Origin of the sequence: Mycobacterium sp. GA-0227b (assembly GCF_001499855.1) — a bacterium.
Lineage (GTDB): Bacteria > Actinomycetota > Actinomycetes > Mycobacteriales > Mycobacteriaceae > Mycobacterium.
The window spans coordinates 1-329,016 of record NZ_LQIK01000031.1; the positions used below are offsets into that span (position 1 = coordinate 1).

The window sequence follows — 329,016 nt, forward strand, 5'->3', positions numbered from 1 at the left end:
CCGTAACCCGCCCACCCCCAACGGGATTCACGCTGCGCCGCCCAGACCAACAGCACCGCGAGCCACACGGCGAGCATCATCGACAGCGCGTACGGACGCGCCTCGATGCCCGCCCACGTCGACCGGGGCAGGATCGCGCAGATGACCCCGGCCGTCAGCCCGACCGTCCGCGATGACAGCTGCCTGCCCAGCACCACCGCGCCCGCCGCGGCGGCGCCGACCGCCAGGCCGCTGGGTACCCGCGACCAGAACTCGGTCGGCGGGAAGACGGCGAACCAGCCGTGCATCAGCAGGTAATAGAGGCCGTGGACGGCGTCCACGTCGGCCAGCATCTGCCACAGCTGATCCAGCGAGCGGCTGTAGGAGGCCGAGATCGTGGCGGCCTCGTCGTACCAGAACGACGGGCGGCCGGCGCCGGCGAGGCTCACCGCGGCGCCGAGGATGGCGACGAGCAGCGGTTCCAGCCGCGTCAGCCGACCGCCCGCGGAGACGTCTACCAGACGCGGATCCAGTCGACCAGCATCACCGACGGGTAGGGGGCCTTGGTCGGATCACCGCCACCGGAGCCACCGACCGCGAGGTTGAAGATCGCCTGCAGCCAGTACCCCGGGATGCTGAACGGCCACCGCAGGTCGCCGGGCCGGCCATGGACCGGAATCGGCTTGGCCGGAACCGTGAAGTACGGCTCAGCGCCGTCGACGTAGTCGCGCCAGAAGCGGAAACCGTCCTCGCTCCACTCGGTGCGCCAGTTGTGCCACGCGGGATCCACCAGCTCGGGGATCGACATGCCCTCCCACGTCTTGCCGTTGGAGGCGGCGTGCACGGTGGTGCCCGGCGGCCAGGCGCCGTTGCCGTAGTACTCGACGATGTCGATCTCGCCGTCGGGCAGCGGGTCCTGGTTGAGCAGCCAGTAGGCGGGCCACAGGCCCGGGTGCATGCAGTCGAGCTTGATGCGCGCTTCCCAGGTGGTGCCGATCTGCCCCCGGAAGTGGCTGAGCACCTTGCCGCTGAAGTACTGGTCGCCCTCGTGGGTCGCGCACAGCACGAGGTTGGAGTTGCCGTCGATGAACACGTTGCGGCGGTCGTCGCGGTAATGCCCGACGATCGGCGGCGTCACCGGGTCGTCCCAGTTCTGCACGATCCACTTCGCCGGATCGGGTGCCGACCCGGCCGGACCGTCGAATTCGTCCTGGAAGAGGTAGGTGCCTGTGGCCGCGTCAGGTGGCGGCTGCGCCGGCGGGGACGGCCGAAGCGGCGAGGCATTGGCCAGCGGCGAGGGCACGGCCGCCGCGCCCAACGCGGCGACTCCGGTCATCATCATCAGGGTGCGACGGTCGATTTCGGCCACAGCAGCACCATAGAGGGTCTCGCGGATGATCACCGTGGTTTGTCCACGCGTTGACCGCATTAGTTCCCGTAACAGCGCTAATGTCGTCAGTGCGCGGGCGCCGTGTGGTTCCGGTCACCCTCGCGAACGCAGCCGGGGCGAACGTCGAGTCAGGGTCGGATACGGGAGGCGCTGTGGACATCAGGGGGCTGTTCCAGTCGTGGCCGGTCTACCGCCAGCTCACCGGCCAGGACCGGCTGGGCCGGGGCCAGGCCGCGCAGTCCAAGCGCTCCGCCACGCTGACGCCGCGGACCACCGAAGCCGACCGGGTCGCGCATTCCGTCTGCCCGTACTGCGCGGTCGGATGCGCGCAGAAGGTCTACGTCAAGGACGAGAAGGTCATCCAGATCGAGGGCAACCCGGACAGCCCGATTTCACGAGGACGGCTGTGCCCCAAGGGTTCTGCGAGCAAACAGCTTGTCACCGGACCTCAGCGATTGACCAAGGTGCGCTACCGCCCGCCGTACGCCTCCGAGTGGCAGGACATCGACCTCGACACGGCGATGGACATGGTCGCCGACCGGGTGCTCGACGCGCGCCAGAAAGGTTGGCAGCAGTTCGACGCCGACCGCAACACGCTGCGCCGCACCATGGGGATCGCCAGCTTGGGCGGCGCGACCCTGGACAACGAAGAGAACTACCTGATCAAGAAGCTTTTCACCGCGTTGGGGGCGCTGCAGATCGAGAACCAGGCCCGCATTTGACACAGCGCCACGGTTCCCGGTCTGGGAGCCTCCTTCGGTCGCGGCGGGGCGACGGACTACCAGCAAGACCTCGCCAACGCGGACTTCATCGTGATCATGGGCTCGAACATGGCCGAAGCCCATCCGGTTGGCTTCCAGTGGGTGGTCGAGGCCAAGGCGCGGGGGGCCAGGGTCGTGCACGTCGACCCGCGGTTCACCCGCACCAGCGCGTTGGCCGACCGGCATCTGACGTTGCGCGCGGGCAGTGACATCGCGTTCCTCGGCGGGGTGATCAACTACATCCTGAGCAACGACCTCGACTTCCGCGAGTACGTCACCGCGTACACCAACGCGTCGTTCATCGTCGATGAACGCTTCCGCGACGCCGAGGACCTCGACGGGTTGTTCTCCGGCTACGACGACGAAACCGCGTCGTACGACCCGTCGACGTGGCAGTACGAACGCACCGATCCCGAATACGGTGGCGCTGGTGCCAAGGAGCACGCCGCGCCCGAGCAGCAGGGATCGGGCGGAGCACCGATAGAAGGCTCGGCGCAACACATTCCGTCGGACCCGACGTTGCAACATCCGCGCTGCGTCTATCAGATCCTCAAGCGGCACTACGCCCGCTACACGCCGGAGATGGTGGAACGGGTGTGCGGCATGCCGGCCGCCGACTTCGTCGAGGTCGCGCGGACGTGGGCCGCCAACTCCGGGCGCGAGCGCACGTCGGCCCTGGTGTACAGCGTCGGGTGGACTCAGCACACCATGGGCGCGCAGTTCATCCGCGCCGGAGCGATCATCCAGTTGCTGCTGGGCAACATCGGCCGACCCGGTGGCGGCGTGTTCGCGCTGCGCGGGCACGCGAGCATCCAGGGTTCGACCGACGTCCCAACGTTGTTCAACCTGCTGCCCGGTTATCTGGCGATGCCACACGCCGGCCAGGAGACGCTCTCGGAGTATCTCGACGACATCATCGGCCGCAACCAGAAAGGCTTCTGGCGCAACGCCGATACCTACATGGTGTCGCTGCTCAAGGAGTACTGGGGCGAGCACGCCACCGCCGACAACGACTACTGCTTCGACTATCTGCCGCGCATCAACGGCGACCACGGCACCTACCGCACCGTGATGGACATGGTCGACGGCAACGTGTTCGGCTACTTCCTGCTCGGCCAGAACCCGGCGGTGGGGTCGGCGCACGGGCGGTTGCAGCGCCTCGGCATGGCCAACCTCGACTGGCTGGTGGTGCGTGATCTGGTCGAGATCGAGAGCGCGACGTTCTGGAAGAACGCGCCCGAAATCGAAACGGGGGAGATCGATCCGCAGACGTGTCGCACCGAGGTGTTCCTGTTCCCGGCCGCGTCGCACGTGGAGAAAGCCGGCACGTTCACGCAGACGCAGCGCAAACTGCAGTGGCGGGAGAAGGCGGTCGAACCGCCGGGCGACGCCCGCTCCGAGTTGTGGTTCTTCTACCACCTGGGCCGGATCCTGCGCGAAAAGCTCGCCGGCTCAACCGATGAGCGCGACCGTCCGCTGCTCGACCTCTCGTGGGACTACAGGCTGGAGGGCGACGAGCCGTCCGCCGAGGACGTGCTGCGACGCATCAACGGTGTCGACCTGACGACGGGTCGTGCGGTGAACAGCTATTTGGAACTGAAGGCCGACGGCACCACGATGTGCGGGTGCTGGATCTACAGCGGGGTCTACGCCGACGAGGTCAACCAGGCGGCCCGTCGCGCGCCGCACGACGACGCGCAGTGGGGTTGGGTGTGGCCGCTGAACCGGCGGGTGCTCTACAACCGCGCGTCGGCGGATCCGCAGGGCAGGCCGTGGAGTGAGCGCAAGAAGCTGGTGTGGTGGGACTCAGAGGCCGGCGAGTGGACGGGCTATGACGTCCCCGACTTCGAGAAGACGAAACCGCCGGACTACGAACCGCCCTCCGACGCAGTGGGTGTCGAGGCGCTGCGCGGCGACGACGCGTTCGTGATGCAGGCCGACGGCAAGGGCTGGCTGTTCGCGCCGAACGGGGTGCTCGACGGGCCGTTGCCGACGCACTACGAGCCGCACGAGTCGCCGGTCCCCAATGCGTTCTACAAGCAGCAGGGCAACCCGGCGCGCAAGGTGTACGGGCGTGCGGACAACCCGTCGAACCCGTCACCGCCGGAGTTGCACGGCGAGGTGTTCCCGTTCGTCTTCACCGCGGCCCGGCTGACCGAGCACCACACCGCGGGCGGAATGAGCCGTCAATTGCCTTATCTCAGTGAGCTTCAGCCGGGCTTGTTCGTCGAGGTGTCGCCGGCTCTGGCGGCCGAACGCGGCTTGACGCATATGGCGTGGGCGCATGTGGTGACCAGCCGGTCGGCGGTCGATGCGCGGGTGTTCGTGACGGACCGGATGCGGCCGCTGCGGATCGAGGACCGGATTGTGCACCAGGTCTGGATGCCTTACCACTGGGGCAGTGTCGGGCTGATCGACGGCGATGTGGTCAACGACCTGGTGGGCGTGGTCGCCGATCCGAACGTGTTCATTCAGGAGAGCAAGGTCGCGACATGCGACATCCAGCCGGGTCGACGGCCGCGCGGCCCGGCGCTGCTGGAGTACATCGCGATGTACCGCGAGCGGGCGCGCATCACTCCCGAGACCGGCACCGACCTGGACACCACCGAGGCTTCGACAGATCACACCGAGGAGAAGCCATGAGCCGCAACAGCTTCTATGGCCCGCTGGCCGATGTGGCGGGTGAGGCCGGCTACGTCGAGCACCCGCCGCGGATGGGCTTTTTCACCGACACATCGGTGTGCATCGGTTGCAAGGCGTGCGAAGTCGCTTGCAAGGAGTGGAACGGTGTGCCCGACGACGGGTTCAACCTGCTGGGCATGTCGTTCGACAACACCGGCGAGTTGGGTGCGAACTCGTGGCGCCACGTCGCGTTCGTCGAACAGCCCGCCCCGGTGGACCTCGGGATGCCGGGCTTCGAACGGCCCGGCGACGCTTCGGGAGCCGAAACCCGAACCGACTTCCGGTGGCTGATGAGCAGCGACGTGTGCAAGCACTGCACGCACGCCGGCTGCCTGGATGTCTGTCCGACGGGGGCGCTGTACCGCACCGAGTTCGCGACCGTCGTTGTGCAGCAGGACATCTGCAATGGGTGCGGATACTGCGTGTCGGCCTGCCCGTACGGCGTGATCGAGCGACGCGAGGGCGACGGCCGGGCGTTCAAGTGCACGCTGTGTTACGACCGGCTGCTCGACGGCTTGGAGCCGGCGTGCGCGAAGGCGTGCCCGACCGACTCGATCCAGTTCGGTGTGCTCGACGAGCTGCGGGAACGGGCCGCGATGCGCGTCAACGAATTACACGACCGCGGTGTGACCTCGGCGCGGCTGTACGGCGAGGACCCGAACGACGGCGTCGGCGGCGACGGCGCGTTCTTCCTGCTGCTCGACGAACCCGAGGTGTACGGGCTGCCGCCGGACCCGGTGGTGCCGACGCGCGACGCCGGGGCGATGTGGCGCTATGCGGGAATGGCGGCGTGGGCTTTCGTCGGGCTCGCGGTGTCGTCGTTCCTCGGAAAGAGACGCTGATGCCGCGCGAACAGCTGGCGGTGCCGAAGGCCGAGTTCCGGTCGTACTACGGCAAGCAGATTCTCAAGACCCCGGTGTGGAACTGGATGATCGCGGCGTACTTGTTCTGCGGCGGGCTGTCGGCGGGCGCGGCGATGCTGGCGGCCGGCGCGGACCTGACGGGACGACCCGGGCTGCGCAAAGTGTCCCGAATCGGCTCGCTGTCAAGCGTTTTGGCGAGCTTGTACTTCTTGATCGCGGACCTCGGGCGACCGGAGCGGTTCCACCACATGCTGCGGGTGGCGAAGCCGAGTTCGCCGATGAGCGTGGGCACCTGGATCCTGTCGGCGTACGGGCCGGGCGCGGGCGTGGCCGCGGTGGCGGAGTTGATGCCGGGCCGGCTGCGGCGGACGTGGCTGGGCCGGCTGGTGGACCGGGCGGCTCGACCGGCCGGACTGTGGGCAGCGGGCACGGCGCCGGGGGTGGCGTCGTACACGGCGGTTCTGTTGTCGCAGACGGCGGTTCCGGCCTGGCGGGAGGCGCACCCGTATCTGCCGTTTGTGTTCACGGGTTCGGCGGCGGCGAGCGGAGCCGGGCTCGGAATGCTGTTGGCGCCGGTGGACGAATCAGGCCCGGCGCGACGGATGGCGGTGCTGGGCGCGGGCATGGAAGTGGCGGCGTCGCGGCTGATGGAGCAGCGGCTGGGCCTGTCCGGCGAGGCATACACGACGGGCAGGGCGCACCGGCTGCGTCAGCTGTCGGAGGTGCTGACGGCCGGCGGAGCGGTCGGCGCGGTGATCGGGCGGAACCGAGCGACGGTCGCGGCGTCGGGAGCGGCGCTGCTCGTGGGCAGTGCGCTGCAGAGGTTCGGCGTCTTCGAGGCGGGCGTGGCGTCGACGCGCGACCCGAAGTACGTCGTGGTTCCGCAGCGGGAGCGGTTGGATGCTGTTGAACGCCTACGCGCGAGATTGCACTGACGGTTGCACTAGGACGTCACGACCCTGAGTGCAATTTCGGTCATAGGACCGCAAAGCAAAGTGGCCCGAAAGCGCGCGGAATCGGGCACTTCCCGACCTGTCGCGGATAGGGTGGCCCGGGCACACGGCTCGTTTGGAGGTTGACGATGGCCACGACAACCGAAGCGCCACCGCCGCGGTCGAGCCCCGCCGAGACCCGGCGGGCCATCTGGAACACGATCCGTGGCTCGTCGGGCAATCTCGTCGAGTGGTACGACGTGTACGTCTACACGGTGTTCGCGCCGTACTTCGAGAGCCAGTTCTTCGACGAATCGGAGAAGAACTCGACGGTCTACGTGTATGCGATCTTCGCGATCACGTTCGTGATGCGTCCGGTCGGGTCCTGGTTCTTCGGCCGGTTCGCCGACCGACGGGGCCGCCGAGCGGCGCTCACGGTGAGTGTGTCGCTGATGGCGGGCTGCTCGATGGTCGTCGCGCTGGTGCCCTCACAGGCCAGCATCGGTGCGGCCGCGGCGGTCATCCTGATCCTCGCGCGGCTGGTACAGGGTTTTGCGACCGGAGGCGAGTACGGGACATCGGCGACGTACATGTCGGAGGCGGCGACGCGTGAGTGGCGTGGCTTCTTCTCGTCGTTCCAGTACGTGACGCTGGTCGGCGGACATGTCCTGGCTCAGCTCACGCTGTTGATCGTCGACGCATTTCTCGTCGACGAGCAGATGCGTGAATTCGGTTGGCGCATCGGCTTCGCCGTCGGCGGTGTCGCTGCCGTGGTGGTGTTCTGGTTGCGCCGGACCATGGACGAGTCGCTCAGCGAGGACGTCATCGAAGCGGCCAAGACAGGGCAGGACAAGGGCGCCGGTTCGATTCGCGAGTTGTTCACCCGCTACCCGAAGCCGCTGCTGATGTGCTTCTTGATCACACTGGGCGGCACCATCGCGTTCTACACCTACAGCGTAAACGCGCCGGCGATCGTGAAGACCGCGTACAAGGGTGAGGGGATGACGGGCACCTGGATCAACCTGATCGGGTTGATCTTCCTGATGCTGCTGCAGCCGGTCGGCGGGCTGATCAGCGATAGGGTCGGACGCAAACCGCTGCTGCTGTGGTTCGGTTTCGGCGGGGTGGTCTACACGTATGTCCTGATCACCTACCTGCCCGAAACACGTTCTCCGCTAACGTCTTTCCTTCTGGTGGCGGTCGGATACATGATCCTCACGGGCTACACCTCGATCAACGCGCTGGTCAAGTCGGAGTTGTTCCCGGCGCGGGTGCGGGCGCTCGGCGTGGGAGTCGGCTACGCGCTGGCGAACTCGATGTTCGGCGGCACCGCTCCGATGATCTACCAGGCGCTCAAGGAACGCGATCAGGTCCCGTTGTTCATCGGCTACGTCACCGTCTGCATCGCGGTGTCCCTAGTCGTGTACCTGTTCTTCCTGAAGAACAAGTCCGAGACATTCCTCGACCGCGAGCGCGGCTCGGCGTTCGTCAAGGTGTGACCGCGGCTCCCTAACCGCGAGATTGCACTGAGGGTTGTGCCGCCGGCCACGACCACGACCCTGAGTGCAATCTCGGCGCTAGGCGAACTAATCCTCCAGCGCCCGACCGACGATCAGCGGGTCCGGCTCGCCGACCACCTCATCGTCCTTGTCGTCGTAGTCGAACCGCGACAGCAGATACCGCATCGCGTTGATCCGGCCGCGCTTCTTGTCGTTGCTCTTCACCACGATCCAGGGCGCATAGTCGGTGTCGGTGGCGACGAACATCTCCTCCTTCGCCCTGGTGTAGTCCTCCCACCGGTTGACCGCTTCCATGTCCATCGACGAGAACTTCCACTGCCGCAACGGATCAACGAGCCGGATCGCGAACCGCGTCCGCTGCTCGGCCGGCGACACCGAGAACCAGAACTTGGTCAGGTGCAGCCCCGAATTGACCAGCATCTCCTCGAACGCCGGCGCCTGCCGCATGAACTCTGCGTGCTGTTCGGGCGTACAGAAGCCCATCACCCGTTCGACGCCGGCGCGGTTGTACCAGGATCGGTCGAACAACACCATCTCGCCGGCGGTCGGCAGATGCCTGACGTATCGCTGGAAGTACCACTGAGACTTCTCTTCTTCGGTCGGCTTCTCCAACGCCACCACGCGTGCGCCGCGGGGGTTGAGGTGTTCCATGAACCGCTGGATGGAACCGCCCTTGCCCGCCGCGTCGCGACCTTCGAACAGGATCACGTGCCGCGCGCCGGTGCGTTTACTCCACTTCTGCAGCTTGAGCAGTTCGATCTGCAGGCGCCGTTTCACCCGCTCGTAATCGTCGCGCGACATCCGCTCGTCGTACGGATAGCGCTCACGCCACGTCTGGATCGGCTTGCCCTCGCGGTCGAGCAGGACCGGGTCGTCCTCGTCCTCGTCGTTGACGGTGTATCCATGGTCGTCGGTCGACAGGGCGTCGAGGTCAATCTCAGCATCAGCGGTCGTCATCCCAGCTCCTTGCACGATTTCTATCCCCGCTCGGGCCGGGTGACAAACCTGCTCGGCAGTACTGTCGCCTTGTGCAGCTCATCCGCGGCGCGCCGCTCACGTTCGCGTGGTTGGTCGTCCTGCTCGTCACCAGCCGCGTGCAGCGCTCGGCCGGGCATCGAGGTTCGCGGCGGATCCAACGCAGAAACTCCACCAACCTGCGTCGGCTGCGCACCGAACCGTCGCGCGTGCTCACCACCAGCCTGTTCTGGCTCGACGACCACCGGTGGTGGCCGTACGTGCCGGTGTTCGTCGGCGTTGTCGCACCCGCAGAGCGCCGATTGCGTTGGTGGCGTTGGCTTCTCGTGGGGATAACCGCACACGTCGTCGGCACCTACGTCGGCCAGAGCTACCTGCGGCTACTGATAGGCAAGGGCCGCGCACCGCAGCGGCTGGAGAACGCCCGCGACGTCGGGGTGAGCTATTTCGTCCTCGGCGCGGCCGGCGCACTCTCGGGCTACATCCGAAGGCCGTGGCGATCGCGTGCCCAGGCCGCGGCGGTGCTGGCGCTGACGGGTAACGCCGCCGCGCGGCCGACCTTCACCGAAGTCGGGCACCTGACCGCGTTCGTCGTCGGGCTGGCAGCCGTCGGTCTGGCCCCGGATCGCGAGTCCAAGCCGTATCCGAACGTTTCATAGCCGCCACCCCGGGAAATATGTCGCCATGCAATGGGAATGCGCCGTCGTCGGTGCCGGAGCCGCCGGGCTGAGCGCCGCCCTCGTCCTGGGTCGGGCGCGACGGCGCACGGTCGTGATCGACGCCGACGAGCAGAGCAACCGTGTGTCGAGCGTCATCGGCGGCCTTCTCGGCTATGACCAGCGGCCACCGGCCGAGCTCTATGCCGCGGGGCGCCGCGAGCTGGCGTCCTACCCCAGCGTCGAGTACCGGCACGGCACGGTGCGCAGCGGCCGCCCCGTCGACAGCGGGTTCGTCCTCGAACCGGACGACGGCGACCCCATCCTCACCAAGCGTGTCCTGCTCACCACCGGCATGCAGTACTGTCCGCCGGACCTGCCCGGCCTCGCCGAACTGTGGGGCACCTCGGTGTTCCAGTGCCCGTTCTGCCACGGCTGGGAGATGCGCGACAAGCGGCTCGCCACCATGGCCGCCGGCGAGGAGGCCATGCACTCGGCGCTGATGCTGCGCGGCTGGAGCGACGACGTCGTGCTGCTGACCGACGGCCGCACCGACCTGTCACCCGCCGACATCAACGTGCTGCAATCGGCGAACATCACCATCGACGACCGTCGCGTCGTCGAATTACACAGCGACAACGGCCAACTGACCGCGATCGCGTTCGCCGACGGTGACCGCCTGGCCCGCGACGGCCTGTTGGTCGAGGCGCCGCTGCGGCAACGCTCGCCGCTGGCTCAGCAGTTGGGCGCGGAGTGCACGCCCGGCCCGCTGGCCGCTGACACCATCAACATCGACGCGATCCACCGCACGGTGACCGGCGGCGTGTTCGCCGCGGGTGACGTCTGCAGCGAACAGCCCTATGTCGCGGGCGCGATCGCCGCGGGCTCGAAGGCCGCGATGATCGTCGTGCAGAGCCTGCTGGCCGACGAGTTCGGCCTGCCCTACCCGCCGACCTGAGTGCTGCCGTCGCTGCGCTAGCGGCCTGCATACCGCGCGGCCATCTCATTGACTGAACATTCAGTCAATGAGATGATGGCTTCATGGTTGGGACAGGGCGGCGGCAAGAGTGACCCCGCTTTCCCGCCGCGAGCAGGCGGATGCCCGGAAGGCGCAACTGGTCGAGGTCACCCTCGGCCTGTTCGTGGAACGCGGGATCGAGCGGGTGACGATGGGTGAGGTCGCCGCCCGTGCGGGGGTCGCGCCCGGACTGCTCTATCACTACTTCGGCAGCAAGGACGGACTGATCCGCGCGGCGATCGAGGCCGCGAGCCCACGCGACGCGCTGGCCGGCGTCATGGGCGACCTTTCGGGTCGACCGGCGGACGAGGGGCTGCGGGCATTCTGCCTACGGCTGGCCACCGTGCTCGAAGAGCGCGGCGATGTCGTGCGGACGCTGTTTCGGGAGATGCTCGCACCCGAGTCAGCGATCTCCGCCGGCGTTGCCGAGATGCAGGAACACGTGCTCGGGGACCTCGCCGGCTATATCGATGAGCGGATCGCTGCAGGCGAACTCCGCGAGCACGATCCGCGGGTGACTTTGCGCTTGCTCATCAGCGCGATCCTCGTCCTCGGAGTCACCCGTCAGCCGGTCAAGCCGTGGATCGACGGCTTCGTGAACACCATCCTCAGCGGAATCCGGACGGAATCGTGATGAAACTACGAAACAGCTGGCTGTGGCTGCTGAAGAACACCCTCAACCGCTTGACCGCCAAGCTCGCCCGGTCCGGACATGGGCCGTTCTGCCTTGTCCGGCACGTCGGCCGGAAATCGGGGCGTGTCTACGAAACGCCGATCATCGTGGCGGCGGCGCCGGGCGGCTTCGTCGCCGAGCTCACATACGGCGAGAACGTGAACTGGTACCGCAACATCGTCGCCGGCGGCGGCTGCGAACTCGTTGTCGGCGGCACCACCCACACCGTTACCGGGATCGAACGCTATCCCGCCGACGCCGGGCGCCGCGCATTCGGTTTCCCGGCAGTACTGGTCCTGCGGCTTCTTCGCCGCGACGAATTCCGTCTGCTCCGCACTTCCGACTGATCGGCAGCCGAACATGGTGAAGAACAACTGGCCCGTCATCGCGAGCGTCATCGTCGTCGCCGCGCTCTACCTGCTGGTGGAGTTCATCTTCGCGCCGAAGGTCATGGCGTCTGCAGCGGTGCTGCTGGTCGGCGGACTGGTGTTGTGGCGGTTCGCCCCTGCGACAGCAGAACTCGACCCCACCACGGTCATCGTTCCCTATCTGCTGACGGTCATCGCGTTCATCGCTCATGTCTACGAGGAATACCGCGCGTTCGTCCTCGGCTTTCCGAGCGTCCTCGACGCGGTGGTCGATCTCGACCTCAACACACTGCTGTCCCACGCCGCGTTCGTCTCTCCCATCGTGTGGCTCGCGGCCGCCGTGATGATGCTCAAGCGGTGGAGCGTCGGCTACTACCTCGCGTGCGTGTTCCTGTTCGGCATGATGTTCATGGAACCCACCCACTTCATCGCGCCGTTCCTCGCCGACGGGACGTGGCACTACGTCGGCGGCGCCTGGACCGCCGTGATCCCCGCCATTCTCGGTTGGTACACGTACCTTCGGCTGCGACGCGAGACCAATGCGACGAAGGCCGAGAACAGGACTCACGCCTGATGGACGGGTTCATGCTGTTGCTCGCCGGCACCGTTTTCCTTCGCGGTTCGGGCGCGGGCATGATCACAGGCATCCTGTTGCTGACGATGCCGGCGCAATCGCGGCTGGGCTGGCGGTCCTACGCGGGTGCGCTCCGTGCGATGTACGGGGCGTGGGGCGTCAAGGTGTACGGCGTCATCACCGGCCTCGGCCTGATCCTCACGATTGTCGCGTTGGTCTGGGCGATCCTGCGCGGTGAGAGCCCAACCGTGGTGGGCCTGCTCGCGGCGTCGCTGGCGGCCACCGTCGGCGGGTTCGTCGGAACGGCCGGCGCCTACCCCGCGATGAAGAAGCTCTTTGCCGCGCCCGACGAGGACCAGCGTCTCGTCCTGACGTTGTTGTCCCGCTTCGGAAAGTGGGGGATCGTCAGCGGTTGCTGTCACGTCGCGGCATTCGCATTGATCACCGCAGCTATGTCAACGGCCTGAGCCCACAATGGACGGCATGCCGCAGACGTGGAAGCTGGATCAATCCGACGGCCGCCTCGAAGTCCGCACCGGCGTCGAGGGCCGCGCCGCGAAGATGGGCCACCGCCTCACGATTGCGATGAACAGTTGGCACGCGACGGTCGCATGGGCGGACGGCGACCCGACCGAGGTGACGCTGACGGTCGACGTGGATTCGCTCGAGGTGCTCAGCGGCGAGGGCGGCGTGACGCCGTTGACCGGTCCGGAGAAGGCGCTCGCGCGGACGAATGCGTTGAAAGTGCTGAATGCGAAGCGGTTTCCACGGATCACATTCGAAACGAGTGGCATCGACAAGACCGGCGACGGATACCGTCTCACCGGGACATTGCAGATTCACGGGCGGGACCGAAACCAGGTCGTCGACGTGGTGGTGAGCGAGCTCGATGACGTGTGGCGTATCTCATGTGAAGCCGACGTGCGGCATTCGGACTTCGGCCTCAAGCCGTATTCGATGCTGATGGGCTCGATGAAGGTCGCGGATGCGGTGACGGTGTCGTTCAGCGCGAAACGAAACAAGCGGTAACCTGGTCCAGGAAATCGCCTGTGCTGCTGCGACATCGGAGTCGACGTATACCTGCTGCGGGGAGCGGGTTATGTAACAGCGCGTTGCGGGAACACCATTGACTGCTGCGCTGGCGGCGAGAAGAGGAAGGATTGCATGTTGAGCTCCCCGAAGGGCGGCTCCCGACTGGGTACGCGATTCGGGCCGTATGAGCTGAAGTCCCTGATCGGCGTCGGTGGCATGGGTGAGGTCTACCGCGCCTACGACACCGCAAAGGAACGGACGGTGGCGATCAAGCTGCTACGTCCGGATATGGCCGCCGACCCCAACTTTCAGGAACGTTTCCGACGCGAGTCGCGCGTCGCCGCGCGGTTGCAGGAACCGCACGTCATCCCCGTGCACGACTTCGGCGACATCGACGGAACGCTTTACATCGACATGCGCCTGGTCGAAGGCGCGAGCCTCAAGGAGCTGCTGCGCACCGACGGCGCACTGCCCGCTACCCGGGTCGTGTCGATCATCACCCAGGTGGCGGCGGCGCTGGACGACGCGCACGCCAACGGTCTCGTGCACCGGGACATCAAGCCGGAGAACGTGCTGCTCACCGCCGACGACTTCGCGTACCTCGTCGACTTCGGCATCGCCCACGGCGGCGGGGAAGCGGCGGTGACCAAGACCGGCCTGGTAATCGGCTCGTGTGCCTACATGGCGCCGGAACGCATCAGCGGCGAACGCGGCGGGCCGGCCTCCGACATCTATTCGCTGACCTGCCTGCTCTACGAATGCCTGACCGGTCGCGCACCGTTCGACTCCGGTGACCTGCGCGAAATCATGGGCGCCCACTTGTTCTCCCCGGCGCCGCGGCCGAGCATCATGCGCAGAGGCATCAGCCGGGAGTTCGACGACGTCGTCGCGCGCGGCATGGCGAAGAAGCCGGCGGACCGGTTCGCGACGGCCGGTGAGCTGGCCAAGGCCGCCGCTGCGGCGGCGAATGCACCGGTCGCCGCGCCGCCTCCGCCACCGCCACCGCCACCGGCGCCGTCGACGCGGCAGTTCTCGGCCGTCGACCCGAATCCGGCGCGCACGGGCTATCAGCCGGCGTACGCGCCGTTGCCGCCATCCGCGCCGAAACGCAAGCCGCGGTTCGGCCCTGCGCAGGTCGGGTTGGTGGTGACGACGATCGTGCTGTTCACCGCGGCGGTAGTGCTCGCGCTCGTGCTGGCGTTCGGCGACAACGGGAGCGGATCGGCGCCACAGACGTCGCTGGCGCTGCCGCCTACGACGACGATGGAACCCACCGAGCCGTCGGCCGAAACCACCACGCCATCGACCACCACTACGACGACCACGACCACTGCGCCGTCGACGACACCGACCACCAGCGGGGCGCCGATCGCGGGGGTCTCGGGCACGGACTCGCACGGCTTCATCGGGCACACCGCGCGCTGCGATGCCGGCAGTACGCCGGCGGCGGCGATCAGGACCGCGCAGTCGCTGGCGGTGATCTGCGAGACGGCGCCGGGCGACTACTACTACCTCGGCGAGCGGCTGCGCGACGGCGCCAATGTGCGACTCGACAACGTACAACCGGCGGGCGCCGGGTTCGTTGCCACAAACCCGGCCGACGGCGCGCGCTATGACGTGCAACCCGGCATGCTCACGATCTCGAGCAACGGGACGGTGGACTCCGCGGAGCCGGCGTTGGAGTACGGCTCGGCGGACCGCTAACCGGCGATTTCGGAGCGCTACCCATCGCTTCGGCGACCGTTTGCGCACCCGAACCGGCGCTGGTCGGCTGGTTTCTCAACAGCCGGCAGTGTTGCTGCGATGACGGCGATCAACTGGCCGCAATACTGGAGTGGATGTCCAGAGAGACGACTACCGACCGTCCAGAGCCGCGCCATGCGCGCGATACGAAGCGCCACTCGAGGGTGTTCTCACTGCAGGTCGGGTTGATCGTCATTTTCGCGATCGGCATCGTAGCGGGTGGCGCGGTGGTGGGGCGGCATCTCTCCCTTGGCGCGCCGTCGGTCGACCGAAGCTCCACCGTAGATGCGAAACCCACGCCGGTTCGGCTTCCGGCGCCCCCACCGGTTTCTGTGCCCGATGCCCCGATCGCCGGCGACAGCGGTCGGTTTGCGGCCGAGTTCGAGGCGTTCTCGGCTGATTTGAATGCTGATGTAGGGATAGTCGTGCACCCCGTAGGTTCCGGCCCGCCACCAGTGGCCGCCGGTGAGTGGAGCACCGGTCCCGCTTGGTCCACCATCAAGGTGCCCCTCGTGATTGCGGGCTTGCGGGCAGCGGATTCGCCGGAGGTCACGGAATCGATGCGTGCGGCGATCACACGATCGGACAATGTTGCGGCCGAGACGATCTGGGAGAGTCTGGGTGATCCGGTCACTGCTGCGCAGAAGGTGCAGGACGTCCTCGCGGAGGCTGGCGATCCCACGATCGTTGAGTCGCAGAAGGTGAGACCTGAATTCACCGCGTTCGGACAGACAGAATGGTCGCTCGCCGATCAGGCCACGTTCCTGTCTTTCGCGGCGTGCGACGTCCGCAACCAACCAGTGCTGTCACTGATGAGCCAGGTCGAACCCAGCCAAAGTTGGGGGCTTGCCGCCATTTCGGGAGCACAGTACAAGGGCGGCTGGGGACCCTCCGAAGCCGGCGCTTATTTGGTGCGCCAGATGGGCATCATCCCCCTTCCGGGTGGCTCCGCAGTCATAACTGTTGCGGCAGCGCCGAATTCGGGCACTCTCGACGACGGCACGGTCGTGTTAACGCGGATCGCTGATTGGCTCAGCGAGCACACTGATCTGCTACCGGCCGGCGCTTGTCCCTAGTACAGGTACACGACGGCGTCCCGCCCGCCGGTGCATGTGATGAAGGCGTCGCCTGGGTGGACTACGCACTGCACAACGAAATTTGGTCCTGCACAGCCAGACCCGCTGCCGAGAACCGTTCGGCAGTCGACAGCGCCTGGAGCCGCCACCTCCCGAAGGTCGCGGCTCGCGTCGTCGTACGTCGACCAATACGCTCGCAAGACACTCTGGGTGAACAAGCAGGATGTCTCCGGAGAGCCACGGCGTGAACGGGTGCCGGCACCGGAGCGGTCCGTGAGGAAGTAATCGTCCTCGCAGCTTTGCGGGTTCTCGCTGGTGTCGAGCCCGGCCACCGCTGGCGGCGGGGGTGACCCGACTCCGAGCGGAACTTCGGCAGGTCGAGGCGATCGAGGTGTTGTGGTGGGCCGCGCCGGCCGGGTGATGGTCTGCCGTGCCGTCGGGTCAGGCGTGTCCCGAGCCGCTGTGGTCTGCGTACCTGAATCGCGGTTTGCCAGGAGACCGATCACAATGCCGATGCCGCCCAACAGCAGAGCCCCGACGACGGCGATGGCTGCGGGCAGAAGCCACGGACGGGAGGGGCCGCCGGGCGCCGACGCCGAGGGAGCCGCGCGAGGCAGGGGAGGCGGGGGAGGCGCTACTTCGGTTCGACGATGGGCCGCTCCGCCACCACCGTCGCGATAGAGCGAGGCACTCATGGTGTCGGCTGATGCCATGCCGATTACGTTGCCCGAACCCACCGCCCGCTGAGCGGCGCGGCCTAGTGCCCCACAGCTGCCGTAACGGTCGTCCGGTTCCTTCGCCATTCCGCGGGAAATCACCTCGTCGAACGCGGTTGGGACAGCGGGGTTGGTGACACTCGGTCGCGGCGGCGGCGACATCAAGTGCGCCGACATCATCTGCTCGAGACTGCTCTTCGGGAATGGCGCGACACCTGTCAGGCATTCGTAGAGAACGCACGCTAGTGAGTACACATCGGCTGCTGGCGTGACTTCCCGATCCCGGAACCGCTCGGGAGCCATGTAGTCAAACGTGCCAATTTGCATGCCGGTCGTGGTCAAACCGCTGTCGCCCTTTGCTTCGGCTATGCCGAAGTCGACGAGGTAGGGGAAATCCGACAAAGTGACGATAATGTTCTGGGGCTTGACGTCTCGGTGGACCAAACCGGCCGCGTGAGCAGCATCGAGTGCTGCAGCAACACCGCTGATGAGGAAAGTCGCCCGCGCAGGATCAAGCGGTCCGGTGCGGAGTAGCTGCTGCAAGGTCTGGCCGTCGACTAAACGCATATCGATGTAGGGATGGCCGTTGATCTCGCCCCAGTCGTGAATGGGGATGACATGAGGTTCCTGAAGAATCGCGGCGGCATGGGATTCACGTTGAAAGCGGGTCCGAAATCTCTCGTCCTGCCAAAATTGCTCAGCGAGAATTTTCAGCGCGACCGTTCGCCGTTTCTTGGTGTCCTCGGCTCGGTATACCTCTCCCATCCCCCCTCGCCCGAGTTCGCCGGTGATCTTGTAATGCCCGAACATCTGACCGACGCGGGGACCACCTGTTGCCACCCGACTCTCCTCTTCTTTGAAAGGGCCGTATCCCCACACAGAGCCTTCACTGACCGCGCGAGCCCGCCTCGGACGTTGTACTCAGCGGGTACCCATGCAAGGTGTAGCAAAGCTGCAGCGGTCAGTTGCGAGATTCCCGCGCTTCGCCGCGAAACTCGCGGCAACGTGGCTAGAGCATCAACACCCGATCAGATGTTCGTCCGAGTGACGCTGGCGATTGTCACGATGCTTCTAGCGGGGGTGTACGCCCACCAAAGTGGACGGCCGTGCGACGTCGATGCGCTTAAACCCTGACCCGAGCCGGTGGTCACCCCCGTGGCGGGGGCCGAGAGGCCCAGACCGAATGCCCCACACTCGGTAAAGCCATCGACAACCCGGCCATGGTGCGGCGGATCCGCGGTGAACGGCACACTTCGCTGGCCGGGCTCGAGAAATCGCGGAATGAGTTTGCGACTAGCGGTCCTTCAGTTGGGGAGTCGAAACCGTTTGCCCCTAATCCGGATTCGTTGAGTTTCGTTTCGGCCGCAATCGAAGGATCCCGCCCCGACAATCGAAGTCTTCAAAGGCTCGGAGCCGAAGGCACTGTGAGAGCAGCACCCCCTCTCAGAGGTGATCAGTGGCGGATGTCTACATCCCAGCCTCAATGTTGGCTACAAGCTGCTGCGCCTCGGGCCCACATAGCGTCACGAGTTCCACCGGGCCGATGGCCAACAATGCATCGACGCGGTTCCGAAGGTCGCCCGAGGCGACGTATTCGTAGAGGTTGGCCCCGGGACATGCGGTGTCGGCGCTCGCGTCTCGATGGCCTTGCAGTGTCTCGGTGGGGATTCCATATTTCGTCGCAGCCCAGGCGAAGGCCAGCGCCGCTCCGTTCAGCTGTGCTTCGGTGACCTGCTCCACGTCGAAATTTCCTTCACAGACGACGAGGAAGTGGCCGGTCGGGTCGTAGCTCGTGGCAGTGTCGCCCACGATCTCCGGACTCCGTAGTTCGTAGAGGTTGCCGTTCCGGTCAACGCTGATGTGGTACGCGATGTCTATCCAACCCTGAGTGTCCTGGTGGTAATGCTGATGTTGGCGGAGCCGAGCTGGAGCGTTGCTGTTGTCGCCGAGTGTTGCGGCCGTGTGATGAATCGTCATGCGGTTGAGAGGGTTCGGATCGCCTCCTGGACGTGGCGGATTGGCGCCCCAGGCGTCCCTGCACAGCAAAGGTCGGGAGGCGGACGTCACAGGCGGCACGGTCGGCGGTGCGGGGGCGGGCGGTGGCGCGGCCGTCGCGGATGGAACAGGGCTGGCGAGCGCAGGGGAAGTGGTCGATGTCGGTGTTCGGCGGTACCCGGGAGGCGCCTCGCATGCGGCGATACCGGCAGCAGCCAGCCCGATCGTTCCTGCGAGCCTCAGCAGCCGACGACGGTTGAACCTCGCTTCCGGGGTGTGTCGGCCGGACGCAGCGCTATCCACGACGGCCACGATACGGAAATTGGCAATGCGGGCGGTCGAGTTTTGTCTATCCAGTTACTGAAGCGAGCGCCCATTCGCGGCCGCATTGTCCTACTTGCTTTGTAAGCTTTGCGCATGCCCATTGCTGATGGGGCGGAATTTGCTGGCTACACCATCATCCGCCTGCTTGGCGCCGGGGGAATGGGCGAGGTATATCTCGCGCGGCATCCCCGGTTGCCCCGCCTGGAGGCTCTCAAGATCCTTCCCGAGGATGTGAGTGCCGACACCGAATTCCGTCAACGCTTCGCACGAGAAGCCGACATTGCCGCCTCGCTATGGCATCCGCACATAGTCGCCGTCCACGACCGAGGTGAGTACGACGGCCAACTGTGGATCGCGATGGACTATGTCGAGGGCACCGACGCCGCGAGGCAGGTGGGGTACCGCTATCCGCACGGAATGCCACCGAAGGACGTAGTGGACATCGTGTCCGCGATCGCCGATGCGCTCGATTACGCGCACGAACGGTACCTGCTGCACCGCGACGTCAAGCCCGCGAACATACTGCTGACAGACCCTCGCCAGGAGGGTCGGCGGATTATGCTCGCTGATTTCGGAATCGCCAAGGCGGCGAACGAAACACACGGGATCACGTCGACGAACATGACCGTCGGCTCTGTGGCCTACGCGGCGCCGGAACAGTTGACTGGCAAAAAGCTCGACGGCAGAGCGGACCAGTACGCGCTGGCCTGTTCGGCATTCCATCTTCTGACAGGCCAGCAGCCCTTCGCGCACTCGAACCCGGCTGCGGTGATCGGCAGTCATCTGTCGGCACCACCACCACGACTGTCGAGCGTGCGCTCCGACCTCCCGTCGATGGATCATGTGCTGGCCAAAGGGATGGCCAAGGAGCCGTATCAGCGGTTCGATACCTGCCGAGAGTTCGCGACTGCCCTCAGTCATGGAGACGCGGGCTGGGCGAGTTCCACGGCTGACACACAGTTCGCGTTCAACGCCGCACCACCACCACCGCCTCCGCCAGGGCAGACTGATTCCGCACCCGCGACGACGCAGCAGTCGAAGGCGGCGGAGATGTTGTCGTCCAACCGCGCCGCGTTGGTCGCGATCGGCATCGCCGCCTTACTTGCTGTAGGGATCGTCGCCTACGTAGGAGCCAGCATGGCCCGCGATCCGTCTCCACCACCGCCGACTGCAGCGCCCCTTCCATCGACGTCGACGTGGGATGAAAGAGAACCAACTGACACGCGACCGCCCCGGACGGAGACAGTGACCAAGACAGCCACTGCGGCACCACCACCTCCCCCATCGCCCGTCCCGCGCCCGCAGCCACCTCCCCGGCCCACGCCGACGCGGCCGGCCGGCGACCTCGGGTTGCGGACATTGATCAGCGTCCCTTTGTGCAACGGCCAGGGCATCGTGGTGTTGGGGAACGTCACAACGCCGGGAATGTATGCGGGAGGGGTCCAACGGCTGTTGGACCAGCATCCCGGCGCTTCTTACCTGCGCACTGACCAGTCGTGCCCCTCGCTGCGCCAAGCCGATGATGAAGGCGATCCCATCTATGCGGTGTTCCGGTACGCGGGTAGGACCCAAAGTGAGGTCTGCTCCGCCGTTCATGCTGCTGGCGGTGGTGCATACGGGAAATGGTTGGACTACACCACCCCGCCGAGCTACATGGTCCCCTGCTGAAGTACGGCCGCGTCCGTTCTCGTCTCTAGACAACGTCCCTTCGCTACGCTCTCAAGATCAGCGGATTCGCAGATCGGGGACCACTATGGACAACCGCAGATACGCCCGCGCCAGTGAAGAGGCCCGTGCGCAGGAGATTCAACTCGACGCCCGACGACTACGGGAATTCGACACGTTCGCGAAATTTTCCGACAGCGACCTCAGGCGTCTCGTCGAAGCCGCACATCGCACGTCGACGTCGGGACCCTGGCCGCTGATCCGCGAGCAGACCCCGTCGGACGCCTGCTACATCCTGCTCAGCGGGGAGGTCGGGGTCTACGTCGGCCACGACCGGATCGCCGTGGTCGGTCCGGGCGAGGTGATCGGCGAATCGGTGCTGCGGCGCGGCGCGCTGCGTAACGCGACCGTGACGACAACCGGGCGCGCCGAGGTGCTGCACATCGAGCGGGACGACCTGAACCGCCTGATCGCCGAGATACCCGCGCTGCGCGAGGCGATGGACGCGACGGTCGCCCGCCATGCTCCGAAAGCCGACAGCGCCGAACCAGGCTGACCTGTACCGACCCGCTCTAGGTTTTACGCGCGTGTCAACTCGGGTACGTGGGGGGAATGGAACGGCTCAGCGCGTTCGATGCCAGCCTGCTGTACAGCGAGTCGCCGAGCGTGCCGCTGAATGTGTGTTCGATTGCCTGCCTTGACACATCGACGATCCCCGGCGGCTACCGCTTCGAACGAGTCCGCGAGCACCTGGCGTCGCGGCTGCGGGCGTTGCCGGAGTTCCGGGCAAAGCTCGCCAACAGCCAGCTGAATCTGGATCATCCGGTGTGGGTGGAAGACGACGACGTGGACCTGTCCTACCACCTGCATCGCATCGCACTGCCCGCACCGGGCGGACACACCGAACTGACCGAGGTGTGCGGGCGCATCGCATCGACTCCGCTAGACCGCAGCAAGCCGCTGTGGGAGATGTGGGTGATCGAGGGCATCGCCGAAACCGATCCACATGAGACCGGCGACGTCGCGCTGATGACCAAGGTGCACCACGCTGCGGTGGATGGCGTCTCGGCAGCGAATCTGATCAGCAAGCTGTGCGACGTCGAACCAGACGCCCCGCCACCGGATTCCGTGCCCGGTCCCGGTGGTGCGACGCGGTTGGAGATCGCCGCCGGCGGTTTGATGCGGTCGCTCACGCGGCCATTGCAACTGGCGAGAGCGGTGCCCGCGACGATGTCGACGATCGCCGCCACGATCGCCCGCGCCCGCAGCGGCACGGCCATGGCCGCGCCGTTCAAAGCCCCGGCGACGGTGTTCAACGCCGAGATCACCTCCGACCGCACCATCGCGCTGACGCAGCTGGAGATGGCCGACGTCAAACGTGTGAAGAACGCGTTCGGCGTCAAGGTCAACGACGTGGTGATGGCGTTGTGCGCCGGAGCGCTGCGCGGATACCTGCTCGACCGCAAAGAGCTGCCCGACAAGCCGCTCGTGGCGGTCGTTCCGGCGTCGGTGCACGACAAGTCCGACCGGCCGGGCCGCAACCAGCTTTCGGGCATGTTCTGCAACCTGCAGTCGCACATCGTCGACCCCGCCGAGCGGTTGCGTGCCATCGCCGAATCGAGTTGGCGGGCAAAGGAACACAGCTCGGCCATCGCACCGACGCTACTGGCCGACGTGACCCAGGCGCTGCCTCCACCGTTGTTCGGGATGGCAATGGAGGTGATGTCGCACACCCCGCTCAAGCGCACGCCGATCCACAACGTGGTCATCTCGAACGTGGCGGGACCGGACACCAAGCTGTATGCGATGGGCGCCGAGATGAAATCGCTGTATCCGCTCGGACCCATCTTTCACGGCTCAGGACTGAACATCACGGTGATGTCGTTGAGCGGCAAGCTGAACGTCGGCATCATCTCGTGCCGAAAACTGGTCAACGACTTACCGACCCTGGCCGATCGCTTCGAAATCGAATTGGCCGAACTGCTCGACAGTTGCTGATCATCTGGCGGGCTTGATCAAGAAGAGCGCCAGGATGATCGCCGCGATCGGCCCGACGGCCATGATCAAGCTCAGCGTGTGAATCGCGTCGACCGCGTTGTGCGGCGCCTGATCCACAACCAGCCGCGCCTGCTCGGGGTCGACCAGGTGGGCGCCGTGGCCACCGTGCACGGTCAGCATCGCCTCGCGGGTCTCGGCGCGCGTGATCCCCGCCTGGTGCAGATTGTGGACGCTGTCGGTGAGGAACAGGTTGATCCCGACGAGCGCGAAAAGCGCTGGGCCGAGCGAATACCCGCCCTCGTTGACCGCGCTCTTGACCGCGGAGACCGCACCGCCGAGATCGGGTGGCGCGCTGCCCATCATGATCATGGCCTGCGGGGTGGTGACCAGTGCACCACCGACCACGATGAGCGCAGCCGCGGCGAACACCGTCGTCCGCGACGTGTCCAGGTCGAAGAACCGCATCGTCAGCAGGCCGCCCAGCATGACCGTCAGCCCGCTGACCATCACGGCGCGGGGGCCGAACCGGTTCGCGGCCGGGCCGGCGGAGGTGGCGGCCACGGCGGCCATCGCGGTGGCGGGTATCAGCAGCAGGCCGAACAGCTCGTGCGATTCCTTGCGGATCGTGACGAGGTAGAACGACATCAGCACCATCGAACCGCCGAGCACGACGTTGAACATCACCCCGGCGGTCACGGCGGCGTTGAACCGGCCGGACCGAAAGACCCGCATGTCCAACGCGGGCTCGCGCGTGCGCAACTCCTGCGCGACGAACGCGCAACCGGCCAGCAGCCCGACCGCGACAGCGGACAGTCCGACGGCGTTGATACCCGTCTCGATCCGCGACATGCCGAAGATCAGGCCCATCAGCGCGACGGCGAACAACGCCATCCCGAGCACGTCGAGCCGGTGGGTGCCGCGCACCGTCTCGGGCACGTAGCGCCATGTGATGACCAACCCCAGCACCGCAATGATCGGCACCACGAAAAAGCATGCGCGCCAACCGATGGCATGGCCGAGCATGCCGCTGATCGCGGGCATCGGGGTGGCGACGGCGTATCCCACGCCGAAGTAGGCGGCGATCGCCGCCGCCCGCCGACCGGGCGGGAACACTGCGTTGGTGATCGCCAGCGAGAGCCCGATCAGGAACGCGAGCATCACGCCGGCGCCCGCGCGGGCGACGATCAGTACGGCCGGCGCGGGCGCAGCGGCGGCGAGCACGCTGAACACAGTGGCACCGGACAACCCGAGCAGGTACATCCGCCGCATGCCGTAGAGATCGCCGAGCGCGCCGGCGCTGAGGACCGCGGCCGCCATGGTCAGGGTCGCGAGGCTGGCGACGAACGTCGCGGTGGTTCCGGTGATTCCCAGCCCGGTCGACACCAGTTGCAGGTTGGCCGACAGCGTCGTCGGGTCGCCTATCGAGATCGCATACCCCAATCCCATCGCGATCACCGTCATGACAGCGGCCAGTCCGGAGACCTGACGCTGCTCAGCGTCGACGCGAGGACCGTCCGGCACGCGCCGGATGCTACCGCCGCAACAGCGCCGCCATCACCTCTTTGGAGGGCACCGCCGCGGTGGTCAGCGCGATGGTGTGCCGCCCGGCGGGCACCTGCACGAGCGGACCGGTCGGCTCGCCGTCCAACAACACCGCCACCTCCGGCGGCAGCGCGGCGAGTTCGACCCGCGCGGGAGTGTCGGTGGAGACGTCGATGGTCGACGTGTCCAGCGACGCAAGGCCGGCCCTGGCGACGTCCACGGTGAGCCCCGCGACGCCGGTGAGCTTCAGCGTCAGGAACGGCAGCGGCTCGACGGCAGCGCCTGTGCGCCACAGCAATTCGGTGTACAGGCCGGGGGACAGGTCGAGGTCGGGTTCGACGCCGCGGCGGCGCCGGATCGTGCGCGTCGGGTCCGGGCGTGCATACGACCGCGCATCGACGGACGCGACCGCACCGCGCCTGTCCGCCAGGTCCGGGTCGGCCGCCAGGTTCGACAACCACCAAACCCGGTGCGGCCCAAGGCCGAGGTCGTGCCGCACCAGCTCCGGATACCACGAGTACGTGATGTGCCCGGGGTCGCTCTGGCGCAGGCCGGTGCCCATGTGCGAGATCGGATCGTCGAACTCGTCCTCGAGCACCCAGGTGACGTGGTCCTCGAACGGGTAGGCGGTGAACCGGTAGCGGTAGCCCAGCCGGTCGAGTTCGAGCACCTGCGACAGCACCGACGTGATCGGCACGAGTTGGTCGAGCACGCCGTGGGCGATGAGGAACGGCAGCCACCGCGCGTTGGTCAGCAGTTCCCAGGTGTCGCCCTCGCGGGCGCAGTGCGAGTTCAGGTCGAGGTCGCCGGGGACGTCGACGTTGGGCAGCAGGCGCACTCCGCAGACGGGCGGCCCGGCCAGCACGACGGCCTGGGCGAACACCTCCGGATACGTCAGGCCCAGCTTGTACGCGCCGTAGCCGCCCATCGAGTAGCCGGAGACCACCGTGCGGTTCGGGTCGGTGCCGAGCTGTTCGGCCACCCGCGCCCACACCTCCCACACGTCGAGCTCGGCTTCGTCGAAGTACCAGCCCGACGGTCCGCGCGCCAGCGGCGTCACCACCACGGAGTCGCGGTCCTCGCACACTTGGTGCAGCAGCCGCGGGTCGATCGCGGCGAACTGGTTCTGGCCCAACGCAAGTGAGTGCAGCAATAGCGTCAACGGCAGCGTGCGGCCGGGTGCATACGTCGACGGCAGGCACACCGAGTAGGGCTGCACGCGGCCGAGGAACTGCGGGTCGGTGTCGAGGATGTTCGTCCCGGCGACGCCCTGGCCCAACTCGATCGACGACACGTACCAGCGGGTGGACGTGCCGCGCACGATCGGCTCGTCGGTGGTGCGGCGCTCGGCGAGCTGGTCCCACGCGACCGGTAGCGAGAACCCAGTCACGTCGCCGTCGGTGAGCGCGGCGGCTTGGGCCTGATCGGACCAGAAGTTCAGGTGCGCCTTCTCCTGCTGGTGCGTACGGAACGCGACGTTGTAGACGTTCGCTTGGCCGGGCCGCGCGCCGCGGGTCACGGGAACGTCGGCGAACCCGTCGCCGATGTCGTTCGCCAACCCGGCGGCGAGGCGGACGGTCCAGGTGCCTGTCGGTTCGACGAGCGCACGCGGCACCTGGGCGATGAAGGACCGCGACTGCATGTCGACCTGGTGGGCCAGGGGTGTCGATGACTGGGTGGTGAGGTCGATGAGTCTGGCTTGTCGACCGCAGATGAGCAGCGCCATGTCGATGCCGGCCGAGGTGACGCCGGCGTTGGCGGGCCACTCGTTGGTAGGTGCCGCGGCGCGGTCGGTGTCGAAAGTGAAGAGCGCGACGGGGATTGACGGGTCGAGCAGGGTGTTCCAGTCGACGCGCCACCAGGTGTGGGTGTCGGTGAGCCCGATCGCGACGCGGAAGATGTCGGCGCCGTTGCGGGCGGCGGGCCCGTCGGGATAGACGTAGGTGCCGCGCGACGGAACCAGCCCGCCGGTCGGGATGGCGACGGGCAGGCCGGTCGCGCCGTGGTCGTCGTAGAGGAAGTCGGTCCAGAACAGGGCGCCGTCGGCGTAGCGGCCGGTGCCGCAGGTGCGCGAGAAGTCCTCGCCGAACGGCCATCCTTGTGGCGCCGGGAGTTTCGGCTCGGGGCGCAGCGCGGCCGGTGGGACCCCTTCGGGCATCCCGTTGATGACTTTGAGGTCTTCTGGTGTCGCCGGCGCACCTGGGGTGACGGTTTTCAGCACGGAGTCCGCTGCGCGCAGCCCCAGGCGGACGGGCAGCAGCGCCAGGTCGATGAGGGACATGGCCTCAACGTAGTGCCGCTTGCGGGTACGGAGTCAGCAGGGCGCTTTGATCTCGAAGGGCATCGGGCGGCTCTGGCTCGGATTGGCGCGACCGGAGCCGACGACGGTGCCGGTGATGGTGTAGACGTTGCCGTCGATGGAGGCTTCGGCCTTACCGGTGTCACCGCCGGCGACGCCGTGGACGTCGTTGATGTTCTGGATGTTGACGGTTCGCACGACCGGCTCGGAGCCGCCGAGGTGCAGGAAGACCTCGGCGTGCCCGGGTTTGGCGGCGGCGTCGATCATGAGGTCCCAGGCGTGCTGGGTGCACTCGACGGACTCGGTGTTCTGTGAGGTGCCGTCGATGGAGATCCGGCCGGACTGGGCGGGAACTTCGGTCGGCGCCGGCCCGGTCAGGCCGCATCCGGATACGACGGCCGTCGCCGTCAGTGCAAGACCACTCAACCGGAACTTCACCCCGTCACCTCCGCCGTGATTTCGCGGGTTCCCCGGGAGGGAGCATCACACACCGCAGGAACCCGCAGCTGCGTTAGCGGCGTATTGCCAGGAAAGTATTCGAGCTGAACGCCGCTACGACGGTTTCCGCACCGGCCCGTAGAGGTATCCCGCGACAAGGTATGCCGGGTCAGTCGGACCGGGCGTCGGGTCTGGAGGAGCAGGCGATGGGCGCAGCAGACAAAGCGAGGAACAAGGCGCAGAACCTCGGCGGCAAGGCGAAGGAAGCACTCGGGAACGCCACCGGCGACCCGCAGGCCCGCGACGAGGGCCGCGGCGATCAGGCGAAGTCGAACCTCAAGGACGCCGGCGAGAAGATCAAGGACGCGTTCAAGAAGTAATCACCCCGCGCCGTAGCGGGGTCAGTCGTAGATGACGGCCAGGCCGCGGCGCTGAAGGTCGGCCAGGGTGTCCCGCATGGCTTGAATCTGTTCGGGTGAGTGTCCTGCCCAGTCCGTGATCTCGCCGACGATCCGCACGGGCTCGCGGGTCCGGTAGGAGCGCGTCGGATTGCCGGGCAGCTTCTTGTCCGTGACGTTCGGGTCGTCCTCCACTGGGCCTTGTGGTTCCACGATGTAGATGCGGCCCCGACCGTCGCCTGCCGCGAACTCCGCTCCCCACACGGCGGCGTCCAACGTCTGGGTCACGTAGACGTGGTTCGAGATACGTCCCTCCTCGAAGTTCGACGGACGCCCGGGTACCAGCAGATCGCCCACCGACAGGTCGGCCTTGGTGCCGTGCAGGAAAGCGCCAGACTCGTGAACTTCGAATGGTTTTGGCGTGCTGGGCACTGTGCTCCTCCATCTATTGCGGTCGCGGCCGGACGATTGTGCAGCACACCCGGGGCCTTGCCGCAAGCCCCACCCTCTGTCGTACAGTGAGAGTGGGAACAAGCTCATTGATCGGCGCGCTCGAAGTGTTGATAGTCCTTCGGGGTCTGCCAGTCACCGCCCCAGCGCCAGCCGCGGCTGGTGAAGATCCGCACCGCCGGATCGCCGTCGTGTAGCAGTCCGGGGTCGACACGGTGGCGGTCGAGGTAGGGCCTGGCATTGGCCGGTTGGAAGTCGCCCGAGCTGTCGACGTAAGGATTGAGAAGCGGATTGATGTCGATGGCCCGGCCGTAGGCGTGTAGTGACCAGTTGCCGGTTCCCGGGATGTCGCGGCAGTTGAACGCCGAGGTGTTGTTGTCGCGCATGGACAGTTCGTCGTCGGCGCGCGGATATTTGTCGGGCGTGCGCATCTTCTCGATGGGATAGCGGATTTGGCGCAGCTGCTCGAAGATTTCGATGACCTCCGGGACCAGGTCTTCGTGGACGATCAGGTCTCCGCGGTGAGTCTGGCCGTCCATTCCGAGGTGGTCGATCTCGACTCGCCGCAACTGCGCTGGCTCGAGAGGGCAACCGGGACGCCAACTTTCACCGAGTTCGGCGGCGGTGACGGTCATTACCCGGGCGGGCGCTGGTGACGGTGTGGTCGGTGACGGCGGCGGGGCGGCGGCGGCCGGTGACGGAGTGGTCGTGCTCGGCGGCGAGGTGGGTGCGGGCGGTGTCGGCTCGGCGGCGCACTGCACGAGGAGTGCGCTGGCTGCTGTGATGGCGGCCAATCTCCGGACTGCGTGACCTCGTGAAAAGTGGTGTCGCATGCGCTATCGCAGACCGGCTTCGATGTCGGCGACGGCCGCGGACGCCGCTGGCCCGCAGATGGTGTGGAGGTCGACGGGGCCGGCGGAACGGAGCTGTTCGATGCGATTCTCGAGGTCCCCCGAGGTGACATGCGCGTAGAGGTTGGCGCCCGGGCATGAGGTGTCAGGGCTGGCGTCGCGGTGACCGGCCAATGTATCGGTTGGAATGCCGAATCGTTCTGCGGCCCAGGCGAATGCAAGCGCAGCACCGTTGAGCTGTTCTTCGGTGATCGGATCTTCGTCGAAGTTGCCTTCGCAGACGACGAGGAAGTGGCCGGTCGGGTCGTAGTTCGTCGCGGTGTCGCCGACGAGCTCGGGCTTCCGCAGCTCGTAAATGTTGCCGTTGCGGTCGACGCTGAGGTGATAGGCGATGTCGATCCAGCCGTGGGTGTCCTGGTGGTAGTGCTGATGCTGGCGGAGACGAGCCGGCGCGTTGGCGTTGTCCCCGAGCGTCACCGCGGTGTGGTGGATCGTCATCCGGACGGGTGTGTGGAGCCTGCCGCCCGGGCGGGGCGGATTGGCGCCCCACGCGTCACGACACAACACAGTGTGGGACGGGGTCGCGGACGCGGTGGGTTCCGCCGAGCAGGCGGTGGCGGCCGCCGCCAGGCCGGCCAGCTGCAGGAGACGGCGCCGGCTGAGCGCGAGGCGGCTGTCCATGTGGTGAGGATACGGACCAGCGGGGCTGGGCGTCGGCCGTCGAGGGATTCATCGGTAGCGGCTTTTCGCATATTCTTCGTGCCTGAGCGGCAGAGCCGCCGGCCGCTGGCGATGGAGAGGTTCGAGTGCGAATCAGGTTGATGGCCGCGATCGCTGGTGTCGCGCTATGCCTGACGAGCTGCGCTCAGACCACCCTCGACGGCCGTGCGACCTCGATGCTGTTCAACCCCGAACGCGTCGGCGGCCTGCCCGTCGGCGAGGGTCCCAGTGGTCCGCGGCCGAACGCGCCGAAACCTGTCGGCACTGTCGAGAACACCGACGGCGGCGCCATGGACCAGCTGGCGTTGTTGGCGGTCAACGACATTCAAGGATTCTGGGAGAAGAACTTCGACAAGTATCTGTCCGGCGACTTCACGCCGATCGACACCTTTGTGTCGTACGACTCCACCGACGCCGACAGCCCGGTCGTATGCCAGTCAGAGACTTACGAGTTGGCGGGTGCGTTCTATTGCATCGGCGACAAGTTGATCGCCTGGGACCGCGGCCAGGCGCTGCCGGTGGCGGCCGAGTTCTTCGGCGACATGGGCGTTGTCGGGGTGATCGCCCACGAGTACGGCCACGCGCTGCAGCGGATGGCTGGGCTGATCGCCGAGGGCGCACCGGTTCTGGTCGCCGAGCAGCAGGCGGACTGCTTCGCCGGTGTGTATCTGCGGTCGGTGGCTGCCGGGCAGTCGCCGCGGTTTACCTTGAGCACGGGTGAGGGATTGAACCGGGTGCTCGCCGGCGTCATCTACCTGCGCGACCCGTTGACCCCCGCTGCGGCCGGCGATCCACACGGCTCCGCGCTCGACCGGATCAGCGCGTTCCAGATGGGTTTCAGCGGCGGGGCCGACCAGTGCGCCGCGATCGACGTCGACGAGATCGTGCGGCGACAGGGCGACCTGCCGCAGCACATGGTCTTCGACAAGTACGGCGAACCGGTGCTCGACAGCACGATCGACGAGGCCACGATCGAGTCGTTGATGGACGTGCTGACCGGAATCTTCCGGCCTTCGGATGCGCCGGCCCTGTCCACCGATCCGGCCGGGTGCGGAGTCGCGGCAGAACCGACGTCATATTGCGCTGACGACAACACAATTCACGTCGACATGCCTGCACTGGAGGCGGCCGGCGAACCGAAAAACGAAGAGGAGGACCGGGTTCTGGTGCAGGGCGACAACACCGCGATCTCCATGGTGACGTCGCGGTATGCGCTGGCCGTGCAGCAAGAGCGAGGCGTTGCGCTCGATACCCCGGTCGCCGCATTGCGAACGGCGTGCCTGACGGGCGTGGCGCAGGGCCGGATGACGGAGGAAAGCGGGTCGGAGTTGGTGTTGACGGCGGGTGACACCGACGAGGCGGTCGCGGGCTTGCTGACCAACGGCATCGTGGCGAGCGATGTCAACGGGCGACCCGCACCGGCGGGGTTCACGCGCATCCTGGCGTATCGGCTCGGCCTGTCCAGTGAGGTCGACGAGTGCTTCGAGCGGTTCGAGTAGCCATGACTTCGGCGAGTAAACCGTGACCGGCCCGCCTCGGCAGGGGCCGGGGGAGCCGTGGTGGGCGCGTCCCGGCGGTGCGCCGCCGCCGAGACGGCCGCAGGGGCACCCGCCACCGCGACCGGCCGGTCCGCCGCCGCAGCCGTGGCGACAGGCGCCACCAAAGCAGTACACGCCGCCGCCGGTTCCGCCGGCGCAGCACGCCCCGCAGACGCGGCCGCCGCGGCCGCCCGCACCGGTAGCTCCCCGTGGATCAGGGCGGGGAATGGTGGTGTTGGGCGGACTCGCCGTCGTCGTCATAGCAGTGGTTGTGATGGTCGCGGTGTGGGCGTTCGGGGGTTTCGACGGCAAGGTGCTCGACGTGCGTCAGGCCGAGGCGGGTGTGGCGCAGATACTGAGCGACCCGATTTACGGTTACGGCGCGAACGATGTCACGGCCGTCGAGTGCAACGGCGGTGAGAACCCGAAAGTCGAAGCAGGCAAGGGATTTAACTGCCAGGTCAGCCTCAACGGTGTGCAGCGGCAGGTTGCGGTCGTCTTCCGCGACGACGCGGGCACGTATGAGGTCGACGGGCCGCGATAGCTCTCTGAATCCCTGGCGGGTCGCCCATAGCGCGGAGTAGGGGCGTCTGTGAGAGGATTCAGGCAATCGCATCGGCGTGACGGTGCAATTCGCGGGGGATCCGCCTGGCTCACACCGATGGAGTTGTGTCGGTCGGCGCCTCGTCACGCCCGAAGAAGTCTGGGGATGTTTGGAGTTTCCATGTCCGCTCACAGAATCACTGAAAACGACGCTGCCGTCTCGCCGATCGCGGCGGTATTCGTCTGGCTCGGCGGTGCCGAGCGGCGTGAGCTTGCCCGCCGCGACGAGCGGTCCACCCTCGTCATTGCGGGAGCGGTGGTGCTGCTCGTCGCGCTATTGGCATGGTCGGTCGCGGCTTTCGCTCTGGCTGGATCGACCTCCTGGCCGGTCGTGGCAGTCATCGCGGCGACGCTCGTGGTCGGATTGCTGGTGGGCGCGGTGAGCCGCGCGATCGCATCGGGCGCGGTCCGCGGCCGGCCCAATCTCGCGGGGCGCGCTGCCGTGGCGGTTGTCGTCGGCATCGTGGTCGGCGAACTCGCCGCCATGGCGTTGTTCTCTGGGTCGATCGATCGGGTGCTCGATGAGGAGACCGCCCGCAGCGCCGAAGCCTCACCGGCGGTGGCGAAGACGGCAGCCGACCTGGACCGCAGCCGCGCGGCGCGAGGTGCGCTCGACGACGCCGTCGAGCAGGCGCTGCAGCGTCGCCAGGAGGCGCTGGTGGTGGCGCGCTGCGAATTCAACCCGAGGCCCGACTGCCCGCAGACCTCCATCACCGGAGTGCCGGGTTTAGGTCCCGAAGCTCAGACGGCGGACGACTTCCTCGCCGACGCCCAGCGTCAGCTGGACGACGCATTGGCTGAGCAGGAGTTGCAGGCGCCTGCGCTGGACGCTCAGATCGCCGCCGATGAGCAGGCGCTGACGCAGGCCCGCGAGGCGGCCGCATTAGAGGGGGATCGAGGGCTGGGCGCTCGCTGGGTCGCGATGAACGAATACACGTCGGCCGATATGGGCGCGCTGACGTTGAGGTTGCTCGTCGTCGGTTTCTTCGTGCTGCTGTGCTTGCTGCCGCTGATCCTGCGCCTGTGGCGTGGCGAGACGTCGCAGGACCGGGGGATAGCCGCTGACGTCGAGCGGGACAGTGCCGAGCTGGATGCCGACACTGCGATCGCGGTGAAGCGGGCAGAGGTTCGTGCGGCGATTGACAACATGTGGGCCGAACAGCAACTCACCAGTGCGCGCCTTGCGATCGAGGCGCAGAACGAGATCGACCGCGAGCAGCAACGCCGTCGAGTCATCGAAGCGATCGAGTCTGCGGCACCGGTCCGGGCGGAGCGCCTAGCCGAGCCTGCGGTTGAAGATGTGTACTTGCCGATCGCTGCCGAGGCGGAAGCGGTGAGTCTCGAGTTGCCGGTCGCGCCCGAGGAGCCTGTCGACGAGCATGCGGCTCTCGACGAAACTCCGAATCTTCCGGCGCGCGAGGAGCGTCGCGTTGTCGCGCCATCCGGTGAGGCCGGTCGTCCGCTGATCCCGGCGATTCCGGACGTCACGAAGGCTGCCGCACGGTGGCTCCGCCCGTTGGTGCCGCCGATCATCGTCAGCGCGATCGACACCACCACGCGACCGCTGCGGGGTGCGCGGCAGATCCTCGAGGAGACCGAAGAGATTCACTTCTCGCTCCGGCGTAGCCGCAAGGTGACGCTCCACTCTGAGGAAGGTGACGACGTGTCGGGGTCCTCCACCGAGGCTGAGGGATGGTCCCCGGCGGAAGACGACGATTGTGACTACCGCGGTCACGGCCGGCTCGATGACCGTGTGCGGCATCGGTCGTTGGCCGAGAGTGAAGGTCAGGGTGAACTGAACCGGGGTGGCACGTATGAACTGAGTGGATCCCGCGGACCACGGCAACTTCCGCCAGGGCGATAGGCGGGACGGAAGGGAAGTGCTGTGATCTCCCCTTCCAAGCACGTCTCAGCGATGTGGCCGTTGTCAGGCTCACGCCTCGACTTGACGGACGTCACATAGTTAGCTGCGCTTTGACGTATGCCACAGTTGGCTGCCCCTGGGCCGCATGCGGACGCACTCCAGTCCAGCGGATTCGACCCGTTGAACTGCGGTTTCATACTCTAGGGCGGGCTGCGTTTAGAGCGTCACTGCCGCGTCGGCAAGCTGACAGCCATTTTGCTACGCGGTCGGGCGTGTCGGTAGGGTCCGCCTCCGATGGGAAGACACGGATTAGCCAAAACACGGCGACGGACGCCGTTGGCCCTAGTTGTGGGGGTCGTATCTGCGGCGACGTTGTTTGTTGTCGGCGCAGATAGTTATCCGCAGGTCGCTAGTGAGGCCCCGTGCTGCAGTGACATCGCGGCGTCGAAGCCGGCCGGCCCGCCGCCGGTAGCGACGCCGCCGATCGAGCTGAAAGCGGTTCCTGCGGCGCTGCCGCGGACGTTGCCCCATGGCGTTGCCAAAGAGACGGGGCTGCAGGTCAAAACGATCCTGACGGCCCGCGCGGTGAGTGCGAGGTTTCCCGAGATTCTCGATATCGGCGGGGTGCGCTCGGATCCCTTGAAGTGGCATCCGCACGGGATGGCGATCGACGTGATGATCCCGAACGCTCGGTCGGCGGCCGGGATAGCGCTCGGGGACAGTGTCCTGGCGTATGTGCTGCAGAATGCGGAGCGCTTCGATCTGAATCACGTCATCTGGCGGCAGACCATCTACCGGCCCAACGGCTCGAAGAGAACGATGTCGGATCGCGGCGGGGACACCGCCAACCACTACGACCATGTCCACATCGCTACCGACGGCGGCGGATACCCAGATGAGGGTCAGGTCTACCTGCGCTGAGCCGCGGCCTCAGACGCCGACCGGTTCTTGGGCCATGTGAAGTCGATGTTGGCTTCTCAGCTCAGGAGACCGCTCTGACGAGGTGTTGGTGGTCGGTTCGGTGAATGCCACATGAGACGGCGAATTCGCGCCGCAGTCGTCCGGTGAGCGGAAGCGGATGTTGGTTGACTTAGCGTCGTCTTGATTGGCTGCTTGACGGCCCACGACCAGAGCACGATTGCATGGTCGAGGTAGGCGGTGTCGAGCACGGCGACGGCATCGACCTGGGTGGTGAGGGCGGCAAAGCTGGTGAGTCTTCCTCGCCGTCGGCCGGCTTGGCGGATTTGGGATTGGACAGGTCGTCGATCCTAAGCTCGGCGTCTAGGAATTGATGGCGTGACGGGCGAGCGGGACGTCGATGTGGAGGCGGGAGTCGGTGAAGGAAGTCTTGAGCAGGGCGCGGCGGCACCGATGGCGTCGTTGAGTTGGCGGGCGACGCGGCGGCTCTGTTCGACTTCGTCGATCTGGTGGCCGACGAGTTCGAAGAAGCCGGTCATAACCTTGCGTAGGGCGGGCAGGGGGTCGGCGACGGCGGCGACGTCGGCCTCGAACTCGGCGCGCTGATCGGGATCATTGATCATGCGCAGGAAGGCGCGGTGGAGTCGCGGCCCTTCGAGTCCCAGTCGGCCTGGTCGTCGGCATACATCTGGCGCTGGCGGTCGCGGTACTCGGTGTTGGAGTCAATGGGTTCGTCGAGGGCGGTGGTGGCGTGCTCGATCATAGTGCCGTACTGGCCGATGTCGGTGATGAGGCGTTCCATCTGTAGGGCGATGGCCGCGACCTCGTCGTAGCAATCGGTGACGTCGGGTTGGGGCCGGTGGCCGGCGTCGAGTTGGACGAGTTCTTCGTGCAGAGCAGCGATTTCGGCTTCGATGTGCTTGCGGACGCGGGGGGATCGTGAGCGACCGTGAGGTCGACTTTTCGAGCCGAGAGGCGATGCCGGTGATGGAGCCGCCGGTGGTGATGGTGTCCTGGCGGCGCATGCCGCGGAGGAAGTCCAGGGCGCGGCGGGCGTCCTGGGTGAGGTAGAAGACGTTGTGGTCGTGGCGTTCGTCGACGATGCGGTGCAGCCAGCCCTGGCGGCCCAGGACGTGATCAGGCCGAGGCCGGTCTGGGGGCGTCGAGGTCGGCGAGGTCGCGTTCGAGGCGAACGACGAGCTCTGTCTCGGGCACGGCGCCTTGGGCGAGGTGTCGCTCCATGAGCGTGGCATAGAGGCTTAGGTTGGTCGTGGCGAGCAGGCGGATGGCGCGGGAGCCTTGCAGGTCGCGGTCGAGCTCGAACAGTTCAGCTGCCGACAGTTCTGCGTTGTCGTCGTGCACCTGCGTCCCTCGACCTGTAGTTGGTCTGTCTGGACGGTCCAACATAGGCGACGGGAGGGGCAGCTCCTGTTGCAGAAAGTCGTGTCGGAAGCGAATTCGGCGACGCAAATGTTTGCCCACGTCAGTGGAATATTCTGATGCACAACGGAATCTGTGCAGCCAAGGCCTAGGCTGATACTGCGTGAGTCAGGAGGCTTATGTGGCACATATGTACCTTGTAGATACAGCCAAGCGGCTAGCTCTAAACAACGTCCTCCGACTCTACGCTGACACCGGTTCGTCAGCTCGCCTGTGCCGAACTCTTGCGTCTCAGGCCGTTCAACATACGTGTCGCCCTTTTAACCTCTGGTCCTTGCTGGCAATGTGGCCCGAGTGCCCGCCTCATTCGCTGCTGACCTCTGCGGTTACAGGCTGGATCGCTCCGGCAACCTGACTGCTAACCCCAACACATCGGACGCACACGACACGCAATCCGTCGAGCTGGGTCGAGCTCTGTTCGCGCAATTGGGAGTTGCATCGGATTCCGTGGCGCCGACTGACCCCGGCACGTTACTCGAGGTCCAGCTCGTCAACTTCCTTCGTGACCTTCGGCCCGACCTTCACATCGACAAATCGCGGGCGGCGAAAGGGTTCAGCCAGTACGCGCATTTGGATGTCTTTCCCAACTTTCGTAGGAACTTCGGCGATCTGCGTCCAGCGCTCGAGGATCTCGCGACACGCGTGAGAGCCGTCGATCTTGGAGTGCACCGGGCCGGTATCGAGCGAGACCTTGAAGCGCTGGCCGCAAGCACCGATACACAAGCGGCGCTCGTCGAAGACCTCGGCGAACAAATGCCCGAGGAATCATTGCTGCGAATAGATATTTCGGTGGCGATTCCGCATGAAGGCCAGCTCGATGAACTCGCAATCGCTATTTCGTCGAAGTGGTCGCTCAGAACGGATCGTGTCCAAGATCCGGTATCGCAAGGAAATAAGCTCGTGGCCCAAAGGCGCGGCATGATGCCACACTTCGGCGTTCTCACGATCGAACCCAGGCCAGCGATGCTCAAGATTCTTGCCGACGGATCCGGTGCCGTCGACTACGTCTATCACTTGGATCTGCCCGCGTTAGAGCGAACGATTGAAGCGGTCGCACAGAACAAGCCTGCGAACTGGTCGCCCAAGCGCACGTTTCGGCGTTTGATGACACAGCATCGTCTCCGGGACTTCGACCAACTAATCTACGAGGTGATGCGAGTTCCTAATGCCTGAAGCGCCGCAGTGGTTCATCGACCTTCTAGGCTGGAAGCCGGCAACAGACAAGACCGCTCACCAATGTATCCGGCTGTTCGACGAGCCAATCGCTCCGAATCTTTCGGACTTGGCTAGTGGTCCAAGTATGAGATTGGCAGCGCATGTCTACAAGGCGTTGGGCGTATCGACCGCTAAGCGAGTCGAAGATCTCGAAGAAGGCGAATCGGGGACTCTCCTCGAAAATCGGCTAAAAGCAGACCTTGAGTCGGCGCTCGAGGCTGAGGATCCTGACCGTGTGTGGTCGGTGGATCGCCATCGCCCCGTCACCGACTTCGCGCAATTTCTCCATCTCGATGAGATCCAACGTGTCCTCGACGAAAACCCGACGCTGCGTGCGACGTTCGGGGGCGACTACCAAATCGAAACGGATGTATGCGTGGGCGTCGAGAATTCGGCGGATTCGACAGCGCCGGAATTTTTGCATGCCGCCATTTCCAGTAAGTGGACGATCAGGTCTGACCGCGTCCAGAACGTTCGCCATGAGTTCGCCACGCTTGTGCGGAATCGCCGAGGGCGATCCCCACACCTCGTCGTTGTGACAGCAGAGCCGCTGCCTACGCGCATACTCTCCATTGCACGCGGCACAGGTGAGGTCGACACCGTTTATCACGTGTTGTACCAACAACTCAGCGATGCGGTGTCAGAGTTGTGGGACGGGCTGACCAAAGAGCAGAAAACGGCGTGGACTGAGATGATCGACCAGAAGCGACTTCGCTCCTACGAGAATCTCGTCACTGATCTCACTCTTAGCTAAGCGCCTCCTTGATCTGTTCAGCGACCGCCGACGCCAGTCCGACAGGCACCGCGTTGCCAATCTGTTTAGCGATCTCGGTCTTCGACCCGCACCATTCGAACCACTCCGGAAAGTCCTGAAGGCGTGCTGCCTCAAGGTGCGTGATGACGCGGTTTACTCGCTTCTTGGAGTTCTTCGGATCCCACTGAGGATGAAGGTATTGGCCCTTTTCGGGCTTGAAGAATTCTGTACGGATCGTTAGTGACGGCGCGTCCCATCGCATCCGTCCCATGACGTCCGTCGTTCCAGACGTCTTGTTTCGCCAGCAGTCCGGGAGGAGTTCGTCGGGGAGGTCGAAGCGCCCACCTCCGGGGGGAATGCAGTCGTAGCGAAGCAGCGAGAGCTCGCGAGGGTTGCGACCGAAGTGGAGATCCGCCGACTTGAAACGGCCGGGCACGGTCTGACCGAAGAAGGTTGCGCTGGTGTCCGGCATCGTTGTGGTGGTGGGGTGCAGCGGCAGCGCGCCGATGCGGTCGCGGACGGTGACCCAAGGCTTCAGGTTGCCCGTAGGTACCTTCGCATGTGTGGCCTTCGGCAAGTCGATCTTGCCCACACGCGACCCAATGATGATCGTCCGTGGCCGCCGCTGCCCAACACCGTAGTCAGCCGCAAGGAGCACACCAGGCGACAACTCGTAGTCGCTAATCAGTCCGTTCTTGGCCTCGTCGATCAACAACTGGTACTCGGCGCTGCTCTTGAACCGCTCAACGTTCTCGATAACGAACACCTTCGGGTTGGCTCGTTCCACGACCTCGAGGTAGCGCTTCCACAGCTTGTTGCGCGGATCGTTGACATCGCGGCTGCCCAGGTTGGAAAAACCCTGGCAAGGCGGTCCACCGATAACGACGTCAGCGTCCGGGATATCGCCCTTCAGCGCGTCGTCGATGTCACCCCAGAAGGTGTGCCGCTCGCCGAAGTTAGCCGCGTACGTGGCGGCGGCATGAAGATTCAACTCGACAGACAGAACGGGATCGAACCCGTGTGGCTTGAATCCAGCGGTCATACCACCGCAACCTGCGAAAAGGTCAATGGTCTTTAAGCGCTTCGCCACGCTTGATGATGCTATTCATGTGCACCGACAAGACCTCCCCGGCGCGCCGTTCATACCATGTCCATGTGGCAGAGTCGTGGGCGTCATCGCCGGGCGCGCGCGCGAGCATGCAGTCTAATCGGAGCCGCGACACCAAGCCTGAGCTAGCTTTGCGGTCGGCCTGTCACGCCCTCGGGCTCAGGTACCGCGTCTCCGCTCGTCCGCTCCCCGAGGTACGCCGCACCGCCGACCTCGTCTTTCCGAGGGAACGTGTGGCTGTTTTTCTTGACGGTTGCTGGTGGCATGGGTGTCCCGACCACCACACGGTCGCCGTCACGAACGCCGGATTCTGGGCTGCCAAAGTGAAAGGCAACATCGCACGCGACCTCGACACCGACTCACGGTTGCAAGAAGCGGGCTGGATGAGCATCCGCGTTTGGGAGCACGAGAATCCCGCGGCGGCCGCTCAACGCGTTCGCGCCGCTGTCCTCTCGCGGCGCTCAGCGCAAACTTAAGCACCTGGCGATCAGCGTCGTGTGATAGTCGGACGACCGGAACATCAAGCGCATCTCTGCGTGGCCGATGCGGACGGTCTTTCTGGCTGTGGCGTTCGTCATCTGGGCTAGTGCACGGCGATGTGGACTCGTCGTTGAGGTCGCGTTCGAGTTGGACGACACGTCGGATCTTTCAGGAGCACCGTCACGGAGCGTGCTCAACAACTTCGTATCGGGGAACCGCGCCGACAAGTCGGTGTGATGCCAATCGAAGTATGACTCCACAGAGTCGCAAGTCACACCCTCTTAAGACGCCGATAGACCGGATAAGCCGGTTGTCAGAGCGGTCGTCTGGGCCAATCAATCTTGACATCCGGAACAACCGGATATAGAAGTGACAGATGCCGCGAAATAGCGAGACACATCCGGTAAGTGAGGCGTCGGCGGTCGCCGCCCGACTTCAGGAAGCGCTTGGATTGGCGGGACTGTCCCAGGCGCAAATTGCCCGGAGCGTCGGACGGCCGGTGCAGACAGTCAACGACTGGTTTTCCAAGGGACGCATCCCGCAAGAGGAGATGCCAACCCTCGCTGGCGTTCTTCAGTGTGACCTCCGCTGGCTGCTGACAGGCGAAGGCGAATCTCCACGGCCCAACTCAGCCGAAGAGCGGGCTTGGTATCGCGAGCACGTCGGCTGGGGATGGGTCAGGAACGACCCGGATGGCAATGAAGACCATGGCAACTCAAATGTGTACACCGTTCCCGCTGATATAGACACTTTCGTTCGCGAGACGGGACAGAACTTCCTCGATGCCTCGCTCGGTGGAGGCGCTGATATTTCCTACCGATTCATCACACTGCGCGGCGCAGAGCGTCGAGCGTTCGAAGAGGCGCTCAGGTGGGACACTCACCTACTGCCACATGTGGAGAGTGCGGCCGCCATGACTGGAAAGTTCGCCGCTCGATTGCGCGAAGGCCTCGAACAGCTTCAAAGTTCGGAGGACCTTGTGTTGATGCGTTTGGAAGATCGGAACACGCAGGGACTCACCGGCGCTGAGCGCAGGCAAGAAGGAGCGATAGGCAACTTCGTACGATTCTGTCGCGGCAATCTGATGAGTGAGAAGGCGGCAGGCTCTGGCGGCTCGTATGGGTTAGGCAAGGCCGTCAATTGGCGGTGCTCATTAATCTCAACAGTCCTGGTGAATTCCCGTCTTAGCGAGCCGCTACCGGACGGGCGCTTCGACAACCGCATCTATGGCAGGTCTGACCTGTCTTTTCATATTATTGACGACGCTGGCGGCAAGCAGCAGTATTTCTCCGGCCGCGGTCAATTCGGTGAGCAGGTCGGTGAAACGACGAATTCCGTATGGGATAAAGCGACTTTCGCGGAAGACTTGTACCTTGGGCGCACAACGACGCTGCCAGGCACCTCCATCGGAGTGCTCGGCTTCCACAATCCCGCAAGTCCGTCGGACGGTACCGAACAGATGGCAAAGGCTATCCGCCGGTCGTGGGAAACATGGTTCTGGCCTGCGCTACTCGACAGAAACATCGGTGTCACCGTTGAGATTGCGGAAGGCCGGAACACGATTTCCGCCGTGCCGATTCGCGCTGAGGATGGTCGACCTTGCTTCGTAGATGCACTCGAAAAGTACAGGCGGGGGGAAATAGTCGACGAACTTCGAGAACCCGGTGATGTGGTAGTGCGAGACATCACGCTTACAGTGCCAAGGCGAAGAGACGGTACACATGCGCAACTCGACCACAAAGCGAAGTTGGTCGTACGGCTGGCGGCGGAAGGTGACGACTACAGCAACGAGGTAGCGCTGTTTCGCCGGCAAGGCATGGTCATCGAGTACCTCCCCATGCCCGATCAGCAGACGGGCGGCACACCGTTTCATGCCTTCGTAATGTGCGGGCAGGCTGCGGGATCGGCGATGGAAGACCTCGCGGCCGAGGAGTTCCTGCGGGCTGCTGAACCGCCTGCCCACGACAAGTGGGATCGCACCGATGATCTTTTCGTCATATATGTCCAGGGTGGCCTGCAAAGAATTAAGGACTTCAAGGACGGGATTCGTCGGGAACTACGGAATCTTTTTGCGCATACACCGATACCGAATGACGACGGACCGGACGCGTTGAAGCGCCTTCTGCAGATCGGCGGGCCGCCACCAGTCCAAGACAAGCCATATGTGAAGTCGCTTAGCGGCGGTGTCGTCGAGAATCGTTGGCGGATAAACGCCGAAATCAGGATGAGTAACCGCGAGGAGGGATGGAGCTTCGAGCCATTTGTCGCCTTCGTCGGTGAGTCCGGAACCGAAGGCGTTCGTTGGTCAGAGCTCAAGGTCGACAGTCCCGCCGAGGTCATCGACCGCCGAGTGATCGTTCGCCAGTGCGGCAGAAGTAAAACTACGACGGTCCGGATTGAAGGAACGACAGACATTGGCGCGCAGCTGATTCCGGCAGACCGAGCAGCTGTGACCTTGTTGTTTCGAAATGTCGGCAGAGTGGAGGTTGAGCGATGAATGCTGTCATTTACCCGTATTCGCGTCTGGGAGAGGTCGATCTTGACATCCGTGAGCTCCGACGTGACAACATAGTCCAGAAATTGGAAGATCAACAGCGCTCGCTTCGGCAGATCTGGATATTGGCAGAGGGAGAGGAACGCTCTCGCTGGACATCGATCGAACTAGCCGTGAACGTAAAGCTACAACCGGCCGAGCTGGCCTCACTCGAAGAAGCCGGAGCCCACGACTTGGCTGTCTCGGTGGTCACACGGTGCCCAACCGCGGAGCTGCGCCAAAGCAATCTGCTCGAACGGTCGCAGGTGGATCCACTGCGTTGGACCGGAAAGGTTCTGCTAGATCGACAGTTTGTCGCGGGAGCTGGCGAGTCGTACGCGATCGTCGCCGCGTCGTTCGCCTCCGATGGCGATCGCCGACTCGTAGGTAGAAGCTTGCCGTGGTCACTCCATTTCGACGCAGTGGCACCATTCCCGTCACGTGGTGCACTCGACATCCGGTGGGCGGACTTCGCTGCAGATCCACCAGCAATCCCCGAACTCACCACATTCAAAGACGAGCGCTTCTATATTGATCTCGACGATGACCGGCCGACCCTTTTTCTTAACAAGGCGCTCGACTATCTGCCTTCACTTCTGAAGGACCAGCGACGCAGGGGGCCGCAGAGAGGCCTGCACGAAGTTATCGCCGTGGAGATCGCTACCAAAACACGGCTGGCGCTTATCGAATGCGCTAGCTCGCACATCGATTATGAAGACCCAAGCGATCCGAAGTGGCCAATTATCAACTGGCAAAGAGCCGCTCTAGAGGAACTTCTCGAGGATATGCCAGAAGATTACGCACGTGACGAACTAAAGATATTTGGAAACGCGCGCGAAAGTGCTGAATTCGCCAGACAGCTCGAGCAGATTATCGTCGCAACCGTCGAACGCCAGCTTAAGGCAGGAGCCGTGACGCGGCGAGCCTATGAAACCGTCGTCGGGAACGAAGTAAAGGATTGAAATGGAATTGCGACGGCTTCCGTGGACGACGACTGGGCTTATCGATGACGACTTCAGATCCGGCGACCGTGCCAAGATCATACTGCCCGAGCAACCAGAGCCAATCGTCCGAGTCGTCGACGGCACCCATGTTCCGATTGAGACCGACCGTTTCATTGATCTTTTCACCGAACTCGACGAGCGGGAAAGTGAAGGTGATTACGAACCTGCGACAGACCGGTGGCTCGCGCCACGCGTCCATGCAGCACTACGCTTGACGCGTCTCGAAGCCGCTGATCCTCGAATTTGGAATTATCTGTCGGTCGTGGCAGTGCCGGAGTATGTGCGTCGACGGTTTCGCAATCGAGACAAGCGTGGGAACCTGACAACAACTATCGACAGGTTCGTCGGTCGAGACCGCAGGAAACAGGCCATAGCCCGATTGTGGTGGGGAGCCGAAATGCTTCGCAACGGGCCTTCATACGAGCCAGTCGTGCAAGCGTTCACAATGCAAGATATCCCGAACGGTCTAATCGGTTACACGTGTTTTGAGAATCGGCCATTGGCTATCGCACTGGTCGACGAACTTTCCAAGCTAAACAATGGCGCCCCGGCAACTAGCGATCAGGTGCAGCTGGTGGGGCGACGGATCAACCTGTGGCTTGCCACCACGGCTCTCGATGTGATTGCGCCCGACTACAATTCCGACCCGGACCGCGTGTGGGCTTTCGTGACGGAACGCCAACCCGCCCCTATTCTCGCCGACGAATTGCCATTGGGACCCGACGATGGAGAAGTGGATCACGGGTCACTTGAAGCTGCGCGCACCCTCGCTCGTCGGATAATCGGATTGGACATGCAAACCGAGCAAGAAGCGAGCTGATTTCACCTCTGGAAAGTAGCGGCGTTCTTTTGAGGGGCTAAAGCTATTGTCACGGCAGTGCCTTCCTGGTGTACTTGCAAACCCTCGATGTCTCGCCCCCTGTCCGGTACCCACGGGGGCGGTCTCTCGGCCGGTCGCTCCGACTTATTCCTCTGCCACGAGCGACCCAGTCTTTCAAACCTGGAAACAGCTTCAGAGTCAGCGGTTCAGAGCTTTCGCACGTCGATAAGCATCACCGCGGGGTCGACGGCCGTCAGCACCCGGTAGGTGTCTTCGGAAAGTCCCCGCGATCCGGCGCGGTCCGGGCAGCCCGTGGGCGCAAAGCAGTAATAGGAGCCCGTGCGCAGGTCTAGAACAACGACATCTGTCGCGTGGTCCCGTCCCCGAACTTCTGCGGCACCGGCCGCTGCCGCACCACCACCGGCCACCAGAACCATCGTCCGAGCAGCGCGGCGATCGACGGCGTCATGAACGACCGCACAATCAACGTGTCGAACAGCAAGCCCAACGCGATCGTCGTGCCGACCTGCCCGAGCACCCGCAGATCGGCGAAGATGAATGACGCCATCGTGAAGGCGAACACCAGGCCCGCCGCCGTCACCACCGAGCCACTGCCCGCCATCGACCGGATGATGCCCGTGTTTATGCCAGCGTGGATCTCCTCCTTGAACCGCGAGACCAGTAGCAGGTTGTAGTCCGACCCCACCGCTAGCAGCAGTGTCACCGCGATCAGCAATACCACCCAATACAACTCGATGCCTAAGATGTGCTGCCACAACAAGACCGATAAGCCGAATGACGCGCCCAACGACAACGCCACGGTGCCCACGATCACGAGCGCGGCAACGAGGCTTCTCGTGATGAACATCATGATCAGCAGAATGAGCGCCATCGCCGCGATCCCCGCGATGATCAGGTCGTATTTCGCCATATCGGCGATGTCCTTGAAGGTGGACGCCGTTCCGCCGATGTAGATCTTCGACCCCGCCAACGGCGTTCCCTTGACCGCCTCCATCGCCGAATGCCTAATCGCATCGATATGCGAAATCCCTTCGGGCGTCGCCGGATCGACGTCGTGCGTGACGATCATCCGCGCCGCCTTGCCGTCCGGCGACATGAACAACTTCATCCCACGGACGAACTCCGGGTTGCTGAACGCCTCCGGCGGCAGGTAGAACGTATCGTCGGTGTCCGACGCGTCGTACGCCGCACCCAGCTGAGTTGCATTCTCCAGCGCCGCCGCGGTCTGATCGTAAAGACCCGCCGTGGTGGAGTGATTGGTCATCGTCAGATCGCGGTTGGTCTCCTGCGATTCGATCTGCGGCGGGATCAGCGCAAGCAGCTTCGGCTGCAGCTCATCAAGTTTGGCGATGCTGCCCGACACGTTCGCCAACTGATCGGTCAGCTCGTTGATGCCGTCGAGCGCGTCGAACAGCGAGCGCATCGCCCAGCAGATCGGGATGTTGTAACAGTGTGGCTCCCAATAGAAATAATTACGTATCGGCCGGAAGAAGTCGTCGAAGGTGGCGATCTTGTCGCGCAGATCCTGCGCCGTGGCGACCGTCTGCGCAAACGCCTCGCTCTGCTCGTGCGTGATGGCGCTGGACTGCTGCTGCAGCGCGTGCTGCTGGCGCAGGATGTTGATCGAGTCGTTGATGACTGCCACCTGCCGGATCATGTCGTCGGCACGGGCCTGCTGGAACGGCAGGTTGTTGATCTGCGCTGCGCTCTGCGCGCTGATCTGGAACGGGATCGACGTGTGATCCAGCGGCGTGCCCAAGGGCCGCGTGATCGACTGCACCTGCGCGACGCCATCAGTATGAAATACCGCCTTGGCAACCCGTTCCAACAGGATCATGTCGGTGGGATTGCGCAGATCGTGGTCGCTTTCGATCATCAGCAGTTCGGGATTCAATCGCGCCCTTGTGAAGTGGCGCTCCGCGGCGTCGTAACCCATATTGGACGGGGCACTGGCAGGCATATACCGGCTGTCGTCGTAACTCACCTTGTAGCCCATCAGCGACAGAAGTCCTACAAATGCGATCACCAGTGTGGCGACCAGGATCGGGGCGGGCCACCGGACAATCGCCGTGCCGATCCGCCGCCATCCCCGCTTGGCGGTTTTGCGTTTGGGCTCCAGCAGACCGAACCGGCTGCCCACCACGAGTACCGCGGGTGCCAGCGTCAACGACGCGGCCAGTGCGACGAGAACACCGATCGCGGACGGGATTCCGAGGCTCTGGAAGTATGGCAGCCGGGTGAAGTGAAGGCAGGCCACGGCGCCGGCGATGGTCAAACCCGACCCGAGGATCACGTGCGCCGTTCCCCGGTACATGTCGTAGAAGGCGGCCTCGCGGTCCATGCCTTCGTTGCGTCGCTCGTGGTAGCGGCCGAGCAGGAATATGACGTAGTCGGTGCCGGCAGCGATGACCAGCAGTGTCAAGATGTTGGTCGAATAGGTTGACAGGCCAATGACTCCGGAGTTGGCAAGGAACGAAACGATGCCTCGTGCCGCCGCCATCTCGATCAGCACCGTGATGAGCGCGATGATCATCGTGACCGGTGAGCGGTAGACGATCAGCAGCATCACCGCGATCACCACGACGGTCAACACGGTGACCAACACGGTGCCTTCGCTACCAACCTCGAACTGATCGGCGACCTGGGCTGCCGCGCCGGTGACGTAGGCCTGGATGCCCGGTGGTGCAGGAGTTTTGGCGATGATGTCACGCAGCGCGTCGACGGATTCCAACGACAGCGCCTCGCCCTGGTTGCCCATGAGAAACACCTGGACGTAGGCGGCCTTGCCGTCAGCGCTCTGCGATCCGGCGGCGGTGAGCGGATCGCCCCAGAAGTCCTGCACGTGCTGGACGTGCCTGGTGTCCTCGTTGAACCGTTTGACCAGTTCGTCGTAATAGGCGTGGGCCTCGGCGCCGAGAGGCTGGTCACCCTCGAGCACCACCATCGCCGCGCTGTCGGTGTCGAACTCATGAAACACCTCACCGATGCGCTGAAACGCTTGCAGCGACGGCGAATCGGGGGAGCTCAGCGCCACATTGTGTTCTTCGCCGACCTCTTCGAGCGGCGGCACGAACACGTTCGTCAGAGCGGCGACGGCCAGCCAGAACAACACAATCGGCACGCATAGCCTGCGGATCCACTTGGCGACGCGATCGGTCGACGTCAGGCGTTCGGCCTCCTCCGTGCCCGTCTGGGTCCTCATCCTGACTTGTCCAAGCAGTAGGTGTATGCGTTCACCGCGTTGACCGTTCTCTCGTCCTTGACGACGTCGTCGATCCTGATCCGGCAGCCGATGGAGTCGCTGTCGCCCTGTGCGGAGACATTGACGAAGACGGCCGGTTGAGTGGTGGTCGCGTCGTAGACCCAGGGAAGAGCCGCGTCGTCGACCCGCTGTGGTTGGGCGTCGATGTCGGTGTACGTGATGGTCGCGACCGTGCCCGGGGGACCGAACACCTCCATGACGACATGCTTCGGGTTGAATGGGACGATCTCGTTCGCGGCGTTATCCGGCGTCGACGTGACGTCCTGCGAGCCGAAGATGCCGTTCAGCCGGTAGACCGCGAATCCCGCCACCGCGACGACCATCACCGCCACCAGAAGCATCCAATGCCGCATCAATCGGCTTCCGATCGAAACCCGCTGCATCCGCGGCCCTTTCGACGAGCAGTCACACGTTGACGGACGGCGTGACACCCTCTCAGCGGGTATCAACGAACTTGACGGTACGGTACGGGACCGTTTCCTGACAAGCCGTACGTGGTTCGTTCACTGGATAGACAGGTCAGTCGTTGTGGCGGGTGAGGCTGGGGATGAGCACGTTGTCGACGAAGTCCTGAATCGTGCGGCGCGTTGGCGCCCGGCCGGTGAGGACGGAGCGGTAGATGAGGTAACCGGGCAGCACGTCCCAGAGGTCTTCGGTGATGGCGGAGGCGTCGATCTCACCGCGGTCGACGGCACGGGCAAGGACGCGAGATATCAGCGCCTTGCGCTGGCTGAGGAACTGCTCGTGGAGCATGGCGGCGAGGGTGTCGCTGCGGGAGATCTCCATGAGCACCGCGCGAATGGTGCTGGCATGCGTGCTGACGTGAGCGCTGATCTGCTGCGCGAGTCGTAACAGGTCGCCGCGCAGCGTGCCGGTGTCGGGGTCGACCGCGACATGTCGGGTGCCCTCGACGAATGCGGCCAGCACGAGTTCGGCCTTCGTCGGCCAGCGTCGGTAGAGGGTGGCCTTGCTGGCGCGCGCGGCCGTGGCCACCGCGTCGAGGCTCAACCGGTCGTAACCGTGTTCCTGCAGGAGTTCCAGCGTCACGCCGAGCAGTTCAGCTTCCCGCGGCGACCACGGGGACTCCGTGCCGCCAGCGGAACTCCGAATCACGCGACCCTCCGTCAACTCCCCAGCCGGCTTCAGTCATCTTCGCGAAGCGCGTTACACAGAGTGTCACAGTCACTTGGTGGCTATCGGCCATATCGGAGTGCTCACTCGTAGCCGCTCGAATCCTGTTGCCGTCGCGGGCTGGCAGCGCGGATGCGCAGTAGGGCACTGGCCATTACGGTCCAGCCAGCGACTAGTCGCAGCTCGCACATGCTCCGGTCAAAGACAGCTGCATACCGCAAGCGCAAAAGTCGGCCTCCCGGCGTGTACTGCATGGTGATGTGCCGCCGCGGTGATGAGGCGCTGGACGCCAAGCGGCTCTGAGCGGCGCGGGCGTGGCATGTCACTCCGTGAGTAGCGTCCGCGATATGAGTAACGGACGACGAACACGCTCGGCCAAACAGGCTCGACGTGACGTGCGGCGGGCGAAGAAGCGAAACGACAAAGGTTCGGCCGACTGGACACTCAGGGACGCGATACGTCGTTCCTTGGCGGGGCACCCACTCGGCCTGCTCAGCATGGCCAGCGTGGTGATTCGCGTGGCGAAACCCGAACCGCTGCTATCGCTGAAGTCCGACCGATGCGATACGGATTATCTGGACAGGGTTCTCGACGGCTTGATCGGTGTACGGAACCGGGAGATTACGGCGCTATTGGCCGTCGTCGCGGAACTTCTCGTCGACGATCCAGCGCAACAGCTCCGATGCCGACACGAACTGGCCGAACGAGGCGAGCATCTGCCGCAATGGATCACCGCTTTGTCGCAGGCCGACATCTACCGGGCGGTGCGCAGGATCAATGTCTTCGGCGATGTTGACGAACTCGTGGTCGGTGTTCGACTCGCTGGTGGTCACGAGCTGACGATTGCGGTCCGGATCGACAACAACATGTTCTCGAGCATTGCCGATGCAGGAGCTGTGCCTGATCCGATCGACGAGACGCTTGCGCAGTTGGCCGAATCCAGCAGCGATGTCCAGGTTCTCGATATGAAGCTGGGCGACGCACGCGTGTGGATCGAGCATGCACTCGCCAAGCCGACATTTGCACCTGAGACCGACACTTGGCCGCTCTACCGAGCACTGGTGCGGTGGATGGTCGAACTGCTACCACAGGGCGGCGAGCACCGGCCACCGGCCATGGACTGGAAGGCGGCCGAGGAGCTGTGCGGCAGGTTCTTCGCGACTGGTTCCGCGGCGCCGTTCACCGACGCCGGTCATCGGGAGCTGCTGCTGGAGCTTATCGAGACGGGGACGGGTGATCCGTTGCGGTGGAGCGCGGCGCGCGTCGAACACGCGATCGGAGGCACGCCCTACCTCGAGGAGCACATTCCGCTGGAGGTGATGCTGGACACGCCCGACCTGCTACGCGCGTTCATCCCATTCGCACACGCGCAGAGCGGCATTCGAGACGAACTGACGTCAGGAACAATCGCCATAGTCGACGCGCTGAGGTCGAGCTACAGGCGGGAGGTACTCAGACAAGCCAAGTACTGGTATCTCGACGATGCGGTCTAGCGGTGGAGACCCTCGAGTCCCCGACACACTTGCATTGTGGCGCCATAATGGCGCCATGCCCAGTGTGCAGATCAAAGATCTTCCGGACGACACTCATCGCGTGTTGCTTGAGCGTGCTGCGCGCGCACATCAGTCCCTGCAGGAATATCTTCGGAGCCGCTTGATCGCCGATGCGAATCAGCCGACGTTGGAGGAGGCATTCGACCGTCTCGCGACACGACGCGGAGGCAAGGTGTCGTTCGTAGATGCTGTGAGTCACCTTCGGGCAGAACGTAATCGTCGTTGACGCCAGCGTTCTGGCCGTCGCGCTCGGCGATGGCGGGGCCGATGGGAGCATGCCCGCGTCCCGTCTGACCGGCGAAGCATTGGCCGCGCCGGAATTCGTCGACCTTGAAACCGTGTCGATGTGTCGCCGGCACTTCGCAACGAAGCTGATGACAGCTCGGGTAGCTGCCCTTGCCGTTACGGACCTCGAGAACGTACCGTTGCAGCGATCGCCCCATCGGCCGCTGCTCAAAATGAATTTGGGAGCTGCGCAACGGTGTGCTGCGTACGACATCGCTTACGTCGCGCTTGCCGAAGCTCTCGATGTTGTTTCGGTGACGGCCGATGCCCGCCTGGCGCGCGTCCCGGCAGCAGATGCGAAATCGAGGCGATCTCGGGGCACGATTCCGCGCGATGAAGTTGCACCGAATCGGGTCGGTACAGCGATTATGCGTGCAATGATTTTCACGAGCGAAGGAGCGCCAGATGGGCTTCGAGCGAATCGACGACCTGCTGAACGGTGTGACCGCCGATGGGTCGCTACATGGCATCGCCGCGACGGTGGTCGGACGCGACGGCGTCCTCTACCAGGGTGCGGCCGGAGATGCGAAGCCCGACACGATGTTCCGCAACGCGTCCATGACGAAGGCCGTCGCGACCACCGCCGCGCTGCAGCTCGTCGAGCAGGGCCTCGTCCGGCTCGACGCGACCGTCGCGTCGATCGTGCCCGAGTTCGGCGAGCTCCAGGTGCTTGATGGCTTCGAAGGTAACGAGCCCGTACTGCGCCCGCCCAAGTCACAGGCGACTGTCCGCCAGCTGATGACCCACACGGCCGGCTGCGGCTACCACTTCCTCAACGAGAAGCTCTTCAAGTACTGCACTGATTACGGCTTCCCGCACGTGCTCACCGGGATCAAGCAGAGCATCAGCGCGCCGCTTGTGCAGGATCCCGGCACGGTCTGGGAGTACGGCGTCAGCACCGACTGGGTCGGCATGGTCGTCGAGGCCGTGAGCGGCCAGACGCTGGGCGACTACCTCGCCCAGCACGTGTACGGCCCGCTCGGTATGACCGACTCGACTTTCGCCCCGAGCGACGAGCAACGCGAGCGGTTGCTGCCGACCCTCTCCCGAGCACCGGACGGCAGCCTGGCGCCGACCACGATCGACCTTGACGTCGAGCAGGAGTGGGATGCAGGCGGCCACGGGTCCTACGGGACGATCGCCGACTACGGCCGCTTCGTGCGCGCCTGGCTCAACGGCGGCGAGCTCGACGGCGTGCGCATCCTCAAAGCGGAGACGGTGGAGCTCGCGTTGCGCGACCACCTCAACGGGGTGCCACTGCCGAAGAAGCTGGAGCCGACCGTCCCCGAGTTGGCTAACCCGGTCGAGCTGCTCGACGTGCCACAGGGCTGGGGCCTCGGGTTCCACGTGTACCTCGTCGACCTGCCCGGCATGCGCAGTGCCGGGTCGGCCGACTGGTCGGGGCTGTTCAACAGCTACTACTGGATCGACCGCACGGCGGGGATCGGGGCCGTGATCGCGACGCAGCTGCTGCCGTTCTTCGACGGCAAGATGGTCGAGACGATCCTCGGCTTCGAAGCCATGGTCTACGCGGAGCTCGGTGCGGCGGTCTCCTGAGCGGTGACGGCAACCCTTACGCCGCGACCAACGACCCGAGCTTGACTTCAGGGTTGTCGCGTTGGAAGCCTTCCAGCCGCCATGGGGTGGAGAACAGCACGAGCATGACACCGTCGCTGCGGGTCAGCACTTCCGCCGACACCTGCTTGTCCATGAAATCGGCGTCGGCGGGTTCGACGATCCGAGCGACCTGATACGGCAACGACTCCAGCGCGATCGGGGTGCTGAACTCGGTGGCCATGCGGTGGACGGCCACCTCGAACTGCATCGGGCCGACCGCGGCGAGCACGGGTGCCTGGTCGCCGCGACGGTCCGAGCGAAGCACCTGAACGACGCCTTCCTGTTCGAGCTGCTCGATGCCGCGGCGGAACTGCTTGTGCTTACTGGGGTCGGTGCCGCGGGCCACCGCGAAATGCTCGGGGGAGAAGCTCGGTATCGGCGGATACTGCACGGGGACATCGCGATACAGCGTGTCGCCAGGGCGCAGCGCGGCGGCGTTGGCCAGCCCGATGACATCACCGGGCCACGCGGTGTCCAGGGTGGCGCGTTGCTGGCCGAACACCGATTGCGCGTACTTGGTGACAAACGGCTTGCCAGTAGCGGCGTGGGTAAGGACTTCCCCGCGCTCGAAGGAGCCCGAGACCACCCGCGCGTAGGCGATGCGATCGCGGTGCGCGGAGTCCATGCCCGCCTGGACCTTGAAAACGAACGCGCTGAACGGTGATTCGGCATCGCGTCTGGCTCCGCCGACGTCGAGTGCTCCGCTCGGTGGCGGGGCCAGCTCGACGAGCACATCGAGGAGTTGATTCACACCGAAGTTCAACGCCGCCGAGGTGAACAGCACCGGAGTGGTTGCGCCGCTGAGGAACTGCGCACCGTCGTAGTCGGAGCCATCGGCGGAGAGCAGTTCGCTCTCTTCGACGGCGTGCTCCCAGTCGGCACCGGCAGCGCTGTGCGCGTTTTCCGCCGCGATGTGTTCTTCGGGAGCCGCGGTGGCCCCGCCTGCGGTGCGGGTGAACCGGATGAAGTTTCCCGTCCGCCGGTCGAGCACGCCTTTGAAGTCTCCGGCGATGCCGACCGGCCACGTCAATGGAGTGGGGCGCAGCCCGATTCGAGCCTGAATCTCGTCCATCAGTTCCAGCGCGTGGCGGCCGGGACGGTCCCACTTGTTGATCACCGTGATGATCGGGATCCGACGGTGCTTGCATACTTGAAACAGTTTCAACGTCTGCGGCTCAAGGCCTTTGGCGGCATCGATGAGCATCACCGCGGAGTCGACGGCCGTCAGCACCCGGTAGGTGTCCTCGGAGAAGTCGGCGTGGCCGGGGGTGTCGAGCAGGTTGATGACGCAAGTGCGGTACGGGAACTGCAGAACCGTCGACGTGATCGAGATGCCCCGGGCCCTCTCCATCTCCATCCAGTCGGACACCGTCGCGCGACGGCCCGCCTTGCCGTGCACGGCGCCGGCCTCAGTGATGACCCGGGCGTGCAGCGCCAGCGCCTCGGTCAACGTGGACTTGCCGGCGTCGGGGTGGCTGATGACGGCGAAGGTTCTGCGGCGGTCCGCCTCGGCGGAGATACGGCCAGGTGGCGAGGGGTGGGCGGCCGGGGCAGTAGCCAGGGCATTATTGGTCATAACGTCAGCGATGGTATGGGTCCCCGGTACGAACCAGCTAATCGAGTCGAGAAGCCGGTTGACGGTGAGCATTGCCCCGGGACGATCCCCGTGCCTTCGCCGCCGCGCCGCAGCCTAGGAGGATGGTCCGACACCATGGAGTTGGTCGACAATTCGACTGTCCGCCGGGCTGTCGGTGAATTCGCTGCCCAGCCTGACCAACGACGCGCGATTGAGGTGCTTCGGTCGTGCATGTACGGCGAGTTACTCTTCGACCTCACCGGGTCAGACAAGCAAGTGGACAATTCGTTTCCGCGCGGATCCCGGATCCAGATCCGCGGCGGCACAGGGCCGGGCGGCGGTCGGGCGCTGTTTGCATTCACGCGTCAGGAGGAGATCGCTCGCCTGTATCCACCGGGCACTGAGATTCAGTCGATGGTCACGCCCGCGGCCGGCGCGCTGGGGTTGGCCCGGCAACAACAAGATTCCTGGCTCTATATCGATCCGGCAGGTCCAACGTGTGCGTTGTCGGCCACGGACTTGGAGTTCGCCTTGCGTAATCCGAACAACGAACCATTGAAGACGACGCTCGCCGCGCTGGATGCCGGTCGCACCGGCAGGCGGGATGTCCTGGAAGTCCTTCAGAGAGAGGGCCCGATGTTGCTGGGTGCGGACGAGAAGTCCGTCGCGGGCAAGGTGCTCGTTCGTTCGATGGCCATGGCCGACGGCTCAACTGCTCTGGTCGGCTTTACCAGCGCTCCAGAGGTCGTCGCGTTCAACCCAGCGGATGCTGTCGCGGCCCTCAGTACGCTCGAGGTGCTGGAGATGGTTCACAGAAACGGCTATAGCGGAATCGTCATAAACCCCGCCGGGCCATCAATTTCGTTCTCCAAAGCCGAAATCGGGGCCAACGGATAGGTGTCAATCGGGCGGATTGATCTCACACCATGGTGCCGCGTCCTAGTAGTTACCGCCATTGCGTCTGGCTTCACCTATGTATCCATCGTGCTGTCCGGCTCACTTGTTCAGGACCACGCTTTCGTCAAGTAGTTGCGAGCTGAGTCGGTGTTGCGCCGAAATGACGTCGGCTGCCGTTCTCGACTCCTAGGTGGTTGCAGGCCGGCGATTAGCGGAGTTGCCAGCCTACGCATCGGCCGATTTCCTCGAAGGCTGCCGATGACAGTTCAGGATGCCGCTGGCTGAATCTTCCGATGACGTCATTGACGCCTTCGGCCAAAGTCATGGTTCCCCAATCAATCGGCATCGCAACCGCTTTGCGGACTAATTCAATGACTCGGTCGGCGGCGACGTTACCCTCGTCCTCTCCGTAGCGATCGATAAGCTTCTGCCGGTCCACCCGGGGTATTGCGGATTCGCTCATACCGATGAGGACCGCTTCGTTAATGGTGTCCGTGTCCATTCCGGGCGGAACGGACTGTACTTCATCGAAACAATCGTCAGTCACCGTCGTTTGTCCGCTCGGTCAACTGGTCCACAGTATAGCTCCAACTATTTTGGTTTCTGGATTCCAGCGTGCGCCGCCTCATAGTATTTCAGAATATTGTCTCGAACCCACCGCAACTCCTCAGCGCTGGTCTTGGTCTCGAAACTTACGGTCTTGATCAGTTCTTCGAGGGGCACGTCAGGCATCGGAGCAAATTTCGTGAGGTACTGCCACTTAAAAGATGCATCGTGAGGACCGAATACGTTGGGTGCATCCAGCGGCGCAATCATGCAATTTACGCTGCCCTCGCGGGATGACTGATAGATCTGAACCTTGCAATCTGCGGATTTGTAGTAGACAACAGAACCATGCCTACCGCCTTCATCGACATGATCGTCGACATTATCTAAAGTGAACCCAAGATCAGACAACAGAGGGCCGACTATGGACTCCACTTCAGTCGGAAAGTGATCAACCATGTCCATCAACTTCCTACTCTCACCCATGAGTTTCCAATTCGCTCATATCCGTATGCGGGTGCATTCTGGATCAGATACTTTATCTCCTTTGCGGAGAACGAATTAGGGTCGGTGCGGATGACGTCTTCGACCGACGAGAATCTCGTGCCTTCAACGACATAGTCGATGCGTGGAACGCCGCCCTCCAGCTGAGTCTTGAGGAACTGCTCGTTGACCTGCCACCCGAGTGCGTCCGCCTCTGGTCTGCTGAGGCCATGACCGATAGCGCTCCAAGTATCGGGTCCTGTGTCGTAGTAGATACCGCCGTTCTTCCTGGCTTCACCTATGTATCCATCTTCTGGTCCGGCCCACTTCCCCAGGACCACGCGGTCTGCATTCCCGGTGTCGGAATTTGGACTTGGCATGTGATGTGTAGAGAGATCTGCGACTTGGCGGGCGAGCTCAACTGTGGGCTGGCCATTCACGTAGGCCTCGTTGAGGCTTGATGCCACAGCTGGAGCGTCAGGCGAGTAGCCGTCAGAGTAATCCCATACGGCAGGTGGTGATTGATCGCCCGCTGAGGGACTGAGCGGAGTTGGCTGATCGACCGTCCCTGGCGCACTTGGCGTATCGATGACATCGTCGGGGATGGCCGCCCGAGCGCCGTGGGCGGCCAGGGCGGCTTCACCGCCGAACATGGCACCCGGCGCGGTGATCGCGGTTTCGCCGGCGAGCTCACCAAAGTAGTGCCCGGGGTACTTCGTCAAGTGCTCGATTTCCTCGGTCCAGGAGTCGACGGGGTTGGTGATCCGTTCCCAGGTGCCCTTGGCCGTTTCGGACCAGGAGTCCTTGAACTCCTCCCATCCGTTGGCTCCGATGAGGCCTTTGATGCTCTCCTCGGTGTTGAACCAACCTTCGGCGAACCCGTCCGAGACGCTGGGCGGCGGCACCGCTTCATACTCGGTCGGCTTCGACGCGGGAAGGGGTTTCTGCGCTGCAGCGACGATCGCGTCAAGTCGCTGCTCGATCTGCTCTGGCGGCACACCATCGCGCAGCATCGCCTGCCGAGCGAGGTTCTTGAACTGCTCGACCTTCGCCGGGTCCATCGGCAGTGGCCCGGCTGGGGCGGCCGCGACGTCGTCGGCGGTCGGCGACCCGGGCTGATGACCGGGCTCGCCCGTGAGCTGATCCAGTGCACTATCGAGACTGTCCGGTGGGGACGAGGGTTCGCCGGGCTTGGGTTCTTTACGCTGTTCGCCGTTCTGGGGTAGCAGCAGCTCTTCTAGTGAAGAGGCCGTCTTCACTGCCGGCTCGGTTGTCCCACTGGCAGCCGTTATTGCCCCCGCCAGGTCGGCGTCAATTCGCTCGCCGTCGGCAAGCGCGGCGCTGATGCGCTCTTGTAGATCGGTGACCTTGGCCGCGACCTGCGCGGCGTATTCCTCCGTCATGTGACTGGTGTCAGGGGGGATCACCTGATTGGTCGACTCGTTGATGACCACCACGGGCTGAGTGGCCGCGTCGTCGAGGATGCGCTTGATCGTCTCGGCGAGATCTTCAGCGTCCTTATGGACCAGTTCCATCCTGGTCGCGGCGCTACCGAGATTGTCGGCCAAGCCATCGTGGTCACTCGCCGTGGCCGTCATCGCGGACTTGGCCGCATCCGCGCCCTTTCCCTCCCAGGTGGAGACCGTAATCAACGAGCGATATAACTCAGCGGAGTTGCTGTGGTTAGCGGCTGCTTCACGCGCTGATTGGGCTAGGTCGGCGATCTCGGGAGGCCACTCTTTGAGCTCCTTCAAGTTCAGCGACACTTGGTCAACTCACAGCGCAGAACCCGCGTCGTCGATCGCCTGGGCACCGCCGGCATCGGTACGCACATAGCTGTCGGCCGCGTCGCGATGTCCCTGCGCGTGGCGGATGAAATGCTCGTTGAACTGCGTACCTTCGGCTTCCCACGCCGCCAGCATCCCCTGCAACGCGGTCGCTGCCGATCCCGAGCCGAGAGCCGCTTTGCTCGCCCGTGACTGAGCCGTTTGATGCGTCGCCCGAAAGGCGCTGGCGTGACCGTCGAGCTGGTCTGCCGCCATGCGCAGTTCTGTCGGATCGACCTTCAGCGGCTCGTTCGGATTCGACACCGTGCCCCCTTCCCTGTTTGCCGCACATTAACATCGCTGCGTTGCCCTCTGACGCGGCAGATTTGTCCGCGGGAGTTTGGTGGTCGTCGGATTCGCTTGGCTATCGGGCAAAGTGTTCGTAGGCACGCATGGGGCCTTGCTGTTCCTGTCCGGCGCTGCAGTCGACCTCGTTGCGTCCGCCGTGGCTGCCGCCGCACTTCTTCGATCAGGCTCTTCAAGCCTCATGGGGATGGCCCTCAGCATCGCAGGCTCGTACGGCGTGGTTCTCGTCGGCGGGCTTATCTATGGAGTTTGGATAATCCGGCGGTGAGTGAATCGGAGAGGATTTCAGCGGCGAGCTATGGCCCGGCGACTTTCGTTGCAGCACTTGGAAATACCCTCGTGGTCTGCTTTGTGACGTGGTACTTCGTTCCGTGGTTCGCACTCGTAGTGTTCACTGTCCCGCTTCTCTTGCTGGACTTTGTAATCGGTGTTGTATTCGTGATGCCCGGGCGCGTTGGGACAAGTTGGACGGGAATGCTCATCGGCTTGATCGCGGCTCCGCAACGTTACTTCTCTTCCTGCCCGGCCTCCTGTTAGTTCAGGCGATCAATCTGGTGTGACTGACCGGTGCGACTGATCAGCGTTCTGTAAACGTTCCGCGGGCGGTGTCCTCCCGACGTCGTCACGATTGCGCGAACTCGGTTCACTCACTATGCATGACCACAGCTGGGTGTAGAGAGCGCCGACTGGCCGCGGAGGTCGGTACTCACCGCTGAATTGGTGCGTCCCGGCCCCTCCGACGTGCTGGAGAATGGACGGGCCATCAATACGAGACAGGGGATTCTGTGCTTGTCGATCCGGAGATCCTGCGCGCGTTCGCCGGCCACGTAGACACCGTCAGCGGACGTATCACTGATGCCGCCGTGGGACCCACCGTCACGTCGGCGGCAGACGGGTTGCCCGGGTCGACAACACAGTGGGCGGCGAGATCGGTCGGGGAGCATTTCACTCAGATGGCCGACAAGCTGGCAGCGAATGTGGCGAAGATGGGTGAGGCCGTGCGCGGGGCGGGGGACACCTTTGAGGTGGCCGACGCGACACTGGCGACCAACTTCGATGGATTGTTCTGACCGATGCTGCCTTCCCGGCCGACTCTGCGGGGTTGGAATCCAGAGTCGTTGTCGACCTCCGCCGCGGCGATCAAAACGCGAGCACAGACAGTGGCCGATGCCGTGTCGGGTATCGATACGGCGTGCGCGCAGATGCCGGAAACCCGGGCATGGTCGGGAGCATCGCATGACGCCGCGAGTGCGATGTTCGGGCGAGCGGAGCGTGAAGCGTCGAAGTTCTCGGAATACGCCAGCAAGGTTGCGGCGGCGTTGAGGAGTGGCTCCGAGTCGATCGGTACTGCCCGCAAGACGCTGCTGGCCAAGGCCGACGAACTCGACGCCGGCCCGTTGAACGTCAGTGATCAATGGGTGGTGCTCGTCGATCCGGTCTACATGTCCGAGGAGGAGATGGCCAAGCTGCAGGCGTTGGCCCAGCAGGAGCAGGCCACCGTCAACACGATGCTGACAGCTGTCGGTGATGCCGACAACGCGACCGCGGACGCCGTCGTGGCCGCAGGCAACGAATTCGGGTTCGTCGAGGCGGGCCCGCCGACCGATCTGGGCGACATCATGTTGCCCACGGCGCAGCGCCCCCAGGATCAGGTGCCGGACCCGCGCACAGTCGTCGGCATGATGGCGCAGGACTCGATCCGCGCCGCCGATCAGCAGCAGAACGTCCGGGAAGTCATCGAATCCACAAACAAGCACGGCGAGGAGGTGACGACAGTGATCAAACAGGACGGCAGCAAGGCCGTCACCACCCGCATGGATCCTTTCGATTGGCCGAGCAAGCAGAACTTCTACCAAATGGAGGAGTTCGACAAGGATGGCAATTTCGTGGCCCGGACGAGTTCGTGGCATGACATGGGGACCGACTGCGATTACACGTCGATCACCTACGCCGACGGCTCGAACTTGACGATGTCGATGGACCCGACTGGACACCGGACCGCCGGCTTCACCACGGCAGGCGGTCGGCACAGTGCAGTGCCCGTCGAGTTGATCGACAATATCTCGACGGGTACCGGGGCTGCCATGTCGGGGCTGGAGAAGCACATCGTTCGTGGCGGCTCGTTGCCGATGCTCACCGCGGAGTCGGTCGAAAACATCGGGAAGACGATGAAGTTCGGCGGTCCAGCGCTGGGGGCGGCGACGACGGTGTTCGATATGGTGATGGCCGATTCGGGCAAGGAGCGGTGCGTCGCCCTGGTAGCCGGTATCGCGGGTGCCGGCGGCGGGTGGGGCGGTGTGGAAGCTGGTGTGGCGGTAGGTGCTTTGGGAGGACCTTGGGCGCCGATCACCGTACCGGCCGGGGTGCTGATTCTCGGGGGCCTCGGAGCTTTCGGTGGTTCCGAATTGGGCAAATTCGTTGGAGATGTCGTATGTCCGTACTGAACCTCCCCGAGCCGAGTAATTGGGCCAAATCCGGCAAGCTGCCGTTGTGGGCGATTCTCGGGTGCCTCGCGATCATTACCTACATTGCGGTTCTTGGAACCTTGGCCGCCCTCCGCGGCAATTATCTGACGACGGTCTTGCTGTTCGGTGTCCTCACGATTCCGCTGTTGATCATGGCGATGGTTCTGTTTGGTGCCACCGGGAGGATAAGCGTCCGGACAACTAGCGACGCAACGGGATTCACGGTATGGCCAGACAAGCGGCTTGGCGCACTGTACTTTACTGCGCTCGTGATTGCGGTCCCGGCGTGCCTGCTGTTTGCACTCTTTCTTCCGCGTGGAGTGCTTGACATTCCCATTTCCCGCGGCCTGCAGATCTTCTCACCACCACTCTTCATCGTGGCGGCTTTGATCGCAGTTATCGGCTTGGTTGCCGGGGTGCGGCGAGGAGGCTTCGGACATCTCAAGTTCACCCCGGCGATGATCGAGATCGCGGACGTCCTCAGGACAAGGGTCCTGGAGTGGGACGACATCATCGATGTCACAGACCATTCGGAAACCAAGAAGGCCGGTAGATCGGTGGTGCTATGTTTGCGTGACGGCGGCGAAGAGGTCGTCGGCGGCCTGAACCTGTACATACCGACCGGGGTGCCGCTCTACTGGATGATGCGGCACTACTGGAAACATCCCGAGGACCGGATGGAGTTGGTGGATAGCCGTGCGGCCGAGCGGCTTCGAGATGGGGAATTCGCGCTCGACTGATGGCGACCGACAGGTATGCCGCGACCTGAGTCAGCCGCGCTGGGTGATGCGTTGCGCCACCTCGCCGTAGCGTTCGAACCGCCCCGGGTCTGCGAGCGCGTTGTACAACACGATGCGTGACGCCACATCGCCGTACTTCTCGACGAGCGCGTCCGCCAAGCCATTCCACGTCGACTCCGTCGCGAACGTCGCGATGTGCTCGTCGCTGATCTGTGCCGCCATGCCTTGGTAGTCGCCGGCCTTCTGCTTCTCCCGGATCCGCGCCGTCGTGCCCTCGAAGCCCGCCTCGTCCCAGATGAACGCATAGTTCGGCGTGCTGCCGTAGAAGCTCATGCTCGCCCGCACCAACTCCCGTTCCCGATGCCGCTCCTCATCGGTGTCTCCCACGATCGTCATCACCGGCACGATCACCGCGATGTCATCCGGCGACCGCCCCGACTTTGCCGCGCCCTCAGCAACATTCGGCATCACATGCCTTCCGATGTACCCCGGCTCGCCGAGCGGATGCACATGGATTCCGTCGGCCACCTCTCCCGCCATCCGCAACATCCACGGGTTCACCGCCGCCACATCTACTTTCGGATCCGGCGCGTCTATCGGCCCCGCGCTCCACTGCGGCGTGATGAAGTCCAGGCTGTAGAAGTCGCCGTGATGTTCCAGCTTGCCTGTCCGAAACGCGTGAAAGCACGCTTTCACCGCACGCACGTAATCCCGCAGCCGCGGGCCCGGGCGCTCGAACTCCATCCCGTATCGCCGCACCACGTGCGTGCGCACCTGCGTGCCCAAGCCCAAACGAAATCGGCCGCCCGTCGCCTCCTGCAACTCCCACGCCGTCGCCGCCGTCACGAACGGACTGCGCGGAAACGCCACCGCGACTCCGGTCGACAACTCCAACCCCGGCGCCGCCTCCGCCGCCACGGCCGCGTTCAGGTACGGCGTGCGACCGGTCTCGGTGAACAGCAAGCCAGAGAACCCGGCGTCCCGTGTCCGCCGGGCCAGGTCACCGATTTCTCGCAGCGGCTGCGGAGTCGTCATCACGTCGACGTGCACGGTGGAACAGTACGTCGATTCGCTCGCCGGCGTGTGCACTGCCGGACCATAACGTGTCGCATTGCGTTTGAGAGCGAAGAGTCGCGGGTCCGTCACCGTCGCTTTCGACGTCGCCACAAGAGGAGTGATGATCAGAAGCTAGCGGCGACCTCTTCGTGTGGATACCCGGCCCGCCCGAGGGCACCACGCGACCCTAGTGTCCTGAGTCGTTACCTCGTCGTCAGTGAGAATTCGAGGTTCGCGCGTTCGGTGTGGTCCGGTTTCGGCTTCCTATGCTCGAGATTGCACACACGGCTGTGGTCGTCTTCTCAGATCAGCACAACCCTGGATGCAATCTCGGCGCTAGGACCATTTCGCAGACCAGCACCCCCGGCCACGTGCGTGCGTACAGGCACCCCAAATACTGCTCCAAGCTAACGACTCACGATACTCGCGCTACTGGGCCGTTTACGCGACCCGGCTGACGTGTGCGGCGGACTCGCCGATCGTCGCCTCGTCCTCGCCGATTATCGTGCGCAGCCACGCTTTCTGCTCGCGGTCGCCGCGCACGGCCGCGCGCTCCATCCCATCGGGACGCACCAGCGCCGCAACGCTGCGCACCAGATTCACCGGCAGCCGCACCACCGGATACCACGGCACGACATACGGCGACAGCCCCAGCGCCCGCATCGCGCGTGGCCCGAGAAATCCGCTTGTCACCGACAGGTGCTGAGACCGCGCAATGCGCCGGCGTAGCCCAGACATGCTGCGGTACTGCCACACCATCGGGTCGTCGGCCATCGGCATCGCCAACTGCTTTGTCGACTCGTCGGGCTCCGACAGCGCCGACACCGTGTGATAGAGCACCCGGACACTGTCGCGGAAGTCGCGCGGCAGCCACTCGTCGTCCACCCCGATCAGCCATCCGACATATCGGGTCAGATGCGCGATCGCCTCATACTCCTTGGGCGCCAACACCAATCCCATTCCCAACGCGCCCACCGGCGGAGCGATCAGCGCGCCGACCAACGTCGCCGCCATGTCGGTCTGGTTGACCGGAACCCCCCAGTCATCGCCCTGCCAGTCCGGCATCGCGGCCACATGCCGGCGTACGAACGCGTGGATCAGCCGCACCCGGATCGTCGACCGGTAGCCGATACCCAACGGCGCCATGCCGTCCTCGGAGATGATGTCCAACGCCCACTGCATCGTCTCGGCGAACCGCTTGTTCGAACCCTTCTCCAGCGCGCCCGTCCGGATCAACGTCTTGTTGAACCCGGAGAACTGGTAGCCACCGAGCAGCGACACGTCACGCGCGACGTACATACCGTCGGCGCCGCCTACACGCAGCGCACGCTGTCCTCGCCGCACGAGATCCCAGTCGACCCACTCGGGCACCGTCTCGACCTCAGTGAAGAAGGCGCGCAACGGTTCCGGTGCCTCGGGCACGCTGGCGATGCCCGACGTGAGCGCGCGATCGAACAGTGGCCGCGTCTGCTCCATGCCCGTCGCCGACATCCACTCGACCAGGCGGTCCATCGGCTCGTCGCCGATGTTGAGGTTCGTGCCGAGCTTGGCCCACCGCTCACCCGACGGCGCTTCGATGCCCAGCAGCGTCGCGAACAACCGGACGGCCGCCGGGACGGGGCCCGGCTTCGACGGATGACGGGCCGGAACGGGCTGATTCATCGCGTCTCTCCCTCGAGCACTTCTGATAACAACCGTTGTCCAAAGCTAACGCGCAGGTAGAGTCCTTGTCAATGAAGCGCGTAGAGGTGGTGCGTGACTACGGCGGCGTGAGCGCAGATGACCGTCGCACCGAACGCCGCCAGAGGCTGCTCACCGCCGCGCGCCGGATATGGGGGACCTCCGGCGTCACCGAAGTCACCGTGCGCGGGGTCTGCAGCACCGCGGGCCTGACCACCCGCTACTTCTACGAGCAGTTCCCGAATCGCGAGGCCATCGTGTTCGCCGTCGCCGACGAGGTCCGCGACGAGTTGCTCACGGCGCTGGTCAACGCCGGCGTCGGCGATCCCGGCACGCTCACCGACAAACTGACCTCGGCGCTGACGGCGTTCCTCGAGATCATCGCCGCCGACCCGCACATCCACCGCATCGCCACCGGCGACGTCAGCACGGTCGCCGGCCTGGCCGAACACCGTGCCGGCATCCTCGACCACATCGCCGCGTTGATCGTCGAACTCGCCCCCGAAGTCCTCGGCGCCGAGACGCCGGAACCCGAGGTGCTGCGCCGCAGCGCTCTGTTCATGGTCGGCGGCGCCAACTATCTCATCGAAACCTGGCTCAAAGACCCGAAGGAGACGCCGGCCGAACTCGCGGCCATCGTCGCCGATCTGTGCGTCGCGGAGGTCAAAGGCTTAGGCGCCGCGTAACGATTCGTCGAGCAGCGCGACTCCGTCGCGCCACGCGTTGAAAATTGCTTCGACGTGGTCATCCATTACACTACCGACGTCATCGGCCCTCGAGCCAGGCGAAGAACTCCTCGACGGTGAACACCGGCTTGCCGAACGCCTGCGCCTTGCGCGCCTTGCCCGATTGCGTGCCGGCCTCGGCGGTGACCAGCACCTCGCATCGCGTCTTGGTCACCGAGCGCACCGGCGCCAAACCCGCCGACGCGGCCAGCCGTTCCATCTCCTCGCGCTCCACCACGCGGCCCGCCTGATCCAAAGCCGTTCCGGTGAAACAGATCCGCGCACCCGGCACCAACGCAGAGCCGATGTCGTGACGCTCGACCCCTACCGCTCCGCTCACCACGTCGACGCCCAGCAGGGCCGAGGCCTCGTGCAGACGCGCCACGACGTCGTCGGGCAACAGCGCCCGTGACGCCGCCGCGCGCAGTTGATCGGCCACCGACTGCCGGGCGGCCGCGTCCCACGACGACTCGTCTCCGGCCACCTCGTCGGCCGACGCTCCGCCCAGCACCACCGCGCCGACTCCGCGGCTGACCCGCAGCACCGCCGACAACGCCGGCAGATGATCGGCCGTCGGAGTGGGGACGGCGTGATCGCGGCTGACGAGCAACCCCGAAACCGATTCCTCCGGTTCGGGTTCCTCGAACGCTGACGAGCCTTCTTCGATCTCCGCCGACGCCAAAGCCGTCAGCGCCGACTGCGCCCGCTCCAGCGCCGTACGCCCGGTCACCCGCGCGCGGCGCAGTTCGACGCCCAGCGGCATCATCGCGACATGACCGAGCCGCTTGAGCTCGAAGTCGATCAGGCCCAGCGTCTCGTCCACCGACACCCCGACCGGCGTGCAGCCCGCGAGCATGGGTGCGGTCACCGCCCACGCCTCGCGCAGCGTCGGCGCCAGCAGCACATCGGACACGGTGATGCCGTACGCATTTCGCGCGTCGGCGAGATCGCGCTGCGGGTTGATCAGCGTGGAGACGGCGGTGCCGTCGTCGAACGCCACCGCCAGCTCCACCGGTCGCGGACGCGACATCCGGCCTTCCTCGCCGACGGTGAGCATGCCGATCGCACAGTACTTCCGGGCCGTCGAGCCGCCGGCCGAGGTGCGCAGGAAGCGGGCGATCCGCCGGTCGGTCTTCAGATCCTTCGGCAGCACTGGACGTTTGAGCACCAGCCCGGCCAGCGAAGTGCAGCGGCTCAACGCCACGTACAACTGGCCGGTCGAGAACATTCCGCCGGTGAGGTCGACGACCACCCGCTCGAGCGTCTGGCCCTGGCTCTTGTGGATGGTGATCGCCCACGCGAGTTTGAACGGCAGCTGCGTGAACGTCCCGATCACCTCACGACGCAGCGACCCGCCGTCGACCACCGGGCGGGTGGCCTCCCACGTGAACGGCGTGACGTCCGCGCACGATCCGTCGGCGAACTCGACCTCGACGACGACGCCGTAACGGTCGTAGCCGACGCCGACCACCCGTCCGATCGAGCCGTTGACCCACCGGTCGCCCTGGTCGTTGTTGAGCATCATCACCTGAGCGCCGACCTTGAACCGCAGCTCGTCCTCGATCGGCTTGTCGAACAGCGTGAGATCGCCGGACTCCCTGGCGCGGTGCAGCATTTCGTCGCCGTCCAGCCGCTCGAGCTGTTGTCGGTTGCGCGCGGTCACCAGCCGATTGGTGGGCGCAAGCGTCAACCAGAACTCGTCCTCAGGCGGCGCGAAATCCTTGTCGGCGCGGGCATTGAGCTGCTCCTGCGCGTGGCCGAGCAGTATGCCCTCGCGAATCTCGTTGAGAATGGCAGTCATCCGGTCATCGCCGAGCTGGCGGAACACCGTGGTCAGCGAGACGGTGGGAAAGTCCTCGCGGGCGAACGTGCGGGTGGAGAAGAAGTACGGCGTCTCGTAGACCGTCGAAAAGTAGCCCTCTTCGCCGTCACCGACCACCGGCGGCAACTGGTACAGGTCGCCCACCAACACGATCTGCACTCCGCCGAACGGAGTGCCGGGCTCGGGACCGAACCGCTCCAGCGCGGTCGCCACCATGTCGAAGACGTCCGCGCGAACCATCGAGGCCTCGTCGATGATCAACGTCTGCAGCGACGCCAGCGTCTTGGCGAATCGGCCCGGCCGGTACTCACCACCGGTGACGTCGGACAGCGTCGTCGTGGTGCGGAACCCGAACAGCCGGTGGATGGTGTACCCGTCGACGTTGAGCGCGGCGATCCCGGTGGGCGCGGCCACCACCACATTGCGATCGGTGCCCGCCATGAAGTGCCGGATCAGCGTGGACTTGCCGGTGCCTGCCTTGCCCGTGAGGAACAGATGCCTGCCGCCGGCGAGCAGTGCCAACGCCTCGCGAAACTCGTCGGTGAGGATGAGGTCCCCGCTCACGGCTGCACAGTACCCGCAGCCGAGGGGCGCGCTCGGCGCCAAACCTTGTGCAGGCCCAGGCCCGCTGCATAAGCTCTGCCCATGGAACTACTACGTAACGTAGTTGTGCTTCTGCACATCGTCGGCTTCGCGGTGACGTTCGGCGCTTGGGTCGCCGAAGCCGCGGCCCGACGATTCCGCACCACCCGCGCGATGGATTACGGCATCTTGGTTTCGCTGCTGACGGGCTTGGCGCTCGCCGCACCGTGGCCCGCGGGGATCGAGCACAACTACCCGAAGATCGGCGTGAAGCTCGTCATCCTCGTGGTCCTCGGCGGTGTGCTCGGAATGAACAGCGCGAGACAGCGGCGCACCGGAAATCCCGTGCCACGACCGCTGTTCTGGTCGGTCGGCGTGCTGTCCTTCGCCGCGGCCGCCATCGCTGTCTTGTGGGTGTAGCCGCGCTCACGCCACCGCCATCGCTTCGCGCTCCATGACCTCCGTCGCGGCGCGCTCGCCGGAGCGCACGGCGCCGTCGATGAACCCGTACATCACCGACGCGGTTTCGGTGCCGGCCCAGTGGATGCGGCCGCACGGCTCACGCAGCGCGGGACCGAACTCGGTGAGCACGCCCGGCGGTGTGTGGGCGATCATCCCGCCACCGGAGTAACGTTCGACGGACCAGTTCTGCTCGATGTAGTCGAGCGGCGAAAGCGCCGGGGTGCCAAACCTTTCCGCGACCGCGCCGAGCACCGCGTCCTTGCGTTCGTCGTCGCCGAGCTTGCCGATGCGGCGCGCCTCCGGCCCTTCGGTGATGACGGTCAGGATCCCGGGAGTTCCGGAGTCCGTGCACGAATCGATTGTGAGGTTCGCCGGTGAACCCGGCGCGAACGACTGACCGGACAAGCCCTCGGCGCGCCAGAACGGGTCGTCGTACAGCAACGCGATCTTGTAGACCGCTCCGCTCGGCATCCGCTGATGCAGGAACGACCGGTCGACGGGAAGCATTGGCTCATAAGAGATCTGGGCGGCGATCGAAATCGGCGCGGCGACGATCACTCGGCGGGCGTTGACCACCATGTCGTCGGAATTCACCACGACCCCGTCATTGCTCTGGGCGATGCGGCGAACGGGTTGCGAGAGGTGGACGGTGTCGCCGAGTTCGGCCGCGACTGCGCGATGGATGGCGCCCATGCCGCCGACGGGGCGCGCGTCCTCGGCCGCGTCCTTGACGCCGAGCACGAAGCTCGGCCCACCCGCCGCCGCCATCTGATAGAGCACGAACAGCAGCGAGATCTCCGACGCGGCAGACGTGTACAGCCCGGCGACGGCGCTCTCCAGCAGTTCCCGCGCGGGTTTGGACATCGTGTGCCTGTCCAGCCAGGCCGCCCAGCTGAGCTTGTCCCACTTCTGCGCCTTGGGCGCGGTCCACGGTGCGTGCACCGGAATCGATTTGCACATCTGCGTCAGCTCGAGAAACACCGCGCCGATGTTGGCGACCGCCCACGGGCTCATCGACAACGGGATCGTTCCGGTGTACCGGTACTTCTTGCCGTCGACGAGCATCATCGCGTCGCCGTCGGTGTATTGCTTGTAGCTGGCCACGTTGAATTCGTTCATCAGCGCGTAGATGGCGTCCTGGCCGGGCCCGATCCACGCGCCGCCGCGGTCGATCCAGACTCCGTCGTCGCGCACCTCGGTGAACGTGCGCCCACCGACGCGGTCGCGCGCCTCCAGCAGCGCGACTGAATGACCTGCTTGCTTCAAACGCAACGCCGCGGTCAAACCGGCGAACCCGGCGCCCACCACGCAATAGTCGACGTCTGCCATGAGCGGCCCCTTCGGTCGGTTAGAGCCAACGCCGTATTGCCGCCCCTGTCAATAAACCGTTGCTTCGGCAAAAGTGTTGTGATCGGCTCGGACTCACAGGTGCTGGCGCGACGCGCACCGTCCTCTGGGAATGTGATCGCCGGCCCGGCGGTTGCGACCGATATGGCCAAGATGACCACGGATGAGCGAGAGAAGTTCCTGTCCGACGTCCATGTGGGCGTCATCGCGGTCGAACGCCCCGACCGCGCCCCGCTGAGCGTGCCCATCTGGTACGGCTATCAGCCCGGCGGCGAGGTCCTGTTGTGGACGGAATCCGGCTCGCTCAAGCACCGGCTGATCAAGGACGCCGGCCGCTTCGCGATCACCGCGCAGGACGAGCAGCCCCCGTACCGCTACGTCACGGCCGAAGGCGACGTCACCGGGATCGACGCCGCGGAGGACGCCGTGGTGCGCGACATCGTGATCCGCTATCTGGGCGAGCAGGACGGCAACGCGTTCGCCGACCAGAACCTCACGCCGACGTCGGTCGTCATCCGGATGCGCCCGCAGCGCTGGCTCAGCTTCGACTACTCGACGGAGTAGCTTCGGCGCCGCTGACCTGACGCGTGCACACGGCCCGCGCGGCCTGCACGATGTCACACGCGGCGAGATTCTGGGCGGAGTCGGAGTGTCGGCTGTCGACGGGCAGCCCCGCCGCATGGCGCAGCACCATCATCGCCAGAGCCGACGTGGTGGCCGACGGCACCACCAACAGGTTCGCCCGCCCGCGCTCGCCGGTGAGGCTCATCACCCGCTGGGGACGGTTCTTCCACCCGGGGATCGCGGCCACACCGCGGCGGGTCAGCATGTCGAGGTCCGGGACGGCATTCGCCGACGACCAGTTGACCTGGATGTCGACGACGGCGCCCAGCGAGTCACGCAGTGCCTCGATCAGTTCGGGCAGCTCGAGAGCCATCGACGACGTCCGCGGCCACCACGCTCCGTCGAGCCCGTCGCAAGGGGAAGCGGCCAATGTCAGCCGGACCGGTCGGGTGCTTCGCCGGTGGCTTGCCGCGGTCACAGGTCTGCATTCATGATCGCCGGACCACGAACCGTATGAGCCACAACAAGATGACAATTCGAAACGGCGTGATACATCGGCAATTTCCTCGCTTCGAGCCGTCGAAGGCGGGATCGCGTCTTCAGAGGTAACGGTTCGCCCTCGACACTACACCGGCGCTTTTTCGCCGCAGTGATAGCCTCGACGTGGATGTTTATCGACATCCGTTCACATGAGAGAAGTTGAAAAGTATGGCACAGGGAACTGTGAAATGGTTCGACGGCGATAAGGGCTTCGGCTTCATCGCCCCCGACGGCGGCGCAAAGGATGTGTTCGTTCACTACTCGGAAATCCAGGGAAATGGATTCCGGTCGCTGGAGGAGAACCAACGCGTCGAGTTCGACATCGAGCAGGGCGCCAAAGGACCTCAGGCAATCGGCGTAACGGCCGTTTAGCTTTCACGAGTCGGTTGTGGGCCGGTGGGAATCCCCCACCGGCCCACATTTCGTATGAGAGCCCTGACCCGCCGAATCGACACCTCAGGCAGGCTTCTTTAGACTGATCGCAACGCCGACGGCTGCCGTCATCACTTTCGATATCGGCCGGTGGTCCAATCACCTGGGTTCTGACTCGAGCCCACCCGCACGAGACCACAGGACGATTTCTTGGCCATCACCGATGTCGGTGCGTACACGCACCTGAGCCCGTCGGACATCGAGGCCATCGGCGCCGAGCTGGACGCCATCCGTAGTGACATCGAGGAATCGCTCGGCGAGCACGACGCGGCCTACATCCGGCGCACGATCAAGTTCCAACGTGCACTCGAACTGGCGGGGCGGCTGATCCTCGGCTGCAGCCGATCGCGGGCCGGCTGGATGCTCGGCACCGCGACGTTGGCCTTCGCCAAGTGCGTCGAGAACATGGAGATCGGCCACAACGTGTCCCATGGGCAGTGGGACTGGATGAACGACCCCGAAATCCATTCCAACACTTGGGAATGGGACATGGTCGCGGTGTCGTCGCAATGGCGGTACTCGCACAACTACCGCCACCACGTGTACAGCAACGTGGTCGGCGTGGACGACGACCTCAGATTCGGCATCATGCGCATCACCCGCGATATTCCGTGGCAGCCCGTCCACCTGCTTCAGCCGCTACGAAACATTCTGCTGGCGAGCATCTTCGAATGGGGCATCGCGCTGCACGGGGTGCATTCCGAACGGGACCGCGCGGCCGGTGACACGGAACAACTGACGCGGGAGAGGATGACCCTGGTCCGCAAGATCGCCCGGCAAGCGGTCAAGGACTATGTGCTCTTCCCGGCGCTGAGCGGGCGCCGTTGGCGCAGAAGCCTGGCGGCGAACCTGGTCGCCAACCTGGTGCGCAACCTGTGGACGTACGTGGTGATCTTCTGTGGGCACTTCCCGGACGGCGCCGAGAAATTCACCGCCGACGTCCTCGACGACGAGAGTCGCGCCGAATGGTATCTGCGGCAGATGTTGGGCGCCGCCAACTTCAAGGCCGGCCCGCTGCTGGCTTTTTCCAGCGGAAATCTCTGCTACCAGATCGAACATCACGTCTTCCCCGACCTGCCGAGCAATCGCTTGGCGGAGATCGCGGTGCGAGTGCGGGCGATCTGCGAGAAGTACGACCTGCCATACACCAGCGGTTCACTGGTGCGCCAGTATCTGCTGACGCTGCGAACGATCTACAAGTTGGCCCTTCCGGACCGGTTCCTGACGGCGACGAGCGATGACGCACCGGAAACCGCATCGGAGCGCAAGTTCGCCTGACCAGGCGATCAGTTCACGAGCGACAACGCATGCGCGCGGCGCAACTTGCCCGACGGCGTCTTGGGGATCATGCCCGGCTCCAGCACCACCACGTTGCGGGGCCGGACGTCGACTTCGGCGAACACCTCGTGGGCGACCTGCCGCTCGATGCGACGCACTTCGGCGGCGTCGGCGAAATCCTTGCATTCCACCGCCACCGCAAACGCCTCCCGCGACAACCCCGCATCCAGCCGCACGGCGACGGCGCAACCCGGCCGTACCCCGTCGACCCGGCCCGCGGCCCGCTCGATGTCGGTCGGATAGATGTTGCGACCGGCCATGATGATGACGTCCTTGAGGCGCCCACACACCACCACCTCACCGTCCTCGGTGAGGTAGCCGAGGTCGCCGGTGTCGTACCAGCCGCGCTCGTCCTGCGCCGGGATGAACCCGGCCCGCGTGGTGTAGCCCCTGGTCACCGGATCGCCGCGGACCTCGATGACGCCGACGCCGCGCGGCGGCAGGGCCGCACCGTCCTCGTCGATCACCCGCACCTCGAGGCAGTCCAACGGCTTGCCGAGCTTGACCAGCCGCCGCGTGTGTCCCTTGGTCGCGGGCACCGCTCGATGCAGCACCGCCAGCAGGTCGGCGTCGATTTCGTCGACGGCCATCCCGCGACCGCATGCGGAGAACGACACGGCCACCGTCGCCTCGGCCATCCCGTACGCCGGCACGATCGCCTCGGGCCGCAACCCGAACGGGGCGCCGGCCTCGCAGAGGTCCTCGACGTCGAGCGGGTCCACCTGCTCGGCGCCCGACAACGCCCAACGCAGCGAGGAAAGATCGAACTCGCCCGGCGTGGCCACCCGGCGCAGTCGCTTGGCGAAAAGCGTGTAGGCAAAGTTCGGCGCCGCGGTCATGGTGCCCTTGTACTTGTCAATCAGCTTGGCCCACAACAACGTATCGCGTAGGAAGTCGATCGGTGTGACCTTCACCAGCTCGGCGCCGAAGTACATCGGCACCGTCAGATAGCCGGTCATCCCCATATCGTGGAAGCAGGGCAGCCAACTGATGATCACGTCGGAATGGATGTCGAAATCGCAGCCGACCGTCATGGCCTCGGCGTTGGCCACGATGTTGGCGTGCGTGATCTGAACGGCCTTGGGGGAACCCGTGGATCCCGACGTCAGCTGCATCAGCGCGACGTCGTCGTCGGTGGTCTCGATCGGGTCGATGGACTCGCCCGCCAGCAGCGACTCGATGGTCAGCACGGTCATGCCGAGGCCGGCCAGCACGGGTGCGGCCGCCATGAACGGCTCGCTGATGACGACGGCCTTCGCCGAGATCATCTTGATCACGGCGGTGGTTTCCTCGGCCCAGCGCATCAGATCGGTGCGTGGCGTGGGTTGATGCAGCATGGTCAGACTGGCGCCGCGCATCCAGATGCCCTGGGCGGTCGGCGCGATCTCGACGGGTGCGCCGGCCAGCACGGCGATCGCATCGCCGTGGCCGATGCCCGCCGCGGCCAGTCCGCCCGAAATCCGGCTGGCGCGTTGGTTCACTTCGGCCCAGGTGTGCTTGACGGGGGCATCCGGTTCGCCGGTGACCATCCCGTTCGTGCTCCACCGGGCGTTCTGGTACATGGTCTCGGTAAATTGACTCACGACAGTCCTTCAGGCCCCCGGGCGTGGCGACGCCATGTGTAGGTGTTTGCGGTGGTCCGGCCGGTTTCGCCGGTCCCTCTCGGTTACCTAGTGGTCCATCGCTTCGGCCGAAGCGAGGTGCGGAGCGTGTCAGGCCTCCCGACTGTACCCACCCGCTGCCCGCTGGTGAAGACAGCGCGCCGAGGTGGCTGATCAAAGATCGTGCGACGCCCTTCGATCGCGGCCGAATAGCCGTCGGATCAGCCCGATCTGCGCGGCGGGCGTCTTGCGGGGCGTGTACGGCCACGGATTGTTCCGTTCGGGGACGGATGTCGCACGCGCCTGCTTGAGCTGCATCCGCAGGTGCCGGCGTAGCTCGTGCAGCTCCGGGTCGGCCCATCGGTTGTCGGCCTCGGCCGGGTCCGCGGTCAGGTCGTACAGCTCCCACTGGTCGTCGAGCGGCTCGGTGCGGTAGCTCTCGCCGCCCATGCCGCTCGCTGCGAGATGGCGCACCCCGGGCTCGGTCCACGTCGCCGGATCGTCGAAGGTGCGCACCAGTTTCCACAAGTGACCCAGTCCGCCGTCGGCGTCTTCGCGGTCGACCCGCAGCACCAACCCTTCGAAGTTCGACGCCACGTGCTCCGGTACCCGGATCCGCAGGGGCGCAGGCGGATTCGTCGTCCGCTTCAAGCGACGAGCCAGACCGGACGCGCCGGTGTCGCCTTCGAGCACGTTGTCGCGCGTCATCAGATACACCGCCCGCCCCTCGTCTGCCGGCGCACCGTCCACGACCGGCATCAAGTTGCGGCCCGGCAGGTCGTGCACCTCGGTGAACGTGTCGGCCAGCGTCGCCGCCACCTCCTGGACGTCGACACCGGCCGCGCCGAGCAGCGTCGGCACGATGTCGACGTGTGACGTCGGGGCCGTCACCGTGCGCGCCGTGGTCGCGTCGGGCCCGATCCGCGCGACGACGAACGGCACCCGCGTCGCCTCGTCGTACAGGTTGAACCACTTCTGGTGCAGGCCGCCGTGGGCGCCCAGCAGGTCGCCGTGATCGGCCGTGCGTACCAGCACCGCGTGCTCCGAACCGCCCTCGGTCACGGCGCGCCGCACGCGGTCGATCGGCGCGTCGACCTCGGCGTGCAGCCGGTAGTACAGGTCGCGGTACTGCTGCGCCTTGCGGGTATAGGTGCGGTCGACGGCCGGCGCGGGACCGTAGCCCGAGTAGTACGCCTCGCGGAACGCGATCTGCGCGGCGGGTTTGGTCGACAGGTCCTCGTCGGCCGTCGGCGCCGGTGGCACCGGCGGCGGGTCCAGCGGCGATGGGCGCACCGGGTTGCGCCGCTGCCACGCCGGGAACAGCACGATGTCGTGCGGGTTGACGAAGCTGGCGACCAGCAGGAACGGGCGCAGGGCCTCGGCGTATCCGGCGCGACGCCGCGCATAGCGGTCGTTGAGCCACGCCACCACCCGGTCGGCGATCAGCGGGTCGCGCCGAATCCCCGCGTTGGCCAGCGGCGCACCGTGTGGCTCCGGGCCGACCCACCCCGAAAAGCCGTACGGGGCAAGCGGATCGGCGTCGAGGTAGCGCTGTACGGCTTTCGGGTCGATGACACCGTTGGCGTCGTTGGTTGCCAACGGCTGACCGGTCGCGGGGTCGGTCAGGTCGGCGTGCGAAATGTGCCACTTGCCGTCGTAGTGGGTGTCGTATCCGGCCGCGCGGAACCAGTTGCCCAGCGTCGGCACCTCGTTGCGGCGCAGCCAGCGCATGCGGGAGTCGTCGTAGACCTTGCCGATGCCGTCGGTCTGTGTGACGCCGTGCAGGTCGGGGTAGTGGCCGGTGAAGATCGTCGGGCGGCTGGGCACACAGGCCAGCGAGCCGGTGTAGTGCCGCTGAAAGCTCACGCCGTGCTCGTCGAACCAGTTGCGGCCGGGCAACGTTCGGTCCCGCCATGCGAGGACTTCGGGCGACTCGTACGGCGGAACCGCGCGCTCCTCGTCGGTCATCACGATGATGATGTCGGGGCGCTCGGTCATGAGGTCTTCTCCAATCGTTTCGCCAACGCGGCGAGCATGGCGTCGGATCCGCGGGCCAATGCCTGGCACGCCAGCCGTTCGACGAGTTGTTGCGTTCTGCCGCGGCCCTTTCGGACGGTGCTGGTGATCGTCACGACGGTCTCGCCGCCGCCGGTGGCCTCGATGGTCCAGCGGTTGCCGGCATTGCCCAGGACTTTGGGCAGGCCCTCGATGTCATAGGCGAGGACGTACTGCGGGTCGCACTCGGTGATGCGTTCGACCAAGGTGTTGCGGCCGATCTGCACGCGGCGGGTCGTGCCGACCATCGCGCCGTCGGCACCGCGCGTGAGGATGCAGGAGTGGTCGACCTTGTCGAGCCACGAGGCGAGATCGCCGAAATCGGCCAGCACGTCCCAGATCTGCGTCGGTGTCGCCGCGATGACGCGGCTGCGGTCGATCTCGGCCACGGCCCCACCGTACGCGCAATCGATGTCGGAATCAGGCGACTTCGGCGACCCTTACCGCAGCTGCGCGACGAGCGCGTCGGTCACCTCGGACGTCGACGCCCGGCCGCCGAGATCGGCCGTGCGGGTCTGCGGCGTGGCCAGCGTCGACTCGACAGCCGCCATCACCTCTGCCGCGGCGGCTTCGTGCCCGAGGTGTTCGAGCATCAGCGCCGCCGACCACACCGCCCCGACCGGGTTGGCGATGCCTTGGCCGGCGATGTCGGGCGCCGAACCGTGTACCGGTTCGAACATCGACGGGTACTGCTTGGTGGGATCCAGATTCGCCGACGGCGCGATCCCGATCGAGCCGGCGACCGCGGCTGCGAGGTCACTGAGGATGTCGCCGAACAGGTTTGAGCCCACCACCACGTCGAAGCGCTGCGGCTGCAGCACGAATTTCGCGGCCAGCGCGTCGATGTGCTCACTGTCGAACCGAACATCCGGGAAGTGCGACGCCCGTTCGGCCACCACCTCGTTCCAGAACGGCAGCGTGTGCACGATGCCGTTCGATTTCGTCGCTGACGTCACGTAGCGGCGTCTGCTGCGCGCCAGCTCGAACGCGAAGTCGGCGATGCGACTCACCCCGACCCGCGTGAAAACCGACTCCTGCACGGCCATCTCGTCGGGAAAGCCTCGGTTCAGCCGCCCGCCGATCTCGCTGTACTCACCTTCGACGTTCTCGCGGACCACGACGAAGTCGACGTCCTCCGCCGTCCGTAACGGGCTTTCGACACCGTCGAACACCCGGATCGGCCGCAGGTTCACGTACTGGCGGAAGGCCCGGCGGATCGGGATCAGCAAGCCCCACAGCGACACGTGATCCGGAACTCCGGGCCAGCCGACCGCGCCGAGCAGGATCGTGTCGAATCCGCGCAGCGTGTCGATCCCGTCGGCGGGCATCATCGCGCCTTCGTTCTGGTAGCGCCGACATGACCAGTCGAACTCGGCGTAGGACAACGCGATACCGTGCTTTGCCGCGACCGCGTCGAGCACCTGGCGCGCCGACGCGATCACCTCCGTGCCGATCCCGTCGCCCGGGATGACCGCGATGTCGCTCATGTACCCAGCCCCAGCAGGCCGATCATCATCGGCAGGAAGATGATGATCAGGATCGCGCCCGCGATGTCGAACGTGATGCCGGACCGGATCATCTTCGTGATCGGCACGACGCCCGAGCCGTAGACGATCGCGTTCTGCGGCGTCGACACCGGCAGCATGAAGCCGAACGACGCAGCGAATGTCGCTGCCAGCGCCGGCACGAACGGGTTCACCCCGGCGGCGACGGCCACCGGAATGATGATCGGCACCACCACCGCCGCCGACGCGGTGTTGCTGGTCGTCTCCGACACGACAATCGCCAACAGCACCGCGAACACCGTGATCGCGACGCTGCTCGACAGGCCGAGCGCATCGTCGACCGACGTTCCGATGGTCTCGGCCAGGCCGGTCGACGAGATCAGTGAACCGAAGATGATGCCCGTGCCGAACAGGATGATTGTGCCCCAGTCGATTTCGGCCGCATCTTTCCAGCGCAGCGTGAACTCGCGGCTCTGCCAGTCGGTGGGCAGCAGGAACAGCAGCGACGCGCCGAACACGGCGACCACGCCTTCGTCCAACCGGTCGCTGACGAACTCGTACACATCCGATTCGGTGCCCGCGACCAGCGCGAAGATGCCGGGCAGGATCCACAGTGTCACCGTGACGCCGAACGCGATCAGCGTGTTCTTCTCCGCCCGCGACAGCTTGCCCAGCTTCTTCCGTTCGCCGGCCACATACTCGGCGACGCCGTCGATCCGTTTGATCTCGGGCTTGTTCAGCCGCAACAGGACAAGTGCCAGCAGTGCGAACATCATGAGGCAGATGGGAATCGCCATCACCATCCACTGGCCGAAGCTGATCCGTTCACCGGTGGCTTCTTCGATCAGCCCGCGGCCGATCAGGTTGGGCGGACTGCCGACCGGAGTGAGCAGGCCGCCGACGCTGGCGCCGTAGGCGAGCATCAGCATCAGGGCCGCACCCACCCGCAGCCGCTGCGGGTCGAAGTCGGCTTCGACGTCGCCGCGCTGTTGCAGCAGCTTGGCTATGACGGACAGGATGCCGATGGCCGTCGGCAACAGCATCGCCACCGTCGCGGTGTTCGACACGAACGCCGACAGCAGACATGTGATCGCGCCGAACGCGATGATCACCCCGGTCGTCGAGCGGCCGGCGCGCGGCAACGCCAGGATGCGGAACGCGAACCGCCGGGCCACACCGTGTTTGAGCATGGCCTGGGCGAGGATGAATGCGCCGATGAACGTGAAGATCGTCGATGACCCGAACGGGCCGAGCACGTCGTCGACCGGTGCGACACCGAGGAAGACCGCGACCGCGACGCCGAGCAGGCCGCCGATCGGAATCGGCACCGCCTCGCTGATCCACAGCGCGATCACGCCGAGCAGCACGGCGGCCAGCACCTGCTGTTCGCGCGGAATGTCGATCGGCAGGACGAGGAAGACGACGGTCAGCAGCGGGGCGAGGAACAGCCCGACCGTGCGCCGGGCCTTCTCGAACCGTTCCTCGCGGGGGGACAGCTTCTGCTCGCCGAGACTCCGGTACGTCGCGCTGCCGAGTAGGGCCTTGTCGACGTCAGTCGGCGTGACGTGGTTCTCCGCGGTCATCACAGGCTCCGTCCACCCGGGCTGGCGTATGCGCGACACCACAGTCGCATGCCGAGCGCTCAGCTACGTACGGTTTCGACGCGAAAATCCGTATCTGAGTGAGCGCTCGGCGGGCAAAGCTGGGCGCTCGGCGGAAAGGGCTATGCGCTGCTTAGGCGCCGCGCCAGGCCCGACGCCCGAGCCGCCCGCCGTTGCACGGCGGCCCGCACCGATGCCTCCGGGCCGACCACCCGGATCTTCTTCTTCGCCCGGGTCACGGCGGTGTAGAACAACTCGCGGCTGAGCAGCCGCGAGTCCTCCGGCGGCAGCAGGACCGTGACTTCGTCGGCCTGGCTGCCCTGCGATTTGTGAATCGTCATCGCATGCATGGTGTCCACGTCGGCGAGTCGGCTCGTCGCGAACTCGAGCCGTTCCGTCCCCGCGACGACCGCCCGCAGCACGCCGTCGCGCAGGACCGTGACACCGGTGTCGCCGTTGTACAGGTTGAGCCCGTAGTCGTTCGCGGTCACCAACACCGGTCGTCCCGCGTACCACGCCGACCAGATCGGTTCGCCGGTCAACTCCGACAGCCACCGCTCCACCTGGTGGTTCCAGTAGCGCACGCCGAACGGGCCGCGGCGATGCGCGCACAACAGCCGGTGCTCGTTCAGGATGGCCAGCGCCGCTTCGTCGTCACCGAGGACCGCCGCCCGGTGGAGCTCAACCGCCAACGGCACCAACACCTTCCGAAGATGCTCCGATGGCTCCTCGGTGTCGAACCACTCGATGTGCTCGCCCCCGACGCGCAGCACCTCGACGACGGTGTCGGCGTCGCCCGTGCGGATCGCGGTCGCCAGCCTCCCGATCGACTCGCCGAACCGGTGCGACGTCTTCAACTCCGCGATACGGTCGCCGCCGAGGCCGTCGACCAGATCAGCAAGGACCGCACCCGCTTCCACCGACGCCAACTGGTCCGGATCGCCGACCAGGATGAGCCGGGCGTCCGGCCGCACGGCTTCCAGCAGTCGCGCCATCATCGTCAGCGACACCATCGACGTCTCGTCGACGACGATCACGTCGTGCGGCAACCGATTACCGCGGTGATGCCGGAAGCGCGCCGACGTGTCCGGACGGCTGCCGAGTAGCCGGTGCAAGGTCGTCGCGTGCAAGCCGGCCAGCGCTTCCCGGTCGGCCGCGGGCAGCTTGTCCACCTCCAGCTGCACCGCCTCCTGCAGCCGCGCTGCTGCCTTTCCGGTCGGCGCCGCCAACGCGATCCGCAGCCGCGTTCCGCTCGCGAGCAGCGCCAGCAGCCGCGCCACCGTGGTGGTCTTACCCGTGCCCGGACCGCCGGTGAGCACTGTCAGGCCATGCGACAGCGCCAGTTTCGCCGCGGCGCTCTGCTCCTCGAACCCCGCCGGAAAGAGCCGGTCGAGTTCCGGTGTGGGGTGAGGCGCCCGGGCGACGAGCATCGCGAGAATGTCGTCGCACACCTGTTGCTCTTCGAGCCAGTACCGGTCGAGATACAGCAGATCCCCGTCGACGCGCAGCGCCGGCGGTTGGCCGGTCAGCGGGTGCGCGGCGATGGCGCCGTGCCAGTCGTCGACGGCGGGCCACGGCAGCCCGTCGAGGCCGATCTGCTGTTCGGCGGTGCGCAGGTTCAGGCACACCGACCCGCTGCGAAGGGCGCGCACGAGCAGCGCGACCGCGAGCGACACCCGCTCGTCGGGCGTCTTGGCGAGCTCGCAGAGCCGCTGTGCGACATGCACATCCGGTGCGTCGAGGACTTCGGCGTCGGTGAAGGTGCGCAGCAGGCCGGTGGCGCTGATCGCCCGCCGCCACTCCAGGCCGGTCACGCGGCGACCCTGCCGGCGTCGAGCAGATCCGAGAGCGCGGTGATCAGCGCTGCCGGAGGTTGCCAGCTGAATACCCCGGCGGGGTGGCCGTCCTGCATCGGGGTGTCCGGCCCGCACATCCCGCGCAGGAACAGATACAGCACGCCACCGAGGTGCTGCTCGGGTGTGTATCTGGCCAACCGCCACCGCAGGAAGCGGTGCAGCACAACGCTGTACAGCAGGGCCTGCAGCGGATAGTCGGAATGCAGCATCGCCTCGGCGAGCCGCGGCGCGGCGTAATCCGCGGCCGTCAGCGGCCGGTTGGGGTCACCGAGCCAGTTGGTCTTGTAGTCGACGACGAGGTAACGCCCGCCAGCCTCATCGGGAATGCGCAGCACCGCATCCACCGAGCCCGACATGTATCCCTTCAGCGACTGGGCGCCCAGCCCCGCTCCGGTCAACCGGTCCGCATACGAGCTCAGCGGGTCGTTCGAAGGCAGATGCCGCCGCAGCAGTTCGCCGACATGCGCCAGCCGGATGTCGGGAGCCGAGGCGCGCAGATCGCCGCCGGCCAAGGGGAATTCGAAGTCCATCTCCCGCATCCGGTCCGAGAGTCCGATCTGCCGAAGCGTTGTGCCGCCGGCGAGCGGCCCGAGTGGGGTGTCGTGCATCGGCACCATCGCCGCCGCCAGGTCGCCGGCCTCGACGTCGACCGGCCACCACACCGAGTGCTCGAGGATCTGCGCCTCCAACTCCGCGGCGAGGTCGGTGGCGAACGGATCGGCCGTCTCGAGCACCGCGTGCACCAACGTGCCGAACTTCGCACCGGTCGGCAGTTCGGCCATCGGCGACGCCATGTCGGCGCCGGTCGCCGGCATCGCCACCGGAATCTCGGCGACCTCGTCGTCGAGCTCTACCACTTCGGGCTCGCTGCTGACCGGCGTCGCCTCGGCCGCGCGGATCAAGCCGCTGTAGGAGGTCCGGCGCCACGTCGTGTCGATGGTGCGGTGGAAGTGCCGTGCCTCGAAGTCGCCGGGGCCGGGCCCTTGCGGACCCGCAACCTTCGGAAGCGGCACCGATTCCTCGATCACCGGACCGCCGATGGCTTCCCATTCCTTGAAGCGCGTCATCGCGTCATCGTCGGAAACCTTCGCCGGCGCAACGACATCCGGCACCATGGGCTCGCCGGGCCGTCGGCCGCGAAGCAGTCGCGACAGGCCGCCGTTCGGCTCGTCGCGCGATGGTGCCCACCAGGCGACCAGCTGCGACTGCGCCCTGGTCATCGCGACATACATCAGGCGGCTGTCGTCGCTGGCGTCCTCCTCGCGGCCCGCCTTCGACACCGCGTGGAAGTCGGGGCTGTCGTCACCGCCGATGTGCAGACACCTCGTGTCACCCTCGTGGTACAGCACCAGTTCGGGTTCCCAGACGTGGCGGTTGAACGCGAACGGCAGATAGACCACCGGGAACTGCAGGCCCTTGGCGACGAACACCGTCATCACCGCAACGGCCGCGGCGTCGTTGTCGAGGCGGCGGAAGCGCTCGGCGGCGCCGCTGCGCTCGTCGCGCTGGGCCCGCAGCCAGTCGCGCAGCGCGGGCAGCGTGAAGTGCTCGCGGTGCGCGGCTTCCTGTAGCAGCTGGGTCATGTGGGCGAGGTCGGTCATCTGCCGCTCACCGTTCTGCCACGACAACACCCGGTCGGCCATGCCGGCGAGTTGCGCGGCTTCGAAGATCGCCGCGACACCCCGCTCGCGGGCGTGACCGGCCCACTCGCGCAACGTCTCCGCGATGCGATCGGTCAACCCGTCGCCGCGGGCGACCAGCGACTCGGCGGTCTCGCCGAAGAACATCGTCGCGGCCGCCGCGCGCACGATGCCGGGCCGGTGCGGCTGGTCGAAGGCCTCGAGCAGCGCCAACCAGTCCTCGGCGGCGTCGGAGGTGAAGATGTCGGAGTCACCGGTGTAAACCGCGGGGATGCCCGCGTCGCAGAGCGCCCGATAGCAGACCCGGGCATCGCGGTGGTTCTCCACGATGACCGCGATGTCGGCGGCCCCGAGTGGGCGGCCGTCGAACGTGGCGTCCGAGTTGAGCAGGGCGCCGATGTCGGCCGCCAAGTCGCGCGGAATGTGGGTGCGCAGCTGATCGATGAGGATGTCTCGAGTGCCGCTGCGCCCGAACGTGTTCCGTCGCACCACCCGTAGCCGGAACGGATCGGCGGACGGCGCGCCCGCCAGCCGCGACCCCGCGTGCTTGGCGGCCACATCGTGCACGACGATCTTCTCGTGGCCCAGTTGCGCGCCGCGCAGCACCGCCCGCAGCCGGTTCACCAGCGCTTCGTCGCTGCGCCAGTTGGTGGCCAACGTCTTCTGCACGTCGGCCTTCGACGCGGCGCTCAGGTACGTGACGATGTCGCCGCCGCGGAACGCGTAAATGGCCTGCTTGGGGTCGCCGATCAGGATCAGTGTCGAGCGTCCGGTGAACGCGCGGTCGATCACCTGCCACTGCACCGGGTCGGTGTCCTGAAACTCGTCGACCATGACGACCGGCCAGCGTTGGTGCATGCGCAGCTGCGCGGCCGAGTTGTCGGCCTGCAGCGCGTCGGCCAACCGGCTGAGCAGGTCGTCGTAACCGAGATTGCCCTTGCGCCGTTTGCGGATCTCCAGTTTGGCGAGAACGTCTTTCGCGAAGCGGACGCACACCTCGGCGCGCGAATCCGGTTCGGGGTTCTTCGGCCGCAGCTCGGTCGCGGGTTGCTCGACGACCGCCTTGGCCAGTTTCAGCGCGTCGGGATAGGTCAGCAGCGGATGGTCGCGCTCCCGGCCGAAGTGGTGCAGGTAGAGGTCGTCGACGATTTCGGTGACCAGTTCATCGAGGCTCTCGACCAGCGTGACACCGGAGTCGGTGTCGCCCGCCACCCCCAGCGACTTGAGGACCAGCTGGCAGAACTGGTGGGTGGTGGCGATGGTCGCGGCATCGAAGGCGGCCAACGCGTCGCGCAGGTTGCGCTCGCGTTCGGTGAGTTGGTCGGGGGTGCCGTCGAGCAGGTGCCCGATGATCTCGTTCTCATCGACGCTCGACGGATCGATGAAAGCAGCTACGGCATCGACGATTTGACGCCTCACCCGGTCGCGCAGTTCCTGAGTCGCCGCGCGGCTGAACGTGATCAGCAGCATCTGGTCGAGGGTCGCCATGCCCTCGGCGAGATAGCGGGTGACCAGCCCGGCCAACGCGAACGTCTTCCCGGTGCCCGCGCTGGCCTCCAGCACGGTGGTAGACCGTTCGGCGGGCAACGGCCCCAACAGGTCGAACGGTTCCATCAGGTCTCCAGCGCCCGCAGCATCGGCAGCCACAACCGGCCGGAGTACGTGTCGAGGCCGAGTTCGACGAGGTGCTTCAACCAGGTGGCCTTGCCGAACGCCAGTTGATAAGCCGCCTCATCTTCCTCGCCGGGGTACATGCCCGACCGCCACTTGTATCCGGCCCGCTGCTCGGGGTCGCCATGACCGTGCACCGCTTCGGCCCACGCGAACGACGTCTTCACCGGCAGGGGCAGCGGTTCGCGGCGGCCCTGGTCGTACATCGCCACCAGGTCGGCGAGCAACTCACGCGCAGGCTCCGCCGGTCGGCCCATCGACTCCATCCGCGGGGTGGTACCCCGTTTGGGGCGGCCGATGCTGATCGCCTTCCACTCGCGGGTCGGGTCGTGGGCGAGCAAGGCCAGCAACAGAATCCACGGCTGCAGCAGATGACGGCCGTCGAGCTTGGAGTACGTGACCGAGACGAGCCGATCGCCGTAGACCGGTGTGACGGTGCCGGTGACGCGACGGCCCCCGCCGATCTCGACGTCGATGTCGACGGCGCTCGGGTCGGCACCGCGGTACGGCCGTGCGGCCTCGGCGATGAGCGTGGCCTGCTCGCAGATCTTGTTGGCCCGGCGCCACCCGAGATTGCCGGGCGGCAGCGTGCCGCGACGCCACTCGGCTTGGCGGGCCTGGTCGGCATCCATGCCGCGCAACATGTCCTGCAGCATGCGGTCACCGACCGTCCACTCCTCGAGCGCATTGATGTCGACGGGCATGGCGTCCTCGACACCGTCGACCTCCCACGGCAACGTGTAGTCGAGCGCGCGGAAGAAACCCTTCACGGGATCCCTGAAGAAGGTGACCAGGTCGGCGACCACGACATCGTCGGCCGGGGGAGCGGGCAGCGGCCCGGAGATGAACTTCGGCCGTTCCGCCCGCGTCCCGGCACGGGTGGCGGCCGCGCGTTTGACGGTGGAGTCGAAGGTGAACGGCACATCCGGGATCAGTTCGCCGGGAACGACGTTGCGGGTGTCGAACGGCTGCAGCGGATGCTTGACCACGATCGCGTCGCGGACCTTCCGCGGTGTCGTGCGGTCGAGGGTGTCGAGGAGTTCGGCGAGCGGCACGGCGGGGGGCCGCTCCTGACCGGAGTACTCGTTCGCGCCGGTGTAGGTGATCACCAGTGTCTCGGTCGCCGCGCCGATGGCATCGAGCAGCAATTGCCGGTCCTCGGAACGGATGTCGCGCTCGCCGGTCATGGGCTCACGGGCCAGCGCGTCGTCACCGTCGACCACACCCAGCCGGGGGAACACGCCGTCGTCGAGACCGACCAGGCACACCACGCGGTGCGGGACCGACCGCATCGGCACCATCGTGCACACCGTCAACGTGCCGGTGCGGAAGTTGGCGCGGGTCGGACGGCCGGCGAGATGGCGGTCGAGCAGCGCGCGGACGTCGGACAGCCGCATCAGCGTGTCCGCACGGGCACCCGCAGTGGCGAGCACATCGGCGAATTCGCGCTCCAATTGGGCGATTTGCCAGATGTCGTCGTCGCCCACGCGGGCCAGTAGACTGATGCTGTCGGTCAACGACCGCAGCCACTGCTCGAGTGGTCTTGCCCCGGTGAGGGATTCCACCGCACAGCGCAGGCGGTCGACGTACTCGGCGAGTTGGCCGGCCAGGTCGACCCGGTTGCTGCTGACGTCGTCGAGGGGAAGCGTGGTGTCGATCCAGGCGTGCGAGTCGTCGGACATCGCCACCCCGGCCAGTACCCGGTCGATGCCGAAACGCCATGTGTTCTGGACGAAGTCGACGCCGTAGGGCTTGCGGTGGTCGGTGTCGAAGCCCCACCGGATGTTGGCCTGCCGTACCCAGCGGGTGATGTCCTCCAGGTTGTCGTCGGTGAAGCCGAACCGGGCCCGCACGGGTGCGGCCTGCGCGAGGTTGAGCACCTCGCTCGAGGTGGCCCGTCCACCGGCCAGCGACAGCAGTTGGGAGGCCACACCGAGCAGCGGATTCGTCTGGACGAGCGACCGGTCGGCCAGTCGCACCCGCAACTGGTGCGCCGGGTGCACGCCCTTGATCATGTCGCCCAGCCCGAAACCGGCGACGATCAGCGGCGCGTAGGTCTCGATGTCGGGGCACATGACGAGAATGTCGCGCGGTTCGAGCGTCTCGTCGTCGGCGAGCAGTCCGAGCAGAACCTCCCGGAGCACGTCGATCTGGCGCGCGGGCCCGTGGCAGCTGTGCACCTGCACCGAGCGGTCGGTTGCGGTGTGCACCCGCCCGTCTCGCCGGATCGTGTTGGCGGCGATGTCGGATTGCAGCCAGCCGAGAAGGGTGTCCGGCCGGTCGCGCCCGCCCAGGTATTCGTCGGTGCGCGGATCGCCGGGCAGGCCGCGCTGCAGTTCGCGAAGGTCGCGGCCGAGGGTGGCCAGCAGGGGATGGCCGACCAGGCGGTGGGTGGTGTCCTGGCGTCGCGGGATCTGGCCGTGTGCTCCGTTGAGTTGCTGCCACAGCTGGTCGCTCGGATGCGGCAGCCACAGGTGCAGGTCGTGATGAGTGGAAAGCGCGTCGAGCAGTTCGATCTCGGTGCTCGGCAGCCGGGTGTAGCCGAACAGTGACAGTCGCTGAGGCAGGTCGGTGGGCGACTCCTGAAGCCTGGCAACGGCTTTGGCGTGACGGATGTGTGGGGTGTCGGCGTCGATGCGTTCGATGAGCGCCCGCCACAGCGGCGGCTGCCAGGCCAGATCGGATGCGATGTCACCGGCGTCGCCGTTCTCCCAGTCGACGAGCAGCTGCGGACGCTGCCGGGCGTAGGAGGCGAACAGCCCGGCGAGCCGGCGGGCCACGGCGTAGCGCCTGCCCTGCCGCAGCTCCTTCTCATCGCCGGCTTCGAAGTGGCCGAGGTGGGTGGCCAGCGGCTTGCACCAGTCCTCGGCGCAGGTGGCGTCGATGACCTCCATCAGTGGCCACACCATGGCGTCGGGCGACCACAGATCGTCGCGGTCGGCTGTGCCGGCATTGCGGCCTGAGCCGGTTCCGGTGAGGTCGGCGATCAGTGAGCGCGGATTGCGGAATGTCACGCCTGCGCAGATACCGTCGGCACCCGAGCCACAGCCGAGGAGGTGGCTCAGTCGTTGGCTCAGCCAGCGTTCGACGCCCTTGGCCGGGACGATGACCAGTTCCTCGGCGAACGGGTCGGGCAGCGGATCGGAGAGCAGGGCGCCGAGTCCGTCGGCGAGCAGGTCGGTGCGTTCAGCCCGATGGATGTGAAGGGCCATCGCAGCCAACCATAGGAGGTGGGTCCGACGTGGGTGACGTTTGTGGGAGAGCGGGCAAGGGAAGTCGATACCGATGACTCGATGGATGGCCGCGACGATGACCGCCGCCGCAGCCTGCTTGTCGTTGATCGCGATCCCGACCGCCGCCGCGCAGCCGTCGTGCGGACCGGACCAGGCCGACGCGTTGCGGCTCGCGCTCGCGCGGCTGCCCTTCGAGCCGCTCACCGGCGCCAAGTGGGACAGCACACCCGTCGACAGCAACTATGACCCGTGCGCGGAGCTGTCCACGATCCTGGTGACGACCGAGGGCGGCACAGGAAGCTCGCCCGTGCAGGCGCTGCTGTTCCACCGCGGCCAGTACGTCGGGACCGGGACCTCGAAGGCATACGGCTTCACGTCGCTGGACGCCGAGGCCAGCACCGGCGACACCGTCGTGCTCACCTACAAGGTCCCGGGCGACTGCAACGCCTGCGCGCCCGCGGCGATCCGCAGTGCGCGGTATCGATGGAACGGCGAGCGGGCCGTGATGCTCGATCCGCCGCCCGATCAGTAAGGGAGGCCGCTGGTGAGCGAAACGACGTCACCCCGCCTGGGCCCGAGGTTTCACGAGGCACTCGGATTCGCCGCCGAACTGCACCGCACACAGACCCGCAAGGCCAGCGATGTGCCGTACGTCGGCCACCTGCTTTCGGTCGCGGGACTGGTGATCGAAGCCGACGGCACCGAGACCGAGGCGATCGCCGCGCTGCTGCACGACGCCGCCGAGGATCAGGGCGGCGACGCGACGCTAGCGCAGATCGAGGAGCGCTTCGGACCCGAGGTCGCCGCGATCGTCGAGGAGTGCAGCGACACCGTCGTAACGCCGAAACCGCCGTGGCGCGAACGCAAGGAGAACTACATCGCGCACTTGAACACGGCCTCCGACAGCACAATTCGTGTGTCGATGGCCGACAAGCTGGACAACGCGAGGGCGATCCTTCGGGACCTGCGCCGGTACGGCCCGAAGGTGTGGCAGCGCTTCAACACCGATGATCCGCATGAACATCTGTGGTACTACCGTTCGCTGCTCGAGGTCTACCGGCGCCGAAGCGACAGCTGGCTGGTCGACGAACTGTCGCGCGTCGTCGAAACATTGGCCGAGGAGATCGGCCCGCCGGTCGCCGCTACCGTCTGAGGTATGAGCGCGCGTGACACGGTGTTGATCACCGCCGCGGAGTTGGCGCGGCGACTCGATGCGGGGGAACCGGTGACGTTGTTGGATGTGCGCTGGCAACTCGCCGAGCCGGACGGCCGAGCCGCATACGAACGAGGGCACCTGCCCGGGGCGGTGTACGTGTCGCTGGAGGACGAGCTGAGCGATCACACCGTCGAAGGCCGCGGGCGCCATCCGCTGCCGTCGGGGACAGCGCTTCAGGACGCGGCGCGGCGGTGGGGCGTGCGGGCCGGGATTCCGGTGGTGGCCTACGACGACTGGAACCGCGCCGGATCGGCGCGCGCCTGGTGGGTGCTGACCGCAGCCGGTGTCGACGACGTCCGCATCCTCGACGGTGGGCTGGCGGCGTGGACGGCCGCCGGAGGCGAATTGGAAACCGGCGCCGTCGCACCCGAACCCGGCGACGTGACCGTTACCTACGACGATCTGTACGCCGGTGCGCGCCGGACCGTCACCGCCGACGCGGTGCTCACCTCGGGCCTGCTGCTGCTCGACGCGCGCGCGGCCGAGCGGTTCCGCGGCGACGTCGAACCGGTCGACCCGGTCGCCGGCCACATCCCGGGCGCGCTGAACGTGCCGAGCACCAGCCTGCTGGCCGACGACGGCACTCTGCGGACCGACGCCGATCTGGCCCGGGTCTTCCCGTCGGTGCCGGACACCGACGTGGCGGTCTACTGCGGATCGGGCGTCACGGCGGCAGTGACCATTGCGGGCCTCGCCGCGGCGGGGGTGGACGCGGCGCTGTTTCCGGGTTCGTGGTCGGAGTGGTGTTCGGATCCGTCGCGTCCCGTGGCGCGCGGACCCGAATAGTCGCGCAGACAAGTAGCCGCGCAGACAAGTAGTCGCGCAGACAAGTAGTCGCGCAGACAAGGCGAGGCCCTCCCGGGATACGCCGCCCGGGAGGGCCTCTGTGGAGGAACGGCTGTTCAGGGCTGGTAGTTCGGCTGGACTCGCTGCAGGTGGGGGAGGCCGTGGTTGTGGCGGGCCCCGGGGGTCGGCTGCGCGAACGTCTTCGGCGTCGCAACGATGCCCGGCCGCGGCGTGTTGTCCGGCGTGTAGGTGCCCGCGCTGGCGGTGCCGGCCATCCCGAGAGCCCCGGCGAGGATTCCAGCCGAGACGATCGGCAGTGCGAAGAAGCGGGCGATGCGGCGGGTTGTGTTGGCGTTCATGTCGTTCTCCTCGTTGAGTCTGGTTTCGTTCTGTGCCGGTGTGTTCCGGCGATGACTCAAGAGTGCTGCGCCGCGGCGGCGATGTATGTCGGCCGACCGGAGGGTGAACCGGATGAATCGCATGTCCACCGATCGGGGGAAGCGGCGACTCCGGTCGTTCTAGGCTGCAGACGGCGGACAGGAGCACACCATGGACGTTCTGCGCACCCCCGACGATCGCTTCGACAACCTCGCGGGCTATCCGTTCGCGCCGCACTACCTCGACGTCACCGCGAGCGATACTGCGCCGCTGCGAATGCACTACGTCGACGAGGGTCCACGCGACGGCCCGACCGTCGTCCTGCTGCACGGCGAGCCGACGTGGAGTTACCTGTACCGCACCATGATTCCGCCACTGGCCGCCGGCGGCTGCCGCGTCCTCGCACTCGATCTGATCGGCTTCGGGCGCTCCGACAAACCCAGCCGCATCGAGGATTACACCTACCTACGTCACGTCGAGTGGGTGACGTCGTGGTTTCAGGCGCTCGACCTGAGCGACACCACGATCTTCGTGCAGGACTGGGGCTCGTTGATCGGCCTGCGCATCGCCGCCGAACAGGGTGCGCGCGTCGGGCGCATCGTCGTGGCCAACGGCTTCCTGCCCGCCGGGCAGACGTCGGCTAATCTGCCGTTCCGCCTCTGGCGGGCCTTCGCACGCTACACGCCGGTGTTCCCGTGCGGACGCATCGTCGGGTTCGGCACCGTCACCGACGTTCCCGCGCGGGTGCGGGCCGGATACGATGCGCCGTTCCCCGACAAGAGTTTTCAGGCAGGTGCGCGGGCGTTTCCCGCCCTGGTGCCGACGTCGCCCGACGATCCGGCGCTGCCGGCCAACCGCGCCGCGTGGGAAGCCTTGGGCCGCTGGGAGAAACCGTTCCTGTGCGTCTTCGGCGCCAAGGACCCGATCCTCGGCCGCGCCGACCGCCCGCTCATCGAGCATGTGCCCGGCGCCGCCGGTCAACCGCATGCCCGCATCAACGGCAGCCATTTCGTGCAGGAGGACTGCGGCCCCGAGTTGGCCGAACGCGTCCTGCAGTGGCGCGTCTAGCCCTGAGTGACGCTGTTCCTGGAGGTGGCGTCGATCTCCGGATCTCCCGAGTGGTAGATCACCTGGTTGTCGAAACCGGAGGCGCCGATTCTGTCTGCGCTGTCGAGAATCACCTGGTTTTCGACGCCGGACACGGTGACGCTCTGACAATGACCGAGCAGGGTCACGATGTTGTCGACGCCGCTGACGCTGATGTTGCTGCCGTTGCACTCGATGGTCTCGATCTTCTCGACCCCGGAGACGCTGTACTGACCACCGGCCGGCGCGACGGCCACCTCCGGCGGCTGGTCGTCCGGAACCTGGGTCGGCAGAGGGGTCGGCGCGTTGCGGGACGGCCCGATCGTCACGCTGCCGTCGCGCGGTCCGTCACCACCGGTTGCGTCGGGGAACCCGGGGCGGGTGCTGATCCGGTCGGGCGTCGACGACATCGACCACACGAAGACGCCGATGCCCCCGACGATGAGCACGACGACCACCGCGATCAGCCCGAAGATCAGCCCGTACGGCGCGCCGCTTCTCGTCGGTCCCGGCGGGAAAGAGACGCCGAACGGCGGCGTGCTGTAGGGCGACTGCTGCTCGTATGTCGACGGGTACGGCGGACCGTAGACCGGCGGCGGCAGGGCCGATGTCTGGTAGTCGTTCCCGCTCGGCTGCGACGTGCCCAGTTCGACTGCGCCGTAGTCGGCCAGCGGTTGCTCCAGCTGCCTGATCCGGGCCTCCGGGTCGTCCTCGGGTTTCATGCGCAGATGGTGCCACACAGCCGTTTACGTCGCCTGAATACCGGCAACCCGGCCGTCATGCTCGGAAAGCTGCGATCGACGGTCATCGACTGCCGGGATCCGATGGGGCTCGCCACCTTCTACGCGGGCGTGCTCGGCGGGGAGGTCCACAAGGACGACGACACCTGGGTCGTGCTCACCGACCCACAGGGGCGACGGCTGGCGTTTCAGTACTCGCCAGAGCATGAGCCGCCGCGCTTTCCCGACCCGCGCGGTTCGCAGCAGTTCCACCTCGACATCCAGGTCGACGACCCCGACGCAGCAGAGCGCGACGTGCTCGACCTCGGTGCGACGCGGGTGCCCGACGCCGCGGAGGACGCGAAGTTCCGGGTCTTCCGCGATCCGGCCGGACACACGTTCTGCCTCGTCTGGGGCATCACCGACTAGCACGGTCTAGCACCGCCTAGCCCCGAGACAGTGTCGTGAGTCATCAGTTCGGGAGCAGAATTTGGGCTGCTTGTGCGCACGTACGTGGCCGGGGTGTTGGTATGCGAAACGGTCCTAGCGCCGAGATTGCATTCAGGGTTGTGCTGATCTGAGAAAACGACCACAGCCGTGTGTGCAATCTCGAGCATAGGAAGCCGAAACGGACCACACCGAACGCGCGAACCTCGAATTCTCACTGACGACGAAGTAACGACTCAGCATTAGCGCCGCCTAGCCGCCAACTGTGACGAATCCCTGACACCGCGGTTATCCGGGCACTGAAGTTGGTACCCAAGAAGAGTGGTCGCAGCAGGTTTCGTCGCCATCGGCAGCGGTCCGGCCGGGGTGAGCGCCGCGGAGACGTTCCGCGGCAAGCACCCCGGCATTCCGGTGCGCATTCTGACCACCGATCCCGCGCTGCCCTACGCCAAGCCGCCGTTGAGCAAGGACTTCCTCTGCGGCCGTGACACCAAACTCGCCCTGCACAGCGAGGGCTGGTTCGAGCGCAACGCTGTCGACCTGATCCGCGGAATCACCGTCGACTCCATCGACCTGCAGCGCCAGCAGGTCGTGACCGCGGGCGGCCAGCGTTATCCCTACTGGCATCTCGTGCTGGCCTCCGGATCCGCCGCGGTGCGGCCCGCCATTCCCGGTATCGAGTCCGCGCTGACACTACGGTCGTTCGCCGACGCCGTCGCGCTGAAGATGGCAGCCCGGTACGCGGACTGCGCCGTGGTCATCGGCGGTGGGTTGATCGGCTGCGAGGCGGCGTCCTGCCTTGCCGCGGTTGGTGTCGCGACGATGGTCGTCGCCGCCGAGCACGTTCCCCTGCAGCGCCGGTTCGGTCTCGAGGCCGGGGAACGCGTCGCAAAACTCCTGTCGGACAACGGGGTACGGTTTGCCGGCGAAACCACGGTGGCCGAGATCGAGGATTCCCGCGTGGTGCTCGACAGCGGTGAGACCGTCGACGCCGACCTCGTCGTCTGCGCCACGGGTGTGCGGCCCGACATCCGACTCGCCGAAGCCGCCGGTCTCGACACCCACGGCGGGCGCATCGTCGTCGACGAGCACATGCACACCTCGGCGCGCAACGTCTACGCCGCCGGCGACGTCGCGTTGGCGCACAACGTCACCGCCGGTCGGCGCGTACCCGCCGAACACTGGCGCGACGCCGCGCATCAGGGTTATGTCGCCGGTCTGACCGCCGCCGGATTCCCGGCCGCCTGGGGCACCGTTCCCGGATTCGCCTGCACCATCGGCACTTCGGTGCTCAAGTACAGCGGTTGGGGCGTCGACTACGACAACGCCCGCTTCGTCGACCACCACACCGGGTTCGCGGTCTGGTACGAGGCGGGCGGCGACGTCGTCGGCGTGCTGACGCTCGACGCCGACGACGACTACCGTCGGGCCGTCGCGTTGCTGTCATGTTGACGCACGACCACTCTCGGCCGCCAGCCCGTGCTCCAGCGCGTACATGCTGGCCCCGATCCGGTTCGAGACACCGATTTTGGCGTACACGTGCTCAACATGGTTGCGCACCGTCTTCTCGCTGAGCACCAGCTTGGCGGCGATGCCCTTGTTGCTCGCGCCCTGCGCCACGAGCCGCAAGACTTCCACCTCGCGGGCGGTGAGCCCGTCCGGTCTCGCGTGCCGTCTGGTCGACGCGCGTCCCGACGCCTGCAGTACGGCATCGGCGGCGGTCGAGTCCAACTGGCCCCTGGACACTCGTTCCCGCAGGCGCCGAGCGGCACCCGCCGGGCCGAGCGCCTCCCGGTACGGCCGGGGTTCCAGCGCGCCTTGATAACTCACCGCGCACGCCAACAGCCGGTCGGGCATGGTCAGCTGCCGCGCGGCAATGCCACGCGGATACCCTGAGCCGTCGAGACATTCGTGATGGTTGGCCGCGACCGTTGCGATCTCGCTCAAGGCCGGCACCTGCGACAGGATGCGCTCGGTCAGATAGGGGTGCAACCGCATCCGCTCGAACTCGGCCATGCTCAACGCGCTTGTCTTCGACCAGATCTGGTTCGACACCCCGATGCGGCCGAGATCGTGCACGTAACCGGCGCGCCGGGTCGTCGCGACCGCACGTTCGTCGAGCCCGATCACCTCGGCGGCCGACGCGGCCAGCTCCGCCACGGCGCGTGAATGTCCCAGTGTGAAGGGGCATTTCAGATCGACGAACTCACCGAGCGCGACCAACAATGCGTCGAGCGACTGCTCGTCGAGCCGGGTGCCGCGGTCCGGCGCGTACTGCAGCGCAGTCGCCCACACGTCCCCGGTCGTCGGGACCGCCAGCACCCCTGCGGGGTCGGCGATGAACGCGTCGACGATCGCGGGATCGAACTGGCCGCCGCGCCTGCTGCGGGCCATCGCCACCGCACCGTCGGTGCCGTACTCACGCTGGTGTACCTCGACCATGTCGGCGACCTGGGCCACCCGCATCTCGACCGGTATGCCGTCACCCGACGCGCCGCTCGGCAGCCCGCCGCCGTCGAACCGTTCGAAGGTGTAGCGCAGTGCGTTCTGCACGTCAGCATCCAGACCGATGCGGTCGGCGAGCAGACCGGCTGACGTGCAGTGAGAGTGGATCAGCTGCGAGATATGACCCCGCGCATTGGCATACAGTGCCGCCGCGGTTCTCAACCGGGTCAGCAGCGACTCACCGCGACCGAGGTTGGTCAGCAGGAAGCGTTGGTACGGCAAGCCGGACCAATCGACGAGATACGAGCTCCGCCGCACCGCGATGTCATCGCCGAACCAGCGGGCGTATTCGTGGGAGTCGGCGTGGCAGCCGATCCACATGATCAGCGTCGCGTAGTAGATGCAATCACGCTGACGCTCAGAGAGATTCAGCCGAGCGGCGAGGCGCATCGCGATCAGCGCGGCCCTCAGCATGTGCTCGGCGGGCTGTCCCAATCCGAGGTCGACCGCGACCGACAGCGCCGCGAGCACTTCCGCCCGCGTCGGAAGCTCGTGCGGGGTGCGACGAGCGGCCACAGCCCGATTGTCCACCGTCGGCCCGCTCGGTTCAGTGGGATAGGCGAAGACGGTCGGCGTCGCGGTGGCGCGCGACGTCGAAAGGCTCGAACCGGCCTTGTGCGACCACGCAGATGCCCCGCTGCGGCAGTTGGAAGTCGGCCAGGTTTCCTTGCACCGGATGCGGGCCGACCGGGCCGAGGTCGACGCCGCGCACGACGGCCGTGGAGTCCGCGACCGCCCACACTCGCTTCGGCGCGATGCGGAACTCCTGGCCATTGGGCAGGCTGCCCGTGAGCCGTACCTTGCCGATGCCGAGCACGGGGCCGACGAGGCGGCTCATCAGCCGCAGCGTTTCGCGGTTGCGTGCCGCCGCGGCGGGGAGCCGCGACCCGACGGCGCTCATCAGGCGCGTCGCCGCGGTGGCTTCGATGTCGACACGCCAATCCAGCAATCCGGCAATGGAAATCGCCAGCGACCAAGGGGTGGGCCAGTGCGCGTCGATACCGCAGACGATGGGGTCGATGGTCGTCGCCGAGCTGAAGTACCGCGAGCAGCTCTGCGGCCCGGGCGTAGTCGCGTAGAAGGTCCACACCCCGTCGGGCGTGCGGTGCCACACCGACTTGTAGGCGGGGGAGAACGACGTCTCGGGGAAGTCGCGGTAGGCGAGGTAGTGGCCGCTTGCGAAGGGCAGGCCCATGACGCCGAAGCCGACGACCCGTTCGTCGTCTCCGTCGGGCAGGGGCATGGTTTTGGTGGCGGCCGCTGCGGCCTGGGGTGTGGTGTCCATGACGGCCATCGTGTGCCGACGAGCCGGCCGGCGACATGGGGCAAACGCCCCAAACGTGGGGATTTCGGTGTCGGCGGTTGCGCTGAGCGCCACCAACTACACCGAAATCACTACGACGACGGGCGTAAACCGGCCAGCAGGGAGTGCACGCCGAGCCGCCACCGCTGCTCGATCGTCGGCGCCGACGAGCCCAGCCACCGCCCGAGCTCCTGCACCGCCAAGCCCTGGGCGAGTGCCAGCAGCACGTGGGCGATGTCGGCGACGTCGCCGGCCAGCAGGCCCGCGTCGACGCACCGCTGAATCCGGCCGGTGAACGCCTCGCGCACCGACGCCCCCGCCGCCAGTTCGTCGGGCCCGGGCTCCAATTCGGCGAATGGACGCGCGAACATCAGCTGCGCCAGCCGCGGATATGTGCGGCAGAAGAGCCGGAACACCGGCACCAGCAGTTCCAGGTCGGTGAGCGGATCGTCGGTCGGCGGCACCGTCGCCAGCTCGTCGCCCAACCTCCGGAACCCCTCGAAGACCATCGCCCGCAGCAGGCCGGCCTTGTCGGAGAACAGTTCGTACACAGCGGGCACCGACGTGCCCGCCCGCTCGGCGACCCGACGCGTGGTGAGCCCCGCGATGCCTTCCTCGGACAGCGTCGCGATCGCCACCTCCAGCAGATGGCCCTTCAGCTCGGGCGTGCGCTGCTTCGCCCTCGGCATCGGAACTGGCTAGCCGAGGCTGAATTCCGTTGCCAGCCCGTCGATCCCGGCGCGGATCGCGGCAAGCGCGGACTCGCGGGCCTTCAGCTTGGTCGCCACGTGCGCGCCGGTGTTCAGCGTCGTCACCGCCTCGGCCGCCACCTCCTGCGCCCGCGCGAGCACCCGATCGGCCTCGACGATCTCGTCGAGCCATCCGCCGTTGACGGCCTCCTCGCCGGCGAACGTCGACGCCAGCGCCGCGCCCCGCTGAAAAGCCGGAGGCGTCAGCCGGAACCGCATCATCTCCAGCGCGGCGATCGGAATCGTCATGCCGATCGCCACCTCGATCGCCTGGCACCGGCTCTTCGGCTGGCCCACCCGGTGGTCGCCGGACAGCAGCAGGAACGAACCCATCGCGATCGCCGGGCCCGTCGCCGCCATGACCACCGGCGCCGGGAACGTCATGCAGCGCACCGCGAGTTCGAACCCGCCGGCCAGCATGCCGTGCGCGGCCTGCGCGTCGCCGGACTGGAACACCGTCAGGTCGAAACCGCCGCTGAACACCCGCCCGTTACCCGCGAGCACGACCGCTTTGGCCGAGTCCTTCTCGGCGCGGTCGAGCGCCTCGTTGATCGCGGCCTGCATGGCCGGGCCGAGCACGTTGACCTTGCCGTCGTCGAGGGTGATCCTCGCGACCGAGTCGTTGAGTTCATAGCCGACGAGGCTGGTCATCGATGCTCCTTCTGAAGCGGCGCTGATTCGTACCGATGTTACGAAACGTTGCTACGAAAGCCAAGTCCTAGGCGATCCGGTGGCGTGCCGGCCGGTTGCTCAGCACCTGGGTGTGCGCCTCTTCGAGATCCGTTTCGGCGTCGCTCTGCTGACCGGCGACCGCCCCTCGAGGCGTGTCGTTACGTGGGTTGGGTAGTGGGCCGCCGCCTTCTGCGCGGTAGCGGTCGCGCAGTTCGTTCGCGGCATCCCTCACCCGGTTGATCTCGGTGCGGAGCACGTCTTCGCGGCTCTCGGCGGCGGCGTAGTGGTAGTACGTCAGCAGGTGGCGCAGCAGCTCGAGCTTCTGCTTCTCCTGGCGGGCCAGGTCGTGGGTGGTCAACAACTCCAACCGTTCGACCGGGTGCAGCGTCGACCAGTCCAGCACCGCGGTGGAGCGGAACCGGTGGCGGGCGCGCTTGCCCTTCTCCTGCCCCTGCCGGTCGGAATAGGTGACCGCCCCGTCGAACCGCGACGCGATGGCCTCGCCGACCTCACGACGGTCGAGCGCCGAGTCCCAGACGATCCGCCACTCCTGGTTGGGCGCCAGATACGGAATCTCGGCAGGCAGGTTCAGCGGAACGATGTCGACGTAGCGGTCGTCGTAGACGTTCTCGTACTTGGCCACGGTCGGCGGGTGGGCGAAGTCGAATCGGATGTTGTAGGCCGGCGTTCGGCCGAAGTTCCTGACCACGAGCTCGATGAGGTGCCAGTCGTTGGGGGCCGGCTCCATGAACATCGCCACGTTGGGCTGCATCAGCTCTTCGCTTTGCCGCCGTACCCGTTGATAGTGCCGCCACGCGTAGATCAGCGCGGCGATGCCCACCACCACAGCGAGCCAGGCGGCGAGCGCCGTCCACATGCCGGCCGACAGGCCGAGCAGATTCCCATCCCCGTTCACGCACCGCTGTATACCACGCAGGCGTTAGCCGCACATCATTTGCGTATTTGGCATCCGCGTCGATTTGCTGGGACCGCGCCGGTCCGGCCGGTCGGTGCCGGTGATCCCGCACGCATCGGCGAACGCGTCCGGACTCAACCCGTCGGCGGAGTTCATGTCGCAGTGGCCGAACGGTGGCGCGCCCTCCGGCAGGCCGCCGCCGTGTCCGCTGCCGTCGGTGTATTGATGCGCCACTTTGCCCGGGTATGACGGGTTGTGCCCGTACGCGGCGACCACCAAGCGGATGCCGGGCGGCTTGTGCGGCCACAGCGTGTTCAGGTCACCGACGTTGCCGTAGCCGATCACCTTCGCGGTGCTGCCGACGAAATCGCCAACCGCGTCGTAGGCGGCGTTGATACCCGCCGATCGATCGCCGCGAATCCGGCCGCCCCACGACTCGACGTCGAGCATCACCGCCATCCTCGGATGCGGCGTGCCGACCTGCTCGCAGAACGTGTCGATGGCGTCCTGCCAGTTCGGTCGCCACACGAAGTACGCGATGAAGAACGTCAGCCGCCCGTCGTCGACATTGCCGCGGCACCAGTCATAGTTGTTGCGCCACCGGCGATCTCGGTGCGTCCCGTCGTTGGAGCGGATGCACAGAACCGGGTACGGGTAGCTGTCGTCGACGCCGACCTGCCACTCCGACACGTCGGCGTAGAGCGTGTCCGGCACGCGGCGGTCAGCCGCCCATCAGCATTCGCCACTGGTCGAGGTTGCTGGCCCGGTAGACATAGTTGGTCTGGCGAACCTCCGACAGCGATGCGCTGGGCTCCACCGAATACCAGTGGCCGGGGAACACCGTCGGGTCGCCGGACAGCTTCGCGAGCGCCTGCAGGCTGCGGAACATGTCGTCGACGTCGCCGCCCGGGAAGTCCGTGCGCCCGCAGCCCTCCAGGAACAGGGTGTCGCCGGCGACCAGCCGCCCGTCGAGCAGAAAGCACTGGCTGCCCGGCGTGTGGCCGGGAGTGTGCAGCAGTTCGATGTCGATGTCGCCGACCTTGACCACGTCGCCGTGCTGGTGCTCGGTGAGTTCGCTGCGCGCGATACCGGTGACGTTCGAAACCCAGTCCGCCTCAAGGCGGTTGACGTGCACCGGCACACTGGTTCGTTCCAGCAGTTCGGCGAGGCCCTTGAGCTCGAAGCCCATCATCGACCCGCCGACGTGGTCGGGGTGGTGGTGGGTGACCAGCACCCCGGACAGGCGCATGCCGTCGGCCTCGAGCGCGTCGACGAGATCGCCGGCCGCGTAGGCGGGGTCGACGACCACGGTGTCGCCGGTCTCACGGTCGCCGATCAGGTAGGCGAAGTTACGCATCTGCTGCGCGATCATGTCGCCGGCCGCGAAGTCGCGACCGGACAACAACTGGCGGAAGTAGAGCCGATCCGAGGCCATGGCCGTCAGCGTATCGGCGGCCTACTCCGCTCGCCGAACGCGGGCTATCGGCGGAAGTCACGCATCGGGGCGCAGCCGCACCAGCCGGGTGGTACTGCTCTCGTCGAGCTCGACCAGCTCGGTGCGCGAGCGCAGGAAGTCGCTGAACGAGCGGAACCCCAGGGACTTCTCCGAGAACGACGGGTCCATCCGCTTCATCTGCGCCTTCACCGCGGAGTTGTGCAGCCAGTCGGAGTCGGAGTCGTCCTTACCGTGGGCGACCCGCAGCGCCCGTTCCAGCAGCGCCGTCGCCGCAGCCTGCGGGTCGGGCGTCTCGGGCTCCTGGTCGGCGTCGGCCTTGGTGCGGCGCCGCTTCGGCGCTTCGGTCTTCACCGCAGGGACGCCGGGCAGCGCGTCGTAGGAGACGAACTCGTCGCAGGCCGCGGTGAGCGAGCGGCTGATGGAACCGGTGATGCCGATGCCGACGACGTAGCGCCCGAGCCGTTTGCACCGCTGCGCGAGCGGGATGTAGTCGGAATCGCCGGCGACGATCACCACGTGCGTCAGGTCGGGCAACCGGAACATGTCCTCGACGGCGTCGACCGCGAGCCGGATGTCGGCGCCGTTCTTGTTGTACGCGGCGGCCGGGAACAGCTGCACCAGATCGACCGCGCGCCCGACCAGCTGGTCGCGGTAGTCGGCGTTGACGTCGGCCGACCAGTCGGCATAAGCCTTGGTCAACACCAGCGTGCCGAACGACGAGGCGAAGTCGATGATCGCGCCGACGTCGACGGTCGCCTGCGACAACCGGCCCGGCTGCTTGTGGAACCCGGCGGCCTTGTCGCGTTGAAACGAGCTGCGCCCGTGGATCTGGTCGTAGCGCGAGATCACGATGTTGTCGAAGTCGAGGTACACCGCCACACGGTTCGCGCCCGGTTCGGTCACTGTTCCGTCCATCCCTCCGCGGCTACAGTCGGTGCTAACGGTTGTGGTGATCAGCGGTTTGGCGCGGCAATCGGCGAGACTGTACCCTCTTTAAGGCTCGCGCCACGATGCGCGGGCCTCGAAGCAAGCAGGCCCCCTTAGCTCAGTCGGCAGAGCGTTTCCATGGTAAGGAAAAGGTCAACGGTTCGATTCCGTTAGGGGGCTCGGTGGACGGATCGGCTTGGACGCCTGGGAAGCCTGGCATGCCGGCCCGTAGCCATCGGGGCGGTGTAGCTCAGCTGGTTAGAGCGCACGACTCATAATCGTGAGGTCGGGGGATCGAGCCCCCCCACCGCTACAGACAACAAGAACGCGTAGACGAAGGACGTGAGACGTGGCCTCCAGTACCGACGTACGGCCGAAGATCACTTTGGCGTGCGAGGTGTGCAAGCACCGCAACTACATCACCAAGAAGAACCGCCGCAATGACCCGGACCGGCTCGAGATCAAGAAGTTCTGCCCGAACTGCGGCAAACACCAGCCCCACAAGGAATCGCGCTAGGACGAGCCAGCCCGTGGGCGCGTCCGGGTTGACTAGGTAGGTTCACTAACTGTGTCGTTGACCGAGCGGATCGTCGGGATGCACTACCGCTATCCCGACCACTACGTCGTGGGCCGCGAGAAGATCCGTGAGTACGCGGTCGCGGTCAAGAACGACGATCGTGCGTTCTTCGACGAGGAGGTCGCCGCCGAACTCGGCCACAAGGCGTTGCCGGCGCCGCTGACGTTCACCAGCGTCCTCGGCTACATGGCGCAGACGTCGTTTTTCGAGCACGCCAATGTCGAGATCAAAGACGCGAAGATCGTGCAGGTCGATCAGGTGCTCAAGTACGTCCGGCCGATCTTCGCCGGCGACAAGCTGTATTGCGACGTGTACGTGGACTCCGTGCGCCAAGCCCACGGTACCGACATCGTCGTACTCAAGAACGTCGTCACCAATGAAGCCGGTGACGTCCTACAGGAGACATTCACGACCCTGGCGGGTCGGACCGGTGATGGAGAAGAGGGTTTTTCAGATGCCACTGCGTGAGTTCGCCTCGGTGAAGAAGGGCGATGAGCTTCCCGAGAAGGTGATTCCGCTGACCCGGCAGGACCTTGTCAACTATGCCGGCGTCTCCGGCGACCTCAACCCGATCCACTGGGACGACGACATCGCCAAGCAGGTCGGCCTGGACACCGCGATCGCGCACGGCATGCTGACGATGGGCCTGGGCGGCGGGTACGTGACCGAATGGGTCGGCGACCCCGCGGCGGTCACCGAGTACAACGTCCGGTTCACCGCGGTGGTACCGGTGCCGAACGACGGCATCGGGGCCGAGATCGTCTTCAGTGGACGGGTGAAATCCGTTGAGCCTGAGACGAAGACGGTGACCATCGCCCTGGCGGCCACCACCGGGGGGAAGAAGATCTTCGGCCGCGCCGTGGCGATTGCGAAGCTGGCGTAGTCATGGCGCTCAAGATCGACATCCAGGGAATGGTCTGGCGCTACCCCGAGCCCTACATCGTGGGCCACGAGCAGATCCGCCAGTACGCCAACGCCGTCAAGGCCTACGATCCGACGAGCCACAGCCTGGAGGCCGCCAAGGCCGCGGGCCACGATGCGCTGATCGCCCCGCCGACGTTCATGTCGATCTTCGCGGTGATGATCCAGCGGCACTTCTTTCAGCACAACGACGTCGGCTTCGAAACCCTGCAGATCGTGCAGGTCGACCAGAAGTTCAAGTTCCATCGCCCGATCAAGGCCGGCGATGCGCTAATCGGAACGCTGTACGTGCTGTCGGTCGACGAGCGCTTCGGCGCCGACATCGTGACCACCCGCAACACGCTGGTCGACCAGCACGACGAACTGGTCATGGAGTCCTTCACCACGCTGATGGGCCACGAGGGCGACAACTCCATCTCCGCGGGGTGGGACCCCAAGACCGGTCAGGTGACGCGTAAGCCCGTCGTGCACGACGAGAGCGCGGACGGCGCCGAGAATGGTGAGGCCGCCGCCCAGCTCGACGAACCCGAGAGCATCCGGGCGGCGGATTAGTAACACAGACCGGTGGCGCGCTACACTCGGGCCTCGGGGTTTTCCCAGTCCAGCGCGCTTCCGTCGGGTTTCAATCGACCGATCGGGGAGCGCGCGAATTGTGTGAGCCCCGGAGCGGGTGGCGATCGCCGTGTCACCCTGAAGGGGCGTAGCTCAACTGGCAGAGCAGCGGTCTCCAAAACCGCAGGTTGCAGGTTCAAGTCCTGTCGCCCCTGCTCAACTGAATACTCGACAAGTGTGGACACTGGACAGTGACCCACAGAAGACTAGATGACCAGACAAGGGGAGCATGCGGTGAGCGACGAGCGCGATGGTGCCGGCTCCGCAGGCGACACCGGGACCGACTCCGAGACCGGCCGCAGCGCGGTCGTGACCCGGCCGACCCGGCCCACGGGGAAGCGGTCGCGGCGAGCCGCGGTTGGCGAGGACGCCGGCGAGGCGGTCGACCTGTCGACGGGCACCAAGGCCTCACCCACCAAGAACGGGTCGGGCACCGCGAAGAAGACCGCCAGGAAGCGTGCCGACCGGCCCGGTAAGGGTGGGCGCAACCCGTTCGTCTTCGTCTGGAACTACCTGCAGCAGGTCGTCGCCGAACTGCGCAAGGTGATCTGGCCGAACCGCAAGCAGATGGTCAGCTACACCGCCGTGGTGCTGATGTTCCTGGTGTTCATGGTGGCGTTGATCGGCTTCGTCGACCTGGGTCTGGCCAAGCTCGTGGCGATGATCTTCGGCTGACGGGCATGTGCGCGACGAATGAGAATTTGAGAGGACTGACACGTGACTAGCTTCGAGGGCGATACGCCTTCGGCCGTTTCCGAGTCGATCGCCGAGGCGGCGGACCCGGCGACCGTGATCGCAGATGAGGCTGCTGAGCGTCTGGAAGACAGCACGGCCGCCGACGCCGTCGAGGACGCGGCGCCGGTCGCCGACGACACCGCCGGTGAGGCTGACGCGGCCGGTGAGGCCGAGGACGAGGAAGAGGACCCGGCGGTCGCGCTGAAGAAGGAGCTGCGGCTCAAGCCCGGCGACTGGTACGTCATCCACTCCTACGCCGGTTACGAGAACAAGGTGAAGGCCAACCTCGAGACCCGCGTGCAGAACCTCGACGTCGGCGACTACATCTTCCAGGTCGAGGTGCCGACCGAAGAGGTCACCGAGATCAAGAACGGCCAGCGCAAGCAGGTCAACCGGAAAGTGCTGCCGGGCTACATCCTGGTGCGCATGGAGCTCAACGACGAGTCGTGGGGCGCGGTGCGCAACACGCCCGGGGTGACGGGGTTCGTCGGTGCGACGTCGCGGCCGTCGCCGCTGTCGCTGGATGACGTGGTGAAGTTCCTGCTGCCCCCGGCCGCGGCGAAGAAGCCCGGCAAGGCCGCCGCTGCGGCCGGTGCTGCCGCCGCGGAGACCGGTGGAATCGAGCGCGCGCCGATCGAGGTCGACTTCGAGGTCGGCGAGTCGGTCACCGTCATGGACGGGCCGTTCGCGACGCTGCCCGCGTCGATCAGCGAGGTCAACGCCGAACAGCAGAAGCTCAAGGTGCTGGTGTCCATCTTCGGCCGCGAAACACCTGTCGAACTGACCTTCAACCAGGTCGCCAAGATCTAATTGCGATTTCGGTGTATTTGGTTGCGGTGAGCGCGACGAATTACACCGAAATCACCGAGAAAGGAAGAGTATGGCCCCGAAGAAGAAGGTCGTCGGGCTGATCAAGCTGCAGATCCAGGCCGGGCAGGCCAACCCCGCCCCGCCGGTCGGTCCGGCGCTCGGCCAGCACGGCGTCAACATCATGGAGTTCTGCAAGGCGTACAACGCCGCGACGGAGAACCAGCGCGGCAACGTCATCCCCGTGGAGATCACCGTCTACGAGGACCGCAGCTTCACCTTCAACCTCAAGACACCGCCCGCGGCCAAGCTGCTGCTCAAGGCCGCCGGTGTGCAGAAGGGCTCGGGCGAGCCGCACAAGACCAAGGTCGCGAAGGTGTCCTGGGATCAGGTGCGCGAGATCGCCGAGACCAAGAAAGAGGACCTGAACGCCAACGACATCGATCAGGCCGCCAAGATCATCGCCGGCACCGCCCGGTCGATGGGGATCACGGTCGAGTAGGACCAGACCCCGTGGCCGAGAAGCGCAGGCGGATCGGCCCGAACAGTGGGAGGGCCAGCTGCGGCCCGCGTCAACCACAACTCAGCAACTAGGAGACACCAATGAGCAAGACCAGTAAGGCATATCGCGAAGCCGCCGAGAAGGTGGACCGCTCCCGGCTGTACACGCCGCTGGAAGCGGCGAAGCTGGCCAAGGAAACGGGATCGAAGAAGCAGGACGCGACCGTCGAGGTGGCGATCCGGCTGGGCGTCGACCCCCGCAAGGCCGACCAGATGGTGCGCGGAACCGTGAACCTGCCGAACGGCACCGGCAAGACCGCCCGCGTTGTGGTGTTCGCGGTCGGCGACAAGGCCGAGGCCGCCGAAGCCGCAGGCGCCGACGCCGTCGGCAGCGACGACCTGATCGAGCGGATCCAGGGCGGCTGGCTGGACTTCGACGCCGCGATCGCGACGCCCGACCAGATGGCCAAGGTCGGCCGGATCGCCCGCATCCTGGGCCCGCGTGGCCTGATGCCGAACCCGAAGACCGGCACCGTGACACCGGACGTCGCCAAGGCCGTACAGGACATCAAGGGCGGCAAGATCAACTTCCGCGTCGACAAGCAGGCCAACCTGCACTTCGTGATCGGCAAGGCGTCGTTCGACGAGAAGGCGCTCGCGGAGAACTACGGCGCCGCGATCGACGAGGTGCTGCGGGCCAAGCCGTCGTCGTCCAAGGGCCGCTACCTCAAGAAGATCGTCGTCTCGACGACCACCGGCCCGGGTATCCCGGTCGATCCGTCGGTGACGCGCAACTTCACCGACGCCTGATTCCGGTGCCCGCCGCGACTTTGCGGCGGACGTCTGGAGACAACACCGGCGCGCCCGTTTCACGGTGTCCTTTCAGCCGCTGAGGTAGCGCGCCGGCATCGGCGAATGCCGAACGAAATTCCTGTCGGCGAACTTCGCTGTTCCGCGGTGACAGCCGTCACACCTGTGTGAAAGTTGACCCATGCGTCAGTGCATTCGGGTCGTCGTTCTCACTTTGCTGGGCCTGTTGAGCACCGCTGTGCTCGGCGCCGTGACGGCGTTGATGGCGGCCGTCAGCCTGGCCGCCACCGCGTTGATCGTGCCGGGCACCGGCACGCCGAACGCGAACATCGTCGAGGACTACATGGAGAACTTCCGCGACTACTACATGCAGGACACGGTGTGCGGGGAGAACGGTTGTGCGGACGACGACTTGAATGGCGTCAACTACCCTGCCTCGTTCTGGCCGATACCGCTGCCGGGCTGGTGTGACCCCGGCCGTTGCGAGAAGTTCGACGTCTCTGTCGACGCCGGGGTGGAGAACCTCAAAAATGCGCTAGCGAACATCGAGACCCTCGACCCCGACTTCGACGGCCAAGTCGTGATCGCGGGCTATTCACAGGGCGCCCGCGTCGTCACCATCGCGAAGACGAAGATCATCAATGGCGACTGGGACGAATTGCTCGACAACGTCGACGAGGTGCAGTTCGTCTTCATCGGCAACCCGAACCGCCCGAACGGTGGCATCCTGTCGCGATTGGGCATCCTGGGCCACATCCCGATCCTGGATGTGACGACCGGACAGCCCACGCCGACCGGACCGACGCCGGGCTTCAAGACCGAAGACTGGGCGATCCGGTGGGAGGGCATCGCGGACTTCCCGCAGTATCTGCTCAACCCGCTGGCGGTGGCCAACTCGCTGCTCGGCTTCTACTACGACCACGGCACCTACCTGGCGGTCAACGGGGACAGCGATCCCGGCGAACTCCCGGCCGGATACACCGAGGAAGAGTGGGAGCTGATCACCTCGAACCCCGAGCTGTATCCCGACCTCGTCGACATTCAGACGTACGGCGACACCACGTACTACACCATCACCCCTAAGGTGCTGCCGCTCGTGCGGCCGCTGCACTCGATTCCGTTCCTCGGCAAGCCGATCGCGGACCTCATCGAGCCGGCGCTGCGCGTGATCATCGAAGAGACCGGCTACAACCGCAACATTCCGTTCGGCCAGCCCACGGAGATCGGGCTGTTCCCGCTGTTCAATCCGATCACGCTGGCCATCAAACTGATCCCCGCGATCTTCCAGGGCATCAACAACTTCCTCGCCAATTTCGGGTTGGCAACGGAGATTCCGCTGTCTCCATCGCCGGTTGCACCGCCGTCGTCGCAGGAGGATCAGCAAGAGCAAGAGGACGTGCAGGTGCTGGCGAAGTCGGGTGAAGACCCGGAAGGGTTGTCCGGAGCAAAGCTGAAACTGGTCCAAGGCTCTCAGGCAATGACGGGCGACGTCGAGCAGCAACAGCCCGCCGGGGTCGACGACCAGAAGACGTTCGCCGCGAACACCGAGACGGAGAAAGATCTCACGCTGACCGAAGGAACCGAACCGCTCGGCACCGAGGGCACGATCGACTCCGAGGGCACGATCGACTCCGAGGAGCCGCAGGAGTCCGGGCTCGAGCAGTCTCCGACGGACAACGTCGAGGTCGTAGTCGAGGACGACACCAATGCCGGCGAGGGCAACGACATCGTGGTCGGCAAGGACCCTGAAGACGACAAGGGCACCGGCGATAACACCATCGACGCGAACGGCGGCAGCGTGTCGTTGAACTTCTCGCCCAACAATCCGGACAACGGGCCGACCGGCGACGTCGAGGGCGCCGACCAACCAGATCCCACGGCGAGCCCGAAACCGGACGAGGAAGCCGAGGGGCCGGAAGGCGCGGACGACCCGGGCGCCTCGGAAAGCCCAGCGGGTTCCGAAAAACCCGCAGCCTGACAGCGCGCCCGGTACCGGAGCCCCCGCGGGCTCCGCGTAGCGGAATTCGGTGGTATGTCACGATTGGCGCGTGAGGGGAATCATCCTGGCGGGCGGCACCGGGTCGCGCCTGCACCCGATCACCCTGGGTGTGTCGAAGCAACTGGTCCCGGTCTACGACAAGCCGATGGTCTACTACCCGCTCTCCACGCTGATGCTCGCCGGCGTACGCGACGTTCTGGTCATCACGACTCCGCACGATGCGGAGCAATTTGAACGGTTGCTCGGCGACGGGTCGCGATTCGGAGTATCGATCACCTACGCCAAGCAGCCGTCGCCGGACGGTCTCGCCCAGGCGTTCACGATCGGCGAGGACTTCATCGGCAGCGACAACGTGGCTCTGGTCCTCGGCGACAACCTGTTGTATGGGCCGGGGTTGGGCAGTCAGCTCAAGCGCTTCACCACCATTGACGGCGGTGCGATCTTCGCCTACTGGGTGGCGGAGCCCTCGGCATACGGCGTGATCGAGTTCGACGACAACGGGCTGGCGATCTCTCTGGAAGAGAAACCGAAACGGCCGAAGAGCAACTACGTCATACCGGGTCTGTACTTCTACGACAACGACGTCGTCGAGATCGCGCATGGCCTCGAGAAGAGCGACCGCGGGGAGTACGAGATCACCGACGTCAACCGCAACTACCTCGAGCAGGGGCGGTTACAGGTGCATGTGCTGCCCCGCGGAACCGCATGGTTGGACACCGGCACGTTCGACCAGATGACCGATGCCGCTGAGTATGTGCGCACGATGGAGCGGCGCACCGGCTTGAAGATCGGTGTTCCGGAGGAAATCGCTTGGCGGCAGGGCTATCTCAGCGACGACGAGTTGCGGGAACGTGCTGAGCCGCTGGTGAAGTCGGGATACGGCACCTATCTCCTCGACATCCTGGACAGGGGACGCTGATGTCGCGACTTCTCGTCACCGGAGGAGCCGGTTTCATCGGCTCCAACTTCGTGCGGTACGTCATCGAGAACACCGACCACCACGTCACCGTGCTGGACAAGATGACATACGCCGGCAACCGCGCCTCACTGGCCGGGCTGCCCGAGCATCGAATGACGTTCGTGCAGGGCGATATCGCCGACGCCGCACTGGTCGACGAGCTGTTCGCCTCTACCGACGCAGTCGTGCACTACGCGGCCGAGACACACAACGACAACTCGCTCGACGATCCCCAGCCGTTCCTCCACACCAACCTCACCGGTACCTTCACACTGCTCGAGGCGGCGCGCAAGCACGGCACCCGCTTCCATCACATCTCCACCGACGAGGTGTACGGGGACCTGGCGCTCGACGACCCGAGCAGGTTCAGCGAGGAGACGCCGTACAACCCGTCTTCTCCGTACTCGTCGACGAAGGCGGGCAGTGATCTGTTGGTGCGGGCGTGGTTTCGGTCGTTCGGGCTGGCCGTGACGATTTCGAACTGCTCGAACAATTACGGTCCCTATCAGCACGTCGAGAAGTTCATCCCGCGCCAGATCACGAACGTGCTGCGGGGCAACCGTCCCAAGCTGTACGGCGAGGGCCGCAATGTGCGGGACTGGATCCACGCCGACGACCACTCGTCGGCGGTGCTGACGATCCTCGAGGGCGGCCGTCTCGGCGAAACATATCTGATCGGCGCTGACGGCGAGAAGGACAACAAGACCGTCGTCGAACTGATTCTCACCCTGATGGGCCAGCCGGCGGACGCCTACGACCATGTTCCGGATCGAGCGGGCCACGATCTGCGGTACGCCATCGATTCGACCAAGCTGCGCGAGGAACTCGGTTGGCGGCCGCGATACCAGGACTTCGAGAAGGGCCTGGCCGCGACGATCCAGTGGTACCGCGACCACGAGGACTGGTGGACGCCCGCCAAGGATGCCACCGAGAGTTTCTACGCCCGGCTGGGTCAGTGAAGGAAACCCCCGAGGATGACTGAGTTCGGTAAACCGCTGCGCGCCACCGCGTCTCCCATACCAGGGTTGGTGGTGTGGGAGCTGTCCGTACACGGGGACAACCGCGGGTGGTTCAAGGAGAACTGGCAGCGCGAGAAGATGGTCTCGCTCGGCTTACCTGACTTCAAACCCGTGCAGAACAACGTGTCCCTCAACGAGACCGCGGGCACGACGCGCGGGATCCACGCCGAGCCATGGGACAAGTTCGTCTCCGTCGCGACCGGACGGATCTTCGGGGCGTGGGTGGACCTTCGCGCCGGCCCCACCTTCGGCACCACCTTCACCGCCGAGATCGACCCGTCCCGAGCGGTGTTCGTGCCGCGCGGGGTGGGCAACGCGTTTCAGACCCTGGAACCGAACACCGCCTACATCTATCTGGTGAACGACCACTACTCGCCGGACGGCGAATACACATCGCTGAATCTCGGTGACGAGACCGCCGCCATAGACTGGCCGATCCCGCTCGAACGTGCCGCGTTGTCGGCGAAAGATCGCGAGCATCCGCGGCTCGCGCAGATACGACCGGTGCCACCGCGCAAAGTCCTGGTGCTCGGTGCCGCTGGGCAACTGGGCAGGGCACTGCGCGACGCGTATGCCGGCGCATCCAACGTCGAATTCGCCGACCGCGCCGACCTCGACCTCACCGCCGCCAGCGTCGAAACCGCCCGGCGGTGGCGGGATTACGACACCATCATCAACGCCGCCGCGTACACGGCGGTGGATTCGGCCGAGACTCCCGAAGGGCGCGCGGCGGCGTGGGCCACCAACGTCGCCGGCGTCGGCGCTCTGGCGCGGATCGCCGCCGTCCACGACGTCACGCTGGTACACGTCTCCAGCGACTACGTCTTCGACGGCAGCGCGAGCAGGCCATACCGTGAGGACGACCCGGCGTCGCCGCTCGGCGTATACGGGCAGACCAAAGCCGCCGGCGACGCGCTGGTCGCCACCGTGGATCGGCATTACATCGTCCGGGCGTCGTGGGTGATCGGTGACGGCCGAAACTTCGTGCGCACCATGCTGTCTCTCGCCGAACGCGGCGTCGACCCGGCTGTCGTGAACGACCAGCACGGCCGGCTGACCTTCACGTCGGAACTCGCGAAGGCGATCCGGCACCTGACCGAGACGCGCGCGCCCTACGGCACTTACAACGTGACCGGATCCGGTGCCGCGATGTCCTGGGCAGAGGTCGCGCGCCGGACGTTCGAATTGGCGGGGCATGATCCGAACCGCATCACCGAGGTCTCCACGGCCGAGTACTACGCGGATGCCTCGCAACCTGTCGCGCCCCGGCCGGTCAACAGTGTCCTGGACCTCACGAAGATCCAGGCGGCCGGTTTCGAACCCGTCGACGCCGACGAAGCTCTGGCGAATTATGTCCGGCAAGAATCGTTTGCGGCTCAGTAGAGTTGCCGTCAGCGGTCGTCGCCGAACACCCGCCCGAGTTCGGCCCGCGACTTGATACTCAGCTTGCGGTAGATGCCCGACAGGTTGGTCTCGACGGTCTTCGGGCTGATGAAAAGGGCAGCGGCCACGTCCTTGGTGGTGAGTCCCGACGCGGCCAGTTCGGCCACGCGATACTCCGACGGCGTCAACCCCATGCTTGCGCCACCGGAAACTTTCGCACGCGCGAGCTCGGTGCGGGCCCGCTCGGCCCACAGCGGTGTGCCCAACGCCTCGAACGCATGCAAGGCTTCGATCAACGTCGTACGCGACAACTCCTTTCGGCGTTGACGGCGTTGCAACTGGCCGAGCAACAGCAGCGTCCGGGCCCGCTCGAACGGCATGGGCAGACGCTCGTGATGTAGCAACGCCTGGCCGGCCATCTCGGCGGCCGCATCGATTTCGCCTCGTGCGGCCAGCCACAGACTGCGGCACCGCGCACCCATCGCCAGCATCCACGGCCGATCCACCAAGCGGCCGTTGGCCTCCAGCGCCTCGATCATCGGCTCGGTCTCGGCCACCCGGCCGAGCGCGATCATTGCCTCCACCGCGTCGGGGGCGTAGCCGACCGTGATGATCTCGGTGCCGGGGATGAACGGAAAGCGGGCGATCAGGGGCTGAAGTATCTGCAGCGCCTGCTCGTACTTCCCGAGCGATACCTCCAGGAATCCCAGGCTGATCGAGGCCCAGTCGGCGAGCCGCGGGGAGCCGCAGCGTTCGGCGAGATCGAGCGCCGCCGTGGCGGCTTCGCGAGTTTCGTCCTCCCTGCCGGCGTACGCCGCCACCGCGGACTGGATGGTCATGGCGATGATGCGCATGTGTTCACCGCCGAGTTGTTGTGCCCGCTCGACGGTCTCCTCGGCCACGCGTGTCGCGTCGTCGTAGCGGCCTCGCCAGATCTCGATCAGCGCGGTGAAGACGGCGACGAAGATCAGGTCGGTCTCGGCGCCCCGCTCGACGCAGCGCCGGCGCACGGCGGCCATCTGCTCAGCGGCCTCGTCCAACCGCCCGGCCCACGTCAGCAGCAGCGCGTGGTTGGCCCTGGCGCGGAACGCGATCGGCGCCTCGCTGTTCGGATCGTGCAAGGCCAGTGCCCTGCGCATGCTGACCCAGTCGACGCCGCGACCGCACATACATGCGATGGTCGCCCGCACCGCCAGCACCTGGCTCGTGAGGTCGCCGATCCCGACGTCGTCGGCGTACGCCGCGGCCCGCTCGGCGTTGCGCAGGGCCGGTCCGAATTCCCCGGCGTTCAAACACGCATAGGACAGCAGCAGCAGCGTTCGGACGCGGACTTCGCGGTCGCCCTCGTCGTTGTCGAGCGCCTGCTCGAGCAAACGGGTCGCAGCGGTGAAGCTGTTGTCGTGAATCCGCATGCTGGCCAACAGGTTCAGCGCCATCGCCCGGTGCACGCCGGGCGGTATCCGGTCGGTCAGCCGGTCCAGCAGCGCCTCTGCGCGTTGGAGGTCTCCGGCGTGCAGATGGTGCTCGGCGGCGCGAATCCGCCGTGCCGGGGTATCGCCGCCGAGACCGATCGCGAGTTCGAGGAGCTCGGCTGCCGCGGCGGGCGCACCACGTTCACGGGCCGCACCGGCGGCGACATCGAGCGCCTCAAGCGTCGTCGGGTCGGCGCTCGAGGCCGCCAGTGCCAGGTGCCGGGCTCTGGATTCGGGCAGCACCACGACCTCGGCCAGCGAGCGGTGCATGGCCCGGCGCTCACCCGGCGTCGCATCGGTGTAGACGCTGCGCGCCAACAACGGGTGGGCGAACGCGACGTTGTCCCCGTCGATCGTCACGATGCCCTTGGCTCTCGCCTCTTCGAGCAGTTCGACTGTTCGCTCGACGCTGCTGCGGGTGACGCGCGCGAGCAGGTCGACGCTCGGCGCTGCCTCGCACGCGGCGGCCAACAACAGCACCTGGGTTTCGCGGTCCAGCCGTCCGATGCGCCGGCGCATCAACTCGGCCAGCGACGCGGGCAGCACCGACTGGGAACCGCCCGCCTCGACCGCCCGCGCCAGTTCGAGCGCGTAGAACGGGTTGCCGCCGGAGATCTCGGCAATCCGGACCATCGTCGGGCGTGGGAATGACCGACCGAGCCGCGCCGAGATCAGCGCGTGCAGTCCGCCCAGGCTCAGTGGGCCGACGTGCACCCGGCGCACCTGCGCCGCGCCGCCCAGCTGCAGCCAACTCGCGGCGCCGGCACCTTCGTGTTCGGTGCGCTCGGTGAGCAGCAAGCCCACGGGTCCGCTGAACCGCCTCGCGGCGAACGCCAGCACGGCCTTGCTGGACGGGTCGAGCCACTGCACGTCGTCGACGGCCACCAGCAGCGGCCGGTCGGCGCACAGTCGCTCGATGACCGTGGTGACCGCCGCCGCGACGGCGCGCTGATCGGTCGGTGGGCCCTCACCGTCGGCGCGCAGCAGCACCCGATCGACGGCGAGGCACTGAACCTCTGGCAGGCCGGTGAGAACCTCGGGGGAGACGCCGCCGAGCAGGTCGGCGACCGCGGCATACGCGAGGGCGGTCTCCGCCTGCCCCGCTCGGGCCGTCAGCACCTCGAAGCCGCGCTCACCGGCCGCGGAGATTCCTGCCAGCCACAGAGTGGTCTTGCCCGCTCCGGCTTCCCCCTCGATGACCAGCCCACAGGGTGCGGCCGCGGCGGATCGCAGGAGATCTTTCACCGCCCGGAACTCGGCTGGACGTTCGACTACGCCGGAAACCAATGGCCCCACCCTCGAGAGACAGCAAATCGAGGGTACCCCGCCGGTCCCAGGGCTACGCAGCTGTTGTGCAGCTAAGAGAAGTGCTTGATGCGGAGCGAGCCGACCGGGCCGGGTATCCGTGGCAACGTCATGGACACTGCCGGATTCGTGTGCCGACGTCCGACGAGAGCCGTTGATGCGGTGCACCCGCAGCACGGCAGGTCCGGGAGACGATCTCTTGTGAGCCGGCGTCGAAGACGCCGTAGAGCACCTCGTCGCTGGGGACCGACACGGTGAGCAGCAATTGGACCGGGGTGCCTTCACCGGTGGCGACGGCCGCGGCCGCGTCGAGGCGCGCGACCAGATCGTCGACGCTCTGCTCGGTGAGCTCAGGCAGATACCACTCCGCCAGATAGCAGGCGGCTTCGCCGCTTCCGCTCATGGGCGAAACGGTAGCCGTTCGTCAGGCCGAGCGAATCGGGGTTTTCCCTACGTCTTGTCGGCCTGCGTCGCAGCACCCGGCTTCAGGTACGTGACCAGGCTGACGTCGATGCCCTCGTCGATGAAGTAGTACTGGGCGCCCTTGAGATACCGCATGTAGCGGTGGTAGTTCTCTTCGCCCGCGGCCGCGATCGCGGTCTCCTTGTTCTGCTCGAGCCGGTGGGCCCAGATGGCCAGCGTGTTGATGTAGTGGTTGCGCAGGGAGAGTGCCTCGGGCACCTGGAAGCCGGCCTTCTCGCCGTGCTCGATCATCATCTGGGTGGTCGGCAGGCGGCCGCCCGGGAAGATCTCGGTGATCATGAACTTGATGAAGCGCGCCATCTCGAACGTCAGCTTCTTGCCGCGCGCGGCCAGGTCGTACGGGTGGTAGCCCACGCTGCTCTGGATGGTCATCCGGCCGTCGTCGGGCAGCACCTCGAAGCACATCTTGAAGAAGTCGTCGTAGCGCTCGAAGCCAAAGTGCTCGAACGCCTCGATGGACACGATGCGGTCGACGGGGGATCCGAACTGCTCCCAGCCCTCCAGCCGCACGTCAAAGGTGCGCTCGGTGTCGATCTTGCTCAGCAGCTGCTCGCAGTACGCCTTCTGGTTCTTGCTCAGCGTGAGGCCGATGACGTTGACGTCGTATTTCTCCAGCGCGCGCTGCAACGTCAGACCCCAGCCGCAGCCGACCTCGAGCAGCGTCATCCCCGGCTTGAGGTCGAGCTTGTCCAGGTGCTGATCGACGTTGGCGATCTGGGCCTCGGACAACGTCACGTTGGGGCCGGTGAAGTACGCGCAGCTGTACTTGCGCGTCGGATCCTGGAATACGCCGAAGAAGTCGTCCGACAGGTCGTAATGCGCCTGGATGTCCTCGAAATGAGGAGTCATGTCCTTCGTGCCGGTTGAGTTGTCAGACATAGTTCCCCTGCTTGGCCTTTCCCGATGACGACACGCTCACCTGTGCATCGTCCCATGATGATCTGGTCGTACACCCTAGCGTTCGGCCAGAGTCAGACCCTAATTTGCCGGGACGCCACTCCGGCGGCTATTTGGCCACGCCGGCCGAGCCGGCTATTTGGCCACGCCGGCCGAGCCGGCTATTTGGCCACGCCGGCCGAGCCGGCTATTTGGCCACGCCGGCCGAGCCGGCTATTTGGCCAGCGTGAACTGGTTGACGTCGATGTACCCGACGCGGAAGCCATGCGCACATCCGGTCAGGTAGTGCATGTAGCGGTCGTAGACCTCCTCGGACTGCACCGCGATGGCCTCGTCCTTGTGCTCCTGGAGCGCCTCCGCCCAGCAGTCGAGTGTGCGCGCGTAATGCGGCTGCAGGCTCTGGCGGCGGGTCAACTCGAAGCCGGCTTTCTGCGCGTGCTCGCCGACCAGTTCGATCGTCGGCAGATAACCGCCCGGGAAGATTTCGGTGAGGATGAACTTGACGAACCGGGCCACCGAAAACGTCAGGGGCATACCGCGTTCGGCCATCTGCGGCAGAGTGAGCGCGGTGATGGTGTGCAACAGCATCACCCCGTCGTCGGGCAACACCCGGTGAGCCATCGCGAAGAAGTCGTCCCAGCGATCCTTGCCGAAGTGCTCGAAGGCGCCGATCGACACGATCCGGTCCACGGGCTCGTCGAACTGCTCCCAGCCCTGCAGCAGCACCCTCTTGGTGCGCGGGCTCTCCGATGCCGCGAACACTTTTTCGACCTGGGCGAGCTGGTTCTCGCTCAAGGTGAGGCCGACGACGTTCACGTCGTACTTCTCGATCGCCCGCAGCATCGTCGAACCCCAGCCGCAGCCGACGTCGAGCAGCGTCATCCCCGGCTCGAGACCCAGCTTGCCCAGCGCAAGATCGACCTTCGCCTGCTGGGCCTGCTCGAGGGTCATCTCGTCGCGCTCGAAATACGCACAGCTGTAGGTCTGCGACGGATCGAGCCAGAGGCGGAAGAACTCGTCGGACAGGTCGTAGTGGGCCTGCACATCGGCGAAATGGGGCGTCAAGTTGCGCGTTGCAGCCATCTGGTGCCTTTCCGGGACGTTCAGAAGCTGGGCGACGCCGGTGGTGGCATACAAGCCCGAAGCATTCCGCGCCGAATCTACCGCCGATCGCGACGGCTCACGAATCGGAGAAACTACCCGCAGGTCTAGGCCGTAGCGGCGAAGTTCGTCTTCAGCTCGCCGATGATGTCGTCCCACAGCGGCTCGGGCAGCTCATGACCCATGCCGTCGAACAGCACCAGCCGGGCGTTGCTGATCGCTTTGGCGATCGCCCGCCCGCCGTACGGCCGCATCAGTTTGTCGGCCTTGCCGTGCAGGACCACCGTCGGCGCGGTGATCTCGCGGTCATAGTGGCGCAGGCTGCCGCTGCCGAGGATCGCGGCGAAATGGCGCGCGATGCCGGCGGGGTAGTAGGAGCGGTCGTAACCCTCGATCGCGTCGGCGCGAAGCCGCTCCTCGGTAGCGGGGTAGCCGGGGCTGCCGATGATCTTGCTGACTCTGACGGCGTTCTCGATGACGGCTTCGCGGGAGGAGTCCTTGGGCCGCGCCAGGATCGCGAGCAGATGCCGCGGGCCGGGCGGCGGCAGCAACGCTTGGTTGTTGCTCGAGAAGATGATCGCCAGCGTCCTGGTGCGCGGCTTGTGCCGGGCGGCGAAGACCTGGGCGATCATGCCGCCCATCGACGCCCCGACGATGTGGGCCCGGTCGATGTTGAGGTGGTCGAGCAGCGCGGCGGCGTCGTCGGCCATGTCTTCGAGCGTGTAGCCCGCCGGGCTACGCAAGCCGACCAGCGAACGCAGCATCCGCGGCAGCAGCGGGGCGCCGCTGTGGCGCCCGGGAAGTTTCGACGACAAGCCGACATCGCGGTTGTCGTAGCGGATGACCCGCAGCCCCTGGTTGACGAGCTTCTCGCAGAAGTCCTTGCGCCACAACAGGAGCTGGGCGCCCAGGCCCATGATGAGGAGCACCGCCGGGTCGTTCGGGTCGCCCATGTCCTCGTAGTGGATGTCGAGCTCGCCTGATTTGGCGGTGCCGTCTCGTGTCTGCACTTAGGCCTGGACCTCGCTGTCGAGTTCGTCGGAATGCTCCCTGCTGACCTCGACCATGAAGTTGGCGAAGTACCCCGTCAGCTGCGGGTCGGACATCATCTGCCACTTCGGCGCGAGCAGCTTCATGTAGCGCTCCACATAGAGGAACTGCTTGCCGATCAGCACGAGTTCGCGCGGCAGCTTGACGTCGTAGGCCTCGGCCAGCGTGGACAGCTGCTTGCCGATCTCGGCATAGCTCATGTCGCCCAGCGTCGACATCGTCAGCGGTGTCGCGAACTTCTCCAGGTCCTTGGCCGCCTGCGCCTCGGGCTTCATGGTGCCGACGGCGCCCATCAGCACGACGATCTTGCCCGCCGCGGCATGGTCCTTCTTGACCAGCAGCGCGTACACCAGTTCGCGCAGCAGCCAGCGGGTGCGCGGGTCGATGCGGCCCATGATGCCGAAGTCGAAGAAGACGATCTTGCCGTCGTCGTCGACGTAGAGATTGCCCGCGTGCAGGTCGCCGTGGAACAGGCCGTGGCGCAGCCCGCCCTCGAAAACGCTGAACAGCAAGGCTTTTACGAGCTCGGTGCCGTCGAAGCCCTTCTGACGGATGGCTTTCACGTCGTCGATGCGGGTGCCCTGGATGCGCTCCATCGTCAGCACCCGTTCACTGGTGAGGTCCCAATACACTTGCGGCACACGGATGTTGCGGCCCAGTGGCGAGGCGTGCATGTGCGAGACCCATGCGTCCATCGACTGCGCCTCGAGCCGGAAGTCCAGTTCCTCGGCCAGGTTGTCGGCGAAGTCGGCGACGACGTCCTGCGCGCTCAGGCGCTGGCCCAGCTTGGCGAACTCCACCAGCCGCGCGCCGCGCTTGAGGATCTGCAGGTCGGCCGCGACGCGTCGGCGGATGCCGGGGCGCTGGATCTTGACGACGACCTCTTCACCGCTGTGCAGCGTCGCGTAGTGCACCTGCGCGATGGATGCGGAGGCGAACGGCTTCTCGTCGAAGCTCTTGAACAGGTTCGCCGGCTCGTCGCCGAGGTCCTCGACGAACAGCTTGTGCACCTCTTTGGCGTCCGCGGGCGGCACCCGGTCGAGCAGGCTGCGGAACTCCTTGGACAGCGGCTCCCCGAACGCGCCGGGGCTCGACGCGATGATCTGGCCGAACTTGACGTAGGTGGGCCCTAGGTCGGCGAACGTCTGCGGGATCTGCTTGATGATCTTCTGCTGCCACGAGCCGCGGCCGGCGATGTTCGAGACGACGCGTGCGCCGGTGCGCGTTATCTGCCAGCCCGTCGCGCCGACGCGAGCAGCCTCGATGGGCAGCGGGACCCGATCCAGCCGGGCAACCTCGCGGTGCTTGGTCTTCGGCGTGGTACTCATCCCTGCAGTGTCTCAAAATCGGCGGTGAGCCGCGAAAAGCTGTGGACCGGCTCACAGTGGGCCCGGTTGCGGGGCATCAGGCCTGCGCGAAAGCGCGCTCCACTTCCTCGCGGCTGCGGACCGGGTCGTCGCCCGGCTGGTAGGTCGGCAGCGTGTGCGGCACGTCGGTGCCCGACGCCACCCTGGCTTGCGCCTGCTGGAACTCCGGGATGGGCCCCTGTGCCAGGTGCAACGCGTTGATGACCGACCAGACGGTCACCCGACGGGTGGTGCGCTCGAAGATGTTGGGGTCCTTGTGCTGGATCAACTGCTTGGCCCAGCGCGGCATGGTGTCGCGGATGGCCCAGTTGATGGCGCTCTGCGCCAGCGGCAGACCCGGGCCGGTGGCCACCGCCGTGCCGTGCGTGACGGCCAGCCGCGGCAGGTAGGACTCCAGGCACTCGGCGACGTCGGCCTTGGTCTCCGGCAGGTCGGTGCCGCCCAACGCGTGGCCGACGCGCACGAACTCGCGGTAGTAGCGGTCGATCTTCTTGCCGCGCAACGGGTTCGGGTGATACAGCTCGTGTGCGGTCGCCAGGCCCCAGACCACGGTGGCGTAATTCCACCGCAGCCAATCCGGGTCGTCGGCGTCGTAGCGGGCGCCGTCCGGACGGGTGCCCTTGATGGTGTGATGCATCGACCGCACCGTCTGCGCCAGCCGCTCGGCGGTCTCGGTGGACCCGTATGCCGTGCCGATGAAGAACGCGATCGAATGACCGAGGCGCACCGCGGCGCCCTTGGGATCGATCTCCGGTCGACCGACACCGTTTTCGTCGCGCTTCACCAGCCGCGAGTGATGCATGCCCATCCAGTAGATCGACGGGTCGAGCCGCTCCATGAACGCCGCACACTGCAGCCCGAAGATCAGCGCCTGCATGTGCGAGTGCACGTGCCAGACCGCGCTGCCCGGCCCGAACCAGCCCGGGTCGCCGACGGGCGCGGCGAATTCGATGCCGCGGAAGTAGTTGCTTCGCACAGCCGTGTCGAAGCGCTGGTTGAGGAACTCCCCGATGAACTGGTGCGGCAGCAGAATCACGTCGGCTCCTTGCTCACAAACCGTGGTCACGGCTGTAACCAGAATACATTTTGGTCACGTATGTGACCAGAGTTGGCGATGACGGGCCTACGCTGAGGTGGTGTCGACTCCCACCCGCTGGGCGGGCGTGCCCCTGACGGACCGCCGCGCCGAACGCCGTGCGCAGCTGATCGATGCCGCTTTCCGGTTGTTCGGCGAGGGCGGTGAGGCCGCGATGTCGGTGCGGTCGGTATGCCGGGAGTGCGGGTTGAACACGCGGTACTTCTACGAGAGCTTCTCCGACACCGACGATCTGCTCGGTGCGGTCTACGACCAGGTGAGCGCCCAATTGGCTGAGGCGGTCGAGGCCGCGATGGCCCAGGCCGGCGATTCGTTGCGGGCCAGGACGCGCGCGGGGATCGCCGCGGTGCTCGGATTCAGCTCCGAGGATCCCCGCCGCGGGCGGGTGCTGTTCACCGACGCGCGATCGAATCCCGTGCTGTCGGCGCGCCGGGCGGCGACGCAGGACCTGCTGCGGGAGGGCGTGCTCACCGAGGGCTGGCGGTTGCAGCCGGACACCGACTCGGTAGCCGCCCAGGTTGGCGCGGCGATGTACACCGGCGCGATGGCCGAGCTGGCCCAGCAGTGGCTGGCGGGCCGGCTGGGGACCGACCTGGACGCGGTCGTCGAGCACGCGGTCAGCCAGGTGCTGCGGTAGCCGCTTCCTCTGCGCCGAGTGCACGGTCGGTGTACGCGAAACCCGAAAATGTGTACACCAGCCGTGCACTCGGCGGACGGGGGACTCAGGGCCGCCAGCGCTTGATCCAGTCGGTCTCCGGCCACTCCTCATTGGCGGCCATCAGCTCGTACATCGTTGCGCGGTCGATGGATTCGCGGATGATGTCGGCGTGACCGGCATGGCGGCTCAGCTCCTCGATGAGGTGCAGGATCACCCAGCGCACATTCCAGTGATCGATGTCCTGCGGAAACCACGGCACATCGTGCGGCACGGGAACCGGTGTGTCGAGGTCACATTCGCCCAGAACTCGAAGCGTCTCGGCGTTCTGCCGCTTCAGCGCGTCGAGTAGTCCGTCGAGCGTCTCGTCCTCGCGCATGACGTACTGGTCGCCGTACTCGGCGATGAGCTCCTCCATCGGGCGGTCGTCTTTCGGGGGAGAGTCGGGCGCGCAGGCCGCCCGCTGCACCCAACCGGTCTGCACGCCGGCGGCGTGCTTGACCAGTCCGCCGACCGACAGCGCGCTGACCGACGGCGTGGACCGCGCCTGTTCGTCGGTCAACCCATACGCCACCGCGAAGAACGCGTTCTGCTGAAACGCAAGGAATTCCAACAGGCTCTGGCGTTCGTCGGCGGCGGGAGGTGGCATTCCGGGCATGGCTAATTCCTCTTCTCATCGGGGGTGTGGGTGTAAAGGTCGCGGATGCAGGCGATTTCGGCGCCGTGGTGAATGACCTCGCGGTTGATGTGCAATACCAGCGCGATGAACGGATAGTCGGCGTACGGGCCTTCGGCGGGACCGCACGGCCGGTTCAGATCGTCGTCGGACAACGCGCGGACGCCGTCGATCCATGTGCCGTACTGCTCGTCGAGTTGGCTGAGCGCCGTCGCGGCGTCGGTAGCATACCGCCAGGTCTGGTAGTCGGCAGGTGGACCGCCGAAGTGGCTGTGGTTACGCATCGCGAGCACACCGACGATGACGTGCGCGAGCCGCCAGGCGATCGTGGTGAACGGTGCCGGCTCCGGCTCGGGATAGGTGAAGTCGATCGACCCGTCGGGATGCACGGTCCAGCAGTCGGGGACCGGCTGCCAGAAGTACTCGTCGTCGGTGAGCCCGTCGAAGCGCGGTCGCAGGAACTGCGTCCAGTGGAAGTCCAACTGCTCCGCAAGCTGGTCTGTCGTCGTCATAGGACTACTCTGACAGCAATATAGGACAGTTTCGGTCCTATGACTGCGACAGGATTGATGCGTGGCGGAAACGACGAGCAGGGTGCTGCAGCTGCTCGGCCTGCTGCAGTCTCGCCGCGTGTGGACCGGTGAGGACCTTGCGGAGCGGCTCGGGGTGACCACCCGCAGCGTGCGCCGCGACGTGGAACGCCTGCGTGACCTGGGTTATCCCGTGCACGCCAGCAAGGGTCACGGCGGTGGATACCAGCTCGCCGCGGGCGCGGCACTGCCGCCGCTGCTGCTCGACCCGGACGAGGCGGTCGCGATGGCCGTATGCCTGCGGCTGGCCGCGGGCGGGACGGTCGCCGGTGTCGGCGAGTCCGCGCTGCGGGCGCTGAGCAAGCTCGACCAGGTGATGCCGGCGCGACTGCGCTCGCAGGTGGCGGCGTTGCACGATTCGACCGTCACGCTGACGTCGCCGACCTCGGACGCGCCGGTCGAACCCGACGTGTTGATGACGCTGGCCCGGGCCTGCCGCGACCGCGAGCACGTCCGGGCCGGTTACGTCGACATCCGCGGAAACGCGACCCAGCGGCGGCTCGAGCCCTATCAACTGGTCACCACCGGACGCCGCTGGTACCTGCTGGCCTACGACCGCGACAAGCAAGACTGGCGCAGCCTGCGCCTGGACCGGATGGCCGACGTGCGGGCCCAGGGCAGCACGTTCACGCCGCGCGAGGCGCCCGACGCCGCGACCTATGTGCGACGCTCGATCAGCAGCTCGCCGTACCGGTACGTCGCGCGGGTGCGGTTTCATGCGCCGGAAAGCGTTCTGGCGCAGCATTTCTCGGCGGCCTCGGCGACGGTCGAGGCGGACGGTCCGGACGCGTGCATCGTCACCGCGGGCGCCGACGACCCCGAGCGCATGGTGTGGTACTTCGCGACGGTCGGGTGCGACTTCGAGGTGCTGGAGCCGCCGGAGGTGGTGCGCGCGGTCCAGGCGGTGTCCGAGCGGTTGCAGCGCCGCCTCAGGACGTGAGCTCCAGTCGGTCGGCCAGCATGAGAAACGCCGCGGCGAACGGGTTGTCGGCGGTGTCGGCGCGGATCAGTTTCCAATCCAGTTGTTCGCGCACCGCTCGCACGGCGGGCAGCAACGCGGCGAAGTCGCAATGGTGTTCGTTGAGCGAGTTCAACTTCTCTCGCATCACCTCGGTGGGCGCCAGGACGCGCATCCGGATCGCGAGCACGTCGTGCTCCTCGGCCGCCACGATGCTCTCCTTCTCGACGGGCACGCCGTTGAGGCGGTGCAGCACGTCGATGACGAAGTCCTGCCCGACGCACGCTTTGAACAACCAGTCCTCCGGGGTGCGTTCGATCCGGAAACCGGCCTCCTCCAGCGTCGCGGCGGCCTTCTCGGTGTCGGGCTCTGCGACCACGAAATCCACGTCGTGCACGGGTTCGGGGCCGCCGAACACCCACAGCGCGTAACTGCCGGCCAGGGCGAAATCCGGGCCCTGGGCACGCAGCGCCGACGCCGCGCGTTTGAGCGCGTCGCGCAGATCATCGTTTCTCTGGGGCACTACTCTCCTGGGGCCGACTGATCGCCTAGCGGCCATTGTGGGTAGCTAGTACCCATGCGGATGCGTCTGGCCACCTTCAACATCTTGCACGGGCGCAGCGTGCATGACGGCGTAGTTCACCCGGACCGGCTGGTGGAATCCGTTCGGCAACTCGACGCCGACATCCTGGCGCTGCAGGAAGTCGACCTAGATCAGCCGCGTTCGGGCATGGCCGATCTCACCGCGGTCGCCGCCGAAGCGATGGGCGCGGTGAGCCATCGGTTTGTGGCGGCGATCTCCGGGACGCCGGGGGCCACCTGGATGGCCGCGACCGGTGACGAGCAACCCGGCACCGCCGCCTATGGGATCGCGCTGCTGTCACGGTTTCCGGCGGAGTCGTGGCAGGTGTCGCGGCTGCCGCGGATTCCGGTGCCGTTTCCGATGTACCTGCCCGGTCCGAATCGGGTTCAGATCGTCAATGAGGAGCCGCGCGCGGCGATGGTGGGGCAGCTGAACACCCCGCTGGGGCCGCTGACCGTTGCCAACACGCATCTGTCGTTCGTGCCGGGGTGGAATCGGGTGCAGTTGTGGCGGCTGCTGCGCGATATGCGTGGTTTCCCGTCGCCGCGGGTGTTGATGGGCGATCTGAACATGGCGCCGCCCACCGTCAGGCGGTGGGCCCGGCTGCGGCCGCTGGCCACCGCCCTCACGTTCCCCGCCCACGACCCCGACCGTCAGCTCGACCACATCGTCACCGACGATCCCGGGTTGCGGGTGGAGCGGTGCTGCGCGCCGTCGTTGACGGTCTCGGATCACCGCGCTCTGGTGGTCGACATCTCCCGGGCCTGATGGTGCCGACCGTCCACCGAAACTGCACAGAGATCGCGCGCACACGTGTTTTCACGATCTGCCCGCAGTCTCGATCACCGCGACCTCACACGCCGTAGGGTTTGGGTGTGCGGGTCATTTCGGCGGAGTCGACGGACTTGTTCGTCGGGCCCGCCGATGCGCCGCAGCAGATCGTGCGGATCGATTACACCGGCGGCGCGGGCGAGGTGCGCGTCGACGGCGACGGCGTGACGGGTCACGCGCGCGCGGACGCGGGGGACGGCAGCGTGGAGGTGCCGGTCGCGGTGACCGACGCCGTCGTCGGCGAGCAGCGCCAGGCCCGCGCGGTCACCAGTGAGGGCATCACGCCTTTCGTCTTCACCGTCGCCGAACCCGGCTGGACCATGTACATGATCAGCCACTTCCACTACGACCCGGTGTGGTGGAACACGCAGGCGGCCTACACCGCGGCGTGGAGCGAGGACCCGCCGGGCCGGTGCAGGCAGACCAACGGGTTCGATCTGGTCAGCGCACACCTCGAAATGGCCCGTCGCGAACCGGAATACAAGTTCGTGCTGGCCGAAGTCGACTACCTCAAGCCGTTCTGGGACACCCACCCCGAGGACCGCGACGATCTCCGCCGCTTCATCGCCGACGACCGCGTCGAGATCATGGGCGGCACCTACAACGAACCGAACACCAACCTCACCAGCCCCGAGACGACCATTCGAAACTTCGTGCACGGCATCGGGTTTCAACGCGACGTCCTCGGCGCCGACCCGGCGACTGCCTGGCAGCTCGACGCGTTCGGCCACGACCCACAGTTCCCCGGAATGGCGGCGGAGGCGGGGCTGACGTCGAGTTCGTGGGCCCGCGGCCCGCATCACCAGTGGGGCCCGATGGCCGGCGGCGGCGATCCGCAGCGGATGCAGTTCAGCAGCGAGTTCGACTGGATTTCCCCGTCCGGCCGCGGGCTGCTCACCCACTACATGCCCGCGCATTACTCGGGGGGCTGGTGGATGGATTCGGCGCCGACACTGGAGCAGGCCGAAGCCGAGACGTATCAGCTTTTCACCTCGTTGAAGAAGGTGGCACTGACCCGTAACGTGCTGCTGCCCGTCGGCACCGACTACACGCCGCCGAACAAATGGGTCACCGCGATTCACCGGTCGTGGAACTCGCGATACACCTGGCCGCGCTTCGTCTGCGCGTTGCCCAAGGAGTTCTTCGCGGCGGTGCGCGCCGAACTGGCCGTGCGCGGTGTCGAACCGTCGCCGCAGACGCGTGACATGAACCCGATCTACACCGGCAAGGACGTCTCGTACATCGACACCAAGCAGGCCAACCGGGCGGCCGAGGACGCCGTGCTCGACGCGGAGAAGTTCGCGGTGTTCGCCGGGCTTCTCGGCGGCGCGACCTACCCGCAGGCGGCGCTGGCCAAGGCATGGGTCCAATTGGCCTACGGCGCACACCATGACGCGATCACCGGGTCGGAATCGGACCAGGTGTACCTCGACCTGCTGACCGGTTGGCGCGACGCCTGGGAGTTGGGGACAGCGGCCCGCAACAACGCGCTGGCCCTGCTGTCGGGCGCGGTCGAGGGATCGGTCGTCGTGTGGAACACGGTGACGCACAAGCGTACTGACGTAGTGACTGCTCGGCTTCCGGAAGCGAGCGGACCGGTGCGCGTGCTCGACTACGCCGGTGAGGAGGTGCCCGCCCAGTGCGGTGCACGGTCGGTCAGCTGGCTGGCCCGCGACGTGCCGTCGCTGGGCTGGCAGGCCTACCGGCTCGAGGACTCCGGCGCATCGACGAACTGGGAACCGGTGCGCGGTAACGAGATCAGCAATGAGCACTATCGGCTACGGGTCGACCCGTCACGTGGCGGAGTGGTGGACGCGTTGATCGAAAACGGCTCGGGTCGCTCGCTGCTCGCCGACGGCAAGGTCGGAAACGAGTTGGCGATCTACGACGAATACTCCGCACACCCCGAAGCTGGCGAGGGTCCGTGGCACCTGCTACCCAAGGGGCCGGTGATCGCTTCCTCCTCATCGGCGGCCGACGTGCAGGCCTACCGCGGACCGCTCGGCGAGCGGCTGAAGATCCGCGGCCGCATCGGTGAGTTGTTGCGGTACGAACAGGTCCTCACGCTGTGGCGCGGCGTCGCGCGCGTCGACTGTCAGACCACGATCGACGAATTCACCGGCGTCGACCGGCTATTGCGGCTGCGCTGGCCGTGCCCGGTACCCGGGGCGCTGCCGGTCAGCGAGGTCGGTGACGCGGTCATCGGCCGGGGGTTCGGGCTGCTGCACGAACGCGGACAGGAAACGGCGATCGACGCCGCGACGCATCCGTGGACGCTGGACAATCCGGCGTACGGCTGGTTCGGCCTGTCATCGACGGTGCGGGTGCGCGTCGGTGACGGGTGTCACGCGGTGTCCGTTGCCGAGGTGGTGACGCCGACCGAGACCGCGTCCGCGGTGGCCCGACCGCTGATGGTGGCGCTGGCGCGCGCCGGAGTCACCGCGACCTGCAGCGGTGCCGACAAGCCGCGCTACGGCGATCTCGCCGTCGACTCGAACCTCCCGGACACGCGGCTCGCGATCGGAGGACCCGACGAAAACGTCTTCACCGCAGCGGTTCTGGCCGAGGCGGATTCTTCGTATACCGAGGAGCTGAAGCGGCAACTGCATGCGACCGGCACCGCCAGGGTGTGGGTGCCCGCGGCGGCGCCGCTGGCCGAGGCGTGGGTGCCGGGCGCGGATCTGCGTGACGTGCGGGCGCTGCCGGTGCTGATCGTCGCGGGGTCGGTCCTGGACGACGCGGTGACGGGCGTCGCCGAGGACCTGGCCGACTGGGAAATCGTCGTCGAGCAGGACTCGCCCGCAGGGCTGGCGGCCTTCGAGGACCGGACGGTGGCGGTGCTCAACCGCGGGCTGCCAGGGTTCGCCGTGGAACCCGATGGCACGATGCATCTTTCGCTGATGCGGTCGTGCACCGGGTGGCCGTCGGGCACCTGGATCGACCCGCCGCGCCGAACCGCGCCCGACGGATCGAACTTCCAATTGCAGCACTGGACACACACTTTCGAATACGCATTGATCTCCGGTGACGGCGACTGGCGGCGGGCGGGCGTTCCGGCCCGCAGCGCCGAGTTCTCGCATCCACTTCTCGCAGTGACGGAGAAGTCCGGGGCCGCGGGTGGGCTGCCGTCGTCGGGCTCGCTGTTGGAGATCGAGCCGGCGGGCTCGGTGCACCTCGGTGCGTTGAAGGCCGCCGGCAACCCGCTGGCCGGCGGTAGCGCCCGCTCGGTCCACCCGTCGGACGGCGTCGCGATGCGGTTCGTCGAAACCACCGGGGCCACCGCAGAAGTCACGGTCACCTCTGGGCTACGTCGAGTGTCCGCCGCGGTTCGGGTGGATCTCCTCGAGCGGCCCCGGGTCCAGGAGGTGACGCCGGACGGTTTGTCGTTGCACGGCTTCGAGATCGCCACCGTGCTGGCGCGTTTCAACATGCCGCAGGTGCTGCAGGCCGATCATGCGGTGCTGGCGCCCGACGCGGAGGAGGCGCAGCCGCTCTACGCCCGCTATTGGCTGCACAACCGGGGCCCGGCGGCGCTCGGTGGCCTGCCCGCGGTCGCGCATCTGCATCCGCAGCGCGTCGTCGCGTCGGGTCCGTCGGTGCAGCTTCGTCTCACCGCCGTCAGCGACTGCAGCGATGAGGTATTGCACGGACGGGTGCACCTGCTCTGTCCGGACGGCTGGACGGCGCAGCCCGCCGTGCTGTCGTTCATGCTTCCGCCGGGAGAGTATCTGGACACCAGCGTGAGCCTCACCGCGCCGGAGAAGGTGGAGCCCGGGTTGTATACCGTGCGTGCGGAACTCGCGTTGACGGGCGCGCACGTCTCGATCCCTCCCGCGTGGCGTCAGATGGTCGAGGACGTGTGCGTCATCGCGGTCGACGCACCACCCGACGACACCCTCCTGCGACTGGTCGCTGGACCGGAGCCCGTCGAGGTCAACGCCGGTGAATCGGCGCGCCTGGTGGTCACCGTCGGCACCGACGCGTATGCCGACATCGCCGTCGAGGCACACCTGATCAGCCCGTGGGGCACATGGGAATGGCTGGGTCCGGCCGCATCCGGTGTCGAGCTGTCCGCTCGCGGCACCGCGGAAATCGGCTTCGACGTCGCACCTCCGGACTGGGTAGCGCCCGGCGAATGGTGGGCGTTGGTCCGCCTGGCGGCGGCCGGGCAGCTCGTCTACACGCCTGCGGTGAAGGTGACGGTGCGATGAGTAACGCGGCTGGGTGGGCGGGCGTCGCAGCGACGGTGCACGGCACGCCCGTTTCCGTCGAGGAGGTCGACGCCCGCGAGACTTCGCTGCGCGCGTCGCGGATCGCGTCGTCGCTGCCGCGGCCCGGTACCAGTGAGGCACGGCAGCTTCGGCGTTGGCTGACTCAGCTCCTGGTGGCCGAACGCGTCGTGGCGGCCGAGGCACAGGCGCGCGGGTTGACCGCGGCCGACGCACCCAGCGAAGCCACACTGCTGCCCGACATGACGGTGCGGATGGAGATCGGCAGCGTGGCGGCGTCGGTACTGGCCGGCCCGTTGGCCCGTGCGGTGTTCGCGCAGATGACCTCGGAGATCGACGTCACCGACGACGAAGTCGCGTCGTACCAGGCGCGGAACCCATTGCGCTTCAAGGGAGCCGAGGAGGTTGCGGCGCATCTACGTGCAGCCGCCCGCCGTCGCACATTTCGGCTGTGGCTGGACGCCAGATGCGCGGCCGTCGTGCAGCTTGCCCCGGGCTACGAGCATCCCGGTGACCCGCGACAGCCCGACAACACCCACCGGCACTGATGGCCGATTCCACTCTGACGCTCGCAATCGACGTCGGCGGCACCAAGATCGCGGTCGGCCTGGTCGACGATGCGGGGACGCTGGTGCACAAAGGAAAATTGCCGACGCCTGACGGTGACGCGGAAACGATTTGGGCAGTGGTGGATTCGCTGGTCACCGAGGCGCTGGCCACCGCGGGAGGCCGGGTCCGCGGCGCCGGAATCGCCTCGGCCGGACCGATCGACCTGGCGACGGGCACCGTCAGCCCGATCAACATCACCGCGTGGCAACGCTTTCCGATTGTCGAGCGGGTCTCGGGGGTCGTCGGCGCCCCGGTGAGACTGGCGGGCGACGGGTTGTGCATGGCGCTGGGGGAGCGGTGGCGCGGTGCGGGCCGCGGCGCCGATTTTCTGCTCGGCATGGTGGTGTCGACCGGCGTCGGCGGCGGGTTGGTGCTCGACGGCGCACCCTACGACGGCCGGACCGGCAACGCCGGGCACGTCGGCCACGTCGTCGTCGATCCGGACGGCGGGCCGTGCACCTGCGGTGGCCGCGGCTGCGTCGAGACCATCGCCGCGGGCCCTCGGATGGCGCAGTGGGCACGCGAGCAGGGGTGGGATGCGCCCGCGCACGCCGACGCCAAGGAGTTGGCCGATGCCGCCAATGCCGGCGACGCCGTCGCGCTGCGGGCGTTTCGTCGCGGTGCGGCCGCCGTGGCCGCGATGATCGCGTCCGTCGGCGCGGTGTGCGATCTGGACCGGGTCGTCATCGGCGGCGGTGTGGCGAAGTCAGGGGCGCTGCTGTTCGATCCGGTCCGCGACGCGTTGACGTCGTACGCCGGGCTGGATTTCATTCGCCGGCTGCGGGTGGTGCCCGCCGAGCTCGGCGGTGAAGCGGGCCTCGTCGGCGCCGCGGCGCTGTTGGCTCACTGATCGCGGAATCAACTGCGCGTCATGTGCTTTCGCCCCCAGTCGCACAAACTCTGCAGCACCGGCGCAAGCGTCATGCCGTACTCCGAGATCGAATAGTGCACGCAGGGCGGCACGGTCCGAGCGTCGTGTCGGTCGATGATGCCGTCGTCGACGAGTTCATGCAGGTGGCGGATGAGCATCCGCTCGGTGATGTCGGGAATGCTGCGGCGTAACTCGGCGGTGCGCATCGGCCCGTCCTGCAGCCGCCACAGGATGGTGCCCTTCCAACGCCCGTCGATGACCGTCAGCGCGGTGTCGATCGGGCACTCGTTGACACCCTTCTTCGATACCGCCATGCGCCCTCCTGAGCTGACAAATTTGTCAGTACCTTGCTTTGTGTCAGCTTAGCGGGCACGGTCGAGACATGAGGGAAATCATCGAGATCGCTGCCCTGCTGATCGCCGGCCCGATGGTCGGAGTCGAGATCGCCGTGGCCGCGTTCACCAACCCGATCTTCGGTCGACTTCCCGACGGCGCGTTCGGTCAGGCTCGCGCCGATGGGAGCCGTGTGCTGGGACGGGTCATGCCGTTCTGGTACATCGCGACGCTGGTGGTGCTTGTGGTGGCGGCCGTGATCCTGCGGCCGGCCTGGCTCGTGACGGCGGCTGCCGCGCTGATGGCTGTCGTCGTACTCGTGACCGTGATGCTGATGGTGCCGATCAACAATCGCATCGGCCGCTGGGCTGATGCCGACGATGTCGACCGCGACCTGGCCCGTCGGTGGGACCGGCTGCACGGGCTGCGGGTCGCCCTGTTGATCGTGCTGTACGCGTTGCTGGTGATTTCGGTGTCGTAACCGTCGCTCAGCGACTGTTCGGACACCGAAACCACGCGTTTTGGCTGATGAGTGGGCAGCAGGCTATTCTGGTCGACGTTCCACCGAAGACCGTCGGTCACCGAGCAATCGGTTGAAGGTCCCGGATCCCCGGGCGGCCCACGCAGGAGGACGAGGCTAGTACGTCACGTGTGCGCCCCGACCTGTCTGCGTCGGGGCGTTCGTCGTTTCCGGTCCCTCATCCTTTCTCGGCCGATGGTTCCCATCCACGAGGAGGCATGCATGGCCAAGGCTGACAAGGCCACCGCGGTTGCCGACATCGCCGAGCAGTTCAAGGAGGCTTCGGCGACGCTCGTCACCGAGTACCGCGGGCTGACGGTGGCCAACCTCAAAGACCTGCGCCGCTCGCTCGGTGATTCCGCCACCTACACGGTCGCCAAGAACACGCTGGTCAAGCGTGCTGCGGCGGAGGCGGGCATCGAGGGGCTCGACGAGTTGTTCGTCGGTCCCACCGCGATCGCGTTCGTCAAGGGCGAGGCCGTCGACGCCGCCAAGGCGATCAAGAAGTTCGCCAAGGACAACAAGGCCCTCGTCATCAAGGGCGGCTATATGGACGGCCGCCCGCTGAGCGTGTCCGAGGTCGAGCGCATCGCCGACCTGGAGTCGCGCGAGGTGCTGCTGGCCAAGATGGCCGGCGCGATGAAGGCGAACCTGTCCAAGGCCGCCGGTCTGTTCAACGCTCCGGCGTCGCAGGTCGCCCGGCTGGCCGCAGCTCTGCAAGAGAAGAAAGCCGGCGAGGAAGCCGCTTAACCCCCGACTTGTGGAGCCGCACCGGCGCTGACCGCCGCTAACACTCCACAAATCGCCTAACGAAGAAGTAAGAAATCAGAAAGGACCACACGATGGCCAAGCTGTCCACCGACGAGTTGCTCGACGCGTTCAAGGAACTGACGCTGCTGGAGCTCTCCGAGTTCGTCAAGAAGTTCGAGGAGACCTTCGAGGTCACCGCCGCTGCTCCGGTCGCCGTCGCCGCGGCCCCCGGCGCCGCTGCCGGTGGTGCCCCCGCCGAGGCCGCTGAGGAGCAGTCGGAGTTCGACGTCATCCTCGAGGGTGCCGGCGACAAGAAGATCGGCGTCATCAAGGTCGTCCGCGAGATCGTCTCCGGCCTGGGCCTCAAGGAGGCCAAGGACCTCGTCGACGGCGCTCCCAAGCCGCTGCTCGAGAAGGTCGACAAGGCGGCCGCCGACGATGCCAAGGCCAAGCTCGAGGCCGCGGGCGCGACGGTCACCGTCAAGTAGCACCTGCGTAACCGCTTGCCGGCGAGCCGGCAATACCACAACTGTGGGGTCGATCCAGCAAATGGGTCGGCCCCACAGTCGTCTCGCGGATGCGTCACAATCTGACCGCAGACGAGTGTTGTGGCCAGGAGGCGTAGGCTACAGTGACTCAAGCCACAAGCGGGCAAGCGAGTGGCGTGACGATGACTGGCGGAAGGATCGCGAGCGTGGGCATTGGAATTCAGATTGAAGGACTGACCAAGTCCTTCGGCCCCCAGCGAATCTGGGAGGACGTCACATTCGACCTGCCGCCGGGCGAGGTGAGCGTTCTGCTCGGCCCGTCCGGTACCGGCAAATCCGTGTTCTTGAAGTCGTTGATCGGGCTGCTGCGTCCGGAGCGCGGCAAGATCATCGTCGACGGCACCGATGTCATCCAGTGCACCGCCAAGGAGCTCTACGAGATCCGCACGCTGTTCGGCGTGATGTTCCAGGACGGTGCGCTGTTCGGCTCGATGAGCCTCTACGACAACACCGCTTTCCCCTTGCGTGAGCACACCAAGAAGAAGGAAAGCGAGATCCGCCAGATCGTCATGGAGAAGCTCGAGCTGGTCGGTCTGGCCGGCGACGAGAACAAGTTCCCCGGCGAGATCTCCGGCGGTATGCGCAAGCGTGCGGGCCTGGCCCGCTCGCTGGTGCTCGACCCGCAGATCATCCTCTGCGACGAGCCCGACTCGGGTCTGGACCCGGTGCGTACCGCGTACCTGAGCCAGCTGCTGATCGACATCAACGCGCAGATCGACTGCACGATCCTGATCGTGACGCACAACATCAACATCGCGCGCACAGTGCCGGACAACATGGGCATGCTGTTCCGCAAGCACCTGGTGATGTTCGGTCCGCGCGAGGTGCTGCTGACCAGCGACGAGCCCGTGGTCCGTCAGTTCCTCAACGGTCGCCGTATCGGTCCGATCGGCATGTCCGAGGAGAAGGACGAGTCGACGATGGCCGAAGAGCAGGCCATGATCGACGCCGGCCACCACGACGGTGGCGTCGAGGAGATCGAGGGTGTGCCGCCGCAGATCCAGGCGACGCCCGGCATGCCGGAGCGCCAGGCGGTCTACCGCCGCCAGGCCCGGGTGCGCGAGATCATGCACACGCTGCCGCCCAAGGCGCAGGAAGCCATCCGCGACGACCTCGAGGGCACGCACCGGTACCAGGCGCATTCGATCCCCGACGTCGACGACGAAACCGCCCGGCACCGCACGGTCGACGAAGAGGCGCCGACCGGCGCCATACCGCGCGCGCAACAGTAAGCCACGCTGGTGGGCGTCGAGAACAAACCGACGTTCTGCCGGATCTGCGAGCCGCTGTGCGGCATGATCGCGACCGTCGAGGACGGCCGCCTCACCGCACTGCGCCCCGACAGGGACCATCCGCTCTCGGCGGGGTTCGCCTGCCAGAAGGGCATCGCGTTCAGCGAGGTCGTCAACGACCCCGACCGCGTCACCACCCCACTGCGACGGCGCCCCGACGGCGGCTTCGAAACAGTCAGTTGGGACGAGGCGATGTCCGACATCGCCACACGGCTCGGCGCCATCCACCGAACCCACGGCGCGGGAGCCATCGGCTGGTACTTCGGTAACCCGGGCGCGTTCAGCTACTCGTACACGCTGAGCCTGACGACGCTGATGGCCGGGTTCGGGCTCGGCCTGCACGTGTTCACCGCCGGCTCGCAGGACGTGAACAACCGCTTCGTGGCCAGCCAGTTGCTCTACGGGTCGCCGCTGGCGCTGCCGGTGCCCGATGTGCTGCGCACGGACCTGCTCGTCGTCATCGGCGCGAACCCGGTCATCTCGCACGGCAGCGTGCTGACCGTGCCCCGGATCAGGGACCGCATGCACGACATCGTGAAGCGTGGCGGCCGGGTGCTGGTGATCGACCCCCGCAAGACCGAAACCGCCGCCCAGTTCGAGTGGCTGGGCATCGTCCCCGACGGCGACGCCTATCTGCTGCTGTCGCTGCTGCACGTGATGTTCGCGGAGAACCTGGTCGACCGGCAACGACTCGCATCGCAGGCCGACGGCGGCGCCTGGCTGGAGCGACTGGCCCGGCCGTTCAGCCCCGAGGCGACCGAACCGCACACCGGGATCGAACCCGAGACCGTCCGCTCGCTGGCCCGCGACCTGGCCCGCACCGAACGGGCCGCGGTGTACGGCAGGGTCGGCACCAGCACCGGGGAGAACGGAACACTGACGACGTATCTGCTCGACGCCGTCAACCTGGTGGCCGGCAACCTCGACGTGCCCGGCGGCAGCATGTTCGGCCGGTTGGGCGTGCCCGGGGAGCGGTGGCTGAACAAGGCGGGCGGTGCGCTGTTGCGCGCCGTCTACTCCCGCAGGCGCTCGCGCATCGGCGGCTTCCCGTCCGTTCTGGGTTCGGAACCCGCAGGCGTGATGGCCAAGGAGATCACCACGCCGGGCCGCGGCCAGGTCAGGGCGCTGTTCGTCGGGGCAGGCAATCCGGTGCTGTCGGTGCCCAACGGCGACGAATTGGAAAGTGCGCTGGAGTCGTTGGAGCTGATGGTCGGTATCGACCTCTACGTCAACGAGACGCTGGCGCACTGCGACTATGTGCTGCCCGCGACGTCGATGTACGAGCGCGACGACTTCCCGCTGCCGTTCCAGACCCTGCAGCCCACACCGTTCCGGCAGGCCACCGAGGCCGTCGTCGCGCCGGTGGGGCAGGCGCGTGCCGAGTGGGAGATCATCGACGACCTCGCCGCCAGGATGTGGCGGTCGACGCCCGGGCTGGCGGCACTCGCCGGCATGCGGAAAGCGTTGTCCGTGTTCGGTGTTCGACTGAGTCCCCGCCTGCTCGTCGATGCGGTGATCCGGCTGGGTGAGGGCGGTGACCGGTTCGGCCTGCGCCGTGGGTTGAGCTTCACCAAGCTCACCGGCCGCCATCCGCATGGCGCCGTGCTTGCCGACAATCTGCGCGACGGCGTGCTGCGCGACACCGTCGTGTACCGCGGCCGCCGGATCCGGTTGCGCCACGACGAGATCGCCGCCGAGGTGGACAAGCTGTCGCGGCGCAGCGTTCCCGACGGCTACCCGATGCGGCTGATCGGCATGCGCGAGGCGAGGTCGGAGAACTCCTGGCTGCACAACTCGCCGCTGCTGATGCGCGGCGAGCGCACCCATCAGGCGCGCATCCACGTCGACGATGCGGCCGCTGCGCACATCGTCGACGGCGACACGGTGCGGATCGCGTCGCCGCACGGCGAGATCGAGCTGCCGGTCGTCGTCACCAAGGACATCGTCTCCGGCGTGGTCGCGGTTCCGCACGGCTGGGGGCACAGGGGCACCGCCGGTTGGCGGGTGGCCAATGACGCCGGCGGGGCCAACGTCAATCGGCTCATGTCGAGCGATCCGGCCGACATCGAGAGCTTGGCCGGCATGGCCCGGTTGACCGGTGTGCCGGTGCGTGTCGAACGCGCCGATACCCCTGCATGAGTTGAGCCTCGGCGAAACGCATTCCCGTAGCGACTACGGACGTTATCTTTCTCGCGTCGTCGAACAGGGAGAGGTCATGGTCGACCGGTTGTTGGTGTGGTTGAGCGCCGGGGTGGTCACCGCCGGTATGACGGCAGCGATGCTCGCGGGTACCGGCGTGGCGATCGCCGACGACGGTTCGTCGTCGGACGCCAGCGGTTCGAAGAGCTCCCAGTCGTCGAATTCGACTGACAGCAAGAAGGATTCACCGAGTAGCGGCGCGACGGGTGCCGGCAGCTCCGACGACGGGACGGCCTCCGACGACAGGACGGACTCAGCCGAGGGGGCGGACTCCGCCGACCCGAAGGACGAGGCGAAGGACACGAAGGACGACGCGACGGATTCCGACGACGCCGATGCAAAGGACCCCAAAGACGACGCGACGACCGACGACCGGACCACCGAGGCGGGGACCACCGAGGAGAAGGGGACCACCGAGGAGAAGGGGACCACCGAGGAGGAGGTGACCATCGACGACGCGGCGACCGACGACGACGTCGTCACCGCCGAAGATGACGTCGTCACAAAGGCCCGCTCCAACAGCGACCACACCACCAAGCAGACGAGCACTGCGGTCACGGCGAACGTCACGGCCACGGCCACCACAGCGGCCGAGGACGCCACCGTCACACCCGAGGCCGAGAAGAAGCCCGTCATCGAAACGGAAATCGACAACGCGACCGTCCAGCCCGCCGTCGAGCAGACCACGACGATCGCCCTTGACAAGGTCGTCGAGAACATCGAAGAACCCGAAGTGCAGGCGGTGGCGTTCGCGTCGGCCCCTCTCGCGGCGACGGCCACCGCGACCGCGCCACAGCTGCCCGGCATCATCAGGGTGATCGGCACGATCGTGTTCGACCTCTACGCGATCGCCACCCGGATCTTCGGCGGCCCACCGATCCTCCCGCCGAACAGCACCGTCACCGTGCGCTCCTCGTCGCTGCGAATCGACTGCGCGTGCGAAGAAGGCGAAGGTCAAGAGGTACCCGCGGACTGGTACATCCCCAAGACCGAGGTCGGGAAGCCACCGCCGGACCGGCTGATCTATCTGCAGCACGGCTTCCTAGCGAGCGGCCCCTGGTACAGCCACACCGCGGCGGCGCTGGCCGAGCAGACGAACAGCATCGTGGTGGCGCCGTCGATCACCTCGAACTTCTTCGCCGCCGATGCCTGCTGGCTCGGTGGCGCGCCGATGCACGAGGCGATGGCGGGACTGCTCGACGAGAACAACACGGCATTGGCGGACAGCGCGCAGGCGGCGGGCTACAACGGTCCCATCCCCGACCGCGTCGTGCTGATGGGCCACTCGCTGGGCGGCGGTGCGGTATCGGGCATGGCGGGCCACATGGTCGACGACGGAACCGTCGACAGGCTCGCCGGCGTCGTACTGCTCGACGGCGTCGCGCTGGGCGACCCGGCTCGGATGCCGGCATCGCTGAAGAAGGTTCCGCTCGACATCCCGATCTATCAGCTCGCGGCGCCGGTCTATATGTGGAACAACTTCGGCGCCGGGCTCGACGCGCTGGTCGCGGCGCGGCCGGGCAAGTTCGTGGGCGTGACGCTGGTCAACGGCTCGCACGTCGACACCATGCGGGGCGGCAACCCGCTGATCCAGTTCGCCCAGGAGTTGGTCGCCGGGTTCTCGCAGCCCGAGAACGCCGCCGCGGCGCAGATGCTGATGGTCGGGTGGGTCAACGACATGTTCGCCGGCAACACCGAAACGGGCATCTACCTCGAGCTCGGCGAGCGGGCCAGCTTCGACACCCCGGCCGGCGAGGCCTCCGTGGTGGCGCTGCCCAACACGCTGACCAAGCCGTTCTGGCTGAACTTCCTGCAGCCGTTCATGTCGCTGGCCAACGGGTTCTTCACCTTCGACCCGGTGTGCGAGGGTGCATCAGTCGGCACTTCCGGCGTCGGAAACTGCAGTGACACGATCGCCGCGTGAGGGAACCGCCGGCTCGGCCGGACCGGTGCCGCGACGTCCCGCGGACCGTAAAACTCCACACCAAACACCGTGTTATCTCTTGACGGACGGCCGTTGAGGGGCCAATCTGTTGGTCAGCATGTGTGCACGGGTAAAGGACGCCAGCCAGCGCCCGCTAGACCCCGGCGCGCGGTGGTTGAGGAATACGCCGTCCTGCGGTACTGTTGGACGTTGCGCTGGCTGCATCCTGCCCACCTAAAACCCGCACCTGACACCGATGTCCTAGCCTGAGCCCCGCTCAGTGATCTAGTCGCGTGCCGTGCGTTCGGGAAGTTCGTGGTCGTGAGTGGCCGGCCGAACCGACGCAGATATCGCGGCACATGAGGATCCGGTGGTACCGGCCCCTTCAGAGTCGCATGAGGTGCTGGAAGGATGCATCTTGGCAGGGTCCCGCCCAAGCAAGACAGCAGAAGCTACTAAAAACTCCGTCCCAGGAGCACCAAACCGAATTTCCTTTGCAAAGCTGCGTGAGCCCCTCGAGGTTCCCGGGCTTCTTGATGTTCAAACCGAGTCCTTCGAGTGGCTGATCGGCTCCGAGGCCTGGCGTGAGAAGGCCAAGCTGCGCGGCGAGGACACGCCCGTTGGCGGCCTCGAAGAGGTGCTCTCCGAGCTGAGCCCGATCGAGGACTTCTCGGGCTCGATGTCGCTGTCCTTCTCCGATCCGCGCTTCGACGAGGTCAAGGCGCCGGTCGACGAGTGCAAAGACAAGGACATGACGTACGCGGCCCCGCTGTTCGTCACGGCCGAGTTCATCAACAACAACACCGGCGAGATCAAGAGCCAGACGGTCTTCATGGGCGACTTCCCGATGATGACCGAGAAGGGCACGTTCATCATCAACGGCACGGAGCGTGTCGTGGTGAGCCAGCTGGTCCGCTCGCCGGGCGTCTACTTCGACGAGAGCATCGACAAGTCCACCGAGAAGACGCTGCACAGCGTCAAGGTGATCCCCGGCCGCGGTGCGTGGCTGGAGTTCGACGTCGACAAGCGCGACACCGTGGGTGTGCGCATCGACCGCAAGCGTCGTCAGCCGGTCACCGTGCTGCTCAAGGCGCTGGGCTGGACCAACGAGCAGATCTCCGAGCGCTTCGGCTTCTCCGAGATCATGATGTCGACGCTCGAGAAGGACAACACCGCAGGCACCGACGAGGCGCTGCTCGACATCTACCGCAAGCTGCGCCCGGGCGAGCCGCCGACCAAGGAGTCCGCGCAGACCCTGCTGGAGAACCTGTTCTTCAAGGAGAAGCGCTACGACCTGGCCCGCGTGGGCCGCTACAAGGTCAACAAGAAGCTCGGGATAACTGCCGAGCCCGCGCAGTCATCATCGACCACGCTGACCGAAGAGGACGTCGTCGCGACCATCGAGTACCTGGTGCGGCTGCATCAGGGCGACAAGACGATGACCGTCCCCGGCGGTGTCGAGGTCCCCGTCGAGGTCGACGACATCGACCACTTCGGCAACCGTCGCCTGCGCACGGTCGGTGAGCTGATCCAGAACCAGATCCGGGTCGGCCTGTCGCGCATGGAGCGCGTCGTGCGCGAGCGCATGACGACCCAGGACGTCGAGGCGATCACGCCGCAGACCCTGATCAACATCCGCCCGGTCGTGGCGGCGATCAAGGAGTTCTTCGGCACCAGCCAGCTGTCGCAGTTCATGGACCAGAACAACCCGCTGTCGGGGCTGACCCACAAGCGTCGTCTCTCGGCGCTGGGCCCGGGCGGTCTGTCCCGTGAGCGCGCCGGCCTCGAGGTTCGCGACGTGCACTCCAGCCACTACGGCCGCATGTGCCCGATCGAGACCCCGGAAGGCCCGAACATCGGCCTGATCGGCTCGCTGTCGGTGTACGCGCGGGTCAACCCGTTCGGCTTCATCGAGACGCCGTACCGCAAGGTCAAGGACGGTGTCGTCACCGACGACATCGAGTACCTGACCGCCGACGAGGAGGACCGCCACGTCGTGGCGCAGGCCAACTCGCCGCTGGACGACGCGGGCCGCTTCGCCGAAGAGCGCGTCCTGGTCCGCCGGAAGGGCGGCGAGGTCGAGTACGTGTCGTCGGCCGAGGTCGACTACATGGACGTCTCGCCGCGCCAGATGGTGTCGGTCGCGACGGCGATGATCCCCTTCCTCGAGCACGACGACGCCAACCGCGCGCTGATGGGCGCGAACATGCAGCGTCAGGCGGTTCCGCTGGTGCGCAGCGAGGCGCCGCTGGTCGGCACCGGCATGGAGTTGCGCGCCGCGATCGACGCCGGCGACGTCGTCGTCGCCGACAAGTCGGGCGTGATCGAGGAGGTCTCGGCCGACTACGTCACCGTGATGGCCGACGACGGCAGCCGGCACACCTACCGGATGCGCAAGTTCGCCCGCTCCAACCACGGCACCTGCGCCAACCAGCGTCCGATCGTCGACGCCGGCCAGCGTGTCGAGGCGGGTCAGGTCATCGCCGACGGGCCGTGCACCGAGAACGGTGAGATGGCGCTGGGCAAGAACCTGCTCGTGGCGATCATGCCGTGGGAGGGCCACAACTACGAGGACGCGATCATCCTCTCCAACCGCCTGGTGGAGGAGGACGTGCTCACCTCGATCCACATCGAGGAGCACGAGATCGACGCCCGCGACACCAAGCTGGGCGCCGAGGAGATCACCCGGGACATCCCGAACGTCTCCGATGAGGTGCTGGCCGACCTCGACGAGCGCGGCATCGTCCGCATCGGCGCCGAGGTCCGCGACGGCGACATCCTGGTCGGCAAGGTCACCCCGAAGGGCGAGACCGAGCTGACCCCGGAGGAGCGCCTGCTGCGCGCCATCTTCGGCGAGAAGGCCCGCGAGGTTCGCGACACGTCGCTGAAGGTGCCGCACGGTGAGTCCGGCAAGGTCATCGGCATCCGGGTGTTCTCCCGCGAGGATGACGACGAGCTGCCGGCCGGCGTCAACGAGTTGGTCCGCGTCTACGTCGCGCAGAAGCGCAAGATCTCCGACGGCGACAAGCTGGCCGGGCGCCACGGCAACAAGGGCGTCATCGGCAAGATCCTGCCGGTCGAGGACATGCCGTTCCTGCCCGACGGCACGCCGGTCGACATCATATTGAACACGCACGGTGTGCCGCGACGGATGAACATCGGCCAGATTCTGGAGACGCACCTCGGGTGGGTCGCCAAGAGCGGCTGGAAGATCAACGGCTCACCGGACTGGGCGAGCGCGTTGCCGAAGGAGCTGCTGGAGTCGGAGCCGGGAAGCATTGTCTCCACGCCGGTGTTCGACGGTGCCCGCGAGGCGGAGCTGCAGGGTCTGCTGTCGGCCACGCTGCCCAACCGCGACGGCGAGACGCTCGTCGACGAGGACGGCAAGGCGATGCTGTTCGACGGTCGCAGTGGCGAACCGTTCCCGTACCCGGTGACGGTCGGCTACATGTACATCCTCAAGCTGCACCACCTGGTGGACGACAAGATCCACGCCCGCTCCACCGGCCCGTACTCGATGATCACCCAGCAGCCGCTGGGCGGCAAGGCGCAGTTCGGTGGCCAGCGGTTCGGCGAGATGGAGTGCTGGGCCATGCAGGCCTACGGCGCGGCGTACACGCTGCAGGAGCTGTTGACCATCAAGTCCGACGACACCGTCGGCCGGGTCAAGGTGTACGAGGCGATCGTCAAGGGCGAGAACATCCCCGAGCCGGGCATCCCCGAGTCGTTCAAGGTGCTGCTCAAGGAACTGCAGTCGCTGTGCCTCAACGTCGAGGTGCTGTCTTCTGACGGCGCCGCGATCGAGATGCGCGACGGCGACGACGAGGACCTCGAGCGCGCCGCGGCGAACCTGGGAATCAACTTGTCGCGCAACGAATCTGCGTCCGTCGAGGACCTAGCCTAATTCACGGCTCAGCCGTGGTGCCTAATAGTATTTCTAGTCCCGAAAGGGGAAAGGGAGTTACGTGCTAGACGTCAACTTCTTCGATGAGCTCCGGATCGGTCTCGCCACCGCCGACGACATCCGTCAGTGGTCCTACGGCGAGGTCAAGAAGCCGGAGACCATCAACTACCGCACGCTGAAGCCGGAGAAGGACGGCCTGTTCTGCGAGAAGATCTTCGGACCGACTCGCGACTGGGAGTGCTACTGCGGCAAGTACAAGCGCGTCCGCTTCAAGGGCATCATCTGTGAGCGCTGCGGCGTCGAGGTGACCCGCGCCAAGGTGCGCCGCGAGCGGATGGGCCACATCGAGCTGGCCGCACCCGTCACGCACATCTGGTACTTCAAGGGTGTGCCGTCGCGGCTGGGCTACCTGCTCGACCTGGCGCCGAAGGATCTCGAGAAGATCATCTACTTCGCCGCCTACGTCATCACCGCCGTCGACGACGAGATGCGCCACAACGAGCTCTCCACGCTGGAGGCGGAGATGGTCGTCGAGCGCAAGGCCGTCGAGGATCAGCGCGATCTCGACCTGGCCGAGCGGTCGCAGAAGCTCGAGGCCGACTTGGCCGAGCTGGAGAAGGAAGGCGCCAAGAGCGACGTGCGCCGCAAGGTGCGCGACGGTGGCGAGCGTGAGATGCGTCAGATCCGCGACCGGGCCCAGCGTGAGCTGGACCGGCTCGAGGAGATCTGGAACACCTTCACCAAGCTGGCGCCCAAGCAGCTCATTGTCGACGAGGTGCTCTACCGCGAACTGCAGGACCGCTACGGCGAGTACTTCATCGGCGCGATGGGTGCCGAGGCGATCAAGAAGCTCATCGAGAACTTCGACATCGAGGCAGAGGCCGAAGAGCTGCGCGAGGTCATCCGAAGTGGCAAGGGGCAGAAGAAGCTTCGCGCGCTGAAGCGGCTCAAGGTGGTCGCGGCGTTCCAGCAGTCGTCCAACTCGCCGATGGGCATGGTGCTCGACGCGGTTCCGGTGATCCCGCCGGAGCTGCGGCCGATGGTGCAGCTCGACGGTGGCCGGTTCGCCACGTCGGACCTCAACGACCTGTACCGCCGCGTGATCAACCGCAACAACCGGCTCAAGAGGCTGATCGATCTCGGCGCGCCCGAGATCATCGTCAACAACGAGAAGCGCATGCTTCAGGAGTCGGTGGACGCGCTGTTCGACAACGGCCGCCGCGGCCGCCCGGTCACCGGGCCGGGCAACCGTCCGCTGAAGTCGCTGAGCGATCTGTTGAAGGGCAAGCAGGGCCGGTTCCGCCAGAACCTGCTCGGTAAGCGTGTCGACTACTCGGGCCGTTCGGTCATCGTGGTCGGCCCGCAGCTCAAGCTGCACCAGTGCGGTCTGCCGAAGCTGATGGCGCTCGAGCTGTTCAAGCCGTTCGTGATGAAGCGCCTGGTGGATCTCAACCACGCGCAGAACATCAAGAGCGCCAAGCGGATGGTCGAGCGTCAGCGTCCGCAGGTGTGGGACGTCCTCGAAGAGGTCATCGCCGAGCATCCGGTGCTGCTGAACCGCGCACCGACTCTGCACCGCCTCGGTATCCAGGCTTTCGAGCCGCAGCTGGTGGAGGGCAAGGCCATTCAGCTGCACCCGCTGGTCTGCGAGGCGTTCAACGCGGACTTCGACGGTGACCAGATGGCCGTGCACCTGCCGCTGTCGGCGGAGGCGCAGGCCGAGGCTCGCATCCTGATGCTGTCGTCGAACAACATCCTGTCGCCGGCGTCGGGCCGACCGCTGGCCATGCCGCGTCTGGACATGGTGACCGGCCTGTACTACCTGACGACGATGATCGACGGGGACCCCGGCGAATTCACGTCTGCCGCCAAGGATCAACCGGAGACCGGCGTGTACAGCTCGCCGGCCGAGGCGATCATGGCAATGGACCGCGGCGCGCTGTCGGTGCGGGCCAAGATCCGGGTGCGGCTGACGCAGCTGCGTCCGCCCGCCGACATCGAGGCCTCGACGTTCCCGGACGGATGGAAGCCGGGCGACGCCTGGACCGCGGAGACCACGCTGGGCCGGGTGCTCTTCAACGAGCTTCTGCCGCAGGGGTATCCGTTCGTCAACGAGCAGATGCACAAGAAGGTCCAGGCGCGGATCGTCAACGATCTCGCCGAGCGCTACCCGATGATCGTGGTCGCGCAGACTGTGGACAAGCTCAAGGACGCCGGCTTCTACTGGGCCACCCGTTCGGGTGTCACCGTGTCGATGGCCGACGTGCTGGTGCCGCCGCAGAAGCAGGAGATCCTGGACCGCTACGAGAAGGAAGCGGACCAGATCGAGAAGAAGTACCAGCGCGGTGCGCTCAACCACGACGAGCGCAACGACGCACTGGTCAAGATCTGGCAGGACGCCACCGAAGAGGTCGGCGAGGCCCTGCGGGCGCACTACCCGACGGACAACCCGATCATCACGATCGTCGATTCGGGTGCCACGGGTAACTTCACGCAGACCAGGACACTGGCCGGCATGAAGGGTCTGGTGACCAACCCGAAGGGTGAGTTCATTCCGCGTCCGATCAAGTCCTCGTTCCGCGAGGGCCTGACGGTGCTGGAGTACTTCATCAACACCCACGGCGCGAGAAAGGGCCTAGCAGATACTGCGCTCCGCACAGCCGACTCGGGCTACCTGACGCGTCGTCTGGTCGACGTGAGCCAGGACGTCATCGTGCGCGAGACCGACTGCGAGACCGAGCGCGGCATCACGGTCACGCTCGCCGAGCCGCAGGGTAGCGGCAAGGATGCGGCCTTGGTGCGCGATCAGCACATCGAGACGTCGGCCTACGCGCGGACGCTGGCCACCGACGCCGTCGACGCCAAGGGCAACGTGGTCGTCGAGCGCGGCCACGACCTGGGCGACCCGGCGATCGAGGCGCTGTTGGCCGCGGGCATCACCGAGGTGAAGGTCCGCTCCGTGCTGACCTGCGCGACGGGCACCGGCGTGTGCGCGATGTGCTACGGCCGCTCGATGGCGACCGGCAAGCTCGTCGACATCGGCGAGGCGGTCGGCATCGTCGCCGCGCAGTCCATCGGCGAGCCCGGCACGCAGCTGACCATGCGCACGTTCCACCAGGGCGGCGTGGGTGAGGACATCACCGGTGGTCTGCCCCGCGTGCAGGAGCTGTTCGAAGCCCGTATCCCGCGGAACAAGGCGCCGATCGCCGACGTCACCGGCCGGGTGCGGCTCGAGGAGGGCGAGCGCTTCTACAAGATCACCATCATTCCCGACGATGGTGGCGAGGAAGTGGTGTACGACAAGCTCTCCCGTCGTCAGCGCCTGAAGGTGTTCAAGCACGACGACGGCACCGAGCGTCTGCTCACCGACGGCGACCACGTCGAGGTCGGGCAGCAGCTGATGGAAGGTGCGGCCGACCCGCACGAGGTGCTCCGTGTCCAGGGCCCCCGCGAGGTGCAGATCCACCTCGTCAAGGAGGTCCAGGAGGTCTACCGCGCTCAGGGCGTGTCGATCCACGACAAGCACATCGAGGTCATCGTCCGGCAGATGCTGCGTCGCGTCACGATCATCGACTCGGGTTCGACGGAGTTCCTGCCCGGCTCGCTGACCGAGCGTGGCGAGTTCGAGACCGAGAACCGTCGGGTGGTCGCCGAGGGCGGCGAGCCGGCGGCCGGTCGTCCGGTGCTGATGGGCATCACGAAGGCGTCGTTGGCCACCGACTCGTGGCTGTCGGCGGCGTCGTTCCAGGAGACCACCCGCGTGCTGACCGATGCGGCGATCAATTGCCGCAGCGACAAGCTGCAGGGTCTGAAGGAGAACGTGATCATCGGCAAGCTGATCCCGGCCGGTACGGGTATCAACCGGTACCGCAACATCCAGGTGCAGCCGACCGAAGAAGCCCGCGCTGCGGCGTACACGATCCCGTCCTACGAGGATCAGTACTACAGCCCGGACTTCGGCCAGGCCACCGGTGCCGCGGTGCCGCTGGACGACTACGGCTACAGCGACTACCGCTAGTCACGAGAAAGCCCCGGGTTCGCCCCGGGGCTTTTTCGTGTCGCTTACACAATGTCGTGCTGAGGGCGCCGTCGAGGATATATATGCACGGAAACGCTGTCAGGCCGACATTGTGATCGTGACCCGCGATGAGGTCCACCGTCCCGGGTGGTCTAACTAGGCGTGACCCAACTTCTCAAGGTTCAGAACTTCAACGTCTCGCGCGACGGATTCGGCGCGGGGGAGAACCAAAGCTTTGAGCGACCGTTCGGCCACGCCGATCCCGGTGACATGTTCGCGTGGGCGGGCGCGACGGCAAGCTGGCCCAACCGCACGGACCCGGGCGGTACCCGCGGGCTCGACGACTACCTGACGCGCGACTTCCACCACAACATCGGCGCGGAGATCATGGGCCGCAACAAGTTCGGCCCGCAGCGTGGCCCATGGCGAGATCACGAATGGCTTGGCTGGTGGGGCGACGAGCCGCCGTTCCACACCCCGGTCTTCGTCATGACGCATCACGAACGGCCGTCGTTCACGCTGTCGGACACGACATTCCACTTCATCAATGCCGATCCGGCCACGGTTCTCGAGCGGGCGAAGGCGGCCGCCGGCGGCAAGGACGTCCGCCTGGGTGGCGGGGCCACCACCATCCGGGAGTTCCTCGACGCGGGGCTCGTCGACACGCTGCACGTGGCCGTCTCACGGGTGGAACTCGGTTCGGGGTCGCGTCTCTGGGATTCGCCGGACGAACTCGACGACCGGTTTCACCACGAGGTCGTGCCCAGCCCCAGCGGCGTCACCCATCACCTGTTCTGGCGGCGCTGAGCTCCGCTGCGTCTTCGCAGTAGACGGACGTTTGGTGTCGGTGCGATGCTTTACGTGCGCGCTTCGTCGTTACCAGGGGGCGAACATGATGCGACACGTCGCGATGATGCTCATGTCGATAGCGCTCGTCGGGGGTGTGGCTGCATGCGGTGGCGACGATTCGTCGGAGCCGGTGACGACAGGTGGCCAGGCCCCGACAGCCGAAACGGCGTACTCGCCGAGTCCAACCCCCGTTGCGCCGGCGGGCCCGGAGATCGTGATCACCGATTACGCCTTCGCCGTCCCGCCGTCGGTGAAGCCGGGTGAGCGGATCACCGTTGTCAACAAGGCCGACGGAGCCCACTCTGTTACAGCCGATCAGGGCAATCTGTTCGACATCCGGGTGTCCGGCGGGGGCGGCATTTCGACGTTGGTGGCGCCGGCCCAGCCCGGGAGCTACGCATTTCACTGCAAATACCACGCCAACATGGCGGCAACGCTGACGGTCCAGTAACCAGTGAACGCCGCCGCGTGCGGGGGCTTTTACGTGCCGACTGTGAAACTGGCGACGGTTTCTGGCTCAGAACGTCGTCAGATTCACACGCGGCGTGTGTCGTCCCGATGCCGCGAGGAGCAGGTCGAGTGCGGGCGCGCGCACCTCGGGGCCGTCGCCGACAGAAAGGTCGAAATCCGTTGCACTGAGGCGTACCCGGGCGACGAGCTCCTTCGCGCCGCCGAATTTCGCGGACATGCCGGCAAGGCAGTGCAACGATCTGGCCACCGCCTCCTGCGGATAGGCGCGGGTGAGTCCGAGCGGCCGGCGGATGTCCTCGCCGTGGAGGACCTCCTCGACGATGCGGGTGTCGAGCGGCGCGGGCGGAGTCGACGTCCGGGCCGCCACCGCGCGCAGTCGCTGCAACGTCTGCTGCGGCGTGGCGCCGCGCGCACGCTCGATGCCCTGCGCGTTCTGCCTGTCGAAGTCGAAGCGAGCCTTCGCCATCGCCACGATGAAGCCCAACCGCGTCGTCGTCGCCACGTCGACCATGTGAGCGGCCACGTCGTGCACGCTCCACCCGGCGCACAAGGAGGGCTGCGCCCACTGGGCGTCGTCGAGGCGTTCGAGGTCGGCGATCAGCGCTCGCCGCTCCGCATGAACCAGCGGCCACACATCGTTGGGCATGAAAGAGGGACCCGCCTCGCTGGCGAGACTCATCGCTGTCGGCCGGCCCGCCTAGACTCGGCATCGTGCTTATCGGTTCGCATGTTCACGGAGACGACCCCCTGGCCGACGCCTCGGCGGACGGCGCCGACGTGGTGCAGTTCTTCCTCGGCAACCCGCAGAGCTGGAAGAAGCCCAAGCCGCGCGAGGACGCCGCCGTACTCAAGGCGTCGAGCATGCCGCTCTACGTGCACGCGCCGTACCTGATCAACGTCGCATCGGCCAACAACCGGGTGCGTATCCCGTCGCGCAAGATCCTGCAGGACACCTGCGACGCGGCGGCCGATGTCGGCGCGACGGCGGTCATCGTGCATGGTGGCCACGCCGACGACAACGACTACGAAGCCGGCTTCGAGCGCTGGGTCAAAGCGCTCGACTACCTCGAAACCGACGTGCCCGTGTATCTGGAGAACACCGCGGGCGGCGACCACGCGATGGCCCGCCACTTCGACGTCATCGGCCGGTTGTGGGACCACATCGGCGACAAGGGCATCGGGTTCTGCCTGGACACCTGCCACGCCTGGGCCGCAGGCGAAGGGCTGATCGACGCCGTCGACCGCATCAAGGCGCTGACCGGGCGCATCGATCTGGTGCATTGCAACGACTCGCGCGACGCCGCCGGTTCCGGCGCCGACCGGCACGCCAACTTCGGTACCGGTCAGATCGACCCGCAGCTACTGGTGGCGGTCGTCAAAGCGGCCGACGCGCCGGTGATCTGCGAGACCTCGGACGAGGGCCGCAAGGACGACATCGCGTTCCTCCGCGAGCACTGTGGCTGACCGGGCTGGCTGACCGCCTGGTCGACCGGTCGCTTGAGCACAGTGCCGTAACAAAAACGGCCTTCAAATTTTCGGTGGCGTGGCGGTTAACTAGGATCTTCGGCGGGAACAGGCGGTACTGATCGCCGACCGGCATCGAGAGGCTCTTGTGTCCGCCATTGACCAGCAGTCACTTGTGCTGACAGAAGCGACTGCCCCCGCTCCCAAGCGCCGTCGGTGGCTCCGGATCCTGCGCTGGGTCGCGATTGGAATCTGGGCCGCGGTCATCATCTATCGCACGGCAACCGACGGCTTCGCATTCAACCGCGAGTTGGTACTGCTCTACGTCTGTACGGGGTTGGCCGCCGCGAGCATCGGTCAAGGCCGCCGCATGTTGTACATCATTCGCGACTGGCTGCCGTTCGCGGTGGTGCTCATCGCCTACGACCTCAGCAGGGGCGCGGCGGACATGATCGGCCGGCCGACGTTGTGGGAGTGGCCCGTTGACGTGGACCGGTGGCTGTTCTTCGGGACGGTGCCGACCGTGTGGCTGCAGGAACAGCTGAAGCTTCCGCATCCGCCCTGGTGGGAAGTCGTCATCAGCTGCGTCTATATGTCGTTTTTCATCCTGCCCTACGTGGTGGCCGGCGTGCTGTGGCTGCGCGACCGCGAGGAATGGAAGGCTTTCGTCCGGTTGTTCGTCGGGCTGTCATTCGCCGGATTGGCGATCTACGCACTGCTTCCCGCCGCACCGCCATGGGCCGCCGCGCGCTGCACCCCGGCCGACATCGCCGACGGCCCGGCCAATCCCCGGTGCATGTTTCGGTCGGCCCGCGGCGTGCCCGACGGCGGTCTGCTCGGCGCCATGGATACCACGCGGGACGGCGCCAACGACTGGATCGAGCGGATCGTCGGACGGGGCTGGGGCAAGCTGAACCTCCACTCCGCCACTGCACTGCTCGACCAGGGGCAGGCCAGTGTCAACCTGGTCGCCGCCATTCCGTCGCTGCATGCCGCCATGACCGCCGCCGTCGCGATGTTCCTGTGGAGCCGGGTGCACCGGGGTTGGCGACCGCTGTTGGTGATCTACCCGCTGGTCATGGCTTTCACCTTGGTGTACACCGCCGAGCACTACGTCATCGACATTCTGCTGGGCTGGGCGTTGGCCGTGGCCATGATCGTCGCGCTCAACCGGTATCAGGCGTGGCGAGCCCGAAAACCCAACAAGACCAGTGAAGTCACGCAAGAGCAGGGCACCGGGGACGACAGCGGTTGCGCGGAGTCCCCCGACGAGCCGCGTGAGGAAACGGTCGTGCCCAGCGTGCGCGTCGGGGACTGACTGTTACGAGTATTGTGCGACTGTAGGGAAAGTGTAATATCGACGTCATGCCAGACACGCACGTCGTCACCAACCAAGTCTCCCCGCTGGAGGATTACAACCCGGCGACGTCGCCGGTGCTCACCGAGGCGCTGATCCGCGAGGGCGGCGAGTGGGGCCTCGACGAGGTCACCGAGCTGGGCGCGCTGTCGGGGTCACGGCAGGCGCAGCACTGGGGCGAGCTGGCCGACCGCAACCAACCGATCCTGCGCACCCATGACCGCTACGGGCATCGCGTCGACGAGGTCGAGTACGACCCCGCCTACCACTCGCTGATGACCGTCGCCGTCGGCCACGGGCTGCACGCCGCACCGTGGGCCGATGACCGGCCCGGCGCCCACGTCGTGCGCGCGGCCAAGACATCGGTGTGGACGCCCGAGCCGGGACACATGTGCCCGATCTCGATGACCTACGCCGTCGTGCCCGCGCTGCGTCACAACCCCGAGTTGGCGGCGGTGTACGAGCCGCTGTTGGTGAGCCGCGAGTACGACCCCGAACTGAAGGTGCCCACCACCAAGGCCGGCATCACCGCGGGGATGTCGATGACCGAGAAGCAGGGCGGCTCCGACGTGCGCGCCGGGACGACCGAGGCGACCCCGAACGCTGACGGCAGCTACTCGCTGCGCGGCCACAAGTGGTTCACCTCGGCGCCGATGTCCGACATCTTCCTCGTGCTGGCGCAGGCGCCGGGCGGGCTCTCATGCTTCCTGCTGCCGCGGGTGCTGCCCGACGGCAGCCGCAACCGGATGTTCTTGCAGCGGTTGAAAGACAAACTGGGCAACCACGCCAACGCATCGTCGGAGGTGGAGTACGACGGCGCGATCGCGTGGCTCGTCGGCGAAGAGGGCCGCGGCGTGCCGACCATCATCGAGATGGTCAACCTCACCCGGTTGGACTGCACGCTGGGCAGCGCAACCAGCATGCGCAACGGCCTGGCCCGCGCGATCCATCACGCACAGCATCGAAAAGCGTTCGGCGAGTATCTGATCGATCAGCCGCTGATGCGCAACGTGCTGGCCGACCTCGCTGTCGAGGCCGAGGCGGCGACGATCGTCGCGATGCGCATGGCCGGCGCGACCGACGCCGCCGTGCGCGGCGATGCCCGCGAGACGCTGCTGCGCCGAATCGGCTTGGCGGCCAGCAAGTACTGGGTGTGCAAGCGCGCCACCCCGCACGCCGCCGAAGCGATGGAATGCCTCGGCGGTAACGGCTACGTCGAGGATTTCGGTATGGCGCGGCTGTACCGGGAAGCGCCGCTGATGGGCATCTGGGAAGGCTCGGGCAACGTCAGTGCGCTCGATACGTTGCGCGCCATGGCGACTCGGCCGGAGTGCATCGACGTGCTGTTCGACGAGCTTGCCGTCACGGCGGGCTCTGATCCGCGCCTGGACGCCCACGTCGACGCGTTGCGGCCGGCCCTGGGCGACCTGGAGACCATCCAGTACCGCGCCCGCAAGGTCGCCGAGGACATCAGCCTCGCGCTGCAGGGGTCGCTGCTGGTGCGCCACGGACATCCCGCGGTCGCCGAGGCGTTCCTGGCCACCCGGATGGGCGGAGCGTGGGGCGGTGCATTCGGAACCCTGCCCACTGGGCTCGATCTTGCGCCGATCATCGAACGCGCCCTGGTGAAGGGATGACGCCCCTGGGCGAGAAGACGCAAATTGCCCTATTTCCGCGCCATTTCGGGGCACTTTGCGTCTGTTCGCGCGGGATGGTGAGCCCGGTATGACGCACGCGATCAGGCCCGTCGACTTCGACGATCTCAAGACGATGACCTACGAGGTCACCGATCGGGTCGCCCGCATCACGTTCAACCGGCCGGAGAAGGGCAACGCGATCGTCGCGGACACGCCACTGGAACTGTCGGCACTCGTCGAACGGGCCGACCTCGACCCGAACGTGCACGTGATCCTCGTTTCCGGGCGGGGCGAAGGGTTCTGCGCAGGATTCGACCTGTCGGCGTACGCCGAGGGCTCATCGTCGGCCGGTGGCGGCAACCCGTACCGCGACACCGTGTTGTCGGGCAAGACGCAGGCCGTCAACCATCTGCCGGATCAGCCGTGGGATCCGATGATCGACTATCAGATGATGAGCCGGTTCGTTCGCGGCTTCTCCAGCCTGATGCGTTGCGACAAGCCGACGGTCGTCAAGATCCACGGCTACTGCGTCGCGGGCGGAACCGACATCGCGCTGCATGCCGACCAGGTGATCGCGGCGGCCGACGCCAAGATCGGCTATCCGCCGACCCGCGTCTGGGGAGTGCCGGCGGCGGGGATGTGGGCACATCGGCTCGGCGATCAGCGAGCCAAACGCCTTCTGCTGACCGGCGATTCGATCACCGGCGCGCAGGCCGCGGAATGGGGGCTGGCGGTGGAGGCGCCCTCGCCGGAGGACCTCGACGAGCGCACAGAGCGACTGGTCGAGCGGATCGCGCGCGTGCCGATCAACCAGCTGATCATGGTCAAACTGGCGATGAACTCGGCGCTGTACAACCAGGGCACCGCGAACAGCGCGATGATCTCGACCGTGTTCGACGGCATCGCGCGACACACACCCGAAGGGCATGCGTTCGTCGCACAGTCACGGGAACACGGTTTCCGCGAGGCGGTGCGGCAGCGTGACGAACCGTTCGGCGACCACGGCCGCAAGACATCCGGGGTGTGATGCCGAAGTCGCTTTCGCGGATGACGGCCCGCTCAGTTGTGTTGAGCGTGCTGCTCGGCGCGCACCCGGCATGGGCCACGGTCAGCGAACTGCTCCGTCTCACGGCTGATTTCGATATCCGCGAGCCGACCGTCCGGGTCGCGCTGACACGAATGGTCAGCGCCGGCGACCTGGTGCGTTCGGCGGATGGCTATCGATTGTCGGACCGGCTGTTGGCGCGGCAGCGTCGCCAGGACGACGCCATCAATCCGCGGCTGCGCACGTGGGACGGCGACTGGACAACGGTGGTGATCACCAGCGTCGGCACCGACGCCCGGACTCGCGCCGCACTGCGCAACGCCTTGCACGACGGCCGGTTCGCCGAGTTGCGGGAAGGGGTGTGGCTGCGGCCCGACAACCTCGACGCCGAATTGCCGCCGCAGGTGTTGGGGCGGGCACGGGTATTGCAAGCCCGTGACGCCGAGCCCGCGGAGTTGGCGGCCCGGCTGTGGGACCTGCCGGGTTGGGCGCGGACCGGTCGGGCGCTGCTCGACGAAATGGGTTCGGCCGCTGAGGTACCCGGGCGTTTCGTCGCGGCCGCCGCGATCGTCCGCCACCTGCTCACCGATCCGGTACTGCCGGAACAACTGCTGCCCGACGACTGGCCCGGCGCTGCGCTGCGCCAGGCGTACACCGACTTCGCCGCGGAGTTGTCCGCGCGGCGCGACAGTGACCGACTGATGGAGGCGACATGACAGGTGGGGTACGGGTCGAGAAGAACGGTGCCGTCACGACCGTGATCATGAACCGGCCCGAGGCTCGCAACGCCGTCAACGGTCCGGCCGCCGCGGGGCTGTACGCGGCCTTCGACGAGTTCGACAAGGACGACTCGGCGGCCGTCGCGGTTCTGTGGGGGGACAACGGGACCTTCTGCGCCGGAGCGGATCTCAAGGCGTTCGGCACGCCCGACGCCAACCCCGTGCATCGCACCGGCCCCGGTCCAATGGGGCCGAGCCGAATGGCGTTGTCCAAGCCGGTGATCGCCGCTGTCAGTGGCTACGCGGTCGCGGGCGGTCTGGAATTGGCGCTGTGGTGCGACATGCGCGTCGTCGAGGAGGACGCGGTCATGGGTGTGTTCTGCCGCCGCTGGGGGGTGCCGCTGATCGACGGTGGCACGGTGCGGTTGCCGCGGCTGATCGGGCACAGCCGCGCAATGGATCTCATCCTCACGGGCCGCGCCGTCGATGCGGCCGAGGCCCTCTCGATGGGTCTGGCCAACCGGGTGGTGCCCAAAGGTGAAGCGCGCCAACGGGCAGAGGAACTTGCCGCCGAACTCGCCACGCTGCCGCAGCAGTGCATGCGCGCCGATCGACTGTCGATGCTCAACCAGTGGGGACGTGCGGAGGCCGAGGCGATGGATTTCGAGTTCGGCAGCATGTCGCGCGTGGCCGCCGAATCACTGGAAGGGGCAGCACGTTTCGCGGCCGGTGCGGGTCGGCACGGAGCCAGCGCCTGACAGTCAGGCCTTGGTGATCTTGTTGTTGGTGCCGGTGTCGTTGATCTTCGGATCACCGTCCTGATATGTCACGGTGTTGTTCAGGCCGACGACGCTGATCTCCTTGTCGACCTTTTCGAAGTTGACCTTGTTGTCCGCACCGCCGATGTTCACGTTGGAACAGGTGCCCTTGACGGTCAGCGTGTTGTTGGACCCGCCGATGTTGAGCGATTTGCCGTCGGCGCAGTCGATGTCGGCCGTGGTGCCGAACGAGCCGTAGTTGATCGTGTTGCCGATCTCGACCTGGGCGCCCGACGTCCCCGCCGTCGCGGTCGGCCTGTTGGTGTCGCTGCTCTCGGATCCGCAGCCGGCGAGCAGCAGCGCGGCCGCGGCGGCGCCCCCGGCAACCGTCGCGGCGATGTAGCGGGACAGGGAATGCGTGCTTGTGCTCATGCGGGTACCCGATTGATGCGGTTGGTCATGCCCAGTTCGCGTCCGCGGTCCAAGACCACCGGCGCTCCGTTCTTGTACAGCACGGTCTGGTCCCAGCCGTAGACCGTCACATCGTTGATGACGTTGTCGGCTACGACGACGTGGCCGCTGCCCTGCACCGTCACCCCCCAGCAGGTGCCCAGCGCGGTGATCTGATTACCCGTGCCATTGACGAGCAGAGTGGAGTTTTTGCAGTCGATCGTCTCAACGAGGCCGATACCCGTGATGTGGGTGTCAGTCCCCCGGTGGGCGCCGACGACACCGGTGTCGGCGCAGTTACGCGCCAACGGGTTGCAGACCACCGGTTGCGCATACACGCCCGGAGCGGTGAGGATCAGCGGAAACACGACGGCGGATGCCGTAAGTGCCCGGGCGACAACAGTCCACATCATGGGGGAGAGCGTACGTGGCCGGATGCCGGTCTTGGCATGGTTCGTCGGAGTCGCCATGAACGCCGGCGCTGGGTAGCGTGAGCGGCGATGGGTTGGCGGGTCGGTTCGATTGCTGTCGCGGCGATCGTAGCGGTGGTGACGGTGGCAGGGTGTGCTGAGACCGTCGAGGGAAGCGCGCAGCGGGCTCATCCCGACGGACCCGATTCCGAGCGCAACTACGGCTACGCCAACGACCGATGCGCTCTGCTCGACGACGACACCGTCCGCGACATCCTGGGCGCCGATCGCGTCATGCGGCCCTACAGCGGTGCGGTCTGCCAGTACGTGTTGTTCAGTGGCGACGCGATAATCGACGCCACATTCTCCTGGTTTCAGACCGGCAGCCTCGACCGCGAACGCGAGCTGGCCACCAAGCGGGGCGCGAAAATAACCGAGGCCGTGGTCGAACGTCATCAGGCGTTCGTGGCGCGGCGGGACATCACCGGCGCCGCCTGCTCGGCCACCGCCGCGGCCGGCGGCGGGGTGTTGAGTTGGTGGCTGCAGCGGCGCGACCAGTCTGTCGGTGACCCGTGCGTAGATGCGGAAAGACTCCTGTCCGCCACGCTGAAGTCGGAGATGTGACAGTGGCCGTCTGTCGCGGGATCGCCGCGCTGGCCGCCACGGCGGCGCTGCTCACCGCGTGTGGGTCGTCCGACGACGCGCCCCCGACCGCGTCGCCGACGGCCGTCGACAGCGGTTTCCGCAGCGTCGACTGCAACGGCATCACCGACGGCGACATCGCCGCGGCCGCCGGCTCCGCGCAGTTCACCAGGGCCGTCGTCAGCGACGCGGGCTGTTTCTGGCAGGAGAACACCGTGTTCGGCACGGTCGGCGCCGGGATGGGCATCTCGACCTGGTGGTATCGGGGCAGTGACATGGACACCGAGCGGTCGTTGGAACAGCACGCCGGCCGCACGCTCACCGAACTGTCGGTCGACGGCAACAAGGGGTTCAAGGCGTTCGACGGGAACGCGTGCAGCTTCTACGTGGCCAAGGGCGGCGACGTGATCACCTGGTCGATCCAGACGATGAATCCGGCGACGCTGCCCGATCTGTGCTCGATCACCAAGAAACTCGCCGAGCTCAGTCAGGAGCGCGTCAACTGAGTCGGAGGAAACTAGAGGTGTTAGTTTTCTCCGGGATCAATCGGGAACCGACGAGACGGCAAGGGGGCGACGCGCGCATGGCACAGCCCTCCGGCACGCCGACCAGGCGATCGCCTCGACTCAGTCGCGACTCGATCGTCAACGCAGCGCTCACATTCCTGGACCGCGAAGGCTGGGACGCGTTGACCATCAACGCGCTGGCCACCCAGCTCGGAACCAAGGGCCCGTCGCTGTACAACCACGTCGACAGCCTCGAAGACCTGCGCAGAACGGTGCGGATGCGTGTCGTCGGCGACATCATCGGCATGCTCACCAATGTGGGCGAGGGCCGCACCCGCGACGACGCGGTGACGGCCATGGCCAGCGCGTATCGCAGCTACGCCCATCACCACCCGGGTCGCTATTCGGCTTTCACCCGGATGCCGTTGGGCGGCGACGATCCCGAATTCACCGAGGCCACCAGGGCGGCGGCCGCACCCGTCATCGCAGTGCTGGCGTCCTACGGGCTCGAAGGCGAGAACGCGTTCTATGCGGCGCTGGAGTTCTGGTCGGCCATGCACGGGTTCGTGCTGCTGGAGATGACCGGAGCGATGGACGGCATCGACACCGACGCGGTGTACAGCGACATGGTGATGCGGTTGGCCTCCGGCATGGAACGTCGGTAGACGCACAAGCGAGCCGTCGGCATGAAGGTAACCTGACCTGCGGTTAGTGCGCGGCCAACGGGTTTGGAGCGCTGCCCCCGTGCTGGTATTGTGGACGATCGTGCCTGGCAGATAAGGCGCATTGCGGGTGCGGTTGTCAACAGGACCTGCGAAGCGTGCCTGCACGCCGGGCCAATTCGCATGTCGCCATGCCCTGAGAATTGAGGCAATGCCTTCGATTGTCTCGGGCGGGCGTGTGCGACACACCCGATCGCGGGGTACGTGACCGGGACAAAAGTGCAGTACTCCAGACTTGACCAGAACTTCAGAGCAGCAACACAGAAAGCCGGTAGATGCCAACCATCCAGCAGCTGGTCCGCAAGGGTCGCCGCGACAAGATCGCCAAGGTGAAGACCGCGGCCCTCAAGGGCAGCCCGCAGCGTCGCGGAGTGTGCACCCGCGTGTACACCACCACGCCGAAGAAGCCGAACTCGGCACTTCGCAAGGTCGCGCGCGTCAAGCTGACCAGCGCGGTCGAGGTCACCGCCTACATCCCGGGTGAGGGCCACAACCTGCAGGAGCACTCGATGGTGCTGGTGCGCGGCGGTCGTGTGAAGGACCTGCCGGGTGTGCGCTACAAGATCATCCGCGGCTCGCTGGACACCCAGGGCGTTAAGAACCGCAAGCAGGCTCGTAGCCGCTACGGCGCGAAGAAGGAGAAGAGCTGATGCCGCGCAAGGGACCCGCGCCCAAGCGTCCGTTGGTCAACGATCCGGTGTACGGGTCGCAGCTGGTCACCCAGCTGGTCAACAAGGTTCTCCTGGACGGGAAGAAATCGCTGGCCGAGCGCATTGTTTATGGTGCGCTCGAACAGGCCCGCGACAAGACCGGCACCGACCCGGTGGTCACCCTCAAGCGGGCCATGGACAACGTCAAGCCGGCGCTCGAGGTTCGTAGCCGCCGCGTCGGCGGCGCCACCTACCAGGTTCCCGTCGAGGTGCGGCCGGACCGTTCGGTGACGCTCGCGCTGCGCTGGCTGGTCAGCTTCTCCAAGCAGCGCCGCGAGAAGACCATGATCGAGCGCCTGGCAAACGAGATCCTCGATGCCAGCAACGGCCTGGGTGCCGCCGTCAAGCGGCGTGAGGACACCCACAAGATGGCCGAGGCAAACCGCGCGTTCGCACACTACCGCTGGTGATTTAACCGCCGGCGTGCCGGAGTCGCGAAGCGACGACATAAGGCACAGCGCGCCGCGGTCGACAGACCCGAAGCAACTACCAAGCGAAAGAGAAGACTTCTGTGGCACAGAAGGACGTGCTTACCGACCTGAACAAGGTCCGCAACATCGGCATCATGGCGCACATCGATGCCGGCAAGACCACGACGACCGAGCGCATCCTGTACTACACCGGCGTCAACTACAAGATCGGTGAGACCCACGACGGCGCTTCGACCACCGACTGGATGGAGCAGGAGCAGGAGCGGGGTATCACGATCACCTCCGCGGCCGTCACCTGCTTCTGGAACGACAACCAGATCAACATCATCGACACCCCGGGCCACGTCGACTTCACCGTCGAGGTGGAGCGCAGCCTGCGCGTACTCGACGGCGCCGTCGCAGTGTTCGACGGCAAGGAAGGCGTGGAGCCGCAGTCCGAGCAGGTCTGGCGGCAGGCCGACAAGTACGACGTTCCGCGCATCTGCTTCGTCAACAAGATGGACAAGCTGGGCGCCGACTTCTACTTCACCGTGCGCACCATCGAGGAGCGTCTCGGTGCCACGCCGCTGGTCATCCAGCTGCCGATCGGCGCCGAAAACGACTTCATCGGCATCGTCGACCTGGTCGAGATGAGGGCCAAGGTGTGGCGCGGCGAGACCGCGCTCGGCGAGAAGTACGAGGTCGAGGACATCCCGGCCGAGCTCGCCGAGAAGGCCGAGGAGTACCGGACCAAGCTGCTCGAGGCGGTCGCCGAGACCGACGAGGAGCTGTTGGAGAAGTACGTCGGCGGCGAGGAGCTCACGGTCGCCGAGATCAAGGCCGCGATCCGCAAGCTGACCGTCAACTCCGAGCTGTACCCGGTGTTGTGCGGCAGCGCGTTCAAGAACAAGGGCGTGCAGCCCATGCTGGACGCGGTCATCGACTACCTGCCTTCACCGCTGGACGTCGAGTCCGTGCAGGGTCATGTGCCCGGCAAAGAGGACGAGGTCATCAGCCGCAAGCCGTCGGTCGACGAGCCGTTCTCGGCCCTGGCGTTCAAGATCGCGGTGCACCCGTTCTTCGGCAAGCTGACCTACGTCCGCGTCTACTCCGGCACCGTCGAGTCCGGTTCGCAGGTCATCAACTCCACCAAGGGCAAGAAGGAGCGGCTGGGCAAGCTGTTCCAGATGCACGCCAACAAGGAGAACCCCGTCGAGCGTGCCTCGGCAGGCCACATCTACGCCGTCATCGGACTCAAGGACACCACCACCGGTGACACGCTGTCCGACGCCAACGAGCAGATCGTGCTGGAGTCGATGACCTTCCCCGATCCGGTGATCGAGGTGGCCATCGAGCCCAAGACCAAGAGCGACCAGGAGAAGCTCGGCACCGCGATCCAGAAGCTCGCCGAGGAGGACCCGACGTTCAAGGTCCACCTGGATCAGGAGACCGGCCAGACCGTCATCGGCGGTATGGGCGAGCTTCACCTCGACATCCTCGTCGACCGGATGAAGCGCGAGTTCAAGGTCGAGGCCAACGTCGGCAAGCCGCAGGTGGCCTACCGCGAGACGATCAAGCGCAAGGTCGAGAAGGTCGAGTTCACCCACAAGAAGCAGACGGGTGGCTCGGGCCAGTTCGCCAAGGTGCTCATCGACCTCGAGCCGTTCACCGGCGAGGACGGGGCGACCTACGAGTTCGAGAACAAGGTCACCGGCGGCCGTATCCCTCGCGAGTACATCCCGTCGGTGGACGCCGGCGCTCAGGACGCCATGCAGTACGGCGTGCTGGCCGGCTACCCACTGGTCAACCTCAAGGTGACGCTGCTCGACGGCGCGTACCACGAGGTGGACTCGTCGGAAATGGCCTTCAAGGTCGCAGGTTCGCAGGTGCTCAAGAAAGCGGCACAGGCTGCGCAGCCGGTGATCCTCGAGCCGATCATGGCGGTCGAAGTGACCACACCCGAGGACTACATGGGTGACGTGATCGGCGACCTGAACTCCCGCCGTGGTCAGATCCAGGCCATGGAGGAGCGATCCGGTGCCCGCGTCGTCAAGGCGCAGGTGCCGTTGTCGGAGATGTTCGGCTACGTCGGCGACCTTCGGTCGAAGACCCAGGGCCGGGCGAACTACTCCATGGTGTTCGACTCGTACGCAGAAGTTCCGGCGGCCGTGTCGAAGGAGATCATCGCGAAGGCGACGGGTCAGTAATCGGACCCGTCGTTACCGCGGCGAGAAACAACTGCAAAGATCAACACTGCTTTAGACAAGCACCAACACAGTCCAGGAGGACCACACAGTGGCGAAGGCGAAGTTCGAGCGGACGAAGCCGCACGTCAACATCGGGACCATCGGTCACGTTGACCACGGCAAGACGACGCTGACCGCAGCAATCACCAAGGTGCTGCACGACAAGTTCCCCGAGTTGAACGAGTCGCGCGCATTCGACCAGATCGACAATGCGCCTGAGGAGCGTCAGCGCGGCATCACGATCAACATCTCCCACGTGGAGTACCAGACCGACAAGCGTCACTACGCGCACGTCGACGCCCCCGGTCACGCCGACTACATCAAGAACATGATCACCGGCGCCGCCCAGATGGACGGCGCGATCCTGGTGGTCGCGGCGACCGACGGTCCGATGCCGCAGACGCGTGAGCACGTGCTGCTCGCCCGCCAGGTCGGCGTGCCCTACATCCTGGTCGCGCTGAACAAGGCCGACGCCGTCGACGACGAGGAGCTCATCGAGCTCGTCGAGATGGAGGTCCGCGAACTGCTGGCCGCCCAGGAGTTCGACGAGGACGCCCCGGTCATCCGCGTGTCGGCGCTCAAGGCGCTCGAGGGCGACGAGAAGTGGGTCAAGTCGGTCGAGGAGCTCATGGAGGCCGTCGACGAGTCGATCCCGGATCCCGTCCGCGAGACCGACAAGCCGTTCCTGATGCCCGTCGAGGACGTCTTCACGATCACCGGCCGCGGCACCGTGGTCACCGGTCGCGTCGAGCGTGGCGTGATCAACGTGAACGAGGAAGTCGAGATCGTCGGCATCCGTCCGGACACCACCAAGACCACGGTCACCGGTGTCGAGATGTTCCGCAAGCTGCTCGATCAGGGTCAGGCCGGTGACAACGTCGGTCTGCTGCTGCGCGGCATCAAGCGTGAGGACGTCGAGCGCGGCCAGGTCGTCGTGAAGCCCGGCACCACCACGCCGCACACCGACTTCGAGGGCCAGGTCTACATCCTGTCCAAGGACGAGGGTGGCCGGCACACGCCGTTCTTCAACAACTACCGTCCGCAGTTCTACTTCCGCACCACCGACGTGACCGGTGTGGTGACGCTGCCGGAGGGCACCGAAATGGTGATGCCCGGTGACAACACCGACATCTCGGTGAAGCTGATCCAGCCCGTCGCCATGGACGAGGGTCTGCGCTTCGCGATCCGCGAGGGCGGCCGTACCGTCGGCGCCGGCCGGGTCACCAAGATCATCAAGTGATCTGATCTCTGCGCGAGCAGACGGAAAATGCCCCGAAACCGAGAGGTTTCGGGGCATTTTGCGTCTTGCCACCGGGTTGGCGGCGCTCAGCGTCGGGTGGCCGCCGCTTTCGCGAGGTGCGGTGTAACGGCTGAGACGACTGTGACGATGTACCTTCCGACTGCCCTGGTCGGGGCGCGGAAGGGTTGGGTTCATGCTTCGTCGTCTCACTACGCTCGCCAGCGCGACCGCGATCGCCGGTGCCGCATTCGCCGGCCTTTCAGTAGGGCTGGCGCAAGCCGCTCCGGGTTGCCCCGACGTGCACTGGTTCGGCGCGGCGGGCTCCGGTCAGCGTGACGGCGACCTGACCGCGAACGCCGGAATGGGCGACGACATCTATCAGTCCTACCTCGATCTGCGGCAGCTGGTCCAGCGCGATGGGCGCACGATGACCGCGGAGGCCGTCGAGTACCCCGCCGTCGCGGTGCCCGATGACGATGGCGGCGTCGGGGAGTGGCTGGGCTTCATGAGCAGTGTGGACGCCGGCGCCGCGGCGCTCGGCTCGCAGTACACGGCGTTCACACAGCGCTGCCCGGAGTCCAAGGTGGTGCTCGCCGGATACTCACAGGGCGCGATGGTGGTACACCGCAACCTGCACGCGGCCGGTACGAACCCGAATATGGTTGCCGCGCTGCTGATCGCCGACGGCGACCGGCTGCCCGCCGACCCGACCATCAACATCGGCTCGGTCACCAGTGTCCCGGGCGCCGGAAAGGGCGTTGCGCAGGATTGGCCGATCCTGGCCCACGCTCCGCAACCGCTGCCACCGGCCATCGGCGCCCGCACGATCAGCGTGTGCGAACTCGGCGACGCGGTCTGCGACTACGACCCGGACGCCGAGGAAGTGTCGAAGGTGTCGACCGTCATCCACACCAGCTACACGACCGCCGCGGGTGGGTACCGGTGGACGAAACCGCTGTATCAACTCGTCGGACCCGCGCCCGCGACGACGGAGGCGCCCGAGACCCTTCCGATCACACCACTGGGCGCGACGACGTCTCTGCAGGCAACGGCCACGTCCGAGTAATCATCAGTCGGTCCAAAGCACGCTCTTTTGTAGCCTCGCCGACGGCGGTTCGGCGATAATCTGACACGCAGTCGCGGACGACGGGAGCGTGGCAGACAGATGTTGTGGCGTTACATCAAGGTCCAAGCGTTCGTGTTGCTGTGCGGCATCGTCGGACCGATATTCCTGGTGATCTACTTCGCGACCGGTGGCGATCCGCTGATGAAGTGGATGTTCTGGGCGGGTCTGCTCATCACCGCCGTCGACGTGCTGATCGCGTTGGCGATCACCGCCGCGGGCGCGAGGCCAAGCGCTAAGACCGCCGCCCTCGAGCAGACCGGGGTGCTCGCGCTGGCTCAGGTCACGGGCATCCACGAAACGGGCACGCGGATCAACGAACAGCCACTGGTGAAACTCGACCTGCAGATCTCCGGGCCCGGTATCGCGCCGTTCGCCAGCCAGGACCGGGTGCTCGCCTCGATCACCAGGCTGCCGATGATCACCAACCGCAAACTGGTCGCACTGGTGGACCCGATGACCAACGAATATCAGATCGACTGGGAGCGAAGCGGTTTGGTCAGCGGGCTGATGCCAGCCAACTTCACCATCGCCGAGGACAACCGGACGTACGACCTGACCGGTCAGACCGCGGCGCTGATGGAGATCCTGCAGATCCTCAAGGCGCACAACATCGGCCTGAACAACATGATCGACCTTCGTTCCAACCCCGCTGCCCGGCAACAAGTTCAAGCGGTCGTGCGACGAGCCGCCGCCCAGCAGGCGCCGGCCGCGACCGCCCCGCCGGCTTCCTCGGCGCCGGCTGCCTCGCCGATCGCGGCACCGGAGCCGTCGACTGCCCAACGTCTGCAGGAACTCGAGACGTTGCGCGCCACCGGCGCGATCTCCGAAGACGAGTACACCGCCAAGCGGCAGCAGATCATCGCCGAGCTCTGAGCGGTCCCAGCCCACGGGACGGTTACTAGAACACGTTTCAGTTCGGCTGTTAGCCTGTCCGCAGCATCCCGAAAGGAGCAGCGGTGACGGCGACGAACCAACCTCTGGAAGGCCGAGTGGCCTTCATCACCGGAGCTGCGCGCGGGCAGGGGCGGGCGCACGCGATCCGGCTGGCCGAGGAGGGCGCCGACATCATCGCGATCGACATCTGTGCGCCGATCTCCGAAACCATCACCTATCCGATGGCGACGTCGGAAGAACTGGCCGAAACGGTGCGCGCGGTCGAGGCGACGGGGCGCAAGGTGCTTGCCCGCGAGGTCGACATCAGGGATCTGGCCGCGCTGCAGCAGGTGGTGGCCGACGGCGTCGAGCAGTTCGGCAGGCTCGACATCGTGGTCGCCAATGCCGGTGTGCTCAGCTGGGGCCGCATCTGGGAGATGTCCGAAGAGCAGTGGGACACCGTCATCGACGTGAACCTCAACGGCACGTGGCGCACCCTCCGCGCCGCGGTACCCGCGATGATCGCTGCGGGCAACGGAGGATCGATCATCATCGTGAGCTCGTCGGCCGGGCTGAAGGCCACGCCCGGCAACGCGCACTACGGCGCCTCCAAGCACGGGCTGACCGCGCTGACGAATGCGCTTGCGATCGAGGCCGGTGAATTCGGGATCCGGGTGAACTCGATCCATCCGTACTCGATCGAGACACCGATGGTGGAGAAGGACGCGATGATGGCGATCTTCGCCAAGTACCCCAGCTACCTGCACAGCTTCTCGCCGATGCCGTACCAGCCATTGGACGAGGAGAACAAGGGTCTGCAGGGCTTCATGGAGCCGGAGGAAGTGGCCGACGTCGTCGCATGGCTGGCCGGTGACGGCTCCAAGACGCTGTCGGGCAGCCAGATTGCCGTCGACCGCGGCGCCATGAAGCACTGACCTTCCTCTCGCGAGCAGACGCATATTGTCCCGTTTTCGCGGTATTTCGGGGCATTTCGCGTCTGCTCGCCGAACTCAATCGGCCAGGGCGGCGGCGAATTGGTCAACAGCCCAGTCGATTTCGTCGGCGGTGATCACCAATGGCGGGCCGAATCGTACCGTCGAGCCGTGGGTGTCTTTGACCAGGACACCGCGATGCGCCATGCGCAGTGTGACGTCGTTGGCGCTACCCGATGCGGGGTCGATGTCGACGCCGGCCCACAGCCCCTTGCCGCGGACCGCGACGACGCCGTGGCCGATCAGCTCACGAAGCCTCCGGTGCAAATGATCGCCGAGTTCGGCGGAGCGGCATTGGAATTCGCCGCCTCGCAACATCGCCACCACGGTCGAGCCGATTGCCGCGGCCAGCGGGTTGCCTCCGAACGTCGAACCGTGCTCACCGGGATGCAGCACGCCGAGAACATCGGTGTCGGCTACCACCGCAGACAACGGCACCACGCCGCCGCCGAGTGCCTTGCCAAGCAGGTAGACATCCGGCACGACGCCCCAGTGCTCGCACGCGAACGTCCGCCCGGTTCGCGCCAGTCCGGACTGGATCTCGTCGGCGATCATCAGCACGTTGCGTTCGGTGCACAGGGATCGAAGCCGCGGCAGGAAGTCGTCGGGCGGAACGACGATTCCGGCCTCGCCCTGAATCGGTTCGATCAGCACAGCGACGGTGTTCTCGTCGATCGCGTCGGCGAACGCGTCGGCATCACCGAATGGTGCGGACCGGAACCCGGGCGTGTAGGGGCCGAAGCCCCGGCGGGCTGTCTCGTCGTCGGAGAAGCTGATGATGGTCGTGGTGCGGCCATGAAAGTTGTTGTGCGCCACCACGACGTTGGCCGCGCTGGTCGCCACCCCCTTGACGTCGGTGCCCCACTTGCGGGCGACCTTCAGGCCGCTCTCCACCGCCTCCGCGCCGCTGTTCATCGGCAACACCATGTCTTTACCGCAGAGCCCGGCCAATGCCGCGCAAAAAGAGCCGAGCCGATCGGAGTGAAGGGCGCGGCTGACCAACGTCACGGTGTCCAACTGGGCGTGCGCGACGGCGGTGATCTCCGGGTTCCGGTGCCCGAAGTTGACCGCCGAGTACGCGGCCAGACAGTCCAGGTACCGACGGCCTTCGACGTCGGTGATCCACGCGCCGTCGGCGCTGGCGGCGACGACCGGCAACGGCGAATAGTTGTGTGCCACATAGCGGTCGTCGATCGCGATCGCCGCTTCGGTGGCGGTCATCCCTGCGTTCCCCGGTGTACCGGGGGGTCCGAACATGACGGGAGCGGTGTCGAGCGTCATGAATCAACGGTAGGACGCGTCGATGGCGCAATCAATCGTCGTTCATTGCGTGTCTACCAGCGGTTTGTTGTGTAGAGTCCGGCGGTACAGCGATTCATTGTGCGGAGGTGGACATGGATCGTCTCGACGACACCGACGAGCAGATCCTCGCCGCGCTGATCAACGACGCACGCGCGACCTACGCCGATATCGGAGAGCGGGTCAACCTTTCGGCGCCCGCGGTGAAGCGGCGGATCGACCGCATGCTCGACTACGGGGTGATCCGCGGCTTCACCACCGTCGTCGACCGCAGCGCGCTGGGCTGGACCACCGAGGCGTACGTCCAGGTGTTCCGTCACGGCACCATCGCCCCAGACCGGTTGCGGGCGGCGTGGATTGACATTCCCGAGGTCATCAGTGCGGCAACCGTCACCGGTACGGCCGACGCGATCCTGCACGTGGTGGCGCGCGACATGGGCCACCTCGAGAAGGCGCTGGAGCGCATCCGTTCGGCCGCCGAGGTCGAACGCAGCGAGAGCATCGTCGTGCTGACCAACATCATCGACCGCGGTCGGGGCTGATGGCCGGGCCGGCAGGATTCGGCCGGGGTGGCAGACAAATCGCCGCAGGCATCGTGTAAGAACTGCCCATGACCACATCAGGGGGCATCGTCATCGTCGGCGGCGGACTGGCCGCGGCCCGCACGGCCGAACAGTTGCGCCGGTCGGAGTACACCGGACCGGTCACGATAATCAGCGACGAGGACCATCTGCCGTACGACCGCCCGCCACTGTCGAAGGAAGTGCTGCGTTCCGAGACCGACGACGTCACGCTCAAGCCCGCGGAATTCTACGAGGAGAACGACATCACCGTGCGGCTCGGCAGCGGCGCACGGTCGGTCGACACGGCTACGCAGACACTGACCCTCGCCGACGGCAGCGAGCTCGGCTACGACGAGCTCATCATCGCCACCGGCCTGGTGCCCAAGCGCATTCCGTCGTTTCCCGATCTCCAGGGCATCCACGTCCTGCGCAACTACGACGAAAGCGTGGCGCTGCGAAAGGAGGCCGGCTCGGCCCGGCGCGCTGTCGTCGTCGGTGCCGGGTTCATCGGCTGTGAGGTGGCTGCGAGCCTGCGCAAGCTCGGCGTCGAGGTGACCCTGGTGGAGCCGCAGCCCGCGCCGCTGGCGTCGGTACTCGGTGAGCAGATCGGTGAACTGGTGGCGAGGGTGCACCGCGCCGAGGGCGTGCACGTGCGCTGCGGCGTCGGAGTCGCAGAGGTGCGCGGCGCCGGTCGCGTCGAGACGGTCGTGCTCAGCGACGGCACCGCTCTCGAGGCCGACCTGGTGATCGTCGGTATCGGCTCACACCCGGCCACCGGCTGGCTGGAAGGCAGCGGCATCGAGGTCGACAACGGCGTCGTCTGCGACAACCGCGGCCGTGCGAGCGCACCGCATGTCTGGGCGATCGGCGATGTCGCTTCCTGGCGGCACGAAACGGGACATCAAGTGCGCGTGGAGCATTGGAGTAACGTCGCTGATCAGGCCCGTGTGCTGGTGCCCACGCTGCTGGGGCAGGAGCCGCCGACCGCGGTCTCGGTGCCGTACTTCTGGAGCGATCAGTACGACGTCAAGATCCAGTGTCTCGGCGAACCGCAGGCCGACGACACGGTGCACGTCGTCGAGGACGACGGCCGCAAGTTCCTGGCCTTCTACGAACGCGACGGCGTGGTCGTCGGGGTGGTCGGCGGCGGCATGCCCGGCAAGGTCATGAAGGTGCGCGCCAAGATCGCGGCGGGCGCACCGATCGCCGACGTCCTCGGGTGAGCGATTTCGGTGTCTGAACAGTCGCTGAGCGAGCGTTCGGACACCGAAATCACCACTAGAACTGGCCGAGGTAGAAGCGGGTGCCCTGGTCGTCCGTGCACAGCGCCGAGCGCCCGTACGACTGCTGCGACGGCTCCTCGATGACGGTGCCCCCCGCTTCACGCACCCGCGCCACCGCGGCGTCGATGTCGGCGACGGTCCACATCGGGACGGTCACCGCCTCGGCGTTGCCGCCGGCGCACCCCGCCATCGGATGGGTTTCGCGCACCCCCCAGCCGTCGTCGACGTGGCCCGGCTCGAACGTCCAGAACAGGACCCTCCCGTAGAACGACCGGAACGCGGCGGAATCCGGGACCTGATAGGTGATGTACGAAAGTTCGCCTGGCCCAGTGCCATTGAGCGCCGGCCGCGGCGTGCCGGGCGCCGGCCGGAACACCGCGAACGCAGCACCGGCGGGATCGGTGGCGTCGAGAACGGTGCCGAAGTCGAACTCCTGGGTCTGGCCGACCACGCCGCCGCCGTCGACGATGGACTGTCGTGCGCCGTCGAGGTCGGTGACCGCGTAGCAGCACAGCATTCCCTGGGCACTTGCGACGCTGTAGATGCCGATCCGCTGATCGGTGTTGGTCACCTGGTGTGTCGCCGGGTCGTAGCTCCAGCCGAGAACGTGGCCGTAGAACGCCGCGGCACGCTCGGCGTCGGGCACCCACACCGAGACGTAGCCGACGTCGCCGTGCTGAATCGGCACCGCCGAGCCGGTCAACGGCCCGCTGAGCATCCAGCGGTGGCCGAACGGGTCGACGATGGTCGCGCTGCGCGCACCGTGCGCCTCACCGACGTCCTGCTGCACCGTCGCGCCGCGTTCCCTGGCCCGCGCCAGCGCACGGTCGGTATCGGCGACCTCGAGCATCAGGGATACCGAAGCAGCCTGCGGGGCAGGTGATTTGAGGCCAAGCTCGGGATACTCGTCGGCCAGGTACAACACGCCGCCCGAGATCTCCAGCTCGGCGTGGCCGATGCGGCCGTCGTCCATCACGATCGGATCGCCGACCACCCGCGCCTCGAACGCATCGACGTACCAGGCGATCGCGTCGCGCGCCGGGCTGACGGTCAGGTATGGCAGCGCGGCGCTGCGGGGTACGACGGATGTCGCGATCGACGGTTCGGTGAGTTCGGCGATCGCGGTATCGGTGTCACTCATTTGAACTCCTTGTGTCCGATTGGGTAGAGACAGTGCCGACTCCAGGCGTGCGCGCAGCCGGGCGGCGAACGCGGGATCGGGTGCGACCGGAAGCTCGTCGCCGTGCAGCACGGCCAGCGGATCGTGGCTGTTGTTCACGACCGCCCTCCTTCCGGTTCGGGGTAGTGAGCTCGAAACGCCCTGCGGGCCCGCACCAGCAGCGCCTCGGTGGCGTGGACCGTCCGGCCGATCAGCTCGGCGCACTCGGGCACCGAGCAGTCGTCCATGTAGCGCAGCGCCAGGACCGTCCGATGCTGCTCGGGCAGCTTGGCCAGCACGCTTTCGGCGACGATGCGGTCGAGTTCGTCATCCCAATCGTCGGCCGCCTCTGCGGGCTCGGGCAGTTCGGCGACGGGGATGCTGAACCGGTCGCGGCGGCGCCGGTAGTGGTCGGCCAGCTTGTGACGCGCCACCCCGATCAGCCACGGCACGCTCATCGGCGGTGGAGCCGTCTTCCGGGCGGCATCCATCGCCGCCAGAAACGTCTCCGACGTCAGGTCTTCGGCGGTTCCACGGTCACCGCAGCGCCGGACGAAGTATCCGTACACAACCGGCAGCGCCTCGTCGTACAGCGCCAGCAGTGCCCGTGGAGCGTCGGTGCCATCCGGTTCGGCGCTCACACCCTTATCGTCGCCGCGGGGGACTGAACTCCGACGCCCCAATCGAAAAAAATTCTGCCGCGCCGCTCAGCCGAGCGCATCGAGGCCGTCGGCTACCGCGTCGAACGCCGCACCCAGCGCCTCGGCCAGCGACACGGACTCGTCGGCCAGCCAGTGTTCGTAGGCGGACAGCGCCACGCCGAGCATCGTCCACGCGACGGTCTGTGGCACGAGGTCGCCGGCCGCGGTGCCGAGCCGGTGGGCGACGAACCCCGCGACGACGCCGCGCCAGCCGGCGTACATCGTCATCGAGTAGGCCTGCAGCGCCGCGGTCTCGAGGATCACCCGCATGCGCTGTCGGTGGCGCGCGGTCTCGGCCTCGTCAAAGGTGTTGAACGCCAACAGCGCTGTGCGCAACGCATCGCGGATCGGCACGCTCGGATCGAGGTCGGTGAGCAGTTCTCGCAGATGCTCGAGGTGAGCGTCGAAATCGCCCCAGGGCAGCGCGTTCTTGGATGGGTAGTAGCGAAACAGCGTGCGCCGAGCGATGCCCGCGGCCTCGGCGACGTCGTCGACGCTGATCTCGTCGAAGCCGTGCTCGGCGAACATGTCGATGGCCACGTTGCTGATGTGCGCCCACGTCGTCGCGCGCCGGCGGCCCACTCGATGCGGGGCTTCCGAGCCCATACGCGCTCCTCTTCCGGGGCCCTCTTCCATTCTGGCACCCGATGCCATAATATTGCGATCTCGATCACAATTGTCGAGAACAGCGAAAGCGCCCCGAGAAAGGCAAGCCCATGGAACCGAATGAGCAGGTGCAAGCCGACGAACTCGTCACCGAGACGCTGGTCGAAGAGGTGTCGATCGACGGGATGTGCGGGGTCTACTGACCGTGGCTTCGTCGAGAGCGGCGTCCCGAACGGGGTTGGATTCGGGCCCCGGCCCGGTGTTCGATCCGGAACACGGCTGGCGGCTGCACCACCAGGTGGCGGTGCGGCCGGAGCCGTTCGGGGCGCTGCTCTACCACTTCGGAACGCGCAAGCTGTCATTCCTGAAGAACCGGACGATCGTTGACGTCGTCAACGCGCTGTCCGACCACCCCGACGTCCGATCCGCCTGCCGCGCCGCCGGTATCGACGACGCGCAGCAGGCACCGTACCTGCACGCACTTTCTGTGCTTGCCCAATCGAAAATGCTGGTCCCGCAATGACGTCCACTGATTCGGCGCTCGCGCCGGCCACCAATTCGGCGCTCGTCCCGGCCGCCCAGCCCGTGCCTCGGCTCGTCGAGCAGTTCGAGCACGGCCTCGACGCCCCGATCTGCCTCACCTGGGAGCTGACCTACGCGTGCAACCTGGCGTGCGTGCACTGCCTGTCGTCGTCGGGCAAGCGCGACCCGCGTGAGCTGACCACCCAGCAGTGCAAGGACATCATCGACGAACTCGAGCGCATGCAGGTGTTCTACGTCAACATCGGCGGCGGCGAGCCGACCGTGCGTTCGGACTTCTGGGAACTCGTCGACTACGCCACCGCCCATCACGTCGGCGTGAAGTTCTCCACCAACGGCGTGCGCATCACGCCCGAGGTGGCAACTCGGCTGGCCGCCAGCGACTACGTCGATGTGCAAATCTCGCTCGACGGCGCGACCGCGGAGGTCAACGACGCCGTGCGTGGCACCGGCTCGTTCGCGATGGCCACCCGGGCGCTGCAGAACCTCGCCGACGCCGGCTTCAAGGACGCCAAGATCTCGGTGGTCGTCACCCGCCACAACGTCGACCAGCTCGACGAATTCGCCGCTCTCGCAGCGCAGTACGGTGCCACACTGCGGATCACGCGACTGCGCCCCTCCGGCCGCGGCGCCGACACCTGGGACGACCTGCACCCGACCGCCGACCAGCAGCGACAGTTGTACAACTGGCTCGTGGCCAAGGGGGACGGAGTGCTCACCGGCGACTCGTTCTTCCACCTGTCCGGACTGGGCGCGCCCGGCGCGCTGGCCGGGCTCAACCTGTGCGGCGCCGGCCGGGTGGTCTGCCTCATCGACCCCGTCGGCGACGTCTACGCCTGCCCGTTCGCCATCCACGACAACTTCCTGGCCGGAAACATCTTGTCCGACGGTGGTTTTCAGAACGTCTGGCAGCACGCACCACTGTTCCGCGAGTTGCGCGAGCCGCAGTCGGCAGGTGCGTGCGGAAGCTGCGGCCATTACGACAGCTGCCGTGGCGGCTGCATGGCCGCCAAGTTCTTCACCGGTTTGCCACTGGACGGCCCTGACCCCGAATGCGTGGAGGGCTGGGGTGCCCCTGCCCTGGAACGGGAGCGCGTCAAACCCAAACCCAGTGGTGACCACTCCAGGGGAACCAAACAAGGTCCGGTGGCCCTCAAGCTGCTGACCAAACCCCCGGCCCGATTCTGCAACGAAAGTCCGGTGTGATCATGGCTGACACGTGGTTCGAAACAGTCGCCGCCGCTCAGGAGCGGGCCAAGCGTCGGCTTCCCAAGCCGGTGTACTCGGCGCTGATCGCCGCGAGCGAGAAGGGCGTGACGGTTTCCGACAACGTCGACGCCTTCGCCGAGTTGGGCTTCGCGCCGCACGTCATCGGGGCGACCGAGAAGCGCGACCTGGCCACCACCGTGATGGGACAAGAGATTTCGCTACCCGTGCTGATCTCGCCGACGGGGGTGCAGGCGGTCCACCCCGAAGGCGAGGTCGCGGTCGCACGCGCAGCAGCCGCCCGCGGCACCGCGATGGGTCTGTCGTCTTTCGCCAGCAAGCCGATCGAAGAGGTGATCGCGGCCAACCCCAAGCTCTTCTTCCAGGTCTACTGGCTCGGTGGCCGGGACGCGATCGCGGCCAGGGTCGAGCGGGCCCGCGAGGCGGGCGCCGTCGGGCTGATCGTGACCACCGACTGGAGCTTCTCGCACGGCCGCGACTGGGGCAGCCCGAAGATCCCCGAGCGGATGGATCTGCGCACGACCGTGCGCATGCTCCCGACGGGACTGACCCGGCCGAGTTGGATGTGGCAATGGGGCAAGACCCTGCGGCCGCCGAACCTGCGGGTGCCCAATCAGGCGGCGCGCGGCGAGCCGGGCCCGCCGTTCTTCGCCGCCTACGGCGAGTGGATGGGCACGCCCCCGCCGACCTGGGAAGACATCGCGTGGCTTCGCGAGCTGTGGGGCGGTCCCTTCATGCTGAAGGGGGTGATGCGGGTTGACGACGCCAAACGCGCTGTGGATGCCGGGGTTTCGGCGATCTCCGTGTCGAACCACGGTGGCAACAACCTGGACGGGACACCGGCATCGATCCGTGCCCTGCCTGCGATCGCCGAGGCGGTCGGAGACGACGTCGAGGTGCTGCTCGACGGCGGCATCCGCCGGGGCAGCGACGTGGTGAAGGCCGTCGCGCTCGGCGCTCGTGCGGTGATGATCGGCCGGGCATACCTGTGGGGCCTCGCGGCCAACGGCCAGGCCGGTGTCGAGAACGTGCTCGACGTCCTGCGCGGCGGCATCGATTCTGCATTGATGGGTCTGGGTCGCGCGTCGGTGCATGATCTCGAAACCGAGGACATCCTGGTTCCGCCCGACTTCGTCCGGGCACTCGGCGTGCCCGGCGGCCCGACCGCTTGACCGCGACGGCGTCCGAGGGAACTCGCTGGTAGAGGCGGGACGCACGAGGCTGGCGGGACGGTGTCGATGGTGGTATCGAAAATTCCACCGAATGAATTGCTGCGCATGCGCCAACAATTGGCGCACGACAGGTGAATTCGGCCTACCATCGGCGGGTGCCATCTGTCAGCGAGCTCGCGAATGCGACGTCGAAGCAGCTGCAGAGCACCCCGTCAGCCCTGCTCGTCCCCGTCGGCTCCACCGAGCAGCACGGTCCGCATCTACCGCTGGACACCGACACGAGAATCGCGACGGCCGTCGCTCGAGCCGTTGCTGGCGAACTGGCCGGCCGCAATGAATTGAATTGGATGATCGCGCCCGCGATCGGCTACGGCGCGAGCGGTGAGCACGAGGAGTTCAGCGGCACCGTGTCGATCGGCACGGCTGCGCTGCGGTTGTTGCTGGTGGAGTACGGCCGGTCCGCATCGCGATGGGCTTCGCGGCTGGTCTTCGTCAACGGTCACGGAGGCAACGTCGAGGCGTTGGCGGCGGCGACGGCTTTGCTGCGCTACGAGGGCCGCGATGCAGGTTGGTGCTCGTGCACCGTGGCGGGCGCCGATGCGCACGCCGGTCACACCGAAACGTCTGTATTGCTACATATTTCGCCGCAGGACGTTCGTATCCACGAAACGGTGCCCGGCAATGTTTCGCCCCTTCGCGAACTCATTCCGGAACTGCGACGGTCAGGCGTCGCCGCGGTGAGCGAGGTCGGCGTGCTCGGCGACCCCACCACCGCGACGGAGGAAGACGGCGCCCGGATCTTTCCCGATATGGTCGAGGCATGCCTGCGACGGATCACCCGCTGGGTACCTGACCGCGACGGAATGTTGACATGACCGGACCGCGGCTACCCGACGGCTTCGCCGTCCAGGTCGATCGCCGGGTGAAGGTGCTCGGTGAAGGGTCCGCCCTCCTCGGCGGTTCCCCGACCCGTCTTCTGCGCCTGGCGCCGGCCGCGCAGACCATGCTCAGCGGCGGTCGGCTCGAGGTGCACGACGCGGTCAGCGCGCAGGTGGCACGGGCGCTGCTCGATGCGACCGTGGCACATCCACGGCCCGCCAGCGGTCCGTCCCACCGGGATGTCACCGTGGTGATACCGGTGCGCGACAATGCTTCTGGCGTGCGCCGGCTGCTCACAGCGGTGCGCGGCCTTCGTGTCATCGTCGTCGACGACGGCTCGGCCACCCCGCTCGAGCGGTCCGACTTCACAGATCTGCACGGCGACGTGCTGGTGCTTCGCCACGACCGCAGCAGGGGACCGGCGGCGGCCCGCAACACCGGCCTGGCGGCGTGCAACACCGACTTCGTGGCCTTCCTGGACAGTGACGTCGTGCCGCGGCGTGGATGGCTGGAGGCGCTGCTCGGCCACTTCTGCGATCCCGCCGTGGGGCTGGTGGCGCCCCGCATCGTCGGCTTGCGTGAACCCGACAACGTGGTCGCCCGGTACGAGGCGGTGCGGTCGTCGCTCGACCTCGGTCTGCGGGAGGCCCCGGTGATGCCGTACGGCACGGTGTCCTACGTCCCCAGCGCCGCGATCATCTGCCGCCGGTCCATGCTCAGCGAGGTCGGCGGCTTCGACGAGACGCTGAGGTCAGGCGAAGACGTCGACCTGTGCTGGCGTCTCATCGAGTCAGGGACGCGTCTGCGCTACGAACCGATCGCGCTGGTCGCGCACGACCATCGCACGCAACTGCGAGAGTGGTTCTCGCGCAGGTCTTTCTACGGCGAAGCCGCCGCGCCGCTGTCGGTCCGGCATCCCGGCAAGACCGCTCCGCTGGTGATCTCGGGCTGGACGCTGCTGGCATGGATGCTGATGGCGATGGGCTCATCGATCGGGTACCTGGCCTCGATCATCGTTGCGACCGTCACCGGCCGCCGCATCGCCAAGTCGCTGTCCAGCGTCGAAACCGAGCCCAGGGATGTCGCGGTGGTGGCGGCGCACGGACTGTGGTCCGCCGCCATGCAGCTCGCGTCGGCGATCTGTCGGCACTACTGGCCGCTGGCCCTGATCGCCGCGCTGCTGTCCAGGCGGTGTCGGCAGGTGGTGCTGCTGGCCGCGGTCATCGAAGGGATCGTCGACTGGTTGGCGCGCAACGGCAGCGCCGAGGACGACACCCCACGGGTCGGGCTGCTCACCTACATCGTCCTCAAACGCCTCGACGACATCGCTTACGGCACCGGGCTGTGGGCCGGCGTGGTCCGCGAGCGACATCTCGGCGCGCTCAAACCCCAGATCCGGACCTGAAACGACGCTCTTCGCGTGCGCAGTGAATCTATTGCTCCTCGCGTGCGCAGTGACGTCCTGATCGTCGGTGCCGGCAGCGCCGGTTCCGTTCTGGCCGACCGACTCTCCACAGATCCGTCGTGCGTGGTCACGGTCGTCGAATCGGGCCCGGGACCGTCGGACCCTCGGGTGCTGACGCAGATCAGCGACGGGCTTCGGCTGCCGATCGGGGCCGCCAGTTCTGTGGTGCGACGATTTCCGACCACGCTGACCGTCGACCCGCCACGGCATGCGCAGATCATGCGCGGCGCCGTGGTGGGGGGATCCGGGGCGGTCAACGGCGGCTACTTCTGCCGAGGACTGCCGTCGGACTTCGACGGCTGGGGACTCCCCGAATGGGCCTGGACAGAAGTGCTGCCCCATTTCCGCGCCATCGAAACCGATCTGGACTTCGACAACGCGATACACGGGTCGGAGGGTCCGATACTGATCCGGCGGGTGGCCGAATTCGACGGATGCACAGCGTCTTTCGTGAACGCCGCCACCGCCGCGGGTCACCCGTGGATCGATGATCTCAACGGGTCGACGCCCGACGCGCCGCTGCGCCCCGGAGTGGGAGCGGTGCCGCTGAACATCCACCAGGGCACCCGCGTCGGCCCCGGCGGTGCCCATCTGCAACCCGCGATGGACCGGGCGAACCTCACCCTGCTCGCCAATACCCGCGTCCAGCGAATCCTGATCGTCGCCGGCCGTGCGGTCGGAGTGAGCTGCGTGGGCCAGCAAGGCGCCGTCGACCTTGACGCCGACCGAATCGTCTTGTGCGCAGGCGCAATCGGCTCGGCTCACCTTCTGATGCTGTCCGGCATCGGCCCGAGTGACGTTCTGGCGGCGGCGGGAATACCGGTGACCGTCGATCTGCCGGTGGGCACGCAAACGTCGGACCACCCGGAATGGGTACTACCGGTGAGCTGGTCGGAAACACACGGACTGCCTCCGCTGGAGGCGGTGTTGACCACAGAAGATTCCCTCGAGATCCGCCCGTATACGGCGGGATTCGGAGCGATGGTGAGCGGCCGCCGCGACGATCCCGGTGACCATCCCCACATCGGGGTGACGTTGATGCGGCCGAAATCTCGAGGACGGGTGCGCGTCGTCACCGACGACCCCGATACCCCTCCGGCCATCGAACATCGTTACGACACCGAACCCGACGACATCGCGAAACTGGAGACCGGAACCGAGCTCGCTCGTGAACTCATCGGTGCGACAACAGAACTCGGTCCGGTGACGTGGTCGACATCGCAGCACCTGTCGGGGACCGCGCCGATGGGCGCCGACGGGGATGAGGCGGCGGTGGTCGATTCGCGGTGCGGCGTGCGGGGCGTCGACCGGTTGTGGGTGGTCGACGGGTCGGTGTTGCCCGCGATCCCCAGCCGGGGCCCGCACGCGACGATCGTCATGCTCGGACATCGGGCGGCCGGATTCGTCGTCTGACCGCGCGGTCGGAGCTGACGAAAGCGAACTGCTGCCAGCAGCAGGGTCGAGGCGTCGATATCCTGGGCGGGGCCGGACGAGCGTGCTTCGAGACAACGGAGGGGATCAAACGATGAGCGGCGGGAGTACTGATCCGCGGCCGGCCCGCTCCCGGGCCCGCCTGCTCAACGCTGCGACGACGTTGCTGCGGTCCGGGGGGCCGAACGCCGTCACGATCGACGCGGTGACCCGGACCGCCAACGTGGCGCGGGCCACGCTGTATCGCCACTTCTCCAGCGCCAACGATCTGATGGCCGCGGCGTTCATGAGCCTGCTCAACCCGGCGCCGATGCCGCCCGCCGAAGGCAGTCTGCGGGATCGGTTGATCGCGGTGGTGGTGGGCTGGGCGGAGTCGATCGCCGAGGTGCCCGCGATGATCACGGCCATGACGTGGATGGCCTCCGGACCCGATGTCGACACATATCCCCAAGCGCAGCAAGCGGGTTCGGACGCGGTCGGCACTCTCAGGGCGCGGATCATCCAGCTGTATTCGGTGCCGTTCGACGCGATCCTCGACAGTGCGCAGGCGGCCGAGGAACTCGACGAGGTGGATCGTATGCGGGCCATCGCCTTGCTCATCGGCCCGTTGGTTCTCGGCAAGCTGTCGACCGTGGCCGATTTCGACTACCGGGCGTGCGCCGAGGCGGCCGTCGACGGCTTCTTGGCCACACACGCCAAGAAGCCGGACGGCGTCACCTGAGCGAGTAGCGAATCGGGAGGTGCTTGAGGCCGCCGACGAAGGTGGTGGCGGTCAGTTCGGGGGCGCCGGCCAACTCGATCGACTCCAGGCGGGGGATGAGTTCGGTGAAGAAGCTGTTCATCTCCATCCGCGCCAGCGCGGCGCCGAGACAGAAGTGCACGCCGTAGCCGAATGAGACGTGTTTGTTCGGGTCGCGGCCGACGTCGAAGCGAAACGGCTCGTCGAACACCTCTTCGTCTCGGTTGCCGGAAACGTAAGCGAGGTAAACGGATTCACCCTTGGCGATGTTCACACCCCTGACCTCGGTGTCCTCGGCTGCAGTGCGCATGAACTCCTTGACCGGCGTCGACCACCGGATCATCTCCTCGACGGCTGTCGGCATCAGGTCCGGATCGTGCCGCAGCCGGTCCAGTTCGTCGGGGTTCTCGATCAGAGCGTGCAGCCCGCCGGAAATGGCGTCCTTGGTGGTGTCGTGCCCGGCACTGGCGACGATCACGTAGTAGGACGCGGTGTCCATGTCCGACAACGGTTCACCGTCGATGCGGCCGTTCGCGATCGCCGACGCGAGGTCCTCGGTCGGGTTGGCCCGCCGCGACGCGGTGAGCTTGGCGAAATAGTTGAAGAAGTCTGCGAGCACCGCGAGCATGTCCTCGGGTTTCTGGCCGCGCTGGAACTCCTCGTCGTCGCCGCCGAACATCTCCTGGGTGAGCATGTGCATGCGGGGGAAGTCCTCTTCGGGCAGGCCGAGTAGCGACATGATCACGTAGAGCGGGAAGTTCACCGCGATCTCGGTGACGAAGTCGCACTCCGGACCGATCTCGCGCATCCTGTCGACGTAGCGTTTGGCCAGTTCGTCGACGCGGACCTTCAACGCGCGCATCGCCTTGGGGCGGAACCAGTCCGCGCCGATCGCACGCACTTTGCGGTGGTGCGGGTCGTCCATGTGGATCAGCGTCCGCAGCCCGATACCCGCCTCCAATTGCGCCTTCAGGACGTCGTCGGCCTCGGCCGTCGCGAGCAACGGCCGCGGCTCGGACAGCCAGAGGTTGTTGTCGCGCTCGATGGTCATGATGTCGGCGTGCTTGGTGATCGCCCAGAACGGCCGGTAGGGCGGGTTGTCGACCCACGCCACCGGATTGTTGGCCCGCAGATACGACAGCGCCTCGTGGAGTCGCGCGTCGTCGGCGTAGCCCTTCGGGTCGGCCAGTACCTTCGCGGCGTCATCCATCGTCGGGGTGCTCATCGGGGCTCCTTCACTGCCGGGCTGCGGACAAACTTGACGCGTGTCAAGTCGACAGTCTATGTGACGGGCGCCACGTCGCAAAGGGCCGCGGCCAACTTGCTCAGTAGGCTCGGCGTTCGTGCCCTTGCGATGCCCCCGTCGACTCCGGGCGACCGCGGTGCTGTTCGCCGTCGCGGGTCTGCTCGCGGGATGCGCGGGCAAAGAAACGGCCGCCGAAGGTGTGCCCGTCGATCCCGGGGTGACGCAGACCGCTGCGGGTGCGGTCCGCGGGACCGTCGCCGCCGATCATCGGTACTTCGCCGGAATCCCCTACGCCGCAGCACCAGTCGGCGCGTTACGTTGGCAACCGCCGGCACCGGTCGCCCCCTGGACGGGATTCCGCGACGCGACCCGCCCGGGCGCGCGCTGCATCCAGGACACGAGTTCCGACGTCGACCATCGTCCGCCCAGCGAGGACTGCCTGACCCTCAACGTCTGGACGCCGCCACCCGCCGGCGACGCGAGGCCGGTGATGGTATGGATCCACGGCGGCAGCTTTTTGAACGGCAGCGGCGACATCTACCGGGCGCGGCAGCTGGCCAGTCGCGGTGTCGTCGTCGTCACGATGAACTACCGCCTCGGCGCCCTCGGCTTCCTCGCCCACCCTGCATTCGGTTCCGACGGTGACGTCGGCAACTACGGGTTGGCCGACCAACAGGCGGCGCTGCGCTGGGTGCGCGACAACATCGCCGAATTCGGCGGCGATCCGGACAAAGTCACGATCGCGGGCGAATCGGCGGGCGGAATGGCGGTGTGTGACCACCTCGTCGCACCCGGGTCCCAGGGCCTGTTCAGCGCGGCGATCATCCAGAGCGCGCCGTGTCAGGCGCAATACGACCTGCCGGCCGCACAGCAGGCCAGCACCGCTTACGCCGCCGGAATCGGATGCGCCGATCCGCTTGTCGCCGCGCAGTGTCTTCGCTCGCTGCCCGCGGACCGATTCCGGGCCCCGTTGACGTATGCCGGGTTCGGGACCGAACGAGTGAGCGGCCCGGTGGCGGGAACCCCTGCGCTGCCGGAGAATTCGTTCTCCGCGATCACCAGCGGGAAGGCCGCCCGGGTGCCGGTCATGATCGGCACCACCGAAGACGAGTTCGCGTTGTTCGCAGCGTTGCAGTTTCTGCGCGGGCGCCCGTTCGACGCCGCCCACTACCCGGAACTGCTCGCCGAGGTCTTCGGGCCGCACGCGGCCGCCGTGTCGGCGCACTACCCGCCCGACCGGTACGGCGGCAACGTCGCACTGGCCTACTCGGCAGCCGTGACGGCGGCCGACTTCGCCTGCGTGGCCGACCGGATGGCCGATGCACTGTCCGGCCAACCCGTCTACGCCTACGAGTTCGCCGACGACGAGGCGCCGGCGCCAGAGCCGTTGCGCGAAGCGCCGTTCCCGGTCGGGGCCGCCCATTCGCTCGAGCTGCGGTATCTGTTCGACGTCGGCGGCGCGCCCCCGCTGAGCCCCGCCCAACAGCGGCTGTCCGACCAAATGCTCGACTACTGGGCGCGATTCGTCGCGACCGGTTCACCGGGGCCGGACTGGCCGGAACTCACGACAGCGCAGGCGGGTGAGCGAATGCGGTTGCAACCGGACGCCAGCCACGTCGTCACCGACTTCGAACAGCGGCATCAGTGCGCGTTCTGGGAGAGCCTGCCGAGCTGAGCCGGCGATGATCAGGCGGGTGTGACCCAGCAGGTGATGTCGGCGTGTACGACCTCGGTGCCGGCCCGGTCCACCACGCTCACGGGCACCACGACATCGGCGCCTTCGGTGATCGAGCTGAAGTCCGGCGGCGCCAGGCGCGCCTGGGCGCGCAGCGACGTGGTCGCCTTGTCCAGATATTCGACGTTCATCGCCTTGGGGATCCAGCGGTGGCTGGTCGGCACGGTGGCCTCCATCAACATGCCCATCGCCATTTCGGCGGCGTTGCACGACGCGATTGCGTGCACCGTGCGCAGGTGGTTGTGGATGAAGAACCACTTGGGCACCCTGACCTCGGCGTAGCCGGGTTCGATTCGCACGACGTGCGGGACGATGGAGGCGAAATACGGCACCCGCGCGATCGCCGCGGCCGAGAACAGCCGGGTGCCGCCCGGCATCGCGGACAGGCGTTTCCATGCACGGTATGTGGAGGTCGGGGCGGCCATGTGGGAGTACCTTACTCACCGGTAAGATGATGTCGGCGCGGCGACACCGGCGTCGCCGGGTTTCCCGTGGCCAGGGATTTGGAGCGTGCCGTTTTCTAGGGCATACTGTTCGGGTTGCCTTGAGCCGGGACGGTGCCTGTTCGGACCGCGTGGCCGGGGCATACGACCGGCGCCCAACCGGGCGCATCCGGTGCCATTCTCGATCGTGACGATTTTCGCCGCGGACGAGTGTGCGTGCGGGCGACACACCCGACCGCGGGGACCGGTGGACCACAGACAGAAGAACAGCGGCGGCATAGCAGCGCGAGGCTCGATTGCCGGCGGCCCGATTTCGGGCCCTGTATGAGTGAGGTAGGAGAAGCGTGGCGGGACAGAAGATCCGCATCAGGCTCAAGGCCTACGACCACGAGGCGATTGACGCCTCGGCGCGCAAGATCGTGGAAACGGTCACCAGAACCGGCGCCAGCGTGGTCGGCCCTGTGCCGCTGCCGACCGAGAAGAACGTGTACTGCGTCATCCGGTCCCCGCACAAGTACAAGGACTCGCGGGAGCACTTCGAGATGCGCACCCACAAGCGGCTGATCGACATCCTCGACCCCACGCCGAAGACGGTCGACGCGCTCATGCGCATCGATCTGCCGGCCAGCGTCGACGTCAACATTCAGTAGGAGATTCCAGAAAACCATGGCGAGAAAAGGAATTCTGGGCACCAAGCTGGGCATGACGCAGGTGTTCGACGAGAACAACCGGGTCGTGCCGGTGACGGTCGTCAAGGCCGGGCCCAATGTTGTGACGCGCATCCGCACGACGGAGCGTGACGGCTACAGCGCGGTGCAGCTGGCCTACGGCGAGATCAGCCCGCGCAAAGTGAACAAGCCTGTGACAGGGCAGTATTCGGCCGCCGGGGTCAACCCGCGCCGGCATCTGGCGGAGCTGCGGCTCGATGACGAGGCCGCCGCTGCTGAATACGAGATCGGTCAGGAGCTGACCGCCGAGATCTTCGCCGACGGCACCTACGTCGACGTGACCGGCACCAGCAAGGGCAAGGGCTTCGCCGGCACGATGAAGCGCCACGGCTTCCGTGGCCAAGGTGCCAGCCACGGCGCCCAGGCGGTGCACCGCCGCCCCGGCTCCATCGGTGGCTGCGCCACCCCGGGCCGGGTGTTCAAGGGCACTCGGATGTCCGGGCGGATGGGCAACGACCGGGTGACGACGCAGAACCTGCTGGTGCACAAGGTCGATGCCGAGAATGGCGTGCTGCTCATCAAGGGCGCCATCCCCGGCCGCAACGGCGGGCTCGTGATGGTCCGCAGCGCAATCAAGCGAGGCGAGAAGTAATGGCTGCCGAAAAGACACTCAAGATCGACGTCCACACCCCGGGCGGTACGAAGGACGGCTCGGTAGAACTACCGGCCGAGCTCTTCGATGTCGAGGCGAACATCGCGTTGATGCACCAGGTGGTGACGGCGCAGCTGGCCGCGGCGCGGCAGGGCACCCACTCGACAAAGACGCGCGGTGAGATTTCCGGCGGCGGCAAGAAGCCGTACCGGCAGAAGGGCACCGGCCGCGCCCGGCAGGGCTCGACCCGGGCGCCGCAGTTCGCCGGCGGCGGCACGGTGCACGGCCCCAAACCGCGTGACTACAGCGAGCGCACTCCGAAGAAGATGATCCGCGCAGCGCTGCGAGGAGCCCTGTCGGACCGGGCCCGCAACGGCCGTATCCATGCGGTCACGGAGCTGATCGAGGGCCAGACGCCGTCGACCAAGAGCGCCAAGGCGTTCCTTGCCACGCTCACCGATCGCAAGCAGGTGCTGGTCGTGATCGGCCGGACCGATGAGACGGGTGCCAAGAGCGTGCGCAACCTCCCCGGCGTGCACGTGATCTCACCGGATCAGCTCAACACCCACGACGTGCTGAAGGCCGATGACGTGGTGTTCAGCGTGGAAGCGCTGAACAGCTACATCAGCGCGAATACCAAGAAGGACAAAGAGGAGGTGTCGGCCTGATGGCGACCGTCACTGACCCCCGCGACATCATCTTGTCCCCGGTCATCTCCGAGAAGTCCTACGGGTTGATCGAAGACAACGTGTACACGTTCATCGTGCACCCCGACTCGAACAAGACGCAGATCAAGATCGCGGTGGAGAAGATCTTCGGCGTCAAGGTCGATTCGGTGAACACCGCGAACCGGCAGGGCAAGCGCAAGCGCACCCGCACCGGCTACGGCAAGCGCAAGAACACCAAGCGCGCCATCGTGACGCTGGCCGCGGGCAGCAAGCCCATCGACCTGTTCGGAGCACCGGCTTGATTTTTTCAGGCCGGCGACGGAGGAAGACCTAGAGAATCATGGCAATTCGCAAGTACAAGCCGACGACCCCCGGTCGCCGCGGTGCCAGCGTCTCCGACTTCGCTGAGATCACTCGCGACCATCCGGAGAAGTCGCTGGTTCGGCCGCTGCACGGCAAGGGCGGGCGAAACGCCCACGGCCGCATCACGACACGGCACAAGGGCGGCGGGCACAAGCGCGCCTACCGGGTGATCGACTTCCGGCGCAACGACAAGGACGGTGTCAACGCCAAGGTCGCGCACATCGAGTATGACCCGAACCGCACCGCGAACATCGCGCTGCTGCACTACTTCGACGGCGAGAAGCGCTACATCATCGCCCCCGAGGGACTCAAGCAGGGCGCCATCGTGGAGTCGGGTCCCAACGCCGACATCAAGGCGGGCAACAACCTTCCGCTGCGCAACATCCCCGCGGGCACCCTGGTTCACGCGGTGGAGTTGCGTCCCGGCGGCGGCGCCAAGCTCGCCCGGTCCGCCGGCTCCAGCATCCAGTTGCTGGGCAAGGAAGGCAGCTACGCCTCGCTGCGTATGCCGTCCGGTGAGATCCGCCGCGTCGACGTGCGCTGCCGCGCGACCGTCGGCGAGGTGGGCAACGCCGAGCAAGCAAACATCAACTGGGGTAAGGCCGGCCGCATGCGGTGGAAGGGTAAGCGCCCCACCGTCCGCGGTGTCGTGATGAACCCGGTCGACCACCCGCACGGCGGTGGTGAGGGTAAGACCTCCGGTGGTCGCCACCCGGTGAGCCCGTGGGGTAAGCCGGAGGGCCGTACCCGCAAGCCGAACAAGTCGAGCAACAAGCTCATCGTCCGACGCCGGCGCACCGGCAAGAAGCGCTAGGCCGCGGAAGGAGTAGCAGCGATGCCTCGTAGTTTGAAGAAGGGTCCGTTCGTCGACGACCATCTGCTCAAGAAGGTCGACGCTCAGAACGAGAAGAACACCAAGCAGGTCATCAAGACCTGGTCACGTCGGTCGACCATCATCCCCGACTTCATCGGGCACACCTTCGCGGTGCACGACGGCCGCAAGCACGTCCCGGTGTTCGTCACCGAGGCGATGGTCGGGCACAAGCTCGGCGAGTTCGCGCCGACCCGCACGTTCAAGGGTCACATCAAGGACGACCGGAAGGCTAAGCGCCGGTAATGAGTACGACGACTGAATATCCGACCGCCGTCGCCAAGGCGCGCTTCGTGCGCGTGTCGGCGACGAAGGCGCGCCGGGTCATCGACCTGGTGCGCGGCAAATCGGTGTCCGACGCGCTGGACATCCTGCGGTGGGCACCGCAAGCGGCCAGCGAGCCGGTCGCCAAGGTCATCGCGAGTGCCGCGGCCAATGCGCAGAACAACGAGGGCCTGGATCCGTCCACGCTCGTGGTCGCCACCGTCTACGCCGACGAGGGTCCGACCGCCAAGCGCATCCGCCCGCGCGCCCAGGGCCGCGCGTTCCGGATTCGCAAGCGCACCAGCCACATCACGGTGATCGTGGAAAGCAGGCCGAGCCGGGAACAGCGTGGCACCGGCCAGACGGCCAGCGCAGCCCGCGCGCGTCGCGCACAGGGCAGCAAGGCGGCGGCCAAGAAGGCGCCCGCGAACAAGGCGTCCGCAGCCGCCCCGGAGGAGACATCGAGCACGGCTGAGGCGCCCGCCAAGAAGGCACCGGCCAAGAAGGCAGCCGCGAAGAAGGCAGCCCCCAAGAAGACTGCTGAAGCGTCAGACGCGAAGGAGGGCTCGGAGTAGTGGGCCAGAAAATCAACCCCCACGGCTTCCGGCTCGGTATCACCACCGACTGGAAGTCCCGGTGGTACGCCGACAAGCAGTACAAGGACTACGTCAAGGAAGATGTGGCGATCCGACGGCTGCTGGCTACCGGTCTCGAGCGCGCAGGCATCGCCGATGTGGAGATCGAAAGGACTCGCGACAGAGTCCGAGTCGACATCCACACCGCCCGCCCGGGCATCGTGATCGGCCGCCGTGGGACCGAAGCCGACCGCATCCGCGCCGACCTGGAGAAGCTGACCGGTAAGCAGGTGCAGCTGAACATCCTCGAGGTGAAAAACCCTGAGTCGCAAGCTCAGTTGGTGGCCCAAGGTGTCGCCGAGCAGCTTTCGAACCGCGTGGCGTTCCGCCGCGCCATGCGCAAGGCCATCCAGTCGGCGATGCGCCAGCCCAATGTCAAGGGCATCCGGGTGCAATGCTCGGGCCGTCTCGGCGGCGCCGAGATGAGCCGCTCGGAGTTCTACCGCGAAGGCCGCGTGCCGCTGCACACGCTGCGCGCCGACATCGACTACGGCCTGTACGAGGCGAAGACGACGTTCGGTCGCATCGGCGTGAAGGTGTGGATCTACAAGGGCGACATCGTCGGTGGCAAGCGCGAGCTGGCGGCCGCGGTGCCGGCGGGCTCGGATCGTCCACGCCGCGAACGTCCTTCGGGCACCCGGCCGCGCCGTAGCGGCGCGTCGGGCACCACCGCGACGAGCACGGAAGCCGGTCGTGCCGCCTCCGGCGGCGAAGCCGGCCGCGCCGCCACCGAAGCTGCGCCCGCCGCCGCCGAGGCCGCTGCGGGAACCGAAGCCGCGGCCGGAGCTGCGGCGGAGACGACGACTGAAAAGACGGAGAGCTGACAATGCTGATTCCCCGCAAGGTCAAGCACCGCAAGCAACATCACCCGAGGCAGCGCGGTATCGCCAGCGGTGGCACCACGGTGAGCTTCGGTGACTACGGCATCCAGGCACTGGAGCACGCCTACATCACCAACCGGCAGATCGAATCCGCGCGTATCGCGATCAACCGGCACATCAAGCGTGGCGGCAAGGTGTGGATCAACATCTTCCCGGACCGCCCGTTGACCAAGAAGCCGGCCGAAACCCGCATGGGTTCCGGGAAGGGTTCGCCGGAGTGGTGGGTGGCCAACGTCAAGCCGGGTCGCGTGCTGTTCGAGCTGAGCTACCCCGATGAGGCGACCGCCCGGGCCGCACTGACCCGCGCGATCCACAAGCTGCCGATCAAGGCACGCATCGTTACCCGAGAGGAGCACTTCTGATGGCAGTGGGAGTGACGCCGGGCGAACTGCGCGAGCTGACCGACGACGAGTTGAAGGATCGGCTGCGCGAGTCCAAGGAAGAGTTGTTCAACCTGCGCTTCCAGATGGCGACCGGCCAGTTGTCCAACAACCGCCGGCTTCGCACGGTGCGTCAGGAGATTGCGCGCGTGTACACGGTGCTGCGTGAACGTGAGTTGGGTCTGGCCTCCGGACCCGTTGGTGAGGATTCGTAATGGCGCAAAAAGAAAAGAACGACAAAGGCACTCAGGCTGGTCCGCGGCGCACCCCGCGCAAGGAAGAGCAGCGGGGCCGCCGCAAGACGGCCATCGGGTACGTGGTGTCGGACAAGATGCAGAAGACCATCGTGGTCGAGCTGGAAGATCGTAAAAGCCATCCGCTGTACGGCAAGATCATCCGCACCACCAAGAAGGTCAAGGCGCACGACGAGAACGACGTCGCGGGCATCGGCGACCGCGTGTCGCTGATGGAGACCCGCCCGTTGTCGGCGACCAAGCGCTGGCGGCTCGTGGAGATCCTCGAAAAGGCCAAATAGCCCTATTCAGCCGAAAGCCCCCGTGACGCGGGGGCTTTCGCGTCCCGCCGACTCCGGTTTTCGCGGGTGATCGCAATGGAGACGACTTCAATCTTCTACGGGGCGCAGCACCGCCAGTAGGGTCAGCACCAGGATCTTGAAGTCCAGGTGTAGCGACCAGTTGTCGATGTAATAGTTGTCCCATTCGGCCCGGTCAGCAATCGAGGTCCGTCCCCGGAGGCCGTGCACTTGCGCCCAGCCCGTGACGCCTGCCTTCACCCTGTGCCGCTCGCCGTAGCGCCGCACATGCATCTCGAACAATTCGACGAACTCGGGGCGTTCGGGACGCGGGCCGACCAGACTCATTTCCCCGCGCAGCACATTGAAGAGTTGAGGCAGCTCATCCAGCGACGCCTTGCGCATGATCTTGCCTATCCGAGTGCGCCGATCGTCGCCCTCCACTCCGCCAGGTGCCGCGCCTGCCTCCAAGTCAAAACCCGCCTCGGCCGGATCCTGGAGGCGCATAGTACGAAACTTCAGGCAGCGGAAGACTTTTCCGTCGCGTCCGATCCGCTCCTGACCGAAGAAGATCGGCCCGGGCGAACTGAGTCTGACCGCGAGCATCAGCACAATCAACAGAGGAGAGACGAGCACCAGGCCCACCAGGGCAGCCGCCCGGTCGAGGACGTGCTTGACGGCGAACTGCCAGCCTTTTGGATCCACGCGGGCCAGCACCATCAGAGGTATGCCGCCCAGGTGCTCGATCCTGGTGCCGCTGCCGACGGCGTCCATCAACCGGGGCACCACATGAACCCGCATTCCGAGCTGCTGGCCCTGATGGGCGGTCCGTGCCAATTGTTCGTCAGACAACGTCGACGGCGCGATGAGGAGTTCCTCAGCGCGGCAGTAGCGCGCCGCGCTCTCGAGATTGCCCGTGGTGCCCAGGTACGGCACCCCGGATTCCTCTGCGTCAGTTGGCCGTATGTCGTCCAGCATGCCTGCGGGCCATAGGCCGTAGTCCGGCACCTGGCGCATCCGGCAGATGAGCTGATGGGCGATCGGTCCGGAGCCGACGATGAGCGCCGGCACACCAACATGGAACTTGCGTCGTAGCCAGCGGTTGATCAACGACCTGAGCAGGCGGACCGCCGGGATGAGAATGGCCGCGCATACCCAGATCCGCAAGACAACCTCGCTGGGACGGACGTAGGGGACGACAACGTCGCCGGCCTCGAAGCGAGGCACAAGCAGCAGCATGATCGTCAACGTCGCCAGAGCGGCCACCGCGATTGACGTCTCCACCGGTTCGAAGTCGTCGAGAAATCCGTGGTTGAGCTTTTGTCGGTACAGCGACCGGGTGGCCAATACGAGAACCACTACCGGCACGAAGATCCACGAATACAGGGCGATGTTGCGCTCTTGCTCCAGCTCGCCCGGGATCCACCAATGCGCCAGGAGTACGGCGATGGCGGCGTACAGGGCATCGACCGCCACGGTGATCACCGAGTACCAGGGGTCGGTGCGAATGCGTTCGAGCCAGCGCGGCAGCGTCGGGACGCCGATTTGGACCGGTTCCGGCGTGGCCTTCAGTCGCGGGATTGTGGGTCGGCTAATTGACGGGTCCGACGTCGAACGCGCATCTAGCTGCATTTACAAACCCCCGAACGGAAGATGGCAACCGATCCTAAATGCGCCGTGCCGAGCCACACAGCCAAATGAACGGCTCGGTCGCGTCTTTGCCGTCGCAGGGACGGTTACCCCACCCGCCGAGAAACGGGAGACGTCTTACTGGCTCGGAGCAGGTAGTGGACCGAAAATTCGCTCGGCGGCGAGTTGCGCCAGATCACTCAAGACCTGGACGTGGCCGGTGCCCCACAGTCGCGGCTTGCTGTCGAATACGCAAAGCGTGCCGATGGCGTTTCCGTCGTGATCGTTCAGGGGTATGCCGAGATAGGCGATGACTGCGCCGCTGCGCACCACCGGATGGTTCCTGAAAACCGGGTCGCTTCTTGCATCTTCGAGAACCAAAGGCGTGCCGGCTGCGACTGCGAACTGACAGATGGATTGGTCGAGCGGCGTCTGACTTTCCTGGACTGGCATATCGCCTAGTCCCGCAGTGCTCTTGAAGAATTGCCGGTCGACATCTACCAGCGACAAAGCCGCGAACGGGACGTCCAGCGCGTCGGCGGCTGCACGGGTGATCCGGTCGTAGACCTCTTCGGGCGGCGTATCGAGCAGCCCGGTGGCACGAACAGAGCGCAGCCGATCGGGGTCGGCTATCACAGCCGATACGTCCGGCATCAAGTCGGTTTCGAGCACTCCGCATTCGGAGAGGTGGTCGAGAAGTTCCCTGGTCGATATCTTGTCGGTTCGCACCTTGTCGGCCATCATTTGTCGGGCCACGGCACGCGCGACATAGGTATCGAGGTCTTCGCCTGCGTTGCGTGCACATTCTTCGAGCGAGCGGTTCAGCCAGTCATCGAATCCCGGCAACGACGTAGACACGTAAGGAACGGTATCCGAACTGCGCTGCTGACTTCACATATTGACGGGCGCGTTTGAGAGGATACGGCTCGCCCGACAGCGGGCAGTCGCACTCGATCGTCCCGCTAGCCGATCCGGGCGGCGATACCGTCGAGCAGTTGGTTCAAACCCGAACGGAAATGGGCAAGGGGATCGTCATCCGTGCGGTCGAACACACCGTCCTGCAACGCCGCCGCAAGCGCGGGAAACTGCTTCGGCGCGATCAGCTTGCGCAGCAAGGCCGGATAGTCGGGCCAGTCCACGCTGCCGGCCTCGATGTCCAATGCCGCCGCACCGCGGACGAAGTGCAGGATCGCCATCACGGCGGTGAGCTTGTCGCGTTCGGCGAGCCCGGTGTCGCCCAGCGCGGCGAGTCCGGCGTCCAGCCATGCCAGCTGGCCGGGGTCCACCGGTGCGCCCGCCGCCGCTGCCTGCAGGATCCACGGGTGGCGGTGATAGACCTCCCACAGTCCGGTCGCCCAGTTCGTCAGTGCGGCAGCCCAATTCGTCGTACCCATCGACGGTGGCGGGCCAGGTGCAGCGGAAAGCATGAACATCACCAGTTCGTCCTTGTTCGCGACGTGCCGGTACAGCGACATCGTGCCGCAGCCGACGCGCTCGGCCAGCCGCGCCATCGACAAGGCCGCCAGCCCGTCGGCATCGGCCAGCTCGACGGCCGCGCGCACGATCCGTTCCCGGGTCAACCCCTTGGACCGCCCAGGAGCGCTCGGCTCGCGCCAGAGAATCTCCAGCACGCGGGGGAGTGGCTCGCTCATCGATCGCCAGCCTAAACGACTGGACAACGCAAGCGTATGCCGTACGCTTGATGCGTATGACATACGCATCAAGCGCCCGCCCGCGCTGGCTCGCGCCCGGGCTCGCGGTCGTCGTCGCGGGCTTCCTCGCGTTCTCTGTTCCGCCTTACTTCGCCGGCGGCACGCGCGTGCCCGCCACCTTCCCGCTGCACTATCCGCTGTTGGTGATCCACGTGATGCTCGCCAGCGTCGCGATGGTCGCCGCCGTCGTACAGATCTGGCCGCGCCTGCGGGCCCGTCGTCCGGCGCTGCACCGGCGGTGCGGCCGCATCTACGTCGCCACCGCGATCCCGGCCGCCGCGTCCGCGATGGTGATCGGGGCGGCCAGCCCGTTCGGGCCGTTGCTCGCGGTGAGCAACGTGGTGCTCGCGGCCCTGTGGCTGTGGTTCACGGTGAACGGCTTCCTGGCCGCACGGCAACGACGCCTGTCGGAGCACCGCCGCCACGTGGTGCGCAGCGCGACGCTGGCGCTGTCGGTCATCACCAACCGGATCTGGACGCCGATCATCTTCGTAACGTGTCAGCCATTGCAGGACAGCGTTTTTGGCGGCGACCCGGAGCACTTTCTGTGGTTCGCCGCCGGCCTCGGGGGATGGCTGGGCTGGACCGTTCCGCTGGGAGTCGTGCAGTGGTGGTTGATTCGGCGACCATTAATGGCGTCGTCGTCAATTCGTCGGCTGACCCAGACGCCGCGGGTGTAACCTCCAGGCCAACTGCGAGGCGACACGGGACGAGGCAAAGCATGGCGACCGAATTCAACGGCAGAATCGAACTCGATATCCGTGACTCCGAACCGGACTGGGGCCCGTACGCGGCACCGACGGCCCCGGAAGACGCACCCAATGTGCTCTACATCGTCTGGGACGACACCGGGATCGCCACCTGGGACTGCTTCGGTGGTCTGGTCGAGATGCCGACGATGAGCCGCATCGCCGAACGCGGTGTCCGGCTGTCGCAGTTCCACACCACCGCGCTGTGCTCGCCGACCCGCGCGTCCCTGTTGACCGGTCGCAACCCGACGACGGTCGGCATGGCGACCATCGAGGAGTTCACCGACGGCTTCCCCGGTTGCAACGGGCGCATCCCTTTCGACACCGCGCTGCTGTCGGAGGTGCTCGCCGAACACGGATACAACACCTACTGTGTCGGAAAGTGGCATCTGACGCCGCTTGAAGAATCCAATCTGGCGTCGACCAAACGACATTGGCCGCTGGCGCGGGGCTTCGAGCGGTTCTACGGCTTCATGGGCGGCGAGACCGACCAGTGGTATCCGGACCTGGTCTACGACAACCATCCCGTGGCGCCGCCGGCGACTCCGGAGGACGGCTACCACCTGTCAAAGGACCTTGCGGACAGAACCATCGAGTTCATCCGCGACGCGAAGGTCATCGCGCCCGACAAGCCGTGGTTCTCCTACGTCTGTCCCGGAGCCGGGCACGCGCCGCACCACGTCTTCAAGGAGTGGGCCGACCGGTACGCCGGCACGTTCGACATGGGCTACGAGCGGTACCGCGAGATGGTGCTCGAGAAGCAGAAGGCGCTCGGCATCGTGCCTGCCGACACCGAACTCTCGCCGATCAATCCGTACCGAGAAGTCAAGGGCCCCAACGGCGAACCGTGGCCGACTCAAGACACAGTGCGGCCCTGGGACGAACTCGGTGACGACGAGAAGCGAGTCTTCGCCCGCATGGCCGAAGTGTTCGCCGGCTTCCTGACCTACACCGACGCCCAGATCGGGCGCATTCTCGACTATCTGGAGCAATCGGGTCAGCTCGACAACACGATCATCGTCGTCATCTCCGACAACGGCGCCAGTGGAGAGGGTGGCCCGAACGGCTCGGTCAACGAGGTCAAGTTCTTCAACGGATACATCGACACCGTCGAGGAGAGCCTGCGACTGCTCGACAACCTCGGCGGTCCCGAGACATACAACCACTATCCGACCGGCTGGGCGATGGCGTTCAACACGCCGTACAAACTGTTCAAGCGCTACGCATCGCACGAGGGCGGGATCGCCGACCCGGCGATCATCTCATGGCCCAAAGGCATTGCGGCACACGGTGAAGTACGCGACGACTACATCAACGTCTGCGACGTCACGCCGACGATCTACGAACTGCTCGGCATCACGCCGCCAGAAACGGTCAAGGGAGTAGCGCAGAAGCCACTGGACGGTGTGAGTTTCAGGCAGGTACTGGATGATTCGACGGCATCGACCGACAAGCAGACGCAGTTCTACACGATGCTCGGCACCCGGGGCATCTGGCACGACGGCTGGTTCGCCAACACGGTGCACGCCGCATCCCCCGCCGGGTGGTCGCACTTCGACAGCGATCGCTGGGAACTGTTCCACATCGAAGCCGACCGCAGTCAGTGCCACGACCTGGCGGCCGAAAATCCGGACAAACTCGAGGAACTCAAGGCGCTATGGTTCGCCGAGGCCGACAAGTACAACGGGCTGCCGCTCGGCGACCTGAACATCTTCGACACGATCTCGCGATGGCGGCCGCACGTCGCAGGCCAGCGTGACTCGTACCTCTACTACCCGGGGACGGCCGACGTCGGCATGGGCGCGGCGGTCGAGATCCAGGGGCGGTCGTTCTCCGCGATGGCCGAGTTGACCGTCGACACCCCCGGCGTCGAAGGCGTGGTGTTCAAACACGGCGGCGCCCATGGCGGGCATGTGATGTTCGTCCAGGACGGGCGACTGCACTACGTCTACAACTTCCTGGGCGAGGAAGAGCAGGAGTTGTCGTCGCCGGGCGCGGTGCCGCTGGGGCGCCACACCCTCGGAGTCGCGTACGTGCGTACCGGAACGGTGCAGGGCAGCCACACCCCGATCGGGGAGGCCGCGCTGTACATCGACGACGAACAGGTCGCCGCGCTGACCGGTATGCGGGTGCATCCGGGAACGTTCGGGCTCGCCGGTGCCAGCCTGAGCGTCGGCCGCAACACGGGCTCGCCGGTCTCGCGCTCGTACAAGGCACCTTTCGCGTTCACCGGGGGCATCATCGCCCAGGTGAACATCGACGTCTCGGGCAAGCCGTATGCGGATCTGGAAAAGGAGTTCGCGCGGGCTTTCGCGAAGGATTGAGTCTGGTCGTCATACCCTGGCGTCATGCTCACCGAGCTCGTCGAGCTGCCGGGGGGCTCTTTCCGGATGGGGTCGACGCAGTTCTATCCCGAAGAGGCGCCCGCGCACACCGTTCACGTGTCCGCGTTCGCCGTCGACCGCCATCCCGTCACCAACGCGCAGTACGCCGAGTTCGTCGCCGCGACCGGCTACCGAACCGTCGCCGAAGAAGCCCCGGACCCGCGGCTCTACCCCGGGGCCGCGCCGCAGGATCTGGTTGCGGGGGCACTGGTGTTCTGGCCGACGCCCGGGCCGGTGGACCTGCGCGACTGGCGGCAATGGTGGCACTGGACGCCCGGGGCCGACTGGCGGCACCCGTTCGGGCCCGACAGCGGCAACTGGACTTTCGCGGACCGGCCCGACCACCCCGTCGTGCAGATCGCCTATCCCGACGCAACGGCCTATGCCCGGTGGGCCGGGCGTCGGCTGCCCACCGAGGCGGAATGGGAGTACGCGGCGCGCGGGGGGGCCGCCACCACGTACCCGTGGGGCGAGGAGGCGGCTCCCGACGGTCGGCTGATGGCCAACACCTGGCAGGGCAGCTTCCCCTACCGCAACACCGGCGCGCGGGGCTGGGTAGGAACCTCGCCGGTCGGCACCTTTCCGCCGAACGGGTTCGGGTTGGTCGACATGATCGGCAACGTCTGGGAGTGGACGACGACGCAGTTCACGGCCCACCACCGCCTCGATCAGCCGGTCAAGGCGTGTTGCGCGCCGAGCGGCCGCGCGGACCCTAACGTGAACCAAGCCCTCAAGGGCGGTTCGCACCTGTGCGCTCCCGAGTACTGCCTGCGCTACCGACCGGCCGCCCGGTCGCCGCAATCCCAGGACACCGCGACCAGCCACATCGGCTTCCGCTGCGTCGCCGACCTGTAGGGGTTTCTCGCCACCCGCGAGCGACCGCTCCCGTACATGGAGAAACGGCGTGTCGGCGTACAGACGCGGTCGGTCGCGGCAATGGGACGGATTTGGTTTCCCGCAGGTCGTCCCATAGAATCAGGCGGTTGCCTTGGGCAGACCTCGGCCAGCCTTCGTGGCAGGCCCCGCGTGCTCTTCGGTGACAGCAAGACCGCGCACGTCCAGGTCGGTATCTGGCGTGCAGACAAAAACCAGGTCGAGGAGATCGAGTGATTCAGCAGGAATCGCGGCTGAAGGTCGCCGACAACACGGGCGCCAGGGAGATCCTGTGCATCCGCGTGCTCGGTGGCTCGTCGCGGCGCTATGCCGGCATCGGCGATGTCATCGTGGCGACGGTCAAGGAAGCAATTCCTGGCGGCAACGTCAAGCGTGGCGAAATTGTGAAGGCCGTCGTCGTGCGCACCGTCAAGGAGCGCCGTCGCGCCGACGGCAGCTACATCAAGTTCGACGAGAACGCCGCCGTCATCATCAAGCCCGACAACGATCCGCGTGGCACGCGCATCTTCGGCCCGGTCGGCCGGGAACTGCGCGAGAAGCGCTTCATGAAGATCGTTTCGCTCGCTCCGGAGGTGTTGTAGATGAAGGTCCACAAGGGCGACACCGTCCTGGTCATCTCCGGCAAGGACAAGGGCGCCAAGGGCAAGGTCCTGGTCGCCTACCCGGCCCGCAACAAGGTGCTCGTCGAGGGCGTCAACCGGATCAAGAAGCACACCGCGGTGTCGAGCAACGAGCGCGGCGCGCAGTCCGGCGGCATCGTCACCCAGGAGGCGCCGATCGACGCCTCCAACGTGATGGTCGTGGACTCCGACGGCAAGCCCACCCGCGTCGGGTACCGGGTTGACGACGAGACCGGCAAGAAGGTCCGCATCGCCAAGACCAACGGCAAGGACATCTGATGACTACCACTGAAAGCTCGGTGAAGACCCTTCCTCGCCTCAAGCAGCGCTACCGCGAGGAGATCAGGGGCGCGCTGCAAGAAGAGTTCGGCTACGGCAACGTCATGCAGATCCCCGGCGTGGTGAAGGTCGTCGTCAACATGGGCGTCGGTGACGCCGCCCGCGACGCCAAGCTGATCAACGGTGCGGTCAATGACCTGGCACTGATCACCGGTCAGAAGCCGGAGATCCGCCGGGCACGCAAGTCGATCGCCCAGTTCAAACTGCGTGAGGGCATGCCGATCGGCGCGCGCGTCACGCTGCGGGGCGACCGCATGTGGGAGTTCCTCGACCGGCTGATCTCGATCGCACTGCCGCGTATCCGCGACTTCCGCGGCCTGTCGCCCAAGCAGTTCGACGGCACCGGGAACTACACCTTCGGCCTGACCGAGCAGTCGGTGTTCCACGAGATCGACGTGGATTCGATCGACCGGCCGCGTGGCATGGACATCACCGTCGTCACCTCGGCGACGACCGACGACGAAGGCCGAGCGCTGCTGCGGGCGCTGGGCTTTCCGTTCAAGGAGAACTGAGTAATGGCAAAGAAGGCACTGGTCAACAAGGCCAACAAGAAGCCGAAGTTCAAGGTGCGCGCCTACACTCGCTGCCAGCGCTGCGGCCGCCCCCACGCCGTCTTCCGCAAGTTCGGCCTGTGCCGGATCTGCCTGCGCGAGATGGCCCACGCCGGCGAACTGCCCGGTGTGCAGAAGAGCAGCTGGTAATCCAGCCAACCGACCAGACCAACCAAACAGGTTGCGGCAGGCCCGACTCCAGGCTTTGGAACCGGGAACCACCGCGAGAAAGGTGAACCCGCTGTCATGACCGCGATGACGACGATGCGGTGGGGGTACCCCCAGCCGCGCAGCTGCGAGGGGGACGCAGCGACGAAGAGGAGCAGCGCTCGATGACTATGACGGACCCGATCGCAGACTTCTTGACCCGTCTGCGCAACGCCAATTCGGCGTATCACGACGAGGTGACACTGCCTCACTCCAAGATCAAGGCCAACATCGCCGAGATCCTGAAGAAAGAGGGCTACATCGCCGACTACCACACCGAGGATGCGCGGGTGGGCAAGTCGCTTGTCGTGCAACTGAAGTACGGCCCCAGCCGGGAGCGAAGCATCGCCGGGCTGCGCCGGGTGTCCAAGCCCGGCCTGCGGGTGTACGCGAAATCCACCAATCTGCCGCGGGTCCTGGGCGGGCTCGGCGTGGCGATCATCTCCACGTCGTCGGGCCTTCGAACCGACCGCCAGGCAGCCCAAGAGGGCGTGGGCGGCGAAGTCCTCGCATACGTGTGGTAGGGGGGTAGAGCTCAAATGTCGCGTATTGGAAAGCAACCGGTCCCGGTACCCGCCGGGGTCGACGTGTCGATCGACGGGCAGAACGTGTCGGTCAAGGGGCCCAAGGGCACCCTCGAACTGGCGGTCGCCGAGCCGATCAAGGTGGCGCGCGACGACGACGGCGCCATCCTGGTGACCCGCCCCGACGACGAGCGGCGCAGCCGTTCGCTGCACGGATTGTCACGCACGCTGGTGTCCAACCTGATCACCGGCGTCACCGAGGGTTACACCACCAAGATGGAGATCTTCGGCGTCGGCTACCGCGTGCAACTCAAGGGTTCCAACCTCGAGTTCGCGCTCGGCTACAGCCACCCCGTGACGATCAACGCCCCCGAGGGTGTGACGTTCGCGGTGGAGACGCCGACGAAGTTCTCGATCTCCGGCATCGACAAGCAGAAGGTCGGCCAGGTCGCGGCGAACATCCGCCGCCTGCGGAAGAGCGATCCCTACAAGGGCAAGGGCATCCGCTACGAGGGTGAGCAGATCCGCCGCAAGGTCGGAAAGACAGGTAAGTAACAAATGGCTGCTAAGACTGAGGCGCCGATGACGCGTAAGCCCGTGGGGCAGAACATCTCCGAGACCCGGCGGGTGGCGCGGTTGCGTCGGCACGCGCGGTTGCGCAAGAAGATCTCCGGTACGGCCGAAGTGCCGCGGTTGGTCGTCAACCGTTCGTCGCGGCACATCCACGTGCAGTTGGTGAACGACCTCAACGGCACCACGCTGGCCGCCGCTTCGTCGACCGAAGCCGATGTGCGGGCGGTCGACGGCGACAAGAAGGCCCACAGCGTGCGGGTCGGCCAGCTGATCGCCGAGCGCGCGAAAGCTGCGGGGATCGGGAAGGTCGTGTTCGACCGCGGTGGCTACACCTACGGCGGACGGATCGCAGCGCTGGCCGATGCGGCACGCGAAGGCGGGCTGGAATTCTGATGACTCACAACGGAAGGACTGCATGATGGCCGAACAGGCAACTGCCGGCGGCCCGCCCGAAGGTCGTGGCTCGCGAGGTGACCGCGACGGCCGTGGCCGCCGCGATGACCGTGGCGGTCGTGGCCGCGACGGCGGCGACAAGAGCAACTACCTCGAGCGCGTCGTTTCGATCAACCGCGTGTCCAAGGTGGTCAAGGGTGGCCGCCGGTTCAGCTTCACCGCGCTGGTGATCGTCGGCGACGGTAAAGGCATGGTCGGCGTCGGCTACGGCAAGGCCAAGGAAGTTCCGGCCGCCATCGCCAAGGGCGTCGAAGAGGCGCGCAAGAACTTCTTCCGGGTCCCGCTGATCGGCGGCACCATCACCCACCCGGTGCAGGGCGAAGCCGCCGCCGGCGTCGTGATGCTGCGTCCGGCCAGCCCGGGTACCGGTGTGATCGCCGGCGGCGCCGCCCGCGCGGTGCTGGAATGTGCTGGCGTGCACGACATCCTGGCCAAGTCTCTGGGCAGCGACAACGCGATCAACGTGGTGCATGCCACGGTCGCGGCGCTCAAGCTGCTGCAGCGTCCGGAAGAGGTCGCGGCCCGGCGCGGGCTGCCGATCGAGGACGTGGCGCCTGCCGGCATGCTTCGGGCGCGCCGGGAGGCCGAGGCGCTCGCCGCGTCGGCCGCGCGTGAAGGATCGGGGTAAACCATGGCTGAGCTCAAGATCACCCAGGTGCGCAGCACCATCGGTGCGCGCTGGAAGCAGCGGGAGAGCCTGCGGTCGTTGGGGCTGCGGAAGATCCGCCAGTCCGTCGTCCGTGAGGACAACGCGCAGACGCGCGGTCTGATCAAGACCGTGCACCACCTCGTAGAAGTAGAAGCAGTGGAGTCCTCATCATGACACCCATCAAACTGCATGACCTGAAGCCGGCCCCGGGCTCGAAGACCGCCAAGACCCGCGTGGGTCGCGGCGAGGGCTCCAAGGGCAAGACCGCGGGCCGCGGCACCAAGGGCACCAAGGCCCGCAAGAACGTTCCCGCGACGTTCGAGGGCGGGCAGATGCCGATCCACATGCGGCTGCCCAAGCTGAAGGGCTTCCGCAACCGGTTCCGCACCGAGTACGAGGTCGTCAACGTCGGCGACATCAACAAGCTGTTCCCCAAGGGCGGCGACGTCGGGGTCGACGAGCTGGTGGCCGCGGGTGCGGTGCGCAAGAACACGTTGGTGAAGGTGCTGGGCGACGGCAAGCTCACCGTGAAGGTGAACGTCACCGCGCACAAGTTCAGCGGGAGCGCCCGCGAGAAGATCACATCCGCGGGCGGATCCGCGACCGAGCTCTGATCGCGCCCGTCGGTCCCCGCGCAAGCGGGGGACGAGAGCCCCTGCCGTCCTGGTGGGGGCTCTTGTGTTCGAAGAGTTGACCGGCAACGTCGACCGTCATAGTCCCGATCCATAGTGCCAGGGCGAATTCGTCAGGAGCAGAAATGACTTTCCGCCGCGGAAAGCTCACCGTCGTCACCGTGGCCGCCGCACTTGCGGTGTTCGGCAGCGCGGCGAACGCGAACGCCCAGGGCGACGACAAGAAGTTCGCCGATGAGGTCGCAGCCCTGGAGATTCCGGTCGGCCCTGAGGTGGATGTGCCCGCGCTCGGCCGCAACGTCTGCGAGGCGCTTACCCAGGGTCTCGCCGGCACCGTCAACCCAGTCCCGGTCGTGCGGGGCGTGGTGAACAGCCTTGCCAACAATGGCATCAGTCGTGCGCAAGCTGCGGGGCTGATGCGTGCCGCGGTCGTCGTCTACTGCCCGCAGCACGCTCGGTTCACCGGACGCTGATTCAGCGACGGGCTTACGGGGTTCCGGCTTACGGGTTCCACTCGAAGCAGCCGACGCCCGGCACGCAGCCGCCGCCGCCCGACGGTCCGCCGTGGCCGCAGACGCCGTTGGCAGTGCAGCCGCCGCCTCCGTCCGGGCCGCCTTGACCGCAGGTGCCGTCGTCGGTGCACCCGCCGTAGCGGGGACCCTGCGACAGCGGCGTGATCTGCGTTTGCGCTGCGGCAGCATTGGTTTCGGCGAGGGCCACCGGTGCGGCGGCGAATCCCGTCGCGACCGCCCCCGCCATCACCAGTGGGGCGATGATTCTCAGTTTTGCGATCATGGCTTCGGTTCTACCATCATGATCAAGAACTTAAAACACCTAATTTTCAGCAAGCCGGCACGCCGCCTTGTGGCGCGAGCAGGCGCATCGTGCCCTGATCCGCCGGCGTGTCGGTGCGCTTCGCGTCTGCTCGCCGGGATCCGGGCGTCGGTAGGCTCGCAGCATGCCTGCATTCCTGCCCGGACTACCGGGTTTGCCCGGTCCCGACACCTTGCGCGCGCTGACCCGGCGCGTCGACACCGCCCGCCACAACGGCGTGCCGAACGGGTGTGTGCTCGAACTCGATCTGCTGTCTGTCCCCGAGGAAACCGGCGGATTCGACCCGTTCGCCTTGCTGACCGGCGCCGGCAAGCCCCTGCTGCTCGGGGAGGCCGTCTCGGCGATCCATCGGGCGGCCGAGGACCCCAGGGTCGCGGGGCTGATTGCGCGGGTGCAGTATCCCCTCGCCCCTGCCGGTCCGGTGCAGGAATTGCGCTCGGCCATCGCCGCGTTCAGCGATGTGAAGCCCTCGCTGGCGTGGGCTGAGACTTACCCCGGGACACTTTCTTACTACCTGGCGACGGCTTTTCGGGAAATCTGGTTGCAGCCGTCGGGCACCGTGGGGCTGGTCGGATTCGCCACCAACGCGCTGTTCCTACGCGGCGCGCTGGAGAAGGCTGGTCTCGAGGCGGAACTCGTCGCTCGCGGCGAATACAAGTCCGCGGCGAACCGTTTCACGCAGGACCGCTACACCGATGCCCATCGCGAAGCAGACGAGCGGGTGATCCGAAGCCTGCACGAACAGGTGTTGCAGGCGGTGTCGGAGTCCCGCCACATCGAGCCCGACGACGTCAACGCGCTCGCGGACCGGGCACCGCTGCTGCGTGACGATGCGCTTGCCGCGCGGCTGGTCGACCGGATAGGTTTCCGCGACGAGGCCTACGCCCGGATCGCCGAACTGGTTGGCGCGCCGGAGATCACGAACGCTGACGCGGACTCCGATGATGCGCCCCCGCGGTTGTACCTGTCGCGATATGCGCGCGCCACCGCCGAACGCCACGCCCTACCGACACCGCCCATCCCGGGACGAAAGGCCAAGGCGACGATTGCGGTGGTGACGGTGCACGGCCCGATTGTCAGCGGTCGAGGTGGCCCGCGACCGCTGCTGGGCAGCTCGAGCATCGGCGGTGACACCATCGCCGCGGCGCTGCGGGAGGTGGCCACCGACGAGGACGTGTCGGCGGTCGTGCTCAGGGTCGACACGCCGGGAGGATCCATCAACGGTTCGGAGACGATCTGGCGCGAGGTGGCCCGGATACGCGACAAGGGCAAGCCGGTGGTCGCGTCGATGGGCGCGGTCGCGGCGTCGGGCGGCTACTACGTGTCGATGGGCGCCGACGAGATCGTCGCGAACCCCGGCACGATCACCGGATCGATTGGCGTGGTGGCGGGCAAATTCGTCGCTCGTGAGCTCAAGGGCCGGCTCGGAATTGGCTTCGACTCGGTGCGCACCAACGCGAACGCGGACGTCTGGTCGATCAACGAGCCGTTCAGTGATGAGCAACGCGCACAATTGGACGCCGAAACCGACTTGTACTACGGAGATTTCGTCGAACGCGTGGCTGAAGCCCGCTCGATGAGCATCACGGAGGTCGACGCGATCGCGCGCGGCCGGGTGTGGACCGGTGCCGACGCGCTCGAGCGCGGCTTGGTCGACCACCTCGGCGGGTTGCGCGAGGCGGTGACCCGGGCCAAGGTGCTGGCCGGCTTGGATCGCGACGCCGACGTGCGCATCGTCGGGTATCCGGGCTCCTCGCTACTGGACCGGTTGCGGCCCAAGCCGTCATCGCAACCCGCGGCGGCGTCGGTGCCGGAGGCCGTTGCCGCGCTGCTCGGTCGGTCGGTGGCGCAGGTTTTCAGTGACGTCGAGCGATCGCTGAGCGGGGTCATCGCGCTCTTGCCGGGCGACTACCGCTTCTAGCGCTCGCGAGGAAGTCAACTCGGGTTGGTACGCAGGTAGTTGTAAACCGCGGCGAAGTTCGCGTTCACCTCGGCAGGAATCGACACCGGTCCGCCGAGAGCTCTTGCGCCCCAGGCGATCTTGGCGGTCCGCTCGACGAGTGCGGTGACGTGCAGCGCCTTGTCCGGCCGGGGCGCAACGGCGACCAGGCCGTGGTTGGCGATCAGTGCTGCGGCGCGGCCCTCCAACGCCTTGACGGCATTGTGGCCGACATCCGGTGTGCCAGATGCCGCATAGTCGGCACAGCGGATGTCCCCACCGCAGTACACAGCGAACTCGTCCACGCAGGCGGGGATCGGCTGTCGCGCAACCGCGAACATCGTCGCCCACACCGGATGGCTGTGAATGACGCTGCCGATGTCGTCGAATGCCCGGTAGCAGGCCAGGTGCAGTGCCATCTCCGTGGAGGGCGTGCGGCCGTCCTTGGCTGTGACCACGGCGCCTTCGGGGTCGACGAGCACGAGGTCGTCGAGTGCCATGTCGTGATAGTCCACCGACGACGGCGTGATCACGATGGTGCCGTCCTCGCGGCGGGCGGAGATGTTGCCCGCGGTACCTTCCACCAGCCCGCGCCGCAACATGTCTTTCGCGGCGGCGAGCACGGCGTCCTCGGGATGGTCGACGAACTTCATGAGCTGAGCACTTCCGGGTTGACGATGTGGGCGGGGGTGCGCCCGGACAGGAGCGACTCGAGGTCGTCGGCGACCATCTGCGCCTGCCGTACCTCAGTGTTCCAGGTGGCGCCGCCGATGTGAGGCGTGAGAACGACATTGGCCATGCCGGTCAGCGGATGGTCGACGGGCAGCGATTCGCCGACGAAGTGGTCGAGGCCTGCGGCGCCGACCTTCCCGCTGCGCAACGCGGCGACCAGCGCGTCGGTGTCGTGCAGCTGCGCGCGGGCGGTATTGAGGAACACCGCGCCGTCGCGCATCGCGGCGAACTGCTCGGGACCGATCATCCGCTCGGTCTCCTCGGTGACAGGCGCGTGCAGCGAGACGATGTCAGCGTCGGCCAGCAACTGGTCCAGGGTGTGGCCGGCCTCGTCGTTGTAGGGGTCGCAGGCGATCACGTTCACGCCAAGGCCTTCCAGTCGCCATCGCAGCGCTCGGGCGACCGCTCCGAGTCCAACCAGCCCGGCGGTCTGGCCGGCGATCTCCCATGCCCGCAAGCGTTGGTAGGGCAAGGTGCCATCGCGGAATACCTCGCCGGCGCGGACATCCGCGTCGGCGGTGAGCACGTGTCGTGTCGCGGCGAACAGCAACGCCAGCGTCATCTCGGCGACGGCGTCTGCGTTGCGGGCGGGCGTGTGTAGCACCGGGATCCCCGCGGCGGTGGCGGCGCGGACGTCGACGTTGCTCGGGTCGCCGCGCGTCGAGGTGACCGCCCGCAGTGAAAGGTCGAACACGGGTCCGGCGACCGAATCACTCTCGACGACAAGCACGTCGGCGTGTTCGGCGGCGGCCCGTTCGGCCAGCTGCTCGGCGGTGTGGATCCGCAACGGGCGTTGTTCGATCCACGGGTCGTAGAGCACCTCCATCAACTCGTTGAGTCTGGCGAAGCCGGGGCCGCGCAGCGGGGCCGTCACGAGCGCGCGAAGTCGGGTCACGACTGCACATGCTGGCGTACGGTGACGCGCGTGTCAGCCAAAGAGGCCACAATCGGCGTCGACATCGGCACCACCGCTGTGAAGGCCGTGGTCGCCGATGGCGACGGCCGGGTGACCGCCCGGTCCCGGATCCCGCACACGCTCGACGTGCCGAGTCCCGACCGCTTCGAGCACGACGCCGACGTGGCGTGGCGGCAGGGCCCGCTTGCGGCGCTGGAACAGCTGGCACGCCCGGACGTGGCCGCGGTCGCCGTCACCGCGATGGTGCCTTCGCTGACCGCGGTCGATGACGAGGGGACGCCGCAGACGTCGGGACTGTTGTACGGCGACGGCCGCGGGCGCGGGCCGGGCGGTGCAAGCTCGACGTTCCTCACCGGGGAGACGGCCGAATTCTTGCGCTGGACCGCCCGGCAGCGGCCGGGCGCACGCGGATACTGGCCGGCGGCGGCGGTAGCGAACTACGCGTTGGCGGGTGAGGACGTGGTCGACAGCGCGACAGCCGCCACGATGTACCCGTTGTTCGACGACACCGGCTGGAGCGAGACACGATGTGCCGATTGCGGTGTCACGCCGGGACAGTTGCCGCGCGTCGAAGCCACCGGCGCTGCCGCGGGTGGGCTTCGAGGTTCTGACGCGCTCCTGGGTACTGGGGCGGTGGATGCGGTGTGCGAGCAGCTGGTCGCGGGGGCCGACCGCGATGGTGACGTCCTGGTCCTCTGCGGCACCACGTTGATCGTGTGGGTGACGATCCCGGAGTACCGCGAGGTGCCGGGGCTCTGGACGCTGCCGCACACCGCGCCGGGCAAGTGTCAGATCGGCGGGCCCAGCAATGCCGGCGGCATTTTCCTCAACTGGGTCGACCGCGTCGTGGCTGCGGGGGATTCAGTTGACCCGCAACGTGTCCCGGTATGGTCGCCATATCTGCGCGGCGAACGGGTGCCGTACCACGATCCCAACCGCCGCGGCGTACTCGACGCCCTGGACCTCACGCACGACGGCGCCGCGATCCGCCGCGCCGCCTTGGAGGCGTCGGGATTTGTAGTGCGGCAACTGATCGAGATGAGCGGAGCACGTGCGACCCGCATCGTCGCGACCGGCGGCGGCACCCGGGTCGAGTCGTGGATGCAAGCGATCGCCGACGCCACGGGACTGCCCGTCGAGGTGTCGGCCGTCGCCGAAGGTGCCGCGCTGGGCGCGGCGTTTCTTGCCCGGATGGCAGCGGGGCTGGAGTCGTCGCCCACCGACGCCGCCCGCTGGGCGCGCACGGGACGCGTCGTCGAACCCGATCCGGCCTGGACGTCAGCGGTCGCCGACCGCTACGGCCGGTTTCTCGAACTGGCCGAGCGTACGGCTGATGTACACAAGTCGCGAGAAGAGGCGTGAACAAGCGGCCGCTCGGCGTGTCCTAACGCTTCACCGCGGCGAGGTAGCTCATGTCGGCGAAAGAAACCATGGGGCCGTCCTCGGGAAACTCGAACCCGTTGGCGGCGTATGCATCCCGGGTCGGCTGCGTAGTGACGTCCCATCCGCGAGCGGTCAGATAGTCGATCACGTCGTTGCGCTCGCCGTGGTAGATCAGCTCGCCCATCTCGATGTCGTGGCCGTAGGCCTTGAACCGGTCGGCGATCTCCTGTGCCCGCTCGTCGGAGAACATGCTGACGTCGGGGATGTGCTCGGTCGCGACGCGACTGCCCGGCGCGCTGAGCTCGTCGATCCGGTCGAAAAGCAGGTCTTGTGCCTCCGGCGGCAAATAGATCAGCAGCCCCTCGGCGATCCACGCCGTCGGCTGCGTCGAGTCGAAACCGTTGGCCAGCAGGGCTTTCGACCAGTCGTCGCGCAGATCTATCGGCACGGCACGCCGATCGGCCTTGGCGTCGGCGCCCAGCCCGGCCAGGGTGTCGCTCTTGAACGCGATGACTTCGGGCTGATCGAGCTCGAAGACGGTCGACCCCGCCGGCCACGGCAGGCGGTAGGCGCGCGCATCCAGGCCGGCGGCCAAAATCACCGCCTGGCAGATACCCGCCGCTGCGGCGTCGGTGAACAGCCGGTCGAAATGGCGCGTCCGTACCGCCATCCCCTCGGCGGCGCGACGCGTGTTGAAGCGGGGGTCGATGTCGTCCAGCGATATCTCGCCGTCGAGCGCCCGCACGAAGAAGTCGAGTCCGACCGCGCGCACCAGCGGTTCGGCGTACGGGTCGTCGATCAGGCCTTCGCGGTGGCTCAACACGCGCTGTGCGGCGACCATCGTCGCGGTCGAGCCGACGCTGGAGGCCAGGTCCCAGGAGTCGTCATCCGTGCGTGCCATTTTTCTCCTCAGTTGCGGGTCGCGACGATCGCGACTGAATCACGCATCGGCGCAAGAAGATCCGTATCCGGAAACTGCTGGCCGTATGCGGCGAACACCTCGGGGCGGTTGCGGGCGGACACGTGCCAGCCGGTGTCGGTGAGATAGTCGGCGACGTGACGCCGCTCGCCGGCGTAGAACAGCTTGGAGATGTCGAAATGCATCCCGTTCTCGCCCCACTGCCTGCTGATCGCCTTGCTGCGTTCGCCGATCGTCGCCGCGGCGTCCGGGTGGTATTCGGTTGCGAGCCGGCTGCCGGGTGCGCTGAGCGCGGCGATGTTGTCGAACAGCCGGTCCTGCGCTTCGGGCGGCAGGTACACCAGCAGTCCCTCGGCGCTCCAAGCGGCCGGCTGGCCGGGATCGAAACCACTGTCACGCAACGCTTTCGGCCAGTCCTCGCGCAGGTCGACGCCGACCGTACGCAGTTCGGCGGCCGGCGCCGCACCAAGCGAGGCCATCGTCGCCGACTTGAACTCGATGACCTGCGGCTGGTCGATCTCGTAGACGACGGTGCCGGCGGGCCACGGCAGCCGGTAGGACCGCGAGTCCAGGCCCGACGCCAAGATCACCGCCTGCCGGATACCCGCGGCGCCCGCGTCGCGGAAGAAGTCGTCGAAGAACCGTGTGCGGACCGCGATGAGGCGCGCCATGAACCGCGCCCCGGCACCGTCGGCGTCGTCCAGTTCGATCTCACCGTCCACCAGACGCGTGAAGAAATCGACCCCGACCGCACGCACCAGCGGCGCGGCGTACGGGTCATCGAACAGCGGGTCGTCCTCGCGACTGGCGATCGCGCGGGCGGCCGCGACCATCGTGGCCGTGGTGCCCACGCTGGACGCGAGGTCCCAGCTGTCCGAATCGGTCCGGCTCACAACTCGAGTATCCCGGTGACGTACTGCAGCTCGCCGAAGTGGGCGGCGTCTTCGTCATCGGGCAGCGGCGGCAGACCACTGTCGGCCAGCAGTTCGCCTACGGTGCGGCGGCTGAGCCGCCAGCCGCGGTCGGCCAGGTAGGCACCGGCCTCATTGCGATCGCCGAGGTAGACGAGTTCGGCGAAATCCAGTTCGAAGCCGTGTTCGCGCCACCGCTGTGCGGTCTCCTGCATGCGCTCGAGCACCTTCTCGCGGTCTTCGGGGGCCGCGCTGGTCGGGCCGCTTTCGACAGCCACCCGGCTGCCGGGTGCGCTCAGCTCGGTGATGGTGTCGAGCAGGTTGTCCTGCGCCTCCGGCGGCAGATAGCCGAGCAGACCCTCGGCACTCCACGCCGTCGGTACGGCCGGGTCGAAGCCGGCCTGCTTCAACGCCGCGGGCCAGTCGAATCGCAGGTCGATGGACACGGACCTGAGGTCGGCCGTCGGCTGGGCGCCGAGGTCGGTCAGCGTCCGGCTCTTGAACGCGATGACCTCGGGTTGGTCGATCTCGTAGACCGTCGTGCCGGCCGGCCACCCCAGCCGGTAGGACCGCGCGTCGAGTCCCGACGCCAGGATCACCACCTGGCGAATCCCCGCGTTGCCGGCGTCTTCGAAGAACTGGTCGAAGAATTTGGTCCGCACCGCCATGTTGTCGGTCATCCGCGCCATTCCGACCGCCGCGTTGTCGGCATCGAGATCCTCGAGCCTGAGATCCCCGCCGGCGAGGCGGGTGAAGAAGTCGACACCGACGGCGCGCACCAGCGGTTCGGCGTAGGGATCGCAGATCAGCGGGTCGTTGCCGGTGCTTGCGATCGCCCGCGCCGCCGCGACCATGGTCGCCGTCGCGCCGACGCTCGAAGCCAGATCCCAGGTGTCGTTGTCCGTCCGTGCCATTCATCCGCTCCTTACCGTTTATTATTTAGGGCATATAACGAGATGGGGTCCACGGTATGTTCCCGGCCTGAGAAGCGGCTGTGAGAACCGACGCTCGGCGGGATGCGGGCCGACCGGGCCCCAACTGTTACTCTCGTAGACTGTTTGGCGGGTAACTCTGCAGGCTGTGCGCTTGGCGGGGGTCCGCACACGACTTAACCAAGACGCTGGTCGAATCCAGCCCCATCCGCACGCCGCGATCAAAAGGTCGGCTGCGCAGGAGGAAGAGTGCTCTCGGCTTTCATCTCTTCACTCAGGACACCCGACCTGAGGCGAAAGATCCTGTTCACCCTGGGCATCGTGATCCTTTACCGGATCGGCGCCTCCATACCGTCTCCCGGCGTGAACTTCCCGAACATCCAGACGTGTATCGCGGAGGTCAGCGGCGGCGACGCCGGCCAGGTGTACTCCTTGATCAACCTGTTCTCCGGCGGTGCGCTGCTGCAGCTGTCGGTCTTCGCGGTCGGCATCATGCCCTACATCACCGCGAGCATCATCGTGCAGCTGTTGACCGTGGTGATTCCGCGGTTCGAGCAGCTGCGCAAGGAAGGGCAGTCCGGCCAGACCAAGATGACGCAGTACACGCGTTATCTCTCGATTGCGCTGGCGATTCTGCAGGCCACCAGCATCGTGGCGCTGGCCGCCAACGGCGGATTGCTGCAGGGCTGCACGCTCGACATCATCCAGGGCCAGAGCGAGGGGCTGAACATCTTCACCCTCGTCGTCATCGTGCTGGTGATGACGGCGGGCGCGGCGCTTCTGATGTGGATGGGCGAGCTGGTCACCGAGCGGGGCATCGGCAACGGCATGTCGCTGATCATCTTCGCGAGCATTGCCTCGGCGATGCCCGGCGAAGGCCAGGCCATTCTGGAGAGCCGCGGCGGCCTGGTGTTCGCGCTGGTGTGCCTCGGCGCGCTGGCCATCGTCGTCGGCGTGGTGTTCGTCGAGCAGGGCCAGCGCCGGATCCCGGTGCAGTACGCCAAGCGCATGGTGGGACGCAAGATGTACGGCGGCACGTCGACGTATCTGCCGCTGAAGGTCAACCAGGCCGGCGTCATCCCGGTCATTTTCGCTTCGTCGCTGATCTACATCCCGCAGCTGATCACCCAGCTGATCCAGAGTGGCAGCTCCAATCCGAACAGCACCAACTGGTGGAGTTCGTTCGTCGCCAATTACCTCACGGATCCCAGTAGCCCCGCCTACATCGCGGTCTACTTCGTGCTGATCGTCTTCTTCACCTACTTTTACGTGTCGATCACGTTCAACCCGGACGAGCGCGCCGACGAAATGAAGAAGTTCGGCGGGTTCATCCCGGGCATCCGCCCAGGCCAACCGACCGCCGACTACTTGCGCTACGTGTTGAGCCGCATCACGTTGCCGGGCTCGATCTACCTCGGTGTCATCGCCGTGTTGCCGAACATGTTCCTTCAGGTCGGTGCCAGCGGTCCCGTGCAGAACCTGCCGTTCGGCGGTGTCGGAGTTCTGATCCTGGTCGGGGTCGGCTTGGATACCGTGAAGCAGATCGAGAGCCAGCTGATGCAACGTAATTACGAAGGGTTCCTCAAGTGAGAGTCGTTCTGCTCGGACCACCCGGCGCCGGCAAAGGCACGCAGGCCCAGAAGCTCTCCGAGAAGCTCGGCATCCCGCAGATCTCGACGGGCGACCTGTTCCGGCAGAACATCGGCGACGGCACCCCGCTCGGCCTGGAGGCCAAGCGTTACCTCGACGCGGGTGACCTGGTGCCCTCGGAGCTGACGAACAAACTGGTCGAGGACCGCATTGAGCAGGAGGATGCGGCTGCAGGGTTCATTCTCGACGGCTATCCCCGCTCGGTGGAGCAGGCCAAGGCGCTCGACGAGATGCTCAAGCGTCACGACACCAAACTCGACGCGGTGCTGGAGTTCAAGGTTTCCGAGGACGAGCTGTTCAAGCGGCTCAAGGCGCGCGGCCGCGACGACGACACCGAAGACGTGATCCGCAACCGGATGCAGGTCTATCGCGACGAGACCTACCCGCTGCTGGAGTACTACAGCCACAACAACCTGCAACAGGTCGACGCGGTCGGCGCGCTGGACGAGGTTTTCGCGCGGGCGCTGCAGGCGCTCGGTAAGTAGTCGGATATGGGCCTGATGGGTCTGCGCAGCCGCAAGGTCGTACCGCAGCGCACGCCCGGTGAGCTCGACGCGATGGCCGTCGCGGGCGCACTGGTGGCCGCGGCCCTGGCCGCGGTGCGTCGGGCCGCCGCCCCGGGCGTCTCCACGCTGGCGCTCGACGAGATCGCCGAGTCGGTGATCCGCGATGGCGGCGGTGTGCCGTCGTTCCTCGGCTACCACGGCTACCCGGCCAGCATCTGCTCTTCGGTCAATGACCGTGTCGTGCACGGGATCCCGTCGGCAAGCGAGATGCTGGCCGACGGCGATCTGGTGTCCATCGACTGCGGCGCCATCGTCGACGGCTGGCACGGCGACTCGGCGATCACGTTCGGCATCGGGACGCTGATCCCGGTCGACGAGGCGCTGTCGAAGGCCACCAAGGAGGCCATGGAAGCCGGTGCGGCCGCGATGGTGGCGGGCAACCGGCTCACCGACGTATCGCACGCCATCGAGACCGCCACGCGCGCCGCCGAGAAGCGTTACGGGCGCGCGTTCGGCATCGTCGACGGCTACGGCGGGCACGGCATCGGCAGGCAGATGCACATGGACCCGTTCCTGCCCAACGAGGGCGCCCCGGGCCGCGGACCTCATCTGGCGGTCGGCTCGGTGTTGGCCATCGAACCGATGCTGACCCTGGGCACCACAAAAACGGTGGTGCTCGAAGACGAGTGGACCGTCGTCACCGCCGACGGCTCGCGGGCGGCACACTGGGAGCACACCGTGGCGGTCACCGAGAACGGACCTCGCATCCTCACGCAGGGTTCTTGATGTCGACTCCGCGCTGACGGCGCGGTCCACTCGAACTTTCCGCCGTGGACGCAGCGTCGACGGCCAATACTTGAACCGGACGACCGGCAACCTCGTATCCATAACGGAGGTTGAATTTGGACGACCCGGAGGCGACCGTCGTGCGGGTGCTCTACGCCGAGCACGCCGCCGCGATCTGGCGCTATGCGGTACGGCTGACGGGTGATACGGCCCGGGCGGAGGATGTCGTGCAGGAGACGCTGCTGCGAGCGTGGCGCCACCCCGAGGTGACGGCCGACAGCACGAGGTCCGTGCGGGCCTGGTTGTTCACCGTGGCCCGTAACCTCATCATCGACGAGCGGCGCAGCGCCCGGTTCCGCAGCGAGTCCGGCACCCCCGACATGGAGGCAACCGCGGACCGGGCCGGACCCGACGAGGTGGAGGCTGCCTTGGACCGAATGATGCTCGGCGAAGCCATCGCCTGCCTGTCCGAGGAGCATCGCGCGGTCATCAGCCGCGCGTATTACCGCGGTTGGACGACCGCGCAGATCGCCGACGACCTGCGCATCGCGGAGGGCACCGTGAAGTCGCGGCTGCACTACGGGGTACGAGCGCTGAAGCTCAAGTTGGAGGAAATGGGGGTGACACGGTGACCGCATTCGACCCACCCCTCGACAGGGCGGACGACGATCGGTACGCGACCTGGGACGCCGCCTACGTGCTGGGTTCACTCTCCAGCGAGGAGCGCCGCGAATACGAGGCGCACCTCAAGACGTGCGCGCACTGCAGGTCCGCGGTCGCCGAGTTGAGTGGCATCCCTGCGCTGTTGAGCAAGGTCGGGCCCGCCGACTTTCGCGAGTTCGACGCGGCTGCTGACGAACCGCCTCCAGAGCTGCTGCCCGGCCTGCTGGACAAGGTGCGGGCCCGGCGCCGACGGTCGCGCTGGATGGCCACCGCCGCCGTCGGCCTGGCCGCCGCGGTGCTCGCGGTCGGTATCGCGCTCGTGATGCGCCCCGACACATTCGGCTCGCAGACCGGTACGCCGCCGCAGGCGTCGGAGCAACTGGAGATGAACAAGGTGTCCGAGACACCCATCAACGCAACGATTTCGATGACGGGTTACGGCTGGGGCACCCGCATCGACATGGCATGCACCTACGGCGACTGGGGCCAACGCGATGCGCCGCCCCAGGACCTGGCGATGGTGGTGGTCGGCGACGACGGCAGCCGCAACCAGATCGCGACGTGGCTGGGGCTGTCCGGAGCGACTGCGCTGCCCAGCGCGAACACCCCGATGCAGATGGACGAAATCGCTGCGGTGCAACTGGTCTCACCCGAATCCGGCCAGGTGCTTCTGGAACGCTCACTGTGAATCTGCGCGACGGGTGAACCCAACCGGCCCACGCTCCGTGTCACTGCTGAAGCGTGCGAAAGCAGGTGAGCTATGGGCCATCGGGTCGTCGACCACATCGTCGAGCACCTGGCCGCGATCGGCGTCGAGTACGTCTTCGGTGTCGACGGCGCCAACATCGAGGATCTCTACGACGCAGCGTTCTTCCGTTCCGACATCACCGCGGTGCTCGCCAAACACGAGTTCTCCGCAGCGACAATGGCCGACGGATACAGCCGCAGCGGCTGCGGCATCGGCGTGGTCGCCGCGACCTCGGGCGGCGGCTGCCTGAACACGGTGCCCGCGCTGGGCGAGGCCTTCGCGAGTAGGGTGCCGGTGCTGGCGCTGATCGGACAGCCGCCAACCGGCCTCGACGGGCGAGGCGCGTTCCAGGACACCAGCGGCCGTAACGGCGCATTGGATGGGCACGCGCTGTTCTCGGCGGTGTCAGTGCACTGCCGACGGGTGCTCGCACCGGCGGACATCATCACCGCGCTGCCCACCGCGATTGCGGCAGCTCACACGATGCGCGGGCCGGCGGTGCTGTTGCTGCCCAAGGACATCCAACAATCGGACGTGCCCGTCAACGGCGGCGTCGTCATCGACGAGCGGGCCACCCCACAGCGGGCCGATGTGCATCCGATCGCACGAGCGTTGCGCCGGGCCGCCGGTCCCGTCACGCTCATCGCCGGGGACCAGGTGGCGCGTGACGACGCGCGCGCCGAACTCGAGGCGCTGCGGGCCGTGCTGCGCGCCCGGGTGGCCACCGTGCCCGATGCCAAGGACGTCGCGGGCACACCCGGGATGGGCTCGTCCTCGGCGCTCGGGGTGACCGGCGTGATGGGCCATCCGAGCATCGCGGCGGCCGTGGCGGGTAGTGCGCTGTGCCTGCTCGTAGGCGCCCGCATGCCGGTGACCGCACGCGCCGGGCTCGACGACGCGCTGGCTTCGGTGCCGGTGTACTCGATCGGCGCGGCGGCACCGTATCTCGCGTGCACGCATCTGCAGAGCGAGGACCTGCGCGGGTCGCTGACGGCGCTCACCGCCGCGCTGTCCGGACACGGTCGCCCTGCTGCGGTACGGGTGCCCGATGTGGTGGCGCGCGCCGAGTTACGACCGCCGCCGCACCGCGGGCCCGGCATCCGGTATCGAGACGCGATGGCCGCGCTCGACGCGACGCTGCCCGCCGGGGTGGACATCGTGGTCGACGCGGGCAACATCGGGGCGGCGGCATTACACCACCTGCCGGTGCGGCGGAACGGCCGGTTCGTCGTCGCGCTCGGCATGGGCGGAATGGGGTACAGCTTCGGCGCCGCGATCGGGATGGCGTTCGGGCGCGGCAGGCGAACCGTGGTCATCGCGGGCGACGGCAGTTTCTTCATGCACGGCATGGAGATCCACACCGCCAGGGAGTACCACCTACCGGTGACGTTCCTGCTGTTCGACAACCACGCGCACGCGATGTGCGTGACCCGCGAGCAGACGTTCTACCGGGATCGCTACAGCTACAACCGGTTCGGTCCCAGCCGGCTGGGGGCGGGGCTGAGCGCGATGTTCCCCGGGCTGCCCGCGACGGACGTCGACGAGCTTGCGTCGCTTCCCGCCGCGCTTGGCGCCGCCCTGGAGACCGACGGTCCGGCGGTCGTCAGCATCGAATGCTCGGCCGACGAGATCCCGCCGTTCGCGGCGTTTCTCGACGGTGCGACCAGTTATCCGCCTGCCGCAAAGGAGAACCCGACCCATGTCGCTGCCCGCCCTTGACGACATCTCTGCACATCGGGGGACCGCAGAACCACTGGACGGCCTGATCCGCATCGAAACCTCGCCGCGCCAGAAGGCCACCCCGATCATCATGGAGATGATGCGGTCGGTCTACCCGCACGACGACGTGTACGGCCAGTACTGCACCGTCAACGATTACATCGACTGTCCGCCCGACGAGTTGTTCGACTACCTGGCCGATACCCGATGTCTGGAGGAGTGGACCTACAGCCTGCGTGGTTTCACCCCCACTGAGGAGCCCGGGCTATGGCTGGCTTATGACCGGTTGGGTTCGCAGACACAGATTTTCACCCGCACCGTGGCCAACGAAGCGGCCGGGACCGTCGACTATCACTGCGCCTGGGACCAGGGCAGGCACCTGTGGATGATCTATCTGATGCGTGTTGTCGACGCGCAGGTCGTGTTGGACAAGCCCGGGTCGGTGGTGCTGTGGACCAACTGTCATCACCCGTTCTACGACCGCAATCCCTATCCGGAGACGGCGCCGCCCGAGCGACCGGTCTGGGTGGGCGACTTCTGGGACATGTTCGGTGCCGGTCACCTGCTGGAGCTGCGCAACCTCAAGGCGATCGTCGAGTACCGCCACCGCAACGGCCTTGCCGTGACACCCGACTGGATGAGGTGAGCACCGATGACAGTCAGCCTTCTGGATGTTTCGACCTACCTGCCGGGTGATCCGATCGGCGCCGACTACTACGCGCAGTTCGCCGAATCCGACGACCTGCGTGACAACGTGATGTTCCGCGCGCCCAGGTTCCGCCACCACGTTGCGCCCGACGAGACGGCGGTCGACATGGTCGAGCGTGCGGCGGCCGGACTGATCGAGCGGCACGGCCACGACGCGATCGCCGGCGCGGACGTGCTGATCACCCACACCCAGATGCCCGACATGCCGTTCTACGGCGGCGGCGGCGCCATGGCCCATCGCCTCGGCATGAAGCCGGACTGGGTGCTCGACCTACACAACGGCGGTTGCGCGGCCTTCGTGCTGGGACTTCAGGTGGCCCGGCAACTCCTGTCCTCCGGGGCGGGCCGAACGGCGCTGATCGCCGTCGCGCAGAACGCCGCCGGGCAGGTGTTCGACCAACCCGGGGTGCGACGCAAGGCCCAGGCGTCGGTGCCCGGCGACGGCGCGGCCGTCGGGCTCGTGGCGGTCTCCGAGCAGTCGCCGATTCTCGACGTGGAATGCCGCACCTACGGCGAGTTCGCCGGCGATATGACGATCGCGATCGACCCGCCGCGCAAATGGTGGCAGCCGGGGCCGGGGGAGGGGTGCATCGGCTTCACCGAAAGCAAGATCACCAAGGTGCTGGCGCGCGGCAACCGGCAAGTGCCGGAGGTGTCGTATGCGGTGTGCGACCGCATCGGCGTGAAGCCCGCCGACCTCGACCTGCTCGTCACCAACCAGCCCAACCGGGCGTTCCTCAGGAACTGGCGTGAAGCACTCGAGCTACCCGCCGAACGTCACGTCGACACCTTCGAAACGTGCGGAAACCTGTTCGCCGCTGGCATTCCCGTCAACTTGGACCGCGCGATCGGCAGCGGGCGCCTCGTTGCGGGTGACGTGGTGCTGATGGCGGCATTCGCCCATGCCGGTGACTTCGCGGGCGCGGCCGCCGTCCGATGGGGCGGTCGCGGGTGATGGCGACGCCGGGGTGTAGCGGATTGGCGGCCGTCGGCGCGTTACCGGACGCGTCGAACCCGATGGCCTTGTCGCTGAACGAGAATCCCTTCCCGCCGCTGCCGTCGGTCCGGTCGGCGCTGATCGCGTCGATCGAGGCGGCGAACCGGTATCCGGAGTATCTGCCCGAGCGGCTGCGTACGTTGATCGCCGAGCGCATCGGGGTGCGCGACGAGCAGGTGGTCATCGGGGCCGGAGCGACGGGTGTGATCATGCAGGTGCTGCAGGCGCTGACCAGTCCCGGCGACACGATGGTGACGGCCTCGCCGACGTTCGACGGGTATCCGGTATTCGCGCAGATGGCCCGGTTGAAATCGGTCACCATCGCGCTCGACGCGCACGGTCACCACGACCTCGACGCGATGGCATCTGCCGCGGTGGACGCCAGGGTCGTGGTGGTGTGCCGGCCGCACAATCCGAGCGGCACCGTAGAAACCGCCGCCGACCTCGAGCGGTTCCTGCGGCGGGTGCCGTCGGACACCGTGGTGCTGCTCGACGAGGCCTACGTCGAGTTCCTGCCACCGGAATGCCGGATCGATGCCGTGGCAGTGGTCGCACGGCATCCGAATGTCGTTGTGCTACGGACCTTTTCCAAGGCGTACGGCTTGGCCGGACTGCGAATCGGTTACGGTTTCTGCGCACCCGCGCTGGCCCGGCGGCTATGGGCCATGCAGTTGCCGTTCGGCGTCGCCATCACCGCACTGGTCGCGGTGGCGGCCTCTTTCGACGCGGAAGCCGAGTTGCGCCAACGCATCCGGATGATCACCTGTGAGCGCCGGTACCTGCGGATGCGGCTGCGGGCGATGGGGGTGTACAGCACCGAGAGCAACGCCAACTTCGTGTACCTGCCGGAGTGCGGCCGTTGCTGGAAAGAGGCGTTCGACACGATCGGGATGCGTGTGCGCCATTACGCCGACGGCGGCGTGCGCATCACCGTGGGCGATCGCAAATCCACCCGCGCGGTGGTGGCGGCGGTGGCCCAGGCCGTGGGCCGAAAGCCGCTGACCGCATCGGCGGATGCGGTATGAAGGGGCGTGCCCTTCGAATCGCCGCGGCAGGACGACCGGGACCCGATCGCGCTCGCGCGGGCCAACTGGGAGCGCTGCGGATGGGGCGAGGTCGCCGACGGCATGGTCGCGGTGACGTCGGTGATGCGGGCGCACCAGATCCTGCTGGCCCGCGTCGAGAGTGCGCTGCGGCCATACGACTTGAGCTTCTCGCGGTTCGAGCTGCTTCGGTTGTTGGCGTTCAGCCGTAACGGCGCGTTGCCTATCACCAAGGCCTCCGACCGGTTGCAGGTGCACGTCACCAGCGTCACCCACGCGATCCGGCGCCTGGAAGCCGACGGCCTGGTGGAGCGGGTCCCCCATCCGACCGACGGGCGCACGACGCTGGTGCAGATCACCGACCTCGGCCGCTCGACCGTCGAGGACGCCACGGAGACGTTGAACAACGAGGTGTTCGCCGACATCGGGATGTCCGACGCCGAGTCGCGGGCCCTGGCGGACTCGATCCAGACGCTGCGCCGCAACTCGGGAGACTTCTAGTCGCGCCACGAGGCGCGCGACCCCTCAGCGCGAGCAGACGCTAATTGCTCGGAAAACCGCCGAAAATTGGGCACTTCGCGTCTGCTCGCGCTTAAGCGGGGGCCGACGGGACAGGGATCGTGGCCGTCACCGCGGTGCCCGCGCCCGGGCGCGACCTGATGTTGAGTCGGCCGCCGACGATCTCGGCGCGTTCGGCCATCGACAGCAGGCCGTAGCCGCCCATGTCGTCGCCGCCGAGCGGATGCTCGAAGGTGTCGAAACCGACTCCGTCGTCGATGATTTCGAGTCGAGCGACGTCGCCGCTGTCACCCGCGTCGACGGTGAACATCAACCGGGCCGACGTGGCCTTCGCATGCTTGACGACGTTCTGCAGGCACTCCTGCGCGATCCGATAGAGCGCGAGCTCGATGTGGTCGGGCAGCCGGCGTTCGGCGAGGTCCACCTCGATGCCGACCTGCGGTATCGACCGCGCCAGGCTGGCCAGGCCGCCGGCCAGCCCGAGGTCGTCGAGCACCGGTGGCCGCAGCCCGCTGATCGCCGCGCGGGCCTCCTGCAAGGTCAGCTCCACCAGCTCGCGCGCTTTGCCGAGTTGTTCGGCGACGATCGCGGCATCGTCGGATCTGGTGGCCGCGTCCAACCGGTAGCTCAGCGTGACCAGGCGCTGGGAGATGCCGTCATGGATATCGCCTGCGAGCCGGCGCCGTTCGAGTTCCTGAGCCTCGATCACCTGCTCGACGAAGTTCTCGTGTGCCCGCTCGCGGGCCACCAGCTGCCGGTGCAGCCGGGCCTGGTGCATGGCGCCGGCGATCAGCCTGCCGATCACCACGAGCAATTCGACGTCGCGTTCGGTGAACTCGCGGCGCTCGACGGTGTGCACGTTGAGCACGCCGACCAGGCCTCCGGGGTCGGTCTCCATCGGGACCGACACCATCGACGTGAAGTCCGAGCCGCGCAGCGACTGGAACGGCATGTAGCGGGGGTCGGACTCCTTGTCCTGGGTGATGACCACGGGCTCGCGGTGGCTGGCCACCCAACCCGAGATGCCCTGTCCCAGTGGCAGTCTGATCTTGCCGATTTCCGCGTCGAACGGCGGGGTGGCGCCCGCCAGCGTGAGCGACCGGTCGCTGTCGTCGAGGACGTGCACGAAGCAGACGTCGCTGGCGGTCGCCGCGGTGATCATGCGCGCGGCCGCGGCGGCGAGCGGTTCGACGCCCGGCCCCTTCGACGCGGCCTGGATCAGCTCGCGCAGCAGCGCCAGCTCGCGGTCGGCGGCCAGCGCGTACTGGCTCAACTCCCGCACGGCGTCCGGCTGGCTCACTGGTAGATCCCTTCCCGCAGTGCCGTCGCCACCGCGCCGGTGCGGTCGCTCACCCCCAGCTTGCGGTAGATCGAGCTGAGGTGCGTCTTGACGGTCTCGTCGCCGATCACCAGCTTGGTGGCGATGGCGCGGTTGGACAGCCCGTTGACGACGAACGACAGGATCTCGCTCTCGCGCTGCGTGAGCCCCTGCCGGGCGCCGGGCCAGAACTCGTCGCGCTGCAGCCGCGCCGCGGTGTCGACGGCGCGGGCCGCCATCCCGGGGTCGATCGCGGTCTCGCCGCGGTGGACGAACTCCAACTGGCGCACCAACTCGTCGCTGCTGATGCTCTTGAGCAGATAACCCGACGCCCCGACCCGCAGCGCCTGAAACAGGTACTGCTCGTCGTCGTAGACCGACAGCATCACGACCTTGCGCTCCGGCTTGCGCTCGCGCAGCTCCAGGCACAGGTCGAGTCCGCTCGAGCCCTGCATGCGGACGTCGGACAACACGATGTCGGGGTCGAGTTCGTCGACGACGCTGAGCGCCCGCTCAGCGCCCACGGCCTGCCCGACCACCTGCACCCGATCCGAGAACGCCGCGAGCATGGCCTTGAGGCCTTCGATGACCATTTCATGATCGTCGACCAGCACTAATCGCACCGGGGGGCTGCTCGGCATGGCACCAACCTTAGAGGTGCCGTTTGCCGTGGTAGCGCAACTTGGCATCGCCGATCCCCCGATTGGGGGAGGTTCGGAACGTGTGACATCGGACACCCTTGTCTGCATGCCGACAACGCATGAGACGACGTGGCGCGCGGGCCGATTCTGGTGGGACTGCGCATCGCCCACGGGGCCGGGCTGTTCCATCCGCGCCGTGGTCTTCGACCTCGACGCACTGACCGACATCGAATGCGACGGCCACCGCGTGGCCTACAACGCGGCGTTCGCGGCACACGGCCTGGACTGCCAGTGGTCGGTGGCGCGGTACCGGCAGCTTCTGGCACTGACCGACGAGCGCCAGCGCATTGCCGCGGAACTGCGCAAGCGCTGCGTCGCCACCGAGTCCGATGTGCTGACCGCGCTGCTGGCCGACGACATCTATACGACCAAGACAATGATGTTCGACGAGTTGATCCTTGAGCGCGACCTCTCACCGCGGCCCGGTCTGGTCGACTTCGTGATGGACGCGGTCCGCGCCGGCGTCCAGCTGGCCGTCGTGACCAACGGCAGGCGCGGGTGGGCAGAGCCACTGGTGCGACAACTTGTCGGCGAGGGCCTGGTCGAGGCCGTTGTCACCACCGAAGACGTCACCAAGCCGATGCCCGACCCCGAAGCGCATCGTCACGCACTCGACGAACTGGGCCTGTCCGCCGAGGACGCGATGGCCGTGACCGGCTCGGCCTGCGGGCTGCGAGCCGCGAACGCCGCGGGCCTCGCCACCGCGGTGGTCACCGGCGAGGGCACCCCCGACATCCCGACCGCCCTGGCGGTTCGGCCCGACTACGCAGGCGAGCCTCCTTTGACCGTTGCGGATTGCCAACGGCTGCACGCGAACTGGTGGAAGGTCCGCAAGCCTTCCGCTGCGTAGCAGCGATTCCAGCTCGGGCTGCGTAGCAGCGATTCCAGCTCGGGCTGCGTAACGGTAGCGTCGGTCACATGACCGACATCCCCACAACTGACGAAGCACTCGCCCGGCTCGACATGCCGCTGGTCGAGGCAATGATGACCCAGCGTGCCGTGCGCCGCGTACTTCCCGACCCCGTCGACGATGCCGTCGTGCTCAAGTGCATCGAGCTGGCCTTGCGAGCTCCTACCGGTTCGAACGGGCAGAACTGGGAGTTCATCGTGGTGAAGGACCAGGCTGTCAAGGACGCGCTCGGCAAACGTTACCGTCAAGCCTGGTCGCTCTACGGCGGACTCGGCCGGCGCGTCGCCGCCGGTGACGAGTCGATGCTGAAGATCTTGCGTGCAGTGCAGTGGCAGGTCGACCACTTCAGTGAGATTCCCGTCCTCGTCGTGCCGTGTCTGCGCGGCGGCATGCGGTTGCCGTACACGCCAACGCCCTTCGTGGGTGAGTCGTCGTTCTTCGGATCGATCTACCCCAGCGTGCAGAACCTGCTGCTGGCGGCTCGGGCGATGGGGCTGGGTGCGTCGCTGATCACCCTGCCGCTGTGGAGTGTGACGTCTGCCCGCAGAACCTTGGGCCTGCCGCTCACCGTGACACCTGTTTGCGTCGTACCCCTCGGTTGGCCGCGTGGTCGGTACGGGCCGACCACGCGCAAGCCGGTCGAAGAAGTTGCCCATCTCGACGGCTACGGCAAGCGTGCCTGGCTCGACGCGCCAGCGGGCACGCCCTGAATCAGCTGCGAATCAGCTTTCGCGGAGCACTTCGATCACCGCGCTGAAGTCTTTGTCCGCGTGGTCGGCGGCGAATTTGGCGTAGATCTCTGCGGCGTGGCTGCCCAGCGGCGCGTTCGAGCCCGTCGACTTGACCGCGTTCATCGCCAGCCCGAGGTCTTTGTTCATCAGAGCGGTAGCGAAGCCCGGCGTGAAGTCGTTGTTCGCCGGTGACGCCGGAACCGGACCTGGCACGGGGCAATTCGTGTGCACCGCCCAGCAGTTGCCGGTGGCGCCGGTGATCACATCGAACAGCGACTGCGCTGACAGGCCCAGTTTCTCCGCCAGCACGAACGCCTCACCGATCGCGATCTGCTGCACGGCGAGCACCATGTTGTTGCACAGTTTGGCGGCCTGGCCGGTCCCGGCGGCACCGCAGTGAATGATCTTGCCCGCCAACGGCTCCAGCACCGGTCGAGCCCGCTCGACCGCGGACTCTTCACCTCCCACCATGAACGCCAGCGTGCCCGCCGTCGCGCCCTTCACCCCGCCGGAAACGGGGGCGTCCAACTGGGCGAAGCCGCGGTCGGCCGCCTGGTTGTTGATGGTGCGGGCGTCGTCGACGGAGATCGTGGAGGTGTCGATGAACAGCGCCCCTTCGCGCGCGGCGGGCAACACCTCTGCGTAGCAGGCTTTCACGATGTCGCCGTTGGGCAGCGAGGTGATGACGACGTCGGCGGCGGCAACCGCCTCGGCGCCGCTGTCGAACACCGATGCGCCCTTGCCGGCGGCGACATCCTTCAACGCGGGCACCGGGTCGAAGCCGTGCACGGCGTGCCCGGCGGCGAGCAGGTTCGCCGCCATCGGCCCGCCCATGTGGCCGAGCCCCAGAAACGCCACTGTGCTCATGTGCTCTCCTGTTCCGACGCTATGCCGATTCGCGCACCTTGGCGGCCCGCGACCGTCCGATGACCACGCGCATGATTTCGTTGGTGCCCTCGAGGATTCGGTGTACCCGCAGATCCCGGACGATCTTCTCCAGCCCGTACTCGGTGAGGTAGCCGTAGCCGCCGTGCAGTTGCAGCGCCTGGTCGGCGACCGTGAAGCACGAGTCGGTGACATAGCGCTTGGCCATCGCGCACAGCTCCACTTTGTCCGGGTGGTTCTCGTCGAGAGCTCGGGCCGCCCGCCACAACAGGTTTCGCGATGCCTCCAGCGTGGTGGCCATGTCGGCGAGAGTGAACCGGATGGTGGGCTCGTCGAGCAGTGCGCCGCCGAACGCCTCCCGGTCGCGCACATAGGCGGCGGCCTTGTCGTAGGCGGCCTGTGCGCCGCCGAGCGAGCAGCCGGCGATGTTGATGCGGCCGCCGTTGAGCCCGTTCATCGCGATCCCGAAGCCTGCACCCTCGCCGTCGGCGCCGCCGAGCATCGCTTCGGCAGGTACCCGGACGTTGTCGAAGATCACCTGTGCGGTGGGCTGGGCGTGCCAACCCATCTTGTCTTCGTCGGTGCCGAAACTCAGTCCGGGAGTGTCCTTTTCGACGAGGAACGTCGAGATGCCCTTGGATTTGGGCTGGGGGCCGTCACCACCGGTGCGGGCCATCACGATGTACAGATCCGACGACCCGGCGCCCGAGATGAACTGCTTGACACCGTCAAGGACGTAATGGTCGCCGTCACGAACGGCCCTGGTGCGCAACGCGCTCGCGTCGGAGCCCGCACCGGGTTCGGTCAGGCAGTAGCTGGCGATCAGCTCCATCGACGCCAGCCGCGGCACCCACGCCTTGCGTTGTTCGTGGGTGCCGTAGGCGTCGACCATCCAGGCGCACATGTTGTGGATCGACAGGAACGCCGCGACGGTCGGGTCGGCCGTCGCGAGTTGCTCGAAAATGCGCACGGCGTCCAGCCGTCGCAGCTCGCTACCACCGACGTCGTCGCGGCAGTAGATCGCGGCCATCCCCAGTTCGGCGGCGTCACGTAACACGTCGGTGGGGAAGTGCTTGGTGGCATCCCACTCCAGAGCGTGCGGCGCGAGGCGCTTCTCGGCGAACGCGGCCGCCGTCTCGGCGATCACGCGTTCGTCGTCGTCGAAGCCGAAGTAGTCCACCGCTGCTTTCTCCTAGCGCGAGCGCTCGCCGGGCGCTACTTCATGGTCGGGATGACGAACTCGGCGCCATCCTTGATGCCGGACGGCCACCGCTGAGTGACGGTCTTCGTCTTGGTGTAGAACAGGATCGAGTGCGGCCCATGCTGATTGAGGTCGCCGAAGCCGGACCGCTTCCAGCCGCCGAAAGTGTGGTAGGCCACCGGAACCGGGATCGGCACGTTGACGCCGACCATGCCGACCTGCACCCGTGAGACGAAGTCGCGAGCCGCATCGCCGTCGCGGGTGAAGATGGCCACGCCGTTGCCGTACTCGTGCTCGGAGGGAAGCTTCAACGCTTCCTCATAGTCGTGGGCCCGCACGATGCACAGCACCGGGCCGAAGATCTCGTCGGTGTAGATGGACATGTCGGCGGTGACATGGTCGAACAGGGTGGGCCCGATGAAGAAGCCGCCCTCGAGGCTGGCATCACCGAATTGCATGTCGTCGCTGGTGCGTTCGCGGCCGTCGACCACGATCTCGGCGCCGGCCTCGACGCCCGCGTCGATGTAGCCGCGCACCCGCTTGAGCGCCGCCTCGGTGACGAGCGGGCCGTAGGTGGCCTTCGGGTCGAGGCTGTGACCGACGCGCAGTTCGGCGACGCGCTCGGCGAGCCGGGCGCGCAGACGGTTGGCAGTTTCCTCGCCGACGGGCACGGCCACGCTGATCGCCATGCAGCGCTCACCTGCGCTGCCGTAGCCGGCGCCGATCAACGCGTCAACAGCCTGGTCGAGATCCGCATCGGGCATCACGATCATGTGGTTCTTGGCGCCGCCGAAGCACTGGGCGCGCTTGCCGTTCGCCGTCGCAGTCGAGTAGATGTACTGCGCGATGTCGGAGCTGCCGACGAAGCCGACCGCCTGGATGACCGGGTGCTCGAGGATCGCGTCGACGGCCTCCTTGTCGCCCTGCACCACCTGGAACACGCCCGGAGGTAGGCCGGCTTCGACGAACAGTTCGGCGAGCCGGACCGGAACCGAGGGATCGCGCTCGGACGGCTTGAGGATGAACGCGTTGCCACACGCCAACGCGGGTCCGGCCTTCCAGAGCGGGATCATGGCGGGGAAGTTGAACGGCGTGATACCCGCGACCACGCCGAGTGGCTGGCGCAGCGAGTACACGTCGATGCCGGTGCCCGCGCCCTCGGTGAACTCGCCCTTGAGCAGATGGGGGATTCCGACCGAGAACTCGATGACCTCCAGCCCGCGCTGGATGTCGCCGAGGGAGTCGGCGTGGGTCTTTCCGTGCTCGAGGGAGAGCATGTCGGCGAGTTCGTCCGCGTTCTGGTTGACCAGCTCGATGAACTTCATCAGCACACGGGCACGGCGCTGCGGATTCCACGCCGCCCATGCCTTCTGCGCCTCCGCGGCGCCCGCCACCGCGGCGTCCACATCCGCGGCCGACGCCATCGCCACCTGAGCCTGCACCTCGCCGGTGCTGGGATTGAAGACGTCGGCGGTGCGGCTCGACTGGCCGGTCGTGCGCTTGCCGTCGATGAAATGCGGAATCTGTGTGCTCATGAGCGTGCCCTTCACTGATAGATAGTTGGATATCCTAGTAATGCGGGGGTGGCCGACGCAAGAGCCGGGTCCCGGCGTCCCGGAACCCGGCTCGGTCGAGGCGGCCTATGCGTCGCCCATACCGTCGACGGGTTCGGGCACTTCGCCTGCGCGAACGGCCTTTTCGACGCGGGCGCCGAGGTCGGCGTCGATGTTTCGCCAGTACTGCAGCGCGCGGTCCAGCACGTCGCCGCTGACACCGCCGAGCAGGGCCCCGGCGATCGTCTCGACCGCAGCCCTGCGCTGCGCGTCGTCCCAGACGTCGCGTACCAGCGTCCCGGCCTGCCCGAAGTCGTCGTCCTCGGAATGCAGCGAGTATGCCGCGCGCAACAACTCTCCGTCGGCCTCCCAGCCGTCCTCTGCCGGTCCGGTCGTGTCGGCCCACGGCCGACCGGTGCTGTTGGGCGCGTAGACCGCGGCGGCGCCGGAGTGGTGGTAGGTCATCTGCCCGTCGAACATGTAGGTGTTCATCTCGACCCCGTGGCGGGGCTGGTTGACGGGCAGTTGGTGGAAGTTGGTGCCGATGCGGTTGCGCTGAGCGTCGTTGTAGGCGAACGCGCGGCCAAGCAGCATCTTGTCCGGCGACAGCCCGACCCCGGGCACGGTGTTGCCCGGCGAGAACGCGGCCTGCTCGATCTCGGCGAAGAAGTTCTCCGGGTTGCGGTTGAGCGTGTAGATGCCGACCGGGACCAGTGGATAGTCCGCGTGCGACCAGGTCTTGGTCAGGTCGAACGGGTTGAACCGGTAGTCGGCCGCCTCCGCGTAGGGCATCACCTGCACCGACAGCCGCCAGCTTGGATAGTCGCCGGCGGCAATCGCGTCGAACAGGTCGCGGCGGTGGAAGTCGGCGTCCTCACCGGCCATGGCCGCGGCTTCGTCGTTGGTGAGAAATTCCATGCCTTGGTGGGTGTGGAAGTGGTACTTCACCCAGAACTTCTCGCCACCGGCGTTGACCCACATGTAGGTGTGTGAGCCGTATCCGTTCATGTGCCGCCACGTTCGCGGCAGCCCGCGCCGACCCATGAGGTAGGTGACCTGGTGGGCCGACTCGGGGTTGAGAGTCCAGAAGTCCCACTGCATCTGGGCCGATCGCAAGCCGGAGTCGGGCAGCCGCTTCTGGCTGCGGATGAAGTGAGGAAACTTGATCGGGTCGCGCAGGAAGAAGATCGGGGTGTTGTTGCCGACGATGTCGTAGTTTCCCTCGGAGGTGTAGAACTTCATCGCGTAGCCGCGTACGTCGCGCCAGGTGTCCGGGCTGCCCTGCTCGCCCGCGACGGTCGAGAACCGCACCAGCAGATCGGTTTCGGCGCCCTTCTGGAACAGCGCCGCCTTGGTGTACTGCGAGACGTCCTCGGTGACCTTCAGGACACCGAACGCCCCCGAACCCTTGGCGTGCGGACTGCGCTCGGGCACCCGCTCGCGGTTGAAGTGCGCGATCTGTTCGAGGAAGTGCACATCGTGCAGGACGATCGGACCGCCTGCGCCCACCGTCAACGAGTTGCGGTCGCTGGCGGCCGGTGCGCCGGATCCGGTGGTCGACCCGAAACGTGGTGTGGTCATGCCGATCTCCAATCAGTTGGGCTGTTTCGAACTTGGCATTCGGGGCAGACGCCCCAGAACGTCACCTCGGCTTCGTCGATCAGGTAGCCCGACTGGTCGCCGGCGCGCAGGCACGGCTTCTCGCCGGTGACACAGTCGACGTCAGCGATCCCACCGCACGACCTGCAGACCAGATGGTGGTGGTTGTCACCGGCTTCGAGCTCGAACCGTGCCGGTGAGCCGGCCGGCTCGAGGCGCCGCAACAGGCCCGCACCGGTCAGCGCGTAGAGCACGTCGTAAACAGCCTGTGTCGACAAAGATCCGATGCGTTTGCGCGCGCCCGCGGCGATGCGGTCCACGTCGGCATGCGGGTGCTCGCTTACCTCGGCCAACACTGCCAGGCGTGGTTTGGTCACCCGTAATCCCGACGCCCGCAACCTGTCGTGCCAGAGGGTCACGATCGCGCCCTCCTTCGGAGATTGGATCGACTCAAATCCCACTCTGCTACGTTCTCTTGCATACCGCAAGTATTGCTGTATGCAAATCTAGAGGTGACATGGACGACGCATTGGTCGCCGCGGCGATTCTGACCGGACCTGACGCGATCATCTGCGCGGACCGCGATGGCGTCATCACGTTCTGGAACGGCAGTGCCCAGCGGATTTTCGGATACGCCCCGGCCGAGGCGCTCGGGCAGTCACTCGACCTGATAATTCCCGAGCGGCTTCGCGCACGGCACTGGAAGGGTTGGCAGAACGTGATGGACACCGGGCAGAGCCGCTACGGGGCCGGTGACCTGCTGTCGGTACCGGCTATGCGGAAGGACGGCAGCACCATCTCGGTCGAGTTCACCATTGCGCCACTGTTCGGCGCCGATGACGAGCTGGTCGGTATCGCGGCGACGCTGCGCGATGTCACCGCGCGCTTCGAGGAGACCAGGAAGCTTCGGCGTCAGCTGGCGGACCGCAACTGATCGCCGTCTGAAGGGCTTGCGCCATGCAATACTTCGCACGTGCCGACGCGTAAGGGGGCCGCGGCCAAGACACCGGTCGAGGAGCTCGTGGCATTCGAGGTGGCCACCGGGGACCTGGTGGGTGTCGCGCTGCGCAGCGTGGAACAGGTCGATGTTTCACTGCCGCAGTTTCGGCTGCTGCTGGTGCTGGCGCAGGCTGGACGCTCGACGTCGTCGGAGTGCGCGAAGGCCCTTGGCGTGGTGGGCTCCTCGGTGACCCGCCTGGCCGACCGGTTGCATGCCCGCGGCTATCTGGTGCGTGGCGGAGACCCCGCCAATCGCAGCGTCGTGACCCTCGAGTTGACGGACGAGGGCCGCGATGTGGTCCGGCGGGTGACCGCGTATCGACGGCGCGAGTTGCGCCGGGTGCTGGACCGCATCGACCCGGCCGAGCGCGCCGCCTGCGCCGCCGTGCTGCGAACTCTGCACCAGCGGTTCGGGCACGACGATCGGCACAACTCGATGCGGTTCTAGGCGCCCTTCAAACCCAGCGGCCCCGCCAGTTCGGTCAACGTCGGGAGCAGCGCGTCCCATCCTCCGAGCACCTGGATCGCCACGTGATCGGCGCCCGCCTCCAGGTGTTCGTTCAGCCGCGCCGCGATCGCGTCCGTCGTGCCGTGCGCGACAACGGCGTCGATCAGCCGGTCGCTGCCCGGCTTCTCGACGTCTTCGTCGGTGAAGCCCAACCGTTTCCAGTTGTTCAGGTAGTTCGACAGGTTCAGGTAGAAGTCGACGGTCTCACGGCCGATCTTGCGGGACGTCTCGGCGTCTCGGGCCAACACGACCTTGTGCTCGGGGGCGATGAACACGGTGGGGCCCAGGAGATTTCGTGCCTCGCCGGTGTGCTGCGGCGTGGTCAGGTACGGATGCGCTCCGGCACTGCGCTGCGCGGCCAGCTTGAGCACCTGCGGGCCCAGCGCGGCTATCACGCGCCGGCTGGTCGGCACCTTCTTGGCATCCAGCGCGTCGAGGTACTCGACCAGCACGTCGTACGGTTTGCGGTACTCCTCGGTGTGTTCGGGATGGCCGATGCCGATGCCGAGTAGGAACCGTCCCGGATAAGCGTCCTCGACGCGGTGGTACGCCTCGGCGACCTCGGCGGCGGGTGCCGTCCACACGTTGACGATGCCGGTGGCGACCTGAAGATTCTCGGTGCGTTCGAGGATGGGCTCGACGTACTCGAGGTTGCCGGCCGGCGATCCGCCGATCCACACCGCGCCGTAGCCGAGTTTCTCGATCTCGACCGCCTGTTCCGGCTTGGGGACGCCGAACGTCCAGACGCCGTAGCGGCCGAAATCGGGCTTGAGCTCAGTCATGCGGTTCCCCCTGTGTCAGTTGAGCCCGAGCGGGCGGGCCAGATCGGCGAGTGCGTCCACCAGTTTGTCCGGTCGGGTGAGCACCTGCACGGGGACGTGGTCCGCTCCCGCATCGAGGTGCTCCTTCAATCGTGCGGCTATCGCGTCGACGGTGCCATAGGCCACCACGGCGTCGACAAGGCGGTCGCTGCCGGGCTTGGCGACATCGGCGTCGGTGAAGCCCAACCGCTTCCAGCTGTTGAGGTAATTCGTCAGGTTGAGATAGATCTCGAGCGCTTTGCGGCCGACGGCGCGGGCCTTCTCGGCGTCCGTGGTCGGCACGACCTTGTGCTCCGGTGCGATGAACGCCTCCGGCCCGAGCAGCTCACGTGCTTCGGCGGTGTGCTCGGGTGTCGTCAGATAGGGGTGCGGGCCGGCCGCGCGCTGCGCCGACAGCTTCAGCACCCGCGGCCCCAGCGCCGCAACCACCCGCCTGTCCTCGGGAACGCCGTACTCGTCGAGCTTGTCGAGGTACAGGCGCAGCGCGTCAAAGGGTTTCTGGTATTCAGCGTGCGCTTCGGGATGGCCGACACCGATGCCGAGCAGGAACCGGCCCGGATAGGCCAAGTCGATGCGATGGAACGACTCGCTGACCGGGCCGGCGTCCGCGGTCCAGATGTTGACGATGCCCGTTGCCAGTTTGATACTGCTGGTCGCCTCCAGAATCGGCTCCACCCAGGGCAATTCGGCCGCGGGAGAGCCGCCGGCCCAGATGGCCCCGTAGCCGAGGCCTTCGATCGCCCGCAGTTGGTCCGCGCTGAGTTGCTGCCACATCGAGTAGTGGCCGAAGGCGCCGTACCTGCCGAGATCCGGTTTCGTCATGGTCGCTGCAACCCGTCGGCGTCGTCCGGCTATTCCGTTGTGGCCGCAAGCTCTGCCGGCGTCGACGCGTCCGGACCGGGAGCCACCAGGGGCAGCAGCACGATGAATTTCGTGTGCCCGGGTTCGGACTCGACTCGTAGGTCCCCGTGGTGCTTCTCCACCACTATCCGACGGGCCAGGTCCAGGCCGAGGCCGGTGCCCTCGCCGAACGGCTTGGTGGTGAAGAACGGGTTGAAGATGTTGCCGATGATGTCCTCGGGAATGCCTGGCCCGTCGTCGCAGATCTCAACGCGGATCATCTCTTCGTTCTCACGCATGGTCCGCAACGTCAACGTGCCGCTACCACCCATCGCCTGGATCGCGTTGTCGATGATGTTCGTCCACACCTGATTGAGATCACCTGGGTAACAGAGCAATTCGGGTATCGACTTGTCCATTTCCTTGACGACCTTGACCGGCCGGTCCTTGCCGACCTTCTCGCCGAACATCATCAACGTGCTGTGCAGTAGCTCATGGACGTCGGCGGACTGGTATGGGGCACGGTCCATCTGCGAGTACTGCTTGGCGCCGGCGAGCAGCGCCGAGATCCGCTTGCTGGCCTCGGCGATCTGGTTCATCAGCAGTTCGGTGTCGATCGTGTATTTCAGCCAGCCGATGGCGCCCTGCAACGACGCCGAAGCTTGCTCTTCTCCCAATACCTCATCGACCGAGGCGGAAACCCGTTCCAGCCAATCGGTGTCCAGCCCGGCGTCGACGAAGGTCGGTGCGTAATCCCATCCGCCGGTGATGCCGTGCCCCTCGAGCCATTCGCCGATCGCTTCCTCCCGATCGGCGGCCTCCAGCGCGGTGAGTTCGGTGGCCTTGGATTTGGCGACCTGCTCGGCGACCTCGTCCTGCATCCGCACCAGCACGCACAAGGCCTCCGGGCTGAACTTCCCGTCGGCCAGCATCGACAGCTTGTGCCGCATCTTGCCGACCCGGTCACGCAGATCTGCCACAGCACGGGCAGTTGCCGCCGCGGGATTGTTGAGTTGATGCGTCAGTCCCGCCGAGAGTTGGCCCAGGGCCAACAACTTCTCACGCTGGCCGATGATCTGGCTGTGCCGTCGGCCGCCGACCAGGTGTCCCTCGAGCAGATGCACGGCCATCGGGAATTCCGACTGCATGAAGCGCGCAAACGCATCCGCGTCAAGCACGAAGAACCGCGACGGCTTGGTGACGCGCACCGAGGCGGAGTAGGCCGCTTCGGCGCCGGGGATGTACGCCGACCACGCCCCGCAGTACACGCCGCGCTGCGACGTGCGGTTGGTCTCGATGTCAAGGCCTCCTGAGCGCTTCGACATCACCAACTCACCGTCGATCAACACGTAGAAACAGGTCGCCGGCTCGCCCTCCACCACGACGGGGCCGGGCTCGAACGTCTGGATGTGCCCGTTCTCGCACAGGATCTGAAGCTGCGCGTCGGTCAGCTTCTCGAACAGGAACAGTGTCCGCAGTTCGTCGGGCAGGCACTGCGGTGAGTCGCCCATGTCGTTCCTCCTATGCCTCGTCGGCGGTGCCGACAATCATGCTTCCGCCAGGTACCGGTGCACCAACATCACCGCCATCGACCCTTCGCCGACGGCGGCCGCCACCCGTTTGGCGGATTCAGAACGCACATCTCCTGCAACAAACACACCGGGCACGCTTGTTTCCAGATGGTGCGGCGGGCGGTCCAAAGCCCACCCGGCGACCTTCGTCACGTCCGGGCCGGAAAGGATGAACCCGTGGTCGTCCTTGGCCACCAGGTCCAGCCATTCGGTCCGTGGTTCGGCGCCGATGAAGCAGCACATCCGGTCGCAGTTGACGCGTTCCTTGGCGCCCGTTTGCTTGTCGAGCAGAACAAGGCCCGCGAGATGGTCGTCCTCGCCGAAGGTGTCGACGACCTCGGTGCAGGTGCGGACGTGGATCTTGGGGTTCTTCTCGATGCGATCCACGAGATAGTGCGACATCGACGCGGTCAGCGACGGACCGCGCACCAGCAGGGTCACCGACTTGGCCTTCTCCGACATGAAGATGGCGGCCTGGCCCGCCGAGTTGGCGCCCCCCACGATGTACACGTCCTCGCCCGCGCATTCGGAGGCCTCCGACACCGAAGCGCCGTAGAAGACGCCGCGGCCGATGTAGTTGCATGCGTTCTCGTCGGGGTCGTCCCAGCAGCCCGGGACGTCGCGCAGCTGGCGGTAGGCGACGCCGGTGGCGAGGATGACCGCTCGGGCGGCGATGGTTCCGCCGTCGGCGAATTCGATGGTCCGCGCGGCACCGCTGTCGTCGGCATGCATCCTGACCGCCTTGCGCGTGGTGATGACTTCGGCGCCGAAGCGCTCGGCCTGCCGGCGGGCCGAGGTGGTCAGTTCGGCGCCCGAGATGCCGGTCGGGAAGCCGAGGTAGTTCTCGATTCGCGAACTGCGGCCGGCCTGGCCGCCGGTCGTCGTCGCCTCGATCAGCACGGTCTTCAGGCCCTCCGAGGCGCCGTACACCGCCGCCGCCAGGCCAGCGGGCCCGCCGCCGATGACGGCCAGGTCATAAAGCTCGAGCGCGGGGTTGGTGGACAGCCCGAGCATCGCGGCCAACTCGGCGTCGGTCGGCTCGACCAGCGTCTCGCCCTGTTCGGTGATCACCACCGGGAGCCGGTACTCGTCGAGCCCGGCCGCGTCCAGAAGCTGCTTGCCCTTCTGCTCGTCGGCCATGAACGAGCGGAACGAGTGTTGGTTGCGCGCCAGGAACTGGCGTACCTGCCACGATCGCTCGTTCCAGCGGTGGCCGATCACCTTGGTGTGGGGAATCGCGCGGTCGCCCGTCTCGCGCCAAGCCTCGATGAGCGCGTCGAGCACCGGGTAGAGCTTCTCTTCCGGCGGGTCCCAGGGCTTGAGCAGATAGTGGTCCAGGTCGACGACGTTGATGGCGTCGATCGCGGCGTGGGTGTCCGCGTACGCGGTGAGCAGCACCCGGCGGGCCATCGGGTAGATGTCCATCGCCTCTTCGAGGAAGTCGATGCCGCTCATCTGCGGCATCCGGTAGTCGGCGACGAATACCGCGACGGTCTCGCCGCGCAGCTTCAGCTCGTTGAGCGTCTCGAGCGCGTCGGGTCCCGATTCGGCGCGCACGATGCGGAAGTTCTCGCCGTAGTGGCGTCGCAGATCGCGGGCGACCGCGCGCGACACAGCAGGATCGTCGTCGACGGAGAGGATCACGGGCTTGCGAGGTTGCGGAGTGGCGCCGGTCATCGTGATCAAGTATGCGCCGGTTGTCCAGCGGATATAGTGGTGAATCCAGTCGCTGTGAGATGGTCGTCCGGCGATTTTGGGGCGAGCGCTCCAGCAGGTAATATGGACCAACGGTGCGGTGATCGCGCCGACTCTTGCGTGCCCTGTTCTGGAATTTCTGGCTACTGGCTCACGTTTTGTAGTCGGAGCGGATGCTGCGCTCGAGCAGTATCCGCCGCTCGCGGCGGAAAGGCGCCAACTATCTAGACGGACACGGAGGATCTCCGAAAACCAATGGCCAAGAAAGACGGTGCCATCGAGGTCGAGGGCCGGGTGGTCGAACCTCTGCCCAATGCGATGTTCCGCATTGAGCTGGAGAACGGACACAAGGTCCTTGCCCACATCAGCGGCAAGATGCGGCAGCACTACATCCGCATCCTGCCCGAGGACCGCGTCGTGGTGGAGCTGTCTCCCTACGACCTGTCCCGGGGCCGCATCGTTTACCGGTACAAGTAACCAGACCATCGACGAGCGCTTGCGCGAGTCGACTACAGAGAGCACAGGGGATCGAACAAGCCGTGAAGGTGAACCCGAGCGTCAAGCCCATTTGCGATAAGTGCAGGGTGATCCGTCGGCATGGGCGGGTCATGGTTATCTGCTCAGATCCACGCCACAAGCAGAGACAAGGCTAGTCGGCGATGAGCGCTTGCGCGAAGAGTAAATAGCTTGAGCTTCCGCTTCCGCTCAAAACACAACTCAATGACGAACTCCCAGCACCACTGAGCGGATACGCCGCTCGACACGTCCGGCACGGAGGCCGGACCCCATCACGAAGAGGGAACGGGCTGGGACCAGACCTCCGCAGAGAAGAAGGAACACTGCCTGATGGCACGTCTCATGGGCGTCGACCTCCCGCGCGACAAGCGCATGGAGATCGCGTTGACCTACATCTACGGCGTCGGCCGTACCCGGTCCCAGGAGATTCTGGCGGCGACCGGTATCGACAAGGACCAGCGCACCAAGGACCTCACCGATGATCAGGTGACGGCATTGCGCGATTACATCGAGGGCAACCTCAAGGTGGAAGGCGATCTGCGTCGCGAGGTGCAGGCCGACATCCGCCGCAAGATCGAGATCGGCTGCTACCAGGGTTTGCGGCACCGCCGCGGCCTTCCGGTGCGCGGTCAGCGGACCAAGACCAACGCGCGCACCCGTAAGGGACCGAAGCGCACCATCGCGGGTAAGAAGAAGGCCAGGTAAGAGAGATGCCTCCAGCTAAGAAGGCCGCCGCCCCCAAGAAGGGTCAGAAGACCCGTCGCCGGGAAAAGAAGAACGTCCCGCACGGCGCCGCGCACATCAAGAGCACGTTCAACAACACGATCGTGACGATCACCGATCCGCAGGGCAACGTCATCGCCTGGGCGTCGTCGGGCCACGTGGGCTTCAAGGGCTCGCGGAAGTCCACGCCGTTCGCCGCGCAGCTGGCCGCCGAGAACGCCGCCCGCAAGGCGCAGGAGCACGGCGTGAAGAAGGTCGACGTGTTCGTCAAGGGCCCGGGCTCGGGCCGCGAGACCGCCATCCGGTCGCTGCAGGCCGCCGGTCTCGAGGTCGGCGCGATCGCCGATGTCACGCCGCAGCCGCACAACGGCTGCCGTCCGCCCAAGCGGCGTCGGGTCTAGGGAGGAACTAAGTCATGGCTCGTTACACCGGACCCGCGACCCGCAAGTCACGCCGCCTCGGCGTCGACCTGGTCGGCGGCGATCAGTCGTTCGAGAAGCGCCCCTACCCGCCCGGCCAGCACGGCCGCGCGCGGATCAAGGAGAGCGAATACCGCCTGCAGCTGCAGGAGAAGCAGAAGGCCCGCTTCACCTACGGCGTGATGGAGAAGCAGTTCCGTCGCTACTACGACGAGGCGGTGCGTCAGCCCGGCAAGACCGGTGACAACCTGCTGCGCATCCTGGAGAGCCGCCTGGACAACGTGGTGTACCGCGCCGGCCTGGCGCGCACCCGCCGGATGGCCCGCCAGCTGGTCAGCCACGGCCACTTCACCGTCAACGGTGTCAAGGTCGACATCCCGAGCTACCGGGTGTCGCAGTACGACATCATCGACGTGAAGGAGAAGTCGCTGAACACCGATCCGTTCGTGATCGCGCGGGAGACCGCGGGTGAGCGGCCGATCCCGTCGTGGCTTCAGGTCGTCGGCGAACGCCAGCGCATCCTGGTGCACCAGCTGCCGGAACGCGCCCAGATCGACGTCCCGCTCACCGAGCAGCTGATCGTCGAGCTCTACTCGAAGTAAGACTTCCCAAGCCGTCCCGATGGCGGTCTGGGTTCCCCAGCGAAGCTAGGGGAGTTTGCGGCATCAAATAGCGGGTGCCGTAGAGGAGGAAAGAAACACATGCTGATCTCTCAGCGACCCACACTGTCCGAAGAAGTCAGCGCCGAGAACCGCTCCCAGTTCGTCATCGAGCCGCTGGAGCCCGGTTTCGGCTACACCCTTGGCAATTCGCTTCGGCGCACGCTGCTGTCGTCCATCCCGGGCGCGGCGGTCACCAGCATCCGCATCGACGGGGTGCTGCACGAGTTCACCACGGTGCCGGGCGTCAAGGAAGACGTCACCGACATCATCCTGAATCTCAAGGGCCTGGTCGTGTCGTCCGAGGAGGACGAGCCGGTGACCATGTACCTGCGCAAGCAGGGCCCGGGTGAGGTCACCGCCGGCGACATCGTTCCGCCCGCGGGTGTGACGGTGCACAACCCCGAAATGCACATCGCCACCCTCAACGACAAGGGCAAGCTCGAGGTCGAGCTGGTCGTCGAGCGCGGTCGTGGCTACGTCCCCGCCGTGCAAAACAAGGCGTCGGGCGCCGAAATCGGCCGCATTCCGGTCGATTCCATCTACTCGCCGGTGCTCAAGGTCACCTACAAGGTGGAGGCCACCCGCGTCGAGCAGCGCACCGACTTCGACAAGCTGATTCTCGACGTCGAGACCAAGAACTCGATCACCCCGCGTGACGCGCTGGCATCGGCCGGTAAGACGCTGGTCGAATTGTTCGGTCTGGCACGGGAACTCAACGTCGAGGCCGAGGGCATCGAGATCGGCCCGTCGCCGGCCGAGGCCGACCACATCGCCAGCTTCGCGCTGCCGATCGACGACCTGGACCTCACGGTGCGGTCGTACAACTGCCTCAAGCGCGAGGGTGTGCACACGGTGGGCGAGTTGGTGGCCCGCACGGAGTCCGACCTGCTGGACATCCGCAACTTCGGCCAGAAGTCCATCGACGAAGTGAAGATCAAGCTGCACCAGTTGGGTCTGTCGCTCAAGGACAGCCCGGCCACCTTCGATCCGTCCGAGGTCGCCGGCTACGACGTCGCCACCGGTACCTGGAACAGCGACGCCGGTTACGACCTGGACGACAACCAGGACTACGCCGAAACCGAACAGCTCTAACAGAACGAACCGTCCCGGTCCTACCTGATACGGGGGCCGGCCCCAATTAGGAGAAGTCGCAATGCCCAAGCCCACCAAGGGTCCTCGTCTCGGCGGGGGCTCCGCTCACCAGAAGGCGCTCCTGGCCAATCTGGCCACGGCGCTCTTCGAGCACGGCCGGATCAAGACGACCGAGCCGAAGGCGCGGGCGTTGCGGCCCTACGCGGAGAAGCTCATCACGCACGCCAAGAAGGGCACGCTGCACAACCGGCGTGAGGTGATGAAGAAGATCCGCGACAAGGACATCGTGCATGTGCTGTTCGCCGAGATCGGTCCGTTCTTCGCCGACCGCGACGGTGGCTACACCCGCATCATCAAGGTCGAGAACCGCAAGGGCGACAATGCGCCCATGGCGGTCATCGAGCTGGTGCGGGAGAAGACGGTGACCTCCGAGGCCAACCGTGCTCGCCGCGCTGGCGGCGCACAGAAGGCGGCCGAGCAGCCCGTCGCTGCAGCGGCCGCGCCGCAGGCGGCCGTGGAGCCGGAGGCCACCGAGGGCCCGACGGAGACAGAGACGATCGAGGAGGCAAAGGCGGATTCGACCGAAGCCACCGAGGCCGAGGCGCCCGCCGACGAGGCCGAGACGGCCGAAGCCGAGGATGACGACAAGTCCTAGTAGTGCTGTGAACGAACCCGCCATCGGCAACGGTGGCGGGTTCGTTCGTCTCCGGCTCGACATCGCCTACGACGGAACCGAATTCGCGGGGTGGGCGGTGCAGGCGGGGCAACGCACCGTCAGTGGTGTCCTCGAAGACGCGCTGTCAACGGTGTTCCGCATCCCGGTGGCGCTGCGGGCGGCAGGCCGCACAGATGCCGGGGTGCACGCCACCGGTCAGGTCGCGCATGTCGACGTGCCGGTGGATGCGTTGCCGAACGCCTATCCACGCGCCACACGTCCCGGCGACAGCGAATTCCTGCCCCTGGTGCGACGGCTCGGGCGGTTCCTCCCTCAGGACGTTCGGGTACTCGACGTTGTCCGGGCCGCACCGGGTTTCGACGCCCGGTTCTCCGCGCTACGTCGGCACTATGTCTACCGGTTGTCGACGGCGCCGTACGGGGTCGAACCGCACGACGCGCGCTACGTGACCGCCTGGCCGCGCCCCCTCGATGTCGCGGCGATGAGCGAGGCTTCGCGACAGTTGTTGGGTCTGCACGACTTCGCCGCATTCTGTCGCCACCGCCAAGGCGCCACCACCATTCGCGACCTGCAGCGCCTCGACTGGTCGAGCGAGGGCACCCGGGTCGCCGCTCATGTGACCGCCGACGCGTTCTGCTGGTCGATGGTCCGGTCGCTGGTGGGTGCGCTGCTGGCGGTCGGCGAACACCGCCGCGAGATCGGTTGGTGCGCCACACTGTTGACGGCCGAGCGACGCTCCAGCGAATTCGCGGCCGCACCACCGCAGGGCCTGACGCTCGTCGGCGTCGACTATCCTCCCGACGACGAACTCGAGGCCCGCACCAAGGTCACCCGCGACCTGCGCGTCGCCGAAGAGTGATTTCGCTCGTCAGATTCGGCCCGAAATGAAATCCGCGGCCTGGTTGACCATTCCCGCGTTGATGTAGGCCCTCGCCGCGTGGTCGGGCCAGTTGCCTTCCCAGGTCTTGGGCTCGGCGGGGTTGCAGATCGGGTCCGCGCCGTGGCAGAGCTCAATGGTGCGCTCCCGGTACAGCGGGCTGAAGTTGGTGATCGGACCCACCCACGCGGCCCCGTTTCCGAACAGCGCGATCGCAGCGATATGCCGGTCCATGCCCGGTGGCAGCGGCTTGTCGAAGCCGAACGCCGCAATGGGGGCGGCCAGCACAACGTCGGTGACCGCAGCGCCCAGCGAATAGCCGCCCAGCACCAGCCGGGTGTCGGGGCAACGGCCGGCCATGTCCTGGATGCGCGAGCTCATGTCGTTCGCGCCGATGTCGATTTCGTAATCGGCGGGATAACTGACGGCGTAGAGGTTGACGTTCTTGTCGGTCTTGTTGCGCAGGGCGCTGATGAGCGCGTTACCGACCACTCCCGCGCCGGGCGATTCGGTACGGCCGCGCGCGAAGATGAGCTCGGCCTCGGGGCACGACTGAGCCGCGGCCAGCGGCACGGCCTCCCGCTGGCCGGTGATGACGGGCGCGATGAGTCCGGCCGCGGCAAGAACGACTGCACCTACGAGCAGCGTCCCCCGACGGCCCCAACGGCGAACAAGATCACTTTGCACCCCGCCGATCTTAACGGAACTAATCAACGCGCGAGTAGACAGATTTGCTACGCCGTCGGTGCGGTCAGACGAGACCGGCGACGAAATTCGCCGCCTGCTGAACCATTCCGGAGCTCACGTAGTCGTTGTGCGCGAACGGGTTGCGCCCGCGTGAGCAGATCGGATCGCCATCCTTGCAGAGGTCGATCGCCCGGCCCGCGAACACGGAGCTGGTGATCGGGTTGCTGAACTTGGTTGCCGGGTTTCCGAACACCGCGACGGCGGCGATGTTGGGCACCAGGCTCCTGGGTAGCGGAGGAGCCGAACCCACCGAGCCGATCTTGTTGCCGAGCGGCGGCACGCCGGCCAGCATGTCGATGACCGCGGCCCCCTGCGAGTAGCCACCGAGCACCAGGCGGGTCGACGGGCACTGCTGCGACATCATCGCGATGCGGTTGGTGGCGTCGGTCGCGCCGTCGGCGGCGGCCAGGAAGTCGTACGAGGCGGGATAGTTGACCGCGTACGTGCTGAGGCTGCGGCCGCTGGTCAAGCTGCGCAGCGCGTTGGCGAACGCCGTGCCGGGTGTCCCGAGGCCCGGCGTGTCGTCGGTGCCGCGGGCGAAGATCACCTCGATGTCGGCGCACGAAGAGTCCGAGGAGTCCGAGGAGTCCGAGGAGCCGTATCCGGGCGTGGCCGCCGACCCGGGCGCGGGGCCGGAGCCGTATCCGGGGCTGACCGGTCCCGGCGGGGGACCGGGTTGGGCCGCCGACAGCGGGGCCACGCCGCCGACGAGGGCGACGACGGCGGCCGCGGCGGCCGCCAGTCGGGCCGTCTCACGCAGCAAAGTCACGCGGACATACTCACATATCGACGGGGCCGTCGGCCAACAGTTTGCCTTGACGAGGACGCTCAGCCGCCCCGCTGCTCATTCCCCTGGCGGTCGGTGAAACGGTGACCGGCGGGGCGTCCCGCCGGGCTTAGGCTGACCGCGGGGGGAGTGATGACGGGGCGGTCGACCACAAAACTGCAGATCAGCGGACACCGGTTTCTGCTGCGGCGGATGGAACACGCTCTTGTGCGCGGTGATGTCGGGATGCTCGACGATCCGATGCGCGCGCAGGCGCTTTCCCTGCTGGTCGGCGGCGTGCTCGCGGTCATCGCGATCGGGGCATGCGCCGTTCTCGCGTTCCTTTCGCCACGAGCAGCGCTCGGCGACGTCCCGATCGTCATGGTGCGCGACACCGGCGCCCTGTACGTCCGGGTCGGCCCCACGCTGCATCCAGTGCTGAACATGGCATCGGCGCGGTTGATCACCGGTTCGTCCGACAAGCCCCGGCTTGTCAGCGCGTCAGCCGTCGAGACCGCACCACGCGGCGCGATGCTCGGCATCCCGGGTGCACCCGACACGATCGCCGCGCCACTGACCGGCGACGAATCCGGTTGGCTCGTCTGCGACGACGGATCGTCGACAACCACGGTGCTGGCCGGACCCGTCGACGAGCTGCCGACCGCGCGCCGAAACGTACTCGTCGGTGCCGCAGGCGAAGGTGCCGCGGCGACCTATCTGCTGTTCGACGGGCGGCGCGCGAAAGTAGATCTGCGCAACCCCGCGGTGATCCGCGCGCTCAGGCTCGACGGCATTGCGCCCCGACCCGTTTCACGCGCGCTTCTGGACGCCCTGCCCGAGGTCCCCGAGATCGCCGCGCCACACATCCGCAATTCCGGTTCGACCGGGCCCGCACCCCTGCACGGGTTGCGGGTGGGCACTGTGGTGCGCGTATCACGCGCCGATTCGGAGGAACTCTATGTGGTACTCACGGCGGGAGTGCAGCGGATAGGCGTGGTGGCGGCCGATCTCATCAGATTCAGTCAGGCGCAGGATGGGCACGAAATCGTCACCGTCGAACCGGGTGCCATCGGCGCTGTGCCGGTAGTCGACGACCTGCCGATCGGCGAGTTTCCCGAACGCGTGGGTACGGCGGATGATCCGGTGCTGTGCGGGCAGTGGCGGTGGTCGGCCGGCTCGACGTCCGTCGCTACCGCGACCGTCACCGTCGGCTCCCTTCCCCTGGAAGGCAACCCACCTCCGGTACAGCTGGCGCAGTCCGACGCGGCGGGCGCCGGGATCGACCGTTTCTCGATGGGCGAGGGACGCAGCGCGTATGTGCGAGCGGTCGGCGTGAGCGGCGACGGGGCACGGAACGGAACGCTCTACCTGGTCAACGACGCCGGTGTGGTGTTCGGTATCCGCGACGAGGAAACGGCCAAGCGGCTCGGCCTGATCGGAGAGCCGGTACCGGCACCGTGGCCGCTGCTGGCACGATTGCCACGAGGACCGGAACTCAGTGTCGCGGCCGCCTCAGTCGCGCGGGATGGCCTGAAAGCCCCGTAACCGCTTACCCGACAGCGTCGTTGCGATCACTGCAACGACGACTCCAAGGCAGATCGCGGCGCCGCGGACCGCGATGTCGGCGGACCGGCCGTCATGCAGCGCGGGTGCCGGAACCGACACGACTGGCGCGCGGTCCGGATCCGTGACGGGCGGGGACCCACCCGTCACCGCGCCCAGCGCGTCGACGACCCCGTGGCCGACGACGGGATCCCACCCGGCGGCGGGGTGGCGCGCGGTTTCCTCGATGCGTCGCATCACCTGTCGGGCGGTCAACTCCGGCGAAAGCGACCGCAGAATCGCGACCACGCCCGCGACCACGGGTGCGGCGTAACTGGTTCCAGCGAGCGGCTTCTCGCCCGTGGCCGTCGGCAACGCTGCGGTCAGGCCCTCGCCATCGCGATCAAGCGACACCACCCGCTCGCCCGGGGCGGCGACGTCGACCCAAGGTCCCGCGAGGCTGAACTCGGAGGGCCGTCCGTTCGGGGCGATCGATCCGACCGTGAGGACGTAGTCGTCGTACCACGCCGGGCTCACCACCGCTTTGACGTCGTTCCAGTCGGGCCGGCCCGGCCGGATGGAATTCTGGTGTGGGCATTGTCCGGGCGCACCGACGTTGCCCGCGGCGGCCACCACCACGACGTTCTTCACCTCGACCGCATACGCCAGTGCGGCGCCCAGAGCCCGGTCATCGAGTTTCGCGTCAACCGCCACACATGCGACGGTGGAGACGTTGATGACGGTCGCACCCATGTCCGCCGCAGTGCGAACCGCCCCGGCGAGGGTGTCGACGTCACCGAAACCGGACCCGCCCGGATCGTCGGCGGCCCTGAACTTGTTGCTGGACTGGCGGATACCGATGATCGTGGCGTCCGGTGCGATACCGCTGAAGCGGTGCGCCGTGTCCGGATCCGGGGCCGCGCCGACGATTCCTGCGACGATCGTGCCGTGGCCGTCGCAGTCCTCGGTGCCGTCGCCACTCGACACGAAATCGCCGCCGGGAACGAGATGAGGCAACAGCCGGTGTCGGGACACCCCGGTGTCGATCACCGCGACGGTCTGACCCGCGCCGCGGGACAGCCGCCACACAGACTGCATGTCCAGGTCGTCGAGTTGATCACCGACGTCGTTCTCGACGGAGACACCGTTGGCGGCCACGCATTGTTCCGTCTGCTCGGTGCGCCGCGGCGGTACGGGAGATCCCGGGTTCGGGAGCCGCGAATCGTCAACTGTCGGCGGCGTTATCGCGGCCGCCTGGAAGGTGCCGGCCCATGGCGCGGAGACGAATGCCGCGGCGAGGACGATGCGCAGTACCCGCTTGACGGTGCACCTCACGTGAGTGCCAAGTTGCGGACGAGGTCGAACACACCGGCGATCCAGCAGGCCAGCGGTATCACCGCCGCCAACGCCAGATACTCGACAACTTCGGCGGCGCGGCGAACGGCAAGGCTCGGCGTGATACCGACACGGGGCAGCAGGGCGCCCGCGCCCGCGACGACGGCCAGCGCGCCGACCCAGTGCGCGTGCTGCGGTGCCGCCATCGCCATCAGCGCGAAACCGATGGCCGCGCTGGCGAACCCGCAGACCGCCAATGCGCAACGCCGACCGACTCCGACGTGGGTACGGGTGCGTAGCAGCAGCGTCACCCCGACGACAATGACGAATACCGTTGCGGCGACCGGGAAGTGACGCTCACCGGCGGTACAGCCGACGAGCGCGGTACCGGTCGCCGCGGCCAGCGACGCGCCGATCACGATACCGGTCAACGTGTCGTGGGCGAGCATCGCGCGGCGCTGCGCAACGGGGGTCGGAGGATCGTTGTCGTCGTCCGGCGGCGCGGGACCGATGCGGGTGACCAGGATCGCCACCCGCGGAGCCGAACTCAACGCCGCGAGCGCCAGCGTCGCGAGCAATGCGCCTGAGGCGGCGGCGTCGAGATTGCAGGCGATAGCGGTCGCCGAGGCTGCGGTGCACAGCAGCGCGGCGGTGGCGCAGACGGTCAACTCGGTGTGGCCGCGGTTGGCGAACCGGAGTTGTAGCACCGCCACGGACAGTGCCGCGGCAGACGACAGCAGCAGGTGCGCGGCAGGCGGTCCGGCGGGCACGGCCACCACACCAGTGGCCGCGGCCAGTATCACCGCAATCGCACTGAGAGCGATGAAAAGCGACGTCTCGGGGTGTGCGCGTCGAGCCAGATGCCCAGCCCCGACCACTGCGGCGGTCAAGGCGGCGGCGGTGACGAGCGGTCCCGGACCCCCGGTGGAGCGCGCCGACCAGATGATCGCGGCGGCCCCGATACATGCGGCGGCAAGGGTGCCGCCGACACACAACTGCGCGGGCACGGTCGCGCTCGAAGGCCCGAGCCTGGCGACCGTACGACTCGAGTCGCGGTCGAGGAAGACGGGCGCCGGGACGTCGTCAGTGGTGAGCCACAACAGCTCGCCATTGCGAATCTGGTTGTCCTGCAGTGTCAGCGACTCGTCCAGCGGCGGTGCACCGACGCGGCGAAGGCGCCAGCGTCCGCCGGTCCACGCCAGTCGGTGATCCGGACGGACGAGCTCGACGATCGACGGCAGCATATCGCCGAGAATGGCGCCGCTTGGCAACGCGAGATCGATTGTCGCCATCGTGTTTCCGTCGCCGACGTGAACGGTGACTCGGCACAGTGAATCAGGCATCGCATCCCCCCGAATGACGCCGGTGCGCTCACCGTAACGCAGTCAACGAGGTCGCACGCGCAGCAGCTTTCTTTGTTGGGGATGGAACCGAATCGGTGCCCGCCGCGTCCACTTCATCGATGGAGCCTTACCGTGAGACGCGCGGCGTCGTGGTGAAACCGCCTCCGGCGCTTCCGAAAGAGGTGCCGAGCAATCCCGTCGCGCGCCTGTTGCCGGTGGCGATGCTGGTCGCGGCGATCGGCATGATGGCCGTCTACTTCACGACGGGGACGGGGACGGGGACGAGCCGCAGCCCGATGTTCATGTTCTTTCCGGTGATGATGATCATGTCGGTGCTCGGGACGGTGGCCTACGGCGCCCCCGGCGGCGTCGGCCGAACCACCGAGATCGACGGGAATCGACGAAAGTATCTGCGCTACCTCGACTGTCTCGATGACGACGTCGTGACCACCGCGATCGACCAGCACCGGTCACAACACCGGCGCCATCCCGCCCCCGACTCGTTGTGGACGTTGGCACACGACCGGATTGCCGAGCGCAGACCGGACGATGACGACTTCTGCTGTGTCCGGGTGGGCATCGGTGACCAGGAACTGTCGGCGCCTCTGTTGGAGCCCGACCTCGGTGCCGTCGACGACCGGGATCCCGTGACGGTGTCCGCCGTGCGCTCGCTGATTCGACGGCGTTCGGTCGTCGAGCAGGTGCCGATCGCGCTGGCACTGCGGCAACACGCCGTCATCGCGGTCGGCGGCGACGAACAGCTTGCGCGAGGACTCGTGCGGGCGATGGTGTGTCAGCTGGCGGCGCTTCACGGAGCTCACCTGGTGACGATCGCCGCAGTCACCGCCCCGCCGACGCGTGACGGCTGGGATTGGCTCAAATGGCTGCCGCATCACCGGCACCCGGGGGACATCGACGCGAGTACAGCGGACCGGCACATCCTGGTGATCGCCGACGGTGCACCGGTAACGGACGCCGAACGGCTGACCTCGGCCCGCAACGTCACCGTCATCGCAATCGGTGCCACATCGGCCGAGGCGCGGTCAACCGCGTTGACTGTGAGCATCGATCCCGACCGGCTGAGCCTGAACTCCGCCGATGGGCATCAAGTGATCTGCCGGCCGGACTCATTGACACCGGCGCAGGCGCTCGTGTGCGCACGGCGGCTGGCGGCTACCCGACTCGACACGCTCCCGGCTAACGGTGCGTACCGTGCCTCGACGGCGCGTGGCTGGCTCGCCCTGTTCGACGTCGAGATGCCCGGCCAGATCAGCGCCGAAAAGCACTGGCTCCGAACCGATGAGATCCGACCGGTGCCGATCGGCGTCACGGACGACGGCGCGCCGGTGCTGATCGACATCAACGAAGCCGCCCGCAACGGCATCGGCCCGCACGGGCTGTGTGTCGGCGCCACCGGTTCCGGGAAGTCGGAGCTGTTGCGCACTTTGGTGCTCGGCATGATCACCAGCCACCCGCCCGACGCCCTCAACCTCGTGCTGGTCGATTTCAAGGGCGGCGCGACGTTCCTCGGGCTGGAGCGGGCACGACATGTGGCTGCGGTGATCACGAACCTCGCCGACGCGGCTCATCTGGTCGCCCGGATGAACGATGCGCTCGCCGGCGAGGTGCATCGCAGACAGGAGTTGCTGCGCACGGCAGGCAATTTCGTCAACGTGACGGAGTATTCGCGGGCTCGGTCGCGCGGTGTCCCGCTGCCGCCATTGCCCGCGCTGTTCATCGTCGTCGACGAGTTCTCCGAACTGCTCAGCCACCATCCCGACTTCGCCGAGCTGTTCGGGGCGATCGGCAGGCTGGGCCGATCGCTGGGCATACACCTGCTGTTGGCGAGTCAGCGGCTCGACGAGGGCAGGCTGCGCGGCCTGGACACGCATCTGTCTTACCGGATCTGCCTCAAGACCTTCTCCGCCAGTGAGTCCCGCGCCGTGCTCGGCGTCGCCGATGCCCATTCCCTGCCCGCCACACCTGGTGCAGCCTTGTTGAAAACCGCTGCCGGTGAGCTGATCCGGTTCCAGACCGCCTTCGTCTCCGGACGGTGCCCGCAACCGCAGCACGAACACCGGGCCGAAGCGCCCGGGCCGATGCTGTTCACAGCGGCGCCCGTCACACCGGTCACCGCGCGCGATGCCGGGCCCGAGCACCGCCTCCCGGCGCCGACGCTGTTGGACGCGGTGTTGGACCGAGTCGGCGGGCGGGGAACCGACGCGCACCCGGTGTGGTTGCCGCCGCTGGCCGCGTCGCCGACGCTGGACGTACTCACGTATCCCGATTCGCAGTGCCGGCTCAGTGTGCCGATCGGACTGGTGGACAGCCCTTTTCAACAGCGCCACGATGTGCTGGTCGCGCACCTGGCCGAGGCGGCGGGCAACGTCGCGGTGGTCGGTGCGTCCCAGTCGGGCAAGTCGACGGCAGTGCGGACGCTGATGCTGGCTCTCGCGGAGGTGCACGGGCCCACCGAGATCGGCTTCTACTGCTTGGATTTCGGCGGCGGTGCGCTGGCGGGACTCGGGACACTTCCGCATGTCGGATCGGTGTCTGGTCGAGCCGATACGGAGCTGTGTCGCCGCACGGTGGCGGTGGTCGAATCGCTGATCCGGGCGCGGGAGGAACGGTTTCGCCGGATGGGAGTCGATTCGATGACCGACTATCGCGCACGGCGTGCCGCAGGCGACCCGGCTGCGACCGACGACCCCTACGGCGACGTGTTCCTCGTTGTCGACGGGTGGGCGCACCTGCGTCAGCAGTTCGAGAATCTGGAGGCGCAGATCACCGCCATCGCGGCACAGGGACTCGCATTCGGCGTGCACCTGATCGTCACCGCCTCGCGATGGGCCGAACTTCGCCCGGCGCTCAAAGACCAGATCGCGACCCGAATCGAACTGCGGCTCGGGGACCCTGCTGAGTCGGAGATGGATCGTCGGCGGGCACGCGCGCTGACCAACGCGCCGCCGGGACGCGGCATTACCGCCGACGGCCGAGAGATGGTCATTGCGCTGGCTCGCTGGGACGGCGTGTGCGGTGTGGCCGGTCTGCGCGACGCGATCACTGCGACCGTCGATCGGCATTTGCAGCGATGGGCGGGCCAGCGCGCGCCGCGCATCGAACTACTGCCGACACTGGTGGTCCATACTCAGCTCATCGAGTCGGCTCCGGCCGCACCGCAAGTGGGTACCTTGCTGGTCGGGATCGGCGAGCGCGAATTGCTGCCACTCACAATCGAGTTCGCCGAGCAATCGCATCTGCTCGTGCTCGGAGAGGCCGGCTGCGGGAAAACCTCGTTGTTGCGGCTGCTGTGCCACGAGATCGTCCGCACCCGCGGCGCCGACCGGGCACTGCTGGAGATCATCGATTTCAGGCGGTCGCTGCTCGGTGTCGTCGAATCCGAGCACCTCTCCGGATACGCCGCATCGCCGGCGGCTCTGGCCACGAGAGTGCCCAAACTGCTCGGCAGGCTGGAGGCACGCATGCCGGGCGAGAGCGTGACACAGCAACAGCTGCGGGACAGGTCGTGGTGGTCAGGCCCCGAGGTCTTCCTCGTCATCGACGACTACGACCTGGCGGCCGCGTCGACCGGCAATCCCTTGGCTCCGCTGGCGGATCTTCTCCCGCACGCCGAAGACCTTGGGCTACACGTCATCGTGGCCCGTCGATCCGGCGGTGCCGCGCGAGCGATGTTCGATCCCGTGCTCGCCAGGATGCGCGAGCTCGGATGCATGGGTGTGATGATGAGTGCAAGCCCCGACGACGGCGTACTGCTGGGCTCGGTTCGGCCGTCTTCGCAGCCACCGGGGCGCGGCACGCTGATCACCCGGCGCGACGGGGAGCAACTCATCCAGGTCGGCTGGACCGATCCGCCGTGAGCCATCCGGTTGTCGAAGTGGGCCCGAGGACGGTGCGCGCGCCTACGTGCCTTGAGCCGGAGGTGGTTTCGGCGGCGCTGGAAGCCATCGACGACGACCTGGCGCTGGTGGTCGAACAGGCAGTGTCGGTGCCCGGATTGTGGGCCGAACTGATGCGTGCGGCGGTAGCCGGTGCCGACGCCGTCGTCCTCGTGTGTCCGACTTGGTGGCCGAGGGCGCGAATCGACCGGGTCCGGGCAGCCGCGGAGCAGGCCGCGGCGACCGTCGAGGTGCTCGGGCGCACTGCGGTGCTGCAGAACGACACTCACGCGACCGTCATCGAGATCGCCCCGGAATTGGTCGTTGTCACCCGGGTCGGCGCGCGTGCGGTGGTCATCGCTAATCACGACGGCGACGTCGCCGAGGAGGTGACCGCCGCGGTGGGGCTCGCCGGGCCGGTGCTGATCGACGCGCCTGCGAACCTGCATGCCGGCCGGTTGGTCGACGGCGTTCTGAAACGGCTTCGTAGCTGCGGCATTTCGGCTCGCCTGGCCGATGAGGATGCGGTGCGTCGGGCCGCAACCCGGCAGGCGGCTCCCAGCGATGTCGGCCCGGATCCCGGCGGCAGCCGACGGCATCGCACAGCGGTGATGGCGAGCGTCGTCGTGACGACGGTGACGCTGTGCGGCGGGTTCGCCCTGCGCGGGCGCGCCGCCGAGCCTCCAACCCCAGCGACAACGCTGTTGACGGAGGGCCGCGTCGAGATGATGGTGCCCGCGGCATGGCCGGCGCAGCGGATCACGTCCGGGCCCGGATCGGCTCGGCTGGAGGTGGTTTCACCGTCGGATGACGATGTCAGGCTTCACCTCACCCAGTCGATCGGCCCACCGGAAACCGATCTCGCGCAGACTGCCGCATCGTTGCGAGCCGCGCTGGCCGGCGAGCCGGGCGAGGTTTTCGTCGAGTTCGACGCATCCGGATCCCCGGCCGGCCGAACCGCTGTCAGCTATCGGGAGCTCCGTCCAGACCATCACGTCGCTTGGACGGTGCTCGTCGACGGCCGTGTCCGGATCGCGATCGGCTGCCAGAGCGCGCCCGGCCGCGAATCCGCGGTGCGCGACGTGTGCGACCAGGCGATCCGGTCCGCTCGTGCAATTGCCTGAAATCCGGTGGAACCGAACCCGCACCGGGTGCGTCGTACCAGTCAGAACCGAAATGAGGAAACGAAAGGACGCTCATGACGACACCGCAAGGCGGTTCACTGAACACCGATTTCGACCTGATGGCCTCGGTCGCGAACAAGACCGACGCGCGCAATGAGGAGATCCGCGCGATGCTGCAGTCGTTCATCGGGCGGATGAGCGCGGTGCCGCCGTCGGTCTGGGGCGGCGTCGCGGCCACTCGTTTCCGCGATGTCGTCGAGCGATGGAACTCCGAATCGCTGAGACTCCATGCCTCGCTGCAGCGGATCGCCGAAACGATCCGGCTCAACGAGCAGACGCTCCGGGAAGCCACCCAAAGCCACTCGCACCGCATCGGTGCGGTGGCCAACCACCTGTAGAGGAGCCGTGATGGATCACGTGTTGTCGTACAACTTCGACGAGATCGAGTACACCGTCCGGCAGGAGATCCACGCCACGTCGGCCCGGTTGAACGGCGCGCTCGAGGACCTGCGCGCTCAGATCGCGCCGCTGCAGGAAGTGTGGACACGCCAAGCGGCCGACGCATATCGCGTCGAACAGGCGAGATGGGAGCAGGCGGCCGGCGCGCTCAACGAGATCCTGGTCAGCCTCGGCAATGCGGTTCGCGATGGCGCCGACGACGTCGCCGCGACCGACCGCAGCGCCGCGAACGCTTGGGGGTCGTGACCCCGGAAGATGCCTGTGCGATTCCAATTGGAGGGGAGCCACCGGGATCGCACGGTTCGCGCCACCGTGGTCGAGGAGAGCGGCCACGGTGGCGCATACCGCCTACTCGCAGGCGACCCCATCGCGATCGCGGTCCAGGTGCGGCGCGTAGCCGTCCTGGCCCTGCAGGATTGGATCGGTGTCGGCAGCTCGAACTGCGTCGCAGTCCTCGTAGTACACGTCGGCAGACGCGGTCGCAGCGCCGGCCGCGGTTGCGGCGACGACGAATGCGGCGACGATCAAGCCACGAATCATTTTCACTCCATTGCGATGTTGAATTTCCAGATGCGAGACGGCCGGTTTGCTGCCACCCCCGCGACGACGCTAGGGCGGTAGAAGTGAAAAGGAATCCGGGATTTCCCTATGTTCGGGTCAGGCTCGCGGTGATCGGACGAGCCCAGCGAGGCACCGTTTTGACCTGCGACGACGCCCGCAGGTAAGCTGCCTGGTTGGCGTGCGGTAAGCACGGGTCCTCGGGTCAACGTCGGTCGCCGAGATCAACCCCTCCGCAAACGCCTGACCGGCACCCGGTCACCGGGACTCGAAACCCGACAGGGCAAAAGGAAGGTAGCGCTGTGCCTACGTACACGCCGAAGGCGGGTGACACCACACGTTCGTGGTACGTCATCGACGCCACCGACGTGGTGCTCGGCCGGCTCGCCGTCGCGGCAGCGAATCTGCTGCGGGGCAAGCACAAGCCGACATTCACGCCGAACGTCGACGGTGGCGATTTCGTCATCGTCATCAATGCCGAGAAGGTCGCCATCGGCGGCGACAAGCTGCAGAAGAAGTTCGCCTACCGCCACTCGGGTTATCCCGGCGGGCTGCGCAAGCGTTCGCTCGGCGACGAGATGGAAAAGCACGCCGACCGGGTCGTCGAGAGGGCGATCCTCGGCATGATTCCGCACACCAAGCTGGGCCGTCAGATCCAGAAGAAGCTGCGGGTCTACGTCGGGCCGGATCATCCGCATACCGCCCAGCAGCCGATTCCGTACGAAATCAAGCAGGTGGCCCAGTGACTCAGCCAGAGACGACCGTTGACACCACCGAAGCAACGACCGATGCAGCGGTCGAAGCGGCTCCCCGCGAGCCCGTCTTCATCGATCGCCCGATCCAGACCGTCGGCCGCCGCAAAGAGGCCGTGGTCCGGGTGCGCCTGGTTCCCGGCACGGGCAAGTTCGACCTCGACGGTCGCAGCCTCGAGGACTACTTCCCGAACAAGGTCCACCAGCAGCTGATCAAGGCCCCGCTGGTCACCGTCGACCGGTTGGAAAGCTTCGACATCTACGCCCACCTCGATGGTGGTGGCCCGTCCGGTCAGGCGGGCGCGCTGCGCCTGGCCATCGCGCGTGCGCTGATCCTGGTGCAGCCTGAGGACCGGCCTGCGCTGAAGAAGGCCGGCTTCCTGACCCGCGACCCGCGGGCCATCGAGCGCAAGAAGTACGGCCTGAAGAAGGCCCGTAAGGCGCCTCAGTACAGCAAGCGCTGATCAAGCCGCGAAACCGCCGGGTGTGCACCGCATGCCCGGCGGTTTTCGTTTCCAACGAAAGGACGCCGGGATTGATTTACCGGCCACGAGTAACGCTCTGCGCGGGGCGACGCGATGTGGGAGTAGAGGGTCCGACCTGCGGCGTATGCCAGAACTAATTGTCGCCTCAGTTAATTAGCCGGTCGCAGAATACCCACGACGCGCAATCTTTATTCCAAGATCCCGGTTTGACTTCCCGATTGATCGTGGAACCCAGACCCCCGGAAGCAGAGGCGCCTTTCGCGCCAGGGCAGGCAGACCCTGCCACCGGGGCATTCGCCCGTCGGGGGCCGGATCCGCTGCTTCCTGACAGGAAGGAATATCTCATGCACAACATCGTGAAGAGGGCGTCTGCAGGCGCCGTGATGGGAGGATCGCTGCTGTTCACCGCGGGCTTGGGAATTGCCCAGGCCCAGCCGCTGAACCTGCAGGACGGTCTGGTCAACGTCGCTGTCGGCGATGTGACCATCCTCGAAGACGTGAACGTCGGCGTGGCCGCGAATGTGGCTGCCGCGATCTGCGGTCTCGAGGTCGGACCGGTCAACGTGCTGGCCGAGTCGGTTGACGCCGACGGCGGTACCGAGACGGTCTGCGACGTCACGGGCGGCCCCATCAACCTCACGCAGAACGCCGGAACTCCGGGTCAATCGGGTCAGGCGCCGGGCGGCGGCCCCGCTCAGGCTCCGGGCAACCCGACCCCGGGCGGTCCGGCTCGCTAAAACCGGATGGCACACCGCCCGCATCCTCAGGGGTGCGGGCGGTGTTTTCTGTCGGGTCTCGGCCGAGTACCAGTTCGACGTAGAGATGGTTGATCACCTCGTCGGTTGTGTCTTCGCCGGGCAGGTATGAGAAGTTTGTCGGCATGCCTCGACTGTTCGGCACCGACGGTGTGCGCGGCGTCGCCAACCAGGACCTGACCGCTGAGCTGGCGCTGGCGCTCGGCTCCGCGGCGGCGCGCCGGTTGGCCAGCTCCGGCGGGCACGCGAGGCGAGTGGCCGTCGTCGGGCGTGACCCGCGGGCCAGCGGAGAAATGCTCGAAGCGGCCGTCATCGCGGGCCTGACCAGCGAGGGTGTGGACGCACTGCGCGTCGGGATACTGCCGACGCCGGCGGTCGCCTACCTGACCAGCGCCTACGACGCGGACTTCGGCGTGATGATCAGTGCGTCGCACAATCCGATGCCCGACAACGGCATCAAGATCTTCGGCCCGGGCGGGCACAAGCTCGACGACGCCACCGAGGACCGGATCGAAGAACTGGTCACCCAGGGTCCGGTGAACCGGCCCACCGGCGCGGGGATCGGGCGCGTGGTGGATGCCGAGGATGCCCTGGACCGCTATCTCCGGCACGTCAGCAAGGCCGTGACCACCAGGTTGGACCAGCTCACGGTCGTCGTCGACTGCGCCAACGGCGCCGCTTCGGCCGCCGCGCCGCACGCCTACCGCGCCGCGGGCGCCAACGTCATCACGATCAACGCAGCGCCGGACGGCTTGAACATCAACGACCGCTGCGGCTCGACCCACATGGAGACGCTGAGGTCCGCGGTCGTGTCTCACGGTGCCGATCTCGGGCTCGCGCACGACGGCGATGCCGACCGGTGCCTTGCCGTCGACGCGCACGGCCGCGTGATCGACGGCGACGCGATCCTGGTGATCCTCGCCCTCGCCATGCAAGAGAGCGGCGAACTGACGTCGAACACGCTGGTGGCGACCGTGATGAGCAACCTGGGACTGCATCTGGCGATGCGGGCGGCCGGGGTCGAGGTCCGCACCACCAGCGTCGGGGACCGTTACGTCTTGGAGGAACTGCGCGCCGGGACGTATGCGCTCGGCGGCGAGCAATCCGGACATATCGTCATGCCTGCCTTGGGCACGACAGGCGACGGCATCGTCACCGGGCTGCGGTTGATGTCGCGAATGGCGCAGACCCGCACTCCGCTCGCCGTGCTCGCTGAGCCGATGCGGACCCTGCCCCAGGTTCTGATCAACGTCAAGGTCGCGGACAAGGCGACCGTGGCCGACGCTCCGTCGGTCCGTACCGCAGTCGCCGAGGTGGAAGCGCAACTCGGCGACACAGGCCGAATCCTGTTGCGCCCGTCCGGAACCGAGCAAGTCGTACGCGTGATGGTCGAGGCGGCCGACGAAGACACCGCACGGCAACTGGCGGTGCGGGTCGCCGAGCAGGTCAGCGCTCAACACTAAGGGGGAACCCCCGAGGGTCCCTGCGCGTCCAACCTTTACATGGGAGCAAGGGACGCGTCCCGCGTCGACGTCGCCGCGTTGTTGAGCATCGCGGATCAGTATGAGGTCGTCGTCGACATCGTCGACGGGGCTGTGCGGACGCATCTGAGCGACTTGGTGTTTGACGGTGCCGGTGCCGGCCGGGCGTATGTCGCGCATGGTGACGCGGTGCGGTCCGCGGCCGAGGATGTCGTGGGCCAACTGCGGCGATGGTCGCGGGCGGCGGCGGAGATCGCCGCAGCGCTACGGGTTTCCGCCGACCGATACGCCGAAGCCGATGAGCGCGCCGCACGCAGGGTGGGCTGAGGATGGCCGAAGCGTTCGACGTCGCCGCGCGTTTGGCGGACGGGATGCCCGGTGTCGCCGATATCGAGCAGTACGTGCGGGCGTGCCAGTCTCTGGGCTACCAGCATCCGGATCTGACAGCGCACCCGGCGCAGGTGCGCGACTGGTATGTCAACGAAGAAGGCATGGATCTGGGTGCGCTTGACACCGATTGCGTTGCACTGCGGGCCGCAGCGACGGCGGTCGGCGACGCGCTCGCTCGCCAGGAGGATCAGCTCGGCAGGCTCATGACGGCCTGGCAGGGCGCTGGCGCGAACTCGTCTCGGGAGTTCCTGCGCCGCCACAGTGAAGCGTCCGCCCTCGCGGCCGCGGCCGTGCGCACCGCGGCACAGGCCTATGCCGATCTGCGCGACCGCCTTTGGCGGGCCGTGGACGGCAAGGTCGCGACGGTGCTGGCCGTCGGTGACGGCGTGCAGGGTCGACGCGCCGACTGGCTGGCGGCGTCGCACACTGTCACTACGGGCGCCGGGGACCGGGCGGTCGCCAGCGAGCTCGTGGACCAAGAAGTGAAGCCGTTCGTGGACAACGTGATCGGCGGTCAGTGGCTTGCGGCGATGCGGGCAGCCGTCGACGCGGTGGAGGCGGCTTACCAAGCGGTGCAGGCGGAACTCGCCTCGGAGGCCGAAGCGACGTTCGATGTGCCGGGCGAAATCGGACCGGCATGGACTCCGCCGCCGGTGAACGAGGGCGCCGTACCGACGGCACCCGTGGGAACCGTTACCGCGGCGCCTGTTTCGGGCGCTGTGCCGGGCGCGTCGGCGTCCGTCATACCGGCGGTATGGGGGGCGCCCGCGACCGCTGCACCGGCGCCCGCTGCCGCGCCGACTGCGGCGCCGACTGCGGCGCCGATGCCGCCAGCCGCCGCGCCCCCAGCTGCGCCTTCTCCAGTCGTGTCGCCTCCAGCCGCACCCCTGACCGACGCCGCAATGGCGCAGCCGGCGGCCGCACCGTCGCTGCCCTCCCTGGGCGGGGGAGTGCCCGACTTCGGAAGTGGCATATCGCGTTTCGGCCAGCAGCTCGGCGACATGCTGGGCGGATTGTTCGGCGATGGTGCGCTCGGCGAGTCAATGGAGCTTGACGAGCCGCCGGAGCTGACCGAGTCCGACATCGACGACGCGCTCGATGTCGACGATCCGGACATCGGCGAGCCCGGCAGTGAAGACGGCGATCCTGACGAGGAGACCGATGAAGCGGCGGACAGCGATGAGGTGCCGGAAGCCCCCGGCGACCCGGCCGCGGTCGAGCCAATTTGTGCAACCGAGCCGCCGAGCGAGGCCGATGTTCCACCGCCTGACGAGTCGGCGGCGACGCCACCGCCTGACGACTCGGCGGCGACGCCACCGCCTGAGCCCCTGCCGGCGGAACCTTTGGCGGTCACGCCGGAACCGCCTTCCGATCCACTGCCTGCCGGATCGGATTCCGGGACACCGTGTGAGATCGCCGCCGATGAACTACCCCAGGTGGGGGAGTGACGTTCGGCGTCAGAGCCGGACATCGCGCAGGTTCGAGGGCCTATTCCAGCCAGTCGGGACCGTTGACCAGTAGTCGCAAGCACTCGGCCGTCACCAATCGATCGCGATGGGTCGTGCCGCAGTGCTCACACCAGCGATGAACCATGCGGTGATCAGTCCGTCGGCGCCCGCGGCTCAGGATCATCGCGACCCCTGCTCCCGTGGTTGTCCGGCGATAGGCCAGTGGCCGCGGGGGGTGTGCACAAATTCCGGTGTTGTGTTGCAGCCCATAAGTATCAGAGTTCATAGCTGCATCTCCTTCGAGAGTGAAACCTGGATACCCACAGGTGTGCCGCTTATGCGGGCGTTTGGCGGGAACCTCCGGACGCTTCGGGCTGGCCGGTGAGTTGGCAGACAACGTTCATGAGAGAGCACTCATCTTGGACTCCTCATAGGTCTATCTTGGCAGCCGATTCTTGTGGTGCGGGGAGGACACACCTCGCAAAAGAGCCGAAATGTCGGAGTACACCGGGCTTGGCGACCACTGATTGAGAACTGTCGCCGGCCCGGCCCTTGGTCAGGCGTTCGCTCGACGCCTCGACCGCGCCGGGCGACGCCGACGTGGCTGGTGTCCCCTGGCCGCCGAAGGCTGGTGTGGCCTCGCGGGCTCGGGCCGGCTGGCGACGATGGGGTTGCCGAAGGTCCGCTCGCCGGGAGCGATTTCGTGCAGTACCGGGTGCGAGGAACCGCTGAAGCGGGTGATCGTCGGCTTCACCCCGGCCTTGCGCGTCAGCTGCCGCACATCCGACACCTGCTCATCGAGCATCAACGTCACCACCGTGCCGTCGGCACCGGCGCGCGCCGTCCGGCCCGACCGGTGCAGATACGCCTTGTGCTCGACGGGCGGGTCCGCGTGTACGACCAGGCCCACGTCGTTGACGTGGATGCCTCGTGCTGCGATGTCCGTGGCCACCAGCACGGTGGCCGAGCCGTCGGAGAACGCGGTGAGGTTTCGGGTACGCGCATTCTGTGACAAGTTGCCGTGCAACTCCACCGCCGGAACACCGCGTGTGTTCAACTGGCGGGCAAGGTTTTTCGCACCGTGCTTTGTTCGTGCGAACACGATGGTCCGACCCGGTGACGCGGCCAGGTCGGCCAGCACATTGAGGCGTGCCGCCTTGTCGACATGCAATACGTGATGCTCCATGGCGGCGACCGGTGACTGCTCCGAATCAACGCTGTGCACAACGGGATCGGTCAGATACCGCTTCACGAGAACATCGACACCACCATCGAGCGTCGCCGAGAACAGCATCCGCTGCCCCGAGCGCGGAGTCTTGTCCAACAGTCGTTTCACCGGCGGCAAGAAGCCGAGGTCGGCCATGTGGTCCGCCTCGTCGAGCACGGTGATCTCAACCGCCGAGAGGTCGGCATGGCGTGACTTGACATGGTCTTCCAACCGGCCCGGGCAGGCGATCACGATGTCGACACCTTCACGCAGCGCTTGAATCTGGGGATTCGGCCCGACGCCGCCGATGATCGTCACCGACCGCAGGTTGGTGGCCGCTGCCAACGGCGCCAGGGACGCGCTGATCTGGGCGGCCAGTTCGCGGGTGGGCGCGAGGATGAGCGCGCGCGGGCGACGGGGAACGCGTTTGGCCGGGCTGGTAGTGAGCCTGGTCACTACCGGCAACAGGAACGCATAGGTCTTGCCCGATCCGGTGCGACCGCGGCCGAGTACGTCACGGCCGGCCAACGAATCAGGCAGCGTCGCCGCCTGAATAGGGAAGGGTGACGCGATCCCGTTCGCGGAAAGGGTGGCGACGACGGCCTGCGGGAGACCGAGGTCGGCGAAGGTGGGCACGGTTGTGCCACTGACGATTTCGACAGACAAGTAAAAGCTCCGAAAGATTAGAGTGGTCGTCCTGCCCGGCGCGGATGACCCGCGGCGCTCGGTATGACGATCGAGAAGCGGCAAAAGGCAGAACAGAAGATGCCGCTGCAGACACTGTACAGGGGAGTCGGCACTTCCGGGAAATCAGCTACGGCAGCAGGCTGCGCAATTCCTCGACGAATCCGACGGTTTCGCGCCGGTCGACGGAAAGCGGTTGCAACAGAAGCGTCGTCGCACCGGCTTCGGCGAATGCGGCAATGCGCTCCTTGACGAATCCGCGCGGCCCGACCAGAGACACGTTGCGCACCAAGTCGTCCGGCACCGCGGCGATCGCTTCAGTCTTCTTGCCCGACAGGTAGAGATCCTGGATCACATCGGCCGCCTCGCCGTAGCCATAGCGGGTGGCCAGGTTGTGATAGAAGTTGCGGCCGCGCGCGCCCATCCCCCCGATGTAGAGCGCCAACTGCGGCTTCACCCAGGACAACCGGTCATCGAGATCTTCACCGATCGCCAAGGGGGCGCTGACCATCACGTCGAGCGGACCCAGCGAGGAATCGCGTTTGGCGAACCCCGCCCGCAGCGCCTCACCCCACACATCGTCGGCTCGCTCGGGATAGAAGAACACCGGCTGCCAACCCTCGGCGATCTCGGCAGTGAGTTCGACGTTCTTGGGTCCCAGAGCCGCGATCGTGATCGGAATACGATCGCGGACAGGGTGATTGATCAGTTGCAAGGGCTTGCCCAGACCGGTGCCCCGATCGGCGGGCAACGGGATCTGATAATGCTTGCCCTCGAACTGCACGCGCTCGCGACGCCACACCTGCCGACAAATCTCGACCACTTCGCGGGTGCGCCCCAGCGGCGCGTCGAACGGCACGCCGTGAAAGCCCTCCATCACCTGCGGGCCCGATGTCCCGATGCCCAGCCGGAAGCGGCCGCCGGAGACGTAATCGAGCCCCGCGGCCGACATCGCCAACAACGTCGGCGTGCGGATGTAGATCGGCACCACACCGGTGCCCAGTTCCATGCTGGACGTCTTCGCCGCCAGAAAGCCGAGCTGGCTGATCGCATCGTAGGAGTACGCCTCGGCCACCAACGCGAGGTCCACGCCGACCTTCTCGAGCTCGACGACCTGGTCCACCGCCTGCAGGAAACCGTCGGTGTAGTTGAGAAAGATCCCGGTGCGCATCATCGAGTTATACACCCAACCGGTTGGTTGGTCACCTTAGGGCTTGAGCAGTGCGACGACCTTGTTCTCCAGATCCACCGGATCGTCGGCGAACGGGTCGACGGGCGGCGCCTTCGGCAGCGCCGCTTCGGGGTCGGCGAAGTCGCGGTACGCCTTGTCGCCGGCCAGCGTGTGCAGCAGATAACCGGTGATCAGCGCTCGGACCACCTTCTGGGTGCTGCGGTCGGCTCCCGGCAGGCCGACGACCCGGGCCAATCGGCGGCCCTCGATGAGGCCGCCGGGCTTGGCTTTGTTCACGGTGCGCAGCGTCGCCGTCTTCCACACCCGAGCCAGTTCCACCGCGTTGGACCGCAGTGTCATCGGGTCGCCCGGCCCGCTCAGCACCAACCCGGGCACCTGCAGCGTCGTCGCGGGCTCCTCGGCGGGTGGCGCGGTGACTGTGGGGAAGATCGCAACCACGGATTTCGGTTTGACGGGCATCCCGGCCGCGGTGAACACCGCTGCCGAGCCACCGAACCCGTGCCCGAGCACGCCGAGCTTGGTCGGGTGCACGCTGATGTCTCCGTGGCCCAGTCGGACACCGGAAATGATGTCGAGCGTCGTGCCCAGGTCATAGGCCAGATTGAGCGCGGACGGAGCCAGGCTCGTTTCCGTCGCCGGCGCCGCCGCGACGATGCCCCAGGACGCCAAGTGCTCGAGGGTGCCGTGGTACCGGTCCGCTCCGGCAAGCCAGTCGTGGCCGAACGCGACACCGGGCAGGTTCAGCCCGGCTTCGGGAGTGAAGACGACGCCGGGAATCCCGGCGAAGGCCAGGTCACCGCGTAAAACGCGGTGCGGGCCGCGGCGGGTAAGGGCCTTGAAGAGCTTCTTCGTGCTGGCCACCAGACGACCGTAGCCGACCGGGTTTCAGCCGGCTCTTGCACTACCCTGATTGCCTATGTGCGGAATCGTCGGCTACGTCGGGCAGCGTCCTGCCTGCGAGATCGTCGTCGACGCGCTGCGCCGGATGGAGTATCGCGGATACGACTCCTCGGGTATCGCCCTGCTCGACGGCCACGGCGGGCTCACCGTCCGTCGCCGGGCCGGGCGGCTCGCCAACCTGGAAGCGGCGCTGACCGAAACCGGCGCCGCCGGCCTGGCGGGCAGCACCGGCCTCGGGCACACCCGCTGGGCCACCCACGGCCGGCCCACCGACCGCAACGCGCACCCGCATCGTGACGCCGCAGGCAAGATCGCGGTCGTCCACAACGGCATCATCGAGAACTACGCCGCGCTGCGGGCCGAACTCGAGCAGGCCGGGGTGGAGTTCGCCAGCGACACCGACACCGAGGTCGCGGTGCACCTCGTCTCGTGGCAGTTCCGTCACGGCCCCACCGCGGGCGACTTCCCCGCGTCCGTCCTCGCGGTGCTGCGCCGGTTGGAGGGCCACTTCACGCTGGTGTTCGCCAACGCCGACGATCCGGGCATGATCGTCGCGGCGCGCCGTTCCACCCCGCTGGTCGTCGGCGTCGGCGACGGCGAGATGTTCGTCGGGTCGGATGTCGCCGCGTTCATCGAACACACCCGCGACGCAGTGGAACTCGGCCAGGATCAGGCGGTCGTCGTCACCGCCGACGGTTACCGCATCACCGACTTCAACGGCCACGATGGGTCCGCGAGTGCTCGCACTTTTCATATCGACTGGGACATGTCGGCGGCCGAAAAGGGCGGTTACGAGTACTTCATGCTCAAGGAGATCGCCGAGCAGCCCGCGGCGGTCTCCGACACGCTGCTCGGCCATTTCGCAGGCAACCGCATCGTGCTCGACGAGCAGCGCCTGTCGGATCAGGAACTGCGCGAGATCGACAAGGTGTTCGTGGTCGCCTGCGGCACCGCCTACCATTCCGGGCTGCTGGCCAAGTACGCGATCGAGCACTGGACCCGGCTGCCGGTAGAAGCCGAGCTTGCCAGCGAATTCCGTTACCGTGACCCGGTTTTGGACCAACACACGCTCGTTGTCGCGATCTCGCAGTCCGGCGAGACCGCCGATACGCTGGAAGCGGTCCGGCACGCCAAGGAGCAGAAAGCCAAGGTGCTGGCGATCTGCAACACCAACGGCAGCCAGATACCACGCGAATGCGATGCGGTGCTCTACACCCGCGCCGGACCGGAGATCGGGGTGGCGTCGACGAAGACCTTCCTCGCTCAGATCGCGGCGAACTATCTTGTCGGGCTTGCGCTGGCGCAGGCGCGCGGCACCAAGTACCCCGACGAGGTGGAGCGCGAATATCGCGAACTGGAGGCCATGCCCGACCTCGTCGCCCGCGTCCTGGAGACCGTCGAACCGGTCAAGGCGTTGGCGCACCGCTTCGCGCAGTCGCAGACCGTGCTGTTCCTCGGCAGGCATGTCGGCTACCCGGTCGCGCTCGAAGGCGCCCTCAAACTCAAAGAACTGGCATACATGCACGCCGAGGGCTTCGCGGCGGGCGAACTGAAACACGGTCCGATCGCGCTGATCGAAGACGACCTCCCCGTCATCGTCGTGATGCCGTCACCGAAGAACTCGCCGATGTTGCACGCCAAGCTGCTGTCGAACATCCGCGAGATCCAGGCCCGCGGCGCGATCACCATCGTCATCGCCGAGGAGGGGGACGACACCGTCCGCCCGTACGCCGACCATCTGATCGAGATCCCCGCCGTCTCAACGCTTTTCCAGCCGCTGCTGTCGACGATTCCGCTGCAGGTGTTCGCCGCCGGCGTCGCGCAGGCCCGCGGTTACGACGTCGACAAGCCGCGCAACCTGGCCAAGTCCGTCACCGTCGAGTAGTGCCGAGCCGGGTCGGAGGCTTCAAGAGCGGCCAGGCTCGCGCCCACTTCCTCGACGTCTACCGGGCGGCGATGGCCGAGCTGCCGACCGTCAGCGAATCACAGGATGTGTCAACCTCGTTCGGTGCCGTCCGGGTGTATCGGTTCGGCGAACCTGCGGAGCGGACGCCGGTCGTGTTGCTACCCGGGCGCAATGCGTCCACCCCGATGTGGCGGGGCAACATCGCCCACCTGCTGCAGCACCGGACCGTCTTCGGCATCGACCTGCTCGGCGAGGCGGGGTTGTCCGTGCAGGACGAGCCGATCACCGGCCCCGACGATGAGGCGCAGTGGCTGGACGAAACAGTCGCGGGAATCGGACTGCACCGGGTGCACCTGATGGGGGTGTCGATCGGCGGATGGAGGGCGACCAATTACGCCGTCCGACGCCCGGGCCGAGCCGCCTCACTGGTGCTGCTCGATCCGGTGTTCACGTTCACCCCGATCGCCATCAAGGCGGTGCTGGCCTCGCCCGCGTTGTTCCTTCCCGGCGTTCCCGCGGCCCTGCGCAGACGTGTGCTCAGCTGGATCTCCGGTGGCGCCGACATCGACGAGGCGGCCAGTGAGGCGGCACTGATCTCGGCCGGTTCAAGCGATTACACAGTGCGCAAGGCGATGCCCGCGATGATCACCGATGAGCAGTTGCGCTCGTTGGACATCCCGGTGCTGGCTTTGATCGGCGGTCGCAGCGTGATGCACGACGCGGAGCGGGCGGCGGAGCGGGCGCGAAGGCTGCTGGCCCGCGGGCAGGTCGAACTGTGGCGCGACGCCTCGCACGCGATCAACGGCGAGTACGCGGCCGAGATCGCCGAACGGGCAGCGGATTTCTGGAAGCAGGCCGATCGCCGAAACTGAGCATATGAGCGCGAATCTGTAGGAATTTCGACAATAAGTTCAGTTTCGGCGGTCGGGCGGCGCCCCATCGCGCGGCGCGAATGCCTGACGGTCGGGCGCCGCGCACACTAACGTGGGCGACGATGCGGCACTATTACACCGCCGACCAGATCCGCGAGGCTGAAGCGCCGCTCCTGGCGTCCCTGCCCGACGGTGCCCTGATGCGCCGCGCCGCCTACGGTCTCGCCGTCGCGATCGCCCGCGAACTCATGCTGCGCACCGGCGGGATTTCGGGTCGCCGCGTCTGCGCGGTCGTCGGTTCCGGCGACAACGGCGGCGACGCGCTGTGGGCGGCGACGTTCCTGCGCCGTCGCGGCGCCGCGGCCGACGCAATCTTGCTCAATCCCGACCGCACTCACCGCACGGCGCTCGCAGCGTTCACCGGCGCACGCGGACGGATCGTCGAAACGGTCCCCGCAGAGACAGACCTGGTGATCGACGGCGTGGTCGGAATCTCGGGCACCGGGTCACTGCGGCCGAACGCGGCCGAGGTGTTCACCGCCGTCGAGGAAGCCGCCATTCCCGTGGTCGCCGTCGACATTCCCAGCGGCGTGGACGTGCAGACCGGGGTGGCCGACGGGCCGCATGTGCGGGCCACGGTGACCGTGACTTTCGGTGGCCTCAAACCCGTTCACGCACTGGGCGACTGCGGCCGCGTCGAGTTGGTCGACATCGGGCTGGATCTGCCGTTGTCCGACACGATGTCGTTCGACGCCGCCGATGTGGCCGCCCGTTGGCCGGTGCCGGGCCCGACGGACGACAAGTACACCCAGGGGGTCACCGGCGTCCTCGCGGGGTCCGCCATCTACCCGGGCGCCGCGGTCCTGTGCACCGGGGCGGCGGTCGCTGCGACGTCGGGCATGGTGCGTTACGCGGGAAGTGCTGGGCAGCAGGTTCTTTCGCAGTGGCCGGAGGTGATTGCCGCGCCGAGCGCCAGCGCTTCGGGCCGCGTGCAGGCGTGGGCGGTCGGACCCGGTCTGGGCACCGATGACACCGGTGCGGCGGCGCTGTGGTTCGCCTTGGACAGCGGCCTGCCGGTCGTCGTCGACGCCGACGGCCTGACTATCCTGGCTGCGCATCCCGACCTCGTCAACGGTCGCGCGGCGCCCACGGTGCTGACCCCGCACGCCGGTGAGTTCGCGCGGCTGGCCGGTTCGGCTCCCGGCGACGACCGCGTCGGAGCCACCCGCAAGCTGGCCGACCGGCTCGGTGTGACCGTGCTGCTGAAGGGCAACGTGACTGTCATCGCCGAGCCCGGCGGACCGGTGTACCTCAACCCCGCGGGCGAATCATGGGCCGCCACAGCCGGATCCGGCGACGTGCTGACGGGCATCATCGGCGCGCTATTGGCCGCGGGCCTGCCCGCCGGCGAGGCCGCCGCCGCCGCGGCATTCGTCCACGCCCGTGCCGCAAACCTGGCCGCTTCCGATCCGGGACCGCATCCCGCCCCGACTTCTGCGTCGCGGATTCTCGCGCACGTCCGAAGTGCCCTAGCCAGTCTGTAACGAGAGGAACCACATGTCGCCCACGCGCAGCCACGCGCCGCAGGTCGCCCCCGCCTACACCGGACGGCTGGCGATGGCGCCCGTGCCGTCGCTACGGCTGCCCGACGATGCGATGGATCCCGATGCCGCGTACCGCTTCATCCACGACGAGCTCATGCTCGACGGCAGCTCGCGGCTGAATCTGGCGACGTTCGTCACGACATGGATGGACCCGCAGGCCGAAAAGCTGATGGCCGAGACCTTCGACAAGAACATGATCGACAAAGACGAGTACCCGGCGACCGCGGCGATCGAGCAGCGCTGCGTGTGCATGGTGGCCGACCTGTTCCACGCCGAGGGCCTGCGCGACGACGACCCGTCGAGCGCGGTCGGGGTGTCGACGATCGGTTCCAGCGAGGCGGTGATGCTGGCCGGCCTCGCGATGAAGTGGCGTTGGCGCGAACGCGTCGGGAAAGACTGGAAGGGTCGCACGCCGAACCTGGTGATGGGCGCCAACGTTCAGGTGGTCTGGGAGAAGTTCTGTCGCTACTTCGACGTCGAACCGCGATATCTGCCGATGGCGGAGGACCGTTACGTCATCACGCCCGAGCAGGTGCTGGAGAACATCGACGAGGACACCATCGGGGTGGTGGCCATCCTGGGCACCACGTACACCGGTGAACTCGAGCCGATCGCCGAGATCTGCTCGGCGCTCGACGACCTCGCCGCGGGCGGCGGGCTCGATGTTCCGGTCCACGTGGACGCGGCCAGCGGCGGTTTCGTGGTGCCGTTCCTGCATCCCGACCTGGAATGGGACTTCCGGCTGCCGCGGGTGGTGTCGATCAACGTCAGCGGCCACAAGTACGGCCTGACCTATCCGGGCATCGGGTTTGTGGTGTGGCGCAATTCGGAGTGCCTGCCCGAGGGCCTGGTCTTCCACGTCAACTACCTCGGCGGCGACATGCCGACCTTCACGCTGAACTTCTCGCGGCCCGGCAACCAGGTGGTCGGCCAGTACTACAACTTCCTGCGTCTGGGCCGGGGCGGGTATTCGCAAGTGATGCAGTGTCTTTCGCAGACGGCACGGTGGCTGGGCGACCAGCTCCGCGATAGCAAGCACTTCGAGGTCGTCGCCGACGGGTCCGCGATCCCGGTGGTCAGCTTCAAACTGGCCGGCGACTTCGGCTACACCGAGTTCGACGTGTCCCAGGCGTTGCGCTCCTACGGCTGGCAGGTGCCCGCCTACACGATGCCGGAAGGCGCCGCGGACGTCACGATGCTGCGCATCGTGGTGCGGGAGGGTTTGTCCGCAGACCTGGCCCGGGCGCTGTACGACGATCTGGCCACGGTGCTGGCCCACCTCGACGAGCTCAAGCCGCAGGGCCACTTCGACCGCGAGCAGCCGTTCGCGCACTGAAGCGCGCGTCGACCGTCGACTTGAGCGCGAAAATCGGCGAAGAATCGAACACAAGTTCACCTTCGACGGCCTGAGCGGACGGTCTGGGACAATTGGGCCAGATGGATACCTTGCAGGCATATTCGACCGCGACCGCGGCCCCGCAGGCGGTCGTCGACCTCGATGCGATCGCCCACAACGTGCGGCTGCTGCGCGAACGCGCGGGCACGGCGCAGGTGCTCGTCGTCGTCAAAGCCGACGGCTACGGCCACGGCGCCACCCAAGTGGGTCGGGCGGCCCTGGCCGCAGGCGCCGCCGAACTCGGGGTGGCGACGGTCGCCGAGGCGTTGGCGCTGCGACGCGACGGCATCACCGCTCCGGTGCTGGCCTGGCTGCACCCGCCCGGCACCGACTTCGCGCCCGCGGTAGCCGTCGACGTGCAGATCGCCGTGTCGTCGGTGCGCCAGCTCTGCGAACTGCTCGACGCGGTCACCCGGACCGGACGCAGCGCCTCGGTCACCGTCAAAGCCGACACCGGGCTGAGCCGCAACGGCGTCGGCCCGGCCGACTATCCGGCGATGATCAGCGCCGTGAAGCGTGCGCAGGCCGACGGCGCGCTCAGGGTCCGCGGACTGATGTCGCACCTCGTACACGGCGACAATCCCGACGATCCGCTCAATAGCCAACAGGCGCAACGACTCATCGAGATGCGAAGCTTTGCGGCCGAACAGGGCGTGCACTTCGAGATCGTGCACCTGAGCAACAGCCCGGCGGCGATGACACGGCCCGACCTGGCCTTCGATCTTGTGCGCACCGGCATCGCGGTGTACGGCCAGACCCCGATACCCGAACGCGGCGACATGGGGCTGCGCCCGGCGATGACGCTGAAATGCCCGGTGGCGCTGGTGCGGTCGCTGCGGGCCGGGGACGGTGTGTCCTACGGGCACACCTGGGTCGCCGACCGCGACACCACGGTGGCGCTGTTGCCGGTCGGGTACGCCGACGGTGTCTTCCGCAATTTGAGCAACCGCATCGACGTGCTGATCAACGGCCGGCTGCGCCGCGGTGTCGGGCGAATCTGCATGGATCAGTTCGTCGTCGACCTCGGATCCGATGGCGACGTCGTCGAAGGTGACGACGCGATCCTGTTCGGGCCGGGCACCCAGGGTGAGTCAACCGCGCAGGACTGGGCGGACCTGCTCGGCACCATCAACTACGAAGTGGTGACCAGCCCGCGCGGTCGTTTCGTGCGGACCTACACCGGGTCGACGGGCGAAACACGTTGAGTGAACTCGGTTTCCCCCGGCCACGCGGCCGCAACTCGAACACGCGCTGGCTCGCGGGCGCGGCTGGACTGACCGCCGTCGGCAGCGCCGCCGGGATGTCTGTCGCCCGTTCGCTGCGGCGCCGCGTCACCGCCGACGACCAGTACCGCGACGAGGATTTCGAGCTTCTCGACGCCGACCGTAGCTCCGTCGTCACCACCCCGGACGGGGTGTCGCTGGCCGTCCGCGAGGTCGGCCCCGAAGACGCACCGTTGACGGTGCTGTTCGCACACGGATTCTGTCTGCGAATGGGCGCCTTCTACTTTCAGCGCGTCAGGTTGACCGAGCAGTGGGGCACCCAGGTCCGGATGGTGTTCTACGACCAGCGTGGTCACGGTCAGTCGGACGAGGCGCCACCCGAGACGTACACGGTGACACAGCTCGGGCAGGACCTGGAGGCGGTGTTGGCGGTGGTAGCCCCGCGCGGTCCGGTGGTGCTGGTCGGTCACTCGATGGGCGGGATGACCGTACTGTCGCACGCACGGCAGTTCCCGCACCGGTATCCGACCCGGGTTGTCGGTGCCGCGCTCATCGCCTCTGCCGCCGAGGGTGTTTCGCGGTCCCCGCTCGGCGAGATCCTGAAGAACCCGGCGCTGGAGGCGGCCCGATTCGCGGTGCGCTACGCGCCGAAGACGGTGCACCGAACGCGCGGCGCCGCGAAGTCGGTGATCGCCCCGGTTCTGCGGGCCGCGTCCTATGGTGACGAAGAGATCAGCCCGAGCGTCGTGGCGTTCTCCGAACGGATGATGCACGGCACCCCGATCGCGACCCTCGTCGAGTTCCTGCACGCCCTCGAAGTGCACGACGAGAGCGAGGGTTTGGCGACATTGCGCAAGGTACCGACGCTGATCGCGTGCGGGGATCGCGACCTGCTCACACCGATGGAGTACTCGCAGGCCATGGCAGCCGCACTGCCGAAGGCCCAGCTGGTGATCGTCGGCGGCGCAGGCCATCTCGTCCAGCTCGAGCAGCCCGAGGCCATCAACGACGCACTCGTGCGGCTCGTCGAACGCTCGACACCGTCCAAGCTCGTCGCGCTCACCCGCCGGGTACGCGAAAAGGTCCGCAACCATGGCTGAGCGCGCCTCGGGCACAGCTGAACTCCCCACCGCCGACGACACCGTCGCGCTCGGGGCGCAACTCGGGCAGCAGCTGCGCGCGGGCGATGTCGTCGTGTTGTCCGGGCCGCTGGGAGCGGGAAAAACCGTGTTGGCCAAGGGCATCGCGCAGGCGATGGATGTGGACGGACCGGTGATCTCACCGACGTTCGTGCTGGCTCGGGTACACCGTGCCCGCCGCCCGGCCGCGCCGGCCATGATCCACGTCGACCTGTACCGGCTCCTGGACCACGGTTCGGTAGATCTGCTTGCCGAACTCGACTCGCTGGATCTCGACACGGATCTCGACGACGCGGTGGTCGTCGTGGAATGGGGCGAGGGACTGGCCGAACGGCTCTCCGACAGCCATCTCGACATCCGGCTGGAGCGGGCTCGCGACACCGAGGTCCGCACCGCGATCTGGACGTGGAGCAGCCCGTGACGCTCATCCTGGCCATCGACACTGCGACGCCGGCGGTCACCGCGGGTGTCGTCCGCCTGGATGGGCTCGAGGTGTTGGCCGAGCGGGTGACCGTCGACTCCAGGGCGCACGCCGAACAGCTCACGCCCAACGTGGTCGCCGCGCTCGCCGACGCCCAGGTGACCGTCGCCGACCTCGGCGCCGTCGTCGTCGGCTGCGGGCCCGGGCCGTTCACCGGTCTGCGCGTCGGGATGGCCAGCGCCGCCGCCTTCGGGCACGCCCTCGGCGTACCGGTGCACGGCGTGTGCAGCCTCGACGCGATCGGCATTGAAAGCAGAGGCGACGGCTCGGACGTTCTTGTCGTGACCGACGCGCGCCGCCGAGAGGTGTACTGGGCGCGTTACCGCGACGGGGTCCGCGTCGACGGGCCGGCGGTGAACGCGCCGGCAGACGTGCCCGGGGCCGCGGAGGTGCTCGCGCGACCGCCGGTCTATCCGACCGTCGCGGGGCTGGTGCGTGCGGTCACGGACTGGACGACCGAGCCGGCGCCCCTGGTGCCGCTGTATCTGCGCCGCCCCGACGCCAAACCGTCGGTCGTCGGCCGATGAACATCGAGTACGGCCCGCTCAAGCCATCCGACGCCGGCCGGTGCGCCGAGTTGGAGGCGCAGCTGTTCGACGGTGACGACCCGTGGCCGACGCGCGCATTCCTCGCCGAACTCGCCGCCAAGCACATCCGCTACGTCGCCGCACGCGACGAGGACAAGCTCGTCGGATACGCGGGAATCGCGCGGCTGGGACGAAAGCAGCCCTACGAGTACGAGATTCACACAATCGGCGTCGACCCCGCCTATCAGGGGCAGGGTATCGGCCGCCGGATGCTCGCCGAACTACTCGAGCACGCGGCAGGCGGCGCGGTATTTCTGGAGGTCCGCACGGACAACGAAGCGGCGATCAAGCTCTACGAAAGCGTCGGCTTCGTCAACATCGGGATACGCAAGCGCTACTATCGCGCCAGCGGCGCGGACGCCTATACGATGAGGCGCGATTCGACATGATCATCCTGGCCATCGAGAGCTCGTGTGACGAAACCGGCGTCGGGATCGCCGAATTGGGTCCTGACGGATCGGTGACGCTGCTCGCCGACGAGGTCGCATCGAGCGTCGACGAACACGCGCGGTTCGGCGGCGTCGTCCCGGAAATCGCGTCCCGCGCGCACCTGGAGGCGTTGGGCCCCACGATGCGACGCGCGCTGCAGGCGGCCGGATTGGCCAAACCCGACGTCGTCGCGGCGACGATCGGACCGGGCCTGGCGGGTGCACTGCTTGTGGGAGTGGCTGCGGCCAAAGCGTATTCGGCGGCGTGGCAGGTGCCGTTCTACGCCGTCAACCACCTGGGCGGGCACCTGGCCGCCGACGTGTACGACCACGGCCCGCTGCCCGAGAGCGTCGGCCTGCTGGTGTCGGGCGGGCATACCAACCTGTTGCACGTGCGGTCGCTGGGCGAGCCGATCATCGAACTGGGCAGCACCGTCGACGACGCCGCAGGCGAGGCCTACGACAAGGTCGCGCGGCTGCTCGGCCTCGGGTACCCCGGCGGCAAGGTGCTCGACGACCTTGCCCGGGAGGGGGATCGCGATGCGATCGTGTTCCCTCGCGGAATGACCGGCCCACGCGACGACCCGTATGTGTTCAGCTTCTCCGGACTCAAGACCAGTGTGGCGCGCTATGTCGAGAGCCACCCGGACGCGCCGCAGGCCGACGTGGCCGCGGGCTTCCAGGAGGCGGTCGCCGACGTGCTGACGCTCAAGGCCGTGCGCGCGTGCAACGAACTGGGAGTCAAGACGCTGTTGATCGCCGGCGGGGTGGCGGCGAACTCGCGGCTCCGGGAACTGGCCGAGGAGCGGTGCGTCGCCAACGGGCTGACGCTGCGTATCCCGCGGCCCAGGTTGTGCACCGACAACGGCGCGATGATCGCTTCGTTCGCCGCGCACCTGATCGCTGCGGGAGCGTCGTCGTCGCCCCTGGATGCGGCCAGCGACCCGGGGCTGCCGGTGGTGCAGGGCCAAGTGGCGTGATCTTGTCGCAGCCCGACCTTGAGTGCTAGCACTCTCGTGTATAGAGTGCTAGGTGGCACGCGGCCAACCCCTGCGCCGGCACCCGCGACGACGGTGCGTGGGCACGGACGCATGCCGAACACCTGGTAACTGAGAGATCCGGGACCCCGGATCGATACCCGAACTAGTGGAGGGCTCCATCGTGGCGAGCGTTAACATCAAGCCACTCGAGGACAAGATCCTCGTTCAGGCCAACGAGGCCGAGACCACGACCGCTTCCGGTCTGGTCATCCCCGACACCGCCAAGGAAAAGCCGCAGGAAGGCACCGTCGTCGCAGTCGGCCCCGGCCGCTGGGATGAGGACGGCGAGAAGCGCATCCCGCTGGACGTCTCCGAGGGCGACACCGTCATCTACAGCAAGTACGGCGGCACCGAGATCAAGTACAACGGCGAGGAGTACCTGATCCTGTCGGCTCGCGACGTGCTGGCCGTCGTCAACAAGTAAGCACCCGTGTTCCGCCCCGGGAATCCCCGTCTAGACGGGTGATTTCCGGGGCGGCATGCGTCCATGGGGAATTGCAGCCCGTTGAGGCGTAAGGAAAGGCAGCGATGAGCAAGCAGATTGAGTTCAACGAGACTGCGCGCCGCGCAATGGAGGCCGGCGTAGACAAGCTGGCCGACGCGGTGCGGGTGACTCTGGGTCCGCGCGGCAGGAACGTCGTGCTGGCCAAGGCCTGGGGCGGGCCGACCGTCACCAACGACGGCGTGACCATCGCCCGTGAGATCGAGTTGGAAGACCCGTTCGAGAACCTCGGCGCCCAGCTGGTCAAGTCGGTCGCCACCAAGACCAACGACGTTGCAGGCGACGGCACCACCACCGCGACGGTGCTGGCGCAGTCCCTGGTCAAGGGCGGTCTGCGCAACGTCGCGGCGGGCGCCAACCCGATCGCGCTGGGTGCAGGCATCTCCAAGGCCGCCGACGCGGTGTCCAATGCGCTGTTGGCCTCGGCGACGCCGGTGTCGGACAAGAGCGGCATCGCGCAGGTCGCCACCGTCTCCTCGCGTGACCAGCAGGTGGGCGAACTGGTCGGCGAGGCGATGACCAAGGTCGGCGCCGACGGCGTCGTCTCGGTCGAGGAATCGTCGACGCTGAACACCGAATTGCAGATCACCGACGGCATCGGCTTCGACAAGGGTTACCTGTCGGCGTACTTCGTCACCGACTTCGACGCCCAGGAGGCGGTGCTCGAGGACGTGCTGGTGCTGCTGCACCGCGAGAAGATCAGCTCGCTGCCGGACCTGTTGCCGCTGCTGGAGAAGGTCGCCGAGGCGGGCAAGCCGCTCCTGATCGTCGCCGAAGACGTTGAAGGCGAGGCGCTTTCGACACTGGTGGTCAACGCGATCCGCAAGACGCTGAAGGCCGTCGCGGTCAAGGCGCCGTTCTTCGGCGACCGCCGCAAGGCGTTCCTCGACGACCTCGCCATCGTCACCGGCGGTCAGGTCGTCAACCCGGACGTCGGGCTGGTGCTGCGCGAGGTCGGCCTCGACGTGCTGGGCACGGCGCGGCGGGTGGTGGTGGACAAGGACAGCACCACGATCGTCGACGGTGGCGGCACCAAGGAGGCCATCGAGGCGCGTAAAGCGCAGCTGCGGGCCGAGATCGAAGCCAGCGACTCCGACTGGGACCGCGAGAAGCTCGAGGAGCGGTTGGCCAAACTGGCGGGCGGCGTCGCCGTCATCCAGGTCGGCGCGGCCACCGAAACCGATCTGAAGAAGCGCAAGGAGGCCGTCGAGGACGCCGTCGCGGCGGCCAAGGCGGCCGTCGAGGAGGGCATCATCGCCGGCGGCGGTGCGGCGCTGGTCAAGGCGCGCGAGGCGCTGAACAAGCTGCGCGACAGCGTGACCGGTGACGAGCGCCTCGGCGTCGACGTGTTCGACGCCGCGCTCGCTGCACCGCTGTACTGGATCGCCACCAACGCCGGGTTCGACGGTGCGGTCGTGGTGAACAAGGTCGCCGAACTGCCCGCCGGGCAGGGCTTCAACGCCGCCACGCTGGCGTTCGGCGATCTCGCGGCCGACGGTGTCGTGGACCCGGTCAAGGTCACCCGGTCGGCGGTGCTGAACGCGGCGTCGGTGGCCCGCATGGTGCTGACGACGGAGACTGCGGTGGTCGACAAGCCGGAGGAACCGGAGGACGAGGGCCACGGCCATGGTCATCACCACCATCACTGAGTGAGCTCTACAGAACGCCCCCGGTCAGTCGGCCGGGGGCGTTCTTCGTTGACGGTGCAGCTCGGCTCTTCGGTGCGGCTGCAACCTGCCGGCGAGATCGCGGTGGCTGCCAAGTCTCTCGCTCGGGCAGAGCGGACGGCGACATATACGGCTGATGCGTCGTTCTTAGAACGACATGTAACATGTGTACACATGAGTACCCATAGTTTGCGGGATCTTCGCAGCAGTCTGGGAGCGGTTGTACGGGCGGTGGCCTCGACAGGCGAAGAAGCCATCATCACCGACAGTGGCACCGAAGTCGCGGTGATCATCAGCTTGGCCGACTACGAGCGGTTGCATGAGCACGCTGACGTCATCGACGCGCTCCGACTCCGCGAGCTACGAGCCAACTCCTTTCGCGCGGTACCTCTCGCAGAGATGCTCGACGAGCTCGGTGTCGACGCGGACGCATTCGCTGCCGGATGAGAATCTCGTTTCACCCTGATGTACTCAAGCAATTGCAGCGGCTTCCGCGTGCTGAGTTGGAAACAGCCTTGCAGGTGGTGATCGGTCTGTCCCACGACCCGCGGCCGGTGAACGCGAAGAAACTCGTTGGAAGTCAACGCGATTGGCGTGTGCGCTTTGGACAATACCGGGTGGTGTACTCCATCGACGATGCCGACGGCGAGGTGACGGTGTTCAACGTTGCCAAACGCAGCGACGCATATCGGTGAGACGTGGCGCGGGCGGGTTCGGTGAACGTTCGTTCGGGTTCATGGTGAGCTCACGTGCCCTGCGCTGACAGCTCGCGGAAGTAATCCTCGAGAGTGCGTGGCGGCCGGCCGAGGACGGCGGTCAGCGTGACGTCGGTGCTCACAAGCCCCGCATGGTCGTAGTGGCTGAACATCGTCTTCATCGCAGGCTTGACGTCGCCGAGGTCGTTGGGATCGAGGCGTTGGGGTCGTATGGGGCGGCCCACGACGCGGCTTATCGCGTCGGCGACGTCGTAGCGATCGAGTTGACCATCGGATGCCAACTCGTAGGTTCCGCCTACCAGTCGGTCCTCGGTGAGCGCGAGCGCGACGGCATCAGCGACGTCGCGGTAATCCACACGGGAGAAACGGGTTTCGTTCGCCCACGGCTCTGCCAGTACGCCGGTGTCGAGGATGCGCTTCCAAGACGCCGCATAGTTCTGGAAGAACAGTGCCGGTTGGAAGACGGCGTATTGCATGCCCGAGTCGTACAGCGCACGTTCAACGGGTGCCTTGGCGGCGTGATTCATCAGGTCGAGCGACGGATGGATCACCGAGGAGAACGCGAAGCGGCGCACGCCCGCGGCGCGTGCTTGCTTGACGAAGGAAACGCCGATGTCCGCTTCGTCGTCGATGAAGGCAGGCGCGATGTAGAACACCAACTCCACACCGTCCAGTGCGGCCCGCACGTCTGTGGGGTTGCTCAGATCGCCGACGCTGACTTCGCTGGCTCCCCGGTGCAGGACTTGTTGAGCCTTCTCTGGGTCATGGATGAATCCGCGCACTCGTAGCCCTCGCGCCGCCAAGGACGTCACCACGTTTCCGGCGGCGTGTCCGGCGGCACCGACGGCAAGGACAGTCTCGGTGGTCATTTCGGCAACTCCTTCAATGTCGAGCCACGCGGTGCAAGGCCCGCGAGATAGATCTGCTTTTGTCGGTGCAGCACCGCGAGTGTGTGGGCCAGTAGTGCGCCGAATCCGATGACGTCGGTGACGTCGTTGCGAATGGTGTAGTCGAGTCGCCCCTGTTCGAGAATGGCCTCGGCAATGTCCCAGACGCGCCGTCGGGTGGCTTGTGCTGTCTTGCTGAGGTTTTGGGGTCCTCCGTGCAGGGGCAACAGCGCGACAATCCGCGGAGGAACTCGTAATTGAAGCCGCCTACGGTCTTGTTGGCGAAGTCAACCCTCATCGCGTTCCTTCTCGATGGAGTCGTCGGTTTGTTCTTGTCGCATGTCGTGGCCCACGGCCGTGGGCTGCCAGTGCGTGAGCTTGTCGGGATTGCGAACGGCCCAGATCCGTTTGACGCGGTCGTTCGCGATGTCGAATGCGAACACCGTTACGGTGGCATCGCCGTAGCGCATTGCCAGGCCGGGTTGGCCGTTGACCGTGCATTCGACAACGGTCACGTCGGCGGGCATGGCGGCAGCGAGCGCCATGTAGTGGTGTGCGATGCGTTCGGCTCCCTCGATCGGGCGCAGCGCCGCCCGGGCGAGGCCACCGCCGTCGGCGATCGCGGTTGCGTTGGGGTCGAGAAGGCTGAGGAGGGCGTCGATGTTTTGGGATTTCCAGGCTTTCTTGAACGCCCGGACTGTGTCGGCCTGCCGGGACTGCGGAGTCGGGGCGCTCGTGTGCGTGCGAGCGCGCTGGCGCGCCGAGGAAGCCAGCTGGCGGCATGCGCCCGCTGTGCGGCCGACGATGTCGCCGACTTCGGGAAACGAGAAACCGAACACGTCGTGCAGAATCAGCGCGACACGCTCGGCGGGAGTCATGGATTCCAGGGTGACGAGAAATGCCATGGTGACCGACTCGTCGAGGGTGATGCGGTCAGCGGGGTCGCCGACGGTCGGGCCGGGTGTTTCGTGAGCACCGATCCAGTCGGCTGTTGCGGGCAGCGGCTCGGGAACCCATTGGCCGACATAGCGTTCCCGGCGCGCTCGGGCCGAGCCGAGTAGATCGAGGCAGATTCGACTGGTTACTGTGGTCAGCCAGCCGCCGGGAGAGTCGATGGTGTCGCGCTCTTGGGGCTCCATGGCGTACCAGCGGACGTAGGTCTCTTGCACCGCGTCCTCGGCATCCGTCGCCGACCCCAGCAGCCGGTAGGCCAGGTTGATCAGATGGCGCCGTTCTCGCATCACCGTGGTCAAGCCGGCATCCTGGCCGTCCGGTGTCGACATGTCATCGGTGCTCATCGTGTGGCCAGTCTCCCTCGCGCAGACGTCGTCTCATCAGGGTCTCGTCTACTTCGACGAAATGCGACCGCGATATGTCAGGTTCACCCCTCGACCTGACACATCGCGGCGTCGCGTCGTCGAAGTAGGTAGAGGCACTCCGACGAAAGCGTTTACCGATGAAACCTCCACTTGACCCAGACATCACCGCGGCAGCGGTGGCCGAAGTCCGCGGCATTTTCGCCGCCAGCGGCGACCATCGACCACGTGGCCGCGGGCTGGGCGTGCCCCGAACCACTGATCCCCAGCGACCCGGAGTTCGACCCATGCAACCCACCGCCCGAAGGTGTGTTGCGGTGCGTTCAACGGCGAATGCTGCGCCCCATCAGAAGGCGGGTTAAAGATGTCGATAGTGGTCTGGATCGTCACCGCCGTACTGGCCGTGGCTTTCTTGGCTTCCGGCGCGATGAAGGTCGTTCAATCTCGCGAGAAACTCCTCGACCATGGCTACCGATGGGCCGAGGGCTTCACACGATCTCAGATCCGATGGATAGGTGCCGCAGAGTGTCTAGGGGCCATCGGACTCATCGCCCCGCCAATTTTTCGCCTTTGGCCCGTCGTGAGTTTGGCGGCAGCCATTGGGCTTACGGTGTTGATGGTCGGTGCGGTGATCGTGCATTTCCGCCGGCACGAACTCACCCATACTGCAGCGCCCGCGATCCTCGCCATCCTGACGGCCGCACTGGCCGTGTTCACTTCGGGTGTATTCATGCCCAGCGATCACAAGGCCATCCCAGTCCACGAACAGCAATCCACCCTCCACCTAGACCCCGAGGAGAGCACCATGGTCACACCCGAGGAAAGCACCAACATCGCCACCTTCGAGCGGTTTCATGATGCGACCAACAGCGGTGACTTACAACGGATTTCCACGTTGATCGATGAGACCTTCCGGCCAGACGCGATCTTTCACGCGCCGGTACCCACCAACGAATCGGGACCGCAAGCGATAAAGCAGGTGTGGACAGTCCTCCTGCAGGCATTCCCCGATATCCACGTCACCACCAACGACGCCATCGCGCACCACGACAAAGTCGTCCTGCGAAACACGGTCACTGGGACCCACCAAGGCGACTACCGCGGTCTGCCCCCCACCGGGAAAACCATCACCTACAACGAGATCTTCATCGCCCGATTCACCGACGGGAAAATCGCTGAAATCTGGGGCGTCGTCGACGTCTACTCCCAGCTGCGGCAACTCGGCGTGATACCCGCCTAACCGAACCCCGGCCCCTAACACCAACTGCTCGCAGAATTGTGCCCGAACCCCAAACCCTTGTGCCCGAACCCCGATACGAAGGAGACACGCTGTCATGTTTGAACCGACAGACGAAATGTTCGAATCGGCCTACCGGGGAGAGACGCCCGAGATAAGTGCGGGAGGGAAACCGCCGTGGAGCATCGGCGAACCGCAGCCGGAGCTCGCCGCGTTAGTCGAGCAGGGCAGATTCCACGGCGACGTGCTTGACGTGGGCTGCGGTGAGGCCGCCATCTCGCTGCATCTGGCGCAGCGGGGGTTCACCACCGTCGGATTGGACCTATCGCCCACCGCCATCAAACTGGCCACGGCAGAAGCCGAAAGGCGTGGCCTGACCAACGCCAGCTTCGAGGTCGCCGACATCAGCGGGTTCACCGGCTACGACGGCCGGTTCGGCACCATCGTCGACAGCTCGGTGTTCGACGCGATTCCAGTCGAGGCTCGCGACGGTTACCACCAATCCCTCGTGCGCGCCGCCGCGCCAGCAGCGTCGTACTTCGTCCTGGTGTTCGACAAGGCGGGCCTGCCCGACGGCATTCCCGCCTACGCCGTCACCGAAGATGAGCTGCGGGAAATCGTGGCGAGATACTGGGTGATCGACGACATCAAGCCTGCGCGCATCCACGCGGTGTTTCCCGAGGGCATCGAGAACCTGTTCCCGATGCGTGACCTCAGGGATGAGCCCAACGGTCGAAAGTCTCTGCCGGCCCTCCTGCTTACCGCGCACCTGGGCTGAGTATCGGCTGGCCAAGCCCGCCAGGAACCGGCGCAGGGCTGCTGTCCACTCACGGAGTTTGATCATCGGTAGATACGTTTACGCGCGCCTCCGCTTCTGTAGCGTCGTCAACGCAATCGGTCCGCTACCAGCGAGGTTAGCGGGGCCGATCCGGGAGGCAGTCTCCAGTTTGTGCACGGCGCTGACCAGATCTACACGCCTTTGTTCCGCAGTCGAGTCACGGGCGTCGGTCGTTGACTGTCCCTTCCCGCCGGTTAGTGCGGCGCGGAGAGCGCGCCGCCATTCAGCGGCATGGTCCATGCTGGCTGCGTCGCAGCCTTGGCAATCGTCGAGCGGCCAAGTCGTGCGGTGCACCGGAGGAAACGACGCGGTCGTCTATCTGTACTGACAATCGCTCCTCCTGGGACGACGTGATCGGTCCGTCACGTGTGAACATGATCATCGCGGCGCGCCTGCATGGCTCGTCAGGCCATCTCGACGACAGAATTGGTATATACCAATCCAAACCCCGGCGAGAGGATCAACGTGGGCAACACCGCTATCCGGCGAGCCCCCCGCCTGGGAACGCTGGTGGCCGTCGCGGCGGCCAGCGTCGGCGTCATCTACGGCTACGACCTCTCCAACATCGCCGGTGCGCTTCTTTTCATCACCGATGAATTCGGGCTGACCACCCGCCAGCAGGAGTTGGTGACCACAGCGATCGTCATCGGCCAGATCGCCGGGGCGATTGGCGGCGGGATGCTTGCCAACGCCATCGGACGCAAGAAGTCGATGGTGCTCGTCGCCGTCACCTACGCGGCCTTCGCACTTCTGAGCGCGTTGTCGGTGTCGGTGCCCATGTTGTTGGTGTCGCGCTTTCTGCTGGGCCTCACCATCGGTGTGTCGGTGGTGGTCGTGCCGGTCTTCGTCGCCGAATCAGCGCCGGCGAAGGTCCGCGGCTCGTTGTTGGTCGCCTATCAGGTGGCGACGGTGGTCGGCATCATCATCGGCTACCTGGCCGCGTACTTCCTGGCCGGCTCGGGCAGTTGGCGCTGGATGCTCGGCCTGGCCGCGATACCGGCAGTGCTGGTCACGTTGGTGCTGCTGTGGATGCCGGACACGGCGCGGTGGTACATGATCAAGGGCCGGGTGGACGAGGCCCGCCAAACGCTGCGCCGGGTCGAGCCGACCGCCGACGTCGAGGCCGAACTCGCCGAAATCAGCCGTGCGCTCAAGGAAGAAACCGGCGGCGCGGTACGCGAAATGCTGCGGCGGCCCTACCTTCGCGCCACGGTCTTCGTGGTGGTGCTCGGTTTCTTCATCCAGATCACCGGTATCAACGCGATCGTCTACTACAGCCCCCGACTGTTCGAGGCTATGGGTTTCGAAGGCGACTTCGCGCTGCTGATACTTCCGGCGCTGATACAAGTGGCGGCTTTGGCAGCGGTGTTCGTCTCACTGATGATGGTCGATCGAGTCGGTCGACGGCCGATCCTTTTGGGCGGCATCGCGATGATGATCGTCGCCAACGCCATGCTGATCGGCGTCTTCGTGGCCGGGACTGAGTTCGGCGGGGCGCTCACGACGATCGGGTTTCTCGGCGTGCTGCTGTTCACCATCGGGTTCACCTTCGGCTTCGGCGCGCTGGTATGGGTCTACGCCGGTGAGAGCTTCCCGACGCGACTCCGCTCGATGGGTTCGAGTGCGATGCTCACCTCCGATCTGGTGGCCAATGCCATCATCGCCGCCTTCTTCCTGACCATGCTCAATTCGCTCGGCGGCGGGGGAACATTCGCGGTGTTCGGCGCCTTCGCGCTCGCCGCGCTCGTATTCGTCTATCGCTTCGCGCCGGAGACCAAAGGCCGCCAGCTGGAAGAGATTCGGCACTTCTGGGAGAACGGCGGGCGCTGGCCTGATGAATCCCGCGGGCTGGATAAGGTGACGGACGCTCCGTGACGCTCATCGCCGCGGGGACCATGGTCCTGGATGACCAGGTCTGCAAGCCGGGTTGGTTGGCTATCTCTGCCGGGCGAATCAGCGAATGCGGCCACGGCCCGTCACCGCGGCCGCCCGACCACGACTTCGCGAATCACGTAGTGGTGCCGGGGTTTGTCGACATGCACGTGCACGGAGGCGGCGGCGCGTCGTACACCGATGGCATCAGCTCAGAGATTGAACAGGCAGCCGAGTTCCACCGGCGCCACGGCACCACCACGACGGTGGCCAGCCTGGTCACCGCATCTCCCGACGATCTTCTGCGTCAAGTCCAGACGCTCGCCGAGATGACTCGACGGCAGACCGTGGCCGGGGTGCACCTGGAGGGCCCCTGGCTGAGCGCGGCGCGCTGCGGTGCACACGACTCAACGCTGTTGCGTAACCCCGACCCTGCCGAGATCGACGCCTTGCTCGCCGCCGCCGACGGCACCATCCGGATGGTCACGCTGGCACCCGAACTGCCGGGCAGTCAGGACGCCATCACCCGACTTGCGGACGCGGATGTCATCGTCGCCATCGGCCATACAGATACCAGTTACGACGACGCCAAACGTGCGATCGAACTGGGAGCGACGGTCGGCACCCATGTCTTCAACGGGATGCGACCGCTGCACCACCGCGACCCGGGTCCGGCGCTGGCGCTGCTGGAAGAACCGCGGGTGACCGTGGAGCTCATTGCCGACGGTGTGCACGTCCACCCCGCGCTCGTGCGGCAGGTCATCGAGACGGTCGGTCCCGATCGCGTCGCGCTGATCACCGACGCGATGGCGGCAGCCGGATTGCCCGACGGACCATTTCGGATCGGCGCACTCGAGGTGGAGGTCACCGAGCGGATAGCGCGGGTGCGGGGGACGTCGACCATCGCCGGCAGCACGGCGACCATGGATCAGCTTTTCCGGACCGCGGTCGGCCAGCTCGGCGGCTCGGATGAGGCGCTGGCCAAGGCGGCACGGATGACGGCGACCACCCCGGCTCGCGCATTGAGGATCGACCGCGTCGGCAGCTTACGCGTCGGCATGGACGCCAATTGCGTTGTGCTAGACGAAGATTTACATGTGCACCAGGTGATGCTCGACGGCGCCTGGCTGCCCCACCGCTAGCGGCAGCCGGTTCGAGCATCAGGCCACTCCGCCACCGACCTGCGCCGAGCCTGCCGTGAGATCACGATTTTCGCCGAAATGACGATCTACGCGCAGTCTCGATGAGTTTCTGAGTTGCCCTCGGTCGGTACGGGTATGACTGACGACACCATGAGCACCGTGTGCACCATCAACGCGCCGGCCGAAACCGTGTTCGCGGTGCTGGCCGACCCGACCACCCATCAGACGATCGACGGCACCGGCTGGGTGCGGGAGCCGCTCGACGACAAGCGGCTGACGGCAGTCGGGCAGATCTTCCGGATGGCGATGTACCACGACAACTACGGCGGCATGCACTACGAGATGGCCAACCGGGTCGAGGTTTTCGAGCCGCCGCACGCAATTGCGTGGTTGCCGGGCCAAGGCGCTGACGACGCCAACCTCGACTTCGGCGGCTGGATCTGGCGCTACGATCTCGAGCCGCTCGGTGCCGACCGGACGAAAGTCACGCTGACCTACGACTGGTCAGCGGTGCCGCCCGCCATTCGCGACCACATCAGCTTCCCGCCGTTCGACCGGCAGCACCTGGACAACTCGCTCAAGCACCTCGCCGGTCTGGCACAGGATCGGACGTAGTCCAAGCGGGGGTGACCGCGGAATGGGCAGCAGAGGTGGAGGGAAAATAGATCGCATTTGGCCGGACGACGACCGCCGTGTAGCCTGGCCCGCGTGAACATCGGTGTGCGTGCCAGCTATTGGCGCTTTATCGAGGCTCCGGGCGGAGCCGATAAGGCGCAGCGCTAAGCGCACATCCACCCGGAGCCCCAGGCAGTGACCACCAGGTCGCTGCCTTTCGTCGTTCAAGGGCACCGGACATTCACGCAGGTGCCCGCACCAAGAAAGGCACCTGAACATGAACCTGGCGCAGACCGCCACCCCTCCCGCCACGTCGGACCGGCGCGTCCGCGGTTTCCGCGAGATTCCCAGCCCGCATGACGTGCTCACCGAGTTCCCGCTGGGTGCTCGGCGCGCCGAGCGGGTGGCCCGCGACCGCGACGAGATCGCCGACATTCTCGCCGGGCGTGACGGTCGGCTGCTGGTTGTGGTGGGACCGTGCTCGGTGCACGATCCTGCCGCGGCGCTGGACTATGCCAGCCGGCTCGTCAAAGTCGCCGACGAACTCGATGACCGGCTCAAGATCGTGATGCGGGTGTACTTCGAGAAGCCGCGCACGACGATCGGCTGGAAGGGTCTGATCAACGACCCCGGCATGGACGGCACCTTCGATGTGGCCCGCGGGCTGCGCATCGCGCGTCACCTGCTCCTCGACATCATCGATATCGGCCTGCCCGTCGGATGCGAGTTCCTCGAACCGACCAGCCCGCAGTACATCGCCGACGCCGTCGCGTGGGGCGCGATCGGTGCGCGCACCACCGAGTCTCAGGTGCACCGGCAGCTGGCCTCCGGGTTGTCGATGCCCGTCGGGTTCAAGAACGGGACTGACGGCAACATTCAGGTCGCGGTCGATGGCGTGAAAGCCGCTGCCGCTCAACATGTCTTCTTCGGGATGGACGACTTGGGGCGCGGCGCCCTGGTCAACACCGCCGGCAACGAGGATTGCCACGTGATTCTGCGCGGCGGCACCGGCGGGCCGAACTACGACGCCGAGACGGTGCGCGCCACGGCTGCGAAACTGACCGCGGCGGGGCTGCCCGGTCGGGTCGTGATCGACTGCAGCCACGCCAATTCCGGCAAGGACCACATCCGCCAAGCCGCGGTGGCCCGCGAGGTGGCACAGCTCATGCGCGACGGACTTCCTGTCAGCGGGGTGATGCTCGAGAGCTTCCTGGTTGCCGGAGCGCAGTCCTCGGACGCCCGGCCGCTGACCTACGGGCAGTCGGTCACCGACAAGTGCATGGACTGGGCGACAACCGATTCGGTGCTGCGCGAGCTGGCCGATCGCGGCTAGTTGCCGGAAGGCTGCCCGTACTTCCAGGCAGCTGGGTCGAACTCGGGACGCTGGGCATAGTCGAGTTCGATGTGCACATCGGCCCGGGAATCGTTGGGGGAACGGGTGACTACCACGGCGGTTCCCTTTCGTGGCACCCGCCGCTTTGCGGTGACCATGTTCGCCTCGACCCGCCGAGGGCCGTACTCGGTGCTGAACTCCACGACCACGGTGAACAAGGGGTGGGTGTCGCTCCACTTCTCCAGGAATCTGATCTCGCGCAGAACGCCATGGGTGCGCTGGCCGTGGTGGCGTAGCCAGGCCATCCCGGCCTGACGGTCACGGGTGTACCGAATACCTCTCCACGCGGCCAACGTGGCCACGGCCGCTGCGACACCACATCCCGCGCTTGCCAACGCCAACCACGCTCCGCTCGAACCGCCCACCCATATCGCCGTGCCGAGAATGCCCACGCCCGCTCCCGTGCACGACGGAATGGCGGAGATGCGTTTGGCCGTCGTGCGCTGTCCGAAGAAGTTGCGTGCTTCGTCGGTGATGATGTTGGTGACAGTCGCCGGCAGGAACGAGTAGAAGATGGAGCCGACCCCGAGCAGCCACGGCTCTTTGCCTCCTTGGCTGAGGGTGTGGCAGTAGAGCGCCCCGCCGACTCCTGCGGGCACCCAGAGGATGAACGTCGCCACGGCGAAGAAGGTCAGCATCCCGGGCGCATCGAGGGGCATCGCCGTGATGCGATCACCCTTCTCGCGAGTGGAGAAGTGCGGCATGGTGTCTTCCCAACACGGGAGAGCACTCTTGGCGTCGCTGACCATTGGCGCTCCATTCTGCCCCGGACCAACGGCGAGCCTCCAGTATTGCCACGGGGATTCGTCAAGCGGGTCCTCGGAAAGCCGGGATCGTCGGATTCTCACGAAAAGCACAGAGCTACAACATAGTTCGCTTCAGTGGCGAACTGGATGCTGTGAATGTGGTCAGGAAGAGTCGGCAACGCGATTGGCCGGGAGCGCCACACGAAGCCTGGGCCGACGCCACAAGACGCCATGGGCTGCGATCGTTGCCACGTCCGAACGTCCCGAATTGGCGTGAGCCGGAGGTGTTCACCAGCCGTGTGCTGTTGCCGCACGCCACGCCGTCACCGACCGGAACCGTCGCGATGGGGGTATTCCTGGTATTCCTGGCCTGGCTGAAGGACTTCGACGGTGTGCTCGGCGTCGGGCTCACGGTGATCGCGGCGCTACTGGTGGCCGTCGGCTGCTACTGGATGTGGTGGACGCGGGCCCGGCGAGCGCACAGAGTGCGTCGCATTCATGCCCGCGCCCTCGACCATGGGGTCGGCGGCCATGCCTACCGGACCGTCTTCGCCTGGAACGACGGCGAGGGCTCGCCCACTCCGATCTCATTGCTGATCGACGAAACCCTGCCCGACTTCGCGGCGAGCCGGTTGCAGTTCGCCGTCCGGACGTGGTTGGCACGGGTGACGACGGACCGACATCTGAATTCGCAGGCGTGTCAGGCGCTCGGTCATCGGTGGGCCGTTCCCGCAGCGGAGATCTTCGGGCCCGAAGCGGCAGGAGCCTGGTTGATCCGCGACCAAGGCGACGACGATTCGCCGTGGCGCCTGCTCATCGACCGGCCCGACGGACCGACGGAGTATTTCTACGACGAGGTGATGGTCATCAGCGGTCCGCCGGGCCGCCTACACCTCGACGATGTCTGATGTGCCCGACGCCTCATGACGCGCGGCGGATGCCTCGCTTCAGCAACAGCTCGCGCTCGGATTCGGACAGCCCGCCCCAGATGCCGTACGGCTCACCGACGGCGAGGGCGTGCGCGCGGCACTGAGCGATGACCGGGCAACGCCGGCACATCTCCTTGGCGCGTACCTCGCGTTGGGCGCGAGCGCGACCACGCTCGCCATCGGGGTGAAAGAACACGGAGGAATCGACGCCTCGGCAAAGCCCGGCCATCTGCCAGTCCCAGAGGTCGGCATTGGGCCCGGGCAACTCTTGCGGCTGTGGCATTGGAAAACCCCTCTCTGCACACCCATTCACAAAACGAACGGGTGCGTGAGTTTCAAATCCGATTCGAGCTCATGTCGCCGATGACCACTCGTGCACATAAAGTATGGAGGGTCACGAAATTCCGTCAATAGGCCGAACGTGTGGCCATTGACATAACCGCAGGCCAAGAATTTACATCACGTTCATCATTGCGATGCTTTGGAACGCGAACGGTGCCAATTAAATGCCTCGCGGTTGAATGTTCGACGTATTGCTCCAGTTCGCGTCAATCGACCCGGCGTCAGCTACTTCTTTCCGCTTACACGGAAGTAACATTGCTGCCATCAACTGTTAACCAAGCCTCGGGTCGATTGATACCGTCGCCACTCGATGCCCGCAGACACCGTTCTGGCGAACGCCGCCTTCGGCGACGACCCTGGGCTGTGGCCGCTACCCGCCGCCGCCACGTCACGGGGATTGTGGCTGCGCGCCGTCGCCGCGGGCGGTCAGGGCCGCTACGCGAGTGCGCGTGCCGACTTGGCCCAGCTGTACCGGCGCGGGGGGCCGGAGAACGCGTTGGCACACAGCACCCAGGCATCGTTTCTGCGCCAGCTGGGCTGGCATACCAAGGCTCGGCGATGGGACGGGCGGGCGCTGGCGCTCGCCGGATCGGACACGGAGGGGATAGCGGACGCGTTCATCGGTCTTGCCGCCGACGCCCTGGGGGTGGGCCGCTTCGAGGCATCGGCACGCGCGCTGGACCGCGCCGCCGCGCTTGCGACGTCCTCCGCGCCGCCGCGGTTGCGGGTGCGACTGGCCTGGGTGACCGCCGAACTCGCGATGGCGCGCGGCGAAGGCGTAGCGGCGGTCCACCATGCCGAACGCGCCGTCGACCACGCCGCTGCCCTGGGTTCGGCGCGTCACAGGGTGAAGTCGTCCGTCGTGCTCTCGGCAGCGCGGTGCAGCGCCGGCGACCTGGACGCCGCCCGCGCCGTGGCCGACGCGGCGCTCGAGGATACGCAGCGCTTCGGAATGGTTCCGCTGCAATGGGCGTTGGCCTGCTTGCTGACCGACATCGGCAGCGCCGTGCATTCGACGCAAGACATCGTGGTGCTTCGCGATGGCTGTGCCGATACAGTGCGTCGGCGGGGCGGCGAGTGGTCGGTGCGGTAACCGGATCCGCGCGTACGTCAAAGTTATTGTTTAGCTGACCACCCTTCCGGGTTCGGTCCCGTTCGTAACGTTGGAGAGATCGCCCACGATGACAATTTCGGGAGAACGTCTCGATGCTGTCGTTGCTGAGGCTGTGGCAGGGAACCGGGACGCGCTCAGGGAGGTGCTGGAGACCATCCGCCCGATCGTTGTTCGGTACTGCCGCGCAAGGGTGGGGGCGACCGAACGTAGTGGCCTTTCAGCAGACGACGTTGCGCAGGAGGTTTGCTTGGCCGCCATCACGGCGCTGCCGCGCTACAAGGATCAGGGACGACCGTTCCTGGCCTTTGTGTACGGCATTGCGGCCCACAAGGTTGCTGACGCGCATCGCGCAGCAGCCAGGAACCGATCCGACCCGACAGATGTCGTGCCGGAGCGGTTCTCGCTGGACGCCGGACCCGAGCAGATGGCACTGGACGCCGAGGCGTCGGCGCGGATGAACAGTCTCCTGGCCGTACTGCCCGAAAAGCAGCGCGAGATCCTGATCTTGCGGGTCGTCGTCGGGATGAGCGCCGAAGAGACCGCAGAGGCCGTCGGCAGCACCGCGGGCGCCGTCCGGGTCGCCCAGCACCGCGCGCTGGCGCGCCTCAAGTCCGAGATCGTCGCAACGGGGCGCGACTATGCCTGATTTCGGACGCTGGACCTCCAACGGCGGAGACCCGTCGCTCAACGAGCTGCACCGCACTGACCGGTTCCTCGATGCGCTGGCCCACCAGCAGCCGGTGTACTCGACGGACCCCAGCGAGGCCGAACTGGCACAGCTGATGGCCGGCTGGCGCGACGAGATCCGCGAGGCCCCGCTCACCGCGACGGTCACCCCGCGCGACGCGGTGCTGGCCCTGGACCGCGCCGCCGCTTCGCACCGACGCGGCCGCACGTCGCTGGCGGTCGTCGGGTCGGCGGCGGCCGCGGTGTTGTGCATCGGAGGATTCGGCGCGGTGGTGGCCGGAGCGGGCCCGGGCGACTCCCTGTACGGACTGCGCACGATGCTGTTCGGTGAGCAGCAGGACACCCGCCAGGACGCGGTAGTCCTCGCCGCGCAGACGCAGATGGCCGAGGTGCAGCAGCTGATCGATCAGGGACAGTGGCAAGCTGCCCAGGACAAGCTGCAGACGCTGACCACGACCGTCGCGACGGTGAACGACTCCACGCGCAAGGAAGAACTGGTCAATCAGTGGCAGGAGTTGACGGTCAAGGTCGAGGCACAGAACCCCGCGGCGACCGTGCCGCCGGGTGCGCCGCTGCCGACCTTCCCCGATGTTCCGGCGGTCGTACTCGACACACCGACAGACGCCATCACATCGTCGACAACGTCGGCGCAGACCACCACGTCACCGACCACCTCGCCGTCGCAGACCACCTCGCCGTCGCCGACCACGTCGCCGTCGCAGACCACCTCGCCATCGGTGCCGTCGCCGTCGCCGTCAACGCAGGTGCCGACGGTGCTGCCGAGCACTCCGACTTCGGTGCCCGGCACCGCGCTGCCGACCCCGACAGGCACTCCGCGTCCGACGCCGCTGCCGACGTCGGCGCAGGAAACTCCGGTGCCGACGCCGACCGCGGACACGCCGCTACCGACGACCAGCCGGATTCCGGTTCCCACGCCGTCGTCACAACCGTCGGTGGTCGAGCAGCAGGAAGACGAGCAACCGTCGGCAGAGCAGCCGATCGTGGAGGCGCCCGAGCCTCAGACGGAGATCACCACCACCGTGCTGGTCCCGGATGCGGTCGAGGAGCCGAGCTAGCGTCAGCGGTAGCCGTCGGTGTCCGACGTCGCCTCGTTGAGTGACGCGTCGGCGTAGCCACGGCAGTAATCCCACGTCACGTAGGCATCGGGCTCGGGGTCGTACGCCGGCTCATGGGGCCGCACCGTGCCGTCGACCAGCAGCTGCAGCAGGTTGGCCCGCAGCATGTCCCAGTCGTGATAGTGGTCCTGCTGGCACTCGTCGCAGCACACCACCAGACCGCGGATCCCCTTGTGCGCGAGAAGCGCCTCGTACACCGCCAGATCGGCGAGGTCGGCCTCGACCGCGGTCCGCTCCTGCGGGTCCAGCGGCTGGCCGGGCTCAAGGGCGTCCAGCGCCGCCGAAGGGTCGCACGGGTCATCGGCGAACGGGTCGGGTGGCAAACCCGGTGGCAGGTGGTCACGCACGAGTCCACCCTACGCAGCGGCCCCGCGATCGCGCCAGCCGTTACCGCCGTTGGCGGCGGCTCCTCAACAGGCGCGCCAATAGTTCTGTGCGTCATGGCACGTGAGGCCGGGATGCCGGTCCGCAGCCGATAGGATGGTTTTCTAGCTCGCTCGGCTGCGTTTGTTACTGGAGGCTCATTTTGTCGATACCCACGTCGACTGCCGAAAGCAGCATCCCGATCGCGGTGCCTGTGCCGACCGGCGGGGATGACCCGACGAAAGTCGCCATGCTCGGCCTCACCTTCGACGACGTGCTGCTGCTGCCCGCCGCCTCCGACGTGGTGCCCGCAACCGCCGACACCTCGAGCCAACTGACCCGCAAGATCCGGCTCAAGGTGCCGCTGGTGAGTTCTGCGATGGACACCGTCACCGAATCGCGCATGGCGATCGCGATGGCCCGCGCCGGCGGCATGGGTGTCCTGCACCGCAACCTCCCGGTGGCCGAGCAGGCCGGTCAGGTCGAGACGGTCAAGCGCTCGGAGGCCGGGATGGTCACCGATCCGGTCACCTGCTCACCGGACAACACGCTGGCCGAGGTGGACGCGATGTGCGCGCGGTTCCGCATCTCCGGGCTGCCCGTCGTCGACGACACCGGCGAGCTGGTCGGCATCATCACCAACCGCGACATGCGTTTCGAGGTGGACCAGTCCAAGCCGGTCTCCGAGGTGATGACCAAGGCGCCGCTGATCACCGCGCGCGAGGGGGTGTCCGCCGAGGCGGCGCTGGGCCTGTTGCGCCGCAACAAGATCGAGAAGCTGCCGATCGTCGACGGGCACGGCAAGCTGACCGGGCTGATCACCGTCAAGGACTTCGTCAAGACCGAACAGTTCCCGCTGTCGACCAAGGACAAGGACGGCAGGCTGCTCGTCGGCGCCGCCGTCGGTGTCGGTGACGACGCCTGGACACGGGCGATGACGCTGGTGGACGCCGGCGTCGACGTGCTTGTCGTGGACACCGCGCACGCGCACAACCGCGGTGTGCTCGACATGGTGAGCCGGGTCAAGGCCGCCGTCGGTGACCGGGTCGAGGTTATCGGCGGCAACGTCGCGACGCGGGCCGCCGCGGCCGCCCTCGTACAAGCCGGAGCCGACGCGGTGAAGGTCGGGGTGGGACCGGGTTCGATCTGCACCACCCGCGTGGTGGCCGGCGTCGGCGCACCGCAGATCACCGCGATCATGGAAGCCGTTGCCGCATGCGCACCCTCGGGTGTGCCGGTCATCGCCGACGGCGGGCTGCAGTACTCCGGCGACATCGCCAAGGCACTGGCCGCGGGAGCGTCGACCGCGATGCTCGGCTCGCTTTTGGCGGGCACCGCCGAGTCGCCCGGTGAGCTGATCTTCGTCAACGGCAAGCAGTTCAAGAGCTACCGCGGCATGGGGTCGCTCGGCGCGATGCAGGGCCGCGGCGCCGCCAAATCGTTCAGCAAGGACCGCTATTTCCAGGACGACGTGCTGTCCGAGGACAAGCTGGTGCCCGAAGGTATCGAAGGTCGCGTGCCGTTCCGCGGGCCGCTCTCGACCGTGATCCACCAGCTCACCGGCGGCCTGCGTGCCGCCATGGGGTACACCGGGTCGGCGACGATCGAACAGTTGCAGCAGGCGCAGTTCGTGCAGATCACGGCCGCCGGGCTCAAAGAGAGCCACCCCCACGACATCACGATGACGGTCGAAGCGCCGAATTACTACACCCGCTGACAGGGGGATCCACCGCCATGCGAGACATGGTTGAGATCGGCATGGGCCGAACCGCCCGCCGCACTTACGAACTCGACGACATCAACATCGTCCCGTCGCGGCGCACGCGGTCGTCTCAGGACGTCTCGACCGCCTGGCAACTGGATGCCTACCGGTTCGAGATCCCGGTGGTCGCCCATCCCACCGATGCGCTGGTGTCGCCCGAGTTCGCCATCGAGATGGGCCGGCTCGGCGGCCTGGGTGTGCTCAACGGCGAGGGGCTCATCGGTCGGCACGCCGACGTGGAGGGCAGGATCGCCGAGGTCATCGAGGCGGCCGAGAAGGAGCCCGAACCATCGGCGGCGATCCGCCTGCTGCAGCAGTTGCACGCCGCACCGCTGGACCCGGACATGTTGGGAGCGGCGGTCGCGCGGATCCGCGAGGCCGGGGTGACGACGGCGGTGCGCGTCAGCCCGCAGAACGCTCGGGCGCTGACGCCGGCGCTGCTCTCCGCCGGGATCGACCTTCTGGTCATTCAGGGCACGATCATCTCAGCCGAACGCGTGGCGTCCGACGGTGAGCCGCTGAACCTCAAGACCTTCATCGCCGAACTCGACGTGCCGGTGGTCGCCGGCGGTGTGCTCGACCACCGCACCGCCCTGCACCTGATGCGCACCGGCGCGGCCGGCGTCATCGTCGGTTACGGCTCGACCAGCGGCGTGACCACCAGCGACGAGGTGCTGGGCATCAGCGTGCCGATGGCCACCGCGATCGCCGACGCGGCCGCAGCGCGGCGCGAATACCTCGACGAAACCGGTGGGCGGTATGTGCACGTGCTGGCCGACGGCGACATGCACACCTCCGGCGATCTGGCCAAGGCCATCGCATGCGGCGCGGACGCGGTGGTGCTCGGCACACCGCTGGCCAGCTCGGCCGAGGCGCTGGGCGACGGCTGGTTCTGGCCCTCCGCCGCGGCGCATCCGTCCCTCCCGCGGGGCGCGTTCCTGCAGGTCGCCGTCGGTGAACGGCCGTCGCTGGAGCAGGTTCTCACCGGCCCGTCCGACGACCCGTTCGGCTCGCTGAACCTCGTCGGCGGGCTGCGTCGCTCGATGGCCAAGGCGGGGTACTGCGACCTCAAGGAATTCCAGAAAGTGGGCCTGACCGTCGGCAGCTGAGTTGCGCCTACGCTGAGCGGGGTGTTCTTCTTCCTCTTCGGTTACGGCACCAAGCAGCAACACCTCGGTGCGGGGGAGGTCAGGACGTGCCCGCGCTGCCACAACACCACGCAGTGGTCGCGGGTCCGCGAGTTCAAGCAGTTCACGCTGTTCTTCGTGCCGGTGGCACGCTGGAACCGCAGGCACTTCGAGGTCTGCGGCATCTGCGGCACCGCCGTCGGCCTCTGACCTTGCTAGAAAGTTACCCCTCGGTAACGTCATACTGGACCGATGGAGCCTGACTACGACGTCCTGGTGATCGGTTCGGGGTTCGGCGGCAGCGTCACCGCGCTGCGGCTGACCGAAAAGGGATACCGCGTCGCCGTGCTGGAAGCCGGTCGGCGCTTCGCCGACGAGGATTTCGCCAAGACGTCGTGGAATCTGCGCAAGTTCCTGTGGGCGCCGCGGCTCGGCATGTACGGCATCCAGCGGATCCACCTGCTGCGCAACGTGATGATTCTGGCCGGCGCGGGCGTCGGCGGCGGGTCGCTGAACTACGCCAACACCCTGTACGTGCCGCCGTACCCGTTCTTCAACGACCCGCAGTGGAAGGACATCACCGACTGGCGCGCGGAGTTGATGCCGCACTACGACCAGGCGCAGCGCATGCTCGGTGTCGTCACGAACCCGACGTTCACCGACGCCGACCGAGTCGTCAAGCAGGTCGCCGACGAGATGGGTGTCGGGGACACCTTCGTGCCGACGCCGGTGGGCGTCTTCTTCGGCCCGGACGGCACCAAGGCGCCCGGCATGACGGTGCCCGACCCGTACTTCGGCGGTGCCGGGCCTGCGCGGACCGGCTGCATCGAAGTCGGCGAATGCATGACCGGGTGCCGCCACAACGCCAAGAACACCTTGGTCAAGAACTACTTGTATCTGGCCGAAAAGTCTGGGGCACAAGTCTTTCCGATGACGACGGTCACCGGCTTCGAGCAGCGTCCCGACGGGCTCTGGAACGTGCACACCGTCCGCACCGGCAGTTGGGTGCGCAGAAGGAAGCGGACGTTCACCGCGCAGCACGTGGTGCTCGCCGCGGGGACGTACAACACCCAGAAGCTGTTGTTCAAGATGCGCGACAAGGGCAAGCTGCCCAAGCTGTCGGACAAGTTGGGGGTCCTGACGCGGACGAACTCCGAGTCGATCGTGGGAGCCGGACGCTTCGAGGTGACGCCCGATCTCGACCTCACCCACGGCGTCGCGATCACCTCGTCGATCCACCCCACCTCCGACACCCACATCGAACCGGTGCGCTACGGCAAGGGCTCGAATGCGATGGGACTGTTGCAGACCCTCATGACCGATGGGGCGGGCCCGGAAGGAACCGATGTACCGCGCTGGAAACAGTTCCTCCACAACGCCCGAACAAACCCCCGCGGCACGCTGCGCATGCTCAACGTCGGGCAGTGGAGTGAGCGGACACTGATCGCCCTGGTGATGCAGCATCTCGACAACTCGATCACCACCTACACCAAACGGAACAGGTTCGGCGTCCGGCGGTATCTGAGCAAGCAGGGCCACGGAGCGCCCAATCCGACCTGGATCCCCGTCGGCAACCAGGTGACACGCCGGATCGCCGAGAAGATCGACGGGGTCGCGGGCGGCACGTGGGGCGAACTGTTCAACATCCCGCTCACTGCGCATTTCCTCGGCGGTGCGGCGATCGGTGACGACCCGCAGCACGGTGTCATCGACCCGTACCACCGGGTGTACGGCTATCCGACGTTGTCGGTGCACGACGGGGCGGCGATCTCCGCGAATCTCGGTGTCAATCCGTCACTTTCGATCACCGCACAAGCCGAACGCGCGACGTCGCTGTGGCCCAACAAGGGGCAGCAGGACCTGCGGCCGGAGCAGGGCGGGCCGTACCGCCGGTTGGCGCCCGTGCCGCCGGAACACCCGGCGGTCCCCGCCGAGGCGCCGGCGGCGTTGCGGCGACTGCCGATCGAGCCGGTCACCTCGGCTGGTTGAAAACTCGGCGATAGGGGTACCTGACATCGTCTGAGGGGGTGGCGTCTCGCGAGGGAGGAGGATCGCGATGCGGACCGCGTATCACGAGCAGTTGGCAGGGCTGTGCGCCCAGCTCGGGCAGATGTGCGGGCTGGCGGTCAGCGCGATGGAACGCGCAACCCAGGCCCTGCTCGAAGCCGATCTATCGCTGGCCGAGCAGGTCATCGCCGACCACGAGCACATCGTCGCGCTGAATCGGCGGACGGAGGAAGCCGCACTGCGGATCCTCGCACTGCAGCAGCCCGTCGCGAGCGAGCTACGCACGGTGGTCGGCTCCATCCACATCGCCGCCGATATCGACCGGATGGGTGCGTTGGCCGTTCACGTCGCGGGAATCTCCCGGTTGCGGCATCCGGACTGCGCGTTGCCGGCCGACGTGCGCACCAGCTTCGCCGAGATGGGGGCTCGCGCGGTCGAACTCGCGAAGTCGGCACAGGAGGTACTGCTGTCGCGCGATCCCGAGAAGGCGGCGCGGCTGCGTGACGAGGACGACGCCGTCGACGCCGAGCACCGGCACCTGTTCACGCTGCTGATGGACCACAAGTGGCAGGACGGGGTCTGTTCCGCCGTCGACGTCGCGTTGCTCGGCCGCTACTACGAACGCTTCGCCGACCACGCCGTCGAGATCGGCAGGCGCGTGGTGTTCGAGGCGACCGGTGGTCTGCCGGTGCACAAGCAGATGGCGTAACGCTAGACCCGCCGCCGGCGCAGTGGCTCGCGCCCCGGCGGCTGCTGTGGCGTCGGCAGCAGCGGCTCGCACCGGTGGACCGGCACGGTGCTCGGCGCTCGGGAGTCCAGCTCCAGATCCTCGCCGCCGTGGCGGATCCACAGCGAAGCGTCCGGGCCGTCACGAAGCGTGTAGGTGACGTCGTCGTGGTTCACGTCGACGGTCAGCCGGAAGTTCCTCCACCGCAACCGGAATCGCAGACACGAGATCCCATCGGGCAGCCGCGGGTCCAGCGAAAGCACCCCTTCGTCGTCACGCAAGCCGCCGAAACCCGCCACCAGCGCTGTCCACGCCCCGGCGAGCGACGCCATGTGCAGACCGTCGCGGGTGTTGCGGTGCAGATCCCGCAGATCGATCATCGCGGCTTCGTAGGTGTAGTCGTGAGCGAGTTCGAGATGACCGACGTCGGCGCACATCACCGCCTGCGTACAGGCCGACAGCGACGAATCCCGGGTCGTGCGTCGTTCGTAGTAGTCGACGTTGCGGGCCTTCTGTTCGGCGGTGAAAGCGTGGCCCTGCCAGTGCATCGCCAGCACCAGGTCGGCCTGCTTGAGCACCTGAGCCGGATAGAGCCGGACATACGGCTCGTTCATCAGCAGCGGGTAGATCGTGTTGCTCGTGAAATCCCACTCCCGCAGCGTGGTGAAACCCTCGCACTGGGGATGCACACCCAGCTCCTCGTCGAACGGAATGTGCGCGGAATCGGCGGCGTGGCGCCAAGCGGCCATCTCCTGGGTGGTGACGCCCGCGGCGTGGGCCGCGTCCACGTTGCGCGCGCAGGCGTCGGCGGCCGCCCGGAGGTTGGCCGCCGCCATCAAGTTCGTGAACACGTTGTCGCGCACCACGGCCGTGTACTCGTCGGGGCCGGTCACACCATCGACATGCCAGACCCCGTGTCGGTCGTGATGTCCGAGCGACTGCCACAGCCGGGCGGTCTCGATGAGCACGTTGAGCCCGCATTCCGCTTCCAGCGAATGGTCGCCGGTCACGATGCGGTACCGCTCGAACGCCATCGCGATGTCGGCGTTGACGTGAAAGCCGGCGGTGCCTGCCGGCCAGTACGCCGAGCACTCCTCGCCGCGGATCGTGCGCCACGGGTATGCGGCACCTTCGAGATCGAGTTGAGCCGCCCGTTTCTGGGCGAGCGGCAGGATCGACGCGCGCCAGCGCAGCGCGTCGGCCGCCGCCGTCGGATGGGTGTAGGTCAGCACCGGAAGGACGTAACCCTCGGTGTCCCAGAAGGCGTGGCCGTCATAACCCGTTCCGGTCAGGCCTTTGCCGGGAATCGCGCGGCGCTCGGCGCGCGCGCTGGCCTGCAGCACGTGGAAGAGCCCGAAGCGAACCGCCTGCTGACAGTCGGGGTCGCCCTCCACCTCGACGTCGGCGCCGTCCCAGAAATCGTCGAGATACGCCCGCTGCGCATCGAGTAGGCCCTGCCAGCCGGTGTACCGGGCGCTGCTCAGCGCGGCGGCAGCCTGGTCCCGCAGGGCCGGCCGAGACCGCAGGCTGGACCACCCGTACGCGAGGTACTTGACGATGCGCAGCTGCTGGCCGGGCCGCAACCCGCAGATCACCGTGGTGTTGGCCCAATCCAGGCCTGCGCCGGTGTCGACCTCGAAGCGGCCCGGCACCTCGATGTCGTGGTCCATCGCCGCGGCCATCATCAGGTTGCTGCCCCGGGTGCGGTGCAGCAGGATCGCGCCCCGGTCCGAGTGTTCGTGCTGTACCGGGTCCAATGGCTTCTCGAGAACGGCCGACACCCGCGGATCCTTCGACGACGCGGGCAACTCCTCGTTGGCGACGAGTTCGGATTGCAAAGTCACACGTGCGAACTCGTCGACCGCCTCCACGACATACTCGATTGCCGCGACACTGCGCTGGGTGAGCGAAACAACCCGCGTGGAAACGACTTTGACCTTCTTGCCTGCCGGTGACTCCCAGAGCGCGGTGCGGGTCAGGGTGCCTGCCCGCAGATCCAGTACACGTTCGTGCTCGTGTAGAGCGCCGTAGCGCACGTCGAACGGTTCGTCGTCGACCAGCAGTCGCACCAGCTTGCCGTTGGTGACGTTGACGACGGTCTGCCCGTCCTCGGGATAGCCGAATCCGGCCTCGGCGTACGGCAGGGGACGGCACTCGTAGAAGGAGTTCAGGTACGTACCGGGAAGGGCGTGTGGTTCTCCTTCGTCGAGATTTCCGCGTAACCCGATGTGACCGTTCGACAACGCGAACAGCGACTCCGATTGCGCGAGCATGTCGAGGTCGAGCGACGTCTCCCGGACCTGCCACGGCTCGACGGGGAATATGTCGTCGTTGAACGTCATGTGAGCAACTCCGCCAGGTCGGACACCACGACGTCGGCTCCGTTGCGTCGCAACGCTTCTGCCTGCCCCACCCGGTCGACGCCGACCACCAGACCGAAGTGTCCGGCCCGTCCTGCCGCCACGCCGGACAGCGCGTCTTCGAACACGGCGCCTTGTCCGGGTTCGACGCCGAGAAGTTCCGCTGCGCGCAGGAACGAATCGGGTGCGGGCTTTCCGGCGATGTTCTCCTCCCGCAGCACGACACCGTCGACCCGGTGTCGCACGTATTGCGCCAGCCCCGTCAACTCGAGTACCTCGCGGGTGTTGGCGCTCGAGGAGACCACCGCGACCCCCAGTCCGGCGTTCGCGACCGCCTCCAGATAGCGGCGCGATCCCTCGAACACCTCGACACCGTCGGTCTGCAGAACGCCCTGGAACATCTCGTTCTTCCGGTTGCCCAGCCCGGACACGGTTTCGCGCTCGGGCCCGTCGTCCGGGGCACCGTCGGGCAACTCGATGCCCCGGCTGAGCAGGAATGACCGCACGCCGTCCTCCCGCTTCTTGCCGTCGACGTAGCTCAGGTAGTCGCTCTGTACGTCGAACGGTGTGAACAACTCGCCGGTGCGTTCCGCCCGCCGTCGAAGGAAGTCGTCGAACATCGCCTTCCACGCCTTCTTGTGCACGCTCGCGGTGTCCGTGAGCACGCCGTCGAGGTCGAACAGCACCGCTCGGATCCCGGCGGGCAGACCAAGTTTTTCCGTCAGCTCTTCGGTTCCAGGCACCATTAACCCATTCCCGTTATCGCGCGCGGGCATGCTTGTGCATCGAGGAACTTACTGCAGCGAAGGCGCGCAGGGGTGCCGATCACGCGGTCGACCCTGCGATGTGGGCGCCGGCGGCGCGGGCCCGAGCCTGCTGAGCGGAACGTGACTCGCGGTCCGGCGGCGTTAGGTGTTGGCGCGCATATCGTTTCGGCTTGCGGCGGCGAAGCGGCGGTGGCGACGCGCACTCGACTGCGCGGTTACGGCGTTGAACTGAAATTGACGCACACAGCAAACCGGTGCCTTATATTGAGCGAGCTTGCCGGTTCCCACCCGCAGGCGCTACCCGAGAAAGGGACACCGATGACTTATCCGCCGCAGTCTCCGCCTCCGCCTCCGCCTCCGCAGGGGTACGGCCCGCCGCCCGGCGGTGTTCCCGCGCAGCAGCCCGACAGCAACCTCGTGTGGGGAATCCTCGTCACGGTGTTGTGCTGCTTGCCGTTTGGCATCGTGTCGATCGTGTACGCCAGCAAGGTGTCCGGGCTGTGGGCACAGGGTCAGTACGCGGAGGCGCAGAAGGCGTCGGACGACGCAAAGAAGTGGGCGATATGGGGTGCGATCGCCGGCGTGATCGTCATCGTCATCTACGGGATCATCGCCGTCGCGGGCGGTATGTCGTACGGCATGTGACTGACATACGGCCGTTCGCCGCGCTGGGGGCGTCTGACGTCGACGCCGCCAACTAGACTGGCCCGGTGACATCAGGATCTCTCCGACCCGTACTGGTTGTCGATTTCGGAGCGCAGTACGCGCAGTTGATCGCTCGCCGGGTCCGCGAGGCGCGGGTGTATTCCGAGGTGATCCCGCACACCGCCAGCGTGGGGGAGATCAAGGCCCGCGATCCTCAGGCCATCGTGCTCTCCGGCGGCCCGGCCAGCGTCTACGAGGACGGCGCCCCGCGGCTGAACCCGGAGCTGTTCGACTTGGACGTACCGGTGTTCGGCATCTGCTACGGCTTTCAGGCGATGGCACAGGTGCTCGGCGGAACCGTCGCGCGCACCGGGACACGCGAGTACGGCCGCACCGAGTTGAAAGTCACTGGTGGAGCACTGCATTCGGATCTGCCGGCAACTCAGCCGGTATGGATGAGCCATGGCGACGCGGTCACCGAGGCTCCCGAGGGCTTCGAGGTGGTGGCCGCCAGCACCGGTGCGCCGGTCGCGGCGTTCGAGAATCGGGCTCGGCGACTGGCCGGTGTGCAGTACCACCCCGAGGTGATGCACACGCCGCACGGTCAGCAGGTGTTGAGCCGCTTCCTGCACGAATTCGCCGGGATCGACTCGACCTGGACGCCGGCCAACATCGCCGAGGCGCTCGTCGAGCAGGTGCGCGAGGAGATCGGCGACGGGCGGGCCATCTGCGGGTTGTCCGGTGGGGTGGACTCTGCGGTGGCCGCCGCGCTCGTGCAACGGGCCATCGGCGACCGGTTGACATGCGTGTTCGTCGACCACGGGCTGCTGCGGGCGGGGGAGCGGGCGCAGGTGCAGCGTGACTTCGTCGCCGCCACCCACGCCAACCTGGTCACCGTCGACGTCGGCGACCGGTTTCTCGAGGCGCTGACGGGGGTGACCAACCCGGAAGGCAAACGCAAGGTCATCGGCAGGGAGTTCATCCGGGCGTTCGAAGGGGCGGTGCGCGGCCTCGTGGAGGGTGGTGGCTCCGCCGACGAGCGCTTGCGCGAGGAGCCAACTGGTGATGTCGAATACCTGGTGCAGGGCACGCTGTATCCCGATGTGGTGGAGTCCGGCGGAGGTTCTGGCACCGCAAACATCAAGAGCCACCACAACGTCGGGGGCCTGCCCGACGACCTGAAGTTCAAGTTGGTCGAGCCGCTGCGGTTACTGTTCAAGGACGAGGTGCGAGCGGTCGGCCGTGAACTGGGTCTGCCCGAGGAAATCGTTGCGCGCCAACCGTTTCCAGGCCCCGGCTTGGGCATCCGGATTGTCGGCGAGGTCACCGCATCGCGGCTGGAGACGCTGCGTCGCGCCGATGCGATCGCCCGCGAGGAACTCACCGCCGCCGGGCTCGACAACCAGATCTGGCAGTGCCCCGTCGTGCTGCTGGCCGACATCCGGTCGGTGGGCGTGCAGGGCGACGGCCGGACCTACGGGCATCCGATCGTGCTGCGTCCGGTGTCCAGCGAGGACGCCATGACCGCCGACTGGACTCGGGTGCCTTACGAAGTGCTCGAACGCATCTCGACCCGCATCACCAACGAGGTGGCGGAGGTCAACCGAGTGGTGTTGGACGTGACGAGCAAACCGCCCGGCACCATCGAGTGGGAGTAGCTTTCCCCGCGAGCTGGGCCCATACCGCAGGTAGGGGATCGCGAAGTGCCCCTTTTCCGCCGCTTTTCGGGGCAGTTCAGGTCTGCTCGCCCTTGCTTCCGGCGTCTTTCTCGATGACGTCCCCGAGGACCTCACCGACCAGCGACTCGATCGTCGACTCGATCGAGAACGCCAAGGTCGCCGACACCGCGGACACCGCCTGGGTGCGGAACCGCACGAGCATGGTGATCAGTTCGGCGATCTCGGTGTCCGGCGGTAGCGCGGCGCCCGGGTTGATGCGGTCCAGCACCTCCTCGATGCCCGCCTGAACCAGGATGCCGCTGATCTGGTCGATCAGCGGGGCGATCCGCTCGTGCAGATCGATGAGCTTGTCGGTGCCGACGCCGTACTGGCGGATGTCGTTGAACGCCTCGATGAGCTTGGGCCGCACGATGACGGCCTCTCCGTCCTCCAGCTTGATCACGCCGAGCCCGACCATCCGGTCGAAACCGGAGTCGTCGTCGACCAGCCGCCTCGCGTCGGCGACGCTCATCCGCTCGGGCTTCTCCGTCGCCCAGCTGCCCGCGATCGCCGATTCGAGCCCGAGGATCTCGCCGACGCCCTTGCCCTGCTCCCACGCCGACAACATCTCGCGCACGTGCGAGATGTTGTAGCCGCGGTCCAGCAGCGACGTGATCAGCCGCAACCGCGTCAGATGGGTGTCGTTGAACAGCGCGATCCGGCCGACCCGCAGCGGCGGGTGCAGTAGACCACGGTCGCGGTACACCCGGATGTTGCGGGTGGTGGTGCCGGCCAACCGGGCGAGTTCCTCGATGCGGTACTCGCCGGACGCCTCGACACCGTGGGGTTGCACGGCCGCGTCGAACAGTTGCGAGACCGCCGTCGCGACCACATCGCGTGAACCGCGGCGCACCCGTTTGTCCGCTCGCCGAAGCCCGTTGAGGATCGCCGAGATCGGTCCCGCCGGCGGTCGCGGCTGCCGTCCTGTCACGTCAGGCCGGTGTCGTGACCGCGTAGGCGTCGCGCGCTACCACGACGTAGTCGTCGCGCCGGAAGTCCCGCATCTGTCGAAGATACTGGGTGGCGAAGCCCGGGTACATCGACGCGTTGAACCCGTCGGCGGTCAGGTACCAACTGCGGCAACCCGACATCCAGGTGGTCTTGGTCAGCCGCTTCTGGATCTGCTCGTTGTAGCGCCGCTGGACGTCCTCGCGCACATCGAGATAACGAAGGCGTTCGCGGAGAATGGTGGTGATCGCCCGCACGGTGTAGTCGAGTTGGCCCTCGACGTAGACCAGAAGCGAGTTGTGGCCCGGGCCGGAGTTCGGACCCGTCATGAAGAACAGGTTGGGGTAGCCGTGGGCGTTGACGCTCTTGTAGGCCTGTGCGCCGCCGGCCCAGTCCTCGCTCAGCTTGCGGCCACCGACACCGGTCACCGGAAACGGCGGTCCGGTCAGATGAACGTCGTAACCGGTGGCGAAAACCACGCAGTCCAAGTGGTGTTCGACGCCGTCGCTGGTACGGATGCCGACCGGGCTCATGGTCGCGATCGGCCAGTCGATGAGCTTGCAATTGTCCCGTTGCAGCGCCGGATAGTAGTCACTGGACATCAACATCCGCTTGCAGCCCGGCGTGAAGTCGGGGGTGAGCTGGCGGCGCAGCCATGGATCCTTGACCTGTAACCGTAAGTGCGCCTTGCCCAGCCGGGCAACCAGCCCAGTGAGCGGGGTGTCCCACACCAGCGCGGTCGCGGTGAGTTCGTGACCCCAGAACAACGCCTGCCGCGCGACCTCCTGCGCTGCAGGAACTTTCGCGAACAAGGTCTGCGCGGCAGCCGGTGTGGCGATGTCCAGTCGGGGCAGCACCCAGCCCGGCGTGCGCTGGAAGACCTTGACGAAGTCGGCTCGCTTCACCAGTTCGGGCACAATCTGCACCGCGCTGGCGCCCGTACCGACGACGGCCACCCGCTTGCCGGCGAAGTCGTAGTCGTGGTCCCACCGCGCGCTGTGGATCTTGTGACCCCGGTAGGTGTCGAGGCCGCGGATGTCGGGCCACTTGTGGTCGGGCAGCGGCCCGGATGCCATGACGACGGTGCGCGCCCGAAAGCGTTTACGTCCCTTGGCTTTCACCGTCCACACACCATCGGCCTCATCGAAGTGCAGGCCGCTCACCTCAACACCGAACCTGATGCGCTGGCGAAGACCGAAATCGTCAACCATGTCCTCGATGTGCGCGCGGATCTCCTCGCCCGGCGAGTAGGACCGAGTCCAGTTCGGATTCCTGGCGAACGAGAATGAGTACAGCAGCGACGGAATGTCGCATGCCGCACCGGGATAAGTGTTGTCGCGCCAGGTGCCGCCGACCCGGTCGCCGCGTTCGAGGATGACGAAGTCCTGCACACCCGCCTCGGAGAGCTTGATCGCCGCGCCGATGCCGGTGAACCCGGCGCCGACGATCAGCGTGTCGTGGACCTCCATGTCAGGCCGCCGGCTCGTGGGTGACCTCTTTGACCCAGCTCGGCACCGACGGCAGCAACGGCCTCGGGTACCGGTCGGACAGCCACACCATGGAGTTGGCGAGGAGGTGGTAGGGGTGGCGCGGGTTGGTGACGACGCCGGCGTAGCGCCGCAGGAAGCGGTATGTCGGCACCCGGTTGGTGTACTCGCCGCGATCGCCCAGTTCCTTGAACCTCTTCACCGCCCGGTACAGCCGCTCCGGCTCCATACCCATGGCGACGATCTCGTTGCGGATCCTGTTGATCAACGGTGCACCCATGACCGCGCCGATGATCAGCCCCGGAGTGGCGTTGTGGCCGACGAAGTCGATCAGCAACCGCCGGATCCTGGCATGGCCGATCATGTCGAGCACCTCGAAATCGACCACGAGGTGCCGGGACTCGTCGTTGTTGATCTTCTCGAACACCCGGTGGCACACGGGGTCGTGCACCTCGTCGAGCAGGAACTTCAGCAGCGCGCCGTCGAGGGCGACCTCGAGCATCGGAATGACCGTGCCGAGCAGCGACAGCGGCATGTCGTCGGCCCACCGGTCCAGCCAGTCGATAGCCAGCCGGATGTTGACATTGGGCTCGGGGACCTCACCGTCTTCGAGCATTCCCCACCGCTTCATCAGCGCCAGTTCGGCGTTGGCGTGCCGTTGCTCCTCGGCATGGAAGTAGCGGTAGATCTCCGCGATCGTCGGCGTCGGCGCCTTCTTGGCCAGCGCCGCGAACCCGCGTGCCCCGATGTTCTCGATCCAGCACAGGTCGGCCATGAAGGCCTTCAACTTCGGGCGCTGCTCGTCGGTGACCAACTCGGCGCCAGGAGCGTCCCAGTCGATGTCGGCCAACGCCCACTGCCGGTCTTTGATCTTGGCCAGCATCGCGTCCATGTCGATCTTGGTCTTGGGGGTCATCGGGAACCTCCTAGGTGGTGACGCGGTTGGTGAGCCCGACGGCGCGGGTGTACGCCGTCGGCGTGAATCTTTTGATGCCCCAGCCGATTCGGGCGTCGAGCTGCGGCATGCAGTACAGGCGGCCGCGGTCGAGGGTGTCCAGGCAGGTGCGCGCCACCCGGCTCGGCGAGAAGCCGGTCCAGCGCATCAGCCGGTCGGCCAACTGGGTGGACCTGGCCGAGATACGGCCGGACTGGACGATGTTGGTTTTGACGAAAGTCGGGCACAGCGCCGTGACGTGCACGCCGGTGCCGCTCAGCTCGGCGGCCAGGGTCTCCGACAGCGACAGCACCCCCGCCTTGCTGACGTTGTAGGCGGCCATCCCCGGGGCCGCGCCGAACGCCGCGGCCGAGGCGACGTTGATGATGCCGCCGTAACCAGCGTCGCGCAGAATCGGCGCGAACACGTGACAGCCGTTTATCGGACCCCACAGGTTGATGTCGAGCACCCAGCGCCAGTCGTCGAGGCTCACCTCGCCGATCGGTAGCCCGCCGGCGCCGACGCCGGCGTTGTTGATCACCACGGTGGGCGGACCGTCGAACCAGGATTGCGCCTCGTCGGCCAGCGCGGTGACATCCTCGATGCGGGTGACGTCGCAACGCATCGATATCGCCTGGCCGCCATCGTCTTTGATCGCGTCTGCCGTTGTGCGGGCGGCGTTTTCGTCGATATCGCTGCACACCACCCGGCCACCGCGGTTGGCGAGTTCGATGGCGAAGGCGGCGCCGATGCCGCTGCCGGCGCCGGTGATGACGGCCGCGGCGTCGCGGCTTCGCTTGCGTCCGAAGATCATCGCGTCACCCACGCAAGCACCGGCGCATCGTTGAGCACCGTCGAAGTACACCACCGATTGGTGACATTTGTCAATGTCATCAATTACTGATGTCGGCGACCGCAGCCGGGCACCTTCGTCGGCGAGCGACCAGGGCCACCTTCGTCGGCGTGCTGTGCCGGCCACCTTCGTCGGCCAGCAGTCGCAAGGTGCTCGCTTTCGACGCGGTTTCGGGGCAGTTTGCGTCTGGTCGCCGGAAGAAGTCCGCTTGACGCTTGTCGGTGGGTGGGTGTTTACTCGGCGTATCGAACATACATTCGAAAAACTTGTGAGTCAGGCGATGCAGGAGGTGCTGATGTGACAGCTGTCGTCAGCCTGGATCGGCGCCAGCTTACCCGCGCTGAACAGGTAGAACACCTGCGTCGCAAGATGGCGGCGGTCTCCAGCAAGGTCGGTGCCGGCCGACGCGGCGCGGCTCCCTCGGCCGATCAGCTTCCGGCCTCGGAAACTTTGCTGCCGATGCCTGAAACCCTCGCCGAACTGTCCTCCGCGCCGTTGCCGCGCGGCACCGTGGCAGTGGTGACCGGGGCCCGGTCGCTGCTGCTGAGCATGGTGGCGGCGGTGACGGCGGACGGCGGGCATGCCGCGATCGTCGGCCAACCCGACGTCGGTCTGCTGGCGGCCGTGGAGATGGGTGCCGACCTGAGCAGGATCGCGGTCGTCCCCGAACCCGGGGCCGATCCGGTCGAGGTCGCCGCGGTGCTGATGGACGGTATGGATTTGGTTGTGCTCGGCCTGCGCGGGCGATCCGTGCCGGCAAGTCGTGCGCGGGCGGTGGTGGCCAGGGCGCGGCAGAGGGGATGCACCCTGCTGGTCACCGGCGGCGACTGGCAGGGAGCGTCGGCCCGACTGGAGGCCAGGGTGTGCGGCTACGAGATCACGGGTCAGGGGCGCCCGGGGTTCGGCCGCATCAGCCGGGTGCGACTGGCCATGCGGGCCGGGGGACGGGCCTTCGGTTCCGGGCGTGCAGTGGGCGGATGAGTGTCCACGCGCGTTCTCGCCATCTGGTGCATGGACTGGCCGGCCGTCGCCGCGGCGGCAGCGGCGGACCTGCCGTCGACCGCACCGATCGCGGTGACGCTGGCCAACCGGGTCATCGCCTGTTCGGCATCGGCCCGATCGGCCGGTGTGCGGCGGGGACTGCGCCGGCGGGAAGCGCAGGCGCGGTGCCCTGAACTGCACGTGGCCACCGCCGACCCGGCGCGCGATGCCCGCCATTTCGAAGGCGTGACACTCGCGGTGGACGACCTGGTGCCGCGGGCAGAGGTGTTGCGGCCGGGTCTGCTGGTACTGCCGGTCCGGGGTGCCGCCCGCTACTTCGGGTCCGAACAAGCCGCCGCTGAGCGGTTGGTCGACGCAGTGGCCGCTGCGGGTGCCGAATGCCAGGTAGGTGTCGCCGACCAGTTGCCCACCGCTGTGTTCGCCGCGCGGGCGGGGCGGATCGTCGAGCCCGGGCAGGATGCGTCGTTCCTGTCGGCGCTGTCGATCCGTCAACTGGCCACCGAGCCCAGCCTGGCCGCGCCGGGGCGGGAAGACTTGGCAGACCTGCTGTGGCGCATGGGGATTCGCAACATCGGACAGTTCGCCGCACTGTCCCGCAGCGATGTCGCTTCGCGGTTCGGTGCCGACGCGGTGGCCGCGCACCAGTTCGCCCGCGGCGAGCCCACCCGGGGTCCGTCGGGACGCGAACCCGAACCGGAACTCGACGCCGTCATGGACTGTGACCCGCCCATCGACCGGGTGGACGCCGCGGCCTTCGCCGGGCGCTCGCTGGCATCTGAGCTGCACCGTGGCTTGGCGGCGTCCGGGGTGGGCTGCACCCGCCTGGCCATCCACGCCATCACGGCCAACGGCGAAGAGCTGGAACGGGTTTGGCGCTGCGCCGAACCACTGACCGAGGACGCCACCGCCGACCGGGTGCGCTGGCAACTCGACGGATGGCTGAACAGGCGCAACCCCAACGACCGGCCCACCGCGCCGATCACGGTGATCCGGTTGCGTCCCGTGGAGGTGGTGTCGGCCGAAGCGCTGCAGCTGCCGCTGTGGGGTGGCGTTGGAGAAGAGGATCGGCTGCGTGCCCGTCGCGCGCTGGTGCGAGTGCAGGGTCTGCTCGGACCGGAGGCGGTGCAGGTGCCGGTGCTCAGCGGTGGTCGGGGGCCCGCCGAACGCATCACGCTCACCCCGCTGGGGGATGAGCCCGTACCGCGGGCCGACCCTCGTCAGCCGTGGCCGGGCCGACTGCCCGACCCGTCGCCGACCGTGTTGCTCGACGACCCGGTCGAGTTGTTCGACGTCGAGGGCCGTCCGGTGCGGGTGACCGCCCGCGGCCTGTTCTCCACTGATCCGGCACGGCTGGCCGCACCCGGCAAGGTGGTCAAGGCCGGCAGGTTGGCCTGGTGGGCCGGGCCGTGGCCGGTCGACGAGCGGTGGTGGGATCCCGAACAAGACCGGGCCGGCCGCACCGCACGCGCGCAGGTCCTGCTCGACGCGTCCGCCCGCGACGCCCAGCCGGGGCAGGCCCTGCTGCTGTGTTACCGGCAGCGACGGTGGTACGTCGAAGGGATTTATGAGTGACACCGGCACCACCGGGTACCCGCACACCGATGACCGCCATACCGCCAGACCCCGACCCACCCGACACGCCGGACCTCGAGCCCGGTGGTGGGGTGCCGCCCGGCTCGACGCCGCCCGACTCCGACCAGACCTCGGGCGTGGGCGCGGTGGAATCGCGGCCGCGGCATCGGTGGACGCCGACGGCCGTCGCAAGCGTCATCGCGGTCGCGCTCTTCGTGCTGTTGTTCCTGGCCGCCGCGGTGTGGCTGATCGTCGGTTAAACCAGGCGCCGCGCAAACGCGCCGACGCGGGCGATGAAGCGGTCGAAGAACGCGCCCGGATCGACGTCAACGCCGATGAGCGCGTTCGGTTTCCGGCCCCACCGGTTGCTCCAGTCAGCGATGGTCATGCCGCGGGTCAGCGTGCCCGTCAACTCGACGTCGACGGTGGTCGCCCCGCACGTGACGAGGTCGGGGTCCAGCGCCACCGCCGCGGCCAACGGGTCGTGCAGATGCGCCAGATAGCCCTCGCCCTGGTCGAAATGAAACTCGAAGTAGAACCGCATCGCGTCCTCGAGCACCGCGATCAGCGGGTTGGCCGTCGCCGACCGGGTGCCGCGGTCATCGGACACGCTCATCGCCACCGGCGTCGCGCCGGCCTCCGCCGCCAGCCGGTTCAGCAGGGCGGGTGTCATCGCGATGTGCTCGGTCAGGTTCAGCCCCAACACAATCGGCAGATGTGTGGGCTCTCCGCCGCCCCACGCCGCGTTCCATCCCGTGAACACCTCGGCCGCGGCTTCCGGGTCCACGCTGATGTTCCATTCCGCCACCGGGGTGGTGTTGCCCCGATAGTCGAACGCGCCACCCATGATCACCAACCGGCGCAACAACATCGGTAGCGCGGGGTCCATGCGCAGCGCCAGTGCCAGGTTGGTGAGCGGGCCGACGGCAATCGCGACCAGTTCACCCGGATACGCACGCGCCGCGCGCACCCATGCCTCGGCGGCATCGTAGGGCGTGAGTTGCCGCTCGGTCGCCGGCAACCGGGCATACCCGAGGCCCTCGGGGCCGTGCGTGTCCTCAGCGGTGCGCAGCAGCGAGCCGATGGGCTGTTCGGATCCCTTCGAGACCGGGATGGGCGGCATCCGGCACAACTCCAGCAGGCCCAGATTGTTGCGGCATACCTGTTGTACCGCAACGTTTCCCGCGGTGGACGCGATCCCCACCACCTCGGCGTCGACGCTGGCGAACAGGTACGCCAACGCCATCGCATCGTCGACGCCGGTGTCGACATCGGCGAACACGGGCTGCGTCACGCCGCCAACGATAGGAAACCTCGGTTACCAGTGCACACCCGGGACCAGCCGCGCCGCGGTCTTGACCGGCCGCGGCACCCGCAAGGTGGGCACCGCCCGCGTCGGCCGCCTGGGGCGTCGGGTGCCGCTGGGCCTGCTCTGCGCCGACGTCTCGCCGCGGGCCGCTGCGGAATCCGGGAAACCGAGATACAGCTGGTGCAGCACGCGCCGCGACAGCCGCGGTGTGAAGTAGTTGCCGAAATCGGCGAACGTGCCCAACGGCGTGTCGATCCGGGCGGGTTTGTCGATCAGGCCGCGCACCACCATCGCCGCGGCGTGCTCGGCGCTGATCGCGGGAACCGGGTTGAGCCGCCGCGACGGCACGATCATCGGCGTGCGCACCAGGGGCATGTGGATGTTGGTGAACGTGATGTGGTCCGACAGTGTCTCGCTCGCGACCACGTCGGCGAACGCGTCCAGCGCCGCCTTCGTCGGCAGGTACGAGCTGTACTTGGGGTTGCGGGCCTGCACCCCGGCGCTCGACACGTTGACCACGTGACCGAATCGCCGTTCGCGCCAATGCGGCAGCAGCGCAAGCACCATCCGCACGGCTCCGAAGTAGTTGACGGCCATCACCCGCTCGTAGTCGTGCAGCCGGTCGGTGGACGCGACCACCGACCGACGGATGGAGCGTCCCGCGTTGTTCACCAGGTAGTCGACGTGGTCGAACCTGCCCAGAATGTCCTTCACGGTGCTCTCGACCGAATCGGAGTCGGTGACATCGCAGGTGAACGCGTGTGCTCGGCCACCGGCGGCGCGGATCTCGGCGACCAGTTCGTCGAGCGCATCGGCGTTGCGCGCCAACGCGAACACAGTCGCCCCGCGTTCGGCGACCGCGATCGCCGACGCCCGGCCGATCCCGCTCGACGCCCCGGTGATGATCACGTGCCTGCCGACCAGCGGTCCCGCCGGATCGTCGCGGCGGGCCCGGTCGGGGTCGAGATGCGTGGCCCAGTAACGCCAGAGCGCCGGCGCATAATCGGCGAACTCGGGCACCGCAATACCGGTGTCGCGCAACGCTTCCTCGGTGCGCTCGGCCGTGAATGTCGGCATCAGGTCGACCACGTCGAGGATCTCGGCGGGCACGCCGAGTTGGGTGGCCGCCATGTTGCGCACCACCTTCGCGCGACCACCGACTTTGAGGAAGGGCGTCGCGGCCGAGCGCGGCAGCGAGGCGCGCAGCGCAGGCAATCCCGCCGCCTTGCCGACGCCGCGGTAAATACCCCGCAGGCCAATGGTTTTCGGCGCCGTGAGATGGAACGTCTGACCGTCGCGATCCGGCAGGTGCATCAACGCGACGAGCGCGTCGACCACGTAATCGACCGGAACCAGATTGGTGCGGCCGGTGTCGGGCAGCGCCATCGGGGTGATCGACGGCAGCTTGGCCAGCTTCGCCAGCAACGGGAAGAAGTAGTACGGCCCGTCGACCTTGTCCATTTCACCGGTACGCGAATCGCCGACGACGACGGCGGGCCGGTACACCCGGTAGCGCAGGTCGACGGCGCTGCGCACCAGCAACTCGGCTTCGAACTTGGTCTGGTGATACGGCGTGGGCAGTTCCTGGCCGACGTCGAAATCGTCCTCGGTGAACTCGCCGCGGAAGGTGCCCGCGACCGCGATCGACGACACGTGGTGCAGCGTCGCGTCGAGGTGTTTCGCCACTTCGATCACCGCGCGGGTGCCCTCCACGTTGGCCGCGCGCTGGTCGGCATCCGAGGCGGTGATGTCGTAGATCGCGCCGCAGTGCACCACGTGGTCGACCGCGCCGGCGTCGGCGAGCGCCTCGGGCGTCAGCCCCAGGTTGGCCGCGGTGAGGTCGCCGACCAGCGGTTTCGCGCGCTCACCCCACGTCGCCGCCAACTTCTCGAACCGGGACAGCGACTCCCGGCGGACCAGTACCAGCACTTCGGCGTCCCCGTCACGGGCTAGCAACTGGGACACCACTCGCCGTCCGATAAACCCGGTACCGCCGGTAACGACATAGCGCATGCGAGTCATCGTGGTCCTCGCTCGGTGAAACGTCAATGCCGTGTGACGCAGCCGTTGTCCATCCGGCGGATATCGTTCCCGGTATGCCACTCGACCCCAACGCCATCGGCGCCAAGACCGAACCGCAACTGTTCGAATGGACCGACCGCGACACCCTGCTTTACGCGCTGGGTGTCGGGGCGGGCACCGCGGATCTCGCGTTCACCACCGAAAACAGCCACGGCGTCGAACAGCAGGTGCTGCCGACCTACGCGGTGATCGCGTGTCTGCCCTTCGCGGCGGCGGCGATGATCGGGTCGTTCAACTTCGCGATGCTGCTGCACGGCTCGCAGGGGATCCGGTTGTACGAACCGCTCAAGCCGGCCGGCAAGCTCAGTGTGGTCGCCGAGGTCGCCGACATCCAGGACAAGGGTGAGGGCAAGAACGCGATCGTCATGCTCAAGGCGACGGGTACCGATCCCGACACGTCGAACGTCGTCGCGGAGACCTTCACGACCGCGGTGATCCGTGGCGAGGGTGGCTTCGGCGGGCAACCGGGGCAGCGTCCCGTCGCCCCGGAGATTCCCGACCGGGAACCGGATGCGCGAATTGCGCTGCCCACGCGCGAAGACCAGGCGTTGATCTACCGGCTGTCGGGCGACCGCAATCCGCTGCACAGCGACCCGTGGTTCGCCCGCGAGTTGGCCGGCTTCCCGAAGCCAATCCTGCACGGGCTGTGCAGCTACGGCGTCGCGGGCCGCGCGCTGGTCGCCGAACTCGGCGGCGGCGATGCGACGAAAGTCAGCGCGATCGACGCCAGGTTCACCTCGCCGGTGTTCCCGGGCGAGACGCTCACGACGTCGATCTGGCGGACCGAGGCCGGCCGCGCGGTGTTCCGCACGGAGGCCGCCGATCCCGACGGTTCGAACGCCCGTCTCGTCCTCGAGGACGGCGCCGCGGAATACCGGGACTGACCGGCATTTGGTCGATCCGCCGGCATCGGCTGCGCTGGATTGACAGGATGGTCGACCATGAGGCTCGTCGTTGGTTATCTGGCCACTTCAGGCGGTGCCGATGCGGTGGCGCTCGGGGTGCGGCTGGCCCGTACGCTCGGCGCTGAGCTCGACCTGTGCATCGTGCTGCCGCCTGACCGGGTGGCCCCGTCGATCAAGCCGATCGGCGATTTCGAGGAGCATCTCATCGCGCAGGCTCGGGAGTGGCTGACCGCCGCGAGTGCCACGGTGCCCGACGACATCGTCGTGAGCAGCCATGTCCGGTTCGACGACTCGTCGGCCGACGGTCTCATTCAGGAGACGGCGCGGGTCGAGGCCGACATGATCGTCGTCGGCGCAGCGGGCGGCGGTCTGGCGGGTGGCTTCTCACTGGGGTCGGTGGTCAACGAGCTGCTGCACTCGGCTCCGGTGCCGGTCGCGGTGGCGCCTCGGGGAACTCGCGACTCGGGCATCGACCGCGTGCGAGAAGTGACATGTGCGATCGGGGAGCGCGCAGGCGCACACATCCTGCTGGACACCGCAGTTCGGTTCAGTCGGGCGGCAGGCACGCCGCTGCGGTTGGTGTCGCTGGTGGCCCTGGACCCGACGTTCGGCGCCTTGCGCGGAGACGGCGACGACGCGCGCGAGCGGGCACTGGGACATGCGCGCCACGTTCACGAGTCGGCAAAAGCCGAGCTGCCGCAGGGTTTTCCCGTGGCGTCGACGATCGTCGATGGTGCGACGGTCGAAGAGGCGGTGAGCAAGCTGGACTGGCAGGACGGGGATCTCATCATGGTCGGGTCGAGCCGACTCAGCGCGCCGCGGCGGCTGTTCCTGGGGTCGACGGCGGCCAAGATGCTGCGCGTGCTCCACGTCCCGATGGTCGTGGTGCCGCGCGAACAACTCGGCCCAGAGGACCTGCCGTAACCGTCCGACGACGCCAACATCGAGATTGCACACAGGGTTGTTGCGACGAAACCAACCGCAGCCCTCCACGCAATATCGAGCGTAGGACCGCGCGCGCTACAGCCCAGACGGATACGTCTCGGGCACTTCGCCTTCGATCCACTCACTGGTGCGCTCGAGCGGCTCGAGTGCTTGGGTGCGGTCGATGTGGATCACCGCGTCGAACTGATCGGCCAGCCGGACATGAAAGTAATGGCTCTGGCGTTCGGTCTGCGGTCGGTAGATGACCCCGATGGCGCGGGCCAACCGCGTCTGGTCGAGTGGCTCGGCTGCGACGCGCCCGTCCACACGCATGGCCACATAGAAGGACCGTGCACCCACTTCCGACAGCAGGCCTTCGACGCTGTCCGGCAGGGCGGGCCGGACGATCTTGCGCTCGGCGGCGCCGCCCCACCGGCTGGCCGCAGTCACCGTGCCGGCGGAGGTGGAGAATCCGATCAGCCGGGTGTGCTCGCCGTAGCGCTCGCGGGCCAGCGCGCCCAGCGTGGTCTGCCCGTCGGCGGACAACTCGGTGGCTCGGGCGTCGCCGACGTGAGAATTATGTGCCCACACCACGATTCGTGCTCGGCCGGAGCCGTCGTGATCGAGGTGCTGCAGCAATGCGTCGAGCGTGTCGGCCATGTGTGTGTCGCGTAGGTTCCAGGTGTTGACGCGGCCGGCGAACATGCCGCGGTAGTACGCCTCGCCGTTGCGCACCACGTGCGCATTGCGTTCGGCATAGAAGGCCTCGTCTTCGGCGAGCAGGCCGTCGCGGCGGGCGTACTCGACGGCATGGCGCTGGACGTCGAGCAGTTGGTCGATGGCCGCCTGCTCGCAGTCCTGACCCGCGCCGAACGCGGCGGCGTGACCGTAGGCCTGGCCGTCTTCGTCGGATGAAGCGTGGTCGAAGCACGAATAACGTTCTCGCGCGCGCGCCGCCGCGGCCGCGTCGACTTTGTCGAGGTACCCGATCACCTCCTCCATCGACCGGTGCAGGCTGTACATGTCGAGGCCGTAGAAGCCCGCCTGCTGTTCGTGGGCCCTGTTCCGGTTGTGGGCACGCAACCACTCGGCGAAGTCGCGGACCACGGTGTTGCGCCACATCCAGGTGGGGAAGCGACGGAAACCGCGCAGGGCCTGCTCGGCGTCGGCGTCGCCTCCGATGCCGCGGACATATCGGTTCACCCGGTAGGCGTCGGGCCAGTCGGCCTCGGCGGCGACGGCGAGGAAGCCCTTCTCCTCGATCAGCCACTTCGTCATCTCGGCCCGGGCTCGATAGAACTCGTGGGTGCCGTGTGAACTCTCGCCGATCAGCACCACCCGTGCGTCCCCGATGAGCGCGTCCAGGACGTCAGAGGGTGGCACGCCGTCGGGTGCGTCGACGATGATTCCTCGCACCTGATCGGCGGCCGTCGCAGCTCGGACCATGGTCTTTCGCATACCCGAAACACCTCGCTTCATGACCGAACACATGTTCGATACACTGCATAGGTGGGCTGGCATACCGGGCCGCCGAGCTGGACGGAAATGGAGCGGGTGCTCAACGGCAAACCGCGCCGTGCCGGCTGGCCCATAGATGAGCAGATCGGCGACGGCGGCGACAGCCCGGCCTGGTCGCGCAAGCGTGCTGCGTACACGGCCGACGTTGACCGGCCGGCCTCGTCGACGCCGTACGCCGAACTGCACGCGCACTCGGCGTACAGCTTCCTCGACGGCGCCAGCACACCGGAGGAACTCGTCGAGGAAGCGGTCCGACTCGATCTGCGGGCGATCGCGCTGACCGACCACGACGGCCTCTACGGGGTGGTGCGCTTCGCCGAAGCCGCCAAGGAACTGGAGATGTCGACGGTGTTCGGCGCCGAATTGTCGCTCGGCGGAGGTAACCGCACCGAAGATCCCGATCCGCCCGGGCCGCATCTGCTGGTGCTGGCGCGTGGCCCCGAAGGCTACCGGCGGCTGTCGCGCGAACTCGCCAGGGCGCATCTGGCCGGTGGCGAGAAGGGAGTCCTGCGCTATGACTACGACGCGTTGGCCGAGGCTGCGGGCGGGCACTGGCATATCCTCACCGGCTGCCGCAAAGGCCATGTCCGACAAGCGCTTTGCACCGGTGGTCCCGACGCGGCCGCCGACGCGCTGGCCGACCTGGTCGACCGGTTCGGCCGGGACCGGGTCAGCATCGAACTCACCCACCACGGGCATCCGTGTGACGACGAACGCAATGCCGCTCTGGCCGGACTCGCGCCGCGCTTCGGCCTGAACGTCGTCGCGACCACCGCCGCACACTTCGCCGAGCCGTCGCGGGGCCGGCTGGCCATGGCGATGGGGGCGATCCGCGCCAGGCACTCGATGGACGAGGCGGCCGGTTACCTTGCCCCGCTGGGCGGTTCGCACCTGCGGTCGGGCGCGGAGATGGCGCGACTGTTCGCCGACCATCCCGAGGTGGTGACCGCCGCGGCCGACCTCGGCGAGCAGTGCGCGTTCGGGCTCTCGTTGATCGCGCCCCGGTTGCCGCCGTTCGACGTCCCCGACGGGCACACCGAGGACAGCTGGCTGCGGCATCTGGTGATGGAGGGTGCACGCCGACGGTACGGGCCGCCGGAGCGGGCGCCGCGGGCGTACGCGCAGATCGAGCACGAGCTGAAGGTCATCGAGCAACTGACCTTCCCGGGTTATTTCCTGGTGGTCCACGACATCACCCGGTTCTGCGCTGAGAACGGCATCCTGGCCCAGGGCAGGGGATCGGCGGCCAACTCCGCGGTCTGCTACGCGCTCGGCGTCACCAACGTGGACCCGGTGGCCAACGAGTTGCTGTTCGAGCGGTTCCTGTCCCCGGCGCGTGACGGCCCCCCGGACATCGACATCGACATCGAATCGGACTTGCGGGAGAAGGCGATTCAATACGTTTACGACCGATACGGCCGCGACTACGCCGCCCAGGTGGCCAACGTGATCACCTACCGGGGCCGCAGCGCGGTGCGCGACATGGCTCGCGCCCTGGGTTTCTCGCAGGGCCAGCAGGACGCCTGGAGCAAGCAGCTCGGGCAGTGGGGCAGCCTCACCGAGGCGCCGCATGTTGAAGACATCCCCGAGCCGGTGATCGAGCTGGCCAAGGAGATCTCCAACCTGCCGCGGCACATGGGCATTCACTCCGGCGGCATGGTGATCTGCGACCGGCCCATCGCCGACGTATGCCCGGTGGAATGGGCGCGGATGGAGAACCGCAGTGTGCTGCAGTGGGACAAAGACGACTGTGCGGCAATCGGTTTGGTGAAGTTCGACATGCTCGGCCTGGGCATGCTCTCGGCGCTGCACTACTGCATCGACCTGGTGCGCGAGCACAAGGGTATCGACGTCGACCTGGCCCAGCTGGACCTGTCCGAGCCCGCGGTGTACGAGATGCTGCAAAAGGCCGACTCCGTCGGGGTGTTCCAGGTGGAGTCGCGCGCGCAGATGGCCACCCTGCCGCGGCTCAAACCCCGCGTGTTCTACGACCTGGTCGTCGAGGTGGCGTTGATCCGGCCCGGCCCGATTCAGGGCGGATCGGTGCATCCGTACATCAAGCGGCGCAACGGGGAAGAGCCCGTCACCTATGAACATCCGTCGATGGCGCCGGCGTTGCACAAGACCTTGGGGGTACCGCTGTTCCAGGAGCAGCTCATGCAGCTCGCGGTGGACTGCGCGGGATTCTCCGCCGCCGAGGCCGACCAGCTGCGCCGCGCGATGGGGTCCAAACGGTCGACCGAGCGGATGCGCCGGCTTCGCGGCAGGTTCTACGACGGTATGCGCCAGCGGCACGGCATCACCGGCGAAGTGGCCGACCGGATCTACGAGAAGCTGGAAGCGTTCGCGAACTTCGGTTTCCCGGAAAGCCATTCGCTGAGTTTCGCGTCGCTGGTGTTCTACTCGTCGTGGTTCAAGCTGCACCACCCCGCCGCGTTCTGCGCCGCGCTGCTGCGCGCGCAACCGATGGGCTTCTATTCCCCGCAGTCGCTGGTTGCCGACGCTCGCAGACACGGCGTCGTCGTCCGGCGCCCGGACGTCAATGCCAGCCTGGCGCACGCCACCCTCGAAGACGAAGGAAACGCGGTCCGATTGGGTCTGGGCAATGTCCGCCACATCGGCGACGAGCTGGCCGAGAAGTTGGTCGACGAACGAAAAGCCAACGGCGCGTTCGCCTCCCTGTTGGACTTGACCCGCCGGGTGCAACTGTCGGTGCCGCAGACCGAGGCGTTGGCCACCGCGGGAGCGTTGGGTTGCTTCGACATCAGCAGGCGCGAAGGACTGTGGGCGGCGGGGGCGGCCGCCACCCAGCGGCCCGACCGGCTGCCCGGGGTGGGGGCGTCGTCACACATTCCCGCACTGCCCGGTATGACCGAACTCGAGTTGGCCGCCGCGGACGTCTGGGCGACCGGCGTCTCTTCCGACAGCTATCCCACGCAGTTCCTACGCGAGGATCTCGACACCATGGGGGTGATACCGGCGGGCAAGCTGCTCGACGTGCCCGACGGCTCCCGGGTGCTGGTGGCGGGGGCAGTCACGCACCGCCAGCGGCCGGCGACCGCCCAGGGCGCGACGTTCCTCAACCTCGAGGACGAAACCGGGATGGTCAACATCATCTGCTCGCGTGGGGTGTGGGCGCGGCACCGCAAGTTGGCGCAAACCGCCGCGGCATTGTTGATTCGCGGTCAGGTGCAGAACGCGACCGGCGCGATCACCGTCGTCGCCGAGCGGATGGGCAAGCTCACCTTGGCCATCGGCTCGAAGTCCCGCGACTTCCGCTAACTCACCGGACTACTCACACCGGCGACCCGCCGTTTTTCGCAGCGGATGTTCAGCGTCCGGTCGTGTTTTGCAGCACTTGCCCGGAGCCGGCGTCGATGGTCACTTCGTGCTTGGTCTGAGAATCGTCGACGACATCGGCTTCCCAGACCGTCGTTCCGTTGTTGCTATCGAGGTTGAGTTCGGTGATGGTGCCGTTGGGCACCTCGGCGAGGATCTTGTCCGCCGCCGCCTGGTAGTCCACCTGGGCGGCCTGTACCCGTTCGCGGTGCTTGGCCTTGTCGGCTTCGTCCTCGGTCTTGGCCGTCGGCCCCATCGTCACCGTGGCGCCGTCGTTGGAGACGTCCATCTCGTGCTCGGTGCCGTCGGCAGTGACGACCTGAACCTCCCACCGGCCATCTCGCTCGGTTTCGATGGAGACCAGCGTGCTCTCGGGCACGGCTGCGGTCGCAGTGCTTCCGGCCCGGCGCAGCGCGTCGATGCCGGTGTTTGCCGGAGTAGCCGTGGCCGGCGCAGAAGATGTCACCGCGGGCGCAGCAGCTGTCGTTTCCGGCGCCGGGGTGGTCCCCGCCGAACCTGCATCCTCGTCGCTACCGCCGGCGCATCCGCTGAATGCCACCACCAACACCCCAAGCAACGCGGGCGCTGCAACGTATCGGCACTTTGACGTGAAATGTCCATCGACCATGACCCGGCCCCTTCCTGACCCACTGTCCCATCCGAGTTGCCCAGCCACTCGATGGTGAAACGTCAACCCAGCCGACGGCTTAAGCTGGCGGCATGAGCCGCCGCCCGGTTCGGATGTCGGAGCTGGGATCCGACCCCGCGTCGGTGTTGCGGATCATTGCCTACTTCGACGAGGTCGACGAGTCAGCGGCGAGCGCCGACACCGTTGTGCGCTCGGCCGCATTGCTGGCCGAATGCCCGGTCGGCGCGCGGTGGGCATCCGGCGTCGTCATCCGCTATGACACGGCGGGTGCGCTCGACACCGCGGGGAACGTCCCGGCGGCGCCGTCGCCTGACGACGAACCGGTCGTGTGGGTCGAACGTGCGGACGGCCGATCGGAGCTGGACCCGGTGCTCATCGACCGCGTGCGCCACTCGTTGCGAAGGGTCCTGGCACGCAGCTCGGTCACCCCGCAGCTCGGTGATCCGGCCCTGCTAGAGGTCGTGCTTTCGGAAAAGGAACATCGAGAGGACCGGGCACGGGCCATTCGCCTGCTCGGGCTCGACGAAACCCGCAAGGTTCGCGTCCTCGCCGTTTCCGCGCAATCACCGTCCGATGCGCTGCAGATCATCACCCGCGAACTCGCCGACGTGGCGGTGCGCACGGTCGCGATCGGCAACGCCACGGCGGTGTTGTGCCAGCACGCCGGCGATACCCGAGCGCTCTCCGACGGGCTCGAGCGGGCGATCGTCGACGCGTTCCCGTCGCCACGACGCGCAAACTCCGACCGCGGACCATGGGTCGGAATCGGCTCCAGTGGGAGTGTGTTCGCCGCGCCGACGTCCTGGCACCAAGCCATGCGCGCGTTGCGCTTCGCATCATCGACCGGCTACGGCAGGCGGGCCATCGCGTACGAACGGCTCAGCTTGCTCGAGCTGCTGGCCGACCTGCCGCTCGATCGGGTGCGTGGCAACCGGGAGATGGCCCGCATCGACGAGATCGCGGCGACGTCGACGGGTGCGCTCGCGGTGCAGACCGTCGAGGCGTTCCTTGTGTTCGGCTCGCTGCGCCGAACGGCCGCGGAGTTGCACGTGCACCACAGCACCGTCGCGGCTCGCCTCGCCCAGGTGGCGCGCACGATGGGGTGGGATCTCGATGACCCGATGGACCGGTTCCTGGCGACGTTGGTGCTCATGGTGCGCCGCATCGCCCTGTCGTCGGAGGAGTTGCTCGAGCCCGACACGTGTCGGGTGGATCAACGGATTTGATCGACGGACGGCGGGTGACTGTACGTTGCGGCTCCGTGATGATGACCACATGGCAGTTATCGATCCCACCCGAACGTGGGAACCGCTGGAAAAGCGCCTGGCCGACACCACCAATGAACGGCACCGCCTGGTGCTGAACGCCGTGATCGAGCACATGAAAGCCGAAGCCGCCCCGGATATGGATCGCCTGATGGCCACGCTGGCTCCGCATCCGGACTACCACTTCTGGGGCGCCGAAGGCGACTTCGGTCCCAAGACCACCGCGGGTGTGCAGACCTACTACACCGACTTCCTTGCCACCCGGACAAACATTCTCGAGTTCGAGGTGCAGCGGCTCGTCGTCGACGACCACTGCCTGGTGACCGAGGGTCTGCTCAAACAGATCTACCCCGGCGCAGAGGCCCTACGCATCGGGATTCCCGTCGACGATGTCGACGCCGACTACCTCATCGTGTTCCGACAGTTGCTGCTGTGGCCGATCGACGAAAACGGAAAGATCCTCGGCGAGGACTCCTACAATCCCGGCGTGGTCAGCATGACCAAACTGTCGCGCGAGGAACTGCCGCAGGCCTACCTGGACCTTGTCCATCCGTCCGCCTGAAATGCGTTCCGACGTCTCGTCAAGACGCCAGTCCATCGCGGACCTGCTGCTCGATCGCCTCGGTGACGAGCATCTCGGTCTGCGCACCCGCCAACGGGATTGGTCCTGGGATGAGGTTGTGCGTGAATCCGCGGCGCGCGGTGCGCTGGCCCAGGCGATGCGGTGCGACGGCCCGTTTCATATCGGGGTGCTGCTGGACAACGTCCCGGATTTCGTGTTCTGGCTGGGCGGCGCCGCCCTCGTCGGAGCGACGGTGGTCGGCATCAACCCCACCCGGGGCGCGGCCGAGCTGGCAGCCGAAATACGCCACGCGGATTGCCAATTGATCGTCACCGACACCGCGGGGTTCGATCGGTTGCGCGAGCTGGATCTCGGCTTGGCCGCGGATCGATTCCTCGTGATCGACGATCCGGGCTACGGCAGGGCTGTCGACACGCATCGGGTCGAACCCAGTGTCACCGCGGGCGTGGACGAGGACTCGCTGCTGCTCCTGCTTTTCACCTCCGGCACGACGGGCGCATCCAAGGCGGTCAAATGCAGTCAAGGCAGGCTGGCCCGTATCGCTTACGCCGCCACCGAGAAATTCGGACATTCGCGAGCCGACGTCGAGTACTGCTGCATGCCGTTGTTCCACGGCAACGCGATCATGGCGCTGTGGGCACCGGCGCTGGCCAACGGCGCCACGGTGTGCCTCACACCGTCGTTCTCGGCGTCCGGATTCCTGCCGGACGTACGGTATTTCGGCGCCACGTTCTTCACCTATGTCGGTAAGGCGCTGGCCTATCTGATGGCCACCCCGGAGCGGCCCGACGATGCCGACAACCCGTTGGTGCGGGGCTTCGGCACGGAGGCGTCACCTGACGACCAGGCCGAGTTCCGCCGCCGGTTCGGCGCGGAACTGTTCGAAGGCTACGGGTCCAGTGAGGGCGGCGCGGTGGTGGCTCCTGATCCGCACGCGCCCGCTGGAGCGCTCGGCCGCCCGTTGCACGACGGTGTCGCGGTGGTACACCCGGACACGTTGGAAGATTGTGCGCGAGCAGTTCTCGACGAATACGGCCGTGTACGCAATCCGGACGCGGCGGTCGGCGAGATCGTCGACAAATTCGGGACCCGCAGTTTCGAGGGTTATTACCGCAACGACGAGGCCAACGCCGAACGGATCCGCAACGGCTGGTACTGGAGCGGAGACCTCGGCTACCTCGACGAGGCTGGCTTCCTCTATTTCGCCGGCAGGCGTGGCGACTGGATCCGGGTCGACGGCGAGAACACCTCGGCCTTGACGATCGAACGGGTGCTGCGACGTCACCCGCGGGTGGTCGCGGCGGGAGCGTTCGCGGTGCCGGATCCACGCTCGGGCGATCAGGTGATGGCCGCGATCGAGGTGGCCGATCCGGACGCCTTCGACATCGAGGAGTTCACCGCCTATCTGGCGAGCCAACAGGACCTCGGAAGCAAGGGCGTTCCTCGGTTCCTGAGGCTGTCGACCCGACTGCCCGTCACCGGTTCCAACAAGGTGCTCAAACGCCAACTGCAACGACAGCGATGGCACACCGACGAGCCGGTGTACCGGTGGACCGGGAGAGGTGCACCCGTGTACCAGCGTATGAGTGACGACGAAAAGCGGTCACTGGACGCCGAATTCGAGCTTCACGGGCGGCAGCAATACGCATGAGCGGCTGGGACGACGAATGCGACGTGCTGGTCGCCGGATCGGGGGGCGGCGGTGTCACCGGCGCGTACACCGCCGCGCGCGAGGGACTCGACGTCATCCTCGTCGAAGCGACCGACCAATTCGGCGGCACAACAGCATATTCCGGCGGCGGCGGGGTGTGGTTCCCGTGCAATCCGGTTCTGGTGCGGGCCGGTACCGACGACACGATCGAGGATGCGCTCGAGTACTACCACGCCGTGGTCGGAGACCGCACGCCGTATGAACTTCAGGAGACCTACGTCCGCGGCGGTGCCCCGCTGATCGAATACCTCGAACACGACTCGCATCTGAAATTCGAGGTGCTGCCCTGGCCGGACTATTTCGGCAAGGTGCCCAAGGCGCGCCTTGACGGCCAGCGGCATATCGCCGCACGGCCGTTGGCCGTTGCCAAGGCACCGGAACTGCGTGAGCTGGTGCGCGGCCCGCTCGACGCCGATCGGCTCGGCGCGCCACGGCCCGACGACTACTTCATCGGCGGTCGCGCTCTGATCGCCCGGTTCCTCAAGGCCATCGGCCAATATTCACACGCAGCGCTGCGACGCGACACCGCGCTGGTCGAGTTGGTGCTCGAGGACGGCGGAGTGGTCGGGGCGATCGTTGAGACGGAGGGGCAACGCAGGGCCATCCGCGCGCGGCGGGGCGTGCTGCTGGCTGCCGGCGGGTTCGAGGGCAACGAGGAACTCCGTCGCCGTTACGGCGTACCCGGCGCGGCACGAGACACGATGGGGCCGTGGGGGAATCGCGGCGAAGCGTTGCAGGCGGCCGTCGCGGTCGGCGCGGACACCGATCTGATGGATCAGGCGTGGTGGTCACCGGGAATGACACATCCGGACGGGCGTTCGGCGTTTGCGCTGTGGTTCACCGGCGGCATCTTCGTCAACCAGCACGGCCGGCGGTTCGTCAACGAGTCCGCGCCGTACGACCGAATCGGCCGCGACATTCTCGCCCAATTGACCGATGGCTCGATCACGTTGCCGTACTGGATGATCTACGACGACCGGGACGGTGAGATACCGCCGGTCAAGGCCACCAACGTGTCGATGGTGGAGCCGGCACAGTACATCGAGGCAGGGCTCTGGCACACCGCCGGCACGCTCGAGGACCTCGCCGACAAGATCGCCGTGCCCGCGGAGAATCTGGCGGCGACGGTCACGCGGTTCAACGAATTCGTCGCCGAAGGCACCGACGAGGACTTCGGCCGGGGCGACGAAGCGTACGACCGCGCTTTCTTCGGCGGTGGCTCACCACTCGTCGCGATCGAGAAGGCGCCGTTTCACGCCGCCATGTTCGGCATCTCCGATCTCGGCACGAAGGGTGGTCTGCGCACCGACACCGCGGCGCGGGTCCTCGACACCTCCGGCAACCCGATCCGCGGGCTGTATGCGGCCGGCAACACGATGGCCGCGCCGAGCGGCACGGCCTATCCGGGCGGCGGCAATCCGATCGGCACCAGCATGCTGTTCAGCCACCTGGCGATCAAAGACATGTTAGGCAGGGACCATGACGAGCGCTCGCGCAAGGAATCAACAGCCGATGAGTGACATCCGCGAGATCGACACCGGCGCACCGATGACGCGGTTCGCCCGTGGCTGGCATTGTCTCGGTCTGGCCGACACGTTCCGTGACGGGCAACCCCACGGCGTCGAGGCGTTCGGCTCCAAACTCGTGGTGTACGGCGACTCGACCGGTGAGCTGTACGTGCTCGACGGCTACTGCCGGCACATGGGCGCCGATCTTTCCCGCGGGTCCATCAAAGAGGACAACCTGGCGTGCCCCTTTCACGATTGGCGGTGGCAGGGCTCGACCGGTCGCTGCGTCGATGTGCCCTATGCGCGCCGGGTACCGCGGCTGGCGCGAACCCACAAGTGGCCCACCTGCGAGGTCAACGGCCAGCTGCTGGTGTGGCACGACCCGGAAGGCTCCTCGCCGCCCCCGGAGCTGACTCCGCCGGAGATCGAGGGATACAGCGACGGCATCTGGTCGCCCTGGCAATGGAACTCGATCCTGATCGAGGGTTCGCACTGCCGCGAGATCGTCGACAACAACGTCGACATGGCGCACTTCTTCTACATCCATCACGCCTACCCGACCTACTTCAAGAATGTGATCGAGGGTCACATGGCGAGCCAGTACATGGAATCCAAACCACGTCCGGATTCCACGCCCAATCCCGAAAAACTCTGGGACGGCACATATCTGCGTTCCGAGGCCACGTATTTCGGCCCTGCCTACATGATCAACTGGCTGCACAACGATCTCGGTCCCGGCTTCACCGTCGAGGTCGTGCTGATCAACTGCCACTATCCGGTCACCCACAATTCGTTTGTGCTGCAATGGGGCGGCGCCGTGCAGCAGATGCCCGGCCTTCCTTCGGACAAGGCGAACAAGCTCGCCGCGGCGATGAACCGGTCCTTCGGTGAGGGGTTCCTTGAGGACGTCGAAATCTGGAAGAACAAGACGCGGATCGACAACCCGCTGCTGACGGAAGAGGATGGCGCCGTTTATCAGCACCGGCGGTGGTACGAGCAGTTCTACGTCGACGTCGCCGACGTCACCGCCGAAATGACCGACCGCTTCGAACTCGAGGTCGACACCACCCAGGCCATGGGGGTGTGGGAGCAGGAAGTGGCGGCGAACCTCGCGGCACGCGGGCGGTCCGAGTTGGCGAAGTAGGCCAGCGGCGGGCGCACGCCAGCGGCTCGACGTCTCGGCCCATTACGTGACACCGAATTGTGTGAGCGCCCGGGCCAGCCGAGCGGGTTCCGGCAACGAGTCGGCGTCGAGCAGCCACTGAACGACAAGGCCGTCGGCGACCGCCACCAGTATCGCCGCCAGAGCTTCCGCGTCGGGCAGCGACGACGAGCGGGTCAGGGACTGAGCGAGTGTCGCCGTGGCCGTGCGGAATTCGCGGTAGTGCGCGGCCAGTTGTTCACGCAGAGCGGGGTTGCGCTCCGCCTGGGCCCACGCTTCGACATACGCCACGGCAAACATCCGCCCATCGCGAAGGGCGCCATACGCAGCGGCGATGGTGTCTGCCAACGGATCGCCCGACGACACTGCGGTTGAGGCCTGCTGCATCTGCTGCAGCCAGCGACGGCTGCATTCAGCAAGTGCCTCGTTGAGAAGCGCCTCCTTGGAGTCGAAGTGGTAGGTGATCGCGCCGAGGTTCGTCCCCGACGCCTGCACGAGGTCACGGGCAGTGGTCCGCGCGTAGCCCCGGTCCTCGATGCACCGAATGGCTGCATCCAACAAGCGTTGCCGGTTTCCGGTGCGTCGAGTCATTTCCACTCCGTTCCGATTGAGACATTTGTCTGATACGTTTGTCTCATGGCTCCAGAGGATACCGCTCTGCGTGTCGACGTCGCCGTGGTTGGCGCGGGACTCGCCGGTCTGGCCGCCGCTCGCCACCTGCGCAGGGCGGGAAAAAGCGTGTTCGTCGTCGAGGCTCGTGACGAGGTCGGCGGCAGGGCGCGGTCGCGTGATCTGGACGGATCAGTCGCCGACTTCGGCGGCGAATGGATCGGCCGGGCCCATCGGAGAATGCATCGATTGGTACGCGAGCTCGGGTTGGACGTCGAGCCGGCCCGCCACGTCGGATACCCCATGATGTGGCGACTGCCGGGCCGGCGGGCCCGTCGACGATTACCGCCACCAGGCACCTGGCTGGGTTTGGTACGTGCGTTCAGTTCCCTCGCGTGGTTGTCCCGGAGGATCGATGCCGACGCACCATGGAGGTCGTCGCGGGCAGCCGAACTCGACAGACGATCCGTCGCCGAATGGCTCGACGAGCGCCGTCTCGACGGCGGCAGCCGCTACTTGCTCGAACGGCTCGTCGGTTCCCTCGCCCGCGAGAACCTGGACTCGATGTCGCTGCTGCATTTGCTCTGGTTGCTCCGCATTGCCGGCGGCCCGTGGCGCAGCACGACGGCTGTCTTCCAGTGGCGCATCAGCCAAGGCGCTCAACAGGTCGCCGCCCGGATGGCGGCGCCGCTCGGCGACGCCGTTCGGCTCAACACGCCGGCCAGCCGAATCACGCAGCGCGCCAACGGCGCTGAGGTCCGGGCGGGCAACCTTACCGTGCATGCGAAGCGGGTCATCGTGGCGATTCCGGTGACGCAACTGCCCCGCGTCGTATTCGATCCTCCGTTGCCACCGGATCTGGCACGACTAGCCGAACTGCACATCGACGCCGGAACAAAGGTGATCGCGTTGCTGCCGCGCGGACACTCGGTGCGCCACAACACGGTGTTGGGCGGTGACGTGCTGTGGGGAGCTTGGCGGCGCGGTGACCGGGTGACGGGCTTTCACCCGGCCACGGGGACGGCCATCGACGACGATGTACTGGTCGCCGATCTGGCGCAGGCGTTCGGGGTGCAACCACATCAACTGCGCTGCCCGACCGTCGTGCGGTGGGCCGAGCAGGACTACATCGAGGGCTGCGATGCGGTGTTCGCTCCCGGCGAGGTGTGCGCGGTGGGTCCGTTGCTGACCAAGCGCCATGGTGTCGTCGAGTTCGCCGGCGCGGAGCGCAGCAGCTGGCCCGACAACATGGAAGGCGCGGTGCGCAGCGGCGAGCGAGCCGCCGCCAAGACGCTGAGCGCGCTCACGGTTTAGCGCGCCCGTACCTCGCCCAGAAAAGGGGGCCGAACTAACCCCCGGTCGGTGTGGTCCACACCTTGTCGACGCTGATCTTCAGCCGCGTGTCGTAGGCGGCCAGGAACTCCTCGCTGAAACCGAGGCTGGCCGCGTACTCGCCGTATTTGGCGCGGTACCGCTCGTCCTGCAACGGGTTCGCGTTCTCGGCGTCGACGGTCGCGGTGCCGCCGACGACGATGATCCCGCTGCCGTTCCCGTCGGAATCCAGGTTCAGGCTTACCCGCGGATTCGCCCTGAGGTGTCTGACCTTGGCGGCGCGCGGTTCGCTGTAGACGAACACATCGGACCCGTCGAAGAAGAACCACACCAACTTCGGCACGGGCTGTCCCGACTTCGCCACCGTGGTCAACCAGCCGTACTTGTCGGAGGCGAGCCTGTCCGCCACCTCTTGCGTGAATTCGATTGCCATGAGGCGAATGTAGTCTCGAAAAATGACCTTGAACCTGTCCGTGGACGAAGTCCTGACCACCACCCGTTCGGTGCGCAAGCGGCTGGATCTGGACAAGCCGGTGCCGCGCGAGCTGCTGCTGGAATGTCTCGAGCTCGCGGTGCAGGCGCCGACGGGATCCAACGCCCAGGGCTGGCAGTGGGTCTTCGTCGACGACCCCGACAAGAAGAAGGCGCTCGCCGACATCTACCGCACCAGCTGGAAGCTGTACCGAACGATGCCCGAACCCGAGTACACCGACGGCGACAGCCGCGGGGAACGGCGACAGGCGGTGGTGTCGTCGGCCGAGTACCTGGCCGAGAACATGGAGATGGTCCCGTGGCTGCTGATCCCATGTCTCGAGGGTCGCGTCGACGGTGCGCCCGGCGCGGGGAGTGCGAGCTTCTGGGGCTCACTGCTGCCCGCGGCGTGGAGCTACATGCTGGCGTTGCGATCGCGCGGGCTCGGCTCCGCATGGACGACGTTGCATCTGCTCGGTGACGGCGAGAAGCAGGCCGCCGAACTGCTCGGCATCCCGCATGACAAGTACAGCCAGGGCGGCCTGTTCCCGATCGCCTACACCAAGGGCACCGACTTCCGCCCCGCCAAGCGGTTGCCCGTCGAACAGATCGCGCACTTCAACAGCTGGTAACGCGCTCCGCGCGAGCGTCGCCCTGCACTTCGGGCGTGGGCCCACATCGGAAGGTGACTACACCGCTCCGCTGAACCCCTGTTGCCGCCACGCCTCGTACACGGCGACCGCGGCCGCGTTCGACAGGTTCAGCGAGCGCCGGCCCGCCAGCATCGGGATCCGCAGCTGGGCGGTGATGTGCGGATCGGCCAGCGTCTCGGCGTCCAATCCGGTGGGTTCCGGCCCGAACATCAGCACATCGCCGGCCCGGTACTCGACGTCGGTGAACGAGGTCGCCGCGTGCGCGGTGAACGCGTAGACGCGCTCGGGCGCAAGCGCGGCCCACGCGGCGGCGAGGTCGCGGTGCACGGTCACCGACGCCAGGTCGTGGTAGTCGAGGCCGGCGCGGCGCAGTTTCGGTTCGGACAGGTCGAACCCCATCGGCTCGACCAGGTGCAGTTCACACCCGGTCGCGGCCACCATCCGGATCGCATTCCCGGTGTTGGGCGCGATGCGCGGCGCAAAGAACATCAACCTGAACAACTACGACCTCTTCAGCGTGAGAGCGCTACGACGTCACCGCCACCGGCTCGCCGACCGTCTGCTGCGATAATGCTTCCATGGTCGCCCAGAGCCTCTGGATGCAGAAGGTGTCGGCGGATCCCGGGCACTCGCACTGGTACATCGAGCGCTTCCGCGCGATGGCCCGCGCCGGCGAAGATCTGGCCGGCGAGGCCCGCTTCGTCGACGCCATGGCGCCGCGCGGTGCCCACATCCTCGACGCCGGTTGTGGTCCAGGGCGGCTCGGCGGATACCTCGCCGCGGCCGGTCACCGCGTCGTCGGCGTCGACGTCGATCCGGCACTCATCGAAGCAGCCGAACAGGACCACCCCGGCCCGCGATGGCTGGTCGGCGATCTCGCCGAGCTCGACCTGCCCGCACAGGGAATCACCGAACCGTTCGACGTGATCGTGTCGGCAGGCAACGTGATGACGTTCCTCGCGCCGAGCACCCGGGTGCAGGTGCTTTCCCGGCTGCGTGCCCATCTGCGCGACGAGGGTCGGGCGGTGATCGGCTTCGGCGCCGGCCGCGACTACGAATTCGCCGAATTCTTCGACGACGCCGGCGCCGCGGGCTTGGCGCCCGACCTTCTGTTGTCCACCTGGGACGTTCGGCCGTTCACCGACAATTCCGACTTCCTCGTCGCGCTTCTCCGGCCGGCGTAATCCGCAAGCCCGGGCGCCCGCATCACAATCGCGTCCCGGTATTTGCCCGAAATTCGCACAACCGCTCTGAGCTGCGATTATGAACTCTGTCTGTTCAGTAAGAATTGTGGAATCGGCTGCACATCGCTGGCATACTCGACCAATTGCCAGGGCCAGAACGTGCCCGCCGGGGGCGGGGCAATATCGGTAGGAAATCAGTGGGAAGCCTTATGAACGATGCGCCGTTACTGAATCCCGGGCCGCCGGCCGACAGCGGGGGCGCGCGTCGATGAGCGTGTTCTCCCAGCTCAAGCAGGCCGATGGCACGCTCGTGGATTTCGAGCCCCAACCGGAGCCACCGGTAAAGCGGCCGTCGCGGTGGGCGCTGTCGAATTGGCCCGTCCGCTGGAAAGTGCTCGCGATCGTATTGGTGCCGCTGATTCTGGCCGGAACATTCGGCGGTTTGCGTATCTACGGCAGCGTGACCGAGGAATCGGATTTGCGTCGCGCCGCCGAGCGCACCGAAATGGTGCCCGCCATCGAGAGCTACATGGCCGCGCTGGAAGGCGCGATGCTGGCAACCTCCACGGGCGGGGACATCCAGGCCGCGCTGACCCGGTTCGACAGCAGCCGTCGGGAACTGCAGCGCCGGTTGGACGGCACGGACGTCGCACCCGACGTGCGTCGCGGTGTCACGACCATGATCGACGACGGTCAGGCGTTGGTGGACAAGGTCGCCTCGAACACCATCGGGCTGCGCGACACCATCCAGGCCTACGCGTTGCTGCTGCTGCCCGCCGAGGATGCGGTCACCGGATCGGTCCGGGTCGATGACGAGCGCATCCGCGCCGAGACGCTCGGCCTGTCCCGCGCGATCGGCGCCCGCGGCCAGATGACGATGCAGAAGCTGGCGCTCACCCGCGGCGCCGAGCTGCCCGAGCCCGAGCTGCGGACCGCGGTGATCGCGCTCGCGGGCACCGAGCCGTCGACGCTATTCGGGATGAGCCAGGTGCTCGGGGTGGGATCGCCGGAGGCGCAGAAGCTTCAGGCCGAGTTCGTCAAGCGGATGGCGCTGATGACCAACCCGGCAGTGCCCCTGGTCAACAACCCCGAACTGTTGGCGTCGGTGGCCGCCACCGAGCAGATCGCCCGCCAGATCATCGACCGCATCACCACCGCGGTCACCTCCGCCGTCCAGGAGCGGGCCGACGCGCAGCGCACCACCTCGATCCGCGACGCGGCGATCATCGGCGGGGCGATCCTGCTGGCGCTGATCATCGTGATCCTCGTGGCGCGCACGCTGGTGCGCCCGCTGCGCCGGCTACGCGACAGCGCGCTCAAGGTTGCCCACGACGACCTGACGAAGGAGATCGAGCGGGTGCGCGCGGGGGGCGACGCTCCTCCGATCACGCCGATTCCGGTGCACACCTCCGAAGAGGTCGGTCAGGTCGCGCACGCGGTGGACGAACTACACGAGCAAGCCGTCGTCCTGGCCGCTGAGCAATCGCGGCTGCAGTTGCAGGTCGGCGACATGTTCGAAACCCTCTCGCGCCGCAGCAGATCGCTGGTCGACCAGCAGTTGTCGCTGATCGACCGGCTGGAGCGCGACGAGGAAGACCCCGAGCGGCTGGAGAGCCTGTTCCGATTGGACCACCTGGCCGCCCGGATGCGCCGCAACGGTGCCAACCTTCTGGTGTTGTCGGGCGCCAGGGTGCCCCGCGAACAAGCTGAACCGGTCCCAGTATCGGCCGTCATCAACGCCGCCGCGTCCGAGGTCGAGGACTACACCCGCGTGGTGACCGCGACCGTGCCCGACAGCGAGGTCAGCGGTGCGGTCGCCGGCGACCTGGTTCACCTGCTGGCCGAACTGCTCGACAACGCGTTGCGGTACTCCCCGCCGATCTCGCAGGTGCGGGTCTCGGCGGTGCACACGGCGAACGGCGGACTGGTCATCGAGGTCAGCGACATCGGACTGGGCATGACCGAGTCGGACCTGCGGGTCGCCAACACCCGCCTGCAGTCCGGCGGAGAGGTCGACCCGTACACGGCGCGCCACATGGGCCTTTTCGTGGTGGGCCGTCTCGCGACGCAGCACGGGCTGGTGGTCCGGTTGCGCAGCACCGTTGCGGGCGAACCGAATTCGGGCACCACCGCGGGCGTGTACGTACCCTCCGAGCTGCTCAGGCGGGCCGGCGAGCCCGATCAATTCAGCGAACCCAAGTACGCGATGCCCGCCGACGCCCACGCGGGGATCGCGACGGCGTTGGCGCTCGACGAGGATCACCGAGAGGGGAACCGCGACGGCCGGCACGCCGAGCCGGAACACCTCAACGGGCACGCCGAGGCGCCGGTTTCGCTTCTGCCGCAACGCAACCCCGGCGCCAGTGGAATCGCCGACGTCACCGCCGCACTGCCTCCTACGCCCGTCGCCGAGCGGCCGACGGACACCTCCGAGTTCTTCGCGGCGCGGGCGCAGACGGCGAGCGACCGGGCGCCGGAACCGGAACCGTCGCGCGCTGCTGCGGTCGAACCGTCAGGGGAAGCCGCTTCGGACGACGCGATCTATCAGAGCATGCTTTCGGAGTGGCTGGTCGATCCGACTGAACTGGCCAACAGCGAGGACCTGAACTGGGAGTCCGTCTGGGACCATGGCTGGTCAGCCGCGGCCGCCGCCGACGAGGCCCCGGTCACCCGCGTCACCGACGAGGGCCTTCCGATGCGTGACCCCGGCGCCCGCCTGGTGCCGGGCGCCGCTGCCGCCGGCGACGAGGCGGTAGCATCGGCGGCTGAGTTCGGCGCTGCAGACCGAACCTCATCCGCAGGTGCGCCGCAGCGGGACCCGGAAGCCGTTCGCGCGAGCATCAGCAGCCACTTCGGCGGGGTGCATGCCGGCCGCTCGCACGCAAGAGAGACCACCGGAAACAGAGGAACAGATACCGAATGACCTACCCGGCGCGATCGACGCAGCGCGACTCGCTCGACTGGCTGGTTTCGAGATTCGCCCGCGAAGTGTCCGGAGTGTCCCACGCCGTTCTGGTGTCCGCCGACGGCCTGCTGATGGCCGCCAGCGAGCACATCCCGACCGAACGCGCCGACCAGCTCGCGGCGGTGGCGTCCGGACTGGCCAGCCTGTCCACCGGCGCGGCGCAACTGTTCGACGGCGGCCACGTGCTGCAGTCGGTGGTCGAGATGGAAAACGGTTACCTGCTGCTGATGCGGGTCGGCGACGGTTCGAATCTGGCCACCTTGGCGACCCGCAACTGTGACATCGGCCAGATCGGTTACGAGATGGCGGTATTGGTCGAACGGGTGGGCACCGTCGTCCAGTCCGCTCGACGGCGCGCGCCTCAGCACTCGTGAGCGGCCCATGGACGATCCGGAGGGTTGGGACGAGCCTGACGAGGCGGCCGGCAGATCGCGGTGGGAACGCGATGTCGGGGAACAGCCGAGTCTCGTTCGGCCCTACATCCTGACCGCGGGCCGCACCGACTCCCGCGTCTACCTCCCGTTGGAAGCGCCGATCGAGACGCTCGACTCGGACAAGCCGACGCGATGGCCGAGCAGCGATGTGCGCGGCCAGATCCTGACCATGTGCGTCGACCGCCCGTCGGTTGCCGAGATCGCCGCGAAGTTATCCTTGCCGCTCGGCGTGGCGCGCGTGCTGATCGGGGATCTGGTGACGCAGGGTTATGTGGCGGTGCGCGGCACCTTGAGCGAGTCGACCACCATCGACGAACGACGTGAGCTGATAGGAAGGACACTGCGTGGCCTCAGGGCACTTTGAGGAGCGCCGGGCGCCGAACCCGTCGGGGCAGGCCGCCTCGACGAAAATCGTCATCTCCGGCGGATTCGGCGCCGGCAAGACGACGTTCGTCGGCGCGGTCTCAGAGATCATGCCGCTGCGGACGGAGGCGTTGGTGACAACGGCGTCCGCGGGCCTCGACGGCCTGGAAGCCACTCCGCAGAAGAACACCACGACGGTGGCGATGGACTTCGGCCGCATCACGCTCGCCGAGGATCTGGTTCTGTACCTGTTCGGGACGCCCGGGCAGCGCCGGTTCTGGTTCATGTGGGACGACCTGGTCCGCGGCGCGATCGGCGCGATCATCCTGGTCGATGTGCGCCGCCTGCAGGACAGCTTCGCGGCGGTCGACTTCTTCGAGGCGCGAAATCTGCCGTTCCTGATCGCGGTCAACGAGTTCGACGGTGCGCCAAGGCATCCGGCCGCGGTGGTTCGCAAGGCGCTGGCCCTGGCCGAGCACATCCCGGTGATCACCGTCGACGCTCGCGACCGGCGCTCCACCAAGGCGGCGCTGATCGCGATCACCGAGTACGCGCTCGACAGCTTGACCTCGTTGCGCGGCTGATCGGGTGAGTTCTGACGAAGAGGTCTGGACCGAACGCGAATTCGTCGGTCACGACTTCCGCGATGAGGACCTCAGCAGGCTGCGCACCGAGCGGACCGTGTTCGACGAGTGCGACTTCCGCGGTGTCGACTTCACCGAGTCCGAGCACGTCGGCTCCGCATTCCGCAACTGCCGCTTCGAGCGGGCCACGTTGCACCACAGCATCTTCCGGCAGTGCAGCATGCTCGGCTCGGTGTTCACCGAGAGCCGGTTGCGGCCGCTGACCCTGGTCGACGTCGACCTGACCTTGGCGGTCCTCGGCGGATGTGACCTGCGCGGGGTGGATCTGGCCGGGTGCCGGTTGCGCGAGGCCGGTCTCGTCGACACCGACCTGCGCAAGGCGGTGCTTCGCGGCGCGGATCTGAGCGGCGCCCGGCTGCAGAACGTCCGATTGGACGAGGCCGACCTGCGCGGCGCCCGAACGGACGCCACGTTGTGGACCACCGCGAGCCTGCGCGGCGCGAAGATCGATGTCGACCAAGCGTTGGCCTACGCCGCCGCCCACGGCCTGAACATCCACGGCGAGTGAATCGCTGATCGAAAACAGCTGCGGCGGCAGCTATTTCCGCCATTTCGCAGGCAGTGTCAGTGGTCGACCGGATTTGTCGGTGGGTGCTGTCATGATGCGGTTATGGTTTCGTTCGCTCCTTCTGGTGTTGAGGTGGATTTGAGTCGCCTCGAGCGTTTGGAGGAGTTGTTTGGGCAGTTGGAGGAGCTTTCGGGTCAGCGCAATGCCATTGATGGGCGCATCGTGGAGATCGTCGCCGAGCTTGATCACGACAACCTGTGGGGGATCACCGGGGCGCGGTCGGTCAAGGCGTTGGTGGCCTGGAAGTTGGCCATGGCCGATGCGACGGCCAAGACGGTGGCTGCGATCGCCGATCGGTTCGAGGAGTTCCCCCGCTGCACCGCCGAAATGTCGCAGGGCCGGTTGTCGTTGGATCAGGTCGGCGTGATCGCCCAGCGCGCGGGCCACGGTTCTGATGAGCATTACGCGAAGCTGGCGTCGGTGGCCACGGTCAACCAGCTGCGCACCGCGACCAAACTCGAACC

321 protein-coding genes, 3 tRNA genes and 2 pseudogenes are annotated in these 329,016 nt (G+C 66.8%); 214 read left to right on the forward strand and 112 right to left on the reverse strand.

Annotated features, from left to right (window positions below; genetic code table 11):
* The coding region (locus AU185_RS19260) for a glycosyltransferase family 39 protein (protein ID WP_172800413.1) at positions 1-500 on the reverse strand (500 nt) is incomplete at its 3' end.
* A complete protein-coding gene (locus AU185_RS19265; RefSeq protein ID WP_059101491.1) occupies positions 494-1,339 on the reverse strand; it encodes a glycoside hydrolase family 16 protein in 846 nt (281 codons plus the stop codon). The genes AU185_RS19265 and AU185_RS19260, both read right to left, overlap by 7 nt.
* Positions 1,340-1,521: 182 nt before the next feature.
* On the opposite strand from AU185_RS19265, the gene fdh reads away from it, so the two are divergent.
* From fdh to AU185_RS19290, 4 genes are all read left to right on the forward strand, one after another.
* Positions 1,522-4,773 (forward strand): formate dehydrogenase, encoded by a 3,252-nt coding sequence (fdh, locus tag AU185_RS19275; RefSeq protein ID WP_231740408.1) that lies wholly within the window; start codon positions 1,522-1,524, stop codon positions 4,771-4,773.
* Positions 4,770-5,654, forward strand: coding sequence for a 4Fe-4S dicluster domain-containing protein (locus tag AU185_RS19280; protein ID WP_059101221.1), 885 nt, complete (start codon positions 4,770-4,772; stop codon positions 5,652-5,654). Before fdh ends, AU185_RS19280 begins: the two co-directional genes overlap by 4 nt.
* On the forward strand, positions 5,654-6,610 hold the full coding sequence (nrfD, locus tag AU185_RS19285; protein WP_059101222.1) for an NrfD/PsrC family molybdoenzyme membrane anchor subunit: 957 nt from the start codon (positions 5,654-5,656) through the stop codon (positions 6,608-6,610). The genes AU185_RS19280 and nrfD overlap by 1 nt, the downstream gene beginning before the upstream one ends.
* Positions 6,611-6,756: 146 nt before the next feature.
* The gene (locus AU185_RS19290) at positions 6,757-8,106 is read left to right on the forward strand and encodes an MFS transporter (protein ID WP_059101223.1); all 1,350 of its coding nucleotides are present in this window, start codon (positions 6,757-6,759) and stop codon (positions 8,104-8,106) included.
* Between the two features lie 87 nt (positions 8,107-8,193).
* On the opposite strand, the gene ppk2 is transcribed toward AU185_RS19290, so the two are convergent.
* A complete protein-coding gene (gene ppk2, locus AU185_RS19295; protein ID WP_059101224.1) occupies positions 8,194-9,084 on the reverse strand; it encodes a polyphosphate kinase 2 in 891 nt (296 codons plus the stop codon).
* 71 nt (positions 9,085-9,155) lie between these two features.
* Here ppk2 and AU185_RS19300 point away from each other — a divergent pair, with 71 nt between their 5' ends.
* The 9 genes from AU185_RS19300 (at position 9,156) to AU185_RS19340 (ending at position 16,242) form a co-directional block, all read left to right on the forward strand.
* Positions 9,156-9,761 (forward strand): rhomboid-like protein, encoded by a 606-nt coding sequence (locus tag AU185_RS19300; protein WP_059101225.1) that lies wholly within the window; start codon positions 9,156-9,158, stop codon positions 9,759-9,761.
* 25 nt (positions 9,762-9,786) lie between these two features.
* Positions 9,787-10,716 carry an NAD(P)/FAD-dependent oxidoreductase gene (locus AU185_RS19305; protein WP_059101226.1) on the forward strand — a complete coding sequence of 310 codons (930 nt, stop codon included), beginning with the start codon at positions 9,787-9,789 and terminating at the stop codon, positions 10,714-10,716.
* A 109-nt stretch (positions 10,717-10,825) separates the two neighbouring features.
* Positions 10,826-11,410, forward strand: coding sequence for a TetR/AcrR family transcriptional regulator (locus AU185_RS19310; RefSeq protein ID WP_059101227.1), 585 nt, complete (start codon positions 10,826-10,828; stop codon positions 11,408-11,410).
* Positions 11,410-11,796, forward strand: a complete 387-nt coding sequence (locus tag AU185_RS19315; protein ID WP_059101228.1) for a nitroreductase/quinone reductase family protein — start codon at positions 11,410-11,412, stop codon at positions 11,794-11,796. The genes AU185_RS19310 and AU185_RS19315 overlap by 1 nt, the downstream gene beginning before the upstream one ends.
* Before the next feature lie 13 nt (positions 11,797-11,809).
* A complete protein-coding gene (locus tag AU185_RS19320) occupies positions 11,810-12,391 on the forward strand; it encodes a hypothetical protein (protein WP_059101229.1) in 582 nt (193 codons plus the stop codon).
* On the forward strand, positions 12,391-12,858 hold the full coding sequence (locus AU185_RS19325) for a hypothetical protein (protein WP_059101230.1): 468 nt from the start codon (positions 12,391-12,393) through the stop codon (positions 12,856-12,858). The genes AU185_RS19320 and AU185_RS19325 overlap by 1 nt, the downstream gene beginning before the upstream one ends.
* 16 nt (positions 12,859-12,874) lie before the next feature.
* Positions 12,875-13,420, forward strand: a complete 546-nt coding sequence (locus AU185_RS19330; RefSeq protein WP_059101493.1) for a YceI family protein — start codon at positions 12,875-12,877, stop codon at positions 13,418-13,420.
* Positions 13,421-13,558: 138 nt separating this feature from the next.
* Complete coding sequence (locus AU185_RS19335) at positions 13,559-15,127, forward strand: serine/threonine-protein kinase (protein WP_059101494.1); 1,569 nt, start codon at positions 13,559-13,561, stop codon at positions 15,125-15,127.
* A 134-nt stretch (positions 15,128-15,261) separates the two neighbouring features.
* A complete protein-coding gene (locus AU185_RS19340) occupies positions 15,262-16,242 on the forward strand; it encodes a serine hydrolase (protein ID WP_231740409.1) in 981 nt (326 codons plus the stop codon).
* Here AU185_RS19340 and AU185_RS19345 read toward each other — a convergent pair.
* Both AU185_RS19345 and AU185_RS19350 read right to left on the reverse strand, forming a co-directional pair.
* Positions 16,239-17,768, reverse strand: coding sequence for a serine/threonine-protein kinase (locus tag AU185_RS19345; protein WP_059101231.1), 1,530 nt, complete (start codon positions 17,766-17,768; stop codon positions 16,239-16,241). The two genes, AU185_RS19340 and AU185_RS19345, sit on opposite strands and share 4 nt — an antisense overlap.
* A gap of 657 nt (positions 17,769-18,425) precedes the next feature.
* On the reverse strand, positions 18,426-19,025 hold the full coding sequence (locus AU185_RS19350; protein WP_231740410.1) for an N-acetylmuramoyl-L-alanine amidase: 600 nt from the start codon (positions 19,023-19,025) through the stop codon (positions 18,426-18,428).
* 345 nt (positions 19,026-19,370) lie between these two features.
* On the opposite strand from AU185_RS19350, the gene AU185_RS19355 reads away from it, so the two are divergent.
* The 3 genes from AU185_RS19355 (at position 19,371) to AU185_RS19365 (ending at position 22,940) form a co-directional block, all read left to right on the forward strand.
* Positions 19,371-20,945 (forward strand): serine/threonine-protein kinase, encoded by a 1,575-nt coding sequence (locus AU185_RS19355; RefSeq protein ID WP_059101233.1) that lies wholly within the window; start codon positions 19,371-19,373, stop codon positions 20,943-20,945.
* Positions 20,946-21,030: 85 nt separating this feature from the next.
* Complete coding sequence (locus AU185_RS19360) at positions 21,031-21,498, forward strand: cyclic nucleotide-binding domain-containing protein (RefSeq protein WP_059101234.1); 468 nt, start codon at positions 21,031-21,033, stop codon at positions 21,496-21,498.
* A 56-nt stretch (positions 21,499-21,554) separates the two neighbouring features.
* Positions 21,555-22,940 (forward strand): WS/DGAT/MGAT family O-acyltransferase, encoded by a 1,386-nt coding sequence (locus AU185_RS19365; RefSeq protein ID WP_059101235.1) that lies wholly within the window; start codon positions 21,555-21,557, stop codon positions 22,938-22,940.
* On the opposite strand, the gene AU185_RS19370 is transcribed toward AU185_RS19365, so the two are convergent.
* From AU185_RS19370 to AU185_RS19380, 3 genes are read right to left on the reverse strand one after another with little or no spacing between them, the layout of a single operon-like run.
* Entirely contained in the window at positions 22,941-24,461 is a 1,521-nt protein-coding gene (locus AU185_RS19370; RefSeq protein WP_231740411.1) for an MFS transporter, read from the reverse strand. It lies immediately after the preceding gene.
* 10 nt (positions 24,462-24,471) lie between these two features.
* Positions 24,472-26,763 carry an alpha/beta hydrolase-fold protein gene (locus AU185_RS19375; RefSeq protein ID WP_059101236.1) on the reverse strand — a complete coding sequence of 764 codons (2,292 nt, stop codon included), beginning with the start codon at positions 26,761-26,763 and terminating at the stop codon, positions 24,472-24,474.
* Between the two features lie 33 nt (positions 26,764-26,796).
* Positions 26,797-27,219 (reverse strand): lipoprotein LpqH, encoded by a 423-nt coding sequence (locus AU185_RS19380; protein ID WP_082683983.1) that lies wholly within the window; start codon positions 27,217-27,219, stop codon positions 26,797-26,799.
* Positions 27,220-27,425: 206 nt separating this feature from the next.
* Between AU185_RS19380 and AU185_RS19385 the strand changes: the two genes are divergently transcribed.
* Complete coding sequence (locus AU185_RS19385; RefSeq protein WP_059101498.1) at positions 27,426-27,599, forward strand: CsbD family protein; 174 nt, start codon at positions 27,426-27,428, stop codon at positions 27,597-27,599.
* 21 nt (positions 27,600-27,620) lie between these two features.
* Here the strand turns inward: AU185_RS19385 and arr are convergent, their stop codons facing one another.
* From arr to AU185_RS19400, 3 genes are all read right to left on the reverse strand, one after another.
* Positions 27,621-28,049 (reverse strand): NAD(+)--rifampin ADP-ribosyltransferase, encoded by a 429-nt coding sequence (gene arr / locus AU185_RS19390; protein WP_059101237.1) that lies wholly within the window; start codon positions 28,047-28,049, stop codon positions 27,621-27,623.
* Positions 28,050-28,153: 104 nt separating this feature from the next.
* Positions 28,154-28,900, reverse strand: a complete 747-nt coding sequence (locus AU185_RS19395) for a M15 family metallopeptidase (protein WP_059101238.1) — start codon at positions 28,898-28,900, stop codon at positions 28,154-28,156.
* A 3-nt stretch (positions 28,901-28,903) separates the two neighbouring features.
* Entirely contained in the window at positions 28,904-29,599 is a 696-nt protein-coding gene (locus AU185_RS19400; RefSeq protein ID WP_082683984.1) for an N-acetylmuramoyl-L-alanine amidase, read from the reverse strand.
* Between the two features lie 140 nt (positions 29,600-29,739).
* Here AU185_RS19400 and AU185_RS19405 point away from each other — a divergent pair, with 140 nt between their 5' ends.
* The 4 genes from AU185_RS19405 to AU185_RS25390 all read left to right on the forward strand — a co-directional run bounded on the left by AU185_RS19405 (position 29,740) and on the right by AU185_RS25390 (position 34,564).
* Positions 29,740-31,137, forward strand: a complete 1,398-nt coding sequence (locus tag AU185_RS19405; protein WP_059101239.1) for a neutral zinc metallopeptidase — start codon at positions 29,740-29,742, stop codon at positions 31,135-31,137.
* A 22-nt stretch (positions 31,138-31,159) separates the two neighbouring features.
* Positions 31,160-31,720 carry a DUF4333 domain-containing protein gene (locus AU185_RS25715; protein ID WP_286143225.1) on the forward strand — a complete coding sequence of 187 codons (561 nt, stop codon included), beginning with the start codon at positions 31,160-31,162 and terminating at the stop codon, positions 31,718-31,720.
* Between the two features lie 180 nt (positions 31,721-31,900).
* The gene (locus AU185_RS19415; protein WP_059101241.1) at positions 31,901-33,643 is read left to right on the forward strand and encodes a DUF4407 domain-containing protein; all 1,743 of its coding nucleotides are present in this window, start codon (positions 31,901-31,903) and stop codon (positions 33,641-33,643) included.
* A gap of 294 nt (positions 33,644-33,937) precedes the next feature.
* Entirely contained in the window at positions 33,938-34,564 is a 627-nt protein-coding gene (locus tag AU185_RS25390) for a VldE C-terminal domain-containing protein (RefSeq protein WP_172800404.1), read from the forward strand.
* Between the two features lie 9 nt (positions 34,565-34,573).
* Here the strand turns inward: AU185_RS25390 and AU185_RS19425 are convergent.
* Positions 34,574-35,968: pseudogene (locus tag AU185_RS19425) on the reverse strand (DUF3375 family protein).
* 327 nt (positions 35,969-36,295) lie between these two features.
* Between AU185_RS19425 and AU185_RS25220 the strand changes: the two are divergent.
* Together AU185_RS25220 and AU185_RS19440 are read left to right on the forward strand one after the other, a co-directional pair.
* Positions 36,296-37,174 carry an NgoMIV family type II restriction endonuclease gene (locus AU185_RS25220; protein WP_156425600.1) on the forward strand — a complete coding sequence of 293 codons (879 nt, stop codon included), beginning with the start codon at positions 36,296-36,298 and terminating at the stop codon, positions 37,172-37,174.
* Positions 37,167-37,970, forward strand: coding sequence for an NgoMIV family type II restriction endonuclease (locus AU185_RS19440; protein ID WP_059101244.1), 804 nt, complete (start codon positions 37,167-37,169; stop codon positions 37,968-37,970). Before AU185_RS25220 ends, AU185_RS19440 begins: the two co-directional genes overlap by 8 nt.
* Here the strand turns inward: AU185_RS19440 and AU185_RS19445 are convergent.
* Complete coding sequence (locus tag AU185_RS19445) at positions 37,963-39,060, reverse strand: DNA cytosine methyltransferase (RefSeq protein WP_082683985.1); 1,098 nt, start codon at positions 39,058-39,060, stop codon at positions 37,963-37,965. The two genes, AU185_RS19440 and AU185_RS19445, sit on opposite strands and share 8 nt — an antisense overlap.
* Positions 39,061-39,077: 17 nt before the next feature.
* Between AU185_RS19445 and AU185_RS24845 the strand changes: the two genes are divergently transcribed.
* The 4 genes from AU185_RS24845 to AU185_RS25225 all read left to right on the forward strand — a co-directional run bounded on the left by AU185_RS24845 (position 39,078) and on the right by AU185_RS25225 (position 43,915).
* On the forward strand, positions 39,078-39,554 hold the full coding sequence (locus AU185_RS24845) for a very short patch repair endonuclease (protein WP_286143228.1): 477 nt from the start codon (positions 39,078-39,080) through the stop codon (positions 39,552-39,554).
* A 380-nt stretch (positions 39,555-39,934) separates the two neighbouring features.
* Entirely contained in the window at positions 39,935-42,055 is a 2,121-nt protein-coding gene (locus AU185_RS19450) for a helix-turn-helix domain-containing protein (protein WP_082683986.1), read from the forward strand.
* A complete protein-coding gene (locus tag AU185_RS19455) occupies positions 42,052-43,053 on the forward strand; it encodes a hypothetical protein (protein WP_059101247.1) in 1,002 nt (333 codons plus the stop codon). Before AU185_RS19450 ends, AU185_RS19455 begins: the two co-directional genes overlap by 4 nt.
* A gap of 1 nt (position 43,054) precedes the next feature.
* The gene (locus AU185_RS25225) at positions 43,055-43,915 is read left to right on the forward strand and encodes a DUF6339 family protein (RefSeq protein WP_156425601.1); all 861 of its coding nucleotides are present in this window, start codon (positions 43,055-43,057) and stop codon (positions 43,913-43,915) included.
* Positions 43,916-44,264: 349 nt separating this feature from the next.
* On the opposite strand, the gene AU185_RS19465 is transcribed toward AU185_RS25225, so the two are convergent.
* The 4 genes from AU185_RS19465 to AU185_RS25720 all read right to left on the reverse strand — a co-directional run bounded on the left by AU185_RS19465 (position 44,265) and on the right by AU185_RS25720 (position 49,162).
* Positions 44,265-47,138 carry an MMPL/RND family transporter gene (locus AU185_RS19465; RefSeq protein WP_059101249.1) on the reverse strand — a complete coding sequence of 958 codons (2,874 nt, stop codon included), beginning with the start codon at positions 47,136-47,138 and terminating at the stop codon, positions 44,265-44,267.
* Entirely contained in the window at positions 47,135-47,581 is a 447-nt protein-coding gene (locus tag AU185_RS19470) for an MmpS family transport accessory protein (protein WP_172800406.1), read from the reverse strand. Before AU185_RS19470 ends, AU185_RS19465 begins: the two co-directional genes overlap by 4 nt.
* Before the next feature lie 136 nt (positions 47,582-47,717).
* Complete coding sequence (locus AU185_RS19475; protein WP_059101250.1) at positions 47,718-48,311, reverse strand: TetR/AcrR family transcriptional regulator; 594 nt, start codon at positions 48,309-48,311, stop codon at positions 47,718-47,720.
* A gap of 647 nt (positions 48,312-48,958) precedes the next feature.
* Positions 48,959-49,162: a hypothetical protein gene (locus tag AU185_RS25720; protein WP_231740412.1), complete on the reverse strand. Its 204-nt coding sequence runs from the start codon at positions 49,160-49,162 to the stop codon at positions 48,959-48,961.
* A 63-nt stretch (positions 49,163-49,225) separates the two neighbouring features.
* On the opposite strand from AU185_RS25720, the gene AU185_RS25725 reads away from it, so the two are divergent.
* The 3 genes from AU185_RS25725 (at position 49,226) to AU185_RS19485 (ending at position 51,724) form a co-directional block, all read left to right on the forward strand.
* Positions 49,226-49,822, forward strand: coding sequence for a hypothetical protein (locus AU185_RS25725; protein ID WP_231740413.1), 597 nt, complete (start codon positions 49,226-49,228; stop codon positions 49,820-49,822).
* Positions 49,823-49,877: 55 nt separating this feature from the next.
* Positions 49,878-50,108, forward strand: a complete 231-nt coding sequence (locus tag AU185_RS24850; protein ID WP_082683987.1) for a FitA-like ribbon-helix-helix domain-containing protein — start codon at positions 49,878-49,880, stop codon at positions 50,106-50,108.
* 464 nt (positions 50,109-50,572) lie between these two features.
* Positions 50,573-51,724 carry a serine hydrolase domain-containing protein gene (locus AU185_RS19485; RefSeq protein WP_059101252.1) on the forward strand — a complete coding sequence of 384 codons (1,152 nt, stop codon included), beginning with the start codon at positions 50,573-50,575 and terminating at the stop codon, positions 51,722-51,724.
* 16 nt (positions 51,725-51,740) lie between these two features.
* Here AU185_RS19485 and AU185_RS19490 read toward each other — a convergent pair whose 3' ends face one another.
* On the reverse strand, positions 51,741-53,360 hold the full coding sequence (locus AU185_RS19490; protein WP_059101502.1) for a peptide chain release factor 3: 1,620 nt from the start codon (positions 53,358-53,360) through the stop codon (positions 51,741-51,743).
* A gap of 135 nt (positions 53,361-53,495) precedes the next feature.
* Between AU185_RS19490 and AU185_RS19495 the strand changes: the two genes are divergently transcribed.
* On the forward strand, positions 53,496-54,257 hold the full coding sequence (locus tag AU185_RS19495; RefSeq protein WP_059101253.1) for an SseB family protein: 762 nt from the start codon (positions 53,496-53,498) through the stop codon (positions 54,255-54,257).
* Between the two features lie 208 nt (positions 54,258-54,465).
* On the opposite strand, the gene AU185_RS19500 is transcribed toward AU185_RS19495, so the two are convergent.
* From AU185_RS19500 to AU185_RS19515, 4 genes are all read right to left on the reverse strand, one after another.
* Positions 54,466-54,759: a hypothetical protein gene (locus AU185_RS19500; protein ID WP_059101254.1), complete on the reverse strand. Its 294-nt coding sequence runs from the start codon at positions 54,757-54,759 to the stop codon at positions 54,466-54,468.
* 89 nt (positions 54,760-54,848) lie between these two features.
* On the reverse strand, positions 54,849-55,268 hold the full coding sequence (locus AU185_RS19505; RefSeq protein ID WP_059101255.1) for a hypothetical protein: 420 nt from the start codon (positions 55,266-55,268) through the stop codon (positions 54,849-54,851).
* Complete coding sequence (locus tag AU185_RS25230; protein ID WP_059101256.1) at positions 55,268-57,052, reverse strand: Rv0964c family protein; 1,785 nt, start codon at positions 57,050-57,052, stop codon at positions 55,268-55,270. The genes AU185_RS19505 and AU185_RS25230 overlap by 1 nt, the downstream gene beginning before the upstream one ends.
* Before the next feature lie 9 nt (positions 57,053-57,061).
* Positions 57,062-57,376 carry a WXG100 family type VII secretion target gene (locus tag AU185_RS19515; RefSeq protein WP_059101257.1) on the reverse strand — a complete coding sequence of 105 codons (315 nt, stop codon included), beginning with the start codon at positions 57,374-57,376 and terminating at the stop codon, positions 57,062-57,064.
* Between the two features lie 827 nt (positions 57,377-58,203).
* Between AU185_RS19515 and AU185_RS19530 the strand changes: the two genes are divergently transcribed.
* The 3 genes from AU185_RS19530 to AU185_RS19540 are packed head-to-tail and all read left to right on the forward strand — an operon-like array spanning position 58,204 to position 60,623.
* Positions 58,204-58,488: a WXG100 family type VII secretion target gene (locus AU185_RS19530; RefSeq protein WP_059101260.1), complete on the forward strand. Its 285-nt coding sequence runs from the start codon at positions 58,204-58,206 to the stop codon at positions 58,486-58,488.
* Between the two features lie 3 nt (positions 58,489-58,491).
* The gene (locus AU185_RS19535) at positions 58,492-59,862 is read left to right on the forward strand and encodes a WXG100 family type VII secretion target (RefSeq protein ID WP_059101261.1); all 1,371 of its coding nucleotides are present in this window, start codon (positions 58,492-58,494) and stop codon (positions 59,860-59,862) included.
* On the forward strand, positions 59,850-60,623 hold the full coding sequence (locus AU185_RS19540) for a PH domain-containing protein (RefSeq protein ID WP_231740415.1): 774 nt from the start codon (positions 59,850-59,852) through the stop codon (positions 60,621-60,623). The genes AU185_RS19535 and AU185_RS19540 overlap by 13 nt, the downstream gene beginning before the upstream one ends.
* 30 nt (positions 60,624-60,653) lie before the next feature.
* On the opposite strand, the gene AU185_RS19545 is transcribed toward AU185_RS19540, so the two are convergent.
* Positions 60,654-61,673 (reverse strand): TIGR03617 family F420-dependent LLM class oxidoreductase, encoded by a 1,020-nt coding sequence (locus AU185_RS19545; protein WP_059101262.1) that lies wholly within the window; start codon positions 61,671-61,673, stop codon positions 60,654-60,656.
* Between the two features lie 447 nt (positions 61,674-62,120).
* Complete coding sequence (locus AU185_RS19550) at positions 62,121-63,341, reverse strand: oxygenase MpaB family protein (protein ID WP_059101263.1); 1,221 nt, start codon at positions 63,339-63,341, stop codon at positions 62,121-62,123.
* Positions 63,342-63,412: 71 nt separating this feature from the next.
* Between AU185_RS19550 and AU185_RS19555 the strand changes: the two genes are divergently transcribed.
* Entirely contained in the window at positions 63,413-64,045 is a 633-nt protein-coding gene (locus AU185_RS19555; protein ID WP_059101264.1) for a TetR/AcrR family transcriptional regulator, read from the forward strand.
* Between the two features lie 79 nt (positions 64,046-64,124).
* Here the strand turns inward: AU185_RS19555 and AU185_RS19560 are convergent, their stop codons facing one another.
* Complete coding sequence (locus AU185_RS19560; RefSeq protein ID WP_059101265.1) at positions 64,125-66,470, reverse strand: AAA family ATPase; 2,346 nt, start codon at positions 66,468-66,470, stop codon at positions 64,125-64,127.
* 81 nt (positions 66,471-66,551) lie between these two features.
* On the opposite strand from AU185_RS19560, the gene AU185_RS19565 reads away from it, so the two are divergent.
* Complete coding sequence (locus tag AU185_RS19565; protein WP_059101266.1) at positions 66,552-66,908, forward strand: hypothetical protein; 357 nt, start codon at positions 66,552-66,554, stop codon at positions 66,906-66,908.
* 6 nt (positions 66,909-66,914) lie between these two features.
* Here AU185_RS19565 and AU185_RS19570 read toward each other — a convergent pair whose 3' ends face one another.
* Positions 66,915-68,279 carry a flavin monoamine oxidase family protein gene (locus AU185_RS19570; protein WP_059101267.1) on the reverse strand — a complete coding sequence of 455 codons (1,365 nt, stop codon included), beginning with the start codon at positions 68,277-68,279 and terminating at the stop codon, positions 66,915-66,917.
* 162 nt (positions 68,280-68,441) lie between these two features.
* Here AU185_RS19570 and AU185_RS19575 point away from each other — a divergent pair, with 162 nt between their 5' ends.
* A complete protein-coding gene (locus AU185_RS19575; protein ID WP_172800414.1) occupies positions 68,442-68,861 on the forward strand; it encodes a pyridoxamine 5'-phosphate oxidase family protein in 420 nt (139 codons plus the stop codon).
* On the opposite strand, the gene AU185_RS19580 is transcribed toward AU185_RS19575, so the two are convergent.
* Positions 68,836-69,339 carry a DUF5994 family protein gene (locus tag AU185_RS19580; RefSeq protein ID WP_231740416.1) on the reverse strand — a complete coding sequence of 168 codons (504 nt, stop codon included), beginning with the start codon at positions 69,337-69,339 and terminating at the stop codon, positions 68,836-68,838. The two genes, AU185_RS19575 and AU185_RS19580, sit on opposite strands and share 26 nt — an antisense overlap.
* A 230-nt stretch (positions 69,340-69,569) precedes the next feature.
* Here AU185_RS19580 and AU185_RS19585 point away from each other — a divergent pair, with 230 nt between their 5' ends.
* Entirely contained in the window at positions 69,570-69,773 is a 204-nt protein-coding gene (locus tag AU185_RS19585) for a cold-shock protein (protein WP_059101269.1), read from the forward strand.
* 210 nt (positions 69,774-69,983) lie between these two features.
* Positions 69,984-71,111, forward strand: a complete 1,128-nt coding sequence (locus AU185_RS19590) for a fatty acid desaturase family protein (RefSeq protein ID WP_059101270.1) — start codon at positions 69,984-69,986, stop codon at positions 71,109-71,111.
* A gap of 8 nt (positions 71,112-71,119) precedes the next feature.
* Here the strand turns inward: AU185_RS19590 and AU185_RS19595 are convergent, their stop codons facing one another.
* The 8 genes from AU185_RS19595 to recC form a co-directional block, all read right to left on the reverse strand.
* Positions 71,120-72,754 (reverse strand): fatty acyl-AMP ligase, encoded by a 1,635-nt coding sequence (locus AU185_RS19595; RefSeq protein WP_059101271.1) that lies wholly within the window; start codon positions 72,752-72,754, stop codon positions 71,120-71,122.
* A gap of 192 nt (positions 72,755-72,946) precedes the next feature.
* Complete coding sequence (locus tag AU185_RS19600; protein ID WP_059101272.1) at positions 72,947-74,770, reverse strand: sulfatase family protein; 1,824 nt, start codon at positions 74,768-74,770, stop codon at positions 72,947-72,949.
* A complete protein-coding gene (locus tag AU185_RS19605) occupies positions 74,767-75,216 on the reverse strand; it encodes an SRPBCC family protein (RefSeq protein ID WP_059101273.1) in 450 nt (149 codons plus the stop codon). The genes AU185_RS19600 and AU185_RS19605 overlap by 4 nt, the downstream gene beginning before the upstream one ends.
* A gap of 51 nt (positions 75,217-75,267) precedes the next feature.
* Positions 75,268-76,314, reverse strand: coding sequence for a tartrate dehydrogenase (locus tag AU185_RS19610; RefSeq protein ID WP_059101274.1), 1,047 nt, complete (start codon positions 76,312-76,314; stop codon positions 75,268-75,270).
* A complete protein-coding gene (locus AU185_RS19615; RefSeq protein ID WP_059101505.1) occupies positions 76,311-77,915 on the reverse strand; it encodes an SLC13 family permease in 1,605 nt (534 codons plus the stop codon). The genes AU185_RS19610 and AU185_RS19615 overlap by 4 nt, the downstream gene beginning before the upstream one ends.
* 140 nt (positions 77,916-78,055) lie before the next feature.
* The gene (gene recD / locus AU185_RS19620; RefSeq protein ID WP_059101506.1) at positions 78,056-79,738 is read right to left on the reverse strand and encodes an exodeoxyribonuclease V subunit alpha; all 1,683 of its coding nucleotides are present in this window, start codon (positions 79,736-79,738) and stop codon (positions 78,056-78,058) included.
* A 5-nt stretch (positions 79,739-79,743) separates the two neighbouring features.
* Positions 79,744-83,043 carry an exodeoxyribonuclease V subunit beta gene (gene recB / locus AU185_RS19625; protein WP_059101507.1) on the reverse strand — a complete coding sequence of 1,100 codons (3,300 nt, stop codon included), beginning with the start codon at positions 83,041-83,043 and terminating at the stop codon, positions 79,744-79,746.
* Complete coding sequence (gene recC / locus AU185_RS19630; protein WP_059101275.1) at positions 83,043-86,312, reverse strand: exodeoxyribonuclease V subunit gamma; 3,270 nt, start codon at positions 86,310-86,312, stop codon at positions 83,043-83,045. Before recC ends, recB begins: the two co-directional genes overlap by 1 nt.
* Positions 86,313-86,385: 73 nt before the next feature.
* On the opposite strand from recC, the gene AU185_RS19635 reads away from it, so the two are divergent.
* From AU185_RS19635 to AU185_RS19645, 3 genes are read left to right on the forward strand one after another with little or no spacing between them, the layout of a single operon-like run.
* Positions 86,386-86,865: an LppP/LprE family lipoprotein gene (locus AU185_RS19635; protein WP_156425602.1), complete on the forward strand. Its 480-nt coding sequence runs from the start codon at positions 86,386-86,388 to the stop codon at positions 86,863-86,865.
* A gap of 9 nt (positions 86,866-86,874) precedes the next feature.
* Entirely contained in the window at positions 86,875-87,486 is a 612-nt protein-coding gene (locus AU185_RS19640) for an HD domain-containing protein (protein ID WP_156425603.1), read from the forward strand.
* Positions 87,487-87,489: 3 nt separating this feature from the next.
* Positions 87,490-88,335: a sulfurtransferase gene (locus AU185_RS19645; protein WP_059101278.1), complete on the forward strand. Its 846-nt coding sequence runs from the start codon at positions 87,490-87,492 to the stop codon at positions 88,333-88,335.
* A 116-nt stretch (positions 88,336-88,451) separates the two neighbouring features.
* On the opposite strand, the gene AU185_RS19650 is transcribed toward AU185_RS19645, so the two are convergent.
* A complete protein-coding gene (locus AU185_RS19650; RefSeq protein ID WP_059101508.1) occupies positions 88,452-88,694 on the reverse strand; it encodes a hypothetical protein in 243 nt (80 codons plus the stop codon).
* A 190-nt stretch (positions 88,695-88,884) separates the two neighbouring features.
* On the opposite strand from AU185_RS19650, the gene AU185_RS19655 reads away from it, so the two are divergent.
* A complete protein-coding gene (locus AU185_RS19655; protein WP_059101279.1) occupies positions 88,885-89,781 on the forward strand; it encodes a haloalkane dehalogenase in 897 nt (298 codons plus the stop codon).
* Here AU185_RS19655 and AU185_RS19660 read toward each other — a convergent pair.
* The gene (locus AU185_RS19660; RefSeq protein WP_059167000.1) at positions 89,778-90,521 is read right to left on the reverse strand and encodes a DUF3060 domain-containing protein; all 744 of its coding nucleotides are present in this window, start codon (positions 90,519-90,521) and stop codon (positions 89,778-89,780) included. The genes AU185_RS19655 and AU185_RS19660 overlap by 4 nt on opposite strands.
* A 57-nt stretch (positions 90,522-90,578) precedes the next feature.
* Between AU185_RS19660 and AU185_RS19665 the strand changes: the two genes are divergently transcribed.
* Positions 90,579-90,947: a VOC family protein gene (locus tag AU185_RS19665; RefSeq protein ID WP_059101281.1), complete on the forward strand. Its 369-nt coding sequence runs from the start codon at positions 90,579-90,581 to the stop codon at positions 90,945-90,947.
* A gap of 339 nt (positions 90,948-91,286) precedes the next feature.
* A complete protein-coding gene (locus AU185_RS19670; RefSeq protein ID WP_059101282.1) occupies positions 91,287-92,417 on the forward strand; it encodes an NAD(P)/FAD-dependent oxidoreductase in 1,131 nt (376 codons plus the stop codon).
* On the opposite strand, the gene AU185_RS19675 is transcribed toward AU185_RS19670, so the two are convergent.
* From AU185_RS19675 to AU185_RS19710, 8 genes are all read right to left on the reverse strand, one after another.
* Entirely contained in the window at positions 92,409-93,986 is a 1,578-nt protein-coding gene (locus AU185_RS19675; protein ID WP_156425604.1) for an HD domain-containing phosphohydrolase, read from the reverse strand. The two genes, AU185_RS19670 and AU185_RS19675, sit on opposite strands and share 9 nt — an antisense overlap.
* A 31-nt stretch (positions 93,987-94,017) precedes the next feature.
* Positions 94,018-94,755 carry a hypothetical protein gene (locus tag AU185_RS19680; protein WP_059101509.1) on the reverse strand — a complete coding sequence of 246 codons (738 nt, stop codon included), beginning with the start codon at positions 94,753-94,755 and terminating at the stop codon, positions 94,018-94,020.
* 110 nt (positions 94,756-94,865) lie between these two features.
* A complete protein-coding gene (locus AU185_RS19685) occupies positions 94,866-95,462 on the reverse strand; it encodes a TetR/AcrR family transcriptional regulator (protein ID WP_059101284.1) in 597 nt (198 codons plus the stop codon).
* Between the two features lie 9 nt (positions 95,463-95,471).
* Entirely contained in the window at positions 95,472-96,173 is a 702-nt protein-coding gene (locus AU185_RS19690) for a crotonase/enoyl-CoA hydratase family protein (RefSeq protein ID WP_059101285.1), read from the reverse strand.
* 67 nt (positions 96,174-96,240) lie between these two features.
* Positions 96,241-97,071: a DUF8453 domain-containing protein gene (locus tag AU185_RS19695; protein WP_059101510.1), complete on the reverse strand. Its 831-nt coding sequence runs from the start codon at positions 97,069-97,071 to the stop codon at positions 96,241-96,243.
* A 63-nt stretch (positions 97,072-97,134) separates the two neighbouring features.
* A complete protein-coding gene (locus tag AU185_RS19700) occupies positions 97,135-97,824 on the reverse strand; it encodes a glycoside hydrolase family 25 domain-containing protein (RefSeq protein WP_059101286.1) in 690 nt (229 codons plus the stop codon).
* Positions 97,825-97,831: 7 nt separating this feature from the next.
* Positions 97,832-98,545, reverse strand: coding sequence for an MBL fold metallo-hydrolase (locus tag AU185_RS19705; protein WP_059101287.1), 714 nt, complete (start codon positions 98,543-98,545; stop codon positions 97,832-97,834).
* 57 nt (positions 98,546-98,602) lie between these two features.
* Entirely contained in the window at positions 98,603-99,469 is an 867-nt protein-coding gene (locus AU185_RS19710) for an NYN domain-containing protein (RefSeq protein WP_059101511.1), read from the reverse strand.
* Positions 99,470-99,600: 131 nt separating this feature from the next.
* Here AU185_RS19710 and AU185_RS19715 point away from each other — a divergent pair.
* From AU185_RS19715 to AU185_RS19785, 15 genes are all read left to right on the forward strand, one after another.
* A tRNA-Thr gene (locus AU185_RS19715) sits at positions 99,601-99,673 on the forward strand.
* Positions 99,674-99,732: 59 nt separating this feature from the next.
* Positions 99,733-99,806, forward strand: a tRNA-Met gene (locus AU185_RS19720).
* Positions 99,807-99,842: 36 nt separating this feature from the next.
* A complete protein-coding gene (gene rpmG / locus AU185_RS19725) occupies positions 99,843-100,010 on the forward strand; it encodes a 50S ribosomal protein L33 (RefSeq protein ID WP_059101288.1) in 168 nt (55 codons plus the stop codon).
* Positions 100,011-100,061: 51 nt separating this feature from the next.
* Positions 100,062-100,538: a (3R)-hydroxyacyl-ACP dehydratase subunit HadA gene (gene hadA / locus AU185_RS19730; RefSeq protein ID WP_059101289.1), complete on the forward strand. Its 477-nt coding sequence runs from the start codon at positions 100,062-100,064 to the stop codon at positions 100,536-100,538.
* Positions 100,525-100,953: a (3R)-hydroxyacyl-ACP dehydratase subunit HadB gene (gene hadB, locus AU185_RS19735; protein WP_059101290.1), complete on the forward strand. Its 429-nt coding sequence runs from the start codon at positions 100,525-100,527 to the stop codon at positions 100,951-100,953. Before hadA ends, hadB begins: the two co-directional genes overlap by 14 nt.
* Before the next feature lie 2 nt (positions 100,954-100,955).
* Entirely contained in the window at positions 100,956-101,543 is a 588-nt protein-coding gene (gene hadC, locus AU185_RS19740; protein ID WP_059101291.1) for a (3R)-hydroxyacyl-ACP dehydratase subunit HadC, read from the forward strand.
* Between the two features lie 142 nt (positions 101,544-101,685).
* Positions 101,686-101,758 (forward strand) — tRNA-Trp (locus AU185_RS19745).
* Between the two features lie 79 nt (positions 101,759-101,837).
* Positions 101,838-102,278, forward strand: a complete 441-nt coding sequence (secE, locus tag AU185_RS19750; RefSeq protein WP_059101292.1) for a preprotein translocase subunit SecE — start codon at positions 101,838-101,840, stop codon at positions 102,276-102,278.
* Positions 102,279-102,320: 42 nt separating this feature from the next.
* On the forward strand, positions 102,321-103,148 hold the full coding sequence (gene nusG, locus AU185_RS19755) for a transcription termination/antitermination protein NusG (protein ID WP_059101293.1): 828 nt from the start codon (positions 102,321-102,323) through the stop codon (positions 103,146-103,148).
* Between the two features lie 70 nt (positions 103,149-103,218).
* A complete protein-coding gene (rplK, locus tag AU185_RS19760) occupies positions 103,219-103,647 on the forward strand; it encodes a 50S ribosomal protein L11 (RefSeq protein WP_059101294.1) in 429 nt (142 codons plus the stop codon).
* 101 nt (positions 103,648-103,748) lie between these two features.
* On the forward strand, positions 103,749-104,456 hold the full coding sequence (gene rplA / locus AU185_RS19765; protein WP_059101295.1) for a 50S ribosomal protein L1: 708 nt from the start codon (positions 103,749-103,751) through the stop codon (positions 104,454-104,456).
* Positions 104,457-104,637: 181 nt separating this feature from the next.
* Positions 104,638-106,434 carry a PE-PPE domain-containing protein gene (locus tag AU185_RS19770; RefSeq protein WP_059101296.1) on the forward strand — a complete coding sequence of 599 codons (1,797 nt, stop codon included), beginning with the start codon at positions 104,638-104,640 and terminating at the stop codon, positions 106,432-106,434.
* A gap of 70 nt (positions 106,435-106,504) precedes the next feature.
* Entirely contained in the window at positions 106,505-107,374 is an 870-nt protein-coding gene (gene rfbA / locus AU185_RS19775; RefSeq protein WP_059101297.1) for a glucose-1-phosphate thymidylyltransferase RfbA, read from the forward strand.
* Positions 107,374-108,372 (forward strand): dTDP-glucose 4,6-dehydratase, encoded by a 999-nt coding sequence (gene rfbB / locus AU185_RS19780; protein WP_059101298.1) that lies wholly within the window; start codon positions 107,374-107,376, stop codon positions 108,370-108,372. Before rfbA ends, rfbB begins: the two co-directional genes overlap by 1 nt.
* A gap of 15 nt (positions 108,373-108,387) precedes the next feature.
* Positions 108,388-109,815 (forward strand): sugar nucleotide-binding protein, encoded by a 1,428-nt coding sequence (locus tag AU185_RS19785; RefSeq protein WP_059101299.1) that lies wholly within the window; start codon positions 108,388-108,390, stop codon positions 109,813-109,815.
* 8 nt (positions 109,816-109,823) lie between these two features.
* On the opposite strand, the gene AU185_RS19790 is transcribed toward AU185_RS19785, so the two are convergent.
* From AU185_RS19790 to AU185_RS19820, 7 genes are all read right to left on the reverse strand, one after another.
* A complete protein-coding gene (locus AU185_RS19790; RefSeq protein WP_059101300.1) occupies positions 109,824-112,574 on the reverse strand; it encodes a helix-turn-helix transcriptional regulator in 2,751 nt (916 codons plus the stop codon).
* Between the two features lie 127 nt (positions 112,575-112,701).
* Positions 112,702-112,995 carry a hypothetical protein gene (locus AU185_RS19795; RefSeq protein WP_059101301.1) on the reverse strand — a complete coding sequence of 98 codons (294 nt, stop codon included), beginning with the start codon at positions 112,993-112,995 and terminating at the stop codon, positions 112,702-112,704.
* A 47-nt stretch (positions 112,996-113,042) separates the two neighbouring features.
* Positions 113,043-113,954 carry a cyclopropane mycolic acid synthase family methyltransferase gene (locus tag AU185_RS19800; RefSeq protein WP_059101302.1) on the reverse strand — a complete coding sequence of 304 codons (912 nt, stop codon included), beginning with the start codon at positions 113,952-113,954 and terminating at the stop codon, positions 113,043-113,045.
* A gap of 231 nt (positions 113,955-114,185) precedes the next feature.
* Positions 114,186-115,055, reverse strand: coding sequence for a cyclopropane mycolic acid synthase family methyltransferase (locus tag AU185_RS19805; protein ID WP_059101512.1), 870 nt, complete (start codon positions 115,053-115,055; stop codon positions 114,186-114,188).
* A gap of 125 nt (positions 115,056-115,180) precedes the next feature.
* Positions 115,181-116,083, reverse strand: coding sequence for an alpha/beta fold hydrolase (locus AU185_RS19810; RefSeq protein ID WP_059101303.1), 903 nt, complete (start codon positions 116,081-116,083; stop codon positions 115,181-115,183).
* Positions 116,084-117,451 (reverse strand): ABC1 kinase family protein, encoded by a 1,368-nt coding sequence (locus AU185_RS19815; RefSeq protein ID WP_059101304.1) that lies wholly within the window; start codon positions 117,449-117,451, stop codon positions 116,084-116,086.
* A 76-nt stretch (positions 117,452-117,527) separates the two neighbouring features.
* A complete protein-coding gene (locus AU185_RS19820) occupies positions 117,528-118,523 on the reverse strand; it encodes an oxygenase MpaB family protein (RefSeq protein ID WP_059101513.1) in 996 nt (331 codons plus the stop codon).
* A gap of 103 nt (positions 118,524-118,626) precedes the next feature.
* On the opposite strand from AU185_RS19820, the gene AU185_RS19825 reads away from it, so the two are divergent.
* Positions 118,627-119,223 (forward strand): TetR/AcrR family transcriptional regulator, encoded by a 597-nt coding sequence (locus AU185_RS19825; protein ID WP_059101514.1) that lies wholly within the window; start codon positions 118,627-118,629, stop codon positions 119,221-119,223.
* 85 nt (positions 119,224-119,308) lie between these two features.
* Here the strand turns inward: AU185_RS19825 and AU185_RS19830 are convergent, their stop codons facing one another.
* Together AU185_RS19830 and AU185_RS19835 are read right to left on the reverse strand one after the other, a co-directional pair.
* Entirely contained in the window at positions 119,309-119,899 is a 591-nt protein-coding gene (locus tag AU185_RS19830) for a DinB family protein (protein WP_059101305.1), read from the reverse strand.
* Positions 119,900-119,901: 2 nt separating this feature from the next.
* Entirely contained in the window at positions 119,902-120,429 is a 528-nt protein-coding gene (locus AU185_RS19835; RefSeq protein ID WP_059101306.1) for a DinB family protein, read from the reverse strand.
* Between the two features lie 61 nt (positions 120,430-120,490).
* Here AU185_RS19835 and AU185_RS19840 point away from each other — a divergent pair, with 61 nt between their 5' ends.
* On the forward strand, positions 120,491-121,447 hold the full coding sequence (locus AU185_RS19840; protein ID WP_059101307.1) for a helix-turn-helix transcriptional regulator: 957 nt from the start codon (positions 120,491-120,493) through the stop codon (positions 121,445-121,447).
* Here AU185_RS19840 and AU185_RS19845 read toward each other — a convergent pair.
* A complete protein-coding gene (locus tag AU185_RS19845) occupies positions 121,437-121,988 on the reverse strand; it encodes a hypothetical protein (protein WP_156425605.1) in 552 nt (183 codons plus the stop codon). The genes AU185_RS19840 and AU185_RS19845 overlap by 11 nt on opposite strands.
* Positions 121,989-122,048: 60 nt before the next feature.
* Between AU185_RS19845 and AU185_RS19850 the strand changes: the two genes are divergently transcribed.
* The 4 genes from AU185_RS19850 (at position 122,049) to AU185_RS19865 (ending at position 128,567) form a co-directional block, all read left to right on the forward strand.
* A complete protein-coding gene (locus AU185_RS19850; RefSeq protein WP_059101515.1) occupies positions 122,049-122,816 on the forward strand; it encodes an endonuclease/exonuclease/phosphatase family protein in 768 nt (255 codons plus the stop codon).
* A 107-nt stretch (positions 122,817-122,923) separates the two neighbouring features.
* Entirely contained in the window at positions 122,924-127,090 is a 4,167-nt protein-coding gene (locus AU185_RS19855) for a glycoside hydrolase family 38 N-terminal domain-containing protein (protein WP_059101309.1), read from the forward strand.
* Entirely contained in the window at positions 127,087-127,656 is a 570-nt protein-coding gene (locus tag AU185_RS19860) for a DUF7158 domain-containing protein (RefSeq protein ID WP_059101310.1), read from the forward strand. Before AU185_RS19855 ends, AU185_RS19860 begins: the two co-directional genes overlap by 4 nt.
* On the forward strand, positions 127,656-128,567 hold the full coding sequence (locus AU185_RS19865) for an ROK family protein (protein WP_059101311.1): 912 nt from the start codon (positions 127,656-127,658) through the stop codon (positions 128,565-128,567). Before AU185_RS19860 ends, AU185_RS19865 begins: the two co-directional genes overlap by 1 nt.
* 8 nt (positions 128,568-128,575) lie before the next feature.
* Here AU185_RS19865 and AU185_RS19870 read toward each other — a convergent pair whose 3' ends face one another.
* Positions 128,576-128,902, reverse strand: a complete 327-nt coding sequence (locus tag AU185_RS19870; RefSeq protein WP_059101312.1) for a winged helix-turn-helix transcriptional regulator — start codon at positions 128,900-128,902, stop codon at positions 128,576-128,578.
* 68 nt (positions 128,903-128,970) lie between these two features.
* On the opposite strand from AU185_RS19870, the gene AU185_RS19875 reads away from it, so the two are divergent.
* The 10 genes from AU185_RS19875 (at position 128,971) to AU185_RS19920 (ending at position 145,376) form a co-directional block, all read left to right on the forward strand.
* Positions 128,971-129,402, forward strand: a complete 432-nt coding sequence (locus tag AU185_RS19875; RefSeq protein WP_059101313.1) for an anthrone oxygenase family protein — start codon at positions 128,971-128,973, stop codon at positions 129,400-129,402.
* A gap of 261 nt (positions 129,403-129,663) precedes the next feature.
* Positions 129,664-130,191, forward strand: a complete 528-nt coding sequence (gene rplJ / locus AU185_RS19880; protein WP_059101516.1) for a 50S ribosomal protein L10 — start codon at positions 129,664-129,666, stop codon at positions 130,189-130,191.
* A 92-nt stretch (positions 130,192-130,283) separates the two neighbouring features.
* Positions 130,284-130,679: a 50S ribosomal protein L7/L12 gene (gene rplL, locus AU185_RS19885; RefSeq protein WP_059101314.1), complete on the forward strand. Its 396-nt coding sequence runs from the start codon at positions 130,284-130,286 to the stop codon at positions 130,677-130,679.
* 206 nt (positions 130,680-130,885) lie between these two features.
* The gene (locus tag AU185_RS19890) at positions 130,886-131,971 is read left to right on the forward strand and encodes an ABC transporter ATP-binding protein (RefSeq protein ID WP_059101315.1); all 1,086 of its coding nucleotides are present in this window, start codon (positions 130,886-130,888) and stop codon (positions 131,969-131,971) included.
* A gap of 9 nt (positions 131,972-131,980) precedes the next feature.
* On the forward strand, positions 131,981-134,170 hold the full coding sequence (locus AU185_RS19895) for a molybdopterin-containing oxidoreductase family protein (RefSeq protein WP_059101316.1): 2,190 nt from the start codon (positions 131,981-131,983) through the stop codon (positions 134,168-134,170).
* Positions 134,171-134,246: 76 nt separating this feature from the next.
* Positions 134,247-136,154 carry an alpha/beta hydrolase family protein gene (locus AU185_RS19900; protein WP_059101517.1) on the forward strand — a complete coding sequence of 636 codons (1,908 nt, stop codon included), beginning with the start codon at positions 134,247-134,249 and terminating at the stop codon, positions 136,152-136,154.
* A gap of 418 nt (positions 136,155-136,572) precedes the next feature.
* Entirely contained in the window at positions 136,573-140,058 is a 3,486-nt protein-coding gene (gene rpoB / locus AU185_RS19905; RefSeq protein WP_059101518.1) for a DNA-directed RNA polymerase subunit beta, read from the forward strand.
* A 61-nt stretch (positions 140,059-140,119) separates the two neighbouring features.
* Positions 140,120-144,076, forward strand: a complete 3,957-nt coding sequence (locus tag AU185_RS19910; RefSeq protein WP_059101317.1) for a DNA-directed RNA polymerase subunit beta' — start codon at positions 140,120-140,122, stop codon at positions 144,074-144,076.
* A 162-nt stretch (positions 144,077-144,238) separates the two neighbouring features.
* Positions 144,239-144,883, forward strand: coding sequence for a dihydrofolate reductase family protein (locus AU185_RS19915; RefSeq protein ID WP_059101318.1), 645 nt, complete (start codon positions 144,239-144,241; stop codon positions 144,881-144,883).
* Between the two features lie 85 nt (positions 144,884-144,968).
* Positions 144,969-145,376: a cupredoxin domain-containing protein gene (locus AU185_RS19920; RefSeq protein ID WP_059101319.1), complete on the forward strand. Its 408-nt coding sequence runs from the start codon at positions 144,969-144,971 to the stop codon at positions 145,374-145,376.
* A gap of 66 nt (positions 145,377-145,442) precedes the next feature.
* Here AU185_RS19920 and AU185_RS19925 read toward each other — a convergent pair whose 3' ends face one another.
* Positions 145,443-146,075 (reverse strand): maleylpyruvate isomerase family mycothiol-dependent enzyme, encoded by a 633-nt coding sequence (locus AU185_RS19925; RefSeq protein WP_286143238.1) that lies wholly within the window; start codon positions 146,073-146,075, stop codon positions 145,443-145,445.
* Positions 146,076-146,107: 32 nt separating this feature from the next.
* Between AU185_RS19925 and AU185_RS19930 the strand changes: the two genes are divergently transcribed.
* The 6 genes from AU185_RS19930 to AU185_RS19955 all read left to right on the forward strand — a co-directional run bounded on the left by AU185_RS19930 (position 146,108) and on the right by AU185_RS19955 (position 152,376).
* Positions 146,108-146,860, forward strand: coding sequence for a deoxyribonuclease IV (locus AU185_RS19930; RefSeq protein WP_059101320.1), 753 nt, complete (start codon positions 146,108-146,110; stop codon positions 146,858-146,860).
* Positions 146,861-147,008: 148 nt separating this feature from the next.
* A complete protein-coding gene (locus AU185_RS19935; RefSeq protein WP_172800407.1) occupies positions 147,009-148,178 on the forward strand; it encodes a phosphatase PAP2 family protein in 1,170 nt (389 codons plus the stop codon).
* A 47-nt stretch (positions 148,179-148,225) separates the two neighbouring features.
* Positions 148,226-149,854 (forward strand): acyl-CoA dehydrogenase family protein, encoded by a 1,629-nt coding sequence (locus AU185_RS19940; RefSeq protein ID WP_059101321.1) that lies wholly within the window; start codon positions 148,226-148,228, stop codon positions 149,852-149,854.
* An 88-nt stretch (positions 149,855-149,942) separates the two neighbouring features.
* Positions 149,943-150,881: a crotonase/enoyl-CoA hydratase family protein gene (locus tag AU185_RS19945; RefSeq protein WP_059101322.1), complete on the forward strand. Its 939-nt coding sequence runs from the start codon at positions 149,943-149,945 to the stop codon at positions 150,879-150,881.
* A 20-nt stretch (positions 150,882-150,901) separates the two neighbouring features.
* Entirely contained in the window at positions 150,902-151,615 is a 714-nt protein-coding gene (locus tag AU185_RS19950; protein WP_502687993.1) for a PaaX family transcriptional regulator C-terminal domain-containing protein, read from the forward strand.
* Positions 151,612-152,376 (forward strand): crotonase/enoyl-CoA hydratase family protein, encoded by a 765-nt coding sequence (locus AU185_RS19955; protein WP_059101324.1) that lies wholly within the window; start codon positions 151,612-151,614, stop codon positions 152,374-152,376. Before AU185_RS19950 ends, AU185_RS19955 begins: the two co-directional genes overlap by 4 nt.
* A gap of 3 nt (positions 152,377-152,379) precedes the next feature.
* Here the strand turns inward: AU185_RS19955 and AU185_RS19960 are convergent, their stop codons facing one another.
* Both AU185_RS19960 and AU185_RS19965 read right to left on the reverse strand, forming a co-directional pair.
* The gene (locus AU185_RS19960) at positions 152,380-152,808 is read right to left on the reverse strand and encodes a DUF3060 domain-containing protein (RefSeq protein WP_059101325.1); all 429 of its coding nucleotides are present in this window, start codon (positions 152,806-152,808) and stop codon (positions 152,380-152,382) included.
* Positions 152,805-153,239, reverse strand: coding sequence for a DUF3060 domain-containing protein (locus AU185_RS19965; RefSeq protein ID WP_059101326.1), 435 nt, complete (start codon positions 153,237-153,239; stop codon positions 152,805-152,807). The genes AU185_RS19960 and AU185_RS19965 overlap by 4 nt, the downstream gene beginning before the upstream one ends.
* 87 nt (positions 153,240-153,326) lie before the next feature.
* Here AU185_RS19965 and AU185_RS19970 point away from each other — a divergent pair, with 87 nt between their 5' ends.
* The 10 genes from AU185_RS19970 to AU185_RS20015 all read left to right on the forward strand — a co-directional run bounded on the left by AU185_RS19970 (position 153,327) and on the right by AU185_RS20015 (position 162,646).
* Positions 153,327-153,860 carry a DUF3558 domain-containing protein gene (locus AU185_RS19970; protein ID WP_059101327.1) on the forward strand — a complete coding sequence of 178 codons (534 nt, stop codon included), beginning with the start codon at positions 153,327-153,329 and terminating at the stop codon, positions 153,858-153,860.
* On the forward strand, positions 153,857-154,384 hold the full coding sequence (locus tag AU185_RS19975; protein WP_502687994.1) for a DUF3558 domain-containing protein: 528 nt from the start codon (positions 153,857-153,859) through the stop codon (positions 154,382-154,384). The genes AU185_RS19970 and AU185_RS19975 overlap by 4 nt, the downstream gene beginning before the upstream one ends.
* 77 nt (positions 154,385-154,461) lie before the next feature.
* Complete coding sequence (locus AU185_RS19980) at positions 154,462-155,049, forward strand: TetR/AcrR family transcriptional regulator (RefSeq protein ID WP_059101329.1); 588 nt, start codon at positions 154,462-154,464, stop codon at positions 155,047-155,049.
* A gap of 332 nt (positions 155,050-155,381) precedes the next feature.
* Positions 155,382-155,756, forward strand: a complete 375-nt coding sequence (gene rpsL, locus AU185_RS19985) for a 30S ribosomal protein S12 (protein ID WP_014209181.1) — start codon at positions 155,382-155,384, stop codon at positions 155,754-155,756.
* The gene (rpsG, locus tag AU185_RS19990; RefSeq protein ID WP_059101330.1) at positions 155,756-156,226 is read left to right on the forward strand and encodes a 30S ribosomal protein S7; all 471 of its coding nucleotides are present in this window, start codon (positions 155,756-155,758) and stop codon (positions 156,224-156,226) included. Before rpsL ends, rpsG begins: the two co-directional genes overlap by 1 nt.
* Positions 156,227-156,327: 101 nt before the next feature.
* Positions 156,328-158,433 (forward strand): elongation factor G, encoded by a 2,106-nt coding sequence (gene fusA / locus AU185_RS19995; protein ID WP_082683989.1) that lies wholly within the window; start codon positions 156,328-156,330, stop codon positions 158,431-158,433.
* An 88-nt stretch (positions 158,434-158,521) separates the two neighbouring features.
* The gene (tuf, locus tag AU185_RS20000) at positions 158,522-159,712 is read left to right on the forward strand and encodes an elongation factor Tu (protein WP_059101331.1); all 1,191 of its coding nucleotides are present in this window, start codon (positions 158,522-158,524) and stop codon (positions 159,710-159,712) included.
* A 193-nt stretch (positions 159,713-159,905) separates the two neighbouring features.
* Entirely contained in the window at positions 159,906-160,778 is an 873-nt protein-coding gene (locus tag AU185_RS20005; protein ID WP_059101332.1) for a cutinase family protein, read from the forward strand.
* A gap of 99 nt (positions 160,779-160,877) precedes the next feature.
* Positions 160,878-161,711, forward strand: a complete 834-nt coding sequence (locus AU185_RS20010) for an SHOCT domain-containing protein (RefSeq protein ID WP_059101333.1) — start codon at positions 160,878-160,880, stop codon at positions 161,709-161,711.
* 83 nt (positions 161,712-161,794) lie between these two features.
* Entirely contained in the window at positions 161,795-162,646 is an 852-nt protein-coding gene (locus AU185_RS20015) for a mycofactocin-coupled SDR family oxidoreductase (protein ID WP_172800408.1), read from the forward strand.
* 75 nt (positions 162,647-162,721) lie between these two features.
* On the opposite strand, the gene rocD is transcribed toward AU185_RS20015, so the two are convergent.
* Positions 162,722-163,924, reverse strand: coding sequence for an ornithine--oxo-acid transaminase (gene rocD / locus AU185_RS20020; protein WP_082684004.1), 1,203 nt, complete (start codon positions 163,922-163,924; stop codon positions 162,722-162,724).
* A gap of 173 nt (positions 163,925-164,097) precedes the next feature.
* Between rocD and AU185_RS20025 the strand changes: the two genes are divergently transcribed.
* The gene (locus tag AU185_RS20025; protein ID WP_059101334.1) at positions 164,098-164,544 is read left to right on the forward strand and encodes an Rv2324 family transcriptional regulator; all 447 of its coding nucleotides are present in this window, start codon (positions 164,098-164,100) and stop codon (positions 164,542-164,544) included.
* Positions 164,545-164,612: 68 nt separating this feature from the next.
* Positions 164,613-165,788, forward strand: coding sequence for an NAD(P)/FAD-dependent oxidoreductase (locus AU185_RS20030; RefSeq protein WP_059101335.1), 1,176 nt, complete (start codon positions 164,613-164,615; stop codon positions 165,786-165,788).
* A gap of 55 nt (positions 165,789-165,843) precedes the next feature.
* On the opposite strand, the gene AU185_RS20035 is transcribed toward AU185_RS20030, so the two are convergent.
* From AU185_RS20035 to mftR, 3 genes are all read right to left on the reverse strand, one after another.
* Complete coding sequence (locus AU185_RS20035; protein ID WP_059101336.1) at positions 165,844-167,127, reverse strand: VOC family protein; 1,284 nt, start codon at positions 167,125-167,127, stop codon at positions 165,844-165,846.
* Positions 167,124-167,648 (reverse strand): RNA polymerase sigma factor, encoded by a 525-nt coding sequence (locus tag AU185_RS20040; protein WP_059101337.1) that lies wholly within the window; start codon positions 167,646-167,648, stop codon positions 167,124-167,126. Before AU185_RS20040 ends, AU185_RS20035 begins: the two co-directional genes overlap by 4 nt.
* A 66-nt stretch (positions 167,649-167,714) precedes the next feature.
* A complete protein-coding gene (gene mftR / locus AU185_RS20045; RefSeq protein ID WP_059101338.1) occupies positions 167,715-168,314 on the reverse strand; it encodes a mycofactocin system transcriptional regulator MftR in 600 nt (199 codons plus the stop codon).
* Positions 168,315-168,424: 110 nt separating this feature from the next.
* Between mftR and mftA the strand changes: the two genes are divergently transcribed.
* The 8 genes from mftA (at position 168,425) to AU185_RS20080 (ending at position 175,749) form a co-directional block, all read left to right on the forward strand.
* Positions 168,425-168,517 (forward strand): mycofactocin precursor MftA, encoded by a 93-nt coding sequence (mftA, locus tag AU185_RS24865; RefSeq protein WP_067217694.1) that lies wholly within the window; start codon positions 168,425-168,427, stop codon positions 168,515-168,517.
* Between the two features lie 2 nt (positions 168,518-168,519).
* Complete coding sequence (gene mftB / locus AU185_RS20050; protein ID WP_059101339.1) at positions 168,520-168,837, forward strand: mycofactocin biosynthesis chaperone MftB; 318 nt, start codon at positions 168,520-168,522, stop codon at positions 168,835-168,837.
* Positions 168,834-170,060, forward strand: coding sequence for a mycofactocin radical SAM maturase (gene mftC, locus AU185_RS20055; RefSeq protein WP_156425608.1), 1,227 nt, complete (start codon positions 168,834-168,836; stop codon positions 170,058-170,060). The genes mftB and mftC overlap by 4 nt, the downstream gene beginning before the upstream one ends.
* 2 nt (positions 170,061-170,062) lie before the next feature.
* A complete protein-coding gene (mftD, locus tag AU185_RS20060; protein WP_059101340.1) occupies positions 170,063-171,253 on the forward strand; it encodes a pre-mycofactocin synthase MftD in 1,191 nt (396 codons plus the stop codon).
* A gap of 131 nt (positions 171,254-171,384) precedes the next feature.
* On the forward strand, positions 171,385-172,128 hold the full coding sequence (gene mftE, locus AU185_RS20065) for a mycofactocin biosynthesis peptidyl-dipeptidase MftE (RefSeq protein WP_059101341.1): 744 nt from the start codon (positions 171,385-171,387) through the stop codon (positions 172,126-172,128).
* Positions 172,125-173,537, forward strand: a complete 1,413-nt coding sequence (gene mftF, locus AU185_RS20070) for a mycofactocin biosynthesis glycosyltransferase MftF (RefSeq protein ID WP_059101342.1) — start codon at positions 172,125-172,127, stop codon at positions 173,535-173,537. The genes mftE and mftF overlap by 4 nt, the downstream gene beginning before the upstream one ends.
* A 42-nt stretch (positions 173,538-173,579) precedes the next feature.
* Complete coding sequence (gene mftG, locus AU185_RS20075; RefSeq protein WP_059101343.1) at positions 173,580-175,010, forward strand: mycofactocin dehydrogenase MftG; 1,431 nt, start codon at positions 173,580-173,582, stop codon at positions 175,008-175,010.
* Positions 175,011-175,122: 112 nt separating this feature from the next.
* A complete protein-coding gene (locus tag AU185_RS20080; protein WP_059101344.1) occupies positions 175,123-175,749 on the forward strand; it encodes a TetR/AcrR family transcriptional regulator in 627 nt (208 codons plus the stop codon).
* On the opposite strand, the gene AU185_RS20085 is transcribed toward AU185_RS20080, so the two are convergent.
* Entirely contained in the window at positions 175,742-176,992 is a 1,251-nt protein-coding gene (locus tag AU185_RS20085; RefSeq protein ID WP_059101345.1) for a cytochrome P450, read from the reverse strand. The genes AU185_RS20080 and AU185_RS20085 overlap by 8 nt on opposite strands.
* Positions 176,993-177,110: 118 nt before the next feature.
* Here AU185_RS20085 and AU185_RS20090 point away from each other — a divergent pair, with 118 nt between their 5' ends.
* Entirely contained in the window at positions 177,111-178,688 is a 1,578-nt protein-coding gene (locus AU185_RS20090; protein WP_502687995.1) for a carboxylesterase/lipase family protein, read from the forward strand.
* Positions 178,689-178,699: 11 nt separating this feature from the next.
* On the opposite strand, the gene AU185_RS20095 is transcribed toward AU185_RS20090, so the two are convergent.
* Positions 178,700-179,173, reverse strand: coding sequence for a hotdog fold domain-containing protein (locus AU185_RS20095; RefSeq protein ID WP_059101346.1), 474 nt, complete (start codon positions 179,171-179,173; stop codon positions 178,700-178,702).
* A 362-nt stretch (positions 179,174-179,535) separates the two neighbouring features.
* Here AU185_RS20095 and rpsJ point away from each other — a divergent pair, with 362 nt between their 5' ends.
* The 11 genes from rpsJ to rpsQ are packed head-to-tail and all read left to right on the forward strand — an operon-like array spanning position 179,536 to position 185,108.
* The gene (rpsJ, locus tag AU185_RS20100; protein WP_003883485.1) at positions 179,536-179,841 is read left to right on the forward strand and encodes a 30S ribosomal protein S10; all 306 of its coding nucleotides are present in this window, start codon (positions 179,536-179,538) and stop codon (positions 179,839-179,841) included.
* A gap of 16 nt (positions 179,842-179,857) precedes the next feature.
* Positions 179,858-180,511, forward strand: a complete 654-nt coding sequence (rplC, locus tag AU185_RS20105) for a 50S ribosomal protein L3 (protein WP_059101347.1) — start codon at positions 179,858-179,860, stop codon at positions 180,509-180,511.
* The gene (gene rplD / locus AU185_RS20110) at positions 180,511-181,179 is read left to right on the forward strand and encodes a 50S ribosomal protein L4 (RefSeq protein WP_059101348.1); all 669 of its coding nucleotides are present in this window, start codon (positions 180,511-180,513) and stop codon (positions 181,177-181,179) included. The genes rplC and rplD overlap by 1 nt, the downstream gene beginning before the upstream one ends.
* Positions 181,179-181,481 carry a 50S ribosomal protein L23 gene (gene rplW / locus AU185_RS20115; RefSeq protein ID WP_059101349.1) on the forward strand — a complete coding sequence of 101 codons (303 nt, stop codon included), beginning with the start codon at positions 181,179-181,181 and terminating at the stop codon, positions 181,479-181,481. Before rplD ends, rplW begins: the two co-directional genes overlap by 1 nt.
* A gap of 38 nt (positions 181,482-181,519) precedes the next feature.
* Positions 181,520-182,356, forward strand: coding sequence for a 50S ribosomal protein L2 (gene rplB / locus AU185_RS20120; protein ID WP_059101350.1), 837 nt, complete (start codon positions 181,520-181,522; stop codon positions 182,354-182,356).
* Positions 182,357-182,377: 21 nt separating this feature from the next.
* Positions 182,378-182,659: a 30S ribosomal protein S19 gene (rpsS, locus tag AU185_RS20125; protein ID WP_007167837.1), complete on the forward strand. Its 282-nt coding sequence runs from the start codon at positions 182,378-182,380 to the stop codon at positions 182,657-182,659.
* Positions 182,659-183,252: a 50S ribosomal protein L22 gene (rplV, locus tag AU185_RS20130; RefSeq protein ID WP_059101351.1), complete on the forward strand. Its 594-nt coding sequence runs from the start codon at positions 182,659-182,661 to the stop codon at positions 183,250-183,252. Before rpsS ends, rplV begins: the two co-directional genes overlap by 1 nt.
* Positions 183,252-184,136 (forward strand): 30S ribosomal protein S3, encoded by an 885-nt coding sequence (gene rpsC, locus AU185_RS20135; protein ID WP_059101352.1) that lies wholly within the window; start codon positions 183,252-183,254, stop codon positions 184,134-184,136. Before rplV ends, rpsC begins: the two co-directional genes overlap by 1 nt.
* A gap of 2 nt (positions 184,137-184,138) precedes the next feature.
* A complete protein-coding gene (rplP, locus tag AU185_RS20140; protein ID WP_059101353.1) occupies positions 184,139-184,555 on the forward strand; it encodes a 50S ribosomal protein L16 in 417 nt (138 codons plus the stop codon).
* On the forward strand, positions 184,555-184,788 hold the full coding sequence (gene rpmC / locus AU185_RS20145) for a 50S ribosomal protein L29 (protein WP_059101354.1): 234 nt from the start codon (positions 184,555-184,557) through the stop codon (positions 184,786-184,788). The genes rplP and rpmC overlap by 1 nt, the downstream gene beginning before the upstream one ends.
* Entirely contained in the window at positions 184,788-185,108 is a 321-nt protein-coding gene (gene rpsQ / locus AU185_RS20150; RefSeq protein WP_082683991.1) for a 30S ribosomal protein S17, read from the forward strand. Before rpmC ends, rpsQ begins: the two co-directional genes overlap by 1 nt.
* Before the next feature lie 87 nt (positions 185,109-185,195).
* Here rpsQ and AU185_RS20155 read toward each other — a convergent pair whose 3' ends face one another.
* The 3 genes from AU185_RS20155 to AU185_RS20165 all read right to left on the reverse strand — a co-directional run bounded on the left by AU185_RS20155 (position 185,196) and on the right by AU185_RS20165 (position 188,386).
* Positions 185,196-186,737, reverse strand: coding sequence for a sugar transferase (locus AU185_RS20155; protein ID WP_082683992.1), 1,542 nt, complete (start codon positions 186,735-186,737; stop codon positions 185,196-185,198).
* 135 nt (positions 186,738-186,872) lie between these two features.
* The gene (locus tag AU185_RS20160; protein ID WP_231740419.1) at positions 186,873-187,592 is read right to left on the reverse strand and encodes a GAF domain-containing protein; all 720 of its coding nucleotides are present in this window, start codon (positions 187,590-187,592) and stop codon (positions 186,873-186,875) included.
* Between the two features lie 104 nt (positions 187,593-187,696).
* The gene (locus AU185_RS20165; protein WP_059101356.1) at positions 187,697-188,386 is read right to left on the reverse strand and encodes a TetR/AcrR family transcriptional regulator; all 690 of its coding nucleotides are present in this window, start codon (positions 188,384-188,386) and stop codon (positions 187,697-187,699) included.
* Positions 188,387-188,442: 56 nt separating this feature from the next.
* Here AU185_RS20165 and AU185_RS20170 point away from each other — a divergent pair, with 56 nt between their 5' ends.
* From AU185_RS20170 to AU185_RS20235, 14 genes are all read left to right on the forward strand, one after another.
* Positions 188,443-189,126 (forward strand): DUF2306 domain-containing protein, encoded by a 684-nt coding sequence (locus tag AU185_RS20170; protein ID WP_059101357.1) that lies wholly within the window; start codon positions 188,443-188,445, stop codon positions 189,124-189,126.
* A gap of 41 nt (positions 189,127-189,167) precedes the next feature.
* Entirely contained in the window at positions 189,168-191,519 is a 2,352-nt protein-coding gene (locus AU185_RS20175; protein WP_059101358.1) for an arylsulfatase, read from the forward strand.
* Positions 191,520-191,543: 24 nt separating this feature from the next.
* Complete coding sequence (locus AU185_RS20180; RefSeq protein ID WP_059101359.1) at positions 191,544-192,434, forward strand: formylglycine-generating enzyme family protein; 891 nt, start codon at positions 191,544-191,546, stop codon at positions 192,432-192,434.
* 251 nt (positions 192,435-192,685) lie between these two features.
* A complete protein-coding gene (gene rplN / locus AU185_RS20185) occupies positions 192,686-193,054 on the forward strand; it encodes a 50S ribosomal protein L14 (RefSeq protein ID WP_059101360.1) in 369 nt (122 codons plus the stop codon).
* Positions 193,055-193,372 (forward strand): 50S ribosomal protein L24, encoded by a 318-nt coding sequence (gene rplX, locus AU185_RS20190; RefSeq protein ID WP_059101361.1) that lies wholly within the window; start codon positions 193,055-193,057, stop codon positions 193,370-193,372.
* The gene (gene rplE, locus AU185_RS20195) at positions 193,372-193,944 is read left to right on the forward strand and encodes a 50S ribosomal protein L5 (RefSeq protein WP_059101362.1); all 573 of its coding nucleotides are present in this window, start codon (positions 193,372-193,374) and stop codon (positions 193,942-193,944) included. Before rplX ends, rplE begins: the two co-directional genes overlap by 1 nt.
* 3 nt (positions 193,945-193,947) lie before the next feature.
* Positions 193,948-194,133 (forward strand): type Z 30S ribosomal protein S14, encoded by a 186-nt coding sequence (locus tag AU185_RS20200; protein ID WP_059101363.1) that lies wholly within the window; start codon positions 193,948-193,950, stop codon positions 194,131-194,133.
* 182 nt (positions 194,134-194,315) lie between these two features.
* Complete coding sequence (rpsH, locus tag AU185_RS20205; RefSeq protein ID WP_059101364.1) at positions 194,316-194,714, forward strand: 30S ribosomal protein S8; 399 nt, start codon at positions 194,316-194,318, stop codon at positions 194,712-194,714.
* 15 nt (positions 194,715-194,729) lie between these two features.
* Positions 194,730-195,269 carry a 50S ribosomal protein L6 gene (gene rplF, locus AU185_RS20210; protein ID WP_059101365.1) on the forward strand — a complete coding sequence of 180 codons (540 nt, stop codon included), beginning with the start codon at positions 194,730-194,732 and terminating at the stop codon, positions 195,267-195,269.
* Positions 195,270-195,296: 27 nt separating this feature from the next.
* Positions 195,297-195,680: a 50S ribosomal protein L18 gene (gene rplR / locus AU185_RS20215; protein ID WP_082683993.1), complete on the forward strand. Its 384-nt coding sequence runs from the start codon at positions 195,297-195,299 to the stop codon at positions 195,678-195,680.
* 25 nt (positions 195,681-195,705) lie between these two features.
* Positions 195,706-196,368: a 30S ribosomal protein S5 gene (gene rpsE / locus AU185_RS20220; protein WP_059101527.1), complete on the forward strand. Its 663-nt coding sequence runs from the start codon at positions 195,706-195,708 to the stop codon at positions 196,366-196,368.
* Positions 196,369-196,371: 3 nt separating this feature from the next.
* Entirely contained in the window at positions 196,372-196,563 is a 192-nt protein-coding gene (rpmD, locus tag AU185_RS20225; protein ID WP_059101367.1) for a 50S ribosomal protein L30, read from the forward strand.
* Complete coding sequence (gene rplO, locus AU185_RS20230) at positions 196,560-197,003, forward strand: 50S ribosomal protein L15 (protein ID WP_059101368.1); 444 nt, start codon at positions 196,560-196,562, stop codon at positions 197,001-197,003. The genes rpmD and rplO overlap by 4 nt, the downstream gene beginning before the upstream one ends.
* A gap of 143 nt (positions 197,004-197,146) precedes the next feature.
* A complete protein-coding gene (locus tag AU185_RS20235) occupies positions 197,147-197,494 on the forward strand; it encodes a DUF732 domain-containing protein (protein ID WP_059101369.1) in 348 nt (115 codons plus the stop codon).
* 28 nt (positions 197,495-197,522) lie between these two features.
* On the opposite strand, the gene AU185_RS20240 is transcribed toward AU185_RS20235, so the two are convergent.
* A complete protein-coding gene (locus AU185_RS20240) occupies positions 197,523-197,816 on the reverse strand; it encodes a hypothetical protein (RefSeq protein WP_059101370.1) in 294 nt (97 codons plus the stop codon).
* A gap of 163 nt (positions 197,817-197,979) precedes the next feature.
* On the opposite strand from AU185_RS20240, the gene sppA reads away from it, so the two are divergent.
* Positions 197,980-199,776: a signal peptide peptidase SppA gene (gene sppA / locus AU185_RS20245; protein ID WP_059101371.1), complete on the forward strand. Its 1,797-nt coding sequence runs from the start codon at positions 197,980-197,982 to the stop codon at positions 199,774-199,776.
* Positions 199,777-199,790: 14 nt separating this feature from the next.
* Here the strand turns inward: sppA and AU185_RS20250 are convergent, their stop codons facing one another.
* Positions 199,791-200,447: an L-fuculose-phosphate aldolase gene (locus AU185_RS20250; RefSeq protein WP_059101372.1), complete on the reverse strand. Its 657-nt coding sequence runs from the start codon at positions 200,445-200,447 to the stop codon at positions 199,791-199,793.
* Entirely contained in the window at positions 200,444-201,421 is a 978-nt protein-coding gene (locus tag AU185_RS20255) for an NAD(P)-dependent oxidoreductase (protein ID WP_059101373.1), read from the reverse strand. Before AU185_RS20255 ends, AU185_RS20250 begins: the two co-directional genes overlap by 4 nt.
* Before the next feature lie 21 nt (positions 201,422-201,442).
* Here AU185_RS20255 and AU185_RS20260 point away from each other — a divergent pair, with 21 nt between their 5' ends.
* Entirely contained in the window at positions 201,443-202,804 is a 1,362-nt protein-coding gene (locus tag AU185_RS20260; protein ID WP_502687996.1) for a xylulokinase, read from the forward strand.
* 22 nt (positions 202,805-202,826) lie between these two features.
* Here AU185_RS20260 and AU185_RS20265 read toward each other — a convergent pair whose 3' ends face one another.
* The 3 genes from AU185_RS20265 to AU185_RS20275 are packed head-to-tail and all read right to left on the reverse strand — an operon-like array spanning position 202,827 to position 205,569.
* The gene (locus tag AU185_RS20265) at positions 202,827-203,726 is read right to left on the reverse strand and encodes a class I SAM-dependent methyltransferase (RefSeq protein ID WP_059101375.1); all 900 of its coding nucleotides are present in this window, start codon (positions 203,724-203,726) and stop codon (positions 202,827-202,829) included.
* Positions 203,727-203,734: 8 nt separating this feature from the next.
* Positions 203,735-204,637 carry a class I SAM-dependent methyltransferase gene (locus tag AU185_RS20270; RefSeq protein WP_059101376.1) on the reverse strand — a complete coding sequence of 301 codons (903 nt, stop codon included), beginning with the start codon at positions 204,635-204,637 and terminating at the stop codon, positions 203,735-203,737.
* Entirely contained in the window at positions 204,634-205,569 is a 936-nt protein-coding gene (locus AU185_RS20275; RefSeq protein WP_059101377.1) for a class I SAM-dependent methyltransferase, read from the reverse strand. Before AU185_RS20275 ends, AU185_RS20270 begins: the two co-directional genes overlap by 4 nt.
* Positions 205,570-205,836: 267 nt before the next feature.
* On the opposite strand from AU185_RS20275, the gene secY reads away from it, so the two are divergent.
* From secY to AU185_RS20325, 10 genes are all read left to right on the forward strand, one after another.
* Positions 205,837-207,177 carry a preprotein translocase subunit SecY gene (gene secY, locus AU185_RS20280; RefSeq protein WP_059101378.1) on the forward strand — a complete coding sequence of 447 codons (1,341 nt, stop codon included), beginning with the start codon at positions 205,837-205,839 and terminating at the stop codon, positions 207,175-207,177.
* Positions 207,174-207,722 (forward strand): adenylate kinase, encoded by a 549-nt coding sequence (locus AU185_RS20285; protein ID WP_059101379.1) that lies wholly within the window; start codon positions 207,174-207,176, stop codon positions 207,720-207,722. The genes secY and AU185_RS20285 overlap by 4 nt, the downstream gene beginning before the upstream one ends.
* Positions 207,723-207,728: 6 nt before the next feature.
* Positions 207,729-208,529, forward strand: a complete 801-nt coding sequence (gene map / locus AU185_RS20290; protein ID WP_059101380.1) for a type I methionyl aminopeptidase — start codon at positions 207,729-207,731, stop codon at positions 208,527-208,529.
* Between the two features lie 116 nt (positions 208,530-208,645).
* Positions 208,646-209,161, forward strand: a complete 516-nt coding sequence (locus tag AU185_RS20295) for a sigma-70 family RNA polymerase sigma factor (protein ID WP_059101381.1) — start codon at positions 208,646-208,648, stop codon at positions 209,159-209,161.
* Entirely contained in the window at positions 209,158-209,880 is a 723-nt protein-coding gene (locus AU185_RS20300) for an anti-sigma factor family protein (RefSeq protein ID WP_059101382.1), read from the forward strand. Before AU185_RS20295 ends, AU185_RS20300 begins: the two co-directional genes overlap by 4 nt.
* A gap of 72 nt (positions 209,881-209,952) precedes the next feature.
* A complete protein-coding gene (locus tag AU185_RS20305; protein WP_059101383.1) occupies positions 209,953-211,659 on the forward strand; it encodes a thiamine pyrophosphate-binding protein in 1,707 nt (568 codons plus the stop codon).
* The gene (locus AU185_RS20310; protein ID WP_059101384.1) at positions 211,640-212,305 is read left to right on the forward strand and encodes a hypothetical protein; all 666 of its coding nucleotides are present in this window, start codon (positions 211,640-211,642) and stop codon (positions 212,303-212,305) included. The genes AU185_RS20305 and AU185_RS20310 overlap by 20 nt, the downstream gene beginning before the upstream one ends.
* A 6-nt stretch (positions 212,306-212,311) precedes the next feature.
* Positions 212,312-213,322 carry a 3-oxoacyl-ACP synthase III family protein gene (locus tag AU185_RS20315; protein WP_059101385.1) on the forward strand — a complete coding sequence of 337 codons (1,011 nt, stop codon included), beginning with the start codon at positions 212,312-212,314 and terminating at the stop codon, positions 213,320-213,322.
* On the forward strand, positions 213,322-214,389 hold the full coding sequence (locus AU185_RS20320; RefSeq protein WP_059101528.1) for a pyridoxal phosphate-dependent aminotransferase: 1,068 nt from the start codon (positions 213,322-213,324) through the stop codon (positions 214,387-214,389). Before AU185_RS20315 ends, AU185_RS20320 begins: the two co-directional genes overlap by 1 nt.
* Positions 214,390-214,395: 6 nt before the next feature.
* Entirely contained in the window at positions 214,396-214,908 is a 513-nt protein-coding gene (locus AU185_RS20325) for a MarR family winged helix-turn-helix transcriptional regulator (RefSeq protein ID WP_059101386.1), read from the forward strand.
* 91 nt (positions 214,909-214,999) lie between these two features.
* Here the strand turns inward: AU185_RS20325 and AU185_RS20330 are convergent, their stop codons facing one another.
* Together AU185_RS20330 and AU185_RS20335 are read right to left on the reverse strand one after the other, a co-directional pair.
* Positions 215,000-216,226 (reverse strand): GAF domain-containing sensor histidine kinase, encoded by a 1,227-nt coding sequence (locus AU185_RS20330; RefSeq protein WP_059101387.1) that lies wholly within the window; start codon positions 216,224-216,226, stop codon positions 215,000-215,002.
* Positions 216,223-216,885: a response regulator gene (locus tag AU185_RS20335; RefSeq protein ID WP_059101388.1), complete on the reverse strand. Its 663-nt coding sequence runs from the start codon at positions 216,883-216,885 to the stop codon at positions 216,223-216,225. The genes AU185_RS20330 and AU185_RS20335 overlap by 4 nt, the downstream gene beginning before the upstream one ends.
* Positions 216,886-216,991: 106 nt before the next feature.
* Between AU185_RS20335 and AU185_RS20340 the strand changes: the two genes are divergently transcribed.
* Positions 216,992-217,795 carry an HAD-IA family hydrolase gene (locus AU185_RS20340; protein WP_059101389.1) on the forward strand — a complete coding sequence of 268 codons (804 nt, stop codon included), beginning with the start codon at positions 216,992-216,994 and terminating at the stop codon, positions 217,793-217,795.
* Positions 217,796-217,863: 68 nt separating this feature from the next.
* Positions 217,864-218,565 carry a nitroreductase family protein gene (locus AU185_RS20345; protein WP_059101390.1) on the forward strand — a complete coding sequence of 234 codons (702 nt, stop codon included), beginning with the start codon at positions 217,864-217,866 and terminating at the stop codon, positions 218,563-218,565.
* A 12-nt stretch (positions 218,566-218,577) separates the two neighbouring features.
* Here AU185_RS20345 and mmsB read toward each other — a convergent pair whose 3' ends face one another.
* The 5 genes from mmsB to AU185_RS20370 form a co-directional block, all read right to left on the reverse strand.
* Complete coding sequence (gene mmsB, locus AU185_RS20350; protein ID WP_059101391.1) at positions 218,578-219,453, reverse strand: 3-hydroxyisobutyrate dehydrogenase; 876 nt, start codon at positions 219,451-219,453, stop codon at positions 218,578-218,580.
* Positions 219,454-219,472: 19 nt separating this feature from the next.
* Positions 219,473-220,651, reverse strand: a complete 1,179-nt coding sequence (locus tag AU185_RS20355) for an acyl-CoA dehydrogenase family protein (protein WP_059101392.1) — start codon at positions 220,649-220,651, stop codon at positions 219,473-219,475.
* A gap of 35 nt (positions 220,652-220,686) precedes the next feature.
* Positions 220,687-222,207 (reverse strand): CoA-acylating methylmalonate-semialdehyde dehydrogenase, encoded by a 1,521-nt coding sequence (locus AU185_RS20360; RefSeq protein ID WP_059101529.1) that lies wholly within the window; start codon positions 222,205-222,207, stop codon positions 220,687-220,689.
* Between the two features lie 105 nt (positions 222,208-222,312).
* Entirely contained in the window at positions 222,313-223,806 is a 1,494-nt protein-coding gene (locus AU185_RS20365; protein WP_059101530.1) for a catalase, read from the reverse strand.
* The gene (locus AU185_RS20370; protein WP_059101531.1) at positions 223,803-224,243 is read right to left on the reverse strand and encodes a Fur family transcriptional regulator; all 441 of its coding nucleotides are present in this window, start codon (positions 224,241-224,243) and stop codon (positions 223,803-223,805) included. The genes AU185_RS20365 and AU185_RS20370 overlap by 4 nt, the downstream gene beginning before the upstream one ends.
* A gap of 98 nt (positions 224,244-224,341) precedes the next feature.
* On the opposite strand from AU185_RS20370, the gene AU185_RS20375 reads away from it, so the two are divergent.
* Positions 224,342-224,758 carry a PAS domain-containing protein gene (locus AU185_RS20375; protein ID WP_059101393.1) on the forward strand — a complete coding sequence of 139 codons (417 nt, stop codon included), beginning with the start codon at positions 224,342-224,344 and terminating at the stop codon, positions 224,756-224,758.
* Between the two features lie 39 nt (positions 224,759-224,797).
* The gene (locus AU185_RS20380) at positions 224,798-225,271 is read left to right on the forward strand and encodes a MarR family winged helix-turn-helix transcriptional regulator (protein WP_059101394.1); all 474 of its coding nucleotides are present in this window, start codon (positions 224,798-224,800) and stop codon (positions 225,269-225,271) included.
* Here the strand turns inward: AU185_RS20380 and AU185_RS20385 are convergent.
* Genes AU185_RS20385 through AU185_RS20400 form a run of 4 tightly spaced genes read right to left on the reverse strand, consistent with a single transcriptional unit; the run spans position 225,268 to position 230,240 of the window.
* The gene (locus AU185_RS20385; protein WP_059101395.1) at positions 225,268-226,113 is read right to left on the reverse strand and encodes an LLM class F420-dependent oxidoreductase; all 846 of its coding nucleotides are present in this window, start codon (positions 226,111-226,113) and stop codon (positions 225,268-225,270) included. The two genes, AU185_RS20380 and AU185_RS20385, sit on opposite strands and share 4 nt — an antisense overlap.
* Before the next feature lie 15 nt (positions 226,114-226,128).
* Positions 226,129-226,974: an LLM class F420-dependent oxidoreductase gene (locus tag AU185_RS20390; RefSeq protein WP_059101396.1), complete on the reverse strand. Its 846-nt coding sequence runs from the start codon at positions 226,972-226,974 to the stop codon at positions 226,129-226,131.
* Between the two features lie 29 nt (positions 226,975-227,003).
* Positions 227,004-228,503, reverse strand: coding sequence for an ATP-binding protein (locus AU185_RS20395; protein ID WP_059101397.1), 1,500 nt, complete (start codon positions 228,501-228,503; stop codon positions 227,004-227,006).
* Positions 228,504-228,539: 36 nt separating this feature from the next.
* A complete protein-coding gene (locus AU185_RS20400; RefSeq protein WP_059101398.1) occupies positions 228,540-230,240 on the reverse strand; it encodes an NAD(P)/FAD-dependent oxidoreductase in 1,701 nt (566 codons plus the stop codon).
* A gap of 273 nt (positions 230,241-230,513) precedes the next feature.
* On the opposite strand from AU185_RS20400, the gene infA reads away from it, so the two are divergent.
* From infA to truA, 8 genes are all read left to right on the forward strand, one after another.
* Positions 230,514-230,735 (forward strand): translation initiation factor IF-1, encoded by a 222-nt coding sequence (infA, locus tag AU185_RS20405; protein ID WP_003418601.1) that lies wholly within the window; start codon positions 230,514-230,516, stop codon positions 230,733-230,735.
* A gap of 62 nt (positions 230,736-230,797) precedes the next feature.
* Positions 230,798-230,911 (forward strand): 50S ribosomal protein L36, encoded by a 114-nt coding sequence (gene rpmJ, locus AU185_RS24870; RefSeq protein WP_003879483.1) that lies wholly within the window; start codon positions 230,798-230,800, stop codon positions 230,909-230,911.
* Positions 230,912-231,104: 193 nt separating this feature from the next.
* Entirely contained in the window at positions 231,105-231,479 is a 375-nt protein-coding gene (rpsM, locus tag AU185_RS20410) for a 30S ribosomal protein S13 (RefSeq protein WP_059101399.1), read from the forward strand.
* Positions 231,480-231,484: 5 nt separating this feature from the next.
* Positions 231,485-231,898, forward strand: coding sequence for a 30S ribosomal protein S11 (gene rpsK / locus AU185_RS20415; protein ID WP_059101400.1), 414 nt, complete (start codon positions 231,485-231,487; stop codon positions 231,896-231,898).
* A gap of 14 nt (positions 231,899-231,912) precedes the next feature.
* Positions 231,913-232,518 (forward strand): 30S ribosomal protein S4, encoded by a 606-nt coding sequence (rpsD, locus tag AU185_RS20420; protein ID WP_059101401.1) that lies wholly within the window; start codon positions 231,913-231,915, stop codon positions 232,516-232,518.
* 99 nt (positions 232,519-232,617) lie between these two features.
* Positions 232,618-233,670, forward strand: coding sequence for a DNA-directed RNA polymerase subunit alpha (locus AU185_RS20425; protein ID WP_059101402.1), 1,053 nt, complete (start codon positions 232,618-232,620; stop codon positions 233,668-233,670).
* A gap of 61 nt (positions 233,671-233,731) precedes the next feature.
* Positions 233,732-234,325, forward strand: a complete 594-nt coding sequence (gene rplQ / locus AU185_RS20430) for a 50S ribosomal protein L17 (protein ID WP_059157006.1) — start codon at positions 233,732-233,734, stop codon at positions 234,323-234,325.
* A complete protein-coding gene (truA, locus tag AU185_RS20435) occupies positions 234,309-235,205 on the forward strand; it encodes a tRNA pseudouridine(38-40) synthase TruA (protein ID WP_172800409.1) in 897 nt (298 codons plus the stop codon). Before rplQ ends, truA begins: the two co-directional genes overlap by 17 nt.
* 9 nt (positions 235,206-235,214) lie before the next feature.
* On the opposite strand, the gene AU185_RS20440 is transcribed toward truA, so the two are convergent.
* Together AU185_RS20440 and AU185_RS20445 are read right to left on the reverse strand one after the other, a co-directional pair.
* Positions 235,215-235,910, reverse strand: coding sequence for a cutinase family protein (locus tag AU185_RS20440; protein WP_156425609.1), 696 nt, complete (start codon positions 235,908-235,910; stop codon positions 235,215-235,217).
* Between the two features lie 64 nt (positions 235,911-235,974).
* Positions 235,975-236,739 carry a cutinase family protein gene (locus tag AU185_RS20445; RefSeq protein WP_059101405.1) on the reverse strand — a complete coding sequence of 255 codons (765 nt, stop codon included), beginning with the start codon at positions 236,737-236,739 and terminating at the stop codon, positions 235,975-235,977.
* A gap of 150 nt (positions 236,740-236,889) precedes the next feature.
* Between AU185_RS20445 and eccB the strand changes: the two genes are divergently transcribed.
* Complete coding sequence (gene eccB, locus AU185_RS20450) at positions 236,890-238,281, forward strand: type VII secretion protein EccB (RefSeq protein ID WP_059101406.1); 1,392 nt, start codon at positions 236,890-236,892, stop codon at positions 238,279-238,281.
* Here the strand turns inward: eccB and mycP are convergent.
* Both mycP and eccD read right to left on the reverse strand, forming a co-directional pair.
* Complete coding sequence (gene mycP / locus AU185_RS20455) at positions 238,249-239,613, reverse strand: type VII secretion-associated serine protease mycosin (RefSeq protein WP_502687997.1); 1,365 nt, start codon at positions 239,611-239,613, stop codon at positions 238,249-238,251. The genes eccB and mycP overlap by 33 nt on opposite strands.
* A complete protein-coding gene (gene eccD / locus AU185_RS20460) occupies positions 239,610-240,956 on the reverse strand; it encodes a type VII secretion integral membrane protein EccD (protein ID WP_059101407.1) in 1,347 nt (448 codons plus the stop codon). Before eccD ends, mycP begins: the two co-directional genes overlap by 4 nt.
* A gap of 119 nt (positions 240,957-241,075) precedes the next feature.
* Between eccD and eccCa the strand changes: the two genes are divergently transcribed.
* The 4 genes from eccCa (at position 241,076) to AU185_RS20480 (ending at position 246,681) form a co-directional block, all read left to right on the forward strand.
* Complete coding sequence (eccCa, locus tag AU185_RS20465) at positions 241,076-244,834, forward strand: type VII secretion protein EccCa (protein WP_059101408.1); 3,759 nt, start codon at positions 241,076-241,078, stop codon at positions 244,832-244,834.
* Positions 244,831-245,976 (forward strand): type VII secretion-associated protein, encoded by a 1,146-nt coding sequence (locus AU185_RS20470; protein WP_156425610.1) that lies wholly within the window; start codon positions 244,831-244,833, stop codon positions 245,974-245,976. The genes eccCa and AU185_RS20470 overlap by 4 nt, the downstream gene beginning before the upstream one ends.
* Positions 245,977-246,050: 74 nt before the next feature.
* Positions 246,051-246,374, forward strand: a complete 324-nt coding sequence (locus AU185_RS20475; protein WP_059101410.1) for a WXG100 family type VII secretion target — start codon at positions 246,051-246,053, stop codon at positions 246,372-246,374.
* Positions 246,375-246,384: 10 nt separating this feature from the next.
* Positions 246,385-246,681, forward strand: a complete 297-nt coding sequence (locus tag AU185_RS20480; protein WP_059101411.1) for a WXG100 family type VII secretion target — start codon at positions 246,385-246,387, stop codon at positions 246,679-246,681.
* A gap of 102 nt (positions 246,682-246,783) precedes the next feature.
* On the opposite strand, the gene AU185_RS20485 is transcribed toward AU185_RS20480, so the two are convergent.
* On the reverse strand, positions 246,784-246,975 hold the full coding sequence (locus AU185_RS20485) for an excalibur calcium-binding domain-containing protein (RefSeq protein WP_059101412.1): 192 nt from the start codon (positions 246,973-246,975) through the stop codon (positions 246,784-246,786).
* A 320-nt stretch (positions 246,976-247,295) separates the two neighbouring features.
* On the opposite strand from AU185_RS20485, the gene rplM reads away from it, so the two are divergent.
* The 6 genes from rplM (at position 247,296) to AU185_RS20515 (ending at position 252,304) form a co-directional block, all read left to right on the forward strand.
* A complete protein-coding gene (gene rplM / locus AU185_RS20490) occupies positions 247,296-247,739 on the forward strand; it encodes a 50S ribosomal protein L13 (protein ID WP_059101413.1) in 444 nt (147 codons plus the stop codon).
* Positions 247,736-248,209 (forward strand): 30S ribosomal protein S9, encoded by a 474-nt coding sequence (gene rpsI / locus AU185_RS20495; protein ID WP_082683995.1) that lies wholly within the window; start codon positions 247,736-247,738, stop codon positions 248,207-248,209. The genes rplM and rpsI overlap by 4 nt, the downstream gene beginning before the upstream one ends.
* Before the next feature lie 365 nt (positions 248,210-248,574).
* Positions 248,575-248,967: a hypothetical protein gene (locus AU185_RS20500; RefSeq protein ID WP_059101414.1), complete on the forward strand. Its 393-nt coding sequence runs from the start codon at positions 248,575-248,577 to the stop codon at positions 248,965-248,967.
* A gap of 143 nt (positions 248,968-249,110) precedes the next feature.
* Positions 249,111-250,448, forward strand: coding sequence for a phosphoglucosamine mutase (gene glmM / locus AU185_RS20505; RefSeq protein WP_059101535.1), 1,338 nt, complete (start codon positions 249,111-249,113; stop codon positions 250,446-250,448).
* 39 nt (positions 250,449-250,487) lie between these two features.
* Positions 250,488-250,793 (forward strand): type VII secretion target, encoded by a 306-nt coding sequence (locus tag AU185_RS20510; RefSeq protein ID WP_059101415.1) that lies wholly within the window; start codon positions 250,488-250,490, stop codon positions 250,791-250,793.
* A 2-nt stretch (positions 250,794-250,795) separates the two neighbouring features.
* On the forward strand, positions 250,796-252,304 hold the full coding sequence (locus AU185_RS20515) for a hypothetical protein (protein WP_059101416.1): 1,509 nt from the start codon (positions 250,796-250,798) through the stop codon (positions 252,302-252,304).
* 556 nt (positions 252,305-252,860) lie between these two features.
* Here AU185_RS20515 and AU185_RS20520 read toward each other — a convergent pair.
* From AU185_RS20520 to AU185_RS20530, 3 genes are all read right to left on the reverse strand, one after another.
* A complete protein-coding gene (locus AU185_RS20520; protein ID WP_059101417.1) occupies positions 252,861-254,147 on the reverse strand; it encodes a DEAD/DEAH box helicase in 1,287 nt (428 codons plus the stop codon).
* Positions 254,148-254,325: 178 nt separating this feature from the next.
* Entirely contained in the window at positions 254,326-255,366 is a 1,041-nt protein-coding gene (locus AU185_RS20525) for an LLM class F420-dependent oxidoreductase (RefSeq protein WP_059101418.1), read from the reverse strand.
* Between the two features lie 36 nt (positions 255,367-255,402).
* A complete protein-coding gene (locus tag AU185_RS20530; protein ID WP_059101419.1) occupies positions 255,403-256,248 on the reverse strand; it encodes a dienelactone hydrolase family protein in 846 nt (281 codons plus the stop codon).
* Positions 256,249-256,303: 55 nt separating this feature from the next.
* On the opposite strand from AU185_RS20530, the gene glmS reads away from it, so the two are divergent.
* The 14 genes from glmS (at position 256,304) to AU185_RS20600 (ending at position 269,827) form a co-directional block, all read left to right on the forward strand.
* Positions 256,304-258,172 (forward strand): glutamine--fructose-6-phosphate transaminase (isomerizing), encoded by a 1,869-nt coding sequence (gene glmS, locus AU185_RS20535; RefSeq protein WP_059101420.1) that lies wholly within the window; start codon positions 256,304-256,306, stop codon positions 258,170-258,172.
* Positions 258,172-259,065: an alpha/beta fold hydrolase gene (locus AU185_RS20540; RefSeq protein ID WP_059101421.1), complete on the forward strand. Its 894-nt coding sequence runs from the start codon at positions 258,172-258,174 to the stop codon at positions 259,063-259,065. Before glmS ends, AU185_RS20540 begins: the two co-directional genes overlap by 1 nt.
* Positions 259,066-259,187: 122 nt before the next feature.
* Positions 259,188-260,609: a bifunctional ADP-dependent NAD(P)H-hydrate dehydratase/NAD(P)H-hydrate epimerase gene (locus AU185_RS20545; RefSeq protein ID WP_059101422.1), complete on the forward strand. Its 1,422-nt coding sequence runs from the start codon at positions 259,188-259,190 to the stop codon at positions 260,607-260,609.
* A 13-nt stretch (positions 260,610-260,622) separates the two neighbouring features.
* On the forward strand, positions 260,623-262,005 hold the full coding sequence (gene gad, locus AU185_RS20550; protein ID WP_059101423.1) for a glutamate decarboxylase: 1,383 nt from the start codon (positions 260,623-260,625) through the stop codon (positions 262,003-262,005).
* Between the two features lie 101 nt (positions 262,006-262,106).
* Entirely contained in the window at positions 262,107-263,270 is a 1,164-nt protein-coding gene (gene alr, locus AU185_RS20555; RefSeq protein ID WP_059101424.1) for an alanine racemase, read from the forward strand.
* Between the two features lie 95 nt (positions 263,271-263,365).
* Positions 263,366-264,388 (forward strand): alpha/beta fold hydrolase, encoded by a 1,023-nt coding sequence (locus AU185_RS20560; protein WP_082684007.1) that lies wholly within the window; start codon positions 263,366-263,368, stop codon positions 264,386-264,388.
* Positions 264,381-264,848 carry a tRNA (adenosine(37)-N6)-threonylcarbamoyltransferase complex ATPase subunit type 1 TsaE gene (gene tsaE, locus AU185_RS20565; RefSeq protein ID WP_059101426.1) on the forward strand — a complete coding sequence of 156 codons (468 nt, stop codon included), beginning with the start codon at positions 264,381-264,383 and terminating at the stop codon, positions 264,846-264,848. The genes AU185_RS20560 and tsaE overlap by 8 nt, the downstream gene beginning before the upstream one ends.
* Positions 264,833-265,435 carry a tRNA (adenosine(37)-N6)-threonylcarbamoyltransferase complex dimerization subunit type 1 TsaB gene (gene tsaB, locus AU185_RS20570; protein WP_231740420.1) on the forward strand — a complete coding sequence of 201 codons (603 nt, stop codon included), beginning with the start codon at positions 264,833-264,835 and terminating at the stop codon, positions 265,433-265,435. Before tsaE ends, tsaB begins: the two co-directional genes overlap by 16 nt.
* Positions 265,432-265,884, forward strand: a complete 453-nt coding sequence (rimI, locus tag AU185_RS20575; protein WP_059101427.1) for a ribosomal protein S18-alanine N-acetyltransferase — start codon at positions 265,432-265,434, stop codon at positions 265,882-265,884. Before tsaB ends, rimI begins: the two co-directional genes overlap by 4 nt.
* A complete protein-coding gene (tsaD, locus tag AU185_RS20580) occupies positions 265,881-266,903 on the forward strand; it encodes a tRNA (adenosine(37)-N6)-threonylcarbamoyltransferase complex transferase subunit TsaD (protein ID WP_059101428.1) in 1,023 nt (340 codons plus the stop codon). Before rimI ends, tsaD begins: the two co-directional genes overlap by 4 nt.
* A gap of 181 nt (positions 266,904-267,084) precedes the next feature.
* Positions 267,085-267,387 carry a co-chaperone GroES gene (gene groES / locus AU185_RS20585; RefSeq protein ID WP_046754122.1) on the forward strand — a complete coding sequence of 101 codons (303 nt, stop codon included), beginning with the start codon at positions 267,085-267,087 and terminating at the stop codon, positions 267,385-267,387.
* A 104-nt stretch (positions 267,388-267,491) separates the two neighbouring features.
* On the forward strand, positions 267,492-269,114 hold the full coding sequence (gene groL / locus AU185_RS20590) for a chaperonin GroEL (protein ID WP_059101429.1): 1,623 nt from the start codon (positions 267,492-267,494) through the stop codon (positions 269,112-269,114).
* Positions 269,115-269,306: 192 nt separating this feature from the next.
* On the forward strand, positions 269,307-269,579 hold the full coding sequence (locus AU185_RS20595) for a type II toxin-antitoxin system Phd/YefM family antitoxin (RefSeq protein WP_082683997.1): 273 nt from the start codon (positions 269,307-269,309) through the stop codon (positions 269,577-269,579).
* Positions 269,576-269,827 (forward strand): type II toxin-antitoxin system RelE family toxin, encoded by a 252-nt coding sequence (locus tag AU185_RS20600; RefSeq protein WP_059101431.1) that lies wholly within the window; start codon positions 269,576-269,578, stop codon positions 269,825-269,827. The genes AU185_RS20595 and AU185_RS20600 overlap by 4 nt, the downstream gene beginning before the upstream one ends.
* Before the next feature lie 50 nt (positions 269,828-269,877).
* On the opposite strand, the gene AU185_RS20605 is transcribed toward AU185_RS20600, so the two are convergent.
* Genes AU185_RS20605 through sigJ form a run of 3 tightly spaced genes read right to left on the reverse strand, consistent with a single transcriptional unit; the run spans position 269,878 to position 272,033 of the window.
* Positions 269,878-270,717: an NmrA family NAD(P)-binding protein gene (locus tag AU185_RS20605; RefSeq protein WP_059101432.1), complete on the reverse strand. Its 840-nt coding sequence runs from the start codon at positions 270,715-270,717 to the stop codon at positions 269,878-269,880.
* Positions 270,714-270,962 carry a hypothetical protein gene (locus tag AU185_RS20610; protein ID WP_231740421.1) on the reverse strand — a complete coding sequence of 83 codons (249 nt, stop codon included), beginning with the start codon at positions 270,960-270,962 and terminating at the stop codon, positions 270,714-270,716. Before AU185_RS20610 ends, AU185_RS20605 begins: the two co-directional genes overlap by 4 nt.
* Before the next feature lie 60 nt (positions 270,963-271,022).
* Positions 271,023-272,033: an RNA polymerase sigma factor SigJ gene (sigJ, locus tag AU185_RS20615; RefSeq protein ID WP_231740422.1), complete on the reverse strand. Its 1,011-nt coding sequence runs from the start codon at positions 272,031-272,033 to the stop codon at positions 271,023-271,025.
* Positions 272,034-272,415: 382 nt separating this feature from the next.
* Between sigJ and AU185_RS24875 the strand changes: the two genes are divergently transcribed.
* The 6 genes from AU185_RS24875 to AU185_RS20645 all read left to right on the forward strand — a co-directional run bounded on the left by AU185_RS24875 (position 272,416) and on the right by AU185_RS20645 (position 279,088).
* Complete coding sequence (locus AU185_RS24875; protein ID WP_082683998.1) at positions 272,416-273,291, forward strand: ester cyclase; 876 nt, start codon at positions 272,416-272,418, stop codon at positions 273,289-273,291.
* 94 nt (positions 273,292-273,385) lie between these two features.
* On the forward strand, positions 273,386-274,066 hold the full coding sequence (locus tag AU185_RS20625; protein ID WP_059101433.1) for a class I SAM-dependent methyltransferase: 681 nt from the start codon (positions 273,386-273,388) through the stop codon (positions 274,064-274,066).
* 525 nt (positions 274,067-274,591) lie between these two features.
* Positions 274,592-276,001, forward strand: a complete 1,410-nt coding sequence (locus AU185_RS20630) for a sugar porter family MFS transporter (RefSeq protein ID WP_231740423.1) — start codon at positions 274,592-274,594, stop codon at positions 275,999-276,001.
* Positions 275,998-277,140 carry an N-acetylglucosamine-6-phosphate deacetylase gene (nagA, locus tag AU185_RS20635; RefSeq protein WP_059101434.1) on the forward strand — a complete coding sequence of 381 codons (1,143 nt, stop codon included), beginning with the start codon at positions 275,998-276,000 and terminating at the stop codon, positions 277,138-277,140. The genes AU185_RS20630 and nagA overlap by 4 nt, the downstream gene beginning before the upstream one ends.
* A 135-nt stretch (positions 277,141-277,275) precedes the next feature.
* Positions 277,276-277,755: an SRPBCC family protein gene (locus tag AU185_RS20640; RefSeq protein ID WP_059101435.1), complete on the forward strand. Its 480-nt coding sequence runs from the start codon at positions 277,276-277,278 to the stop codon at positions 277,753-277,755.
* Between the two features lie 277 nt (positions 277,756-278,032).
* The gene (locus AU185_RS20645; protein ID WP_059101436.1) at positions 278,033-279,088 is read left to right on the forward strand and encodes a 3-deoxy-7-phosphoheptulonate synthase; all 1,056 of its coding nucleotides are present in this window, start codon (positions 278,033-278,035) and stop codon (positions 279,086-279,088) included.
* Here AU185_RS20645 and AU185_RS20650 read toward each other — a convergent pair.
* Positions 279,085-279,897, reverse strand: a complete 813-nt coding sequence (locus AU185_RS20650; RefSeq protein WP_059101437.1) for a hypothetical protein — start codon at positions 279,895-279,897, stop codon at positions 279,085-279,087. The two genes, AU185_RS20645 and AU185_RS20650, sit on opposite strands and share 4 nt — an antisense overlap.
* Before the next feature lie 242 nt (positions 279,898-280,139).
* Between AU185_RS20650 and AU185_RS20655 the strand changes: the two genes are divergently transcribed.
* Positions 280,140-280,802 (forward strand): hypothetical protein, encoded by a 663-nt coding sequence (locus AU185_RS20655; RefSeq protein WP_231740424.1) that lies wholly within the window; start codon positions 280,140-280,142, stop codon positions 280,800-280,802.
* A 13-nt stretch (positions 280,803-280,815) separates the two neighbouring features.
* Here the strand turns inward: AU185_RS20655 and AU185_RS20660 are convergent, their stop codons facing one another.
* Complete coding sequence (locus AU185_RS20660) at positions 280,816-281,106, reverse strand: WhiB family transcriptional regulator (RefSeq protein WP_059101438.1); 291 nt, start codon at positions 281,104-281,106, stop codon at positions 280,816-280,818.
* A 369-nt stretch (positions 281,107-281,475) separates the two neighbouring features.
* On the opposite strand from AU185_RS20660, the gene AU185_RS20665 reads away from it, so the two are divergent.
* The 3 genes from AU185_RS20665 (at position 281,476) to AU185_RS20675 (ending at position 284,042) form a co-directional block, all read left to right on the forward strand.
* Positions 281,476-282,258, forward strand: coding sequence for a hypothetical protein (locus tag AU185_RS20665; RefSeq protein ID WP_059101439.1), 783 nt, complete (start codon positions 281,476-281,478; stop codon positions 282,256-282,258).
* An 88-nt stretch (positions 282,259-282,346) separates the two neighbouring features.
* Positions 282,347-282,925, forward strand: a complete 579-nt coding sequence (locus tag AU185_RS20670) for a sigma-70 family RNA polymerase sigma factor (RefSeq protein WP_059101440.1) — start codon at positions 282,347-282,349, stop codon at positions 282,923-282,925.
* On the forward strand, positions 282,918-284,042 hold the full coding sequence (locus tag AU185_RS20675) for an anti-sigma-D factor RsdA (protein ID WP_059101441.1): 1,125 nt from the start codon (positions 282,918-282,920) through the stop codon (positions 284,040-284,042). The genes AU185_RS20670 and AU185_RS20675 overlap by 8 nt, the downstream gene beginning before the upstream one ends.
* A 2-nt stretch (positions 284,043-284,044) precedes the next feature.
* Here AU185_RS20675 and AU185_RS20680 read toward each other — a convergent pair whose 3' ends face one another.
* The gene (locus tag AU185_RS20680) at positions 284,045-284,449 is read right to left on the reverse strand and encodes a DUF5319 domain-containing protein (RefSeq protein ID WP_059101442.1); all 405 of its coding nucleotides are present in this window, start codon (positions 284,447-284,449) and stop codon (positions 284,045-284,047) included.
* Between the two features lie 266 nt (positions 284,450-284,715).
* On the opposite strand from AU185_RS20680, the gene guaB reads away from it, so the two are divergent.
* The 5 genes from guaB to phoU all read left to right on the forward strand — a co-directional run bounded on the left by guaB (position 284,716) and on the right by phoU (position 290,070).
* A complete protein-coding gene (guaB, locus tag AU185_RS20685) occupies positions 284,716-286,182 on the forward strand; it encodes an IMP dehydrogenase (protein WP_231740428.1) in 1,467 nt (488 codons plus the stop codon).
* Positions 286,183-286,208: 26 nt separating this feature from the next.
* Positions 286,209-287,336 (forward strand): GuaB3 family IMP dehydrogenase-related protein, encoded by a 1,128-nt coding sequence (locus tag AU185_RS20690; RefSeq protein ID WP_172800418.1) that lies wholly within the window; start codon positions 286,209-286,211, stop codon positions 287,334-287,336.
* 21 nt (positions 287,337-287,357) lie between these two features.
* Positions 287,358-287,564: a zinc-ribbon domain-containing protein gene (locus AU185_RS20695; protein ID WP_059101444.1), complete on the forward strand. Its 207-nt coding sequence runs from the start codon at positions 287,358-287,360 to the stop codon at positions 287,562-287,564.
* A 42-nt stretch (positions 287,565-287,606) separates the two neighbouring features.
* Positions 287,607-289,343 (forward strand): GMC family oxidoreductase, encoded by a 1,737-nt coding sequence (locus AU185_RS20700; protein ID WP_059101445.1) that lies wholly within the window; start codon positions 287,607-287,609, stop codon positions 289,341-289,343.
* A 67-nt stretch (positions 289,344-289,410) separates the two neighbouring features.
* Entirely contained in the window at positions 289,411-290,070 is a 660-nt protein-coding gene (phoU, locus tag AU185_RS20705; protein WP_059101446.1) for a phosphate signaling complex protein PhoU, read from the forward strand.
* Between the two features lie 2 nt (positions 290,071-290,072).
* On the opposite strand, the gene AU185_RS20710 is transcribed toward phoU, so the two are convergent.
* Entirely contained in the window at positions 290,073-292,430 is a 2,358-nt protein-coding gene (locus AU185_RS20710; RefSeq protein WP_059101447.1) for a glycoside hydrolase family 65 protein, read from the reverse strand.
* Positions 292,427-293,173 (reverse strand): beta-phosphoglucomutase family hydrolase, encoded by a 747-nt coding sequence (locus AU185_RS20715; RefSeq protein ID WP_231740429.1) that lies wholly within the window; start codon positions 293,171-293,173, stop codon positions 292,427-292,429. Before AU185_RS20715 ends, AU185_RS20710 begins: the two co-directional genes overlap by 4 nt.
* A 360-nt stretch (positions 293,174-293,533) precedes the next feature.
* Between AU185_RS20715 and AU185_RS20720 the strand changes: the two genes are divergently transcribed.
* Together AU185_RS20720 and guaA are read left to right on the forward strand one after the other, a co-directional pair.
* Positions 293,534-293,860 (forward strand): CD225/dispanin family protein, encoded by a 327-nt coding sequence (locus tag AU185_RS20720; protein ID WP_082684009.1) that lies wholly within the window; start codon positions 293,534-293,536, stop codon positions 293,858-293,860.
* A 65-nt stretch (positions 293,861-293,925) separates the two neighbouring features.
* Positions 293,926-295,518 carry a glutamine-hydrolyzing GMP synthase gene (guaA, locus tag AU185_RS20725; RefSeq protein ID WP_059101450.1) on the forward strand — a complete coding sequence of 531 codons (1,593 nt, stop codon included), beginning with the start codon at positions 293,926-293,928 and terminating at the stop codon, positions 295,516-295,518.
* Positions 295,519-295,594: 76 nt separating this feature from the next.
* Here the strand turns inward: guaA and AU185_RS20730 are convergent, their stop codons facing one another.
* Genes AU185_RS20730 through AU185_RS20745 form a run of 4 tightly spaced genes read right to left on the reverse strand, consistent with a single transcriptional unit; the run spans position 295,595 to position 299,761 of the window.
* The gene (locus AU185_RS20730) at positions 295,595-296,509 is read right to left on the reverse strand and encodes a MerR family transcriptional regulator (RefSeq protein WP_059101451.1); all 915 of its coding nucleotides are present in this window, start codon (positions 296,507-296,509) and stop codon (positions 295,595-295,597) included.
* Position 296,510: 1 nt separating this feature from the next.
* Positions 296,511-297,995 (reverse strand): flavin-containing monooxygenase, encoded by a 1,485-nt coding sequence (locus AU185_RS20735; RefSeq protein WP_059101452.1) that lies wholly within the window; start codon positions 297,993-297,995, stop codon positions 296,511-296,513.
* A 1-nt stretch (position 297,996) separates the two neighbouring features.
* The gene (locus AU185_RS20740) at positions 297,997-298,929 is read right to left on the reverse strand and encodes a ferritin family protein (RefSeq protein ID WP_059101453.1); all 933 of its coding nucleotides are present in this window, start codon (positions 298,927-298,929) and stop codon (positions 297,997-297,999) included.
* 10 nt (positions 298,930-298,939) lie between these two features.
* The gene (locus tag AU185_RS20745) at positions 298,940-299,761 is read right to left on the reverse strand and encodes an SDR family NAD(P)-dependent oxidoreductase (RefSeq protein ID WP_059101541.1); all 822 of its coding nucleotides are present in this window, start codon (positions 299,759-299,761) and stop codon (positions 298,940-298,942) included.
* A gap of 336 nt (positions 299,762-300,097) precedes the next feature.
* Here AU185_RS20745 and imuA' point away from each other — a divergent pair, with 336 nt between their 5' ends.
* From imuA' to AU185_RS20760, 3 genes are read left to right on the forward strand one after another with little or no spacing between them, the layout of a single operon-like run.
* Positions 300,098-300,781 carry a DnaE2-dependent mutagenesis accessory factor ImuA' gene (gene imuA' / locus AU185_RS20750; RefSeq protein ID WP_059101454.1) on the forward strand — a complete coding sequence of 228 codons (684 nt, stop codon included), beginning with the start codon at positions 300,098-300,100 and terminating at the stop codon, positions 300,779-300,781.
* A gap of 30 nt (positions 300,782-300,811) precedes the next feature.
* Positions 300,812-302,374, forward strand: coding sequence for a DNA polymerase Y family protein (locus AU185_RS20755; RefSeq protein ID WP_059101542.1), 1,563 nt, complete (start codon positions 300,812-300,814; stop codon positions 302,372-302,374).
* A gap of 29 nt (positions 302,375-302,403) precedes the next feature.
* Positions 302,404-302,634, forward strand: a complete 231-nt coding sequence (locus AU185_RS20760) for a DUF6480 family protein (RefSeq protein ID WP_059101455.1) — start codon at positions 302,404-302,406, stop codon at positions 302,632-302,634.
* Here AU185_RS20760 and AU185_RS20765 read toward each other — a convergent pair.
* Both AU185_RS20765 and AU185_RS20770 read right to left on the reverse strand, forming a co-directional pair.
* Positions 302,631-303,668 (reverse strand): nucleoside hydrolase, encoded by a 1,038-nt coding sequence (locus AU185_RS20765; RefSeq protein ID WP_059101456.1) that lies wholly within the window; start codon positions 303,666-303,668, stop codon positions 302,631-302,633. The two genes, AU185_RS20760 and AU185_RS20765, sit on opposite strands and share 4 nt — an antisense overlap.
* A gap of 24 nt (positions 303,669-303,692) precedes the next feature.
* Positions 303,693-305,696: an SDR family oxidoreductase gene (locus tag AU185_RS20770; protein ID WP_172800412.1), complete on the reverse strand. Its 2,004-nt coding sequence runs from the start codon at positions 305,694-305,696 to the stop codon at positions 303,693-303,695.
* A gap of 83 nt (positions 305,697-305,779) precedes the next feature.
* On the opposite strand from AU185_RS20770, the gene AU185_RS20775 reads away from it, so the two are divergent.
* Together AU185_RS20775 and AU185_RS20780 are read left to right on the forward strand one after the other, a co-directional pair.
* Complete coding sequence (locus AU185_RS20775) at positions 305,780-306,649, forward strand: MaoC family dehydratase (RefSeq protein WP_059101458.1); 870 nt, start codon at positions 305,780-305,782, stop codon at positions 306,647-306,649.
* Between the two features lie 57 nt (positions 306,650-306,706).
* Positions 306,707-307,594 (forward strand): universal stress protein, encoded by an 888-nt coding sequence (locus tag AU185_RS20780; protein ID WP_059101459.1) that lies wholly within the window; start codon positions 306,707-306,709, stop codon positions 307,592-307,594.
* Between the two features lie 96 nt (positions 307,595-307,690).
* Here AU185_RS20780 and AU185_RS20785 read toward each other — a convergent pair.
* Positions 307,691-309,031 (reverse strand): annotated as a pseudogene (locus AU185_RS20785) (erythromycin esterase family protein); the annotation flags it as partial.
* A gap of 72 nt (positions 309,032-309,103) precedes the next feature.
* Between AU185_RS20785 and AU185_RS20790 the strand changes: the two are divergent.
* Positions 309,104-312,394, forward strand: a complete 3,291-nt coding sequence (locus AU185_RS20790) for an error-prone DNA polymerase (protein ID WP_059101460.1) — start codon at positions 309,104-309,106, stop codon at positions 312,392-312,394.
* Positions 312,395-312,443: 49 nt separating this feature from the next.
* Here the strand turns inward: AU185_RS20790 and AU185_RS20795 are convergent, their stop codons facing one another.
* Positions 312,444-313,010, reverse strand: a complete 567-nt coding sequence (locus AU185_RS20795) for a PepSY domain-containing protein (protein WP_231740425.1) — start codon at positions 313,008-313,010, stop codon at positions 312,444-312,446.
* Between the two features lie 161 nt (positions 313,011-313,171).
* On the opposite strand from AU185_RS20795, the gene AU185_RS20800 reads away from it, so the two are divergent.
* From AU185_RS20800 to AU185_RS20820, 5 genes are read left to right on the forward strand one after another with little or no spacing between them, the layout of a single operon-like run.
* Positions 313,172-314,326, forward strand: coding sequence for a PucR family transcriptional regulator (locus AU185_RS20800; protein WP_059101462.1), 1,155 nt, complete (start codon positions 313,172-313,174; stop codon positions 314,324-314,326).
* A gap of 49 nt (positions 314,327-314,375) precedes the next feature.
* On the forward strand, positions 314,376-314,927 hold the full coding sequence (locus AU185_RS20805) for a hypothetical protein (RefSeq protein ID WP_059101463.1): 552 nt from the start codon (positions 314,376-314,378) through the stop codon (positions 314,925-314,927).
* 1 nt (position 314,928) lies between these two features.
* Positions 314,929-316,599 carry a steroid-22-oyl-CoA synthetase gene (gene casI, locus AU185_RS20810; protein WP_059101464.1) on the forward strand — a complete coding sequence of 557 codons (1,671 nt, stop codon included), beginning with the start codon at positions 314,929-314,931 and terminating at the stop codon, positions 316,597-316,599.
* Positions 316,596-318,179 carry an FAD-binding protein gene (locus tag AU185_RS20815; protein ID WP_059101465.1) on the forward strand — a complete coding sequence of 528 codons (1,584 nt, stop codon included), beginning with the start codon at positions 316,596-316,598 and terminating at the stop codon, positions 318,177-318,179. Before casI ends, AU185_RS20815 begins: the two co-directional genes overlap by 4 nt.
* Complete coding sequence (locus tag AU185_RS20820; RefSeq protein WP_059101466.1) at positions 318,172-319,311, forward strand: 3-ketosteroid-9-alpha-monooxygenase, oxygenase component; 1,140 nt, start codon at positions 318,172-318,174, stop codon at positions 319,309-319,311. Before AU185_RS20815 ends, AU185_RS20820 begins: the two co-directional genes overlap by 8 nt.
* Positions 319,312-319,353: 42 nt before the next feature.
* On the opposite strand, the gene AU185_RS20825 is transcribed toward AU185_RS20820, so the two are convergent.
* Positions 319,354-319,920, reverse strand: a complete 567-nt coding sequence (locus tag AU185_RS20825; RefSeq protein WP_059101467.1) for a TetR/AcrR family transcriptional regulator — start codon at positions 319,918-319,920, stop codon at positions 319,354-319,356.
* A 45-nt stretch (positions 319,921-319,965) separates the two neighbouring features.
* Here AU185_RS20825 and AU185_RS20830 point away from each other — a divergent pair, with 45 nt between their 5' ends.
* Positions 319,966-321,252 carry a flavin monoamine oxidase family protein gene (locus AU185_RS20830; protein WP_059101468.1) on the forward strand — a complete coding sequence of 429 codons (1,287 nt, stop codon included), beginning with the start codon at positions 319,966-319,968 and terminating at the stop codon, positions 321,250-321,252.
* 34 nt (positions 321,253-321,286) lie between these two features.
* On the opposite strand, the gene AU185_RS20835 is transcribed toward AU185_RS20830, so the two are convergent.
* Positions 321,287-321,703 carry a TIGR03667 family PPOX class F420-dependent oxidoreductase gene (locus AU185_RS20835; RefSeq protein WP_059101469.1) on the reverse strand — a complete coding sequence of 139 codons (417 nt, stop codon included), beginning with the start codon at positions 321,701-321,703 and terminating at the stop codon, positions 321,287-321,289.
* Between the two features lie 22 nt (positions 321,704-321,725).
* Between AU185_RS20835 and AU185_RS20840 the strand changes: the two genes are divergently transcribed.
* Positions 321,726-322,373 carry a nitroreductase family protein gene (locus AU185_RS20840; protein WP_059101470.1) on the forward strand — a complete coding sequence of 216 codons (648 nt, stop codon included), beginning with the start codon at positions 321,726-321,728 and terminating at the stop codon, positions 322,371-322,373.
* Positions 322,374-322,430: 57 nt separating this feature from the next.
* Here the strand turns inward: AU185_RS20840 and AU185_RS20845 are convergent, their stop codons facing one another.
* On the reverse strand, positions 322,431-322,895 hold the full coding sequence (locus AU185_RS20845; RefSeq protein WP_059101471.1) for a tRNA (cytidine(34)-2'-O)-methyltransferase: 465 nt from the start codon (positions 322,893-322,895) through the stop codon (positions 322,431-322,433).
* 77 nt (positions 322,896-322,972) lie between these two features.
* On the opposite strand from AU185_RS20845, the gene AU185_RS20850 reads away from it, so the two are divergent.
* From AU185_RS20850 to AU185_RS20880, 7 genes are all read left to right on the forward strand, one after another.
* Entirely contained in the window at positions 322,973-323,578 is a 606-nt protein-coding gene (locus AU185_RS20850) for a class I SAM-dependent methyltransferase (protein ID WP_059101472.1), read from the forward strand.
* A gap of 268 nt (positions 323,579-323,846) precedes the next feature.
* On the forward strand, positions 323,847-326,501 hold the full coding sequence (locus tag AU185_RS20855; protein ID WP_059101473.1) for a HAMP domain-containing sensor histidine kinase: 2,655 nt from the start codon (positions 323,847-323,849) through the stop codon (positions 326,499-326,501).
* Positions 326,498-326,917, forward strand: coding sequence for a roadblock/LC7 domain-containing protein (locus AU185_RS20860; RefSeq protein WP_059101474.1), 420 nt, complete (start codon positions 326,498-326,500; stop codon positions 326,915-326,917). The genes AU185_RS20855 and AU185_RS20860 overlap by 4 nt, the downstream gene beginning before the upstream one ends.
* A gap of 7 nt (positions 326,918-326,924) precedes the next feature.
* On the forward strand, positions 326,925-327,341 hold the full coding sequence (locus AU185_RS20865; RefSeq protein WP_082684000.1) for a DUF742 domain-containing protein: 417 nt from the start codon (positions 326,925-326,927) through the stop codon (positions 327,339-327,341).
* Positions 327,322-327,924, forward strand: coding sequence for a GTP-binding protein (locus AU185_RS20870; RefSeq protein ID WP_059101475.1), 603 nt, complete (start codon positions 327,322-327,324; stop codon positions 327,922-327,924). The genes AU185_RS20865 and AU185_RS20870 overlap by 20 nt, the downstream gene beginning before the upstream one ends.
* A 4-nt stretch (positions 327,925-327,928) precedes the next feature.
* Positions 327,929-328,492 (forward strand): pentapeptide repeat-containing protein, encoded by a 564-nt coding sequence (locus tag AU185_RS20875; protein WP_059101476.1) that lies wholly within the window; start codon positions 327,929-327,931, stop codon positions 328,490-328,492.
* 102 nt (positions 328,493-328,594) lie between these two features.
* Positions 328,595-329,016 (forward strand): DUF222 domain-containing protein (locus tag AU185_RS20880; protein ID WP_156425611.1); only part of this gene is annotated, 422 nt, incomplete at its 3' end.

Bases quoted from the DNA above. Each gene is read 5' to 3' on its own strand.
- AU185_RS19280 (WP_059101221.1), top strand. From the start codon at position 4,770: ATGAGCCGCAACAGCTTCTATGGCCCGCTGGCCGATGTGGCGGGTGAG.
- nrfD (WP_059101222.1), top strand. From the start codon at position 5,654: ATGCCGCGCGAACAGCTGGCGGTGCCGAAGGCCGAGTTCCGGTCGTAC.
- AU185_RS19290 (WP_059101223.1), top strand. From the start codon at position 6,757: ATGGCCACGACAACCGAAGCGCCACCGCCGCGGTCGAGCCCCGCCGAG.
- ppk2 (WP_059101224.1), bottom strand. From the start codon at position 9,084: ATGACGACCGCTGATGCTGAGATTGACCTCGACGCCCTGTCGACCGAC.
- AU185_RS19305 (WP_059101226.1), top strand. From the start codon at position 9,787: ATGCAATGGGAATGCGCCGTCGTCGGTGCCGGAGCCGCCGGGCTGAGC.
- AU185_RS19315 (WP_059101228.1), top strand. From the start codon at position 11,410: ATGAAACTACGAAACAGCTGGCTGTGGCTGCTGAAGAACACCCTCAAC.
- AU185_RS19320 (WP_059101229.1), top strand. From the start codon at position 11,810: ATGGTGAAGAACAACTGGCCCGTCATCGCGAGCGTCATCGTCGTCGCC.
- AU185_RS19325 (WP_059101230.1), top strand. From the start codon at position 12,391: ATGGACGGGTTCATGCTGTTGCTCGCCGGCACCGTTTTCCTTCGCGGT.
- AU185_RS19330 (WP_059101493.1), top strand. From the start codon at position 12,875: ATGCCGCAGACGTGGAAGCTGGATCAATCCGACGGCCGCCTCGAAGTC.
- AU185_RS19340 (WP_231740409.1), top strand. From the start codon at position 15,262: ATGTCCAGAGAGACGACTACCGACCGTCCAGAGCCGCGCCATGCGCGC.
- AU185_RS19345 (WP_059101231.1), bottom strand. From the start codon at position 17,768: ATGTTCGGGCATTACAAGATCACCGGCGAACTCGGGCGAGGGGGGATG.
- AU185_RS19355 (WP_059101233.1), top strand. From the start codon at position 19,371: ATGCCCATTGCTGATGGGGCGGAATTTGCTGGCTACACCATCATCCGC.
- AU185_RS19360 (WP_059101234.1), top strand. From the start codon at position 21,031: ATGGACAACCGCAGATACGCCCGCGCCAGTGAAGAGGCCCGTGCGCAG.
- AU185_RS19365 (WP_059101235.1), top strand. From the start codon at position 21,555: ATGGAACGGCTCAGCGCGTTCGATGCCAGCCTGCTGTACAGCGAGTCG.
- AU185_RS19375 (WP_059101236.1), bottom strand. From the start codon at position 26,763: ATGTCCCTCATCGACCTGGCGCTGCTGCCCGTCCGCCTGGGGCTGCGC.
- AU185_RS19385 (WP_059101498.1), top strand. From the start codon at position 27,426: ATGGGCGCAGCAGACAAAGCGAGGAACAAGGCGCAGAACCTCGGCGGC.
- AU185_RS19395 (WP_059101238.1), bottom strand. From the start codon at position 28,900: ATGCGACACCACTTTTCACGAGGTCACGCAGTCCGGAGATTGGCCGCC.
- AU185_RS19400 (WP_082683984.1), bottom strand. From the start codon at position 29,599: ATGGACAGCCGCCTCGCGCTCAGCCGGCGCCGTCTCCTGCAGCTGGCC.
- AU185_RS19405 (WP_059101239.1), top strand. From the start codon at position 29,740: ATGGCCGCGATCGCTGGTGTCGCGCTATGCCTGACGAGCTGCGCTCAG.
- AU185_RS19415 (WP_059101241.1), top strand. From the start codon at position 31,901: ATGTCCGCTCACAGAATCACTGAAAACGACGCTGCCGTCTCGCCGATC.
- AU185_RS25390 (WP_172800404.1), top strand. From the start codon at position 33,938: ATGGGAAGACACGGATTAGCCAAAACACGGCGACGGACGCCGTTGGCC.
- AU185_RS19440 (WP_059101244.1), top strand. From the start codon at position 37,167: ATGCCTGAAGCGCCGCAGTGGTTCATCGACCTTCTAGGCTGGAAGCCG.
- AU185_RS24845 (WP_286143228.1), top strand. From the start codon at position 39,078: ATGTGCACCGACAAGACCTCCCCGGCGCGCCGTTCATACCATGTCCAT.
- AU185_RS19450 (WP_082683986.1), top strand. From the start codon at position 39,935: ATGCCGCGAAATAGCGAGACACATCCGGTAAGTGAGGCGTCGGCGGTC.
- AU185_RS19455 (WP_059101247.1), top strand. From the start codon at position 42,052: ATGAATGCTGTCATTTACCCGTATTCGCGTCTGGGAGAGGTCGATCTT.
- AU185_RS25225 (WP_156425601.1), top strand. From the start codon at position 43,055: ATGGAATTGCGACGGCTTCCGTGGACGACGACTGGGCTTATCGATGAC.
- AU185_RS19465 (WP_059101249.1), bottom strand. From the start codon at position 47,138: ATGAGGACCCAGACGGGCACGGAGGAGGCCGAACGCCTGACGTCGACC.
- AU185_RS19470 (WP_172800406.1), bottom strand. From the start codon at position 47,581: ATGCAGCGGGTTTCGATCGGAAGCCGATTGATGCGGCATTGGATGCTT.
- AU185_RS24850 (WP_082683987.1), top strand. From the start codon at position 49,878: ATGCCCAGTGTGCAGATCAAAGATCTTCCGGACGACACTCATCGCGTG.
- AU185_RS19485 (WP_059101252.1), top strand. From the start codon at position 50,573: ATGGGCTTCGAGCGAATCGACGACCTGCTGAACGGTGTGACCGCCGAT.
- AU185_RS19490 (WP_059101502.1), bottom strand. From the start codon at position 53,360: ATGACCAATAATGCCCTGGCTACTGCCCCGGCCGCCCACCCCTCGCCA.
- AU185_RS19495 (WP_059101253.1), top strand. From the start codon at position 53,496: ATGGAGTTGGTCGACAATTCGACTGTCCGCCGGGCTGTCGGTGAATTC.
- AU185_RS19500 (WP_059101254.1), bottom strand. From the start codon at position 54,759: ATGGACACGGACACCATTAACGAAGCGGTCCTCATCGGTATGAGCGAA.
- AU185_RS19505 (WP_059101255.1), bottom strand. From the start codon at position 55,268: ATGGACATGGTTGATCACTTTCCGACTGAAGTGGAGTCCATAGTCGGC.
- AU185_RS19535 (WP_059101261.1), top strand. From the start codon at position 58,492: ATGCTGCCTTCCCGGCCGACTCTGCGGGGTTGGAATCCAGAGTCGTTG.
- AU185_RS19540 (WP_231740415.1), top strand. From the start codon at position 59,850: ATGTCCGTACTGAACCTCCCCGAGCCGAGTAATTGGGCCAAATCCGGC.
- AU185_RS19550 (WP_059101263.1), bottom strand. From the start codon at position 63,341: ATGAATCAGCCCGTTCCGGCCCGTCATCCGTCGAAGCCGGGCCCCGTC.
- AU185_RS19555 (WP_059101264.1), top strand. From the start codon at position 63,413: ATGAAGCGCGTAGAGGTGGTGCGTGACTACGGCGGCGTGAGCGCAGAT.
- AU185_RS19565 (WP_059101266.1), top strand. From the start codon at position 66,552: ATGGAACTACTACGTAACGTAGTTGTGCTTCTGCACATCGTCGGCTTC.
- AU185_RS19570 (WP_059101267.1), bottom strand. From the start codon at position 68,279: ATGGCAGACGTCGACTATTGCGTGGTGGGCGCCGGGTTCGCCGGTTTG.
- AU185_RS19575 (WP_172800414.1), top strand. From the start codon at position 68,442: ATGGCCAAGATGACCACGGATGAGCGAGAGAAGTTCCTGTCCGACGTC.
- AU185_RS19585 (WP_059101269.1), top strand. From the start codon at position 69,570: ATGGCACAGGGAACTGTGAAATGGTTCGACGGCGATAAGGGCTTCGGC.
- AU185_RS19600 (WP_059101272.1), bottom strand. From the start codon at position 74,770: ATGACCGAGCGCCCCGACATCATCATCGTGATGACCGACGAGGAGCGC.
- AU185_RS19610 (WP_059101274.1), bottom strand. From the start codon at position 76,314: ATGAGCGACATCGCGGTCATCCCGGGCGACGGGATCGGCACGGAGGTG.
- AU185_RS19615 (WP_059101505.1), bottom strand. From the start codon at position 77,915: ATGACCGCGGAGAACCACGTCACGCCGACTGACGTCGACAAGGCCCTA.
- recB (WP_059101507.1), bottom strand. From the start codon at position 83,043: ATGGAACCGTTCGACCTGTTGGGGCCGTTGCCCGCCGAACGGTCTACC.
- recC (WP_059101275.1), bottom strand. From the start codon at position 86,312: ATGGCCCTTCACATCCATCGGGCTGAACGCACCGACCTGCTCGCCGAC.
- AU185_RS19635 (WP_156425602.1), top strand. From the start codon at position 86,386: ATGACTCGATGGATGGCCGCGACGATGACCGCCGCCGCAGCCTGCTTG.
- AU185_RS19645 (WP_059101278.1), top strand. From the start codon at position 87,490: ATGAGCGCGCGTGACACGGTGTTGATCACCGCCGCGGAGTTGGCGCGG.
- AU185_RS19650 (WP_059101508.1), bottom strand. From the start codon at position 88,694: ATGAACGCCAACACAACCCGCCGCATCGCCCGCTTCTTCGCACTGCCG.
- AU185_RS19655 (WP_059101279.1), top strand. From the start codon at position 88,885: ATGGACGTTCTGCGCACCCCCGACGATCGCTTCGACAACCTCGCGGGC.
- AU185_RS19660 (WP_059167000.1), bottom strand. From the start codon at position 90,521: ATGAAACCCGAGGACGACCCGGAGGCCCGGATCAGGCAGCTGGAGCAA.
- AU185_RS19665 (WP_059101281.1), top strand. From the start codon at position 90,579: ATGCTCGGAAAGCTGCGATCGACGGTCATCGACTGCCGGGATCCGATG.
- AU185_RS19680 (WP_059101509.1), bottom strand. From the start codon at position 94,755: ATGGACACCACACCCCAGGCCGCAGCGGCCGCCACCAAAACCATGCCC.
- AU185_RS19685 (WP_059101284.1), bottom strand. From the start codon at position 95,462: ATGCCGAGGGCGAAGCAGCGCACGCCCGAGCTGAAGGGCCATCTGCTG.
- AU185_RS19690 (WP_059101285.1), bottom strand. From the start codon at position 96,173: ATGACCAGCCTCGTCGGCTATGAACTCAACGACTCGGTCGCGAGGATC.
- AU185_RS19695 (WP_059101510.1), bottom strand. From the start codon at position 97,071: ATGTGGACGGCGCTCGCCGCCTGGCTCGCTGTGGTGGTGGGCATCGCC.
- AU185_RS19705 (WP_059101287.1), bottom strand. From the start codon at position 98,545: ATGGCCTCGGATCGGCTCTACTTCCGCCAGTTGTTGTCCGGTCGCGAC.
- hadB (WP_059101290.1), top strand. From the start codon at position 100,525: ATGCCACTGCGTGAGTTCGCCTCGGTGAAGAAGGGCGATGAGCTTCCC.
- hadC (WP_059101291.1), top strand. From the start codon at position 100,956: ATGGCGCTCAAGATCGACATCCAGGGAATGGTCTGGCGCTACCCCGAG.
- rplK (WP_059101294.1), top strand. From the start codon at position 103,219: ATGGCCCCGAAGAAGAAGGTCGTCGGGCTGATCAAGCTGCAGATCCAG.
- rplA (WP_059101295.1), top strand. From the start codon at position 103,749: ATGAGCAAGACCAGTAAGGCATATCGCGAAGCCGCCGAGAAGGTGGAC.
- AU185_RS19770 (WP_059101296.1), top strand. From the start codon at position 104,638: ATGCGTCAGTGCATTCGGGTCGTCGTTCTCACTTTGCTGGGCCTGTTG.
- rfbB (WP_059101298.1), top strand. From the start codon at position 107,374: ATGTCGCGACTTCTCGTCACCGGAGGAGCCGGTTTCATCGGCTCCAAC.
- AU185_RS19785 (WP_059101299.1), top strand. From the start codon at position 108,388: ATGACTGAGTTCGGTAAACCGCTGCGCGCCACCGCGTCTCCCATACCA.
- AU185_RS19795 (WP_059101301.1), bottom strand. From the start codon at position 112,995: ATGAGCGGAAGCGGCGAAGCCGCCTGCTATCTGGCGGAGTGGTATCTG.
- AU185_RS19800 (WP_059101302.1), bottom strand. From the start codon at position 113,954: ATGTCTGACAACTCAACCGGCACGAAGGACATGACTCCTCATTTCGAG.
- AU185_RS19805 (WP_059101512.1), bottom strand. From the start codon at position 115,055: ATGGCTGCAACGCGCAACTTGACGCCCCATTTCGCCGATGTGCAGGCC.
- AU185_RS19815 (WP_059101304.1), bottom strand. From the start codon at position 117,451: ATGAGTACCACGCCGAAGACCAAGCACCGCGAGGTTGCCCGGCTGGAT.
- AU185_RS19830 (WP_059101305.1), bottom strand. From the start codon at position 119,899: ATGCCCGGAATGCCACCTCCCGCCGCCGACGAACGCCAGAGCCTGTTG.
- AU185_RS19835 (WP_059101306.1), bottom strand. From the start codon at position 120,429: ATGACGACGACAGACCAGCTTGCGGAGCAGTTGGACTTCCACTGGACG.
- AU185_RS19850 (WP_059101515.1), top strand. From the start codon at position 122,049: ATGCGTCTGGCCACCTTCAACATCTTGCACGGGCGCAGCGTGCATGAC.
- AU185_RS19860 (WP_059101310.1), top strand. From the start codon at position 127,087: ATGAGTAACGCGGCTGGGTGGGCGGGCGTCGCAGCGACGGTGCACGGC.
- AU185_RS19865 (WP_059101311.1), top strand. From the start codon at position 127,656: ATGGCCGATTCCACTCTGACGCTCGCAATCGACGTCGGCGGCACCAAG.
- AU185_RS19870 (WP_059101312.1), bottom strand. From the start codon at position 128,902: ATGGCGGTATCGAAGAAGGGTGTCAACGAGTGCCCGATCGACACCGCG.
- AU185_RS19875 (WP_059101313.1), top strand. From the start codon at position 128,971: ATGAGGGAAATCATCGAGATCGCTGCCCTGCTGATCGCCGGCCCGATG.
- rplJ (WP_059101516.1), top strand. From the start codon at position 129,664: ATGGCCAAGGCTGACAAGGCCACCGCGGTTGCCGACATCGCCGAGCAG.
- rplL (WP_059101314.1), top strand. From the start codon at position 130,284: ATGGCCAAGCTGTCCACCGACGAGTTGCTCGACGCGTTCAAGGAACTG.
- AU185_RS19900 (WP_059101517.1), top strand. From the start codon at position 134,247: ATGGTCGACCGGTTGTTGGTGTGGTTGAGCGCCGGGGTGGTCACCGCC.
- AU185_RS19920 (WP_059101319.1), top strand. From the start codon at position 144,969: ATGATGCGACACGTCGCGATGATGCTCATGTCGATAGCGCTCGTCGGG.
- AU185_RS19925 (WP_286143238.1), bottom strand. From the start codon at position 146,075: ATGAGTCTCGCCAGCGAGGCGGGTCCCTCTTTCATGCCCAACGATGTG.
- AU185_RS19940 (WP_059101321.1), top strand. From the start codon at position 148,226: ATGCCAGACACGCACGTCGTCACCAACCAAGTCTCCCCGCTGGAGGAT.
- AU185_RS19945 (WP_059101322.1), top strand. From the start codon at position 149,943: ATGACGCACGCGATCAGGCCCGTCGACTTCGACGATCTCAAGACGATG.
- AU185_RS19950 (WP_502687993.1), top strand. From the start codon at position 150,902: ATGACGGCCCGCTCAGTTGTGTTGAGCGTGCTGCTCGGCGCGCACCCG.
- AU185_RS19955 (WP_059101324.1), top strand. From the start codon at position 151,612: ATGACAGGTGGGGTACGGGTCGAGAAGAACGGTGCCGTCACGACCGTG.
- AU185_RS19960 (WP_059101325.1), bottom strand. From the start codon at position 152,808: ATGAGCACAAGCACGCATTCCCTGTCCCGCTACATCGCCGCGACGGTT.
- AU185_RS19965 (WP_059101326.1), bottom strand. From the start codon at position 153,239: ATGATGTGGACTGTTGTCGCCCGGGCACTTACGGCATCCGCCGTCGTG.
- AU185_RS19970 (WP_059101327.1), top strand. From the start codon at position 153,327: ATGGGTTGGCGGGTCGGTTCGATTGCTGTCGCGGCGATCGTAGCGGTG.
- AU185_RS19980 (WP_059101329.1), top strand. From the start codon at position 154,462: ATGGCACAGCCCTCCGGCACGCCGACCAGGCGATCGCCTCGACTCAGT.
- rpsL (WP_014209181.1), top strand. From the start codon at position 155,382: ATGCCAACCATCCAGCAGCTGGTCCGCAAGGGTCGCCGCGACAAGATC.
- rpsG (WP_059101330.1), top strand. From the start codon at position 155,756: ATGCCGCGCAAGGGACCCGCGCCCAAGCGTCCGTTGGTCAACGATCCG.
- AU185_RS20005 (WP_059101332.1), top strand. From the start codon at position 159,906: ATGCTTCGTCGTCTCACTACGCTCGCCAGCGCGACCGCGATCGCCGGT.
- AU185_RS20010 (WP_059101333.1), top strand. From the start codon at position 160,878: ATGTTGTGGCGTTACATCAAGGTCCAAGCGTTCGTGTTGCTGTGCGGC.
- rocD (WP_082684004.1), bottom strand. From the start codon at position 163,924: ATGACCGCCACCGAAGCGGCGATCGCGATCGACGACCGCTATGTGGCA.
- AU185_RS20025 (WP_059101334.1), top strand. From the start codon at position 164,098: ATGGATCGTCTCGACGACACCGACGAGCAGATCCTCGCCGCGCTGATC.
- AU185_RS20030 (WP_059101335.1), top strand. From the start codon at position 164,613: ATGACCACATCAGGGGGCATCGTCATCGTCGGCGGCGGACTGGCCGCG.
- mftR (WP_059101338.1), bottom strand. From the start codon at position 168,314: ATGGGCTCGGAAGCCCCGCATCGAGTGGGCCGCCGGCGCGCGACGACG.
- mftA (WP_067217694.1), top strand. From the start codon at position 168,425: ATGGAACCGAATGAGCAGGTGCAAGCCGACGAACTCGTCACCGAGACG.
- mftC (WP_156425608.1), top strand. From the start codon at position 168,834: ATGACGTCCACTGATTCGGCGCTCGCGCCGGCCACCAATTCGGCGCTC.
- mftD (WP_059101340.1), top strand. From the start codon at position 170,063: ATGGCTGACACGTGGTTCGAAACAGTCGCCGCCGCTCAGGAGCGGGCC.
- mftF (WP_059101342.1), top strand. From the start codon at position 172,125: ATGACCGGACCGCGGCTACCCGACGGCTTCGCCGTCCAGGTCGATCGC.
- AU185_RS20080 (WP_059101344.1), top strand. From the start codon at position 175,123: ATGAGCGGCGGGAGTACTGATCCGCGGCCGGCCCGCTCCCGGGCCCGC.
- AU185_RS20085 (WP_059101345.1), bottom strand. From the start codon at position 176,992: ATGAGCACCCCGACGATGGATGACGCCGCGAAGGTACTGGCCGACCCG.
- AU185_RS20095 (WP_059101346.1), bottom strand. From the start codon at position 179,173: ATGGCCGCCCCGACCTCCACATACCGTGCATGGAAACGCCTGTCCGCG.
- rplC (WP_059101347.1), top strand. From the start codon at position 179,858: ATGGCGAGAAAAGGAATTCTGGGCACCAAGCTGGGCATGACGCAGGTG.
- rplD (WP_059101348.1), top strand. From the start codon at position 180,511: ATGGCTGCCGAAAAGACACTCAAGATCGACGTCCACACCCCGGGCGGT.
- rplW (WP_059101349.1), top strand. From the start codon at position 181,179: ATGGCGACCGTCACTGACCCCCGCGACATCATCTTGTCCCCGGTCATC.
- rplB (WP_059101350.1), top strand. From the start codon at position 181,520: ATGGCAATTCGCAAGTACAAGCCGACGACCCCCGGTCGCCGCGGTGCC.
- rpsS (WP_007167837.1), top strand. From the start codon at position 182,378: ATGCCTCGTAGTTTGAAGAAGGGTCCGTTCGTCGACGACCATCTGCTC.
- rplV (WP_059101351.1), top strand. From the start codon at position 182,659: ATGAGTACGACGACTGAATATCCGACCGCCGTCGCCAAGGCGCGCTTC.
- rplP (WP_059101353.1), top strand. From the start codon at position 184,139: ATGCTGATTCCCCGCAAGGTCAAGCACCGCAAGCAACATCACCCGAGG.
- rpmC (WP_059101354.1), top strand. From the start codon at position 184,555: ATGGCAGTGGGAGTGACGCCGGGCGAACTGCGCGAGCTGACCGACGAC.
- rpsQ (WP_082683991.1), top strand. From the start codon at position 184,788: ATGGCGCAAAAAGAAAAGAACGACAAAGGCACTCAGGCTGGTCCGCGG.
- AU185_RS20155 (WP_082683992.1), bottom strand. From the start codon at position 186,737: ATGCAGCTAGATGCGCGTTCGACGTCGGACCCGTCAATTAGCCGACCC.
- AU185_RS20165 (WP_059101356.1), bottom strand. From the start codon at position 188,386: ATGAGCGAGCCACTCCCCCGCGTGCTGGAGATTCTCTGGCGCGAGCCG.
- AU185_RS20170 (WP_059101357.1), top strand. From the start codon at position 188,443: ATGACATACGCATCAAGCGCCCGCCCGCGCTGGCTCGCGCCCGGGCTC.
- AU185_RS20175 (WP_059101358.1), top strand. From the start codon at position 189,168: ATGGCGACCGAATTCAACGGCAGAATCGAACTCGATATCCGTGACTCC.
- AU185_RS20180 (WP_059101359.1), top strand. From the start codon at position 191,544: ATGCTCACCGAGCTCGTCGAGCTGCCGGGGGGCTCTTTCCGGATGGGG.
- rplX (WP_059101361.1), top strand. From the start codon at position 193,055: ATGAAGGTCCACAAGGGCGACACCGTCCTGGTCATCTCCGGCAAGGAC.
- rplE (WP_059101362.1), top strand. From the start codon at position 193,372: ATGACTACCACTGAAAGCTCGGTGAAGACCCTTCCTCGCCTCAAGCAG.
- AU185_RS20200 (WP_059101363.1), top strand. From the start codon at position 193,948: ATGGCAAAGAAGGCACTGGTCAACAAGGCCAACAAGAAGCCGAAGTTC.
- rpsH (WP_059101364.1), top strand. From the start codon at position 194,316: ATGACTATGACGGACCCGATCGCAGACTTCTTGACCCGTCTGCGCAAC.
- rplF (WP_059101365.1), top strand. From the start codon at position 194,730: ATGTCGCGTATTGGAAAGCAACCGGTCCCGGTACCCGCCGGGGTCGAC.
- rplR (WP_082683993.1), top strand. From the start codon at position 195,297: ATGACGCGTAAGCCCGTGGGGCAGAACATCTCCGAGACCCGGCGGGTG.
- rpsE (WP_059101527.1), top strand. From the start codon at position 195,706: ATGGCCGAACAGGCAACTGCCGGCGGCCCGCCCGAAGGTCGTGGCTCG.
- rpmD (WP_059101367.1), top strand. From the start codon at position 196,372: ATGGCTGAGCTCAAGATCACCCAGGTGCGCAGCACCATCGGTGCGCGC.
- rplO (WP_059101368.1), top strand. From the start codon at position 196,560: ATGACACCCATCAAACTGCATGACCTGAAGCCGGCCCCGGGCTCGAAG.
- AU185_RS20235 (WP_059101369.1), top strand. From the start codon at position 197,147: ATGACTTTCCGCCGCGGAAAGCTCACCGTCGTCACCGTGGCCGCCGCA.
- AU185_RS20240 (WP_059101370.1), bottom strand. From the start codon at position 197,816: ATGATCGCAAAACTGAGAATCATCGCCCCACTGGTGATGGCGGGGGCG.
- sppA (WP_059101371.1), top strand. From the start codon at position 197,980: ATGCCTGCATTCCTGCCCGGACTACCGGGTTTGCCCGGTCCCGACACC.
- AU185_RS20250 (WP_059101372.1), bottom strand. From the start codon at position 200,447: ATGAAGTTCGTCGACCATCCCGAGGACGCCGTGCTCGCCGCCGCGAAA.
- AU185_RS20265 (WP_059101375.1), bottom strand. From the start codon at position 203,726: ATGGCACGCACGGATGACGACTCCTGGGACCTGGCCTCCAGCGTCGGC.
- AU185_RS20275 (WP_059101377.1), bottom strand. From the start codon at position 205,569: ATGGCACGGACGGACAACGACACCTGGGATCTGGCTTCGAGCGTCGGC.
- map (WP_059101380.1), top strand. From the start codon at position 207,729: ATGGGCCTGATGGGTCTGCGCAGCCGCAAGGTCGTACCGCAGCGCACG.
- AU185_RS20305 (WP_059101383.1), top strand. From the start codon at position 209,953: ATGGGCCATCGGGTCGTCGACCACATCGTCGAGCACCTGGCCGCGATC.
- AU185_RS20310 (WP_059101384.1), top strand. From the start codon at position 211,640: ATGTCGCTGCCCGCCCTTGACGACATCTCTGCACATCGGGGGACCGCA.
- AU185_RS20315 (WP_059101385.1), top strand. From the start codon at position 212,312: ATGACAGTCAGCCTTCTGGATGTTTCGACCTACCTGCCGGGTGATCCG.
- AU185_RS20320 (WP_059101528.1), top strand. From the start codon at position 213,322: ATGGCGACGCCGGGGTGTAGCGGATTGGCGGCCGTCGGCGCGTTACCG.
- AU185_RS20335 (WP_059101388.1), bottom strand. From the start codon at position 216,885: ATGCCGAGCAGCCCCCCGGTGCGATTAGTGCTGGTCGACGATCATGAA.
- AU185_RS20340 (WP_059101389.1), top strand. From the start codon at position 216,992: ATGCCGACAACGCATGAGACGACGTGGCGCGCGGGCCGATTCTGGTGG.
- AU185_RS20345 (WP_059101390.1), top strand. From the start codon at position 217,864: ATGACCGACATCCCCACAACTGACGAAGCACTCGCCCGGCTCGACATG.
- mmsB (WP_059101391.1), bottom strand. From the start codon at position 219,453: ATGAGCACAGTGGCGTTTCTGGGGCTCGGCCACATGGGCGGGCCGATG.
- AU185_RS20360 (WP_059101529.1), bottom strand. From the start codon at position 222,207: ATGAGCACACAGATTCCGCATTTCATCGACGGCAAGCGCACGACCGGC.
- AU185_RS20365 (WP_059101530.1), bottom strand. From the start codon at position 223,806: ATGACCACACCACGTTTCGGGTCGACCACCGGATCCGGCGCACCGGCC.
- AU185_RS20375 (WP_059101393.1), top strand. From the start codon at position 224,342: ATGGACGACGCATTGGTCGCCGCGGCGATTCTGACCGGACCTGACGCG.
- AU185_RS20385 (WP_059101395.1), bottom strand. From the start codon at position 226,113: ATGACTGAGCTCAAGCCCGATTTCGGCCGCTACGGCGTCTGGACGTTC.
- AU185_RS20390 (WP_059101396.1), bottom strand. From the start codon at position 226,974: ATGACGAAACCGGATCTCGGCAGGTACGGCGCCTTCGGCCACTACTCG.
- AU185_RS20395 (WP_059101397.1), bottom strand. From the start codon at position 228,503: ATGGGCGACTCACCGCAGTGCCTGCCCGACGAACTGCGGACACTGTTC.
- AU185_RS20400 (WP_059101398.1), bottom strand. From the start codon at position 230,240: ATGACCGGCGCCACTCCGCAACCTCGCAAGCCCGTGATCCTCTCCGTC.
- infA (WP_003418601.1), top strand. From the start codon at position 230,514: ATGGCCAAGAAAGACGGTGCCATCGAGGTCGAGGGCCGGGTGGTCGAA.
- rpsM (WP_059101399.1), top strand. From the start codon at position 231,105: ATGGCACGTCTCATGGGCGTCGACCTCCCGCGCGACAAGCGCATGGAG.
- rpsK (WP_059101400.1), top strand. From the start codon at position 231,485: ATGCCTCCAGCTAAGAAGGCCGCCGCCCCCAAGAAGGGTCAGAAGACC.
- rpsD (WP_059101401.1), top strand. From the start codon at position 231,913: ATGGCTCGTTACACCGGACCCGCGACCCGCAAGTCACGCCGCCTCGGC.
- AU185_RS20425 (WP_059101402.1), top strand. From the start codon at position 232,618: ATGCTGATCTCTCAGCGACCCACACTGTCCGAAGAAGTCAGCGCCGAG.
- rplQ (WP_059157006.1), top strand. From the start codon at position 233,732: ATGCCCAAGCCCACCAAGGGTCCTCGTCTCGGCGGGGGCTCCGCTCAC.
- truA (WP_172800409.1), top strand. From the start codon at position 234,309: ATGACGACAAGTCCTAGTAGTGCTGTGAACGAACCCGCCATCGGCAAC.
- eccB (WP_059101406.1), top strand. From the start codon at position 236,890: ATGACGGGGCGGTCGACCACAAAACTGCAGATCAGCGGACACCGGTTT.
- eccD (WP_059101407.1), bottom strand. From the start codon at position 240,956: ATGCCTGATTCACTGTGCCGAGTCACCGTTCACGTCGGCGACGGAAAC.
- eccCa (WP_059101408.1), top strand. From the start codon at position 241,076: ATGGAGCCTTACCGTGAGACGCGCGGCGTCGTGGTGAAACCGCCTCCG.
- AU185_RS20475 (WP_059101410.1), top strand. From the start codon at position 246,051: ATGACGACACCGCAAGGCGGTTCACTGAACACCGATTTCGACCTGATG.
- AU185_RS20480 (WP_059101411.1), top strand. From the start codon at position 246,385: ATGGATCACGTGTTGTCGTACAACTTCGACGAGATCGAGTACACCGTC.
- AU185_RS20485 (WP_059101412.1), bottom strand. From the start codon at position 246,975: ATGATTCGTGGCTTGATCGTCGCCGCATTCGTCGTCGCCGCAACCGCG.
- AU185_RS20500 (WP_059101414.1), top strand. From the start codon at position 248,575: ATGCACAACATCGTGAAGAGGGCGTCTGCAGGCGCCGTGATGGGAGGA.
- glmM (WP_059101535.1), top strand. From the start codon at position 249,111: ATGCCTCGACTGTTCGGCACCGACGGTGTGCGCGGCGTCGCCAACCAG.
- AU185_RS20510 (WP_059101415.1), top strand. From the start codon at position 250,488: ATGGGAGCAAGGGACGCGTCCCGCGTCGACGTCGCCGCGTTGTTGAGC.
- AU185_RS20515 (WP_059101416.1), top strand. From the start codon at position 250,796: ATGGCCGAAGCGTTCGACGTCGCCGCGCGTTTGGCGGACGGGATGCCC.
- AU185_RS20525 (WP_059101418.1), bottom strand. From the start codon at position 255,366: ATGCGCACCGGGATCTTTCTCAACTACACCGACGGTTTCCTGCAGGCG.
- glmS (WP_059101420.1), top strand. From the start codon at position 256,304: ATGTGCGGAATCGTCGGCTACGTCGGGCAGCGTCCTGCCTGCGAGATC.
- AU185_RS20545 (WP_059101422.1), top strand. From the start codon at position 259,188: ATGCGGCACTATTACACCGCCGACCAGATCCGCGAGGCTGAAGCGCCG.
- gad (WP_059101423.1), top strand. From the start codon at position 260,623: ATGTCGCCCACGCGCAGCCACGCGCCGCAGGTCGCCCCCGCCTACACC.
- alr (WP_059101424.1), top strand. From the start codon at position 262,107: ATGGATACCTTGCAGGCATATTCGACCGCGACCGCGGCCCCGCAGGCG.
- AU185_RS20560 (WP_082684007.1), top strand. From the start codon at position 263,366: ATGTCTGTCGCCCGTTCGCTGCGGCGCCGCGTCACCGCCGACGACCAG.
- tsaE (WP_059101426.1), top strand. From the start codon at position 264,381: ATGGCTGAGCGCGCCTCGGGCACAGCTGAACTCCCCACCGCCGACGAC.
- rimI (WP_059101427.1), top strand. From the start codon at position 265,432: ATGAACATCGAGTACGGCCCGCTCAAGCCATCCGACGCCGGCCGGTGC.
- tsaD (WP_059101428.1), top strand. From the start codon at position 265,881: ATGATCATCCTGGCCATCGAGAGCTCGTGTGACGAAACCGGCGTCGGG.
- groL (WP_059101429.1), top strand. From the start codon at position 267,492: ATGAGCAAGCAGATTGAGTTCAACGAGACTGCGCGCCGCGCAATGGAG.
- AU185_RS20595 (WP_082683997.1), top strand. From the start codon at position 269,307: ATGAGTACCCATAGTTTGCGGGATCTTCGCAGCAGTCTGGGAGCGGTT.
- AU185_RS20600 (WP_059101431.1), top strand. From the start codon at position 269,576: ATGAGAATCTCGTTTCACCCTGATGTACTCAAGCAATTGCAGCGGCTT.
- AU185_RS20605 (WP_059101432.1), bottom strand. From the start codon at position 270,717: ATGACCACCGAGACTGTCCTTGCCGTCGGTGCCGCCGGACACGCCGCC.
- sigJ (WP_231740422.1), bottom strand. From the start codon at position 272,033: ATGAGCACCGATGACATGTCGACACCGGACGGCCAGGATGCCGGCTTG.
- AU185_RS24875 (WP_082683998.1), top strand. From the start codon at position 272,416: ATGTCGATAGTGGTCTGGATCGTCACCGCCGTACTGGCCGTGGCTTTC.
- AU185_RS20625 (WP_059101433.1), top strand. From the start codon at position 273,386: ATGTTTGAACCGACAGACGAAATGTTCGAATCGGCCTACCGGGGAGAG.
- AU185_RS20640 (WP_059101435.1), top strand. From the start codon at position 277,276: ATGACTGACGACACCATGAGCACCGTGTGCACCATCAACGCGCCGGCC.
- AU185_RS20645 (WP_059101436.1), top strand. From the start codon at position 278,033: ATGAACCTGGCGCAGACCGCCACCCCTCCCGCCACGTCGGACCGGCGC.
- AU185_RS20650 (WP_059101437.1), bottom strand. From the start codon at position 279,897: ATGGTCAGCGACGCCAAGAGTGCTCTCCCGTGTTGGGAAGACACCATG.
- AU185_RS20660 (WP_059101438.1), bottom strand. From the start codon at position 281,106: ATGCCACAGCCGCAAGAGTTGCCCGGGCCCAATGCCGACCTCTGGGAC.
- AU185_RS20665 (WP_059101439.1), top strand. From the start codon at position 281,476: ATGCCCGCAGACACCGTTCTGGCGAACGCCGCCTTCGGCGACGACCCT.
- AU185_RS20670 (WP_059101440.1), top strand. From the start codon at position 282,347: ATGACAATTTCGGGAGAACGTCTCGATGCTGTCGTTGCTGAGGCTGTG.
- AU185_RS20675 (WP_059101441.1), top strand. From the start codon at position 282,918: ATGCCTGATTTCGGACGCTGGACCTCCAACGGCGGAGACCCGTCGCTC.
- guaB (WP_231740428.1), top strand. From the start codon at position 284,716: ATGCTCGGCCTCACCTTCGACGACGTGCTGCTGCTGCCCGCCGCCTCC.
- AU185_RS20690 (WP_172800418.1), top strand. From the start codon at position 286,209: ATGGTTGAGATCGGCATGGGCCGAACCGCCCGCCGCACTTACGAACTC.
- AU185_RS20700 (WP_059101445.1), top strand. From the start codon at position 287,607: ATGGAGCCTGACTACGACGTCCTGGTGATCGGTTCGGGGTTCGGCGGC.
- phoU (WP_059101446.1), top strand. From the start codon at position 289,411: ATGCGGACCGCGTATCACGAGCAGTTGGCAGGGCTGTGCGCCCAGCTC.
- AU185_RS20710 (WP_059101447.1), bottom strand. From the start codon at position 292,430: ATGACGTTCAACGACGACATATTCCCCGTCGAGCCGTGGCAGGTCCGG.
- AU185_RS20720 (WP_082684009.1), top strand. From the start codon at position 293,534: ATGACTTATCCGCCGCAGTCTCCGCCTCCGCCTCCGCCTCCGCAGGGG.
- AU185_RS20735 (WP_059101452.1), bottom strand. From the start codon at position 297,995: ATGGAGGTCCACGACACGCTGATCGTCGGCGCCGGGTTCACCGGCATC.
- AU185_RS20740 (WP_059101453.1), bottom strand. From the start codon at position 298,929: ATGACCCCCAAGACCAAGATCGACATGGACGCGATGCTGGCCAAGATC.
- AU185_RS20745 (WP_059101541.1), bottom strand. From the start codon at position 299,761: ATGATCTTCGGACGCAAGCGAAGCCGCGACGCCGCGGCCGTCATCACC.
- AU185_RS20755 (WP_059101542.1), top strand. From the start codon at position 300,812: ATGGACTGGCCGGCCGTCGCCGCGGCGGCAGCGGCGGACCTGCCGTCG.
- AU185_RS20760 (WP_059101455.1), top strand. From the start codon at position 302,404: ATGACCGCCATACCGCCAGACCCCGACCCACCCGACACGCCGGACCTC.
- AU185_RS20770 (WP_172800412.1), bottom strand. From the start codon at position 305,696: ATGCGCTATGTCGTTACCGGCGGTACCGGGTTTATCGGACGGCGAGTG.
- AU185_RS20775 (WP_059101458.1), top strand. From the start codon at position 305,780: ATGCCACTCGACCCCAACGCCATCGGCGCCAAGACCGAACCGCAACTG.
- AU185_RS20780 (WP_059101459.1), top strand. From the start codon at position 306,707: ATGAGGCTCGTCGTTGGTTATCTGGCCACTTCAGGCGGTGCCGATGCG.
- AU185_RS20800 (WP_059101462.1), top strand. From the start codon at position 313,172: ATGAGCCGCCGCCCGGTTCGGATGTCGGAGCTGGGATCCGACCCCGCG.
- AU185_RS20805 (WP_059101463.1), top strand. From the start codon at position 314,376: ATGGCAGTTATCGATCCCACCCGAACGTGGGAACCGCTGGAAAAGCGC.
- casI (WP_059101464.1), top strand. From the start codon at position 314,929: ATGCGTTCCGACGTCTCGTCAAGACGCCAGTCCATCGCGGACCTGCTG.
- AU185_RS20815 (WP_059101465.1), top strand. From the start codon at position 316,596: ATGAGCGGCTGGGACGACGAATGCGACGTGCTGGTCGCCGGATCGGGG.
- AU185_RS20820 (WP_059101466.1), top strand. From the start codon at position 318,172: ATGAGTGACATCCGCGAGATCGACACCGGCGCACCGATGACGCGGTTC.
- AU185_RS20825 (WP_059101467.1), bottom strand. From the start codon at position 319,920: ATGACTCGACGCACCGGAAACCGGCAACGCTTGTTGGATGCAGCCATT.
- AU185_RS20830 (WP_059101468.1), top strand. From the start codon at position 319,966: ATGGCTCCAGAGGATACCGCTCTGCGTGTCGACGTCGCCGTGGTTGGC.
- AU185_RS20835 (WP_059101469.1), bottom strand. From the start codon at position 321,703: ATGGCAATCGAATTCACGCAAGAGGTGGCGGACAGGCTCGCCTCCGAC.
- AU185_RS20840 (WP_059101470.1), top strand. From the start codon at position 321,726: ATGACCTTGAACCTGTCCGTGGACGAAGTCCTGACCACCACCCGTTCG.
- AU185_RS20850 (WP_059101472.1), top strand. From the start codon at position 322,973: ATGGTCGCCCAGAGCCTCTGGATGCAGAAGGTGTCGGCGGATCCCGGG.
- AU185_RS20855 (WP_059101473.1), top strand. From the start codon at position 323,847: ATGAGCGTGTTCTCCCAGCTCAAGCAGGCCGATGGCACGCTCGTGGAT.
- AU185_RS20860 (WP_059101474.1), top strand. From the start codon at position 326,498: ATGACCTACCCGGCGCGATCGACGCAGCGCGACTCGCTCGACTGGCTG.
- AU185_RS20865 (WP_082684000.1), top strand. From the start codon at position 326,925: ATGGACGATCCGGAGGGTTGGGACGAGCCTGACGAGGCGGCCGGCAGA.